436 protein-coding genes, 6 tRNA genes, 2 other RNA genes, 3 pseudogenes and 1 other annotated feature (2 of these 448 only partly in view) are annotated in these 451,983 nt (G+C 56.9%); of the genes and pseudogenes, 213 read left to right on the top strand and 234 right to left on the bottom strand.

Translation table 11 applies throughout. From position 1 onward, the window contains the following. The 3 genes from ES815_RS19580 to ES815_RS19570 all read left to right on the top strand — a co-directional run. Window positions 1–310 carry the end of a carboxypeptidase M32 gene (locus tag ES815_RS19580; protein ID WP_142489298.1) on the top strand. It extends 1,178 nt beyond the left edge of the window, so the window shows 310 of its 1,488 coding nt (coding positions 1,179–1,488); the start codon falls outside the window, past its left edge; its stop codon occupies window positions 308–310. A 149-nt stretch (window positions 311–459) separates the two neighbouring features. Then, complete coding sequence (gene asr, locus ES815_RS19575; protein ID WP_142489297.1) at window positions 460–780, top strand: acid resistance repetitive basic protein Asr; 321 nt, start codon at window positions 460–462, stop codon at window positions 778–780. Between the two features lie 279 nt (window positions 781–1,059). Continuing rightward, window positions 1,060–1,884 carry a trypsin-like serine peptidase gene (locus ES815_RS19570; protein WP_142489296.1) on the top strand — a complete coding sequence of 275 codons (825 nt, stop codon included), beginning with the start codon at window positions 1,060–1,062 and terminating at the stop codon, window positions 1,882–1,884. A gap of 1 nt (window position 1,885) precedes the next feature. Here ES815_RS19570 and ES815_RS19565 read toward each other — a convergent pair whose 3' ends face one another. From ES815_RS19565 to mdtJ, 3 genes are all read right to left on the bottom strand, one after another. Beyond that, the gene (locus ES815_RS19565) at window positions 1,886–4,048 is read right to left on the bottom strand and encodes an EAL domain-containing protein (RefSeq protein ID WP_142489295.1); all 2,163 of its coding nucleotides are present in this window, start codon (window positions 4,046–4,048) and stop codon (window positions 1,886–1,888) included. 86 nt (window positions 4,049–4,134) lie between these two features. Continuing rightward, complete coding sequence (gene mdtI / locus ES815_RS19560) at window positions 4,135–4,464, bottom strand: multidrug/spermidine efflux SMR transporter subunit MdtI (protein ID WP_142489294.1); 330 nt, start codon at window positions 4,462–4,464, stop codon at window positions 4,135–4,137. Next, complete coding sequence (mdtJ, locus tag ES815_RS19555; RefSeq protein WP_142489293.1) at window positions 4,451–4,813, bottom strand: multidrug/spermidine efflux SMR transporter subunit MdtJ; 363 nt, start codon at window positions 4,811–4,813, stop codon at window positions 4,451–4,453. Before mdtJ ends, mdtI begins: the two co-directional genes overlap by 14 nt. A gap of 416 nt (window positions 4,814–5,229) precedes the next feature. Between mdtJ and ES815_RS19550 the strand changes: the two genes are divergently transcribed. Then, window positions 5,230–6,267 (top strand): AI-2E family transporter, encoded by a 1,038-nt coding sequence (locus ES815_RS19550; protein WP_142489292.1) that lies wholly within the window; start codon window positions 5,230–5,232, stop codon window positions 6,265–6,267. On the opposite strand, the gene ES815_RS19545 is transcribed toward ES815_RS19550, so the two are convergent. The 4 genes from ES815_RS19545 to ES815_RS19530 form a co-directional block, all read right to left on the bottom strand. Next, window positions 6,264–7,220, bottom strand: a complete 957-nt coding sequence (locus ES815_RS19545) for a zinc-dependent alcohol dehydrogenase family protein (protein ID WP_142489291.1) — start codon at window positions 7,218–7,220, stop codon at window positions 6,264–6,266. The genes ES815_RS19550 and ES815_RS19545 overlap by 4 nt on opposite strands. A gap of 23 nt (window positions 7,221–7,243) precedes the next feature. Next, window positions 7,244–7,438 (bottom strand): hypothetical protein, encoded by a 195-nt coding sequence (locus tag ES815_RS19540; protein WP_142489290.1) that lies wholly within the window; start codon window positions 7,436–7,438, stop codon window positions 7,244–7,246. 23 nt (window positions 7,439–7,461) lie between these two features. Beyond that, window positions 7,462–8,025 (bottom strand): DNA endonuclease SmrA, encoded by a 564-nt coding sequence (gene smrA, locus ES815_RS19535; protein ID WP_142489289.1) that lies wholly within the window; start codon window positions 8,023–8,025, stop codon window positions 7,462–7,464. 345 nt (window positions 8,026–8,370) lie between these two features. After that, on the bottom strand, window positions 8,371–9,279 hold the full coding sequence (locus tag ES815_RS19530; RefSeq protein WP_142489288.1) for a LysR family transcriptional regulator: 909 nt from the start codon (window positions 9,277–9,279) through the stop codon (window positions 8,371–8,373). Window positions 9,280–9,454: 175 nt separating this feature from the next. On the opposite strand from ES815_RS19530, the gene ES815_RS19525 reads away from it, so the two are divergent. From ES815_RS19525 to uspE, 6 genes are all read left to right on the top strand, one after another. Beyond that, on the top strand, window positions 9,455–10,765 hold the full coding sequence (locus ES815_RS19525) for a M20 family metallo-hydrolase (RefSeq protein ID WP_142489287.1): 1,311 nt from the start codon (window positions 9,455–9,457) through the stop codon (window positions 10,763–10,765). Further along, window positions 10,765–12,210 carry a M20 family metallopeptidase gene (locus ES815_RS19520; protein ID WP_142489286.1) on the top strand — a complete coding sequence of 482 codons (1,446 nt, stop codon included), beginning with the start codon at window positions 10,765–10,767 and terminating at the stop codon, window positions 12,208–12,210. Before ES815_RS19525 ends, ES815_RS19520 begins: the two co-directional genes overlap by 1 nt. A 36-nt stretch (window positions 12,211–12,246) precedes the next feature. After that, complete coding sequence (abgT, locus tag ES815_RS19515) at window positions 12,247–13,773, top strand: p-aminobenzoyl-glutamate transporter (protein ID WP_142489285.1); 1,527 nt, start codon at window positions 12,247–12,249, stop codon at window positions 13,771–13,773. An 11-nt stretch (window positions 13,774–13,784) separates the two neighbouring features. Continuing rightward, entirely contained in the window at window positions 13,785–14,300 is a 516-nt protein-coding gene (gene ogt, locus ES815_RS19510; protein WP_142489284.1) for a methylated-DNA--[protein]-cysteine S-methyltransferase, read from the top strand. Window positions 14,301–14,482: 182 nt separating this feature from the next. Then, window positions 14,483–15,235, top strand: coding sequence for a fumarate/nitrate reduction transcriptional regulator Fnr (fnr, locus tag ES815_RS19505; protein WP_032617879.1), 753 nt, complete (start codon window positions 14,483–14,485; stop codon window positions 15,233–15,235). A 135-nt stretch (window positions 15,236–15,370) separates the two neighbouring features. Next, window positions 15,371–16,321 (top strand): universal stress protein UspE, encoded by a 951-nt coding sequence (gene uspE, locus ES815_RS19500; RefSeq protein ID WP_142489283.1) that lies wholly within the window; start codon window positions 15,371–15,373, stop codon window positions 16,319–16,321. A 35-nt stretch (window positions 16,322–16,356) separates the two neighbouring features. Here uspE and ES815_RS19495 read toward each other — a convergent pair whose 3' ends face one another. The 3 genes from ES815_RS19495 to pntA all read right to left on the bottom strand — a co-directional run bounded on the left by ES815_RS19495 (window position 16,357) and on the right by pntA (window position 20,513). After that, entirely contained in the window at window positions 16,357–17,472 is a 1,116-nt protein-coding gene (locus ES815_RS19495; protein WP_142489282.1) for a mechanosensitive ion channel family protein, read from the bottom strand. Between the two features lie 112 nt (window positions 17,473–17,584). Beyond that, window positions 17,585–18,973, bottom strand: a complete 1,389-nt coding sequence (pntB, locus tag ES815_RS19490; protein WP_142489281.1) for a Re/Si-specific NAD(P)(+) transhydrogenase subunit beta — start codon at window positions 18,971–18,973, stop codon at window positions 17,585–17,587. A gap of 10 nt (window positions 18,974–18,983) precedes the next feature. After that, window positions 18,984–20,513: a Re/Si-specific NAD(P)(+) transhydrogenase subunit alpha gene (gene pntA / locus ES815_RS19485; RefSeq protein ID WP_142489280.1), complete on the bottom strand. Its 1,530-nt coding sequence runs from the start codon at window positions 20,511–20,513 to the stop codon at window positions 18,984–18,986. Window positions 20,514–21,048: 535 nt separating this feature from the next. On the opposite strand from pntA, the gene ydgH reads away from it, so the two are divergent. The 3 genes from ydgH (at window position 21,049) to folM (ending at window position 24,332) form a co-directional block, all read left to right on the top strand. Then, window positions 21,049–22,002 carry a DUF1471 family protein YdgH gene (ydgH, locus tag ES815_RS19480; RefSeq protein WP_142489279.1) on the top strand — a complete coding sequence of 318 codons (954 nt, stop codon included), beginning with the start codon at window positions 21,049–21,051 and terminating at the stop codon, window positions 22,000–22,002. A 186-nt stretch (window positions 22,003–22,188) separates the two neighbouring features. Then, on the top strand, window positions 22,189–23,571 hold the full coding sequence (locus ES815_RS19475; RefSeq protein ID WP_142489278.1) for an amino acid permease: 1,383 nt from the start codon (window positions 22,189–22,191) through the stop codon (window positions 23,569–23,571). A 38-nt stretch (window positions 23,572–23,609) separates the two neighbouring features. Beyond that, window positions 23,610–24,332 carry a dihydromonapterin reductase gene (gene folM / locus ES815_RS19470; protein ID WP_142489277.1) on the top strand — a complete coding sequence of 241 codons (723 nt, stop codon included), beginning with the start codon at window positions 23,610–23,612 and terminating at the stop codon, window positions 24,330–24,332. Here the strand turns inward: folM and ES815_RS19465 are convergent. Further along, window positions 24,329–24,664, bottom strand: a complete 336-nt coding sequence (locus ES815_RS19465) for a GlpM family protein (RefSeq protein ID WP_142489276.1) — start codon at window positions 24,662–24,664, stop codon at window positions 24,329–24,331. The two genes, folM and ES815_RS19465, sit on opposite strands and share 4 nt — an antisense overlap. A 128-nt stretch (window positions 24,665–24,792) precedes the next feature. On the opposite strand from ES815_RS19465, the gene rstA reads away from it, so the two are divergent. The 6 genes from rstA (at window position 24,793) to tus (ending at window position 30,848) form a co-directional block, all read left to right on the top strand. After that, window positions 24,793–25,509 carry a two-component system response regulator RstA gene (rstA, locus tag ES815_RS19460; RefSeq protein WP_142489275.1) on the top strand — a complete coding sequence of 239 codons (717 nt, stop codon included), beginning with the start codon at window positions 24,793–24,795 and terminating at the stop codon, window positions 25,507–25,509. A gap of 125 nt (window positions 25,510–25,634) precedes the next feature. Further along, window positions 25,635–26,651 (top strand): ABC transporter substrate-binding protein, encoded by a 1,017-nt coding sequence (locus tag ES815_RS19455; protein ID WP_142489274.1) that lies wholly within the window; start codon window positions 25,635–25,637, stop codon window positions 26,649–26,651. A gap of 86 nt (window positions 26,652–26,737) precedes the next feature. Beyond that, window positions 26,738–27,700 (top strand): FecCD family ABC transporter permease, encoded by a 963-nt coding sequence (locus ES815_RS19450; protein WP_260609707.1) that lies wholly within the window; start codon window positions 26,738–26,740, stop codon window positions 27,698–27,700. After that, complete coding sequence (locus ES815_RS19445; RefSeq protein WP_142489272.1) at window positions 27,697–28,467, top strand: ABC transporter ATP-binding protein; 771 nt, start codon at window positions 27,697–27,699, stop codon at window positions 28,465–28,467. Before ES815_RS19450 ends, ES815_RS19445 begins: the two co-directional genes overlap by 4 nt. 79 nt (window positions 28,468–28,546) lie before the next feature. After that, entirely contained in the window at window positions 28,547–29,845 is a 1,299-nt protein-coding gene (rstB, locus tag ES815_RS19440; RefSeq protein WP_142489271.1) for a two-component system sensor histidine kinase RstB, read from the top strand. A 73-nt stretch (window positions 29,846–29,918) separates the two neighbouring features. Next, on the top strand, window positions 29,919–30,848 hold the full coding sequence (tus, locus tag ES815_RS19435; protein ID WP_142489270.1) for a DNA replication terminus site-binding protein: 930 nt from the start codon (window positions 29,919–29,921) through the stop codon (window positions 30,846–30,848). On the opposite strand, the gene fumC is transcribed toward tus, so the two are convergent. Continuing rightward, window positions 30,849–32,243, bottom strand: a complete 1,395-nt coding sequence (gene fumC, locus ES815_RS19430; RefSeq protein WP_142489269.1) for a class II fumarate hydratase — start codon at window positions 32,241–32,243, stop codon at window positions 30,849–30,851. 194 nt (window positions 32,244–32,437) lie between these two features. Continuing rightward, window positions 32,438–34,084 (bottom strand): class I fumarate hydratase FumA, encoded by a 1,647-nt coding sequence (fumA, locus tag ES815_RS19420; protein WP_142489268.1) that lies wholly within the window; start codon window positions 34,082–34,084, stop codon window positions 32,438–32,440. A gap of 199 nt (window positions 34,085–34,283) precedes the next feature. Here fumA and manA point away from each other — a divergent pair, with 199 nt between their 5' ends. Both manA and ES815_RS19410 read left to right on the top strand, forming a co-directional pair. Beyond that, window positions 34,284–35,459: a mannose-6-phosphate isomerase gene (manA, locus tag ES815_RS19415; protein WP_142489267.1), complete on the top strand. Its 1,176-nt coding sequence runs from the start codon at window positions 34,284–34,286 to the stop codon at window positions 35,457–35,459. A gap of 98 nt (window positions 35,460–35,557) precedes the next feature. Further along, window positions 35,558–37,108 (top strand): YdgA family protein, encoded by a 1,551-nt coding sequence (locus tag ES815_RS19410; protein ID WP_142489266.1) that lies wholly within the window; start codon window positions 35,558–35,560, stop codon window positions 37,106–37,108. Window positions 37,109–37,147: 39 nt separating this feature from the next. Here ES815_RS19410 and ES815_RS19405 read toward each other — a convergent pair whose 3' ends face one another. Next, window positions 37,148–38,002 (bottom strand): alpha/beta fold hydrolase, encoded by an 855-nt coding sequence (locus ES815_RS19405; protein ID WP_142489265.1) that lies wholly within the window; start codon window positions 38,000–38,002, stop codon window positions 37,148–37,150. Between the two features lie 15 nt (window positions 38,003–38,017). Further along, window positions 38,018–38,998: an MBL fold metallo-hydrolase gene (locus ES815_RS19400; protein ID WP_142489264.1), complete on the bottom strand. Its 981-nt coding sequence runs from the start codon at window positions 38,996–38,998 to the stop codon at window positions 38,018–38,020. Between the two features lie 108 nt (window positions 38,999–39,106). Here ES815_RS19400 and ES815_RS19395 point away from each other — a divergent pair, with 108 nt between their 5' ends. Further along, on the top strand, window positions 39,107–40,003 hold the full coding sequence (locus tag ES815_RS19395; RefSeq protein ID WP_142489263.1) for a LysR family transcriptional regulator: 897 nt from the start codon (window positions 39,107–39,109) through the stop codon (window positions 40,001–40,003). 2 nt (window positions 40,004–40,005) lie between these two features. Here the strand turns inward: ES815_RS19395 and ES815_RS19390 are convergent, their stop codons facing one another. Further along, entirely contained in the window at window positions 40,006–41,034 is a 1,029-nt protein-coding gene (locus ES815_RS19390) for a Mal regulon transcriptional regulator MalI (RefSeq protein WP_142489262.1), read from the bottom strand. Between the two features lie 178 nt (window positions 41,035–41,212). Between ES815_RS19390 and malX the strand changes: the two genes are divergently transcribed. The 3 genes from malX to add all read left to right on the top strand — a co-directional run bounded on the left by malX (window position 41,213) and on the right by add (window position 45,125). Next, on the top strand, window positions 41,213–42,805 hold the full coding sequence (gene malX, locus ES815_RS19385; RefSeq protein ID WP_142489261.1) for a maltose/glucose-specific PTS transporter subunit IIBC: 1,593 nt from the start codon (window positions 41,213–41,215) through the stop codon (window positions 42,803–42,805). A gap of 49 nt (window positions 42,806–42,854) precedes the next feature. Next, window positions 42,855–44,027, top strand: coding sequence for a MalY/PatB family protein (locus ES815_RS19380; protein ID WP_142489260.1), 1,173 nt, complete (start codon window positions 42,855–42,857; stop codon window positions 44,025–44,027). Between the two features lie 96 nt (window positions 44,028–44,123). Further along, window positions 44,124–45,125 carry an adenosine deaminase gene (gene add, locus ES815_RS19375; RefSeq protein ID WP_142489259.1) on the top strand — a complete coding sequence of 334 codons (1,002 nt, stop codon included), beginning with the start codon at window positions 44,124–44,126 and terminating at the stop codon, window positions 45,123–45,125. A 32-nt stretch (window positions 45,126–45,157) separates the two neighbouring features. On the opposite strand, the gene ES815_RS19370 is transcribed toward add, so the two are convergent. Next, window positions 45,158–46,198 carry an oxidoreductase gene (locus ES815_RS19370; RefSeq protein WP_142489258.1) on the bottom strand — a complete coding sequence of 347 codons (1,041 nt, stop codon included), beginning with the start codon at window positions 46,196–46,198 and terminating at the stop codon, window positions 45,158–45,160. Between the two features lie 245 nt (window positions 46,199–46,443). Between ES815_RS19370 and blr the strand changes: the two genes are divergently transcribed. From blr to gstA, 12 genes are all read left to right on the top strand, one after another. Continuing rightward, window positions 46,444–46,602: a division septum protein Blr gene (blr, locus tag ES815_RS19365; RefSeq protein WP_185902423.1), complete on the top strand. Its 159-nt coding sequence runs from the start codon at window positions 46,444–46,446 to the stop codon at window positions 46,600–46,602. A gap of 200 nt (window positions 46,603–46,802) precedes the next feature. After that, entirely contained in the window at window positions 46,803–47,018 is a 216-nt protein-coding gene (gene ydgT / locus ES815_RS19360) for a transcription modulator YdgT (protein WP_032617854.1), read from the top strand. A gap of 84 nt (window positions 47,019–47,102) precedes the next feature. Continuing rightward, window positions 47,103–47,543 carry a DUF2569 domain-containing protein gene (locus ES815_RS19355; protein ID WP_142489256.1) on the top strand — a complete coding sequence of 147 codons (441 nt, stop codon included), beginning with the start codon at window positions 47,103–47,105 and terminating at the stop codon, window positions 47,541–47,543. Window positions 47,544–47,618: 75 nt separating this feature from the next. Then, a complete protein-coding gene (rsxA, locus tag ES815_RS19350; protein WP_142489255.1) occupies window positions 47,619–48,200 on the top strand; it encodes an electron transport complex subunit RsxA in 582 nt (193 codons plus the stop codon). After that, window positions 48,200–48,778 (top strand): electron transport complex subunit RsxB, encoded by a 579-nt coding sequence (gene rsxB, locus ES815_RS19345; protein ID WP_142489254.1) that lies wholly within the window; start codon window positions 48,200–48,202, stop codon window positions 48,776–48,778. Before rsxA ends, rsxB begins: the two co-directional genes overlap by 1 nt. Then, window positions 48,771–50,888, top strand: a complete 2,118-nt coding sequence (gene rsxC, locus ES815_RS19340; RefSeq protein ID WP_142489253.1) for an electron transport complex subunit RsxC — start codon at window positions 48,771–48,773, stop codon at window positions 50,886–50,888. Before rsxB ends, rsxC begins: the two co-directional genes overlap by 8 nt. Continuing rightward, window positions 50,889–51,941 carry an electron transport complex subunit RsxD gene (gene rsxD, locus ES815_RS19335; protein ID WP_142489252.1) on the top strand — a complete coding sequence of 351 codons (1,053 nt, stop codon included), beginning with the start codon at window positions 50,889–50,891 and terminating at the stop codon, window positions 51,939–51,941. 10 nt (window positions 51,942–51,951) lie between these two features. Continuing rightward, complete coding sequence (gene rsxG, locus ES815_RS19330) at window positions 51,952–52,572, top strand: electron transport complex subunit RsxG (protein WP_142489251.1); 621 nt, start codon at window positions 51,952–51,954, stop codon at window positions 52,570–52,572. A gap of 2 nt (window positions 52,573–52,574) precedes the next feature. Further along, entirely contained in the window at window positions 52,575–53,261 is a 687-nt protein-coding gene (locus tag ES815_RS19325; RefSeq protein ID WP_142489250.1) for an electron transport complex subunit E, read from the top strand. Continuing rightward, window positions 53,258–53,893 (top strand): endonuclease III, encoded by a 636-nt coding sequence (gene nth / locus ES815_RS19320; protein WP_142489249.1) that lies wholly within the window; start codon window positions 53,258–53,260, stop codon window positions 53,891–53,893. The genes ES815_RS19325 and nth overlap by 4 nt, the downstream gene beginning before the upstream one ends. A 615-nt stretch (window positions 53,894–54,508) precedes the next feature. After that, complete coding sequence (dtpA, locus tag ES815_RS19315; RefSeq protein WP_142489248.1) at window positions 54,509–56,017, top strand: dipeptide/tripeptide permease DtpA; 1,509 nt, start codon at window positions 54,509–54,511, stop codon at window positions 56,015–56,017. Between the two features lie 108 nt (window positions 56,018–56,125). Next, a complete protein-coding gene (gene gstA, locus ES815_RS19310) occupies window positions 56,126–56,731 on the top strand; it encodes a glutathione transferase GstA (protein ID WP_142489247.1) in 606 nt (201 codons plus the stop codon). A gap of 85 nt (window positions 56,732–56,816) precedes the next feature. Here gstA and pdxY read toward each other — a convergent pair whose 3' ends face one another. From pdxY to anmK, 5 genes are all read right to left on the bottom strand, one after another. Next, window positions 56,817–57,677, bottom strand: coding sequence for a pyridoxal kinase PdxY (gene pdxY, locus ES815_RS19305; RefSeq protein WP_142489246.1), 861 nt, complete (start codon window positions 57,675–57,677; stop codon window positions 56,817–56,819). Between the two features lie 63 nt (window positions 57,678–57,740). After that, on the bottom strand, window positions 57,741–59,015 hold the full coding sequence (tyrS, locus tag ES815_RS19300; protein ID WP_142489245.1) for a tyrosine--tRNA ligase: 1,275 nt from the start codon (window positions 59,013–59,015) through the stop codon (window positions 57,741–57,743). Window positions 59,016–59,141: 126 nt separating this feature from the next. Continuing rightward, window positions 59,142–59,798 (bottom strand): pyridoxamine 5'-phosphate oxidase, encoded by a 657-nt coding sequence (gene pdxH, locus ES815_RS19295; protein ID WP_142489244.1) that lies wholly within the window; start codon window positions 59,796–59,798, stop codon window positions 59,142–59,144. Window positions 59,799–59,855: 57 nt separating this feature from the next. After that, on the bottom strand, window positions 59,856–60,179 hold the full coding sequence (gene mliC, locus ES815_RS19290) for a C-type lysozyme inhibitor (protein WP_142489243.1): 324 nt from the start codon (window positions 60,177–60,179) through the stop codon (window positions 59,856–59,858). A gap of 96 nt (window positions 60,180–60,275) precedes the next feature. Next, window positions 60,276–61,400 carry an anhydro-N-acetylmuramic acid kinase gene (gene anmK / locus ES815_RS19285; protein WP_142489242.1) on the bottom strand — a complete coding sequence of 375 codons (1,125 nt, stop codon included), beginning with the start codon at window positions 61,398–61,400 and terminating at the stop codon, window positions 60,276–60,278. Window positions 61,401–61,685: 285 nt separating this feature from the next. On the opposite strand from anmK, the gene slyB reads away from it, so the two are divergent. After that, entirely contained in the window at window positions 61,686–62,153 is a 468-nt protein-coding gene (slyB, locus tag ES815_RS19280) for an outer membrane lipoprotein SlyB (protein ID WP_142489241.1), read from the top strand. A gap of 194 nt (window positions 62,154–62,347) precedes the next feature. Beyond that, the gene (locus tag ES815_RS19275; protein ID WP_142489240.1) at window positions 62,348–63,709 is read left to right on the top strand and encodes a GGDEF domain-containing protein; all 1,362 of its coding nucleotides are present in this window, start codon (window positions 62,348–62,350) and stop codon (window positions 63,707–63,709) included. A gap of 36 nt (window positions 63,710–63,745) precedes the next feature. Here the strand turns inward: ES815_RS19275 and slyA are convergent, their stop codons facing one another. Beyond that, a complete protein-coding gene (gene slyA / locus ES815_RS19270) occupies window positions 63,746–64,186 on the bottom strand; it encodes a transcriptional regulator SlyA (RefSeq protein ID WP_142489239.1) in 441 nt (146 codons plus the stop codon). A gap of 187 nt (window positions 64,187–64,373) precedes the next feature. Here slyA and ES815_RS19265 point away from each other — a divergent pair, with 187 nt between their 5' ends. The 3 genes from ES815_RS19265 to ES815_RS19255 are packed head-to-tail and all read left to right on the top strand — an operon-like array spanning window position 64,374 to window position 67,491. Then, window positions 64,374–64,610, top strand: a complete 237-nt coding sequence (locus tag ES815_RS19265; RefSeq protein WP_231312506.1) for a DUF1656 domain-containing protein — start codon at window positions 64,374–64,376, stop codon at window positions 64,608–64,610. A 2-nt stretch (window positions 64,611–64,612) separates the two neighbouring features. Next, window positions 64,613–65,476, top strand: a complete 864-nt coding sequence (locus tag ES815_RS19260; protein ID WP_221888539.1) for an HlyD family secretion protein — start codon at window positions 64,613–64,615, stop codon at window positions 65,474–65,476. Next, a complete protein-coding gene (locus tag ES815_RS19255) occupies window positions 65,473–67,491 on the top strand; it encodes an FUSC family protein (RefSeq protein ID WP_142489236.1) in 2,019 nt (672 codons plus the stop codon). The genes ES815_RS19260 and ES815_RS19255 overlap by 4 nt, the downstream gene beginning before the upstream one ends. Here ES815_RS19255 and sodC read toward each other — a convergent pair. The 3 genes from sodC to ES815_RS19240 all read right to left on the bottom strand — a co-directional run bounded on the left by sodC (window position 67,470) and on the right by ES815_RS19240 (window position 69,254). Then, window positions 67,470–67,988, bottom strand: a complete 519-nt coding sequence (gene sodC / locus ES815_RS19250) for a superoxide dismutase [Cu-Zn] SodC (protein ID WP_142489235.1) — start codon at window positions 67,986–67,988, stop codon at window positions 67,470–67,472. The genes ES815_RS19255 and sodC overlap by 22 nt on opposite strands. Window positions 67,989–68,069: 81 nt before the next feature. Then, window positions 68,070–68,966 carry an aldo/keto reductase family oxidoreductase gene (locus tag ES815_RS19245; protein WP_142489234.1) on the bottom strand — a complete coding sequence of 299 codons (897 nt, stop codon included), beginning with the start codon at window positions 68,964–68,966 and terminating at the stop codon, window positions 68,070–68,072. A 48-nt stretch (window positions 68,967–69,014) separates the two neighbouring features. Continuing rightward, window positions 69,015–69,254 carry a DUF1289 domain-containing protein gene (locus ES815_RS19240; protein ID WP_142489233.1) on the bottom strand — a complete coding sequence of 80 codons (240 nt, stop codon included), beginning with the start codon at window positions 69,252–69,254 and terminating at the stop codon, window positions 69,015–69,017. A gap of 146 nt (window positions 69,255–69,400) precedes the next feature. Between ES815_RS19240 and eptA the strand changes: the two genes are divergently transcribed. From eptA to rnt, 5 genes are all read left to right on the top strand, one after another. Further along, complete coding sequence (gene eptA, locus ES815_RS19235; RefSeq protein WP_142490089.1) at window positions 69,401–71,029, top strand: phosphoethanolamine transferase EptA; 1,629 nt, start codon at window positions 69,401–69,403, stop codon at window positions 71,027–71,029. A gap of 38 nt (window positions 71,030–71,067) precedes the next feature. Then, window positions 71,068–71,667, top strand: coding sequence for a TetR/AcrR family transcriptional regulator (locus tag ES815_RS19230; RefSeq protein ID WP_142489232.1), 600 nt, complete (start codon window positions 71,068–71,070; stop codon window positions 71,665–71,667). Between the two features lie 53 nt (window positions 71,668–71,720). Further along, window positions 71,721–72,818: an alkene reductase gene (locus ES815_RS19225; protein ID WP_142489231.1), complete on the top strand. Its 1,098-nt coding sequence runs from the start codon at window positions 71,721–71,723 to the stop codon at window positions 72,816–72,818. Between the two features lie 83 nt (window positions 72,819–72,901). Continuing rightward, window positions 72,902–73,309, top strand: coding sequence for a lactoylglutathione lyase (gloA, locus tag ES815_RS19220; protein WP_142489230.1), 408 nt, complete (start codon window positions 72,902–72,904; stop codon window positions 73,307–73,309). Between the two features lie 96 nt (window positions 73,310–73,405). Continuing rightward, entirely contained in the window at window positions 73,406–74,056 is a 651-nt protein-coding gene (gene rnt / locus ES815_RS19215; protein WP_142489229.1) for a ribonuclease T, read from the top strand. A 46-nt stretch (window positions 74,057–74,102) separates the two neighbouring features. On the opposite strand, the gene grxD is transcribed toward rnt, so the two are convergent. Continuing rightward, on the bottom strand, window positions 74,103–74,450 hold the full coding sequence (grxD, locus tag ES815_RS19210) for a monothiol glutaredoxin 4 (protein ID WP_032617810.1): 348 nt from the start codon (window positions 74,448–74,450) through the stop codon (window positions 74,103–74,105). A 336-nt stretch (window positions 74,451–74,786) separates the two neighbouring features. Here grxD and ES815_RS19205 point away from each other — a divergent pair, with 336 nt between their 5' ends. Together ES815_RS19205 and sodB are read left to right on the top strand one after the other, a co-directional pair. Continuing rightward, window positions 74,787–75,590, top strand: a complete 804-nt coding sequence (locus ES815_RS19205) for a C40 family peptidase (protein ID WP_142489228.1) — start codon at window positions 74,787–74,789, stop codon at window positions 75,588–75,590. A 122-nt stretch (window positions 75,591–75,712) separates the two neighbouring features. Then, the gene (gene sodB / locus ES815_RS19200; protein WP_142489227.1) at window positions 75,713–76,294 is read left to right on the top strand and encodes a superoxide dismutase [Fe]; all 582 of its coding nucleotides are present in this window, start codon (window positions 75,713–75,715) and stop codon (window positions 76,292–76,294) included. A gap of 35 nt (window positions 76,295–76,329) precedes the next feature. Here sodB and ES815_RS19195 read toward each other — a convergent pair whose 3' ends face one another. Both ES815_RS19195 and ES815_RS19190 read right to left on the bottom strand, forming a co-directional pair. Continuing rightward, window positions 76,330–77,496 carry an MFS transporter gene (locus ES815_RS19195; RefSeq protein ID WP_142489226.1) on the bottom strand — a complete coding sequence of 389 codons (1,167 nt, stop codon included), beginning with the start codon at window positions 77,494–77,496 and terminating at the stop codon, window positions 76,330–76,332. A gap of 164 nt (window positions 77,497–77,660) precedes the next feature. Then, window positions 77,661–77,750: a YnhF family membrane protein gene (locus ES815_RS19190; protein ID WP_106993692.1), complete on the bottom strand. Its 90-nt coding sequence runs from the start codon at window positions 77,748–77,750 to the stop codon at window positions 77,661–77,663. Between the two features lie 295 nt (window positions 77,751–78,045). On the opposite strand from ES815_RS19190, the gene purR reads away from it, so the two are divergent. After that, the gene (purR, locus tag ES815_RS19185; RefSeq protein WP_142489225.1) at window positions 78,046–79,071 is read left to right on the top strand and encodes an HTH-type transcriptional repressor PurR; all 1,026 of its coding nucleotides are present in this window, start codon (window positions 78,046–78,048) and stop codon (window positions 79,069–79,071) included. On the opposite strand, the gene punR is transcribed toward purR, so the two are convergent. Beyond that, window positions 79,068–80,000: a DNA-binding transcriptional activator PunR gene (gene punR, locus ES815_RS19180; RefSeq protein ID WP_142489224.1), complete on the bottom strand. Its 933-nt coding sequence runs from the start codon at window positions 79,998–80,000 to the stop codon at window positions 79,068–79,070. The genes purR and punR overlap by 4 nt on opposite strands. Before the next feature lie 115 nt (window positions 80,001–80,115). On the opposite strand from punR, the gene punC reads away from it, so the two are divergent. Next, on the top strand, window positions 80,116–81,312 hold the full coding sequence (punC, locus tag ES815_RS19175) for a purine nucleoside transporter PunC (protein WP_142489223.1): 1,197 nt from the start codon (window positions 80,116–80,118) through the stop codon (window positions 81,310–81,312). Window positions 81,313–81,592: 280 nt separating this feature from the next. After that, window positions 81,593–82,741, top strand: a complete 1,149-nt coding sequence (cfa, locus tag ES815_RS19170) for a cyclopropane fatty acyl phospholipid synthase (RefSeq protein WP_142489222.1) — start codon at window positions 81,593–81,595, stop codon at window positions 82,739–82,741. Between the two features lie 34 nt (window positions 82,742–82,775). Here cfa and ES815_RS19165 read toward each other — a convergent pair whose 3' ends face one another. Beyond that, window positions 82,776–83,420 carry a riboflavin synthase subunit alpha gene (locus ES815_RS19165; protein WP_142489221.1) on the bottom strand — a complete coding sequence of 215 codons (645 nt, stop codon included), beginning with the start codon at window positions 83,418–83,420 and terminating at the stop codon, window positions 82,776–82,778. Between the two features lie 223 nt (window positions 83,421–83,643). On the opposite strand from ES815_RS19165, the gene mdtK reads away from it, so the two are divergent. From mdtK to ES815_RS19150, 3 genes are all read left to right on the top strand, one after another. After that, window positions 83,644–85,017, top strand: coding sequence for an MdtK family multidrug efflux MATE transporter (gene mdtK / locus ES815_RS19160; RefSeq protein ID WP_142489220.1), 1,374 nt, complete (start codon window positions 83,644–83,646; stop codon window positions 85,015–85,017). 151 nt (window positions 85,018–85,168) lie between these two features. Then, a tRNA-Val gene (locus tag ES815_RS19155) sits at window positions 85,169–85,245 on the top strand. Between the two features lie 11 nt (window positions 85,246–85,256). Further along, window positions 85,257–85,333: transfer RNA gene (locus ES815_RS19150), tRNA-Val, on the top strand. 65 nt (window positions 85,334–85,398) lie between these two features. Here the strand turns inward: ES815_RS19150 and ES815_RS19145 are convergent. The 4 genes from ES815_RS19145 to ES815_RS19130 are packed head-to-tail and all read right to left on the bottom strand — an operon-like array spanning window position 85,399 to window position 90,115. Beyond that, on the bottom strand, window positions 85,399–86,274 hold the full coding sequence (locus ES815_RS19145; RefSeq protein ID WP_142489219.1) for a 4Fe-4S binding protein: 876 nt from the start codon (window positions 86,272–86,274) through the stop codon (window positions 85,399–85,401). After that, entirely contained in the window at window positions 86,274–87,107 is an 834-nt protein-coding gene (locus tag ES815_RS19140; RefSeq protein ID WP_142489218.1) for a dimethyl sulfoxide reductase anchor subunit family protein, read from the bottom strand. Before ES815_RS19140 ends, ES815_RS19145 begins: the two co-directional genes overlap by 1 nt. After that, the gene (locus ES815_RS19135) at window positions 87,100–87,732 is read right to left on the bottom strand and encodes a DMSO/selenate family reductase complex B subunit (RefSeq protein WP_142489217.1); all 633 of its coding nucleotides are present in this window, start codon (window positions 87,730–87,732) and stop codon (window positions 87,100–87,102) included. The genes ES815_RS19140 and ES815_RS19135 overlap by 8 nt, the downstream gene beginning before the upstream one ends. Next, window positions 87,716–90,115, bottom strand: coding sequence for a DMSO/selenate family reductase complex A subunit (locus ES815_RS19130; RefSeq protein ID WP_142489216.1), 2,400 nt, complete (start codon window positions 90,113–90,115; stop codon window positions 87,716–87,718). Before ES815_RS19130 ends, ES815_RS19135 begins: the two co-directional genes overlap by 17 nt. 297 nt (window positions 90,116–90,412) lie before the next feature. Here ES815_RS19130 and ES815_RS19125 point away from each other — a divergent pair, with 297 nt between their 5' ends. Next, the gene (locus ES815_RS19125) at window positions 90,413–92,023 is read left to right on the top strand and encodes an FAD-NAD(P)-binding protein (RefSeq protein WP_142489215.1); all 1,611 of its coding nucleotides are present in this window, start codon (window positions 90,413–90,415) and stop codon (window positions 92,021–92,023) included. Between the two features lie 81 nt (window positions 92,024–92,104). Here ES815_RS19125 and ES815_RS19120 read toward each other — a convergent pair whose 3' ends face one another. Together ES815_RS19120 and ES815_RS19115 are read right to left on the bottom strand one after the other, a co-directional pair. Then, window positions 92,105–92,740: a carbonic anhydrase gene (locus ES815_RS19120; RefSeq protein ID WP_142489214.1), complete on the bottom strand. Its 636-nt coding sequence runs from the start codon at window positions 92,738–92,740 to the stop codon at window positions 92,105–92,107. A 43-nt stretch (window positions 92,741–92,783) separates the two neighbouring features. Continuing rightward, a complete protein-coding gene (locus ES815_RS19115) occupies window positions 92,784–93,602 on the bottom strand; it encodes an MBL fold metallo-hydrolase (RefSeq protein ID WP_142489213.1) in 819 nt (272 codons plus the stop codon). 127 nt (window positions 93,603–93,729) lie between these two features. On the opposite strand from ES815_RS19115, the gene ES815_RS19110 reads away from it, so the two are divergent. Further along, complete coding sequence (locus ES815_RS19110; RefSeq protein WP_032617828.1) at window positions 93,730–93,870, top strand: hypothetical protein; 141 nt, start codon at window positions 93,730–93,732, stop codon at window positions 93,868–93,870. Window positions 93,871–93,989: 119 nt separating this feature from the next. Here ES815_RS19110 and ES815_RS19105 read toward each other — a convergent pair whose 3' ends face one another. The 5 genes from ES815_RS19105 to ES815_RS23770 form a co-directional block, all read right to left on the bottom strand. Next, window positions 93,990–94,472 (bottom strand): GlcG/HbpS family heme-binding protein, encoded by a 483-nt coding sequence (locus tag ES815_RS19105; protein ID WP_142489212.1) that lies wholly within the window; start codon window positions 94,470–94,472, stop codon window positions 93,990–93,992. A gap of 77 nt (window positions 94,473–94,549) precedes the next feature. Then, on the bottom strand, window positions 94,550–95,173 hold the full coding sequence (locus tag ES815_RS19100; protein ID WP_142489211.1) for a response regulator transcription factor: 624 nt from the start codon (window positions 95,171–95,173) through the stop codon (window positions 94,550–94,552). Next, window positions 95,166–95,636 (bottom strand): ATP-binding protein, encoded by a 471-nt coding sequence (locus ES815_RS24000; protein ID WP_260609631.1) that lies wholly within the window; start codon window positions 95,634–95,636, stop codon window positions 95,166–95,168. The genes ES815_RS19100 and ES815_RS24000 overlap by 8 nt, the downstream gene beginning before the upstream one ends. A gap of 6 nt (window positions 95,637–95,642) precedes the next feature. Further along, complete coding sequence (locus tag ES815_RS23995; RefSeq protein ID WP_260609630.1) at window positions 95,643–96,494, bottom strand: histidine kinase dimerization/phospho-acceptor domain-containing protein; 852 nt, start codon at window positions 96,492–96,494, stop codon at window positions 95,643–95,645. A gap of 160 nt (window positions 96,495–96,654) precedes the next feature. Then, window positions 96,655–96,816, bottom strand: coding sequence for a hypothetical protein (locus tag ES815_RS23770; protein WP_181247256.1), 162 nt, complete (start codon window positions 96,814–96,816; stop codon window positions 96,655–96,657). Window positions 96,817–97,058: 242 nt separating this feature from the next. Here ES815_RS23770 and ES815_RS19090 point away from each other — a divergent pair, with 242 nt between their 5' ends. From ES815_RS19090 to ES815_RS19075, 4 genes are read left to right on the top strand one after another with little or no spacing between them, the layout of a single operon-like run. After that, window positions 97,059–97,877, top strand: a complete 819-nt coding sequence (locus tag ES815_RS19090; RefSeq protein ID WP_142489210.1) for an ABC transporter substrate-binding protein — start codon at window positions 97,059–97,061, stop codon at window positions 97,875–97,877. Window position 97,878: 1 nt separating this feature from the next. Continuing rightward, entirely contained in the window at window positions 97,879–98,694 is an 816-nt protein-coding gene (locus ES815_RS19085) for an amino acid ABC transporter ATP-binding protein (RefSeq protein ID WP_142489209.1), read from the top strand. Beyond that, entirely contained in the window at window positions 98,694–99,461 is a 768-nt protein-coding gene (locus ES815_RS19080) for an amino acid ABC transporter permease (protein ID WP_142489208.1), read from the top strand. Before ES815_RS19085 ends, ES815_RS19080 begins: the two co-directional genes overlap by 1 nt. Next, entirely contained in the window at window positions 99,455–100,141 is a 687-nt protein-coding gene (locus ES815_RS19075; RefSeq protein ID WP_142489207.1) for an ABC transporter permease subunit, read from the top strand. Before ES815_RS19080 ends, ES815_RS19075 begins: the two co-directional genes overlap by 7 nt. On the opposite strand, the gene fumD is transcribed toward ES815_RS19075, so the two are convergent. Next, window positions 100,122–100,331, bottom strand: a complete 210-nt coding sequence (fumD, locus tag ES815_RS19070; protein WP_130588972.1) for a fumarate hydratase FumD — start codon at window positions 100,329–100,331, stop codon at window positions 100,122–100,124. The two genes, ES815_RS19075 and fumD, sit on opposite strands and share 20 nt — an antisense overlap. A 154-nt stretch (window positions 100,332–100,485) precedes the next feature. Between fumD and ES815_RS19065 the strand changes: the two are divergent. Further along, window positions 100,486–101,448, top strand: a pseudogene (locus ES815_RS19065) (RNA-guided endonuclease TnpB family protein); the annotation flags it as partial. 36 nt (window positions 101,449–101,484) lie between these two features. Here ES815_RS19065 and ES815_RS19060 read toward each other — a convergent pair. The 3 genes from ES815_RS19060 to ES815_RS19050 are packed head-to-tail and all read right to left on the bottom strand — an operon-like array spanning window position 101,485 to window position 104,009. Then, entirely contained in the window at window positions 101,485–102,297 is an 813-nt protein-coding gene (locus tag ES815_RS19060; protein ID WP_142489206.1) for a MetQ/NlpA family ABC transporter substrate-binding protein, read from the bottom strand. Between the two features lie 28 nt (window positions 102,298–102,325). Beyond that, window positions 102,326–102,994, bottom strand: a complete 669-nt coding sequence (locus ES815_RS19055; RefSeq protein ID WP_142489205.1) for a methionine ABC transporter permease — start codon at window positions 102,992–102,994, stop codon at window positions 102,326–102,328. Continuing rightward, complete coding sequence (locus ES815_RS19050) at window positions 102,987–104,009, bottom strand: methionine ABC transporter ATP-binding protein (protein ID WP_142489204.1); 1,023 nt, start codon at window positions 104,007–104,009, stop codon at window positions 102,987–102,989. Before ES815_RS19050 ends, ES815_RS19055 begins: the two co-directional genes overlap by 8 nt. 585 nt (window positions 104,010–104,594) lie before the next feature. On the opposite strand from ES815_RS19050, the gene pykF reads away from it, so the two are divergent. Together pykF and lpp are read left to right on the top strand one after the other, a co-directional pair. Continuing rightward, complete coding sequence (pykF, locus tag ES815_RS19045; RefSeq protein ID WP_142489203.1) at window positions 104,595–106,016, top strand: pyruvate kinase PykF; 1,422 nt, start codon at window positions 104,595–104,597, stop codon at window positions 106,014–106,016. A 310-nt stretch (window positions 106,017–106,326) separates the two neighbouring features. Next, the gene (lpp, locus tag ES815_RS19040) at window positions 106,327–106,563 is read left to right on the top strand and encodes a murein lipoprotein Lpp (RefSeq protein WP_001082307.1); all 237 of its coding nucleotides are present in this window, start codon (window positions 106,327–106,329) and stop codon (window positions 106,561–106,563) included. A gap of 61 nt (window positions 106,564–106,624) precedes the next feature. Here lpp and ES815_RS19035 read toward each other — a convergent pair whose 3' ends face one another. From ES815_RS19035 to ES815_RS18995, 9 genes are all read right to left on the bottom strand, one after another. After that, entirely contained in the window at window positions 106,625–107,638 is a 1,014-nt protein-coding gene (locus tag ES815_RS19035) for a L,D-transpeptidase family protein (RefSeq protein ID WP_142489202.1), read from the bottom strand. Between the two features lie 97 nt (window positions 107,639–107,735). Next, entirely contained in the window at window positions 107,736–108,152 is a 417-nt protein-coding gene (gene sufE / locus ES815_RS19030; protein ID WP_142489201.1) for a cysteine desulfuration protein SufE, read from the bottom strand. Window positions 108,153–108,165: 13 nt separating this feature from the next. Continuing rightward, window positions 108,166–109,386, bottom strand: coding sequence for a cysteine desulfurase SufS (sufS, locus tag ES815_RS19025; protein ID WP_142489200.1), 1,221 nt, complete (start codon window positions 109,384–109,386; stop codon window positions 108,166–108,168). Continuing rightward, window positions 109,383–110,654: a Fe-S cluster assembly protein SufD gene (gene sufD / locus ES815_RS19020; RefSeq protein ID WP_142489199.1), complete on the bottom strand. Its 1,272-nt coding sequence runs from the start codon at window positions 110,652–110,654 to the stop codon at window positions 109,383–109,385. Before sufD ends, sufS begins: the two co-directional genes overlap by 4 nt. Beyond that, window positions 110,629–111,375 carry a Fe-S cluster assembly ATPase SufC gene (gene sufC / locus ES815_RS19015; RefSeq protein ID WP_142489198.1) on the bottom strand — a complete coding sequence of 249 codons (747 nt, stop codon included), beginning with the start codon at window positions 111,373–111,375 and terminating at the stop codon, window positions 110,629–110,631. Before sufC ends, sufD begins: the two co-directional genes overlap by 26 nt. A gap of 16 nt (window positions 111,376–111,391) precedes the next feature. Next, entirely contained in the window at window positions 111,392–112,879 is a 1,488-nt protein-coding gene (sufB, locus tag ES815_RS19010) for a Fe-S cluster assembly protein SufB (protein WP_142489197.1), read from the bottom strand. A gap of 8 nt (window positions 112,880–112,887) precedes the next feature. Next, window positions 112,888–113,256: a Fe-S cluster assembly scaffold SufA gene (gene sufA, locus ES815_RS19005; protein ID WP_106993654.1), complete on the bottom strand. Its 369-nt coding sequence runs from the start codon at window positions 113,254–113,256 to the stop codon at window positions 112,888–112,890. Between the two features lie 726 nt (window positions 113,257–113,982). Beyond that, window positions 113,983–114,393, bottom strand: a complete 411-nt coding sequence (gene menI / locus ES815_RS19000) for a 1,4-dihydroxy-2-naphthoyl-CoA hydrolase (RefSeq protein ID WP_106993653.1) — start codon at window positions 114,391–114,393, stop codon at window positions 113,983–113,985. Next, a complete protein-coding gene (locus ES815_RS18995) occupies window positions 114,390–117,446 on the bottom strand; it encodes an FAD-binding and (Fe-S)-binding domain-containing protein (RefSeq protein WP_142489196.1) in 3,057 nt (1,018 codons plus the stop codon). The genes menI and ES815_RS18995 overlap by 4 nt, the downstream gene beginning before the upstream one ends. A 207-nt stretch (window positions 117,447–117,653) precedes the next feature. Between ES815_RS18995 and ydiK the strand changes: the two genes are divergently transcribed. Continuing rightward, window positions 117,654–118,766 carry an AI-2E family transporter YdiK gene (gene ydiK / locus ES815_RS18990; RefSeq protein WP_142489195.1) on the top strand — a complete coding sequence of 371 codons (1,113 nt, stop codon included), beginning with the start codon at window positions 117,654–117,656 and terminating at the stop codon, window positions 118,764–118,766. Between the two features lie 186 nt (window positions 118,767–118,952). Next, an RNA gene (gene rprA / locus ES815_RS18985) (antisense sRNA RprA) lies at window positions 118,953–119,063 on the top strand. Window positions 119,064–119,173: 110 nt separating this feature from the next. Here the strand turns inward: rprA and ppsA are convergent. Further along, a complete protein-coding gene (gene ppsA / locus ES815_RS18980) occupies window positions 119,174–121,552 on the bottom strand; it encodes a phosphoenolpyruvate synthase (RefSeq protein WP_142489194.1) in 2,379 nt (792 codons plus the stop codon). A gap of 338 nt (window positions 121,553–121,890) precedes the next feature. On the opposite strand from ppsA, the gene ES815_RS18975 reads away from it, so the two are divergent. From ES815_RS18975 to ES815_RS18940, 8 genes are all read left to right on the top strand, one after another. Then, on the top strand, window positions 121,891–122,724 hold the full coding sequence (locus ES815_RS18975) for a pyruvate, water dikinase regulatory protein (RefSeq protein ID WP_142489193.1): 834 nt from the start codon (window positions 121,891–121,893) through the stop codon (window positions 122,722–122,724). A 154-nt stretch (window positions 122,725–122,878) separates the two neighbouring features. Further along, window positions 122,879–123,925 carry a 3-deoxy-7-phosphoheptulonate synthase AroH gene (gene aroH / locus ES815_RS18970; RefSeq protein WP_142489192.1) on the top strand — a complete coding sequence of 349 codons (1,047 nt, stop codon included), beginning with the start codon at window positions 122,879–122,881 and terminating at the stop codon, window positions 123,923–123,925. Window positions 123,926–124,084: 159 nt separating this feature from the next. Further along, a complete protein-coding gene (hemP, locus tag ES815_RS18965) occupies window positions 124,085–124,321 on the top strand; it encodes a hemin uptake protein HemP (RefSeq protein ID WP_185902350.1) in 237 nt (78 codons plus the stop codon). A 69-nt stretch (window positions 124,322–124,390) separates the two neighbouring features. After that, window positions 124,391–126,376 carry a TonB-dependent hemoglobin/transferrin/lactoferrin family receptor gene (locus ES815_RS18960; protein WP_142489191.1) on the top strand — a complete coding sequence of 662 codons (1,986 nt, stop codon included), beginning with the start codon at window positions 124,391–124,393 and terminating at the stop codon, window positions 126,374–126,376. Between the two features lie 48 nt (window positions 126,377–126,424). Continuing rightward, window positions 126,425–127,453: a hematinate-forming heme oxygenase ChuS gene (gene chuS, locus ES815_RS18955; RefSeq protein ID WP_142489190.1), complete on the top strand. Its 1,029-nt coding sequence runs from the start codon at window positions 126,425–126,427 to the stop codon at window positions 127,451–127,453. Further along, entirely contained in the window at window positions 127,450–128,271 is an 822-nt protein-coding gene (locus ES815_RS18950; RefSeq protein ID WP_142489189.1) for a hemin ABC transporter substrate-binding protein, read from the top strand. Before chuS ends, ES815_RS18950 begins: the two co-directional genes overlap by 4 nt. Then, window positions 128,271–129,263, top strand: coding sequence for a FecCD family ABC transporter permease (locus ES815_RS18945; RefSeq protein WP_142489188.1), 993 nt, complete (start codon window positions 128,271–128,273; stop codon window positions 129,261–129,263). Before ES815_RS18950 ends, ES815_RS18945 begins: the two co-directional genes overlap by 1 nt. Beyond that, window positions 129,256–130,035, top strand: coding sequence for a heme ABC transporter ATP-binding protein (locus tag ES815_RS18940; protein WP_142489187.1), 780 nt, complete (start codon window positions 129,256–129,258; stop codon window positions 130,033–130,035). Before ES815_RS18945 ends, ES815_RS18940 begins: the two co-directional genes overlap by 8 nt. Here the strand turns inward: ES815_RS18940 and selO are convergent. The 14 genes from selO to thrS form a co-directional block, all read right to left on the bottom strand. Then, entirely contained in the window at window positions 130,032–131,474 is a 1,443-nt protein-coding gene (gene selO / locus ES815_RS18935) for a protein adenylyltransferase SelO (protein ID WP_142489186.1), read from the bottom strand. The two genes, ES815_RS18940 and selO, sit on opposite strands and share 4 nt — an antisense overlap. 61 nt (window positions 131,475–131,535) lie before the next feature. Next, window positions 131,536–132,249, bottom strand: coding sequence for an EAL domain-containing protein (locus tag ES815_RS18930; protein ID WP_142489185.1), 714 nt, complete (start codon window positions 132,247–132,249; stop codon window positions 131,536–131,538). 288 nt (window positions 132,250–132,537) lie between these two features. Continuing rightward, window positions 132,538–133,002, bottom strand: coding sequence for an NlpC/P60 family protein (locus ES815_RS18925; protein ID WP_142489184.1), 465 nt, complete (start codon window positions 133,000–133,002; stop codon window positions 132,538–132,540). A 71-nt stretch (window positions 133,003–133,073) separates the two neighbouring features. Continuing rightward, on the bottom strand, window positions 133,074–133,829 hold the full coding sequence (gene btuD, locus ES815_RS18920) for a vitamin B12 ABC transporter ATP-binding protein BtuD (RefSeq protein WP_142489183.1): 756 nt from the start codon (window positions 133,827–133,829) through the stop codon (window positions 133,074–133,076). Continuing rightward, window positions 133,829–134,380, bottom strand: a complete 552-nt coding sequence (locus ES815_RS18915) for a glutathione peroxidase (RefSeq protein WP_142489182.1) — start codon at window positions 134,378–134,380, stop codon at window positions 133,829–133,831. The genes btuD and ES815_RS18915 overlap by 1 nt, the downstream gene beginning before the upstream one ends. Window positions 134,381–134,416: 36 nt before the next feature. Continuing rightward, entirely contained in the window at window positions 134,417–135,397 is a 981-nt protein-coding gene (gene btuC, locus ES815_RS18910) for a vitamin B12 ABC transporter permease BtuC (protein ID WP_142489181.1), read from the bottom strand. A gap of 101 nt (window positions 135,398–135,498) precedes the next feature. Beyond that, window positions 135,499–135,798 (bottom strand): integration host factor subunit alpha, encoded by a 300-nt coding sequence (ihfA, locus tag ES815_RS18905; protein ID WP_006820203.1) that lies wholly within the window; start codon window positions 135,796–135,798, stop codon window positions 135,499–135,501. Window positions 135,799–135,802: 4 nt separating this feature from the next. After that, on the bottom strand, window positions 135,803–138,190 hold the full coding sequence (gene pheT / locus ES815_RS18900; RefSeq protein ID WP_142489180.1) for a phenylalanine--tRNA ligase subunit beta: 2,388 nt from the start codon (window positions 138,188–138,190) through the stop codon (window positions 135,803–135,805). Between the two features lie 15 nt (window positions 138,191–138,205). Beyond that, a complete protein-coding gene (gene pheS, locus ES815_RS18895; protein ID WP_106993635.1) occupies window positions 138,206–139,189 on the bottom strand; it encodes a phenylalanine--tRNA ligase subunit alpha in 984 nt (327 codons plus the stop codon). Between the two features lie 40 nt (window positions 139,190–139,229). Then, window positions 139,230–139,353 (bottom strand) — a sequence feature (Phe leader region). After that, on the bottom strand, window positions 139,304–139,348 hold the full coding sequence (pheM, locus tag ES815_RS18890) for a pheST operon leader peptide PheM (RefSeq protein WP_001386830.1): 45 nt from the start codon (window positions 139,346–139,348) through the stop codon (window positions 139,304–139,306). (Overlaps the previous feature by 45 nt.) Window positions 139,354–139,470: 117 nt before the next feature. Next, window positions 139,471–139,827 carry a 50S ribosomal protein L20 gene (gene rplT / locus ES815_RS18885; RefSeq protein WP_032617738.1) on the bottom strand — a complete coding sequence of 119 codons (357 nt, stop codon included), beginning with the start codon at window positions 139,825–139,827 and terminating at the stop codon, window positions 139,471–139,473. A 50-nt stretch (window positions 139,828–139,877) separates the two neighbouring features. After that, window positions 139,878–140,075: a 50S ribosomal protein L35 gene (gene rpmI / locus ES815_RS18880; RefSeq protein WP_003030583.1), complete on the bottom strand. Its 198-nt coding sequence runs from the start codon at window positions 140,073–140,075 to the stop codon at window positions 139,878–139,880. A gap of 96 nt (window positions 140,076–140,171) precedes the next feature. Then, a complete protein-coding gene (infC, locus tag ES815_RS18875; protein WP_023616141.1) occupies window positions 140,172–140,714 on the bottom strand; it encodes a translation initiation factor IF-3 in 543 nt (180 codons plus the stop codon). A gap of 3 nt (window positions 140,715–140,717) precedes the next feature. After that, entirely contained in the window at window positions 140,718–142,646 is a 1,929-nt protein-coding gene (thrS, locus tag ES815_RS18870; protein ID WP_142489179.1) for a threonine--tRNA ligase, read from the bottom strand. 327 nt (window positions 142,647–142,973) lie between these two features. Here thrS and yncL (ES815_RS18865) point away from each other — a divergent pair, with 327 nt between their 5' ends. Both yncL (ES815_RS18865) and yniD read left to right on the top strand, forming a co-directional pair. Next, a complete protein-coding gene (yncL, locus tag ES815_RS18865) occupies window positions 142,974–143,066 on the top strand; it encodes a stress response membrane protein YncL (RefSeq protein ID WP_072036629.1) in 93 nt (30 codons plus the stop codon). 109 nt (window positions 143,067–143,175) lie between these two features. Beyond that, window positions 143,176–143,283, top strand: a complete 108-nt coding sequence (yniD, locus tag ES815_RS23990) for a small membrane protein YniD (protein WP_260609629.1) — start codon at window positions 143,176–143,178, stop codon at window positions 143,281–143,283. A 185-nt stretch (window positions 143,284–143,468) separates the two neighbouring features. On the opposite strand, the gene ES815_RS18860 is transcribed toward yniD, so the two are convergent. Then, entirely contained in the window at window positions 143,469–143,702 is a 234-nt protein-coding gene (locus ES815_RS18860) for a hypothetical protein (protein WP_142489178.1), read from the bottom strand. Window positions 143,703–143,957: 255 nt separating this feature from the next. Then, entirely contained in the window at window positions 143,958–144,716 is a 759-nt protein-coding gene (locus ES815_RS18855) for a YdiY family protein (RefSeq protein ID WP_106993631.1), read from the bottom strand. Between the two features lie 293 nt (window positions 144,717–145,009). Between ES815_RS18855 and pfkB the strand changes: the two genes are divergently transcribed. From pfkB to ES815_RS18840, 3 genes are all read left to right on the top strand, one after another. Then, window positions 145,010–145,942: a 6-phosphofructokinase II gene (gene pfkB, locus ES815_RS18850; protein WP_142489177.1), complete on the top strand. Its 933-nt coding sequence runs from the start codon at window positions 145,010–145,012 to the stop codon at window positions 145,940–145,942. 88 nt (window positions 145,943–146,030) lie between these two features. Continuing rightward, on the top strand, window positions 146,031–146,327 hold the full coding sequence (ghoS, locus tag ES815_RS18845) for a type V toxin-antitoxin system endoribonuclease antitoxin GhoS (protein WP_142489176.1): 297 nt from the start codon (window positions 146,031–146,033) through the stop codon (window positions 146,325–146,327). A 105-nt stretch (window positions 146,328–146,432) separates the two neighbouring features. Then, window positions 146,433–147,293 carry a fructosamine kinase family protein gene (locus ES815_RS18840; protein ID WP_142489175.1) on the top strand — a complete coding sequence of 287 codons (861 nt, stop codon included), beginning with the start codon at window positions 146,433–146,435 and terminating at the stop codon, window positions 147,291–147,293. A gap of 39 nt (window positions 147,294–147,332) precedes the next feature. Here the strand turns inward: ES815_RS18840 and ES815_RS18835 are convergent, their stop codons facing one another. Beyond that, window positions 147,333–147,869 (bottom strand): YniB family protein, encoded by a 537-nt coding sequence (locus ES815_RS18835; protein ID WP_142489174.1) that lies wholly within the window; start codon window positions 147,867–147,869, stop codon window positions 147,333–147,335. Window positions 147,870–148,014: 145 nt separating this feature from the next. Here ES815_RS18835 and hxpB point away from each other — a divergent pair, with 145 nt between their 5' ends. From hxpB to ES815_RS18815, 4 genes are all read left to right on the top strand, one after another. After that, a complete protein-coding gene (hxpB, locus tag ES815_RS18830; RefSeq protein ID WP_142489173.1) occupies window positions 148,015–148,683 on the top strand; it encodes a hexitol phosphatase HxpB in 669 nt (222 codons plus the stop codon). A 147-nt stretch (window positions 148,684–148,830) separates the two neighbouring features. After that, complete coding sequence (gene kduD, locus ES815_RS18825; RefSeq protein WP_142489172.1) at window positions 148,831–149,592, top strand: 2-dehydro-3-deoxy-D-gluconate 5-dehydrogenase KduD; 762 nt, start codon at window positions 148,831–148,833, stop codon at window positions 149,590–149,592. 92 nt (window positions 149,593–149,684) lie between these two features. Continuing rightward, entirely contained in the window at window positions 149,685–150,275 is a 591-nt protein-coding gene (locus tag ES815_RS18820; protein ID WP_032617729.1) for a metal-dependent hydrolase, read from the top strand. 129 nt (window positions 150,276–150,404) lie between these two features. Next, complete coding sequence (locus ES815_RS18815) at window positions 150,405–151,796, top strand: L-cystine transporter (protein WP_142489171.1); 1,392 nt, start codon at window positions 150,405–150,407, stop codon at window positions 151,794–151,796. A gap of 59 nt (window positions 151,797–151,855) precedes the next feature. Here the strand turns inward: ES815_RS18815 and cedA are convergent, their stop codons facing one another. Next, window positions 151,856–152,095, bottom strand: a complete 240-nt coding sequence (cedA, locus tag ES815_RS18810) for a cell division activator CedA (protein WP_231312557.1) — start codon at window positions 152,093–152,095, stop codon at window positions 151,856–151,858. A gap of 213 nt (window positions 152,096–152,308) precedes the next feature. On the opposite strand from cedA, the gene katE reads away from it, so the two are divergent. Then, window positions 152,309–154,567: a catalase HPII gene (gene katE / locus ES815_RS18805; protein WP_142489170.1), complete on the top strand. Its 2,259-nt coding sequence runs from the start codon at window positions 152,309–152,311 to the stop codon at window positions 154,565–154,567. Window positions 154,568–154,696: 129 nt separating this feature from the next. Here katE and chbG read toward each other — a convergent pair whose 3' ends face one another. The 7 genes from chbG to osmE all read right to left on the bottom strand — a co-directional run bounded on the left by chbG (window position 154,697) and on the right by osmE (window position 160,548). After that, window positions 154,697–155,455 (bottom strand): chitin disaccharide deacetylase, encoded by a 759-nt coding sequence (chbG, locus tag ES815_RS18800; protein ID WP_142489169.1) that lies wholly within the window; start codon window positions 155,453–155,455, stop codon window positions 154,697–154,699. An 11-nt stretch (window positions 155,456–155,466) separates the two neighbouring features. After that, window positions 155,467–156,822 carry a 6-phospho-beta-glucosidase gene (locus tag ES815_RS18795; protein WP_142489168.1) on the bottom strand — a complete coding sequence of 452 codons (1,356 nt, stop codon included), beginning with the start codon at window positions 156,820–156,822 and terminating at the stop codon, window positions 155,467–155,469. A 103-nt stretch (window positions 156,823–156,925) separates the two neighbouring features. Beyond that, window positions 156,926–157,744 carry a transcriptional regulator ChbR gene (gene chbR, locus ES815_RS18790; RefSeq protein ID WP_039029058.1) on the bottom strand — a complete coding sequence of 273 codons (819 nt, stop codon included), beginning with the start codon at window positions 157,742–157,744 and terminating at the stop codon, window positions 156,926–156,928. A gap of 28 nt (window positions 157,745–157,772) precedes the next feature. After that, a complete protein-coding gene (gene chbA / locus ES815_RS18785) occupies window positions 157,773–158,126 on the bottom strand; it encodes a PTS N,N'-diacetylchitobiose transporter subunit IIA (RefSeq protein WP_142489167.1) in 354 nt (117 codons plus the stop codon). A 46-nt stretch (window positions 158,127–158,172) separates the two neighbouring features. Beyond that, window positions 158,173–159,531: a PTS N,N'-diacetylchitobiose transporter subunit IIC gene (gene chbC, locus ES815_RS18780; protein ID WP_142489166.1), complete on the bottom strand. Its 1,359-nt coding sequence runs from the start codon at window positions 159,529–159,531 to the stop codon at window positions 158,173–158,175. An 84-nt stretch (window positions 159,532–159,615) separates the two neighbouring features. After that, window positions 159,616–159,933, bottom strand: a complete 318-nt coding sequence (chbB, locus tag ES815_RS18775; protein WP_142489165.1) for a PTS N,N'-diacetylchitobiose transporter subunit IIB — start codon at window positions 159,931–159,933, stop codon at window positions 159,616–159,618. A gap of 273 nt (window positions 159,934–160,206) precedes the next feature. After that, window positions 160,207–160,548 carry an osmotically-inducible lipoprotein OsmE gene (gene osmE / locus ES815_RS18770; protein ID WP_106993615.1) on the bottom strand — a complete coding sequence of 114 codons (342 nt, stop codon included), beginning with the start codon at window positions 160,546–160,548 and terminating at the stop codon, window positions 160,207–160,209. 231 nt (window positions 160,549–160,779) lie between these two features. Here osmE and nadE point away from each other — a divergent pair, with 231 nt between their 5' ends. Together nadE and cho are read left to right on the top strand one after the other, a co-directional pair. Continuing rightward, window positions 160,780–161,607: an ammonia-dependent NAD(+) synthetase gene (gene nadE / locus ES815_RS18765; RefSeq protein ID WP_142489164.1), complete on the top strand. Its 828-nt coding sequence runs from the start codon at window positions 160,780–160,782 to the stop codon at window positions 161,605–161,607. 85 nt (window positions 161,608–161,692) lie between these two features. Next, window positions 161,693–162,580: an excinuclease Cho gene (cho, locus tag ES815_RS18760; RefSeq protein ID WP_142489163.1), complete on the top strand. Its 888-nt coding sequence runs from the start codon at window positions 161,693–161,695 to the stop codon at window positions 162,578–162,580. Here the strand turns inward: cho and ves are convergent. Continuing rightward, window positions 162,549–163,106 carry an environmental stress-induced protein Ves gene (ves, locus tag ES815_RS18755; RefSeq protein ID WP_142489162.1) on the bottom strand — a complete coding sequence of 186 codons (558 nt, stop codon included), beginning with the start codon at window positions 163,104–163,106 and terminating at the stop codon, window positions 162,549–162,551. The genes cho and ves overlap by 32 nt on opposite strands. A gap of 117 nt (window positions 163,107–163,223) precedes the next feature. Between ves and ES815_RS23765 the strand changes: the two genes are divergently transcribed. Further along, a complete protein-coding gene (locus tag ES815_RS23765; RefSeq protein WP_185902349.1) occupies window positions 163,224–163,370 on the top strand; it encodes a hypothetical protein in 147 nt (48 codons plus the stop codon). 34 nt (window positions 163,371–163,404) lie between these two features. Here the strand turns inward: ES815_RS23765 and spy are convergent, their stop codons facing one another. The 6 genes from spy to ES815_RS18725 form a co-directional block, all read right to left on the bottom strand. Continuing rightward, entirely contained in the window at window positions 163,405–163,893 is a 489-nt protein-coding gene (gene spy, locus ES815_RS18750) for an ATP-independent periplasmic protein-refolding chaperone Spy (protein WP_142489161.1), read from the bottom strand. Window positions 163,894–164,230: 337 nt separating this feature from the next. Then, window positions 164,231–165,196 (bottom strand): succinylglutamate desuccinylase, encoded by a 966-nt coding sequence (astE, locus tag ES815_RS18745; protein ID WP_142489160.1) that lies wholly within the window; start codon window positions 165,194–165,196, stop codon window positions 164,231–164,233. Between the two features lie 10 nt (window positions 165,197–165,206). Beyond that, entirely contained in the window at window positions 165,207–166,532 is a 1,326-nt protein-coding gene (gene astB, locus ES815_RS18740; protein ID WP_142489159.1) for an N-succinylarginine dihydrolase, read from the bottom strand. After that, the gene (gene astD / locus ES815_RS18735; RefSeq protein ID WP_142489158.1) at window positions 166,519–168,006 is read right to left on the bottom strand and encodes a succinylglutamate-semialdehyde dehydrogenase; all 1,488 of its coding nucleotides are present in this window, start codon (window positions 168,004–168,006) and stop codon (window positions 166,519–166,521) included. The genes astB and astD overlap by 14 nt, the downstream gene beginning before the upstream one ends. Continuing rightward, window positions 168,003–169,037 carry an arginine N-succinyltransferase gene (astA, locus tag ES815_RS18730; RefSeq protein WP_142489157.1) on the bottom strand — a complete coding sequence of 345 codons (1,035 nt, stop codon included), beginning with the start codon at window positions 169,035–169,037 and terminating at the stop codon, window positions 168,003–168,005. The genes astD and astA overlap by 4 nt, the downstream gene beginning before the upstream one ends. Then, window positions 169,034–170,254, bottom strand: coding sequence for an aspartate aminotransferase family protein (locus tag ES815_RS18725; protein ID WP_142489156.1), 1,221 nt, complete (start codon window positions 170,252–170,254; stop codon window positions 169,034–169,036). Before ES815_RS18725 ends, astA begins: the two co-directional genes overlap by 4 nt. Window positions 170,255–170,399: 145 nt before the next feature. Here ES815_RS18725 and ES815_RS18720 point away from each other — a divergent pair, with 145 nt between their 5' ends. The 7 genes from ES815_RS18720 to ES815_RS18690 all read left to right on the top strand — a co-directional run bounded on the left by ES815_RS18720 (window position 170,400) and on the right by ES815_RS18690 (window position 176,914). Beyond that, the gene (locus ES815_RS18720; protein ID WP_142489155.1) at window positions 170,400–170,651 is read left to right on the top strand and encodes a hypothetical protein; all 252 of its coding nucleotides are present in this window, start codon (window positions 170,400–170,402) and stop codon (window positions 170,649–170,651) included. Window positions 170,652–170,698: 47 nt separating this feature from the next. Further along, on the top strand, window positions 170,699–171,508 hold the full coding sequence (gene xthA, locus ES815_RS18715; RefSeq protein WP_142489154.1) for an exodeoxyribonuclease III: 810 nt from the start codon (window positions 170,699–170,701) through the stop codon (window positions 171,506–171,508). Next, complete coding sequence (locus ES815_RS18710) at window positions 171,509–172,195, top strand: TVP38/TMEM64 family protein (protein ID WP_142489153.1); 687 nt, start codon at window positions 171,509–171,511, stop codon at window positions 172,193–172,195. A gap of 11 nt (window positions 172,196–172,206) precedes the next feature. Next, a complete protein-coding gene (locus tag ES815_RS18705; protein WP_142489152.1) occupies window positions 172,207–173,379 on the top strand; it encodes an ABC transporter substrate-binding protein in 1,173 nt (390 codons plus the stop codon). Next, window positions 173,352–174,887 carry an ABC transporter permease subunit gene (locus ES815_RS18700; protein ID WP_142489151.1) on the top strand — a complete coding sequence of 512 codons (1,536 nt, stop codon included), beginning with the start codon at window positions 173,352–173,354 and terminating at the stop codon, window positions 174,885–174,887. Before ES815_RS18705 ends, ES815_RS18700 begins: the two co-directional genes overlap by 28 nt. Beyond that, window positions 174,887–175,519, top strand: coding sequence for an ATP-binding cassette domain-containing protein (locus ES815_RS18695; RefSeq protein WP_142489150.1), 633 nt, complete (start codon window positions 174,887–174,889; stop codon window positions 175,517–175,519). The genes ES815_RS18700 and ES815_RS18695 overlap by 1 nt, the downstream gene beginning before the upstream one ends. Window positions 175,520–175,606: 87 nt before the next feature. After that, window positions 175,607–176,914, top strand: coding sequence for a rhodanese-like domain-containing protein (locus tag ES815_RS18690; RefSeq protein ID WP_142489149.1), 1,308 nt, complete (start codon window positions 175,607–175,609; stop codon window positions 176,912–176,914). Here ES815_RS18690 and ES815_RS18685 read toward each other — a convergent pair. Together ES815_RS18685 and ES815_RS18680 are read right to left on the bottom strand one after the other, a co-directional pair. Continuing rightward, complete coding sequence (locus tag ES815_RS18685; protein WP_142489148.1) at window positions 176,906–177,538, bottom strand: CDP-alcohol phosphatidyltransferase family protein; 633 nt, start codon at window positions 177,536–177,538, stop codon at window positions 176,906–176,908. The genes ES815_RS18690 and ES815_RS18685 overlap by 9 nt on opposite strands. Beyond that, the gene (locus ES815_RS18680) at window positions 177,531–178,103 is read right to left on the bottom strand and encodes a carboxymuconolactone decarboxylase family protein (RefSeq protein ID WP_185902348.1); all 573 of its coding nucleotides are present in this window, start codon (window positions 178,101–178,103) and stop codon (window positions 177,531–177,533) included. The genes ES815_RS18685 and ES815_RS18680 overlap by 8 nt, the downstream gene beginning before the upstream one ends. A 69-nt stretch (window positions 178,104–178,172) precedes the next feature. Between ES815_RS18680 and ES815_RS18675 the strand changes: the two genes are divergently transcribed. Beyond that, window positions 178,173–178,589 carry a pyrimidine (deoxy)nucleoside triphosphate diphosphatase gene (locus tag ES815_RS18675; RefSeq protein ID WP_142489147.1) on the top strand — a complete coding sequence of 139 codons (417 nt, stop codon included), beginning with the start codon at window positions 178,173–178,175 and terminating at the stop codon, window positions 178,587–178,589. Here the strand turns inward: ES815_RS18675 and ES815_RS18670 are convergent. After that, window positions 178,549–178,827, bottom strand: coding sequence for a YnjH family protein (locus tag ES815_RS18670; protein WP_142489146.1), 279 nt, complete (start codon window positions 178,825–178,827; stop codon window positions 178,549–178,551). The genes ES815_RS18675 and ES815_RS18670 overlap by 41 nt on opposite strands. A 236-nt stretch (window positions 178,828–179,063) precedes the next feature. On the opposite strand from ES815_RS18670, the gene gdhA reads away from it, so the two are divergent. After that, window positions 179,064–180,407 carry an NADP-specific glutamate dehydrogenase gene (gene gdhA, locus ES815_RS18665; RefSeq protein WP_142489145.1) on the top strand — a complete coding sequence of 448 codons (1,344 nt, stop codon included), beginning with the start codon at window positions 179,064–179,066 and terminating at the stop codon, window positions 180,405–180,407. Between the two features lie 91 nt (window positions 180,408–180,498). On the opposite strand, the gene ES815_RS18660 is transcribed toward gdhA, so the two are convergent. The 3 genes from ES815_RS18660 to ES815_RS18650 all read right to left on the bottom strand — a co-directional run bounded on the left by ES815_RS18660 (window position 180,499) and on the right by ES815_RS18650 (window position 184,120). Further along, a complete protein-coding gene (locus tag ES815_RS18660; RefSeq protein WP_142489144.1) occupies window positions 180,499–182,403 on the bottom strand; it encodes a DNA topoisomerase III in 1,905 nt (634 codons plus the stop codon). A gap of 4 nt (window positions 182,404–182,407) precedes the next feature. After that, the gene (selD, locus tag ES815_RS18655; protein ID WP_142489143.1) at window positions 182,408–183,451 is read right to left on the bottom strand and encodes a selenide, water dikinase SelD; all 1,044 of its coding nucleotides are present in this window, start codon (window positions 183,449–183,451) and stop codon (window positions 182,408–182,410) included. 117 nt (window positions 183,452–183,568) lie between these two features. Next, window positions 183,569–184,120, bottom strand: a complete 552-nt coding sequence (locus tag ES815_RS18650) for an NAD(P)H nitroreductase (RefSeq protein ID WP_142489142.1) — start codon at window positions 184,118–184,120, stop codon at window positions 183,569–183,571. A gap of 164 nt (window positions 184,121–184,284) precedes the next feature. On the opposite strand from ES815_RS18650, the gene sppA reads away from it, so the two are divergent. From sppA to ES815_RS18630, 4 genes are all read left to right on the top strand, one after another. Then, complete coding sequence (gene sppA, locus ES815_RS18645; RefSeq protein ID WP_142489141.1) at window positions 184,285–186,141, top strand: signal peptide peptidase SppA; 1,857 nt, start codon at window positions 184,285–184,287, stop codon at window positions 186,139–186,141. 59 nt (window positions 186,142–186,200) lie between these two features. After that, window positions 186,201–187,217, top strand: coding sequence for an asparaginase (ansA, locus tag ES815_RS18640; protein ID WP_142489140.1), 1,017 nt, complete (start codon window positions 186,201–186,203; stop codon window positions 187,215–187,217). Window positions 187,218–187,226: 9 nt separating this feature from the next. After that, complete coding sequence (gene pncA, locus ES815_RS18635; RefSeq protein WP_142489139.1) at window positions 187,227–187,868, top strand: bifunctional nicotinamidase/pyrazinamidase; 642 nt, start codon at window positions 187,227–187,229, stop codon at window positions 187,866–187,868. A 452-nt stretch (window positions 187,869–188,320) separates the two neighbouring features. After that, window positions 188,321–189,571 (top strand): glycoside hydrolase family 18 protein, encoded by a 1,251-nt coding sequence (locus tag ES815_RS18630; RefSeq protein ID WP_142489138.1) that lies wholly within the window; start codon window positions 188,321–188,323, stop codon window positions 189,569–189,571. 43 nt (window positions 189,572–189,614) lie between these two features. Here the strand turns inward: ES815_RS18630 and ES815_RS18625 are convergent, their stop codons facing one another. Together ES815_RS18625 and msrB are read right to left on the bottom strand one after the other, a co-directional pair. After that, a complete protein-coding gene (locus tag ES815_RS18625; protein ID WP_142489137.1) occupies window positions 189,615–189,893 on the bottom strand; it encodes a YeaC family protein in 279 nt (92 codons plus the stop codon). Window positions 189,894–189,935: 42 nt separating this feature from the next. Continuing rightward, entirely contained in the window at window positions 189,936–190,349 is a 414-nt protein-coding gene (gene msrB / locus ES815_RS18620; RefSeq protein WP_142489136.1) for a peptide-methionine (R)-S-oxide reductase MsrB, read from the bottom strand. Window positions 190,350–190,690: 341 nt separating this feature from the next. Between msrB and gapA the strand changes: the two genes are divergently transcribed. Then, on the top strand, window positions 190,691–191,686 hold the full coding sequence (gapA, locus tag ES815_RS18615) for a glyceraldehyde-3-phosphate dehydrogenase (RefSeq protein WP_032617687.1): 996 nt from the start codon (window positions 190,691–190,693) through the stop codon (window positions 191,684–191,686). Between the two features lie 76 nt (window positions 191,687–191,762). Then, a complete protein-coding gene (locus ES815_RS18610; RefSeq protein ID WP_142489135.1) occupies window positions 191,763–192,647 on the top strand; it encodes a D-hexose-6-phosphate mutarotase in 885 nt (294 codons plus the stop codon). 46 nt (window positions 192,648–192,693) lie between these two features. Here ES815_RS18610 and ES815_RS18605 read toward each other — a convergent pair whose 3' ends face one another. Both ES815_RS18605 and ES815_RS18600 read right to left on the bottom strand, forming a co-directional pair. Continuing rightward, window positions 192,694–193,548, bottom strand: coding sequence for an aldo/keto reductase (locus ES815_RS18605; RefSeq protein ID WP_142489134.1), 855 nt, complete (start codon window positions 193,546–193,548; stop codon window positions 192,694–192,696). A 90-nt stretch (window positions 193,549–193,638) separates the two neighbouring features. Continuing rightward, window positions 193,639–194,385: a MipA/OmpV family protein gene (locus ES815_RS18600; RefSeq protein WP_142489133.1), complete on the bottom strand. Its 747-nt coding sequence runs from the start codon at window positions 194,383–194,385 to the stop codon at window positions 193,639–193,641. A 433-nt stretch (window positions 194,386–194,818) separates the two neighbouring features. Between ES815_RS18600 and yeaG the strand changes: the two genes are divergently transcribed. Together yeaG and ES815_RS18590 are read left to right on the top strand one after the other, a co-directional pair. Continuing rightward, the gene (gene yeaG / locus ES815_RS18595) at window positions 194,819–196,753 is read left to right on the top strand and encodes a protein kinase YeaG (RefSeq protein ID WP_142489132.1); all 1,935 of its coding nucleotides are present in this window, start codon (window positions 194,819–194,821) and stop codon (window positions 196,751–196,753) included. 126 nt (window positions 196,754–196,879) lie between these two features. Next, window positions 196,880–198,166, top strand: coding sequence for a YeaH/YhbH family protein (locus ES815_RS18590; protein ID WP_142489131.1), 1,287 nt, complete (start codon window positions 196,880–196,882; stop codon window positions 198,164–198,166). A gap of 145 nt (window positions 198,167–198,311) precedes the next feature. Here ES815_RS18590 and ES815_RS18585 read toward each other — a convergent pair whose 3' ends face one another. After that, window positions 198,312–199,208: a diguanylate cyclase gene (locus ES815_RS18585; protein WP_142489130.1), complete on the bottom strand. Its 897-nt coding sequence runs from the start codon at window positions 199,206–199,208 to the stop codon at window positions 198,312–198,314. Between the two features lie 310 nt (window positions 199,209–199,518). On the opposite strand from ES815_RS18585, the gene ES815_RS18580 reads away from it, so the two are divergent. Continuing rightward, window positions 199,519–199,965, top strand: coding sequence for a DUF441 domain-containing protein (locus tag ES815_RS18580; RefSeq protein WP_142489129.1), 447 nt, complete (start codon window positions 199,519–199,521; stop codon window positions 199,963–199,965). On the opposite strand, the gene ES815_RS18575 is transcribed toward ES815_RS18580, so the two are convergent. After that, complete coding sequence (locus ES815_RS18575) at window positions 199,949–200,737, bottom strand: AraC family transcriptional regulator (RefSeq protein WP_142489128.1); 789 nt, start codon at window positions 200,735–200,737, stop codon at window positions 199,949–199,951. The genes ES815_RS18580 and ES815_RS18575 overlap by 17 nt on opposite strands. 99 nt (window positions 200,738–200,836) lie before the next feature. Here ES815_RS18575 and ES815_RS18570 point away from each other — a divergent pair, with 99 nt between their 5' ends. Next, on the top strand, window positions 200,837–202,024 hold the full coding sequence (locus ES815_RS18570; protein ID WP_142489127.1) for a CynX/NimT family MFS transporter: 1,188 nt from the start codon (window positions 200,837–200,839) through the stop codon (window positions 202,022–202,024). An 8-nt stretch (window positions 202,025–202,032) separates the two neighbouring features. Here the strand turns inward: ES815_RS18570 and ES815_RS18565 are convergent, their stop codons facing one another. Beyond that, complete coding sequence (locus ES815_RS18565; RefSeq protein WP_142489126.1) at window positions 202,033–202,743, bottom strand: CTP synthase; 711 nt, start codon at window positions 202,741–202,743, stop codon at window positions 202,033–202,035. A gap of 147 nt (window positions 202,744–202,890) precedes the next feature. On the opposite strand from ES815_RS18565, the gene ES815_RS18560 reads away from it, so the two are divergent. Continuing rightward, window positions 202,891–203,235 (top strand): DUF488 domain-containing protein, encoded by a 345-nt coding sequence (locus tag ES815_RS18560; RefSeq protein WP_142489125.1) that lies wholly within the window; start codon window positions 202,891–202,893, stop codon window positions 203,233–203,235. 1 nt (window position 203,236) lies between these two features. On the opposite strand, the gene ES815_RS18555 is transcribed toward ES815_RS18560, so the two are convergent. Next, a complete protein-coding gene (locus ES815_RS18555; RefSeq protein ID WP_142489124.1) occupies window positions 203,237–203,542 on the bottom strand; it encodes a hypothetical protein in 306 nt (101 codons plus the stop codon). A 353-nt stretch (window positions 203,543–203,895) separates the two neighbouring features. On the opposite strand from ES815_RS18555, the gene ES815_RS18550 reads away from it, so the two are divergent. Then, window positions 203,896–204,924: a sensor domain-containing diguanylate cyclase gene (locus tag ES815_RS18550; RefSeq protein WP_142489123.1), complete on the top strand. Its 1,029-nt coding sequence runs from the start codon at window positions 203,896–203,898 to the stop codon at window positions 204,922–204,924. Between the two features lie 44 nt (window positions 204,925–204,968). Next, complete coding sequence (locus tag ES815_RS18545) at window positions 204,969–205,067, top strand: YoaK family small membrane protein (protein ID WP_032617670.1); 99 nt, start codon at window positions 204,969–204,971, stop codon at window positions 205,065–205,067. Between the two features lie 127 nt (window positions 205,068–205,194). Here ES815_RS18545 and ES815_RS18535 read toward each other — a convergent pair whose 3' ends face one another. Further along, window positions 205,195–205,443, bottom strand: a complete 249-nt coding sequence (locus tag ES815_RS18535; protein WP_106993575.1) for a GlsB/YeaQ/YmgE family stress response membrane protein — start codon at window positions 205,441–205,443, stop codon at window positions 205,195–205,197. 364 nt (window positions 205,444–205,807) lie between these two features. On the opposite strand from ES815_RS18535, the gene yncL (ES815_RS18530) reads away from it, so the two are divergent. Continuing rightward, entirely contained in the window at window positions 205,808–205,900 is a 93-nt protein-coding gene (gene yncL / locus ES815_RS18530; RefSeq protein WP_142489122.1) for a stress response membrane protein YncL, read from the top strand. A gap of 35 nt (window positions 205,901–205,935) precedes the next feature. Here yncL (ES815_RS18530) and ES815_RS18525 read toward each other — a convergent pair whose 3' ends face one another. After that, window positions 205,936–206,199: a hypothetical protein gene (locus ES815_RS18525; RefSeq protein WP_142489121.1), complete on the bottom strand. Its 264-nt coding sequence runs from the start codon at window positions 206,197–206,199 to the stop codon at window positions 205,936–205,938. A 235-nt stretch (window positions 206,200–206,434) separates the two neighbouring features. Here ES815_RS18525 and ES815_RS18520 point away from each other — a divergent pair, with 235 nt between their 5' ends. Then, a complete protein-coding gene (locus ES815_RS18520; RefSeq protein ID WP_260609628.1) occupies window positions 206,435–208,330 on the top strand; it encodes an acyltransferase family protein in 1,896 nt (631 codons plus the stop codon). Window positions 208,331–208,376: 46 nt separating this feature from the next. On the opposite strand, the gene icd is transcribed toward ES815_RS18520, so the two are convergent. Next, entirely contained in the window at window positions 208,377–209,627 is a 1,251-nt protein-coding gene (icd, locus tag ES815_RS18515; RefSeq protein WP_142489119.1) for an NADP-dependent isocitrate dehydrogenase, read from the bottom strand. Between the two features lie 117 nt (window positions 209,628–209,744). On the opposite strand from icd, the gene rluE reads away from it, so the two are divergent. The 8 genes from rluE (at window position 209,745) to ES815_RS18475 (ending at window position 217,550) form a co-directional block, all read left to right on the top strand. Beyond that, entirely contained in the window at window positions 209,745–210,416 is a 672-nt protein-coding gene (rluE, locus tag ES815_RS18510; protein ID WP_142489118.1) for a 23S rRNA pseudouridine(2457) synthase RluE, read from the top strand. Continuing rightward, window positions 210,409–210,882, top strand: a complete 474-nt coding sequence (locus tag ES815_RS18505) for an NUDIX hydrolase (protein WP_142489117.1) — start codon at window positions 210,409–210,411, stop codon at window positions 210,880–210,882. The genes rluE and ES815_RS18505 overlap by 8 nt, the downstream gene beginning before the upstream one ends. 41 nt (window positions 210,883–210,923) lie before the next feature. Beyond that, complete coding sequence (gene mnmA, locus ES815_RS18500; RefSeq protein ID WP_142489116.1) at window positions 210,924–212,033, top strand: tRNA 2-thiouridine(34) synthase MnmA; 1,110 nt, start codon at window positions 210,924–210,926, stop codon at window positions 212,031–212,033. Window positions 212,034–212,060: 27 nt separating this feature from the next. Further along, entirely contained in the window at window positions 212,061–212,690 is a 630-nt protein-coding gene (gene hflD / locus ES815_RS18495; RefSeq protein ID WP_142489115.1) for a high frequency lysogenization protein HflD, read from the top strand. A 19-nt stretch (window positions 212,691–212,709) separates the two neighbouring features. Further along, a complete protein-coding gene (gene purB, locus ES815_RS18490; RefSeq protein ID WP_142489114.1) occupies window positions 212,710–214,080 on the top strand; it encodes an adenylosuccinate lyase in 1,371 nt (456 codons plus the stop codon). Window positions 214,081–214,203: 123 nt separating this feature from the next. Beyond that, entirely contained in the window at window positions 214,204–214,875 is a 672-nt protein-coding gene (gene phoP / locus ES815_RS18485) for a two-component system response regulator PhoP (protein ID WP_032617646.1), read from the top strand. Continuing rightward, window positions 214,876–216,339 carry a two-component system sensor histidine kinase PhoQ gene (gene phoQ, locus ES815_RS18480; RefSeq protein WP_142489113.1) on the top strand — a complete coding sequence of 488 codons (1,464 nt, stop codon included), beginning with the start codon at window positions 214,876–214,878 and terminating at the stop codon, window positions 216,337–216,339. An 89-nt stretch (window positions 216,340–216,428) separates the two neighbouring features. Beyond that, window positions 216,429–217,550 (top strand): cupin domain-containing protein, encoded by a 1,122-nt coding sequence (locus tag ES815_RS18475; RefSeq protein WP_142489112.1) that lies wholly within the window; start codon window positions 216,429–216,431, stop codon window positions 217,548–217,550. Between the two features lie 93 nt (window positions 217,551–217,643). On the opposite strand, the gene ES815_RS18470 is transcribed toward ES815_RS18475, so the two are convergent. Further along, complete coding sequence (locus ES815_RS18470) at window positions 217,644–218,135, bottom strand: REP-associated tyrosine transposase (RefSeq protein WP_142489111.1); 492 nt, start codon at window positions 218,133–218,135, stop codon at window positions 217,644–217,646. A gap of 92 nt (window positions 218,136–218,227) precedes the next feature. Continuing rightward, complete coding sequence (pepT, locus tag ES815_RS18465; protein WP_185902347.1) at window positions 218,228–219,454, bottom strand: peptidase T; 1,227 nt, start codon at window positions 219,452–219,454, stop codon at window positions 218,228–218,230. Between the two features lie 249 nt (window positions 219,455–219,703). On the opposite strand from pepT, the gene potA reads away from it, so the two are divergent. From potA to potD, 4 genes are read left to right on the top strand one after another with little or no spacing between them, the layout of a single operon-like run. Then, window positions 219,704–220,840 carry a spermidine/putrescine ABC transporter ATP-binding protein PotA gene (gene potA, locus ES815_RS18460; RefSeq protein WP_142489109.1) on the top strand — a complete coding sequence of 379 codons (1,137 nt, stop codon included), beginning with the start codon at window positions 219,704–219,706 and terminating at the stop codon, window positions 220,838–220,840. Further along, window positions 220,824–221,681 carry a spermidine/putrescine ABC transporter permease PotB gene (gene potB / locus ES815_RS18455; RefSeq protein WP_142489108.1) on the top strand — a complete coding sequence of 286 codons (858 nt, stop codon included), beginning with the start codon at window positions 220,824–220,826 and terminating at the stop codon, window positions 221,679–221,681. The genes potA and potB overlap by 17 nt, the downstream gene beginning before the upstream one ends. After that, on the top strand, window positions 221,678–222,469 hold the full coding sequence (gene potC, locus ES815_RS18450) for a spermidine/putrescine ABC transporter permease PotC (protein ID WP_142489107.1): 792 nt from the start codon (window positions 221,678–221,680) through the stop codon (window positions 222,467–222,469). Before potB ends, potC begins: the two co-directional genes overlap by 4 nt. Continuing rightward, window positions 222,466–223,500, top strand: coding sequence for a spermidine/putrescine ABC transporter substrate-binding protein PotD (potD, locus tag ES815_RS18445; RefSeq protein ID WP_142489106.1), 1,035 nt, complete (start codon window positions 222,466–222,468; stop codon window positions 223,498–223,500). The genes potC and potD overlap by 4 nt, the downstream gene beginning before the upstream one ends. Before the next feature lie 93 nt (window positions 223,501–223,593). Here potD and cobB read toward each other — a convergent pair whose 3' ends face one another. The 5 genes from cobB to lolC are packed head-to-tail and all read right to left on the bottom strand — an operon-like array spanning window position 223,594 to window position 228,531. After that, window positions 223,594–224,415 (bottom strand): Sir2 family NAD+-dependent deacetylase, encoded by an 822-nt coding sequence (gene cobB / locus ES815_RS18440; RefSeq protein WP_142489105.1) that lies wholly within the window; start codon window positions 224,413–224,415, stop codon window positions 223,594–223,596. A gap of 15 nt (window positions 224,416–224,430) precedes the next feature. Beyond that, complete coding sequence (nagK, locus tag ES815_RS18435; protein ID WP_142489104.1) at window positions 224,431–225,342, bottom strand: N-acetylglucosamine kinase; 912 nt, start codon at window positions 225,340–225,342, stop codon at window positions 224,431–224,433. 51 nt (window positions 225,343–225,393) lie between these two features. Next, a complete protein-coding gene (lolE, locus tag ES815_RS18430) occupies window positions 225,394–226,638 on the bottom strand; it encodes a lipoprotein-releasing ABC transporter permease subunit LolE (protein WP_142489103.1) in 1,245 nt (414 codons plus the stop codon). Next, complete coding sequence (gene lolD / locus ES815_RS18425) at window positions 226,638–227,339, bottom strand: lipoprotein-releasing ABC transporter ATP-binding protein LolD (protein ID WP_142489102.1); 702 nt, start codon at window positions 227,337–227,339, stop codon at window positions 226,638–226,640. Before lolD ends, lolE begins: the two co-directional genes overlap by 1 nt. Further along, window positions 227,332–228,531, bottom strand: coding sequence for a lipoprotein-releasing ABC transporter permease subunit LolC (gene lolC, locus ES815_RS18420; protein WP_142489101.1), 1,200 nt, complete (start codon window positions 228,529–228,531; stop codon window positions 227,332–227,334). The genes lolD and lolC overlap by 8 nt, the downstream gene beginning before the upstream one ends. A 271-nt stretch (window positions 228,532–228,802) precedes the next feature. Here lolC and ES815_RS18415 point away from each other — a divergent pair, with 271 nt between their 5' ends. The 3 genes from ES815_RS18415 to ES815_RS18405 all read left to right on the top strand — a co-directional run bounded on the left by ES815_RS18415 (window position 228,803) and on the right by ES815_RS18405 (window position 234,548). After that, window positions 228,803–229,876 (top strand): acyltransferase family protein, encoded by a 1,074-nt coding sequence (locus tag ES815_RS18415; protein ID WP_142489100.1) that lies wholly within the window; start codon window positions 228,803–228,805, stop codon window positions 229,874–229,876. A 119-nt stretch (window positions 229,877–229,995) separates the two neighbouring features. Beyond that, complete coding sequence (mfd, locus tag ES815_RS18410) at window positions 229,996–233,442, top strand: transcription-repair coupling factor (RefSeq protein ID WP_142489099.1); 3,447 nt, start codon at window positions 229,996–229,998, stop codon at window positions 233,440–233,442. 152 nt (window positions 233,443–233,594) lie between these two features. Beyond that, a complete protein-coding gene (locus tag ES815_RS18405) occupies window positions 233,595–234,548 on the top strand; it encodes a L,D-transpeptidase family protein (protein WP_142489098.1) in 954 nt (317 codons plus the stop codon). 78 nt (window positions 234,549–234,626) lie between these two features. On the opposite strand, the gene bhsA is transcribed toward ES815_RS18405, so the two are convergent. Next, window positions 234,627–234,884, bottom strand: a complete 258-nt coding sequence (bhsA, locus tag ES815_RS18400) for a multiple stress resistance protein BhsA (protein WP_142489097.1) — start codon at window positions 234,882–234,884, stop codon at window positions 234,627–234,629. Between the two features lie 240 nt (window positions 234,885–235,124). Between bhsA and ES815_RS18395 the strand changes: the two genes are divergently transcribed. Continuing rightward, window positions 235,125–235,760, top strand: coding sequence for a TetR/AcrR family transcriptional regulator (locus ES815_RS18395; protein ID WP_142489096.1), 636 nt, complete (start codon window positions 235,125–235,127; stop codon window positions 235,758–235,760). 481 nt (window positions 235,761–236,241) lie between these two features. Here the strand turns inward: ES815_RS18395 and ES815_RS18385 are convergent, their stop codons facing one another. The 8 genes from ES815_RS18385 to hinT form a co-directional block, all read right to left on the bottom strand. Next, window positions 236,242–236,781 carry a glycine zipper 2TM domain-containing protein gene (locus tag ES815_RS18385; protein ID WP_142489094.1) on the bottom strand — a complete coding sequence of 180 codons (540 nt, stop codon included), beginning with the start codon at window positions 236,779–236,781 and terminating at the stop codon, window positions 236,242–236,244. Between the two features lie 197 nt (window positions 236,782–236,978). Further along, on the bottom strand, window positions 236,979–238,283 hold the full coding sequence (locus ES815_RS18380) for an NAD(P)/FAD-dependent oxidoreductase (RefSeq protein ID WP_142489093.1): 1,305 nt from the start codon (window positions 238,281–238,283) through the stop codon (window positions 236,979–236,981). 233 nt (window positions 238,284–238,516) lie between these two features. Continuing rightward, window positions 238,517–239,059 carry an alpha/beta hydrolase YcfP gene (gene ycfP, locus ES815_RS18375; RefSeq protein WP_103179108.1) on the bottom strand — a complete coding sequence of 181 codons (543 nt, stop codon included), beginning with the start codon at window positions 239,057–239,059 and terminating at the stop codon, window positions 238,517–238,519. A 34-nt stretch (window positions 239,060–239,093) separates the two neighbouring features. After that, the gene (gene nagZ, locus ES815_RS18370) at window positions 239,094–240,119 is read right to left on the bottom strand and encodes a beta-N-acetylhexosaminidase (RefSeq protein WP_142489092.1); all 1,026 of its coding nucleotides are present in this window, start codon (window positions 240,117–240,119) and stop codon (window positions 239,094–239,096) included. Window positions 240,120–240,130: 11 nt separating this feature from the next. Then, window positions 240,131–240,955: a thiamine kinase gene (gene thiK, locus ES815_RS18365; protein ID WP_142490085.1), complete on the bottom strand. Its 825-nt coding sequence runs from the start codon at window positions 240,953–240,955 to the stop codon at window positions 240,131–240,133. After that, the gene (gene lpoB / locus ES815_RS18360; RefSeq protein WP_142489091.1) at window positions 240,936–241,586 is read right to left on the bottom strand and encodes a penicillin-binding protein activator LpoB; all 651 of its coding nucleotides are present in this window, start codon (window positions 241,584–241,586) and stop codon (window positions 240,936–240,938) included. The genes thiK and lpoB overlap by 20 nt, the downstream gene beginning before the upstream one ends. 10 nt (window positions 241,587–241,596) lie before the next feature. Next, complete coding sequence (locus ES815_RS18355; protein ID WP_142489090.1) at window positions 241,597–241,971, bottom strand: YcfL family protein; 375 nt, start codon at window positions 241,969–241,971, stop codon at window positions 241,597–241,599. A 1-nt stretch (window position 241,972) separates the two neighbouring features. Continuing rightward, window positions 241,973–242,332: a purine nucleoside phosphoramidase gene (gene hinT, locus ES815_RS18350; protein ID WP_142489089.1), complete on the bottom strand. Its 360-nt coding sequence runs from the start codon at window positions 242,330–242,332 to the stop codon at window positions 241,973–241,975. Window positions 242,333–242,686: 354 nt separating this feature from the next. Between hinT and fhuE the strand changes: the two genes are divergently transcribed. After that, window positions 242,687–244,873, top strand: a complete 2,187-nt coding sequence (fhuE, locus tag ES815_RS18345) for a ferric-rhodotorulic acid/ferric-coprogen receptor FhuE (RefSeq protein WP_142489088.1) — start codon at window positions 242,687–242,689, stop codon at window positions 244,871–244,873. A 185-nt stretch (window positions 244,874–245,058) separates the two neighbouring features. Here fhuE and ptsG read toward each other — a convergent pair whose 3' ends face one another. The 14 genes from ptsG to yceD form a co-directional block, all read right to left on the bottom strand. Next, window positions 245,059–246,492 (bottom strand): PTS glucose transporter subunit IIBC, encoded by a 1,434-nt coding sequence (gene ptsG / locus ES815_RS18340; RefSeq protein ID WP_142489087.1) that lies wholly within the window; start codon window positions 246,490–246,492, stop codon window positions 245,059–245,061. A 297-nt stretch (window positions 246,493–246,789) separates the two neighbouring features. Then, window positions 246,790–247,584, bottom strand: coding sequence for a metal-dependent hydrolase (locus tag ES815_RS18335; RefSeq protein WP_142489086.1), 795 nt, complete (start codon window positions 247,582–247,584; stop codon window positions 246,790–246,792). A gap of 10 nt (window positions 247,585–247,594) precedes the next feature. Further along, entirely contained in the window at window positions 247,595–248,599 is a 1,005-nt protein-coding gene (holB, locus tag ES815_RS18330) for a DNA polymerase III subunit delta' (protein ID WP_142489085.1), read from the bottom strand. Further along, complete coding sequence (tmk, locus tag ES815_RS18325) at window positions 248,596–249,237, bottom strand: dTMP kinase (protein WP_142489084.1); 642 nt, start codon at window positions 249,235–249,237, stop codon at window positions 248,596–248,598. The genes holB and tmk overlap by 4 nt, the downstream gene beginning before the upstream one ends. Continuing rightward, window positions 249,227–250,249 carry a cell division protein YceG gene (gene yceG / locus ES815_RS18320; protein WP_142489083.1) on the bottom strand — a complete coding sequence of 341 codons (1,023 nt, stop codon included), beginning with the start codon at window positions 250,247–250,249 and terminating at the stop codon, window positions 249,227–249,229. Before yceG ends, tmk begins: the two co-directional genes overlap by 11 nt. Before the next feature lie 2 nt (window positions 250,250–250,251). Continuing rightward, the gene (pabC, locus tag ES815_RS18315) at window positions 250,252–251,061 is read right to left on the bottom strand and encodes an aminodeoxychorismate lyase (RefSeq protein ID WP_142489082.1); all 810 of its coding nucleotides are present in this window, start codon (window positions 251,059–251,061) and stop codon (window positions 250,252–250,254) included. Between the two features lie 142 nt (window positions 251,062–251,203). Next, window positions 251,204–252,445 (bottom strand): beta-ketoacyl-ACP synthase II, encoded by a 1,242-nt coding sequence (gene fabF / locus ES815_RS18310; RefSeq protein WP_142489081.1) that lies wholly within the window; start codon window positions 252,443–252,445, stop codon window positions 251,204–251,206. A 91-nt stretch (window positions 252,446–252,536) separates the two neighbouring features. Then, a complete protein-coding gene (gene acpP / locus ES815_RS18305; protein ID WP_003857954.1) occupies window positions 252,537–252,773 on the bottom strand; it encodes an acyl carrier protein in 237 nt (78 codons plus the stop codon). A gap of 154 nt (window positions 252,774–252,927) precedes the next feature. Then, window positions 252,928–253,662 carry a 3-oxoacyl-ACP reductase FabG gene (gene fabG / locus ES815_RS18300; protein WP_032617552.1) on the bottom strand — a complete coding sequence of 245 codons (735 nt, stop codon included), beginning with the start codon at window positions 253,660–253,662 and terminating at the stop codon, window positions 252,928–252,930. 13 nt (window positions 253,663–253,675) lie between these two features. After that, window positions 253,676–254,605: an ACP S-malonyltransferase gene (gene fabD, locus ES815_RS18295; protein ID WP_142489080.1), complete on the bottom strand. Its 930-nt coding sequence runs from the start codon at window positions 254,603–254,605 to the stop codon at window positions 253,676–253,678. 15 nt (window positions 254,606–254,620) lie between these two features. Continuing rightward, window positions 254,621–255,574 (bottom strand): beta-ketoacyl-ACP synthase III, encoded by a 954-nt coding sequence (locus ES815_RS18290; RefSeq protein WP_142489079.1) that lies wholly within the window; start codon window positions 255,572–255,574, stop codon window positions 254,621–254,623. A gap of 6 nt (window positions 255,575–255,580) precedes the next feature. Continuing rightward, a complete protein-coding gene (gene plsX, locus ES815_RS18285) occupies window positions 255,581–256,615 on the bottom strand; it encodes a phosphate acyltransferase PlsX (protein WP_221888527.1) in 1,035 nt (344 codons plus the stop codon). Between the two features lie 79 nt (window positions 256,616–256,694). Then, window positions 256,695–256,868, bottom strand: a complete 174-nt coding sequence (gene rpmF, locus ES815_RS18280; protein WP_003857964.1) for a 50S ribosomal protein L32 — start codon at window positions 256,866–256,868, stop codon at window positions 256,695–256,697. Window positions 256,869–256,884: 16 nt separating this feature from the next. Continuing rightward, window positions 256,885–257,406, bottom strand: coding sequence for a 23S rRNA accumulation protein YceD (gene yceD / locus ES815_RS18275; protein ID WP_142489077.1), 522 nt, complete (start codon window positions 257,404–257,406; stop codon window positions 256,885–256,887). 141 nt (window positions 257,407–257,547) lie between these two features. Here yceD and ES815_RS18270 point away from each other — a divergent pair, with 141 nt between their 5' ends. Next, the gene (locus ES815_RS18270; protein ID WP_142489076.1) at window positions 257,548–258,132 is read left to right on the top strand and encodes a Maf family protein; all 585 of its coding nucleotides are present in this window, start codon (window positions 257,548–257,550) and stop codon (window positions 258,130–258,132) included. 74 nt (window positions 258,133–258,206) lie between these two features. Here ES815_RS18270 and rluC read toward each other — a convergent pair whose 3' ends face one another. Continuing rightward, on the bottom strand, window positions 258,207–259,154 hold the full coding sequence (gene rluC / locus ES815_RS18265; protein ID WP_142489075.1) for a 23S rRNA pseudouridine(955/2504/2580) synthase RluC: 948 nt from the start codon (window positions 259,152–259,154) through the stop codon (window positions 258,207–258,209). Window positions 259,155–259,725: 571 nt separating this feature from the next. On the opposite strand from rluC, the gene rne reads away from it, so the two are divergent. Next, entirely contained in the window at window positions 259,726–262,899 is a 3,174-nt protein-coding gene (gene rne / locus ES815_RS18260) for a ribonuclease E (RefSeq protein WP_142489074.1), read from the top strand. A 40-nt stretch (window positions 262,900–262,939) separates the two neighbouring features. Here rne and ES815_RS18255 read toward each other — a convergent pair whose 3' ends face one another. Next, window positions 262,940–263,878, bottom strand: a complete 939-nt coding sequence (locus ES815_RS18255; RefSeq protein ID WP_142489073.1) for a LysR family transcriptional regulator — start codon at window positions 263,876–263,878, stop codon at window positions 262,940–262,942. Window positions 263,879–263,987: 109 nt separating this feature from the next. Here ES815_RS18255 and ES815_RS18250 point away from each other — a divergent pair, with 109 nt between their 5' ends. Then, window positions 263,988–265,202, top strand: a complete 1,215-nt coding sequence (locus tag ES815_RS18250; RefSeq protein ID WP_142489072.1) for an MFS transporter — start codon at window positions 263,988–263,990, stop codon at window positions 265,200–265,202. An 80-nt stretch (window positions 265,203–265,282) separates the two neighbouring features. Here ES815_RS18250 and flgL read toward each other — a convergent pair whose 3' ends face one another. The 11 genes from flgL to flgB form a co-directional block, all read right to left on the bottom strand. Continuing rightward, window positions 265,283–266,236 carry a flagellar hook-associated protein FlgL gene (flgL, locus tag ES815_RS18245; protein ID WP_142489071.1) on the bottom strand — a complete coding sequence of 318 codons (954 nt, stop codon included), beginning with the start codon at window positions 266,234–266,236 and terminating at the stop codon, window positions 265,283–265,285. 14 nt (window positions 266,237–266,250) lie between these two features. Next, entirely contained in the window at window positions 266,251–267,897 is a 1,647-nt protein-coding gene (gene flgK, locus ES815_RS18240; RefSeq protein ID WP_142489070.1) for a flagellar hook-associated protein FlgK, read from the bottom strand. A gap of 76 nt (window positions 267,898–267,973) precedes the next feature. After that, complete coding sequence (flgJ, locus tag ES815_RS18235; protein WP_142489069.1) at window positions 267,974–268,927, bottom strand: flagellar assembly peptidoglycan hydrolase FlgJ; 954 nt, start codon at window positions 268,925–268,927, stop codon at window positions 267,974–267,976. After that, entirely contained in the window at window positions 268,927–270,024 is a 1,098-nt protein-coding gene (locus ES815_RS18230) for a flagellar basal body P-ring protein FlgI (RefSeq protein ID WP_142489068.1), read from the bottom strand. The genes flgJ and ES815_RS18230 overlap by 1 nt, the downstream gene beginning before the upstream one ends. 12 nt (window positions 270,025–270,036) lie before the next feature. Beyond that, window positions 270,037–270,735 carry a flagellar basal body L-ring protein FlgH gene (flgH, locus tag ES815_RS18225; protein ID WP_106992723.1) on the bottom strand — a complete coding sequence of 233 codons (699 nt, stop codon included), beginning with the start codon at window positions 270,733–270,735 and terminating at the stop codon, window positions 270,037–270,039. 57 nt (window positions 270,736–270,792) lie between these two features. Next, on the bottom strand, window positions 270,793–271,575 hold the full coding sequence (gene flgG, locus ES815_RS18220; RefSeq protein WP_032617536.1) for a flagellar basal-body rod protein FlgG: 783 nt from the start codon (window positions 271,573–271,575) through the stop codon (window positions 270,793–270,795). Between the two features lie 11 nt (window positions 271,576–271,586). After that, window positions 271,587–272,342: a flagellar basal body rod protein FlgF gene (locus ES815_RS18215; protein ID WP_142489067.1), complete on the bottom strand. Its 756-nt coding sequence runs from the start codon at window positions 272,340–272,342 to the stop codon at window positions 271,587–271,589. 20 nt (window positions 272,343–272,362) lie between these two features. Beyond that, entirely contained in the window at window positions 272,363–273,628 is a 1,266-nt protein-coding gene (gene flgE, locus ES815_RS18210) for a flagellar hook protein FlgE (protein ID WP_142489066.1), read from the bottom strand. Between the two features lie 21 nt (window positions 273,629–273,649). Then, window positions 273,650–274,354 (bottom strand): flagellar hook assembly protein FlgD, encoded by a 705-nt coding sequence (gene flgD, locus ES815_RS18205; protein ID WP_142489065.1) that lies wholly within the window; start codon window positions 274,352–274,354, stop codon window positions 273,650–273,652. A gap of 11 nt (window positions 274,355–274,365) precedes the next feature. Next, a complete protein-coding gene (gene flgC, locus ES815_RS18200; RefSeq protein ID WP_142489064.1) occupies window positions 274,366–274,770 on the bottom strand; it encodes a flagellar basal body rod protein FlgC in 405 nt (134 codons plus the stop codon). A gap of 2 nt (window positions 274,771–274,772) precedes the next feature. Continuing rightward, on the bottom strand, window positions 274,773–275,189 hold the full coding sequence (gene flgB / locus ES815_RS18195) for a flagellar basal body rod protein FlgB (RefSeq protein ID WP_142489063.1): 417 nt from the start codon (window positions 275,187–275,189) through the stop codon (window positions 274,773–274,775). Between the two features lie 161 nt (window positions 275,190–275,350). Here flgB and flgA point away from each other — a divergent pair, with 161 nt between their 5' ends. The 3 genes from flgA (at window position 275,351) to flgN (ending at window position 276,818) form a co-directional block, all read left to right on the top strand. Next, window positions 275,351–276,007: a flagellar basal body P-ring formation chaperone FlgA gene (flgA, locus tag ES815_RS18190; RefSeq protein ID WP_142489062.1), complete on the top strand. Its 657-nt coding sequence runs from the start codon at window positions 275,351–275,353 to the stop codon at window positions 276,005–276,007. Window positions 276,008–276,100: 93 nt separating this feature from the next. Continuing rightward, window positions 276,101–276,388, top strand: a complete 288-nt coding sequence (flgM, locus tag ES815_RS18185; protein ID WP_142489061.1) for a flagellar biosynthesis anti-sigma factor FlgM — start codon at window positions 276,101–276,103, stop codon at window positions 276,386–276,388. Window positions 276,389–276,395: 7 nt separating this feature from the next. Further along, the gene (gene flgN, locus ES815_RS18180; protein WP_142489060.1) at window positions 276,396–276,818 is read left to right on the top strand and encodes a flagella biosynthesis chaperone FlgN; all 423 of its coding nucleotides are present in this window, start codon (window positions 276,396–276,398) and stop codon (window positions 276,816–276,818) included. 57 nt (window positions 276,819–276,875) lie between these two features. Here the strand turns inward: flgN and murJ are convergent, their stop codons facing one another. The 4 genes from murJ to rimJ all read right to left on the bottom strand — a co-directional run bounded on the left by murJ (window position 276,876) and on the right by rimJ (window position 280,734). Then, window positions 276,876–278,411 (bottom strand): murein biosynthesis integral membrane protein MurJ, encoded by a 1,536-nt coding sequence (gene murJ, locus ES815_RS18175; protein WP_142489059.1) that lies wholly within the window; start codon window positions 278,409–278,411, stop codon window positions 276,876–276,878. Window positions 278,412–278,563: 152 nt separating this feature from the next. Continuing rightward, entirely contained in the window at window positions 278,564–279,487 is a 924-nt protein-coding gene (locus tag ES815_RS18170; RefSeq protein ID WP_142489058.1) for a Gfo/Idh/MocA family protein, read from the bottom strand. A gap of 2 nt (window positions 279,488–279,489) precedes the next feature. Further along, window positions 279,490–280,140 carry a YceH family protein gene (locus ES815_RS18165; RefSeq protein WP_142489057.1) on the bottom strand — a complete coding sequence of 217 codons (651 nt, stop codon included), beginning with the start codon at window positions 280,138–280,140 and terminating at the stop codon, window positions 279,490–279,492. Window positions 280,141–280,149: 9 nt separating this feature from the next. Beyond that, the gene (gene rimJ, locus ES815_RS18160) at window positions 280,150–280,734 is read right to left on the bottom strand and encodes a ribosomal protein S5-alanine N-acetyltransferase (RefSeq protein ID WP_142489056.1); all 585 of its coding nucleotides are present in this window, start codon (window positions 280,732–280,734) and stop codon (window positions 280,150–280,152) included. 234 nt (window positions 280,735–280,968) lie between these two features. On the opposite strand from rimJ, the gene mdtH reads away from it, so the two are divergent. The 9 genes from mdtH to ES815_RS18115 all read left to right on the top strand — a co-directional run bounded on the left by mdtH (window position 280,969) and on the right by ES815_RS18115 (window position 287,656). Beyond that, window positions 280,969–282,177: a multidrug efflux MFS transporter MdtH gene (mdtH, locus tag ES815_RS18155; protein ID WP_142489055.1), complete on the top strand. Its 1,209-nt coding sequence runs from the start codon at window positions 280,969–280,971 to the stop codon at window positions 282,175–282,177. Between the two features lie 105 nt (window positions 282,178–282,282). Continuing rightward, window positions 282,283–282,843, top strand: coding sequence for a lipoprotein (locus ES815_RS18150; RefSeq protein ID WP_142489054.1), 561 nt, complete (start codon window positions 282,283–282,285; stop codon window positions 282,841–282,843). A gap of 111 nt (window positions 282,844–282,954) precedes the next feature. Next, the gene (pyrC, locus tag ES815_RS18145) at window positions 282,955–284,001 is read left to right on the top strand and encodes a dihydroorotase (protein ID WP_142489053.1); all 1,047 of its coding nucleotides are present in this window, start codon (window positions 282,955–282,957) and stop codon (window positions 283,999–284,001) included. Window positions 284,002–284,075: 74 nt separating this feature from the next. Then, a complete protein-coding gene (gene dinI / locus ES815_RS18140) occupies window positions 284,076–284,321 on the top strand; it encodes a DNA damage-inducible protein I (protein WP_142489052.1) in 246 nt (81 codons plus the stop codon). 269 nt (window positions 284,322–284,590) lie between these two features. Beyond that, window positions 284,591–284,845, top strand: coding sequence for a biofilm formation regulator BssS (bssS, locus tag ES815_RS18135; protein WP_142489051.1), 255 nt, complete (start codon window positions 284,591–284,593; stop codon window positions 284,843–284,845). A gap of 117 nt (window positions 284,846–284,962) precedes the next feature. Beyond that, entirely contained in the window at window positions 284,963–286,081 is a 1,119-nt protein-coding gene (gene solA / locus ES815_RS18130) for an N-methyl-L-tryptophan oxidase (RefSeq protein ID WP_142489050.1), read from the top strand. Between the two features lie 56 nt (window positions 286,082–286,137). Then, the gene (locus ES815_RS18125) at window positions 286,138–286,251 is read left to right on the top strand and encodes a YceO family protein (protein WP_142489049.1); all 114 of its coding nucleotides are present in this window, start codon (window positions 286,138–286,140) and stop codon (window positions 286,249–286,251) included. A 261-nt stretch (window positions 286,252–286,512) separates the two neighbouring features. Further along, entirely contained in the window at window positions 286,513–287,079 is a 567-nt protein-coding gene (locus tag ES815_RS18120) for a cytochrome b (RefSeq protein ID WP_142489048.1), read from the top strand. 1 nt (window position 287,080) lies between these two features. After that, window positions 287,081–287,656 (top strand): YceI family protein, encoded by a 576-nt coding sequence (locus ES815_RS18115; protein WP_142489047.1) that lies wholly within the window; start codon window positions 287,081–287,083, stop codon window positions 287,654–287,656. 45 nt (window positions 287,657–287,701) lie between these two features. On the opposite strand, the gene ES815_RS18110 is transcribed toward ES815_RS18115, so the two are convergent. After that, on the bottom strand, window positions 287,702–288,751 hold the full coding sequence (locus tag ES815_RS18110) for a rhodanese-related sulfurtransferase (RefSeq protein WP_142489046.1): 1,050 nt from the start codon (window positions 288,749–288,751) through the stop codon (window positions 287,702–287,704). A gap of 221 nt (window positions 288,752–288,972) precedes the next feature. On the opposite strand from ES815_RS18110, the gene ES815_RS18105 reads away from it, so the two are divergent. The 3 genes from ES815_RS18105 (at window position 288,973) to ES815_RS18095 (ending at window position 291,771) form a co-directional block, all read left to right on the top strand. Further along, window positions 288,973–289,899, top strand: a complete 927-nt coding sequence (locus ES815_RS18105) for a Kdo(2)-lipid IV(A) acyltransferase (RefSeq protein ID WP_142489045.1) — start codon at window positions 288,973–288,975, stop codon at window positions 289,897–289,899. A 148-nt stretch (window positions 289,900–290,047) separates the two neighbouring features. Further along, entirely contained in the window at window positions 290,048–291,298 is a 1,251-nt protein-coding gene (gene mdtG, locus ES815_RS18100; RefSeq protein ID WP_142489044.1) for a multidrug efflux MFS transporter MdtG, read from the top strand. A gap of 98 nt (window positions 291,299–291,396) precedes the next feature. Then, window positions 291,397–291,771, top strand: a complete 375-nt coding sequence (locus tag ES815_RS18095; protein ID WP_039032335.1) for a MysB family protein — start codon at window positions 291,397–291,399, stop codon at window positions 291,769–291,771. On the opposite strand, the gene ES815_RS18090 is transcribed toward ES815_RS18095, so the two are convergent. The 3 genes from ES815_RS18090 to mdoG all read right to left on the bottom strand — a co-directional run bounded on the left by ES815_RS18090 (window position 291,772) and on the right by mdoG (window position 296,155). Continuing rightward, a complete protein-coding gene (locus tag ES815_RS18090; protein ID WP_114387444.1) occupies window positions 291,772–291,999 on the bottom strand; it encodes a YceK/YidQ family lipoprotein in 228 nt (75 codons plus the stop codon). A 99-nt stretch (window positions 292,000–292,098) separates the two neighbouring features. Then, window positions 292,099–294,627 carry a glucans biosynthesis glucosyltransferase MdoH gene (gene mdoH / locus ES815_RS18085; protein ID WP_142489043.1) on the bottom strand — a complete coding sequence of 843 codons (2,529 nt, stop codon included), beginning with the start codon at window positions 294,625–294,627 and terminating at the stop codon, window positions 292,099–292,101. After that, window positions 294,620–296,155, bottom strand: coding sequence for a glucans biosynthesis protein MdoG (mdoG, locus tag ES815_RS18080; protein WP_142489042.1), 1,536 nt, complete (start codon window positions 296,153–296,155; stop codon window positions 294,620–294,622). The genes mdoH and mdoG overlap by 8 nt, the downstream gene beginning before the upstream one ends. A gap of 273 nt (window positions 296,156–296,428) precedes the next feature. On the opposite strand from mdoG, the gene mdoC reads away from it, so the two are divergent. Further along, complete coding sequence (mdoC, locus tag ES815_RS18075) at window positions 296,429–297,589, top strand: glucans biosynthesis protein MdoC (RefSeq protein ID WP_142489041.1); 1,161 nt, start codon at window positions 296,429–296,431, stop codon at window positions 297,587–297,589. Between the two features lie 33 nt (window positions 297,590–297,622). Here the strand turns inward: mdoC and ES815_RS18070 are convergent, their stop codons facing one another. The 6 genes from ES815_RS18070 to csgB form a co-directional block, all read right to left on the bottom strand. Further along, window positions 297,623–299,107, bottom strand: a complete 1,485-nt coding sequence (locus ES815_RS18070; RefSeq protein ID WP_185902421.1) for a phospholipase D family protein — start codon at window positions 299,105–299,107, stop codon at window positions 297,623–297,625. After that, window positions 299,043–299,585: an O-acetyl-ADP-ribose deacetylase gene (gene ymdB, locus ES815_RS18065; RefSeq protein WP_142489039.1), complete on the bottom strand. Its 543-nt coding sequence runs from the start codon at window positions 299,583–299,585 to the stop codon at window positions 299,043–299,045. The genes ES815_RS18070 and ymdB overlap by 65 nt, the downstream gene beginning before the upstream one ends. An 84-nt stretch (window positions 299,586–299,669) precedes the next feature. Further along, window positions 299,670–300,056: a type 1 fimbrial protein gene (locus ES815_RS18060; RefSeq protein WP_231312671.1), complete on the bottom strand. Its 387-nt coding sequence runs from the start codon at window positions 300,054–300,056 to the stop codon at window positions 299,670–299,672. A gap of 68 nt (window positions 300,057–300,124) precedes the next feature. After that, window positions 300,125–300,451: a curli assembly chaperone CsgC gene (gene csgC / locus ES815_RS18055; RefSeq protein WP_142489038.1), complete on the bottom strand. Its 327-nt coding sequence runs from the start codon at window positions 300,449–300,451 to the stop codon at window positions 300,125–300,127. A 61-nt stretch (window positions 300,452–300,512) separates the two neighbouring features. Further along, window positions 300,513–300,968 carry a curli major subunit CsgA gene (gene csgA / locus ES815_RS18050; RefSeq protein ID WP_142489037.1) on the bottom strand — a complete coding sequence of 152 codons (456 nt, stop codon included), beginning with the start codon at window positions 300,966–300,968 and terminating at the stop codon, window positions 300,513–300,515. 41 nt (window positions 300,969–301,009) lie between these two features. Then, on the bottom strand, window positions 301,010–301,459 hold the full coding sequence (gene csgB / locus ES815_RS18045; RefSeq protein WP_142489036.1) for a curli minor subunit CsgB: 450 nt from the start codon (window positions 301,457–301,459) through the stop codon (window positions 301,010–301,012). Window positions 301,460–302,205: 746 nt separating this feature from the next. Here csgB and csgD point away from each other — a divergent pair. The 4 genes from csgD to csgG are packed head-to-tail and all read left to right on the top strand — an operon-like array spanning window position 302,206 to window position 304,540. Next, window positions 302,206–302,856: a biofilm master transcriptional regulator CsgD gene (gene csgD / locus ES815_RS18040; RefSeq protein ID WP_142489035.1), complete on the top strand. Its 651-nt coding sequence runs from the start codon at window positions 302,206–302,208 to the stop codon at window positions 302,854–302,856. Window positions 302,857–302,860: 4 nt separating this feature from the next. Further along, on the top strand, window positions 302,861–303,250 hold the full coding sequence (gene csgE / locus ES815_RS18035) for a curli production assembly/transport protein CsgE (RefSeq protein ID WP_142489034.1): 390 nt from the start codon (window positions 302,861–302,863) through the stop codon (window positions 303,248–303,250). Window positions 303,251–303,263: 13 nt separating this feature from the next. Further along, entirely contained in the window at window positions 303,264–303,680 is a 417-nt protein-coding gene (csgF, locus tag ES815_RS18030; RefSeq protein ID WP_142489033.1) for a curli production assembly/transport protein CsgF, read from the top strand. A gap of 26 nt (window positions 303,681–303,706) precedes the next feature. Next, window positions 303,707–304,540 (top strand): curli production assembly/transport protein CsgG, encoded by an 834-nt coding sequence (csgG, locus tag ES815_RS18025; protein ID WP_032617498.1) that lies wholly within the window; start codon window positions 303,707–303,709, stop codon window positions 304,538–304,540. A gap of 42 nt (window positions 304,541–304,582) precedes the next feature. Here csgG and ES815_RS18020 read toward each other — a convergent pair whose 3' ends face one another. The 4 genes from ES815_RS18020 to ghrA form a co-directional block, all read right to left on the bottom strand. Continuing rightward, on the bottom strand, window positions 304,583–305,065 hold the full coding sequence (locus tag ES815_RS18020; protein WP_142489032.1) for a DUF1097 domain-containing protein: 483 nt from the start codon (window positions 305,063–305,065) through the stop codon (window positions 304,583–304,585). A gap of 96 nt (window positions 305,066–305,161) precedes the next feature. Then, window positions 305,162–305,716, bottom strand: a complete 555-nt coding sequence (locus ES815_RS18015; protein ID WP_142489031.1) for a molecular chaperone — start codon at window positions 305,714–305,716, stop codon at window positions 305,162–305,164. A 20-nt stretch (window positions 305,717–305,736) separates the two neighbouring features. Beyond that, window positions 305,737–306,474 carry a phosphatase gene (locus tag ES815_RS18010; RefSeq protein WP_142489030.1) on the bottom strand — a complete coding sequence of 246 codons (738 nt, stop codon included), beginning with the start codon at window positions 306,472–306,474 and terminating at the stop codon, window positions 305,737–305,739. Between the two features lie 83 nt (window positions 306,475–306,557). Next, window positions 306,558–307,496 carry a glyoxylate/hydroxypyruvate reductase GhrA gene (ghrA, locus tag ES815_RS18005; protein WP_142489029.1) on the bottom strand — a complete coding sequence of 313 codons (939 nt, stop codon included), beginning with the start codon at window positions 307,494–307,496 and terminating at the stop codon, window positions 306,558–306,560. 228 nt (window positions 307,497–307,724) lie between these two features. Here ghrA and ES815_RS18000 point away from each other — a divergent pair. Next, window positions 307,725–307,812: transfer RNA gene (locus tag ES815_RS18000), tRNA-Ser, on the top strand. A 678-nt stretch (window positions 307,813–308,490) separates the two neighbouring features. Here the strand turns inward: ES815_RS18000 and ES815_RS17995 are convergent. Beyond that, window positions 308,491–309,396 carry a LysR family transcriptional regulator gene (locus ES815_RS17995; RefSeq protein ID WP_142489028.1) on the bottom strand — a complete coding sequence of 302 codons (906 nt, stop codon included), beginning with the start codon at window positions 309,394–309,396 and terminating at the stop codon, window positions 308,491–308,493. Window positions 309,397–309,506: 110 nt separating this feature from the next. Here ES815_RS17995 and ES815_RS17990 point away from each other — a divergent pair, with 110 nt between their 5' ends. From ES815_RS17990 to ES815_RS17975, 4 genes are all read left to right on the top strand, one after another. Further along, window positions 309,507–310,367, top strand: coding sequence for a pirin family protein (locus tag ES815_RS17990; RefSeq protein WP_142489027.1), 861 nt, complete (start codon window positions 309,507–309,509; stop codon window positions 310,365–310,367). 20 nt (window positions 310,368–310,387) lie between these two features. Continuing rightward, window positions 310,388–311,065 (top strand): isochorismatase family protein, encoded by a 678-nt coding sequence (locus ES815_RS17985; RefSeq protein ID WP_142489026.1) that lies wholly within the window; start codon window positions 310,388–310,390, stop codon window positions 311,063–311,065. Between the two features lie 146 nt (window positions 311,066–311,211). Continuing rightward, window positions 311,212–311,299: transfer RNA gene (locus ES815_RS17980), tRNA-Ser, on the top strand. A 45-nt stretch (window positions 311,300–311,344) separates the two neighbouring features. Continuing rightward, window positions 311,345–311,483: non-coding RNA, RtT sRNA (locus tag ES815_RS17975), on the top strand. Window positions 311,484–311,891: 408 nt separating this feature from the next. Here ES815_RS17975 and ES815_RS17970 read toward each other — a convergent pair. The 5 genes from ES815_RS17970 to efeU form a co-directional block, all read right to left on the bottom strand. Further along, the gene (locus tag ES815_RS17970; RefSeq protein ID WP_142489025.1) at window positions 311,892–313,385 is read right to left on the bottom strand and encodes an alanine/glycine:cation symporter family protein; all 1,494 of its coding nucleotides are present in this window, start codon (window positions 313,383–313,385) and stop codon (window positions 311,892–311,894) included. A 454-nt stretch (window positions 313,386–313,839) separates the two neighbouring features. Next, window positions 313,840–314,634, bottom strand: coding sequence for a phosphate starvation-inducible protein PhoH (gene phoH, locus ES815_RS17965; RefSeq protein WP_185902420.1), 795 nt, complete (start codon window positions 314,632–314,634; stop codon window positions 313,840–313,842). Between the two features lie 500 nt (window positions 314,635–315,134). After that, a complete protein-coding gene (gene efeB, locus ES815_RS17960; RefSeq protein WP_142489023.1) occupies window positions 315,135–316,418 on the bottom strand; it encodes an iron uptake transporter deferrochelatase/peroxidase subunit in 1,284 nt (427 codons plus the stop codon). 4 nt (window positions 316,419–316,422) lie between these two features. Next, window positions 316,423–317,550: an iron uptake system protein EfeO gene (gene efeO, locus ES815_RS17955; RefSeq protein WP_142489022.1), complete on the bottom strand. Its 1,128-nt coding sequence runs from the start codon at window positions 317,548–317,550 to the stop codon at window positions 316,423–316,425. A gap of 48 nt (window positions 317,551–317,598) precedes the next feature. Continuing rightward, window positions 317,599–318,432 (bottom strand): iron uptake transporter permease EfeU, encoded by an 834-nt coding sequence (gene efeU / locus ES815_RS17950; protein ID WP_142489021.1) that lies wholly within the window; start codon window positions 318,430–318,432, stop codon window positions 317,599–317,601. A 251-nt stretch (window positions 318,433–318,683) separates the two neighbouring features. Between efeU and ES815_RS17940 the strand changes: the two genes are divergently transcribed. Then, window positions 318,684–319,868, top strand: a complete 1,185-nt coding sequence (locus ES815_RS17940; RefSeq protein ID WP_142489019.1) for a NupC/NupG family nucleoside CNT transporter — start codon at window positions 318,684–318,686, stop codon at window positions 319,866–319,868. A gap of 84 nt (window positions 319,869–319,952) precedes the next feature. Here ES815_RS17940 and ES815_RS17935 read toward each other — a convergent pair whose 3' ends face one another. Beyond that, window positions 319,953–320,372, bottom strand: coding sequence for a DUF3574 domain-containing protein (locus ES815_RS17935; RefSeq protein WP_142489018.1), 420 nt, complete (start codon window positions 320,370–320,372; stop codon window positions 319,953–319,955). 104 nt (window positions 320,373–320,476) lie between these two features. Next, on the bottom strand, window positions 320,477–321,985 hold the full coding sequence (gene putP, locus ES815_RS17930; protein ID WP_142489017.1) for a sodium/proline symporter PutP: 1,509 nt from the start codon (window positions 321,983–321,985) through the stop codon (window positions 320,477–320,479). Window positions 321,986–322,405: 420 nt separating this feature from the next. Here putP and putA point away from each other — a divergent pair, with 420 nt between their 5' ends. Together putA and ES815_RS17920 are read left to right on the top strand one after the other, a co-directional pair. Further along, window positions 322,406–326,368 (top strand): trifunctional transcriptional regulator/proline dehydrogenase/L-glutamate gamma-semialdehyde dehydrogenase, encoded by a 3,963-nt coding sequence (gene putA / locus ES815_RS17925; RefSeq protein ID WP_142489016.1) that lies wholly within the window; start codon window positions 322,406–322,408, stop codon window positions 326,366–326,368. 164 nt (window positions 326,369–326,532) lie between these two features. Next, on the top strand, window positions 326,533–326,928 hold the full coding sequence (locus ES815_RS17920; protein WP_142489015.1) for a lysozyme inhibitor LprI family protein: 396 nt from the start codon (window positions 326,533–326,535) through the stop codon (window positions 326,926–326,928). Here ES815_RS17920 and rutR read toward each other — a convergent pair. Continuing rightward, window positions 326,925–327,563 (bottom strand): HTH-type transcriptional regulator RutR, encoded by a 639-nt coding sequence (gene rutR / locus ES815_RS17915; protein ID WP_142489014.1) that lies wholly within the window; start codon window positions 327,561–327,563, stop codon window positions 326,925–326,927. The genes ES815_RS17920 and rutR overlap by 4 nt on opposite strands. Before the next feature lie 291 nt (window positions 327,564–327,854). On the opposite strand from rutR, the gene rutA reads away from it, so the two are divergent. Genes rutA through rutG form a run of 7 tightly spaced genes read left to right on the top strand, consistent with a single transcriptional unit; the run spans window position 327,855 to window position 333,293 of the window. Next, window positions 327,855–328,946, top strand: a complete 1,092-nt coding sequence (rutA, locus tag ES815_RS17905; RefSeq protein ID WP_142489013.1) for a pyrimidine utilization protein A — start codon at window positions 327,855–327,857, stop codon at window positions 328,944–328,946. Next, entirely contained in the window at window positions 328,946–329,638 is a 693-nt protein-coding gene (rutB, locus tag ES815_RS17900) for a pyrimidine utilization protein B (RefSeq protein WP_142489012.1), read from the top strand. The genes rutA and rutB overlap by 1 nt, the downstream gene beginning before the upstream one ends. Before the next feature lie 11 nt (window positions 329,639–329,649). Continuing rightward, the gene (rutC, locus tag ES815_RS17895; RefSeq protein ID WP_106992667.1) at window positions 329,650–330,036 is read left to right on the top strand and encodes a pyrimidine utilization protein C; all 387 of its coding nucleotides are present in this window, start codon (window positions 329,650–329,652) and stop codon (window positions 330,034–330,036) included. A gap of 7 nt (window positions 330,037–330,043) precedes the next feature. Beyond that, complete coding sequence (gene rutD, locus ES815_RS17890) at window positions 330,044–330,856, top strand: pyrimidine utilization protein D (RefSeq protein WP_142489011.1); 813 nt, start codon at window positions 330,044–330,046, stop codon at window positions 330,854–330,856. Beyond that, a complete protein-coding gene (locus ES815_RS17885) occupies window positions 330,853–331,443 on the top strand; it encodes a malonic semialdehyde reductase (protein WP_142489010.1) in 591 nt (196 codons plus the stop codon). Before rutD ends, ES815_RS17885 begins: the two co-directional genes overlap by 4 nt. Before the next feature lie 9 nt (window positions 331,444–331,452). Further along, window positions 331,453–331,944, top strand: a complete 492-nt coding sequence (gene rutF, locus ES815_RS17880; RefSeq protein WP_142489009.1) for an NADH-dependent FMN reductase RutF — start codon at window positions 331,453–331,455, stop codon at window positions 331,942–331,944. 20 nt (window positions 331,945–331,964) lie between these two features. After that, a complete protein-coding gene (gene rutG, locus ES815_RS17875) occupies window positions 331,965–333,293 on the top strand; it encodes a pyrimidine utilization transport protein G (RefSeq protein ID WP_142489008.1) in 1,329 nt (442 codons plus the stop codon). Here rutG and ES815_RS17870 read toward each other — a convergent pair. Both ES815_RS17870 and ES815_RS17865 read right to left on the bottom strand, forming a co-directional pair. Next, window positions 333,290–334,204, bottom strand: coding sequence for a DMT family transporter (locus ES815_RS17870; protein ID WP_142489007.1), 915 nt, complete (start codon window positions 334,202–334,204; stop codon window positions 333,290–333,292). The genes rutG and ES815_RS17870 overlap by 4 nt on opposite strands. A 141-nt stretch (window positions 334,205–334,345) precedes the next feature. Next, window positions 334,346–334,522 carry a general stress protein gene (locus ES815_RS17865; protein ID WP_032617468.1) on the bottom strand — a complete coding sequence of 59 codons (177 nt, stop codon included), beginning with the start codon at window positions 334,520–334,522 and terminating at the stop codon, window positions 334,346–334,348. Between the two features lie 393 nt (window positions 334,523–334,915). Here ES815_RS17865 and wrbA point away from each other — a divergent pair, with 393 nt between their 5' ends. After that, window positions 334,916–335,512 (top strand): NAD(P)H:quinone oxidoreductase, encoded by a 597-nt coding sequence (gene wrbA, locus ES815_RS17860; protein ID WP_142489006.1) that lies wholly within the window; start codon window positions 334,916–334,918, stop codon window positions 335,510–335,512. Between the two features lie 20 nt (window positions 335,513–335,532). Beyond that, entirely contained in the window at window positions 335,533–335,760 is a 228-nt protein-coding gene (locus ES815_RS17855) for a YccJ family protein (protein WP_142489005.1), read from the top strand. A gap of 142 nt (window positions 335,761–335,902) precedes the next feature. Here ES815_RS17855 and agp read toward each other — a convergent pair whose 3' ends face one another. Further along, the gene (gene agp / locus ES815_RS17850; RefSeq protein ID WP_142489004.1) at window positions 335,903–337,144 is read right to left on the bottom strand and encodes a bifunctional glucose-1-phosphatase/inositol phosphatase; all 1,242 of its coding nucleotides are present in this window, start codon (window positions 337,142–337,144) and stop codon (window positions 335,903–335,905) included. A gap of 148 nt (window positions 337,145–337,292) precedes the next feature. Between agp and ES815_RS17845 the strand changes: the two genes are divergently transcribed. After that, a complete protein-coding gene (locus ES815_RS17845; RefSeq protein ID WP_142489003.1) occupies window positions 337,293–337,745 on the top strand; it encodes a winged helix-turn-helix transcriptional regulator in 453 nt (150 codons plus the stop codon). Between the two features lie 45 nt (window positions 337,746–337,790). On the opposite strand, the gene ES815_RS17840 is transcribed toward ES815_RS17845, so the two are convergent. Both ES815_RS17840 and ES815_RS17835 read right to left on the bottom strand, forming a co-directional pair. After that, window positions 337,791–339,719, bottom strand: a complete 1,929-nt coding sequence (locus ES815_RS17840; RefSeq protein ID WP_142489002.1) for a putative bifunctional diguanylate cyclase/phosphodiesterase — start codon at window positions 339,717–339,719, stop codon at window positions 337,791–337,793. A gap of 17 nt (window positions 339,720–339,736) precedes the next feature. After that, the gene (locus ES815_RS17835; protein ID WP_142489001.1) at window positions 339,737–340,231 is read right to left on the bottom strand and encodes a molybdopterin-dependent oxidoreductase; all 495 of its coding nucleotides are present in this window, start codon (window positions 340,229–340,231) and stop codon (window positions 339,737–339,739) included. A gap of 765 nt (window positions 340,232–340,996) precedes the next feature. Between ES815_RS17835 and ES815_RS23985 the strand changes: the two are divergent. Continuing rightward, window positions 340,997–341,158 (top strand): annotated as a pseudogene (locus ES815_RS23985) (GNAT family N-acetyltransferase); the annotation flags it as partial. Here the strand turns inward: ES815_RS23985 and ES815_RS17825 are convergent. From ES815_RS17825 to ES815_RS17815, 3 genes are read right to left on the bottom strand one after another with little or no spacing between them, the layout of a single operon-like run. Then, complete coding sequence (locus ES815_RS17825; RefSeq protein ID WP_142489000.1) at window positions 341,124–341,654, bottom strand: DUF4865 family protein; 531 nt, start codon at window positions 341,652–341,654, stop codon at window positions 341,124–341,126. The pseudogene ES815_RS23985 and the gene ES815_RS17825 overlap by 35 nt on opposite strands. After that, window positions 341,651–342,040 carry a tautomerase family protein gene (locus ES815_RS17820; RefSeq protein ID WP_142488999.1) on the bottom strand — a complete coding sequence of 130 codons (390 nt, stop codon included), beginning with the start codon at window positions 342,038–342,040 and terminating at the stop codon, window positions 341,651–341,653. Before ES815_RS17820 ends, ES815_RS17825 begins: the two co-directional genes overlap by 4 nt. Window positions 342,041–342,045: 5 nt before the next feature. Next, entirely contained in the window at window positions 342,046–342,348 is a 303-nt protein-coding gene (locus ES815_RS17815) for a carboxymuconolactone decarboxylase family protein (RefSeq protein ID WP_142488998.1), read from the bottom strand. Window positions 342,349–342,448: 100 nt separating this feature from the next. Here ES815_RS17815 and ES815_RS17810 point away from each other — a divergent pair, with 100 nt between their 5' ends. Further along, window positions 342,449–343,321, top strand: coding sequence for a LysR substrate-binding domain-containing protein (locus ES815_RS17810; RefSeq protein WP_142488997.1), 873 nt, complete (start codon window positions 342,449–342,451; stop codon window positions 343,319–343,321). A 95-nt stretch (window positions 343,322–343,416) separates the two neighbouring features. Continuing rightward, the gene (gene leuA / locus ES815_RS17805) at window positions 343,417–345,093 is read left to right on the top strand and encodes a 2-isopropylmalate synthase (RefSeq protein ID WP_142488996.1); all 1,677 of its coding nucleotides are present in this window, start codon (window positions 343,417–343,419) and stop codon (window positions 345,091–345,093) included. Here leuA and ES815_RS17800 read toward each other — a convergent pair. Both ES815_RS17800 and ES815_RS23980 read right to left on the bottom strand, forming a co-directional pair. Further along, a complete protein-coding gene (locus ES815_RS17800) occupies window positions 345,045–345,839 on the bottom strand; it encodes an AraC family transcriptional regulator (protein WP_142488995.1) in 795 nt (264 codons plus the stop codon). The two genes, leuA and ES815_RS17800, sit on opposite strands and share 49 nt — an antisense overlap. Window positions 345,840–345,842: 3 nt before the next feature. Beyond that, window positions 345,843–346,430: a YcxB family protein gene (locus ES815_RS23980; RefSeq protein ID WP_260609627.1), complete on the bottom strand. Its 588-nt coding sequence runs from the start codon at window positions 346,428–346,430 to the stop codon at window positions 345,843–345,845. A 262-nt stretch (window positions 346,431–346,692) separates the two neighbouring features. Here ES815_RS23980 and ES815_RS17785 point away from each other — a divergent pair, with 262 nt between their 5' ends. Further along, window positions 346,693–347,577, top strand: a complete 885-nt coding sequence (locus ES815_RS17785; protein ID WP_142488994.1) for an SDR family oxidoreductase — start codon at window positions 346,693–346,695, stop codon at window positions 347,575–347,577. Between the two features lie 428 nt (window positions 347,578–348,005). Beyond that, the gene (locus ES815_RS17780) at window positions 348,006–348,998 is read left to right on the top strand and encodes a hypothetical protein (protein WP_142488993.1); all 993 of its coding nucleotides are present in this window, start codon (window positions 348,006–348,008) and stop codon (window positions 348,996–348,998) included. 233 nt (window positions 348,999–349,231) lie between these two features. Here ES815_RS17780 and ES815_RS17775 read toward each other — a convergent pair whose 3' ends face one another. Then, window positions 349,232–350,614 (bottom strand): glycoside hydrolase family 28 protein, encoded by a 1,383-nt coding sequence (locus ES815_RS17775; RefSeq protein WP_142488992.1) that lies wholly within the window; start codon window positions 350,612–350,614, stop codon window positions 349,232–349,234. A gap of 263 nt (window positions 350,615–350,877) precedes the next feature. Between ES815_RS17775 and ES815_RS17770 the strand changes: the two genes are divergently transcribed. From ES815_RS17770 to ES815_RS17760, 3 genes are all read left to right on the top strand, one after another. Further along, window positions 350,878–351,672 (top strand): SDR family NAD(P)-dependent oxidoreductase, encoded by a 795-nt coding sequence (locus ES815_RS17770; RefSeq protein ID WP_142488991.1) that lies wholly within the window; start codon window positions 350,878–350,880, stop codon window positions 351,670–351,672. A 145-nt stretch (window positions 351,673–351,817) separates the two neighbouring features. Then, the gene (locus ES815_RS17765) at window positions 351,818–352,054 is read left to right on the top strand and encodes a DUF1272 domain-containing protein (protein WP_142488990.1); all 237 of its coding nucleotides are present in this window, start codon (window positions 351,818–351,820) and stop codon (window positions 352,052–352,054) included. Between the two features lie 27 nt (window positions 352,055–352,081). Then, window positions 352,082–353,455, top strand: a complete 1,374-nt coding sequence (locus ES815_RS17760; RefSeq protein WP_142488989.1) for a M24 family metallopeptidase — start codon at window positions 352,082–352,084, stop codon at window positions 353,453–353,455. A 131-nt stretch (window positions 353,456–353,586) separates the two neighbouring features. Here ES815_RS17760 and ttrA read toward each other — a convergent pair whose 3' ends face one another. Genes ttrA through ttrB form a run of 3 tightly spaced genes read right to left on the bottom strand, consistent with a single transcriptional unit; the run spans window position 353,587 to window position 358,379 of the window. Next, window positions 353,587–356,655, bottom strand: coding sequence for a tetrathionate reductase subunit TtrA (gene ttrA, locus ES815_RS17755; protein ID WP_142488988.1), 3,069 nt, complete (start codon window positions 356,653–356,655; stop codon window positions 353,587–353,589). Beyond that, window positions 356,648–357,643: a tetrathionate reductase subunit TtrC gene (gene ttrC, locus ES815_RS17750; protein WP_142488987.1), complete on the bottom strand. Its 996-nt coding sequence runs from the start codon at window positions 357,641–357,643 to the stop codon at window positions 356,648–356,650. The genes ttrA and ttrC overlap by 8 nt, the downstream gene beginning before the upstream one ends. Next, window positions 357,633–358,379 carry a tetrathionate reductase subunit TtrB gene (ttrB, locus tag ES815_RS17745; RefSeq protein WP_142488986.1) on the bottom strand — a complete coding sequence of 249 codons (747 nt, stop codon included), beginning with the start codon at window positions 358,377–358,379 and terminating at the stop codon, window positions 357,633–357,635. Before ttrB ends, ttrC begins: the two co-directional genes overlap by 11 nt. Before the next feature lie 164 nt (window positions 358,380–358,543). Here ttrB and ttrS point away from each other — a divergent pair, with 164 nt between their 5' ends. Together ttrS and ttrR are read left to right on the top strand one after the other, a co-directional pair. Continuing rightward, the gene (gene ttrS, locus ES815_RS17740) at window positions 358,544–360,280 is read left to right on the top strand and encodes a tetrathionate respiration histidine kinase TtrS (protein ID WP_142488985.1); all 1,737 of its coding nucleotides are present in this window, start codon (window positions 358,544–358,546) and stop codon (window positions 360,278–360,280) included. Then, window positions 360,280–360,861, top strand: a complete 582-nt coding sequence (ttrR, locus tag ES815_RS17735; protein WP_142488984.1) for a tetrathionate respiration response regulator TtrR — start codon at window positions 360,280–360,282, stop codon at window positions 360,859–360,861. The genes ttrS and ttrR overlap by 1 nt, the downstream gene beginning before the upstream one ends. Before the next feature lie 28 nt (window positions 360,862–360,889). On the opposite strand, the gene ampC is transcribed toward ttrR, so the two are convergent. The 3 genes from ampC to ES815_RS17720 form a co-directional block, all read right to left on the bottom strand. Then, window positions 360,890–362,032: a CMY2/MIR/ACT/EC family class C beta-lactamase gene (gene ampC / locus ES815_RS17730; protein ID WP_142488983.1), complete on the bottom strand. Its 1,143-nt coding sequence runs from the start codon at window positions 362,030–362,032 to the stop codon at window positions 360,890–360,892. 113 nt (window positions 362,033–362,145) lie between these two features. Beyond that, window positions 362,146–363,294: an FAD-dependent monooxygenase gene (locus tag ES815_RS17725; RefSeq protein WP_142488982.1), complete on the bottom strand. Its 1,149-nt coding sequence runs from the start codon at window positions 363,292–363,294 to the stop codon at window positions 362,146–362,148. Further along, window positions 363,284–363,949, bottom strand: coding sequence for a DsbA family oxidoreductase (locus ES815_RS17720; RefSeq protein WP_142488981.1), 666 nt, complete (start codon window positions 363,947–363,949; stop codon window positions 363,284–363,286). Before ES815_RS17720 ends, ES815_RS17725 begins: the two co-directional genes overlap by 11 nt. Before the next feature lie 107 nt (window positions 363,950–364,056). Between ES815_RS17720 and ES815_RS17715 the strand changes: the two genes are divergently transcribed. Beyond that, entirely contained in the window at window positions 364,057–364,971 is a 915-nt protein-coding gene (locus tag ES815_RS17715) for a LysR family transcriptional regulator (protein ID WP_142488980.1), read from the top strand. Window positions 364,972–365,119: 148 nt separating this feature from the next. After that, window positions 365,120–366,223, top strand: coding sequence for an NADH:flavin oxidoreductase/NADH oxidase (locus ES815_RS17710; protein WP_142488979.1), 1,104 nt, complete (start codon window positions 365,120–365,122; stop codon window positions 366,221–366,223). A 171-nt stretch (window positions 366,224–366,394) separates the two neighbouring features. Here ES815_RS17710 and ES815_RS17705 read toward each other — a convergent pair whose 3' ends face one another. Together ES815_RS17705 and ES815_RS17700 are read right to left on the bottom strand one after the other, a co-directional pair. Next, complete coding sequence (locus ES815_RS17705; protein WP_142488978.1) at window positions 366,395–366,841, bottom strand: transposase; 447 nt, start codon at window positions 366,839–366,841, stop codon at window positions 366,395–366,397. A gap of 175 nt (window positions 366,842–367,016) precedes the next feature. Then, a tRNA-Ser gene (locus ES815_RS17700) sits at window positions 367,017–367,104 on the bottom strand. A gap of 178 nt (window positions 367,105–367,282) precedes the next feature. Here ES815_RS17700 and ES815_RS17695 point away from each other — a divergent pair. The 5 genes from ES815_RS17695 to ES815_RS17675 are packed head-to-tail and all read left to right on the top strand — an operon-like array spanning window position 367,283 to window position 373,828. Beyond that, window positions 367,283–369,106, top strand: coding sequence for an iron ABC transporter permease (locus ES815_RS17695; protein ID WP_142488977.1), 1,824 nt, complete (start codon window positions 367,283–367,285; stop codon window positions 369,104–369,106). 1 nt (window position 369,107) lies between these two features. Beyond that, a complete protein-coding gene (locus ES815_RS17690) occupies window positions 369,108–370,187 on the top strand; it encodes an ABC transporter ATP-binding protein (protein WP_142488976.1) in 1,080 nt (359 codons plus the stop codon). Between the two features lie 25 nt (window positions 370,188–370,212). Next, window positions 370,213–371,316 carry an ABC transporter substrate-binding protein gene (locus tag ES815_RS17685; RefSeq protein ID WP_142488975.1) on the top strand — a complete coding sequence of 368 codons (1,104 nt, stop codon included), beginning with the start codon at window positions 370,213–370,215 and terminating at the stop codon, window positions 371,314–371,316. Window positions 371,317–371,355: 39 nt separating this feature from the next. Continuing rightward, window positions 371,356–372,783: an inositol monophosphatase family protein gene (locus ES815_RS17680; RefSeq protein ID WP_142488974.1), complete on the top strand. Its 1,428-nt coding sequence runs from the start codon at window positions 371,356–371,358 to the stop codon at window positions 372,781–372,783. Then, window positions 372,773–373,828 (top strand): substrate-binding domain-containing protein, encoded by a 1,056-nt coding sequence (locus ES815_RS17675; protein WP_142488973.1) that lies wholly within the window; start codon window positions 372,773–372,775, stop codon window positions 373,826–373,828. Before ES815_RS17680 ends, ES815_RS17675 begins: the two co-directional genes overlap by 11 nt. Window positions 373,829–373,863: 35 nt before the next feature. Here the strand turns inward: ES815_RS17675 and ES815_RS17670 are convergent, their stop codons facing one another. Next, window positions 373,864–375,243: a carbohydrate porin gene (locus ES815_RS17670; protein ID WP_142488972.1), complete on the bottom strand. Its 1,380-nt coding sequence runs from the start codon at window positions 375,241–375,243 to the stop codon at window positions 373,864–373,866. A 507-nt stretch (window positions 375,244–375,750) separates the two neighbouring features. Here ES815_RS17670 and ES815_RS17665 point away from each other — a divergent pair. The 3 genes from ES815_RS17665 to ES815_RS17655 all read left to right on the top strand — a co-directional run bounded on the left by ES815_RS17665 (window position 375,751) and on the right by ES815_RS17655 (window position 379,632). Then, window positions 375,751–377,190 carry an MFS transporter gene (locus tag ES815_RS17665; RefSeq protein ID WP_185902419.1) on the top strand — a complete coding sequence of 480 codons (1,440 nt, stop codon included), beginning with the start codon at window positions 375,751–375,753 and terminating at the stop codon, window positions 377,188–377,190. Between the two features lie 63 nt (window positions 377,191–377,253). Next, window positions 377,254–378,933, top strand: coding sequence for a glycoside hydrolase family 43 protein (locus ES815_RS17660; RefSeq protein ID WP_142488970.1), 1,680 nt, complete (start codon window positions 377,254–377,256; stop codon window positions 378,931–378,933). A 411-nt stretch (window positions 378,934–379,344) separates the two neighbouring features. Further along, window positions 379,345–379,632, top strand: a complete 288-nt coding sequence (locus ES815_RS17655) for a hypothetical protein (protein WP_142488969.1) — start codon at window positions 379,345–379,347, stop codon at window positions 379,630–379,632. 126 nt (window positions 379,633–379,758) lie between these two features. Here ES815_RS17655 and ES815_RS17650 read toward each other — a convergent pair whose 3' ends face one another. The 3 genes from ES815_RS17650 to ES815_RS17640 form a co-directional block, all read right to left on the bottom strand. Further along, window positions 379,759–380,334 (bottom strand): hypothetical protein, encoded by a 576-nt coding sequence (locus ES815_RS17650; RefSeq protein ID WP_142488968.1) that lies wholly within the window; start codon window positions 380,332–380,334, stop codon window positions 379,759–379,761. A gap of 358 nt (window positions 380,335–380,692) precedes the next feature. Further along, window positions 380,693–380,780: transfer RNA gene (locus tag ES815_RS17645), tRNA-Ser, on the bottom strand. A gap of 145 nt (window positions 380,781–380,925) precedes the next feature. Further along, the gene (locus ES815_RS17640) at window positions 380,926–382,554 is read right to left on the bottom strand and encodes an ABC transporter substrate-binding protein (RefSeq protein WP_142488967.1); all 1,629 of its coding nucleotides are present in this window, start codon (window positions 382,552–382,554) and stop codon (window positions 380,926–380,928) included. Between the two features lie 267 nt (window positions 382,555–382,821). Between ES815_RS17640 and yccA the strand changes: the two genes are divergently transcribed. Further along, a complete protein-coding gene (gene yccA, locus ES815_RS17630) occupies window positions 382,822–383,481 on the top strand; it encodes an FtsH protease modulator YccA (RefSeq protein WP_032617416.1) in 660 nt (219 codons plus the stop codon). A gap of 86 nt (window positions 383,482–383,567) precedes the next feature. Beyond that, the gene (tusE, locus tag ES815_RS17625; RefSeq protein ID WP_103823605.1) at window positions 383,568–383,897 is read left to right on the top strand and encodes a sulfurtransferase TusE; all 330 of its coding nucleotides are present in this window, start codon (window positions 383,568–383,570) and stop codon (window positions 383,895–383,897) included. Here the strand turns inward: tusE and yccX are convergent. From yccX to ES815_RS17610, 3 genes and pseudogenes are all read right to left on the bottom strand, one after another. Further along, a complete protein-coding gene (gene yccX, locus ES815_RS17620; RefSeq protein ID WP_142488965.1) occupies window positions 383,894–384,175 on the bottom strand; it encodes an acylphosphatase in 282 nt (93 codons plus the stop codon). The genes tusE and yccX overlap by 4 nt on opposite strands. 62 nt (window positions 384,176–384,237) lie before the next feature. Continuing rightward, window positions 384,238–385,026: pseudogene (locus ES815_RS17615) on the bottom strand (helix-turn-helix transcriptional regulator). Window positions 385,027–385,036: 10 nt separating this feature from the next. After that, entirely contained in the window at window positions 385,037–385,594 is a 558-nt protein-coding gene (locus ES815_RS17610) for a kinase inhibitor (protein WP_142488964.1), read from the bottom strand. A gap of 175 nt (window positions 385,595–385,769) precedes the next feature. Between ES815_RS17610 and rlmI the strand changes: the two genes are divergently transcribed. Both rlmI and hspQ read left to right on the top strand, forming a co-directional pair. Next, on the top strand, window positions 385,770–386,960 hold the full coding sequence (gene rlmI / locus ES815_RS17605) for a 23S rRNA (cytosine(1962)-C(5))-methyltransferase RlmI (RefSeq protein ID WP_142488963.1): 1,191 nt from the start codon (window positions 385,770–385,772) through the stop codon (window positions 386,958–386,960). A 60-nt stretch (window positions 386,961–387,020) separates the two neighbouring features. Further along, the gene (gene hspQ, locus ES815_RS17600) at window positions 387,021–387,338 is read left to right on the top strand and encodes a heat shock protein HspQ (protein ID WP_032617412.1); all 318 of its coding nucleotides are present in this window, start codon (window positions 387,021–387,023) and stop codon (window positions 387,336–387,338) included. Between the two features lie 38 nt (window positions 387,339–387,376). Here hspQ and ES815_RS17595 read toward each other — a convergent pair whose 3' ends face one another. Then, window positions 387,377–387,790, bottom strand: a complete 414-nt coding sequence (locus ES815_RS17595) for a CoA-binding protein (protein ID WP_106992629.1) — start codon at window positions 387,788–387,790, stop codon at window positions 387,377–387,379. A 171-nt stretch (window positions 387,791–387,961) separates the two neighbouring features. Here ES815_RS17595 and csgI point away from each other — a divergent pair, with 171 nt between their 5' ends. Then, window positions 387,962–388,624 (top strand): curli synthesis inhibitor, encoded by a 663-nt coding sequence (gene csgI / locus ES815_RS17590; protein WP_142488962.1) that lies wholly within the window; start codon window positions 387,962–387,964, stop codon window positions 388,622–388,624. Window positions 388,625–388,703: 79 nt separating this feature from the next. Beyond that, the gene (gene mgsA / locus ES815_RS17585; protein ID WP_142488961.1) at window positions 388,704–389,162 is read left to right on the top strand and encodes a methylglyoxal synthase; all 459 of its coding nucleotides are present in this window, start codon (window positions 388,704–388,706) and stop codon (window positions 389,160–389,162) included. 161 nt (window positions 389,163–389,323) lie between these two features. Here the strand turns inward: mgsA and helD are convergent, their stop codons facing one another. Beyond that, window positions 389,324–391,378: a DNA helicase IV gene (helD, locus tag ES815_RS17580; protein WP_142488960.1), complete on the bottom strand. Its 2,055-nt coding sequence runs from the start codon at window positions 391,376–391,378 to the stop codon at window positions 389,324–389,326. Between the two features lie 123 nt (window positions 391,379–391,501). Between helD and ES815_RS17575 the strand changes: the two genes are divergently transcribed. Together ES815_RS17575 and yccS are read left to right on the top strand one after the other, a co-directional pair. Further along, complete coding sequence (locus ES815_RS17575; RefSeq protein ID WP_142488959.1) at window positions 391,502–391,948, top strand: YccF domain-containing protein; 447 nt, start codon at window positions 391,502–391,504, stop codon at window positions 391,946–391,948. An 18-nt stretch (window positions 391,949–391,966) separates the two neighbouring features. Continuing rightward, complete coding sequence (gene yccS, locus ES815_RS17570) at window positions 391,967–394,102, top strand: YccS family putative transporter (protein ID WP_142488958.1); 2,136 nt, start codon at window positions 391,967–391,969, stop codon at window positions 394,100–394,102. On the opposite strand, the gene ES815_RS17565 is transcribed toward yccS, so the two are convergent. Beyond that, complete coding sequence (locus tag ES815_RS17565) at window positions 394,087–394,713, bottom strand: TfoX/Sxy family DNA transformation protein (protein WP_142488957.1); 627 nt, start codon at window positions 394,711–394,713, stop codon at window positions 394,087–394,089. The two genes, yccS and ES815_RS17565, sit on opposite strands and share 16 nt — an antisense overlap. 217 nt (window positions 394,714–394,930) lie before the next feature. Between ES815_RS17565 and sulA the strand changes: the two genes are divergently transcribed. Together sulA and ompA are read left to right on the top strand one after the other, a co-directional pair. Next, window positions 394,931–395,440 carry an SOS-induced cell division inhibitor SulA gene (gene sulA / locus ES815_RS17560; RefSeq protein WP_142488956.1) on the top strand — a complete coding sequence of 170 codons (510 nt, stop codon included), beginning with the start codon at window positions 394,931–394,933 and terminating at the stop codon, window positions 395,438–395,440. Window positions 395,441–395,794: 354 nt separating this feature from the next. Next, entirely contained in the window at window positions 395,795–396,850 is a 1,056-nt protein-coding gene (gene ompA, locus ES815_RS17555) for a porin OmpA (protein ID WP_142488955.1), read from the top strand. Between the two features lie 67 nt (window positions 396,851–396,917). On the opposite strand, the gene matP is transcribed toward ompA, so the two are convergent. Then, the gene (gene matP / locus ES815_RS17550) at window positions 396,918–397,373 is read right to left on the bottom strand and encodes a macrodomain Ter protein MatP (protein ID WP_142488954.1); all 456 of its coding nucleotides are present in this window, start codon (window positions 397,371–397,373) and stop codon (window positions 396,918–396,920) included. Between the two features lie 186 nt (window positions 397,374–397,559). On the opposite strand from matP, the gene ES815_RS17545 reads away from it, so the two are divergent. Next, complete coding sequence (locus tag ES815_RS17545) at window positions 397,560–399,320, top strand: Lon protease family protein (protein ID WP_142488953.1); 1,761 nt, start codon at window positions 397,560–397,562, stop codon at window positions 399,318–399,320. 68 nt (window positions 399,321–399,388) lie between these two features. Beyond that, a complete protein-coding gene (gene fabA / locus ES815_RS17540) occupies window positions 399,389–399,907 on the top strand; it encodes a bifunctional 3-hydroxydecanoyl-ACP dehydratase/trans-2-decenoyl-ACP isomerase (protein ID WP_032617398.1) in 519 nt (172 codons plus the stop codon). A 72-nt stretch (window positions 399,908–399,979) separates the two neighbouring features. Here the strand turns inward: fabA and rmf are convergent, their stop codons facing one another. The 6 genes from rmf to rlmKL all read right to left on the bottom strand — a co-directional run bounded on the left by rmf (window position 399,980) and on the right by rlmKL (window position 407,908). Then, on the bottom strand, window positions 399,980–400,147 hold the full coding sequence (rmf, locus tag ES815_RS17535) for a ribosome modulation factor (RefSeq protein ID WP_032617397.1): 168 nt from the start codon (window positions 400,145–400,147) through the stop codon (window positions 399,980–399,982). 255 nt (window positions 400,148–400,402) lie between these two features. After that, entirely contained in the window at window positions 400,403–400,966 is a 564-nt protein-coding gene (gene pqiC / locus ES815_RS17530) for a membrane integrity-associated transporter subunit PqiC (RefSeq protein ID WP_142488952.1), read from the bottom strand. Then, complete coding sequence (pqiB, locus tag ES815_RS17525) at window positions 400,966–402,603, bottom strand: intermembrane transport protein PqiB (protein ID WP_142488951.1); 1,638 nt, start codon at window positions 402,601–402,603, stop codon at window positions 400,966–400,968. Before pqiB ends, pqiC begins: the two co-directional genes overlap by 1 nt. Further along, complete coding sequence (gene pqiA / locus ES815_RS17520; RefSeq protein WP_142488950.1) at window positions 402,593–403,861, bottom strand: membrane integrity-associated transporter subunit PqiA; 1,269 nt, start codon at window positions 403,859–403,861, stop codon at window positions 402,593–402,595. Before pqiA ends, pqiB begins: the two co-directional genes overlap by 11 nt. 18 nt (window positions 403,862–403,879) lie before the next feature. Beyond that, entirely contained in the window at window positions 403,880–405,787 is a 1,908-nt protein-coding gene (locus ES815_RS17515; RefSeq protein ID WP_142488949.1) for an ABC transporter ATP-binding protein, read from the bottom strand. 12 nt (window positions 405,788–405,799) lie between these two features. Beyond that, a complete protein-coding gene (gene rlmKL, locus ES815_RS17510; RefSeq protein WP_142488948.1) occupies window positions 405,800–407,908 on the bottom strand; it encodes a bifunctional 23S rRNA (guanine(2069)-N(7))-methyltransferase RlmK/23S rRNA (guanine(2445)-N(2))-methyltransferase RlmL in 2,109 nt (702 codons plus the stop codon). 99 nt (window positions 407,909–408,007) lie between these two features. On the opposite strand from rlmKL, the gene ES815_RS17505 reads away from it, so the two are divergent. Continuing rightward, window positions 408,008–409,117 (top strand): YcbX family protein, encoded by a 1,110-nt coding sequence (locus tag ES815_RS17505; RefSeq protein ID WP_142488947.1) that lies wholly within the window; start codon window positions 408,008–408,010, stop codon window positions 409,115–409,117. On the opposite strand, the gene zapC is transcribed toward ES815_RS17505, so the two are convergent. Both zapC and pyrD read right to left on the bottom strand, forming a co-directional pair. Then, window positions 409,114–409,650, bottom strand: coding sequence for a cell division protein ZapC (gene zapC / locus ES815_RS17500; RefSeq protein ID WP_142488946.1), 537 nt, complete (start codon window positions 409,648–409,650; stop codon window positions 409,114–409,116). The two genes, ES815_RS17505 and zapC, sit on opposite strands and share 4 nt — an antisense overlap. Before the next feature lie 168 nt (window positions 409,651–409,818). Further along, a complete protein-coding gene (gene pyrD / locus ES815_RS17495; RefSeq protein WP_142488945.1) occupies window positions 409,819–410,829 on the bottom strand; it encodes a quinone-dependent dihydroorotate dehydrogenase in 1,011 nt (336 codons plus the stop codon). A gap of 248 nt (window positions 410,830–411,077) precedes the next feature. Here pyrD and ssuE point away from each other — a divergent pair, with 248 nt between their 5' ends. Genes ssuE through ssuB form a run of 5 tightly spaced genes read left to right on the top strand, consistent with a single transcriptional unit; the run spans window position 411,078 to window position 415,315 of the window. Beyond that, on the top strand, window positions 411,078–411,653 hold the full coding sequence (ssuE, locus tag ES815_RS17490; RefSeq protein WP_059308351.1) for an NADPH-dependent FMN reductase: 576 nt from the start codon (window positions 411,078–411,080) through the stop codon (window positions 411,651–411,653). Further along, complete coding sequence (locus tag ES815_RS17485; protein ID WP_142488944.1) at window positions 411,646–412,608, top strand: sulfonate ABC transporter substrate-binding protein; 963 nt, start codon at window positions 411,646–411,648, stop codon at window positions 412,606–412,608. Before ssuE ends, ES815_RS17485 begins: the two co-directional genes overlap by 8 nt. Continuing rightward, window positions 412,605–413,750, top strand: coding sequence for an FMNH2-dependent alkanesulfonate monooxygenase (gene ssuD, locus ES815_RS17480; protein WP_142488943.1), 1,146 nt, complete (start codon window positions 412,605–412,607; stop codon window positions 413,748–413,750). The genes ES815_RS17485 and ssuD overlap by 4 nt, the downstream gene beginning before the upstream one ends. 9 nt (window positions 413,751–413,759) lie before the next feature. After that, entirely contained in the window at window positions 413,760–414,551 is a 792-nt protein-coding gene (gene ssuC / locus ES815_RS17475; RefSeq protein ID WP_142488942.1) for an aliphatic sulfonate ABC transporter permease SsuC, read from the top strand. After that, the gene (gene ssuB, locus ES815_RS17470; protein ID WP_142488941.1) at window positions 414,548–415,315 is read left to right on the top strand and encodes an aliphatic sulfonates ABC transporter ATP-binding protein; all 768 of its coding nucleotides are present in this window, start codon (window positions 414,548–414,550) and stop codon (window positions 415,313–415,315) included. Before ssuC ends, ssuB begins: the two co-directional genes overlap by 4 nt. Window positions 415,316–415,462: 147 nt before the next feature. Here the strand turns inward: ssuB and pepN are convergent, their stop codons facing one another. After that, window positions 415,463–418,075: an aminopeptidase N gene (gene pepN, locus ES815_RS17465; RefSeq protein ID WP_142488940.1), complete on the bottom strand. Its 2,613-nt coding sequence runs from the start codon at window positions 418,073–418,075 to the stop codon at window positions 415,463–415,465. A 264-nt stretch (window positions 418,076–418,339) separates the two neighbouring features. Between pepN and pncB the strand changes: the two genes are divergently transcribed. Then, on the top strand, window positions 418,340–419,542 hold the full coding sequence (gene pncB / locus ES815_RS17460; protein WP_142488939.1) for a nicotinate phosphoribosyltransferase: 1,203 nt from the start codon (window positions 418,340–418,342) through the stop codon (window positions 419,540–419,542). A gap of 48 nt (window positions 419,543–419,590) precedes the next feature. Here pncB and ES815_RS17455 read toward each other — a convergent pair whose 3' ends face one another. The 4 genes from ES815_RS17455 to dpaL form a co-directional block, all read right to left on the bottom strand. After that, entirely contained in the window at window positions 419,591–420,754 is a 1,164-nt protein-coding gene (locus tag ES815_RS17455; RefSeq protein ID WP_142488938.1) for a M20 aminoacylase family protein, read from the bottom strand. 18 nt (window positions 420,755–420,772) lie between these two features. Further along, complete coding sequence (locus tag ES815_RS17450) at window positions 420,773–422,011, bottom strand: Zn-dependent hydrolase (protein ID WP_142488937.1); 1,239 nt, start codon at window positions 422,009–422,011, stop codon at window positions 420,773–420,775. Between the two features lie 23 nt (window positions 422,012–422,034). Then, complete coding sequence (locus ES815_RS17445; protein WP_142488936.1) at window positions 422,035–423,321, bottom strand: aromatic amino acid transport family protein; 1,287 nt, start codon at window positions 423,319–423,321, stop codon at window positions 422,035–422,037. A 117-nt stretch (window positions 423,322–423,438) separates the two neighbouring features. Further along, window positions 423,439–424,653, bottom strand: a complete 1,215-nt coding sequence (gene dpaL / locus ES815_RS17440; protein ID WP_142488935.1) for a diaminopropionate ammonia-lyase — start codon at window positions 424,651–424,653, stop codon at window positions 423,439–423,441. A gap of 207 nt (window positions 424,654–424,860) precedes the next feature. On the opposite strand from dpaL, the gene ES815_RS17435 reads away from it, so the two are divergent. From ES815_RS17435 to ES815_RS17420, 4 genes are all read left to right on the top strand, one after another. Beyond that, a complete protein-coding gene (locus tag ES815_RS17435) occupies window positions 424,861–425,322 on the top strand; it encodes an Lrp/AsnC family transcriptional regulator (protein ID WP_142488934.1) in 462 nt (153 codons plus the stop codon). A 175-nt stretch (window positions 425,323–425,497) separates the two neighbouring features. Then, window positions 425,498–426,898: an asparagine--tRNA ligase gene (gene asnS / locus ES815_RS17430; RefSeq protein ID WP_142488933.1), complete on the top strand. Its 1,401-nt coding sequence runs from the start codon at window positions 425,498–425,500 to the stop codon at window positions 426,896–426,898. A gap of 606 nt (window positions 426,899–427,504) precedes the next feature. Continuing rightward, window positions 427,505–428,587: a porin gene (locus tag ES815_RS17425; RefSeq protein WP_285131210.1), complete on the top strand. Its 1,083-nt coding sequence runs from the start codon at window positions 427,505–427,507 to the stop codon at window positions 428,585–428,587. Window positions 428,588–428,771: 184 nt separating this feature from the next. Further along, window positions 428,772–429,962 (top strand): amino acid aminotransferase, encoded by a 1,191-nt coding sequence (locus ES815_RS17420; protein WP_142488932.1) that lies wholly within the window; start codon window positions 428,772–428,774, stop codon window positions 429,960–429,962. A gap of 117 nt (window positions 429,963–430,079) precedes the next feature. Here ES815_RS17420 and ES815_RS17415 read toward each other — a convergent pair whose 3' ends face one another. From ES815_RS17415 to cmoM, 7 genes are all read right to left on the bottom strand, one after another. Further along, window positions 430,080–430,727 carry an MBL fold metallo-hydrolase gene (locus ES815_RS17415; protein WP_142488931.1) on the bottom strand — a complete coding sequence of 216 codons (648 nt, stop codon included), beginning with the start codon at window positions 430,725–430,727 and terminating at the stop codon, window positions 430,080–430,082. 19 nt (window positions 430,728–430,746) lie between these two features. Continuing rightward, window positions 430,747–431,295 (bottom strand): YcbK family protein, encoded by a 549-nt coding sequence (locus tag ES815_RS17410; RefSeq protein WP_142488930.1) that lies wholly within the window; start codon window positions 431,293–431,295, stop codon window positions 430,747–430,749. A 177-nt stretch (window positions 431,296–431,472) separates the two neighbouring features. Further along, entirely contained in the window at window positions 431,473–433,299 is a 1,827-nt protein-coding gene (gene ldtD, locus ES815_RS17405; protein ID WP_142488929.1) for a L,D-transpeptidase, read from the bottom strand. A gap of 183 nt (window positions 433,300–433,482) precedes the next feature. Further along, window positions 433,483–437,931, bottom strand: a complete 4,449-nt coding sequence (gene mukB, locus ES815_RS17400; protein ID WP_142488928.1) for a chromosome partition protein MukB — start codon at window positions 437,929–437,931, stop codon at window positions 433,483–433,485. Next, on the bottom strand, window positions 437,931–438,635 hold the full coding sequence (gene mukE, locus ES815_RS17395; RefSeq protein WP_142488927.1) for a chromosome partition protein MukE: 705 nt from the start codon (window positions 438,633–438,635) through the stop codon (window positions 437,931–437,933). The genes mukB and mukE overlap by 1 nt, the downstream gene beginning before the upstream one ends. After that, window positions 438,616–439,938, bottom strand: coding sequence for a chromosome partition protein MukF (mukF, locus tag ES815_RS17390; protein WP_142488926.1), 1,323 nt, complete (start codon window positions 439,936–439,938; stop codon window positions 438,616–438,618). The genes mukE and mukF overlap by 20 nt, the downstream gene beginning before the upstream one ends. Beyond that, window positions 439,935–440,720: a tRNA uridine 5-oxyacetic acid(34) methyltransferase CmoM gene (gene cmoM, locus ES815_RS17385; RefSeq protein ID WP_142488925.1), complete on the bottom strand. Its 786-nt coding sequence runs from the start codon at window positions 440,718–440,720 to the stop codon at window positions 439,935–439,937. Before cmoM ends, mukF begins: the two co-directional genes overlap by 4 nt. A gap of 124 nt (window positions 440,721–440,844) precedes the next feature. On the opposite strand from cmoM, the gene elyC reads away from it, so the two are divergent. Then, complete coding sequence (elyC, locus tag ES815_RS17380) at window positions 440,845–441,624, top strand: envelope biogenesis factor ElyC (protein WP_142488924.1); 780 nt, start codon at window positions 440,845–440,847, stop codon at window positions 441,622–441,624. On the opposite strand, the gene ES815_RS17375 is transcribed toward elyC, so the two are convergent. The 9 genes from ES815_RS17375 to rpsA all read right to left on the bottom strand — a co-directional run. After that, a complete protein-coding gene (locus ES815_RS17375) occupies window positions 441,601–442,494 on the bottom strand; it encodes a YcbJ family phosphotransferase (protein WP_142488923.1) in 894 nt (297 codons plus the stop codon). The two genes, elyC and ES815_RS17375, sit on opposite strands and share 24 nt — an antisense overlap. A 130-nt stretch (window positions 442,495–442,624) precedes the next feature. Next, the gene (kdsB, locus tag ES815_RS17370; RefSeq protein ID WP_142488922.1) at window positions 442,625–443,371 is read right to left on the bottom strand and encodes a 3-deoxy-manno-octulosonate cytidylyltransferase; all 747 of its coding nucleotides are present in this window, start codon (window positions 443,369–443,371) and stop codon (window positions 442,625–442,627) included. Beyond that, window positions 443,368–443,550, bottom strand: a complete 183-nt coding sequence (ycaR, locus tag ES815_RS17365) for a protein YcaR (RefSeq protein WP_039029479.1) — start codon at window positions 443,548–443,550, stop codon at window positions 443,368–443,370. The genes kdsB and ycaR overlap by 4 nt, the downstream gene beginning before the upstream one ends. 45 nt (window positions 443,551–443,595) lie before the next feature. Continuing rightward, a complete protein-coding gene (locus ES815_RS17360) occupies window positions 443,596–444,825 on the bottom strand; it encodes a winged helix-turn-helix domain-containing protein (protein WP_142488921.1) in 1,230 nt (409 codons plus the stop codon). Window positions 444,826–444,840: 15 nt separating this feature from the next. Further along, window positions 444,841–445,845, bottom strand: coding sequence for a tetraacyldisaccharide 4'-kinase (lpxK, locus tag ES815_RS17355; RefSeq protein ID WP_142488920.1), 1,005 nt, complete (start codon window positions 445,843–445,845; stop codon window positions 444,841–444,843). Then, window positions 445,842–447,590: a lipid A ABC transporter ATP-binding protein/permease MsbA gene (gene msbA / locus ES815_RS17350; RefSeq protein ID WP_032617360.1), complete on the bottom strand. Its 1,749-nt coding sequence runs from the start codon at window positions 447,588–447,590 to the stop codon at window positions 445,842–445,844. Before msbA ends, lpxK begins: the two co-directional genes overlap by 4 nt. 36 nt (window positions 447,591–447,626) lie before the next feature. Further along, window positions 447,627–449,891 (bottom strand): ComEC family protein, encoded by a 2,265-nt coding sequence (locus ES815_RS17345; RefSeq protein ID WP_142488919.1) that lies wholly within the window; start codon window positions 449,889–449,891, stop codon window positions 447,627–447,629. 213 nt (window positions 449,892–450,104) lie between these two features. Next, a complete protein-coding gene (gene ihfB / locus ES815_RS17340) occupies window positions 450,105–450,392 on the bottom strand; it encodes an integration host factor subunit beta (protein ID WP_032617358.1) in 288 nt (95 codons plus the stop codon). A gap of 120 nt (window positions 450,393–450,512) precedes the next feature. Next, window positions 450,513–451,983, bottom strand: the 3' portion of a protein-coding gene (gene rpsA / locus ES815_RS17335; protein WP_032617357.1) for a 30S ribosomal protein S1. 203 nt of this gene lie beyond the right edge of the window; 1,471 of the gene's 1,674 nt are visible here — the last part of the coding sequence; its start codon lies off the right edge, out of view — the gene reads right to left on this strand; the stop codon is at window positions 450,513–450,515.

The following is a 451,983-nucleotide window of genomic DNA, read 5'->3' as shown; positions in this document are numbered from 1 at the left end:
CACTAAAGATAACTACCGCAACGGCTGTATGCAGGATATTCACTGGACGGACGGCGGCTTTGGTTATTTCCCGTCGTACACCCTGGGTGCGATGTACGCCGCCCAGCTGTTCGCTGCTGCGAAAAAGGCCCTACCGAGATTGGACGCCGCCATCGCCGTGGGGGATTTCAGCGCCCTCTTCGACTGGCTGCGTCAGAACATCTGGCAGCACGGCAGCCGCTTCACCACCGCCCAGCTGATAGAGCAGGCGACCGGGGAGGATCTCAACAGCCGCTACTTCCGTGACCATCTTACCGCCCGCTACCTGTAACCCTCCGCGCCGGGTATCGTACCCGGCGCTGTACAATCCGTTACACGCCGTCACCAATCACTCACCGAAGCCCCGTAGTTTCAGGGATATAGTTCTTTCAACGGCCCCGCAGTGGGGTTAAATGAAAAAACCAATTCGAGGGTAGGATGATGAATAAAGTATTAGCTCTGGTTGTTGCCGCTGCAATGGGTCTCTCTTCTGCTGCATTTGCTGCTGACACCGTCGCCAACTCTGCTGCACCTGCTGCAACCGCGACCACCACCGCAGCACCGGCTGCGAAAACCGTGCACCACAAAAAACATAAAAAAGCTGCCGTCCAGAAAGCACAGGCAGCGAAAAAGCATCACAAAAAAGACGTGAAAAAAGCGGAAGCCGCTCCGGTTGCCCAGAAAGCCCAGGCAGCCAAAAAACACCACAAAAAACCAGTGAAACACGAAGCTGCAGCCCCGGCAGCTAAACCGGCTGCATAAGCCGACTTACCTTAACGTGCCCTGAGGGGCGCGTTGGTCTCCGGCGCTGAACCCCCAAGGTCGCAGCGCCGTTTTTCTATCCGGAGGGCGTTATGTTTCAGCGCTATCGGTTTGAGTTCATTCTTATAACGCTTATTTTGTGCGCACTTGTCGCCAGTGTGTTTTATATTTCCTGAGTGTAGCACGCTGATTTTACTCCCACTTTCGCGCTGTCCCGTCTATAGTTATTAACCAGGGTTCATATTTAATAATCATAATTATCCCCCTTCAGAGTGTGATATGCGTAAATCTGTTGTGGTTGTACTGGGAACGTTTTTTCTCTTTTCTGGGCTGAGTCATGCGGACGATGGCGGTGTCGACGCTGCGAACGTCAAAAAAGAGGTACAAACGCTGTTTTTTGGTCATGACGACCGCACGCGTGTCGCCGATCCTTCCCGCTCGCCGTGGGATGCCATTGGCCAGCTGGAAACCGCCAGTGGAAATCTGTGTACTGCGACCCTCATCACCCCTCAGCTGGCGCTGACCGCCGGCCACTGCCTGCTTGTGCCGCCACACGGTAAACCGGATACCGCCGTTGCCCTGCGCTTCGTGTCGCTAAAAGGCAGCTGGCGCTATGAGATCCACGGCATTGAAGGGCGCGTCCCGGCGTCACTGGGACGACGGCTGAAAGCCGACGGCGATGGCTGGATCGTGCCGCCTTCTGCCGCCTCCTGGGATTTTGGTCTGGTGGTGCTGCGTAATCCGCCATCGGGGATCACCCCGCTGCCGCTGTTTACCGGCGACAAAGACGCCCTGACCGCCGCCCTGAAAGCGGCCGACCGCAAGGTGAACCAGGCAGGCTATCCGGAAGATCATCTCGACGTGCTCTATACCCATCAGGACTGTATCGTCACCGGCTGGGCGCAAACCGGCGTGCTGTCGCATCAGTGCGATACCCTGCCCGGCGACAGCGGCTCGCCGCTGATGCTGAAAACCGCCGAAGGCTGGCAGGTCATCGGGGTACAAAGCTCCGCTCCGGCGGCGAAAGATCGCTGGCGGGCGGACAACCGCGCCCTGTCGATTACCGGCTTTCGTGACAAGCTGGAAGAGCTGGCCCGGCAGTGATTTAGCACTGCCGCCGCTGGCGTAGCGCCATGATCGCCTCTATCGGCATCGGCTGGCTGTACCAGAAGCCCTGCAGCTGATCGCAGCCCGCCAGCCGCAGCAGTTTCATCTGTATCTCGTTCTCCACCCCTTCGGCCACGACGGTCATCCCGAGGGCGCTGGCGATGCGCACCGTGCCGCTGACCAGAGCCGCGGCCTGCTCGTCATGATCCACCAGCCCGGCCAGCGATTTGTCGATCTTGATGGTGTCGAAGTTAAAGCGCCTGAGATAGCCGATGCTGGAGTAGCCGGTGCCAAAATCATCCAGCGCCACGGCGATCCCCTGGGCTCTGAGATTGTTGATAGCAGAACGCGCCCGCTCGGGATTTTCCAGAACGTAGGTTTCCGTCACCTCCAGCTGCAGGCGCGTGGCCGGGAAGTGGCTGACGTCGAGGGCGCCTTCCACTTTGGCCTCAAATTCCGGGTCGCGGAACTGCGCGGGCGAGATGTTGACCGACAGTTTCAAATCCGCATAAGGCTCCAGATCCTGACAGGCCCGGCGCAGAACAAACTGCCCCAGACCATAAATCAGCCCGCTGGTCTCCGCGATAGTGATAAACACGTCCGGCGGCAGCGGCCCCTCCGGGCGGCGCGGCCAGCGCACCAGCGCCTCCACGCTGACCATCTTCTGGCTGCGCGCATCGATGATTGGCTGATACCAGACATCGAACTCGTCGCGCTCAAGGCCGCTGCGGATCTGACTCTCAATCGCCACCTGGCGCTCACGCACGCTGTTCAGCTCCGTATCGTAGTGCGTCACCCGCCCCTTGCCGGTGATTTTGGAGTGGTACATGGCGATATCGGCGCGACGGAACAGCTCGGAGCTGGTGCACTCCACCAGGGTGCCGCTGGCAATACCGATGCTGGCGCCAATATGGATGGTGCGCTCCCCGACGCGGATCGCATTGTGCAGATAATCGAGAACAAAACCTGCAAAGGCGGAGGCCAGCGCTTCGGCGTTGTCCCCGCCGATGGTCATGGCAAACTCATCCCCGCCCATGCGGGCCAGCATGCCGTCTTTCGGCACGTTGTCGCGTAGCGCGCCGGCAATGATAACGATCAGCTCATCGCCCACCTCGTGGCCGTAGATATCATTGACGTCTTTAAAGCCGTCGAGATCGATAAAGACCACGCTTTTACGATCGGTATCGCCGCGCTGGCTCACCCGCTCCAGCTCTTCAATCAATGCCCGGCGGTTAGGTAAATGGCTGAGCCAGTCGGTGCGCGCCACCTTTCGCGCCAGGTTCTCACCGCGTGCCAGTTTATACAGCCCCACGCAGCTGAAGAGGATAAACAGCAGGATCAGCGCTGCGGTGAAGAGCACGATCTGGGTGATATCCAGCGAAGCAGCTTTGGCCGCGGCAGCCCCCGGCAGGCGCGGCTTCCACGACAGATACCCCAGCACCTCCCCCGAAGAGCTCTTCAGCGGCACGTTAACGTCGCTGACCTGCTCCGGGGTGAAGGTCAGGTCGTCGATCTGAAAGGTGTTTCCCAGATCGCGCAAAATTTGCGGATTGATGTGGCGGGTGATGACCAGAAAGCGGCGGGTATTGTCCCCCGCCTGCAAACTGCCTATCGTCGGGCGGATCAGTCCGACGCCCACGAAGGCGATCCCCGCCCGGGTGCGGGTGATCCCGGCATAGATGTTTTTATCCGATTTCAGGGCGTTGGTGTGCATCAGGATCAGCGACTTTAAGCCATCGCCAAAGAAGTCGAGGTTTTTTTCCGCGAAAGGCTGGCTTTTAAACGATCCCCACAGCACCCGGAAGCGTTCGTCGAGTACAAAGGTGCCGTCATACAGGTTATTGACCTTATAGCCCGCCCCCCAGGTGTTGTAGAGCCAGTCTATGTCCAGCGCCGGACGATAGGCTTCGCGCACCGCGTCATCCCAGACGGCGTTGTCGATCACCAGCGACCAGACCCGGTTAATCGAGGTCTGAACGGCGCCCTGCACGGAGAGGGCCGTACGCTGCTCGTCGATTTCATTGGCTTTACTGCTGATGAGGTTCAGCGAGAGGTACAGCAGGGTCACAACGGAGAAAATTAAGCCGAGCCCTGCCATAAAAATCATGACAAACAAAGTTTTCGCAGAGGGGATTTTACGCCAGCTTAAAGGGGTATGCATTCATTCCTCGTCCTTTTTAAGGCTTTCAGTCTAAGCGTAATACAGGAGATGAATTTCGCTGCCTGTAATGACAGGCAGCGACGTTATCAGGCCAGTTTTATCATGATCATCCCGGCCAGAAGCAGAAGCAGGCCAATCCAGCCCTTCTGGTTCAGCCGCTGACCAAACAGGATCCAGCCCGCCGCCAGCGTCGCCGCAATCCCGAACCCGCCCCACAGGGCATAGGCCACCGACAGCTCAATACCTTTAACCGCCTGCGACAGGGCGCTGAACGCGCCCAGTACCGCCGCAATCGACAGCAGACCATAGGCTTTGCGGCGAAAACCGTCGGAAAACTTCAGCAGCACGTTAGCGGCAATCTCCAGGACGATCGCCAGCGCCAGCCAGGCGCCATGTACCCACTCAAACTGTGGCATGGGTCGCCTCCTTGCGCTGTTTTACCGGTTTGCGGGTGCCGGATTTGATGAATATTATTCCCGCTACCAGCGTCGTCAGTCCGGCCATTTTCATCAGCGACAGCGACTCATCAAACAGTAAAACGCTAAACAGGGTGATTAAGAAAATACCTACCCCTTCCCATAATGCATAGGCTACGCCCAGCGCGATTTTTTTAACCGCAAAAGACAAGAAAATATAGGACAGCGCAATCATCGACAGCATTAAAATATAACCGGTGTGACCGCCGCTGACGCTGGCCCATTTCATTGAGAGGGTGCCGGTTATTTCAGCAATAATAGCCAGGGCTAAGAGGATCCAGTAAAACATGTTTTTCTCCTGCTTGAGAATATAATCCTTCGCGGCTCGCCAGTGGTGGCAGCCGGGTAAAAACGAATGAAGATTCAGCCGGGCGCAAGGCGCCAGCTCAGGCAGAGAGAGGGTCTACAGCGCGGTGCGCCAGTGTTGCTCGCCAGACAGCAGGCAAAAAGAGGAGAGTAAAACAGAGAGGTTTGAAAAATAGATCCTGAACAGATTGTCCATAAAATTACAATTATCTGCGGTGTTGCTTCTCGTCAGTGCAGATGAAAATTGTCTCCGGTAGTTAAACACAGCTGATTTTTACCATAAGCCAGGATTTTACTCAAAGCCTTTTCATTTCTTTACCCTCGCCGTTTGCGTTTGGTTAATTTATTAAAAGCGCCGCGCCGTTAGAATATATAAAAAGGACGGCATCAGGAGCCAGCATGGCCAAACCCATTATTACCCTCAACGGATTAAAAATAGTCATCATGCTCGGCATGCTGGTGATTGTGCTGACGGGGATCCGCATTGCGGCGGATATTATTGTGCCCTTTATCCTGGCGCTGTTTATCGCCGTGGTGCTGCACCCGCTGGTGCGGCGTCTGGTGCGCCTGCGTCTTCCTCGGGTGCTGGCGATCGTCCTGCCGATCCTGCTTATCGTGGTTTTTATGGCGTTACTGGTGGCCTATCTGGGCACCTCGCTGAATGAGCTGGCGCGCACCCTGCCGCACTACCGTACCTCGCTGGCCGTGCCTTTGCTGCATCTGGAGCCCTGGCTGCAGCGGGCCGGGATCGAAGTGTCGATGGAGGAGCTGCTGAAGTATATCGACCCTAATGCCGCCATGACGCTGGTAACCGCCCTGCTGGCGCAGCTCTCCAGTGCCATGACGTCTATCTTTCTGCTGCTGCTGACCGTGGTGTTTATGCTGCTGGAGGTGCCGCAGCTGCCGGCGAAGCTCCAGCCGCTGATGTCACGCCCGGTAGAGGGGATGGCCGCCATTCAGCGCGCCCTCGACAGCGTCTCGCACTATCTGGTGCTGAAGACCGCCATCAGCCTGGTGACCGGGCTGGTGGTCTGGGGGATGCTGGCGGCGCTGGAGGTACGGTTTGCCTTTGTCTGGGCTCTGCTGGCCTTTGCCCTGAACTATATCCCCAACATCGGATCCGTGCTGGCGGCCATCCCGCCCATTGCGCAGGTGCTGGTATTCAGCGGCTTTTACCCGGCGCTGGTGCTGCTGGCGGGGTATCTGATCGTCAACCTGATCTTCGGCAACATTCTCGAGCCCCGGTTAATGGGGCGCGGGCTGGGCCTCTCCACGCTGGTAGTTTTCCTGTCGCTGATCTTCTGGGGCTGGCTGCTGGGGCCGGTGGGGATGCTCCTGTCGGTGCCTCTGACCATTATCGTGAAGATTGCGCTGGAGCAGACCACCGGCGGCAAAAGTATTGCGCTGCTGCTCAGTGATATGAGCCGGGCGAACTAAGGATTATCGCGGGTAAAGTCCAGCAGCGGCTTGTGGGTACGCCCCGCCTGGCGGTAGCCGGCCAGCGCCGACGGCCAGGCACTAAAGGGGATCAGCATGGCGTCGCTGTACTGGCTCTCAGCCAGCAGCGGCCAGATTTCACTAAACGCCGCCTGCCACGCCTGCGGGCTAAGCGCCGCGAAGTGGTTGCGAATATGGAACCAGTGCGTCGGCGGAAAATGACGTTGTAACGAAAAGGGCTGGCCTGAGAGCAGCCCGTAGCAGACAAACGTTGCGCTGCTGCGCATCGAATTGAGGATGGTCTGGGCCAGCTCGCCGCCGGTGGCGTCATAGACAATGTCGCTGGACGCGGCGAGGGCGCGCACGGTATCGCTGTCCTGCTGCGCAACCGGGACGATCCCCATTGCCCGCAGCCTGTCGGCATGGATCGCCGAACGGTGAATGCCGTACACCGCCGTCGCCCCCCGCCGCTGTGCCCACTGCCCGAGCAGAATGGCGCAGTCCGACCCGGCGGCGGTCAGCAGTACCCGTTGACCCTGCACAGGCCAGAGGTTGAGCATCAGCCAGGCCGCCATCGGGTTGATAAACGCCCGCGCCGCCAGCGCGTCCTCAACGAAATCGGGAACCGGGATCGCCAGCGCCGCCGGGCAATCAACATATTGCTGCCAGGTGCCTTCCCCGCGCAGGGGCAAAACCCGCTGTCCCGGCAGAAGCGCAGCGCCGTCCGGAACGGCAATCACCTGACCCATGCCTTCATATCCGGCGATGGCGGGCAACGTGATGCGATGACGGTAGGCCCCGGTGATGGGGATCAGATCTGAGGCGTTGACCGGGGCGAGTCGCATCTGCACCCGGAGCATTCCCGGCTGTAGCGGCGCTTTTTCGCTGATTTCCCTCTGGAGTACAGATTCAGGTTCACCAAACTGGCGGTAGCGTAATGCGGTATTTTCCATGGATGCGCGGCGTTCTGTCAGAATCATTCAGCCCGCAAATGTACCATATCCGGGGTGTGTGCCAGCAGATACTCGCCCAGACGGGTAATGGCCTGCTGCTTACTGCTGTCGCCCGGCGACACCAGATAATAGCCATCGCCGGTGCGGACGATGCGTGAGAAGGGCCGCACCAGCAGGCCCTTCTCCAGCGCGTTCAGGCTCAGCGCGACATCGCCCACCGATACGCCGTGCCCGCGCTGGGCTAGCGGCTGCGTTTAGCCAGGCGCTCACGGGTTTCGAGCTTCGCCTCACTGGACTTGCGCAGTGCAACATAGCAGGCGCCGCTGCCGCCGTGATGCGGCTGGGCCACGGTAAACGCCTGTACCGCCTCGAACTCCGGCAGCCAGCGCGCCAGATAGCTGCGCACGATGTTGGCGTGGGACTTATCGTCGCGCCCTTTACCGTGAATGATAATCAGGTTACGCAAGCCGTCACGCTCCGCCTGGCGAATGAAGGTAAACAGCTGCTGGCGGCACTGCTCCACGGGCTGACGCAATAAGGTGAGGCTCGCCTCGCGGGGGTATTTGCCCGAGCGCAGCTTATCGAATACCCCCTGTTGCACCCCTTCCCGCTGAAACGCCAGCGGCTCTGCCAGAGGCAGAACATCCAGAAAGCCGGTAGTGAGAAAGTTATCCAACTGGCTGGTGTCCACAGGCTGGCGAGTGCGTGGGGTGGCGGCGGGCTGCCAGTGGACGTCGGTACAACGCCTGAGAGGCTGGACATCCTCCATCGCATCGAGAAAAAGCGATTTATCGTCTGGGTTCATGGCATCCTCCTGCTTAGCTGACAGGGTACTATACCTGCCCCTTTCACGTGGCTCAATGCGGCGTTACAGGTCGGTTAATCATTCCAAAAACAATAATTAATAAACTAAATTTAATGGATAATGCATGTGGACTGAAATTAATTTTTATTAATGATTAACTTTATGACTTACATTAAATTTTTATGATCCCGTTACGTTAATTCCTTTATTTATCACTAAAAGATGTTATATATGAAGTTATCTGCACAACGGAAATAATAAGCAGAGTTGCATCTGGAGCAATGCTGTGTGTACTGTGGAGTCTGTTGGATGTCGACGGGCTCCATTTTTTTATCCTTATACTGTCTAATAAATAACCTGCCGGGCATGACGTCTGAATTGTGTGATTAATGAGGTGGTCAGCGGTGTCTGTCGGGAGTCCCTTCGTTGAATAAGGTAATAGGTCGCTTTCGGTAACGGCTCTTTCACCGGCAACATCACCAGCCTGTTGGCCAACAGCGGGTCGCAGCCCAGCTCCTGCGGCAGTATGCTGAGAAAATCGCTCTGCGCCACCAGGCTAATACAGGACGAAAAGGTCTCACATACCACGCCAATATGGGGGATCTGATCCCGGTGGGAAAACATCTCCTCCAGTTGCTTATAATAACTGCCTCGCGGGGTTGGCATCGTCCAGCTATATTTCAGCAACGCATTAATGGATTCCGCACCTATTGCCGGATGATCTGCCCGACAAAATATCGCAAAAGGCTTCTCAAACAATTTTTCGAACGTGAATTCATGATCATACGGCCCCTGGTAATAGGTATTGATGGTAAAATCAAGCTCCCCCTGGCGTAATTCATTAATCATCGAAACTAATTGCCCCTCCATAATACGCACCTTGACCTGCGGGTGCTGCTGATGGAAACGGGTAATGACCGCAGGCATTAACAGGCGGGCAATACTGGCGCCCATGCCGATATTAATCTGCCCGGCCTGCTGGCCCTGCCGCTGGCGAATATCGTCCTGCGCGCTGCGTAACTCTTCAAGTATCAGCCTGGCGTGCTGGTAAAAACTCTCTCCGCACTCGGTTAAGGTCACCCCTTTGCTGCGGCGGATGAATAGCTGCGCCGCGATGCCCTCTTCCAGCTCTTTAATCGATTTGGTTAACGCCGGCTGCGACAGGTTCAACACCCGACCCGCCCCACGGATGCTCCCCTGCTGTGCCACTTCCACAAAGGCTCGCAGCTGATGAAATTTTACCTGGAATGTCATGTCGGCACCGATAACCGTTGTCTATCAGAGTAAAGAAACTGTCATCTACTGTAATGGAATTGATTGTGCCAGGGTAAGCCACGAACGGTTAAATCTGTGAAAAAACGGTTAGTGATAAGTAAAAACTATCACAGTGTGAAGGAGTTCACATATTCTAATGATGACAGGAAACGATATGCATACACTGGCGCAGGACCTGCAAACCCTCTTCCCGCAACTCATCGCCTGGCGACGCGATTTCCATCACTTTGCGGAGTCAGGCTGGGTGGAGTTCCGCACCGCGGCAAAAGTCGCAGAGATACTGGATCAACTGGGCTACACGCTGGCGATGGGCCGCGACGTGGTCGATGCCGACAGCCGGATGGGTCTGCCCGACGAGGCCACCCTGGCCCAGGCCTTTGCCCGCGCGCGTCAGCAAGGTGCGCCGGAAAAATGGCTCAGCGCCTTTGAAGGCGGTTTTACCGGCATTGTTGCCACGCTGAATACCGGCCGCCCGGGGCCGACGCTGGCGTTTCGGGTCGACATGGACGCGCTGGATCTGGATGAATCCATCCAGGGTGACCATCTCCCCGCCCGGGAAGGCTTTGCCTCCTGCAACAGCGGCATGATGCATGCCTGCGCCCATGACGGCCACACCACCATTGGCCTCGGGCTGGCGCACCTGCTGATGCAGTACCGCTCGCAGCTGAACGGCACCATCAAACTCATCTTCCAGCCTGCCGAAGAGGGCACCCGCGGCGCGCGGGCCATGGTCGCCGCCGGCGCGCTTGACGGCGTGGACTACTTCACCGCGATCCACATCGGCACCGGCGTGCCGGCGGGCACCGTGATCTGCGGCAGCGATAACTTTATGGCCACCACCAAATTTGATGTGCGCTTTACCGGCGTGGCCGCGCACGCGGGCGGCAAACCCGAAGAGGGTCGCAATGCCCTGCTGGTCGCCGCCCAGGCAGCTCTTGGCCTGCACAGCATCGCCCCGCACAGCGAAGGCGCGTCCCGCGTGAACGTCGGCGTAATGCAGGCGGGCAGCGGTCGTAACGTGGTCCCCGCCAGCGCGCTGCTGAAGGTAGAGACCCGCGGCGAGAGCGAAGCCATTAATCACTATATGTTCGAGCGCGCAAAAGCGGTCATTGACGGCGCGGCGGCGATGCACGGCGTCAGCACCGAACTGCGTCTGATGGGCGCAGCGACCTCCAGCGTCCCCTCTCCGGCATGGGTGAACTACCTGCGCGAGCAGGCATCGCAGGTTGCCGGTGTGGAACAGGCCATCGATAAGGTAAAAGCCCCTGCCGGATCGGAGGATGCCACCCTGATGATGGCCCGCGTTCAGCAGAACGGCGGTCTCGCCTCCTATATGGTCTTTGGCACCACCCTCAGCGCTGGACATCACAACGAAAAGTTCGATTTCGACGAGTCGGTGATGCCGATCGCCATCGAAACCCTGGCGCGTACCGCGCTTAACTTCCCGTGGACGCGAGGTGTGTAATGGAGAATATCTACCGTTTTATTGAGGATGCCATCGATACCCGATGTCAGCTTTTCACCGGTATTGCCGATGAGATCTGGGATCACCCGGAGACCCGTTTCGAAGAGTTCTGGTCCGCCGAACGGCTGGCCTGCGCCCTGGAAGAGGCCGGCTTTAGCCTGGTCCGCGAGGCGGGCGGCGTGCCGAACGCCTTTATTGCCAGCTACGGCGAGGGTAAACCGGTGATTGCCATTCTGGGGGAGTACGATGCCCTGGCAGGCTTAAGCCAGCAGGCGCACTGCGCCACACCGCAAACCGATACCCCGGGCGCCAACGGCCACGGCTGCGGGCATAATCTGCTCGGCACCGCCGGGCTGGCGGCTGCGGTGGCGGCAAAAAGCTGGCTGGAGCAGCACGGCGGCAGCGGCACCCTGCGCTTTTACGGCTGCCCTGGCGAAGAGGGCGGTTCGGGTAAAACCTTTATGGTGCGCGAAGGGCTGTTCGACGACGTCGACGCCGCCGTCACCTGGCACCCCGAGGCCTTCGCCGGAATGTTTAACGTCAGCACCTTAGCCAACATCCAGGCAGCATGGCGTTTTCACGGTACCGCAGCCCATGCCGCCAACTCTCCGCATCTGGGGCGCAGCGCGCTGGACGCCGTCACCCTGATGACCACCGGGACCAACTTCCTCAATGAACACATCATTGAAAAAGCGCGCGTCCACTACGCCATTACCGATACCGGCGGGATCTCCCCGAACGTGGTGCAGGCCCAGGCGGAGGTACTGTACCTGATCCGCGCCCCGGAAATGGCCGACGCGCAGCAGATCTATGAGCGGATCGAAAAGATTGCCCAGGGTGCCGCGCTGATGACCGAAACCACCGTCGAACGCCGTTTCGATAAAGCCTGCTCCAGCTACCTGCCGAACCGCACGCTGGAGGTCGCGATGTACAGCGCCCTGCAGCATTACGGCACCCCGGCGTGGAGCGATGATGAGCGCGCGTTTGCGGCGGAGATCCGCGCCACCCTGACCGATAACGATCTGCAAAACAGCCTGAAAAATATCGCCGCCACCGGCGGGGAAGACGGCAAGCAGTTTGCCCGTCGCCATCAGCACACCCTGCTGGTGGACGAGGTGGCCCCGTATGCCATTACTGATAACGTCCTGGCGGGCTCCACCGACGTGGGGGATGTCAGCTGGAAAATGCCGGTCGCCCAGTGCTTCAGCCCCTGCTTTACCGTCGGCACACCGCTGCACACCTGGCAGCTGGTGGCCCAGGGCCGCACCTCCATCGCCCATAAGGGGATGCTGCTGGCTGGTAAAGTGATGGGTGCCACCGCGCTGGCGCTGCTGCAGGATCCGGCGCTGCTGGCCGCCTGCCGCGAGGAGTTTACGCAACAAGTAACCGAAAAACCGTACGTCTGCCCGATCCCAGAAAACGTGACACCGTCACCTTTAAAATAATAAAACACAACAACATAACACTCCCGAGGAACGCCCATGAGTATGTCATCCATACCTTCGCATTCCCCATCCGGCAAGCTCTATGGTTGGGTTGAAAGGATCGGCAATAAAGTGCCGCACCCTTTCCTGCTTTTCGTTTATTTGATTGTGATCCTGGCGGCAGCCACCGCCGTGCTGTCGGCCTTTAACGTCAGCGCCCGCAATCCGGCCGATGGCAGCATGGTCGTTGTCAAAAATCTGCTGAGCGTTGAAGGGCTGCACTGGTTTTTACCTAATGTGATTAAAAACTTCAGCGGCTTTGCCCCGCTGGGGGCGATCCTGGCCCTGGTGCTGGGTGCCGGCCTGGCCGAACGTTCCGGCCTGCTGCCTGCCCTGATGGTGAAAATGGCCTCTCACGTCAGCGCGCGTTACGCCAGCTATATGGTGCTGTTTATCGCCTTCTTCAGCCATATCTCGTCCGATGCGGCGCTGGTGATCATGCCGCCGATGGGCGCGCTGATCTTCCTCGCCGTCGGACGCCATCCGGTGGCGGGCCTGCTGGCAGCCATTGCCGGTGTCGGGTGCGGTTTTACCGCCAACCTGCTGATCGTCACCACCGACGTGCTGCTCTCCGGCATCAGCACCGAAGCGGCCAAAACCATTGATGCCGCGATGCACGTCAGCGTGATCGACAACTGGTACTTTATGGCCAGTTCGGTGATTGTGCTGACTGTTGTCGGCGGGCTGATCACCGACAGGATCGTTGAGCCGCGTCTGGGCAAGTGGCAGGGCAGCAGCGACGAGAAGCTGGATGCGTTGTCGCCGGAGCAGCGCCGCGGGCTGCGCGTTGCCGGGGGTGTATCGTTGCTGTTTATCGCCGCCATCGCCCTGATGGTGGTGCCGGAGAACGGCATTCTGCGCGATCCGGTCCAGCACACCGTACTGCCCTCGCCGTTTATTAAAGGCATCGTGCCGCTGATCATCCTGTTCTTTTTTGTGGTGTCGCTGGCGTACGGCATCGCCACCGGGAAAGTGCGTCGTCAGGGCGATCTGCCCCAGCTGATGATCGAGCCGATGAAAGAGATGGCCGGGTTTATCGTGATGGTGTTCCCGCTGGCGCAGTTTGTCGCCATGTTCAACTGGAGCAACATGGGCAAGTTTATGGCGGTGGGCCTGACCGACCTGCTGGAAACCGCCGGACTGAGCGGCGTGCCCGCCTTCGTCGGCCTGGCGCTGCTCTCCTCCCTGCTGTGCATGTTTATCGCCAGCGGATCGGCCATCTGGTCGATTCTGGCCCCTATCTTCGTGCCGATGTTTATGCTGCTCGGCTTCCATCCGGCGTTTGCGCAGATCCTGTTCCGCGTGGCGGATTCATCGGTGATCCCGCTGGCCCCGGTGTCGCCGTTCGTACCGCTGTTTTTAGGCTTCCTGCAGCGCTATAAGCCCGAGGCCAAACTGGGTACCTACTATTCGCTGGTGCTGCCGTATCCGCTTATCTTTTTAGGAGTATGGTTGCTCATGTTGGTGGCGTGGTATCTTGTCGGCCTGCCCATTGGGCCGGGAGTGTACCCGCGACTGAATTAAGGAAGAGCACAATGCTGAGATTACTCGAAGATAAAATTGCTACCCCGCTGGGGCCGCTGTGGGTGATTGCGGACGAGCAATTTAACCTGCGCGCCGTGGAGTGGGAGGAGCACAGCAACCGGATGGTGGAACTGCTGAATATCCACTACCGGGCGCAGGGCTACGAGCGCATCAGCGCCAGCAATCCGGGCGGACTTAGCGATAAGCTGACCGCCTGGTTCGAGGGCGATCTCAGCATTATCGACACTCTGCCGACCGCCACGGCTGGCACCCCCTTTCAGCGTGAAGTGTGGCAGGCGTTGCGATCCATTCCCTGCGGCCAGGTGATGCATTACGGTCAGCTGGCGGAACAGCTTGGTCGCCCCGGCGCAGCGCGCGCCGTGGGTGCGGCGAACGGGTCAAATCCGGTCAGTATTGTGGTGCCCTGTCACCGCGTTATTGGTCGCAACGGCACCCTGACAGGCTACGCGGGCGGGGTGCAGCGCAAAGAGTGGCTGCTGCGTCACGAGGGCTATTTATTGCTGTAGTTCCAGGCTTTTAGTGCTTAATTTTCCTTAAGTTAGCGATAAAGTCCGCAGCTAATTTGTGGAATTTCAAGAAGATGCTGGCGCATTCACGCTTCTTGTCCTGATTGATGGTTTACCAGGCTTACGTAGGGTCCAAAAAGATGTTAAAATTGACCAATATCAATTAAGGCTTGAGCAAACCTATGATCCCGGAAAAGCGAATTATTCGACGCATTCAGTCTGGCGGTTGTGCTATCCATTGTCAGGACTGCAGCATCAGCCAGCTCTGTATCCCGTTCACCCTGAATGAGCACGAGCTGGATCAGCTTGATAATATTATCGAGCGTAAAAAGCCGATTCAGAAAGGGCAAACGCTGTTTAAAGCGGGAGACGAACTGAAATCGCTGTACGCTATCCGTTCTGGCACCATCAAGAGCTATACCATTACCGAACAGGGCGACGAGCAGATCACCGGCTTCCACCTGGCGGGCGATCTGGTGGGCTTTGATGCGATCGGCACCGGTAACCACCCGAGCTTCGCTCAGGCGCTGGAAACCTCAATGGTTTGCGAAATCCCGTTTGAAACTCTGGACGATCTGTCAGGCAAAATGCCTAACCTGCGCCAGCAGATGATGCGTCTGATGAGCGGTGAGATCAAAGGCGATCAGGACATGATCCTGCTGCTGTCCAAAAAGAATGCCGAAGAGCGTCTGGCCGCGTTTATCTATAACCTGTCCCGTCGTTTCGCCGAACGTGGTTTTTCTCCGCGTGAGTTCCGTCTGACCATGACCCGTGGCGATATCGGTAACTACCTGGGCCTGACCGTTGAAACCATCAGCCGTCTGCTGGGTCGTTTCCAGAAAAGCGGCATGCTGGCGGTAAAAGGGAAATATATCACCATCGAAAACGGTGAAGCGCTGGCGGTGCTGGCGGGCCATTCCCGTAACGTGGCATAAACCTCTCCGATTCCCCTGCCAGATCGATAATTTTACTGATTTATTGATCTGGCAAATCTTCCCCTCTGTTTCATTTCAGATATATAGGTTACTCTTTTAATTACAGACTGTGGTGACAGTAGTAAGGAGACCTGTATGGCAAAGTATCAAAACATGCTGGTGGCCATCGATCCTAATCAGGACGATCAACCGGCGTTACGACGAGCTGTCTATTTACATCAACGGATTGGTGGCAGGATAAAAGCGTTTCTGCCGATATATGACTTTTCTTACGAAATGACCACCCTTCTGTCGCCTGACGAACGCACCGCTATGCGTCAGGGAGTGATCAGCCAGCGTACCGCGTGGATCCGCGAGCAGGCAAAATTCTATCTTGATGCCGGTGTGCCCATTGAGATCAAAGTGGTGTGGCACAACCGTCCGTTTGAAGCCATCATCCAGGAAGTGGTGAGCGGCGAGCACGACCTGCTGCTGAAGATGGCCCACCAGCACGACAAGCTGGAAGCGGTGATCTTTACCCCGACCGACTGGCACCTGCTGCGTAAATGCCCGTGCCCGGTGTGGATGGTGAAAGACCAGCCGTGGCCGGAAGGCGGCAAAGCGGTGGTGGCGGTAAATCTCGCCAGCGAAGAGAACTACCACAATGCTCTGAACGAAAAGCTGGTGAAAGAGACGCTACACCTGGCCGAGCAGGTCAACCATACCGAAGTCCACCTGGTGGGCGCCTACCCGATTACACCGATTAACATTGCCATCGAACTCCCGGAATTTGATCCCAGCGTGTATAACGACGCCATTCGCGGCCAGCATCTGCTGGCGATGAAAGCGCTGCGGCAAAAATTCGGTATTGATGAGAAGTTGACCCACGTCGAGAAAGGCCTGCCAGAAGAGGTGATCCCGGACCTCTCAGAGCATCTGCAAGCCGGTATTGTGGTGCTGGGCACGATTGGCCGCACCGGTATCTCTGCCGCCTTCCTCGGCAATACCGCGGAGCAGGTTATCGATCACCTACGCTGCGACCTGCTGGTCATTAAGCCGGACCAGTATCAGACCCCGGTCGAGCTGGACGACGACGAAGACGATTAGCCATGAGAAAGCCCGCCGTAACGGCGGGCTTTTTTTTAGCTCTCGATGGCGGGCTGAGGCGACTGTTGCATGCCTTCGCCCTCTTTCATCCAGGGCGCATGCAGCACCATGCTTGGCAAGGCCAGTTTCACCCCCTCATCATTCAGGCTCTCCAGAATACGGATGTTGATCTCCTGCTGGATATCCATGTACTTGTTGTAGTCCGCCGTGTTGACGATATGTACCACTTCAAAGGTAAGCCTGTCCTTATCAAACCCGAGCAGATGGGCACGGTCAAAACGCGTTTCGCCGATATCCGTAATGATGTTCTTCACGTTATCGCCAATAACCCGCAGCTTTTCCGGGGGCGTATCGCTGGCCACGCCAAAGGTAAAGACGATACGACGGGTCTGCATACGCTTGTAGTTATGCAGGGTTTGCTGAAGCAGGATCGCATTCCCACAGACAATCTGTTCCCCACTCAGGCTGCGAATACGCGTCGTTTTGAGGCCAATGTGCTCTACCGTCCCGGCAACGTCGTTAAACACCACAAAATCCCCGATCTCGAAGGGCTTATCAAAACCTATCGAGAGCGAGGCGAAGACGTCGCTGAGAATGGTCTGTACCGCCAGCGCAATGGCAATCCCCCCCACCCCAAGGCTTGCCACCAGCGCAGTAATGTTGACGCCCGCGTTGGCAAGAATCGACAGCAGCATCACTGACCAGACAATTGCCCGCAGGATCATGCCGGTGATCACCAGGGTGACAGGGTTTTTATGGCTCCCCGGTGCCAGCATCACGTGCCGGAGCCAGGAGACCACCCCCTGATCCATCCACAGCGCCACCTGAATCGCCAGCACCAGGAACCAGGCATGGCTCAGGGCGCCATAGAGGCGATCCGGCAGTTCGACAAACCGCAGGCTAAACAGAAAGGCCACCACAAACAGCAGAACCCGGCTGGTTCTGTTAAGTATTTCCGTGAGGATAAAATGCATCTTGTGGGTAGCGGGATGTTTATCACCCCAGTTGGTGATGCCCTTATGGACAAAGGTGATGAGGCGCTTCAGTAGCCAGTAGATCAGCAGGGTTACCACCGTCACGGTGGCAAAGCCAATCCAGAATCTGGGGGTCATCATTAAGGTCAAAAAATCGAAACGTGACAAAAACTGCATGTCCCTTCTCCCTTTACGCAAAAAAGGAAAGTATAGACAGTGAGCGCGAGCAGCCTGCAGAAATGAGAAAACCGCCCGGTGGGGCGGTTTTATTAGCGTGCGTAACGCCGTATTACAGCGCTTTCAGGATCGCATCCACGCTGGCTTTGGCGTCGCCAAACAGCATGTGGGTGTTCTCTTTGAAGAACAGCGGGTTCTGCACGCCGGCATAACCGGTGTTCATGGAGCGTTTGAAGACGATAACGTTCTGCGCCTTCCACACTTCCAGAACCGGCATACCGGCGATCGGGCTCTTCGGATCGTCCTGCGCCGCCGGGTTCACGGTATCGTTAGCGCCAATGACCAGCACGGTGTCGGTATCGGAGAAGTCGTCGTTGATTTCATCCATCTCCAGCACGATGTCGTAAGGCACTTTCGCTTCCGCCAGCAGCACGTTCATGTGGCCCGGCAGACGCCCGGCAACCGGGTGAATACCAAAGCGCACCTTGATGCCGCGGGCACGCAGGCGCTCGGTGATTTCCGCAACCGGATACTGTGCCTGCGCTACCGCCATGCCGTAGCCCGGGGTGATGATCACCGAGTGCGAATTTTTCAGCAGGTCAGCGGTATCTTCGGCATTGATCTCACGATGCTCACCCACCTCTTCGTCACCGTCGGAGGTTTGTCCGTCGGTACCAAAGCCCCCGGCAATCACGCTGATGAACGAACGGTTCATCGCCTTACACATGATGTAGGAGAGGATCGCACCGCTCGAGCCGACCAGCGCACCGGTCACGATCAGCAGGTCGTTACTCAGCATAAAGCCTGCCGCCGCTGCCGCCCAACCGGAGTAGGAGTTCAGCATTGAGACCACCACCGGCATATCTGCCCCACCGATGGAGGCCACCAGGTGCCAGCCGAAGGCCAGCGCGATGATGGTCATCACCAGCAGCGCCAGCACCTGCATGCCCACGCTGTCCGTGCGTACGAACACCACCAGCAGCACGAAGGAGACAACCAGCGCAGCCAGGTTCAACTTGTGGCGGTTTGGCAGCATCAGCGGTTTAGAGGAGATCTTGCCGCGCAGTTTGCCGAACGCCACGATAGAACCGGTGAAGGTCACCGCACCGATGAAGATCCCGAGGAACACTTCGGTCAGGTGGATGTTCACCAGAATCGGCTCCATCCCCGGCTCGTGATACAGGTAGCTGTTAAAGCCTACCAGCACCGCCGCCAGACCCACGAAACTGTGCAGGATCGCTACCAGTTCCGGCATTTCGGTCATTTCAACGCGTTTGGCGAGACGGATACCAATGGCGCCGCCGATGATCATCGCCACCAGGATCCACGCAACGTTGCCGGTGTCCGGCCCGAAAATCGTGGCAATCAGCGCAATCGCCATCCCGGCGATACCAAAGTTGTTACCCTGCTGCGACGTTTCATGTTTTGAAAGCCCCGCGAGGCTGAAAATAAACAGGACCGCAGCAACAATGTATGCAGCGGTAACTAATCCTCCAGACATAAGTTACCCCTTATCCCTTACGAAACATTTTCAGCATGCGCTGAGTCACGGTGAAGCCACCGAAAATATTGATACTGGCGATCAGTACCGCGATAAAGCTGAGGAAACTGACCCAGCCGCCGTGACCAATCTGCAGTAATGCCCCGACCACGATGATCCCGGAGATGGCGTTGGTGACCGACATCAGCGGCGTATGCAGCGCATGGGAGACGTTCCAGACGACGTAGTAACCCACTACGCAGGAGAGCGCAAAGACGGTGAAGTGCCCCAGGAATTCTTTCGGTGCGACGTCCGCCAGCCAGCCAAACAGCACGATCGCCAGCGCCATAAAGGCAAACTTACGCCACGGCGAAGCCGGTTTTTCCGGCTCTTTCGGTGCCGGAGCGGCTTTGGCTGCCGCCTGCGGTTGCGCGGAAACCTGAATCGGCGGTGCCGGCCAGGTAATTTCACCCTCGCGCACCACGGTTACGCCGCGCACGACCACGTCGTCAAAATCAACGGTGATGGTGCCGTCTTTCTCTTTGCACAGCAGCTTCAGCAGGTTGACCAGGTTGGTACCGTACAGCTGGGAGGACTGGGTCGGCAGACGACCCGGCAGGTCGGTATAGCCGATCACCTTCACGCCGTTGGCGGTGGTGGTGACCACGCCCGGGACGGTGTATTCGCAGTTGCCGCCGTTTTGCGAGGCCAGATCGACGATCACGCTGCCGGCCTTCATGGAGTCGACCATCTCGCGGGTGATCAGCTTCGGTGCCGGTTTACCCGGGATCAGCGCGGTGGTGACAATAATGTCCACCTCTTTCGCCTGAGCGGCGAACAGCGCCATCTCGGCTTTAATAAAGGCTTCGGACATCACTTTTGCGTAGCCGTCGCCGCTGCCTGCCTCTTCTTTAAAGTCCAGCTCAAGGAACTCGGCGCCCATACTCTGCACCTGCTCTTTCACTTCCGGACGGGTGTCAAAGGCCCGGACGATAGCGCCCAGGCTGTTAGCTGCGCCAATGGCGGCCAGCCCGGCAACGCCTGCGCCGATAACCATCACCTTCGCCGGTGGGACTTTACCCGCCGCGGTGATCTGCCCGGTAAAGAAGCGACCAAACTCATGCGCGGCTTCGACGATGGCACGGTAGCCCGCGATGTTCGCCATCGAGCTCAGGGCATCCAGCGACTGCGCACGCGAGATGCGCGGCACGGAGTCCATCGCCATCGCGGTCACGCCGCGTGCCGCCAGTTTCTCCATCAGCTCCGGGTTTTGTGCCGGCCAGACGAAGCTCACCAGTGTGGTGCCCGGATTGAGCAGTGCGATTTCATTCTCTTCCGGCGCATTTACCTTCAGAATGATGTCTGAATGCCAGACGTTAGCGCCGTCTACAATTTCTGCGCCAGCCTGAATAAACGCCTCGTCATCGAAACTTGCCAGCTTGCCTGCGCCGCTTTCAACCGCGACGGTAAAACCCAGTTTAAGCAGCTGTTCCACCGTTTTTGGTGTCGCCGCTACGCGGGTTTCATTGGCAAACCGTTCTCTTGGTACCCCAATACGCATAGTAATCCCTTCCATCGGTTTTTGATGATGGTTTGTCGAACGTTCATCACGGGTATACGCCGGCAGTGACAGTCTTAACCTGCCACGCACGTTTACCCGCAGAAAATAAAACAGTAACAAACTTTCTATAACCTACTGAAAATACCGCCTGTGATCCACAGCAAGAAAACACTATTTATGACTTTAACTGTCAAAAATAAGCGATCGGCGTCTCAGACAGGCATATCTACCTTTATTTCCCCGCCAGGCCCGATGTTTAGCTCAGGCGAAGCGGCAAAAACACGATATAGCCCCAGCAAGAAACAACTTATTAACATTAAATCAACTTGTGAAAGTCATATGCTTTATTAGTTTTACTGGTCAAACGTGTGTTTTTTCAACATATCACTAAAGGTTATATATTTTGATGACTTACTCCGCACCGGTCGCGAAAAATCGCGCAGACAGCGACAGGTGTTAAATGCAATAATCAACAACGTTTTCAAATTAACAACTACACCAGTACCTGGTTTGCGTAAGGCGAAGGATTATTTTTATGAAGCTTAAGAACACTCTCCTGGCGTCCGCACTCCTTGCTGCGACCGCCCTGTCTGCCAATGCCGCAACAGAGTTAACGCCGGAGCAAGCGGCTGCAACGAAACCTTACGATCACGTTACGATCGTAGGTCGTTTTAACGCCATTGGCGATGCAGTTAATGCCGCCTCCAAACGCGCCGATAAAGAGGGCGCTGCCGCATTCTACGTCGTGGATAACTCCGAATACGGCAGCAGCGGCAACCAGCGCGTGACCGTTGCGCTGTATAAGGAGAATGCCCCGAAAGCGGAAGTGCCGAAAAACCGCGTCATTAACGGCGTGATGGAGCTGCCGAAAGAGCAGGCCGTTATGCTTGAGCCGTTTGATACCGTCACCATTCAGGGCTTCTACCGCAGCCAGCCGGAAGTGAACGACGCCATCACCAAAGCCGCGAAAGCGAAAGGGGCTGACGCCTTCTTCATCGTTCGTCAGATTGATGCCAACCAGGGCGGCAACCAGCGGATCACCGCCTACGTCTACAAGAAAGACGCCAAAAAACGTGTGATCCAGAGCCCTGATGCCATCCCGGCTAACTCTGATGCTGGCCGCGCGGCCATTGCCAAAGGCGGCGAAGAAGCGAAGAAAGTCGAGATCCCGGGCGTAGCGACCAGCGCAGCGCCAGGCGCCTCCGCTGCCGGTGTGGGCCGTTTCTTTGAGACCCAAACCACTCAGGGCGGCCGTTACAGCGTTACCCTCAACGACGGCACCAAAATTGAAGAGCTGAACAACGCCACTGCCGCGCAGATGATTCCGTTCGACAGCATCAAGTTCACCGGTAACTACGGCAACATGACCGAAATCTCCTACCAGGTGGCGAAGCGTGCGGCGAAGAAAGGGGCCAAGTATTACCACATCACCCGCCAGTGGCAGGAACGCGGTAATAACATGACCATCAGCGCCGACCTGTACAAATAAGTAAACAGATACACAGAGGCGGCGTAATGCCGCCTTTTTTTTGGCTTTTTACGCAGAATTCCGCCCTTCCTGATTGCATGCCTTCGTCACACTCCGTAAAATCCCGCGCCTTAGTGTGATCCACCATTATTATGCGTTTCGACGAAATAATTATTCTGGATCTGACCCTTTTTAAAAAGGAAGCCAATGGAAAAGAAACTTGGCCTGAGCGCTTTAACTGCGCTTGTTTTAAGCTCCATGCTCGGTGCAGGTGTATTCAGTCTGCCGCAGAATATGGCTGCCGTTGCCAGCCCGTCAGCATTGCTTATCGGCTGGGGCATCACCGGCGCCGGGATCCTGCTGCTGGCCTTTGCCATGCTGCTGCTGACGCGCATCCGTCCCGATCTCGACGGCGGCATCTTCACCTACGCCCGCGAAGGCTTTGGTGAGCTGGTGGGTTTCTGTTCCGCATGGGGTTACTGGCTGTGCGCGGTGATCGCCAACGTCTCCTATCTGGTGATCGTTTTTTCTGCGCTGAGTTTCTTTACCGATACGCCTGAACTGCGCCTGTTTGGCGATGGCAATACCTGGCAGTCCATCGTCGGATCTTCGGTGCTGCTGTGGTTCGTCCATTTCCTGGTACTGCGCGGCGTGCAGACCGCGGCGAGCATCAACCTGGTCGCCACCCTGGCGAAGCTGGTGCCGCTGGGGCTGTTTATCGTGCTGGCGTTTATCGCGTTTCGTCTCGATGTGTTTAGCCTGGACTTTACCGGCGTGGCGCTGGGCGTCCCGGTCTGGGAGCAGGTCAAAAACACCATGCTCATCACCCTGTGGGTCTTTATCGGGGTGGAAGGCGCGGTAGTGGTCTCGGCCCGGGCGCGCAATAAACAGGACGTCGGTCGCGCCACGCTGCTGGCGGTACTGGCGGCGCTGGGGGTCTATCTGCTGGTCACCCTGCTCTCCTTAGGCGTGGTGGCGCGTCCTGAGCTGGCGGAGATGCGTAACCCGTCGATGGCGGGCCTGATGGTCAAAATGATGGGTTCCTGGGGCGAAGTGGTGATTGCCGCCGGTCTGATCGTGTCGGTATGTGGGGCCTATCTGAGCTGGACCATTATGGCGGCAGAGGTGCCGTTCCTGGCCGCGACGCATAAGGCGTTTCCTCGTCTGTTTGCCCGTCAGAACAAGAACAATGCGCCTTCCGCCTCGCTGTGGTTGACCAATATCAGCGTGCAGGTTTGTTTGGTGCTGATCTGGCTCACAGGTTCGGACTATAACACGCTGTTAACCATCGCCTCTGAGATGATTCTGGTACCCTATTTCCTGGTGGGCGCATATTTGTTAAAAATAGCCACCCGCCCGATGCACAACGTCGTGGGAATGGGAGCCTGTATTTATGGCTTATGGCTGCTTTATGCCTCCGGCCCGATGCATCTGCTGCTCTCCGTGGTACTTTATGCGCCGGGGCTGCTGGTGTTTATTTATGCCCGTCGCACGCACCAGCTGCAACACGCGCTGAAACGCCGTGAAATGGTGTTGATTGGAATGTTACTGGTTGCCGCATTACCGGCAACGTGGATGCTGATGGGATAAGCGAGTTATCCCATCGTCGAACGGTTAAGGAGAATACGATGGGACACGCAAAGCCGCTCCCGATCCTGATTACTGGCGGAGGCCGTCGCATCGGTCTCGCGCTTGCCCACCATTTTCTGAATCTTCACCAGCCGGTGATTGTCAGCTACCGGACAAAATATCCTGCTATCGCCACCCTGTGCGAGGCGGGTGCGACCTGCATTGAAGCCGATTTTTCCACCGACGAGGGGATCCTGGCCTTTGCAGAGCGCGTAAAAGCCGAGACCCCTGCATTACGCGCCATCATTCATAATGCCAGCGCATGGATGCCAGAAACGCCTGACAACTCGCTCAGCGAAACGCTCTCCTGCATGCTGCAGATCCACGTTCACGCGCCCTACCTGCTGAACCATGCTCTGCAGGATCTGCTGCGCGGGCACGGCCATGCGGCCAGCGACATCATTCACTTCACCGACTATGTGGTAGAGCGCGGCAGCGATAAGCACATTGCCTATGCCGCCAGTAAAGCCGCGCTGGATAACATGACCCGCTCGTTTGCCCGCAAGCTGGCGCCGGAAGTGAAGGTCAACGCCATCGCCCCGTCGCTGATCCTGTTTAACGAGCACGACGATGCCGACTATCGTCAGAAGGCGCTGAATAAATCGCTGATGAAGATCGCCCCCGGAGAAAAAGAGGTGATCGACTTAATCGACTACATCCTGACCAGCTGCTACGTTACCGGCCGGTCGTTTGGCGTCGACGGCGGGCGGCCGTTACGTTAGTGAAAACGGCCCCAGCAGAAGATTAATACCCAGGCGCTGAGGCACCAGCAGACCACCGCCCCGCCCAGCGCCAGGGGCAGACGCATCACGCCGACGAAGTACCAGAGCGAGAGCAGATAAAGAAAGTACGGAATAATCGCCCACATCCCAAAGATGATGGTGGCGCGCAGCGCCTCGATGCCGCGCTCAGAGGCGACAATATAGTGGGCAATCAGGGCAAAGGTCGGAAACAGCGGGAGCAACCCGGCTATGTAATAGTTTTTGGTTTTGGCCAGTATTCCTATCAGTAGCACCACCAGCGCGCCTATCGCCGCTTTTATAAACAACCCCATCCTTTTTCCCTTAACAACTCACTAACAGTGCCGGGCAGCATAACGGAACGGCAATAATTTGCGAACGATTAATGGAAGGTTAAGGTTCTGCGGTGTATGTTGGCGTTTTCCGCAGACACAGACTTGCTATGAACAAGATCGTATACGTTGAGGATGAACCCGAAGTGGGCCAGCTGATTGCCGCTTATCTGGGTAAACATGATATGGAGGTCATCGTCGAAGCCCGTGGAGACCGTGCTGAAGAGGTAGTGGCGCGGGAAAATCCCGATCTGGTGCTGCTGGACATTATGTTACCCGGTAAAGATGGCATGACCCTGTGCCGGGATCTGCGTGCCCGCTGGCAGGGCCCGATTGTGCTGCTGACCTCCCTCGACAGCGACATGAACCATATTTTGTCCCTGGAGATGGGTGCTAACGACTATATTCTCAAAACCACCCCGCCGGCGGTGCTGCTCGCACGTTTGCGCCTGCATCTGCGCCAGCGCGTTGCGGCCACCAGTGATACCTCCGCCCCGCTGCTAACGCCGCACAAAGCGCTGCGGTTTGGCACCCTGTCCATTGATCCGGTGAATCGTCAGGTGCTGCTGTCCGGCGAACAGGTGGCGCTGTCGACGGCGGATTTCGATCTGCTGTGGGAGCTGGCGACCCATGCTGGGCAGATTATGGACCGGGACGCGCTGCTGAAAAACCTGCGCGGCGTCAGCTACGATGGCCTGGACCGCAGCGTGGACGTGGCCATCTCTCGCCTGCGCAAGAAACTGCTGGATAACGCCACAGAACCTTTCCGCATTAAAACCGTACGTAACAAAGGCTATCTCTTCGCGCCGCACGCCTGGGATATTTAGCCCCCTCAGCCTGCCGGGCATTGCAGGCTGCTTCCGCTGACAGCCCCCTTCTTCTGCGATTAATCTTTTGCTCCCATCCGCATATTATGTATTATGTTATAACATAACAATTATGGGGTGGGATTGTGTTAATCAAAAAGATGGTACTGGCGTCCGTTCTCGCGGCCCTCGCGAATTCGGTTTCTGCGGCGCAGGTTTATCCGCTGACGGTAGAAAACTGTGGGGTTAAAGAGACCTTTACGCGCGCCCCGCAGCGGGTGGTGACGGTCGGGCAACACGAGACAGAACTCCTGCTAGCGCTGGGGCTCGAAAAGAAAATCAGCGCGACGTCAGTCTGGTTTGGCCCCCTACCCGATACGCTGGCGGAGCGCGGTAAGGGAATAAAAAAACTGGCGGATAACGCCCCTTCCTTTGAGGCTGTCACCGCTCAACATCCCGATCTGGTGCTGGCGCAATATCACTGGCATATCGGGCCGCAGGGGGAAACGGGTACCCGCGAACAGTTTGCTTCGCTTGGCATCCCGACCTGGGTTTCTCCCGCCGACTGCATCGGCAAAAGCGTGACCGACAGTTCGAATGGCGACGGGGCGCGCAGCACGCCTTTCTCCATCGCGGAGATCGAGCGTGAAATCAGCGAGCTGGCGGCCATTTTCGACGTTCAGTCGCAGGGCAAAAAACTCAACGAGGCGCTGACCCTTCGTATTCAGAAGGCACAGGCGCGCGCCGCTGCGCAGCACACCAGGCCGCTGAAAGTCGTGTTCTGGTTCTCCAGCAGCCGGCTGAAAGGCGACCCCTGGGTGGCGGGCGACTATGGCGCGCCGGGCTGGATCGGCCACACGCTGGGGCTGAAAAACGTTATTGATTCCCATGATGAATGGCCTGCCGTCACCTGGGAACACATTGCTCAGGCGCAACCTGACGTTATCGTGATTGCTGAGATGTCCCGGCGCCTTTACCCCGCTGATGATGTCGCTGTTAAAAAAGCCTTTTTGTATCATGACCCGGTAACCAGAAACCTGCCCGCCGTAAAAAAAGGACACATCATTGTCGTCCCCGCGATGTCACTGAATCCCTCATTGCGTAATGTCGATGCCGTCGAGGCGATAAGTGAAAAACTAGCGACCTTTCAGGCTGAACCATGAGCATACTGACTTTCCGCGTCCCCTCTACGGTGCCGCGCTGGCGGCAACACAGCCTGACGGCAGTCGGGTTACTGACGCTGCCGGTAATGCTGGTATTTGCCGCCACCGTCGGGGATATGCCAGTTTCGTATGCGAATGCGGGTAAAGCCATTCTCAACGGCCTCGGGCTGGGTGCCTGGCCGCTGCCGCAGGTTGAGGAGGGCATTGTCTGGCAGTACCGCATGAGCCGGGCCCTGATGGCGGCCTGCAGCGGAGGGGGACTGGCGCTGTGCGGCCTGGTGATGCAGGCGATTCTGCGCAATCCGCTGGCCGAGCCCTATCTGCTGGGGATCTCTTCCGGCGCGTCGCTGGGCGCGGTCTGCGTCATGTTGCTGGGGATGGGTGGCAGCACGCTGGGCATCAGCGGCGGTGCCTTTATGGGCGCCTGCTGCGCATTTGGGCTTATCCTGCTGATCACCCATGGCATGACCGACAGCCCGCCACGCATCTTGTTGGCGGGTATCGCCGGTACCCAGCTGTTCAACGCCATGACCGCCTATATTGTCAGCACATCCGCCAATGCGGAGCAGTCGCGCAGCGTGATGTTCTGGCTGCTGGGGAGTCTGAGCGGCGTTCGCTGGCCGGATGCCCTCCTGGCTCTGGGGGTGGTGCTGGCCGGGTTTATGGTGATCTTCGCCTTTTCACGAACGCTTGATACCTTCACCTTTGGCGATGACGTCTCGACCACCCTGGGCGTGCCGGTCACCCTCGTGCGCATGATATTGCTGCTCACCTGTGCGCTGGTGACCGCGGTGATGGTCAGTATCATTGGTGCGGTGGGGTTTGTCGGGCTGGTGATCCCCCATATAACCCGGATGCTGTGCGGCCCCGGGCACCGCCGTTCAATTCCTCTGACCTTCCTGATCGGCAGTCACTTCATGATCCTCGCCGATGTGGTTTCCCGTACGCTGATTACGCATCAGGTGCTCCCCATCGGCGTGGTCACCGCGCTGGTAGGCGCACCTGCTTTTGTAGTCCTGCTGTATCGCAGCCGGGAGAAAAGAGTATGACCATTTCATTAAGCGGACTGCAGGTCTCCCTGCAGTCCCGAAAAGTGCTGCACGATATCGATCTGGAGCTGGCGACGGGTGACGTCGTCGGCCTGTTGGGGCCTAATGGTTCCGGTAAATCCACGCTGCTGCGCTGTCTGGCCGGGCTATTTCCGCGTCATGCGCATCATATCCGGCTGGATGGAACGCCGCTCAACGAGATCTCCCTGCGGGAGCGGGCCAAACAGCTGGCGTTTGTGCCCCAGCATGCCGAGGTCGACGGCGATCTGTGCGTTGAACAAATTGTCCGTCTGGGGCGCACCCCGCACCGCAGGGGGCCTTTTGGCTGGAGCGATACCGACGACAGCGCGGTTGAGAACGCGATCCGGTTAATGAAACTCTCCGGCCTGCGCCACCGGCTGTGGCGGCAGCTGTCCGGCGGGGAGCGGCAGCGCACGCAAATCGCCCGCGCCCTGGCCCAACAGCCGGGACTGCTGATCCTCGATGAGCCCACCAACCACCTGGATATTGAGTATCAGCTGGAACTGATGACCTTAATTACGCAGTTGCCCGTTACGGTGGTAGTGGCGCTGCACGATCTCAATCTCGCCGCCAACTACTGCCAGCGGCTGGTCCTGCTGAAAGCCGGATCGGTGATAGCCAGCGGGCCACCTGAAGCCGTGCTGACCTCAGATCTGATCGAAAATGCCTGGCATGTTAAAGCGAACGTCATAAAACAGGGCGACACGCTAAATATTCGCTATGCCATGAAGCAGCCCATTGCGTAAAGTGTGCGATGTCCCGCCAGAGAAGGTGAATCGTCTGGTCGGGCGGCATCATTAACGCGTGGTATTTGGGTGATATTCGATGAAAAAACTGTTCGTGCAGTTTTACCTCCTGCTGTTTGTCTGCTTCCTGGTGATGACCATGCTGGTCGGGCTGGTCTATAAGTTCACCGCCGAGCGCGCGGGCAGACAGTCGCTGGATGACTTGATGAAAAGCTCGCTCTATCTGATGCGCAGCGAACTGCGTGAGATCCCCCCTCACGACTGGGCGCGGACCATCAAAGAGCTGGATCTGAACCTGTCATTCAAACTGCGCATCGAACCCCTGAAAAAGTACAATCTGGATGCCCCGACCATGCAGCGACTTCGCGGCGGTGACATCGTCGCGCTGGACGATCAGTACACCTTTATCCAGCGTATTCCGCGCAGCCACTATGTGCTGGCGGTTGGCCCGGTGCCCTACCTCTACTTCCTGCACCAGATGCGCCTGCTGGATATCGCCCTGCTGGCCTTTATCGCCATTTCGCTGGCCTTCCCGGTGTTTATCTGGATGCGCCCCCACTGGCAGGACATGCTGCGCCTCGAGGCCGCCGCCCAGCGTTTTGGCGACGGGCACCTGACCGAGCGGATCCACTTCGACAGCGGGTCCAGCTTCGAGCGGCTTGGGGTGGCCTTTAACCAGATGGCGGACAACATCAACGCCCTGATCGCCAGCAAAAAACAGCTGATCGACGGTATCGCCCACGAGCTGCGCACCCCCCTGGTGCGGCTGCGCTACCGGCTGGAGATGAGTGAGAACCTGACCGCAGCGGAGTCGCAGGCCCTGAACCGCGATATCGGTCAACTTGAGGCGCTGATTGAGGAGCTACTGACCTATGCCCGCCTCGACCGTCCCCAGAACGAGCTCAAGCTCACTACCCCGGACCTGCCCGCCTGGCTGCGCAGCTACGTGGAGGACGTGCAAAGCGTCAACCCGCAGCGCACGCTGCGGATCGACAGCATGGACGGCGACTATGGCGCGCTGGATATGCGTTTGATGGAGCGGGTGCTGGATAACCTGGTCAACAACGCCCTGCGCTACAGCGATAACACCCTGCGTATCTCTTTGCAGCTGAACGGCAGCCGCGCCACGCTGTCGGTAGAGGATGATGGCCCCGGTATCGCGCCAGAGGCCCGTCAGCGGGTGTTTGAGCCCTTTGTCCGTCTCGACCCGAGCCGGGACCGCGCTACCGGCGGCTGCGGCCTCGGGCTGGCGATCGTCTATTCTATTGCCCAGGCGCTGGGGGGCGATGTCAGCTGCGAAGCCAGCGAGCTCGGCGGGGCCCGGTTCTGCTTTAACTGGCCCGTCTGGCATCATATTGCCCTACCCATCCCGGACTGACCTAAACCGCACGCTGGCCTGACCCGGCGTGCTGTGCTATATAATAAGTATGTTGTAACTAATGTGGTGTGCTATGGCAACTTACGATCTTATTGAACGCTTGAACTCAACCTTTCGCCAGATGGAACATGCGCTGGCCCGGCTCACGGACGATCTGAAAAGCTGCCGCTTACTGGCGGGCCGCGTCTTCTCTCTGCCGGACGTCGCCAAAGGCGCCGAGCACGATCCGCTCAACGCCATCGCGGTAAAACAGCACCTCGGCCAGGAGGCGCTGACGATGGCGCTGCAACACTATCGCCACCTGTTTATTCAGCAGCAGTCCGAAACCCGCAGCAGCAAGGCCGCCGTGCGCCTGCCGGGGGTGATCTGCCTCCAGAGCGATGCCGCCAACCGCATCCAGCTCACGGACCAGATCGCGGGCATTAACGCCTTAAAAGCGGAATTTGAAAAAATCGTCACCGAAGAGTCGGGCCTGGGCCCCGCCGCCCGCTTTGAGTGGGTGCATCACCAGCTGCCGGGTTTGATTACCCTCAACGCCTATCGCACGTTAACGGTCATCAACCACCCCGCCACCCTGCGCTTCGGCTGGGCCAATAAGCACATCATCAAAAACTTCACCCGCGATGAGGTGCTGGCGATGCTGGAGAAAAGCCTGAAGTCCCCGCGCGCCGTGGCCCCCTGGTCGCGGGATCAGTGGGTAGAGCGGCTGGAGGCAGAATATACCGCCATTCACGCCCTGCCGGCGGAGGCGCGACTGAAGATCAAGCGGCCGGTGAAGGTGCAGCCTATTGCCCGGGTCTGGTATGCCGGACAGCAAAAACAGGTCCAGTACGCCTGCCCGACGCCGCTGATCGCCTTGTATGATGACGATCGGGGGGCGGTGATCCCGGATATTGGCGAACTGCTGAATTACGATGCTGAAAATGTTCAGCACCGTTATAAGCCGCAGGCACAGCCGCTGCGATTGATCATCCCGCGGCTGCACCTGTACGTTGCAGAGTAGCTATTTCAGGCTGCCGACCATCTCTTCCGGGCGGACCCAGCTGTCGAACTCGGCCTCGGTGAGATACCCCAACGCCAGGGCGGCGGCTTTGAGGGTCAGCCCCTCCTTGTGCGCTTTCTTGGCGATTTCAGCCGCCTTGTCGTAGCCGATATGGGTATTGAGCGCCGTCACCAGCATTAACGACTCGTTGAGCAGCTGGCTGATGCGCTCGCGGTTCGGCTCGATACCCACCGCGCAGTGCTCGTTAAAGCTCTCCATCCCGTCCGCCAGCAGACGCACCGACTGCAGGAAGTTATGGATCACCATCGGGCGATAGACGTTCAGCTCAAAGTTGCCCGACGCGCCGCCCATATTCACCGCCACGTCGTTGCCCATCACCTGACAGCAGAGCATGGTCATGGCTTCACACTGGGTCGGGTTGACCTTGCCCGGCATGATAGAGCTGCCCGGCTCGTTCTCCGGAATGCCGATCTCTCCGATGCCGCAGCGCGGCCCGGAGGCCAGCCAGCGCACGTCGTTAGCGATTTTCATCAGCGAGGCCGCCAGCCCTTTCAGCGCCCCGTGGGCATGCACCAGCGCATCACAGGTCGCCAGCGCCTCGAACTTGTTTGGCGCGGTGACAAACGGCTGTCCGGTGATGGTCGCCAGCTCTTCAGCCACCCGTACCGCGTATTCCGGATGGGTATTGAGCCCGGTTCCCACGGCGGTGCCGCCCAGCGCCAGCTCCGCCAGGTGCGGCAGGCTGTGGTCGATATGGCGCAGGTTGTGCTCGAGCATCGCCACCCAGCCGGAGATCTCCTGGCCAAGGGTCAGGGGCGTGGCATCCTGCAGGTGGGTACGGCCAATTTTGACGATATCGCTAAAGGCGTGAGCTTTGGCATCAAGAGTGCGTTTCAGCACGTTCAGCTGGGGGATAAGTTGCTCGCGCAGGGCGATCAGTGCCGCCACGTGCATCGCCGTCGGGAAGACGTCGTTGGAGCTTTGACTTTTGTTGACGTCGTCGTTGGGGTGGATCTTGCGCTCCATGCCGCGCACGCCGCCGAGCAGCTCGCTGCCGCGGTTCGCCAGCACCTCGTTCATGTTCATGTTGCTCTGGGTGCCGGAGCCGGTCTGCCAGATGGCGAGGGGGAATTCATCGGGATGCTTGCCCGCCAGCACTTCATCTGCGGCGCTGATAATGGCGGTGGCTTTTTCCGCCGCCAGCAGGCCTAAATCCTGGTTCACTTTGGCGGCAGCACGTTTGGTCAGCGCCAGGGCCTGGATCAGCGAGACCGGCATTTTTTCAGTGGAAATACGGAAATGTTCCAGCGAACGCTGGGTTTGCGCGCCCCAGAGTTTGTCCTGCGGGACGTCGATGGCGCCCATCGAATCTTTCTCACTGCGTGAGGTGGTCATTACTTTCTCCTTGATAACACTGAAGTGGATTGCTCACAGCTCAAAGAAACAAGTATTGATGAGAACGGGGAAAGGGTATGGCGCTTTGTGCGCTCTTTTTGTTGCCCGGCTGTGCCGGGTGGCGCTGCGCTTACCCGGCCTACATGTTCGGTAGGCCGGGTAAGGCGTAGCCGCCACCCGGCAGGGTTTTCAAACTACTTCACACAGGCCGAACACTGCGAAGACTGGATCTGTTTGAAGAAGTCGTTGCCTTTGTCATCCACCAGGATAAACGCCGGGAAGTCTTCCACTTCAATTTTCCAGATCGCTTCCATGCCCAGCTCCGGGTACTCCACGCACTCGAGGCTCTTGATGCTGCCCTGCGCCAGTACCGCTGCCGGGCCGCCGATGCTGCCGAGATAGAAGCCGCCATGCTTGTGGCAGGCATCGGTCACCTGCTGGCTGCGGTTGCCCTTCGCCAGCATGATCATGCTCCCGCCGTTAGCCTGGAGCTGATCCACGTAGGAGTCCATACGCCCTGCGGTGGTTGGGCCTAATGAGCCGGAGGCATAGCCGTCCGGGGTTTTCGCCGGGCCGGCGTAGTAGATCGGGTGATCCTTGATGTACTGCGGCAGCCCTTCGCCATTATCCAGACGCTCTTTCAGCTTAGCGTGCGCGATATCGCGGCCCACGATGATGGTGCCGTTCAGGGAGAGACGGGTGGAGACTGGGTATTGCGACAGCTGGGCCAGGATCTCTTTCATTGGACGGTTCAGGTCGATGCGTACCGCCTCGCCCTCGCCCGCTTTACGCAGCGCTTCCGGGATGTACTTGCCTGGGTTGTTTTCCAGTTTTTCGATCCAGATACCGTCGCGGTTGATCTTGGCCTTGATGTTGCGGTCCGCCGAGCAGGAGACGCCCATGCCCACCGGACAGGATGCGCCGTGACGCGGCAAACGGATCACGCGGATGTCGTGGGCGAAGTATTTGCCGCCAAACTGCGCGCCGAGGCCGAGGTTCTGCGCTTCCACCAGCAGCTCCTGCTCCAGCTGGACGTCGCGGAACGCCTGACCATGTTCGTTACCTTCGGTCGGCAGGCCATCGTAGTACTTGGTCGACGCCAGCTTGACGGTTTTCAGGGTGCTTTCCGCCGAGGTGCCGCCAATCACAAACGCGATGTGGTACGGCGGGCAGGCCGCGGTGCCGAGGGTGCGCATCTTCTCCACCAGGTAGTTCTTCAGCTTGCCCGGAGAGAGCAGCGCTTTGGTCTCCTGATAGAGATAGGTTTTGTTCGCTGAACCGCCGCCCTTGGCGATGCAGAGGAATTTGTATTCGTCGCCATCGACGCTGTAGAGGTCGATCTGCGCCGGCAGGTTGGTACCGGTGTTCACCTCTTTGTACATATCCAGCGCGGCGTTTTGCGAGTAGCGCAGGTTATCTTCGATATAGGTGTTGTACACGCCGTGGGCCAGGGCCGCTTCGTCGCCGCCGCCGGTCCAGACGCGCTGGCCTTTTTTGCCGGTGATGATGGCGGTGCCGGTGTCCTGACAGGTCGGCAGAATGCCTTTCGCCGCGATATCGGAGTTACGCAGGAACTGTAGCGCCACGTACTTGTCGTTTTCACTGGCCTGCGGGTCGCTGAGGATATCGGCTACCTGCTGCTGGTGCGCCGGGCGCAGCATGAAGGAGGCATCGTGGAAGGCGTGTTGCGCCAGTAAGGTCAGCGCCTGCGGGTCGACTTTGAGGATCTCCTGACCTTCAAACTCAGAGACAGAAACGTGATCGCGGGTTAACAGATAATATTCGGTCTGATCCTTGGCCAGCGGGAAAGGATCCTGATAATGGAAGGGTTTATTCGACATTGATCTCTCACTTACTGCTTGGGTCTGATTATGTAGAGCAGATGTTCCGCTGCTCGGCTTAAAAGCGAGTTAGCCTATCCTACACAATTTTTTAACAAAAACTGAGACTAGTACGACTTTTTCCGAGCGCAGGTTACTTCCGCCCGGTTTATTGCTTTAATACGGGCAGTTAATTCCACATTTGAAACAGGGCTTGATAATGCAAAAACTCATTAACTCAGTGCAGAACTACGCCTGGGGAAGTAAAACTGCGTTAACGGATCTCTACGGTATCGCCAACCCCGACAACCTGCCGATGGCAGAGCTGTGGATGGGTGCGCATCCGAAGAGCAGCTCAAAAATTACCGACGCCAACGGGGTACGTTCCCTGCGTGAGGTCATCGACGCGGATAAAGCCACGCTGCTGGGTACAAAGGTTGCCGAACGTTTTGGCGAGCTGCCGTTCCTCTTTAAGGTGCTGTGCGCCGATCAGCCGCTCTCCATTCAGGTTCACCCGAACAAGCAGGCCTCTGAAGCGGGGTTTGCCAAAGAGAACGCGGCAGGTATTCCGCTGGATGCCGCCGAGCGTAACTATAAAGATCCCAACCACAAACCCGAGCTGGTGTTCGCCCTGACGCCGTTCCTGGCGATGAACGCCTTCCGCGAATTCTCTGAAATCGTCTCCCTGCTGCAGCCGGTGGCCGGGGCGCACAGCGCCATTGCCCACTTCCTCGAAAAACCGGATGCCGATCGCCTGAGCCACCTCTTCGCCAGCCTGCTCAATATGCAGGGCGACGAAAAATCCCGTGCCCTGGCGGTGCTAAAAGCGGCGCTCAACAGCCAGCAGGGTGAGCCGTGGCAGACCATTCGCGTGATTTCGGAATTTTACCCGGACGACAGCGGCCTGTTCTCCCCGCTGCTGCTGAACGTGGTGAAACTGGAGCCGGGTGAAGCGATGTTCCTGTTCGCTGAAACCCCGCACGCCTATCTCAAGGGCGTGGCGCTGGAGGTGATGGCCAACTCCGATAACGTGCTGCGTGCAGGCCTGACGCCGAAGTACATTGATATTCCTGAACTGGTGGCTAACGTTAAATTCGTCGCCAAACCGGCCGCTGAGCTGCTAACCCAGCCGGTGAAAAATGGCGCGGAGCTCGACTTCCCGATCCCGGTGGATGATTTTGCCTTCTCGCTGCACGACCTCAGCAGCGCCGAAACGCAGATTGCCCAACAGAGCGCGGCGATCCTGTTCTGCGTAGAGGGCGAAGCGGTGCTGAGCAAGGGCCAGGAGCGTCTGGTGCTGAAGCCGGGCGAGTCGGCGTTTGTTGCCGCCAGCGACTCGCCGGTCAGCGTCAGCGGCGTTGGCCGCCTGGCCCGGGTTTTCAACAAGCTCCAGTGACCGGCTGAATTTTTTAACAATTATTGCTAAGCTATTGGTAATCTTATGACCTCACCGGGCGGTTTTCACCGCTCGGTTTCATTTTAGGGATAATCACGATGAAGAAATCGGTTATAGCTGCAGGCGTTATTGTTGCATTAGGGGTGGTCTGGACGGGTGCGGCCTGGTTTACCGGGAAACAGCTGGAGGGCCATCTGGCAGAGATGGTGGCGCAGGCGAATAGCGAGCTTAAGCGTACCGCACCGGAAGCCGGGCTGGAGCTGAGCTATCAGGATTACCAGCGTGGCCTGTTCAAAAGCCATCTGCAGCTGGTGCTTAAACCGGTGGCGGGCACGCAAAATCCATGGCTACAGCCAGGACAAAGCCTGGTGCTGAACGAAGTGGTTGACCACGGCCCCTTCCCGCTGGCCCAGCTGAAAACCTTCAACCTGATCCCATCCATGGCCTCGGTAAAATCGACGCTGGTGAACAACGAAGCCTCTAAGCCGCTGTTCGATCTGGCGAAGAATGCGTCTCCGTTTGAGGCCAATACCCGCATTAGCTATGCCGGTGACACCCGCACCGATCTCGCGCTGAAAGCGCTGAATTACGAGAATGGCGACGAGAAAGTGGCCTTCAGCGGCGGCAATTTCCAGCTCGATGCCGATCGCGACGGCAACAGCTTCTCGCTGAAAGGTGAAGCGGCAAGCGGTCTGGTGAATGCGGTGAACGAGTACGGCCAGAAAGTGCAGCTCACCTTCAATAACCTGAAAACCGATGGCAACAGCCGTCTTACCGACTTTGACGAGCGTATCGGCGATCAAAAAGTGACCCTTGATAAGCTGGCTATCGCCATCGAAGGCAAAGAGATGGCGGTGCTGGAAGGCACGGACCTGAGCGGTAAGGCCGAGCTGTCGAAAGACGGCAAGAGCGTCAACAGCCAGGTGGATTACAGCCTGAAGAGCCTGAAAATACAGAATCAGGATATGGGTACCGGCAAGCTGACGCTGAAAATCGGCAATATCGACGGCCAGGCCTGGCATCAGTTCAGCCAGCAGTATCGCGCTCAGAGCCAGGCCCTGCTGGCAGATAAAGCGCTGATGGAAAATCCGGCACTCTATCAACAGAAAGCGACAGAGGCTTTCTTCAGCAACCTGCCGATCCTGCTGAAAGGCGAACCGGTGGTGACCCTCGCGCCGCTGAGCTGGAAAAACAGCAAAGGCGAGACCAACTTCAACCTGTCGCTGTTCCTGAAGGATCCGGCCACCGCCACGGGTGAAGCACAGACCCTGGCTCAGGAAGTGGATCGCAGCGTGAAATCGCTGGAGAGCAAGCTGACCATCCCGATGGACATGGCGACCGAGTTCATGACCCAGATTGCGAAGCTTGAAGGCTATAACGAGGATGATGCCGGCAAGCTGGCCAGCCAGCAGGTGAAAGGCCTGGCGGCGATGGGTCAGATGTTCCGCATCACCACCGTGGAAGATAACGTCATCAGCACCAGCCTGCAGTACAGCAACGGTCAGGTGACGCTGAACGGGCAGAAAATGCCGCTGGAAGAGTTCGTCGGCATGTTTGGCGTTCCGGCGCTGAATCTCGCCGTACCGGACGAGCCTGCCGCGCCAGCGGTTCCGGCTCCTGCGCCGGTGCCTGCGGTTCCACAGCAGTAAACCGCAAAACCCCTCTTCGGAGGGGTTTTTTATTGCCGGTCATCCTTTCCAGCCGGCCAGAAAGTCCATCAGCAGGGCATTCACTTTCTCAGGCTGTTCCTCCTGCGGCAGATGGCCGCACTCTTCAATGGCATAAGCCCTGAGATCGTCCGCCATCTCCGCCCAGACGCTCTGCATATCGAAGAGTTTACCGACGGCGTGAAAGTCATTGCCCCACAGCGACATCACCGGGCAGGCAATTTTAACCTCCGCGTCTGCCAGATCTTGCTCTACATCCTCGGCGTTGGCGCGATAGTCCGCCATCGCCCCGCGCACGGCACCAGGGGCCTGATAAGCCCGGACATAGGTATCAAACGCCTCACCGCTGATGGTCGAGGGATCGAAGGTCCAGTCCGAGAAGAAATGGCGTAGCCAGATATGCTCCCGACCGGCTATCAGGGCTTCAGGCAGATCGGGCACCAGATGAAACAGGAAGAACCAGTAGGCGCGGGCGATGGAGGCGTTGAGATCCCGCGCCACGATGCGCGTGGGGACGTTATCCATCACCACCAGGCGATCCACCAGCTCAGGATAGTCTTTCGCAAAGCGGGTCGCGACGCGCGCCCCGCGGTCGTGCCCCACCAGCACCACTTTGTTCAGGCCCAGCGCGCGCATCAGCTCCCGGATATCCCGGGCCATGTTGCGTTTATCGTAGCCGGAGGCCGGTTTATCGGTCTCCCCGTAGCCGCGCAAATCCGGGGCAATCACCCGGTAGTGCCTGGACAGGACGGGAATTTGATACCGCCAGGCGTAGTTGGTTTCCGGGAAACCGTGCAGGAGGATCACCGGCGCGCCTTCCCCCTCTTCAATGACGAACTGACGAATACCATTAGCCGTTACGGTGTAACTTTTCATTATCATCTCCTCGTCTTACTTCAGCAGTGGCACATCGGCCGCACGTTGATACGGACCGTAGATTGCCGGGTTCCAGCTGTAGCCCTGAGCGTCGGTCGTGATGTGCCCAATACCGGGGAAGGCCAGATGCGCTGCCGCCATCCACTCGCCGTCTTTCGCCAGGGCGTTAAATTCCTGCCCGCGGGATGCGGTGGCCTTTTTCGCATCCACGTCAAAGCGAATCGACACTTCCGGGTGCGGGAACTGCACGGCAGGCGCGTGGATCAAATCCCCGATAAAGTTGATAGCCTTCCCTTCCGAGGCAAAACGATAAACCGTGCTGCCAGGCGTATGGCCGACCGCATAGGCCGTCTGGACTTCAGGGATCGGCGAGGCTGGCGGAACGAAGGTTTTCAGGTGTCCGGTCGCTTTATAGGCTGCCAGGGCATGCTGAGCGATAGCAAAATACTCTTTCGCATTGGCCGGCGCGCTGGCCTCTTTCGCCGGATCCAGCCAGTAATCCGCTTCGCCCTGCGGCACCCAGACGGTGGCATTGGGGAACAGCGCTTTCCCGGAGGCATCGCTCAGGCCGCAGACGTGGTCAAGGTGGAGGTGGGTCAGGAAGATAGTATCCACCTGCTCAGGGTGATAGCCAGAGGCCTCCATATTAGGAATCAATTGCCCGGCGGTTTGCGGCACGCAGTGGCCCGCCCCGCTGTCAATCATCACCAGATGCTGACCGGTATTGACCAGAAAAGCGTTAAACGAGGTAGGCATGCGCTCGGCATCGATCTTTTGCTCCGCCAGCAGGCCGCGAATTTTGTCGGCTGAGAGCCCTTTCAACAGCGAAGGCGAGAGATCGTTATAGCCATCGAAAAGCGCCGTCACCTCATTTTGCCCCACCGCCAGGCGGTAATAACCCGGCACCTGCTGGCGGATCTGCGCGGGGGCGTCTGCCCAAACGGCATTCGCTAAAAACAGGCTGCTGAGCGCTAAAGCCGTTGTCATCTTTTTCATCGTCACTCCAAATTTACTGTTTATCAGGATGTGGAGTGACTATGGCGCTATAACGATAATTAGTGTAGATGTGTAATTTGATACGCCAGCATAACGAGAAACGAGATAATGAGACTGGACGACGTGGAAGTGTTCGTTGAAGCGATAAAAGCGGGAAGCCTGGCGGGTGCTGCACGTCGGCTTTCGATGAGCGCCATGGCGGCGTCGCGCTGCCTTAATAATCTGGAAGCCGAGCTTGGGGTTCGGCTGGTGCATCGCACCACGCGCTCCCTGTCGCCGACCAGCGACGGCGAGGTCTTTTTGCCGCATGCTCAGGCGCTGCTGGAAGATAAAACCAATGCCCTTGCCGATCTGTTTCCTGAGGGAGCACATCTGTCCGGGCGGCTGCGCATTACCGCCTCGGCGGCCTTTGGTCGCAGGATCATCGCCCCGATGCTGCCCGACTTTATGCGCCAGCATCCGGCCCTGCAGGTCGATCTCCTCGCCACCGACGAGCAGGTTGATATTGTCGGGAAAGGCATCGACGTGGCGTTACGTATCGCTCCGCTGCGGGACAACCGGCTGGTTGCGCATCGTCTGTGTGATAATCCCCGTGACCTGTGCGCCAGTGCCGATTATCTGGCGGCGAACGGCTATCCGACCGCGCTCAGCGATCTGACGGGCCACAGCTGCTTAACCACCTCTGACACTACCCACTGGTCGTTTGAGCAGGACGGACAGCGGAGCAGACAAAAGGTATCGGGGCGATTTTCGGCGAATTCGATTGAGGCGATCTTTGAGGCCTGCCTGGGAGGAATGGGCATCGCCAACCTGTCCCGCTGGTACGTTGGGCCCGCCCTGGCGCAAGGCAGGCTTAAGCGGATAGTCCTGGAAGACGCCGAGCCGGAAGCCCTGGCCGTCTGGGCCGTTTACCCGACCTCGCGGCTGATCCCGGCAAAAGTGCGTAAGTTTGTCGAGGTACTTGAGGCGCGGCTGGCGCAAAATCCACTCACGCCACAACCCTGATGCTACTTCACCGTCACTAACCGGGCCGAAACGATCTGGTGCCCGGCCTGCACGTCGGATTTCTCAATCCGCTGCATAATGCGGTCTGCCAGGGTGTAGCCCATCTCCCGCGCCGGGGTAGTCGCCCAGACGATGGGCAGATCGTCCAGCGCGTTTTCTGACACATCCGCAAAGGCGCCGAGCGCCACCTGATGTCCAAAGAAGGTTTCAACCCCGCCGTCCCCGCTCTGGCGTCCGGCCCGGATCAAGCCAAACCAGGCGCCCATGGCAATCACGTCGTTGTAGCAGATCACGGCGCTAATGGTGGGGCTGGCGCGCAGTAACGTACTTATTGCCTCCGCCGCCTGCTTCTGGCTGGATCCACACTCCACCACCCATTCACTGTGGAACGGCAGGCCGTATTTGATCAGCGTTGCGCAGTAGCCGCCCACCCGCTCGGCGCGGGTCAGCGATGAGCTCTGGCCGCCGAGCCAGGCAATCCGCTGATGGCCGCGACGAATAAGATGTTCGGTCAACATTTGTGCCGCCTGCATGTTGTCCGGGCGCAGGGTATCGGCTTCGTCCAGATAGCTGGCGCGGGAGGCAAACACCAGCGGCACGCCTTTCTCCGCCGCCCGTTCGCACAGTTCATTGCTTACCCCGGATGCGCCAGCAACGATCACCCCATCCACCCCCTGCGTCAGCAGCATGTCGAGCCGCTGGAGCAGCTGATCGGCCTCGCGGCCGCCGTGCAGTAAAAAGACCATCCGCCCCTGCGCCTCCAGCGCCTCCGTCAGACCCGCCGTCAGTTCTGCATAGAACGGCGAGGTGAGGTCCCGAACGATCAGGCCAATGACCCCGCTCTGCCCTCCGCGCAGCGCCGAAGCCTGGCGGTTGCGAACAAATCCCAGCTGTTCAACCGCATCGTTGACGCGCTGACCCGTCGCGGAGGAGATCCGCCCTTTCCCGCTCAGCACCAGTGAAACCGTGCTGACGGAAACGCCCGCCGCCAGGGCGACATCATTGATGGTGATCTTTTTCGCTACAGCCATGTGTTGGCGTGACTCCCTGATAATGAGATCGGTAAAACGTTTTATCAATACCTTGTCTTTATACTCTCTGCCAAAGCCTGAGAATGTGATTCAGCGCGCACTAAACTTTGATAAAACGTTTTATCTTCTCGCAGCACTGAGGCAGGTAAACTTATTTTAACAATAAAGGAGTCGTTTTATGACGGCGAAAGCAGCACAAAAAATCTCGCTATGGGAATTTTTCCAGCAACTGGGTAAGACCTTTATGCTGCCCGTGGCTCTGCTCTCCTTCTGCGGGATCATGCTGGGCATCGGCAGCTCGCTCAGCAGTCACGATGTCGTTACCCTGATCCCGGTTCTGGGAAATCCTGTGCTGCAGGCGATCTTTATCTGGATGAGCAAGGTTGGCTCCTTTGCCTTTAGCTTCCTGCCGGTGATGTTCTGTATCGCCATCCCGCTGGGGCTGGCCCGCGAAAACAAAGGCGTAGCGGCGTTTGCCGGTTTCGTTGGCTACGCGGTGATGAACCTGGCGGTTAACTTCTGGCTGACCGCCAAAGGCATCCTGCCGACCACCGACGCGGCAATCCTGAAGGCTAACAACATTCAGAGCGTGATTGGTATTCAGTCTATTGATACCGGGATCCTCGGGGCCGTGATCGCGGGCGTGATCATCTGGATGCTTCATGAACGTTTTCACAATATCCGCCTGCCGGACGCGCTGGCCTTCTTCGGGGGTACCCGCTTTGTGCCCATCATCACCCTCGTGGTGATGGGGCTGTTTGGTCTGATCATTCCGCTGATATGGCCGGTCTTTGCCATGGGCATTACCGGTATTGGCCGGATCATTAACAGCGCCGGTGATTTTGGCCCAATGATCTTCGGTACCGGCGAACGTCTGCTGTTACCCTTTGGGCTTCAGCATATTCTTGTGGCCCTGATCCGCTTCACTGAAGCGGGCGGCACGATGGACGTGTGCGGCCACGACGTCAGCGGCGCGCTGACCATCTTCCAGGCGCAGCTGAGCTGCCCGACCACCCACGGCTTCTCGGAGAGCGCCACCCGCTTCCTCTCCCAGGGTAAAATGCCGGCCTTCCTCGGCGGTCTGCCGGGTGCCGCGCTCGCGATGTACCACTGCGCCCGTCCGGAAAACCGTCATAAGATTAAAGGTCTGCTGATCTCCGGCGTCATTGCCTGCGTGGTGGGCGGAACCACCGAACCGATCGAGTTCCTGTTCCTGTTCGTGGCGCCGGTGCTGTACCTCATTCACGCCGTGCTGACCGGTCTGGGCTTTACCACCATGGCGGTGCTGGGTGTGACCATCGGTAATACCGACGGCAACGTGATTGACTTCGTGGTGTTCGGGATCCTGCACGGCCTGTCGACCAAGTGGTATCTGGTGCCGGTGGTGGCGGCTATCTGGTTCGCGGTGTACTACGGGATCTTCCGCTTCGCCATCACCCGCTTTAACCTGAAAACGCCGGGTCGCGATACCGACGCGGCCACCAGCGTTGAGCAGGCCGTTGCGGGTAAGATAGGGAAGTCCGGCTATAACACCCCTGCCATTCTGGCGGCGCTGGGCGGTGCGGATAACATTACCTCGCTGGATAACTGCATTACCCGCCTGCGCCTGTCGGTGGCGGATATGTCGAAAGTGGATACCAACGCCCTGAAAGCCAACCGTGCTATCGGCGTGGTACAGTTAAATCAGCATAATTTGCAGGTGGTCATCGGCCCGCAGGTGCAGTCCGTGAAAGACGAGCTGGCAACCCTGATGCGAACAGTAGAAGCCTGATGCCTCAACCCCCTCGCCATGAGGGGGTTTTATTTTAAGGACCAACGTCATGTTTGATTTCTCTACCGTCGTGGATCGTCACGGCACCTGGTGTACCCAGTGGGACTACATTGCCGACCGCTTCGGCGCCGCCGATCTGCTGCCCTTTACCATCTCGGATATGGATTTTGCCACCGCCCCCTGCATCATCGACGCCCTGCAAGCGCGCATCGGTCACGGGGTGTTTGGCTATAGCCGCTGGAAAAACGACGAGTTCCTGGCCGCCGTGGCCCACTGGTTCCGTCAGCGCTTTAACAGCGAAATTGATACCAGCGCCATCGTCTATGGCCCTTCGGTGATCTATATGGTGTCTGAGTTGATTCGCCAGTGGTCGAACCCGGGCGATGGCGTGGTGATCCACACTCCGGCCTACGACGCCTTTTACAATGCCATTGCGGGTAATAACCGTCAGGTGGTTGCCGTCGGTCTGCACAAAGCTGCACAGGGCTGGCAGTGCGATATGGCCGAGCTGGAGTCAGTACTGGCCCGGCCGCAGAACAAAATCCTGCTGCTCTGTAGCCCGCACAACCCCACCGGCAAGGTCTGGACCCGTGACGAGCTGACCACCATGGCTGAACTCTGTGCGCGGCACGACGTGGTGGTGATTAGCGACGAGATTCATATGGATATGGTGTGGGGCAACCATCAACATACTCCCTGGTGCGAGGTGGCGCAGAACAAATGGGCACTGCTGACCTCCGGCTCCAAAAGCTTCAACATTCCCGCCCTCACCGGGGCTTACGGCCTGCTTGGCGATGAGGCCAGCCGCACGTCGTATTTGCAGGCGCTGAAGGGGCGTGACGGGCTCTCTTCGCCATCGGTGCTGGCGCTGGTGGCGCATATCGCCGCCTACCAGCAGGGCGAGCCCTGGCTGGATGCCCTGCGCGGCTATCTGGAGGCGAATTTGCAATACGTGGCCGACAGCCTGAATGCAGCTTTCCCGGCCCTGAACTGGCAGCCGCCGGAGGCGACCTATCTGGCCTGGATCGATCTTCGCCCGCTCAATATCGATGACAAGGCGCTGCAGACGGTGCTGATTGAGCAGCAAAAGGTGGCGATCATGCCGGGATATACCTACGGCGTGGAGGGTGACGGCTTTATCCGCCTGAACGCCGGGTGCCCGCGCAGCAAGCTTGCACAGGGGGTTGAGCGCCTGATTGCCGGGATCCGCGCTTTACTTTAATTATGTTGCGCAACGGAATTATCCATTGCGCAAATAGCTTTTTGACGTCTTTTGTTTTTATAATAGCTCGCACTTCTACTAATAAAGAGTGCGACCATGATTGATACCACCCTCCCGTTAACTGACGTTCATCGCCACCTTGATGGCAACATCCGTGCCCAGACCATCCTTGACCTGGGTCGTCAGTATAATTTAACCCTGCCCGCACAGACCCTTGAGACACTGATCCCACACGTGCAGGTGACGGAAAACGAGCCGGATCTGGTCAGCTTCCTGAGCAAGCTCGACTGGGGGGTAAAAGTCCTGGCCTCGCTGGACGCCTGCCGTCGGGTCGCCTTCGAAAATATTGAGGATGCCGCACGCAACGGCCTGCACTACGTCGAACTCCGCTTCTCGCCGGGCTATATGGCGATGACCCATCAGCTACCGGTCGCGGGTGTGGTGGAAGCCGTCATTGCCGGCGTACGCGAAGGCTGCAAGACCTTTAACGTTGAAGCGCGCCTGATTGGCATCATGAGCCGTACCTTCGGGGAGGACGCCTGCCTGCAGGAGCTCGAAGCTATGCTGGCGCACCGGGACCATATCACCGCCGTGGATCTGGCGGGCGACGAGCTGGGCTTCCCGGGCAGTCTGTTCCTCTCCCACTTTAATCGCGCCCGGGATGCAGGCTGGCACATTACCGTCCATGCCGGTGAAGCGGCGGGTCCGGAGAGCATCTGGCAGGCCATCCGCGAGCTGGGTGCCGAACGTATCGGTCATGGAGTAAAAGCGGTCGAAGATCGTGCCCTGATGGACTTCCTGGCGGAACAGCGCATCGGGATCGAATCCTGTCTGACCTCCAACATTCAGACCAGCACAGTGGCGACCCTGGCGCAGCATCCCCTGAAAACTTTCCTTGAGCATGGGGTGATGGCCTCGCTGAACACCGACGATCCGGCGGTTCAGGGGGTGGATATTATTCACGAGTATACGGTTGCCGCTTCGCTGGCCGGGCTCAGCCGGGAGCAGATCCGTCAGGCGCAGATTAACGGCCTGGAGATGGCCTTCTTAACCCCTGCCGAGAAGCAGGCGTTACGCGACAAGGTCGCACGCGGATAAGAAAAAGCCCGGCGATGCCGGGCTTTATTTTTTTAAGCAAGACACAAAGTCGCGCGATGTTTCGCAGACTCAATCCCCAGCTCAATTAGCTCCATAATCTGGATCGCCTGACTTGCCGGGACCGGGTTTTCTCCGTCACCGTTCAGCGCATCGCGGATACCGGCATAATAGGCCGGATAGTTCCCCGGCAGCGTCAGCCAGGTCTCTTCCACCCGCTCTTCCCCTTCGACGCGAGTCAGCACGCCGTCACGCATATCGTAGCCCCAGTCCTCCTGCGGCAGGCGCTCGCCGTTTTTCAGACGATCTTCCTGCGGGTCGAGACCAAACTTCACGTAGCTGCCGCGGGTGCCGTGCACGATATAACGCGCGGATTCCGCTGCCGCCATCATGGTACCATGCAGTACCACGCGACGCTGCGGATAGCTCAGGACAGCGTGGAAGTAGTCCGTTGCCTGCGCGCCGGGGCGCAGCTGGGCCAGATCGACGTTCAGGCTCACCGGGAGACCGAACAGGTTAACGGCCTGATCGAGAAGATGCGGAGCCAGATCGTACCAGATGCCGCTGCCCGGGCCCGCCTGCTCACGCCAGCGGTTACGCACCTGCGGCCGGAAGCGGTCAAAATGGGATTCGAAAAAGGCTACTTCGCCGAGGGAACCGTCAGCGATCAGCGCCTTCACGGTCAGGAAATCGCTGTCCCAACGGCGGTTATGGAACACCGAGAGCAGTTTACCGAGGCTTTTCGCCAGCGCGTCCAGCTCCCGGGCCTGTGACAGTGTCACGGTAAAAGGTTTGTCCACCACCACATGCTTTCCGGCTTCCAGGGCCGCTTTCGCCAGTGGGAAATGCGTGTCGTTCGGGGTGGGGATAACGATCAAATCAATATTAGGGTCGTTAAACAGATGCTTCGGCTCGGAAACCACCGGGACCGTCGGCCAGTCTGCATGCACTTTCGTCGCATCGCTGCTGGAAATTGCCGCCAGCTCCATCCCCGGAGTGCCATCAATCAGCGGGGCATGAAACGTTTTACTCGCATAACCATAACCTATTAATCCAACACGGATTTTATCGCTCATGAAGTCGCCTCTCATCTTTTGACACGCCTATTTCACACCATCTCTTCATCGGTCACAATAGATTAATCCGGGGTATCGCGCCTCAAGGCGATACATGCAATCAGTAATTTCTGATTAACAATTATAACTCTCTGAATACAATCGCAAAACATCACTGCAAAGCGCTTGCCGAAGGGCATTCTGCGCTGTAAAATTCTTAATCTGTATTTATGGATAAAACAAAATAACGAATCATGACGACAATTATTAATCGAATTATCGAGTTAGCGGGGTGGATTGTGCTGGGCGTGTCGGTGATATTGCTGGGGATCGCCAGCCATATCGATAACTACCAGCCGCCGGAGCCGGTCAATAGCGTCAATCAAGCCAAGCCGCATGCACTGATCAAAAATAGTGACATATGATGTCAGTTGCATATTGCCAGCCGTCATGAACAGCGTTAACCTTCATCGCCAGGCGTCGGCCGACGCCTGATTTCACCAGTAAAGAAAATTCTTATTTTTGCCGATACGCTTCGGCAAATGTTTACGTCTTTCTTGTTCCGTTTATTATTCGACCGAATTACTCCTTTGGTAGCACGCCTTTTATATGGAAAATTATTAATATGACCGTTCAGGACTATTTATTAAAGTTTCGCAAGATTAATTCCCTCGAAAGTCTGGAAAAGTTGTTTGATCATCTGAACTACAGCCTGAGCGATAACCAGGAGATTATCAGCATGTACCGCGCCGCGGATCATCGCCGCGCAGAGCTGGTCTCTGGCGGGCGTTTGTTCAACATTGGCGAAGTCCCTAAGTCGGTGTGGCGTTACGTGCTCTAAGAGGGTAGCCATTCCCCGGAAATGTTATATACTCTCGCCCCTGCTAATTTGCAGTTCGCGCTGTTACTGACTTCGGGAGAGAACATGACCACAAAGGCTGGAGAAAGAATTGGCGGCTGGTTACTGGCTCCGCTTGCCTGGCTGCTGCTGGCATTATTAAGCACGTCGCTGGCGTTGGTACTTTACTCCACGGCATTAATTACGCCGCACGCGTTAAAAGCGCTGGGCGCGCAAAATACCGTTAATATCGTCATGTGGTTTTTATCTTTCGCCTTTGCGATTGCCATGTGGTACTACACGCTCTGGCTGACCATTGCTTTTTTTAAGCGTCGTCGGAATGTGCCTAAACACTATATTATCTGGCTGCTTGTCTCCGTATTACTGGCCGTAAAAGCCTTCGCGTTTTCGCCCGTCTCCGATGCGCTGGCGGTGCGTCAGTTACTCTTCCCTCTGTTGATGACCGCGCTGTTTGTGCCCTACTTTAAGCGTTCGGCACGCGTGAAGAACACCTTTGTGAACCCGTAAAACCTTACAGTTAACCTGTTGTCGCCTGCCGCGGTTTATCCGATAATAGGCGGCTTTTTTATTTCAGGCTGAATAATGACCGATTACTTACTGCTCTTTGTCGGCACGGTGCTGGTAAACAACTTCGTCCTCGTGAAGTTCCTTGGCCTGTGCCCGTTTATGGGCGTATCCAAAAAGCTGGAAACAGCGATGGGGATGGGGCTGGCCACCACCTTCGTGATGACCCTTGCCTCGATCTGCGCCTGGTGGATTGACACCTGGATCCTGATCCCCCTCGGCCTGACCTATCTGCGTACGCTGGCCTTTATTCTGGTTATCGCGGTGGTGGTGCAGTTCACCGAAATGGTGGTGCGTAAAACCAGCCCGGCGTTATACCGTCTGCTCGGCATCTTCCTGCCGCTGATCACCACTAACTGTGCGGTGCTCGGCGTGGCGCTGCTCAACATTAACCTTGGGCACAATTTTCTGCAGTCGGCGCTGTACGGCTTTTCGGCTGCGGTCGGCTTCTCGCTGGTGATGGTGCTGTTTGCGGCGATCCGCGAACGTCTGGTCGCCGCCGATATCCCGGCACCGTTTCGCGGTAACGCCATCGCTCTGGTTACCGCCGGTCTTATGTCTCTGGCCTTTATGGGCTTTAGTGGTCTGGTGAAGTTGTAATGAATGCAATCTGGATCGCCGTCGCAGCTATCAGCGTTCTGGGGCTGCTTTTTGGCATCATACTCGGTTACGCCTCGCGCCGCTTCGCGGTGGAGGACGATCCGATCGTTGAAAAAATTGATGAGCTGCTGCCGCAAAGCCAGTGCGGGCAGTGCGGCTTTCCTGGCTGTCGCCCCTACGCAGAGGCGGTGGGCAATGGCGGGGAGAAAATTAACCGCTGTGCGCCCGGTGGCGAAGCGGTGATGCTGAAGATCGCCGCACTGCTGAACGTTGACCCGCAGCCGGTCGACGGCGACGAAAGCGCACAGGAGCCGGTTCGCATGCTGGCGGTGATTGATGAACCCAACTGCATCGGCTGTACCAAATGTATTCAGGCCTGCCCGGTGGATGCCATCGTCGGCGCCACGCGCGCCATGCACACCGTGATTGAGGATCTGTGTACCGGCTGTAATCTCTGCGTCGCCCCCTGCCCGACCCAGTGCATTGAGTTACGCCCGGTAGCGACAACGACCGACAGCTGGAAATGGGACCTTCAAACCATTCCTGTGCGCAATATTCCTGTGGAACAACATGTTTAAGTTATTTTCTGCCTTCAGAAAAGAGAAGATCTGGGATTTCGACGGCGGTATTCATCCGCCGGAGATGAAAACCCAGTCCAGCGGTACGCCGCTGCGCCAGATCCCGCTGGCTAACCGTTTTGTTATCCCGCTCAAACAGCACATCGGTGCTGAGGGCGAGCTGTGCGTTAAGGTCGGTGACCGCGTGTTGCGCGGCCAGCCGCTGACCTTTGGACGCGGACGTATGCTCCCGGTTCATGCCCCAACCTCCGGCACCGTGGCGGCGATTGCCCCGCACACCGTGGCCCACCCTTCCGCCCTCTCCGAGCTGTGCGTGGTGATTGACGCCGATGGCGAAGATCGCTGGATCGAACGTGAGGGCTGGAGCGACTACCGCAGCCACAGCCGTGAAGATCTTATTTCCCGAATCCACCAGTCTGGCGTCGCCGGTCTGGGCGGCGCGGGCTTCCCGACCGGGAACAAATTGCAGGGCGGTGGCGATAAGATCCAGACGCTGATTATCAACGCCGCCGAATGTGAGCCGTACATCACCGCGGACGATCGCCTGATGCAGGACTGCGCCGCGCAGATCGTCGAGGGTATCCGCATCCTCGCCCATGTTCTGCAGCCGAAAGAGGTGCTGATCGGCATTGAAGACAACAAGCCGCAGGCCATCTCCATGCTGCGTGCGGTGCTGGCGGGCAGCCACGATATCAGCCTGCGGGTGATCCCGACCAAATACCCGTCCGGCGGCGCGAAGCAGCTGACCCAGATTTTAACCGGCAAGCAGGTTCCGCACGGCGGTCGCTCATCAGATATCGGCGTGCTGATGCAGAACGTCGGCACCGCCTATGCGGTAAAACGCGCCGTTGTTGACGGCGAGCCGCTGACCGAGCGCGTCGTCACCCTGACCGGTGAAGCCGTCAGCCGACCCGGCAACGTCTGGGCTCGACTGGGCACCCCGGTGCGTCATCTGCTGGACCAGGCCGGGTTCTGCCCGAGCGCGGAGCAGATGGTGATCATGGGCGGGCCGCTGATGGGCTTTACCCTGCCGTGGCTGGATGTTCCGGTGGTAAAAATCACCAACTGCCTGCTGGCGCCGTCCGTCAGCGAGATGGGCGAAGAGCAGGAAGAGAAAGGCTGCATTCGCTGCAGCGCCTGTGCCGACGCCTGTCCGGCCGATCTGCTGCCCCAGCAGCTCTACTGGTTCAGCAAAGGCCAGATCCACGACAAAGCCAAATCCCATAACCTGGCCGACTGCATTGAGTGCGGAGCCTGCGCCTGGGTCTGCCCGAGCAATATTCCGCTGGTGCAATACTTCCGCGTCGAGAAGGCCGAAATTTACGCCATCGCCCAGGAAGAGAAACGCGCCGCCGACGCGAAAGCGCGCTTTGAAGCCCGCCAGCAGCGTCTTGAGCGCGAAAAAGCCGCCCGCGAGGAGCGCCATAAAAAGGCTGCGGTACAACCAGCGGCGAAGGATCAGGACGCCATTAATGCGGCCCTGGCCCGCGTGCGCGAGAAGAAAGCTACCGCCGCGCAGGATGTGGTGATCCCGGCAGGAGAACGCCCGGATAACAGCGAAGCCATTGCCGCGCGCGAAGCACGTAAAGCAGAGGCCCGCGCCCGTCAGGCGGAAAAAACCCGGAACAGCGCCGCACAACCAGAAGCCGATCCGCGTAAAGCCGCGGTCGAGGCCGCTATCGCCCGCGCCAAAGCGCGTAAAGGCGCACCGCCGGAAGAGACGCAGGCCGAGCCTGCCCCGGTCGATCCGCGTAAAGCGGCGGTCGAAGCCGCCATCGCACGCGCGAAAGCCCGTAAAGCCGTACCGCCGGAAGAGGCGCAGGCCGAGGCTGCCCCGGTCGATCCGCGTAAAGCCGCGGTCGAAGCGGCCATTGCCCGGGCGAAAGCCCGCAAAGCGGCGCAGCCGGACGCTACACCGGCAGAACCCGCTCCGGTCGATCCGCGTAAAGCGGCGGTCGAAGCCGCCATTGCCCGTGCGAAAGCACGCAAAGCGGCGCAACAGGAAGAAGAACCGGCAGCCAATGACGATCCACGCAAAGCGGCCGTTGCCGCCGCCATTGCGCGCGTTCAGGCGAAGAAAGCCGCACAGCAGGCAGTTAACGAGGATTAAATGGTTTTCAGAATCGCAAGCTCACCTTATACCCACAACCAGCGCCAGACATCGCGCATTATGATGCTGGTCTGTCTGGCCGCCATGCCGGGCATCGCCGTTCAGGTCTGGTTTTTCGGCTGGGGTACGCTGCTGCAGATCGTTCTCGGCTGTGTGAGCGCCCTGGCGGCGGAAGCCCTGGTCCTCAAACTGCGTAAAATCGCGGTGAGCAAAATTCTGGCAGATAACTCAGCCCTGCTCACCGGCCTGCTGCTGGCCATCAGTATTCCCCCCTTCGCCCCCTGGTGGATGGTGGTGCTCGGCACCGTATTCGCGGTGATTATCGCCAAGCAGCTGTACGGCGGCCTCGGGCATAACCCGTTTAACCCGGCGATGATTGGCTACGTGGTGCTGCTGATCTCCTTCCCGGTCCAGATGACCAGCTGGCTGCCGCCGCATGAGATTGCCGCGACCGTGCCAGGCTTTATGGAAGCTCTGCAGGTGATCTTCTCCGGCCATACCGCCAGCGGCGCGGACATGAACACCCTGCGAATGGGCGTGGACGGCATCAGCCAGGCCACCCCGCTCGATACCTTTAAAACTTCCCTGCACGCCGGTCACAGCGTGGAGCAGATCCTGCAGTACCCGATCTACAGCGGCGTGCTCGCCGGCGCGGGCTGGCAGTGGGTTAACCTGGCATATCTGGCCGGGGGAGTGTTCCTGCTGTGGCAGAAAACGATCCGCTGGCATATCCCGGTGAGCTTCCTGGTCACTCTCGCGATCTGTTCCGGCCTGGGCTGGGCATTCTCCCCTGAGTCTCTCGCTTCCCCGCAGATCCATCTGCTGTCCGGCGCGACCATGCTGGGGGCGTTCTTTATTCTGACCGATCCGGTGACGGCCTCGACCACCAACCGGGGACGCCTGATTTTCGGCGCGCTGGCCGGTCTGCTGGTGTGGCTGATCCGCAGCTTTGGCGGCTATCCAGACGGCGTGGCCTTTGCGGTTCTGCTGGCCAACATTACCGTACCGTTAATTGACTACTACACGCGTCCGCGTGTGTACGGCCATCGCTAAGGGACTCGCCATGTTAAAAACGATGCAAAAACACGGCGTGACGCTGGCGGTCTTTGCCGCGGTCCTGACCGGCCTGACGGCCCTCGTCAACGGCCTGACCAAATCCACCATCGACGAACAGGCGGCCCGTCAGCAAAAGGCGCTGTTCGACCAGGTGTTCCCGGCGGAGCTTTACGATAACGATCTGCAGAAAAGCTGTTATCTTGCTGAGGCTGCGCCATTAGGCAAAGGTACCCACCGCATCTTTATCGCCCGTAAAGGGGATGCTCCGGTGGGCGTCGTGATGGAAGCTACCGCGCCAGACGGCTATTCCGGCGCTATCCAGCTGCTGGTCGGCACTGATTTCTCCGGCACCGTGCTGGGAACGCGCGTCACCGAGCATCACGAAACGCCAGGGCTCGGGGATAAAATCGAAACCCGCTTAAGCGACTGGATTTTGCACTTTGCCGGCAAAACCATCCACGGCAGTGACGATCCGGCGTTCGCGGTGAAGAAAGATGGCGGTGAATTCGATCAGTTTACCGGGGCGACCATCACCCCCCGCGCGGTGGTGAATGCCGTTAGACGTGCGGGTGTCTATGCCCAAACGCTGCCTGCGCAACTTAACAATCTGCCCGCCTGTGAGGAGTGATCATGAGCCAGGTTAAAGAGGTTATTGTCCAGGGTCTGTGGAAAAACAACTCCGCCCTGGTACAGCTGTTGGGGATGTGTCCGCTGCTGGCCGTCACCTCGACTGCCACCAACGCGCTCGGTCTGGGTCTTGCCACTACGCTGGTGCTGACCCTGACCAACCTGTCGATCTCTGCCCTGCGTCGCTGGACGCCGTCAGAAATTCGTATTCCGATCTACGTGATGATCATCGCCTCGGTGGTGAGCGTCGTGCAGATGCTGATTAACGCCTACGCCTTTGGCCTCTATCAGTCGCTGGGGATCTTTATCCCGCTGATCGTAACCAACTGTATCGTGGTAGGCCGCGCCGAAGCCTTTGCGGTGAAGAACGATCCGCTGATTTCGGCCCTCGATGGCTTTGCCATCGGCATGGGGGCAACCGGGGCGATGTTCGTGCTGGGCTCGATGCGTGAAATCCTCGGCAACGGTACCCTGTTCGACGGCGCAGACGCGCTGCTGGGCGGGTGGGCAAAGGCCCTGCGCATTGAGGTGTTCCACACCGATACGCCATTCCTGCTGGCGATGCTGCCACCGGGCGCGTTTATTGGCCTCGGCATGATGCTGGCGGTAAAATACCTGATCGATGAGAAACGTAAGCGCCGCGCTGCTGCCCGCAGCGTAGAGGAAGGGATCCCTGAGAAGGCCTCATGAACAAAGAGAAGCGTTTAACCATTTTGCAGCGCCTGCGGGATAACAACCCGCACCCGACCACCGAGCTGAATTTTACCTCGCCGTTTGAACTGCTGATTGCGGTCCTGCTCTCCGCGCAGGCCACCGACGTCAGCGTGAATAAAGCCACCGCGAAGCTCTATCCCGTTGCCAACACGCCGCAGGCGATGCTGGAGCTGGGCGTGGAGGGGGTCAAGTCGTACATCAAGACCATCGGCCTGTTTAACAGCAAAGCCGAGAACGTGATTAAGACCTGCCGCATGCTGCTTGAGCTGCACGGTGGCGAGGTCCCGGAAGATCGCGCCGCGCTGGAAGCCCTGCCCGGCGTCGGGCGTAAAACCGCTAACGTGGTGCTGAATACGGCGTTTGGCTGGCCGACTATCGCGGTCGATACACATATTTTCCGCGTGAGTAATCGGACAAACTTCGCCCCCGGCAAAAACGTGGAGCAGGTGGAAGAGAAGCTGCTGAAGGTGGTTCCGGCTGAGTTTAAGGTCGACTGCCATCACTGGCTGATCCTTCACGGGCGCTACACCTGCATCGCGCGTAAACCGCGCTGCGGCTCCTGTATTATTGAAGATCTCTGTGAATATAAAGAGAAAACCGACCTCTGAAACCGTCAACCGACGGTTTTTTTATAATGTAAACTGCTTACAGAAAGCATGACTCCCTGCTGATAGTACCTTTCATAGTTTTTCAACCTAAGCCAAACTTCGTCTTTCGCGCATTGTGCGGCTATATAACAATCAAACAGGTTAATTGTTTTTTCGTCAGCGAAATTTTCTATATAAATGTGATCAGGATCACTCTGTTCACATGGTGTTAATTTTATGTATAGCAAATCCCGATAAAGCCTTATTGCATCAAGAAACTGCCCCTGATAACCCGAAGATATGACCGGATATATTTCAGAACTTAGCCCATATCACTGCACAATACCTTTTACAGCAGAACATATCGCCACCTGCCCATTTTTTCCACTAACTGATAGTGGAAAAAACCAGTTTAGACGCAACGGTAAAATTTAACGCTAAATAACATTTAGGTTTCTGGCGCATTATAGCGCGAGAGTTATATGTAACAGGTTATTACAAACACCTTGCCAGATGGGTCAGGATAGTGAACATTACCCGCCGTTTCCCCTCCCACTATAACTATAAAGCGGACGGACTACGGTCATCACGCTATGAACACCCCCGTTAATATGGGATGTAAAAAAAGAGGTATATGTGTCTACTGCAAACAATAAACCAGCTGAAGAAAGCGTAAGTCTTAACGCTTTCAAACAACCGAAATCGTTCTATCTCATTTTCTCCATTGAGCTTTGGGAACGTTTTGGTTACTACGGCCTGCAAGGGATCATGGCGGTTTACCTGGTTAAACAACTGGGTATGTCCGAAGCTGATTCCATCACGCTGTTCTCTTCTTTCAGTGCTCTGGTGTACGGTCTGGTCGCGATTGGCGGCTGGCTGGGCGATAAAGTGCTGGGCACCAAACGTGTAATTCTGCTGGGCGCCATCGTTCTGGCGATCGGCTACGGTCTGGTTGCCTGGTCTGGTCATGATGCCGGTGTGGTGTACATGGGTATGGCGACTATCGCTGTCGGTAACGGCCTGTTCAAGGCGAACCCATCTTCCCTGCTCTCGACCTGCTATAACAAAGACGATCCGCGTCTTGATGGCGCATTCACCATGTACTACATGGCCATCAACATCGGTTCCTTCTTCTCTATGCTGGCAACCCCGTGGCTGGCAGCGAAATTCGGCTGGAGCGTGGCGTTTGCACTGAGCTTCGTCGGAATGCTGATCACCGTGGTGAACTTCCTGTTCTGCCGCAGCTGGGTTAAGGACTACGGTTCAAAACCTGACTTCGCGCCGGTACAAATGGGCAAACTGCTGGCGACCATCGTCGGCGTGGTGATTCTGGTTGCCGTTGCCACCTGGCTGCTGCACAACCAGGGTATCGCGCGTGCGGTTCTGGGCGTGGTTGCGCTGGGTATCGTCTGCATCTTCGCTAAAGAAGCCTTTGCCATGCAGGGCGCAGCACGTCGTAAGATGATTGTTGCCTTCATCCTGATGGTTGAAGCGATTGTCTTCTTCGTCCTGTACAGCCAGATGCCAACGTCCCTGAACTTCTTCGCTATCCGTAACGTTGAACACTCTATCCTCGGCATCGCGTTCGAACCTGAGCAGTTCCAGGCCCTGAACCCGTTCTGGATCATGGTGGGTAGCCCGATTCTGGCCGCTATCTACAACAAGATGGGTGACCGTCTGCCAATGCCGCACAAGTTCGCGGTAGGTATGGTGCTGTGCTCTGGCGCCTTCCTGGTGCTGCCGCTGGGTGCGAAATTCGCCAGCGACGCGGGTATCGTTTCCGTAAACTGGCTGATCCTGAGCTACGCCCTGCAGTCCATCGGTGAGCTGATGATCTCCGGTCTGGGTCTGGCGATGGTTGCGCAGCTGGTGCCGCAGCGCCTGATGGGCTTCATCATGGGTAGCTGGTTCCTGACGACTGCCGGTGCTGCAATCATCGCCGGTAAGATCGCAAACCTGATGGCCGTGCCATCTGACGTGACCGATCCGCTGCTGTCTCTGCACGTGTACGGTGACGTATTCCTGCAGATTGGTATCGCCACCGCGGTTATCGCCGTGCTGATGATGCTGACCGCACCAAAACTGAATCGCATGACTCAGGACGACGACATCAACGCCAAAGCGAGCAAAACCGCGACCGCGTAATGTCATCGGGAAACGACTGAATTGAAGCCGCTAACTGTGCGTTAGCGGCTTTTTTTTTATTCTGTACCGCACTACCATAGGGTAAACCTACGTAAACAGGAGTGACCGATGAAACTGTTCTATAAACCAGGCGCCTGCTCTCTTGCCTCCCATATTACGCTGCGCGAGAGCGGTAAAGACTTCACCCTCAACGGTGTTGATCTGATGAAAAAGCGTCTGGAAAACGGCGATGATTTTTTCGCGGTGAATCCTAAAGGCCAGGTCCCGGCGCTGCTGCTGGAAGACGGCACCCTGCTGACTGAAGGGGTGGCCATCATGCAATACCTGGCGGATGGCGTTGCCGATCGCCAGCTGCTGGCCCCGACCGGCAGCATCGCGCGTTACAAGACGCTTGAGTGGATGAACTACATCGCCACCGAGCTGCACAAAGGCTTCACCCCGCTGTTCCGCCCGGATACGCCGGAAGAGTACAAGCCGACCGTACGCGCGCTGCTGGAGAAAAAGCTCCAGTATGTGAACGAGTCGCTGAAAGATGAGCAGTGGATTTGCGGTCAGCGCTTTACCATTGCCGACGCGTATCTGTTTACCGTTCTGCGCTGGGCGCGGGCCGTGAAGCTGAATATGGAAGGGTTAAGCCATATTGACGCGTATATGCAGCGTATGGCGGAGCGTCCTGCCGTGGCGGCAGCGCTGGAAGCGGAAGGGTTGAAGTAAGTTTTTTGCCGGGTGGCGCTGGCGCTTACCCGGCCTACAAAAACTGTAGGCCCGTGCAAGCGCAGCGCCGCCGGGCATTATGATGCTAGAGCTGGGTCGCGCTAAAGAGGTGCTCCGGCTTCGCAATCTGATCCTGAGCGGCCACCACCTGCAGTTCATACTCCTGCATATTCTTCGTGGCGATCATAATTTCATACACCGCCGCCGTGACGTGCTCAAGCGCATCACGCACCGTTGCCCCCTGCAGCAGTTTCACCAGCAGCAGGCCGCTGGTCACATCACCTACGCCCACCGGCTGACGGCTGCCGAAATCCACCAGCGGACGGCTGATGTGCCAGGCTTCGTCTTTGGTCACCAGCAGCATCTCAAAGCGGTCCGGGCTAATGCCGGCGCGCGCCAGATGCTTCACCAGCACGATCTCCGGGCCCATGGCAATCAGCTCCCGGGATGCGGCAATAGCCTCTTCCACGCTGTTTACCGGATGTTCGCAGAGGATCTCCAGTTCGATAAGGTTCGGGGCGATAATATCGCTGGCCGGTAAGGCATGACGGACATGGAACTCCGCGACGCCAGGCGCCACGATGCAGCCCTTTTCCGGGTGACCCATCACCGGATCGCAGAAGTATTTTGCCGCCGGGTTGGCCGCCTTAACCTGACGGACAATCCCGAGAATATGCTCGCCCTGCTCGGCTGAACCCAGATAGCCGCTCAGTACGGCGTCACAGGTCTTGAGTTTGTCGATCTCCGCGATGCCCTGAACAATCTCTGTCAGATGGGCAGGCGGCATCACGCAACCGGTCCACTTGCCGTATTGCGTATGATTGGAAAACTGAACGGTATTTAATGGCCAGACGTTGGCCCCGAGACGACGCATCGGAAATTCAGCGGCGCTGTTGCCAGCATGCCCAAACACAACGTGGGACTGGATGGCGAGGATATTCTTCATTTTCTTACCACAACCCTGAAAAAATAAAGGGGCATGGTTTCCCATGCCCCTGTGCTTTTACGATTACTTCCAGCAGATCAGACAGTAATTCTTTTTGCCGCGACGCAGCAAGGTGTAGCGGCCAAACAGGCGATCGCTGTCCACGAAGGTATACTCCTCGTTGGACTGTTTTTCACCGTTAATGGTGATGGCGTTCGAGGCGATGGTTTTACGCGCCTGGCCACGGGACGGCTGCAGCTCAGAGTCCACCAGCGCCTGCATCAGGTCTGCCCCTTTCTCCATCTCAACCATCGGCACGCCATCCTGCGCCAGCTGTTCGAAGTCAGCTTCGCTCAGATCGCTCAGGGTACCGTTGAACAGGCTGGCGGTAATACGCTTCGCGGCCGCCAGGCCCTCTTCGCCGTGAACCAGTTTGGTGACCTGCTCCGCCAGCACGTACTGGGCGCGCGGGGCTTTGCCGCTGTTTTTGTCTTCTTCTTCCAGGGCGTTGATCTCTTCCAGATCCATAAAGGTGAAGAACTTCAGGAAGCGATAGACATCAGCATCCGCGGTGTTGATCCAGAACTGGTAGAACTTGTACGGGCTGGTTTTCTTCGGATCGAGCCATACCGCGCCACCTTCGGTTTTACCGAACTTGGTACCGTCGGCTTTGGTGATCAGCGGAACGGTCAGACCAAAGACCTGGTTCTGGTGCAGACGACGGGTCAGATCGATACCGGAGGTGATGTTACCCCACTGATCGGAGCCGCCAATCTGCAGCGCCACGCCGTGCAGGTTGTTCAGACAGGCGAAGTCATAACCCTGCAGCAGGTTATAAGAGAACTCGGTGAACGAGATGCCCTGGTCGTCACGGTTCAGACGCTGCTTCACCGCTTCTTTGTTGATCATCTGATTAACGGAGAAGTGCTTGCCGATATCACGCAGGAAGGTCAGCACGTTCATGCCGCCAAACCAGTCATAGTTGTTAGCGGCGATCGCTGAGTTTTCACCACAGTCGAAATCGAGGAACGGGGCGACCTGTTTGCGGATCTTATCCACCCACTCCTGCACGGTGTCTGCCGTATTCAGTTTACGCTCAGCGGCTTTAAAGCTCGGGTCGCCAATCAGACCCGTTGCGCCGCCGACCAGCGCCACAGGCTTATGGCCTGCCAGCTGGAAGCGTTTCAGGCATAACAATGGAACCAGATGCCCCAAATGCAAGCTGTCGGCGGTAGGATCGAAGCCGCAATAGAGCGCGATCGGGCCTTGCGCCAGTCGCTCTGCTAACGCTTCCTCGTCCGTCACCTGGGCTACCAGCCCCCGCTCTTGCAATTGTTTAATCAAGTTACTGCTTGCCATCAAATTCTCCATGTATAAAACGACTGCACCTCTGCCGGTACACGACTTTTCGCCAGACGCGAAAGGTACATAGAATAAAGCGCTGACACCCGTTGTACCAGCGCTTAAGAGAACAAATTTCGGGGATTAAGGTGCGAGACGATCGATTTTCCAGGCGTCATTATCGCGCTGGTATAAAAAGCGGTCGTGCAGACGATGTTCACCGCCCTGCCAGAACTCCATCTGCTGGACACAGACGCGGAAACCGCCCCAGAAGCTCGGCAGGGGCACTTCGCCCTGCTGGAACTTCTGTTTCAGCTCAAGGAATTTACTTTCCAGTACGCCGCGGGCGGAGATGCGGCTCGACTGTTTAGAGACCCAGGCGCCAATCTGGCTATCGCGCGGGCGGCTGTGAAAGTACTTCACCACTTCCAGGGTAGAGAGACGCTCGACGGTGCCGGTGACCATCACCTGACGCTCCAGCATATGCCAGGGGAAGAGCAGGCTGATGCGCGGGTTGTTTTCGAGGTGGTGTGCTTTGCGGCTGCCGAGGTTGGTGTAGAACACCAGCCCTTTCTCATCATAATGCTTGAGCAGCACAATGCGCTGGTAGGGTTGACCCAGTTCGTCGACCGTCGCCACCACCATCGCGGTGGGATCGGCCAGACGGGCATCACAGGCCTGTTTCAGCCAGTGCTCAAACAGCACCAGCGGCTCGGCGGGGAGATCCTGGCGACGCAGGCCGCCTTTGGTGTATTCGCGCCTGAGGTGCGCGATGTTCTGCAATTCGTCGTTATCTGACATGGCGTTAGCTGACATTGACAATGGGTGACGCTATTGTGCGCCGCCCCCTGCAAAATCTCAACGCTTCGGATTTTCGATCTGACAATTGTTCAGCACGACGCGATCGCGCTTGTAGACCGTCGCGCTGTCGCCCTTCGACCAGAAGACATAGACCCCGTCGCTGTAACGGGTACCGGAGGCCGACATCCCCTGCTTCAGCGTCAGCAGCTTGTTGTCATAGACAAAACTGACTTCCTGACGAGGATTATTAAGCTTCACGGTGAGCGGTTTCTCTTCGCACTGATAAGCCAGGGTGTCGGTTTGCATACGCTCAACAAACTGGTTGTAGACGCTACAGCTCGCCAGCAGGAAGGGGGTAAAAGCAAGAAGCAGTTTTTTCATGGGTGAGTTCCGAAGACTTTCCTGGTCCCGGAGGGCGCGAACGCCCTCCCGTTTTTTCGTGTCATTCTACCCATCGTGCCTTTAAGCGAAATTCGGTTAACTCTGATTTTGCCGCGGATTGGCTGGAAAAACAGCACCTAACACGCTGGCTTCACGCGCGCCGGTCACGGAAGGCAGATTTCCGGGCAAGCCCGCCACCGTTCGCCACGCCAGCCAGGCAAAGGCCAGCGCTTCCATATCATCGCCGCTGATCCCGGCGCGATCGGTGGTGGTCACTTCCGTACCCGGCAGCAGACCGGCCAGCCGCGCCATCAGCAGCGGGTTACGGCTACCGCCGCCGCACACCAGCAGACGATCGCAGCCGCCGCTCAACAGCACCTGTTCCGACACGGAGACGGCGGTGAGCTCAGCCAGCGTGGCCTGCACGTCCTGCGGCGCCAGGCCCGGGAAGTTTGCCAGCTGGCGTTCCAGCCAGCCGTAGTTGAAATACTCGCGGCCGGTGCTTTTCGGTGCCGGGGCGGCGAAATAGGGATCGCACAGCATGCTTTGTAGTAAAGGAATGATGACCTTGCCGCTACAGGCCCACTGGGCGTCTTTATCGTAAGCTTTGCCCGCCTGACGCCAGATCCAGGCGTCCATCAGCATGTTCCCCGGCCCGGTGTCGAAACCGCGTACCGGCTGCCCGGGGATCAATAAGGAAAGATTGGCGATGCCGCCAATGTTAAGCACCATGCGGCGCTCCGTCGGGTGGGCAAGCAGCGCGTGGTGGAAAGCCGGAACCAGCGGCGCGCCCTGCCCCCCGAGCGCCATATCCCGACGGCGGAAATCACCGACCACCGTTACCCCGGTTTTGGCCACAATCTGGTTGTTATCACCAATCTGCAGGGTATGAGGCGCATCGCCGCCCGGCTCATGCCAGACCGTCTGGCCGTGACAGCCAATCGCCACCACATCCTGAGGGCGGAGATCTTCCTGGTTCATCAGCGCCAGCACGGCATCGCCGAACAGACGTCCGAGCTGTGTATCCAGCTGCCCCAGCTGCGACAGCGTCAGCTGCTGGCCCTGACAGATATTCAGGATCGCTTGCTTGGTTTCCGGGGGGATGGGCCAGCTAAGGCTCGCCTGCTGTGCCACCATATTCTCATCGATTGCCGCGAGAACGACATCCACGCCATCCAGACTGGTTCCTGACATTACGCCAATATAGCGACCCGATTTCATCCGTTTTCCTTACTCCACAGGGTTGATGGCCCACTCCACCATAAACCCGTCATCAATGCCATGACGCGATAATACTTTTTAACAATAGCTGGACGTTACGGCCATTCCAGGAATTATCCTTACCGGATGCGGGGTGAAGTCAGACCCTGTTTATATCCGGTTAAGCCAGAATCAAGTACTATTCTCTGAATGTTTAGGCGAAAATAGGATCTGTGGCACCTGATGCCATATAATTTAGCCATAACGGATGCTCATAGAGCGTTTTTTGGTGAACAGGAGATTCAAATGATTTTACGTGTACTGGCCGTTTCGCTGGTTGGATTCACTCTGGCTGGCTGTGTTAATGATAGCTCCCTTTCCGGGGATGTTTACAGTGCGTCTGAGGCGAAACAGGTACAACAAGTCACCTACGGCACCATTGTGAACACACGCCCGGTGCAGATTCAGGGTGGTGATGAGAACAACGTGATCGGTGCTCTTGGCGGTGCGGTACTGGGTGGCTTCCTCGGTAACACCGTAGGTGGCGGCTCGGGTCGTTCCCTGGCGACTGCGGCAGGTGCCGTAGCCGGTGGCGTTGCCGGTCAGGGTGTTCAGGGTTCGATGAACAAATCCCAGGGCGTTGAGTTAGAGATCCGCAAAGATGACGGCAGCACCATTATGGTGGTCCAGAAACAGGGCAACACTAAGTTTGCCGCTGGCCAACGTGTCGTGCTGGCAAGCAACGGCAGCCAGGTGACCGTCTCCCCGCGTTAATGACATTATGGGCGTGGTCTTACGATCACGTCCATTTACCCTACACAACACTCACGTGAATATATTAACAATATACATTCACCCAACATATAGTTAATATCCGCTTATCTTGTTCCTGCGCAAAGTATTCCCCCGGCCTTCATGAGATTATTCGCAAACCCCTTTTATCTTTTTGTTTATTTAATACAATGCCTATGGTTGCGATGAGACGTTATATAAATAATAATTATGTTCGGTTCTTTCTGGGATGCTTTATTGTCATCGGGATTTTACACTCTCTGTTTATAGGTCTTGAAGAAAAGGTTTCGTCTTTTTCGCCGCTTTTATTTCCGATGCTGACCATATTTTTACTGGTGTTTCACCTCTTTATTTCCTGTTTTATGGTAATGAAGTACTGGTGCGACAGACAGCGCTTATATCTGCTCGCCTTTGCCTTCGCCTATGTCGGCTCCGCTATACTGATGGTGGGGACGCTTTCCAGTTACCCGGCATGGCTGGACCTGCACCAGTTCAACGTCGTCAACTATAACGATGCGATGATCTTCTTTACCTTCCGTCATCTGTTGATGTCAGTGCTGTTTATCGCTTCGGGCTTGCTTTACTTTATCCGTAGCAGGCCGCTGACAAGGACGTTTCATCTCTCTGTCATTGTCGGCGCCACTCTTTTTACTGGCATGGTCGTGACCCTGGCCTGGTTTTATTCCAGCTATTCACCTTTGTTATCAATAGATTTGGTTGATAATGAAACCCGGCAATATATGCTGCTATGGAAACAGGAGATAAACATTGTCTTAATCCTGTTTTGGGTTGTTTCATTAGCAACGCTGATGATTATTACCCGCGTGCGCAATATGTTTTGGGTCGGCGGGAATTTTTTATGTGTCTGCTATCTCGCAACCCTTGGAATGTTGTATTTGGGCGGTCACGCGGAGGATATCTCCTGGTATCGTGCCCGGCTATTTGAAACCGTCGCGACGCTGCTGATTATTTTCGTCCTCCTGTATGACGTATTTAATCTGTATCGTAACTCGCATCTGAAGTATCAACAGTCATACCAGAACTCAATACGCGATCCCCTGACCCGTCTCTACAATCGAAGCTATTTTTACGACGCGTTGAACCAGTCGCTGCGCACGGCAACAGAGGCCCACCCGGTCTCGGTTATTGTGAGCGATCTCGATCGTTTTAAACGTATTAATGACAACTACGGGCACCTACAGGGAGATAAGGTGCTGCAGTTTGTCTCCCGGCTGTTGATGGATTCGGTACGGCCACAGGACATCGCGGCGCGAATCGGTGGGGAAGAGTTTGTCCTGATGTTAACCCATACCTCTTCCGACGCAGCCCGTCAGGTTGCAGAGCGGATACGGTTAAAACTAAGCAGCTTCGACAAAGCCAGCTCGGAGGGCCAGCTTCCCGAGCCCATCACCATCAGTATGGGGGTGTTTACCACCACGTCGTCGAAAACCAGTGCGGAAGAGTGCGTCGAACGGGCAGATAAGGCGATGTACGAGGCGAAAGAGACCGGGCGTAACCGGGTTGTCGTGTTCCGTTAAAGAAAAAGCCTTGCGTTCGCAAGGCTTTTTTAAAGGTCAGTCACGGGATTGTAGCTCGTGGATATTGCTTTCCAGCCGGGCGACCAGCGAGATCAGCTGTTCCAGTTCAGCGGGGCTGATCCCGGAGAGGATCTCACCGCGCGTTTTGCTGATCACGGCTTCCATCTCTGTGATGATCGGTGTGGCTTTTTCGGTAAGCTTAATTCGCTTGGCACGACGATCGCTGGCGCAGGTCTGACGCGAGATCAGTCCCTTATCTTCCAGTTGATCGAGCGTTCGTACCAGGGATGGCTGCTCGATGCCAATCGCTTTTGCCAGTTGGATCTGTGACTGGTCGGGCGGCAGCTGATGGATATTATGCAGCGTGACCCAATGCGTCTGTGTCAACTCCAGAGGTTTCAGGCGATGGTCAATCAGAGCACGCCAGATGCGTACTAACCTTGCCAGATCAGAACCTAGTGGCGATTCCAATTTCATCTCCTTATAATTAGCTTGCTAAGTTATTATACTGATTTTAGAATAGTGTGCAGCATTTATATTGCCAAAACAAATGCAATACGGGTCTAAAACTTGATGGTCGTCTGTTTTACACTGAGTTCAGGCGCCCCCGGGCGTTATGCGACTGCTATTTTGGTCACTTCCCCCTTTGCAAAGGAACCGGCTCGTGAATTTCACGTTTAACGCCACGGGGTTACCGCTTCAGGATTTGATTGTCGGCGCCTCAGTTTACTTCCCTCCCCTGTTCAAGGCGGTGATGCTGGGTTTTATTATCTGGCTCGTCACCCACCGCTTACTGCGCGACTGGATGTATTCCGGTGAAATCTGGCATCCCATGCTGATGGATCTTTCGCTGTTTGTGCTGGCAGTATGCCTGGGTCTGGCTATGCTGATTGTGTGGTGACTATACATATGAAAACAATCAAATATTTTTCATCATTACTTGTTCTGGTCCTGGCGCTAATCGCGGGCTGGTGGTTATGGAATTATTATATGCAGTCGCCCTGGACCCGTGACGGCAAAGTGCGCGCCGAGCAGGTCAGCGTGACGCCGCAGGTGTCCGGCACTATCACCAGGCTGCTGGTTAAAGATAACCAGTTTGTTCATGCGGGTGAGGTACTGTTTTCTGTCGATGAGACCCCTTATCACATCGCGGTCCTCAACGCCGAGGCGCAGCTGGCGAAATCCCAGTCCGATCTTGCGAAAGCCAATAACGAAGCCAACCGCCGCCGCCATCTGTCACGGAACTATATCTCCGCCGAAGATCTGGATACCGCCAATATTAACGTCAAAGCGATGCAGGCCAGCGTCGCGGTGGCTGAAGCGACCCTCAAGCAGGCCCAGTGGCAGCTGACCCAGACGGTGGTTAAAGCCCCGGTTGACGGCTGGGTCACCAATCTTTCCACCCGTCCGGGCGATTACGCCACCACCGGCCAGCCGGTCTTTGCGCTGGTCGACAGCCATTCGTTTTACGTGGTGGGCTATTTTGAAGAGACCAAACTCCGACATATCCGCGAGGGTGCTCCGGCGCAGATCGTCCTCTACAGCGGCTCGAGAACCTTACAGGGGCATGTATCCAGTATCGGACGCGCCATCTACGATCAAAGCGTCGAGACCGATTCAGGCCTGGTGCCTGACGTTAAACCCAATATTCCCTGGGTGCGGCTGGCACAACGTATCCCGGTGCGTATCGCCTTTGACCAGCTGCCGAGGGATCTGACCCTGGTCTCCGGCACGACCTGCACCGTCTCCATCGGAACCGCCCGGTGAACTGGCGCAACCTTCCGTGGCTCAGGGCAACCCCGGCGCAGTGGCGCTATGCCCTGCGCAACGGGATTGCGATGTGTCTGGCCCTCACCGTCGCCTATTGTCTCAATCTGGATGAACCCTACTGGGCGATGACCTCGGCGGCGGTGGTTAGCTTCCCGACCGTCGGGGGGGTGATCAGCAAAAGCCTGGGCCGGGTGGCGGGCAGCCTACTAGGGGCCACCGCGGCGCTGATCATTGCCGGACATACCCTCAACGACCCATGGCTGTTTCTGTTCAGCATGGCGGCGTGGTTGGCTATTTGCACCTGGGCCTGCGCCCACTTCAGCAATAACGTCGCCTACGCCTTCCAGTTGGCGGGTTACACCGCGGCGATCATCGCCTTCCCGGTGATCAATATTCTCGACATCACCCAGCTGTGGGATATTGCCCAGGCCCGGGTGTGCGAAGTCATTATCGGCATCCTGAGCGGCGGCGTGATGATGATGATCCTGCCCAGCACCTCCGACGGCACCGCCCTTATCAGCGCCCTGAAAGCGATGCACGCCCGGCTGCTGGAGCACGCCAGCCTGCTGTGGCAGCCCGACAGTAACGACGCTATTCGTCTGGCCCATGAAAAGGTCATCGCTCAGATCCTGACCATGAACCTGCTGCGCATTCAGGCCTTCTGGAGCCACTACCGCTTTCGTCGGCAAAATGCCCTGCTCAACTATCTGCTCCATCAGCAGCTGCGGATGACCAGCGCTATCTCCAGCCTGCGCCGCATGCTGTTGAACTGGCCCAACCCGCCTGCCCATACCCGGGAAGTCATCGATCGGCTGCTCGCCGCCCTCGCCCGTCCCGATGCCGATTTTTATACCGTTGCCCGCATCATTGCCCCGCTCAGACCGGGCGACGAGGGCGACTACCGGCATCGCGCCGTCTGGCAGCGGCTGCGCTATTTTTGCCGCCTGTATCTGCGCAGCAGCCGCTGGATAGCTGCGGTGGAAGCGGCCACGCCGGTGACCGAGTTTGCCGTCCCGCGCAGCCCGGCGCTGGCAAGGCATACCGATAACCTCGAGGCCCTGTGGAGCGGCTTTCGCACCTTTTGCGCCCTCAGCCTGGTGGGCGCCTGGACCATTACCGCCCAGTGGGATGCCGGGGGGGCAGCCCTGACGCTGGCGGCGATCAGCAGCGTACTCTACTCGGTGGCGGCCTCGCCCTTTAATTCACTCACGCTGCTGCTGCGGACGCTGATCCTGCTCTCGCTGTTCAGCTTTGTGGTCAAATTTGGCCTGATGGTGCAAATCTCCGATCTGTGGCTGTTCCTGCTGTTTCTGTTTCCGCTGCTGACCACCATGCAGCTGCTTAAACAGCAGATGCCCGCCCTTGCCGGGCTGTGGGGGCAGCTGATCGTCTTTATGGGGTCGTTTATTTCAGTGACCAACCCGCCGGTGTATGACTTTGCCGATTTCCTCAACGACGACCTGGCGAAAATTCTTGGCGTGGGGCTGACGTGGCTGGCTTTTGCGGTACTCAGGCCGGGCTCGGATGCGCGGAAAAGCCGCCGTCATATCCGGGAGCTGCGACGGGGGTTTGTCGATCAGCTCAGCCGCAGGCCGCAGCTGAGTGAAAATGGTTACGAATCGCTGGTGTATCACCATGTGAACCAGCTCAACAGCAGTAAGGATGCGCTCTCGCGCCGCTGGCTGCTGCGCTGGGGCGTAGTGCTGCTCAACTGCAGCCATGTGGTCTGGCAGCTGCGCGGCTGGGAGACCCGCTCGGATCCGCTGGCGCAGGTGCGGGATGTCGCCGTGTCGCTCCTGCGCGATATCATGAGCGAGCGCGGGGTACAGCAGCAGCCCCTGGCCGCCACCCTTGATGAGCTTCAGCGTATCTGCGACACCCTGGGGCATCATCCGCAACCGGCCGGGCAGGAGCTGGCGGCCCTGATCTGGCGACTACACTGTTCGCTGTCCCAGCTGGAACAGGCGCCCGCTCCGGGCACCCTGACCGATCAGATTACACCGCAGGCGTAGCGTTCACCGCCACCGCCGAGCGGTTTGGGCTGATCCGACATATTATCCCCGCCGACGTGGATCATCAGCGCCTTACCTTTGACCTCATCCAGCTTTTTCAGACGCGGCGCGACCACCGGGTCGGTAGCTTTACCGTCATTGTTCACCACCAGCGCAGGGAGATCGCCGAGGTGGCCCATCCCTTCCGGCCCTTCATGCTTGCCGGTGTTCTGGGGATCGAGGTGTCCGCCCGCGGCCTCAGCGGCGGCCGGTTTGCCCTCTTTCATGGCCGGTTCGCAGGAGCCTTTGGCATGGACATGATAACCGTGTTCGCCCGGTGGGAGGGCTTTAAGATCGGGGGAGAACTCCAGTCCTTTCTCCGTTTCGGTAATTTTCACCGTCCCGATGGACTGACCTATCCCCTGTGAGGTGACGAGGTTCATTTTTACTTCTTCACTGGCAGCCTGCGCACCTGCACAGACCACCAGCGTCAACGCTGCCAGAGTAAAACGCTTCATATGACCTCCTTCGGTTATTTTTTGCCCCTTAAGTTTATACCAGGGGCAATGATTTCACCGGGAAATCAGACAAATACGGAATTACGGCACGTCGTAACCCAGCGCGGCTTTACGGATGCGGAACCACTGCTGGCGCGTCATCTGCAGCTGCTCTGCGTCGAGGGCTGAACGCACGCGCTCGATTTTACCGGAACCGATAATCGGCAGCGGCTGGGATGGCAGACGTAAAATCCAGGCGTACACCACCTGCTCGATGGTTTCGGCATTCAGCTCCTGCGCCACCTGAGCGAGTTCATCGCGCAGCGGCTGGAAAGCGTCGTCATTAAACAGACGACCGCCGCCGAGGCAGGACCAGGCCATCGGACGGATCCGCAGCTGCTGAAGCTGGTCGAGGGTGCCATCCAGCAGCAGCGGCTGGTAAACCGGCGAAATCTCGACCTGGTTGGTCGCAAGGGTGAACGGCAGGCGCGATTGCAGCAGGGTAAACTGCGCCGGGGTAAAGTTGGAGACGCCGAAATGACGCACCTTGCCGCTCTGATGCAGGGCGAGGAAGGCCTCAGCGACTTCATCAGCATCCATCAATGGATCGGGGCGGTGAATCAGCAGCAGGTCAAGATAATCGGTCGCCAGATTGGTGAGGGACTGCTCTGCACTGCGGATAATATGGTCGCGGTCGGTAATGTAGTGGCCGATCGCATGCTCCGCTTTGGCCGTGGTGGCGATGCCACATTTGGTGACGATCTCCATCCGCTGACGCAGCGCGGGAGAGAGCTTCATCGCCTCGCCGAAGGCGGCTTCACACTGATAACCACCGTAGATATCGGCATGGTCGACGGTAGTGATCCCCAGCTCAAGATGTTCTTCAATAAAGCTGACCAGCTGTTGGGCGGACATATTCCAGTCCATCAGACGCCAGTAACCCATCACAAAACGGGAAAACTCCGGGCCCTGCGGGGCAAGGGTAATACGCTGAACCATAGCAATTTCCTCAAAAAAAGTCTGGGGAGAGTATACGCATTTACGGCGCTAAAAAAGTGAGGGTTGCTGCGGTTCTTCGGTTTCGGGGGCTTTGTTTGCGCGCAATTTACGCAAAAGACGCTGACGGCACAGGCGCAGGACCTCCTGCTTCTGGGCATCGCTGAAGGCTTGCCAGTTAAAACGCTCCTCCCGAGTGCGCATGCAGCCGCGACAAAAACCTCGCTCGTCAGACTGGCAGATACCCCTGCACGGGCTCTGGACGGGAAAGAACTCCAGTTGTTCAGCCACACGACCCTCCCAAAACCCAAGATTGAGTAAAGTGAAGACCTTAAGTCCGGGTAACGCAAGAGGTCAACCACAGAATTGTGGCATTAAGGTTTCACTAATCTTCGCTCCCTATACTCGCCTCATCACTACGATCTGGTTTAACGATGATGCTGACCCTTAAAAAGTTACAGTGTAACGATACAAAATTTACGCTGGGCTGTGCGCTCTTATTTACCCTGTTGAATGCCCTGTTTATTCATCGCAGCTGGCAGGTGATCTCTCCCGCCCGGCTGCATGACGTGCTTTTCGCCCTCACGGTGCCGCTGGTGCTGTTCTGCGGCTGGGTTATTGTATTCAGCATCCTGAATATTCCCCTGATCCGTAAACCGCTGCTGGTGCTGCTGACCCTCGGCTGCGCGGCGGCAACCTGGTTTATGTTCACCTACGGGGCGGTGATTGACCAGAACATGATGGTCAACGTCTTTGAGACCAACTCTCAGGAGGCCACGGCGCTGCTCACCCCGCAGCTGGTGCTGTGGCTGGTTGTCGCCGGCCTGGTGCCTTCCGTCGTGCTGGCGTTGATCCGCATCCGCCCCGGTAAATGGTGGCAGACGCTGTTAATGCGTCTCGCGGCTATTCTCGCAAGTCTGGTGGTCATCGTTCTGGTGGCAGCGGTCTTTTATAAGGACTATGCCTCGCTGTTCCGCAATAACAAAGGCATCGTCAAGATGGTGACCCCGGCCAACTACGTCAGCGCCATCGCCAAATACAGCAAGGCGCGCTGGTTTGCCGGTGACCAGACCTTGATCCGTCTCGGTGAAGATGCGCGTAAAGGCCCGCTGCTGCTGGCGCAGCAGAAAAAAACCGTGCTGGTGCTGGTGGTCGGGGAAGCCTCCCGGGCGGAAAACTATTCCCTGAACGGTTATAACCGTGATACCAACCCTGAGCTGAAAAAAGAGAATGTGATTAACTTCCCGCAGGCCTCCTCCTGCGGCACCGAAACCGCCGTCTCCGTGCCCTGCATGTTCTCCGGGATGCCGCGCAAAAAATACGATGCCGACCTGGCGCATCATCAGGAAGGTTTGATGGATGTGCTGAATCACGCCGGGATCAACCTGCTGTGGCGGGATAACGACGGCGGGTGTAAAGGCGCCTGCGATCGCATCCCGCACACCGACATGACCCAGTGGAAGCTGGACCAGTTCTGTAAGGACAAATCCTGTATTGACGACGCGGATCTGTATCGCCTGGACGACACCCTGGATGGCCTGAAACAGGATACAGTGCTGGTGATCCACCTGATGGGCAGCCACGGCCCGGCCTACTATCAGCGTTACCCGGAGCAGTACCGTCGCTTTACCCCGACCTGCGATACCAATGAGATCCAGGACTGCGATCATCAGGCGCTGATGAATACCTACGACAATACTATTCTCTATACCGACAGCGTGGTGAGTCGAACCATCGATGCCCTGAAAGCGCGTCAGGCAACGATGAACACGGCGCTGGTCTATCTCTCCGATCACGGTGAATCGCTTGGGGAAAACGGCCTCTATCTGCACGGCACGCCGTATATGCTGGCCCCGGAGCAGCAGACGCACATTCCGTTTATGTTCTGGCTCTCAAAGGACTACAAACAGAACTTCGGCGTTGACGAGCAGTGCCTGCGCGACCAGGCGGCGAAAGAGGCGGTTTCGCAGGACAATCTGTTCTCCACGGTGTTGGGGATGATGAACATCCGGACGTCGGTCTATCAGCCGCAAATGGATCTGCTCGCCCACTGCCGTCAAACTTAACGCTTGCATTAGACCGATTGGTCTACTACATTGACGACATGAATAAGCATACTGAACACGATACACGCGAACACCTTCTGGCGACCGGCGAGCGGCTGTGCATGCACCGCGGGTTTACCGGAATGGGGTTGAGCGAACTGCTGAAAACCGCCGATGTGCCGAAGGGGTCGTTCTATCACTACTTCCGCTCCAAAGAGGCGTTTGGCGTTGCTTTGCTGGAGCGCCACTATGCGGGCTACCATCAGCGTCTGGCTACGCACTTCGCCACTGGCAAGGGCAACTGTCGCGATCGTGTTCTGGCTTATTACCAGGAGACGCTGGCCCAGTTCTGTGCTCAGGGCATTATCAGCGGCTGTCTGACGGTTAAACTCTCAGCCGAAGTGTGCGATCTTTCCGAAGATATGCGCACGGCGATGGATAAAGGCGCCACGGGCGTGATCGCCCTGCTGGCGCAGGCGCTGGCGAAAGGGCGTGATGAAAAGTCACTGACCTTCGTCGGCGAACCGCTCACCCAGGCCCAGGTGCTCTATTCCCTGTGGCTGGGCGCTAACCTGCAGGCCAAAATATCCCGCAGCGCGCTGCCGCTGGAGAGCGCGCTGGACCATGTGAAGAACATCCTTGCAACGCCTGGCGTATAACAGGCGTTTTTATTTCACTAATTACTAGACGACCGGTCTACTCAGGAGCCACTATGTCAGCCGAAAAATTATTCACCCCGCTTAAAGTGGGCGCGATCGTTGCACCCAACCGTGTCTTTATGGCACCCCTTACCCGTCTGCGCAGCATCGAGCCGGGCGATATTCCAACGCCGCTGATGGGTGAATACTATCGCCAGCGCGTCAGCTCGGGCCTGATCATCTCTGAAGCCACCCAGATCTCCGCACAGGCCAAAGGCTATGCGGGTGCCCCTGGCCTGCACAGCCCGGAACAGATCGCGGCGTGGAAGAAGATCACCGACGGCGTGCATGCCGAAGAGGGTCGCATCGCGGTCCAGCTGTGGCACACCGGTCGTATCTCTCACAGCAGCATCCAGCCTGGCGGCGAGGCTCCGGTTTCTGCTTCTGCCCTCAATGCGGGCACCCGCACCTCCCTGCGTGATGAAAACGGCCATGCGATCCGCGTCGACACTACCACGCCGCGCGCGCTGGAGCTGGACGAGATCCCGGGCATCGTTAACGATTTTCGTCAGGCGGTCGCCAATGCTCGTGAAGCCGGTTTCGACCTGGTCGAACTGCACGGTGCCCACGGCTATCTGCTGCACCAGTTCCTGTCACCGTCTTCTAACCAGCGTACCGACCAGTACGGCGGCAGCGTAGAGAACCGCGCCCGTCTGGTGCTGGAGGTGATTGATGCCGTATCACAAGAGTGGAGCGCCGATCGCATCGGGATCCGCGTTTCGCCAATCGGATCCTTCCAGAACGTCGACAACGGCCCGAACGAAGAAGCCGACGCGCTCTACCTGATTGAAGAGCTGGCAAAACGCGGCATCGCCTATCTGCACATGTCTGAGCCAGACTGGGCCGGCGGCGAGCCTTACACCGACGCCTTCCGCCAGAAAGTGCGCGACGTTTTCCCGGGCGTGATCATCGGTGCCGGTGCCTATACGCCAGAGAAAGCAGAAGATCTGATCAACAAAGGGCTGATTGACGCCGTAGCCTTTGGCCGCGCCTACATCGCCAACCCGGATCTGGTGGCGCGCCTCGAGCGCAAGGCCGAGCTGAACCCGCAGCGTCCGGAGAGCTTCTACGGCGGCGGCGCGGAAGGTTATACCGATTATCCTTCTTTATAATCCCTTCATTGATAGCGGCGACAATTCGCCGCTATACTAAAACATCGTTTCTGTTCAAGATGATAAAAAGCTAAGAGGATAATATGCGCCTACTTCACACCATGCTGCGCGTTGGCGATCTGCAACGTTCCATCGAGTTCTACACCAATGTGCTGGGCATGACCCTGCTGCGCACCAGCGAAAACCCGGAATACAAATACTCCCTCGCCTTTGTCGGTTACGGCGAAGAGAGCGAAGAAGCGGTAATTGAGCTGACTTACAACTGGGGTGTTGATAGCTACGAGCTGGGTACCGCCTACGGCCATATCGCGCTGGAAGTAGATAACGCCGCGGAAGCCTGCGAGCGTATCCGTAGCAACGGCGGAAACGTCACCCGTGAAGCGGGTCCGGTTAAAGGCGGCACCACGGTGATTGCGTTTGTCGAAGATCCAGACGGTTACAAAATCGAACTGATCGAAGCCAAAGACGCCGGTCGCGGTCTGGGCAACTGATCCTGACGGGCGCGCCATGCGCCCGTTGTTTTACTGCATCCCATTGCAAAATTTGCCATAATGCCCACTGCTTTTTTCCCCTTGTAAGAGATCCAGATGTCCGATAACGCTCAACTTACCGGTCTGTGCGACCGTTTTCGTGGTTTTTATCCTGTCGTCATTGATGTCGAAACCGCTGGATTTAATGCCAAAACCGATGCGCTGCTGGAAATTGCCGCCATCACGTTGAAAATGGATGAGCAAGGCGATCTGCTGCCGGACTCCACGCTGCATTTCCACGTCGAACCTTTCGAAGGGGCGAACCTGCAGCCGGAGGCGCTGGCGTTTAACGGCATTGATCCGCATAACCCACTGCGCGGGGCGGTCAGTGAATATGAGGCGCTGCATGCCATTTTCAAAATGGTCCGCAAGGGCATGAAAGACCAGAACTGTAATCGCGCGATTATGGTGGCGCATAACGCGACCTTCGATCACAGCTTTATGATGGCCGCCGCCGAGCGCGCCTCCCTGAAGCGTAATCCGTTCCACCCGTTTGTGACCTTCGATACCGCCGCATTAAGCGGGCTGGCGCTGGGGCAAACCGTGCTGTCGAAGGCCTGCATTACCGCCGGTATTGAGTTTGATGGCACCCAGGCGCACTCTGCCCTGTACGATACCGAGCGCACCACGGAGCTGTTTTGTGAAATTGTGAACCGCTGGAAACGCCTTGGCGGCTGGCCGCTGCCGGAAGCCGACAGCAACGCATAAAAAAAGCGACCTTGTGGTCGCTTTTTTATTTACCGGGCCCGGTAAATCACTCGGCGCCTGGCTCTTCAGATTTGTATTTCGCAGCCGTCTCTTTGATCAGCTGTTGCAGTTCACCGCGCTGATACATTTCAATCAGGATGTCGCAACCGCCAACCAGCTCACCGTCAACCCACAGCTGTGGGAAGGTCGGCCAGTTTGCGTATTTTGGCAGCTCAGCGCGGATATCCGGGTTCTGCAGAATATCAACGTAAGCAAAACGTTCGCCACAGGCAGACAGCGCCTGGACCGCCTGAGCGGAGAAACCACAGCTTGGCAGTTTCGGAGAACCTTTCATGTACAGCAGGATCGGGTTTTCAGCAATCTGCTGCTGAATTTTTTCAATAGTAGTGCTCATGTTTTGCTTCCTTTAACTTCTGTTACGGCAATCGTCTGACATTGTAGCGTTTCAGACCGACAACGGAAAATAACATTTTTGTCACTTATATGATTTTACCGCGCGTCCCTTAAAGATGCATTCAGAACCTAACTTATCGCGAGATTACCTGCGGTTTTGTTCACCTAATGCACAAAACGCCGCTGCGAAATTGTGATTTTTTGCGCTCGCTAACGAAACACAGTTTTAGATGCAAAAAGTTTATTAACGTTGGGCCTTTTTATAGATTAGAATCGACGAGTTTTGTAAATCATAAGCAGGTTTATTTATAACCTGCAATTACCAGGGGATTGCCCAGTGGCGCGAATAAATAAATTCTCGATCACGCTCTGTGCTTTGCTGTTTACTTCTCTCACATTCACGCCGGTGGCTAACGCCTCAGAGCAGGCGCGGCCTTCTGCCGCGCATAAAACGCATCTGGCGAAAGCGACCGAACCTAAGAAAAAAAGCAGTACCAGCAAAACCACAAAAAAAGAGAGCACCAGTAAAAAGAGCAGCACCAAAAAAAGCCTCGCTAAAACACAGTCAACGCATTCCAGCAAAAAAAGCCGCACCACCTCCCGCAACGCCAGCCGAACCACGCAAACCGCCTCCCGCGTTGTGACAGAAAAATGCACCACCCGTAAAGGGCGTAAAGCGCAGTGCGTAAAAACCAGCAAGACCACGACTCTTGCCGAAGCGCATAAAGTCCGGGTGCAGAAAGCGCAGAAAACGGCAATGAATAAGCTGATGGGCCAGATCGGCAAACCTTATCGCTGGGGCGGTTCCTCTCCGCGTACCGGCTTCGACTGCAGCGGTCTGGTTTATTACGCCTATAAAGATCTGGTTAAATTCCGCATTCCGCGCACCGCTAATGAAATGTACCACCTCCGTGACGCCTCTCCGGTCGATCGCGGTGAGCTGGAGAGCGGCGATCTGGTGTTCTTCCGCACCCAGGGCCGTGGTACCGCCGATCACGTTGGCGTGTACGTGGGTAACGGCAAATTCATTCAGTCCCCGCGTACCGGCCAGGACATTCAGATCACCTCCCTCAGCGAAGACTACTGGCAGCGTCATTACGTCGGCGCACGTCGCGTGATGAAGGCCAACACCCTCCGTTAATCCCCTGCCCCGCCGGTACGCCTGCGGGGTAAGTTCCTATTTTGCATAATCTTTCAATTTGCTACTCTATCCCTTCATTCAGTAGGGCTATTGAATGGATCACTATAATAAGGAGAGAAGCAATGTCGTTTGAATTACCTGCATTACCGTATGCAAAAGACGCCCTGGCCCCGCACATCTCTGCGGAGACCCTGGAGTACCACTACGGCAAACACCACCAGACCTATGTCACCAACCTGAACAACCTGATCGGCGGTACCGCCTTTGAAGGGAAAACCCTGGAAGAGATCGTACGCACGTCAGAAGGCGGCGTGTTTAACAACGCCGCTCAGGTGTGGAACCATACCTTCTACTGGCATTGCCTGGCGCCCAATGCCGGCGGCGAACCGACGGGTGAACTGGCGGCAGCCATTACTGCTGCGTTCGGCAGCTTTGCGGAATTTAAAGCGAAGTTTACCGATGCGGCGGTGAAGAACTTTGGCGCAGGCTGGACCTGGCTGGTAAAAGAGGCCGACGGCACACTGGCGATCGTCTCTACGTCTAATGCGGGAACGCCGTTAACCACCCGCGCTATTCCGCTGCTGACCGTCGACGTCTGGGAACATGCGTATTACATCGATTACCGTAATGCGCGCCCGAATTACCTCGAGCATTTCTGGGCGCTGGTAAACTGGGAATTTGTGGCGAAGAACTTCGCGGCATAATAAAAACGCCGAAGGGAACTCCTTCGGCGTTATTTTTATTCGGTAGCGCAAACCGGCTCGGGTTGTTTTCGTTCCGAGGCAAAGACCAGAATAAGCCCCAGGCCTGCAATAATGGCTCCCATCACCGGAACAAAGCTGTAGCCCATCCCGCTGGAAATGACCGCCCCACCGGCCGCCGCCCCCAGCGCATTCCCGAGGTTAAAGGCACCGATATTCACCGACGACGATAACCCCGGCGCATCGCTGGCCACGCGCATGACGCGCATCTGCAAAGGCGGTACCACCGCAAAGGTCGCCATGCCCCACACCACCATCGCCACGGCTGCGCCCACTTCATTACGCGCCAGCCACGGAATAGCCAGCATGATGACGATCAGCAGGAGTAAAAAGCCTTTCAGGGTGCCGCTCACGGATTTGTCCGCCAGCTTGCCGCCCAGGTAGTTGCCAATGGAAAAACCGACGCCAATCAGCACCAGCATGGCGGTGATAAAGGCCGGAGTCGCCTGGTTGATGTCATGCAGCACCGGGGCAATGTAGGTATAGAGGGTGAACATCGCCCCGGCTCCGAGGACGGTAGTCAGCAAGGCAGACAGCACCTGCGGACGCAGCAGCACCGCCAGCTCTTTGCGCACCTCCGGTTTTTCGCCCGCCCCGCCAGCCGGCAGGGAGAAGAACAACGCAATCATCGAAACCACGCCCAGCAGCGCGGTCGCCAGGAAGGACATCCGCCAGCCAATCGCTTCGCCCATCCAGGTTGCGGCCGGCACCCCACCGATATTGGCGATGGTGAGGCCCATAAACATGGTGGCGACAGCGCTGGCCTGCTTATGCTTCGGCACCACGCTGGCGGCGACTACCGACCCGAGGCCAAAGAAGGCGCCGTGGTTCAGGCTGGTCAGAATACGCGACAGCATCAGGGTGGTGTAATCCGGCGAGAGCGCCGACAGGACGTTACCGACGGTAAAGATCGCCATCAGGAAGATCAGCGCATTGCGACGCCCGCGATGGGACAGCAACAGGGTCATCAGCGGCGCACCCACCATCACGCCGATGGCGTAGGCGCTGATCAGCATGCCCGCAGCGGGAATAGAGACATCTACCCCCCGGGCAATAACCGGTAGCAGGCCCATCGGGGAAAATTCGGTTGTGCCGATACCAAAGGCACCAATGGCCAGGGCCAGCAGCGGAAAATTGATTCTCATACTTCAACTCCAGACACCGTGTCGTCAGGCGACACAGAACAATGAAGGCGAAAGCATGACACCAATCACAAAAAATGAGAAGTTAACAATTTGGCAAAAGATTTTTGCAGGGCGCGTAACAATCAGCGGAAGGAACGAGGGAGAGCTGACCTCTCCCGCATCAATCAGTGCAGTGCCGCCGTCAGACCGCTGGCAACAATCAGACTCAGAACAATAATGGTAGTAATCAGCGAAAACTTAAGATCGGTACTCATCAATTTTTCTCCTTTTAATCACCCTATTAAGAGTGAGCCTGCTCATTTTTACACAGTTCAGGGTAAAAATCTTGCTGGATTTAGATTGATATCGGTTTTTGCTCTTCCCCTTTTGGCCAAGATAAGACAAAATTCCACGCTAAATTTATTAGCGTACCGGCCATTGACCCCCTCCTGACGTCCTGTGTCGTTTTCCCGGCGTACCGCAATTCAAATTGCGCAATTAGGGCGAGTGAAGGCAAACGTTTACCTATTGGTTTTTCAGGAGCTTAGATATGGTCTGGAGTGACATCTGATGGCAACAATTAAAGACGTGGCGAAACGCGCAAACGTTTCCACTACAACCGTATCACATGTTATTAACAAAACCCGCTTTGTTGCGGAAGAGACCCGCAACAACGTCTGGGCGGCCATTAAAGAGCTGCACTACTCTCCCAGCGCCGTGGCCCGCAGTCTGAAGGTGAATCACACCAAATCGATCGGCCTACTGGCGACCAGCAGCGAAGCGCCCTATTTCGCAGAAATTATTGAAGCAGTGGAGAAGAACTGCTTCCAGAAAGGCTACACCCTGATCCTCGGCAACGCCTGGAACAGCCTCGAAAAACAGCGGGCCTATCTGTCGATGATGGCGCAGAAGCGCGTCGACGGTCTGCTGGTGATGTGTTCCGAATACCCGGAATCCCTGCTCACCATGCTGGAAGAGTACCGCAATATTCCAATGGTGGTGATGGACTGGGGCGAAGCGAAGGCCGACTTTACCGACTCGGTAATCGATAACGCCTTCGAAGGCGGCTACATGGCCGGTCGTTATCTGATTGAACGCGGCCACCGTGAAATCGGCGTGATCCCCGGAGCGCTGGAGCGCAACACCGGGGCCGGGCGTCTGGCGGGCTTTATGAAAGCGATGGAAGAGGCGTTAATCACGGTGCCGGAAAACTGGATCGTGCAGGGCGACTTTGAGCCGGAGTCCGGCTACCGCGCCATGCAGCAGATCCTCTCCCAGAGCCCGCGTCCGACCGCCATCTTCTGCGGCGGGGATATTATGGCAATGGGTGCACTCTGTGCCGCCGATGAGATGGGCCTGCGCGTCCCGCAGGACGTTTCGCTGATCGGGTATGATAACGTGCGCAACGCCCGCTTCTTTACCCCGGCGCTGACCACCATTCACCAGCCGAAAGATTCGCTGGGTGAGACCGCCTTCAACATGCTGCTGGACCGCATCGTCAACAAGCGTGAAGAGTCCCAGTCCATTGAGGTGCATCCGCGCCTGATTGAACGCCGTTCCGTCGCGGACGGACCGTTCCGCGACTACCGCCGTTAATCCTCTCCGGGAGTCAGTACCTCTGGCTCCCGCAGCCACTCCCGGTTCATCGTTTCACTGTCTCCCAGATAATCCAGCAGCCAGGCCAGGGCCGGTGACATATCGTTTTGTTGCCAGGTCAGGCAGCACGCCGCATCCGGGAAGGGATTTTCCAGCGACAGCGCCACCCATTTGCCGCTGTCGATCCACGGACGGGCAAAATGCACCGGCACCATCCCCACGCACAGCCCGGCCGAGAGGCAGGTGGCTGACGATTCCCAGTCCGGGGTGACGATCCGCCGCTGGTTATCCAGCAGCCAGGTGATGCGTTTCGGCAGCGAGCGGGAGGTGTCTTCGCGCACCAGCGAGGGCCAGCTGCGCAGGGTATCATCGCTGAGCGGCCCTTCCATGGCGGCCAGCGGATGATGGCTGGCGACCACGCAGATCCAGCTCAGCGTACCCATATCGCGAAACGCATAGCGCCCCCCGACCGGGATCGCCTGGGTGGCGCCGATCGCCATTTCCACCCTGCCGTCCGCCAGCGCGTCCCAGACGCCGTTAAAGACCTCCTGGGACACCCGCAGCTCGACGTCCGAAAAGTGGCGGTAAAAATCGACAATCATCTGACGGGTACGCTCGGGGCGGACGATATTGTCCACCGCAATGGAGATATGTCCGCGCCAGCCGTTGGCAATCTGCTGGCACTGTTCGCGGGTGATCTGCATTTTTTTGATAACAGACCGCCCCTCTTTCAGAAACCACATCCCGGCAGGGGTAAGCTCCACGTCTCGGTGACGCCGCTCAAACAGCGGCACCGCCAGCCATTCTTCCAGTTGACGCACGGTGTAGCTGATGGCGGACGGAACGCGATGCAACTCCTGCGCGGCTCCGCTGAAGCTGCCGTTACGCGCGACGGCATCCACCACTTCAAGAGAATATTCTGACCACATTTTCTGCCTGCAAAATTTTTGAATGCAACCGCCAAATATTAGCGTTTCACAAGCGGGTTTGCACTCCCTACACTCAGCGGCTACCCAAACCTGCGCCCAAACGGAGAATAGAACAATGACACCCGGGAAAGGATTTTTAGTCTGGCTCGGCGGCTTAAGCGTGCTGGGCTTCCTCGCCACCGATATGTATCTGCCTGCCTTCTCGATCATGCAGGAGGATCTGCAAACCCCGGCGGCGGCCATCAGCGCCAGCCTGAGCCTGTTCCTGGCGGGCTTTGCCTTTGCCCAGCTGCTGTGGGGACCGATGTCCGACCGCTTCGGCCGTAAGCCGGTACTGCTGGCAGGGTTAGCCATTTTCGCCCTCGGCTGCCTCGGTATGCTGTGGGTCCGGGATGCCACCTGGCTGCTGGTGCTGCGCTTTATCCAGGCGGTGGGGGTTTGTGCCGCAGCGGTCACCTGGCAGGCGCTGGTAACCGATTACTACCCGGCTTCGCGCACTAACCGTATTTTTGCCACCATCATGCCGCTGGTCGGACTCTCTCCGGCGCTGGCGCCGCTGCTCGGCAGCTGGATCCTCGCCCACTTCAGCTGGCAGGCGATTTTTGCAGTGCTGTTTGTTATCACCCTGGTGCTGATGATCCCGGCTTTCAGCCTGAAGCCAGCGGCAGTGAAAAATGAACAACCTAAACAACGCGTCACCTTTTTATCGCTGTTACGTTCGCGCACCTACCGCGGCAATGTGCTGATTTACGCCGCCTGCTCCGCGAGCTTCTTCGCCTGGCTGACCGGGTCGCCGTTTATTCTCAGCGATATGGGTTACAGCCCGGCGGCGATCGGCCTGAGCTACGTGCCGCAGACCATCGCCTTCCTGATTGGTGGCTATGGCTGCCGTGCCGCGCTGCAGAAATGGCAGGGTCACCAGATGCTGCCGTGGCTGCTGGGCCTGTTTGCCCTCAGCGTGATCGCCACCTGGGCGGTTGGGTTTATCCCGGGCGTGGGCCTGGTTGAGCTGCTGATCCCCTTCTGCCTGATGGCGGTGGCAAACGGCGCGATCTACCCGATTGTGGTGGCGCAGGCCCTGCGTCCCTTCCCGCAGGCGACCGGCAGCGCTGCCGCACTGCAGAACACCCTTCAGCTGGGCCTTTGCTTCCTGGCGAGCCTGATGGTGTCGTGGCTGATTGCCACCCCGCTGCTTACCACCACCAGCGTGATGGTGGCGACCGTTGTACTGGCGGCGCTTGGCTATCGGATGCAGTACATGCGCGCAGAACAGCAGGATGACAGGCTGCAGGCCGGGTCTTCACAGGCATAACGGGCGAGTTGATTAGCATGCTAACAATATCCTGTTGAATCACTACCCTATCAGTCCTATACTGACTGAAGCGTTCTGATAAATACTAAAAATATTAAGTGTTAACGGGAGCCGGAGTGCTCCCGTTTTACCATGGATGGCCTTTCGGCAAGGGTCCTCTCCCTTCCTCTGTTCTACGTCGGATATTAGCCTCACGGGTCACGCCGTGAAATTTCTCACTCTCCATAAAGAGCGTCTACGCTATTTATGGATTCTGATCACATCAGGTGATGGAGAAGCTATGAGTTCATCGTGTATAGAAGAAGTCAGCATCCGGAATGATGACTGGTTCCGGATAGTCAATGAATTGCTGAGCCGCGCGGGTATCACCATCAACGGCCCGGCATCCTCCGATCTACAAATTAAACACCCCGATTTTTTTAAACGCGTCCTGAAGCAGGGCTCGCTGGGTCTTGGCGAGAGCTATATGGACGGCTGGTGGGAGTGTGAGCGGCTGGATATCTTTTTCAATAACGTCCTGCGGGCGGGCCTGGAAACACAGCTGCCCAGCCACCTGAAGGATACGCTGCGGATAGCCACCGCCCGCCTGTTCAACCTGCAGAGTAAAAAGCGCGCCTGGATCGTTGGTAAAGAGCATTACGATCTCGGCAATGACCTGTTCAGCCGCATGCTCGACCCCACCATGCAATACTCCTGCGGTTACTGGAAAGAGGCGACCACCCTCGAACAGGCCCAGCAGGATAAATTACGTCTTATCTGCGAAAAACTGCAGCTGAAACCCGGCATGCGGGTGCTCGACATTGGCTGTGGCTGGGGCGGGCTGGCGCATTTTATGGCGCATCACTATGGCGTCAGCGTGGTGGGTGTGACCATCTCTGCTGAACAGCAAAAAATGGCTCAGGCGCGCTGCGAGGGGCTTGATGTCACCATCCTGTTGCAGGATTATCGCGATCTGCGCGACCAGTTCGATCGCATCGTCTCCGTGGGGATGTTCGAACATGTCGGGCCGAAGAACTACCGCACCTATTTTGAGGTGGTTGATCGTAACCTCAAGCCGGACGGTCTGTTTCTGCTGCACACCATAGGTTCACAAAAAACCGACCATCGCGTCGATCCGTGGATCGATAAATACATCTTTCCGAATGGCTGTTTACCTTCAGTTCGCCAGATTGCGAATGCCAGCGAACCCCATTTTGTAATGGAAGACTGGCATAATTTCGGCGCTGATTACGATACCACCCTGATGGCATGGCATGAACGTTTTCTCGCCGCCTGGCCGGAGATCGCAGACAACTATTCCGAACGATTTAAACGGATGTTCAGCTATTACCTGAATGCCTGTGCCGGAGCGTTTCGCGCCCGCGATATTCATCTGTGGCAGGTGGTGTTCAGCCGCGGCGTGGAGCACGGCCTGCGGGTGGCGCGCTAAATAAAACACCCCGGCATGCCGGGGTGTTTTATTATCACGCGTCGTTAAGCGTCTGTTGGATGGCTGCTGCCTCTTTGGCTGCCAGCACGCGCTCTACGGTATCGACCACCGCCTGGGTTTGCGGATCGATTTCAATATTGACCCGATGGCCCAGCTTTTTATTGCCGAGTGTCGTGCGCTGCAGCGTCTCCGGGATCAGGTGAACGCAGAAACGGGTTGGCGTCACTTCACCCACCGTCAGGCTGATGCCGTCCACGCCAATAAATCCTTTATAGAGGATGTATTTCATTAACGACGGATCCTGAACTTTAAACCAGATCTGGCGGTTATTTTCTGAGGTCAGGATTTTAGAAATTTCAGCCGTGGTCATAATATGGCCCGACATTAAATGCCCGCCGATTTCGTCGCTGAATTTTGCCGCGCGTTCCACGTTAACAATATCACCCTCGGCCAGGTCGCCCAGGTTGGTGATACGCAGCGTTTCCTTCATTAAATCGAAACTGATCAGGTTACCGTTAATTTCGGTGACCGTCAGACAACAACCGTTGTGCGCAACCGATGCCCCGGTCTCCAGCCCATCGAGCATCTCATCCGGCAGGGCGACAACATGGGTTCGGAAGTTGGGTTTTTCATCAATGGACACCAGTTTCGCGGTGCCCTGCACAATACCAGTAAACATGCTTACGACTCCTGTTTGTTCCTTCGGTGATGACACCGTTTTATCGCACCACAATAACAGTTGAAAATAGAGGTTGCCAGTACCCCACATTTTCTGGCGATTTTTTCACTAGATAATTAGCCTATCCCCGCTACAATAGCTGGAATTCCCCGCATCTTCTTCTTGCTGTTTTTTCGCAGCGGCTTTTTCTCTTTCAAATAACAACAATATCAAAGGTGTTCACGTGCAGAAGTACTTGATTGAAGCGCGTCAGTTATTAGCTCTGGCGATCCCGGTAATACTGGCGCAAATTGCCCAAACCTCGATGGGATTCGTTGATACCGTGATGGCGGGTGGCTACAGCGCCACCGACATGGCCGCGGTCGCCATCGGCACCTCTATCTGGCTGCCGGCGATTTTATTTGGACACGGCCTGCTGCTGGCGTTAACCCCTACTATTGCCCAGCTGAACGGCTCCGGGCGCCGGGAGCGTATTGCCCATCAGATCCGCCAGGGGTTCTGGCTGGCCGGTTTTGTCTCGGTGCTGATCATGATCGTCCTGTGGAACGCGGGCTATATTATTCACGCCATGCGCAATATTGATCCGGCCCTGGCGGATAAAGCCGTTGGGTATTTACGCGCCCTGCTCTGGGGGACGCCGGGTTATTTATTCTTCCAGGTAGCGCGTAACCAGTGCGAAGGTCTGGCGAAGACCAAACCGGGCATGGTGATGGGATTCATCGGGCTGCTGGTGAATATTCCGGTGAACTACGTCTTTATTTACGGTCATTTCGGCATGCCTGAGCTGGGCGGCGTCGGCTGCGGCGTGGCAACGGCAGCGGTGTACTGGGTGATGTTCTTCGGCATGCTGTCTTATGTTAAGCGCGCCCGTTCCATGCGCGATATTCGCTACGAAGCCGGTTTCAGCAAGCCGGACATGGCGGTAGTGAAACGTCTGGTACAGCTGGGTCTGCCTATCGCTCTGGCGCTGTTCTTCGAAGTGACGCTGTTTGCGGTAGTGGCGCTGCTGGTCTCCCCGCTGGGGATTGTCGACGTGGCCGGTCACCAGATCGCCCTTAACTTCAGCTCCCTGATGTTCGTACTGCCGCTGTCGCTGGCCGCCTCCGTGACCATTCGCGTCGGGTATCGCCTCGGCCAGGGCTCAACCCTGGATGCGCAAACCGCCGCCCGCACCGGGATTGGCGTCGGGGTGTGCATGGCGGTGTGCACCGCACTGTTCACCGTCACGCTGCGGGAGCAGATCGCCCTGCTCTATAACGATAATCCGGAAGTGGTGATCCTTGCCTCCCAGCTGATGCTGCTGGCGGCGATATATCAGATCTCCGACTCCATTCAGGTGATCGGCAGCGGCGTGTTGCGTGGCTATAAAGATACCCGCTCGATCTTCTTTATCACTTTTATCGCCTACTGGGTGCTGGGGCTGCCGAGCGGTTATATTCTGGCCCTCACCGACCTGGTGGTGGATCGGATGGGGCCTGCCGGCTTCTGGATGGGCTTTATTATCGGCTTAACCTCTGCCGCAATCATGATGATGCTGCGCATGCGCTTCCTGCAGCGCCAGCCATCCAGCGTGATTTTGCAACGCGCTGCACGCTAATTGCGCAGTAGCCGCCCGCGGGCGGCTACTTTCTCCGCATTTTGCGCGGGAATACAGCAATCGCGTGAATTCGTGAAGAAATTTGCAGTTTTCCTCTTGCCTGATGCCCGCGCTGCCGCTAATATTCGTCCCCGTTGTCACACACAACAATGCGTTCATAGCTCAGTTGGTTAGAGCACCACCTTGACATGGTGGGGGTCGTTGGTTCGAGTCCAATTGAACGCACCATTCTCTACAGTGCGTCCGTAGCTCAGTTGGTTAGAGCACCACCTTGACATGGTGGGGGTCGGTGGTTCGAGTCCACTCGGACGCACCATTTCAGTTAGTCCTCAGTTATTCTTTTTTATCTCTCTTATAAATCACCCTGTTGTCACACGTTTTTTATGCTTCCCGCATTCCGTACTTATGCCGCTGACACACCGCACAGCGTTCTGTTTCCGGATCAAAGGTATAAAAAGCCCGCTGACAGCATCGGCAGGTTTTTTGAATCCACGGAAAGTGCAACACCCTGTTTTCACCCACCTGTCTGTGGATGCGAATCGCGTCCACGGGGCAGACCACGGCGCAGCTGTTGCAGCCGGTACAGGATGACGACGAGAACGTCAGCGCCCCCTCGCCCCGGCTCAGCGCCTTCTCCATACAGACCCTGGCGCAGGCCCCACAGACCGTGCATTGCGCCCGATCTAACGACAGCTGATATTCGCTGAGTGCTGAGAAAGTCTGACGACGGGCCCGAACCCCGACGCTCACGGTGGATGACTGGACGTCCACTTCGCGAACCTTAATAAAGTGTCGCCTCCCGGTGTTGATCGCTTTTCGCTGCGGCGCAACGATCTGCCAGACAGGGGCATTCAGTTCCCGAAGCCGGATATTCAGGGCTGCGACGGCGCGCACCCAGCCGGGAAACGCATCCATCTCCATTTCCACCGCCCGGATCCCGTGCTGCTGATGCCACATCAGCAATTCCTCTACGGACGGCTCCAGCGTGGAAAAAGGCGCAACCAGCGTCGATGCCGTAAAGTGGCGGGTTTCAGGCCGAATGTTTTGCAGCGCATCCGCCGGACAGACGAACAGGCAGCGGCCGCATTGCAGGCATTCAGCCTCGTTAATCACCGGCGTGGTGGCAGGGGCGGTAATGGCCTGCACCGGGCACGCCACCATACACGCCTGACAGTCGTGGCGGGGAAGCTGTTTGCGCAAGCAGGACTCCCCCACGCCGGGCGGCGCGGGGATCTGCGTCAGGCGAAAGCGCGCCATCAGTTAATGCAGAAGAACATAAAGCGGAACAACACTTCAGACAGCACCAGCAGCAGGCTACCGACCATCAACCCGAACTTGCCCTGACGCCATGCGCTTACCGCAAACAGCAGCGCCCCGACCGCGGATAAAGTCCAGCTCAGCAGCCGCAGACCGCTTAGCCGGGTGAAGATCTCCATCGGCTGGTGCGGCAGGGTGATAACGCCGCTCAGGCTGGCACTTGCCAGATGAGCCATATAGTCCGGCTGTGCCAGCAGACGTATGGCGACAATCGCCACCACCATCGCCGCCGCGAAGCGCATCACTGACTGTCGCTCCCGGGCCACGGAGCGTGCTTTGAGCATCGGCAGCCATGCCAGCGCCACCGCGCCCAGCACGCCAACGGCACCGTAAAACATCAGCCAGGTGTTGAAATGGCTCCAGGTAATGACGGAGGTATGAGCATAGATCGCACTCATGCACCAGACGTCAATAAGCCCCAGCACGGCGGCCAAGGGCAGTAACAGCGGGTTCAGCTGCTTTCTGACCAGCATCACCAGCGTGCAAAGCCCAAGTGCAGCCAGATAGAGGCTGGCAAAGACGATCTCACGGCTCAGCCATGAGCTGGCGACGTGGCGCAGGGCATTAAACGCGTTGAGCGGATAGCCGAGGTGCAGGGTGGAAACCATCAGCCCCAGGCCGCTGGCAATACAGGCTATCAGCATGCCCGGCAGCAGCTGGGGTTTGACCTCCGGCACGCGCGATCCCGCCCGGGCAGATAGCGTCAGGAAGAGGGTCATGCCAACCGAGCCTTGTACCAGCAGGGTAAAAATCAGAAGCGGTAACTCATGCATGCGGCTGTTCCTCTTTTTCTGCACCCTGATGCGGTTTAATCACCAGATTGGGCTGAGTAATGGACGACGCCGGCAGGCCCTGCACGTCGCAGAGATTGCCATACTTCGCGCGCAACTCCTCGATCGGCCCGAACTGGATCGCCCCCAACGGGCAGGTGGCGACGCAGATCGGCTGTTCGCCTTTGGCCTGCAAATCCACGCAGAAATCGCATTTTGACATCTGCCCGGCCTCCTCATTCATCTGCGGCGCGCCGTAAGGGCACGACCAGGCGCAGTAGCCGCAGCCGACGCATTTGTTGGTATCGACGCGGACAATGCCATCCCCCGGGCGCTTATGCATCGCCGTGGTCGGGCAGTTTTTGGTGCAAATCGGATCCGCGCAGTGGTTGCAGGAGATCGACAGGGTGAAGGCATAGACGTTATTGGCATAGCCCCCCTGTCCGGTCGGGATAAAGCCGCCGCCCTTCACCTCATAGACGCGACGGAAACGTCGCCCCACCTCGAGGTTATGCTTGTCTTTACAGGCCACCTGGCAGGCTTTGCACCCGGAGCAACGTGATGAGTCAATGAAAAAGCCAAGCTGCTTATCGCTGACCGGTGGGTATTCCTTATACTGCTGGCTCATACTTTGCGACCTCCACAAGCATGGTTTGATGAGAATTGCCTTTCGCAAGCGGAGTAATACGTGCGGAGCTCAGAACGTTGGCACACCCGCCGTGATCGACGCCTTCGGCATCCGGCTGCCACCAGGCCCCGGCCTGCATGGCGACCACCCCAGGTATAATGCGCTGGGTCACCTCCGCCGGCACCTGGCAGACACCGCGCTGGTTGTGAATGCGCACGCTGTCCCCCTGGCGGATCCCCCGCTGCTGGGCATCCATCGGGTTGATCCACAGTTTCTGGACCTGCACTTCCTGCAGCCAGGGGTTGGCATACTGCGTGGAGTTGGCGCGGTTCTTTCCTTTCCAGGTGATCAGCTGGAGCGGGAACTGCTTCGCGAGCGCATCTTCCGGGCCTTCGTGTGCCGGAACGTAATGCGACAGCGCCGGGATTTCCGGGTTGTTCATGTCGTACAGACGCTTCGAGAAGATCTCAATTTTCCCGGACGGCGTCGGGAAGGGGTGATTCTGCGGATCGCGGATGTTGTCTTCAAAGGCCACATACGGCTTGCTTTTGAAGAGGTGCTGACGTTTTTCCCGCAGCTCGGCGAACGTCGGCAACTGCTCATCCGGCATGGAGAGGCGGGTCTGCTCCCAGATATGTTCAATCCACTCCTGCTCGGTGCGGCCTTCGCTGAACTGCGGCTCAATCGCCAGCTTAGCGGCCACTTCACGCTGCCAGTCATAGTCAGAGCGGCGTTCAAACTCCGGCTCGATCAGCTTTTCCGACAGGATCAGGTAGCTTGCCGTCCCCCAGGTTTCCCCGATGTTCCAGCGCTCCATAAAGCTGGTTTCCGGCAACAGCAGATCCGCATAGCGGGCGCTCGGGGTCATGTAGAGGTCGCTGGCGACGATAAACTCAATTTTCGACTCATCCTCCAGCACCTTCACCGCCTGATGCAGATCCGGGTTCTGGTTCGCCAGATAGTTACCCGCCAGCGAGAAGAGGATACGGATATTGCTGTTGAGTTTATCCGCCCCTTTGAGCCCCGCTTCCGCCGTCACTTTGCTGGCATCATCGGCGGCCTGCACCCAGTTCATGATCGAGATGCTCTCTTTGACCGGGTTGTCTGGCATCTCCGGGCCCGCCGCGAATTTACGGTTGCCGCAGCCGCCGTATCCCGCCGCCCAGCCGCCTTTGATGCCGACATTGCCGGTAAGAGTCGCCAGCAGCGTCGAACCGCGGGCGGTACGCTCGCCACAGTTGTGTCGTTGAGGCCCCCAGCCCTGAATCAACGCCGCCGGTTTGGTGTTAGCGTAATCCCGCGCCAGCTGGCGAATCGTTTGTGCCGGAACACGGGTGATCTTTTCCGCCCACTCCGGGGTTTTGACCTGACCGTCTTTATCCCCCATCAGGTAAGCCACCAGCGACTCGTTGGCGGGCACGCCTTCCGGCATGGAGGCCTCGTCGAAGCCCTGGGTATAGCGTTCGATAAAGGCTTTATCGTGCAGGTTTTCGCTGACGATGACGTACATCATGGCGTCCATCAGGGCGTTGTCGGTGGCGGGCAGCAGCGGGATCCACTCATCGGCCAGCGACGCCACGGTATCGGAATAACGCGGATCGACGACGATAAAGCGGGTACCGTTCTGTTTCATCTGCTGAAAATAGTGGTTGGTGTGGCCGAAGATGGTTTCGTTCGGGTTGTGTCCCCAGAGGATCACCAGCTTCGTGTCGGCCAGGGTATCCAGCGAGTTACCGCTGGCGGCCGTGCCGTAGGTATAGGGCGTCGCGGCGGCGGTGTTGCCCATGCTCACCGAGTGGTAATACTCCAGATAGCCCCCGGTGAGATTGAGCAGACGACGCATCATTTTATCGCCGGAGAAGGTGCCCCCGCTGGTGGCGGTATTGTTGTGCACAAAGCGGCACGCCGGGCCATATTTGGCGGTGATGCGTTGCAGGTTGTCGGCGATAAGCGTGGTGGCTTCTTCCCAGGAAATGCGTTCAAACTTCCCCTCCCCCCGTTTGCCGACGCGCTTCATCGGATATTTCAGACGATCCGGGTGATAGACAAACTTGCGATAGCTCCGGCCGCGCACGCAGGCGCGCATCACCGGCATCTGCGGATCGAGCGCGCTATCCGGGCGAGTGGTGATCTGTGTCACCACGCCGTCCGCGACGTGGGCGCGAATATCGCATTTACCGCCACAGTCGAAGGTGCTGCAGGTCTGGACGACGCGTTCTGCGCTCTCCGCGGACGCCTGCGCCGTACCGGCAGCGGTTTTCGCGGCCATTGCTTTACCGGACATGACAAAGGGCAGCGTCACCAGGGCTGAGCCCGCCTTGAGTAGGCCTCTGCGCGTGATTTCGGGAAAAAGCGCCTCCCTTTTTTCTTTGCGTTCTGACATGTTGTACCCTCTCAAAAAAGAGGTGCATTCTTCCCTATAACCCCTGGGAGGTAATTGATATGAATCAATTGAGAAAATGTGCCCTGTGCCAGGCGCGTTATTTTTGATTTATTCAGGTAAAACAATTTAGTATGTGAATGCTATATTTAACACGCATTCACAAAACTAATGATTTAGGGGTATCCCCGGACTGCTGATTTGCTCATTTTGCGTTTTCATCCACACTTATTTTTCATGGATTAATAACGCGCGTGCCTGAGACGACGTTACAGGCAGGCAAAAAAAGGGTCAGCATTGATGAAAAGGATCGCAATTATCGGCGCAGGGCCGACCGGCATTTATACGTTTTTTTCGCTACTTAACCATCGGACGCCGCTTTGCATCACGGTCTTCGAGCAGGCCGAAAAAGCCGGCGTCGGCATGCCCTACAGCGACGAAGAGAACTCTAAAATGATGCTGGCTAACATCGCCAGTATCGAAATCCCCCCTCTGGTTTCAACCTACATTGACTGGCTGCGTAGTCTGGACGATGCGCATCTGGCGCGCTACGGCGTGGAGCAATCAACCCTGCACGTCCGGCAGTTTCTGCCGCGCATTCTACTGGGGGAGTATTTCCGCGATCAATTTGTGCAGCTGGTCGATCGGGCCAAAAAAGCGGGTTTTGACATCGAGGTGCGCGAGTCCTGCCAGGTCACCGACGTGGAGGCAACCCCTGACGGGGTCAATATTTTGACTGAAGAGGAATCTGCGCCGAAGCTGTTCGATCTGGTCGTTATCGCCACCGGTCACGTCTGGCCTGATGAAGATAATGCCTCCCGCTCCTTTTTCCCCAGCCCCTGGTCCGGGCTGATGGAGGCAAAAATTCGCGCCTGCAACGTGGGCATTATGGGCACCTCGCTGAGCGGGCTGGACGCGGCGATGGCTGTCGCCGTTCAGCATGGCAAATTCATTGAAGCCGATAATGAACAGATCCAGTTCCGGCTGGACGAGGGCAGCGAAGCGCTGAAGATCGTGCTAATGTCCCGCTCGGGCATCCTGCCGGAAGCCGACTTTTACTGCCCCATCCCCTACGAGCCGCTCACCCTCGCCACGGAACCGGCAATAGACGCCGCAATTGAACAGGGCTCTGAGGGCTTACTCGACCGCATTTTTGATCTTATCGTTGCCGAGCTGCAGCACGCCGACCCGCAGTGGAGCGACGCGGTGGCGTTAGAGACCCTGACGGCCGACAGCATACGCGACGCCTGGTTTGCCGACAGGGAAAGACATGGCCCGTTCCGCTGGGCGGTATCTAACCTCGATGAAGTGGAACGCAACAAGCGCGACAAACGCACGGTGCCCTGGCGCTACACCATCCTGCGGCTACACGAGGCCGTTGAGAAGATTGTGCCCCACCTGACAAAACAGGACAAAGAGCGCTTTAAGGTCGGCCTGGCGCGTATTTTCATCGATAACTATGCGGCAATTCCGTCCCAGTCTATCCGCAGACTGCTGGCCCTGCGCGAGGCGGGCGTTATCAGCATTCTGACCCTGGGTGACGATTATGAAATGGCGTTAAAAGAGGACCGGACGGTGATCCATGCCCGGGATGAAGCCTGGTATTTCGATGTGTTTATCGATGCGCGCGGGCAGCAACCGCTCAAAACGAAAGATCTGCCGTTTCCGGTCCTGCGCCACCAGCTGGAATCCGCCGGGGAGGATATCCCCGACGTTGGGGACGATTACACCCTTCTGGCCCCCGACTACCTGCGCGGAAAAATCGCTTTCGGTGCCCTGCCGTACCTGATGCACGATCGCCCCTTCGTGCAGGGGCTGGTGGTGTGCGCCGAAATCGGCGAGGCGATGGCAAAAGCCGCGGTGCAGCCCGCCTCGCGCGTGCGTCGTCGGCTGCCGTTTACGACAGAGTAAACGCAGTTTCGCAGGCGGCGACGTGGAATGTGGACGGCACAGAGCATTCAGGGCGGGGGAGCCCGCCCTGAATATCGACATTTACTCGAAGTAAACGCCAGGGTTGTCTGACAGAGAGACGAAGGTTTTTGAATCTTTATCGAGAGCGAGAATTGCCCCGCTTTCGATATCGTAAACCCAGCCGTGCAGACGGATGGCGTTGTTACGCAGGCCTACCGCCACAGAAGGGTGAGTTTTGATGTTGCTCAGCTGGGCGAAGACGTTTTCCTGCACCATGGCGTTAACTTTGTCGGTCGGGTTGTCCCAGGTCTTATTCTCCACCACCGCTTTGGCGGCATCGGAGTAACGCAGCCAGTGTGATACCGCAGGCATGGGCTCGAGATTGGCGTTGTCGGCAATCGCCTTCATCGCGCCGCAGTTCGAGTGGCCGCAGATCACGATGTCGGTGATACCCAGCGCCACTACCGCGTATTCGATGGTGGCGGAGACGCCGCCCGGCTCCGGGCCGAAAGGCGGCACGATGTTGCCAGCATTACGAATGACAAAGAGCTGTCCCGGATCCTGCTGGGTGACTAATTCCGGCACCAGGCGGCTGTCAGAACAGGAGATAAACAGCGCTTTGGGATTCTGGCTGGAGGCCAGACTGCGGAAGAGGTCTTTACGTTGCGGAAAAACTTCTTTTTGAAAGCTGAGAAAACCTTCAATGATATGTTGCATAGCAATGTCTCATTTTATTGTGATTGTACAGGCATGATCGAGATCACGGTTTTTCGAGTTTACCCACCGGGCCCGAGTTCAGACAAGCAATATATTTCTGGACCGACCGCATGACAATCTCCCGCGCGCTAGCGGAAATGTTCTGCCCTTCAAAGGCGCCGTAGAGCCGTTCGAAACGCACATCGTCCAGACGGGCGGCGATTTCGCTCACCTCGCTGGCCAGCAGCGGCAGCATATTCGGATAGCTCCACATAAAGGAAACCGCGTCTTTTCCGGGGGTCACCTGCAGGATATCCCCGGCCAGCAGCACGCCCCCGTCGAGATTCCAGTGCAGCACCGTGCCGCCGGCAAAATGGCCGCCCAGCCGCAGCAGCGTGACGTCCGGGGCGAGCTCAAGGGAATCCCCCTCCCAGAAGCGCAGGGCGGGACTGCTGCGCATCACCCACTGCCGGTCGCTGGCATGCAGATACACAGGGGCATTAAAGGCCGCGGCCCAGTCCTGCATGGTGCTGTAGTAGTGCGGGTGGGAGATGGCAATAGCGTCGATCCCGCCCAGCGCCGTCACCAGCGCGTGGGTGGCGGGGTCAAGGTTGGCGATGCAGTCCCACAGCACGTTACCCTGCGGGGTGCGCAGCAGGATCGCCCGCTGGCTGATGGCAAATGCGGGAACGGTTTTGATGCTCAAAAGGCTGGCTTCGAGCTGTTGCCACTTGTTGGTGTGGGTGGCGGTCAGGGTGCTGAAATTGATCCATTCCTGCCCCGTCGCGGGCACGTACTGGCGTTCATCTTCGCATATGGCGCACTGTTGCGGTTCGCTGGTCACGTCGTACGACGTGCCGCAGGTTTTACAGAGGACGATCATGACATCTCCTTAGCCGGATAATTCATGAGTATGGCAAGGATTAACCTTATGTGCGCTGGGGTGCCTCAGCCCACTGTTTTGCTCTATAATACGATCTGGAACAAAAACCGAACAAAGCAGGTAAATGATGGAAATTGATCTCAATAATCTGGTGTTTGACGGGCTGGATGAAGCGGAAGAACGTAACGCAGAACGCCTTGAAGATGCGGATAAAAAAGCCCAGGCGATTGTAGCGGACGATGACTGCGGCGACGCCTGCAAGATCTGATGTAAAAAGCCCCGGCGATCGCCCGGGGCTTTTAGATTTATGCCGGGTGGCGCTACGCTTACCCGGCCTACAACACCCCCCCTGTAGGCCCGTGCAAGCGAAGCGCCGCCGGGCATTTTTTACAACGTCTTCATACCATCAATCGCTTGCTGGGCGCAGGCTTCATCCAGATGCCCACCCGGCGCGCCGCCAATCCCGATGGCCCCGATCACTTCATCCCCTTCCTTAACCGGCAATCCACCCGCCAGCAGCAGCAGGCCCGGAATATCACGCAGGTTCTGCGCTCCGGCGTTGCTTTGCGCGGACTCCATCACTTTGCCCGAGGCATTTTTGGTGCTGAGCGCGGTAAAGGCTTTCATCTCGCTGGCTTTCAGGGTGTGCGGACCGGCGTTGTCCGTGCGCTGTACCGCTTTAACGACCCCGGCACGATCCACCACAGTGACGCTGACCTGATAATTTTTCGCCGTGCAGGCCTGAATGGCCGCGCTGGCCAGGGCGTTCGCCTGGGTCAGGGAGAGATTTTTTTGCGCCACGGACTGGGCGTGCGCCGATACGCTGACCATTCCTGCTACACAAACTGCTGCCATCATTAACTTTTTCATCGCACATCCTCGGGTAAGTGGAAACAGATGCAGCGTACCCAGGCGGACGAGAGAATGTTATTCGGTGGATTACGCAGTTATCCTGGTAGTTCTACGGATTGCAATTTGTCGTATTCCCGGATGGCCTGCACCAGGCTGGAGACCCCCAGCTTGACAAACACCGCCGCACGGTGCGCTTCCACCGTTCGCGGCGAGAGGTTTAGCCGGGCGGCGACCTCTTTATTACTGCTCCCCTCCATCAGGGCCAGCAGCACTTCGTGTTCCCGGGCGGTGAGCTGCTCAAACAGCGCCCTGACCCGTCGGGCCTCCTGCCAGCGCACTATCCGTTGCTGGCTCTCCGCCAGCGCGGCGGTAATGGATTCGATCAGCTTGTCGGCATCCAGCGGCTTGGTGAAAAATTCAAATACACCGTTATGAAACGCTCGTCGACAGGCATCAATGGTGCCGTGGCCGGTCATCAGGATCACCGGCAGCAGCGGCCAGGGCCATGCTCCCTCCTCCAGCCAGGCCAGCCCGCCTTTGCCCGGCATGCGCATATCCAGCAGCAGGCAGCCGGTCAGGGCTTTTTCTTCGCCGTGGGCGGCGGTAAAGGCGGCAATACTCTCATAGGGTTCAACGCGCCAGTGCATCCCGGAGAGCAGAAAAACCAGCGACTCCCTGACAGACGCATCATCGTCAATTAACCAGATGACGTTATCCATTTTCCTGACTCCCCTGATAAGCAAACTGCAACCGGACCCTGGCGCCCCCTTCCGGGGCATTATCCAGGGCCAGGGTGCCATTCATTCTGGTGACTAACGACTCCGTTAAGGTCATGCCCAGGCCGATGCCGCCCTGCCGCCCGCTGTAAAAGGGCATAAAGGCGTTGTGTAAGGCATCCGGGGTAAAACCCGGCCCGCCGTCGGTGATCTCTATCCGGATAAACTCGCCGCTGCGCTGGCTGCGGATATGCACCCACCCCGCCGCACGTTCCTGCTGCGCCTGGATGGCGTTGCTGAGGATGTTGTGCAGCACCTGCTCCAGCCAGAGCCGGTCGGCGCTGAGGGTACGGGCGTCGGCGGCAAAATCATGGGTCAGGCGGATAGGTCTGGCGGTGCGCTCGTGCTCCAGCAGGTTGCCGACCTGATGCCAGCAGCTGGCCAGATCCACCTCACCCAGATCCACCCTCTCCTAGGTAACGTGTTCGCGAAAGCGGGTCAGGAGCTCGCCGATCCGCTGGGTCTGCACCAGCGCCGCCCCGAGGGCCTGAGACACCGCCTCGGGATTATCCTGCCGCAGCTGGCGCTGCGCCCCTTGGATCCAGGTCTGGGCCGCGGTCAGGGGCTGGTTGATCTCATGCACGATACCCGCAGTGATCTCCCCCAAAGTATTGAGCCTGGCGTGCTGATAATACCTGGCGCGCTGGTCGGCGTTTTGCCGCTGCTTACGCTGCCAGAGGATCACCCCGCCTGCCGCAATCACCCCGGCCCATCCCAGCCAGAGCAGCAAAAACGGCACCAGAGCAACGTTCAGCCACGCCGGTCGGGCATCGGCCTGCAGGATAAAGGGTTGGGTGTGCTGAGAGAACTGCCGCTGCCAGTGCCAGAAGGCGTCCGCCGGGAGTGGCGATACGTCGCCGCGGAGATCCAGGCTGAGATGGGAAAAAATTGGCCTGACGCCGATCACCGATTGGGTGTCGATCAGCACCCGGATTTGCCGCCAGGGGTTGTAGAGCCAGTATTGCGCGTCGCCCACGGGTTCTACCCGCGCGGCGTCGAGGGCGCGGCCCTGAGTCTTTTGCAGATCGAGGATTTGCGGGAATTTTTTACGCAGCGCCGCTAAATCTTCATTGCCATTTAACAGCGGCAGCACCGACTCATTCTGCGTGAGGACCGCCCCTGCCTCAGCAAAGGCCGCGGCAAACGCCCGGTCCAGATCCCAGAACTGACGGCGGATCTGTTCGGCATACAGCAGCACGCTGCTCAGCAGGCAGAGCAGGAGCCAGATCAGAAGCCCACGTTGTAAAAATTTTTGGCTGTTCATTCATTTAACTGGCGCTGGAAAAGGACGCCAGAGACCTTAGCAGGAAGCTAAGCCGGGGACAAAACTTGCGGTGATTTTTGGATGTTAACGTCCAGAATGGCGGGGCGTGCGCGGAAGAACGCACACCTCGTTCCAGTAGGTTTCCCGCACATGGCGGTGTTCAGCGTTGCGTTTGCTCATGGAACCACTCCGGGTCAATGTTGGCGATATCCACGCCATACAGGCTGGCAACCGGCAATATGGATTCAATAATACGCTGCGCGCTGTTCTCTTCCGATTTTGCGGCAAAAAACCGCCGTAACGTACTCATCAGTTTGCCCATTGCCCTGTTCCTCATTTTTTCAGCCTGAGTGCAGTAAACCAGCAATCTGGCGCGGCGAGAAATGCCGATTCCGGCAGAGGATTTGCGCCAATCGCAAAAGCCTCTTTCTTTTCACCTCTGTGTAACCGGCTGTTCACTAATCATTTTTTTCACATAGCAAAGACGATATTGGCATTTGGCGGCCGGGGGCGGTTATGGGAGCGTAACAGGACAAAACAAAAACAGACTCAGAGGATATTCTTATGGCAATACACACAAAACTCGCGCTGGCACTTGGTTTGCTGACCGCAGGCGGTCTTCTTGCAACTCAGGCGCAGGCAGACCAGCTGGCCGATATCAAGGCGGCAGGGGTAATAAAAGTCGCCACCTTCGATGCCAACCCGCCGTTTGGCTCGGTGGATGCCAAAAGCCACGAGATCGTCGGTTACGACGTGGATTTTGCCAAAGCATTAGCCAAAACCCTCGGGGTGAAGCTGGAGCTGGTCGCCACTAACCCGGCTAACCGCATCCCGCTGCTGCAGTCGGGCAAAGCGGATCTGATTGTGGCGGATATCACCATCACCCCGGAGCGCGCGCAGGTGATCGATTTTTCCACCCCCTACTTCGTGACCGGGCAGCAGTTCCTCGTTCCGGCGAAAGGGGCTGATAAACTGGATGCCTACAGCAAAGCACGTATCGGGGCGGTAAAGGGCACCACCGGGGAGCAGGCGCTGCATCAGCGTTTCCCGCAATCCCGCGTGCTCTCCTATGACGATATTCCGCTGGCGCTGACGGCGTTGCGCAACGGCAACGTGCAGGCCATCACCCAGGACAGCACCATTCTGGCCGGTCTGCTGGCCCAGGCACCGGACAAAGCCGAGTTTAAAATTCTCCCTGACCTGCTGAGTAAGGAGGAGATTGGCGTCGGGGTGAAGAAAGGCGAAACCGCGCTGCTGAAAGTGGTGAACGACGAGCTGGTGAAGCTGGAGAGCAGCGGCGACGCGGCGAAGATCTACGATGCCTGGTTCGGGCCACAGACCCCCTCCCCGCAGCCTCGCGCCTTTAAAATAGAAGCCCAGTAAGATGCGGCCAGGCCTATTCTCACGCTCCGCGGCATCTGCCGCGGATTTTTCACATCTGGAGCAGGCCAGCGTCACCTTCTCTGAGGTGGCGAAACGCTACGGCGATCGCCCGGTGCTGAAAGGCATCAACCTCAGCGTCACGCCGGGTGAAGTCGTCGCCATTCTCGGCCCGTCGGGCTCCGGTAAATCGACGCTGATCCGCCTCATTAATCAGCTGGAAACCCTGACCTCCGGCGACATTCTGATCGACGGAAAATCGACCCGTCAGCTCTCCCGCCAGGCATTGCGCCAGCTGCGCAGCCGGGTCGGGTTTGTATTTCAACAGTTCAACCTTTACAGCCATCTGACGGCGCGACAGAACATCGCCCTGGCGTTGAAGCATGTTCACGGCTGGCGGCCCGCCGAGGCCGAAACCCGCGCCGAGGCGCTGCTGGCGCAGGTGGGCATGGCGGAGAAAGCCGACCACTATCCGGAGGCGTTATCCGGCGGGCAGCAGCAGCGGGTGGCGATCGCCCGCGCTCTGGCCTCCTCGCCGCAGATCATCCTGTTTGATGAGCCCACCTCGGCCCTCGACCCGGAGATGATTGGCGAAGTGCTGATGGTAATGAAGGCCCTCGCCCACAGCGGGATCACCATGATTGTCGTCACCCATGAGATGCAGTTTGCCCGGGAGATTGCCGACCGGGTGGTGTTCATCGATGGCGGCCACATTCTGGAGGTGGCTCCCCCGGAGCAGTTCTTTCAGCATCCGTCTCATCCGCGCACCCGGCGTTTTCTGCAGAAGGTACTTAACCCGCTGCATCCGGGAGCGGTGTGATGCCGGCCCTCGACTGGCAGGGGGTGCTGACCGGCCAGCCCCTGCAGTGGATCCTCTCCGGTTTTCTCACCACGCTGTGGGTGACCCTTGCGGGGATAGTGGTCGCCAGCCTTATCACCCTCGCCTGCCTCGGGCTGCGTCTCGCCGGGGGGCGCATCGGGGCGAAGATCGTTGCCGTATGGGTCTCGCTGTTTCGCAATACGCCCCTGCTGGTGCAGCTTCTGTTCTGGTATTTCGCCGCCTGGAACGGGCTGCCGCAGGGTTTTCGCACCTTTGTGATGGACGATCATCCCTGGTCGGTGCTGCCGGGCCAGGTCTGGTGGTTCACGCCCGAGTTTCTCTGTTCCGCCTGGGGGCTGGGGGTCTTTACCTCGGCCTTTTTGACCGAGGAGATCGCCGCCGGGCTGCGCGCCGTCTCTGCCGGACAGCGGGAAGCCGCCCTGGCGCAGGGCTTCTCCGCCTGGCCGATGCTGCGCTATATCCTGCTGCCGCAGGGGCTGGCGAACGCCTGGCAGCCGGTGGTGGGTCAGTATCTCAACCTGATGAAACTCTCGTCGTTGGCAAGCGGGATTGGCTTTGCAGAACTCACCTACCAGGTGCGGCAGATAGAGAGCTATAACGCCCACGCGCTGGAGGCGTTCAGCGTCGGCACGGTGCTGTATCTGCTCACCGGCGTGGCGATGGGCGTGCTGCTGACGAAACTCGGCCCCTCAACCGAACGGCAGCGAAAAACTGCCCTCATCCCCCGGAGTGAAGAGAAATGCTAGCCGGACTCACTGTGATCACCGATAACCTGGATTATCTGCTCTGGGGGCGGGCTGCGGCCGGGCAGCCCGGCGGCGTGTTGTTGACGCTGCTGATGGCCTTTGGCGCCGCGGCGCTGGCGTTACCGGCCGGGATTGCGCTGGCGGGGCTGGCGTGGCGTTTTCCTGGGGCAATACGCAACACCCTGTACCTGTGGGCCGAGATTATCCGCGGGATCCCGCTGATATTTGTCATTTTCTGGCTGTGGTATTTGCTGCCGCTCATTACAGGCGGCGATCTGCCGGGTGCGCTCACCGTGACCCTGGCGCTGGCATGGTTTACCGCCGCCGCGGTGATGCACTCGGTGCTGGCCGGGCTGCGGGCGCTACCTGTCGGGCAGTATGAAGCGGCACAGGCGCAGGGATTTGGCGCGCTGCAAATTCTGGGATGGGTGCTGCTCCCGCAGACGTTGCGCAACACCTTACCTTCGCTGCTGGGGATTTTTATCAGCCTGCTGAAAGACACCTCGCTGGCCTTTATCGTCAACGTCCCGGAGCTGACCACCGTCGCAGGCCAGGTGAACAACCGGGTGCAGATCTACCCGGCGGCTATTTTTGTCTTTACTGGGGTGGTCTATTACCTGCTGTGCTGTGGGATTGAACAGCTGGCTAAACGCTGGCAGTTTAGCCAGCCAGCGCTTTAACCACGGTTTCCATCGCCTGGGTCGTTAATTCACTGCGTTGCACTCGCTGGTTCGCCAGCGAGGTGCGCAGCACCCCGGCGATGACAATATGCTTTGGCTCCTGCCCGAGATCGCGCATCTCAAGAACGACTTTGCCTACCACTCGACACATCTCCTGATACAGCGCTTCGTCTTTGGTTACATTGCCCATGTCCTTCACTCCATTGCCTGAAAACGCCAGCTTAAAGCATTCATTAGCCTTATACAAAAAAGAAGCCCGGCGAGAGACTCACCGGGCTTTTTAAAAGTAGAATCAGGGGATTAGCAAATGCTCCGTAAACCCTCGCCCAGTCGGGCGGGAATGCTGGCTCAAAAAATATGACTCGCTGGCGCTCCAGCAGGCGGTGATCAATCTGGACAAGGCTTTTGCCAACTTTTTTAACAAGGAACTCAAAGCCAGATTCCCCGTTTTCAAAAGCAAGCACGGCAGGCAATCCAGCTACCATCCCAACGGGAAGGTATTAACTGACGCTATCCAGTTGCCGAAAATCCCCGCTATCCGGGCGAACATTCACCGTGAGATTGTCGGCAAGGTTTCCAGCATCACGATCACCCGCAACGCAGCGGGCAAATACTTTGCCTCAATACTTGCAGACGATGGACAGGAAGCGGCAGCGAAGCCGACCTGTATCACCACCGTAGCAGGCTATGATTTGGGGCTATCGCACTACCTGATCGGCAATGATGGCGACAAAGTGGCGAATCCTCGCCACCTGGTCATCGCATACCGCCGCTTACGCCGTGACAGCAAGGCGCTATTCCGTAAGAAGCCGGGCAGCGCAAACCGCCGTAAGGCTCGCTTACGCCTTGCAGCACAACACGAACGGGTAGCCAATGCCCGGGCTGATTTCCAGCACAAACTTTCCAGACGAATTATCGACGAAAATCAAGCGGTGATTGTGGAAACGCTGAAATCGGCAAACATGATGAAAAACCGTCGCCTCGCCCGTCATATCGCGGATGCGGCATGGTCTGGATTTGTGGCAAAACTCGCCTACAAAGCGGAGTCGGCAGGGGTTCACCTGGTCAAACTGGATCAGTGGTTCGCCAGCTCGAAAACGTGCCATTGTTGCGGCCACAAAATGCCGGAAATGCCGCTCAGGGTGCGGGCATGGAAATGCCCCGGCTGTAGTGCCGATCATGACCGCGATATCAATGCGGCGATCAACATACAGCACAAGGGCATAACAGAATTAATGGCGGCGGGTCACGTCGTCAAAGCCCATCGAGGCTTGCGTAAGTCTGGCTCCATGCCAGTTGCAGCCTGAGAAGTGGGAAGCCTCGCCGTTTACGGCGAGGAGCAGTCACTTGTTAACCGGGATCACTGCGCCTTTGTATTTGGTGCGGATCCAGTCCTGAATCTCTTTAGAGTGCAGCACGTCCACCAGCGCCACGATATCCTTCTTCTTCTCATCGCCACGGTGCACGGTGATGATGTTGGCGTACGGGTTGTTTTCACCGCTCTCTACCGCGATTGGATCGTGAACCGGATCCAGACCGGCGTCGATGGCGTAGTTGGCGTTGATTACTACGGCAGCGCCTTCGTCGTTGTTGTACATCTGCGGCAGCAGAGAGGCTTCAACGTTCGGGGTGAACTGAAGCTTTTTCGGGTTCTCAACGATGTCGCTGATGCGCGCGGTCACTTTGTCGATGCCTGGCTTCAGCTTGATCACGCCCTCTTTCTCGAAGATAGAGAGGATACGACCCTCTTCAGACACCGCATCACGCATGATGATTTTTCCGCCTTCCGGCAGATCTTTCAGCGACTTGTATTTTTTGGAGTAGATACCGATCGGCTCGATGTGGATCGCCCCGGCGCTGACGAAATCATACTCTTTATCCCCGGCGTGATCCTTCAGCACGCTGTTCAGGTACGGAATGTGCTGGAAGTAGTTGGCGTCGATGTCACGGCCGGCCAGAGCGGTGTTCGGCAGGATGTAATCCTGGAACGGTTTGATCTCCAGATCGATACCCTGCTTCGCCAGAATCGGCTTCGCCTGCTCCAGAATTTCCGCATGCGGGGTGTTGGACGCGCCCACGGTCAGGGTGTCAGCCCAGGAGGCAAAGCTCAGGGCGCTCAGGGTTGCTGCGGCGATCAACGTCAGTGTCTTTTTCATGATGATGGTTCCTGTGTGTTATTAGTGTTTATCTTTTATCAAGAATGGAAGTAATGATGTCGCCGCAGAACTGGATAATGAAAACGATGATCAAAATGGTCACCGTGGCCACCAGCGTGACGTCACCATGGTTGCGCTGGAAACCTTCCAGATAGGCCAGATTTCCCAGACCACCGGCACCAATCACCCCCGCCATTGCGCTGTAGCTGACCAGCGCAATCAGCGTCACCGTGATCCCTGAGACCAGAGCGGGTGATGATTCCGGCAGTAAAACCCGAAAAATTAAGGTGCTCAGTCGGGCACCCATTGAGCGCGTCGCCTCGATCACCCCTTTGTCCACTTCACGCAGGGCAATCTCCACCAGACGGGCGTAGAACGGCGCGGCGCCAACAATCAGCGCAGGCAGCGCGGCATTCGCCCCGAGGATGGTTCCCACCACGGTTTTGGTGAAGGGGATCAGCAACACAATCAGGATAATGAACGGGATCGAACGGAACACGTTCACCACAATCGAAATCACGCTGTAGACCGTGCGGTTGTGGAACATGCCACCCCGGGCGGTTAAAAACAGCGCCAGGCCGAGGACAAGCCCGAGCACAAAGGTCGCGACGCCGGAGAGCGCCGTCATGTAAAGCGTTTCCAGGGTGGCAGCCCAGAGCTGGTCCCATTTCAGGTGCGGGAAGAGAGTCTCAGCCATGTTTAATTACCTCGCCTTCAATATCACTGTGCTGCAAATCGGCGAGGATATTGTTCAGTTGTTCTTCGGTTGCCACCACGTGCAGCCAGAGCTGGCCGAATACGCCGTGGGCAGTTTGCGTCATTTTGCCGTGCAGGATGTTAAACGGCAGACCGTAGCGCAGGGTCAGTTCCCCGACAATCGGCTTGTGGGTGCTGTGTCCGGTGAAGGTCAGCTTGATGACGGTGCCTTCCAGCTCGTTCGCCAGCTCGGTGTTAAAGGTCTCTTCTTCGGCGTACTGGCTGACCTGACGCACAAACTGTTGCGTAATCGGCTGCTGCGGGTGGGTAAAGACCTGCAGCACCTCGCCCTCTTCCACCACTTTGCCGTTTTCCATCACCGCCACGCGGTCACAGATCTTGCGCACCACGTGCATTTCATGGGTGATAAGCACGATGGTCAGCTTAAAGCGACGGTTAATGTCGAGGAGCAGATCGAGGATCTGATCGGTAGTCTGGGGGTCCAGCGCCGAGGTGGCCTCGTCGCAGAGCAGGACGTCAGGGTTGTTCGCCAGCGCGCGGGCAATACCGACGCGCTGCTTCTGCCCACCGCTGAGCTGAGACGGATAAGCCTGTTCGCGGCCTTTCAGCCCCACCAGCTCCACCAGTTCCGCCACGCGGGCTTTGATTCTGGCTTTTGGCACCCCGGCAATCTGCATGGAGAAAGCGATGTTCTCGCTCACCGTGCGGGACCACAGCAGGTTGAAGTGCTGAAACACCATACTGATCTTCAGCCGCGCCTGGCGCAGGGCTTCGCCTTTAGCGGCGGAAATATCCTGTCCGTTGATGGTCACGCTGCCGGTGGTCGGTTTTTCCAGGCCGTTGAGCAGGCGGATTAAGGTGCTTTTACCGGCGCCGCTGTAGCCAATAATTCCATAAATCTGTCCCTGCTCTATCGTCAGGTTCACGTTATCAACGGCCGTCAGCGCCACTTTTCCGTTGTCAAAAATCTTCGAAATATTCCTGAGTACTATCATTCTTAGAGTAATCCGTTCGCCCGTGGCGGTTTAGCAGTATGGATGTCCAAATGATAGTAAACAGCCGTTATTAGCTTTTAAATGAATGAAAAGGAATATCTTATAACTTTCAGCAATATGTCGCGTGCAGGCTGGCAAAACTCGTAAAGCTCATTTTTAGCAATCAATAGGTATGGGATGGATATGTGGACACGCCCAAACAATTTGCGGCGTTTGACGTAAGGATTTCCGCTCCTGCAACATCCTTACAGTGAACCTTAACGCCTTGATAACAATCCTTTGTGAAACGGCATATAAAATTTTTGAAACGCTGTTTTCATTTTCCTTTTGCGCATTTATCAGCGTATAATGCGCACCTAATCCCTGATGAATGGTTTCAGCGCTTGGACTACAAAAAACAACGCATACAACTTTCCCTCTCTCCCTGGGCTGAAACACAGGCACACATTCTTCTGCACGCTCATTTGATGTCACCTATCCTTACTGCGTGTCACAAAAAATTTCGCAACACAGGTTTGACTCTGAGGCCATGCGCCCCCGGAGCGAGATTTCCATATCCTTCTCAACTTAAAGACTAAGACTGTCATGAAAAAGACGAAAATTGTTTGCACCATCGGCCCGAAAACCGAATCTGAAGAGATGCTGACCAAAATGCTGGAAGCCGGCATGAACGTTATGCGTCTGAACTTCTCTCACGGTGACTATGCTGAACACGGTCAGCGCATTCAGAACCTGCGCAACGTGATGAGCAAGACCGGTAAAAAAGCAGCAATCCTGCTGGATACCAAAGGTCCAGAAATTCGTACCATTAAACTGGAAGGCGGTAATGACGTTTCGCTGAAAGCGGGACAGACCTTCACCTTCACCACTGACAAGTCCGTTGTCGGCAACAGCGAAATCGTTGCTGTGACTTATGAAGGCTTCACCAGCGACCTGTCCGTTGGCAACACCGTACTGGTGGACGACGGCCTGATCGGTATGGAAGTCACCGCTATCGAAGGCAAAAACGTTGTTTGTAAAGTGCTGAACAACGGCGACCTGGGTGAAAACAAAGGCGTTAACCTGCCAGGCGTTTCCATCGCCCTGCCTGCTCTGGCAGAGAAAGACAAACAGGATCTGATCTTCGGCTGCGAGCAAGGCGTTGACTTTGTTGCCGCCTCCTTTATCCGTAAGCGTTCCGACGTGGTTGAAATCCGTGAGCACCTGAAAGCGCACGGCGGCGAGCACATCCAGATCATCTCCAAAATCGAAAACCAGGAAGGCCTGAACAACTTCGACGAAATCCTCGAAGCGTCTGACGGTATCATGGTTGCGCGTGGTGACCTGGGCGTTGAGATCCCGGTTGAAGAAGTGATCTTCGCGCAGAAGATGATGATCGAGAAGTGTGTTCGCGCACGTAAAGTGGTGATCACCGCCACCCAGATGCTGGACTCCATGATCAAAAACCCACGTCCAACCCGCGCAGAAGCCGGTGACGTGGCGAACGCCATCCTCGACGGTACCGATGCAGTCATGCTGTCCGGTGAATCCGCGAAGGGTAAATACCCGCTGGAAGCCGTCTCCATCATGGCGACTATCTGCGAGCGTACTGACCGCGTGATGCCAAGCCGTCTGGATAACAACAACGACAGCCGTAAACTGCGCATCACCGAAGCCGTTTGCCGTGGCGCGGTAGAAACTGCTGAGAAACTGGAAGCACCGCTGATCGTGGTTGCAACCCAGGGCGGTAAATCTGCTAAAGCCGTTCGTAAATACTTCCCGAACGCGACTATCCTGGCCCTGACCACTAACGAGATCACTGCTCGTCAGCTGGTACTGAGCAAAGGCGTTGTGCCGCACCTGGTGAAAGAGATCGCTTCTACTGATGATTTCTACCGTCTGGGTAAAGAAGTGGCCCTGCAGCTGGTTGAGCGTGGCCTGGCGCAGAAAGGCGACGTTGTGGTGATGGTTTCCGGTGCGCTGGTACCAAGCGGCACGACTAATACCGCATCTGTTCACGTCCTGTAATAATTTCGAACGAATTAATTTGTATAAAAAGCGTCCTTCGGGGCGCTTTTTTTATTTCCGCTATCAACCAAACTTATTAAAAAAGCAAATCGGGTTTTTCTATTTAACGGGTACGTTTTCTAAGATGAATCCGATGAAAATTGTCTGTTTTTGCACAATATTTTTCACGAAATAGTCAAAACAGGTGCTTCTTTGAGCGAACGATCAAAAATAGGCATATTCCCATCAAAAAAATATTCTCAACCTAAAAAACTTTGTGTAATACTTGTAACGCTACATGGAGATTAACTCAATCTAGAGGGTATTAATAATGAATCGTACTAAACTGGTACTGGGCGCGGTAATCCTGGGTTCTACTCTGCTGGCAGGTTGCTCCAGCAATGCTAAAATCGATCAGCTGTCTTCTGACGTTCAGACTCTGAACGCTAAAGTTGACCAGCTGAGCAACGACGTGAACGCAATGCGTTCCGACGTTCAGGCTGCTAAAGATGACGCAGCTCGCGCTAACCAGCGTCTGGACAACCAGGCTACTAAATACCGTAAGTAATAGTACCTGTGTTAATAAAATGGCGCACATTGTGCGCCATTTTTTTGCCCCGCATTTCGCTTTACTGAATCGCCACTTCATGCCCACCCTGAGGCGCTGCCGCCGGAAGCTGCGTATTACGCGCTGACAACCCCGTACTCTCGACCTGTGGCCCGGCCCCTGTCGATACCAGCACCGGGATCCCTGCCCGACGTGACAACGCTTTATTCACCAACGTCTTATCGCTACCGCCCTGCGCCATAAAGGACGCAAAGGCCCCGGACTGCGCGATCGCCAGGGTTTGCGGGTTTTCCCCCTCCACCGACGCCAGCGGACGATGCACTTCAACGTAGCGCTTACCGTCCGGCTCAACCGAGAACTTCACCGGTTCATTGATGATCTGCACCCGCGTGCCGACCGATGTCTGGGCAAAGAGCGCTTTGATATCCGGCGCATTCATGCGCATACAGCCGGAGCTGACGCGCAACCCAACGCTATCCGGTGCGCTGGTACCGTGGATGAGATATTCGCCGTTACCCACGCCCAGACGCAGCGCAAAGCGCCCCAGTGGGTTATTGGGGCCTGCGGGGACGACCGGGGGCAGCTTGATGCCCTGCTCCAGCGAGCGCGCTCTGATGCCCGCTGTGGGGGTCCAGGTTGGATTGGGGATCTTCTGGCTGATGCGGGTCACGGTGACCGGCGTTTCCAGCCCCAGTTGACCAATGCCCAGCGGGTAAACCTGAACGATGTTTTCTCCCGGCGGATAGTAGTAGAGCCGCAGCTCCGCCAGGTTCACCACGATCCCCTCCCGGGGGGTATCCGGCAGCAGCATTTGCGACGGGATAGTGATCTCCGTTCCCGGCGCCGGATAGACCGGGGCGATGGTATTATTGGTTTCAAGTATTAAGTGCGCAGCGGTATTAAATCGCCGCGCGATGGCCTGCAACTTATTATCGCCTTCCTGAATGATATACGTCTGGTTTTGCCCAATAAGCCGACTGCCCGCCGGCGGCAAGGGATAATCCACCGCCAGGGCGCTATTAAGCGCGCTGAGCGAACCAAAGAGAATAAGAGTAACAAGGGACGCGCGCTTCATACTGAGATTCCTTATTCACTGACCGATCGTCAGAAAGCTGAAAAATCCACGAGGCGGGAACCACCTCGTGAAACAGAATGATAGCTGTCCTGTTAGTTTAGCTAATGTTGGCGGCTTTGGAGCGGATTGCGCGGATCATCGCCTCAAGACCCTGAGAGCGCGAAGGCGTTAAATGCTGGGTAAGCGCCATTTTTTCAAACCACGGGCGCACGTCAAAAGCGACAATATCCTGCGGGGACATCTGCTGATATAAAATAAACACCACGGCTATTAGGCCTTTTACTATTGCCGCATCACTGTCGCCCGCTAATTCAATCATTCCGGACTCGTTCTGGTGCATTATTATCCACACCTGGCTCTGACAGCCCTGAATACTATTTTCCGGAACGTGCGCGCTTTCGCTGAGGGCAGGCAGACGCTGCCCCAGCTCAATGATGTAGAGGTATTTCTCTTCCCAGTTTGCGCAACGCGTAAAGTTACGCAGCAATTTGTCTCTGTCTGGCAATGCAGCCATCTCTTGCCCTCTTTTAGCCCAGCAGGTGGTGGATACGCTTCAGCCCTGCCACCAGCCTGTCGACCTCTTCCAGTGTGTTGTACATTACCAGCGATGCGCGACACATTGCCGGTACCTGATAGAATGCCATCAGCGGCATGGCGCAGTGATGCCCGGTGCGCACCGCCACCCCGTAGTTATCGAGGAAACTGCCGACGTCATAGGCGTGGTGTTTCCCGAGATTAAAGGCGATCACCCCCTGACGATCTGCCGGGCCGTAAAGGGTCAGATCCGGCACGCTGGCCAGCTCTGCCAGGGCGTAGTGCATCAGCATCTGCTCGTACTCGGCGATGGCATCGAGGCCAACGGACGAGACATACTCCATCGCCGCCCCGAGACCGATAATGCCCCCGGTGTTAGGCGTCCCGGCTTCAAAACGCCACGGCGCGCGGGCATAGGTGGTGCCTTCGCTCAGGCTGACGGTGGCGATCATTGACCCGCCCCCTTCCCACGGCGGCATCTTCTGCAGGATATCGTCTTTGACGTACAGCACGCCGATCCCGGTCGGGCCGTAGAGCTTATGCCCGGAGAAGACGTAAAAATCGCAGTCCAGCGCCTGCACGTCCACGGTGTGATGCATCACCGCCTGCGCCCCGTCCACCAGCACTTTCGCGCCGACAAGATGGGCTTTAGCGATAATGTCCGCCACCGGGTTTTCGGTGCCCAGCACGTTGGAGATTTGGGTGATAGCCACCAGCCGGGTGCGTTCATCCAGCAGCGTATCCAGCTGTTCAAGCTGGAGCGTGCCGTCCTGATTCAGCGGGATCACCCGCAGCTCGGCCCCGACCCGCTCGCACAGCATCTGCCAGGGCACAATATTGGCGTGATGCTCCATCTGGCTGATGATGATGTTATCGCCCGTATGGACCTCAGCACTGCCCCAGCTGTTCGCCACCAGGTTGATCCCTTCGGTGGTGCCGCGCACAAACACCAGCTCTTCCGGCGAGCGGGCATTTAAAAATGCCGCCGCCCGGGTACGGACGTTCTCCATCCGCTGCGTCGCTTCGGCGCTGAGGGTGTGGATCCCCCGATGCACCGCCGCGTAACCGTGCCGGTAAAACTCCGCCTCGGCCTCGATCACCTGCGCGGGCTTTTGCGCGCTGGCGGCGCTGTCGAGATAGGCAAGCGGCAGACCGTTCACTTCACGGGTCAGGACGGGAAAATCCGCCCGCACTTTCTCTACAGGAAAATTCATGCCACACCTCCGGGCAGACGCTGGCCGATTCGCGCCAGCACCTGCTGTCTTAAGGTTTCATCTCCGAGCGCTTCGGTCAGCTCGGCGGCAAAGGCGTAAATGATCATCTTCTCTGCCGCCTGCTTATCGATCCCGCGGGAGCGCAGATAGAACATCTGCTCATCATCAATACGACCCACCGTTGCCCCGTGGCTGCATTTCACGTCATCGGCATAGATTTCCAGCTGCGGTTTGGTGTCCACCTCCGCCAGCCGGCCCATCAGCAGATTATTGTTGGTCATCTGCCCGTCGGTTTTGATGGCGTGCTGAGCCACGTTAATCAGCCCATTAAAGACCGCCCGGCCCTTATCGCTGACGATAGTTTTGTGCAGCTGCCGACTGTTGCAGTAGCCCTTGTTGTGCTCAAGCCAGGTCCGGGTGTCGCACACTTCGGTTTTCACCGGCATTGCCAGGCTGTTAATGCGCAGCGTGGTGTTTTCGCCGTTGAGCTGGGTGCTGGTGTTATGACGCAGTACCGCCCCGCCCAGCAGGAAGCTGTGGCTGTATGCTGCCGCATCGGCGGCAAGCTGGAGGTCGTTATGGGCGAAGTGATGACTCGCCGCATTCTCAAACGCCAGCTTGATATGGTGCAGCTGAGCGTTGGCCGCCACGCTCATGGTCAGGCGCGAACCGGTGAAATGGCGCGCCGGGGTCAGACTGGCATAGTGTTCAATAACCGTCGCCTCGGCCCCTTCGCCCAGCTCCAGATGGTGGCGATAGTGGGCGGTGTTGATCTCCTCCCCCTCAAGCCCCTGGGTAATGTGCATCAGCAACAGCGGCTTCGCAGGACGCGCGTTACGCTTCACGCGGATATGGGTCACGCTCTGCGCCAGACTCTCGGTAAGATGCAGGAACAGCTCCGGCTGCACCGGTGCCGCCAGGCTCTGGCGCTCGTCGTTAATAACGACCTCAAAGCCGCTGTCGTCGGCGCTGTCGCTCAGCGCCGGGCTAAAGCGCCCGTCAACAAACACCAGCCGGGTGGCGTCGAGGGTGAGCGCCAGCGCATCACGATCGGTCGGTTGCACGCTGGCGGGCCGGGTGACAAACTCGCCGTTGAGCAGCCCTTCCAGCGGGGTGTATTTCCAGTTCTCGTGCTTACGCGTCGGCAGGCCGAGGCGCAGCATCTGCTGCAGGTGCTGCTGGGCCTGCTCCGAGCGCGTTCCGCCCTGGGCCTCAAACAGACGGTGCCACTGCTGCAGCGCGTTACTGCTGTTCGCTAAGCCAGCCATAGCCCTGCTCCTCCAGCTGTTTCACCAGCGTGAAATCACCGGATTTCACAATCCGCCCCTGATAGAGCACATGCACGTAGTCCGGCTTGATGTAGTCGAGAATACGCTGGTAGTGAGTAACGATGATGAACGACCGCTTACCGTCGCGCAGGGCGTTAACGCCGTCGGCGACAATTTTCAGGGCGTCAATGTCCAGCCCGGAGTCGGTTTCATCGAGAATGCACAGCTCCGGCTCCAGCACCGCCATCTGCAGGATGTCGTTACGCTTCTTCTCCCCGCCGGAAAAACCGACGTTGACCGAACGGGTAAGCAGATCTTCCGGCATCTTCAACAGCTGGATCTTCTCTTCCATCAGATCCTGAAAATCGAAGCGATCCAGCTCCTCTTCGCTGCGGTATTTACGCACCGCATTCAGCGCGGTCTGCAGGAAGAACTGGTTGCTGACCCCGGGGATCTCCACCGGATACTGGAAGGCCATAAAAATGCCTTCGCCGGCGCGATCTTCCGGCGACAGCTCGAGCAGATCTTTGCCCTTAAAGTCGACCGAACCGCCGACCACTTCGTAATCTTCGCGCCCGGCCAGGGTGGCAGAGAGCGTGCTTTTCCCCGAGCCGTTTGGCCCCATAATGGCGTGCACTTCGCCCGGACGCACGTCCAGGCTCAGGCCGCGCAGGATCGCTTTATCTTCCACACTGACCTGTAAATCTTTAATGCTTAACATGTGCTTTCCTTAATCCTTAACCGACGCTGTGTTCAAGGCTAATCGCCAGTAATTTCTGCGCTTCAACGGCAAACTCGAGCGGCAGTTCAGAGAACACATCCTTACAGAAGCCGTTCACGATCATTGAAATGGCATCCTCTTCGCTGATGCCGCGCTGCAGACAGTAGAAGAGCTGATCTTCACCAATCCGCGAGGTGGTAGCTTCGTGCTCCAGCTGGGCGCTGTTGTTACGGCACTCGACGTACGGGAAAGTATGTGCCCCGCAGTCCGGGCCAATCAGCATCGAGTCACACTGGGTAAAGTTGCGCGCGTTGGTAGCCGTCGGCATGATTTTGACCAGCCCGCGGTAGCTGTTCTGGCTTTTACCCGCCGAGATCCCCTTCGAGATGATGGTCGATTTGGTGTTCTTACCGATGTGGATCATCTTGGTGCCGGTATCGGCCTGCTGATGCCCGCTGGTGAGCGCCACCGAGTAGAACTCGCCGATGGAGTTATCTCCGCGCAGGATGCAGCTCGGGTACTTCCAGGTGATGGCGGAGCCGGTTTCGGACTGGGTCCAGGACATCTTGCTGTTTTCGCCTTCGCACAATGCGCGCTTGGTGACGAAGTTCAGAATGCCGCCGGTGTTGTTATCCCCCGGGAACCAGTTCTGCACCGTGGAGTATTTCACTTCGGCGTCTTTATGGATGATCACCTCCACCACCGCGGCGTGCAGCTGATAGCTGTCGCGAACCGGGGCGGAACAGCCCTCGATATAGCTGACGTAGCTACCCTCGTCGGCCACCAGAATGGTGCGTTCAAACTGGCCGGTTTTCTCAGCGTTGATGCGGAAATAGGTCGATAGCTCCATCGGGCAGCGCACGCCCTTCGGCACGTAGATAAAGGTGCCGTCGGAGGCCACCGCCGCGTTCAGCGCCGCAAAGAAGTTGTCGTTGCACGGCACCACCGTGCCGAGGTACTTCTTCACCAGCTCGGGATGATCGTGGATGGCTTCGCCAAAGGAGCAGAAGATGATCCCTTGCTCACCCAGCTTTTCCCGATAGGTAGTGGCGACCGAGACGGAGTCGAAGATGGCGTCCACCGCCACCTCGCGTCCTTCCCGCACCGGCACGCCAAGCTGCTCGAAGGCCTCTTCCACCTCTTTGCTTAAAAAGGCGTTAGCCCCGGTCTGCTGTACCGCGCCGGGCTCAGAGGCGCAGGTGTCGTCGCAATTGCCGCACGACGGCGCAGAGTAGTAGCTGTAATCCTGATAGTTCAGCTTATCGTAGTGCGCCTTCAGCCAGTGGGGCTCTTCCATCTCCAGCCAGGCTTTGAACGCATTCAGGCGGAACTCCAGCATCCAGTCTGGCTCGTTGCGCTTGGCGGAAATGGCGCGGATCACCTCTTCATTGATCCCTTTTGCCAGCTCATCGGTCTGCAATTGGGTGAAGAAGCCCTCTTTGTAATTGATATGGCCGCCGGACCAGGTGTTGACGTCGTCAGTTGCTTCAGTATGTCGAGACATAATACCGCCTATACCCCAAAACTTTCGCCGCAGCCGCATTCGTTCTGGGCTTTCGGGTTATTGAATTTGAATAACTGGTTTAAGCCTTCGCGCACGTAATCCACTTCCGTGCCGTCAATAAACGGCATCGCTTGCAAGGGAACATACAGTCTGGCGCCATCCTGCTCGAAAAGTAGATCGTCTTTGGCCGGTTCGCTGACGGTATCTAGCACATAACCAAAGCCGGCGCAGCCGGTAGTCTTAACGCCTAACCGCACGCCCAGCATGCCCGCCTGCTTGCTTACCAGCTCGCGTATATGCGCCGCTGCGGCAGGTGTAAGCGACAATCCACGCCACGCAAATTCCGTCGGATCAAATGTTTCTGAATGCTGTTGCATAAATCCACCTCTTGTATTGCGCCCCCAGGGCATAACACCATGTTAGTGATAATGATTATCACTTCAACCCCTCAGTTGCAGGGGCATTCGGCTTAACCGCCCTTTTTGGCTACTTTCATTAAGCATAGACCCTGCTATGGAGGTTAACAGGGATGATCACATTAACTTAACATGTTGATCGGAGGAGGGATTTCCCATTAATTCGCGGCTGAACGGGATAAATACAAAATATGTATAGAAAATGCCTATTTTTGGGATAGGAAGTGTGCCGATGCGGCTGATCTTACCTGTAAGCGTATTCTGAAAGAGCCCCAGGGTGGGCTATAGCCAGGCTGTGGGTACGCTATCCTTGATGTAAAGGGGCCAGCATCAGGAGGGGATATGCTTACTGCACTGTTGATAACCGCCATCCTTGCCGTGGTCATTACCGGCCTGGTCATTCTGTCGGCCATGCAGGATCTTAGAGACGATTATTGAAGGTAAACAAAGGGCCGCAGATGGGCCGCGCAAAAAAGAAAACCCTTAAGACTACTGGAATAGTCTTAAGGGTTTCTTGCTCCATCCGGCGCTTATCTCCGGCACTCATCATGGCTTAGCTCTTGAAGGAGCATAAGAATAATCTCATGATTCATGCTGTCGGATTTAACATAAATTGCGACCTGTCAGAAATCAATGCTGTTTCAATGAGATGAAAATGTAAAAAGGCCGCTTTCGCGGCCTTCACTTTTATACGACTGCGGTCGTCAACCGCGACGAGCAGCACAACCGCTGCTGTTCATCGAAGATATCAATCTGCCACACCTGGTGTCGCCCGCCGGTATGCAGAGCGCGACAGACGCCGCGCACCCGCCCGCTGCGCACGGAACGTATGTGGTTGGCATTGACCTCCAGACCCACCACCTTCTGCTCCCCTTCGGTGCAGAGATAGCCCGCTACCGAGCCCAGGGTTTCGGCCAGCACCACCGACGCGCCGCCGTGCAGCAGGCCAAACGGCTGATGAGTGCGGCTGTCCACCGGCATGGTCGCTTCCAGTTCATCTTCGCCGATGCGGGTAAACTGAATGTCCAGCAACCCCACCATGTTCCCGTCGCTCATGGCGTTTAACGCCTGCAGGGTGACCGCACGTTTCCAGATCATCCCATAATCTCCAGTAAAGCCTGCAGTGGATGGCGTACGCCGCTGCCCTCGACGCGCTTCACCTGGCTGCGGCAGGAGTAGCCGGTCGCCAGACAGCGATTACGCGGTAAACGCTGCATCGCCTGATGCCAGGAGAGCTCATAGATCCCCAGCGAGTTCTTGTGGTTCACCACCTCATGGCCGTAGGTCCCGGCCATGCCGCAGCAGCCGACGCTGACGCTCTCAAGCTTCGCACCAAAGCGGGCAAAGATCGTAGCCCACTGGGCAGGCGCGCCCGGCAGCGCGGTGACTTCGGTACAGTGGCCGAACAGGTACCAGGATTCGCCGCTGGTCTCCCGGGCGGCTTGCCCGTCGACAATCGCCGGGAGCCACTCATGTACCAGCATCACGTGGAAGTCGCCTCGCTTGTCACCGAGGGTCTGCTTGTACTCATCGCGATAGCAAAGCACCAGCGCCGGATCGACGCCGACCATCGGCATCCCCAGCAACGCCACCCGGCTAAGGAAGTCAGAGGTCTTTTGCGCCGTTTTGGCGAAACGATTGAGGAAACCTTTAATGTGCTGGGCTTTCCCGTTCGGCGAGAACGGCAGCAGTACCGGCTGATAGCCCAGTCGCTCCACCAGACGAATAAAGTCGGCCACTACCTGCGCGTCGTAATAGCTTGTGAACGGGTCCTGCACCACCAGCACGGTTTTCGCTTTCTGCTCCGGGCTCAGGGCCTCCAGCTGCTCAAGGGTCAGGTTGGCGGAGCGATGGCCCACCAGCTGGCGCTGCAGCGACGGCGTGGAGAGCAGCGGCAGGTCAATCATGCCGATATGCTTCTCGGACAGTTTGCGCACCAGCGGCTGGTTGATAAAGAAGTTGAAGGTGCGCGGCGCGCGGGCCATCAGCGGGGCATAGCTCTCAACCGTCGCCACCAGATGATCGCGCATCGGGCGCAGGTAACGGCTGTGGTAGAGCTGCAGGAAGCGCGAACGGAACTCCGGCACGTCGATCTTAATCGGGCACTGGGTGGAGCAGGCTTTACAGGCCAGGCAGCCGGACATCGCCTCTTTCACCTCGTGGGAGAAATCGTACTCCCCTTTGCGCGCGTGCCAGCTGTTACGGGTGCGCTCAACGAGAGTGCGCAGGCTGGCGCGTTTTTCCGGCAGCTCTTTCTCCAGCGCCAGCGGATCCACGCCGCGGTCGGCCAGCAGACGCAGCCACTCGCGCACCAGAGTGGCGCGCCCTTTCGGGGAGTGGATGCGGTTGCTGGTGATCTTCATCGACGGGCACATCGGGCTTTTGGCATCGAAGTTAAAGCACAGGCCGTTGCCGTTACACTCCATCGCGCCGCGCCACGAAGCGCGCACCGCAATCGGGATCTGGCGATCGAAGGTGCCGCGTTTCACCGCGTCTACCTGCATCATTGGGGCATCGACGCCCGCTGGCGGGCAGATTTTACCTGGGTTGAGCCGGTTGTCCGGGTCAAAGGCCGCTTTGATTTTGCGCAGTTCGCCAAACAGCGCCTCGCCAAAGAAGGCCGGGCTGTACTCCGCGCGGAACCCTTTTCCGTGCTCGCCCCACAGCAGGCCACCGTATTTCGCGGTGAGGGCTACCACGTCATCGGAGATCTGCTTCATCAGCATCTCCTGCTGCGGATCGCACATGTCCAGCGCAGGGCGAACGTGCAGTACCCCGGCATCGACGTGACCGAACATGCCGTAGCTCAGGCCGTGGCTGTCGAGCAGGGCGCGGAATTCGACAATATAGTCGGCGAGGTGTTCCGGCGGGACACAGGTATCTTCGGCAAAGGGGATCGGCTTGGCCGCCCCTTTGGCGTTACCCAACAGGCCGACCGCTTTTTTGCGCATCGCATAGATACGCTCAATACCGGCAAGCTCGTTGCACAGCTGCCAGCCAATTACCCCGCCCTCGCCCCGGGCGATCAGCTCGTCGAGCCGCTGGCACAGAGCCGCGACCTGACTTTCGATGAGTTCGGCGTCATCACCGGCAAACTCAACGATGTTCAGGCCCAGCATCTCTTTGTCGGGCACGTCGGCGATCAGCTCGCTGACCGAGTGCCAGACAATATCTTCCCGCGCCAGGTTGAGCACTTTGGAGTCGACGGTTTCCACCGACAATGCGCGGGCATCCACCATAAAGGGGGCATTACGCAGCGCAGAGTCAAATGAGTTGTACTTGACGTTCACCAGCCGGCGCACTTTTGGCAGCGGGGTGATGTCGAGACGCGCCTCGGTGATAAAGGCCAGCGTGCCTTCTGAACCGGTCAGGATGCGGGTCAAATCGAACTGGCTCAGGTCGTCATTGAAGACATGACGCAGATCGTAGCCGGTCAGGAAGCGGTTCAGTTTCGGGAATTTATCGATAATCAGCTGGCGGTTGTCGCGACAGCTGTCCAGCACGGTGCGGTAGATGCGCCCGGCAGTGGTGTTGTCCGTCCCGAGCGTCTCGGCCAGTTCGACCGGCACGGGCTGGGTATCAAGAATATCGCCGCCAAGCAGCACCGCCCGCACCCCGAGGACGTGATCGGAGGTTTTGCCGTACACCAGCGAGCCCTGGCCCGAGGCGTCGGTGTTGATCATCCCGCCGAGGGTGGCACGGTTACTGGTCGACAGCTCCGGGGCAAAAAAGTAGCCGTAGGGCTTCAGGTACTGGTTAAGCTGATCCTTGATCACCCCGGCTTCAACCCGCACCCACCCCTCTTCCGGGTTGATCTCAATGATGCGGTTCATATAGCGGGACATGTCGACAACGATCCCGGTGTTCAGCGCCTGGCCGTTGGTGCCGGTGCCGCCGCCGCGGGGGGTAAAGATCAGCGAAGCGAAACGCTCCTGGGATGCCACACGGGCCAGCAGGGCCACATCAGCGGTAGAACGGGGAAAAACGACTGCATCGGGAAGTAGCTGGTAGATACTGTTGTCGGTCGCCATGGTCAGCCTGTCGGCATAACGTGTGGCGGTATCGCCGGTAAAACCCTGTTGCTCCAAAGCCTGCAAAAAATTGAGCACCAGCTGAACGACGCCGGGTGCCTGAGAAATTTGTGGGATCATTACTGTCGACCCTGCCCCATCTGAATTGTTGTAGATAATCGTTTGCGTTGTATCTCACATTTTGTATCACATTTTATTCATATGCGCCCGACAGAATTACAGGCAGAATCAGCCTGTTAAAAATCGCTGAAATCACTAATGATTAGAGTGATGCAGTTTCCTGTTCTCACCGGTCTTTCCGGTGTCCTTCAAAGGTAAATTTCAACTATGGTCAATCGACACCAGCCCAGGGACGTTGCACAAGTTTTGCTGTCGGTGCTGTTTCTGGCAATCATGATTATTGCGTGTCTGTGGATTGTTCAACCCTTCATTCTTGGCTTTGCCTGGGCGGGGACGGTAGTCATCGCCACCTGGCCGCTGTTTCTCCGTTTAGAGCGCTTGCTGTTTGGTCGCCGCGCGCTGGCGGTGCTGGTGATGACGCTGCTACTGGTGCTGCTGTTTGTCATCCCCGTTGCCCTACTGGTGAATAGCCTGGTGGACGGCAGCGGCCCGCTCATCACCAGCATCACCAGCGGGGATATGACCTTACCGACGCTGGATTGGCTGAACGATATCCCGCTGATTGGCGATAAGCTCTATGCCGGCTGGCATAACCTGCTGGATATGGGCGGCAGCGCCATCATGGCGAAGGTGCGGCCTTATGTTGGCGCGACCACCACCTGGTTTGTCGGTACCGCCGCGCACCTGGGCCGCTTTGTTGTCCACTGCGTGTTGATGCTGCTGTTCAGCGCCCTGCTCTACTGGCGCGGCGAGCAGGTAGCGCTCGGGGTTCGTCATTTTGCGACCCGTCTGGCCTCCGCCCGCGGCGATGCGGCGATGCTGCTGGCGGCGCAGGCCGTGCGTGCGGTTGCGTTGGGCGTGGTGGTGACGGCGCTGGTGCAGTCGGTGCTGGGCGGAATTGGTCTGGCGATTTCCGGCGTGCCTTATGCCACTCTCTTTACCGTGCTGATGCTGTTAACCTGTCTGATGCAGCTGGGGCCTCTGCTGGTGCTGGTCCCGGCAATTGTCTGGCTCTACTGGAGCGGTGATACCACCTGGGGCACAGTGCTGCTGGTGTGGAGCTGCGTGGTGGGCACGATGGATAACGTTATTCGTCCGATACTGATTCGCATGGGCGCTGACCTGCCGTTAATCCTGATCCTCTCTGGCGTTATCGGCGGGTTGATTGCCTTCGGGATGATCGGTCTGTTTATCGGGCCGGTGCTGCTGGCGGTCTCCTGGCGACTGTTCTCCGCGTGGGTACACGAAGTCCCGCTGCCGCCGACCGATCCCGACGCGCTGCTTGAAGCGCTGAACGAGACGGAAGAGCTGAAGAAGTAAATTCCGGTTCTGGTGGGTTCGCCCACCAGAATGTTAAGCGTCACTTATCATTTCAATTTCCCTTAAGCGCAGCTAAACCCGTTTTTATCCGCAATTGCCTCATTACTCTCATAAAATCTTCACTTTCTTTAAACTATTGAGACGAATCTGATCGACGCAAAAATTCCCCATGCCTACTATTAGGTCACGGTTATGAATCAACAACACCTTGATTTATAAGCATGGAAATCCCCTGAGTGAAACAACGAATTGCTGTGTGTAGTCTTTGCCCATCTCCCACGATGGGCTTTTTTTTATCCAGAATTTGGCAACCATAAAGAAAAACCTGCCATTACAGCAGGTTAGTTGCTCTAAATAAAAAGGCGATGACCAAAGTCCTCGCCTTTATTCGTGGCAGAAGCGTGGCGTTACTTATTCAGTTCCGCCAGGCTCAGCCAGGTTTGCACCACGGTGTCCGGGTTAAGGGACAGGCTGTCGATCCCCTCTTCCATCAGCCAGGCAGCAAAGTCTTCATGGTCGGAAGGCCCCTGACCGCAGATGCCGACGTATTTGCCCTGTTTCTTCGCGGCGCGGATGGCCATCGACAGCAGCGCTTTCACCGCCTCGTTACGCTCATCAAAGAGCGCAGAGACCACGCCGGAGTCGCGATCCAGACCCAGCGCCAGCTGCGTCATATCGTTGGAGCCGATAGAGAAGCCGTCGAAATGTTCCAGGAACTGCTCTGCCAGCAGGGCGTTGGAAGGGATCTCACACATCATGATGATTTTGAGTCCGTTCTCGCCGCGCTTCAGCCCCTGACGGGCCAGCTCGTCGACGACGGCTTTCGCCTGATCGACGGTACGCACGAACGGCACCATGATCTCGACGTTGGTCAGCCCCATCTCGTTACGCACGCGTTTTACCGCCTCGCACTCCAGCGCAAAGCAGTCACGGAAGCTGTCAGAGACGTAACGACCGGCGCCGCGGAAGCCCAGCATCGGGTTCTCTTCTTCCGGCTCGTAACGCTCGCCGCCCACCAGGTTGGCATATTCGTTAGATTTGAAGTCAGAGAGACGCACAATGACGCGTTTCGGGAAGAACGCCGCGCCCAGAGTGGCAATCCCTTCGGTCAGACGGCCGACGTAGAACTCTTTCGGCGAGTCGTAGCCTTTCATCATCTCGCGGATCTCTTTCTGCAGCTTCGGATCCTGGTCGTCAAACTCCAGCAGCGCGCGCGGGTGAACCCCGATCATGCGGTTGATGATGAATTCCAGACGCGCCAGGCCAACGCCTTCGTTTGGCAGACAGGCGAAGTCAAAGGCGCGGTCCGGGTTACCGACGTTCATCATGATCTTGAGCGGCAGATCCGGCATGGTGTCGACGCTGGAGCTCTTCACGCTGAAGTCGAGGATCTCGGCGTAGACGTAGCCGGTATCGCCTTCTGCGCAGGAGACCGTGACGTTCTGGTCGTCCTTCATGCGCTCGGTGGCGTCACCGCAGCCGACCACGGCCGGAATACCCAGCTCACGGGCGATGATTGCCGCGTGACAGGTGCGACCGCCACGGTTGGTGACAATGGCCGCCGCCTTTTTCATGATCGGTTCCCAGTCCGGGTCGGTCATGTCGGTCACCAGCACGTCGCCCGGCTGGATGCGGTTCATTTCGCTGATGTCGTGGATCACTTTCACCGGGCCCGCGCCGATGCGGTGGCCGATGGCACGGCCTTCAGCAATGATATTTCCCTGGGCATGCAGCGTGTAACGCTCCATCACCTGACCGCGGGAGCGCACGGTTTCCGGACGCGCCTGGACGATAAACAGTTTGCCGGTGTTGCCATCTTTGGCCCACTCGATATCCATCGGACGACCGTAGTGTTTCTCGATCTGCACCGCCTGCTTCGCCAGCTCCTGCACTTCGGCATCGGTCAGGGAGAAGCGGTCGCACTGCTCCTGCGGCACATCTTCAATCCGCACCTGTTTGCCATGCTCCTGGGTCGGAGCGTAGATCATGCGGATTTTTTTCGAGCCCATGGTGCGACGCACGATCGCCGGGCGTTCTGCGGCCAGGGTCGGTTTGTGAACGTAGAACTCGTCCGGGTTGACGGCACCCTGCACCACCATCTCGCCCAGACCCCAGGCGGAGGTGATAAAGACCACCTGATCGAAACCCGATTCGGTATCAATAGAGAACATCACGCCTGACGAGGCCAGATCCGAACGTACCATGCGCTGCACGCCCGCCGACAGCGCAACGCCGCGGTGGTCGTAACCCTGATGCACGCGATAGGAGATGGCGCGGTCGTTAAACAGGGAGGCAAACACATGTTTTACCGCCACCAGCACGGCATCGTAGCCCTGCACGTTGAGGAAGGTCTCCTGCTGCCCGGCGAACGAGGCGTCCGGCATATCTTCTGCGGTAGCAGAGGAGCGCACGGCAAAGGAGGCCTGAGCATCATCAGCAGAGAGCTGGTTGTAGGCGTCGTGAATGGCTTTTTCCAGTTCAGGCTGGAAAGGTGTATCGATGATCCACTGGCGGATCTGGGTCCCGGCTTTGGCAAGCTCAGAGACATCATCAATGTCCGTGTTATCCAGTAGTTCGTAAATGCGCTGGTTTACGCCGCTTTGGTCCAGAAAATAGTTAAACGCATCGGCGGTAGTCGCAAATCCATTCGGTACGGAGACACCCATACTGGACAGATTCGTAATCATTTCACCCAGGGAGGCATTTTTGCCTCCAACTCTGTCTACATCATTCATGCCGAGTTGGTTATACCAAAGCACCAGCGGTGACGAGCCATTGTTGGACATCGAAACAATCCTTTTGTGATATATGAACGGGTTTTAAGAAACTCCTTACTGCGTATTTATACTGTCATATTTATTCGCGCTAAAAAAACGGTGAATCGTGTAAGCACTTTTATTTTTTAGCTTTTCAGACTGTTCCCGCTTAAATGCTAACCTAATGATTCGTATGGATTCCCACAAAAAAACTCAGACTTTAGGGTGATTTTGAAAAATGAAACACCCCTTTCATTAAAAATAAAAATAGCGTTTCATTTTTAATTTCCCTCCCGCGTTGACTGTTGTATTTTACTTTTTTAATTTATGCTTTCAGTCAATTACATCTGATATACAGAGTGTGCAAAATGGATAATGCTGTCGATCGCCACGTTTTTTATATTTCCGATGGTACGGCGATCACCGCCGAAGTGTTGGGCCATGCGGTGATGTCGCAATTCCCGGTTTCCATCAATAGCATCACGCTGCCGTTCGTGGAAAACGAAAGCCGTGCCCGAGCGGTAAAAGATCAAATCGACGCCATTTTCCAGCAGACCGGTGAGCGGCCTCTGGTGTTCTACTCGATTGTGATCCCGGAAATTCGCAATATCATTCTGCAAAGTGAAGGCTTCTGTCAGGACATTGTGCAGGCGCTGGTGGCCCCGCTGCAGCAGGAGTTAAAGCTGGATCCGACCCCGGTGGCGCACCGTACCCACGGCCTGAACCCGGCGAATATCATCAAGTATGATGCCCGTATCGCCGCCATTGACTACACCCTCGCCCATGATGACGGCATCTCGATGCGTAACCTCGATCAGGCCCAGGTTATTCTGCTCGGCGTCTCGCGCTGCGGGAAAACCCCTACCAGCCTCTATCTGGCGTTGCAGTTCGGGATCCGCGCGGCAAACTACCCCTTTATTGCCGACGATATGGACAACCTCGTCCTTCCGGCAGCGCTCAAACCCCTGCAGCATAAGCTCTTTGGTCTGACCATTAACCCGGAACGGCTGGCGGCGATCCGCGAAGAGCGCCGGGAGAACAGCCGCTACGCCTCGATGCGCCAGTGCCGGCTGGAGGTAGCCGAAGTTGAAGCCCTGTATCGTAAAAACAACATTCCGTGGCTGAACAGTACCAACTATTCGGTAGAAGAGATCGCCACCAAAATCCTCGACATTATGGGCCTCAATCGCCGTATGTACTAATAGACTAGTACATCAGTCCATATTCCTTTATACTCCCACCCCACAACAGGGCACCGCTTGTGCCCTGCACTTGAATTCAGCGGGGATTGGTTTAAGGTGATGCCCATCACTTCCCGGTAAGTTACCGTTGAAGCACTACATTCTGAGAAATACCATGAATAAAACCGATGAACTCCGCACAGCGCGTATCGATAGTCTGGTGACGCCAGCTGAACTGGCCCAGCGGTACCCTGTTTCTGCGGCAGTGGCAGAAAACGTGACAACGTCACGTAAACGTATTGAAAAAATTCTAAACGGTGAAGATCGCCGGCTGCTGGTGATTGTTGGCCCCTGTTCTATTCACGACCTTGATGCCGCGATGGACTATGCCCAGCGCCTGAAGGGATTGCGGGATAAACACCATGCACGTCTGGAAATCGTGATGCGCACCTACTTCGAGAAACCACGCACCGTGGTGGGCTGGAAAGGGCTGATCTCCGATCCCGATTTGAACGGCAGCTACCGGGTGAACCACGGCATTCAGCTGGCGCGCAAGCTGCTGTTGCAGGTCAACGAGCTGGGCGTTCCCACCGCCACCGAATTCCTCGATATGGTGACCGGACAGTTTATCGCCGATCTGATTAGCTGGGGGGCTATCGGCGCCCGCACCACCGAAAGCCAGATCCACCGTGAAATGGCTTCGGCGCTCTCCTGCCCGGTGGGCTTTAAAAACGGTACTGACGGTAATACCCGCATCGCGGTAGACGCTATCCGCGCCGCCCGCGCCAGCCATATGTTCCTGTCGCCGGACAAGAACGGTCAGATGACCATCTATCAGACCAGCGGCAACCCATATGGCCACATCATCATGCGCGGCGGCAAACAGCCGAATTATCACCCCCAGGATATTGCGGAAGCCTGCGATACCCTGCGTGAATTCGACCTGCCCGAGCAGCTGGTGGTGGATTTCAGCCACGGCAACTGCCAGAAACAGCACCGCCGTCAGCTGGACGTTTGCGATGAGATTTGCCAGCAGATCCGCAACGGCTCCACCGCTATCGCCGGGATCATGGCTGAAAGCTTCCTGCGCGAAGGAACGCAGAAAGTAGTGGTCGGTCAGCCCATCACCTATGGCCAGTCGATCACCGACCCTTGCCTGAGCTGGGAAGATACCGAGCTCCTGCTGGATAAACTTGCCTCAGCAGTTAACAGTCGTTTTTAAAATCCCTGCCCGGTGGCGGCTTCGCCTTACCGGGCCTGGAAAAGCGATACGTAGGCCGGGTAAGGCGCAGCCGCCACCCGGCTTTTTTTGCATCCCCCTCTTTCACACACCTCACTGTTTTTTCATAAAACGCTTGCCGTCAAAATCGATTTGTTGATAATGATTATCATTGTTACATTGATTGCTATTTTGAAAAACATTATGTCACGTATGGATAACACTGCTGCAACGCTCACTCGTCCTGAAGACAAAACACAGCCAGCCCCAGGCGCAACCGATCGCCGAATCGACAGTAAACACCTGTTGGGCGAAGAGGGCCGCGTCATTATTGAGCATGACGGCCAGCACTACCTGCTGCGTCAGACACATGCCGGAAAATTAATCCTCACAAAATAAGTCCCCCGCCAGCCACCCAGGTTCCCCCCAGGCAGCCAGCGCTTTTCACTTTTAAATGGAGAGTGGCTCATGCCATACCTGAATACCGCGTCTTTACGCCCGTCGCTGCTGGCGCTGGCGATCGTCAGCGCCCTGCCGGGAGCGGCTGTTGCCGCCACCGACGACATGACCGTTACCGCCACTGGTAATGCCCGCAGCGCCTTTGACGCACCGATGATGGTGAGCGTCATTGACGCCACCGCCCCGGAAAATCAAACCGCCAGTTCCGCCGCCGATCTGCTGCGCCACGTGCCCGGCCTGACCCTCGACGGCACCGGGCGCACCAACGGCCAGGACGTTAATCTGCGCGGGTACGATCGCCGCGGCGTGCTGGTGCTGGTTGATGGCGTGCGCCAGGGCACCGATACCGGTCACCTGAACAGCACCTTCCTCGATCCCGCCCTGATTAAGCGTATCGAGATCGTGCGCGGGCCGTCCGCCCTGCTGTACGGCAGCGGCGCGATGGGCGGGGTGATCGCCTATGACACCGCCGATGCGAAAGATCTGCTCCAGGCCGGACAAACCAGCGGCTACCGCGTGTTTGGCACCGCCGCCACCGGCGATCACAGCCTCGGCATGGGTGCCAGCGCCTTTGGCCGTACCGACACCCTCGACGGCCTGGTGGCCTGGTCGAGCCGGGATCGCGGCGATATTCGCCAGGGCGGCGGCGGTACCGCGCCGAATGACGAATCGATCAACAACATGCTGGCGAAAGGCAGCTGGCAGCTGGATCGGGCCCAGTCCCTGAGCGGCTCGCTGCGCTATTACAATAATGCGGCGCAGGAGCCGAAAAACCCGCAGACCATCGAGGCGGACGACAGCAGCAACCCGATGACCGACCGCTCCACCATTCAGCGGGACGTCCAGCTGGGGTATCACATTGCCCCAGAAGGCAACGACTGGCTGAACGCCGATGCCCGCCTTTACTGGTCCGAGGCACGTATCAATGCCCAGAACATCGATGGCACCGGCGAATTCCGCCAGCAGACTACCAAAGGCGGCAAAGTAGAGAACCGCACCCGCCTGTTCGCCGACTCCTTCGCCTCGCATCTGTTGACCTGGGGCGGGGAGTACTACCGTCAGGAGCAGGAGCCGTCCGGGGCCACCACCGGCTTCCCTGATGCGAGCATCGACTTTAGCTCCGGCTGGATCCAGGATGAGATCACCCTGCGCGACCTGCCGATCACCCTGCTGGGCGGTACCCGCTACGATAACTACAGCGGCAGCAGCGACGGCTATGAGGATGTGGATGCCGATAAATGGTCCTCCCGCGCCGGGATTACCCTGTCCCCCGCGGACTGGCTGATGCTGTTCGGCTCTTATGCCCAGGCCTTCCGCGCCCCGACGATGGGGGAAATGTATAACGACGCGAAACACTTCTCCATTGGCCGGTTCTACACCAACTACTGGGTGCCGAACCCGAATCTGCGCCCGGAAACCAACGAAACCCAGGAGTACGGGTTCGGTCTGCGCTTTGACGATCTGCTGTTGGCTGACGATGCGCTGGAGTTCAAAGCCAGCTACTTTGATACCCATGCTAAAGATTACATCTCCACCACCGTCGATTTTGCCGCCGCGACAACCATGTCGTACAACGTGCCGAACGCCAAAATCTGGGGCTGGGACGTGATGGCGAAATACTCCGCCAGCCTGTTCAACCTCGATGTTGCCTACAACCGCACCCGGGGCAAAGACACCGACACCGGCGAGTATATCTCCAGCATCAGCCCGGACACCGTCTCCAGCAAGCTGGATGTCCCCCTGGCGCAGAGCGGCTTTAGCGTCGGCTGGATCGGCACCTTTGCCGATCGCTCCACCCATGTGAGCAGCAGCTACAGCCACCAGCCGGGCTACGCGGTGAATGATTTCTACGTCAGCTATCAGGGGCAACAGGCGCTGAAAGGCGTGACCACCACCCTGGTGCTTGGTAACGCCTTTGACAAAGAGTACTGGTCCCCGCAGGGCATCCCGCAGGATGGCCGCAACGGCAAGATTTTCGTGAGTTATCAGTGGTAATTACCCTGCCCCGGCGCTGCCGGGGTATTTATCCGGAAGGAAGAGACAATGAATCACTACACACGCTGGCTTGAACTCAAACAAGAAAACCCGGGAAAATACGCGCGGGACATCGCTGCCCTGATGAACATCAGCGAAGCCGAACTGACCTGGGCCCGGGTAGGACATGACGCGTGGCGTCTGCACGGTGAAATTCGCGAGATCCTCAGCGCGCTGGAAGCGGCAGGCGAAACCAAGTGCATCTGCCGCAACGAGTATGCGGTTCATGAGCAGGTGGGCACCTTCACTAACCAACACCTGAACGGCCATGCCGGACTGGTGCTCAACCCGCGCGCGCTGGATCTGCGCCTGTTCCTCCACCAGTGGGCCAGCGCGTTTCATATCACCGAAACCACTCCCCGCGGCGAACGCCAGAGCATTCAGTTTTTCGACCATCAGGGCGATGCGCTGCTGAAGGTCTATGCCACCGACAACACAGACATGGCTGCCTGGGGCGACCTGCTGTCCCGCTTTATCTTCGCCGATAACCCGCCGCTGGCGCTGAAAGCCGCCGACCCGGCAGTTAACGTGGCGAATGCCGACGCTGCGACGGTGGACAGCGAGTGGCGCGCCATGACCGACGTCCACCAGTTCTTTGGCCTGCTGAAGCGCCACAGTCTGACCCGGCAACAGGCGTTCCGTCTGGTGGGGGACGACCTCGCCTGTCAGGTGGATAACAGTGCCCTGGTGCAGCTGCTGAATAGCGCCAATCAGGACGGCAACGAGATCATGATTTTCGTTGGCAACCGCGGCTGCGTGCAGATCTTCACCGGCGCGGTGGAAAAAGTGGTTCCGATGAAGGGCTGGCTGAACATCTTCAACCCGGCCTTTACCCTGCATCTGCTGGAAGAGACCATCGCCGAAAGCTGGGTAACCCGCAAACCGACCGCCGACGGGCATGTCACCAGCCTCGAACTCTTTGCCGCCGACGGGACGCAGATCGCCCAGCTGTACGGTCAGCGCACGGAAGGCGAGCCCGAGCAGAGCCAGTGGCGTTCACAGATTGACGCCCTGACGGTAAAAGGGCTGGCCGCATGAGAAAACTGCTCGCCCTGCTTGTCGCCCTACCGCTGGCCGCCATCGGCGCGGTACAGGAGAGGATCGTCGCCCTCGGCGGCGACGTGACGGAGATTATCTACGCTCTGGGGGCCGAAGGCTCGCTGGTGGCGCGCGACAGCACCAGCCAGTGGCCGGAGCAGGCCACCTCGCTGCCGGACGTGGGCTACCTGCGCCAGCTCAATGCCGAGGGGATCCTGGCGATGCGCCCGACGCTGGTGTTAGCCAGCGCCCAGGCGCAGCCTTCGCTGGCGCTGAAACAGGTCGGGCAGAGTAACGTCAGCGTGGTGACGGTCCCGGGCAGTAATGCCCTCAGCGTCATCGACGAGAAAGTGCGGGTGGTGGCCCTGGCGACGCACCGCATTGTCGAAGGGGAAACCCTGCGTAAGCGCCTGCGGCAGGAGCTGGCTGCGCTGCCCGCCTCGCCGATCGATAAGCGGGTGCTGTTTATCCTCAACCACGGCGGGATGACTGCCATGGCCGCCGGGCAGGAGACCGGGGCCGATGCGGCGATCCGCGCGGCCGGTCTGCATAACGCTATGCAGGGGTTCTCCCGCTATCAGCCACTCTCTCAGGAAGGTGTGATCGCCAGCCAGCCCGATCTGGTGGTGATTTCGCAGGAGGGCGTAAAAGCGATGGGTGGAGAAGCCAATCTGTGGAAGTTGCCAGGTCTGGCGCAAACCCCGGCGGGACGTCATAAACAGGTATTGCAGATTGATGATATGGCACTGCTCGGGTTTAGCGTGCGTACCCCGCAGGCCATCGGACAGCTGCGCAGCAAAGCCGAGCAACTTCCCTGATGCCTCGCCGGATCGGTTATTCCCTGTGGGGACTGGCAATGGCGCTGGCGGTGATGACGCTGCTGGCCACCGGTTTTGGCGCGTTGCGCCTGCCGGTGTCCCTGCTGTGGAGCGGCAGTGACGAAGCCCTGCGTCAGATCTGGCTCACTATTCGCCTGCCGCGGGTGCTGCTGGCGCTGGTGATTGGCGGCTCGCTCGCGCTGGCGGGCTGCGTGATGCAGGGGCTGTTTCGCAACCCCCTCGCCGATCCGGGTTTGCTCGGGATCAGCAGCGGTGCCGCCTGCGCCGTCGCCCTGTGGGTGGTGTTGCCCATCTCCCTCCCCACTCTGCTGATGCTCTACGCCCCGATGCTGGCGGCCTTTCTCGGCGCGCTGGCGGCGACCGTAGTGATTTTTCTCCTCAGCCAGCAGCGGGAGAGTTCGCTTTCGCGTCTGCTGCTGGTGGGGATCGCCATCAACGCCCTGTGCGGGGCGGCGGTGGGCGTCCTCTCCTGGGTCAGTAACGATGCCCAGCTGCGCCAGCTCTCACTGTGGGGGATGGGCAGTCTCGGCCAGGCGCAGTGGTCCACCCTGCTGGCGGTGACCTCGCTGATGATCCCCACCGTGCTGGTGATCTGGCGGCTGGCTGCAGCCCTGAACCTGCTGCAGCTGGGTGAGGAGGAGGCGCACTATCTGGGCGTCGACGTGCGGCTCGTTCAGCGGGTTTTACTCCTGTGCAGCGCCCTGCTGGTGGCCGCCGCGGTGGCGGTGAGCGGAGTGATCGGTTTTATCGGTCTGGTGGTGCCGCACCTGATGCGCATGTGGCTGGGATCGGATCACCGGGCGGTGATCCCCGGCTCGGTGCTGGCGGGGGCCTTTCTGCTGCTGATTGCCGATACCGCCGCACGCACGCTGGTCGCCCCGGCGGAGATGCCGGTGGGGTTGCTGACCAGCATTCTCGGCGCGCCCTGGTTCCTGTGGCTTATTTTCCGGCGTGGAGGTCAGCATGGCTGAACCCTTACTGGCTGAAGGCCTGTCTTATAGCGTGGCAGGCCGGGCGGTGGTACGCGATGTTTCGCTGTCGCTCGCACAGGGCGAACTGGTGGCGCTGATCGGCCCCAACGGCGCGGGGAAATCAACCCTGCTGCGTCTGTTAACCGGTTTTCTCCGGCCGGATACCGGACGCTGTCTGCTGGACGGAAAAGCCCTGGCGGCGTGGGGTACCCAGGCGTTATCGCGTCAGCGGGCGGTGATGCGCCAGCAAACTCAGCTGGGCTTTGACTGGCCGGTGGAGGCGGTGATCGGGATGGGACGTTCGCCCTGGACGCCGCAGCCTGAAGCGCAGATCGTCAGCGAGGTGATGCAGCTCACCGGCTGTCAGCCGCTGGCGGGTCGTCAGTATGCGGCCCTGTCGGGCGGGGAGCAGCAGCGGGTACAGCTGGCCCGGGCACTGGCGCAGCTGTGGTGCGACGCCGCGCCGCGCGGCTGGCTGTTCCTCGATGAGCCCACCTCGGCGCTGGATCTTTACCACCAGCAGCATCTGCTGCGGCTGTTGAAAACGCTGACTGCGGACGGGAATTTGCACGTCTGCGTAGTGCTGCACGATCTCAATCTGGCCGCCTTATGGGCCGACCGGATCGTGCTCCTGCACGAGGGGAGGATTGTCTCCCAGGGAACGCCCCCGTCGGTGCTAAAGGCCGATGACCTTGCGCGCTGGTATGGCGCGCAGGTACATGTGGGCCTGCATCCGTTGAACGCTACTCCCCAGGTTTTTCTCGTCTCTTAGCTTGAGCAACTTACTTCCAGCCGCTTACCCCAGTCGGGCGGGCGGCTGATGTAGTCATCGTTGCGGTCGGCAAACGGCGTACGCAGCGCCTCGTGCAGCCGGTGCAGTTCGGCGTAATCGCCTTTCTCCGCCTGCTCGATCGCCCGCTGCGCCAGCCAGTTGCGCAGCACCATCGCCGGGTTAACGGCATTCATCTGTGTCTGACGCTCGTCATCCGCGATATTCTCCCGCTGGAGACGTTCGCGGTAGGTCGCGAACCAGTCATCGAAGGCCTGTCGGTCGATAAATTCGTCGCGAAGCGGCGAGGCGGCGCTGTGCTGCTCGGTTTGGCCCAGCATGCGGAAGGTGCGGGTGTAGTCGCTGCCTTCCCGCGCCATCAGCGCAAACAGGTTATTCAGGATGTCGTTGTCGCCCCGCTCCTGGGTCATCAGCCCCAGCTTACGGCGCATCAGCTTGCCATACTGCTGCAGGAGCACCTCCTGATAGCCATCCAGCGCGTCGTTGAGGGCGTCAACATCGATAAACGGCGACAGGGACTGTGCCAGCCGCTGCAGGTTCCACAGCCCCACCGCCGGCTGGTTATCAAAGCGGTAGCGCCCCTGATAGTCGGAGTGGTTACAGATATAGCCCGGCTGATAGTCGTCGAGGAAGCCGTACGGGCCGTAGTCGATGGTCAGACCGAGGATCGACATGTTATCGGTGTTCATCACCCCGTGGGCAAAGCCCACCGTCTGCCAGCTGGCGATCAGCGCGGCAGTCCGCGTCACCACATCGCGGAACCAGAGGATGTATTTATCGGCATCGTCCTGCAACTGCGGCCAGTGATGCTTGATGACAAAATCCGCCAGCTGGCGAACTTTCTCTGGCTCGCGGCGATAGTAGAAGTGTTCGAAATGACCGAAGCGGGCGTGACTTTGAGCCACGCGGATCAGCATTGCCCCCTGCTCCATGGTCTCACGTGCCACAGGCGTGTCGCTGGTGACGATCGACAGCGCGCGGGTGGTGGGGATCCCGAGGGCGTGCATCGCTTCCGAGGCCAGGCTTTCACGGATGGTCGAACGCAGCACGGCGCGCCCGTCGCCCATACGTGAATAAGGGGTGAGCCCGGCGCCTTTCAGGTGCCAGTCCATCGTTTGCCCGTTGGCGAGTTGCTGTTCGCCGAGCAGGATCCCCCGCCCGTCCCCCAGCTGCCCGGCCCAGACGCCGAACTGATGGCCGCTGTAAACCTGGGCCAGCGGCTGCATGCCCGGCAGCAGGATTTCGCCGCCAAACACGCTAGCGCCCTGTTCGGGGCTAAACAGCGACTCCGGGATCGCCAGCTCGGTGGCCAGCGCCGTGTTATGCCAGATCAGGCGGGCATTATTGAGTGGAGTGGGTTTCAGAGCCGTATAAAAGCCGGGTAATTCATCATGCCAGTGCGCGGTAAAAGACAGGGTCATAGGTCCTCCTGCTTTTAGTGTAGTGGGTTTATCAGAGGTTAAACACCGGGTAAGGTAAGGGTTATCCCTGCACCAGGGTGGTAATGCGCTCAAGGGGAACGGCAGGCCACAAGCCGCCCTGCATGGCGCTGAAGCCTAATGCCGACAGCCGCTGCAGGGTAAGGTCGTCGTCCACGCCCGCCACCATCAATGACTGACAGTAGGGCGAGACCTGAGTCATGATCGCCTTTAATAACAGTTCGAATGTATTATCTGTTAAATGCTGTTGAATGAAATTTTTATCCAGCGCCACGCGTTTAAACATGCCATCAAAAATGGCTTTGGTGGAGGCATCCCCGGCGCCGAAATTGCCAAGCACCAGCGGAAAACGCAGGGCAAAGTCCATCAGGGCCGTATTCATATTGCCTTTATTCAGATCGGGATAATTCTCATTAATGCAGAACTCCAGCCACGGATGTTGCTCACTTATTGCAGCACCGTTTTCTTCTGTTAACAGGTATTCAACGATGGCCGGAGAGATATTTATCCATGCTGTCAGCTGCTGCTGAATAAAAAAGAGTTTGCAGCTGTCGGGCATCGCCAGCTGTTCCTGAAACAGCATCAGCTCTTGCTCAGGGGAGAGATACGGGCGCACCAGTTCGGTCGGAATGCGGACCTGGTTATCCACACCAACAAAGTTCACGACTATTTCAAGGCCTGTCAGCGATCCTGAGTCATTCCGCGCAGGCAGTAATAACAATTCAGACTGATAAGCAATATCCAGCATCACAATCATGGCGTCCGACCCGGTTTAAAAACGATACAAGACATCCTGAAACATATGCTGAAGCAATTCAACTTTATGGATTTTAATAAGATTAATTTCATTCGTTCCATTAAATATTCGGATTTTCCTTAGTCCTGAAATAATCTTATCCTGGATAGTGCTTAATAGCCAGTTGTCGCTAACTAACAGAATTGCTTCAAATTAATTCAGCAGCTAAGCAATTCTCCACAATTAAAGCTCACTAACGAATAACATTTACGGATGAAAGAGAATGTCGCGCCGCGCGGCGCGACAGGGTTAAATACGTCGGGCTTGCCAGAAATTTTTACGCCAGTAGACGTTATTGAGGGAAGAGCGCATCACACCACGACTGGTAGAGGCATGAATAAATTGATTGTCGGTGTCATATATCCCGACGTGTAGCCCGCTTTCGCCGGAGCCGGTTTTGAAAAACACCAGATCGCCCGGAAGCAGCTCATCTTTGTCAATTTCGGTGCCAATGGTGGCCTGCTGGCGCGTTTCACGCGGCAGCTGTAGCGCAAACTGGTCGCGGAAGGTCAGGAGCACAAATCCTGAACAATCAATCCCGCCACGCGTCATGCCGCCATAGCGATAAGGGGTGCCGCTCCAGTGATGCAGCTGATCGTTCAGACCGGCAATCACGGCAATAGAATCGGACAGCCGCGCGTTCGGAGGCGGTGCGCGATGGCTGCTGCATCCTGCAAGAAATAGCGCGGCCACAAGAAGAAAACAGAATCGCATTCCAGACGAATCCTCTGATTTTTGTGCTTTCCGTAATTTAGCCTGTGAATATGTCGCTGTGCAACAAGCGGTTATTCCTGGGACGTCGAAATGATCATTCTGTGACCTTCGATGTCCAGACGGCGAAATGACATATCGTAGGCTTTAGCCAGATTCGGCGGCGTCAGCACGCTGTCCCGCGCGCCGCTGGCGATAAGCAACCCCCGCTTCAACAGCCAGACGCGATGGGCGTGGCGCAGCGTATGGTTCAAATCGTGGCTGCTCATAACCACCGCAATCCCCTGCCGTGACAGGGCGCTTAACAGCCGGTCGAGGGCCACCTGCTGGGCGACGTCGAGACTGTTCATCGGCTCGTCCAGCAACAATAGCTGGCCGTGCGGATTGCCGCCAGGGTGGATTTGCAGGATCACGGCAGCCAGCCGCACGCGCTGCCACTCCCCGCCGGAGAGCTGGCTGACGTGGCGAGAAAGTTTATCCTCGATACTCAGCGCCCCCGCCACGTCACTTAACAACGTTTTTTGCTGTTTGTCGTACTGATGCAGCGTCAGATAGTGCCAGACCGGCATGGCGAACGGCGCGCTTTGCTGCTGGGCCAGATAAGCCCTGCGGCAGGCCAGCGACGCAGGGGACCACCGGGGGAGCGGCTCGCCCTGCAACAGGATTTCGCCCGGCCCGGTGCTCAACCCGGCCATACGCGCAAGCAATGTGCTTTTACCTGCCCCGTTCGGGCCGACCAGGTGCAGGATCTCCCCCGCATTAACCTGGGCGGAAATCGCTTGCAGACGCCCTGTTTCCGCCACTCCATTGAGCTGCATCAGCATCGACATTACTTCGCGAGTGCCAGCTTGATCGCTTCCATCAGGATCGGATCCTCAGGGGTCATATCCGGCGCAAAACGCTGGACCACTTCCCCATCGCGGCCAATCAGGAATTTTTCGAAATTCCATAAAATGTCATCAGGATAGAGCGGCGCACGGCCTTTGCTTGCCAGACGCTCATAAAAACCGCTGCTTTCAGGAGCGACAGCCACCGGGGCGGCGGCAATCAATTTTTGGTACAGCGGGTGACGGGCTTCGCCATTGACATCGATTTTGCTGAACATCGGGAAGGTAATGCCATAGGTAGTGCTACAGAAGGTTTTGATCTCCTCTTCGCTACCGGGCTCCTGGCCGAGGAACTGGTTGCACGGGAAACCGAGCACGGTAAACCCGTCCTTTTCCCATGCTTTGTGGATATTTTCGAGCTGCTCATACTGCGGCGTCAGACCGCATTTCGATGCCACGTTCACCACCAGCAGCACCTTCCCTTTATAGTCCGCAAGGGTCGTGGTTTTGCCATCAATGGTCGTCACTTCGGTGTTCAGAATATCGTTCGGCATAGCATTCTCTCAGGTTGTGTTTCAGATGGGCTGTACTTAACGTCCGGCTTTTAAGAGTAGCCAGATAAACACGGGTGCGCCCAGTGTCGCAGTCACCACCCCAATGGGCAGCTCCGCGGCGTTGAGCGCCAGGCGCGCGATGATATCCGCGAAAAGCAGCGTTGCGCCGCCCGTCACTGCCGCAGCGGGCAATAACAGCCGGTGATCGGTAATACCGCACAAACGCAGCATATGGGGAATGACAAGACCGATAAAGCCGATAGCGCCGGCCAGGGCTACGCTCACGCCCACCATCCAGCCGATGGCGACCACCAGCGTGTTGCGCCAGAAGGTGAGCGGCAGGCCGAGCTGACGGGCCGAAATCTCCCCCAGCGCCAGAATGTTCAGCGGCGGCGCCTGAAAGCAGGACCAGACGATGGCGGGCGCCAGCAGGAGCATCAGCCAGCCCTGCCCCCAGTCCACGCCGCCGAAACCGCCCATCATCCAGTACATCAGCTGGCGCAGGTCGAAGGCGGTGGAAAAATAGACGGCCCAGGTCATCAGGGCGCTACAGATGATACCCAGCGCCACCCCGGCCAGCAGCAGGCGGCTCACGGAGAGGTGGCGACGGGCGAAACGCAGCAAGATGAGGGTGATGATCAGCGCCCCGGCGATGGCGCAGAGGCTTAAGCTCCAGCCCGATAACACCCCGCCGCCGAGCATCACGGCGGCAATCAGCCCTACCCCGGCCCCGTTCGATACGCCCAATAATCCAGGCTCCGCCAGCGGGTTGTCGAACAGCGCCTGCATGATCGTTCCGCTGAGCGCCAGCGCTGCCCCCACCAGCACCACGGCCAGCGTACGCGGCAGGCGGATTTGCCAGATAAACAGCTCCCCACGGGGAGTGAACCACGCTTCAGGACCAATCCACCGATCGCCGGCGCACAGGCTCAATCCCAGCGCGATAACCAGCGCCAGTAACAGAAAGAGCAATTTACGCAGATCGGCGCGGTACTGCTGACGGGCAAGTTCGGGCATCGGAGTCATTATGCGGGTGAATGATGTAACTGATTTTACGGTGGGTTTACAGCAGCGCAAAGAAAAAAGGCCGCATCAGCGGCCTTTTTGGTTAGATCATATCACTCTGCTTTGGGTGAAGCGTTTTCGACACGGCTTTTTAACTTCTGGCCGGGTCTGAAGGTCACCACGCGGCGAGCTGTAATGGGAATATCCTCACCCGTCTTCGGGTTACGGCCCGGACGTTGATTTTTGTCGCGCAAATCAAAGTTACCAAAGCCGGAGAGTTTTACCTGCTCACCATTTTCCAGAGCGCGACGGATCTCTTCGAAAAACAGCTCAACCAGCTCTTTGGCATCCCGTTTGCTAAGCCCAAGCTTATCAAACAGATATTCGGACATTTCAGCTTTTGTAAGCGCCATAGGTTCAATCCCTCAATGATGCCTGGAATCGCTCTTTTAATGCCTCTACACATTTGGCGACGGTAGCGGCAATCTCCTCTTCTTCGAGTGTACGGCTGGTATCCTGAAGGATCAGGCTGATAGCCAGGCTCTTAAAGCCCTCTGCTACGCCCTTACCGCGGTACACGTCAAATAAGTTTACGCCAACTACCTGATTTACGCCAACTTTCTTACATTCGGCCAAAATATCTGCGGCAGGCACATTTTCGGCCACCACAACTGCAATATCACGACGGTTTGCAGGGAAGCGGGAAACGTCCTGAGCCTGAGGAATGACGCGGTCTGCGACCTTGTTCCACTCCAGTTCAAACGCCAGCGTGCGGCCATTAAGATCCAGCTTGCGTTCCAGCTCCGGGTGCACAACACCAATGAAACCAACGCGTTCACCTTTCAGATAAATCGCGGCGCTCTGGCCCGGATGCAGGGCTGGAATGGCTTCAGCACGGAACTCAATTTCAGACAATTTACCGGTCAGATCCAGCACCGATTCCAGATCGCCCTTCAGGTCGTAAAAATCAACGCTGTTTTTACTCAGATCCCAGTGCTCTTCATAGCGGTTGCCGCAGATAGCGCCCGCCAGCATCAGATCCTGACGGATGCCGAGGTTAGCCTGGGTATCCGGCACAAAGCGCAGACCGGTTTCGAAGATGCGCACACGGCTCTGCTGACGGTTCTGGTTGTAAACGATGGTGCTCAGCAGGCCAGTCAGCAGCGACAGACGCATGGCGGACATTTCGCTGGAGATTGGGCTTGGCAGAATCAATGCTTCCTGGCCCGGGTGGATCAGCTGCTGCACTTTCGGGTCAACGAAACTGTAGGTGATCACTTCCTGGTAACCTTTGTCGTTCAGCATGGTTTTCACACGCTTCAGAGAGAGGTCGGCTTCGCGATGGGAGCCCATCACCAGGCCAGCCTGCACCGGCTCATCAGGAATGTTGTTGTAGCCGTAAACACGGGCCACTTCTTCCACCAGATCTTCTTCGATCTCCATATCGAAACGCCAGCTCGGCGCTACGGCAGTCCACTCGTCCTGACCTTCGGCCACTTCACAGCCCAGACGGCGCAGAATGTCGCTCACCTGCGCATCGGCAATGTGATGACCAATCAGGCGATCCAGCTTGCCGCGACGCAGGGTGATATTCGCAGGCTTCGGCAGATGCGCGTCGCTGGTGACATCAATCACCGGACCGGCTTCGCCGCCGCAGATGTCGATCAGCAGACGGGTTGCGCGCTCCATCGCTTTGTACTGCAGGGCCGGATCCACGCCGCGCTCATAGCGGTGAGACGCATCGGTATGCAGACCATGACGACGGGCACGACCGGTAATGGACAGCGGGCTGAAGAAAGCACACTCCAGCAGCACGTTTTGCGTTTCGTCATTCACGCCTGAGTGTTCGCCGCCAAAGATGCCGCCCATCGCCAGCGCTTTGCCGTGGTCGGCAATCACCAGCGTGTCGGCGTTCAGTTTGGCTTCGCTGCCGTCCAGCAGGACCAGGGTTTCGCCCTCTTTCGCCATGCGCACCACGATCCCGCCTTCGATACGATCTTTATCGAACGCGTGCATCGGCTGACCCAGCTCCAGCAGGACGTAGTTGGTCACGTCAACCACCGCATCGATAGAACGGATGCCGCAGCGACGCAGCTTCTCTTTCATCCACAGCGGGGTTGGCGCCTTGACGTTGATCCCCTTCACCACACGGCCCAGGTAGCGCGGACAGGCGTCTGCGGCTTCAACCTGAATCGGCAGCGTGTCGCTGATGGTCACGGCAACTGGCGCGATTTCTGGCGCGTTCAGTTCGGTCTGGTTCAGGACCGCCACGTCGCGGGCCACGCCGATGATACCTAAACAGTCGGCACGGTTCGGGGTGACGCTGATCTCGATAGTGTTGTCATCGAGCTTGAGGTAGTCGCGCAGGTCGGTGCCAATCGGCGCATCCGCTGGCAGCTCAATAATGCCAGAGTGATCGTCGGAAATACCCAGCTCGGAGAACGAGCACAGCATGCCTTCAGAAGGCTCGCCGCGCAGTTTTGCCGCTTTGATTTTGAAATCGCCCGGCAGCACCGCGCCAACGGTCGCCACGGCCACTTTCAGGCCCTGACGGCAGTTCGCCGCGCCGCAGACGATATCCAGCAGACGTTCGCCGCCCACGTTAACTTTGGTGACACGCAGTTTGTCTGCGTTCGGGTGCTGACCGCACTCCACCACTTCACCAATAACCACGCCGTTAAAGGCACCAGCAACCGGCTCAACGCCGTCCACTTCCAGGCCGGCCATGGTGATCTGGTTAGAGAGCGCCTCGCTGTCGAGCTCGGTGTTCACCCATTCGCGTAACCACAGTTCACTGAATTTCATTGTTCTGTCCTGCCCTTATTTAAACTGTTTGAGGAAACGCAGATCGTTTTCGAAGAAAGCGCGCAAGTCGGTCACGCCATAACGCAGCATGGTCAGACGCTCCATCCCCATACCGAACGCAAAGCCGGAGTAAACTTCCGGGTCAATGCCGACGTTACGCAGCACGTTCGGGTGCACCATGCCGCAGCCCAGCACTTCCAGCCATTTGCCGTTTTTACCCATCACATCAACTTCTGCGGACGGTTCGGTGAACGGGAAGTAGGACGGACGGAAACGAACCTGCAGATCTTCCTCAAAGAAGTTGTTCAGGAAATCGTGCAGCGTGCCCTTCAGGTTGGTGAAGCTGATATTTTTATCAACGATCAGACCTTCCATCTGGTGGAACATTGGGGTGTGGGTCTGATCGTAGTCGTTACGATAGACGCGACCCGGGGCGATGATGCGGATCGGCGGTTCCTGCTCCTTCATGGTACGGATCTGCACGCCAGAGGTCTGGGTGCGCAGCAGACGCGTGGCATCGAACCAGAAAGTGTCGTGGTCAGCACGTGCCGGGTGGTGGCCTGGGATATTCAGGGCATCGAAGTTATGGTAATCGTCTTCGATTTCCGGGCCGGTCGCCACGGTAAAGCCGAGCTCACCGAAGAAACTTTCAATGCGGTCGATGGTGCGGGTGACCGGATGCAGACCACCGTTCTCAATACGGCGACCCGGCAGGGAGACATCGATGGTTTCGGCAGCCAGGCGGGCATTCAGCGCGGCGCTTTCCAGCGCGTTTTTACGCTCGTTCAGCACCTGCTGAACCTGCTCTTTGGCTTCGTTAATCACCGCACCTGCAGCCGGACGCTCTTCTGGCGGCAACTCACGCAGGGTAGTCATTTGAAGGGTCAGGTGCCCTTTCTTGCCCAGATATTCGACGCGGACGTTGTCTAACGCGGCAACATCTGAGGCCTGGTTAATGGCGGCCGTTGCACTGGCAACCAGCTCTGCGAGATGTGACATGGTTTTCCTCGTTATGTAGCGATATTTACAAGCGGCAGATACAAAAAAAGCCTCCATCAGGAGGCTTTCTGGCGCTGTTTTCCGTTTCGTCTTTCACGCGCTAGCCTCCTGATGTCAGGTGCTAAAGTAAAAGAAGAAGCGGAAAATAGCAGCATTCATGCTTGCATTACCTTGTGTGGTAAGAGACCTAACGCCTTATTGAAAAGGGTCGGCGGAAAATTGTCAACGTTTTGATGCTGTTGAAACGAAAAGAGGGAGCAGAGCTCCCTCTTTCAACTGGCTTATGCCAGAGCTGCTTTCGCTTTTTCGACCAGAGCGGTGAACGCTACTTTGTCGAATACTGCGATGTCAGCCAGGATCTTACGGTCGATTTCAACAGAGGCTTTTTTCAGGCCGTTGATGAATTTGCTGTAAGAAATACCGTTCTGACGTGCTGCTGCGTTGATACGCGCAATCCACAGTTGACGGAACTGACGTTTACGTTGACGACGGTCACGGTAAGCGTACTGACCTGCTTTGATAACTGCCTGGAAGGCAACGCGGTATACGCGTGAACGCGCACCGTAGTAGCCTTTGGCTTGTTTCAAAATTTTCTTGTGACGTGCGCGGGCAACTACACCACGTTTTACGCGAGCCATATGTGCTCTCCTGTATCTATATTCTTAGTAAAAAATTAAACGTTAACGGCTTATGCGTACGGCAGGCACGCGATAACCAGACCCAGATCGCCTTTAGACACAAGGCCTTTTGGACGCAGGTGACGTTTACGCTTAGTAGATTTTTTGGTCAGAATATGACGCAGGTTTGCGTGCTTACGCTTAAATCCACCACCACCGGTTTTTTTGAAGCGCTTAGCAGCACCGCGTACGGTCTTAATTTTTGGCATCTTAATAACTTCCACTTCGCATTGTTAAATAAACGAAACCCAGGCGAACAAAACCTGCGAAGCCTGTTGGCTCCACAGGAATTGCTACTTGAAGGCCTACTGTTTCTTCTTAGGAGCGAGCACCATGATCATCTGGCGGCCTTCGATCTTCGTAGGGAAGGATTCGACTACTGCCAGTTCACTCAGATCGTCACGGACGCGGTTAAGCACTTCCATACCGATCTGTTGGTGGGCCATCTCACGACCGCGGAAACGCAGCGTGATCTTGGCCTTATCGCCATCTTCCAGAAAGCGTATCAGGCTGCGGAGTTTTACCTGATAATCGCCATCGTCGGTACCAGGACGGAATTTAATTTCCTTAACCTGGATAACTTTTTGCTTCTTCTTCTGTTCCTTAGAAGACTTGCTCTTTTCATAAAGGAACTTGCCGTAGTCCATGATACGACAAACTGGCGGTTCGGCGTTAGGGCTGATTTCAACTAAATCTACTCCAGCTTCTTCAGCCTTTTCGATCGCTTCTCTCAGACTCACAATCCCCAGCTGCTCGCCTTCCAGACCTGTTAAGCGAACTTCCTGGGCGCGAATCTCGCCATTGATACGATTCGGACGTGCCGTTTGAACTCGTTTTCCGCCTTTAATACCTTATTCCTCCAGTTGTTGAAGACTGCGGCTGCGAATCTCTTGTTGCAGCTTCTCAATCACTTCATTTACGTCCAGGCTGCCCAGGTCTTTACCACGGCGGGTGCGAACGGCAACTTTGCCTGCTTCCACCTCTTTATCACCACAGACCAACATATACGGGACACGACGTAAAGTGTGCTCGCGGATTTTAAAGCCAATCTTCTCATTTCTCAAGTCTGCTTTTACGCGAATGCCCGCATTTTGTAGTTTCTGCGTCAATTCTTTAACGTAATCAGCCTGAGAATCAGTAATGTTCATCACGACTACCTGCACTGGCGCAAGCCAGGTTGGGAAGAAGCCCGCGAACTCTTCGGTCAGGATGCCGATGAAGCGCTCCAGTGAACCGAGGATAGCACGGTGAATCATTACCGGCACCTGACGCTCGTTATCTTCGCCAACGTAAGAGGCGCTTAAACGCTGCGGCAGGGAGAAGTCCAGCTGTACAGTACCGCACTGCCATGCACGATCGAGACAGTCATACAGGGTAAATTCAATTTTCGGACCGTAGAATGCACCCTCGCCCAGCTGGTATTCGAACGGGATACCGTTTTCTTCCAGCGCCACGGCGAGATCCGCCTCAGCACGATCCCAGGTCTCATCGCTACCGATACGTTTTTCCGGACGCGTTGAGAGTTTGACGACGATCTTCTCGAAGCCAAAGGTACTGTACATATCGTAGACCATACGAATACAGGCGTTAACTTCATCACGTACCTGATCTTCAGTACAGAAGATATGCGCATCATCCTGCGTAAAGCCACGAACGCGCATCAGACCGTGCAGCGCACCTGATGGCTCGTTACGGTGGCAACTACCGAACTCCGCCATACGCAGCGGCAGATCGCGGTAGGATTTCAGACCCTGGTTAAAGATCTGAACGTGGCCCGGGCAGTTCATTGGCTTAATGCAGTATTCACGGTTCTCAGAAGAGGTGGTGAACATCGCATCTTTGTAGTTGTCCCAGTGGCCGGTTTTTTCCCACAGCACACGGTCCATCATGAACGGGCCTTTTACTTCCTGATACTGGTACGCTTTCAGTTTGGAACGCACGAAAGTTTCCAACTCGCGGAAGATAGTCCAGCCGTCGTTGTGCCAGAAGACCATACCCGGCGCCTCTTCCTGCATATGATACAGGTCGAGCTGTTTACCGATTTTACGGTGGTCACGCTTCGCCGCTTCTTCCAGACGCTGCAGATACGCGTTCAGGGCTTTTTTGTCAGCCCAGGCGGTACCGTAGATGCGCTGCAACATCTTATTGTTGCTGTCGCCACGCCAGTAAGCGCCCGCAGTTTTCATCAGTTTGAAGTGATGGCAGAAGCGCATGTTCGGCACGTGCGGTCCACGGCACATGTCGATGTATTCTTCGTGATGATACAAGCCAGGCTTGTCATCATGAGCAATGTTCTCGTCAAGAATAGTGACTTTGTAGTTTTCACCACGCTTCACGAAGGTTTCACGCGCTTCGTGCCAGCTCACGGTCTTCTTGATGACGTCGTAGTTGCTCTCAGCCAGCTCGTGCATACGCTTTTCGAGGGCTTCGATATCTTCCTGGGTCAGCGTGTGGTCAAGATCGACATCATAGTAGAAACCGTTGTCGATAACCGGGCCGATAGCCATTTTGGTATTAGGCCACAGCTGCTTGATCGCATGACCGAGCAGGTGAGCGCACGAGTGACGAATGATCTCCAGACCTTCTTCGTCTTTCGCGGTGATGATCGACAGCTTCGCATCGTTTTCAATTAAATCGGAAGCATCAACCAGCGTACCGTTTACGCGGCCAGCAATAGTGGCTTTCGCCAGACCCGGGCCGATATCCAGCGCAACATCCATTGGGCTGACGGCGCGGTCAAAATGGCGTTGGCTGCCATCAGGAAGAGTAATTACAGGCATTTTATGTCCTTATTTGCAGTGATGCCCCACACATAAGAGCATATGCAAAGAAAATAATCTTTAATTTACAGTGAATTGCAAAACCATCTGACCAACAATCGTCAAATTGGCCCGCAATCATGCACAGGATCGAAATCAGAAAAATGGCAATTTACGATCAGCCTGTTGATGGTAACACTAACGCCAGGGTGAAAACACCCTTACGGGCAGATTGAACGCGTTAGCACTTTCGCATGAGTTTAACGTGGAATTTCAAACAGCTTCTCGCAATACCGGGTGGCTGAGCTATTCTTGAACAGGTCCTTACAACACACTTTGGGGCATAGTATGAACGTATCCAGCAGAACAGTCGTTATCCTGAACATTCTTTCTGCCACCGCGTTACTCGTGATTCTGGCGGATAAGTTTCACTGGTTTTAAAGCTCGCTGTTGCCAGCGCCTGACGCTATAACTTCCCGGTGAAGCGCAATTATTTTTGCTCTTTGGTAGACTTAGCAGTCGACCACGACCAAAGAACAAGGATGATGTGATGCCGACGAAACGCTTTTCAAAAAAATACTGGAAGATGGTGATTGTGTTAATCACCCTTTATGCTGCCCTGCTGTTATTACGCTGGGCGGCGATGCTTTGGGGTTAATCGTATCTTCCCTGTACTGTCGCGTAGTTGTATTCGCTTTTGTTTGCAAAACCCAACGAATATAAACTTACGTTTTAAATATCTTTACACAAACGGCAGAAATAAAAAAACCGGTACATCAGAATCCGGTTTTTTTTAGCGGTAATAACAGCCAGCAAATGAATTTATCGTGTTTGACGAATCAATCAGGACCATTCACCGGCAACCAGTTTATGCACGTCGAACGCGTCATCCATGGATTGCCCGGTAGATTGCGAGCCCGGGGCGATGTTCGATCCGGCTTCTACATCAGAGGCTTTCGTGATGCCAATTTGTGTAGACGTGTCACTGGCAGAGTTATATGCAGAATCAGCGGCAAATGCGCCGAACGACAGTCCAGAAAGCACTATTGCTGCAGAAGCAGTTGTGATTTTATTCATGATGTTTTTCTCTTACTGAATTAATACAGACCAACTTAGAGCAATATCTAACTTGTCCTCATAGTTTAGATCTGGATCACACTTTTGCATAGTCAAAATATTTATCAATTCGTGTCAAATAAATTGAATGTTAACAAAGCGGGAAATTATGGAGAAAATATGGAGATATCGGCTGCGGCCATATTTTAAAACACTGTTTATTATTTATCAGCACAAAAATTAAAAACGGGCCAATATATTATTGGCCCGCTGCGATTACATCTTGTAGCCCAGAGAGACGGTAGTTCTGCGATCGGTATGTTCCGGTGCAGAGGCTGGTGGCTCAGAGTTCCAGGTCACATTGTAGGCAACCTTCAGCCCGAAATGGGCGTTAATCGCCACGTTCAGCGCAGTCTCAGAGTTGACGGTAGTGTCGTCAGCGCCAAAGACAGAGACGCCCTGGGTAAATTTGGCGTTATCGGTCATCTGCCAGGCATAGGTCCCGGACGCATAGCCCAGCGGCTGGGTTTCGGTGTCGCCGTCAGTATATTCGTCGTAACGCACACCCGGACCAAATTCAAAGCGGAAGCTGTGTACCGGACCGTTCAGGAACTGACGACCATAACCGGCCGTTGCTACATCACGCTGACGATAGCCGTTGTAGCGGTCGGTCAACCAGCTTGCCTGGCCGAAGAGGTAGTCAACGTCAGTCATGTTGTAACGGCTACGCCCACCCACCGCATATTTCTCGGAAGAGCGCTCATCGTTAGATGAGGTATTGCTGGCGTTACCCCACAGCGACCAGGCGGTGCTGGTGCCGTACCAGGTCATAGTGGTGTCAGCGGTCAGGGAGGAGCTTTTGGTATTGCCTGATTGCGCCAGATAACCTGCGTTCAGGTTGCCTTCAAAAGGTTTCTGTGCAGTGGAGGGATCGTCCATGACAGTAAAAACGGAATCATCGGCTGTTGCATGCATTGACGCAAACAGGCCTCCCGCTACCATCATTGCAGCGGGTACTGTCTTTAAAAGCTTCATTTATAAAGAGTCCGTACAACAAAAAAAGAGACCATTACGGTCCCGGAAACTTTCTTGCGGATCAATGCCATGAGATCCCACGAAAGGTAACAAATTATAAAAAGGCTCAAATAACATAGCAATGATTTCTTGTTTCATTTTTGGAATAAGAACGATCTTAAACCAGCCGGTTATTTATAAATAAACGTCAGGGTACGTAACGATATTCATATTTAAAATCATATTGTTATTTACTTTCCCTTCCGCGGGTTAGGTGCCAGGCTTAAGGCTATCCTCATTCAAAGGAGATCAGCATGGATCGTATCTTTACGTTGACGCTCTCCCCTTCTCTGGACAGCGCAACCCTGACGGCTCAACTCTATCCTGAAGGTAAACTTCGCTGCAGCGCGCCGGTTTTCGAACCCGGCGGCGGTGGGATTAACGTGGCGCGCGCCATTGTTCACCTCGGCGGAAAAGCTACCGCCATCTTTCCTGCGGGCGGCGCGACGGGTGAACACCTTGTCTCGCTTCTGGCTGATGAGCAGGTCGCCGTGGATACGGTCGATGCTCATGACTGGACCCGGCAAAACCTGCACGTGCATGTTGAATCCACCCACGAGCAGTATCGCTTTGTGATGCCTGGCGCGACGCTGAGCGAAGATGAATTTCGCCAGCTGGAAGAGAAAGTGCTGGCCATCGAGAGCGGCGCGCTGCTGGTCATCAGCGGCAGCCTGCCACCCGGGGTCAAAACCGAGCGCCTGACCCAGCTTATTCGCGCAGCGCAACAGAACGGCATCCGCTGCATCGTTGACAGCTCCGGAGAGGCCCTCAGCGCCGCACTGACCCTTGGCAACATCGAGCTGGTGAAACCCAATCAGAAAGAGCTAAGCGCGCTGGTCAATCGCGATCTCAGCCAGCCGGATGATGTGCGTAACGCCGCAGAAGAACTGGTGAAAAGCGGTAAAGCCCGGCGGGTAGTGGTGTCCCTGGGCCCACAGGGTGCGCTGGGCGTGGATGAAACCGGATCGGTGCATGTCGTGCCGCCGCCGATGAAAAGCCAGAGTACCGTCGGCGCGGGGGACAGCATGGTGGGTGCCATGACCCTGAAGCTGGCACAAGGGGCGTCTTTACGGGAGATGACTCAATACGGCGTGGCGGCAGGCAGCGCGGCAACCATTAATCACGGAACCCGGCTGTGCTCCCTTGATGACACGCAGAAAATCTTCACATACCTGACAAATGCGTAACCCTTGCCCTCCCGGTGACCCGGCGAGGGCGACAAATGGCATGAATCGTCTATGCTAAAAAAATTTCGTGATAACAACGAGGTGAATTATGAGCAGTGGAGAGATCGCTCGCTACGTGGTAACCGTAAAAGTTCATGAAGACTCGCTGACAGAACTCAATGAAATCAACAACCATCTTACCCGCGGCGGTTTTTTGCTAACCATGACCGACGGCGACGGCGACGGCAATCTGCATGAGCTGGGTACCCATACCTACGGTCTGGTCAGTACCCTGAGTGAAGACGAAGTGAAGGCGCTGGCCACAGGTCTGGTGGAGAGCGCCACCGGGAAAGAACCGCAGGTTGAAGTCACGAGCTGGGAAAACTGGCAAAAACAGCAACAATAAGTGCCACAGGGTCAACCAAACGGTGTAGATGTGCGTTAGTTCGTGTTTTTTGACCATAGTTTCACGCTAACTTTATGATCTGGCAGACAACATGGGAGAGCGATCATGTGGCAGGCTATCAGTCATCTTTTAAGTGAACAACTGGGCGAAGGTGAAATTGAACTGCGTAACGAGCTGCCAGGGGGCGAGATCCACGCCGCATGGCATCTGCGCTATGCAGGACGCGACCTCTTCGTAAAATGTGATGAACGCGAGCTGTTACCCATCTTTACCGCGGAAGCTGACCAGCTGGAACTGCTCTCCCGCAGCAAAACCGTCTCCGTACCCCAGGTGTGGGCCGTCGGAAGCGATCGTGACTACAGCTTTCTGGTGATGGAGTACCTCCCTGCCCGTCCGCTCGATGCGCATAACGCCTTTATCCTGGGGCAACAAATTGCCCGCCTCCATCTGTGGAGTGAGCAGCCGCAGTTCGGTCTCGATTTCGACAACGACCTCTCAACCACCCCGCAACCCAACGCCTGGCAACGCCGCTGGTCGACCTTCTTTGCCGAACAACGGATCGGCTGGCAGCTGGAACTGGCGGCGGAAAAAGGGCTGGAGTTCGGCAACATTGACGCCATTGTCGATCATATTCAGCAGCGCCTGGCCTCGCACCAGCCGCAGCCTTCGCTGCTGCACGGCGATCTGTGGTCGGGCAACTGTGCGCTGGGTCCGAACGGCCCCTATATCTTCGATCCGGCCTGCTACTGGGGAGACAGGGAGTGCGACCTCGCGATGCTGCCGCTGCATCCTGAACAGCTGCCGCAGATCTACGACGGCTATCAGTCAGTCTCGCCGTTGCCGGCCGGTTTTCTGCAAAGGCAGCCGGTCTATCAGCTCTATACCCTGATGAACCGCGCCATTCTGTTTGGCGGCGAGCATCTGGTGATTGCGCAGAAGGCGATGGAGCGGGTGCTGGCAGCGTAGCGGACAGACTGCCGGGCAGCACTGCCCGGCAGCGAACGCTTATAACAGGCCGAGCAGGGAGAACAGGAAGTACCCGGCAACGATCATCAGCACCGGAAGTACATAGAGGGTAAAAATTTGCAGGAAAATGGTGTGATTCGGTACCACAATGCGCGCTTCGATCTGTTCGCGCGTTAATCCCTCTTCTTCTTTTGCCTTCTCCAGAATCAGCTGGGCTTCCAGCCCTTCGCGAATGAGGCGGGTCTGCCGGCGCATCCGCGCTCCGGAAGCCTGTAGTGCCAGAGCAATAAAGATCAGAGCAAAGATAATCCAGAACGCGATGTTCATTCCCTGCCGGAAATCTGGCGTCGGGGAGTTGTACCAGAAGAAATTAAGAAACGGCGTGTTAAAGCGCATCATCTCGATCATGACATGGGCAAAATCCAGCATCACGGCATTGATCCCGGCCTGCTTTTCGCTGTGGTCATAAATAAATTTCAGGACGGAAATAATTGTCGAGATCACCGCCGGGATAAAAATTACCCATCCGGCGATTATCTTCAGTATCGCTACACGTCCAGCTTGTTGATATGTCATCGGTTCCTCGTTTTTAAAATACATCCTTTGAGGCTAAGTCTACCTGCTGGTTGTCATTTTCGCCCGTTCTTTGCAGGCGATATGGTAAATTGCCAGGGTTAGGTAGCCTTTACCCCTGATAAACACCCACAAAAGGAGAAGTTGCATGTCGACTCCGCGTCAAATTCTTGCAGCCATTTTTGATATGGATGGATTACTGATTGATTCCGAGCCGCTCTGGGATCGTGCTGAACTGGATGTGATGGCCAGCCTGGGCGTGGATATCAGCCGCCGTCACGAACTGCCGGATACCCTCGGTCTGCGCATCGATATGGTGGTTGAACTCTGGTATGCCCACCAGCCGTGGGTGGGGCCGGGCCGGGATGAGGTCACCGACCGCATTATCAACCGGGCCATTACGCTGGTGGAAGAGAACCGCCCGCTGCTGAAAGGGGCCCGTGAGGCTGTCGCCCTGTGCAGAGCGCAGGGGTTGAAGGTTGGCCTCGCCTCCGCCTCGCCGCTGCATATGCTGGAAAAAGTGCTAATCATGTTTGATCTGCGCGACAGCTTTGATGCGCTGGCCTCGGCAGAAAAACTGCCTTACAGCAAGCCGCACCCGCAGGTCTATATGGACTGCGCCGCGAAGCTGGGCGTCGACCCGACCACCTGCGTGGCGCTGGAAGACTCCGTTAACGGCATGATCGCCAGCAAAGCGGCACGAATGCGCTCGATTGTCGTCCCCGCAGAAGAGAATCAGCATGACGCCCGCTACGCCCTGGCGGACGTTAAACTGACCTCGCTGCAGGACCTCACCGTGGCACATCTGCGCGGCTGATTAACGACGGCGGGCAACGTCCTGTTGCCCGCAAACATGATCCACATAAAATTTTTAAAACATCATTTCATTTTAATTTGATATTCCCTATCCCTGCTTCTATGCTTATCTCAGAACAACTATACCCCCCTACTTTCTGAGGTCTGTATGATACTGGATGCCTTTAATCTTTCAGGAAAAGTTGCCATCGTTACCGGCTGTGATACCGGACTCGGCCAGGGCATGGCGCTGGGTCTGGCGCAGGCAGGCTGTGACATCGTGAGCGTCAATCGCCGGATCCCGGAAGAGACCGCTGCAGGCGTGAAGGCGCTGGGTCGCCGGTTTCTGGCTATTCAGGCCGATCTCAGCAAGCAGGATGCTATTAACGATATCGTCGAGCAGACGGTGGCGGGCATGGGACGCGTTGATATTCTGGTAAATAATGCCGGCACCATTCGCCGGGAAGATGCTCTGACCTTCAGCGAAAAGGACTGGGATGATGTGATGAATCTCAACCTGAAATCGGTCTTTTTCCTGTCGCAGGCCGTGGCCCGTCAGTTCATCGCTCAGGGGCAAGGCGGCAAAATCATTAACATTGCCTCCATGCTGTCGTTCCAGGGCGGGATCCGCGTTCCCTCTTATACCGCGTCGAAAAGCGGCGTGCTCGGGATCACCCGCCTGCTGGCCAACGAGTGGGCACACCATGGTATAAACGTTAACGCCATCGCGCCGGGCTATATGGCAACCAACAATACCCAGCAACTCCGCGACGACGAACAGCGCAGCAAAGAGATCCTCGACCGTATTCCGGCGGGTCGCTGGGGTAAGCCGGAAGATCTCCAGGGCCCGGCGGTATTCCTAGCCTCGTCGGCCTCGGACTACGTCAACGGCTACACCCTCGCCGTCGATGGGGGCTGGCTCGCACGTTAACAGCTTTGTGACAAAGAGTTACACCGTCACTACTTCCGTATACTGTATAAAATCCCTATACTGGATGCATTGACAGTTTAGTGGGTTTTATCATGACGGCGGAAGGTCATCTGCTCTTTTCTCTCGCCTGCGCAGTGTTTGCCAAAAACGCTGAGCTTACACCAGTGCTGGCGCAGGGTGACTGGTGGCACATCGTGCCATCGGCAGTTTTGACCTGCCTGTTACCTGACATCGATCATCCAAAGTCGCTGCTCGGGCAGCGGCTGAAGTGGATCTCAAAACCCATAGCCCGCGCCTGCGGCCATCGCGGCTTCACACACAGCCTGCTGGCGGTATTTGCCGCGCTTACCCTCTTCTATTTAAAAGTGCCGGACAGCTGGCTGATCCCGGCGGATGCCATCCAGGGGATGGTGCTGGGCTATCTGAGCCATATTCTGGCCGACATGCTTACCCCGGCGGGGGTTCCTCTGCTGTGGCCCTGCCGCTGGCGTTTTCGTCTGCCGATCCTCAGGCCGCAAAAAGGCAACCAGCTGGAGCGCGCCCTGTGCATGGCCCTGTTTGCCTGGGCGGTGTGGATGCCGCAGACGCTGCCGGAAAACGGAGCCGTGCGCTGGTCCTCGCACATGATTAATTCCCTGCAGTTTCAGTTCAACCGCTTTATTCACCATCAAAGTGAGCAGTAACTGGACGAATTCAGCCGTTTTGGCATAACCCATTCCATTTGGATATAAGCGACCAGATCACACTTCTGATAATCTTGCGCCAACAAGGTCGGACCTAATACCGATCTGCTATTCAATCAGGAGAACGGGATGAATTTTCCATTAATCGCGAACATCGTGGTGTTCGTCGGCTTACTGCTGTTGCTGGCGCAGTCGCGTCACAAACAGTGGAGCCTGGCCAAAAAAGTACTGGTCGGTCTGGTGATGGGCGTGGTCTTTGGACTGGCGCTGCAGGCCATTTACGGTGCCAGCAACCCGGTACTGAAAGACTCTATCCAGTGGTTCAACGTTGTCGGTAACGGCTACGTCCAGCTGCTGCAGATGATTGTTATGCCGCTGGTGTTTGCCTCTATTCTGAGCGCGGTTGCCCGTCTGCATAATGCCTCTCAGCTGGGTAAAATCAGCGTCCTGACAATAGGTACGCTGCTCTTTACCACCCTGATCTCGGCTCTGGTGGGCGTGCTGGTCACCAACCTGTTTGGCCTGACCGCAGAAGGCCTGGTGCAGGGTACCGCAGAAACCGCGCGCCTGACCGCCATCGAGACTAACTATGCGGGTAAAGTAGCGGATCTCACCGTACCGCAGATGCTGCTCTCCTTTATCCCGAAAAACCCGTTTGCCGATCTCACCGGGGCCAGCCCAACGTCGATCATCAGCGTGGTGATTTTCGCTGCCTTCCTCGGCGTAGCCGCGCTGAAACTGCTGAAAGATGACGCCCCGAAAGGCCAGCGCGTTCTGACCGCCATCGACACCCTGCAGAGCTGGGTGATGAAGCTGGTGCGTCTGGTGATGCAGCTGACCCCGTACGGTGTACTGGCGCTGATGACCAAAGTGGTGGCAGGCTCAAACCTGCAGGACATCATCAAGCTGGGTAGCTTCGTGGTCGCCTCTTATCTCGGTCTGGGCATCATGTTTGTGGTCCACGGCATTCTGCTCGGCGTGAACGGCGTCAGCCCGCTGAAATACTTCCGTAAGGTGTGGCCGGTGCTGACCTTCGCCTTTACCAGCCGCTCCAGCGCCGCCTCCATTCCACTGAACGTGGAAGCGCAGACCCGTCGTCTGGGCGTGCCGGAATCGATCGCCAGCTTCTCCGCCTCCTTTGGCGCGACCATTGGTCAGAACGGTTGTGCAGGTCTCTATCCGGCAATGCTGGCAGTAATGGTGGCACCGACGGTGGGTATTAACCCGCTGGATCCGGTCTGGATTGCGACCCTGGTCGGGATTGTGACCGTGAGCTCTGCCGGTGTGGCCGGTGTGGGCGGCGGCGCGACCTTTGCCGCGCTGATCGTACTGCCTGCGCTGGGTCTGCCGGTGACGCTGGTGGCACTGCTGATCTCGGTAGAACCGCTGATCGACATGGGCCGTACCGCGCTGAACGTCAGCGGCTCCATGACCGCCGGTACGCTCACCAGCCAGTGGCTGAAGCAGACCGATAAAGCGGTACTGGACAGCGATGAACATGCGGAACTGGCGCACCGTTAAGCGCCACCCTCGCTAAAAAAAACCGCCTTCAGCAATGAAGGCGGTTTTTTTATTATCTGTTAATCCTCAACCTCTTCTTCCTGGCGGACCTGTGCCGCCCAGCGCTGAGCAGATTCCGGAACGTTAAACGCCGGTGAACGGCGAAAACGCTCGCCAATCAGCACAAAGGCCACATATTTGCCGCGTAATAGCCAGACGTCACGAAAGCCATCCATTTTGTTGGCATGTTCTGGCGGCGCGGGTTCAACGCGGGGCTGATAACTGATAACAGGACGATTTTGTTGGCGAAGAGGTTTCATAAGCAGCGGGTTCACTAAAGCAAACTCAAAAATCAGTAAATTCCTATGATAGCTGATTGCCCTTCCTGCGTCGCGCCCCACGTGCCACATCAAGCGTAAGTGGTAGCCAGAAATCGGGTTTTCACCCGGCTCACCGTCGGCATTGTTCTATAGTTAATGAGTTTTGACGCAAAGACGACCGCGTTTCAGCAATGAAAACAGGAGACGAGTGCAATGTCGCAAAATGATAAGACCCACCACCCGCAGCAATCCCCGGTACATGATGAAAATGAAGCGAAACCCGGCCTGGACTCCCTGGCCCCGGACGATGGTTCCCACCGCGCCAGTCCGGTCCCTACTCCGCCGGGACAGGAACCCACCGCGCCCGGCAGCCTGAAGGCACCGGACACCGGCAATGAAAAACTGAACGCGCTGGATGCGGTGCGTAAAGGTGGCGAAAACTTCCCGCTCACCACCAACCAGGGTGTACGCATCGCTGACGATCAGAACTCGCTGCGTGCCGGGACGCGCGGCCCGACCCTGCTGGAAGATTTCATTCTGCGGGAGAAGATTACCCATTTTGACCACGAGCGTATCCCGGAGCGTATTGTCCACGCCCGCGGCTCGGCCGCGCACGGCTATTTCCAGCCTTATAAGAACCTGAGCGACATCACCAAAGCCGCCTTCCTCTCTGACCCGGATAAAATCACCCCGGTGTTTGTCCGCTTCTCCACGGTGCAGGGCGGCGCAGGCTCCGCCGACACGGTGCGGGACGTTCGCGGGTTCGCCACCAAGTTTTATACCGAAGAGGGCATTTTTGACCTGGTGGGCAACAACACGCCGATCTTCTTTATTCAGGACGCCCACAAGTTCCCCGATTTTGTCCACGCGGTGAAGCCGGAGCCTCACTGGGCGATCCCGCAGGGCCAGAGCGCGCACGACACCTTCTGGGACTACGTTTCATTGCAGCCTGAAACCCTGCATAACGTGATGTGGGCGATGTCCGACCGCGGCATCCCCCGCAGCTACCGCACCATGGAGGGGTTTGGCATCCACACCTTCCGGCTGATCAATGCCGAAGGCAAAGCCACCTTTGTGCGCTTCCACTGGAAGCCGGTGGCTGGCAAAGCCTCGCTGGTGTGGGATGAGGCGCAGAAGCTCACCGGGCGCGATCCGGACTTCCATCGCCGCGATCTCTGGGAAGCCATCGAAGCGGGCGACTTCCCGGAATATGAGCTCGGCTTCCAGCTGATCCCGGAAGAGGACGAGTTTAAATTTGATTTTGACCTTCTCGACCCAACCAAGCTGATCCCCGAGGAGCTGGTGCCGGTTCAGCTGGTGGGCAAAATGGTGCTCAACCGCAACCCGGACAACTTTTTTGCCGAGAACGAACAGGCCGCCTTCCACCCCGGGCACATCGTCCCCGGGCTGGACTTTACCAACGACCCGCTGTTGCAGGGCCGGCTGTTCTCCTACACCGATACGCAAATCAGCCGTCTGGGTGGGCCGAACTTCCACGAGATCCCCATCAACAAGCCAACCTGTCCGTACCATAACTTCCAGCGTGACGGCATGCACCGGATGGAGATCGACACCAACCCGGCCAACTACGAACCGAACTCGATCAACGATAACTGGCCGCGCGAGACCCCCCCTGGGCCAAAACGCGGTGGGTTTGAGTCTTATCAGGAGCGTGTGGAAGGCAGTAAAATCCGCGAGCGCAGCCCCTCTTTCGCGGAGTATTACGCCCATCCGCGCCTGTTCTGGCAGAGCCAGACACCTGTCGAGCAGGAGCATATCATCGGTGCCTTCAGCTTTGAGCTGAGCAAAGTGGTGCGGACCTATATCCGCGAGCGGGTGGTCGATCAGCTGGCGCGCATTGATATCACCCTGGCCCAGGGTGTGGCTGAGAATCTGGGGCTTACCCTTACCGAGGAGCAACGTAATCTGGCTCCACCGCAGGATGTCAGCGGCCTGAAAAAGGATCCATCCCTCAGCCTGTATGCCGTTCCCGGTGGCGATATCAAAGGCCGCGTGGTGGCGATACTGCTCAACGATACCCCGCGAGCCAACGACGTACTGGCGGTACTGCGGGCGCTGAAGGCCAAAGGCGTTCACGCGAAGCTGCTCTACTCGCGAATGGGTGAAGTAACCGCTGATGACGGCTCGGTGCTACCGGTGGCGGCGACCTTTGCCGGATCCCCGTCGCTGACCGTTGATGCGGTGGTGGTGCCCTGCGGCGATATCCAGAGCCTGCTCAATAACGGGGATGCCGCCTATTATCTGCTGGAAGCCTACAAGCACCTCAAGCCGATTGCGCTTGCGGGCGATGCGCGGCAGTTCAAACCGCTGCTGAAGGTGGCGGATCAGGGCGAAGAAGGGATTATCGAAGGCGATACCGCGGCAGGCGCGTTTATGGATGAGCTGGTGTTGCAGATGGCGGCGCACCGGGTCTGGTCGCGTCGCAGTAAAATCGCCAGCATACCGGCGTAAAAAAAGCCGGGTGGCGCTTGCGCTTACCCGGCCTACGGTTCCGTGTAATTTGCTAACCGGATAAAACCCGGCGCAAGGTTCCGTTGAATTTATAGGCCGGGTCAGGCGAAGCCGCCACCCGGCATTTCCTCACAGATCCCTGAACGTCCCCAGACGATACCCGCACTCGGCAATTGCGTATTTCAGCGACGTCGAGGTCAGCACATCCAGCTCCGTCAGGCGCGGCCAGCAGTAGGCGCTTTTACGAATGGTGTTATCAATAAAGGCCGGGTGCGCCATCACCTCCAGCGAGCGTTCGCCCTGCTGCACGGAATGATCCAGCACGCTTAAGAACAGCGCCTCACTGATTTCATCGCCATAAAATGCGCTACTGAAACCGTCGGTGGTCGGCGGCAGTTCGGCACTCAGCTCCCCAAGCCCTTCAACCTGACGATCCATACGCAGCGCCACTCCTTTGCGGCGGGCAAACTCGGCCACTAGCGGGAAGATGGCCGGGATCATATGCACATGGTGATGGCTGTCGATATGGGTCGGCTCGCGGCCGAAAAGATCGACAAAGCGATTGAACTGACAGTCTAGCTCGCGGGTAATCTCCTCCAGCGGCAACGTCCCCTGCTCCGCCATCTCCCAGATCCATTTCCCCAGTTGCCCCTCGCGGGTCAGCCCTGGCATCGGCGTCAGCGGCATGCCGAGAGTCAGAACAAAGTGCATCCCGACTCCCAGTTCCGGCAGCGCCCGGCTGAGTTCAGCGGCGTGCTCAATTGCATCGCCGTTGACCATCGCGGTGGTTGAGGTCACCACGCCGTGCCGACAGGCTTCCACGATGCCATAGTTTTGTCCTTTCGAGAGGCCAAAATCATCGGCATTGACGATCAGCAGATATTCCATAGCGATCCCTCTTAGTGCTGCTCGCTTTTCAGTTTATCAATAGCGCCGGCAAAGTTCGGCAGCCATTTTTCATGGGCCAGAATCAGGTCGCGCGCCAGCTTCTCGGCATCGCGATCGGACTGGACCAGCGGGCTCAGGTTCAGAGCCAGCAGCACATCATTCAGCTCGCCGCTGATCGCCGCCTGACTTGCTGCGACTTCAAAGCCCTTGATGGTGTGGATCAGCCCCATCACCTTGTCATCGAAATGGGTCAGACGCGGATGCGGTTTCGCGCCATCGCGGCCGAGGATGCAGGTCATCTCCACCGCCCAGTCTGCCGGGATATTATCAATGTGGCCGTGGTGCGGCACGTTGACGTAGTGTTCCGCCTGCTTGTCGTTGTAGATGGCGTTGATCACTTCGCAGGCCGCGTCGGAGTAGTAAGCCCCACCGCGCTGCTCCAGCTCTTTTGGCTTCACGTTCAGATCCGGATCCTTGTACAGGTCGAAGAGCTGTTTTTCTACCTTCTGCACCACCTGCGCCCGGGCGCCGCCTTTGTAGTATTCGCCCATCTCAATGGCCAGCATCTCTTTCAGCTTGAAGTAGTAGAGCAGATAGGAGCACGGCAGCAGATTGAGCGAGCGAATCAGCCCTTCGCTGAACGGCAGGTCGAAGATATTTTTCACCGAGCTGGCTTTCAGGGTGCCAGATGCCACGCCGTCCAGCAGTTCGGCAAAGCGTGACTCGCCGTTGACCAGCACATCTTTGATAAAGACCATGTGGTTCAGGCCGAACAGGTCGATGGAGAGTTCGTCGCTGTCGGTCAACGCCAGCACATCGCGGATAAACATCTTCATGCCGATAGGGATATTACAGACCCCAATGAAGCGTTTGAAATCGGTGTGGCGGTAGACCGCTTCGGTTACCATCCCGGCCGGGTTGGTAAAGTTGATCACCCACGCCTGCGGGCAGATCTCCTGCACGTCTTTAATGATGTCGAAAACCACCGGAATGGTACGCAGCCCTTTGAACAGACCGCCGGCACCGTTGGTTTCCTGACCCAGATAGCCGTAGCTCAGCGGGATACGCTCATCCAGCTCGCGCGCCTTCAGCTGGCCGACGCGCAGCTGGGTGGTGACGAAATCAGCGTCTTTCAGCGCCTGGCGACGGTCGAGGGTTTTATGCACGGTCATCGGTACGCCCGCTTTTTTCACCATGCGCTGGCACAGGTCAAAAATAATATCGAGCTTCTCCTGGCCTTCAGCCACGTCCACCAGCCACAGTTCGCTGACCGGCAGTTCATGATAACGCTTGAGGAACCCTTCCAGTAATTCCGGGGTGTAGCTGCTTCCGCCGCCGATGGTCACTACTTTCAGTTTCTTTTGCATAATATTTCTCCCAGGGAGATGCGCCATTTAAGTATAGCGATCCCGTCCCATATATTTGGGCAAGTTTTGAAGTCGATATTTCCGGCGGCGATCCCGCCGGACGTTAATTAATAACCGTAAGATTTTTCCGGTAGCTGTTAGGTGTAAATGAGGTCAATTTCTTAAAGGTCTTAATAAACAGACTCGGACTGCTGTAACCGGATTCGTAAGCAATATCCGTCACCGAATAATTGGTGATCTCCAGCTGTTTTCTGGCGAAATTGATCCGTATTTCATTAATAATCTGCACCGGGGTTTTCTGATAATAACGCTGGGTCGCCCGGGTCAGATATTCTTGTGATTTACCTGACAGCGCCACCATATTCTCCAGCGCATTTTCACCAAAGCGCAGTTTATCGTGCATCATTTCTACGGTGGTGCGCAGCCATTGTGGGATATCGTCCGTCGCCTGCTGCTCTTCGCGATAGTGGCGTAAGCGGTTGACGACGTAGAAGGTCACCGTTTCAATGAATTCATCGAACTCATTGTCACGAAAGTTAAGCGAGGCAATAACGGTGTCGATCCAGTTCAGGAATTCACTTTTTACATGATAAACCTGCGAAGCGACAAAGCAGAACGGCAGCAGCGGCGAGTAGTGGGTTTCGAAGAAGCGTTTACTGATGCCGACGTTAAGAATACGCGTGGCGCCAAAGTCGTAAAAGCTCTGATGGTGGGACCCCATCGGGATAAAGACGAAGTCCCCACGCTCCAGCAGCACCCGCTTGCCGTTGATCTCCTGGAAATAGCGGCCAGTCAGCACAATGGTGAATTCATAGTAGTCATGCTGATGCAGACCGCTGATGCTCTCCACCTTGTTGTAGATAAACACATGAAAATTTTTACCATTGAACAGCTGCTGTTCCCGGGCGGTAGTGATTTCCATTGCGCTGACCTCCTGCTATCAGTCTGACTTACTGCATTTTCTCGTGAAGTTCGATGAGTTCCGCCACCAGCTCACGTGCCAGCATGGAGGTCATCAGATGGTCCTGGGCATGTACCAGCACCAGGCTGACCTTCATCTTACCTTCACCCTGATCGCTTTCGATCAGTTTTGTTTGCACCAGGTGCGCTTCATTCAGCGCGGTGCGGGACTGGGCCATCATCTCTTTGGCGGTATCGAAATCGCCCTGCTTGGCTTTTTTCAGTGCGCCGTACGCCAGGCTACGCGCCTGACCAGAGTTGATGATAAGCCCCATCACCACTTCTTCAAGGTCGTTCTCTGCTACTTCTTCTGCTTCTGCAACAACATTTTCTAAATCAAACATCTCGGGTTCTCCTGTACTGACGCGGGTTGCCCCGCGTCATACGACATCAGAATTTCAGTGCGAGGGCGATCTCTTCTTCGCTCTCTTCTTCATCAATGGTGGTCTGAGCCTTATTGGCGATGGCGACGAACGGCATGTAGAGCAGGGTTGCCACACCAAGGTTAAATATCGCCAGCAGGAAGGCCGCTACGCTGCCGTTGGTGTTAAAGAAGGCACCCAGGCCCGCTGGCATAGTCCATGGCGCAATGTTGGTTACCGGCGGGATTATCCCCAGGTAGTAGGCAGTCAGAGTTATGGCGGCCAGCAGCGGTTGTACCAGGATGAACGGAATGAACATCACCGGGTTCATAATAATCGGCAGACCGAAGAGGATAGGCTCGTTAATCTGGAAGATGCCTGATGGCAGTGCCAGCTTCGCCACCTGACGGTGATCCGCACGACGGGAGGTGATAAAGACCGCGATGATCAGGCCCAGCGTCGCCCCGGTACCGCCCAGGAAGATATAGGAGTCGAGCATCGGTTTGGCCCACACGTGGAAGGTTTTACCCGCCGCCAGCGCCGCATCAACGGAGCCGTACTGCTGATAAAGCGCCACGTTTTCCAGCGCCCATGGGGTCATGATGCCGCTGTCCAGCGCAGCCAGCGCCAGAGAGCCGTGAACACCGAAGAACCACAGCAGGGAGGTGAAAATCACGTAAGCCCAGCCCACGACACCACCCATAGAGGCCAGCGGTGTGGAGATGGTATCCATAATGATCTGGTGGAAGTTGGTGCCCCAGTGAGAGAGCGCCCAGGCGATGGTCCCCATGATGGAGAGAATAATAAAGCCTGGGATCAGCGCCGAGAAGGAGCGGGACACCGACGCCGGCACGCTGTCAGGTAAACGAATCACCCAGTTGCGACGAATAATAAAGGTAAACATTTCCGCCACGACCAGGCCGATCACGATACCGGAAATGATGTTTGCCCCGCCCAGCCAGTTGGCCCCTACCGCGTACGCTTCACCGACGCTGTATGGGGTCACGGTCATAAAGGCAGCGACGGATAATAAACCGGCGGCCAGCGAGTCGACTTTACGCTCTTCTGCCAACGCCATCCCAATAAAGAAAGGCGCCATCAGCGACATAATACCCAGCGTACCGTTGTACACATTGCCGCCGATGGCCTTGAAACCATTTAACGTTTCAATAGTTGAGGGATCTAAACGAACACCTAATGAATAGAAAAATGAACCATCACCGAAGCTAAGAAAAACGTTGTTAATTAAAACGAACATGGCCCCGGCCAGGGTTAACGGCATTACTTTAATAAAGCCGTTTTTAATGGCGTTGACATGCGGTTGCTTTCCTATTTTAACTGCAAAAGGAAGGAGTACCTTTTCAAGCGCAGCAATAAATCTACTCATAGAAAATGCCCTTAAATGCCGCAATAATATTGCGGCGTAAGTGTGTGTGAAATTGCTCTTTGACGGGGAAAATAAAAAATTAAATTAATTAGCAGCTTTTTTAATCGCTGCTACAGCAGCTTTAAGAACACCCAAACCATCTACTTTGCCGTACAGCGCAGAGTCGATCACTTCAACCGGTTTATTCGGTAACAGACGTTGAATCTCCGGCAACATATAGGCAATTTGCGGCCCTAACAGCACCACATCCGCCTGGGTCCCTTTCTCGCCTGCCAGCGTTTCCGGGAAGGCTTCAATCACAACCGGTACTTCGTACTTCTCTGCCTGCGCGCGCATCTTTGACACCAGCAGTGACGTTGACATGCCCGCCGAGCAAAACAGATAGATATGTTTCTTTTCCATAGCAATTTCCCTCTTATATGCTCACCGCTTTCGCCGCGATATCCCCGCCTTGACCGACCGGATTCCCTCGCTGGCGTATCTGATGGATGGAGTATACGGCAACTGATTTCCCAGGGATAATTCGAAAGAGACTACAATTGTCTCTCCTTGACCTGTCGTTATGACCACCTTCACATTTTAGGTAAATAATTCGCGGTGAGAATTAAGATGTGTAGAGACGTAAAAAAACCGGCCATGCGGCCGGTTTGTCTCTTTGCTCAGGAAAAGGCGTTATCAGGCCTTAGGCGCCTGCGGATCGGTATCGTATTCCGCACAGGTCTGGTAGCCGGAGTTAATCACGTGGCCAGTATCGTCGAGGGCCACAAAGTAAGTTTCTGTTTTACCATCACGTTGACCCAGGATGTAGGTCTGGCAGGTACCACGCGCGTGGATCATCGTCACCTCTGATGACGGCTTACCGGCAAGCTGCTGTACCTGTGCACGGCTCATCCCTTTTTTAACGTCTTTTACGACGGGCTCTTTAAACTGGTCCGTCGTACGGTCATACGCGGTACACCCTGCCAGCAAAGTCATTACAGCCGCTGCGCCTAACATTCCTGCTAAATTCTTGTTCATATTCCGTCCTCTTGTTTATCAGCGTGTTATGTAAGCCTGGAATAGAAAATCACATTTTTCAACCTTAAGCGTGACGGCAAAGTTTTTTCGGAAAATTCCTGTAAAGCACGCATAAGCTGCTAAATCGGCCTGGTTCGCCCAATTCAAATGTGTGATCCTTGTCGTTTTCCGCATGACGAGTTAGCTTTAACAGAACATTCATCAGGCAAATTTGTGTAACGGAGGGGCTAAATGGCTCTGCAACAAGAAATTATCCAGGCGCTGGGTGCCAAACCCACCATCAATGCGGAAGAAGAGATCCGCCGTAGCGTCGATTTTTTGAAATCCTATTTAACCCGATTCCCGTTTCTGAAGACGCTGGTGCTGGGCATCAGCGGCGGTCAGGACTCCACCCTCGCCGGGAAGCTCGCCCAGATGGCGATCAGCGAACTGCGCGCCGAAACGGGTAATGAATCCCTGCAGTTTATCGCGGTGCGCCTGCCCTTCGGCGTGCAGTTTGACGAGCAGGATTGCCAGGATGCCCTCGAATTCATTCAGGCGGATCGCGTCCTGACCGTAAACATTAAAGAAGCGGTGCTGGCCAGCGAAAAGGCATTGCGCGACGCGGGTATTGAGCTGAGCGACTTCGTGCGCGGCAATGAAAAGGCCCGCGAGCGCATGAAAGCCCAATACAGCATCGCCGGGATGACCAGCGGCGTGGTGGTGGGCACTGACCATGCGGCCGAAGCGCTGACCGGTTTCTTCACCAAATATGGCGACGGCGGCACCGACATTAACCCGCTGTTCCGTCTCAACAAGCGCCAGGGCAAACAGCTGCTGGCCGCGCTGGGCTGCCCGGAGCATCTTTACAAAAAAGCCCCTACCGCGGATCTGGAAGACGATCGCCCTTCCCTGCCGGATGAAGCCGCGCTGGGCGTGACCTATGAAAACATTGACGATTATCTGGAAGGCAAGACGCTGGATGAAGGCACCGCCCGTATTATTGAAGGCTGGTATCTGAAGACCGAACACAAACGTCGCCCGCCGATCACGGTATTCGACGACTTCTGGAAACAATAATTATGACGGGGCGGCATCTGCCGCCTCTTTTTTAACCACACCACAGCTGCTACACTGTATGCCTGAACAGTATCAGGAGTAAGTTGTGAGCAGGCGTCAATCGGCACCGCGGCTTGAATTCGAAGCGGCAGCTATCTATGAATATCCCGAACATCTGCGCCCGTGGCTTGAGGCACTGCCCAAGCAGCCTGGCGTCTACTTCTTCCATGGCGACAGCGATGCCATGCCCCTTTATATCGGTAAAAGCGTCAATATTCGCAGCCGGGTGCTGTCACATCTGCGTACCCCGGACGAGGCCGCCATGCTGCGCCAGTCCCGACGTATCACCTGGATCCAGACCGCGGGTGAGCTGGGCGCTCTGCTGCTTGAGGCGCGCTTGATTAAGGAGCAGCAACCGCTGTTCAATAAACGGCTGCGCCGCAATCGCCAGCTCTGCTCCCTGCAAATCACCGAGGGTAAACCGCAGATCGTGTACGCCCGTGAGGTCGATTTTTCACACACGCCGAATCTGTTTGGCCTCTTCGCCAACCGCCGTGCGGCGCTGCAAACCCTGCAGACGCTGGCCGATGAGCGCCAGCTCTGTTACGGCCTGCTGGGGCTGGAGTCGCTAAGCCGCGGGCGGGCCTGCTTCCGTTCCGCTCTGAAGCGCTGCGCGGGAGCGTGCTGCGGGAAAGAGAGCGTTGAGGATCATCAGCAGCGTTTAGTCGAGGGATTGCAGGCGATTGGCGTCACCTGCTGGCCGTGGGACAGCGCCGTGGCGCTGAAAGAGTCGCGCCCGGACATGACCCACTACCATATCATCCATAACTGGCTCTGGCTGGGAGCGGTCGACAGTCTGGACGAGGCGGCGGACCTGCTGCGCACGCCCGCAGGTTTCGATCAGGATGGGTATAAAATTCTCTGCAAGCCCTTGCTGACCGGCAACTACGAGATCATTCCGCTCAGTGTCCCGGAAGCCAGAAAATCTCGCTGAACAGCAGGGTTCCCTCTTCCTTCAGCAGCCGCAGCGTATGGTCGCCCTCATGCCACCATGCGCCCTGATCGGCGGTGAGCAGCTTCTCCCCCAGCTGCCAGGCGCCGCTCAGCACAAACACCACCCCGCCGCGTGAGGCAAAGGTGGTGAAGGTGCGGTCCGCCACGCGCACCTTTGCCCGACAGCGATCCCGGCGGGTCATGATGTTGAAATCCATCGACATCTGTCCTTCCAGCAGCTGCGCCTTTACCGGCAGGTCGCCGGCAAAGCTGAAGGGCTGATGACGCTGCAGCGTGTGAGTAAACGCCTTTCCGCCATCCAGATGGACCTCTCCCCCCTCCAGCAGGGTGATCACCCGATCGACGCCGGGTGAGACGGAAAAGTCACCGTTACTGGCCAGGGAGGCAATACTGGCACGCCAGTTAAATTCCCGGGTTGCGGGGGGAAAACAACATATTTCGCGCGTCTCACCGGCCCCGTTGCGCCAGAGGCTGATCGGCATTTTGCGGATATCAAAGAATTCCATCACCACTCCGAATGGCGCAATACGCGCCAGAGCAACCCGCGCAGGGCGGTCGCATTTTGATTGTTATCGTTAGGTCATCACTGGGTAGTATCGGCAGATGTGCACAACGGCCTTAGCATGACGACGAAAAAATCCGTAACGCCAGAAATTTCAATCACATTCTGCAAAGCGATAACAGGAGAATACCGGGATGGCGGCGGCTGGCAAGAGGGGGGAGAAAAGAAAAAACCGCCGGACCTGTCCACAGCGTATTCGCTTGGGTGAACAGGACTCCGGCGGTCTTGAATGGCTGAACCGATTATTCGGCTGGTGGGGTCATTTTACCTTCCGGCGCGGAACGTTCTGTCAGACGCTTCTCAAAATTCGCATCGAACTGTTTTTTCTGTTCCGGGGTCAGGATGTTGTAAATCTTGTTCTGGGTTTCCATATGCGCCAGCATGCGGGCTTTGTTCTGCTCGGCCATCTTATCGACCTGCGCCTGGGCTTTCGCTTTATCGAAGCTGTCGCTGGCAATGATGTCATGCATTGCGCGGCGCTCTTCTACCGGCGGACGTTTCATCTGGTCACGCTGGCTTTTCATGATGTCGCGGATCTGCGTTTTCTGCGCATCCGTCAGGTTCAGGTCTTTAAACATCATGTCGTGATGCATACCCGGCTTACCTTTGTGATGCATCATTTTGCTTTCGGTCGGTGCTGCCGTCGTGGTGGCGGTATCTGCGGCGAACGCCGCGCTGGTAGCGCCCAGAGCCAGGGTAGAGGCAACAAACAGTGCAGTTAATTTACGCATAATTTTGTCCTTCCTTTCAGTTATTCTTCGGCGCTATGCCGTGTTGACGAGATTCACTTTACGGGGTTTATCGTCAATTAATCAGAGCAAGGGTAAAACAATGAAAGTGTAAAAAACAAATTATCGCCAAATATGGAGGAAATAAGGATAAAGCGTGGAGAGTTGAAACAAAAATATTCATCTGTCTGATTTTAAAGAGATTGTGAAGGAGTATACCGGGAGAAAGATTAATAATAAAGCAAACAGCCAGGAATAATCTGTAATAAAACGGCAGCTAAATGAAATGGCTGGGAAAATAAACAACCCCACCGCGTTATGCTGATGGGGCCAGAGGGTTTCAGTTAATTTTTTCCAGCATCAGCCCGGCTCGTAAACCGAAGGCCACGGCAGGATTAGGGAACAGAACATACTCCGTCGAGTGGTGTACTTCATAGCGTTCCTCGCCATCCTCTGCCAGCAAACTGCCCTGGCGGAACGGGGTAAAGTTCAGGGTATGCGCCGCCATGTGCAGCACAAAAGCTTCGCTGCGGCGGGTGATCTGCTGCACCACCCGATACTGCTGGACAGGATCAGCATGCTGCCCTGGCGCCTCGCCGCTCAGCAAGGCATACAGCGCCTGATGGGTAGTGGCAAAGCGAGTCAGATCGTTATGGCCGAAAGGCAGCGCCTTGCCCAGCTCCAGGGTACAGGCCAGGGCACCAAAACGTTCGCAGCTGAAATGGGTGAAGGTGCCGCCCGGCGCCTGATGAAAGACCAGCGCCTCCAGCCCGGCATCTCCAAGCCACTGAATAAAGGCTTCATCCCAGGGTTGACTGCGCTGGGGCAGCACGCCGAAACGCTCATGATAAGAGGCGCGGATGGCAGTATGCAGATCCAGATGCCAGCGATCGTCCCCCGCCTGCTGGTAAAATCCTGTCACCAGATCCTCCAGCAGGGTCGCCCGCGCGGTCTCGTCGCAGGTCGGAAACTGCGCCCCGCGCCCGCTGAACAGACGATTGATATCGCAGGTCAGATAGCGCTTGCCGGCCCTCAGCGCCGGGGGGTTACCGTAGATGACCAGCAGGCGGCAGCGCAGCGTCAGTTCGCCGCGAAACAGCGCCCGCACCAGCAGGTCGACAATTTCCACCGGCGCGGTTTCATTGCCGTGGATCCCGGCCGAGAGCACCAGGGAGCCCGTGCTTGCGACCTCCGGCGTCAGCTCCAACACCCCGCGTGCCAGCCAGCGCCAGTGAAACGATGCCCCTCTGCCTTCGTGGTGGGGAGGCATTTCATCGGCCATCGTCAGCGCCAGAAAGTTGTCCATCACGCCTCCTTTATTGCTGGAACGGGTAGACAGACCCGAGCTGCAAAATTTGGGTCAGAGCATCCAGCGCCTCGCGCCCTTCGCGCAGCAGCTGCGGATCCACCAGGTCAGCCTGGGTCAGGCGATCGCGGTAGTAGCGGTCCACCCAGTCATTGAGGGTATTGAACAGGGTCTCGTTCATCATTACCGCCGGGTTGACCGCCCGCTGCTCCTCGGGAGTCAGTACCACGCGCAGGCGCAGACAGGCCGGGCCACCGCCGTTAGCCATGCTCTCGCGCAGATCGAATACCCGCAGCTCGCTGATAGGGTTATCCTCCGCCACCAGACCACTCAGATAACGCCAGACGCCCGGGTGATCCTGCGACTCCTGCGGCAGGACCAGCATCATGCTGCCGTCGTCCCGGCTCAACAGCTGGCTGTTAAAAAGATAGGTCGCGACCGCGTCCTGCACCGAGACCGCCTCAGTCGGCACTTCGATGGGCATAAAGCCGGGCACCCGCTCGCGCAGGGCCTCCAGCAGCGCGGCCTGATGCACAAACGCCTGCTCATGGCAGAACAGCACCTGGCGGTTCGATACGGCAATCACGTCGTTATGGAACACCCCCTGGTCAATCACCTGCGGGTTTTGCTGGGCAAACATCAGCTGCCCGGGGTTGACCTGGTTTAGCCGGGCAACCGCCTGGCTTGCGGCCAGGGTCTGGCGTGCCGGGTAGCGGGCCGGTGCCTCATTGCCCCCCTCTTCCCGACCGTAAACAAACAGCTGCAGGCCCGGCTCGCCGTAGTCGCCGCCGAGGCGGTTATGGTTGGCCGCCCCTTCGTCACCGAACATCGCCACCTGCGGCAGCGCCGTATGAACGCTGAAACGGGATTCATCGCGAAAAAGAGCGCGCAGCACCTTTTCGGTGGTGCCGGCTTCGCTGGCGCGGTGGAATTTGTTGTTGAGGTTAGCCACCGTCAGATGCACTTTGCCGTCGAGAGTGTCCGCCGACGGCGCCACGGTCGCGGCATTGGCTACCCACATCGAGGAGGCCGAACTGGCAGCAGAGAGCAGCTGTGGCATCTGAGTGCCTGCCTTCTCCACCACCTGTTCATCGGTGCCGGTAAAACCGAGCTGGCGCAGTACGCCGACGTTAGGCCGCTCCTGAGGCGGGATCACCGCCTGGGGAAAGCCCGCATCCGCCAGCGCCTTCATCTTTAACAGCCCCTGCTTTGCCGCCAGTTGCGGGTTGGAGATCTGAAAACGGTGTTTCGTGGAGGCCTCATTGCCGAACGACAGCCCGGCATAATGGTGGGTCAGGCCTACCAGCCCGTCAAAGTTAACTTCACGCGCTTTCATGGCGCTTCTCCCGAGTAAAATCGAGGCCCGGACTCAGCTGCTCCGGCAGGACAATGGCCGGAGTTTCGAGGCTCGCCATCGGCCAGGCACAGTAATCCGCCGCATACCAGGCGCTGGCGCGGTGGTTGCCGGAGGCCCCTACGCCGCCAAAGGGCGCAGTACTGGCCGCGCCGGTGAGCGGTTTGTTCCAGTTAACGATCCCGGCGCGCGCCTCCAGCAGCAGCTGGTCGAACTTCTCGCGATCCGGGGAGATCAGCCCGCACGACAGGCCGTAGCGCGTGGTGTTAGCCATCGCGATGGCCTGATCGAAATCGTCATAGCGCCAGACGCAGAGCAGCGGACCGAAGACCTCTTCGTCCGGTACATCGCGCACCCCGGTCATCTCAACAATGCCCGGCGTCAATAAAGAGGTGCCCGCCTTCACCAGACGCGGATCCAGCAGCGACTCGCCGCCACGGGCGACATGCTCCCGCCAGACGTGATAGACGTTTTTCGCCGCCTGTTCGGAGATCAGCCCGCCGATAAAAGGCTGGTCGCTGGCATCCCACACGCCCGGCAGCAGATGTGCACTCACCTCCACCAGACGGGCAAGGAAGGCGTCACCCTCGGCACCGCTTTTTACCAACAGACGACGGGCGCAGGTGCAGCGCTGTCCGGCGGTGATAAAGGCCGACTGGATGGTCAGATGAACCGCGGCGTCGATGTCAGCCGGATCGTCGACGATCAGGGCATTGTTGCCGCCCATCTCGAGGGCCAGAATTTTTTCCGGCTGTCCAGCCAGCTGGCGGTGCAGCTGGTAGCCGGTGCCGGCGCTGCCGGTAAACAGCAGCCCGTCAATGTCGCCCAGCGCACTCAGCGCCTGGCCGGTTTCGCGCCCGCCCTGTACCAGATTGAGCACGCCCGGCGGCAGCCCGGCCTGCTCCCACAGTTTGACGACCGCCTCCCCGCTCCACGGCGTCAGCTCGCTCGGCTTGAAGATCACAGCGTTACCCGCCAGCAGCGCGGGCACGATATGGCCGTTCGGCAGATGGCCGGGGAAGTTATAGGGGCCGAACACCGCCAGCACGCCGTGCGGGCGATGGCGCAGGGTGGCGGCGCCGTCGGCCATCTCGGTACGCTGCTCGCCGGTGCGGGTGTGGTAGGCTTTCACCGAAATGGCGATTTTGTTGATCATCGCGGTGATTTCGGTCGCCGCTTCCCAGCGCGGTTTGCCGGTTTCGCTGGCAATGATGCGGGTCAGCTCCTGTTTGTTGGCCTCCAGCAGGGCGGCAAATTTCTCAACGATAGCCTGACGGGCGCTGAACGGCAGCCTCGCCCAGCCCGGGAAGGCGGCGCGCGCCGCACGGCACGCCTGCTCAACCTGCGCGGCGCTGGCGTCCGCCCCCTGCCATAACACCTCCTGACCTACCGGATTGTGTTTGGTGCGTGGTTCACCTTCGCCGGTCACCCAGTCGCCGTTAATCCATAAGTTCATGCTGTTTTCTCCTCGGGGCACAGGCGCACCATGCGAATACGATCGCCGGCGCGGCATTTCAGGGCATCCAGCTGGGCTGGGGTCAGCACCAGACGTTCACAGTCAGGATCCACGCGGATCAGCGTGGCGCGGAACTGGTCATATTGTTCATTGGCCACCAGGCAGGCGGGCCACTCGCCCGGCGCAGGCTGGCCTTCGGCCACCTCTACCAGACGGCTTTTACGGATCGCCCGCACCCGGTCGATGTCGCACTCCAGCGTCGGGCCGCCGTCAAAGATGTCGACATAGTTACGGTAGCGGAACCCTTCTTTCTCCAGTACCGCGCGCGCCGGGGCGGTTTGCGGATGCACCTGGCCAATCACGGCCTGCGCTTCGGGGCTGAGGAAATAGGTATAGATAGGATGTTTTGGCATCAGCTCGGCAATAAAGGCTTTCTGCCCGGTACCGCAGAGATAGTCGGCCTTGCTGAACTCCATCGAGAAGAAGCGTTCCCCTAGGCTTTGCCAGAACGGCGAGAAGCCGGTTTCGTCGATCACGCCGCGCATCTCGGCCACCACTTTTTCATTAAAGCGGTCGCGGAAGGCTGCCATAAAGAGAAAGCGCGATTTGGAGAGCAGATAACCGTTGCCCTCCTTGCGCCATTCCGGATCGAGAAACAGCGTGCACAGCTCGCTGCTGCCGGTGTGATCGTTGCTGAGGAACAGCGTCGGCAGCGCATTGTAGACGTTCAGCTCTTTCGAAGCGTGCACCAGGGTGCCGACACGGTAGTTGTACCAGGGATCGTTCAGACCCACCGCCACCTCAATGGCGCAGATCCCGGCCACGGTGCCGCTGTCGGTATCCTCCAGCACAAACACGTAGCCCTGTTCTCCTTTCGGCAGCGTCCCTTGCCAGGTCTCCAGCGAGCGCTCAATGCGCGCCGAGAGGGTATTTTCATCAACGGGAAGCGAGGTCAACCCGCCTCCTGTCTTACCGGCAAGCTGCATGAGGGCGGATAAATCACCGCGCTCAATGGGACGGATGACCATCATGATGACACCCCGGACTTCACACGTTCACAGGCCAGCGCGAAGCGATCTAACCCGGTCTGCACTTCTTCCTCGCTGACGATCAGCGCAGGCGCGAAGCGCACCACGTTAGCCCCGGCGATCAACACCATCACGCCCGCTTTTGCCGCTTCCTGTGAGATAAGTTTAGCTTTTCCGGCGAACTCCTCCGTGAGCACGCAGCCAATCAGCAGCCCCAGACCGCGAATTTCTTTGAACAGGCCGGTTTTGGCGTTAATGGCCTGCAGGCGCTCGACAAACCACTCATGACGCTGCCTGACGCCGGCCAGCACTTCCGGGGTGTTGATGATATCCAGCACCTGACCGGCCACCGCCGACGCCAGCGGGTTACCGCCGTAGGTGGTGCCGTGGGTGCCGACGGTCATCACCCGGGCGAATTTGTCGGTGGTGAGCATTGCCCCCACCGGGAAGCCGCCGCCGAGGGCCTTGGCGGTGGAGAGCACGTCCGGGGTGACGCCGTAATGCATATAGGCATACAGCTCGCCGGTGCGGCCGACGCCGGTCTGAACTTCATCAAAAATCAGCACCGCGTTGTGGCGATCGCACAGCTCGCGCAGCCCCTGGAGGAAGGCTTTATCCGCAGGCAGCACACCGCCCTCGCCCTGCATCGGCTCGACGATCACCGCGCAGGTGGTGTCGTCGATCAGCTCACTGGCGGATTGCAGATCGTTATAGATCGCGTGGCGGATATCCGGCGGCAGCGGAGCAAAGTCCTGGGAATAAGAGGGCTGACCGCCCGCACTGACGGTAAAAAGGGTGCGGCCGTGGAAGGCATTTTTGAAAGCAACGATGCCGCTTTTCTGGCTGCCAAAGTTGTCGTGGGCATATTTACGCGCCAGCTTCAGCGCCGCTTCGTTAGCTTCGGCCCCGGAGTTACAGAAGAACACTTTTTCGGCGAAGGTGGCGTCGATCAGTTTTTTCGCCAGGCGCAGCGCCGGTTCGTTGGTGTACCCGTTCCCGGTATGCCAGAACTTCGCCGCCTGGTCATTCAGCGCCTGTCGCAGCGCCGGATGGGCGTGGCCCAGGGCGTTAACCGCAATGCCGCCAGCGAAGTCGATATACTCTTTGCCCTGCTGATCCCACAGGCGTGAGCCCTCTCCCCGTACCGGAATAAAAGCCGCCGGGGCGTAAACCGGCATCATCCATTCATCAAAGTTTTCACGCGTAATTGACAGAGACATAGCGACCTCATCCGGTAAATAAAAGGTTGATTAAATGTTAAATATTTTAGTGTTTGCGCTGTAAATGTAGATTGCAGCGATCGTGCCAGCCAGCGATAAAAATGCATAAACTGGATGGGGGAACGTAATATCAACAGGTTACGATATGGAGTTATTCACTGTTATTGCATATAAAGTGAATATTTTTACAACAAGCGCGGCTTTGCCGGATGAAAAACAGCTGTTTTATGCAGAAGCCAAATATAATTCTGGAATTGTGATCGCTCGCGAAATTTGTGGTCCATTTACGCGCCATCGCAGGGCATCACGCGCCAGATCGGTGCAAAAATTGCACTGTCAGTACGATCTATCGCAGAAATGGCTGGAACATACGCAGCGGCGGCAGTCAGCCCAATGAAATTCTGCTACCATCCTTGCACTATTCACCTTGCACTGGCAGCGACTATGAAATTTGTCTCTTTTAATATCAACGGCCTGCGCGCCCGTCCTCATCAACTGCAAGCCATCGTTGAGCAGCATCAGCCTGACGTTATCGGCCTGCAGGAGACAAAAGTCCACGACGATATGTTCCCTCTGGAAGAGGTGGCAAAACTGGGTTACAACGTCTTTTATCACGGCCAGAAAGGCCATTACGGTGTGGCCCTGCTGACCAAAGAGACGCCCGTCTCGGTGCGTCGCGGCTTCCCGGGGGACGGTGAAGATTCCCAGCGCCGCATCATCATGGCGGAAATTCCCTCGCCGCTTGGCAACATCACCGTGATCAATGGCTACTTCCCGCAGGGCGAGAGCCGCGACCATCCGCTGAAATTCCCGGCCAAAGAGAAGTTCTACCAGGATCTGCAGTCCTTCCTCGAAACCGAGCTGAACAAAGAGAATCCGGTGCTGATCATGGGTGACATGAATATCAGCCATACCGATCTGGATATCGGCATCGGCGAAGACAGCCGCAAACGCTGGCTCCGCGCCGGGAAGTGCTCCTTCCTGCCGGAAGAGCGCGAGTGGATGGCGCGTCTGATGGACTGGGGTCTGGTGGATACCTTCCGCCACGCCAACCCGGAGACCCAGGATCGCTTCTCATGGTTTGATTACCGCTCCAGAGGCTTTGACGATAACCGCGGCCTGCGCATCGACCTGCTGCTGGCAAGCGCGCCGCTGGCAGAGCGCTGCATTGAAACCGGGATCGATTACGAGATCCGCAGCATGGAAAAACCGTCCGACCACGCCCCGGTATGGGCGACATTCGACGTAAAATGAATGGCGGCAAACGTTCGTAAAATCACTCTTCTGTGCGCCCTTCTGGGCGCATTTGTTGTTATTTATACGCAACTGCCTCCCGGCGTCCTGACGCTGGAAAATCTTCAGGCCCGGCATCAGGCGCTGCTGCATTACTGCCAGCAGGCGCCACTGCAGAGCGCCGCGCTCTTTTTCATTCTCTATGTGCTGGTCACCACCCTGTCGCTGCCGGGGGCTGCGCTGCTGACCCTGCTCGGCGGGGCGCTGTTCGGCCTCTGGCCGGGGATTTTGCTGGTCTCCTTCGCCGCCACGCTAGGCGCAACCCTGGCGATGCTGGTCAGCCGCTATCTGCTGCGCGACTGGGTGCAGCGCCGCTTTGCCGGGCCGATGCGCACCGTGAATGACGGGGTTGCCCGCGACGGGGCCTTTTATCTGTTTGCCCTGCGCCTGATGCCGCTGTTTCCTTTCTTTATGGTCAACCTGCTGGCCGGGGTGACGACCCTCGGGGTACGGCGCTACTGGTGGGTCAGCCAGCTCGGGATGCTGCCCGGTGCGGTGGTTTTTCTCAATGCCGGCCACCAGTTAGGGCAGATCGCCTCGCTGCGTGATATCCTCTCGCCGGGCGTGGTTTTCGCCTTTACGCTACTGGGACTGCTGCCGCTGATTACCCGCTGGCTGTTTGCCCGCTTTTCCCGCACTTCTCCATAACAGGGGGCATCATGCGCCGTGCGCGTTTTTGCATGTTGTTAACCGGCCTGCTGATGGCAGGGCCGGCGCTGGCCGATGACGGCTGGCAGAAAACTAAAGAGGATGCCCGGGGCCAGACCGTCTGGTTTAACGCCTGGGGCGGCGATGAGGCGGTAAACCGCTATCTGGACTGGGTGAGCGGCGAGATGAAAACCCACTACGCCATTACCCTGAAGATTGTCCGTCTGGCGGATGCCGCCGACGCGGTAAAACGCATCCAGACCGAGGCCAGCGCCGGGCGTAAAACCAACGGTTCGGTCGACCTGCTGTGGGTCAACGGCGAGAACTTCCGCACCCTGAAAACCGCCGGGCTGCTGCAGACCGGATGGGCACAAAGCCTGCCCAACTGGCGCTATGTGGATACGACTAAACCGGTGACGGAAGATTTCGCCATCCCGACCGAGGGGGCTGAGTCGCCATGGGGCAGCGCCCAGCTCACCTTTATCGCCAGCCGCAAGACCCTGCCGCAACCGCTGTCGGACCCGCAGGCGCTGCTGGCGTACGCCACCCAACATCCCGGTACCGTCACCTACCCGCGCCCGCCCGACTTTACCGGCACCGCGTTTCTGGAACAGCTCCTGCTGACGCAAACCACCCTGCCGGAGGCGCTGAAGCAGCCGCCGGACAACGCCAGTTTCGCTGCGGTCACTGCCCCGCTGTGGGCGTATCTGGATAAGCTGCATCCCCATCTGTGGCGCGAGGGTAAAGATTTCCCGCCGTCACCGGCGCGGATGGATGCCCTGCTGGCAAGTGGCAATTTAGGGCTATCGATCACCTTTAACCCGGCCCACGCGCGGCAAAAAGTGAACAGCAACGAGCTGCCCGCTGACAGCTACAGCTTTGGTTTTCAACAGGGGATGATCGGCAACGTGCACTTTGTGACGATCCCGGCCAATGCCTCTGCCAGCGCGGGCGCGAAGGTCGTGGCTAACTTTTTACTCTCCCCGCAGGCGCAGATCCGCAAGGCGGATCCCGCCAACTGGGGCGATCCGAGCGTGCTGGATCCACAGACCTTGCCTGCCGCTGAGGCCGCAGCGTTGCGTCAGTTTATCCCGGCAGGACTCCCGGCCACGCTCGCGGAACCGCACGCCGCCTGGGTTAACGCGCTGGAGCAGGAATGGCTGCGTCGCTACGGCACCCACTAAGCGGGCTCGCCTGGCTGCTGATGGCGGCGGTGTATCTGCCGCTGCTGCCCGCCGTTGCCCTGCTGTTACCGCCGATCTTCTCCCTGGAGAACTGGCGGGCGCTGGCAGCAGATCCGCAGCTGCCGCAGGCGCTGATCGCCACCCTGGTGTCCACCCTGATTGCCGCCGTCGGGGCGCTACTGCTGGCGCTGGCGGTGGTGGCCGCGCTGTGGCCCGGCAGCCGTTGGCGACGGCTGTGCAACCACCTGCCCTGGCTGCTGGCGATCCCCCACGTGGCGTTTGCGGTCAGCGTGCTGCTGATTTTTGCCGAAGGCGGCGAGCTCTACCGCCTCTGTTCGTTCTGCTCCCCGGTGCTGGATCGCTACGGAATTGGCCTTGGCCTGACCCTCGCCATCAAGGAGAGCGCGTTTGTTCTCTGGGCGATTTACGCCTCGCTGCCGGAAAAAGATCTGGCGCAAAAAGTGACCGTGCTGCGTTCGCTGGGCTATGGCCGCTGGCAGGCGCTGCGCTGGCTGATCCTGCCCGCCATTGCCCCCGCGCTGGGGGCGGTGATGCTGGCGACGATCGCCTGGACGCTGTCGGTGGTGGATGTGGCCCTGATCCTCGGACCGGGAAACCCTCCTACCCTCGCCGTGCTGGCCTGGCAGTGGCTTTCACAGGGGGATACACAACAGCAGGCCAAAGGGATGCTGGTCTGTGCGATCCTGCTGATCATCCTGGAGCCGATCGCCGTCGCGCTGTTTCTCTGCTGGCGACGCTGGAAACGCACTATCCCGGACGTCTCCGGGGATCGCCCGACGCCGCGCCCGCTGCGGGTGGGACGCGCCTGCGCCCTGCTGCTGCCCCTGGCGGGCCTCGTCAGCGTGGCGATCCTTGTGCTGGTGGCGGGCGATGCCCGCGTCTCCCGCGACGCGGCGGCGGTGAGCCTGTCGCTGGGTCTCTGTTCGGCGGCGCTTGCGCTGGGAATGATCCTGCTCTGGCTGGAGTGGGGCCCGCAGCGCGGGGGCTTCTGGGTCTGGCTACCGCTGGCGCTCCCCGCCCTGCCGCTGGTGGCCGGACAGTATCAGCTGGCGCTGCTGATGCAGCTCGACGGAGAGTGGATTGCCGTGCTGTGGGGTCATTTACTGTGGGTGCTGCCGTGGATGCTGCTGGTGATGCAGCCGGCCTGGCGCCGACTCGATCCGCGCCTGATCCTGATCGCCCGCACCCTCGGCTGGGGATTGCTTAAAATATTCTGGCTGGTCAAATGCCCGCAGATGATCCGTCCGGCGCTCACCGCTTTTGCGGTCGGATTTTCCGTCAGTATGGCGCAGTATCTGCCCACCCTGTGGCTGGGCAGCGGCCGGTACGCCACGCTGACCACCGACGCCGTGGCGCTCAGCAGCGGCGGCAGTAGCGCCGTGCTGGCGGCCCAGGCGCTGTGGCAGCTGCTGCTACCGATGCTGGTCTTTGCCGCCTGCATCCTGCTTTCCCGGCTGGTGGGCCGCTTTCGACAGGGGTTACGTTAATGCTGATGGTTAAGGATGTTTCGCTCTCGCTGCGCCAGACGACGCTGCTGCACAACGTCAGTTTCGAGGTGCCGCCTGGCGAAATACTTACCCTGATGGGCCCTTCCGGCAGCGGGAAATCGTCGCTGTTTGCCTGGATGGTGGGGGCTCTGCCCGGCGATTTTCGCGCTGCCGGAGAGCTGTGGATCAATTCCCGGCGCTGCGACGCCCTGCCCACCGAGCTGCGGGGGCTCGGGCTGCTGTTTCAGGATGCGTTGCTCTTCGATCACTTCAGCGTCGGGCAGAATCTGCTGCTGGCGCTCCCGGCGGCGGTCAAAGGCGAGGCGCGCATACAGCAGGTTAACGACGCGCTGGACGCCGCGGAATTGAGCGGCTTCTTTCGTCGCGATCCCGCCACGCTCTCCGGCGGCCAGCGCGCCCGGGTGAGCCTGCTCCGCGCCCTGCTGGCTCAACCCCAGGCGCTGCTGCTCGACGAGCCTTTTAGCCGTCTGGATAAAAATCTGCGCGACCAGTTTCGCCGCTGGGTGTTCGCCGAAGTGCATACCCGGCAGATCCCGGTGGTGCAGGTGACGCACGATGACGACGATATTCCCCCGAACGGGCAGGTGCTGCCGATGGCAGGCTGGCAATGAATCCTGTGACATCCTGCGCAAACGCAACGTTTTTTGTCGGGCAGCTTGCCACAATCACGGCTCATTTTTTTACGATCGGGCATTTCGATGAAACGTGTTTCTCAATTGACCGCGCTGACCGCCGCTTTAGGTCTCGCCTCTTTCTCCACCTTCGCCGCTGATATGGCACTTTCCCTCACGCTGACCGAGCTTCAGCACCAGCATGGCGCCCTGATTGATACCCGCGCCAGCGCTTTCTATAACGGCTGGCCGCAGAGCCTGAACGGTCCTTCCGGCCACGAGCCTGCCGCGCTTAACCTCTCCGCCAGCTGGCTCGGGGCGATGAACGAGACCCAGTTGAAAACCTGGGCGAGGCAGCACCAGCTGACACCCACGACTCCGGTTGCCTTGTACGGTAGCGACAGCGATAACCAGGCCGTCCAGGCCCGGCTGAATCAGGCGGGTTTCAGCCAGGTCACGTTGCTGAGCGATGCCCTGAAAAACCCGGCGCGTCTCCAGCGCCTCGCCCACTTCGAACAGCTGGTCTACCCGCAGTGGCTGAACCAGCTCCAGCAGGGCAAGACGGTGACCGCCGCCCCTGCCGGGGAGTGGAAAGTGATTGAAGCCGCCTGGGGCGCACCTAAATTTTATCTGCTGAGCCATATTCCCGGCGCAGGCTATATCGACACCAACGAGGTGGAAAGCGAGCCGCTGTGGAACAAAGTTTCCGATGCCGATCTGAAGGCGATGCTGGCAAAACATGGGATCCGCCATGACACCACGGTGATCCTCTACGGCCGCGACGTCTATGCCGCCGCGCGCGTGGCGCAGATCATGCTGTACGCCGGGGTGAAAGATGTGCGCCTGCTGGATGGCGGCTGGAAGGCCTGGAGCGAAGCAAACCTGCCGGTCGAACGCGGGACGCCGGGCAAAGTGACGCCAGCGGCCGATTTTGGCGCGCCGATCCCCGGTCAGCCGCAGCTGATGCTGAATACCGAACAGGCCCGCGGCCTGCTGCATCGTAAGGATGCCTCTCTGGTGAGCATCCGCTCATGGCCGGAGTTTACCGGCGTGACCAGCGGCTACAGCTATATCAAGCCAAAAGGTGAGATCGCGGGCGCACGCTGGGGTCATGCCGGGAGCGACTCGACCCATATGGAAGATTTCCATAATCCGGATGGCACCATGCGCAGCGCTGACGATATCGCCGCCATGTGGAAGCAGTGGAACATTCTGCCGGACCAGCAGGTGGCCTTTTACTGCGGCACCGGCTGGCGGGCATCAGAGACCTTCATGTATGCCCGGGCGATGGGCTGGAAAAATGTCGGCGTTTACGACGGCGGCTGGTACGAATGGAGCAGTAACCCGCAGAACCCGGTGGCGACCGGTGAACGCGGGCCAGAAAGCTCACTCTGATCCCGGCTGGCGCTGAACATCCTTCAGCGTCATATAGCCACTCCAGATGCGCGTTGCGGTGGTGAGCCAGCACAACGCGCCAAACACCCAGGCCAGCCACGCAAAGTGCGCCGGGAACAGGCAGCAAAGCACAAACAGCAGAATAGTTTCTGTTCCTTCCGTCAGCCCGCCCAGATAGTAAAACGACTTGTGGGCGTAGCCCGGATTGTCGATGTTGTGCTTCGCCGCCAGCGCCGCAAACGCCAGAAAGCTGCTGCCGGTGCCGATGAAGGCGAACAGCAGCCAGGCGGCTGGCAGCGCATTCACCACAGGATCCGCCAGGGCAAAGCCAAAGGGCACCAGAGCATAAAAGAGAAAATCGAGGGCGATATCGAGAAAGCCCCCGGCATCGGTTAACCCGCGCCGCCGCGCCAGCGCCCCGTCCAGCCCGTCCAGCAACCGGTTCAGCACAATCGCCACCAGCGCCGCCAGATACCAGCCCAGCGCCAGAAACGGCAGGGCCAGCACCCCGATAGCAAATCCGATCAGCGTAATGCCGTCCGGAGCAATCCCCGGTTTATCCAGCGTCATCACCAGCCGGTTAAGCAGCGGTTTCAGGCGCGGATGGAGGTGACGGTCAAGCATCGTGTTTTTCTCCGGGCATGGCGCACAACCCTTGCGAAGGGATATCCAGCGCGGCATTGAAGCGCGCAGAGAGGTTCTGAAACGCGAGCAGTGCGGTCATCTCCGTGATCGCCTCATCGCTGAAGTGGCGGCGCAACGCCGCTTTGAGGGCATCGTCCACCACCGGCGGGGTGGCAGTAACCGCCTCGGCATAGGCCAGCGCGGCACGCTCTTCATCGCTGAATATGGGACTGTCGCGCCATGTCGCGACGGCCTGCACCTTCTCCAGACCACCGCAGCGTTCCGCCAGACGCAGCGCATTGGCATCGATGCAGAACGCGCAGTGGCACACCTGCGAGACGCGGGTCATCAGCAGCGAACGCAGCACCGGGTTGAGAGGCGATTTTTTGCGCTCCAGAAAGCCGACAAACAGCGCCACCAGCCAGAACAGCCGGGGCATTCTCCCCCACCAGCGCAGCGGATTGAGCACCGCGCCATAATGTTTTTTCTGCATCCTGGCGATTGGCGTTAGACTGGCGGGAATGGATTCGATGGGTTTAACCCAGGCTGGTGGTAACTCTTTCACAGGATGCTCCCTGGTCGCTAATAAGTACGTAGATCCTAACGCTTTCTCTCTTAACCATTATTGACGACCATGCTAAAAATACTCGATGTTGTTTGCGCTATTCTCGAACGGGATGGCAAGATTTTACTGGCGCGGCGCCCGCTGCATGCGGATCAGCCCGGTCTGTGGGAGTTTGCCGGGGGCAAAGTGGAGGCCGGGGAAACGCAGCCCGAGGCCCTGGCGCGCGAGCTGCGCGAGGAGCTGGGCATCGAGGCCCGGCCCGCGCGATATATCGCCAGCCACCAGCGGGAAGTATCCCGGCGGCTGATTAACCTGCACGCCTGGCACGTCCCCGCGTTTACCGGCACGCCCGAAACGCACTACCACAGCCAGCTGGTGTGGTGCTCCCCGCGCGAGGCGCTGGGCTACGATCTCGCCCCAGCGGATATTCCTCTGCTGGAAGCCTTTATTCTCTTACACGACGCCAGACCAGCGGATTGGTGCTGATCGCCTGCGGATCCCGCTGGCACTGCAATAATACGCCCTCGGCTTTTACCACCGATCCTTCTGAATAGTTCTGATCCTGATAGATGCAGCACTGGTTGCACGGCGGCGGACGCTGACCGCTGGAGCTGAAGATCTCCGGCGGGATATTCACATCAACACCCCCGGTACTAAATCGCTGGTCGGCCTGACTGCCGGCCGCGAAAACCCCAAGCAAAACAGCCATTACAATACGCTTCATAGACGTCTCTTCCTGTTGTGTCCTGACAATGACTATAACGGTAAACCTGCCGACAAACTTTAATCCCGCCAATCATCGTTTTTTATTATGACCCGGCGCGTTTAATGAATTTAACTTGAGGGCGCAATTTAGCTTGCGTAACAAAGCCCATCGGGTGGTATAGTCGAAAAACACAACATCATGCATATATTTGTTACAAATAAAATAATCCCAATATATTAGAGGAACTTATAGTTATGGACCAGGCTTGCTCCCTTGAATCCTTTCTAAACCGTGTTCAACAGCGCGATCCGAATCAGAGCGAATTCGCTCAGGCCGTGCGTGAAGTGATGACCACCCTCTGGCCATTTCTGGAACAAAACCCCCGCTATCGTCAGATGTCCCTGCTTGAGCGCCTGGTTGAACCAGAACGCGTGATCCAGTTCCGCGTGGTATGGGTGGACGACCGCAATCAGGTGCAGGTCAACCGCGCCTGGCGTGTCCAGTTCAGCTCCGCGATCGGCCCGTTCAAAGGCGGGATGCGTTTCCACCCGTCGGTGAACCTGTCGATCCTGAAGTTCCTCGGCTTCGAACAAACCTTTAAAAATGCCCTGACCACGCTGCCTATGGGCGGCGGCAAAGGCGGCAGCGATTTTGATCCGAAAGGCAAGAGCGAAGGCGAAGTGATGCGCTTCTGCCAGGCGCTGATGACCGAACTGTATCGTCACCTGGGCGCGGATACCGACGTACCGGCCGGGGATATCGGCGTGGGCGGGCGCGAAGTGGGCTTTATGGCCGGGATGATGAAAAAACTCTCCAACAACAGCGCCTGCGTCTTCACCGGGAAAGGTCTCTCCTTCGGCGGCAGCCTGATCCGCCCGGAAGCCACCGGTTACGGTCTGGTCTACTTTACTGAAGCGATGCTGAAGCGTCACGGTATGAGCTTCGACGGGATGCGCGTCGCGGTATCCGGCTCCGGCAACGTGGCCCAGTACGCTATCGAGAAAGCAATGGAGTTGGGCGCCCGGGTGATCACCGCCTCCGACTCCAGCGGCACCGTGGTTGATGAAGCAGGCTTCACCACAGAAAAACTGGCGCGCCTGTGCGAAATCAAAGCCAGCCGTGACGGTCGCGTGGCCGATTATGCCCGCGAATTCGGTCTGACCTACCTTGAAGGCAAACAGCCGTGGGCCGTACCGGTTGATATCGCCCTGCCATGCGCCACCCAGAACGAACTGGATATTGATGCAGCGCACCAGCTGATCGCCAACGGCGTGAAAGCGGTTGCGGAAGGGGCTAACATGCCAACTACCATCGAAGCCACCGACCTGTTCCTGCAGGCTGGCGTGCTGTTCGCACCGGGTAAAGCGGCAAACGCCGGCGGTGTGGCAACCTCAGGTCTGGAGATGGCGCAGAACGCCGCGCGTATGGGCTGGAAAGCCGAGAAAGTGGATGCGCGTCTGCATCACATCATGCTGGATATTCACCACGCCTGCGTCGAGTACGGCGGAGAAGAGAAGCAGACCAACTATGTCCGCGGTGCGAACATTGCCGGGTTTGTGAAGGTCGCGGATGCGATGATGGGTCAGGGTGTGATCTGATTCTGTGGCTGTGCCGGGTGGCGCTGCGCTTACCCGGCCTACGGTTCGTGCTTTTGTAGGCCGGGTAAGCGCAGCGCCACCCGGCAACTCCTCAGGCCGCACTCTTCTTCTTAAACTTTTTCTTCTTGTCGCCACCCGGCGCAACCATGCCGCGAAAATCTCTGACCGAGGTATTCCGTGCCTGGTTGATCAGATCGAATAACGTGCCCACCAGCGGCTGCATAAAATCCTGATAACGACACTGCTTTTCGCTGATCTGAGTCAGCACCGACTCCCAGTGCGCGGTCATGTCCGGGCGGGCGGCCATCTCCGGCAGGGAGTGGATCAACGCCTTTCCGGCATCCGTCGCGTGGATATAACGCCCTTTCTTGTGCAGAAAACCGCGTTTAAACAGCAGCTCGATGATCCCGGCGCGGGTCGCTTCCGTCCCCAGCCCGTCGGTGGCACGCAGGATCTTCTTCAGATCTTTATCCTGCACAAACCGGGCAATACCGGTCATTGCTGAGAGGATCGTGGCGTCGGTGAAGTGTCGCGGCGGCTGGGTCTGTCGCTCCACCACTTCGCCCTTCTCGCACAATAGTTCGTCGTCTTTTTTCACCACCGGCAGCGGCGTGCCGTCGTTCTCCTCGTCACGCTCTTTATTGCCCAGCAGCGTGCGCCAGCCCGCTTCGGCAAGGAAACGCGCCTTGGCGATAAACTTGCCTTTGGCGATCTCCAGCTCAATAACGCACTTGCGGAACAGCGCATCCGGGCTGAACTGCATCAGGTACTGACGGGCGACGAGGTTATAGACCTTCGATTCGTTCTCGGTCAGATTGACCTTGCTGCTGCGCGCCGTCGGGATGATGGCGTGGTGGGCATCCACCTTCTTATCGTCCCAGCAGCGGTTGCGGGTATCCGGATTGACCACCGGCTGCGGCAGTAAATCGGGCGCGTGGGCGGCAATGGCGTTCAGCACCGCGTGGCGTCCGGCGAAATGCTCCTCCGGCAGATAGCGGCTGTCGGAACGCGGATAGGTGATCAGCTTGTGCGTTTCATACAGCTTCTGGCAGATATCGAGCACGTTTTGCGCGCTCAGGCCATAGCGTTTTGCCGCCTCGATCTGCAGGGCAGAAAGGGAAAACGGCAGCGGAGCAGGTTCTGATTCCCGTTTATCGTTATAGCTGGTGACGACGGCGGGCTGGCCCTCAATACGGGTCACCACGTGGTCTGCCAGCGGACGATGTAGCAGGCGCCCCTCTTCATCCTGATAAGGTTCGCAGGCCTCGCTCGGCTGCCAGATGGCGGTAAAACGTTCGTCCTTCGGGGTAACGATATGGGCTTTCACTTCGAAGAAATCTTTGGCGACAAAGTTCTCGATCTCTTCATCGCGGCGCACCACCAGCCCCAGCACCGGAGTCTGGACGCGACCCACCGAGAGCACCCCCTGATAACCGGCGTTACGCCCGAGAATGGTGTAGGCGCGGGTCATGTTGATGCCGTACAGCCAGTCGGCGCGGGCGCGAGCCAGGGCGGAGACGCACAGCGGCACAAACTCGCTGTTGGATCGCAGACGCGAGATGGCACGCTCCACCGCCTGCGGGTTGAGATCGTTGATCAGACAGCGCTGCACCTGGCGGCGTTTCTCTGGCGAGAGGTTCAGGTAATCCAGCACCTCGTCCACCAGCAGTTGCCCCTCCCTGTCCGGGTCACCGGCGTGGATCACTTCTGCGGCGTCATTCAGCAGGCGCTTAATGACGTTGAGCTGTTTGGTGACCGTCGGGCGCGGCTGCAGCTGCCACTTTTCCGGCACGATGGGCAGATCGTTGAGATTCCAGCGCGCGTAGCGGCTGTCGTAAGCGTCCGGCTGGGCCTGCTCCAGCAGGTGACCGATACACCAGGTGACCACCTGCCCGTTCCCGCACTCGATATAGCCATCGCCCTTGCGATGCGGCTTGGGTAATACATCCGCGATCGCCCGGGCGAGGCTGGGTTTTTCGGCAATAAATAACCGCATTGAATTAACGGATCTCAATCATCGGACGGCCGCCGCGGGCGGTCACCAGCTCGCCGATGGCGGTCAGGGTGATACCGAACTCAGCGGCGGTCGCCTGGACTTCGGCTTCTGCCTCCGGCGTGACCGCCAGCAACAGGCCGCCGGACGTCTGGGGATCGCACAGCAGATCGCGCCACTCGCCATGCATCTCGCCCATCAGGTGGCCGTAGCTGGCGAAGTTACGCTGCGTGCCGCCCGGCACGGCACCCTGGGCAATATAGTCTTCCACGCCCGGCAGCTTCGGCACGTCCTGATACCAGACCTGGGCCTGCACGCCTGCCCCCTGGCACACTTCGCTCAGATGGCCCAGCAGGCCAAAGCCGGTGACGTCGGTCATTGCCTTCACGCCCTCAATGTTCGCAAAGGCGGCGCCGGCGAGGTTCATCTGGCACATCACCTCCGTTGCCAGCCCTTTGTGCTCCGGCTGCAGCAGGGATTTTTTCTCGGCGGTGGTGAGCACGCCAATGCCCAGCGGCTTGGTGAGGAACAGCTTGCAGCCCGCTTCGGCGGTGCTGTTGCGTTTAACGCGTTCCGTCGGTACCACACCGGTGACCGCCAGGCCGAAAATGGGCTCCGGGGCATCAATAGAGTGGCCACCCGCCAGGGCGATCCCCGCCTGCTGGCAGGCGAAGCGTCCACCCTCGATCACCTCGCGGGCGATCTCCGGGGCCAGGGTATTAATTGGCCAGCCGAGGATCGCAATCGCCATGATCGGCTTTCCGCCCATGGCGAAGATGTCGCTGATAGCGTTGGTGGCGGCAATGCGTCCAAAGTCGTACGGGTTATCGACGATCGGCATAAAGAAATCGGTGGTGCTGATAACGCTGGTGCCGTTACCTAAATCGTAGACCGCGGCATCGTCGCGGGTTTCGTTACCCACAAGCAGGTTCGGGTCGACAAACTTCGCCTGCTCGCTATGCAGAATGGTTTCCAGCACTTTGGGGGAAATTTTACAACCGCAACCGGCTCCATGGCTGTATTGCGTTAAACGAATGGCTTGCTCGCTCATGACAATCTCCTTTCATTACAATTGCACTATGTTAGCGCTCATTCCATTAAGTGATAAGTATGACTGTCTGAATTCTGCGGCAGTTGTTCAGGATCCAGACAGTTTTTGCACCGGGGATCAGAAATGAGTGACAAACGGCCCGGTGTCGGGCACGGAGACGGTGGTCGAGGCTTTCAGCTGCGGAGTACCCAGATAGAGGAAACCGACGATTTTGTCGTGTGCGCCGCAGCCCAGGCCTTCGCGGACAACCTGGCTGTCGGTTAACGCGCCACTGCGCCAGATACCGTTGTAACCCTGGGCGACGGCAGCCATCTGCATAGCCATTACCGCACAGCCGGCAGACATCTCCTGCTCCCACACCGGCACTTTGTGCTGCGGCTGGCATTTGGCGACCACGGCGATAATCATCGGCGCGCGGAACGGCGCGTTGCGGGCTTTCTCAATCGCCTTTTCATCCTGTCCGGCGGCCACGGCCCCTTTCTCCAGCAGGGTACTGAAGCGCTCGCGTCCTTCACCCTCTATGATAAAGAAGTGCCACGGCTGTAAGGTGCCGTGATCCGGGGCGCGCATCCCGGCGCGAAGAATGTTGTCCAGCTGTTCGCCTGCCGGGGCGGGCTCGGTCAGACGCGCCGCGCTTCGGCGGTTAACAAGCAGTTCGAGTGCATCCATGGGGTTACTCCTGTCTTGAAATTTACTCAAAATTAACACGACGGCAGATTTTGTTACAGCGTGGCAGGCGATTCCTGCTGACAAGTGACGGTCGGGTCATTACGATAGCCCGACAACACCGTCCAGTGGCGACGGGAAGGTAATTATCTGGACAGGGAGAATACATGCGAACCCTCTGGCGACTGTTTGCCGGCTTTTTTAAATGGACGTGGCGTCTGCTGAATTTCGTCCGAAATCTGGTGATGAACATTTTCTTCATCCTTATTCTGATGGTTTGCGTGGGCGTGTGGATGCACCTCAGCGCCAACAACCAGGCTCAGAGCGCCGGGCGCGGCGCGCTGCTGCTGGATATCGCAGGGGTCGTGGTCGATAAGCCCTCCACCAGCAACCGTCTTGGGGTACTGGGCCGCCAGCTGTTTGGCGCCAGCAGCGACCGTCTGCAGGAAAACTCGCTGTTTGATATCGTCGATGCTATTCGTCAGGCAAAGGATGACCGCAACATCACCGGCATCGTGCTGGATCTGAAGAACTTTGCCGGAGCGGATCAGCCTTCCATGCAGTACATCGGTAAAGCGCTGCGTGAGTTCCGCGACAGCGGCAAACCGGTGATTGCGGTGGGCGATAACTACAGCCAGGGGCAGTACTATCTGGCAAGCTTTGCCAATAAAGTGTGGCTTTCGCCGCAGGGCACCGTCGATCTGCACGGTTTCGCCACCAATGGCCTCTATTACAAATCGCTGCTCGATAAGCTGAAAGTCACGACCCACGTCTTCCGCGTCGGGACCTATAAATCTGCCGTAGAGCCGTTTATCCGCGACGATATGTCTCCTGCCGCCCGTGAAGCGGATAGCCGCTGGATTGGCGAGCTGTGGCAGCACTATCTCGCCACCGTCGCCGCCAACCGCCAGATCGCTCCGGAGCAGGTCTTCCCGGGTGCGCAGGGCGTGCTGGATGGGCTGCGTAAAGTCGATGGCGATACCGCGAAGTATGCGCTGAACAGCAAGCTGGTGGATGCCCTGGGCTCCAGCGCCGAAATTGAAAAGTCCCTGACTAAGCAGTTCGGCTGGAGCAAAGAGGACAAGAACTACAGCGCCATCAGCTTCTATGATTATCAGGCGAAAAAACCGGCCGATACCGGTGACAGCATTGCCGTGGTCTTCGCTAACGGGGCGATCATGGATGGCGAAGAGACGCCGGGCAACGTCGGGGGTGATACCACCGCCGCGCAAATCCGCGATGCGCGTCTCGATCCGAAAGTGAAAGCCATTGTCCTGCGGGTGAACAGCCCGGGCGGCAGCGTCAGCGCATCGGAAGTGATCCGCGCGGAACTGTCAGCGGCCCGCGCCGCCGGTAAACCGGTGGTGGTCTCCATGGGCGGCATGGCGGCATCCGGTGGTTACTGGATCTCGACCCCGGCGAACTACATCGTGGCGAACCCAAGCACCCTGACCGGCTCCATCGGCATCTTCGGCGTCATTAACACCGTAGAGAACAGCCTCGACTATCTGGGCGTGCATACCGACGGCGTGGCGACCTCGCCGCTGGCGGATATTGCCATCACCAAAGCACTGCCGCCGGAAGTGTCACAGATGATGCAGCTCAGCATTGAGAACGGCTATAAGCGCTTTATCAGCCTGGTGGCCGACTCCCGTAAGCAGACCCCGGCGCAGATCGACCAGATTGCCCAGGGCCACGTCTGGACCGGCCAGGATGCGAAATCCAACGGGCTGGTGGATAACCTGGGCGATTTCGATGACGCCGTGGCCAAGGCTGCCGAACTGGCGAAGCTGAAGCAGTGGCATATCGACTTCTATCAGGATGAGCCGACCTTCATCGATTTGGTGATGGACAGCTTCTCCGGCTCGGTCAAAGCCATGCTGCCGGACGCGCTGCAGGCATATCTGCCGGCGCCGGTCGCCTCGGCGGCGAAGGCAGTTAAAGCGGAGGGCGACAAGCTGGCCGCCTTTAACGATCCGCAAAACCGCTACGCGTTCTGCCTCACCTGCGCTAACGTACGTTAATCCCCATCCCCTCTTCTGCGAAGAGGGGATTTTTCTTTGAAGCCCAAGAACATTACATCATGCAAAAGAAATCAATCTATGTAGCCTATACCGGCGGTACCATCGGTATGCAGCGCTCGGAAAATGGCTATATCCCGGTTTCGGGTCATCTGCAGCGCCAGCTGGCGTTAATGCCTGAGTTCCACCGCCCGGAGATGCCGGACTTCACCATCCACGAGTACGATCCGCTGATGGACTCTTCCGACATGACCCCGGAAGACTGGCAACATATCGCCGACGACATCAAGGCGCACTACGATCAATATGATGGCTTCGTGATCCTGCACGGCACCGACACCATGGCGTTTACCGCCTCGGCCCTCTCCTTCATGCTGGAAAACCTCAGCAAACCGGTGATCGTCACCGGCTCGCAGATCCCGCTGGCGGAGCTGCGTTCCGACGGGCAGATCAACCTGCTTAACTCGCTGTACGTGGCGGCCAACTTCCCGATTAATGAAGTGAGCCTGTTCTTCAACAACCGCCTGTATCGCGGCAATCGCACCACCAAAGCGCATGCGGACGGCTTTGATGCTTTTGCCTCACCCAATCTCTCTCCGCTGCTGGAAGCCGGGATCCATATCCGCCGCCTCGGTACCCCGCCCGCGCCGCATACTTCCGGCGAGCTGGTGGTGCACCCGATTACGCCGCAGCCGATTGGCGTGGTGACCATTTATCCGGGTATCTCCGCCGATGTGGTGCGTAATTTCCTGCGTCAGCCGGTAAAAGCGCTGATCCTGCGCTCCTACGGCGTGGGCAACGCCCCGCAAAACGGCGAGTTTCTGAAGGAGCTTCAGGAAGCGAGCAGCCGCGGCATCGTGGTGGTAAACCTGACCCAGTGCATGTCCGGCAAGGTGAACATGGGCGGCTATGCCACCGGTAACGCCCTGGCGCAGGCGGGGGTCGTGAGCGGATTCGACATGACGGTAGAAGCCACCCTGACTAAACTTCACTACTTACTGAGTCAGGATCTGGACGTGCAGTCGATTCGTACGGCGATGATGCAAAACTTGCGTGGCGAACTGACGCCAGACGAATAAGGAGTGAGCATGAAACAACGTGCCCTGTTACTGGTGGATTTACAGAATGATTTTTGCGCCGGCGGCGCGCTGGCGGTGGCCGAAGGCGACAGCACGGTAGACGTTGCCAACGCCCTGATCGAGTGGTGTAAAGCCCGCGGCGAAGCGGTGGTGGCCAGCCAGGACTGGCATCCGGCAGATCACGGCAGCTTTGCCAGCCAGCACAGCGTCGAGCCCTTCACTCAGGGCGAACTGGATGGCCTGCCGCAAACCTTCTGGCCCGATCACTGTGTGCAGCACACCGAAGGCGCAGAGCTGCATCCCCTGCTCAACAGCAAAGCCATTGACGCCATTTTCCAGAAAGGGGAAAACCCGAACATCGACAGCTACAGCGCCTTCTTTGATAACGGCCACCGGCAGAAAACCGGGCTGGATCAGTGGCTGCGCCATCACGAAATCGTGGAGCTAATCGTGATGGGGTTGGCGACCGATTACTGCGTCAAATTTACCGTGCTGGATGCGTTACAGCTGGGCTACCGGGTGAACGTGATCACCGACGGCTGTCGTGGGGTCAACATTCAGCGCCAGGACAGCGCCCAGGCGTTTATGGATATGGCGGCGGAAGGCGCCACGCTTTATACGCTGGCAGACTGGCAGGAGACGCAGGCCTGATAGCCTTATGCCGGGTGGCGGCTACGCCTTACCCGGCCTACAAAACCCGCAGGCCCGTGCAAGCGTCAGCGCCGCCGGGCAAAACCCCGCCCCCCGTAGGCCCGTGCAAGCGTCAGCGCCGTCGGGCAAAACCCCGCCCACCGTAGGCCCGTGCAAGCGCAGCGCCGCCGGGCAAAACCCCGCCCACCGTAGGCCCGTGCAAGCGCAGCGCCGCCGGGCAAAACCCCGCCCCCGTAGGCCCGTGCAAGCGCAGCGCCGCCGGGCAAAACCCCGCCCCCCCGTAGGCCCGTGCAAGCGCAGCGCCGCCGGGCACAATTCTTATTAAGTCCCATAAGGTGAACTGCCTCGCACTCTCAGCGAGGCGGCAATGCTATTCTTTTTTGGCACTTTTTTCGCCACGCCATTACGTGGCGTGCTTGTTTTTTTACCGTCAAAATTGAAGAGGAATTGCTATGAAACGTTTGCCTTTGCTGGCAGCTTTACCCCTGCTCTGCGCGTCCGTTGCTTCCGCCAGCTCCCTGATGTCGGTGGGCTATTTTAACGGGGGTGGCGACGTCACCGCCGGACCGGGCGGGGATATCAACAAACTCGATGTGCGTCAGATCACCCACCTTAACTACTCGTTTGGCCTTATCTATAACGACGAGAAAGACGAAACCAACCCGGCGCTAAAAGATCCGAACAAACTGCATCAAATCTGGCTCTCCCCAAAAGTCGCCGCCGATCTGGCTTTACTCCCAGTCCTGCGCAAACAAAACCCTGACCTCAAGGTGCTGCTCTCCGTGGGTGGCTGGGGGGCGCGTGGCTTCTCGGGGGCGGCATCGACCAAAGAGACTCGAGCCGTGTTCATCCGCTCAGCTCAGGAAATTGTCGATAAATACGGTCTCGACGGGATTGACCTCGACTGGGAGTTCCCGGTTAACGGCGCATGGGGACTGGTCGCCAGCAAGCCTGAGGACCGGGATAACTTTACTGCCCTGCTGAAAGAGTTGCGTGCTGCATTCGGGGATAAAAAACTGGTGACCATCGCCGTCGGTGCCAATGTGGAGAGCCCGAAAAGTTGGGTAGACGTCAAAGCGGTTGCGCCGTTACTTGATTACATCAACCTGATGACCTACGACATGGCGTACGGCACCCAGTACTTCAACGCCAACTTGTATGACTCCAGCGCCTGGCCCACCGTAGCCGCCGCGGATAAATACAGCGTGGATTTCGTGGTGAACAACTATCTGGCCGCCGGGCTGAAGCCGCAGCAGATGAACCTGGGTATCGGTTTCTATGGCCGGGTACCCAAGCGTGCCGTTGAGCCTGGCATCGACTGGAGCAAGCCGGATGCGCAAAAAAACCCCGCGACTCAGCCTTATTTCGGCGCACAGCAGATCGAGCTGTTCAAATCGCTGGGCTACGATCTGACCAAAGACACCTATGTGAAGTACAACGATATCGTGAAGACGTTATTAAACGATCCGCAAAAACGCTTTACCGAGCAGTGGGACGACCAGGCCAAAGTGCCGTGGCTGTCGGTTAAGGGTGATGATGGCAAGGCGCTGTTTGCCCTGTCGTACGAAAACCCGCGGTCGGTGACCATCAAAGCGGAGTACATCAAAGAGAAAGGTCTGGCCGGGGCGATGTTCTGGGAGTACGGCGCGGATGACAACAACCAGCTGGCGAAGCAGTTAGCCGAGTCGCTGGGGATTAAGTAAAAATTAGCCCTCTCCCTGCGGGAGAGGGCATTAGCCCGCATGGTTACTGCATTTTCAGCGTCGCGATCGATTTTGGCGCGATGCCAAAATCCTCTTTCAGCTGTTGCTTACTCTTCATCACCATCTGACCCTGGGTGTCGATGGTCATGTGCTGCGCATCGGTATTATTGCGCGCCTGCCACAGCATCACTAACTGCAGACAGTTCTCTTTCTGCTCGGCGGTCAACGCCACGCCATCGGCCCATTTCCCTAGCTCCACTGCCGTGACCAGACGCTGATACACTTCCGGCGTCATGCCCTTAATCATCTCTTCAATATTCATGTTAAATCCGGCTCCGAAGGAATAATTTGCTGAATCGATTTTTCAGCCTTTCGTCTGGTCGCCATTCTGGTCATCAGTGAAGCTTAATGAGGCGGAATTGACGCAAAAACGCTCGCCTGTCGGCTGTGGGCCATCCGGGAAGACGTGACCGAGATGGGCGTCACAGTTTCCACAGCGAATCTCAATGCGCTCCATACCATGGCTGAAGTCCTTCAGATAGTGAATGGCCTCTTCACTTACCGGTTCATAAAAGCTTGGCCAACCGCAGCCAGAATCGTATTTGCTTTGGGAGTTAAACAGCGCAGCGTCACACACCAGGCAGTGGTAGACACCATCCCGTTTGTTATGCAGCAGACGCCCGGTAAACGGCGGTTCCGTACCGTGGTTTTGCGTCACGTAGAACTGCATTTCTGTGAGGTTTTTTTTCAGTTCATCGGGGTTTTGTTGATTCGACATAGGCTTACATCTCGCAGTTGAAACAGACAACTTTTACCCTCGATTCTAACAAAACATTAACACTGAAGTATGAACTTTTGTTCTAAACTTACTCGTTGCGTAGAGGCACTCAGACAAATGTGATCTACTCCACGTTTTTATGTGGTCAGCCCTTTAAAATTCCGTGCGCAGGCCCCATATGGGTGCAAGCTCCAAGGGAATGTGAGGTGGGTCAATCGAGCAAAGGTAGTGCGAAGGATTGATTTGTCGCAATGATTGACACGATTCCGCTTGACGCTGCGTAAGGTTTTTGTAATTTTACACGCAACCTTTTATTCACTAACAAATAGCTGGTGGAATATATGACTATCAAAGTAGGTATCAACGGTTTTGGCCGTATCGGCCGTATTGTTTTCCGTGCTGCTCAGGAACGTTCTGACATCGAAATCGTTGGTATCAACGATCTGTTAGACGCTGAATACATGGCGTACATGCTGAAGTACGACTCAACTCACGGTCGTTTCAACGGCACCGTTGAAGTGAAAGACGGCCACCTGGTTGTCAACGGCAAAACCATCCGTGTTACTGCTGAAAAAGATCCAGCTAACCTGAAGTGGAACGAAATCGGTGTTGACGTTGTTGCTGAAGCAACCGGTATCTTCCTGACCGACGAAACTGCGCGTAAGCACATCACTGCTGGCGCCAAAAAAGTTGTTCTGACTGGTCCTTCTAAAGACAACACCCCAATGTTCGTTAAAGGCGCTAACTTCGAGAAGTATGCTGGCCAGGACATCGTTTCTAACGCATCCTGCACCACCAACTGCCTGGCGCCACTGGCTAAAGTTATCAACGACAACTTCGGTATCGTTGAAGGCCTGATGACCACCGTTCACGCTACCACCGCTACTCAGAAAACTGTTGATGGCCCGTCTCATAAAGACTGGCGCGGCGGCCGCGGCGCAGCTCAGAACATCATCCCTTCTTCTACCGGTGCTGCTAAAGCAGTTGGCGTAGTTCTGCCAGAGCTGAACGGCAAACTGACTGGTATGGCGTTCCGTGTTCCTACTCCTAACGTATCTGTTGTTGACCTGACCGTTCGTCTGGAAAAAGCAGCAAGCTACGAAGAAATCAAGAAAGCAATCAAAGCGGCTTCTGAAGGCGCAATGAAAGGCGTTCTGGGTTACACCGAAGACGACGTTGTTTCTACCGATTTCAACGGCGAAGTGTGCACTTCCGTGTTCGATGCTAAAGCAGGTATCGCACTGAACGACAACTTCGTGAAACTGGTTTCCTGGTACGACAACGAAACCGGTTACTCTAACAAAGTTCTGGACCTGATCGCTCACATCTCCAAATAAGTTGAGATGAGAAACTGATCCAAAAAGGCGACCTCGGTCGCCTTTTTTTATGGCATTAGAGACAGAGGATTGCGTAATGATTAAAACAATTTTTGCACTTCCGGTAGTCGAACAACTTACCCCTGTGCTTTCCCGCCGTCAGATTGATGATGTCGAAGTCATCGTGATTGAACATCCGCAGGTTAAGGCTTCTGTCGCCCTCCAGGGCGCGCATCTGCTCTCCTGGCAGCCAGAAGGTGAAGTGGAAGCGTTGTGGCTGAGCGACATCACCTCCTTTAAAAAAGGGGCGGCAATCCGCGGCGGCGTACCAATCTGCTGGCCGTGGTTTGGCCCGGCTACCGAACAGGGCCTGCCGTCGCACGGTTTTGCCCGCAACCTGCCGTGGACGCTGAAAGCCCATAACGAAGATGAATCCGGCGTGGTGCTGACCTTTGAACTGCAAAGCGACGACGAGACCCGCAAACTGTGGCCGCACGACTTCACCCTGTACGCCCGCTTCAAGTTAGGTAAAACCTGCGAGATCGAGCTGGAAGCGCACGGTGAATTTGAGACCACCTCTGCCCTGCACACCTACTTCAACGTCGGCGATATCGCTGCCGTAACGGTGAACGGCCTCGGCGATAGCTTTATCGACAAAGTGGATAATGCGAAAGAGGGCAAACTCAACGACGGCTCACAGACATTCCCGGATCGTACTGACCGCGTCTACCTGAACCCGGAAGCCTGCAGCGTCATTGAAGATACCGTGCTGAATCGCGCGATTGAAGTGATCCATCATCATCACAGCAACGTGGTGGGCTGGAACCCGGGCCCGGCGCTGTCAGTGAGCATGGGCGACGTTCCGGACGACGGATATAAGACCTTTGTTTGCGTGGAAACCGCCTGCGTCAGCGAACCGCAAACCGCGACGGAAGAGAAACCTTCCCGTCTGGGACAGACGATTCACATTGTGAAGCGTTAATCCCCTACCCTTGCCCTCTCCATGTTGAGAGGGCATTACGCTCACTTCACACCATGTCTAACGCCGTTTTCTGTTCAGGCGCCGGGAAGGCCGCATCCAGCTGCTTTAACGCCTCCGCAGAGAGCGAAATGCCCAGCGCGCCCGCATTCTCTTCCACATGCTTAATGGATGACGCTTTCGGGATAGCCACGACCCCGCGATGACTTATCACCCACGCCAGCAGAACCTGCGCCGCCGTGATCTGGTACTCCTGCGCTATCGCATTCACTACCGGATGATTGAACAGCCCTGAGCGTAGCCGCCCGGCCTGCGCCAGCGGGCAATAGGCCATCACCGGCATCGACTGCTGCTGACACCATGGCAGCAGGTCATATTCGATACCGCGCGAGGCCAGATGGTACAGCACCTGATTGGCCGCGCAGGCCTGTCCGCCTGGCACCTGCCAAAGCTCCTGCATATCCGCATAGTCGAGGTTCGAGACGCCCCAGCGGCCAATTTTCCCCTGCTGTTGCAGCGTCTCCATTAGTCGGACGGTCTCATCCAGGGCGTAATTCCCGCGCCAGTGCAGCAGATAAAGGTCAATATACTCGGTGCCGAGACGGCGCAGGCTGGCTTCGCAGGCGGCTATCCCTTTGTGCCCTCCGGCATTCCACGGGTAGACTTTGGAGACCAGAAACACCTCGTCGCGCAGGCCTTTGATCGCCTCGCCGACCACCTTTTCCGCGCCGCCGTCGGCATACATCTCGGCGGTATCAATCAGCGTCAGCCCGCGCTCAATGCCAGCCCGCAGGGCGTCCACTTCCTGGCGGCGCTGGCTCGCTTTTTCGCCCATGTACCAGGTACCCTGGCCAATGGCCGGAAGGACGATGTTGTTGCCAAAGTTAACGGTTTTTTCGCTCATCACATTCTCCTGTTTATCTGCACCACCCTAAAACAAACGGGGCTCAAGAGCCCCGTTGTGATGCACAAATTGCACAGTAAAAATGCACAATCAGAAACTCCAGGTCAGACCCACCGACATCAGCCCCGTCCAGGACTTATCGACCATCGGACTGTCCTTCACTTCGTCGCTCAGGCGGTTATAACGCCCCGTGGCGTAGACGTTCCAGTCAGGAGCAAATTTATAGCTGGCAGTCAGTTCCAGGTACGGGTTCCAGCCATCATCTGCGTCATAGCTGTTCAGGCCGCTGCGACGGGACTCTTTATGGGACACGCCATAATAGTAGTCGTTGTAGTTTTCGCTGTGGTATTCCAGACCGATGCCCGGAGTCAGCGTCAGCCCGCCATTGGTGTAACGGTACAACCACGCCAGATCCCAGATATAGCCATTACTGTTATCAAGCGTATCGCCAGCCAGGGCGGTGCGCAGGAAACCGTATTCGGTGTTATGGACCCAGGAAACCCCCGCCATCATGGTGCTCTTACGTTTATCGAGCTGACGAAGCTGGTAGTTGTCGCTATCGCCTGGCTTGAAGTGCGTTGGGTCGTAGTAGGCCATGACGGAGAGTTTGTCGGTCTGGTCGTTCCAAAGATAGTAGCCACCGCCCAGCCCGCGGAACCAGAAATTATCCCCTTCATAAGTGACAACCGGAACCGGATAGAAATCACGGTCATATTGTTTATAAGGGCTATTGATTACGCCGACACCAGCACCAACTGACCACTGATTTTCCGCGTATGCTGTACTCACTGAGGTGGCAACGATAATCCCCAGTGCCAGAAGTTTGAGTTTGGTCACAATCCATTCTTTCCTGTAGTCAAATAATCAGCGGGTGAAGTGTAACCGTCATTCCCCCCATTTCTCAAAATTTTTTGTCAGCTAATCAATTTGATTAACCCATTATTTTGTTTGCGGCAAATGACGGAACGCTGTCAGCCAGATTACCGTTCAGTGAAGGAAGTCTCTTTGTCTGACAGGATTTGGCTGAATTTCTGGATGAGTTATTGATATGTCATTGAAATTAGATTTTGCGTGCAGGCAAGTTTTGCAAATGCCATCTACGCTTAATTTTAAGAAGCTGAATACCGAATCACCCCGCGGTTTTAGCGCCCGACCTGGCACACGGGTTGCTGCTCTGGCAGTGAGGTGCAACGGATCCCGCTTCCGGGAGCCTCTACTATTCATATGAACGGCTCTTTTCCTGTGCTAAAAAACGAAAGGACGGCATGCCATGAATATATTCGATCACTATCGCCAGCGCTATGAAGCTGCCAAGGACGAAGAGTTCACACTGCAGGAGTTTCTTACCATTTGTCGGCAAGATCGCAGTGCCTATGCCAATGCGGCAGAACGACTATTGATGGCTATTGGTGAGCCGAATATGGTTGATACTGCCCAGGAGCCACGGCTTTCCCGTCTGTTTTCGAATCGGGTCGTCGCCCGATATCCTGCGTTTGAAGAATTTTACGGCATGGAAGATGCCATCGAGCAGATTGTTTCCTACCTGAAGCACGCTGCTCAGGGTCTGGAAGAGAAGAAACAGATCCTGTATCTGCTGGGTCCCGTCGGCGGTGGTAAATCCTCGCTGGCTGAACGGCTGAAAGCGTTGATGCAGCGTGTACCGATTTACGTGCTCAGCGCCAACGGCGAACGCAGCCCGGTCAACGACCATCCGCTGTGCCTGTTTAACCCGCAGGAAGATGCGCAGATTCTGGATAAAGAGTACGGCATTCCTCGTCGCTATCTCGGCACTATTATGTCGCCGTGGGCCGCGAAGCGCCTGCATGAATTTGGCGGCGACATTACCAAATTCCGCGTGGTGAAAGCCTGGCCTTCCATTCTGGAACAGATTGCGATTGCTAAAACCGAACCGGGTGACGAGAACAACCAGGATATCTCTGCGCTGGTAGGTAAAGTGGACATCCGTAAACTGGAAAACCACGCGCAAAACGATCCTGATGCTTACGGTTATTCCGGTGCGCTGTGCCGCGCCAACCAGGGGATTATGGAGTTCGTCGAGATGTTTAAAGCGCCGATTAAGGTGCTGCATCCGCTGCTGACCGCAACCCAGGAGGGTAACTACAACGGTACGGAAGGGATCTCCGCCCTGCCGTTTAACGGCATTATTCTGGCGCACTCCAACGAATCGGAATGGGTTACCTTCCGAAACAACAAAAACAACGAGGCCTTCCTTGACCGTGTTTATATCGTCAAAGTGCCTTACTGCCTGCGGATCTCCGAAGAGATCAAGATTTACGAAAAACTGCTGAACCACAGTGAGCTGGTTCACGCCCCATGCGCCCCGGGAACCCTGGAAACGCTGTCGCGCTTCTCAATTCTGTCGCGCCTGAAAGAACCAGAAAACTCCAGCATCTACTCGAAAATGCGCGTCTATGACGGTGAAAGCCTGAAAGATACCGACCCGAAAGCGAAGTCCTACCAAGAGTATCGCGATTACGCCGGTGTGGATGAAGGGATGAACGGTCTCTCCACGCGCTTTGCGTTCAAAATCCTCTCCCGCGTGTTCAACTTTGACCATGCTGAAGTGGCCGCTAACCCGGTACATCTGTTCTACGTCCTGGAGCAGCAAATTGAGCGTGAACAGTTCCCGCAGGAGCAGGCTGAACGTTATCTGGAGTTCCTGAAAGGCTATCTGATCCCGAAATACGCCGAGTTCATTGGCAAAGAGATCCAGACCGCCTACCTGGAATCCTACTCCGAGTACGGGCAGAACATTTTTGACCGCTACGTTACCTATGCTGACTTCTGGATCCAGGATCAGGAGTATCGTGACCCGGATACCGGCCAGCTGTTTGACCGCGAGTCACTGAATGCGGAACTGGAAAAAATCGAGAAGCCCGCCGGGATCAGTAATCCGAAAGACTTCCGAAATGAGATCGTCAACTTTGTGCTGCGCGCCAGAGCGAACTTCAGCGGACGTAATCCGAACTGGACCAGCTACGAAAAACTGCGCACGGTTATTGAGAAGAAAATGTTCTCCAATACCGAGGAGCTGTTGCCGGTCATTTCCTTTAATGCCAAAACCTCAACCGACGAGCAGAAAAAGCACGACGATTTTGTCGACCGCATGATGGAGAAAGGTTACACCCGCAAACAGGTTCGCCTGCTCTGCGAATGGTACCTGCGCGTGCGTAAATCGTCTTAATAGCCCGAAAAGCCCGGCGGCGCGTTGCTTGCCGGGCCTACTACAATGTTCCGTAGGCCGGATAAGCGTCAGCGCCATCCGGCACTTACGGGCACTGAAAGTTGGCAAATGCAGTACGGGGGGCATATGACCTGGTTTATTGACCGGCGTCTTAACGGTAAAAACAAGAGCACGGTGAATCGCCAGCGCTTCTTGCGCCGTTATAAAGCGCAAATCAAACAGTCGATCTCCGAGGCCATTAATAAGCGTTCGGTGACCGACGTAGACAGTGGGGAGTCCGTTTCTATTCCGACGGACGACATTAGCGAACCGATGTTCCATCAGGGACGCGGCGGTTTGCGCCATCGCGTTCATCCCGGTAACGACCATTTCATCCAGAACGACCGCATCGAACGCCCGCAAGGCGGGGGTGGCGGCGGAGGCGGCAGTGGTCAGGGCCAGGCCAGCCCGGACGGGGAAGGTCAGGACGAGTTTGTCTTCCAGATCTCCAAGGATGAGTATCTGGATCTGCTGTTTGAGGATTTGGCCCTGCCGAATCTGAAGAAAAATCAGCACCGTCAGTTGAATGAGTATAAAACGCACCGGGCCGGTTTTACCGCCAACGGCGTGCCGGCCAACATTAGCGTGGTGCGTTCGTTACAGAACTCGCTGGCGCGCCGCACCGCCATGACGGCGGGAAAAAAACGTGAGCTTCGCGAGCTTGAAGCCAGCCTGGATAGCGTGACCAACAGCGAGCCCGCGCAGCTGCTGGAAGAGGAGCGTTTGCGCAAAGAGATTGCCGAACTGCGCGCCAAAATTGAGCGCGTGCCCTTTATCGATACCTTTGACCTGCGTTACAAGAATTACGAGAAACGTGCGGAACCCTCCAGCCAGGCGGTGATGTTCTGCCTGATGGACGTCTCCGGCTCAATGGATCAGGCCACCAAAGATATGGCCAAGCGCTTTTATATTCTGCTCTATCTGTTCCTGAGCCGAACCTATAAGAACGTGGAAGTGGTCTATATTCGCCACCACACCCAGGCGAAAGAGGTGGATGAACATGAGTTCTTCTACTCGCAGGAGACGGGCGGCACCATTGTTTCCAGCGCCCTGAAGCTGATGGATGAGGTGGTGAAGGAGCGCTACGACCCGGCGCAGTGGAACATCTATGCGGCGCAGGCGTCGGATGGCGATAACTGGGCGGATGATTCGCCGCTATGCCATGAAATTCTGGCGAAAAAACTGCTTCCGGTAGTGCGTTACTACAGCTATATCGAGATCACCCGCCGCGCCCACCAGACGCTGTGGCGTGAGTATGAACATCTGCAATCCATGTTTGATAACTTCGCGATGCAGCACATTCGCGACCAGGACGATATCTATCCGGTATTCAGAGAGCTGTTCCACAAGCAATCTGCCACCAGCAATAGCTAACCCCACCGCCGGTCACTGACCGGCGGTCAAAGAGAATGAGAGGAGCAGAAATGGGTTGGAAATTGTCATAATGCCGAAATGGATGTGGATGAATGTCTGGCCCCAGAAATAAATACACCAGTTTAAAATAACTGGTGTATTTTAGTTAATCACAAAACTTCTGCGTTTCGAGCTCCCGGTTAATCAGCTGGGTACAATTACGGCCGCTTTTTTTGCCGGTATATAACGCGATATCCGCCCGCTCCAGTACTTCCCGAAGCACCTCCCCCTGATGAATACGCGTTAATCCACCGGTAAAAGTAATACGAATAATGTGCTCACCGGCAATGGTTTCCAGCCGGGCAATGTCGCGGCGCAGGCGCTCGGCAATAATGACCGCTTCATCGTCGTGGGTGGCATGGAGTAAAACAATAAACTCTTCTCCTCCATAACGATACATCGACTCAGAGCGCCGGATATTATTACTGATATTCAGGGCCAGTGAACGCAAAACAATATCCCCGTTCAGATGACCGTAATTATCATTCACTTTTTTAAAGTGATCGATATCCAGTAATAATAAATAGAGGCCACTGGCGCCCAGCTCTTTATTCATGCTGCCGAACGACTCATCGAGGATGCGGCGCAGCGGCAGGCCTGTCAGGGCGTCATAGCTGGTACGCAGCTGCAGCAGGTGTACTTTATAGAGGGTCAGGGCATCGGTGAACGCCAGCAACGATTGTTCGAAGAGATCAAAATCCTCATTACGCTGACGCTGCTGTTCAATAGCAGAAATTAAACGCCGGCAAGCCTGATGAACATGAATATGTTTTTTGTTAATATCCAGTAAAAAGTTTGTGTCTTCTCGCTCTTCCAGTAACCGGGTATTAAGCCAGTGACCAAACTCGCAATGCAGATGAGCTTCCTCACTGGAAACTTCCGGTAAATCTACATTACGACTGTCGATAAAACGCAAAAGTTTTACTAACCATTTGAAATGTGCATCCGTTGACTGGTTCAGACCGCGTACGGTTTCGTCAATCTCTTTAAACTTTCTGTTCACAGAAACTCCAGAGTAACAGATTAATAACAACAAAAATCATAATTGATTAAATCTCAAAAAATGTCAGCGAATTAAAATATTATATAGACGCCTACTAATAAATCTACGGAATGATTGTTTCCAATTATCTTTAAAAAATGTCGACGAAATAAAACCTGTTTATCGTGGAAAAAGCGGGGCCGCAGCGTCCCGTCATCCCCTTTCAGGCAATAGCCCAAATCAGAATATTTTTTGTTAAAAACGCTTTTTACCTACCTGCGAGCGGGTAAAGTAAGCAGGCTTACTTTTTTATTTTGGCAAGGAATACAACATGTTCGACCCTACTCTGCTCATTCTTCTGGGCCTGGCGGCGCTGGGCTTTGTCAGCCACAACACCACGGTAGCAATTTCAATTCTGGTGCTGATCATCGTCCGGGTGACGCCATTGAGCGGTTTTTTCCCGTGGATTGAAAAGCAAGGTCTGACCGTCGGGATTATTATCCTCACCATCGGCGTGATGGCGCCGATTGCCAGCGGCACTCTGCCAGCCTCAACGCTGATCCACGCCTTCATGAACTGGAAATCCTTGATTGCCATCGCCGTGGGCGTGTTTGTGTCGTGGCTGGGCGGGCGCGGCGTCACGCTGATGAGCTCCCAGCCCACGCTGGTGGCCGGACTGCTGGTGGGCACGGTGCTGGGGGTGGCGCTGTTCCGCGGCGTGCCGGTCGGCCCGCTGATTGCCGCCGGGCTGGTATCGCTGTTTATCGGTAAGTCGTAGCCAGGCTGGCGATATACCGCGCCGGAGTCTGCCCCAGCCCCTTTTTGAACATGGTGATAAACGCCGTGGTGGAGTCATAACCCAGAGCATGGGCCACCTGCTGCACCGACTGGCCGCGGATCAATCCCTGCAGGGCCACGATCAGCTGAAGCTGATGCCGCCAGCGGCGAAAGTTGAGCCCGGTTTCACTGACCACCAGCCGGGCAAGGTTGCGCTCGCTCATTGCAAAATGGTGCGCCCACTGGTGTAGCGTCTGCCATTCCGCCGGGGAGGCGGCCATGGTGTCACTCATCAGACGAATTTTAGGATGCGAGGAGACCGGGAGCTGCAGCTGCTCCTCGGGCTGGCGGGGCAGTTCATCAAACAGCACCTCAACCAGCCGTCGGGTGGCAGGATCCTGTTGTCCTGGGCTGCGCGCTGCCAGGGTCAGGATCAACTCCCGTACCAGCGGTGAAATTTTTAGCGTGCAGCAACGATCCGGCAGCGATACAGCCCCGGGCTCGATAAACAAAAAACAGAGCCGGGCGCTGGGTGTGGCCTTATTGCTGTGCGGCAGCTGTCCGGGGACCCAGACCGCATACTGAGGGGGCACCATCCACATGGCATTCTCCACTTCGCAGGTGATCGCGCCGTGCAGGGCGAGGATCAACTGCCCCTTGCGGTGTTGATGTTCCTCGATACGCTGCTCATCTGCCACCACCCGCACGTGAAATGCCACCGCTGGGTCATGCTGACTGTCGGGATCGTAACCTTCAAGACCGAGTCCAGGCATTATGTTGTCCGATGTTAGCGATAATCTGTCATTTTAGCTTGATTTCAACCTTCCTGAAAATGCGTATCCTTTAGCCTCAATTCGAGGTAAGAGATAACAATGACCATAGCCCTTTCGACTACCGGCAAACAGCGGGCGCTGCTGATCGCCGGCATCCTGATGATCGCCACCTCGCTGCGGGTGACCTTTACCGGCGCCGCGCCGCTGCTGGACGCCATCCGCACGGATTATGACCTGACCACCGCCCAGACCGGGTTGCTCACGACCCTCCCGCTGCTGGCCTTTGCGCTCATCTCGCCCCTGGCGGCCGGTCTTGCCCGCCGCATTGGCATGGAGCGCAGCCTTTTTATCGCCCTGTTATTAATTATCGCCGGAATTGCCCTGCGCTCCCTGCCCTCCGCCATACTGCTGTTTGGCGGCACGGCGGTGATTGGCTGCGGTATTGCGCTGGGTAACGTGCTGCTGCCGGGGCTGATCAAACGCGATTTCCCCGGCCAGGTGGCGAAACTGACCGGAGCGTACTCCCTGACGATGGGGGCGGCGGCAGCGCTGGGTTCTGCACTGGTGGTGCCCGTCGCCCTGAGCGGCGCAGGCTGGCACGGTGCGCTGTTGATGCTGATGATATTCCCTCTGCTGGCGTTGCTTCTGTGGTTACCGCAGTGGCGCCAGCGCCCTGCAGGCTCCCTGAGCGGCGCGCGGGCGCTACATAGCCGGGGTATCTGGCGCTCGGCGTTGGCCTGGCAGGTGACGCTGTTTCTGGGGATTAACTCGCTTATCTACTATGTGATTATTGGCTGGCTGCCGGCGATCCTGCAGAGCCACGGTTATAGCGAAACCGAAGCCGGATCCCTGCACGGGCTGTTACAGCTGGCAACCGCCGCGCCGGGCATTGCAGTGCCGCTGATCCTGCTGCGGCTGAAAGATCAGCGTGGGGTGGCCGGGCTGGCGGCAATGATGTGTGCGGTAAGCAGCGCAGGGCTATGGTTTATGCCCGATCTGGCTGTGATGTGGACGCTGATTTTTGGCTTTGGATCCGGGGCCACGATGATCCTCGGCCTGACGTTTATTGGCCTGCGCGCCAGCTCGGCACATCAGGCTGCGGCCCTTTCCGGGATGGCGCAGTCGGTGGGCTATCTTCTGGCCGCCTGTGGACCTCCGCTGATGGGCAAAATCCACGACGCCAACGGCGACTGGCGGATCCCGCTGTTGGCCTGCGCGCTGGTATCGGTAGTGATGGCCGTCTGTGGGATGCTGGCCGGGCGTGACCGGGAGATCACGCCCGGCTAAGCCGGCACTCAGTAATTCAGTGCTGCGCGAAGCAGAGCCTGCACCAGCGGAGCCGGACGTCCTGCGAGGGCGGCGCGCTCATGCTGGAACAGCGTGGCGATAAAGAACGGGTGCGTCACCAGCTCTACGGCACGGATCTCACCCTGCGCGTCCCAGCCGGTGACGCGCATATCGCCCTTCTCCAGTTCCTTCGCGAATTCAGGCGAGACGCCGTAATTGCAGTGATAACCCTCTTCGATCTCTTCCCGGCCATAGGCTCTGGCAATCAGGGTATTGGCGCGCAGTTCAATGGCGTCGCTTTGCTCGACCAGCGAGCAGGTCAGCGGGGCAATCACCATCCGGCCTTCGGTATCCGTCTCGGCGTGGGCCGCATCCTGCCAGCCCAGGACGTTACGGGCATATTCAATCAATGCATGCTGGAAGCCGCCGCAGGTGCCAAGAAACGGGACGCTGTTTTCGCGGGCGTAGCGTGCGGCAATAAACGCGGCGTCGGCATTTTTGTACGGGCTTGCCGGCACCAGCCAGATAGCGTCGTAGCCGACCAGGTCTTCCGGGCTGGTTAATTCAGTCGTCGCCAGCCAGTCGTAGTCGGCCGTAACCTCCAGCACCGCTGCGGCATCATCAATGGCCAGAGGGATCGCCTGGTGAGCCAGAACGTCAGGATTGTAGTCGCCGACCAGCGCAATTCGGAGGGTATTTTTTACCGCAGAGAGTTCCATAGAGTGATCCTTATGCCAGACAAATATCAGATAACATAAGGCGCCTCAGACTACCGATCTTTCGTTGATATCACAACACCTTAAAATACGTGGGCAGAATGTGCTAGCGTTGAAGCTACAGGGCGTGGCAGAGAAAAGGAGCAAAACATGATTCAGTGCAAACGACTGTATGACGAGGCCAGTAAAGAGGATGGCTATCGGATCCTGGTGGACCGACTCTGGCCGCGGGGGATGAAAAAGGAGGCGTTAGCCTGCGATGAGTGGTGTAAGACCCTGGCCCCATCCAGCGACTTGCGCAAGGCATTCCACAGCGAGACGATCGATTTCGCCAGCTTCAGCGAGGCCTATCGTCAGGAGCTGGCTCTGCATCAGGATGAGGGACTGCGGATTGCCCGCCTGGCAGACAAGCAGACCGTGACCCTGCTGTATGGCGCGAAAGACCGGCAGCAGAATCACGCTCGGGTGTTAGCCGACTGGCTGCGTCAGCTCTAAATCAATCCAGCATCAGGGCGTCGAGGGTTTCCGGCGACGCTTCAGGCGTGAGCGGCATCAGGTGTTCCGGGCGTACAAACGCAAAGCCGCTCTGGTTATCAAACGAAAACACATCGCCGGTCACCAGCCACAGGGCGCGCTCTGCGCCTGGCGGCAGCTCTGTCATCACCCCGTTAACCGGGTTCAGGAAACGCTGGCCCGGCTGACAGAGGCTGAATAACTCAACGGATTTGCCGATATTGCGACGCCCTGCTGGCGTACGGGCGCCGATGATCATCGCCAGGCTGCCCGGATTTAACTGAAACATACTTCCTCGTAATTGGCTGTGGAATACATAAGAATATTCTTAGTGCAAAGTGTATCTCAGCCATCAGAGCCTGTCACCAGGGGGAAGGGGTGATCCTTTCTCCATGATTTCTTCATTATGCCGACATGTTTCGTTGCTAGAGTGGCTCTGTTCTCACATTGGCCAGAGAACATCATTCCGTAATCAAGATGTACTTTTCCCCGGCCCGCGCCGGGGATTTTTTTACCCGCCACATTTGCTGTTCCACGCCAGAATATATGAAATGTCGTCAATTCATGTTCTACTACCCGTAGTCGAATCTTTCAGCAAAACAGACAGGTACAGAGGTCTTCTGTAGGGAGTTGAGCAGCGCCATGTCGGATATTATTCTTGCCCGTGTTTCAGAAACGCTCAGCACTGAGCAATCGCTTGAGAGCCTGGTGCGTCAGCTGCTCGAAATGCTTGAAGTGGTCACCGACATGGAGTCGACCTACCTTACCAAAGTCGATATCAATGCCCGCCTGCAGCATATTCTTTATGCCCGAAACAGCAAACAGATGCAGATCCCGGAAGGGCTGAGCGTTCCCTGGGGCGAGACCCTGTGTAAGCGGGCGATCGATTCCGACTGCTTCTTCAGCAACAACGTGGCCGAGCACTGGGGTGACTGTGATGCGGCTAAAGCGCTGGGTATTACCACCTACATGAGCATACCGATTCATCTTACAGATGGTTCCCTGTACGGCACCCTGTGCGCCGCCAGCTCCAGCAAGCACCAACTGAGCGAGCGCGGCGAGCACGTCTTAAAGCTTTTCGCCGGGCTTATCGCCCAGAACATCGAGAAGGAGTCGCTGGTCAGGCAGCTGCGCGAAGCCAACGCCGCGCTGATTGCTTACTCTTATACCGATGCCCTGACCGGCCTGCCGAACCGCCGCGCCATCTTTGAGAATCTCACCACCCTCTTCTCTCTGGCGCGCCATTTGAACCGCAACGCCATTATCGCCTATATCGATCTGGATGATTTCAAGCTAATCAACGATCGCTTTGGTCATGAGGCGGGCGACCAGTTTCTGATTGAGGTGGGCAAGCGCCTGAACGACGGACGGGACGATGATGATATCGTGGGCAGGCTTGGCGGGGACGAATTTCTGGTCGCCTGTCTTTGCCAGGATCGGGAGAGCGGCGAGCAGACCTCATTAAACGTAGTGAAAACGCAGCTGAGCGCACAGATTGCCGGGGAATACTGGCTGGGAGATGTGCATCTCGTCTATCCAGGTGCCAGTCTCGGCGTGATTGAGGTAGATCCTGCCGAACTCGATGCTGACGGCGCGCTGCGGGCAGCCGATGCCGCCATGTACAACGATAAGAAAAGCAAACTCAAAACGCCCTTTCTCAATATTGATTAACCCCGTACACTCGACGGGTTTTGCACTTCAGGACAGGTGGTAACATGCGGCTTGGTATTCTGTTCCCGATCGTGATTTTCATCACGGCGGTCATCTTTTTAACGTGGTTTTTTGTCGGCGGTTACGCTGCGCCCGGGGGATAAGTGAGAAAAACGACCATTATTATGCTGATTGTCGCCATCGCGGCCGTTGCGGGTAGCCAGCTGGGCTGGTGGTGACCGATGCAAAAAGACCGCCACTGTCGGCGGTCTTTTTGTCTGAAGCGTCGGTTTAGCTTCTTACTTTACGGTAGATAAACAGCACAACCAGTGCGCCAACCACCGCGACCATAAAGCTGCCGAAGTTGAAGCCATCAACTCTGCCGAAACCGAAGAGGGTACTGATCCAGCCGCCGACCACGGCGCCGATGATACCCAGTATGACCGTAACGATGAATCCACCGCCATCTTTGCCCGGCATGATCCACTTAGCCAGAATACCCGCGATAAGCCCAAAGATAATCCAGGATATGATTCCCATAGCTGCTTTCCTCTCTGTATGGTTTTTGTCGTCAAATCAAATACACACAAAGCTTAGCACAGGATTCAGAATTGCAAGTTTGTGATAGCCATCACGAGAGAAATTTAAGAAAAAAGCGATTAACCGACGTTCCGCACAAAAATTGGGGTTGTAATCGTTAATGAGAAATATTATCTTTCTCAACACTGAATAGTTGAGCAAATCACTCAGGTATTCAGTACGACATTGCTCACATTGCTTCCAGTATTACTTGCCCACGTTACGTGGGCTTTTTTTTTGCCCTGCCCGTCTGATTTGATCGTTCCGCTATTTGCTATTACGCTTATTAGCACAATTCATTCATAAGCAGAATGGTTTTGATAACATGAACGTTTCCAGTCGATTCGTGGTCTGTATTAACCTTGTTTGTGCCAGTTCCTTGTTACTGATCCTTTCTGACAAATTTAACTGGTTTTAATGTGAGCAGGCCCGGCACCCGCCGGGTTCTTCGCTTTAATCATCCCCTTCGATCAAAAACCCTGCGCGGCGTATCGCCTCTTTGCTGTCGGTAACCCCTGCGGCGTATCCGGCTTCGATATCGCACACCGGACTGGCGCTGGTCCATGGGAGCTTCACTTCCCGGGCGAGAAGCTGTTTCAGCCGGGCGTTCTCCTGACGGAGGGAGAGCAGTTCGGTGGCAAGCTCTGCAAGGATTGAGGGCGTTACTTCGGAAATCTCACCTGCTACAACGCGACGAATATCAGTCTCATCGATCATGGTTTTTCCTCCTCTGAAGTAATTGAAATCTAGCATATTATCAGTATTAATGGGCTGCACGCATTGGTTGAGAAGTGAACGGTTGTAACCCCAAGAGGTTGATACGTATACTTCTTCACCTTTCCGCTTCGTTTGTTGGAACTGACGAGTTATGCCTACCAGTTATCATTCAGGGAAGGTCGCCTCTCCTTCTAAACAGTATCGCCATGACATTAACGGGCTCCGGGCATGGGCTGTGCTGGCCGTTATGTTTTATCATTTTGACGTTCCTGGTTTTGCGGGTGGCTTTGTCGGCGTCGACATGTTTTTTGTCATCTCCGGTTTTTTAATGACCGCCATCATTATCAACGGGCTTGAGCAAAACAGGTTCTCATTATGGGAATTTTATCTCGCCCGGGCACGACGCATTCTTCCTGCGCTGATGATGTTGTTAGCCTGCCTGGTCATCCCCGGCTGGTTCTGGCTACCCACCGCCGATTATCATACGCTCGCCGCCCACGCCGCCGCCGCCCTGCTGTTTATCTCGAACCTCATCTTCTGGCGCCAAACCAGCTATTTTGAGGCTGACGCTCATGAGACCTGGCTGCTGCACACCTGGTCGCTGTCGGTAGAGTGGCAATTCTACATTTTGCTGCCGATTGGATGCATCGTACTGTGGCGCTGGTGGGGATATCGTGGGGCGCAGGTCTGCCTGCTGGCAATAGGTCTGGCATCATTACTGGTCTCGATATATGCCAGCAGCCGCTGGCCTGGAGCAGCGTTTTATCTGCTGCCCGCCCGTATCTGGGAAATGCTGGCGGGTGGAATGATCTGGTGGATAACCCGCACGCGCCCGATGATCCGTCCCTGGGCCAGGCTGGCGGAAGGGCTCGGTTTTATCCTGATTATCCTGGCAATTGTGATGTTTGACGCCACTCTTCGCTGGCCGGGTTACCTGGCGCTGGTACCCGTCGCGGGCACAATGCTGGTACTGGCTGCGCACCGTTCACATTCGTGGCTCACCGCTAATCCATTGACGCGCCATCTGGGCGCCAGCTCTTATTCCGTTTATCTCTGGCACTGGCCGCTGGTTGTCCTGCTGACTTACTCCGGCCAGCAGGATAATCCGCTGTGGATTGCCGCCGGGATAGTATTCAGCCTGCTATTGGGCGAGCTCTCCTTACGCTGGATCGAAATCCCGACTCGCAGAGAGCTGGGTAAGCTTACGTTCAACCGGCAGCAGTGCGTGCTTGGCTCAGCGCTGCTTCTTACCGGGTTGATGGCGGTCGGCGCCAGATTTCTGCACGTGGACGAGCGCATTGATCCCGCCATTGAAAGGATTGCCCGAGAGTCTGAGAATGTGAACCCCAGACAGGACGCCTGTTTTACCCTGTCCGGCATCGCCTCGACATCCTGCGTTTTCGGCGGCGAAACGATCAAAGCTATCGTCATTGGGGACAGCCATGCCGACGCGATGATCACCTCGGTACAACAAGCGCTGAAGCACCCCAATGAGGGCGTTCTGGACTGGAGCTACGTCAGCTGTCCGACCATTGACGATCTCCACCGAAACCCGGACAACAAAGATGCAGACTGCTATGGTTTTAACAAATGGGCTGCGCAGGAGATTGTTAAGTACGACAGGCACATTCCGCTCATCATCATTAACCGCACCTCAGCCTATGCATTCGGTGAGCACAATATAAAAGATAAAATGCATATCCCGCTGGCCTACTTCGATCAACCGCAACGGACAATCACCCCGGACTTTATCAAACACTACAGTGCACAGCTGGTCAAAACCGCCTGCACTTATGCTCAGGCGAGAACCGTGTATATTACCCGGCCTGTGCCAGAAATGATGTACAACGTGCCGAAAACCCTGTCACGCGCCATGATGTTTGGGCAACCGGTGCCACAAATATTCATCTCCCTGGAGGCGTATCATCAGCGTAATGCCGCAGTATGGGCAGCACAGGATCAGGCCGCTCGTCAGTGTGGGGTAAAAATCCTCGACCCGTTGCCCTATCTCTGCCATGACGGCCGCTGTTCGGGCAGCAAAGCGGGCCTACCGATTTACCGCGATGACGATCACCTGAGCGAATATGGCAATAAGTTACTGGTGCCGATGTTCCGCACGGTATTTCAATAAAAAAAGGGAGCCGTGAGGCTCCCTTTTCTCTAATCCGGAATCCGGATTACATGTTTTCGATGATCGCGTCACCAAACTCTGAACATTTCAGCAGCTTAGCGCCTTCCATCAGACGTTCGAAATCGTAAGTTACGGTTTTGGCGTTAATCGCACCTTCCATACCTTTAACGATCAGGTCTGCGGCTTCGAACCACTCCATATGACGCAACATCATCTCTGCGGACAGGATGATAGAGCCTGGGTTCACTTTGTCCTGGCCTGCATACTTCGGTGCTGTACCGTGAGTCGCTTCGAACAGCGCGCACTCGTCACCGATGTTCGCGCCTGGTGCGATACCGATACCGCCAACCTGCGCCGCCAGGGCGTCGGAGATGTAGTCACCGTTCAGGTTCATACAGGCGATCACGTCGTATTCAGCCGGACGCAGCAGGATCTGCTGCAGGAACGCATCGGCGATCACATCTTTAATGATGATCTCTTTGCCGGTGTTCGGGTTCTTGATTTTCTGCCATGGGCCGCCATCGATCAGCTCACCACCAAACTCTTCCGTCGCCAACTGGTAGCCCCAGTCTTTGAAAGAACCTTCGGTGAACTTCATGATGTTGCCTTTGTGAACGATGGTCACAGAGTCACGGTCGTTGGTGATCGCGTACTCAATCGCTGCACGGACCAGGCGCTTGGTGCCTTCTTCGGAGCACGGCTTGATACCGATACCGCAATGTTCCGGGAAGCGAATTTTCTTCACGCCCATCTCTTCGCGCAGGAACTTGATTACTTTCTGTGCGTCAGCAGAGTCGGCTTTCCACTCAATACCCGCGTAGATATCTTCGGAGTTCTCACGGAAGATAACCATGTCGGTCAGTTCAGGGTGTTTAACCGGGCTTGGGGTGCCCTGGTAGTAACGTACCGGGCGCAGGCAGACGTAGAGGTCAAGTTCCTGACGCAGAGCAACGTTCAGGGAGCGAATACCGCCACCGACTGGGGTGGTCAGCGGGCCTTTGATGGCAACGCGGTAGTCACGGATCAGATCCAGCGTCTCCGCTGGCAGCCAGACGTCCTGGCCATAAACGTGGGTAGATTTTTCACCGGTGTAAATTTCCATCCAGGAAATTTTACGCTCGCCTTTATAGGCTTTCTCAACAGCGGCATCCACCACTTTCAGCATAGCTGGGGTTACGTCAACACCGATACCGTCACCTTCGATGAACGGGATAATCGGATTGTGTGGGACGTTCAGCTTACCGTCTTGCAGGGTGATCTTTTTACCTTCCGCCGGAACAACTACTTTGCTTTCCATTAACCTCTCCTTCGAGCGCTTCTGGTTGTTACTGATCTTATGTTAATAATTTGTAATGAGCCCATCGATAGTACCTGAATGTCTGGCGCCATGAAAGGCATTCGTTATTAGGCTATAATGCGGCAATTGATAACGTCTGAAAATACCATGCAGAAAACTTCTTTTAGAAATCACCGGGTTGAACGATTCAGCACGCGACAAGCGACTAGGCCGCGCAAGCAACGTGCGCCAACACGCGTCATTTTGTTCAATAAACCTTACGATGTCCTGCCGCAGTTCACCGACGAAGCCGGGCGCAGCACCTTGAAAGATTTTATCCCCATTCAGGGGGTCTATGCTGCTGGCCGGCTCGATCGCGACAGCGAAGGGCTGATGGTGCTCACCAACGACGGCGAGTTGCAGGCAAAACTCACGCAGCCGGGAAAACGCACCGGTAAAATCTACTACGTGCAGGTTGAGGGCGTCCCGGATGACGAGGCGCTGGCGGCCTTGCGTCACGGCGTCACGCTGAACGACGGCCCGACCCTGCCCGCGGGCATTGAGCTGGTCAGCGAGCCTGAGTGGCTCTGGCCGCGCAATCCGCCGATCCGCGAGCGCAAATCGATACCCGTTTCGTGGATCAAAGTTACCCTTTATGAAGGCCGCAACCGCCAGGTGCGTCGCATGACGGCGCATGTCGGGCATCCGACATTACGTCTGATTCGCTACGCGATGGGCAGTTACACGCTGGATTCTCTCGCCAACGGTGAGTGGCGGGACGTTACCGATCAAGGAGAACCTCATGTTTAAGCCGCACGTTACGGTCGCCACGATTGTGCACGCCAAGGGCAAATTTTTAGTGGTGGAAGAGACCATCAACGGCAAAGCGTTATGGAATCAGCCGGCTGGCCATCTCGAAGCCGACGAGACGCTGGTGCAGGCCGCACGGCGCGAGCTGTGGGAAGAGACGGGCATTCATGCCGAACCGCAACACTTTATCCGCTTACATCAGTGGATAGCCCCGGACAAAACGCCGTTTTTGCGTTTCCTGTTTGCCATTGAGCTTAGCGAAACGTGCGCCACTGAGCCGCACGACAGCGATATCGATCGCTGTCTGTGGGTGGATGCCGACACCATTCTGACCGCCACCAATCTGCGCTCGCCGCTGGTTGCGGAGAGCATTCGCAGCTACCTGACCGGCAATCGTCTGCCGCTGGAGACGATCGGCGAATTTAACTGGCCGTTTACAGAGGGTGTCAATGCCGGGGGCGCGTGATAGAATACGCCGCCTTGAAGTTCAATGTCGTGAGTATTCCAATGTCTGAAAGCCAAAAAAAAGTGATCGTCGGCATGTCCGGCGGCGTCGATTCTTCCGTCTCTGCCTGGCTGTTGCTGCAACAGGGCTATAAGGTTGAAGGCCTGTTCATGAAGAACTGGGAAGAGGACGATGGCGAGGAATACTGCACCGCTGCTGCGGATCTGGCTGATGCGCAGGCGGTTTGCGACAAGCTCGGCATTGAACTGCATACCGTCAATTTTGCCGCAGAGTACTGGGATAACGTGTTCGAGCATTTCCTGGAAGAATACAAAGCCGGCCGCACGCCGAACCCGGATATTCTGTGCAACAAAGAGATCAAATTTAAAGCCTTCCTCGAATTCGCCGCTGAAGATCTGGGTGCTGACTATATCGCGACCGGTCACTACGTGCGCCGCGCCGACGTTGACGGCAAAAGCCAGCTGCTGCGCGGTCTCGACGGCAACAAAGATCAGAGCTACTTCCTTTATACCCTCGGCCACGAACAGATTGCCCAGAGCCTGTTCCCGGTGGGCGAGCTGGAAAAACCGGAAGTGCGTAAAATCGCTGAAGAGCTGGATCTGATCACCGCGAAGAAAAAAGACTCTACCGGCATCTGCTTTATCGGTGAGCGCAAATTCCGTGAATTCCTTGGTCGCTACCTGCCTGCCCAGCCGGGCAAAATCGTCACCGTTGACGGCGACGTGATTGGCGAGCACCAGGGGCTGATGTACCACACCTTAGGCCAGCGTAAAGGGCTGGGGATCGGCGGTACCAAAGAGGGTAGCGAAGATCCGTGGTATGTCGTCGATAAAGATGTTGAAAACAATATCCTGATTGTGGCCCAGGGCCATGACCATCCGCGTCTGATGTCCGTCGGCCTGATTGCCCAGCAGCTGCACTGGGTCGCCCGCGAGCCGCTGAAAGGCACGCTGCGCTGCACGGTGAAAACCCGTTATCGTCAGACCGATATCCCCTGCACTATTACCGCGCTGGACGACGAACGCATCGAAGTGCGTTTTGACGAGCCGGTTTCCGCCGTGACCCCGGGCCAGTCCGCTGTTTTTTACAGCGGTGAGATCTGCCTCGGCGGCGGTATTATCGAACAACGCCTGCCGCTGACTGCGGTTTAATGCGATTACACACAGAAAGGAGCCAGTGTGGCGAAGAACTTTTATGACATCACCCTGGCGCTGGCGGGAATTTGCCAGTCTGCCCGTCTGGTGCAACAGCTGGCACATCAGGGTCATTGTGACGCTGACGCGCTGCACGTTTCGCTCAACAGCGTCGTGGATCTGAACCCCAGTTCAACGCTCGGCGTCTTCGGTGGTAGCGAAGCGAATCTTCGCCTCGGTCTGGAAACCCTACTCGGTGTGTTAAATGCCAGCAGCCGTCAGGGGCTGAATGCGGAACTGACGCGCTATACCCTCAGCATGATGGTGCTGGAGCGCAAACTGAACGCCGCCAAAGGAGCCATGGGTACCCTGGGCGATCGCATTTCGGGCCTGCAGCGTCAACTTGATCATTTCGATTTACAGTCAGAGACCTTACTCAGCGCCATGGCCGGCATTTATGTGGATGTCATCAGTCCGCTGGGGCCGCGCATCCAGGTCACCGGCTCCCCTGCCGTCCTGCAAAGTCCGCAGGTACAGGCCAAAGTGCGCGCCTCGCTGCTGGCCGGTATTCGTGCCGCGGTGCTGTGGCATCAGGTCGGCGGTGGCCGCCTGCAGTTAATGTTTTATCGTAATCGCCTGACGACTCAGGCAAAACAAATTCTTGCTCATTGTTAACCTCCCGGAGTTGCGAATTATGGAATTATCCTCACTGACCGCCGTTTCCCCTGTCGATGGACGCTACGGCGATAAAGTCAGCGCGCTGCGCGGGATCTTCAGCGAATATGGTCTGCTGAAATTCCGTGTCCAGGTTGAAGTACGCTGGCTGCAAAAGCTGGCCGCACAGGCAGCGATCGCGGAAGTTCCTGCTTTTGACAGCCAGGCAAACGATTACCTTGATGCAATCGTCGCGCAGTTCAACGAAGAAGACGCCGCGCGCATTAAAACTATCGAACGCACCACTAACCACGACGTGAAAGCGGTTGAGTATTTCCTGAAAGAGAAAGTGGCAAGCGTTCCTGCGCTGCACGCGGTATCTGAATTCATTCACTTCGCCTGCACGTCAGAAGATATTAACAACCTCTCCCACGCTCTGATGCTCTCTACCGCGCGTGAGGAAGTGGTACTGCCGTACTGGCGCAAAATCATCGACGCGGTGAAAGCCCTGGCGGTAGAGTATCGCGATATCCCGCTGCTCTCCCGTACCCACGGTCAGCCAGCGACCCCGTCCACCATCGGTAAAGAGATGGCTAACGTCGCCTACCGTATGGAGCGTCAGTACCGTCAGCTGGAGCAGGTGGAGATCCTCGGCAAAATCAACGGTGCCGTCGGTAACTACAACGCCCACATCGCCGCTTACCCGGAAGTGGACTGGCACCAGTTCAGCGAAGAGTTTGTCACCTCTCTGGGCATTCAGTGGAACCCGTACACCACCCAGATCGAACCGCACGATTACATCGCCGAGCTGTTTGACTGCATCGCGCGCTTCAACACCATCCTGATCGACTTCGACCGTGATGTGTGGGGCTACATCGCCCTGAACCACTTCAAGCAGAAGACCATCGCCGGTGAAATCGGCTCGTCCACCATGCCGCACAAGGTGAACCCGATCGACTTCGAAAACTCCGAAGGCAACCTGGGTCTGGCGAACGCCATGCTGCAGCATATGGCCAGCAAACTGCCGGTATCCCGCTGGCAGCGCGACCTGACCGACTCCACCGTGCTGCGTAACCTCGGCGTAGGCATTGGCTACGCGCTGATTGCGTATCAGTCCACCCTGAAGGGCGTGAGCAAACTGGAAGTGAACCGCGAGCGTCTGCTTGACGAGCTGGATCACAACTGGGAAGTGCTGGCGGAGCCGATCCAGACCGTGATGCGCCGCTACGGCATCGAAAAGCCGTACGAAAAACTGAAAGAGCTGACCCGCGGCAAGCGCGTGGACGCCGAAGGCATGAAGCAGTTTATCGACGGTCTGGAACTGCCAGAAGACGAGAAAACCCGCCTGAAAGCGATGACCCCGGCCAACTACATCGGCCGCGCCATTGCGATGGTTGATGAGCTGAAATAACGCTTTAAGCCCTCTTTCCGCCCGGAAAGAGGGTTCCTTCCCTCCGGTTTACGAAATGTTTATCCCTGGCGCAACATAATCAGCTTAAACTATTCAGACCATTCATATTAGGGAGAAGCGATGATGCGCGTACTGGTTGTTGAGGATAATGCGTTGCTACGTCATCACCTGAAGGTCCAGCTTCAGGAAATGGGGCATCAGGTGGACGATGCCGAAGATGCAAAAGAAGCTGACTACTATCTCAATGAACACCTGCCCGATATCGCCATCGTTGACCTGGGTCTGCCTGATGAAGATGGCCTGTCGCTGATCCGTCGCTGGCGCAGCCACGATGTCTCCTTGCCGGTACTGGTCTTAACCGCCCGCGAAGGCTGGCAGGATAAGGTTGAAGTGCTGAGCGCCGGGGCGGATGACTACGTCACCAAACCCTTCCATATCGAAGAAGTTGCCGCCCGCATGCAGGCGTTGATGCGCCGCAACAGCGGCCTGGCCTCGCAGGTGATCTCCATTCCGCCGTTTCAGGTCGATCTCTCCCGCCGCGAACTCGCTATTCATGACGAGGTGATCAAGCTCACCGCCTTTGAATACACCATCATGGAGACGCTGATCCGCAACAGCGGCAAAGTGGTGAGCAAAGATTCCCTGATGCTCCAGCTCTATCCCGACGCGGAGCTGCGCGAAAGCCACACTATCGATGTCCTTATGGGGCGCCTGCGCAAGAAAATTCAGGCGCAGTACCCGGAGGATGTTATTACCACCGTGCGCGGTCAGGGCTATCTTTTCGAATTACGCTAAATGAAAAAACTCTTTCGCCACTTTCTGCCTCTGTCGCTGCGGTTTCGTTTTCTGCTGGCCACGGCGGTAGTGGTGCTAGTCCTGTCGCTGGCCTACGGGATGGTGGCGCTGGTGGGCTACAGCGTCAGCTTCGACAAAACCACCTTCCGTCTGCTGCGCGGGGAGAGCAACCTGTTCTATACCCTTGCGAACTGGCAAGACAATAAAATTACCATCGATATGCCGGAGCATCTGGATCGCCAGAGCCCAACCATGTCGCTGATTTATGATGAAAAAGGCAAGCTGCTGTGGGCCCAGCGTGATGTGCCCTGGCTGATTAAAAGCATTCGTCCTGAGTGGTTAAAATCCAACGGCTTTCACGAGCTGGAAGCGGACGTGGATGCCACCAGCGTGCTGGTGGGTAACGACCACAACATGCAGAAAGAGCTGGCCGAGATCCGCGAAGACGACGACGACAGCGAGCTGACCCACTCGGTGGCGGTCAATATCTACCCCGCCACCATGCAAATGCCGCAACTGACGATTGTGGTCATCGACACCATTCCGGTAGAGCTGAAACGCTCTTATACGGTGTGGAACTGGTTCGTGTACGTGCTGGCCGCCAACCTGCTGCTGGTGATCCCCCTCCTGTGGCTGGCCGCCTGGTGGAGCCTGCGGCCCATTCAGTCGCTGGCGAAGGAAGTGCGCGAGCTGGAAGAGCATCACCGGGAAAAGCTCAATCCTAACACCACGCGCGAACTTACCAGCCTGGTGCGGAACCTGAACCGGTTGCTGAAAAGCGAGCGTGAACGTTACGACAAATACCGCACCACCCTGACGGATCTGACCCACAGTCTGAAAACCCCGCTGGCGGTGATGCAAAGCACGATGCGCTCCTTACGCAGCGCAAAGCTGAGCGCCGATGAGGCGGAACCGGTGATGCTGGAGCAGATCAGCCGAATTTCCCAGCAGATCGGTTACTACCTGCACCGCGCCAGCATGCGAACCGGCAGCACCCTGCTGAGCCGGGAGCTGCACCCCGTTGCCCCGCTGTTGGACAGCCTGACTTCGGCCCTGAATAAGGTTTATCAGCGTAAAGGGGTGAACATCACTCTCGATATCTCGCCTGAAATCAGCTTCGTGGGTGAAAAGAACGACTTTATGGAAGTGATGGGCAATCTGCTCGATAACGCCTGTAAATACTGCCTGGAGTTCGTCGAAGTGTCGGCCCGCCAGGGTGAAAATGAGCTGCACATTATCGTTGAGGACGACGGCCCGGGGATCCCGCAGGGCAAACGCGATCGGGTCTTCGATCGCGGGCAGCGCGCCGACACCTTACGCCCCGGTCAGGGAGTGGGCCTCTCCGTTGCGCGCGACATTGTTGAGCAGTACGACGGCCGGATCGACACCGGCGATAGTCTGCTCGGTGGCGCGCGCATGGAGGCGATTTTTGCCCGTCAGCACCTTACAAGCGACGAGAGTTAAGCTTCCGGGTGAAAAAAGCGTGATTCTCGCACGCAGGCCGCTGAGCTTCCGTTATAATCCGAGTCAGTAAAAGCCTGCGGAATATAAATATGGATTATCAATTAGCCCTTAACTGGCCCGACTTTATCGAACGCTACTGGCAAAAACGCCCTGTCGTTCTGAAACGCGGCATCACCAATTTCGTCGATTCGATCTCTCCCGATGAGCTTGCCGGCCTGGCCATGGAGAGCGAAGTCGACAGCCGCCTCGTCAGCCACAACGAGGGGAAATGGCAGGTCAGCCACGGCCCGTTTGAAAGCTTCGATCACCTGGGCGAAAACAACTGGTCCCTGCTGGTGCAGGCGGTCAACCACTGGCACCAGCCCGCCGCAGCCCTGATGCAGCCATTCCGTGCCCTGCCCGACTGGCGAATGGACGATCTGATGATCTCCTTCTCCGTGCCGGGAGGCGGCGTTGGTCCGCATCTGGACCAGTACGACGTGTTTATCATTCAGGGTACCGGCCGCCGCCGCTGGCGCGTGGGCGAGAAGGTGCCGATGAAGCAGCACTGCCCGCATCCCGACCTGCTGCAGGTGGATCCTTTTGTCGGCATCATCGACGAGGAGCTGGAGCCGGGCGATATTCTCTATATTCCGCCGGGTTTCCCGCACGAGGGCTACTCCCTTGAGAACTCGATGAACTATTCGGTGGGCTTCCGCGCGCCAAGCGGCCGCGAGATGATCAGTGGGTTTGCCGATTACGTTCTGCAGCGCGAGCTGGGCAGCCATCGCTTCAGCGACCCGGACGTGCCGGCCCGTGAGCACCCGGCCGATATCCTGCCTGAAGAGCTGGATAAGCTGCGCGGGATGATGCTGGATATGATCAACCAGCCGCAGCATTTCAACCAGTGGTTCGGGGAGTTTATAAGCCAGTCCCGTCATGAGCTTGATGTCTCCCTGCCGGAGCCGCCGTATCAGCCCGATGAGATTTACGATGCATTGCAGCAGGGTGACAAGCTGGTGCGTCTGGGTGGCCTGCGCGTGTTACGCATTGGCGAAGAGGTGTACGTTAATGGCGAGCAGCTGGATTCCCCGCACCGTCCGGCGCTGGAATCCCTGGCCAGCCATACGGTGCTGACGGCCGACAAGTTTGGCGATGCGCTGGAAGATCCGTCGTTCCTCGCCATGCTGGCGGCGCTGGTTAACAGTGGGTACTGGTTCTTCGAGGACTGAGTCGTTTGTACTTTGCCGGGTGGCGGCTGCGCCTTACCCGGCCTACGGTATGGTTTTGTAGGCCCGGTAAGCGAAGCGCCACCGGGCGTTGTTTTACCGCCGCTCCCCGGCGTTAAAATCCTCCACCTCCCCCGCCCAATCCTCCGGGTATATCCCTTCCCGCACGTCACGATGAAACGTGGAATAGGGCCACTCTTTAACGCGCGTCACGTAGCCATGTTTCAACGGGTTGATATGGATGTAATCCGTATGCCGCCGGAGGTCGTTTTCATCCCGAATGGTATGTTCCCAGAAGCGCGGCAGCCAGATGCCTGACATACCCAGCGCTCGGGTGAAGGTTTTTTTGATGTCCCGCCAGCGGCCGGAGTAATCGGTGTCGTTTTCAGGCAACGTCCAGATGCAGTGCATATGTTCCGGCAGGATCACCCAGGCGTTAATCAGAAAGGGTTTTGTGCGTTTAACGCATTGGGTCGCCATGCGAAGGGTATCGATATGGCGGGTCAGCAGATCGCTGCGCCGGTTTTGCAGGTTAACGGTGAAAAACCAGGTTCCACCCGGTAGATAGTGACGACGGTAGTTTGACATATGAGGTTCCCTCCCCATTTGTGCAAGTGCCGGGCGGCACGTTGTTTGCCCGGCCTATGCGTAGGCCCGGTCAGCATCGCGCCACCGGGCAATTACTGCTGCTTCGCGGTAAGTTCGGCAATCCGCACAATCACCTGCACCGCTTTCTCCATCCCCTCGAGAGTCACGAACTCGTGCTTGCCATGGTAGTTGTAGCCGCCGGTAAACAGATTCGGGCACGGCAATCCCATAAAGGAGAGCTGCGCGCCGTCGGTGCCGCCGCGGATCGGTTTTAGCTGCGGTTCGACGCCGCAGTCGCGCATCGCCTGCTGGGCAACCTCGAGAATGTACGGATGCTCGATCACCTTTTCATGCATATTGTAATAGCTGTCCTCGATGATCAGCTCAATATAGCAATCCGGATGCAGACCCTTGCCCACCTTTTTGGCGATATCCATCATCTTACGTTTACGCGCTTCAAACCCGTCGCGGTTAAAATCGCGAATGATGTAATGCATGTCCGCGCGATCGACCGTCCCTTTGATGCTGGTGAGGTGGTAGAAGCCCTCATAGCCCTCGGTTTGCTCCGGGCTCTCATCTGCCGGGACTTCGGCATGAATGCGGGCCGCCAGCGACAGCGCGTTCACCATCACCCCTTTCGCCGTGCCCGGGTGGACGTTATTGCCGACGATGCGGATATTCACCGACGCCGCATTGAAATTCTCGAACTCAAGTTCACCCACGCCGCCGCCGTCAACGGTATAGGCCCAGCGGGCATCGAACGCCGCAACGTCGAAATGCTTCGCCCCTTTGCCCACCTCTTCATCCGGGGTGAAGGCGACGCGGATATCCCCGTGCGGCACCTTGTTGTGCTTCAGCACCGCCAGCGCGGTCATGATCTCGGCCACCCCGGCTTTATCATCGGCCCCCAGCAGCGTTTTGCCGTCGGTGGTGATCAGCGTCTGCCCGAGCAGCTGGTGCAACACCGGGAACATCACCGGGGAGAGCACTTCGTCGCCAACCCCCAGCGCAATATCACCGCCGCGATAGTTCTCAACAATCTGCGGATTCACGTTTTTACCGCTAAAATCCGGTGAGGTATCAACATGGGAAATAAAACCAATGGTCGGAATATCGCCGCTCACGCTGGCCGGGAGCGTCCCCATCACCGTCCCTTTCTCACTTAACGTGACGTTGACCAGACCCAACTCTTCCAGTTGCGTCTTTAACAGCTGTAACAGTTTCCATTGTCCTTCGGTGCTCGGCACCTGGCGGACACCCGGTTTAGATTGGGTATCCAGCGATACGTACTGTAAAAAACGCTCAAGTAATTTATCCATGCAGTCACCCTCACTTTTTGTGACAACATTATCAGTAAGCATCAAAACCCAAATATTGCGTCAGGTCACTTTTATCCCGTAAACGAGAATATTTCCGTTTTATCGCAGCTTTCGCTAATAAATGTAGCTTATCAATGGGTAACAAGGATTGGCGATTACAGCGTATTCCCGTAGAATGTCCGCCCTCATTACGTTTCACCAAGGTGGCTAACCACAAACCCCGCTGCGATAAGTCTCTGCAGCGTCGATATGGGACTGAATCAAAAATTGAATACACAACCAGCTTCACTGTCACCGTTGGTGCAACTGGCCGGAATTCGTAAAAGCTTTGACGGAAAAACCGTCATTTCCGACCTCGATTTGACCATCAACAACGGCGAATTTCTTACGCTGCTTGGCCCGTCGGGCTGCGGTAAAACGACAGTGCTTCGCCTTATCGCCGGGCTGGAAAACGTCGATCACGGCCATATTCATCTTGAAAACCAGGATATTACTCAGGTTCCTGCTGAACACCGCCACGTCAATACCGTCTTTCAAAGCTACGCCTTGTTCCCCCACATGACGGTTTTCGAAAACGTCGCCTTTGGCCTGCGGATGCAAAAAACCCCGGCCAGTGAAATTACGCCCCGTGTCACCGATGCCCTGCGCATGGTACAGCTGGAGACGTTCGCCCAGCGCAAGCCGCACCAGCTGTCGGGTGGGCAACAGCAGCGCGTCGCCATCGCCCGCGCGGTGGTCAATAAGCCGCGGCTACTGCTGCTGGATGAGTCGCTTTCCGCGCTGGATTACAAGCTGCGTAAGCAGATGCAGAACGAGTTAAAGGCGCTGCAGCGCAAGCTCGGGATCACCTTTGTCTTTGTCACCCACGATCAGGAAGAGGCGTTGACCATGTCCGATCGCATCGTGGTGATGCGCGACGGCAAAATCGAGCAGGACGGCACCCCCCGTGAGATTTACGAAGAGCCGAAAAACCTGTTTGTCGCCAGCTTTATTGGCGAAATCAATATCTTCAGTGCTACCGTTATTGAACGCCTCGACGACCAGCGGGTGCTGGCTAATGTCGAAGGCCGCGCCTGCAACATCTTCGTCAACTTTGCCGTGGAACCCGGGCAACAGCTTAACGTCCTGCTGCGCCCGGAAGATCTGCGCGTCGATGAGATCCATGACGAGACCGAAGCGGAAGGGTTGATCGGCTATATCCGCGAGCGCAACTACAAAGGGATGACCCTCGAGTCGGTGGTCGAACTGGAAAACGGCAAGATGGTGATGGTCAGCGAGTTCTTTAACGAGGACGACCCTGATTTCGACCACTCGCTCAATCAGAAAATGGTTATTAACTGGGTAGAAAGCTGGGAGGTTGTGCTGGCTGATGAAGAACACAAGTAAGTTCCAGAATGTGGTGATCGCCACTATCGTCGGTTGGCTTGTGTTATTTGTCTTTTTACCCAACCTGATGATTATTGCCACCAGCTTTTTGACCCGCGACGACGCCCATTTCGTCTCGCTGGTCTTTACGCTGGATAACTACGCGCGCCTGCTCGATCCGCTCTATTTCCAGGTGCTGCTCCATTCGCTCAATATGGCGCTGATCGCCACCCTGGCCTGCCTGGTCCTCGGCTATCCCTTCGCCTGGTTTCTGGCGAAGCTGCCGCAGAAGGTGCGTCCGCTGCTGCTGTTTCTGCTGATTGTGCCCTTCTGGACTAACTCCCTGATCCGCATTTATGGCCTGAAGATCTTCCTCAGCACCAAAGGCTACCTGAATGCGTTTCTGCTGTGGCTGGGGGTCATCGACACCCCGATCCGCATTATGTTTACCCCCGGCGCGGTGATCGTCGGGCTGGTCTATATTCTGCTGCCGTTTATGGTCATGCCGCTCTACTCCAGCATTGAGAAGCTGGATAAACCCTTGCTGGAAGCGGCAAGAGATCTGGGCGCCAGTAAGCTGCAAACCTTTATCCGTATCATCATCCCGCTGACGATGCCGGGGATCATTGCCGGCTGCCTGCTGGTGATGCTCCCGGCGATGGGGCTGTTCTACGTCTCCGACCTGATGGGCGGCGCAAAGAACCTGCTGATTGGCAACGTCATCAAGAGCCAGTTCCTGAACATTCGCGACTGGCCGTTCGGCTCGGCCACCAGTATCACCCTGACCCTGGTCATGGGCCTGATGCTGCTGGTCTACTGGCGCGCCTCGCGCTTGCTTAATAATAAGGGTGAACTCGGATGATCGGTCGACTGCTTCGCGGCGGTTTTATGACCGCCATTTACGCGTATCTCTACATTCCGATCATTATTTTGATCGTCAATTCGTTTAACAGCTCGCGCTTTGGCATCAACTGGCAGGGGTTTACCACCCAGTGGTACAGCCTGCTGATGAACAACGACAGCCTGCTACAGGCGGCGCAGCACTCGCTGACGATGGCCATCTTCTCGGCCACCTTCGCCACCCTGATTGGCTCCCTGACCGCCGTAGCGCTCTACCGCTACCGTTTTCGCGGCAAGCCCTTCGTTAGCGGAATGCTGTTTGTGGTGATGATGTCCCCGGACATCGTGATGGCCATTTCGCTGCTGGTGCTGTTTATGCTGCTGGGGGTACAACTGGGCTTCTGGTCGCTGCTGTTCTCGCACATCACCTTCTGTCTGCCGTTTGTGGTGGTGACGGTTTACTCCCGTCTGAAGGGCTTTGATGTACGAATGCTGGAAGCGGCGAAAGATCTGGGTGCCAGCGAAATGACTATCCTGCGCAAAATTATCCTGCCGCTGGCGATGCCCGCCGTGGCTGCGGGATGGCTGCTCAGCTTTACCCTGTCGATGGATGACGTGGTGGTGTCGTCGTTCGTCACCGGACCCAGCTATGAAATTCTGCCGTTGAAGATCTATTCAATGGTGAAAGTCGGCGTCTCACCAGAGGTGAACGCGCTGGCGACCATTCTGTTGATGTTATCGCTGGTTCTGGTGATCGCCAGCCAGCTGGTTGCTCGTGATAAAACAAAATCTCAGGGGACAGTGAAATGAAAAAAATGCTTACCGCCGCGGCACTGGTGCTCGGAATGGGCGCTGCCCACGCGGACGACAGTAAAACGCTCTACTTCTACAACTGGACCGAGTATGTGCCGCCAGGCCTGCTGGAGCAGTTCACCAAAGAGACCGGCATCAAGGTGATCTATTCCACCTACGAGTCGAATGAAACCATGTATGCCAAGCTCAAAACCTATAAAGATGGCGCCTACGATCTGGTGGTTCCGTCGACCTATTTCGTCGACAAGATGCGTAAAGAGGGCATGATCCAGAAGATCGACAAATCGAAGCTAACCAATTTTTCAAACCTCGATCCGGAGATGCTCAACAAGCCGTTTGATCCCAATAACGACTACTCCATCCCGTATATCTGGGGCGCTACAGCAATTGGGATCAACAGCGAGGCGATAGATCCTAAAACGGTCACCCGCTGGGCCGATCTGTGGAAACCGGAGTACAAAGGCGGTTTACTCCTGACCGATGACGCGCGCGAAGTGTTCCAGGTGGCGTTGCGTAAGCTGGGCTACTCCGGCAACACCACCGACCCGAAAGAGATCGAAGCGGCGTATCACGAGCTGCAAAAACTGATGCCAAACGTTGCGGCCTTTAACTCCGATAACCCGGCTAACCCGTATATGGAGGGGGAAGTCAACGTGGGGATGGTGTGGAACGGTTCGGCGTACGTGGCGCGTCAGGCCGGTACGCCGCTGGAAGTGGTGTGGCCTGAGGAGGGCGGGATCTTCTGGATGGATAGCCTCGCTATTCCGGCCAACGCCAAAAACGTGGACGGCGCGCTGAAGCTGATTAACTTCCTGCTGCGTCCCGATGTGGCAAAACAGGTGGCAGAAACCATCGGTTACCCGACACCAAACCTGGCTGCCCGCAAGCTGCTGAGTCCTGAGGTGGCGAACGACAAGTCGCTTTACCCGGATGCGGCAACCGTCAGCAAAGGCGAGTGGCAGAATGATGTCGGCGATGCGAGCCGTCTGTATGAAGAGTATTACCAGAAGCTGAAAGCGGGACGTTAAGTCCGGCAACAACGCCCGGTGGCACTTCGCTTACCGGGCCTACAACGGCGTAAACCGTAGGCCGGGCAAACGCAGTGCCGCCCGGCGTTTTTTCTACAAACCTTTCAAAAGTTTATCCACAAACTCCGGCACCACTTCGCTCGCCAGCCCGTAGGTTTTCTCTTCAAACTCGCTGCCTACCTGGCTCGGCTCAAGGTTCAGCTCCACCGTGTGTGCCCCGTGCAGCTTCGCCTCGTGGACGAATCCCGCCGCCGGATAGACATGCCCGGAAGTGCCAATAGCGATAAACACATCCGCCATCGCCAGCGCGCTGTAGATTTCGTCCATCCCCAATGGCATTTCGCCGAACCAGACTACGTGCGGACGCAGCGGGGACGGGAACTGGCAGCAGTGGCATTTGTCATCGAGAGTGACGTCACCGGCCCAGTTGAACACCTGGCCGCTGCCGGAACAGCGCACCTTCAGCAGTTCGCCGTGCATATGGATCACATTCTGGTTGCCCGCACGCTCGTGCAGGTTATCGATGTTCTGCGTGACCAGCAGAAAACGATCCCCTAGCGCCTCTTCCAGCTTTGCCAGCGCCAGATGCGCCGCGTTAGGGGCAATCTCCGGCGACTGCAGCTGTCGACGGCGGGCATTATAAAATTCCTGCACCAACTGCGGATTACGGGCGAAGCCTTCCGGCGTCGCCACATCCTCTACGCGATGCTCCTCCCACAACCCGTCGGTGGCGCGGAAGGTTCGAATGCCCGACTCGGCGGAGATCCCCGCCCCGGTCAGGACCAACACTCTTGGTTTTTCCATCAATTCTGGCAGCGCCCCATCCTGAAAGAAAATTCGCTGGCGTAAGCGTTCACGCAAGCGGCGTTTGTTTTTGCGAAAACGAGTGAGTCGATGTGACCGGCGCGACAGCATAATAACCTCGAATGACTAACGGGTGAGATGGAGGAACGCGGCACCGCGCATCCCCCCGGCATCGCCATGTCGTGCGCGCTCAATGCGCGGCACGCGGGCGACCGGCAGCAGATGACGCGGCAACCGACCGGATAACCGCTCGGCGATGGCCGTAAAGTTCGATAATCCCCCGCCGATCACCAGCAGGTCAGGATCGACAATGGTCAGGATGTTGCCCAGACACACGGCAAGCAGATCGAGATAGCGCTCCACATGCTCAATGGCCTGTTCATCACCCTGCTCCCACAGCGTAATGATTTCTGGCGCCTGTCGTTTTTGATGATAGAAGTGTTCATAAAGCCACGCAAATCCGCCGCCTGAGAGGTAGTTTTCGATGCAGCCGTGCTGGCCGCAGCCGCAGCGGACTAGCGGGAAATCGCGCCCGACCACCTCCAGCGCATCCACCGGCAGGCGAATATGGCCGAACTCGCCGGTGATATAGCTGCGTCCGGTGATCGGTTTGCCGTCAACAACGATCCCGCCCCCAACGCCGGTGCCGAGGATCAACCCCATCACCAGCGGATACTGCTGGAACTCGTCGTCCCAGGCTTCGGAGAGGGCAAAACAGTTGGCGTCGTTGTCGAGGCGCACGTCGCGCTCAAGGAGTCGCGACAGGTCGGCGCGCAGCGGCTTACCGCTGGCGGCAGGGACGTTGGCGGCATACAGCGTGCCGTCGTCGGTTTCCGGCATCCCCGGAATGCCAATGCCCACCGAACCCTTCACGCCGAAGCGCTCATCGGCCTGGGCCACCAGTGCGGCAATGGCGGTTAAGAATTCATCGTAGCTTTCGCGCGGGGTAGGAACCCGGGTTTCCCACTGCAATTTCAGGTTGGTATCAAATACGCCCAGCGCAATTTTGGTGCCGCCAATATCAAATCCATAATACATAGTGCATTCCTCTGTTGATTTGGCGGCAAACACCGCTAAATCATGACGTAATTACTGGCCACTTAGTACCCTCGCCGGGTCGATTCGGCTTGCGCGACGCGCCGGATACCAGCTTGCCAGCAGACTCAGTAAAAGTGCTGTAACCAGCACATAAAAAACGTCCAGCCAGTGCAGTTCAGACGGCAGGAAGTCAATAAAATAGATATCGCCCGACAGGAACTGATGGCCAATCAGGGCCTCAATACCGTTGATAATTGGCGTCAGCTGCAGCGATACCACCACGCCGATGACCACGCCGCACAGGCTGCCAAACAGCCCCGCCAGCAGACCATACCAGACGAAAATGGCACGAATAAGACCGTCTTTTGCCCCCAGGGTACGCAGGACCGCGATGTCGCCACTCTTGTCTTTTACCGCCATCACCAGGGTAGAGACGATGTTGAAGCAGGCCACGCCGATCACCAGCACCATCGCCAGGTACATGATGGCGCGGATCATCTGGATATCACGATACATATAACCGTAAGTGCCAATCCAGCTCTTGATGTAGACATAGCTGTCGGTCACTTCCCCGGCGTCGCGCACCAGTTTGTTGGCGTTAAAGACGTCGTTTACCTTGATGGCGATCCCGGTGACGCTGCTGCCCATGTCCAGATACTGCCGCGCATCTTCCAGCGGCACCATGGCAAAGCTGTGATCCAGCTGGCCGCTGAGCTGCAGAATGCCGGCCACGTGCAGACGTACGCGCTTCGGCTGCTGCAGCTTATGATCGGCGCTGGCGTTCGGGATCATGATTGACACCCAGTCGCCCTGCTTCACTTTCAGCGCATCGGCCACGCCCTTACCGATAATGATCTGCTGATCGCCGGCTTTAAAGTTGGCCCAGGCATCCTTCTGGATAAACTGCGGCAGCGCGCTGAGTTTCTCTTCCTGACGCGGGTTGACCCCTTTCACCTGGATGGCGCGCAGGTTCGCCCCGCTCTCAACCAGCCCGGTAAAATTGATGTACGGCGCGGCGGCCGCAATACCCGGCACCTTTTCCACCTTTTTCAGCGCGTCATTCCAGTTATTCCACGGCTGGTTGACCGGCTCAATTTCACCGTGCGGCACCACCGCCAGAATACGGTTATTCAGCTCGCGTTCGAAGCCGTTCATGGCGCTGAGACCAACGATCAGCACCGCCACCCCCAGCGCAATGCCGATGGTGGAGATAACAGAGATCAGCGATACCATGCCGCCGCGACGACGGCCCCGGCTGAAACGCAGGCCGATGAGTAACGATAACGGGGAAGCCATCAATCCGCTCCCATCAGGGTCAGCTCGGTATTCAGGTGCCCATCACGCATCTCCAGCTGGCGGGACATGCGTTTTGCCAGCTGCAGGTCGTGGGTCACCACCAGAAACGCAGTACCCTGGGAGGCGTTCAGCTCCCCCAGCAGCTGGAAGATGCTGTCCGCGTTGCGGGCATCGAGGTTACCGGTCGGTTCATCCGCCAGCACCAGGCGCGGGTTGTTGACCAGCGCGCGGGCAATCGCCACACGCTGACGCTCGCCGCCGGAAAGTTCAGACGGACGATGATTACCGCGATGGCCGAGGCCGACCGCTTTCAGCATATCGCTGGCGCGGGCGTTAATTTCAGCCGGTTTCTTTTTGCCGATCAGCAGCGGCATCGCCACGTTTTCCAGCGCCGTAAAGTCCGGCAGCAGGTGGTGGAACTGGTAGATAAAGCCCAGAGAGCGGTTACGCAGATCGGCTTTGGCGCTCGATGACATCGTACTCAGCGGGGTGCCGGAGAAGACCACGTCGCCGGAAGTTGGCGTATCCAGCCCGCCGAGCAGGTGTAGTAAGGTACTTTTCCCGGAGCCGGAGGTGCCGACGATAGCCATCATCTCCCCTTCCCCGACGCTGAAGCTGACATTGTGCAGGACATCCGTCTGCACCGTGCCTTCCTGATAGCGTTTGCACAGGTTGTCGCATTGCAACAGGATCTTATTCATAACGTAAAGCCTCAGCGGGTTGGGTGGCGGCAGCGCGCCATGAAGGATAAAGCGTGGAGAGTAAGGCAATAACCATCGCCACCAGGGCGATGCCCACAACCTGCAGCGGCTCAATGGCGACCGGCAGTGCCGCGCCGTCGAGCAGCGCGCCGATGATCGGCATCAGATTGTTGAGCTGGCTGGCGAGCAGGGTGCCGAGTACCGCGCCAAGCAGCGCGCCGACAATCCCGGCGCTGGCGCCCTGGACCATAAATACCGCCATGATCTGCCGCGGCGTGAGGCCCTGGGTTTGCAGGATGGCCACTTCGCCCTGCTTCTCCATCACCATCAGGCCGAGCGAAGTAATAATGTTAAACGCGGCGACCGCCACAATCAGGCTCAGCAGCAGGCCCATCATGTTCTTTTCCATGCGCACGGCCTGGAACAGCTCGCCCTTACGTTCGCGCCAGTCCTGCCATTTGGTACCGTCCGGCAGCGTTTGCTGGCTCAGGACATCCACCTTCAGCGGTTCGTTGAGCCACAGACGCCAGCCGGTGATATTCCCGAGCGGGTAGCGCATCAGGCGCGACGCGTCCTGGATGTTGACCAGCATCTGGTAGCCGTCCACTTCGCTGTTGGCGGCGAAGGTGCCGATGACATTAAACAGGCGCTGGCTTGGCAGACGCCCCATCGGGGTGAACTGGCTGGCGGAAGGGACCATCACCCGCAGCCGATCGCCGCGGTTAACGCCGAGCTGACCGGCAAGCTGTTCGCCAAGGATCACGTTGTACTGGCCGGGAGCCAGATCGCTCTGTTTGACGTTGACCAGCCAGGGCGTGAGGGGATCTTTTTGCGCCGGGTCGATACCGAGCATCACCCCCACCGCCACGCTGCGCGCGCTCTGCAGCACCACGTCACCGGAGGTGATCGGCGCCACGCGGCTTACGCCCTGCAGCTTAACGGCGCTTTCTGGCAACTGCTGCGGGTTCACCGACCCGCTGCTGGATGAGAGGATAGCCTGCGGCATCAGCCCCAGAATGTTATTTTGCAGCTCGCGCTCAAAGCCGTTCATGACGGAGAGAACCGTCACCAGCGCCATCACGCCAAGCGTAATGCCAATGGTTGAAAGCCAGGAGACAAAGCGACCGAAACGGTCCGCGGCGCGCCCACGCATGTAACGTAAGCCTATGAAAAGTGCGACAGGTTGGTACATGAAATCCGTCTGTTTGCTGGTAGCAGACCCACGAGTATATAAGCGAATCCGCTAAGGGTAAATGACTGATACCCGACGCTTTGATAATCAATTATCCGAAAAATCAGGTTAAATCAATGCGGTAACCGCTGCCCGGCCCTCCCCTTCATTCCCATGCCCTTTGCAGTTTTTCCGAAAATCGTCCGCTTACAGACTCTTACCCGTTACATCCCATCAGCCGCTCAACACACTTATCCCTTTCGATGACGATAAGAACAGGACCCGGTAAGCGATGAAACAAAAAGCACTATGGATTAACCAGATAAAGGGGCTGTGCATTTGCCTGGTGGTGATTTACCACTCGGTGATCACCTTTTATCCCCACCTCGAGGCGCTGCACGCCCCGCTTTCGGTGCTGCTCGCCAAATGCTGGGTGACGTTCAATCTTTATCTCGCCCCCTTCCGCATGCCGGTGTTCTTCTTTATCTCAGGGTATCTGGTCCGGCGCTATATTGACGAGGTTGAGTGGAAAACCTGCCTCGACAAACGGCTCTGGAGCATTATCTGGGTCCTGGCGCTGTGGGGTGTGTTGCAGTGGCAGGCCCTGACCCATCTCAACGCGTGGCTGGCGCCGGAGCGGGATCTTAATACCGCGTCGAACGCCGCCTATGCCGACTCGCTGAGCGGCTTTATCACCGGGATGCTCACCGCCAGCACCAGCCTGTGGTACCTCTACGCCCTGGTAGTCTATTTCACCCTCTGCAAGCTGCTGAGCCGCTGGAAGCTGCCGCTTATCGGGCTGCTGGCGCTGGCCAGCATCGCGATCAACTTCCTGCCGCTGCCGTGGTGGGGGATGAACAGCGTGGTGCGCAATATGATTTATTACAGCCTCGGCGCCTGGTATGGCGTGCAGCTGATGGCGTGGATGCAGGCCCGGGTGTGGCGGCGTGATGCGCTGGCGGTGGCGGCGTTCGGAGTGGTCTCCGTCGTGCTGTGGTTCGTCGGCGTTCCCCTGCCGCTGTCGCTGCTGTCGATCCTGCTGATCATGGCCCTTTTCTACCGCCTTGAGCAGCGGTTTGCCGTCGGGCCTGATAACCTGCTGAACGTGGTGGGCTCGAACACCATTGCCATCTATACCACTCACCGCATCCTGATCGAAGGGGTCAGCCTGGTCATGATCCACCAGCTGAACAGCGGGGCATGGCCGGTATGGGCGGAGCTGACGCTGGTGCTGTTCTATCCCTTTGCCAGCCTGCTGGTCTGCACCCTCGTGGGGCTGGGGGCGCGTAAACTCTCCAGTGCGCTGACCGGGGATTTCTTCTTTACCCCGCCTGCCCGCCTGACGCCGGTTCAGGCCACGCGCTAGCGCCCCTGCGGGGGCCTCTTCACGCTGTGTGCGGTTACGATTTGCTAATGTAAAACGATCAAGGATAATAAAGACATTGTGTATCAGTGATATGCCCAATAAGAGATCCTGACAAAGCCATGCCTGAACAATATCGTTTTTCCCTGCCCGGCAAAGCGGGCGACCAACGCCAGTTGGGTGAACTGACCGGGGCAGCCTGCGCCACGCTGGTTGCAGAAATTGCAGAGCGCCATCAGGGGCCGGTGGTGCTGGTCGCGCCGGACATGCAAAACGCCCTGCGCCTGCATGATGAGATCCGCCAGTTTACCGATCAGCTGGTCACCAGTCTCGCCGACTGGGAGACCCTGCCCTACGACAGCTTCTCCCCGCACCAGGAGATTATCTCCTCGCGCCTCTCCACGCTCTATCAGCTGCCCACCATGCAGCGCGGTGTGCTGATTGTGCCGGTCAATACCCTGATGCAGCGCGTCTGTCCGCACAGCTATCTGCACGGGCATGCGCTGGTGATGAAAAAGGGTCAGCGCCTGTCGCGGGATGCCCTGCGCGTCCAGCTCGACAGCGCCGGCTATCGCCATGTGGATCAGGTGATGGAGCACGGGGAGTATGCCACCCGCGGCGCCCTGCTCGATCTCTTCCCGATGGGCAGCGCGCTGCCCTATCGTCTGGATTTCTTCGATGACGAAATCGACAGCCTGCGCCTGTTTGACGCCGACACCCAGCGCACGCTGGAGGAAGTGGAGGCCATCAACCTGCTGCCAGCCCACGAGTTTCCGACTGACAAAACCGCTATCGAGCTGTTCCGCAGCCAGTGGCGCGATAAGTTTGAGGTCAAGCGCGACGCCGAGCATATCTATCAGCAGGTGAGCAAAGGCACCCTGCCGACGGGGATCGAGTACTGGCAGCCGCTGTTCTTCAGCGAGCCGCTCCCCGCCCTGTTCAGCTACTTCCCGGCTAATACCCTGGTGCTGAATACCGGCGATCTGGAGGCCAGCGCCCACCGTTTTGAGAGCGAAACCCGCGCCCGGTTTGAGAATCGCGGGGTGGATCCGATGCGCCCCCTGCTGGAGCCTGAGCTGCTGTGGCTGCGCACCGACGAGCTGTTCAGCGAGCTGAAACGCTGGCCGCGCATGCAGCTCAAAACCGAAAACCTGCCGGATAAAGCCGCTAATACCAATCTGGCGTATCAGCCGCTGCCGGACCTCGCGGTGCAGGCGCAGAATAAATCCCCGCTGGACAACCTGCGTAAATTCCTCGAAGCCTTTACCGGCCCGGTGATCTTCTCCGTCGAAAGCGAAGGCCGTCGCGAAGCGCTGGGCGAGCTGCTCAGCCGCATCAAAGTGGCGCCGAAGCGGATCCTGCGTCTGGACGAGGCCAGCGGCACCGGTCGCTATCTGATGATTGGTGCCGCCGAGCACGGCTTTATTGATACGCTCAATAACCTGGCGCTGATCTGCGAAAGCGACCTGCTGGGCGAGCGCGTGGCGCGCCGCCGCCAGGACAGCCGCCGCACCATCAACCCGGATACGCTGATCCGTAACCTGGCGGAGCTGCACCCCGGCCAGCCGATTGTCCATCTCGAGCATGGCGTGGGACGTTATGCGGGAATGACCACCCTGGAAGCCGGGGGCATCAAGGGCGAATACCTGATGCTGATGTACGCCAACGACGCCAAACTCTATGTGCCGGTGTCGTCCCTGCATCTAATCAGCCGCTACGCGGGCGGCGCGGAAGAGAATGCGCCTCTGCATAAACTTGGCGGTGACGCCTGGGCGCGGGCGCGGCAGAAAGCGGCGGAAAAAGTACGCGACGTGGCGGCAGAGCTGCTGGATATTTACGCCCAGCGCGCGGCCAAGTCCGGCTACGCCTTTAAACACGATAAAGAGCAGTACCAGCTGTTCTGCGACAGCTTCCCGTTTGAAACTACGCCGGACCAGGCCCAGGCGATCAATGCCGTGCTCAGCGACATGTGCCAGCCGCTGGCGATGGACCGGCTGGTGTGCGGCGACGTGGGCTTCGGGAAAACCGAAGTGGCGATGCGCGCCACCTTCCTCGCGGTTGAGAACAACAAGCAGGTGGCCGTGCTGGTGCCGACCACCCTGCTGGCGCAGCAGCACTACGATAACTTCCGCGACCGCTTTGCCAACTGGCCGGTGCGCATTGAGATGATGTCGCGTTTCCGCAGCGCCAAAGAGCAGGCTCAGATCCTGGAGCAGGCCAGCGAGGGCAAAATCGATATTCTCATCGGCACCCATAAGCTGCTGCAGAGCGACGTGAAGTGGAAAGATCTGGGGCTGTTAATTGTCGATGAAGAGCATCGCTTTGGCGTGCGCCACAAAGAGCGGATCAAAGCGATGCGTGCCGATGTCGACATCCTGACCCTCACCGCCACGCCGATCCCGCGCACCCTGAACATGGCAATGAGCGGCATGCGCGATCTGTCGATTATCGCCACCCCGCCGGCCCGTCGCCTGGCGGTGAAAACCTTTGTCCGTGAATACGATAACCTGGTGGTGCGCGAGGCGATCCTGCGTGAAGTCCTGCGCGGTGGCCAGGTCTATTATCTCTACAACGATGTGGAAAATATTCAGAAAGCGGCCGACCGGCTGGCAGAGCTGGTGCCGGAGGCGCGGATCGCCATCGGCCACGGGCAGATGCGCGAGCGCGAGCTGGAGCGGGTGATGAACGACTTCCACCACCAGCGGTTTAACGTGCTGGTGTGTACCACGATCATCGAAACCGGGATCGATATTCCTACCGCCAATACCATCATCATTGAGCGGGCGGATCACTTCGGCCTGGCGCAGCTCCACCAGCTGCGTGGTCGAGTCGGCCGTTCACACCATCAGGCCTATGCCTGGCTGATGACTCCACATCCGAAAGCGATGACTACCGATGCGCAAAAACGTCTCGAAGCCATCGCCTCGCTGGAAGATCTGGGGGCCGGCTTTGCGCTGGCGACGCACGATCTCGAGATCCGCGGCGCGGGTGAGCTGCTGGGTGAAGATCAGAGCGGATCGATGGAAACCATCGGCTTCCAGCTGTATATGGAGCTGCTGGAAAATGCCGTCGATGCCCTGAAGGCGGGGCGCGAGCCGTCGCTGGAAGATCTCACCAGCCAGCAGACGGAGGTGGAGCTGCGGATGCCGGCCCTGCTGCCGGATGACTTTATCCCGGATGTTAATACGCGTCTGTCATTCTATAAACGCATTGCCAGCGCCAGGGACGAAGCCAGCCTCGACGAGATTAAGGTGGAGCTGATTGACCGCTTTGGCCTGCTGCCGGATGCGGCGCGTAACCTGCTGGATATCGCCCGTTTACGCCAGCAGGCGCAGAAGCTGGGGATCCGCAAGCTGGAGGGGAATGACAAAGGCGGCATGATTGAGTTTGCCGAGAAGAATCATGTCGATCCGATGTGGCTGATTGGTCTGCTGCAGAAACAGCCTCAGCACTACCGTCTGGACGGTCCAACGCGTCTGAAATTCACCCAGGATCTGGCGGAACGGAAAACCCGCATGGACTGGGTTCGTAACTTTATGCGACAGCTCGAAGAGAACGCCGTCGCCTGACCCACCGCCGGGCGGTCCTGCAATCGCCCGGCCTCGTTCCCCGTTAATTTACAACTCTTTGCAATACACCTGGATTTCCCGACACGTCCATTCGCCATAATTATCAATTAACTTTCAGATAATAATAATCTTTATTGCTATGGATTCTGGTGATGATAACGACTTCGCGTTTTACCCGTTGGATATCGTTGGTTGCGCTGCTCGCTACCCTGGCGCTTGCCCTACCTGCCCGGGCCAATACCTGGCCCCTTCCCCCGCCGGGCAGCCGTCTCGTGGGCGAGAACCGCTTTCACGTCGTGGAAAATGACGGCGGCTCGCTGGAAGCAATTGCCAAAAAATATAACGTCGGCTTTCTGGCGCTACTGCAGGCCAATCCCGGCGTGGATCCCTACGTTCCCCGCGCGGGCAGCGTGCTGACCATCCCGCTACAGACCCTGCTCCCCGATGCGCCGCGGGAAGGGATTGTCATTAACCTGGCCGAGCTGCGTCTTTACTATTACCCGCCGGGTAAAAATGAGGTCACGGTCTATCCAATCGGCATTGGTCAGTTGGGCGGTGATACCCTGACGCCAACCATGGTGACCACGGTGTCAGACAAGCGCGCCAACCCCACATGGACGCCAACCGCCAATATTCGCGCCCGTTATAAAGCTCAGGGCATCGATCTGCCTGCGGTGGTGCCCGCCGGACCGGAAAACCCGATGGGGCATCATGCGATCCGCCTTGCGGCCTACGGTGGGGTCTACCTGCTACACGGCACCAACGCCGATTTTGGCATCGGTATGCGCGTCAGCTCCGGCTGTATTCGCCTGCGTGACAATGACATCGAGACGCTGTTCCGCGTCATCCAGCCCGGCACCAAAGTGAATATCCTGAATACGCCGATCAAGGTGTCAGAGGAGCCCGGTGGCGTGCGGCTGGTGGAAGTACATCAACCGCTGTCGAAGCAGCTGAATGACGATCCTCAGACCCTGCCGATTGTGTTGAATGCCGCCCAGCAGGGCTTTAAAGCCAGCTCAGACGAAGCAGTGATGGAGCGCGCGATGGAAGCCCGCTCCGGCATGCCGGTGGACGTTACCCGTCATCCTGAAGCCCAGACGTTGTAAGCCGAAACGATAAAAAAAACGCTCTGCAATTGCAGAGCGTTTTTTTTCGCAGTGGCATTAATGAGGGTTAAGCCATGCTTATTTGTAGATCACCGCAGTACCGTGCAGGGTGTTCGGACCGCTAACGGAGGTGATACGGAAAGATTTTGCGCCCATTTCGTCCGCTTTTTGCGCTAGCTGGCTTTCCAGAGAACCCAGGTTAGTCCCACCATTTGCGGCGATAGTGCCCACTTTTTGTTGATCGGCAGGGGTAGACTGAACCTGTACAGCGGCGAAGCTGGCAAACGAGAGTGAGCTGAGTACAGCAGCGGCGATGAGCGTTTTTACGTTTTTCATTTTATGAACCTTATGCAAGTGACAGGTGGTCGTAAGCATTAACTTAACGATCGATAACTAAATGATAAATGTGATCTGCATCACGGTCAAATTCTTTTTATAACGATCGTTAAAATAAATTTAAAATCTTTAAAATTCATATTGATATGATGAAAATAATTTTATGAATTCAGCGCTGGCTGCAAACCGGGATTATTTTTATAATGGTCGTTCAACAAACCAACAGAGGTACAACGGCTCATGACAACCGATGACACGCGTTGCGCTAAAAAAAGCCGTGGCCGACCAAAAGTGTTCGACAGGGACGCGGCGCTGGATAAGGCCATGACGCTGTTCTGGCAGCATGGGTATGAAGCCACATCGCTGGCCGATCTGGTCGCAGCAACCGGGGCCAAAGCCCCTACGCTGTATGCAGAATTTACCAATAAAGAGGGGCTGTTCCGTGCGGTGCTGGATCGCTATATCAGCCGCTTCGCCGCCCGCCATGAAGCACAGCTGTTCTGCGAAGAGAAGCGTGTTGAAGAGGCGCTGGAAGATTACTTCACTGCGGTGGCGACCTGCTTTACCAGCAAAGACACGCCTGCGGGCTGTTTTATGATTAACACTTCAGCGACGCTGGCGGCATCGTCACAAGAGATCGCCCATACGGTCAAATCTCGCCATGCGATGCAGGAAGAGACGCTATGCCGGTTCTTAGAGCAGCGTCAGCAGCGCGGTGAGATCCCCGCCCAATGCGATCCGCAAAAACTTGCCCAGTATCTGAGCTGCATTTTGCAGGGGATGTCTATCAGCGCCCGGGAAGGCGCCAGCCTGGAAAAACTGCAGACCATCACGCAAATCACCCTGCGCCTGTGGCCTGAGCTCCTTAAAGCCTGACCAGCAGGGCGGTAAACCGCCCTGCTCTCCCCGCCACTTTCAGACAAATCTGTTTAAAGATAGGTAAAAACTATCACCACCTCTCTGCCGCTTGCTATCCTTAACGAGTAATTATTGATGTGCTAATGATTAGGCGTATGAGTCATAACGGAGCTGTTCTGGCTATTCACATTCAGAAGGAGAATAAAATGATTTTGCTATTACCATTTTTTAAGGTGTTAATAGTCATTACATTGTTATTCGGTCTCTGGGTTTTATGTGGTGGGTCAGTTTTATTTGCTTTCCTTTCCGTACTGATAACAGGATTTATGTTACTCCGCCAGTATCACGAATTTGACCTGTAACCACTGTTACCCCGCTGTATCCCTGAGAAGACCTTAATCCCGACGCGAACGATGCGGGCGTTAAGGTCTTTTTTTATGGACAAAAAAAGCTCCCCAGCCTGAGCGAATGGGGAGCTAAATGCAGAGAACAGATTTTTTTATGCTTTGTTATTCAGTACCAGCTGACCATCGCTGTTGAGGGGGATTTGCGTGCCGGGATCTTTATCCATCCGGATCTTGCCCTGCTGATCGCCAATTTTGTATGTCACATCGTAGCCGAGCATTTTCTCTGATTTGTCATACACCGTTTTACAACGCTGCTGCGTGGAGGTGTAGGTGTCGCGCTCCTGCAGGGCTCCCTGCGCCTGATTGCCGGCATAACCACCGCCCAGCGCGCCCACGACCGTGGCAACATCTTTACCGCGCCCGCCACCAAACTGATGACCAATCACGCCGCCTGCCACCGCACCAAGCACGGAACCGGCAATGCGGTTTTCATCCTGCACCGGACGACGATGCGTCACGGTCACGTTATGGCACTCCTGACGCGGTGTTTTCACCGTCTCTTTAATCGGTGTCGCCGAAACCACCTGCGCGTATTGTGGGCCACGTTCAAAGACATTCAGACTGGCAACTGCCGCCACGCCTAACGCGGCAACCACGCCAATCCCTATACCTGCCACCATGGATTTATTCATGGGACAACCTCCTTTTTATTGCTATTGGTAACAATTCTGCAACTAAAGCGGCGTGTTCGCAAATCAGAGAAAGGATTAAAAATGTGGTGATAAACGCAAAACAGACGTGTTTAGGAGGACTCTTAGTCCGTCAGAGCGCGATTCACAGAAGGATATGCTGAATAAGCCCCTCCGGCGAGTGCGGAGGGGCGCGGGTCTTAGTGCAGTTTCAGTCGCGGTCGGATCACGCGGTTGATGCTGCCTACCACCATCATTAGCCCGGTTTTGAAGTAACCGTGCAGCGCAACCTGGTGCATACGGTACAGCGAGATGTAGACGAAGCGCGCAATACGCCCTTCCACCATCATCGAGCCACGCATCAGGTTGCCCATCAGGCTGCCGACGGTAGAGAAGTTAGAGAGTGACACCAGAGAACCATGATCTTTATAGACATAGTTCTTCAGGGTCTTTCCTTTCGCCTGCGCCAGAATATTATGCAGCGCCAGGCTGGCCATCTGGTGAGCGGCCTGAGCGCGCGGTGGTACGAATCCACCTTCCGGGCGGGCACAAGAGGCGCAGTCGCCAATCGCATAAATGTCCGGATCGCGGGTAGTTTGCAGCGTCGGCTCTACCACCAGCTGGTTGATGCGGTTGGTTTCCAGACCGCCAATCTCTTTCATGAAATCAGGCGCTTTAATACCCGCCGCCCAGACCATCAGATCGGCTTTAATATGTTCGCCATCTTTGGTGTGCAGGCCATGCTCATCGGCGCTGGTGACCATAGTCTGGGTCAGAACGCGTACGCCCAGTTTGGTCAGCTCACTGTGGGCTGCGCCAGAGATGCGCGGCGGCAGCGCAGGCAGAATACGCTCTCCCGCCTCCACCAGGGTCACGTTCAATGCATCGTTGGTTAACCCTTTGTAGCCGTAGCTGTGCAGCTGCTTCACCGCGTTATGCAGTTCGGCAGAGAGCTCAACGCCGGTCGCGCCGCCGCCGACGATGGCGATATTCACCTTGCCGCTTGCGCCGAGATTATTGGAGTACTTAAGGAACAGGTTAAGCATCTCCTGATGGAAACGACGCGCCTGATGCGGGTTGTCGAGGAAGATGCAGTTCTCTTTCACGCCCGGGGTATTGAAGTCGTTAGAGGTGCTGCCCAGCGCCATCACCAGCGTGTCATAAGCCAGCTTACGCTCCGGCACCAGAAGTTCGCCCTTCTCATCGCGCAGCTCGGCCAGGGTAATGGTTTTGCTTTCACGATTGATATCCATCACCGAGCCCAGCTGGAACTGGAACCCGTGGTTGCGCGCATGCGCCAGATAGCTCAGCGCGTCAACGCCTTCATCCAGAGAACCGGTAGCCACTTCGTGCAGCAGCGGTTTCCACAGGTGGCTGTGGTTGCGATCGACGAGCGTAACTTTAGCTTTTTTACCGCGTCCGAGCTTCTTACCCAGCTGCGTAGCCAGTTCCAGACCGCCAGCACCACCACCCACAATCACTATCTTTTTCAATGGTGTAGTCAACGTGACCCCCTAAATTATTAACCAATTGTTAACTAAAAGTTATGAAAATAACCTTTAGTTAACAACAAGTTACAGCACTGAAACCATTCAACGGACATGAGAATAACATGTTCGGTGCATTGGTCATACCAAAATTGATGTGCATCAAGTTTTGCCGCTTAAAATTCACACAAGCTTAGCAAAAAGAAAGCCCGGCTCACGTTACGTGGCCGGGCTCAGGATGAAATCAGGAATTAACCTAAAGTCTTGAACGCCTTAATGCGTTGCAGATGAGGGGCAATATTCTTGAACTTATGCGTCTGCTCTTCATCCCAGACAATTTCGTAGTAGTGGTGCAGCAGTTCCGCAGCGCGGGGGCTGTTCAGCGCCTCATCGTTGCGGGAAAGGATCACCAGACAGCGATCGCGGTTCTTTTCACGGAAGTTGCTTACGCACTTGGTGGCGATATCAACGTACTCTTCCGGTCTGTCGATCTTGCCTTCCATATTCTCGTTCGGGAACAGGTTGGGGTTGAACACCACCTGGCGAATATCACACAAGAACCCAATGCGCTCCGCCCAGTACCCACCCAGGCCGACGCCGCAGATCAACGGACGCTCGTCAACATTCAGCTGCAACATTTTGTCCACTTCCTTCAGCAAATGCTGCATATCATGCTTCGGATGACGTGTGCTGTAGCTAATCAGCCGCACATCCGGATCGATAAACTGCAGCTGCAGTACTTTCTCGTGATTACCGGGACTGTTCGAATCAAAACCGTGCAAATAGATGATCATCGTATCCTCGCCACACTACGCTTGCCAGGAGGGGTTATTGCCCCGCTTTATGCGCTTGCCAGCGCTCATGAAGCGCCTCAAGCTGCGCATTCACGGTTTTCCAGCGTGCTGTATCCCGCAGCTCCTGACGGCTAAAAGAACCTTTATGATACAATTGTGTAACACGTTCAGCCTTGATCGGCGACAGGTTATCTAACACGCTGACTGCGCCTTTACGATTATTGCAGACCAGGATCATATCGCAACCCGCATCTAGGGATGCCTGACCGCGTTCCGCGTAGCTGCCCATGATCGCCGCCCCTTCCATGGACAGATCGTCAGAGAAAATCACGCCGTTGAAGCCCAGCTCCTGACGCAGCACGGTTTTTAGCCAGTGCGGCGAGCCGCTGGCCGGACGCGGATCAACATCGGTGTAGATCACATGCGCAGGCATAATGGCGTCGAGCTTGTTGTCACTGATAAGCGATTTGAAAATCGACATGTCCCGGGCGCGGATCTCTGCCTGTGGGCGGGGGTCGCGCGGGGTCTCTTTGTGGGAATCCGCCGTGACGGCACCATGCCCCGGGAAATGTTTGCCGGTGGTTTTCATTCCCGCCTCGTGCATCCCGTCGATAAAGCGGGTGGCGACCTGCAACGCTTTCTGCGGCTCCTCGTGGTAAGCACGCTCCCCGATGGCGGCGCTGATATGGCCCACATCCAGAACCGGGGCAAAGCTGATATCAATATCCATGGCGATCATCTCGCTGGCCATCAGCCAGCCGGCCTCCTGCGCCAGTTTACCACCCTCTTCCAGCCCGAGTAACGCTGCAAAAGACTGGGCAGCGGGTAGACGGGTAAAGCCTTCGCGAAAACGCTGCACGCGGCCGCCTTCCTGATCAACGGCTACCACCAGGCGGTGACGGGAAGCCTCGCGGATCTGGCGTACCAGCTCCCGTAGCTGCGCAGGATCGTGATAATTGCGCGTAAACAGGATCAGGCCACCCACCAGCGGATGCGCCAGAATCTCGCGCTCCTCCGCATCCAGCTCATAACCTTCCACATCCAACATGACCGGACCCACACGAACCTCTCTTATTCTGTCGTTTCTAACTGGCGCCAGATCTCATCGGCCAGCGCAATAAAATGTTTGTCTTGTGATTGTTGCCAGCGCAGCTCAAACCAGCCAGCCATCAGCATCAGCACCCAAGGGCGCCAGCGTTTCACCTGACGTTGCAGCCGGGACAGATCGAGCTGCGCGATCTCGCCGTAGGCGGCAAGCAGTTGCTGACGCTGGACTTCACTCTCAGTCCAGACGCTGGCCAGCTCCAGGGCAACGTCGCCGTCTCCGGCATATTCCCAGTCCAGCAACCGACTGCCGGCAGGCGTGTGCACGATATTACCCGCATGAACGTCCATATGCAGCGGCACGAGGCGCAGCGGGCGCGGCTCGCCCCCTTTTTGCAGACGCTTATGCCATCGCAGCCACAACGGTGTACGCCGGGACGGCGAGGCCTGCAACCAGTACTGCTCCAGCAGCGGGGCCAGGGTGATGCGCCAGCCGAACCTGGGCTGATGATGCAGATGATACAGCATCGCGGCCAGCACGGGTGCGGCGGGTAACGTGGTTTTGACCTCACCCGCCAGATAATCGACCGCTATCCATCCAGGGCTGTAAAAATGCGGCTGGGGAGCAATGTCGGCGGGAAGATGGCGTAGCGCATGGTACTGGCGGCGAAAATGGGCCGGCGTGGCCAGCGCGGCATGATACTGGCGCAGCACCAGCCGCTGCCCGGCGTGCTCAATAATGCAACTCGCGCCGCTCAACCCGGTTTGGGTCTGCGGCGCGATAAGGCGATACTGCGGGAAAAAGCGCGACAGCAATGTGTCGCGCGTCAGATTACTGTTGCTGAACTGCACCTTTACCCGACCAGATAATTTCACCTGTCTGAACCAGCATCAGCTGCATTTGCAGCGCTGGTGAGTTGACGTTGCCGGTCGCGCTGGAGTAGAGCACATACTGCGCCCCTACGTTGCGGGCAATGCCGATGGCTTTACTGCGCGAGCCCAGGCTGTCCTGCGGAGAAAGGCCCAACTGCTGCTTGGCCACGGAGAGCTGCTGCGCCGATACCAGGGTGAATTTGCCATTGTTCGCCAGCGCATTGCGCAGCGTTTCGGTGGCTTCCCCGGCATTCAGGCTACCGTTGGTGCGGTTGTTGACGCTGTCCACCAGCAGCACGCTGCCTGCGGTAACGCCCTGAGCCTGCAACATTTTACCGACCATCGGCTGCATCGCGCCGTTCCAGTCGTAATGACGTTCACGCGGCACAGGCTGAGCGCTTTCTTCCTGATGCTCGATAGGACCTGGTTGCGCAGGCACGGACGGCACGGTAGGCACGGTTGGTACAGGCTGTGTTGGCTGGACCGGCTGCTCTGCGCCCGGCTTCACCTCTTCGACCGGTGCAGGCGGCTGCTCAGTACGACTGATACAACCCGAGAGGAACAGTGCAAAAGCCGTGACCAGCGCGTAACGACTGAAATTTTTAATCAAGGATCACCCCTTACAGATAGAGATAAAGTCTGACCTTATGCGCACCCAGATAATTGGCGCTGCCATAGAGCGTGACCGACGAATTCGCCGGGATGGTCACGCTGCGCGGCGCCTCAAGCGGGTGCATTTCCAGGCCTCTGGCGTCATACCAGAAAAAACGGTAATGGACGGTTATGGACTCTTGTCTTTCATTAAACAGCGTGGAGGAGGCAGACGGCTGGATCTCGCTGATGGTCAGCGACGGTTTATCGGCGGTAATGCCCGCCGCCAGTACAGATGACTCCATCACTAATGTTTGCTCATCATTGACGGGGATGGCGGGCTGAGATTTGCATCCCGCCAGCAGCACCATCATGAACAGCATCGCAATCCGTCCACCGGGCATTTTAAAGACCTTTATGCGCAAGCATCGGCCCCAGCGGGCGACCGCCGAGCAGATGCATATGAATATGATAAACTTCCTGACCACCGTGGCGGTTACAGTTCATGATCAAACGATAACCGTCTTCGGCCACGCCTTCCTGCTCAGCAATTTTCGCTGCTACTGTCAGCATACGGCCTAATGCCAGTTCATGCTCAGTTTTAACGTCATTTACCGTCGGAATCAGAATATTAGGAATAATGAGGATGTGGGTCGGCGCCTGCGGAGAGATGTCGCGAAAAGCGGTAACCAGCTCATCCTGATAGACGATATCCGCAGGTATCTCGCCGCGGATAATTTTACTGAAAATGGTTTCTTCAGCCATGAGGTTTTCCTTATTCATTAATCTGGCGACGTGCCCGGAGACAACCCACTCGGTGCAGGCGCATTCTTATGTGATACGACTCAAGAGTATGAGCGACTTTCTCTAATCCTTTCAACCTTATCCCTCGAATTCTTTCCTTATAGCGCAATTTATACGCAGCCGTTCCTCGCGCCCTGCCCTGAAATCTTAAAACATAATTTCATATACGGCTGAAACCCTTGTTTACAGGTTTAATCACAATGCGTATATTTCGCATTTGCATTTACATGCGCATTTTATACCTAGAAAACGACCTCAGACTGTGCTTACGGAACTGGGGCATAACATTCACACTTCACTCAGAAAGGTTTGTTGATGTCTTTCATGAATTATACCAGGGACGGGCAACGCCAGCCTGTCGCTAAACCCTCGCTGCTCGCAGCCTGTATTGCTTTCGCATTGACGCCCGTCGCCAGCTTCGCCGCCCCGGCCGAAGAGACGGTCATTGTTGAGGGTTCATCGCAGCCGGATGCCGCTGATGAAAGCCAGGACTACAGCGTAAAAACCACGACCGTGGGCACCAAAATGCAGATGGTCCAGCGTGACATTCCGCAATCGGTCACGATCGTCAGCGAACAACGCATGGAAGACCAACAGCTGCAAACCCTGGGCGACGTGATGGATAACACGATGGGGATCAGCAAAAGCACCACTGACTCCGATCGCAGCAACTTTTACTCCCGCGGGTTCGAAATCGACAACTACATGGTCGATGGCATTCCAACCTATTTCGAATCACGCTGGAACCTGGGTGATTCTCAGTCTGACACGGCCCTGTTTGAGCGGGTGGAAGTGGTGCGTGGCGCCAACGGTCTGATGACCGGCACAGGCAACCCGTCTGCGGCGATCAATATGGTGCGTAAGCATGCCACCAGCCGCGAATTCAAGGCCAATCTGTCGGCAGAATACGGCAGCTGGAACAAACAACGTTACGTCATGGACATGCAAAGCCCGCTGACGGAAGACGGCAATCTGCGCAGCCGCATCGTGGCGGGTTATCAGGACAGCGACTCCTGGCTCGACAACTACAATCAGAAGCGCACCTTCTTCTCCGGTATTCTGGACGCCGACCTGGGCACCAGCACCTCCCTGTCCGCCGGCTACGAATACCAGCGTATCGACATCAATAACCAGACCTGGGGTGGTTTGCCGCGCTGGAACACCGACGGTAGCACCAAACATTACGATCGCGCCCACAGCACGTCTCCAGACTGGGCTTACAACGACAAAGAGTTCAATAAGGTCTTCTTCACCCTGAAGCAGCGTTTTGCCGACGACTGGCAGGCCACCCTGAATGCGACCCATACCGAAGCGAAATTCGACAGCAAAGCAATGTACATCGATGCCTTTGTGAATAAGAGCACCGGCATGCTGGAAGGCCCTTATTCGAATTATGGTCCGGGCTTTGATTACATTGGCGGCACCGGCTGGAACAGCGGTAAACGTAAAGTGGATGCGGTGGATCTGTTTGCAGACGGGGGCTACGAGCTGCTGGGCCGTCAGCACACTATGATGGTGGGCGGCAGCTTCAGTCGTCAGACCAACCGTTACACCAACTCATGGGCTAACGTCTACCCGGATGAGTTCGGTAGCTTCTACGACTATAACGGTGACTTCCCGGAAACCAACTGGGGATCGCAGTCGCTGGCTCAGGATGACACCACCAATATGAAATCGCTGTACGCCGCGACGCGCATTTCACTGGCCGATCCTTTGCATTTAATTCTTGGCGCCCGTTATACCAACTGGAGTGTTAACACCCTGACCAGTGACATGGAGAAAAACCACACCACGCCTTACGCGGGTCTGGTTTACGACATCAATGACAACTGGTCTGCCTACGCCAGCTATACCTCCATCTTCCAGCCGCAAAACTACCGCGACAGCTCGGGCAAGTATCTTGACCCGATCACCGGGAATAACTACGAAGCGGGCCTGAAATCCGACTGGATGAACAGCCGTCTGACCACCACGCTCTCCGTGTTCCGCATTGAGCAGGATAATCTGGGGCAAAGCACCGGCCGGACCATTCAGGGTTCCACTGATGTGGCTTACGAGAGCGTTGACGGTACCGTGAGTAAAGGCGTTGAGTTTGAAATCAACGGCGCGCTGACGGATAACTGGCAGATGACCTTCGGTGCAACGCGCTACGTTGCGGAAGATAACGAAGGCAAGGCGGTAAACCCGCAACTGCCGCGTACTACCGTAAAACTGTTTACCAGCTACCGTCTGCCGGCTATGCCTGAGCTGACCGTTGGTGGCGGCGTTAACTGGCAAAACAGCGTCTACACTTATCAGGACACGCCTTACGGCACCTGGCGCGCATCACAGGGCAGCTACGCGCTGGTGGATCTCTTCACCCGTTACCAGGTCACGAAGAACTTCTCCCTGCAGGGTAATCTGAATAACCTCTTCGATAAGACTTACGACACCAACGTCGAAGGTGAAATTGTGTATGGCGAACCGCGTAACGTGAGCCTGACCGCAAGCTATCAGTTCTGATAAATCATCAGACGTCTAAGGGAGCCAAATGGCTCCCTTTTTTGTGCCGGGTGGCGCTACGCTTACCCGGCCTACGGTCTGAGCTTTTGTAGGCCGGGTAAGGCGCAGCCGCCACCCGGCATTTCACAAACCATAGATATAAAAAAGGCAGCCATTCGGCTGCCTTAGTCTCCCCAGGTCACAACTTAGTTGCTGCGGATGTACTCATCCATTTCGGTTTTCAGGTTATCGGATTTAGTACCGAAGATAGCCTGTACACCGGAACCTGCAACAACTACGCCAGCTGCGCCCAGTTTTTTCAGACCCGGCTGGTCAACTTTCGCGATATCAGCAACGCTCACACGCAGACGAGTGATACACGCGTCCAGGTTGGTGATGTTCTCTTTACCGCCGAACGCTGCAACCAGTGCAGGAGCCATTTCGCTGGTCGCGCCAGCTTTAACGTCGTCTGTTGCATCTTCACGACCCGGAGTTTTCAGGTCCAGTGCTTTGATCAGCACGCGGAAGATGGTGTAGTACGCAACCGCGTAGCACGCACCAACGATTGGGAACAGCCACAGCTTGCTGCTGTTACCGGACAGAACGATAAAGTCGATCAGACCGTGCGAGAAGGAGGTACCGTCACGCATACCCAGCAGGATACAGATTGGGAACGCCAGGCCAGCCAGAACCGCGTGGATAATGTACAGAATCGGCGCAACGAACATGAAGGAGAACTCGATCGGCTCGGTGATACCGGTCAGGAACGAGGTCAGCGCTGCGGAGATCATGATACCGCCCACTTTGGCACGGTTCTCTGGTTTAGCAGAGTGCCAGATTGCAATCGCAGCAGCCGGCAGGCCGTACATTTTGAACAGGAAGCCGCCAGACAGTTTGCCTGCAGTTGGGTCGCCTGCCATGTAACGTGGGATATCGCCGTGGAAAACCTGACCTGCTGCGTTGGTGTATTCGCCGATCTGCATCTGGAAAGGAACGTTCCAGATGTGGTGCAGACCAAACGGCACCAGGCAACGCTCAATGAAGCCGTAGATACCGAACGCCACAACCGGGTTCTGGTATGCAGCCCACTGGGAGAAGGTCTGGATCGCAGAACCAATCGGAGGCCAGATGAAGGAGAGGATCACACCGGTGAAGATCGCCGCCAGACCAGAGATAATTGGAACGAAACGCTTACCTGCAAAGAAGCCCAGGTACTCAGGCAGCTTGATGCGATAGAAGCGGTTAAACATATATGCCGCAATTGCACCCGAGATGATACCGCCCAGAACCCCGGTATCAGCCAAGTGTTTAGCAGCGATCTCTTCCGGTGGTAAGTGCAGCACCAGAGGTGCAACCACAGCCATGGTTTTAACCATGATGCCGTAGGCAACTACAGCGGCCAGTGCAGATACGCCGTCGTTATTGGTGAAGCCAAGCGCAACGCCGATAGCGAAGATCAGTGGCATATTAGCAAAAACAGAACCGCCTGCTTCGGCCATCACATGAGAAACTACGGCTGGCAGCCAGCTGAAGTTTGCAGAACCGACGCCCAGCAGGATACCTGCGATAGGCAGTACGGATACTGGCAGCATCAGCGATTTACCGACCTTCTGCAGGTTAGCAAATGCATTCTTAAACATAATTGAGAGTGCTCCTGAGTATTTGTGCTTTTTTTACGTTTTCACGCATTGGCCCGGGGGGAGAACCGTGCCGTGGACAGGACATCTAAGCGCCCTTTATTTATTACACAGAGTAAAATAAATCCGCGTATCTTTGTTTGACGGCTATCACGTTTCAGCGCAAGGCAGCTGAAAAACTTTCAGACTTTTACAAAACAGATTGCCAAATGTTTCCATAACGGTCATCACCGCCCCAACCTGGGCGGTGAACTTTACTCTTTTCGGCTATTAATTACGAGCCATAAAAAAATAGATTAATCAGGCAGATTGCAGGCGGGAGGGATCGATGTGAAACAGGCTGGCAAAGTTGGTGGTGGTAATGCGTGCCAGTTCTTCAACGTCGACGCCTTTTAATACGGCCATGTACTCGGCCACATCCCGTACCATCGCGGGTTGATTTTCTTTACCGCGATGCGGTACCGGAGCCAGATAAGGGGAATCTGTTTCCACCAGCAGACGATCGAGCGGCACGTAGCGCGCAGCATCACGAAGCTGCTCGGCGTTACGGAACGTCACGATCCCGGAAAACGAGATATAAAAACCCAAATCCAGCAGCTTGCCCGCTGTTTCTCTGTCTTCTGTGAAACAGTGTAGTACGCCCCCGCAATCCGTCACGTTTTCTTCTGTCAGGATTGCCAGCGTATCGGCGCGCGCGTCGCGGGTGTGGACGATCACCGGTTTCTTCAGTTCCCGGCCAATGCGGATATGGTCGCGGAAAGATTCCTGCTGGCGAGCTTTGGTTTCCGGAGTGTAGAAATAATCCAGCCCGGTTTCACCCATCGCCACCACGCCCTCTTCCGCCGCCAGACGGCGTAAATCTTCGACGTCGTAAGGTTCATCCTGGTTCAGCGGATGCACGCCGCAGGAGAACACCACATTGTCGCGGACGCCCACCAGCTCACGCATAGTGCGGTAACCCGGTAACGTCGTGGCGACCGCCAGACAAAATTTCACATCGCGGGCGGCGGCTTTCGCCAGCACGTCATCGACGTTTTTATGCAGGGATTGATAATCCAGGCCATCGAGATGGCAGTGTGAGTCGACTAAAAACATAATGTCTCTCTCAGAGATGGGATACAGGCAACGTCGTGCCCGGTTGCAGGTAATGCTCGATAGTGAGTAACAGGTCGGTCAGGACAAGCTCCCGATTCAGCCCCGTTACGCTGAGTAGTTGTTCGCGGCACTGGCAGACATCATGAAGGATAGCCCGCAATGCCACGCCCGGCAGGCGCTGCGCCAGGGTATTCACGAGCGGCCAGGCATCAGCATTGCTAAGCAGGGTCGCTCCCTGCTGTACTTTAAGGGCATCCAGCAGCAGGGCTGCCAGCCAGTGCAGACGGTCTGGCACTTGCTCGTGGTTAAGAACCGGAAGCAGGCTCAGCCAGTCGCCGCTGTCCGGCACCGCGCCGAGCGCCTGACAGAGTTGTTCCCGTTGCGTCTGAACGTTGGGCTGCAGCAAGGCCAACGCCGCGGCAGGTGCTCCGCCGCACAGACGCAGCGCGCTCAGTGCAGCTTCTTGTGACGTTGTCACTTCTCGCGCCAGCCAGCTGAGGGCCCAGGCCTCCTGCGGCACGCTGAGATGATGTAAACGACAGCGGCTACGCAGGGTTGCCAGCAGCCGTCCGGGTTCACGACAGGCCATCAGGAACCAGGTATTTTCCGGTGGCTCTTCAAGGGTTTTTAACAAAGCGTTCGCCGCCGCCTCAGTAAGCTGAGCGGCATCCTTCAGCCAGACGACCTTCGCCCCGCCGAGCCGCGCACGCTCGTAGAGCTTTTCACTGACCGTACGCACCGCATCGATGCCCAGCGTGGTCTTGCCTTTCTCCGGCTCCAGCGCGTAATAATCCGGGTGCGTCTCCGCCTGCATCAGCTGACAGCTGCGGCATTGACCGCAGCTTTTATGCCCCTGCGGCTGCTGGCACATCAAAAAACGGCTGATGGCGTAGATCAGGGCCTCATCGCCCATGCCCGGCAGCGACTGGATCAGTAACGCATGATGCCCCCGACCGGACTGATAGCTGTTCACCAGCTGTTCAAAGTGCGGGCGCAACCATGGGTACCATTTCATGCCTGTTGTTCCTTCAGCCAGTCAGTGACCGTCTGGCGAATGTCGTTCATCACATCCTCCAGCGGCTGGGTTGCATCGATGGTGCGGATCGAACTGTCCTGGGCGGCCAGCTCGCGGTAACGCGCGCGGGTGCGGTTAAAGAAGTCCAGCGACTCCTGCTCGATACGATCCAGTTCGCCGCGGGCGCGGGCGCGTTTCAGACCCACTTCAGGCGTCACGTCGAGATAGAGCGTCAGGTTCGGGCGGAAATCACCGAGGACCGCATCGCGCAGCGTGCCGAGCATCTGCTGGTCAATCCCGCGTCCACCGCCCTGATACGCCTGGGTCGAGAGATCGTGGCGGTCGCCAATCACCCAGCATCCCCGCGCCAGGGCAGGCTTGATGACGGTTTCGACCAGCTGGACGCGCGCGGCGTAAAACATCATCACTTCGGCTTTATCGGTGATGACTTCATCCCCGACCGATTTGATGTCCAGTACCAGGCTGCGCAGTTTTTCAGCCAGCTGGGTACCGCCCGGTTCACGGGTAAAGATCATCTCTTCGATACCACACTGTTTGAGCGTCTCGACCACTACATCACGTGCGGTCGTTTTCCCGGCGCCTTCCAGCCCCTCAATGACAATGTAATTACTGCGCATTTTTTTCCTTAAGTGCCTTCAGATAGTCCTGGACCGAACGATTATGACTGGCAAGATTGGTGTTAAAAGTATGTCCACCCTTTCCGTCCGCGACGAAATAGAGATACGGCGTCTTAGCCGGATGCGCGGCGGCATTCAACGATGCCTGACCCGGTGTGGCAATCGGCCCCGGGGGTAAACCGCTAATGACATAGGTATTATAATCGGTTGGGGTTTCCAGGTCTTTACGTGAAATTTTGCCCTTGTAATTCTCACCCATTCCGTAAATTACCGTCGGGTCGGTCTGCAAACGCATACCGATGCGCAGGCGATTGATAAATACCGAGGCAACCTGATCCCGCTCACTCGCAACCGCCGTCTCTTTCTCGACGATCGAGGCCATGGTCACGAACTGGTTCTGATCTTTATACGGCAGGTTCTCCATCCGCCCTTCCCAGGCTTTATCCACCGCTTCAACCATCTTTTTATGCGCGCGTTGCAGCAAAGCCACATCCGTGGTGCCTGCGGTATACATCCAGGTATCTGGCCAGAACCACCCTTCTACCCACTCCGGATGCTCAAACTTCAGGGCCTCGGCGACGGTGGCATAGCTGTCGTCTTTAAGAGTGTGTTTGATGTAAGGCGCGTCGCGGAGCTGCTTCAGGTAGTCGCTCAGGCGCATTCCTTCCACAAAACGCAGCGGGAACTGCGCCTCTTTACCGCTCTCAAGCAGCTCCAGCATCTCTTTGACGGTCATCTCCGGCGTAAAACGGTAGGTACCGGCTTTAAAATGCGACAGTTCCGGCTGCACGCGTAATAACCACTGGAACACCCGCGGGCGGTTAATGATCTTCTCGCCATACAGCTGCTCACCCAGCGCCAGACGCCCGGTGCCCGGTTTCAGGGTGAAGACCGTCTCTTCGGCGATCAGAATTTGACTGCCCGCCAGCTGGCGAACTTTCCACATCCCCACGCCAGCGGCAATGCCCAGCACAACAAGGATGAGGAGAATAAAGCGCAACATTTTCTTCATGACTATCTGGTTTGCTCACACAGAGGGGCTAATAATGCGTACAACTCACGCGATAAAAAACGTTGAGAACCATACTGACGAACCGGCACAACGGGCATTAGCGCATTGCAGACCACCATCTCGTCGGCCTCAGCCAGCACAGCCTCGTGGGCATACACTTCGACAACGCGATACCCGGAGTGTGCCAGCTGTTGCAGACAAAACTGGCGCATCAGGCCATTAACGCCTGCCTGATCCAGCCGGGGGGTAAAAATCTCCTTCCCCTGACGCCAGAATAAATTCGCCGCACAGCATTCCGTAATGAACCCTTCGCTGTCAAGAACCAGCGCCTCGTCGGCACTGGTCTGTTCGAGATGGGTGCGGATCAGCACCTGTTCAAGACGGTTAAGGTGTTTTATCCCGGCCAGCTGCGGGTTACGTCCCAGCCGCACCGGGCTTAAGGTCAGGACAATGCCTTCGCTACGCCAGCTATCATAGTGGGCGGGATACGCCGACACCGAGAGGAGTCGAACCGGGTGCAGGCAGTTCGCCGGGCTGTATCCCCTGCCGCCGCTTCCCCGGCTGATAATGACCTTCAGCACGCCACGATCGTTCCCCCGGGCGAGTTCAGTCATTTCAAGCTGTAATTCTGCCCACTCAACAAAAGGAATGAGCAGTTTTTCACAGGCTTTCTGCAACCGTTGCAGATGGGCATCCAGCAGACAGACCTGGCCCGCAGCAATGCGTGCCGTCGTGAAGCAGCCGTCACCAAACTGAATAGCCCTGTCGCTCGCTGGCAGCGTTTCCTGGGGTATGCCATTGATCAAGAACATGATGGCTCCTTTTAAATGGTCGAATAGTCTGGCAGGAAGGCGGGCCGCGGACAAGGGAATAAAACCGAATAAAAAAGGCCCGACAAGCGGACCTTTTTTATCAATGTGCCGGGAAGGCGTTAAACCGCCCCGGCTGTCGGCCTCAGACCTTTTTAAAGATCAGAGAACCGTTGGTGCCACCAAAGCCGAAGGAGTTACACAGGGTGTACTCCAGACCGCTGACCTGACGTGCTTCGTGCGGAACGAAGTCCAGATCGCAACCGTCATCCGGGTTATCCAGGTTGATGGTCGGCGGAACAGCCTGATCGCGCAGCGCAAGGATGGAGTAGATGGATTCTACTGCACCCGCCGCACCCAACAGGTGGCCGGTCATGGATTTGGTGGAGCTGACCATCACGCGGCGGGATGCATCGCCAAACACAGACTTCACGGCCTGCGCTTCAGCTTTGTCGCCTGCTGGTGTGGAGGTACCGTGCGCATTCACATAGCCAATCTGACCCGGTTCGATACCCGCATCGCGGATTGCGTTAACCATTGCCAGCGCAGCACCTGCCCCGTCTTCCGGCGGAGAGGTCATGTGATAAGCGTCGCTGCTCATGCCGAAGCCAATGATTTCAGCATAAATTTTCGCGCCGCGCTTCTTCGCATGCTCGTACTCTTCCAGCACGACCATACCCGCACCGTCACCCAGCACGAAACCATCACGGTCTTTATCCCACGGACGGCTTGCCGCCTGAGGATTATCGTTGCGGGTAGACAGGGCACGCGCTGCGCCGAAGCCACCCACACCCAGTGGGGTGCTGGCTTTTTCTGCACCGCCTGCAACCATCGCATCGGCATCGCCATAGGCGATAATACGCGCCGCCTGGCCGATGTTATGCACACCGGACGTACAGGCAGTGGCAATCGAGATGCTTGGGCCACGCAGGCCAAACATGATGGTCAGGTGACCTGCCACCATGTTAACAATCGTTGACGGAACGAAGAACGGGCTAATTTTACGTGGACCACCATTTACCAGAGAGGTATGGTTTTCCTCGATCAGGCCAAGACCGCCAATCCCGGAGCCAATAGCGGCGCCAATACGGGTTGCGTTCTCTTCCGTAATTTCAAGGCCAGAATCCTGCATGGCCTGAACGCCAGCGACAATTCCATATTGAATGAAGGCATCCATCTTGCGCTGTTCTTTGCGCGAGATGATCTCTTCACAGTTAAAATCCTTTACTAAGCCAGCAAATTTCGTTGCATAGGCGCTAGTATCGAAATGGTCGATTAGGCTGATGCCACTCTGACCGGCAAGGAGAGCGTTCCAGGTAGACTCTACGGTATTGCCGACAGGAGATAACATGCCAAGTCCGGTCACAACTACACGACGCTTAGACACGCTTGTCCTCCAGGGAGGGATAAAAAAAGAAAATCGAGGGACTACAAAAGAAAAAACACAGGCGGTCGAATGACCGCCTGGAGATGCTCACTTACGCCTGGTGACCGTTGATGTAATCAATGGCAGCCTGAACGGTGGTGATTTTCTCAGCTTCTTCGTCCGGAATCTCAGTATCAAACTCTTCTTCCAGAGCCATTACCAGCTCAACGGTGTCAAGAGAATCTGCGCCCAGGTCTTCAACGAAGGAAGCGGAGTTCACAACTTCTTCCTGCTTAACGCCCAGCTGTTCGCCAATAATTTTCTTAACGCGTTCTTCGATAGTGCTCATACTCTTAAATTTCCTATCAAAACTCGCTTTCGCGATGGTTTTCGTAGTGTATAAAATGTTGAAAAATTTGCAACTAAATCCCGGCAGGTCTTACCACGATTTTACGTTATTTTGAGGCCATTCACCCTAATAACGCAAATATTTTCTAACGTGATTAAACCATGTACATTCCGCCGTTGACGTGGAGAGTTTCACCAGTGATGTAACTCGCTTCGTCAGAGGCTAAAAATGCAACCGCGCTGGCGATTTCTTTAGGGTCGCCTAAACGACCCGCCGGAACTGCCGCCAGCGTACCCGCACGCTGCTCATCGGTCAGCGCACGCGTCATGTCCGTTTCAATAAAGCCCGGAGCAACAACGTTTACAGTAATTCCGCGGGACGCAACTTCGCGTGCCAGCGACTTACTGAAACCGATCAGACCTGCTTTCGCCGCAGCGTAGTTAGCCTGACCAGCATTTCCCATGGTACCAACCACAGAACCGATAGTGATAATACGCCCATGACGCTTCTTCATCATAGCTCGCATTACCGCTTTTGACAGACGGAACACAGATGACAGGTTGGTTTCGAGAATATCGCTCCACTCATCATCTTTCATTCGCATCAGTAAGTTGTCGCGAGTGATTCCGGCATTATTGACCAGAATATCCACTTCGCCAAATTCTGCGCGAATATTTCCCAGAACAGATTCGATAGATGCAGGATCGGTCACATTCAACATCAGACCTTTACCGTTCGCACCCAGGTACTCGCTGATCGCCTGCGCGCCGCTTTCGCTGGTCGCGGTGCCGATCACTTTCGCGCCGCGCGCGACGAGGGTCTCAGCGATAGCACGGCCAATACCGCGGCTTGCACCAGTGACCAGTGCGATTTTTCCTTCAAAACTCATGGTATTCCTCTTCTTACTGCGCGAGTGCCGCTGACAGTGCTTCTGGCTCATTAATGGCCGATGCGGTCAGGGTATCAACAATACGTTTGGTCAGACCGGTAAGAACTTTACCCGGGCCGACTTCATACAGGTGTTCAACGCCCTGGGATGCCATAAACTCAACCGTTTTGGTCCATTGAACCGGGCTGTACAGCTGGCGAACCAGCGCATGGCGGATGGCTTCTGGCGCGGTTTCGCACTGCACATCAACGTTATTCACCACCGCAATGGTCGGCGCGTTGAAGGTGATTTTTTCCAGCTCGACCGCCAGCTTCTCGGCAGCAGGCTTCATCAGCGCGCAGTGCGACGGTACGCTCACCGGCAGCGGCAGCGCACGTTTGGCACCCGCAGCTTTACAGGCTGCGCCTGCACGTTCAACCGCTTCTTTATGACCGGCGATAACCACCTGGCCCGGCGAGTTGAAGTTAACCGGAGAAACCACCTGGCCTTCTGCCGATTCTTCACAGGCTTTGGCAATGGAAGCATCATCCAGACCAATAATGGCCGACATGCCGCCCGTACCTTCCGGCACCGCTTCCTGCATAAATTTGCCGCGCATTTCAACCAGACGCACGGCATCAGCAAACGCAATCACCCCTGCGCATACCAGCGCAGAATATTCACCCAGGCTGTGACCGGCCAGCAGCGCTGGCGCTTTGCCGCCCTGCTGTTGCCATACGCGCCACAATGCGACCGATGCGGTCAGCAGTGCAGGCTGGGTCTGCCAGGTTTTATTCAGCTCTTCGGCTGGCCCTTGCTGGGTCAGCGCCCAAAGATCGTAGCCCAGGGCATCCGACGCTTCACGGAAGGTCTCTTCGATGACCGGATACTGCTCCGCTAAGCCGGACAACATTCCAACGGCCTGAGAACCCTGACCGGGGAACACAAAAGCAAATTGCGTCATTTTTTTATCCTTATACTAGAAACGAACCAGCGCAGAACCCCAGGTGAAACCGCCCCCGAAGGCTTCGAGCAAGACCAGTTGGCCTCGTTGAATTCGTCCATCGCGTACCGCTTCGTCAAACGCGCAGGGCACTGATGCTGCAGACGTATTGCCATGACGATCCAGGGTCACCACAACGTTATCCATCGACATGCCAAGTTTCTTCGCCGTGGCGCTGATAATACGCAGGTTCGCCTGATGCGGCACCAGCCAGTCGAGGGCGGAACGCTCCAGATTGTTTGCTTCCAGCGTCTCGTCAACGATATGCGCCAGCTCTGTTACCGCCACCTTGAAAACTTCGTTGCCGGCCATGGTCAGGTAGATGGCATTGTCCGGATTAACACGATCGGCGTTTGGCAGCGTCAACAGTTCGCCGTAGCTACCGTCCGCATGCAAATGCGTTGAGATGATGCCTGGCTCTTCAGATTGTCCTAACAGGACAGCTCCTGCACCATCACCAAAAATAATGATCGTTCCGCGATCGGCTGGATCGCAGGTACGCGCCAGCACGTCAGCACCGATCACCAGCGCATGCTTCACGGCACCGGATTTCACGTATTGATCGGCGATGCTCAACGCATAGGTAAAGCCTGCGCAGGCAGCGGCAACGTCGAACGCCGGGCAACCTTTAATGCCCAGCATGTTCTGAACCTGGCACGCTGCGCTTGGGAAAGCATGCGTGGCAGACGTAGTGGCAACGATAATCAGGCCGACGTCGTCTTTATCGACACCCGCCATCTCCAGCGCGCGCTGGGCGGCTTCATAGCCCATGGTAGAAACTGTTTCATCTGGCGCGGCAATACGACGTTCGCGGATACCTGTACGGGTGACGATCCACTCGTCAGACGTATCTACCATTTTTTCCAGATCGGCGTTGGTTCGCACTTGCTTTGGCAGATAGCTGCCGGTACCTAAAATCTTCGTATACATGTACGCTCAGTCACTTTTTGCTAATACAGATCCCAGGCGAGCGGCAATCCGCTGTGGGACTTGTCGCTGCACCGCCTGCACTGCCTGTTCAATCGCGACGGCAAACGCTCGCTGATTGGCCGCACCGTGACTCTTAATCACAATGCCGCGCAATCCTAACAGACAGGCGCCATTATACTGGTCGGGGTTGAGGTGACTGAATCGCCGCGCCAGGCTCTTTTGTAACCAACGCTTTAATAAAATCAGCCACCATGACCGTTTTTTCCCCTCTCCCTGCGATTTAAGCAGAGAAAGAAACATTCTCACCACCCCTTCCATGGTTTTTAATGTAACGTTTCCTGTAAACCCGTCACATACCAGTACATCCGTTTTTCCGGTCAATAATTCGTTGGCTTCGAGATATCCAATATAGTTGATGGATGGCTCATTTTTTAGCCGCTCGGCCGCCTCGCGGATGCTGTCGAGACCTTTGGTCTCTTCCTCACCTATATTCAGCAAAGCCACGCGGGGATGAGAGATCCCCACGACTTCCTCTGCCAGCACCGAGCCCATTACGGCAAACTGCGCCAGCATAACACTGTCGCAATCGACGTTGGCACCTAAATCCAGCACCACCGTTTTGCCCTTTTGCTGGTGGGGCAATACGGTCACCAGCGCCGGGCGCTCAATACCCTCAAGGGGTTTAAGCAGTAATTTTGCCAGCCCCATCAGCGCGCCGGTATTGCCGGCGCTGACGCACGCCTGCGCGCGCCCTTCTTTCACCAGCTCCAGCGCGATGCGCATTGAGCTTCCGCGACTGCTGCGGATCGCCTGTGAGGCCCGGACATCACTGGCAATAACTGACTGGGCAGGAATAATCTGCAGACGTGAACGTTGTTCGAAGTCAGCTTTTGCAAGTAATGGCGTGATAGCGTCGGGATTGCCGACTAAAAGGAGAGTGAGTTGCGAATTAGAGTTCAGTGCCTGCAATGCTGCAGGCACTGTCACGGAAGGGCCAAAATCTCCCCCCATGACATCTAACGCCAGGGTTAGACGTGTCAAGGTATCGTCGCAGCCTGGTTCGGTATATCCCCGTTTGCACGGGGAAACCCTCACTAAGCCTAATCACGCAAACGCGTGATTACTTAGTGATAACCTTGCGGCCGCGGTAGAAACCGTCAGCAGTGATGTGGTGACGCAGGTGTTTCTCACCAGAAGTCTTGTCTACAGACAGGCTGGTAACTGCAGTCAGCGCGTCATGGGAACGACGCATGCCACGTTTGGAACGGGTTGGTTTATTCTGTTGTACGGCCATGGACCTTACTCCTTAATTACTTACGCTTTAAACTGGCTAATACGGCAAATGGGTTTGGTTTTTGCGCTTCATCAGGCAGTTCCCCAAAGACCATGTCCGCCTCGGACACTTCACAGTGTTCAGAATCATGCACCGGAACTACAGGCAAGGTGAGGATGATTTCATCTTCAACCAGCGCCAGCAGATCGATTTCACCGAATTCGTTAACCTCAATCGGCTCATACGCTTCCGGGAGTGCTTCAGCCTGTTCGTCTGAACGAACCGGACTAAAACAATATGTTGTGTGAACATGAAGTGGGAACGGTTTCCCGCAACGCTGACATTCGAGCGTGACCGACACCTTTGCATCACCGGTAATAACGGCAAGGCGCTGGGGATCGATCTCAAACGACATGGAGCATTCCACATCACTGTCCACACTGACTACGGATTCGGCGACACGCTCAGCCTGATCACGAGTATAGATACCTTCGTAATCAAGGCGTTTTTGAGCCGTACGAACCGGATCAAGAGTCAGGGGTAATTTTACCTTTTGCATAGGGCGCGCATATTAACTTTGTAACGTCATAGAGTCAAAGAAAAAGGCAACCTCAGGCTGCCTTTTGCCATTTATTCGCACACATTGCGGCCCATAGTTTAAAATGGCTGGCATCGATACGCTATATCTGGTGAAAAAAATATGCCAAATCTCATTCTCGCCTCCACATCACCCTACCGCCGCGTGTTGCTGGAAAAGCTGGGCGTCCCCTTCGAATGCGCCGCGCCGAACGTGGATGAGACCCCACAGCCCGGTGAATCGCCACGCCATCTGGTGGTCCGTCTGGCTCAGGAAAAGGCGAAAAGTCTGGCAGCGCGATTTCCTGACCATTTAATTATAGGTTCCGATCAGGTTTGCGTCCTGGATGGAATGATTACCGGTAAACCGCACACCGAAGAGAACGCCCGCCAGCAGCTGCTGAAAGCGCGCGGCAGTATTGTCACCTTCTACACCGGCCTGGCCCTTTATAATTCGTCTACGGGCCATTTACAGACGGAATGCGAGCCCTTTGACGTGCACTTCCGCCATCTCAGCGAACAGGAAATTGACGACTACGTGCGAAAAGAGCGGCCGCTAAACTGCGCGGGCAGCTTTAAAAGCGAGGGGCTGGGAATTGCATTGTTTGACAGGCTGGACGGGCGCGACCCGAACACGCTGGTGGGATTACCGCTGATTGCGCTGTGCCAGATGCTGCGCCGGGAGCATTACAACCCGTTGATGGCGTAATTTATGCCGGGTGGCGCTACGCTTACCCGGCCTACAAGACCGTAGGCCCGTGCAAGCGCAGCGCCGCCGGGCAACTACCCGCGCAGAACTTTCAGACAGCGCTTCAGCTGCTCATCCAGCGGGGCTTCGATACGCATCACCTCGCCGGTACCCGGGTGGGTAAACTTCAGCGCGGCGGCATGGAGGAACAGACGGGACAAGCCTGTACCGGCCAGCTGCTTATCGAACTCACGGTCGCCATAGCGATCGTCGAAGGCTATTGGATGACCAGCATGCTGTGTATGAACGCGGATCTGGTGGGTACGTCCGGTCACCGGGCTGCAGCGCACGAGGGTGGCAAATTCATAACGCTCTTCCACCTTGAACCGGGTTTCAGACGGTTTGCCTTCCTGACTCACGCGAACGATACGCTCACCGCTTTGCAGAATGTTTTTCAGCAGCGGCGCCTGCACCACTTTGACATGGGATTGCCACTGTCCGCGCACCAGCGCCAGATAATCCTTTTGCATCCCTTTCTCACGCAGCTGCTCATGCAGCGAACGCAGCGCGGAACGCTTTTTGGCGACCAGCAGTACGCCGGAGGTGTCGCGGTCAAGGCGATGAACCAGCTCAAGGAAGCGGGCTTCCGGGCGCAGCGCGCGCAAACCTTCAATCACGCCGAAGCTCAACCCGCTGCCGCCGTGTACGGCTGTACCTGAGGGTTTGTTGAGCACCAGAATATGATCGTCTTCATATAAAATCACATTCGTCAGCGCGGCGACTTTATTCAGATGCGGCGACACCGCTTCCTCTTCCCGTTCGGCGACGCGCACGGGCGGGATGCGCACTTCATCACCCGCTTCAAGTTTGTATTCAGGTTTAATGCGCTTCTTATTTACCCGCACCTCACCCTTACGCAGGATGCGATAAATCATGCTCTTTGGCACGCCCTTCAGTTGGGTGCGCAAAAAGTTGTCGATGCGTTGCCCCGCTTCATCTTCGGTGATGGCAACCATTTTTACGGCTGGAGTCTCTGTTTTCATGGGGGGCGATTCTAATTATCGCCAGCCATTAGCGCCACTCATTTTTCTATGCTTATATTTACCTTTACCCGGTCAGGGTTTCGTTCACGCAATCGATTTGGTGGTTATTAAACCAATCATTCGAAAGAAGTGAAGAAACTGTGAGTAACCGGGTGATAATTGGTAAAAGTCATCTTGCTATAACCCGGTTAGCAATGGAATAATGCTGCTGTTTTCCGCGTTAAATCCGGGTTTTGTAAGGATATCGACGGAATGACCAATTTTGTCTGACCGATCATCCACGCAGCAATGGCGTAAGACGTATTGATCTTTCAGACAGTTAGCGGGCTGCGGGTTGCAGTACTTACCGGTAAATGGAATCTTCTCTGGAGAGTTTTACCCAGGCTATTCCCCTGATAATCGCGCTGTATTTCCGTATGAAATACAGGCAACCGACACTTTGCGCCTCTTAAGCGAGCGACAACCGTGAGGTTGGCGACGTGAATAGACACGAGGCCATCGGTTCATACCCCGGAAAGCGTCACCTTGCCCGCAGCTTAGTCGTCAATGTAAGAATAATGAGTAAGTTACGATGAAAAGAATGTTAATCAACGCAACTCAACAAGAAGAGTTGCGTGTCGCCCTTGTGGATGGGCAGCGTCTGTACGATCTGGATATCGAAAGTCCTGGACACGAACAGAAAAAAGCGAACATTTACAAAGGCAAAATCACCCGCATTGAACCCAGCCTTGAAGCCGCATTCGTTGACTACGGTGCCGAGCGTCATGGTTTCCTCCCCCTGAAAGAGATCGCTCGCGAGTACTTCCCTTCCAGCTATAACGCCCATGGCCGCCCAAACATCAAAGATGTGCTGCGTGAAGGCCAGGAAGTTATTGTTCAGATCGATAAAGAAGAGCGTGGCAATAAAGGCGCCGCGCTGACCACCTTTATCAGTCTGGCAGGCAGCTATCTGGTACTGATGCCAAACAACCCGCGCGCGGGTGGTATCTCACGCCGGATTGAAGGCGACGACCGTACCGAGCTGAAAGAAGCGCTGGCCAGTCTCGAACTGCCAGATGGCATGGGCCTGATTGTTCGTACCGCAGGCGTAGGCAAATCTGCCGAAGCGCTGCAGTGGGACCTCGGCTTCCGCCTGAAGCACTGGGAAGCCATTCAGAAAGCCGCTGAAAGCCGCCCTGCTCCATTCCTGATCCACCAGGAAAGCAACGTCATCGTGCGTGCCTTCCGCGACTATCTGCGTCAGGACATCGGTGAAATTCTGATTGATAACCCGAAAGTGCTTGAGCTGGCTCGCCAGCACATTGCCGCGCTGGGTCGTCCGGATTTCACCAGCAAAATCAAACTGTACACCGGTGAAATCCCGCTGTTCAGCCACTACCAGATCGAATCGCAGATTGAATCCGCCTTCCAGCGTGAAGTGCGTCTGCCTTCCGGTGGCTCAATCGTTATCGACAGCACCGAGGCGCTGACCGCTATCGACATCAACTCCGCGCGTGCAACCCGCGGCGGCGATATCGAAGAAACGGCGTTCAACACCAACCTCGAAGCGGCCGATGAGATTGCGCGTCAGCTGCGTCTGCGTGACCTGGGCGGCCTGATCGTTATCGACTTCATCGACATGACGCCGGTACGTCACCAGCGTGCGGTAGAAAACCGCCTGCGTGAAGCAGTGCGTCAGGATCGTGCGCGTATCCAGATCAGCCATATCTCCCGTTTTGGTCTGCTGGAGATGTCCCGTCAGCGTCTGAGCCCGTCCCTCGGTGAATCCAGCCACCACGTCTGCCCACGCTGTAGCGGCACCGGCACCGTGCGTGACAACGAATCTCTGGCGCTTTCTATCCTGCGTCTTATCGAAGAAGAAGCGCTGAAAGAGAACACCAAAGAAGTACACGCCATTGTGCCTGTGCCGGTGGCCTCCTACCTGCTGAACGAAAAACGTGCCGCGGTAAGCGCTATCGAAGCCCGTCTGAGCGGCGTACGCTGCGTGATCGTGCCTAACGACCAGATGCAAACCCCGCACTACTCCGTGCTGCGCGTGCGCAAAGGCGAAGAGACATCCACCATCAGCTACATGCTGCCTAAGCTGCATGAAGAGGCGATGGCTCTGCCGTCCGAAGAAGAATACACCGAGCGTAAACTTCCGGAGCAGCCAGCGCTGGCGGCATTTGTCATGCCAGAAGCCCCACCTGCGCCTGCGCAGGAGAGCGTGGTAGCCCAACCAACAGCAGCTAAACCGGCAGCAGAAGTGAGCCAACCGGCTGCGCAGCCAGGTCTGCTGAGCCGCTTCTTCAGCGCGCTGAAGAAGATGTTTGCCGGCGAAGAGCCGCAGCCAGCGCCTGCGCCGGTTGAGAAGAAAGAAGAGAAACAGGAGCGTTCACCGGATCGTCGTAAGCGTCAGAACAACCGTCGTGACCGCAACGAGCGCCGCGATAACCGTTCCGAGAATAACGAAGGTCGTGAAGGCAGCGAAAGCCGTGACAATCGCGAAAGCCGTGATAATCGTGACAACCGCGAAGGTCGTGAACGCCGCGAAGGTCGTGACGATAACCGCCGCAACCGTCGCGAGAAGCCGCAGCAGAACGCGGAAGATCGTGAAATTCGCCAGCCGGTCAGCGAAGAGGCTGATAAAGGCAGACAGCGTGATGAGCAGCAGCCACGCCGCGAGCGCAACCGTCGTCGTAATGATGACAAGCGCCAGGCGCAGCAGGAAGTTAAAGCGCTGAATCGCGAAGAAGAGACCGTGCAGGATGGCGAGCAGGAAGAACGCGTTCAGGTCATGCCGCGCCGTAAGCAGCGTCAGCTGAACCAGAAAGTGCGTTTCGAGTCTCAGACCGAAGAAGCGGCTGTTAAAGCAGTAGCGCCGCAGGTTGAACCGGCCCAGAGCACCGAGCTGGCGAAGGTTGATCTGCCAGCGGTTATCGAAAATGCACCTGAGCAGGAAGAGACCAGCGAAGGCCGTGACAACGCCGGTATGCCGCGTCGTTCACGTCGCTCCCCGCGTCACCTGCGCGTAAGCGGTCAGCGTCGTCGCCGTTATCGTGACGAGCGTTACCCGCTGCAGTCACCGATGCCGCTGGCTATCGCCTGTGCGTCACCAGAAATGGCCTCCGGTAAAGCCTGGATCCGTTATCCGGTTGCCCGCCCTCAGGAGCAGCAGTTTGACGAGCAGAACGCTGCTGTCGAAGCGGTTGTCCCGGTAGCGCCGGTCGTTGATGAGGTTATCACCGAGGCTGCGGCAGTCGTTATCCCTGAGCCGCAGGTTGTTGAAGTTGAAACTTCACATCCGGAAGTGATTGCCGCGCCTGTAACCGAACAGCCGCAAATCATCGCCCCTGAAGACGTGGTTGTCGCAGAACAGGTTGTGGAAGACGTTAAGGCTGCCGAGCCGGTTGAAATCACCGTGGAAGCCGTTGAGCCACAGCCGGTAGTGGAAGTTGAAGTGGAAACTGACGTTCAACCTGTAGTTGAAATTGAGGTTGAACCTGTTGCTGAAGTTGAACCTGAAGTCGCTGAAGTGAAAGCGCCAGAAGTGAAGCCAGCGCCAGCTGCTCAGGTTAACGCGGATCTTCACCACGCCACTGCGCCAATGACCCGCGCCCCGGCTCCGGAATATGTTCCGGAAGCACCGCGTCACAGCGACTGGGTACGCCCGGCGTTTGATTTCGACGGTAAGGGCTCTGCGGGTGGTCACAGCGCCACCCACCAGGCCACAGCCCCAGCCACGCGTCCACAGCCAGCTGAATAAGCCCGCTTAAGCGCAAAAGCCGACCTTCGGGTCGGCTTTTTTATTGCTTCTGCTCAGGCCTGCGCATCCCCGCGATTTCAGGCATCACTTCTCTCATCATCTCCAGAAAGCGGCGAAGACGTGCCGGATAGTACCGTGACCACGGATAGACCAGATGAACCGGCAATGCGGCCGGTTGCCAGTCGGGCAGCAGATGCACCAGCCTGCCCTCACGGATGTCGGCTTCAACCGTCCAGCTTGATACCACGGCAACGCCCAGTCCGGTTAATGCGCTTTTACGCGCCACGTACAGGCTGTCGGTACTGAGCCGGGGAGAAATAGCCACCCGCAACGGTTGCGACGCCCCCGCGCTGAACAACTCCACGTGCTGACGATAAAAGGTATTAAGTGCCACCCAGGGCAGCGCAGAGAGATCTTCCGGCTTCCCGACCGGCGCATAACGTTCGAGCAGTCCGGGCGAGGCAACGATACTGCGCGGAACCTCGGCCAGTAGCACCGATACCGTACCCGGATCGATCTCCGCCCCGACCCGGATGGCGCAGTCGATATTATCGCTCAGGAAATCGGCCGAGCGATCGTTAAGCATCCACTCCACATTCAGCCGGGGATAGCGCAGCAGAAACGCCGTTAACGGCTCCAGCAGCTGCTCCTGCCCGAAGGCATGGGGGGCGCGAACGCGAAGCACGCCTACCGGTTCATCTTCCGTCTGCCCGACTTCATCTTCCAGCGCATGCCAGCTATCGATCACCTTTCGGGCATGCTGATAGCAACGTTCCCCGTCATCGGTCAGCTTCATGGCATGGGTGGTGCGCAGGATCAGACGCACGCCGAGCAGCGTCTCAAGCGATTGCAGGCGGCGACTCACGGTGGCTTGGGTGGTTGCCATCTGCACGGCAGCGGCGGAGAGGGAGCCTGTCTCGATAATGCGCACGAAGGTTCGCATCAGCTCGACCCTGTCTATACGCTCTGAACGTTTCATGATTTATCCGGTTATACGTTACACGTATAAGTGTTTTAACACTGCGCCCGCTACCACCGCAAGCAGGGCTGGTAAAGAATAGCGACACACCCGAAATGAGGAACTGCATATGAACACCAGCACCCTAACCCCAGCCGTCAGCCGTTGGGTCATTTTTATCCTCGCCATTGGCGCAGGATTTAGCGTCGCCTCCATCTATTATGCCCAGCCGCTGCTGCCGCTGATGGGTACCGACCTGCATCTCAGCATTGAAGGGATGGGGATGGTGCCAACGCTCACCCAGGCAGGCTATGCGCTGGGGATCCTGTTCCTCCTGCCGCTAGGCGATCGCTATGACCGTCGCACCCTGATAGTGGTAAAAAGTATCGCCCTGGCGGGGCTGCTGCTGGCCTGTAGCCTGACGGGGCAGATTCACTCCCTGCTGTTGGTCAGTCTGCTGATTGGGATGGCGGCCACCATGGCGCAGGATATCGTTCCGGCGGCGGCTATTCTTGCCCCGGCAGGCAAACAGGGGAAAACCGTCGGGACGGTCATGACCGGCCTGTTGCTGGGGATCCTCCTCTCCCGTACGGTAAGCGGCGTGGTGGGTGAAGCCTTCGGCTGGCGTGTGATGTATCAGCTGGCGGCAGGTAGCATTGCGGTCCTTGCCGCAGTCATGTGGCTGATTCTGCCCCGCTTCGCGGTTCCTTCGAACCTGCGTTATCCGGAGCTGATGCGTTCCATGGCGCACCTGTGGCGTCGCTACCCGGCTCTGCGCCGTGCCGCCCTGGCTCAGGGCTTCCTCTCCATCGCCTTTAGCGCCTTCTGGTCTACGCTGGCGGTAATGCTGATGGAACACTATGGGCTTGGCAGCGCAGTTGCCGGAGGATACGGCATTGCTGGTGCTGCAGGTGCCCTGGCCGCCCCGCTTGCAGGTGGTCTGGCCGACAAACTCGGTGCCGGTAAAGTCACCCAGCTCGGTGCCGCGCTGGTGACCGTTTCTTTCGCCCTGATGTTCCTGATGCCCGCTCTCGGCGTACAGGGCCAGTTAGTCCTGATTGCGGTCTCCGCGGTGGGCTTTGATCTCGGCCTGCAGTCAAGCCTGGTCGCTCACCAGAATCTGGTTTATGGTCTGGAGCCGCAGGCACGTGGCCGCCTCAATGCCCTGCTCTTCACCGGCGTGTTTATCGGGATGGCGCTGGGTTCAGCGCTGGGTAGTCAGCTGTATACGATGGCAGGCTGGCCGGGCGTGATTGCTCTTGCGACGGTGACGGCAGGCGTGGCGCTCGTTATTCGTCTCACCGAAAGCGCACGTACCCAAACCTCAGTAATGCAGAATTCCTGAAAAAAAAAGCCCAATCCGCGAAAACGGGTTGGGCATACAGAACATAACCAGTTTCAAGTCATGTCCAAAGGTCAAGTCAGTTATTTATTAAGCTGGAACAGAGACATACCCTGCATATCGCTGAACGCTTTATAGGACGCCTGAAGCGCAGCCTGCTGCATGGTGTAGGATGAAATCGCTGAGTTCCAGTCTACTTCCACCAGATTACTCATCTGGGTTGATTGACCTAAAGCACGGTCACTCCCCAGCGTATCGAGCGACTCCAGCTCCTTCAGTTTGGTCCCCAGATCGGCACGCACGGTCAGCACGTTATCCAGCGAATTACGTAAGCCGCGGTTTGCCTTATCAATATCAGCAGCAAACTGGTCAGCCTTCGTCTGATCGCCTTCCACGGGCACTTTCAGCGCTGCAATCGCGTTATCAAAAATTTTAAACAGATTCTTTTCTGCCGTGCTACCAGCAGGTTCTGGCGCCGCATTGCTGGTAAAGGATTCAAACACTTCGCTGCCGGTATGGCTAATCTGCATGGTACGTGCAGAATCAACCTGCTGGCTGATTGGCGTTGAACCGCCTGAATAGGTCCCGGTAGCCTGATCGAACGCAACCGCGTCAGTTTTATAACCGGCAAAAATATAACGTCCGTTGCCATCGGTACTGTTTGCCAGGTTCATCAGCTGATCGCGGATACCCTGCAGATCGGTAGCGAGCGAGTTGCGATCGCTGTCACTTAGCGTGCCGTTACCGGCATAGACAATCTTTTCCTGCGCCGACTGCAACGCCGTGGTCACCTGACCCAAAATATTCTCTTCCAGCGACACTTTCTGCGTGGCGAAAGAGCGGGCCAGGGTGTACTGGCTGTTCTGCGCCTGCGCCTGGGACAATACCACGGCCTGCGACGCGGCGATCGGATCGTCTGAAGGACGGTTAACACGTTTGCCGGTGGACATCTGCTCACCATAACTCAGCCACTTGCTCTGGGATTCGGTAACCCCACGCATGTTCTGCTCATACATCATCTGGGTACTGATACGCATCGTTGACCTCGGCCTTAGCGGATATTAATTAACGCGTCGAAAAGCGTGCTGGCAGTTTGCAGCACCTGGGCATTAGCCAGGTAGTACTGCTGGAAACGCTGCAGGTTGCCATACTCTTCATCGAGGTTAACCCCGGAGATCGACTGCTGTTGGTTGCTTAGCTGCGTCGCCACGTTTGCCTGGGTGGTGCTGCTGGTTTTCAGCGTCGCGGTTTTGCTGCCAACGGTACTGACCAGAGAGGCATAGGAGTCGTTAAAGGTTTTGTTGCCGCCGACCACTTTGCTGCTTTGCAGATCCAGCAGCGCCTGCCCGTTGCGGTTATCACTTTCGCCACCTTCAGCGTCAGAAGCGAGAGCCAGTTTTGACTCATCGCTGATCGCCACGTCCATATTCACAATGGCGTTAACGACGGGCTTGATAACAAAGCTGTCTTTATTTTTTGCCGCACCCGATACGTTGACCGTCAGGCCATCGAAGGAGAGGTTCCCCTTACCGTCATTGGTGGCGGTGACCGTGGTTTTATCCGAGAGGCGGGTGATCTTCCAGCTGCTGCCGTCAAACTCCATCTTGTAGTCGGTGGCCTGTACTTTGGCGCTGTCTGCAACGTTGACCTTCGCGGTGACGGAGGCCGAACCGGTATTTTTGGTGTTGCCCAGCACCGCCGGGGCACCGATATCAAATAATTCGCCGCCCTCTTTGCCTTCAGGATCAAAGCCCTTCTGGTGCTGGGTGTTCATCGCGTTAGCAAAAGAGAGCGCCAGCTGGTTAAGGGTGTTGCGGGCAGCGTCGAGTTCTTCGGTACGGAAGGTCAACATTCCGCCCAGCGAGCCGCTGGTCATCAGTTTTTCCGGGATCTCGACCGGGCCTGAGGTGCCGTCAACAAACGCCACCGTGGTACGGGACGGATCGGCGCTGGACTTTACGGCCGCCAGCTGATTGGCGGTACTGCCCTGGACCAGGTTGTAGCCATTGCCGAAGGAGACGTTATAGGTGCCGCTGTCCTGGACTGCGACTTCAACCCCCACGATCTGGTTCAGCTCGCTGACCAGCTGGTCACGCTGATCGAGCAGGTTGTTCGGGGAGGCCCCGGCACCCACGCCGGTCAGGCGGGAAATCTGGTCATTCAGGTTGGCAATCTGCTTAGCGTAGTTGTTGATCTGATCAACGCTGGTGCCAATCGCGGTATTGATCTGCTTATCCTGATCGCGCAGGTACTGATCGTTCACCTTGAACTGGTTCACCAGGCCATCGGCCTTGCCCAGCACCGTCTGGCGCGCAGCCGGATCTTCGGCATTGCTGACCAGGGTCTGCAGGCTGCTGAAGAAGTCCTGCAGGGTGGTGGCGAGGCTGTTGGTGCTGCCGGACAGAATGTCGTCAATTTTGGACATCTGCTGGTAACGGGTAGTCAGGGCGCTGCTCTGGTTCTGTGCGGCGCGCAGCTGGTTGGTGATGAATGAATCATATTCGCGCTGTACCCCGGAGACATACACGCCGTTGCCAACCCAACCACCGCCGGTCAGGGTGCTGTTTGAGGCGCTCAGCACCGTGGTCTGACGGGTATAGCCCGCCACGTTGTAGCTTGAAATGTTATTACTGGCGGTATTCAGCGCAGCCTGTGCCGCGCTGAGGCCACTCATGGCGCTGTTGATCAAACTGGACATGGGGGTTCCTTTTATACTTTCAGACACGAGTCCTGCTGGAGATTATCGGCAGACCCCAGCCGGACTTGAGAACTTTTCAGAACAGATTTTCGATATCGTTGCTGTACGCTTTGCTGACTTTCTCACCCATCGCTTTAAGCTGCTGGATCATGCTGGTCAACTTGCGGGCGTACTGCGGATCGGTGGCGTAGCCCGCTTTCTGCAACGCTTGTGCGCCCTGCTCTGCCGTTGCGGCCTGGGTTACTGCCGCATAGCGTGGGTTACGACTCAGCACCCCGACATAGTCTGAAAGCGCTTCCAGATAGGAGCTGTAGACGCGGAACTTAGCCTTAACCTTCTTCGCTTCACCGTTTTCATATTCGGTGGTGGTGATCTCGGTGGTTGGCCCTTTCCAGCTTCCCGAAGCCTTCACGCCAAAGATGTTGAAGCTCGGATCGCCGTTTTCACGACGGATCTGCCGTTGCCCCCAGCCGGATTCCAGCGCCGCCTGGGCCAGAATCAGGTGATGCGGCACCCCGCTCTGCTGGCTGGCAAGACGCGCCGGCAGCGAGAGCTGAGCCAGGAAGTCTTTGCTGTCGCCGGTAAGCGGCTCATCGTTACTTTCTGGCGCTTTCGGCACGGCTTTACGCACCATCTGCGTCAGGGCCTGGTTTTGATAGCTGGTCACTTTTTCCAGATCGAACTTCATCGGCACCTGCTGCGGTGCCTCTTCCGGCGGCACGCCCTGGGCGGCCGCCATCTGCTTAACGATCACATCGGCCAGCCCCAGCCCTTTGCCGGAAGTCATCTGCTGCGCAATCTGCTGGTCATACATGCTGGTGTACAGACGCGTTGAGTCGCTGCTGAAGATACCGTCTTTCGGCAGCGCCTCACGCATGCTTTTCAGCATCATCTGGACAAACATCCCTTCCACCTGGCGGGCCACCGGGCGGATATTCCCCGCCGGATCTTTGCCCGCTTTGGACTTCAGTTCGTTGAGCGACTGGGTATCCCAGGCCGCGCTGCTCAGCAGTTTGCTATCGGTCAGCATCAGATAATTTCCACTTTGGCGCGCAGACAGCCCGCGCTCTGCATGGATTGCAGAATCGACATCAGATCGATCGGGGTTGCGCCCAGCGCATTCAGCGCCCGCACCACGTTGTTCAGGTTGGCGCTGGAGCGCACGCTCTGCAGCGAACCTCCGCTCTGACGCATATCAATCTGGGTCTGCGGCGTCACCACGGTTTCGCCCCCGCCAAACGGCGTGTCCGGCTGGCTGACGTTAGCCGTGCGGTTGACGGTCACCGAGAGGTTGCCCTGCGCGACGGCACAGTTATCCAGCGTCACTTCACGGTTCATCACCACCGAACCGGTACGGGAGTTGATGATGACTTTGGCATCCTGCGGCGTGACGTTCACCTCCATGTTCTGGATATCCGCCAGCAGGCGAACCTGATTGCTGCCTCCGCTGGAGACGCGGATCTGCACAGTGCGGGCATCCAGCGCCGTGGCGCTGCCATAGCCGCGGCCACGGTTAATGGTGTCAGCGATCTGCTGCGCCATGGTGAAGTCGTCCTGATTCAGCTGCAGGTTGATGGTGTTGCCGGACCCGAACTGAGTCGGCAGTTCACGCTCAATGATCGCCCCGTTGGTAATACGGCCGCCGTTAAGCTGGTTAACCTGCACGCTGCTGCCGCCTGCGGACGCACCTGCCCCGCCGACCAGAATGTTACCCTGGGCGAGAGCATACACCTGGCTGTCCACCCCTTTCAGCGGGGTCATCAGCAGCGTACCGCCGCGCAGGCTCTTGGCGTTACCCATGGAGGAGACCACCACGTCGATAGTCTGCCCCTGGCGGGAAAAGGCCGGGTAGGAGGCGGTGACCATCACCGCCGCCACGTTTTTCAGCTGCATGTTGGTCCCGGCCGGCACCGTGATGCCGAGCTGGGAGAGCATGTTGTTCAGGCTCTGAGTGGTGAACGGGGTCTGCGTCGTCTGGTCACCCGTGCCGTCCAGCCCCACCACCAGGCCGTAACCGATCAGTGAGTTTTCCCGCACGCCCTGTACGCTTGTGAGATCGCGGATACGGTCGGCCTGGGCAACGGTTGCCACCAGCACCAACAGGATCCCGAAGAGGGATTTAAACATAGGTCACCTCGCTTACATCGGTGATAAATTAAGGAAGAAACGCTGCAACCAGCCCATATTCTGCGCTTCATTGATATAGCCGTTGCCGACGTATTCGATGCGCGCATCGGCCACCTGGGTGGACGGTACGGTGTTGGAGCCGCTGATGGTGCGAGGGTTAACCACACCCGAGAAGCGAATGAACTCAGTGCCTTGATTGATGGCGATCTGTTTTTCACCCACGACATGTAAATTGCCGTTCGCCAGCACCTGGTCAACGGTCACCGTCAGGGTGCCGCTAAAGGTGTTGCTGGCATTGGCACCGCCTTTACCGTTAAAGGAGTTGCCGCCAGAGGTCTCGACGTCGGCACGGGCATTACCGAAGAGACCTTCGAGGTAACGCGGCACAGTATCGAAGCCAAAATTGGTCTTCCCGTCGCGGCTGGCATTCGCGGACGAGCTCTTGCTGGCGCTGACGTTTTCCTGAAGCTGGATGGTCAGCGTGTCGCCGATATTACGCGGGCGACGGTCTTCAAACATCGGCTGATAACCGTAATTAATCGGCTGCGCTGTCTGGAAAATAGAGCCATTCGCGACCGGCGTCGGGCCAGGAATGGGTTGGGCGGAAGTCGCACCCTGCACCAGAGGTTGAGACGGTACCCAGGCGCAACCGGTAAGGGTAACGGCCAGGAGGGTCACTATCGGATAACGAATCGCCGCGAGTTTTTGCATTGCCTTCATCTTCGAAAACAGGGAGCCGGTACGGCGTGAACCGCACCGGACTGCACCTTAGAGTTGCGTCAGTTTCTGCAGCATCTGGTCGGTCGTCGACACTGCTTTACTGTTAATTTCGTACGCACGCTGAACCTGGATCATATTCACCAGCTCTTCCGCGACGTTGACGTTTGAGGTTTCCACATACCCCTGATACAGCAGACCTGAACCGTTCAGACCCGGCGTGCTCTCGTTCGGCGCACCGGAGGACTGGGTTTCGATGTACAGGTTCTCACCGATGCTTTCCAGACCGGTGTCGTTCATAAAGGTGGTCAGGTTAAGCTGGCCAACCTGTACCGGTGCAGCCTGGCCCTGCTGGGTCACACTTACGATCCCGTCACGCCCGATGGTAATGCTCAGGGCGTTAGCCGGAATGGTGATCGCTGGCTGTACCTGGAAACCGCCCGCCGTCACCAGCTGGCCGTTCTGATCCACCTGGAACGAGCCGTCACGGGTGTAGGCCGAAGTACCGTCAGGCAGCTGCACCTGGAAGAAGCCCTGGCCTTTGATCGCCACGTCTTTGCTGTTGTTGGTCTGGGACAGGTTGCCCTGGCTGTGCAGACGCTCGGTCGCCACCGGACGAACACCGGTACCAATCTGCAGACCGGATGGCAGCGTGGTCTGTTCAGACGACTGCGCACCCGGCTGGCGGATGGTCTGGTAAAGCAAATCTTCGAAAACTGCGCGCTGACGTTTAAATCCATTGGTGCTGACGTTCGCCAGGTTGTTGGCGATGACATCCATATTGGTTTGCTGCGCGTCGAGGCCCGTTTTCGCGATCCATAAAGAACTGATCATAAGAAGTCCTGTTAACTCATTGACAGCAGTTGGTTAGCTTTGCCCGCGTTTTCATCAACGCTGGAGATCACCTTCATCTGCATTTCAAAACGGCGCGCGCTGGCAATCATGTCGGTCATCGCCGCCACCGGCTTAACGTTACTGCCTTCCAGCACGCCAGACATGACGCGAATGCTCGGGTCAGCCTGTAAGGTCGCGCCACGGGTGGCCTGCGCCGCCTGGGTCAGACGGAACATACCGTCGTCGCCACGCTGCACTTCGCTGCCTTCAGCTTTGACCAGCTTCAGGCGGCCAACCGGTGCCACGGTGTTCGGCGGATCGCCCGGGTTCAGGGCCGAGATGGTCCCGTCTGCCGCGATGGTGATCTCCGAGCCTTCCGGCACGGTGATGGGACCGCCTTCGCCGATAACCGGATGTCCCTGGATGGTCAGTTGCCCGACCGCATCCACCTGGATGTTCCCGTTACGGGTGTAGCCTTCACTGCCGTCGGCCGTTTGCACCGCCAGCCAGCCGTCCTGCTGCAGCGCCACGTCGAGCGGGCGCGAGGTGTAGTCCATCTGTCCTGGCGTCATGTCGGCGCCCGGCGTGGATGCCGTGACCAGCGTACGCGTCGGCAGGGAGAGCCCTTCCACCGGGACGGCGCGCATGGCATTGAGCTGCGCACGAAAACCCGGCGTCGAGGCGTTCGCCAGGTTGCTGGCGGTGACGGCCTGCTGATTGAGCGTCTGGCTGGCGGCGCCCATCGCGGTATATATTGCGTGATCCATTAAGCTATCCCGTCAGCCACTTAGCGGAGGTTAACCAGCGTGTTGAGGATCTGGTCCTGGGTTTTGATGGTCTGCGCATTCGACTGATAGTTACGTTGCGCGACGATCATATTGACCAGCTCTTTACTCAGGTCGACGTTGGAGGCTTCCAGCGCGCCGTTGGTCAGGGTACCGAAGTTACCGGAACCCGCGGTGCCCAGCAGCGCCACGCCCGAAGACTGGGTAGCAGACCAGACGTTGTTCCCTTCAGACTGCAGACCTTCGTTGTTGGCGAAGTTCGCCATCACGATCTGACCCAGCACCTGGCTCTGTTCGTTGGAATAGTTACCTACCACGGTACCGTCATCGTTGATCTGATAGCTCACCAGGTCGCCCGGCTTGTAGCCGTTCTGGTTGGTCGCCACGATGTTGTTCGCCCCGGTGTTCTGCTGCATGGAGTTCAGGAAGCTCAGGGTAAAATCTACCGACTCCGCGCCGCTCAGCGGATCGGTAGTCACGTTGATAGACGGGTTAGCATTTTTGGTGGCGCTCAGCGCACCGGTGGTGGGATTGTACTCGTAGATACCTTCCAGATTACCGTTGCCGTCGAAGTTCATCTGCGCGGTTTTGGTGATCTTACCGTTAGCAGCACTGCCGTCCTGGGTATAGAGATCCCATTTGTTGTCTGCCGTTTTCACGTAGTAGACATACATGTTGTGGGCGTTACCCTGGTTGTCGTAAACGGTAATGGTGCCTTTCTTGTTGAAGCTGTCTGAATCCGGGTTGGCGTTGGTGACATCAAACGGAATGGTCGGCACGCTGTCGGTGGAGTTCAGGTTAATCTGCTGCGCAGCGGTGCTGGTGGCTTTTGCCGACATCAGGGTGTTTGGAATGTTGATCGCCTGCGGGTTGGCACCGGTCTGCACCGTTGGCGGGCTACCTGCTGCCGGATAGCCGGTCAGCTGCAAACCCTGCATGTTCACCAGGTTGCGGTTTTCGTCCATGCTGAACTGGCCGTTACGGCTGTAATAGACCGAACCGTTGCTGTCGAGCATGCGGAAGAAGCCGCTCTGGCTGATAGCCACATCCAGGCCACGCCCGGTGTTGGTGGTGGTACCGTCTGAAAAGTCCTGGGTGATCCCGGCGACTTTAACGCCCAGACCCACTTTGGAACCGGCGAACATATCTGCGAACGACGCGCTACCGGACTTAAAGCCATAGGTCGCGGAGTTGGCAATGTTGTTACCAATGACGTCGAGGTTAGTGGCTGCAGCATTCAGGCCGCTGACCGCTTGTGAAAAGGCCATGAGTTACTCCTGGTAATGGTTTTAAATAATCTGCCGAACTTCGTCGAGCGTGGTAGTACCGTATGTGCCGAGATCCAGCGTGTTACCGCTGCTGCTGCGGATCACGCCCTGCACCATGGCAAACTGCAGTGGCTGTGCCACCAGCTGCGTGCTGCCGCTACTGGCGGAGATGGCCACGTTGTAAGAACCGTTTGGTGCCGTGGTGCCGTCGGTCAGGGTCCCGTCCCAGGTAAAGGTGTGAACACCCGCTTTCAGCTCGCCAATATCAATGGTACGCACCACCGCACCGTTCTTATCGGTGATGGTGGCGGTCACTTTGTCCGCGCTCTGCTGCAGCTCCACACCAAACGGGGTGGTTGAGGTGGTCGTCGAGCCTTCGGCACCGCTGGTACCTGCCAGAACGGTCGAACCCGGGATCATCACGCCATGGCCAATCAGCGTGCTGGCCTGCATCGACTGGCTGCTGTCGATCTGCCCGGAAATGGAGCCCAGCGTGGTGTTGAGTTTCTCGATGCCGCTCACCGTACTGATCTGCGCAAGCTGCGTGGTCAGTTCGTTATTCTGCATCGGGTTGGTCGGATCCTGGTTTTTCAGCTGCGCAACCAGTAGCGTCAGAAAGCTGCCCTGGAGATCGGAAGCGTTGCTTCCGGTAAGCGAGCTGCTGCCGGTGGCGCCGCTGACGCCAGTAGCAGTCGATCTGTCATTAACATTTACGGCAATGGACATTGATCTCTCCTTTACTGGCCCAGAGTGAGCGTTTTAAGCATCATGGCCTTCACGGTGTTCAGGACTTCTACGTTGGCCTGGTAGCTGCGGGACGCCGACATGGTGTTCACCATCTCACCGACCACATCCACGTTTGGCATTTTGACGTAGCCACTGGCGTCGGCCAGCGGGTTGCCCGGCTCGTACACCAGTTTGTCCGGTGCCTGGCTTTCAATCACGCTGGCCACTTTGACCCCGCCGGTTTGCGCACCCGGTGCTGCATCCACCTGGAACACCACCTGTTTGGCGCGGTAAGGTTGACCGTCCGGGCCCGCCACGCTGTCAGCGTTCGCCATGTTACTGGCGGCGACGTTCAGACGTTGGGACTGCGCGGTCAGCGCGGAACCCGCGATATCAAAGATATTGAGTAAGGCCATTACTAGTTGCCTCCCTGCAGAACGTTCATCATGCCTTTAATCTGCCCGCCGAGAACGGTCAGTCCCATCTGGTACTTGAGGCTGTTATCGGCGAACTGCGTACGCTCCCGGTCCATATCGACGGTGTTGCCGTCGAGGGATGGCTGATCGGGGATGCGATAAAGTAAATCGGTATTCGGTGTCGTCACGGTCTCTGCCGGAATATGGCGTGCAGAGGTCAGCGCAAGGGCGACACCGCTATTTTCGGCCCGACCACGCTCCATCACTTTCTTTAATTCACTGGAAAAATCGATATCGCGCGCCTGAAACCCGGGGGTATCGGCGTTAGCGATATTGGCGGCCAGAATCTCCTGACGCTGGGCGCGTAAGTTGAGCGCTTCCTGCTGAAAACGTAGCGCGGCGTCGAGTTTATCGAGCATGTCTCCTCCGCTGATGGCAAAATTTCAGTGGATAGCTTAAATCTCAACCCGTCTCCGTCATCGACGGAATAAGCGCAAAATGCGTCGCTATTTATTGCGTTGATGCCCACCCGCTACAGGTAGAATCCTGCTCATTCTGTAATCCGACGGTAACGGGCGATATGGCACTTAAACGTGGTTTGACCGCAATCCTGCTCCTCTGGAGCGCCTCCACTCTGGCGCAGGATCTTGATGCCCAGCTGACGGCGTTTTTTGCCCAGCGTCTGGCAGGGTATAGCGATGAGGTTTCGGTGCAGATCCGCACGCCTGCCACCATGCTGCCCTCCTGTGAAACACCCGAATTCAGCGTCCCTGGAAACACCAGGCAGTGGGGCAACGTCAGCGTCACGGCACGATGTGACAATGAAAAACGGTTTATACAGGTTGCAGTTCAGGCGACGGGCGATTATGTTGTCGCGTCCCGGAACATCCCACGTGGTGCGGCCTTGCAGCCGGGTAGCGTTGCGCTGAAGCGCGGCAGACTGGATCAGCTGCCTCCGCGCACGATGCTGGATATTAACCAGGCGCAGAATGCCATTAGCTTGCGCGATCTGGTGCCCGGGCAGCCTCTGCAACTGTCGATGCTGCGCCAGGCCTGGCTCATTAAAGCCGGACAGCGGGTAATGGTGATCGCCAGCGGCGAGGGCTTTAGCGTTAACAGCCAAGGACAGGCGCTGAACAATGCGGCCGTGGCGCAAAACGCCCGCGTCAGGATGACCTCAGGCCAGGTCGTGAGCGGCACCGTCGATTCTGATGGGAATATTCTGATTAACCTATAATCTTTTTAAAGATTATGCGGCGACTGCCGATAAATCATTAACAAGTGATAATGTCAGGCGCTAACGCCGCCAACCCTCGATGAGGACAACACAATGAGCATTGATCGTACATCGCCCCTGAAGCCGGTTAGCACTGTACAACCTCGCGAACTGAATGAGACTGCGACGGCAAAACCGCGCCCGCAAAAATCGGCCGCGGCTAACAGCACCAGCGTTACGCTGAGCGATGCCCAGGCGAAACTGATGCAGCCGGGCAGCAACGATATCAACATGGAACGTGTTGAAGCGCTGAAAACCGCGATCCGTAACGGTGAGCTGAAAATGGACACCAGTAAAATCGCTGACGCGCTGATTCAGGAAGCGCAAAGTTTCTTAGAGTAATCGCCGTATGAGTCGTCTGACGGAAATTATGGATCAAATGACGGTCGTCTTAAACGACCTGAAAACGGTGATGGACGCCGAGCAACAACAGCTCTCTGCCGGGAATGTGAACGGCAGCGCGCTGCAGCGCATTACAGAAGATAAAAGCTCCCTGCTGGCAACTCTGGATTATCTGGAGCAGCAGCGCCGTACCGAACAGTCCGCGCGCCAGAGTGCCAATGATGATGTCGCCGATCGCTGGCAAACTATTACTGAAAAAACACAGCGTCTGCGCGATCTCAATCAGCATAACGGCTGGTTACTCGAGGGGCAAATCACCCGCAACCAGCAGGCGCTGGACGTGCTGAAGCCGCATCAGGAGCCGGCACTGTACGGTGCCGATGGCCAGACTTCCAGCTCACGCAGCGGCGGGAAGAAGTTTTCGATTTAATTGTTGTGAGACAGACAGAAAAAGGGGAGCACCGACAGGCGCTCCCCTTTTTTGGCTTTACGCCGTGCGGCGGGCGAACTCTTTCACCTTAAAGCCCAGCACCGCGAGAGTCGCGAAGTAGGCCACGACGCCCACCACCACCACCGCCATCAGGCGCAACAGACGATAAGGCATGGTGCCCAGCGACCAGTCAGGCATCACGTACAGCATGCCCACCAGCGCTGCGGCCATCACCAGCACCGCAATCACCAGACGTAACAGGAAGCTCGCCCAGCCCGGCTGCGGGGTAAAAATCTGCTGCTTTCTCAGCTGCCAGTAGAGCAGCCCAGCATTCAGACAGGCTGCCAGACCGATGGAGAGCGACAGGCCGGCGTGCTTCAGTGGGCCAATAAACGCCAGGTTCATCACCTGGGTCATGATCAGGGTCACGATGGCAATCTTCACCGGCGTCTTGATGTCCTGGCGCGAGTAGAAGCCCGGGGCCAGCACTTTCACCACAATCAACCCCATCAGCCCGACGGAATAGGCCACCAGCGCCCGCTGGGTCATCAGGGCATCGAAGGCGCTAAATTTACCGTACTGGAACAAGGACACCACCAGCGGTTTCGCGAGGATCCCCAGCGCCACCGCGCTCGGCAGCGCCAGCAGGAAGCAGAGGCGTAACCCCCAGTCCATCAGACGACAGTACTCATCCTGGTTGCCGCTGGCGAAGCTGCGTGAGAGTGACGGCAGCAAAATAGTGCCCAGCGCCACCCCGAGTACCCCGGACGGGAACTCCATCAGGCGATCGGCGTAGTACATCCAGGAGACGGAACCGGAGACCAGGAAAGAGGCGAAGATGGTGTTGATGATCAGCGAAATCTGGCTCACCGAGACGCCAAGAATGGCCGGGCCCATCTGCTTCACCACCCGCATCGCCCCGGCATCGCGCAGGTTAATGCGCGGCAGCACCAGCATGCCGATCTTTTTCAGGTGCGGCAGTTGGTACGCCAGCTGCAGCACGCCGCCCACCGTCACCGCCCAGGCCAGCGCCAGCACCGGCGGATGGAAGTGCGGCGCGGCGAACAGCGCAAAGCCGATCATGCTGACGTTGAGGAACGTCGGCGCAAACGCCGGGACCGAGAAGCGGTTCCAGGTGTTAAGGATCGCCCCCGCCAGCGACGCCAGCGAGATCAGCAAAATATAGGGGAAGGTGATGCGCAGCAGCTGTGAGGTCAGGGCAAATTTGTCGGCGGTATCGGCAAAGCCGGGGGCGGTGACCATGATCACCCAGGGCGCCGCCAGCATCCCGATTACCGTGACGATCGCCAGGGCGAGGGTCAGCAATCCCGAGACGTAGGAGACAAACACTTTCGTCGCGTCTTCCCCCTGCTTGCTTTTGTATTCCGCCAGAATGGGGACAAAAGCCTGGGAGAACGCGCCTTCGGCAAAGATACGGCGCAGCAGGTTAGGCAGTTTAAAAGCAACAAAAAAGGCGTCAGTCGCCATCCCTGCGCCAAAGACCCTTGCCACAATGGCGTCGCGCGCAAAGCCCAGCACGCGCGAAAACATGGTCATTGAGCTGACGGCAGCCAGCGATTTTAATAGGTTCATTAACGTGAATTTCCACTACCAGACGGCAAAACGCCTGCAAAGCAGGCGTGATTCTCGCCGGGTGGCGCTGCGCTTACCCGGCCTACAAGACAATAAAAGCGCCTAGTCTACTCGTAAAAAAACGAATTGCTATGGGCAGATGTTACAGCGGGTTATTCGCTCATGGCATCGCGCCAGAGCTTCTCCACGATACGCTGGGCGCGGATCGCCTGTTCACCCGCGGTTTCAGGAACCGTCTGATTTTGCACGCATTCGATGAAGTGACGCGCGCAGCCCGCAAAGCCGCGCTGTTCAAGAGTACTCTGCCAGCCCGGGATGGCCGGCGTAACGACCCCTGCGCCGCGCTCCTCACGCCACTCGCGCATGTCGGTGATGTCCAGCAGCGCGCCGTCCGTTACCGCCTGGATCCACTCGCGCTGGCTGCCCGCCCGGCGGTGCATGGAGGTGGTGATCTGCAGATTGCCCGCACTGAAATGGTGCTCGGCATAGACCATCGCCCCCTGCTCGTTGGTTTGCAGCGTGCCGCCGGTCAGTTGGGCATTATTGCCCGCCAGCCACAGGGCAGTGTCCACCACGTGCAGATAATCATCCAGCAGGGTAAAGCGCAGATCGTTGGGCCCGATGCTGTCGGCGCGGTGTTTATCCATCCGCAGCGAGGCCGCATCGTTCAGCTGCGGTTTCAGCTGCTGGTAGAGCGGCGCGAAGCGGCGGTTAAAGCCGACCATCAGGGTGAGCTTCTTCCGCGCAGCGAGCTCAATCAGGCGCTCGGCGTCGGCCAGGTTGTCAGCCAGCGGTTTATCGACGCAAACATGAACACCGGCCTGCAGCAGCTCGCTGACCACCTGATAGTGGGTGACGGTGGAGGTGTGGACAAAGACCACATCACACTCGCGGGCCAGATCCTGTAACGATGAATAATAAGGCATGCGTACGGACTTGCAGATCCTTAGCGCCTTATCCCGCGACGGCGACCAGGCGCCCTGTAACGTCCAGTCTGTCGCGGCGCTCAGCACCGGCAACCATGCTTTCTGCGCGATACCGCCCAGCCCTACAACGCCTACACGTAATTTTGCCACCGTTAATCCCCCAGATGTGCCAGCAGCGAATCGAGTCGCTGTTTCAATTCTCCGACTTCATTCTCCAGCGCCTCAACGCGGGCCAGCAGGGTTTCATCCGCAACCGGCACTGCGGCCTCTGACGTCGCAACAGAGGTATCAACCTCGCCGCTGAAGAGGTGCATATAGCGGCTTTCGCGCTTGCCCGGCTCGCGCGCCAGACGCAGGACAAAAGGCCCATCTTCCCGGGCAGCAAGCCCCTCAAGCGCCTGCTCTACCTCCTGCATATCGGCGAACTTGTGCATGCGCGCGGCTCGGGTACGCAGCTCGCCGGGCGTCTGCGCCCCACGCAGCAGCAGAGTGGCGATCAGCGCCACTTCGGCAGAGTTCAGTTTCAGGGCGCCAAACTCGGAGTTGCAAAAACGCTGCTCATATTTGGTGACGCGATTGCCAAAGCCGCTGACGGTGCGCAGATAGTGGCGTTTAACCAGCGCATCAAGCAGATCCTGCACCTCATGCTCGGCGAGGTTCATCACCGGTTCACGGTTGGTTTTCTGATTACAGGCCAGGGTCACTGCATTCACCGAGAGCGGATACTGTTCCGGCGTGGTGACCTGTTTTTCCAGCAGACAGCCAATGACGCGCGCTTCTGTGGCGGTTAATTGGTATTTCATCTCTGTTCCTTAGCGCCCCGCGCTCCACTCTTTGGTTGTTAGCGCCGTCAGGACATGATCGCGCCATTCGCCGTCAATCAGCAGATAGTCTTTGGCGTAGCCCTCTTTTTCGAACCCGAGGCGCGCCAGCAGATCCCCGCTGCGCTGATTGTGCGGCATGTAGTTGGCCATAATGCGGTGCATATGCTGGGTACGCTGCATATAGCGGATTGCCGAGGTTAAGGCCTCAAACATCAGCCCCTGCCCCTGCCATTTTTGTCCGATGGAGTAGCCCAGATAGCAGGCGTGAAACGATCCCCGCACCACGTTAGAAAAGTTGGCGATCCCAACGATCTCTTTCTCATCGGGATCGAGCAGGGCAAAATAGAACGCCGAACCCTGCTTGTGGAACTCGGCAATCATGCTCAGCCGGGCCTGCCAGCCGGAAGGATAACAGTGGCTTTCATCCCGCACGGGTTCCCAGGGTTTTAAAAATTGACGATTCTCGGCGTAGTAGTCCGCCAGACGCCAGGCATCACGCTCATGAACCAGACGAACCACCAGCCGGTCAGTCGTGAGGCGCACTTTCGGCACATTACTGCGATAGCCAAACATGGATACAACTCCTTCCTGTTACAACCTTGACCCGTTAGCTTTACTATACCTGCGCCGTTGCCGTCTGGGAAAACAGTGACATACCATTTTGAAGACTTTTCACATTTTTCGATGAAAAGCCTCAATCAAAGTACCCTTTTGATAAAAAAATATTGTCGCCTGCGCTGTGGGAAAAACTCCGGCGAAACCGCAGAATATTAGCGCGATTATCATCTTTATTCCCCTGGAGGGGAAATGTCCCGTATCTCACAGGCCCGGAGTCTGGGTAAGTACTTCCTGCTCGTCGATAACATGCTGGTTGTGCTCGGCTTTTTTGTCGTTTTCCCGCTTATTTCGATTCGCTTTGTCGATCAGATGGGCTGGGCGGCGCTGATGGTCGGCATTGCCCTGGGGCTGCGCCAGTTCGTTCAGCAGGGGCTGGGGGTGTTTGGCGGCGCAATTGCCGACCGCTTCGGCGCTAAACCGATGATCGTCACCGGCATGCTGCTGCGGGCGGCGGGGTTTGCCACCATGGCGATCGCCCATGAACCCTGGCTGCTGTGGGTCTCCTGCTTTATCTCCGGTCTTGGCGGCACGCTGTTCGACCCACCGCGCACGGCCTTAGTGGTCAAACTGATCCGCCCTCAGCACCGCGGACGTTTTTTCTCCCTGCTGATGATGCAGGACAGCGCCGGGGCGGTGGTGGGCGCGCTGCTGGGCAGTTGGCTGCTGCAGTATGATTTTCGTCTGGTCTGCGCCACGGGCGCGGTGCTGTTTATCCTCTGCGCGGCCTTCAACGCCTGGCTGCTGCCCGCCTGGAAACTCTCCACCGTCAAAGCGCCGGTGCGTGAGGGATTGGATCGGGTCTGGCGCGATAAACGCTTTATCACCTATGTGCTGACCCTGGCGGGCTATTACATGCTGGGAGTGCAGGTGATGCTGATGCTGCCGATCATGGTTAACGATGTGGCGGGCTCCCCGGCGGCGGTCAAATGGATGTACGCCATTGAGGCCTGTCTCTCCCTGACCCTGCTCTACCCCATTGCCCGCTGGAGTGAGAAACGATTCCGCCTTGAGCACCGCCTGATGGCGGGCCTGCTGCTGATGTCCCTGAGCATGCTGCCCATCGGGATGGTGAGTTCTCTGCAGCAGCTGTTTATGCTGATCTGCACTTTCTATATCGGCTCGATTATTGCCGAACCGGCCCGCGAAACCCTGAGCGCCGAGCTGGCCGACCCGCGTGCGCGGGGCAGCTATATGGGTTTCAGCCGACTCGGGCTGGCGATTGGCGGTGCGCTGGGGTATGCCGGGGGCGGCTGGTTGTTCGATGCCGGAAAAGCCTTCCACCAGCCTGAGCTGCCGTGGGTGATGTTGGCGTTAATCGGCGTGATCACCTTCTTTGCGCTGGGCTGGCAGTTCAGCCATAAACGCCGCGTGCCCGGCATGCTGGAGCCTGGCGCCTGATCGATACCGCAGACGGATATCAGTTTTTTCTGCTGGTCTGACTCACTCTCCCCTGACATACTGGCGCGTCAGGATTGAAGCGCTGACATTATGTCGAGGAAAACCATGAAGAAGATCGTTATTGCCACTGCGTTGATCGTCAGCGGCCTGCTGGTTGGTTGTAATCAGCTCACCCAGTACACCGTCAGTGAACAGGAGATCAACCAGGCACTGCAAAAGCGCAATAACTTTGCGAAAGATATTGGCGTTCCGGGCGTGGCGGATGCGCATATTGTCCTGAGCAACCTTGCCAGCCAGATTGGCCGCGAGGAGCCGAAAAAAGTGATGCTCTCCGGGGATGCCAGCCTGGACATGAACTCGCTGTTCGGCAGCCAGAAAGCCAATATCAAACTGAAATTAAAAGCGCTGCCGGTCTTCAATAAAGATCAGGGCGCCATCTATCTGCAGCAGATGGAGATCACCGACGCCGTAGTGTCGCCGGACAAGATGAAGCCGGTTCTGCAAACCCTGATGCCCTACCTGAACCAGTCACTGCAGAATTACTTTAATCATCAGCCGGCCTACATCCTGAGCGAAGATAACAGCAAGGGTGAAGCGCTGGCGAAAAAATACGCTAAAGGCATCGAAGTGAAGCCGGGTGAGATTGTTATCCCCTTCGTCGATTAACCTCCAGGGCGCTCCGGCGCCCTTTTTTTTGCGGAAAAGAGTGCAAACGAAAACGTTTCCCCCTATCCTTTGTGTCCGGCAAAAATCATCTCACTCAGCCGGAGCCTATCCATGACTGCACCATCCCAGGTTTTGAAAATTCGCCGCCCAGACGACTGGCATATCCATCTTCGCGATGGCGATATGCTGAATACCGTCGTGCCTTATACCAGTGAAATCTATGGCCGCGCGATTGTTATGCCAAACCTGGTGCCGCCCGTCACCACGGTCGATGCGGCGATTGCCTATCGCCAGCGCATTCTTGACGCCGTGCCTGCCGGTCACGATTTTACCCCGCTGATGACCTGTTATCTGACCGACACGCTCGATCCTAATGAGATTGAACGCGGCTTTAACGAAGGGGTCTTTACTGCCGCCAAACTCTACCCGGCCAACGCCACCACTAACTCCAGCCACGGCGTGACCAGCATTGATGCCATTATGCCGGTGCTGGAGCGTATGGAGAAACTGGGGATGCCGCTGCTGGTGCATGGCGAAGTGACCCATGCCGAGATCGATATCTTCGACCGTGAAGCGCGCTTCATCGACACCGTGATGGAGCCGCTGCGTCAGCGCCTGCCGGGTCTGAAAGTGGTGTTTGAGCACATCACCACCAAAGATGCAGCCGAGTACGTGCGCGATGGCAACGAGCTTCTGGCTGCCACCATCACCCCTCAGCACCTGATGTTCAACCGCAACCACATGCTGGTGGGCGGCGTGCGCCCTCACCTCTACTGCCTGCCCATCCTCAAACGCAATATCCACCAGCAGGCGCTGCGTGAACTGGTCGCCAGCGGCTTTGAGCGCGCCTTCCTCGGCACCGACTCCGCCCCGCACGCCCGTCATCGCAAAGAGGCCAGCTGCGGCTGTGCAGGCTGCTTTAACGCCCCTACGGCGCTGGCCAGCTATGCCCAGGTGTTTGACGAGATGAACGCCCTGCAGCACTTTGAGGCCTTCTGCTCCCTGAACGGCCCTCGCTTCTACGGCCTGCCGGTCAATGAAACCTTCGTTGAACTGGTGCGCGAAGATAGCAGCGTGGTGGATTCTATTGCGCTGACGGATGACACCCTGATCCCGTTCCTCGCGGGTGAAACCGTACACTGGACGGTAAAACGCTAAAAATTGTTGGCCCCCTGTTGTAAGTTCAATAATATAACTGTATAAATAACCAGTATATTACACAGGGGGCAACTATGCGTATCGAAGTGACCATTGCCAGAACAACTGCTTTGCCTGCCGGCGCGCTGGATGCGCTGGCGGGTGAATTATCCCGCCGTATAAATGACACCTTCCCCGAACGCGAAGGTGCTGTCACCGTGCGTTATGCCGGGTCAAACAATCTGTCGGTCATCGGTGGTGCCAAAGAAGATAAAGCGCGCATCAGCGAAATTTTACAGGAAACCTGGGAGAGCGCTGACGACTGGTTTATTACCGATTAATTTTATCCCTCTTTGTTTTTTTTGCCGGGTCGCCCCGGCTTTTTTTCGTCTGTTCAACGTTAGTACGAATAATCTGACTGACTTCCTCAAAAATCATCAGCAAGATGATGTTTTAATGTTCAAACAATCCTAAAACGCACAAATTTGTTGTGCTGCCTGTTTCTTTTTCCCTTCAGAAGCCTTATTTATTGATATACTGAAATTGCTTCAGAAAAACACGCATTGAACCTCACAGTCGTTGTCTTTTAACACGTATTCAGGGGGTTATGATGGAAAAGAATAATGAAGTCATCCAGACACATCCGCTTGTTGGCTGGGATATCAGCACTGTAGATAGCTACGACGCACTGATGCTGCGTTTGCATTACCAGACCCCGAATCACCCTGACACCGAAGAAGCGGAAGTTGGGCAAACGCTATGGTTAACAACAGACGTTGCACGTCAGTTTATTTCTATTTTAGAAGCCGGTATTGCAAAAATAGAATCCAGTGACTACCAGGCAAATGAGTACCGGCGACATTAATGTCATGTCTAAACCTCACCCAAAAAGGCACCTTACGGTGCCTCATTTATTTGGGCCTTGTATAACCGTCACGTCTTAATTACCCTGCTAAGCAACGAAACGCGTAAAGAGAATCTGATGAAATACGATTTAATTATTATTGGCAGCGGATCTGTCGGTGCAGCGGCAGGTTATTACGCAACACGCGCCGGTCAAAACGTCCTGATGATCGATGCCCATATGCCGCCCCACACCGAAGGAAGCCATCACGGCGACACCCGCCTGATGCGTCACGCTTACGGGGAAGGTGAACGCTATGTGCCGCTGGTTTTACGCGCGCAGGCGCTGTGGGATGAGCTGGCCGACATCAGCGGCGAACCGGTCTTCGAACGCACGGGGGTGGTCAATCTGGGACCGTCGGATTCCTCGTTCCTGACAACCGTTGAGCAGAGCGCCCGCCAGTTCAATCTTAATCTTGAGCGGCTGGACGCGGCGGCGGTGATGAAGCGCTGGCCTGAAATCCAGGTTCCTGAGGGTTATATCGGTCTGTTTGAGGCCGAGTCCGGGGTCCTGCGCAGCGAGCTGGCGATCAAAACCTGGATTGCGCTGGCGAAAGAGGCAGGCTGCGCGCAGCTATTTAACTGCCCGGTCACCGCGATTTCCCATCAGGACGACGGCGTCACCGTCGAAACCTCGGAGGGTCCATATCGTGCGGATCGCCTGCTGGTAAGCGCCGGTACCTGGGTATCGCGTCTGGTGCCCGGCCTGCCGATCCAGCCGGTGCGCAAGGTCTTCTCCTGGTTCCAGTCCGACGGGCGTTACAGTCATCAGAATCGCTTCCCGGCCTTTACCGGCGAACTGCCAGATGGAGATCAGTTCTACGGCTTCCCGTCAGAGAAAGATGCGCTGAAGATCGGCAAACACAACGGCGGGCAGGTTATCAACTCCCCGGAAGAGCGCAAACCGTTCGGTGCCTGGCCTGGCGACGGCTCCGAAGCATTCAAATTCCTGCGCAACGTGTTGCCGGGTATCGGCGGCCTGTTATACGGGGCAGCCTGCACCTATGACAACACGCCGGACGAAGACTTCATCATCGATACCCTGCCGGGCCATGATAATACGCTGCTGATCGCCGGCCTGAGCGGCCACGGGTTCAAATTTGCCAGCGTGCTGGGTGAGATTGCCGCGCAATTCTCACAGCAGATCGCCCCGCCGTTTGATCTCACGCCTTTCTCCCTGTCGCGCTTTAGCCGATAATGCTGTCAGGCTTCGGGTTGCCGAAGCCTTTCATCATCTCCATTACCGGTATCCTCATGCGTCGTATTGTTAATTATGTGGTCAATAATATTCGCGAGCATCTGATGCTCTATATTGTGCTGTGGTCGTTACTGGCGATCCTCGATATTCTGTACATTGTATTTTTCTGATGAGACATATTGACAAAAACTGACGATTCTTAAGATAACTATAATTTCACAATAAATTATTTGAACATCATAAAATCGTCATAACCCGCCTTAAATCAGCCTGTATCACAAAGTATTAACAGCTATATTGACCATCATTACTTATTTTGCTTCAAAATAATTGAACAACTAAAATTAATAATGAATATCTGTAAATATCATTTGCATTAATGTTTCCTCCACGCCATTTTGAGCGCTTACTTATTAATGACGGTATTCACAATGCAGGTGCGTAATTCCCCCACACGCTATGGCGTTATTTCCATGAGTTTACACTGGCTGATGGCTATTGCGGTGTATGGCATGTTTGGCCTTGGATTATGGATGGTGACCCTCAGCTATTACGATGGTTGGTATCACCAGGCACCAGAGCTGCACAAAAGCATCGGTTTTATGCTGATGCTGGCGCTGGTGGTGCGTCTGCTGTGGCGCCGTTTTTCCCCGGTGCCGCCGGCGCTGAAAAGCCAGTCGCGCGTCACGCGTCTGAGCGCCGCCGCCGCGCATTTTGCCCTGTATGCGGTGCTGTTCGCCATTCTCATCAGCGGCTATTTAATTTCCACCGCCGACGGCAAGCCGATCAGCGTCTTTGGCCTGTTTGAGGTCCCTGCCCTGCTGGCGGATGCCGGGGCGCAGGCCGATCTGGCCGGGACCGTTCACCTGTGGCTGGCCTGGGGCGTGGTCTCGTTATCTGCACTGCATGGTCTTGCGGCCATCAAACACCACTTTATCGACAAAGACGCCACCCTGACACGAATGTTGGGCAAAGCGTCACCTGACTCTGGAGCATAAAATGAAAAAAAGCATGCTGGGATTAACCTTAGGTTCTCTGCTGTTCACCACCGGCGCCGCGGTGGCAGCCGACTACAAAATTGATAAACAAGGTCAGCACGCCTTTGTGAATTTCCGCATCCAGCATCTGGGCTACAGCTGGCTGTATGGCACCTTCAAGGATTTCGACGGCTCCTTCACCTTTGATGAGGGTAATCCGGCGGCCGATAAGGTCAACGTGACCCTGAATACCAACAGCCTGGATACCAACCACGCCGAGCGCGATAAGCACCTGCGCAGCGCAGATTTCCTCAACGTGGCGAAATACCCGCAGGCGACCTTTACCTCGACCGAGGTGAAGAAGGATGGCGAGGGTCTGGATATCATTGGCGATCTGACGCTGAACGGCGTAACCAAGCCGGTTAAGCTGGATGCAAAACTGATTGGTCAGGGTGATGACCCGTGGGGCGGCAAACGTGCCGGGTTTGAAGCGACAGGCAAAATCCACCTGAAAGACTTTAACATCACCACCGATCTGGGCCCGGCGTCGCAGGACGTGGAGCTGATTATTTCGGTGGAAGGGGTACAGCAGAAGTAATGCCCTCGCCCGGTCAGCATGGCGCGACCGGGCAAGGTTACAGGGTTATTCCGGGTCAGGAATACCCAGGCGGGTGTTCAGACGCCCACGCGATTTATTAAAGATCTTATTGCCGTTCTCGCGGCCCGCACGGCGGCGGCGCTGCTCCTCTTCCGGCAACATACTCTCCTCGCTACACAGCTCGCTGCAGCAGCCGTTGAATTTCCCGGCGCAGGCAGGACACTGAATAAACAGCAGGTGACAGCCGTCGTTTTTGCAGTTGGTATGGGTGTCGCAGGCAGTGCCGCACTGATGGCAATGGGCGATCACATCGTCAGAGATACGCTCCCCCATCCGCTCGTCAAAGACGAAGTTCTTGCCGATAAAACGCACCGGCAGCCCCTGTTCACGCGCGCGACGGGCATACTCAATGATCCCGCCCTCGATATGCCAGACTTTATTGAAGCCCTGATGCTTCATGTATGCGCTGGCTTTTTCGCAGCGGATCCCCCCGGTGCAGTACATGACAATTTTCTTGTCCTTATGCTCCTGCATCATCTCAACCGCTTTCGGCAACTGCTCGCGGAAGGTGTCTGCCGGGATTTCAAGCGCGTTTTCAAAATGGCCCACTTCATATTCGTAGTGGTTACGCATATCGATAAACACGGCGTCGGGATCGTCGAGCATGGCGTTAACGTCGGCCGCTTTCAGGTACTCACCCACATCGCTGGCGTCAAACGTCGGGTCGTCAATGCCGTCGGCCACAATGCGTTCGCGCACTTTCAGGCGCAGCACCCAGAAAGATTTGCCGTCATCGTCGAGGGCAACGTTCAGGCGCAGGCCGTCCAGCGCCGGGTCAAAGGCGTACAGGAAGTCACGCAGGGCCTCGACGTTGCTTTCAGGCACGCTGATCTGCGCATTGATACCTTCGTGCGCCAGATAGATGCGGCCAAAGACGTTCAGGGCAGTTAACGCCTTATACAGTGCGTCACGCGTGGCCTGTGGGTTAACGACGGTGAAATATTTATAGAACGAGATCGTCGTGCGCGGCTCGGTTTCAGCCAACATGCGCGCTTTCAGCTCTTCGTTCGAAATGAGGTTGTGTAACACTGGCATGGTGTACGGTTCCTGCAATCGTAGTGAGAATGAAAATCGGGCGGCATCATATAGCAAACAATGAGAATTTACATCCCTTCATTTTGCGCTACATTTCATACCTCTTAATGCCCGGGCAATAACATTTGACGTTTTTATGAACATTCCGTTGTCATCCGTTTTGGATATGAAACGAATAATGCGACAATCTGCCGACAGGACGTATTAAAAACAGGAACGACATGACTCAATTACCTAAATTTTCCACTGCGCTATTACATCCTCGTTACTGGCTGACCTGGGCTGGCATCGGTTTATTATGGTTACTGGTGCAGCTGCCCTACCCGCTGATCTACCGTCTCGGCTGCGGCCTGGGTCGCCTGGCGATGCGCTTTATGTCCCGCCGCGCCTGGATCGCCCGACGCAATCTGGAACTCTGTTTTCCTGAGATGAGCGAGCAAGAGCGTCACGACATGGTGGTCAAAAACTTTGAATCCGTCGGCATGGGGCTGATGGAGACCGGGATGGCATGGTTCTGGTCCGATAAACGCATGGCGCGCTGGACCGAAGTGACCGGCACCGGCATGGAGCCCGTGCATCAGCTCCAGGCGCAGAAAACCGGCGTACTGCTGATTGGCGTCCATTTTCTGACCCTGGAGATCGGCGCGAGGATGTTCGGCATGCAGGCCCCCGGCATCGGCGTCTATCGCCCGAACGACAATCCGGTGATCGACTGGCTGCAAACCTGGGGCCGGATGCGCTCCAACAAGAGCATGATCGACCGTAAAGATCTCAAGGGCATGATCCGGGCGCTGAAATCCGGCGAAGTGATCTGGTATGCGCCGGACCATGACTACGGCCCGGGCGCCAGCGTCTTCGTTCCGTTCTTTGCCGTCGATGAAGCGGCCACTACCACAGGTACCTGGACGCTGGCCCGTCTGTCGCAGGCGGCAATTGTGCCCTTCGTACCGCGCCGCAAATCCAACGGTAAGGGCTATGAGCTGATGATGCTGGAACCAGAGTGTTCCCCACCGCTGGACGATGCGAAAACCACCGCCGCGTGGATGAATGAGGTGGTTGAGAAGTGCATCCTGCTGGCACCGGAACAGTATATGTGGCTGCATCGCCGCTTCAAAACCCGCCCTGAAGGCGTACCTTCCCGCTATTAACGTTGTGCCCTGCGGCCTCTCCGGCCGCACCACCCTTTTGACTTATCATGCTTTCCCGCATTGCAGCAACCATCACCCAGGCGCATAATTAGCAGGCTTATTACTTCTTTAAATGATGATGCCGCTGCGCATCATAATGCGGATAGCTATGTCTCCCTCAGAAACGCCAATTAACTGGAAGCGGAACCTCATGGTGGCCTGGCTGGGCTGCTTTCTCACCGGGGCCGCCTTTAGCCTGGTCATGCCTTTCCTGCCGCTGTATGTCGAACAGCTGGGCGTCAGCGGCCACAGCGCCCTCAACATGTGGTCGGGGCTGGTCTTCAGCATCACCTTCCTCTTCTCCACCATCGCGTCTCCGTTCTGGGGTGGGCTGGCCGATCGCAAGGGGCGTAAGATTATGCTGCTGCGCTCGGCGCTGGGGATGGCGATTATCATGCTGCTGATGGGGATGGCGCAAAACATCTGGCAATTTCTGATCTTACGCGCCGTGCTGGGACTGCTGGGCGGGTTTGTGCCCAATGCCAACGCGCTTATCGCCACGCAAATTCCTCGCCATAAAAGCGGCTGGGCGTTAGGCACCCTCTCCACCGGTGCGGTGAGCGGCGCTCTGCTCGGCCCGTTGGCCGGCGGGCTTCTGGCGGACAGCTACGGTCTGCGCCCGGTCTTTTTCATCACCGCGGGCGTCCTGTTTGCCTGCTTCCTGCTGACCTTTTTCTGCATTCGCGAAAATTTTACTCCGGTGCCCAAAAAAGAGATGCTGCATGCCCGCCAGGTGTTCGCCTCGCTGAAAAACCCCCGACTGGTAATCAGCCTGTTTGTCACCACCATGATCATTCAGGTAGCGACCGGGTCCATCGCGCCGATCCTGACCCTGTATGTACGCGACCTCGCCGGCCACGTCAGCAATATCGCCTTTATCAGCGGCTTAATCGCCTCGGTGCCCGGCGTGGCCGCGCTGATCAGCGCCCCGCGGCTGGGTAAACTGGGGGATCGCATCGGCCCGGAAAGGATCCTGATTGTCGCCCTGGCGATCTCCGTCCTGCTGCTTATCCCGATGTCCTTCGTGCAATCGCCGTGGCAGCTGGGCGTACTGCGCTTTTTGCTCGGGGCGGCCGATGGTGCCCTGCTGCCTGCGGTCCAGACCCTACTGGTTTATAACTCCACCAATCAGATTGCCGGCCGTATCTTCAGCTATAACCAGTCGTTCCGTGATATCGGCAACGTCACCGGCCCGCTTCTCGGGGCCGGTATCGCGGCCAGCTACGGTTTTCGCGCGGTGTTTATTGTGACCGCTTGCGTGGTGATGTTTAACGTCTTTTACTCCTGGGTAAGTCTGTCGCGCGCCGTTCGCCAGCCGCGGTCTGTCCACGAGCCGGATAGGGTATCTGCGCCAGATTAAGACAACTTCGTGAATGCTTTTACGGCTTTCATACTTGCAATTATGGAGAATCAGCTATTCTTTCCCTGAACACCATGTCAAATCACAGGGAGACGCCGATGACTATGTTTGCCACTCTAGAGGAAGCGATTGATGCCGCGCGCGAGGAGTTCCTCGCTGATAATCCCGGCATTGAGGAAGATGACGCGAATATTGAGCAACTCAATATCCAGAAATATGTCATGCAGGATGGGGACATTATGTGGCAGGCCGAATTTTTTGCCGATGACGGCGAAGACGGCGAATGTCTGCCGGTGCTGAGCGGTGAAGCGGCTCAGGCAGTGTTTGATGGCGATTATGACGAAATTGAGCTCCGTCAGGAGTGGCTGGAAGAGAACACCCTGCATGAATGGGATGAGGGTGAATTCCAGCTTGAGCCGCCGCTGGATACCGAAGAGGGCCAAACCGCAGCGGATGAGTGGGATGAGCGTTAGTTACTCATAGGGCCCATGCTGAGCGTCGATGGGCAGTAGCAGGGTATCGAAAACCAGCGAGAATGGCAGATCCAGCACCGTCAGGTAACGCCACGCGGAGTCGCGAACGTCCCACTGCACGCCCGGATAGTATTGATTGCCGTGTCCCTGCCCCGGGATGGTCCGGCTGATAATACTCCCGCAGCCGCTCAGTAATAACGCCATCGTAATGACGATGAAAAATCGCATTTAATACCTCAAAGATAAAAATACCGGCCCTGGAGCCGGTATTTATTTGCCGGGTGGCGCTACGCTTACCCGGCCTACACGTCATGCAACACTGACGGCTTATTTGGTCTTCAACGCCTGCGGGTTCATCTTCAACGTCTGATAATGGTTCACCCATGAAGAGTATTTCTCCGGGGCGGACCAGACACGATAATGCAGGCGCGACAAGGTGACCGGGTCGCTCAGCAACACCAGACGACGATCGCGGTTCAGCTTCTCCGGGGTCTCGTTCAGCGCCTGCTCAACGTGACGATCGCGGGCGATCTCCAGCACATGGCTGGCACGGTGACGGGCAGTCGCCATGGCGGTGGCCAGCGCGTTGAACGATGGGTTAAACACGGCGTGCATAAAACCATCTTCCAGCGAACGGCTGCGGTTGAGCTCCAGATACCTGTCGGTATCCACCAGCACCTGCGGCGGGGAATACTCTTCCGGGATCAGGAACAGCTTCCAGCGTTTGGTGCGCAGACCCACGGTCGACCGGCTGGAGATCACCGACACGAACGGCGACAGGATCAGCGAGAAGACAATCGGTGCCAGCCAGAACAGGAAGCGCAGATCCAGCCACGCCATCCCTACGGCCCACACCAGGCCAAGCAGCATCTGCGAGCCGTGACGCATAAAGGCTTCACTCCACGGGGTGGAGTCATCGTCACGCTGCGGTGAGTTCCAGACCACTTCCCAGCCGAGGAACGCGCTGACCACGAAGACGGTGTGGAACAGCATACGCACCGGTGCCAGCAGTACCGAGAACAGCACTTCCAGCAGCAGGGAGAGCGTTACGCGGAAGAAACCGCCGTACTCTTTCGAGCCCTTACACCAGATCAGCACGATACTGAGCAGCTTCGGCAGGAACAGCAGCACCATCGTCGAGGCAAAGAGCGCGATCGCCAGCTCAGGACGCCACTGCGGCCACACCGGGAACAGCTGGCGCGGTTGCAGGAAGTACTGCGGCTCGGTCAGGGCGTGCACCACCTGCAGCGCGGTCGACAGGGCCAGGAACATAAACCACAGCGGCGCGGAGAGATAGGACATCACGCCGGTCAGGAACACGGCACGGTGTACCGGGTGCATCCCTTTGACGAGGAACAGGCGGAAGTTCATCAGGTTACCGTGACACCAGCGGCGGTCACGCTTCAGCTCATCCAGCAGGTTCGGCGGCAGCTCTTCATAGGAGCCCGGGAGGTCGTAGGCAATCCACACCCCCCAACCAGCACGACGCATCAGCGCGGCTTCCACGAAGTCATGCGACAGGATCGAGCCCGCAAAGGAACCTTCGCCCGGCAGCGGCGCCAGGGCACAGTGCTCGATGAACGGCTTCACGCGGATGATGGCGTTATGCCCCCAGTAGTGGGATTCACCCAGCTGCCAGAAGTGCAGACCGGCGGTAAAGAGCGGCCCGTACACGCGCGTTGCAAACTGCTGGCAGCGCGCATACAGCGTGTCCATGCCCGACGCTTTTGGCGAAGACTGGATGATCCCGGCGTTGGGGTTGGCTTCCATCAGGCGCACGAGACCCGTCAGGCAGTCACCGGTCATCACCGAGTCCGCATCCAGCACCACCATGTAGCTGTACTGGTTGCCCCAGCGACGGCAGAAGTCATCGATGTTGCCGCTTTTACGCTTCACGCGACGACGGCGACGACGGTAGAAGATCTGCCCTTCGCCCTGCACTTCGGCGATCAGCTCCATCCAGGCTTTCTGTTCCGCCACGCAAATGTCGGGGTTGTAGCTGTCACTCAGGATGTAAACGTCGAAGTGTTCGCCGTTACCGGTAGCTTTCACCGACTCCCAGGTAGCACGCAGGCCGGCGAAGACGCGATCGACGTCTTCGTTACAGATAGGCATGATCAGCGCCGTGCGGTGCTCAGGGTTGATAGGTTCATCCCCCACCGTCGACGCAGAGATGCTGTATTTGTCCCGGCCGATCAACAGCTGCAGGAAGCCCATCAGCGCGGTCCAGAAACCGGCCGATACCCAGCAGAAGAGAATGGCGAACAGCAGCAGGATGCCGCTCTGCAGAATATACGGCAGCAGCTGCATAAACGAGACCAGCAGATCCTGGCCGAACATATCGGCCGGATTGATCAGCGCCCAGCCCTGGTAAGGCAGAATGGTCTTCATATACCAGGTGGCGACGACGGTCTGCGCGATGGTCAGCAGCAGCAGGATGTAGCGGCGAATACTGCCGACGGTGCGCCATTTTTCCTCGCTGGCCTGCTGCTCTTTGGTCAGGCGAGAGAGGTAGCGCGGGGTCACGTCGCGGCCACGCAGGCGATCCCAGAAACGGCCCACCGGGTTGGTGCGCCAGGGATCCGGGAACATTGAGGAGCGCGTCGCTTTCGGCATCGCCTCAAGCTGGGTACGCCCTTCGTCATCGCGAATCAGCTGGCCTTCGGCCAGTGAGTCGGGCCAGGCCTGCTCAAGGCGGCTTTTAACCGAGCCCAGCGGGGTATCATCTTCACGGGTAAACGGATGATGATCGGCATCCAGCGCGGTATGCACCGCGCTGATGTCACCCTTCGGCAGTGCCGCCTTCTCGATATCGGTCAGCGGCATGGCATCGATATACTCAGTTGTCTTATTCATTGGCAGGTAGCTGATAGCTCCAGGTTTCACTCAGCGGCTGGTCAGCGTTCACCAGAGAGGCACGCATCTCAGTCGGTTGTTTCGCGTCTTTCAGTTTCACACGCAGGGTTAAACGCCAGCCTTTAGTGACCGGGTTATAACGCACGTTGTTTTCAACGATTTCACCGTTATCACCGATGCTTGCCTGCGCGGTGACCGGGGTTTCCGGCGCCAGTTTAGCCATCTCCTGACCGGTGAAGTCCACCACGAACGCGATAGTGCCATCCGGCTGACGGATAAGATTCGACTGCTTCACGTCACCGGTTGAACGGCGCGTCTGCAGCACATACGCGTTTTCTGGCGCATGCAGTTTGTCTTCATCGCGGCTCATGGTGATGGAGTAGTTGAAGTTCATCTCTTTCCCGGCTTCCGGAAGCTGATCCGGCGTCCAGTACGCGACGATGTTGTCGTTGGTTTCGTCGTTGGTCGGGATCTCTACCAGCTCAACTTTACCTTTGCCCCACTCGCCTTTCGGGGTGATCCAGGCGCTTGGGCGCAGATCGTAACGATCGTCCAGATCTTCAAAGCGAGAGAACTGACGACCGCGCTGCAGCAGGCCGAACCCCTGTGGGTTTTCCATGCTGAAGCTGCTTACCGCCAGATGTTTCGGGTTGTTCAGCGGACGCCAGATCCACTCGCCGTTCCCGGCAAGAATCGACAGACCGTTAGAGTCATGCAGTTCCGGGCGGAAGTTGGTGGCGGACGACGGCTGGTTAGGCCCGAACAGGAACATACTGGTTAATGGCGCAACGCCCAGCTTGCCGACTTTATCGCGCAGATAGACTTTTGACTGCACGTCAACCACGGTGTCTCGGCCCGGAATAATGACGAAACGATAGGCACCGGTCGCACGCGGAGAATCCAGCAGGGCATAGATAGTCAGGCGTTTGTCGGTCGGTTTTGGACGCTCAATCCAGAACTCGCGAAAACGAGGGAACTCTTCCCCGGAAGGCAGGGCGGTATCGATCGCCAGACCACGCGCAGAGAGGCCGTACACCTGGCCGCCGCCGATCACGCGGAAATAGCTCGCCCCCAGCATGCTGACAATTTCGTCGTTCTTATCTTTACTGTTGATAGGATAAAGCACTTTAAAGCCCGCAAAGCCCAGATCTTTCACGGTGTCTTTATCGTGTTGCACATTGCCGAAATTAAAATAATCCGGGCTGTACTTGATCTTACGTACCGCATTGGCTGTCACTTCATTAATAGTAACAGGCGTGTCGAAGTACATCCCCTGATGATAAAACTCAAGCTTGAATGGGGTCTTAATCTTATTCCAGTACGCTTTATCGTGATTAAACTGGATCTGCTGATAGTCCGCATATTTCATGTCGCGGAAAACGGAGGGCAAGTTACTTTTTGGCGCTTCGTACCCTTTACCCGCCATCGATTTTGCCTGTTTTGCGACGTCGTCGATGGTAAAGGCCAGGGCCGATGAGGTATACAGAGACAACAAGACGGCTGCCCCTAACCAACGCATTTTCATCATATGTGGTGTATGTTTCATAATAAGTAAGCACTTCCCCCTTTGTGTGCTTATATCGATCCGATCCATTTTAATGGAAAATCAGGCATTCCGACAACATAATCACCGCTTTGTTCAGCGTGCTGGCTCATGGATTAAGCAAATGAAAGTAACCCGTTTTCACTTTGCGTGCTTATCCTGGAGACAGTATGTCGGACTTCGTGTAGGGTTGGCCCCGAATGTAACCACTATTGGTCTTAGGGATAAGGCGATAAGTCTGAGAATGCGCAACGTCATATGAGTACCGTACCCGCACAACGCGAATATTTCCTTGATTCTATTCGGGCCTGGCTCATGCTGCTGGGGATCCCATTTCACATCTCATTGATCTATTCGAGCCACGTCTGGCACGTCAATAGCGCCGAGTCCTCGTGGTGGCTGACGCTATTCAACGATTTTATCCATTCCTTCCGGATGCAGGTCTTTTTCGTTATTTCGGGCTATTTTTCCTACATGCTTTTTCTGCGCTACCCGCTTAAACGGTGGTGGAAAGTGCGCGTCGAGCGCGTCGGCATCCCGATGCTCACCGCTATTCCCCTGCTCACGCTGCCGCAATTTATTATGCTGCAGTACGTAAAAGGCAAAGCGGATACCTGGCACAACCTGTCGCTGTACGAAAAATACAACACCCTCGCCTGGGAACTGATCTCGCACCTGTGGTTCCTGCTGGTGCTGGTGGTGATGACCACGGTCTGCCTGTGGCTGTTCAGCCGCATGCGCCGCCATCTCAGTACCCGGACGGAGACGTTTTTTGCCAACATCAGCTGGGGCAAACTGTCGATTCTGTTTTTACTGCTGGGCATTGCCTATGCTGCGCTGCGCCGCACGCTGTTAATGGTTTACTCGCCGATCCTCAGCGACGGTCTGTTTAATTTTGTGGTGATGCAGACGCTCTTCTATCTTCCTTTCTTTATGATTGGCGCGCTGGCATTTGTGCATCCCAAACTGAAAGCCCTGTTCACTACCCCATCGCGCGGCTGCACCCTCGGGGCGGCGCTGGCGTTTGTCGCCTATCTGCTGAATCAGCGTTATGGCAGCGGTGATGCGTGGATGTATGAAACCGAAAGCGTGATCACCATGCTGCTGGGGCTGTGGATGGTAAATGTGGTCTTTGCCCTGGGGCACCGCCTGCTGAACTTTAAATCCGCGCGCGTGACCTATTTTGTCAACGCCTCGCTGTTTATCTATCTGGTGCATCACCCGTTGACGCTGTTCTTTGGCGCTTATATCACGCCGCATATCAGCTCAAATCTGCTGGGCTTTATCTGCGGGCTGGTGTTCGTGGTCGGTATTGCGATTGCGCTGTATGAAATTCATCTGCGTATTCCGCTGCTGCGCTTCTTATTTTCCGGTAAACCGGCCAGCAAACCCAATAACACCCCGCAGGCCACCAGCTAAATGTTGTGCGCCGGTCACTGAACCGGCGCCGCTTTACAGCAGCCACTCTACGGGTAGCCAGTAGGCCAGCCGCACCAGCATCCGCTGCCAGAAACGGGTTTTGGGTTCCTTTGTGTGCACAATTTCCTCTCCATCCTTGCGCTCAATCCAGTTCAGTCGTCCCAGACTGTCCAGCTTTATCTGCCAGGCCTCATGGCGTTGACTGCGGACAAAACGGGTATGGATCAGTCTCGCCAGCACCTCGCTTTCAATGACAAAGCCCATCTCGGTATTAAGCATGGTTGACCGGGGATCAAAATTAAGCGAACCAATAAACACTTTCTCACCGTCGATACTGAACGTCTTGGCATGCAGGCTGGAACCGGAGTTCCCGGTAATACCGCGGTCGTGCACCACCGGTACGCCATCCTGGGTCGGCTTAAGTTCGTACAGTTCAATGCCGTGGCGCAACAGCTTCTTGCGCCAGCGGGCATAGCCTGCATGCACCACGGCGACATCGTTAGCCGCCAGGGAATTGGTCATAATGGCGACTTTTACCCCTTTACGTACCATCTGCAGCAGCAGGGCTACCCCCGCCCGGGTCGGAACAAAATAGGCGGAGATAATCGCAATTTGCTCCACCGGCGAGCCCATGACGTCCAGCAAACGCTGCGGCAGCAGCGAATGGCGTTTTGCCCTGCCCTGCCCTTTACGCGGATCGTCACTGAGCAACCGGGTTTTCGCCCAGATCAGCGGCAAATTACCGGCCTCGAGGCGGGTAATAAACTCGCTGGACTGGAGTTTATCCAGATAGCGGCGGGTGATATCGTCCCGATACCACTCTTCAGGCGGGTGAATTTTATCTTCGATCTCGGTCTCCGACAGCTCCAGCACCTGCTGGAGCGTGGAAACCGAGGCGCAGTTCCAGTAGCGTTCAAAATCATCGGCCACGTCCTGAACTACCGGACCTGTTGCCATCACATCCAGATCGGAGAATAAAGGCTCCTCGCCCGCGCCAAAATAGGCATCCCCGATATTTCTGCCACCAACAATAGTGACCTCCCCGTCCACGGTAAAACTCTTGTTATGCATTCGCCGGTTGAGTCGGGCGAAGTCCGTGAGGTAACCAAGGGCGCGCAGGGTGCGAAATGAGAAAGGGTTAAACAGACGAACGGAGAAATTAGGATGTGCGTCCAGCAGGCGCAGGATAGCGTCCAGCCCCTGCGTATTGTTGTCATCCAGCAGCAGACGCACCCGCACGCCGCGCATGGCGGCGGAGAGCAACACGGAAAACAACAGTCTTCCGGACATGTCATCTTCCCAGATGTAATACTGCACATCGAGGGTCTTTTCCGCCATCTCCGCCAGCCGGTAGCGGCAGGCGAAGGCGTCAAGACTGTTATCAAGAGGGAGAAGACCACAAAGGCCAGGATGAGCAGAGCTAACCGGCGCAATAGCGCGCCCAAGTCGCGTGTTATGCGTCGGTTTCCTGACCTCGTTGGGTAAGCAGTCGCTTGTATAGCCGGGCATTTTCTTCATCATAGCAGACAAAGTATACCCGCTCCGGCAGAGGCTTGCGGGTGAGATAATCCGAAACCGTATTAACGGCGATTTCTGCCGCTGCGGCACGCGGATAACCGTACACGCCGGTGCTGATTGCCGGGAATGCGAGGGTGCGATAGCCGTTGGCTGCCGCCAGGTTCAGGCTGTTGCGATAAGCCTCTTCCAGGATCCGGGCTTCATGACGATCGCCTCCATGCCAGACGGGGCCAACGGTGTGGATCACCGCTTTGGCTGGCAGGTCGCCTGCCAGAGTAATGACCGCCTGGCCCGGCGCGCATTCGCCCTGCTGCTGACGTACCACCTTGCAGGCCTCCAGCAGTGCGGGCCCGGCCGCCCGGTGAATGGCGCCATCCACGCCGCCACCGCCCATCAACGAGGGATTGGCGGCATTGACCACCACATCGACATGCAGGGTGGTGATATCACCGAGAAAAACTTCAATACGCGAGTTCATAATCAACCTCTGCTGACGCTTTTTTCTTAAGTGTATCGCAGAGGATGGGGTGTGTAAGCCCTGCAATCAGAAAACCGCCCCGCCTTAGCGGTAATCCACCTGAACAATAGCCAACGATTTTTCAGGGTTAATGTACTTCATACTGATGGTCGCGCGATCCGTTACAGCAGCCCCATATAAGGCATCTGAATAGCTCACCTGTTGGGTATGCATTTTTGTATTCTGCGGACAGGTCACCGAAATGGTGTGCGACGCCGGGGAGATCACGCAGGGATCTTCGACAACCTGTCCGGTGAAATGGATGACTGTCGCGGCATAAGCCGGGGTGAACGTCACCGCCATCACGAGCGCGGCGGAAAGTTTGATACGGGACGAGATCATCGGTGCGATCCTTAATGAAAATCGTCCTTGATGATAATAAGACAGGCCCCGGGCTGGGCTGTCGACTGGCATCGACGATGCCAGCAACATCAGAATAACCACACACAAACATTTACGCTACATTAATCAATCCATTGATTTCATGAATATTTTACCCATTATGCTTTTGACGGCGGCCACTGCTGCGACAGGTGCAGTGATTTGCCATCCGACACCGTAACAATGACATTCACTTTGTCGTTGGGTCCCGAGTTAACGGTCATTCGGGAAAGATTGACCGTTTTATTAGCCGGTAATGAGACGGTATTTTGCTGCCGCGAGGTACTCTGCCCACCGGGTCCGCTGCGCGAGGTGAGGATCTGCACCTGGCATAAACAGGGTTCGGTCACCGTTACCTGAGGAATAATGGTCAACATTTCGCCTTCAGTGGCCGTCTGAAAGGTAATCTGGCTGGTGAGCGCAGCAAGCAGTAAAAGTGTATTCATGATCTTCTCCCAAAAAAAAACAGGGCCTCAGCCCTGTTTTTTCGTCGTACGGACGTCAGCGTTAGTACTGGCCAGCTGTAACGGTGTTGCCGAAGCCAACCTGAGTGATGTTAGCGGTAGCACCGTTAGAGGTCTGATTCAGACTCACTTCGTTACGACCACCAGACTGACGAACGTTAGCGGTGAGGTCACGACCACTCCACTGGCTGATGGTCGCTTCGTTACCCTGGCCACGCTGGTTCAGGTCGATTTCGCTGTTATCAGCGCCCTGTGACAGGTCAGCATCGTTACCGAAACCGTTCTGAGTTACGGTGATTTCAGACCCACGAGCGTCGCTCTGCAAAGCGTCTACGTTGTTACGACCACCGTACTGATAAACAGTCAGGGTTTCTGGGCTAACGTTATTTCCACCATTGTTGCCGCCGCCATGATTATTGCCCCATTGTGGAATGGAGCCAGCCATAGCACTGCCAGAAACCACGATTGCTGCAATTACTGCCACTTTTAAAAGTTTCATTGTAAAGCCCCCATCGGATTGATTAATTCATCACTCAATAGCTAGCGTTGGATTACGCGAATCGCCATTTGTGACTGTCTCTGCACTACAACTGCCGTTTTTTGCGTACCGTACTGCGTAATATTCGCTCTGTTACCAGAACCTTTCTGAATAATCATTGCGGTATTACCATATGCACCTTGATTAATACTCGCACTGTTCGAGTTCCCTTTTTGATCAACGTAGGCAAGGTTATAACTGCCTGATTGTTCAATGTTCGCCCGATTATTTCCGCCTTCCTGGGAAACGACAGATAACAATTTCGTGCCCTGCTGGAGAACAGTTGCGTTATTATTAACGCCCTGCTGTCCAATAATAGCGGCCTGGTTATAGGATGATTTACTCAATTCATTAACCGCAAAATTGTATTCTGAAGCTGCCAAATCAGGGGTAGCGAAAACAAATCCAGGTGCACCCAGTAATGTAAACATCAATAACAACTTGTTCTTCATGTTATCACCCTGGACCTGGTGGTAAAATAACTTGCGTTAACAAGGTGAAATATTTTGTTAACCCGGCGTTACGATGAAGAGTATGTCTGCCGAAACAATTTTAATATCTCACCCGCCAGTTGTATTTTTATTTCCATCGTCACCCCAAAGTATTAAAAAAAATTAAACACCCCGGTGATACAGCGGTTTAACAGGCCTTTTAAAAAGCCCATATACAGATTTCGGAAATGGATAGCGGTGAAAATGCTGATTTGCCGTTTCGCCTGCCTTGCAGGGGAGTTTGACGATATATCCATGAATGCGTGACAAACTCCGTGATTTCTTAAGACGTTTACACATTGTAAAAATAGGCTTAGCGTTTTGACCAAGCTCATACCTTACCCTTAACGGCGCCTTAAATATATATTTCTTAATAATCAACAAGATAATATAATTTGTATGATTTTTAAAATGTGTGCATCAATATGTTTGTGTACAACTTTTTGATGAAGTCTCATCAATTCATGAACTCAAATTTTACAAGTTAATATTGATTTTTACATCTTGTTACACGTTTAACACTTGCTTTAAAAATCGTAATAGCTAGATTGAAAACAGAAGTTCGGCATTGTTATTTTATTTTCCCTTACTTCAAGGGATATGGTCTTTCTTCTACACACAGCAGTGCAACATCTGTCAGTGCTTCTGGTGCCCCCAATAATATTATTGGGGGCAGCTGCCAGATGTTTCAAAAAAGGGGTTTCATCATGTTTAATGAAGTCCAAAGCTTTCATGGTCAGACATTATTGTTAGTGACCAAGCCTTCTTTACAGGCGACAGCCTTACTACAGCATTTAAAGCAAAGTCTTACATTGAGCGGAAAATTGCATAGCATTCAACGCTCTTTCGATGACATTGCGCCTGGCAGTATTATTCTTTTCGATATGATGGAAGCGGATAAAAAACTTATCCAATACTGGCAAGATATTTTAAGCAGAAAAAACAACAATATCCGTGTGCTATTGTTGAATACGCCTGAAGAGTATCCTTTCAGGGATATTGAAAGCTGGCCGCATATCAATGGTGTCTTTTATGTCAACGAGGACGAGACGCGCGTGGTTGATGGCCTGCAGGGCGTTCTGCGTGGTGAATGCTACTTTTCGCAAAAACTTGCCAGCTACCTCATAACGCATTCCGGAAATTATCGCTATAACAGTTCAGAGTCTGCGTTGCTGACCCATCGCGAAAAAGAGATTCTGAATAAATTACGCATCGGAGCTTCAAATATTGAAATCGCCCGTTCGTTATTTATCAGCGAAAATACGGTTAAGACCCATCTTTATAATCTTTTCAAGAAGATAGCTGTTAAAAACCGGACGCAGGCGGTTTCATGGGCGAACGATAACCTCAGGCGTTAACAGTATGAAACGCACAATGAGTTGGATTGCCGCAGCAGGCTTTTGGCTTGCTGCCGGGAATCTGCATGCGGTTGAAGTTGAGGTTCCAGGATTGTTAACCGACCACACTGTCTCGGCAGTTGGACACGCTTTTTATCGCGAGTTCAGCGACAAATGGGAAAGTGACTATCCTGGGAACTTAACGATTAATGAACGGCCCAGTGCGCGATGGGGAAGTTGGATCACCATAACGGTCAATCAGGACGTTATATTCCAGACATTTTTATTCCCAACGAAAAAAGACCTCGATCAAAACGTGGTCTTCGCTCTGGCTCAAACCGAAGAAGCAATAAATCGTCTGCAGATCGATAAAGCTCTGCTCAGTACCGGCGATTTAGCGAAAGACGAATTTTAATTCGGAGGCATTCATGCGTGTTGTCCATGCAGCTATTGCTTTAATGCTCATTCCATCGTTGAGCTGGGCCGGAAATATGACCTTCCAGTTCCGGAACCCTAACTTCGGTGGTAACCCCAATAACGGCTCTTTTCTTTTAAACTCGGCCCAGGCGCAAAACTCCTATAAGGATCCGAGCGCCGACGATGACTTCGGTATTGAGACCCCAAGCGCCCTGGATAACTTTACCCAGGCGATCCAGGCCCAGGTTCTGGGCGGATTATTGACCAACATCAACACCGGTAAACCGGGCCGTATGGTGACCAGCGACTTTATTGTCGATATCGCCAATGCGGACGGACAAATGCAGTTAAATGTCACGGACCGGAAAACGGGGAGAACGTCCACCATTCAGGTTGCTGGCTTGCAAAATAACTCTACCGACTTCTAAGCAATGTCGAGATAAGGACAATAATCATGCAGCGCTTTCTCATACTTGTTGCAGTATGCTTATTGAGCGGTTGTTTAACTGCTCCCCCGAAACAGGCGGCAAAACCGACATTAATGCCTCGCGCCCAAAGCTATCGTGATTTAACCCAGTTACCACTGCCAACGGGTAAAATCTACGTGTCGGTTTACAATATTCAGGATGAAACGGGTCAATTTAAACCTTATCCGGCAAGTAACTTCTCCACTGCTGTCCCGCAAAGCGCCACCGCGATGCTGGTCACGGCGTTAAAAGATTCTCGCTGGTTTATTCCTCTGGAACGCCAGGGGCTGCAAAACCTGCTCAACGAACGCAAAATCATTCGTGCAGCGCAGGATAACGGCACCGTGGCGATGAACAACCGTATTCCGTTGCACTCACTCACGGCGGCAAACGTCATGGTTGAAGGCTCGATTATCGGTTACGAAAGTAATGTGAAATCGGGGGGCGTGGGGGCGCGCTACTTCGGTATCGGCGGTGACACCCAGTACCAGCTTGACCAGATCGCGGTGAACCTGCGTGTGGTCAACGTCAGTACCGGGGAGATCTTATCCTCCGTCACCACCAGCAAAACGATTCTCTCTTACGAGGTTCAGGCCGGGGTCTTCCGCTTTATCGACTACCAGCGACTGCTGGAAGGCGAAATCGGCTATACCTCGAACGAACCGGTGATGCTGTGCCTGATGTCGGCTATCGAAACCGGGGTAATCTTCCTGATTAACGACGGTATCGATCGCGGCCTGTGGGACCTGCAAAACAAGAACGAAGTGAAAAACGATGTTCTGGTGAAATACCGCGAGATGTCATCGCCGCCAGAATCCTGACAGAAAGCGCATTAAAAAGGCGAGACCGGGGTCTCGCCTTTTTTATTTGCTTAACGCCGTGACGTTTCGCGTCCTGTCCCTGCGCGCCGCCAGCCACAGGCCGCTGTTTTTCATCGCGTAGCCAAACACCAGCCCTAAGGCCAGCGAAGGAACCACCAGCCGCCAGTCCCCCTGCCCTGCAAAGGTGGCGCAGGCGCCCATAAAGGTGCCGGGTACAAACGACAGCAGCAGATGTTTCGCCTGGATACACATCAAAAACGCCACCACGCCGGTCATGACGTAGCCGACAATCTCCAGATGGGGTGCCAGCGCGCTGCCGTGGATAATAATCATTGCCCACACCACACCGCTGATCAGCGTACACGCCGAGATAAACAACCCCTTCACGCCACCCTGTGGACAGGCGAAATAGGCCGTGCAGCCCAGAAAACCCGCCCAGCTCAGGAGGCCAAGGGAGACGGCGACCCATCCCCATATGCCGGAGAGGATCCCTGTTGTGATTGCAATAGAAAGTAATATGTTCATGGCGCGCATCTTAGCAGATACGCGGCCATGAAATGAGATCAAGAACACATAATATGCAAATTGAGATTTGCTGTTACATTAATAAGGTGATCCAGATCACTCTTCATTCTCTTCCTGCAGTTCGTCCCACATAGCGGCAACGGCGTCGCGGGTGAGAGGTGCCATAGTGCGCCAGAACGGCGACGCAGCATGCGCCTCTACCTTGCCGAGAAACGCCCCACACCAGGGTAAAATGTACTCCCCAAAGAGCGTTTCCAGCGCCTCGTTTTCGTCTTCTGCCGCGTGATCTTCAATCCACGATGCCGCCAGCAGCAGCGTGCCGATATGATCGGCTGGCGTATCGGTCAGCGGCATACCGCGTGAAGAGAGAAACGCACGTACTTCAGCTTCGGTAGCCCCCTCTTCCCAGGCGGAGCGATAAGGCGACACGCGACACTCTTCCCCGACAAACAGCGCATTGTAATCGGCTGCAATCTGCTGCATGTCGCAGCTGTTTTGCAGACGCAGCAGCAGCTCATCCTGCTCAAGCGGCCAGCTCTGGGCCAGCTTGCCTTCGCGGATCAGGGTAAACAGCGGCACCAGCAGCGGATCCTGCGGCTGACGATAGTAGAGGGAACCCAGTACGCGGCAGAGGATGGAAAACTCGTTCATTTATTTAGTCCATTACACAGTTAAAATTCAGCAAATTCGGCGATCGGCGCCATACCACGCGACGCCAGGAAGTCGAGTAAACGACGTGGCGTCACGTTCAGAATGCGCTCTTCAGGGAAGCCTACCGCATCGAGGATCTTGCGGCACTCGCTAAAATCACCCAGCGTAAAGGCGGTATGGGAGTCGGATCCCAGCGCCACGTATCCGCCGGCGTCACGCACCGCCGCCGCGACGTCACGGCAGTTCGCTTCACTGCCCTTGCGGGAGTGAATAAACGAGGAGTTGTTGATCTCCAGCGCTACGCGATGCTCTGCCGCCGCACGGGCGACGGCCTGAATGTCGATAGGGTATTTCGGGTTGCCCGGATGGCTGATGATATGCACGTTGCCGCTGGCAATAGTGGCAATCATCGCCTCGGTATTGGTGGCTTTGTCCTGCGGGGCAAATACCGGCTCATGAAAACCGGCGAGGATCAGATCCAGCGAGGTCAGCATCGGACCGGTACAGTCAATCTCACCCTGGGTGTTTTTGATGTTGGCCTCAATTCCGCGCAGGATCCCCACTCCATCCACCACCCGCGGCCAGATACGCATATTCACAAAGTGCCAGTAGTGCGGGGCATCTGCCATATCCGGACCATGATCGGTGATCGCAAAGAGCTTGATGTTCTTTACCTTTGCCTGGGCGATGTAGTCATGAAGATTGCTGTAGGCGTGAGTGCTGGCGACGGTATGCATATGCAGGTCAACGGGGTACATCGTTCTCTCCTCTCGTGTTTCCCAAAGGATAGCAGTTATCCCAGGCGTTTATTAGCAAAAACCCGGCGATGGCCGGGTTTGACTCAGTAACCGCGCTGCCTGTCGACCTGCCCGGTGACCGGCTCGCCTTTTTCCAGCTGGGTGATGGTGCGCGCGATATAGGCCACGGCTTCGGCCGGACGCGTCACCGCCGCCACGTGTGGCGTCATGGCCACGCGCGGATGGGCCCATAAAGGATGGTCGGCAGGCAACGGCTCTTTACTGTAGACATCCAGCATCGCCCCTTTCAGCTTGCCACGCTCCAGCGCCGCCAGCAGATCGGCCTCCACCACGTGAACGCCGCGCGCCAGGTTCATCAGATAGCTGTTATCCGCCAGCTGATTCAGCAGACCGCTATTGATGATCCCGACCGTCTCCGCCGTATTTGGCAGGAGGTTAATCAGCACCCGCGTGCCCTGTAAAAACTGCGGCAATTCATCCATACCGGCAAAGCTGGTCACGCCAGGGTAGTCCTTACGGGTGCGGCTCCAGCAGCGCAGCGGGAAGCCCCAGGGCGCCAGCGCCTCGGCCACCTTAGAACCCAGCACCCCGGCCCCAAGAATACCGATGGTAAAATCTTCGCGCTGATAATCCGCCAGCGGCTCCCAGCGGGCCTGCTGTTTTAACGCCTGATAGTCATCAAAGCGGCGGAACCAGTGCAGCACCTGGCTTACGGCATACTCCTGCATCTGCTGGCCCATGCCGGTATCTTCAAGGCGAAACAGGGGGATCGTCTCCGCCAGCATTTCCGGGTGCGCTTTCAGTTTGCTGAGGATCGAATCCACCCCGGCGCCGAGGGCAAACACCGCCTTCAGATTACGCCCCTGCAGCATCTCTACCGGGGGATGCCACACCAGCGCATAATCCGCCGGTTCGTTATCACCGCGTTTCCACTCGCGAACCCGCGCGCCCGGCAGCGCCGCCGTAAGCGTTTTAATCCAGTAAGCGTTATCAAATGTTGGGTGGTAAAAAATGATGTCCATTGCGATTGCCTTCTGTTGCGCTGTTTTACGTTCATTTTCAACTGCATCGCAGCATAGCAAAATTTGTTGCCGCGGTCGTTGTTGATAAAAAAGGCACTTTCAGCACAATTAGAAATCAGGTTGGTTGAAGTTTGTCTCAACGCGCTAATTTACTGAAAAAGTTGATTGACGTAAGTAAGGCTTTTCCTTACATTAGCGCCCGTCCCAGCAACAACGGGATGACAATATGGTGAGGTGTCCGAGTGGCTGAAGGAGCACGCCTGGAAAGTGTGTATACGGCAACGTATCGAGGGTTCGAATCCCTCCCTCACCGCCATATTTAAAGAAGAGCTCGCATGAAAATGCGGGCTTTTTTTTCGCATGTAGCACGCCGCCGGGAGGGATGAGCCCCCTCGACTGAGGGTTCGACAACTGGCGACAGCCAGTTGGACAGCCTGAGAGCGCAGCGAACAGGCTGCCCGCAGGGCGAGCGCAGCGAGTCAATCCCTCCCTCACCGCCATATTCGAGATGAGAGCCCGTACGAAAGTACGGGCTTTTTTCTTTTATATTCTCCCGAGAGGGAGGGATGAGAACCCCCGGCCGAGGGTTCGACAACTGGCGACAGCCAGTTGGACAGCCTGAGAGCGCAGCGAACAGGCTGCCCGCAGGGCGAGCGAAGCGAGTCAATCCCTCCCGGTGCTATATGCAACACCGTGCAGTCTGGAAATGTCGGGTGGCGCTAACGCTTACCCGACCTACAAAATCCAGACCCGGCCTCGCCCCGTAGGCCTGATAAGCGCAGCACCATCAGGCGTTTTCACCAAATGCAACTCCGTGCGGTCTTCATGTCGGGTGGCGCTAACGCTTACCCGACCTACAAAATCCAGACCCGGCCTCGCCCCGTAGGCCTGATAAGCGCAGCGCCATCAGGCGTTTTCACCAAATGCAACTCCGTGCGGCCTGCTTGTCGGGTGGCGCTAACGCTTACCCGACCTACAAAACCCAAACCCGGCGTCACTCCTCCACCATCCGCGCATACTCCCCGGTCAAAAAATCCACCAGCGTTCTGACGGACGGTAACAGCCCACGCCGCGAAGGATAGACCGCGTGGATCACCTCCCGCCGTGGCTCCCACGCCTCGAGCACTTTTATCAGCTCCCCCGACGCGAGTTGATCCTTGACCATCAAAATCGGCAGCTGGACCAGGCCCACCCCTGCCATCGCCGCTTCCCGCAGCGCCAGCATGTCGGTCGTAATCAGGCGCGGTTGAAAATGAATCTCCGCCCTGGCCCCTTCCGGCCCGCTCAGCGCCCATTTGTGCACCTGTTTCCCCTCCCCCATACTCAGGCCGGGCCAGGCGCTGAGTTCAGACGGCACCACTGGCGTGCCCAGCCTGTCAATCAGCTGCGGCGAGGCCACCAGACAGTGCCCTCTGTCAGCCAGCACCCGCAGAACCAGATCGCTGTCATCAAAGGGACGGGGGCGCACGCGGATCGCCACGTCGATACCTTCCGCCACCAGATCCACCCGCCGGTTGGTCGCCTCGAGCTGTAAATTAATGCCGGGATAGCGCGCCATAAACCTTGCCAGCATCGGGCCGACGTGGACATGCAAAAGCGTCACCGGGCAGGTGATGCTCACCATGCCGCGGGGTTCAGCCTGCAGCGCCGCAACGGCCTCCTCTGCCGCCTCAGCTTCTACCAGCATCGCCTTACAGTGCTGGTAGAAGGTATGCCCCACCTCCGTAACCGCAAACTGGCGGGTGGTGCGCTGGATCAAGCGCACGCCGAGCCGCTCTTCCAGCTGGGCAATCCGGCGGCTAAGTTTAGATTTTGGCTGATCGAGCGCCCTGCCTGCCGCCGCGAAGCCGCCATGATCCACCACTTTCACAAACCATACGAAATCATTGAGATCCTGCATAACGTCCTCATCGTTCCATTTCTGGAACAGTGCATGTCATTTACGCTATCTACCGGGATATTAAACCTGAATATAAGCTAATTACATCAACAGAACATCAGGAGAAGACGATGAAAAATGTAACAGGCATTTATACCGCACCCCGCCAGCACTGGGTTGGCGACGGTTTCCCGGTGCGCTCGATGTTTTCTTACCAGACCCACGGCGAACCGCTTAGCCCGTTTTTACTGCTGGACTACGCCGGGCCGCACAGCTTCCCGGCTGATGGGGCAAAGCGCGGCGTGGGTGAACATCCCCACCGTGGCTTTGAGACAGTCACCATCGTCTATTCCGGCGAAGTGGAGCATCGTGACTCGACGGGTAAAGGTGGCGTGATTGGCCCGGGTGACGTCCAGTGGATGACGGCTGGTTCCGGCATTCTGCACGAGGAGTTCCACTCCAGCGCCTTTGCGCAGCAAGGGGGCGAATTAAAAATGATGCAACTGTGGGTCAACCTGCCGGCGAAAGACAAGATGGCGACACCGGGCTACCAGAGCATCATCAAGAACCAGATTCCGGTGGTGGCCCTGCCCGATAACAGCGGCGAACTGCGGGTGATTGCCGGGCGCTACGAGGACGTGACCGGCCCGGCCCACACTTACTCCCCGCTGAACGTCTGGGACATCGCCCTGCGTCAGGACAGTCATCTGACGCTCGCTCAGCCAGAAGGCTGGAGCACGGCGCTGGTGGTGCTGGAAGGCAACGTGACGGTGAACGGTTCCGCCCATGCGGGTGAAGCTCAGCTTGTTGTCCTGAGTCAGGAAGGCGAGAAGCTGCATCTGGAGGCCAGCAGCGACGCCAAAGTGCTGCTGATGGCCGGAGAGCCGCTGAACGAACCGATTGTCGGCTACGGCCCGTTTGTGATGAACAGTAAAACCGAAATCGCTGAAGCTATTCGCGATTTTAATTCCGGCCGCTTCGGCCAGATCTGAACGTAATAAAGGAGAGAACCATGTCTACCCCAGCTAACTTTAACGGTGCACGTCCGGGGATTGATGTGAATGATGCGGTGATGCTGCTGATCGACCACCAGAGCGGCCTGTTCCAGACCGTTGGTGACATGCCGATGCCGGAGCTGCGTGCCCGCGCTGCGGCGCTGGCGAAAATCGCCAGCCTGGCGAATATCCCGGTGATCACCACCGCCTCCGTGCCGCAGGGGCCAAATGGGCCGCTGATCCCGGAGATCCACGCTAACGCCCCGCATGCGCAGTACGTAGCGCGTAAAGGTGAGATCAACGCCTGGGATAACCCGGAGTTCGTGGCCGCCGTGAAGGCGACCGGACGCAGGACGCTGATTATCGCTGGCACCATCACCAGCGTCTGCATGGCTTTCCCGTCGATAAGCGCGGTGGCTGACGGCTATAAAGTCTTTGCGGTGATCGATGCCTCGGGCACCTACAGCAAGATGGCGCAGGAGATCACCCTGGCGCGGGTGGTGCAGGCGGGCGTTGTCCCTATGGACACCGCAGCTGTGGCCTCGGAGATCCAGCGCACCTGGAATCGTGAGGATGCGGCGCAGTGGGCAGAAGTCTACACGCACATTTTCCCGGCGTATCAGTTGCTGATTGAAAGCTACGGCAAGGCGCAAGAGGTGGTGAAGAACAGCGAAGCCCTCGATTCGCAGCGTTAAGGGTTAGCTCCACGGCCCGAAAACCGTGGAGCTGATTATTGCTTAACCGAACGCGCGGTAAAGCAGAAAATCTGCTTGACCGATTTAGCCCGACTCCCTATAGTAGCGCCCCGTTGCCCCCGAGAGGAAAGGCAGCAAAACAATATGGTGAGGTGTCCGAGTGGCTGAAGGAGCACGCCTGGAAAGTGTGTATACGGCAACGTATCGAGGGTTCGAATCCCTCCCTCACCGCCATATTTAAAGAAGAGCTCGCATGAAAATGCGGGCTTTTTTTTCGCATGTAGCACGCCGCCGGGAGGGATGAGAACCCTCGACCGAGGGTTCGACAACTGGCGACAGCCAGTTGGACAGCCTGAGAGCGCAGCGAACAGGCTGCCCGCAGGGCGAGCGAAGCGAGTCAATCCCTCCCTCACCGCCATATTTAAAGAAGAGCTCGCATGAAAATGCGGGCTTTTTTTTCGCATGTAGCACGCCGCCGGGAGGGATGAGCCCCCCCGACCGAGGGTTCGACAACTGGCGACAGCCAGTTGGACAGCCTGAGAGCGCAGCGAACAGGCTGCCCGCAGGGCGAGCGAAGCGAGTCAATCCCTCCCTCACCGCCATATTTAAAGAAGAGCTCGCATGAAAATGCGGGCTTTTTTTTCGCATGTAGCACGCCGCCGGGAGGGATGAGCCCCCCCGACCGAGGGTTCGACAACTGGCGACAGCCAGTTGGACAGCCTGAGAGCGCAGCGAACAGGCTGCCCGCAGGGTGAGCGAAGCAATCCCCTTCACTACTCCTATAAAAAAACAGCCCGTACTTTCGTACGGGCGCTTTTATGCGTCCTTAACTTACTGTACGACTTCCCGGTAGAGAAGATGTCTCACCCGAATTCACATCCTTTTCATCTTTAGGTTCTTTAACCCAATGATCTGCATTTTTAATCCCAAGCCGAATCGGATCAAATTGCGGATCGATACCTTGCGCCTTTTGCGCTTCATAATCTTTAAGACTGGCAAATGCTTTTTTATGTAAAAGAACAATTGCAATAATGTTAAGCCACGCCATCAGACCGACCCCAATATCGCCCAAGCCCCATGCCAGATCCGCAGTACGCACGGTGCCATATACCGTAGACGTTAACAGAAATATTTTCAGCAAGAACGTCAGCCATGGGCGGTGAATTTTACGGTTGATATACGCGATATTCGTTTCTGCAATGTAGTAGTAGGCAATAATAGTTGTGAAGGCAAAGAAGAACAGCGCAATGGCAACAAAGTAATTACCAAAGCCAGGCATCATGCTTTCCATCGCGGTCTGCACATAACCAGGGCCTGCCGCCACGCCCGCAATGCCCGTGTAGATTGCCGCGCCGTCGACGCCCTGCACGTTATACAACCCGGTAATCAATAACATGAACCCGGTCGCGGAACAGACGAACAGCGTGTCGATATAGACTGAGAAGGCCTGCACCAGCCCCTGTTTCGCCGGATGACTCACTTCGGCCGCTGATGAAGCATGTGGCCCTGTACCCTGTGCCGCCTCGTTGGAATAAACACCGCGCTTAACACCCCACATTATCGCCTGACCCAAAACAGCACCAAAGCCCGCTTCAAGGCCAAATGCGCTTTTCCAGATCAGCAGAATAACGGAAGGAAGTTGGTCAATATTAAGGGCGATAATAACGCAGGCGACAATAATATAGCCGAGTGCCATAAAGGGAACGACCATGCTGCTAAAGCTGGCGATCCTTTTCACACCACCAAAAATAATAAAACTTAACAATATAGCCAATAATGCGGCGGTGACATTTGGACTGAGCCCAAAGGCAATATCCAGGCTGGCGCCAATAGAGTTTGCCTGCACGCCGGGAAGTAATAATCCGCAGGAGAAAATAGTCACTATAGCAAATAACCATGCGTACCATTTTACGCCCAAACCTTTTTCAATATAAAAGGCAGGACCGCCACGATATTCGCCATTGATTTTTTCTTTATAAACCTGACCCAGAGTGGATTCAACAAAAGCAGAGCTGGCGCCCAAAAACGCCACCATCCACATCCAGAATAGCGCGCCAGGCCCACCAAACGTAATGGCGGTCGCCACGCCAGCGATGTTCCCGGTCCCCACGCGTCCCGCCAGCGTCATTGTCAGCGCCTGAAACGACGATACGCCTGCATCCGTGGCACGCCCCTGGAACATCAGAGCCACCATATGTTTGACATGGCGTAATTGAAGAAAGCGACTACGCAGTGAGAAATAGAGGCCGACACCCAGGCATAAAAATATTAACGCCGGGCTCCAGATAACACCATTAATTGCACTAACCAGTTCGTTCATGTATGGCCCTCAGCGTGATAGTCCAGAGAAAAGTCTTTCCTGGAGTTTCTTTTTAGAATTGTGTCTGAATGACTACGAAACATAGATAATAGCCCGAAAGTTACCAACTTAATATTCGCCTGGCAGTAATGAATTGTGACAACATTCACGTTTAATTGATTATTTATAATTAGCCTGATCATGGTTCTAATAGATATTTTGTGGGTATTATGAATTAATATCACATTTCTGCCATTTTTATTAAAAAGCCCTATGAGTTAACAACAAGACTTATAGATACAGCAAAACACCGGGTAATACCCGGCATTTTCTATACGAAATAAATATGTCATCATCATAATATGATCTTGTGTAAGACAACCAAACAGATGAGTTTCAACCAGGGGTCAGATGCAGCTTCCCGGCATTGCGCCGGGAAGGGGGTAAAACAAGCAAGTAAAACGAGAAGGTTGTGCTATGTCCGGGAATAGACATGCAGCGTCCGCTGGCACAGCGCAGAGCGCACGCAGTCGTCTTTATCAAAACGTACGATGCCCACCATCTCATCCTCAACGAAACGTGCCAGCGCATCGCTCAGACCCGATTTGACGCCGGCCGGCAGGTCGCACTGGGTGATATCCCCGTTCACGATCACCGTCACGTTTTCCCCGAGGCGCGTTAAAAACATCTTCATTTGCGCAGCAGTTACGTTCTGAGCCTCGTCGAGAATCACAACTGCATTTTCAAATGTACGTCCGCGCATATAGGCGAACGGCGCAATTTCTACCTTGCCGATTTCCGGCCGCAGGCAGTACTGCATAAAAGATGCGCCCAATCGCTTCACCAGCACGTCATAAACGGGCCGGAAGTACGGCGCAAATTTCTCCGAAATATCACCGGGCAAGAAGCCGAGATCTTCATCAGCCTGCAATACCGGCCGGGTGACGATGATCTTGTCGACGTCTTTATGAATCAGAGCCTCCGCCGCCTTGGCTGCACTTATCCAGGTTTTTCCGCACCCGGCTTCACCGGTGGCGAAAATCAGCGACTTACTCTCAATAGCATTCAGGTACTGCGCCTGAGCGTCATTGCGTGCAACAACTGGCGTCATATCCCGGCTGTCCCGCGCCATGCCAATTGCTTCAACACCACTCATCTGCACAAGCGAGGTGACCGACTCTTCTTCACGCTGTTTATGGCTACGTGAATCCCGTCTCAGCACACGTTTTGCTTCACGACGAGCTTTGATCACTGCTTTTTGTCTTCCCATGGATAGCACCTTGAGTTGTTGGTATTCATCACTCGTACCGGCATCGGTACGATTAGGCGAACAAACATCTGAGGGTTGGCTTCCTTCTAAGCCATAGCTTACTTGGTTAAATGACCCGGCCGAATCGCTATGCTCACCATTCGACGGATCGGAGAAATCAGGATTTGCTGTGGAGGGGGAGAATTTTTCGGTGAAGAGATCGCTGCCGGAGTTTGAGCCTCCGCGCCGGTTACTGCGGTTATTGCGTTTACCCTGTCCAGTTGAGGACCCAACCATTCGCGATCTCCAGAGCGATTCATAATCACTGTAAGGTTTACCGCTATCTTAATGTAAGTACATCAGGATTTATCATGAATGCAACATTATTTTTACCTGAGTGCAACTTTTAAGATTCGCCTGACAGCGTTGCTTAGTCTGCTACGGGAATATTACAGAATTATAACAAAGAGATAGCGGGACATAAAAAATGTGTCCCGCTTAAGGGGTAAGCGGGACGGGATTCAGGCGCGGAGCAGCCCTTCTGCAAGCCAGCCGTTTTTATCGCGCACGCCCGGCAGGGCGAAGAAATAACCCCCGCCTACCGGCTTGATATACTCTTCCAGCGCCTCGCCGTTCAGCCGCTTCTGCACGGTCAGGAAGCCCTGCTCCAGATCGTGCTGGAAGCAGACAAACAGCAGGCCCATATCCAGCTGCCCGGAGTTAGTCACCCCCAGCGAGTAGCTGTAGCCCCGGCGCATCATCAGGTTTGATTCGGTCTCCTTTGTGCGCGGGTTGGCGAGACGGATATGGCTGTCGAGGGCAATCACATTGCCGTCGGGATCGCTGGCGTAATCGGGCACGTCGTGCTCGTTTTTCATGCCCAGCGGGGCACCGCTGTGCTTGTCGCGGCCAAAAATGGTCTGCTGCTCTTTCAGCGGCGTGCGATCCCAGAACTCAACGTGGAACTGGATAATGCGCACCGCCTGATAGCTGCCGCCCACCGCCCAGGCCGGTTCACCCTGATCGGCCGTCACCCACACCACGCTGTCCATCAGGGGCGCATCCTGGCTGTTCGGGTTGGCGGTGCCATCCTTAAAGCCGAGCAGGTTCACCGGCGTCTCTTTGCCTTTGCTGCGCGCGGCGTGGTCAGAGATAAACCCTTCCCGCTTCCAGCGCACGCTCAGCAGATCCGGGGTGTGCTTGATAAGATCGCGCAGGGCGTGGATCACCGTGTCCTGGGTGTTGGCGCAGATCTGGATCAGCAGATCGCCGTGGCACAGGGCCGCGTCCAGGGAGTCATTCGGGAAACGCACCATTTTCTGCAAGGATTTCGGTTTCTGTGGGGCGAGGCCGAAGCGATCGTCAAACAGCGAGGCTCCTAGTGACACCGTCATGGTCAGGTTATCCGGGGCGATAAAGGCGCCCAGGATCCCGGAATCCATCGGCGGCAGACGCGGGTTTGGCGTGTCGGGCGCCGGGCCGCCGGTAGTCAGAAAGGTAATGCGCTGGGTCAGGAGGCGGAACAGACGCTCCAGCTCGCTTTTGTCGCTGGCCAGCACATCAAAGGCCACCAGCATCATCGACGCCTGCTGCGGGGTTAAAATCCCGGCCTGATGGGTAGCGTAAAAAGGCTGCGTCTCCATCCGCGCGTCCGGAGAGAGCGTGCCCGGCGCGCTCTGCGGTTTTGCCGCATGCGCCACCGGGCAACCACCTGCCAGGGCAAGGGCGCCGCCAAGCGCCCCTACCCCTTTTAACAACCGACGTCGTGACGGTTCAGCCACGTCGTACTCGTCATGCTTGTTCATCAACTTAGTCCAGACCCAGTACGCCACGCAGCTGCGCCAGATCTTCTGCCAGAGTGGTGATCGGCCCTTTCAGGGCGTTACGGTCGGCATCGGTCAGCTTGTCGTAGGTTTCAAACCCGTCTTTGGTGCGGTATTTCGCCAGAATGGTGTTCACTTTTTTGAAGTTGGCATCCACTTTCGCCAGCAGTTCGCTGTTATCTTTCTGCAGCTGCGGACGCAGCAGGTCAACAATCTTCTGCGCGCCTTCGACGTTGGCCTGGAAGTCCCACAGGTCGGTATGGCTGTAGCGGTCTTCTTCACCGCTGATCTTGCTGGCCGCCACTTCTTCAATCAGCCCTGCCGCGCCACCCACCACTTTTGACGGCGGGAAGGCCAGCTCGCTGATGCGTTTTTGCAGATCCAGCACGTCGCTGTTCAGCTGCTCCGCGTACTGCTCCATGCCTTTGGTGGCGTTGTCGCCAAACAGCGCTTTCTCCAGACGGTGGAAACCGGTGAATTTCGGATCGGCGGCTTTCTGCTCGTAATCATCTTCACGGGCATCGATGCTGCCGTCGAGATCGGAGAACAGCTCGGCAATCGGCTCGATGCGCTCGTAGTGCTGACGGGTTGGCGCATACAGGGATTTCGCTTTTTCGATATCGCCCGCTTTCACCGCGTCGGTAAAGGCTTTGGTGCCGGCAACCAGGTCCGCCGTCTCTTTGGTGACATACGCTTTGTAGGCAGTAATGGCGTCGCCGAGGCTCAGCAGCGCGTCGCCCTTCGCGGCGTCAGCGGTAGCGGCACCTTTCACGATCAGCTTGCCTTTCGGGTTGGTCAGCAGGCCGCAGGTCATGTCGTATTCGCCCGGCTGCAGGTTGGCGGTCATCTTCTGAGTGAAGCCCGGGGCGATGTTCTCGCGCTCTTCCACCACCATCACCCCTTTGAGGATCTCCCACTCCAGCGCTTTCTGGCTGTGGTTCTGGATGATGAACTGGGTTTTACCGCTGTTGACCGTGATGGTCATCGGCTCACACTGTTTATCATTGACGGTAACTTTAACCTGCGGAACATCTGCGGCCTGCGCGGCGAATGCTGACGCAATCAGCGCTGCTAAGCCCGCCTGTAATGCACTGCGACGAAAGTGGATTGCCATGACTTTTCCCTTAACCTTTTAGAGTATGTTGTAACTACAATGAACACTTCAGGGCGCAGTATGCGACGGCTGCGTGCCTGGCCGCGATGGCATAAAGAACAGCGCCAGCGCCGGAATGAGATAGATAAAGTACACCGCCACTTCACTGACGCTCGGCGCTTCCTGATAGCCGAAGATCCCTTCGAGGAGCGTGCCGGTCAGAGAGTGAGTCGAGAGGACGTTACTGAGATCGAACGCCACATCCTGGAAGTGGTTCCACAGGCCCGCCTCGTGGAAGGCGCGGATCGTCCCTGCGGCCAGCCCGGCGGCCACCAGCAGAATGAACAGGCTGGTCCACTTGAAGAAGACGGCGAGGTTAAGACGGATCCCACCCCAGTAGAGCAGGAAGCCGAGCACCACCGCGGTTGCGAGACCCAGCACGGCGCCCAGCGGCGGCCAGATCCCGACATCCTGCTGGAAAGCGGCCAGCAGGAAGAAGACCGACTCCAGGCCTTCACGCGCCACGGCGAAAAAGATCATCATGATCAGCGCCCAGCCGTGGTGATTGCCTTTCGCCAGCGCGCTGTCCACCGCCTGCTCCAGCTGAACCTTGACGTTACGCGACACTTTACGCATCCAGAACACCATCCAGGTGAGGATCACCACCGCAATCAGCGCCACGAGGCCTTCGAACAGCTCCTGCTCTTTTTGCGGGAATTCCCCGGTGGTTTCGTTGATGGCAATGCCCAGACCGAGGCAGAGGGCGGCAGCCAGGAAGACGCCAATCCACATCACGCCGATCCAACGGCCGCGCTGGGTGCGTTTCAGATAGCTGGCGATGAGGCTGACAATCAGGGCCGCTTCCAGGCCTTCACGTAACATAATGAGAAATGGTACAAACATGCCGACACCTTAAATGTTTTTCGCGGTCAACTGATGCAAAGAAAGGTAAATTCTTGTGATAGTGATTATCATTACGGCAATAAGAAATACAAGCGAAATATGCTGCATTTTAATGACAGGATGTAAACCCATAAGGGGAAAATAATCACCCAGGTAACTAAAAGGTTTATAAGTTAAGACGTAAAAGTTCATTTACGGTTAAAGCAGGCTGTGGCTAAATGAGCGCCTCATTAATCTGCTGAAAATCAACTATGTATCAATTTCTGCACTTCCTGCTGGCGCTGGTGGTTATCCTTGCGCTGGCCTGGCTGGTCAGCTTTGACCGCCGCAACGTTCGCATTCGCTACCTTATCCAACTTATCGTCATTGAAATTGCGCTGGCGTTCTTTTTCCTTCATGCCGAAAGCGGCTTGTTTGTTATTCAGTACGTCTCGGGCTTCTTCGAGTCGTTACTGAAATATGCCGCCGAAGGGACCAACTTTGTATTTGGCGGGATGGGTGAAAAAGGGCTGGCATTTATTTTCCTCGGCGTGTTGTGCCCGATTATCTTTATTTCGGCACTGATCGGTATTCTTCAGCACTGGCGTATTCTGCCGGTGATTATTCGCGTTATTGGCACCCTGCTGTCGAAGGTTAACGGCATGGGCAAGCTTGAATCCTTTAACGCCATCAGCTCCCTGACGCTCGGCCAGTCGGAAAACTTCATTGCTTACAAAGGGGTGTTGGGCGATCTCTCATCGCGTCGTCTGTTCACCATGGCGGCTACCGCGATGTCGACCGTCTCGCTGTCGATTGTCGGGGCCTATATGACCATGCTGGAGGCGAAATATGTGGTGGCGGCGCTGATCCTGAATATGTTCAGCACCTTTATTATCCTGACGGTGATTAACCCGGCCCGCCCGGAAGCGGAGCCGGAAATTAAGCTGGAGAAGATGCATGAATCCCAGAGCTTCTTTGAGATGCTGGGAGAATATATTCTGGCCGGCTTCAAGGTGGCGATGATTATTCTGGCGATGCTGATTGGCTTTATTGCCCTGATCAGCGCCGTCAACGCCCTCTTCTCCAGCGTCTTCGGCCTGAGCTTCCAGCAGATTCTGGGCTATGTCTTCTATCCGCTGGCGTGGCTGGTGGGGATCCCGCTGAGTGATGCTCTGCATGCGGGCGGGATTATGGCAACCAAGCTGGTGGCGAACGAGTTTGTGGCGATGATCGAGCTGCAAAAAATTGCCGCGCAGATGACGCCGCGCGGGCTGGGCATTCTGTCGGTGTTCCTCGTCTCCTTCGCCAACTTTGCTTCTATCGGTATCGTGGCCGGGGCGATTAAGGGGCTGAACGAGCAGCAGGGCAACGTGGTATCACGCTTTGGTCTGCGTCTGGTGTACGGCGCAACGCTGGTCAGCCTGTTGTCGGCGAGCTTTGCGGGATTAGTTCTTTAATACTGTGCAAATGCCGGGTGGCGCTGCCGCTTACCCGGCCTACAAAACCGTAGGCCCGTGCAAGCGCAGCGCCGCCGGGCGGGTTTAAAACTGTACGCACACCGGCTGGTCTACGCGCATCACCGATTCCTGGGCAAAGCGCTGCTTATAGATCCCGCGCAGTGCCTCAATATTGCTCTCGCTCTGGGCATCTTTGCCGTGGATCAGCATCAGCGCCTTGCTTGATTCGCGCGCTACCTTCCCGTCATTCCCCAGCCACTGCCCTCGCGCATCAAACACCGTTAAGCCATCGCGAAAACGCGGCGTCACGTCCTGGTCAACAAACTGCTGCCACTCCTGGCCGGTGATCGCCTCCCCTGCCGGACGGTTCAGGCCGAAATAGAGGGTGGTTTGCTGCATCTGATTATCAGCTTTGCAGGTGTTTTCCGCCATGCTGCGCGATGGGGCGTTGCAGCCTGCCAGCAGTAAAATTGCGCCAGCCACAAGCCCTGTTTTGATTGTCATTATTCGCTATCCTCATCATTTTTTAGCACAGCGATATGAGCGTAAATCACGGAAATTAGCAATAAAAAAAGCCGGGCGAGCCCGGCTTACAGCGTGTCTTAAACTTACTCAGCCTGTAACTTCGTTGGCGGCGCGGTGTGGTAATGCGCATCCGCTTCCGCAAAGCGTTTCTGCATCGCGGCAGACGGCGCTTTACCCAGCAGGCTGAAGACCACAATCCCGATGCTGCCGAAGATAAAGCCCGGAATGATTTCGTACAGCCCCAGCCACGCGAACTGCTTCCAGACGATGACGGTAACTGCACCAATAATCATCCCGGCCAGCGCGCCGTTGCGGGTCATGCGGGACCACATCACCGAGAACAGCACCACCGGACCAAAAGCGGCACCGAAGCCTGCCCAGGCGTAGCTCACCAGACCCAGCACGCGGTTTTCCGGGTTTGCCGCCAGCGCGATGGAGACCAGGGCCACCACCAGCACCATAAAGCGCCCTACCCACACCAGCTCTTTCTGGCTGGCGTTCTTACGCAGGAAGGCTTTGTACAGGTCTTCGGTGATGGCGCTGGAGCAGACCAGCAGCTGGCAGCTCAGGGTGGACATCACCGCCGCCAGGATCGCAGAGAGCAGAATACCGGCGATCCACGGGTTAAAGAGGATTTGCGCCAGCTCGATAAACACGCGCTCGGCGTTCTGGTTCACCGCACCCGCCAGGGCCGGGTTGTTGTTGAAGTAAGCAATACCGAAGAAGCCTACCGCACAGGCGCCGCCCAGACAGAGGATCATCCACGCCATGCTGATACGACGGGCATGGACGATGGTGTGGTGAGAGTCTGCCGCCATAAAGCGCGCCAGGATGTGCGGCTGGCCGAAGTAACCCAGCCCCCAGCCCATCAGGGAGACAATGGCGACGAAGTTCAGCCCTTTCAGCATATCGACATTTTCGATGCTCTTCTGCTGGATCACCGCCAGGGAATCACCCAGGCCGCCCACGGAGAGGATCACAATAACCGGGGTCAGGATCAGGGCAAAAATCATCAGGCTGGCCTGCACGGTATCGGTCCAGCTTACTGCCAGGAAGCCACCCACGAAGGTATAAAGGATGGTTGCTGCGGCGCCCGCCCAGAGTGCGGTTTCATAGCTCATGCCGAAGGTGCTTTCGAACAGACGCGCCCCGGCCACGATGCCGGAGGCACAGTAGATGGTGAAGAACAGCAGAATAACCAGCGCGGAGATAATACGCAGGATGCGGCTGTTATCTTCAAAACGGCCGGTGAAGTAGTCCGGCAGGGTCAGGGCATTGTTGTTGGCTTCGGTATGCACGCGCAGACGCCCGGCCACCAGCTTCCAGTTAATCCATGCGCCCAGGGTGAGACCGATGGCAATCCAGCTTTCCGAAATCCCGGAGAGAAAGATAGCACCAGGCAGGCCCATCAGCAGCCAGCCGCTCATATCCGATGCACCCGCAGAGAGCGCGGTCACGAACGGGCCTAAACTGCGTCCGCCGAGAATGTAGTCGTCAAAGTTTTTGGTTGAACGCCATGCAAGGAACCCTATCAGGATCATGCCAAAAATATAGATAAGAAATGTCACCAGCATCGGTGTGCTAATTGCCATTTAAATACTCCGCAAAGATGTTCGACAGCCTTCCCGACTGTCTTTATTCCACCCCCGGAACGAGGGGGTGATGATGTGTGTTTCTGTTGGCCGCGCGTATCCTGCCGTATGCGCTGCCACGACACAAACGATTTAACACTGCATTTACATCAATTTCATCCCCGGTTTCACACCAGATTCCTGGAGGTTGCACTCGCTCACGTTTTTCGCGGTTGCACCTGCAAAAAGTGTTAAGCGCCGCATGAAACCAGGGTTGATAACCCAAATCCACACCTTTTTTCCGGTTAACCATGACGTAACAATCCATTCATTTTTCAGCTTGCAATCCGGGTCACATTTAACGAGGTTGCACAAAGTTGCAACATAGTGGATATTTCACGTTAACTACACTAGCGCTACTGAATCACAGGAGTTTTTGGCATGGGCATGACCACCATGGGGGTTAAGCTGGATGACGCAACCCGCGAACGGATTAAATCGGCAGCCACGCGGATCGACCGCACGCCGCACTGGTTAATTAAGCAGGCCATCTTTAACTATCTGGAAAAGCTGGAGAGCAACGACGACCTGCCAGAGCTGCCTGCCCTGCTGGCCGGTGCCGCCAATGAGAGCGACGAACACACCGACGCTGCGGAAGAGATCCACCAGCCGTTCCTCGAATTTGCCGAGCAGATCCTGCCCCAGTCGGTGAGCCGTGCGGCCATTACTGCCGCCTGGCGCCGCGCAGAGACCGACGCCGTGCCGATGCTGCTGGAGCAGGCGCGCCTGCCGGAGCCGATTGCTTCCCAGGCCCACAGCCTGGCGTATCAGCTGGCCGAAAAGCTGCGCAACCAGAAAAACGCCACCGGCCGTGCCGGGATGGTGCAGAGCCTGCTGCAGGAATTCTCGCTTTCCTCGCAGGAGGGCGTGGCCCTGATGTGTCTGGCGGAAGCGCTGTTGCGTATCCCGGACAAAGCAACCCGCGACGCGCTGATCCGCGACAAGATCAGCAACGGCAACTGGCATTCGCACATCGGCCGCAGCCCGTCGCTGTTCGTTAACGCCGCCACCTGGGGCCTGCTGTTTACCGGCCGTCTGGTCTCCACCCACAACGAAGCCAGCCTCTCCCGCTCCCTGAACCGCATTATCGGCAAGAGCGGCGAGCCGCTGATCCGTAAAGGCGTGGACATGGCAATGCGCCTGATGGGCGAGCAGTTCGTTACCGGAGAAACCATCGCCGAAGCCCTGGCCAACGCCCGCAAGCTGGAAGATAAAGGCTTCCGCTACTCCTACGATATGCTGGGCGAAGCGGCACTGACCGCCGCCGACGCGCAGGCCTATCTGGTCTCTTACCAGCAGGCGATCCACGCCATCGGTAAAGCCTCTAACGGTCGCGGCATTTATGAAGGCCCGGGGATCTCGATTAAGCTCTCCGCCCTGCACCCGCGCTACAGCCGCGCCCAGTACGACCGCGTCATGGAAGAGCTCTATCCGCGCCTGAAATCCCTGACCCTGCTGGCGCGCCAGTATGACATCGGGATCAACATTGATGCCGAAGAGGCCGACCGCCTGGAGATCTCTCTCGATCTGCTGGAAAAACTGTGCTTCGAGCCGGAGCTGGCGGGCTGGAACGGGATTGGCTTCGTGATCCAGGCCTACCAGAAGCGCTGCCCGTTTGTGATTGATTACCTGATTGACCTCGCTACCCGTAGCCGTCGCCGCCTGATGATCCGTCTGGTGAAGGGCGCCTACTGGGACAGCGAGATCAAGCGCGCGCAGATGGACGGTCTCGAGGGCTATCCGGTCTACACCCGCAAGGTCTATACCGACGTCTCTTACCTCGCCTGCGCCAAAAAGCTGCTCGGCGTGCCGAACCTGATCTACCCGCAGTTCGCCACCCACAACGCCCACACCTTAGCGGCTATCTACCAGCTGGCCGGTCAGAACTACTATCCGGGCCAGTACGAATTCCAGTGCCTGCACGGCATGGGTGAACCGCTGTACGAGCAGGTCACCGGTAAAGTGGCGGATGGCAAACTGAACCGTCCATGCCGTATCTACGCCCCGGTCGGCACCCATGAAACCCTGCTGGCCTACCTGGTGCGTCGTCTGCTGGAGAACGGGGCTAACACCTCCTTCGTGAACCGCATCGCCGATACCACCCTGCCGCTGGACGAGCTGGTGGCGGATCCGGTGCAGGCCGTCGAGAAAATGGCTGCCCAGGAAGGTCAGGTGGGCCTGCCGCATCCGAAGATTGCCCTGCCGCGCGAGCTGTACGGCAACGGGCGCGTCAACTCTTCCGGTCTGGACCTGGCGAACGAACACCGCCTGGCGTCTCTCTCCTCGTCGCTGCTGAACAGCGCCCTGCAGAAATGGCAGGCCAGACCGATCCTCGAGCAGCCGGTTATCGCTGGCGAAATGCAGCCGGTGGTCAACCCGGCCGAGCCGAAAGATATCGTCGGCTTTGCCCGGGAAGCGACCGAACAGGAAGTGGATCTGGCCCTCGACAGCGCGGTGAACAACGCGCCGATCTGGTTCGCCACTCCGCCGCAGGAGCGCGCCGCGATCCTCGAACGTGCTGCGGTGCTGATGGAAGATCAGATGCAGCAGCTGATTGGCATTCTGGTGCGCGAGGCGGGTAAAACCTTCAGCAACGCCATCGCCGAGGTGCGCGAAGCCGTTGACTTCCTGCACTACTATGCCGGTCAGGTCCGCGACGACTTTGACAACGAAACCCACCGCCCGCTGGGGCCGGTGGTCTGTATCAGCCCGTGGAACTTCCCGCTGGCGATCTTCACCGGGCAGATTGCCGCCGCCCTTGCCGCCGGTAACAGCGTGCTGGCGAAACCGGCCGAGCAGACGCCGCTGATTGCCGCCCAGGGGATCAACATCCTGCTGGAAGCAGGTGTCCCGCCGGGCGTGGTGCAGCTGCTGCCAGGCCGCGGCGAGACCGTCGGCGCGAAGCTGACCGCCGATAACCGCGTGCGCGGGGTAATGTTCACCGGCTCCACCGAAGTGGCCTCCCTGCTGCAACGCAATATCGCCACCCGTCTCGACGCCCAGGGCCGTCCGACCCCGCTGATCGCCGAAACCGGCGGCATGAACGCGATGATCGTCGACTCCTCCGCCCTCACCGAACAGGTGGTGGTGGACGTGGTGGCCTCGGCCTTCGACAGCGCCGGACAGCGCTGCTCTGCCCTGCGCGTGCTCTGCCTGCAGGATGATATCGCTGACCACACCCTGAAAATGCTGCGTGGCGCGATGGGCGAGTGCCGGATGGGCAACCCGGGCCGTCTGACCACCGACATCGGGCCGGTGATCGATGCCGAAGCCAAAACCAACATTGAGAATCACATCCAGGCGATGCGTGCCAAGGGCCGTCCGGTGTTCCAGGCGGTGCGTGAGAACAGCGAAGACGCCCGCGAGTGGACCAGCGGCACCTTTGTGGCGCCAACCCTGATCGAGCTGGCCAGCTTCGACGAGCTGAAGAAAGAGGTCTTCGGCCCGGTGCTGCACGTGGTGCGTTACAACCGTAACAACCTCGATGCGCTTATTGAGCAGATCAACGCCTCCGGCTACGGTCTGACGCTGGGCGTGCATACCCGTATCGACGAAACCATCGCTCAGGTAACTGGCAGCGCGAAGGTCGGCAACCTGTACGTGAACCGTAATATGGTTGGCGCGGTCGTTGGCGTGCAGCCGTTCGGCGGCGAAGGGCTGTCTGGCACCGGTCCGAAAGCCGGGGGGCCGATGTACCTGTACCGCCTGCTGGCGAACCGTCCGGCCAACGCCCTCGGCGTGACCCTGGGTCGTCAGGATGCACAATACCCGGTGGATACGCAGGTGAAAGCGGTCCTGACTCAGCCGCTGGAAGCTCTCGCGACCTGGGCTGAAAAACGTCCTGAACTGCGTGCGCTGTGCCAGCAGTATGGCGAGCTGGCGCAGGCCGGTACCCAGCGCGTGCTGCCTGGCCCGACCGGCGAGCGCAACACCTGGACCCTGATGCCGCGCGAGCGCGTGCTCTGCGTGGCGGATAACGAGCAGGATGCGCTGGTTCAGCTGGCGGCGGCGTTAGCGACCGGATGTGAAGTGCTGTGGCCGGAAGATGCCCTGCACCGCGACCTGGCGAAGCAGCTGCCGAACGCGGTAACCGCGCGCATTCACTTTGCGAAGGCGGATGTACTGACCAGCCAGCCGTTTGACGCGGTGATCTATCACGGGGACTCCGACCAGCTGCGCGAGCTGTGCGAGCAGGTTGCAGACCGGAAAGGCGCCATTGTGTCGGTGCAGGGCTTCGCCCGCGGCGAAGACAATCTGCAGCTGGAGCGTCTGTACGTGGAGCGCTCCCTCAGCGTCAACACCGCTGCCGCAGGAGGTAACGCCAGCCTGATGACCATCGGCTAAGCGTGCAAACTCACCCCGGTGGCGCTACGCTTACCGGGGCTACCGGATTGTGCGGTCTGTATTCCCCGGTGGCGCTGCGCTTACCGGGGCTACAAATGATAATCTGATTTTTGTAGGCCGGGTAAGGCGAAGCCGCCACCCGGCTTTTTTATACGGAGGGAGAGATGAAACGAGCTTTGATCGCAGGTGCTGCGTTACTGCTGAGCACCAGCGCCCTGGCGGATGAGTGCGCCAACGCCAGCACCCAGGTTGAACTGAACACCTGCACCGCGCAGCAATATCAGGCGGCGGATAAAACCCTGAACCAGACTTACCAGGCTGTGATGAAGCGCGCCGCGGCCCCCCAGCGCGATCTGCTGAAAAAGGCCCAGCAGGCGTGGATCGCCCTGCGCGATGCCGACTGCGCCTTTGTCGGCTCGGGCACTTCAGGCGGCTCCGTTCAGCCAATGATTGTGAATCAGTGTCTGGCGGATAAAACCCGCGAGCGGGAAGCGTATCTGGCCTCGCTGATGCAGTGTGAAGAGGGCGATTTAAGCTGCCCTCTCCCACCGGCAAATTAACGCACCCGGATCCCTTCGATAATCATCCGCTGCACGTTATCCACGGTGCTGTGGAAGAAGTCGTCATCCTTAAGCGACTTGCCGGTCACCGCCTCCACCTGGGCAGAAAAGTCGGCGTAGTGCTGGGTGGCGGCCCAAATCATAAAGATCAGATGATGCGGATCTACCGGCGCCAGTTTGCCGGTGGCAACCCACCCGGCAATGATCGCCGACTTCTCATCCACCAGCGATTTCATATCGCCGCTCAGCACCGTTTTCAGCAGCGGTGCCCCCTGCAGCATCTCCAGACAGAACAGCCGCGAGGCCTGGGGATAGTCCCGGGAGACCTCCAGCTTGAGGCGGATATACTGCTGGATCGCCACCAGCGGGGTGAGCTCCTCGCGAAACGCCTTCAGCGGCGCCAGCCAGATATCCAGGATCTGTTGCAGGACGGCAACGTACAGCGCCTCTTTTGAGGGGAAGTAGTAGAGCAGATTGGTTTTCGATACCCCCGCCAGCTCGGCCACCTGTTCCAGCCGCGTGCCGTGAATGCCAAACTGCGAAAAGGTCTCCAGCGCCGCCGAGAAGATCGCCTGTTTTTTCGCGCTCACCGCCTGCGAACGTTTACCGCCTGTTTTCACTGCGCCTTGTGCCATGTGCTCACTCCTTGTTGATCTGTTCCCAGCATAGCAAAAACCCTTGAGTGACCACGACTATCTGCACCGCGACCGCGCACGACTGCCTGCTTTGTGTGCAACTATTTTGACCAGACAGTCCACTTTTGCCGCCAGCATTTTATCAACCACCAGTTAACACATTAATAACATTGCCAATTTCAAACCTGGCATCCGCTTTGCAAAACAGGCTTACGCGGCTGAACAGGAGATGCAGGATGCAGCGCCACGTCTGACTTTCACCCCCTATGTTGAGATGAAGAGAGGTTAGCGATGAAAATTGGCGTATTCGTTCCCATTGGCAATAACGGCTGGTTGATCTCCACCCACGCGCCGCAGTACATGCCGACCTTCGAGCTGAACAAAGCCATCGTGCAAAAAGCGGAGCACTACCACTTCGACTTTGCCCTGTCGATGATCAAGCTGCGCGGCTTCGGCGGTAAAACCGAATTCTGGGATCACAACCTGGAGTCCTTCACCCTGATGGCCGGGCTGGCGGCAGTCACCTCGCGGATCCAGATCTACGCCACCGCCGCCACCCTCACCCTGCCTCCGGCAATCGTGGCGCGGATGGCCTCCACCATCGACACCATCTCCGGCGGGCGCTTTGGCGTTAACCTCGTCACCGGCTGGCAGAAGCCGGAGTACGAGCAGATGGGCCTCTGGCCGGGGGATGAGTACTTCTCTAAACGCTACGACTACCTCACCGAGTATGTGCAGGTCCTGCGGGATCTGTGGGGCACCGGCAAGAGCGACTTCAAAGGCGAGTTCTTCACCATGACCGACTGCCGGGTCAGCCCCCAGCCGTCGGTGCCGATGAAGGTGATCTGCGCCGGACAGAGCGACGCCGGGATGGAATTCTCGGCGAAATATGCGGACTTCAACTTCTGCTTCGGCAAAGGGGTCAACACCCCGGCGGCCTTTGCGCCCACGGCGGCACGGATGAAAGAGGCCGCGGAGAAAACCGGGCGCGACGTCGGCTCCTACGTGCTGTTTATGGTGATTGCCGACGAAACCGACGAGGCGGCACGGGCGAAGTGGGAACACTACAAAGCCGGGGCCGACGACGAAGCCCTGAGCTGGCTCAGCGAGCAGAGCCAGAAGGACACCCGCTCCGGGGCGGACACCAACGTGCGGCAGATGGCCGATCCTACCTCGGCGTTGAACATCAATATGGGCACCCTGGTGGGCTCGTATGCCAGCGTGGCTCGGATGCTCGATGAGGTCGCCAGCGTACCGGGCGCTGAGGGGGTACTCCTGACCTTTGATGATTTCCTCTCCGGGATTGAAACCTTCGGCGAGCGTATCCAGCCGCTGATGCAGTGCCGCGCTCATCTTCCGGTTTTCACTAAGGAGGTCGCGTAATGACCACCCTGCCCGCACGTCCGGAAGCCATCACCTTTGATCCGCAGCAAAGCGCGCTCATCGTGGTGGATATGCAGAACGCCTACGCCAGCCCCGGGGGCTATCTCGACCTCGCCGGGTTTGACGTCTCCGCCACCCGGCCGGTGATCGACAATATCCGCACCGCGGTGGCCGCCGCGCGCGCCGCCGGGATCCAGATAATCTGGTTCCAGAACGGCTGGGATGAACAGTACGTGGAGGCGGGCGGCCCCGGCTCGCCCAACTTCCACAAATCCAACGCCCTGAAAACCATGCGCCAGCGCCCGGAATTGCAGGGCAAGCTGCTGGCGAAAGGCGGCTGGGATTACCAGCTGGTGAACGAGCTGGTGCCTGAGCCGGGCGACATCGTGCTGCCGAAACCGCGCTACAGCGGCTTCTTTAATACCCCGCTGGATAGCCTGCTGCGCAGCCGCGGGATCCGTCATCTGATCTTTACCGGCATCGCCACTAACGTCTGCGTGGAGTCCACCCTGCGCGACGGCTTCTTCCTCGAATATTTCGGCGTGGTGCTGGAAGACGCCACCCACCAGGCGGGCCCGGCGTTTGCCCAGCAGGCCGCGCTGTTCAACATCGAAACCTTTTTTGGCTGGGTCAGCGACGTCGCCACCTTCTGCGACGCCCTTTCCCCTGCCACCTATGCCCGTATCGCCTGAGGAGTGAACCCATGCCAAAATCTGTGATTATCCCGCCAGGCACCAGTACGCCAATCGCCCCCTTTGTGCCAGGTACGCTGGCAGATGGCGTGGTTTACGTCTCGGGCACCCTGCCGTTCGACGCCCACAACAACGTGGTGTTTCCCGATGACCCAAAGGCGCAAACCCGCCACGTGCTACAGACCATCCAGCGCGTTATCGAAACGGCGGGCGGAACGATGGCGGACGTGACCTTCAACAGCATCTTTATTACCGACTGGAAAAACTACGCCGCGATTAACGAAATCTACGCCGAGTTTTTCCCCGGTGATAAGCCTGCGCGGTTCTGCATTCAGTGCGGGCTGGTGAAACCCGAGGCGCTGGTGGAGATCGCCACTATCGCCCACATTGGCCGGTGAGGTTGCCATGAAACTGTCTATTTCACCCCCGCCCTTTGACGGCGCACCGGTGGTGGTGCTGATTGCCGGGCTGGGGGGCAGCGGCAGCTACTGGCTGCCCCAGCTGGCCGACCTGGAGCAGGAGTATCAGGTGGTTTGCTACGACCAGCGCGGCACCGGCAACAACCCCGGCGAGCTGCCGGAGGCGTACAGCCTGGCGCAGATGGCCGATGAGCTGTGGCAGGCGCTGAGCGAGGCCGGGATAACACGCTTTTGCGTGGTGGGCCATGCGCTGGGGGCGCTGATTGGCCTCCAGCTGGCACTGGATCGGCCCGGAGCGCTCAGCGCGCTGGTGTGCGTCAACGGCTGGCTGGCGCTGCATCCCCATACCAAACGCTGCTTCCAGGTGCGCGAGCGGCTGCTGCATGCCGGTGGCGCCCAGGCCTGGGTGGAGGCCCAGCCGCTGTTTCTCTATCCCGCCGACTGGATGGCCGCCCGCCAGCCGCGCATGGAGGCCGAAGAGGCGCTGGCGCTGGCCCATTTCCAGGGCAAAAACACGCTCCTGCGCAGGCTCAATGCCCTGAAGCGGGCCGATTTCAGCTGCCAGGCGCTGCGGATCCGCTGCCCGGTGCAGATTATCTGTTCCGCCGACGATCTGCTGGTGCCCGCCGTCTGTTCATCACAGCTGCACGCCGCCCTGCCCGGGAGCGTCATCACGGTGATGCCCCGGGGCGGCCACGCCTGCAACGTCACCGAGCCGGAGATCTTCAACGCCCTGCTGCAAAACGGGCTCGCCAGCCTGCTGCACCGCCACGAACGCTTATCGAAGGAGTTGCCATGAGTGAAGCCATCACCCCAACCGCGCAGCATGCGCTGTTTACCGAAGCACGCACCCACAACGGCTGGCTGGATCGCCCGGTCAGCGACGAGACGCTGCGCGACATCTACGACCTGATGAAGTGGGGCCCCACCTCCGCCAACTGCTCCCCGGCGCGGATGGTATTTATCCGCACCCCGGAAGGTAAAGAGAAGCTGCGCCCGGCGCTTTCCAGCGGCAACCTGCAAAAGACCCTCACCGCCCCGGTGACGGCCATCGTGGCCTGGGACAGCCAGTTTTATGACCGTCTGCCGGAGTTGTTCCCCCACGGTGATGCCCGGAGCTGGTTCACCGCCAGCCCGCAGCTCGCCGAGGAGACCGCCTTTCGCAACAGCACCCTGCAGGCGGCCTATCTGATTGTCGCCTGTCGGGCGCTGGGGCTCGATACCGGGCCGCTCTCCGGCTTCGACCGGGAGAAGGTGGATGCGGCCTTCTTCACCGGCAGTAACCTGAGAAGCAATCTGCTGATCAACATCGGCTATGGCGACACCAGCAAACTCTACGGGCGCCTGCCCCGCCTGAGCTTTGACGACGCCTGCGGGCTGGTATAAGGAGCGCTCATGAACATTGATAAACAAGCCTTTCGCGATGCCATGGCCTGCCTGGGGGCGGCGGTGAATATCATCACCACCGACGGCCCGGCCGGACAGGCGGGTTTTACCGCCAGCGCGGTGTGCAGCGTCACCGATTCGCCGCCAACCCTGCTGGTGTGCCTCAATCGCGGTGCCTCGGTGTGGCCGGTGTTTCACGACAACCGCACCCTGTGCGTCAACACCCTCAGCGCCGGGCAGGAGTCGCTGTCGAATCTGTTCGGCGGCAAAACCCCGATGGCGGAGCGCTTCGCCGCCGCCCGCTGGCAGATCGGGGAGACCGGCTGTCCGCGCCTGGCAGACGCGCTGGCCTCGTTCGACTGCCGGATTAGCCAGGTGGTCAGCGTGGGCACCCACGACATTCTGTTTTGCGAGATCCTTGCAATCACCCGCCACCCGGAGCCGCAGGGCCTGGTGTGGTTTGACCGCGGCTACCACGCCCTGATGCGACCCGCCTGTTAACCCTCCTTAAGGAGCAGCTGATGGCACTATTCGGTTTTCCTCACTGGCAGTTGAAATCGACCTCTGATGAACGCGGCGTGGTCGCGCCGGATGAACGTCTCCCGCTGGCGCAAACCGCGGTGATGGGCGTCCAGCACGCGGTGGCGATGTTTGGCGCCACCGTGCTGATGCCCATTCTGATGGGGCTGGATCCCAATCTGTCGATACTGATGTCGGGGATCGGCACCCTGCTGTTTTTTTTCATTACCGGCGGACGGGTGCCGAGCTATCTGGGCTCCAGCGCGGCCTTTGTCGGGGTGGTGATTGCCGCTACCGGCTTTAACGGCCAGGGGATCAACCCGCAGCTGAGCGTCGCCCTGGGCGGGATTATCGCCTGCGGCGCGATCTACACTGCGATTGGCCTGGTGGTGATGAAGCTCGGCACCCGCTGGATCGAAAGGCTGATGCCGCCGGTGGTCACCGGGGCGGTAGTGATGGCGATTGGTCTGAACCTGGCCCCGATTGCCGTCAAAGGCGTTTCCGGCTCGGCGTTTGACAGCTGGATGGCGGTGGTGACGGTGCTGTGCATTGGACTGGTGGCGGTCTTTACCCGGGGGATGATCCAGCGGCTGCTGATCCTGGTGGGGCTGATCTTCGCCTGCGTGATCTACGCTCTGCTGACCAGCCTCTTCGGGCTCGGCAAACCGGTCGATTTCGCCCTCGTGCAGCAGGCAGCGTGGTTTGGCCTGCCGCAGCTGACCTCACCCACCTTTAACGGCCAGGCGATGATGCTGATCGCCCCGGTGGCGGTGATCCTCGTTGCGGAGAATCTCGGCCACCTGAAGGCGGTGGCCGGCATGACCGGGCGCAATATGGACCCGTATATGGGCCGGGCCTTTGTCGGTGACGGGCTGGCGACCATGCTGTCGGGCTCGGTGGGCGGCAGCGGCGTAACCACCTACGCCGAGAATATTGGCGTGATGGCGGTGACCAAAGTCTACTCGACGCTGGTGTTCGTAGCGGCGGCGGCCATCGCCATGCTGCTCGGCTTTTCACCCAAATTTGGCGCGCTGATCCACACCATTCCAGCGGCGGTGATTGGCGGGGCGTCGATTGTGGTGTTTGGCCTGATTGCGGTGGCCGGGGCGCGGATCTGGGTGCAAAACCGGGTCGATCTCAGCCAGAACGGCAACCTGATTATGGTCGCCGTCACCCTGGTGCTGGGGGCCGGTGATTTCGCCCTCTCCCTCGGGGGCTTTACCCTGGGCGGGATCGGCACCGCCACCTTTGGCGCGATTGCGCTTAACGCCCTGCTCAGCCGCCGGATGGCCGGGGTGACGCAGGGCGAGGTGGCGGTTCAGGATCCTTAGTCGATAGTGGCGCTGTCGATGTCGGGCAGCGCCTTTTTCTTTCTCTTAAGCTTCAGCTCGCTCACCAGCACGCCGGCGATGATAAAGGCCGCCCCCACCAGGGCGAGTAGCGGCAGGCGCTCCCCGGCCAGACGGCCAAAGATCCCCGCCCACACCGGCTCCCCGGTATAGATCACCGTCGCCCTGGTCGGTGAGACGCTGCGCTGGGCCCAGTTCATCGTCACCTGAATAATGGCGCTAAAAATCCCCAGCCCAAGGGCGACAATCACCAGCCCGGATGAGATCGGCGGGACGGACTCCCCGGCCGGGATCATCAACAGAAACGCCACCAGCGAGGCGGTCGCCAGCTGCACAACGGTGACGCGCTTGACGTCCACCTTTCCGGCCCAGGCGCTGATCAAAATAATCTCAGCGGCAATCGCCACCGCCCCCACCAGAGTGATTATCTCCCCCTTTCCGAGCGCCAGCAGGTTATCGTCCGGCCCCGCCAGCAGGATCAGGCCGATAAAGGCCAGCACGATCCCGATGCAGGACATCACCCCCGGTATGCGGCGCAGGCAGAGCCACTGCAACAGCGGTACCAGCGGCACATACATGGCCGTGATAAACGCCGACTTACTGCTGGGAATACTTTGTAATCCCCAGGTTTGCAGGCTGTAGCCCAGCGCAATGGAGACGCCGATCGCCAGCCCGGCTTTCAGCTCGGTCATGGTCAGGCCGGGCAGCGTTTTGAGGGAGATAATCGCCACCGCAATGGCCGCCGTGGCGAAGCGCAGGCCGACAAAAAAGAAGGGATCGCTGAGCGTGACGGCGTACTGCACGGCAAGAAAGGTCCCGCCCCAGAACATGGTGATAAGGATCAGGATCGCTTCCTGCGGTTTGATCGAGAAGGCATAACGGGAGGAGGACATGGGGCACCAGCACAAAGAGTCAATCCGCTAGTGTGGAAGGAATTTGATAACACTTCAATAACAGGCATAAAAAAACCGCCGGGGATCCCGGCGGCGGGGGGTGCCAGTGGTCATGTGACCCATACTTCAGACGGCTGCAACTTAACTGCTCTTGTTGCCGCCATGGCTATTTTTGCCCCCTTTTTTGCCAGCTTCGGATGCGCGTTGAGGGTCGTTTTTAAAGTTCCCCCCGCTTTGCTGGCCACCTTTACGTCCTGCTTCTGATGCTCTTTCACGGTCTTCTGCAAAATTACCAGACCCACCACGATGGTTTGCCATGTCGGACCTCCAGAGTTATAAAACATAAGACTTAATACTGTATTCAGTGAAGGCTATTCTTTCACCTGGCGGCGCTAAAAAAGTGTCTTTATCTGCGCCACGTGAACCTAAGCTTAGTGGAGTATGAGCATTCATCCAGCTAACCGTAATATTCTGCAATACGAAATCAGCCTTTCGTATGACGCTCGTCGAAACGGAACCATAAGCCTTTCTTATCATTCTAAAAATTCACAATAGCGAAAATGTGTCATTTTGCTACGAAAGAAAGGCCATCCGCTTTTTTGTTTGAAATCAAATAAATGGCGGCCAGATTTGCAGTCTCGCTGTCACGTCATATCTTTAAAAGAGTGCAGCATGCCGCTGCCTTAAAAATCATGCGAGGAGTGAAGCGAAATGACGAAAATTCTGGTGCTCTACTATTCCATGTACGGACACATCGAAACCATGGCTCATGCAGTGGCGGACGGCGCCAGGAAAGTCGAGGGGGTTGAGGTGGTAATCAAACGCGTACCGGAAACCATGCCAGCGGAAGCCTTTGCCAAAGCCGGGGGGAAAGCGCAGGACGCGCCGGAAGCCTCACCGCAGGAGCTGGGCGATTACGACGCCATCATCTTTGGCACCCCGACCCGCTTCGGCAACATGTCCGGGCAGATGCGCACCTTCCTCGACCAGACGGGCGGGCTGTGGGTGAAGAATGCGTTACACGGCAAAATCGCCAGCGTGTTCAGCTCCACCGGTACCGGCGGCGGTCAGGAGCAGACCATTACGTCGACCTGGACCACCCTTGCCCATCACGGTATGGTGATTGTGCCGATCGGCTACGGGACACCGGAGCTGTTTGATATTTCTCAGACGCGCGGCGGTACGCCGTATGGGGCGACGACTATCGCCGGCGGTGATGGCTCACGCCAGCCGTCGGAAGCGGAACTGAACATTGCCCGCTATCAGGGTGAATATGTTGCCGGTCTGGCTGCTAAACTGAAAGGTTAACTCTCAACAGGAGGATTACTATGCCAACTCAAGAAGCTAAAGCACATCGCGTCGGAGAATTTGCGCGTTTACGTAATACGTCACCGGAGATCGCCGAGGCGATTTTTGAAGTCGCAAAATATGACGAAAAACTGGCAGAGAAAATCTGGGAAGAAGGCAGTGATGAAGTGCTGGTGATAGCCTTCGATAAAACCGACAAAGACTCGCTGTTCTGGGGCGAGCAGACCATCGAGCGCAAAAACGTCTGATACGCGTGCTGACAAAAAACGTCTGATGGCGCTACGCTTATCAGGCCTACGGGATGCGGACCCGATCCTGGACTTGTAGGTCGGGTAAGCGAAGCACCACCCGACGTTTTGTTCCCTCTCCCCTGTGGGAGAGGGAACACGCTTATTTCGCCGCCGTGTTCAACACCGTATTAAAGGTCTCCACCGGGCAGAATCCATCCGCATCTACCGGACAGCCGCTCAGCTCCAGCGTGACGCGCTGCGCCGGGGCTTTCAACGTCAGAACCTGGGCATTACGCAGCTGCTCCGTACTCTGATAGACATACTCAATTTTCATCAAATCACGGTTGCCGGTCTTATCATGCCAGCGCTGGAAGACGATCTTGCCGCCGATCGGCGTGCGCTCGTACTGACCGGGCAGCTGATAGGGTTTAAAGTCGAGGGCTTTCAGCAGCGAGGCGATGTTGGAGTCATGCCCCACCAGCAGGGTGACCTTCGGCGCTTTCGCCTGGTCGGTGACCAGCGCGTTGTCGATATATTTCACCAGCGGCTTCGCCACGTTCCGCGCCACTTCCGCTGAGGTAAACAGCGAGTCCTGATAGCCGTTTTTCAGCTGGGACAGCACGCGCCACTGCTGATCGGTTTTGATCTCGCCCCAGGCCACCTGATCCAGCGGGAAGCCTTCGTAATATTGCAGAGTAAACGCATCTACCAGCGAGTTACCCACCTTCAGCGGACCAGAGACGCCGGGCTCTTTCTGGTACTCGGCGCTGTAGGTGTCTTTCGCGTCGGTCAGGGAGCAGACCTGTTTCTCTTTGCAGGACGGCGAATCCTTGTAGTCGGTCATCTGCTCCAGCAGCCGGTAGCTCTCGTCGAGCTTCATCCCCTGGCGCTCGGTGTTCATCGCCTGCAGAGCTTTCTCGCGGAATTCCGGGGAGTTGTCGGTGATCACCGGGTTAAAGGTGGGGTCCATGGTGCCCATCTGTTCCTGATGGTGCACCGGCACATCGCAGCCCGGGAAGGCCCCGGTGATGAAGAACTGCGCCGTCGCCACCGTGCGCTGCAGGCTGTTGGCATAGGCATAGACGCTGTTCGCCGTCGGGCACTCCCCGGCAGTCACCACGCCCTCCTCCGCCAGCCACTCGCGCATGTAATGGCCCATATAAACCTCCAGCACACCGCCTTTAGTGGTGAGCTGTCCGCCCGGCACATCCCACTCCGGCCATTTTTCCGGGGTTGACTGCTCCAGCACGCTGCCGTTATTGGCCAGCGGCGCGCGCAGGTTGTGACGGCTCATGATCAGAACCTGTTCCAGCTGATACCCTTCCGGCGCGGTTTGCGCCTGGACACCGCAGGACAGGCCGATGCTGCCCGCCACGGCGACAGCGATTAGTGCTTTTCTCATCCCTAATTCCTCACTCTGTTTTATCGTCGTAAACAGTGTGACAGATTTGTGACGGATTACCTGGAGCCTGCCCGCAAAGTGACGGCTTACTTTGTGTATGAAGGCGAATTGGTTTTATAATAAAACTCACCGCTGATAAGGAGCCCCCGTGAAACGAACCCGCCTGGAAGAGAGTCCCTGCCCTGTTGCCCGCTCGCTGGATATTATCGGCGACTGGTGGTCACTGCTGATTGTGCGCGATGCCCTGCGCGGGGTGACGCGTTTTGGCGAGTTTCAGAAGAGCCTCGGCATCGCAAAAAACATGCTGGCGACCCGGCTGAAACTGCTGGTGGACGAGGGGATTCTGGTGCTGCAACCCGCCTCCGACGGCAGCGCGTGGCAGGAGTATGTCCTCACGGAAAAAGGCCGCGCCCTGCAAACCGTGCTGGTGGCGCTCTCCCAGTGGGGGAATGCGCATCTGTTTGCTGAAGGGGATGTCGGAACGGTAATGGTGGATGCCCGGGATCGGTTGCCGCTGCGCAAGCTGGCGATGGTGGCGAGCGACGGGCGGGAGCTGGGGCCGGAGGAGGTCGTGGCGAAATATCCGGCGGCAAAGGGGTGACAGGGCCTCAGCCTTCCACCACCGGGGCATCAGCAGGTTCGCGGTTTAACCGTTCCGGATCCTCCCGTCGATACCAGGCTGAGGTTTTCCAAACAGATAGCCTTGTGCAAGATCGCACCCCAGTGCCTGAAGATTTTCCAGCTGTTCCAGCGTTTCAACCCCTTCTGCGACCGTTTTCATATTGAGGGACTTCGCCATCCCCGTAATGAGTTTGATGATGTTAAGGGCGTCTTCCTGGGTAGATATCGAATGCACAAAGGACTTGTCTATTTTGATTTTATCGAAGGCGAGCTTACTCAGCCGTGAAAGAGAAGAGTATCCCGTACCAAAATCATCAATGGAGATTTTCACGCCCAGGGCTCTGAGCCGGTTAAGCGTATTCAGCGGCGTACTGTTTTCGGTAAAGAGAGAAGACTCCGTCACCTCCAGTTCAAGGCGGTCAGCCGCAAGCCCTGTCTCTTTCAGAATGGTCAACACTATTGCGGCAAAGGCTTTGCTGCTTAGCTGAACAGGGGAAACATTGACTGAAATTTTTACCGGAACCGCCCAGGAAGCCGCTTCCCGGCAGGCCAGTTCCAGCACCGTTTTGCCCATCTCGTTGATCATTCCTGTTTTTTCAGCAACAGGAATAAAGCTGTCCGGCGACAGAAGGCCCTTCAGAGGATGCATCCATCGAATAAGGGCCTCATAGCTGTAGATCTCCTGACTGAACGAATCGACAATAGGCTGGTAGTAAACCACAAATTCTTTGTTCACTATGGCCATGGCCATATCATGCTCAAGGGTTCTGCTTTCCTGCAGTTTTTCTAACATGCGTTGGCGGAAAACTTTTATATGTCCGGAGCCCTCTTTTTTGGCTTCATACAGGGCCAGATCGGCAAATTTGTAGAGATAGTCGGCGCGGCGTTCGGTTGCAGAGATAACAATCCCCACACAGGTGGCGATATTGATAATCGTGTTATCAATAGTGTAGGGCTGGTTGATAGCGTCACATATTTTTTGGGCGCGCGAAACCGCGCTGCTCTCAGTCAGACCGCTCGAGAGAAAGGCAAACTCATCCCCCCCTAAGCGATAAAGCGTTTCTGACGTCAGGCTTATCGACATCAGGCGGTCGGATATCTGGCGTAATAACCTGTCGCCGGCATCATGCCCCCAGGTATCATTGACCTCTTTGAAGCGGTCTAAATCAAATAGCATCACCGCCACAGAGGCATTATTCCTTTCTGCCGCTTCGATGATTTTTTTTAAATTATCCCAGAAAAACTGGCGGTTATTCATCCCGGTAAGCGAATCGTGGTAGACGTCATATTCCAGCTGGGCGTTCTGAATTTGCAGTTTTTCTTTCGATGTCTGGAGCTCTTCCGCAAGGCTGGTGACCTGCAGATGCGCCTTCTGAATATTTCTGTTCTGATAGAAGATCAGCGTCCCGAGGATGGCGCTCAGTATTATCAGCAGTACAGAGGTTGCCGAATAAATATAGTACAGCGTTTGAATTTTGAGGTTAGCGCCGCTAATCGAGTTAACGTCCTTGTCTAATGCACCGGATGAAAGACGGCTGAGCGGCGCATCAAGCGTATGCATTGTTTTAAGGTAGTTCTCGAGTTCCGGACGGTTCATTTTCTCAAGATGAACATCCAGATATTTAAGTATCGTTTCAAGTTGTATAGCCAGTTCATGGTGTGATTTATTGCTTTCGATATAACGCCCCAAATCACCTTCTTTGGTTAAATCACTCTGGCTGAGCATAATGTCAAGACGCAGGCGCACATCATCGATCGACAGCGTATCATCAATAGTATAAAGGCCAAGCACTGATTCGAATCGGTAATATTCTGACACCAGCTGTGCAGCAGACCATGAATCAGTGTAGTGAGTCAGTTTTTGTAACTCTTCCTGTCTTTCATGTACAAGAAAAGATATATATCCCGTAGAGATAAATAGGAAAAAAATGATGCCCGCCAGTATCCTGTTCATGATGCTCTCCTGAACGCCTATTCGATCATCATTTTGCTGACCTGCCATGCAGACCTTGAATAGAAAATCTGATTATTCAGTTCAGGCAGGCTGTCATAAGGATAGACGACGAATAGCGGCCCTTTATCACGGATACGCATATATTCTCCGTTGATTTTCAAGGCAAGGATGACGTTGTATTTTTTGAAATCATTGAGCGGAATAACGGTAGTGTAGTCATTGAGCGCCGTGACCTTAACGATAGAACCTTTCGCCCCGACATAATCCATGAGCTTTTGCAGTGGAACACCCGTAAAGGTAGGACGCCCATTATACCAGGGAGAGGTGGTCTGAAAACTTACCATGCCCAGTTTCTCAAGGCTGGCGATATCAAAAACGGCTTTCCCGTCTTCATTTGTATTTTGGATATTACCGGACAGGGTTAAAAGGACTTTACCGGCAGGTTTGGGAAGCTCACCCGCCCAGACCTGAGTGGCTGCCACGAGGCCTAACAACAAGACAATCAAGCGCATTCTAACCTCACCTTTCCATCAAATGTAAAGAAGTATAATTTAGTTATTATGCTATTAATATATGTCCTCAGACTATTATGGATTCAATAAATTACAATTGGCATTTATCACATAAAAATCAAGAAGTTAAACCCAATTGCGATTCATGATGTTGGTTAGGTATGGTCTGAATTGTTATTTGAGATAGGTTAACGCCTTTCTTGCCTGTACAAAAAACAAGCCACCGGGTTATTAAGTGTAAATATACCCGCACAGAGATGAAGGTTTAATTTCTCTTTGCAGCCACACAGGTTACTCACCCGCATGCCGAACGTGCTTCATGCGTTGCAGCCCACGGTAGCACGTTTACTGCGCGAGACCTTTGCCATGCAGACGTTTGTTCCTGGATGCAGCGCGTCTCTGCACCAGCCCCGCAACTATTCAGATCGGTGCAGGGATTTATTTAAATATTTCCCGCTCGACGCCAGCCTCGTTCGTTGCATAATATTTAATTTCGGCTTTTTGCAGCCGCGTTCCGCCCATACGTCCGGGGTGAGTGGCCATCTAACAGAAGTGAGGTAATACATCTCTGCAAGCCCCGGTGATTATATTGATGCAAAACCCTATATCACCTGGACTTGTCTATCTGAGATATTCAGTGCATTATGCTTAAACTCAGAAACAATTTACAAATGCGTTTTACGGTATCGATAATTTATATTCGTTTTAATTTATTATTTCTGACTATGCCACGGACTATTTTCTGTAAATAAAGTCCGTTCCCGGATGCGGGCCCCGAAAGCGGCTGTCAACAGCCGGTCGAGAAGCCTGTCAGAGCGCAGCGGCATGCGTTTAGTTCGCGTCGAAAAAGGGCAATACGTGTCCGGTGAGCTGGACACGGAATTATGGGAGATCACGCGTGAGGAGTGGCAGCGATTGGATCCGTAACCCCGCTTGCCACATACCCAATACGGTAATTCTCCATCCCCGCCTGGGGCGCGTCGCCAAATTCCACCTGCAACAGCTGCCAGCGGCTGACATCCCAGGCACAGAGCGGCGCGTGCATCGCCAACGCCGACAGGTCGCCGTGAGCGGCTATTGGCTGACGATCGATAGACAGCCAGGCGGCATCTTTGACCTCATCAACTGCAGGCAGGCGCAGCGCCAGCCAGGTATCAATCTGTGGCCAGCTAAAATCCTGCGTCAGCTTGCGAAAGCCTGGGCTCTGTAAAAACCGCGCCATGGCCCCGGGATCTTCCCAGACGTAGAGAGGCGCATAGCGGTTCTCTTCGGTATATTCGTCTTCACGCCGGGAAACGAGGTACGCCTTAAACAGCAGCCCGGCGTAACCATCCAGCTTCGCGCCATTCTCCGCAATGCGGTTCTCAACGAACGCCATATCGTAATCGGCTGGCAGGGTGAAGCGGTATTGCATTACGATCATAACCCCTCCTCCGACAGCATCCGCCCCTGGCTGAAGCTCCAGTCATCGGCGGTGTTGAAATGAATCATCACCATTACGTCATCCGGGTCAATATCCAGCGCCGTATGCAGCCGTTCGCACAGCAGGCGACAGAGGTTGTGCTTCTGCTCGAGCGTGCGGGGCTTGCCCGCCAGAATGTGGAACTGGATAAAGTTGTCGCTGCGCCCATTGCTTTTGTAATGGCGGTCAAACACGCGCAGCCTGGCCGGAAGCAGCTCGAAAATCTGAAAGCGATCCCCCGGCGGGACGGCAAACTCGGCCTCCAGGCTCTGCTGCAGAATGTCGGAGATCTGCGTTATCTGTGCGTCGCTGTACCCCGGACGCAGGGAGATGCGGGTGAAAGGCATCGGCGCTACTCCTCGTCCAGGCAGCCAAGAGCCGACACCGCCGCCGGCCAGCCGGCGTAAAACGCCAGATGGGTGAAGGCTTCGGTGATTTCCTCTCTGCTCAGGCCGTTTTGCTGCGCGAAATCGAGATGCCAGGGCAGCTGCTGCACGCGCCCCAGCGCCGTCAGGGCGGCCAGGGTGATCAGGCTGCGGTCGCGCGGGGAGAGCGCGTCACCTTTCCAGATATCATTGAACAGGATCTCCCTGCTCAGCTCGGCCAGCTTAGGCGCGATGCGGGACAAAGTTTCAGCAGTTAGTGATTTCGCCATGGTGTTCTCTCCGTATTGACAGTAAGGCGATTCTGGCGCCATATTTTCATCCTGAAAATCAAATAATCTGCGGCCTACCATCCCGCTTTTCAGGACGATTATGAACAAGCTTCCCCCAACGCTCGACCTCGACGCTCTGCGCACTTTTGTTACCGGTATGGAGTGCGGCAGCTTCGCTCAGGCCGCCATCCGCCTTTGCCGCTCCACCTCGGCGGTGAGCGCTCAGCTGAAAAAGCTGGAACAGCAGTGCAGGGCTGAACTGGTGATGAAGAAGGGCCGTGGCCTGGCGCTGACCCGCGACGGCGAGATTGTCATGGGCTATGCCCGCCGGATGCTGGCGCTGAATGATGAGATGCAGAGCGCCCTGAAGGGCGAACAGCTGCAGGAGGAGATCCGCATCGGCATGCAGGAAGATTTTGGCGAGTCGCTGATGCCGGGCATCCTGGGCCAATTCAGGCGCCACCATCCCGGCGTGCGGATCATTGCCCGGGTGGATCGCAACCGGGCCCTGCTCAACGCCTTTGACGCTAACGACCTCGATATGGTGCTGCTGTGGCAGAACGAGCGCGAACCGCGTCAGGGCCGGACAATCGGCCAGAGCCAGATGGTGTGGATCCAACACCCGGATCTGGACATCAGCGCCCTGCTGGCCAAGGGCGAACCCCTGCCGCTGGTGATGTTTGAACACCCCTGCCTGATGCGATCCCGCGCCATCGACTGCCTGAACCGGGCGGGCATCCCCTGGCGGGTGGTATTTGTCAGCCATAGCCTGAGCGGGATCTGGGCGGCAGTGCAGGCGGGGCTTGGCATCACGCTGCGCACGCGTATCGGGATGCCGGGCAACCTGCGGGTGGTGAGAAACGTTCTGCCCGCGCCGGGCAGCCTGGGGATCACCCTGGAACAAAAGGACGGAACCAACGCCCGGACGATGCTGGCGCAGCTGATGGAAGCGGCGCTGCCTGAAGCGACGTGATATGGCGGATCCTCACCACAGGTTGTCAGTTTTGCGCCAGTACCCTCCCCCGTTATTCGCCAGGATAAAAACACAACATCACCTGGAGAAACGCTATGCTGACCAACCCCTCGCAAAAGTACGCTGCCTTTGCCCCGATTGCCTTACCCGATCGCCAGTGGCCGGACAAGACCCTGACCCACGCCCCGCGCTGGCTCTCTACCGACCTGCGCGACGGCAACCAGGCCCTGGCGGAGCCGATGGATATCCCGCGCAAGCTGCGCTTTTGGGAACAGCTGCTGAAGTGCGGATTTAAGGAGATCGAGGTCGCGTTTCCCTCCGCCTCAGAGACGGACTTTCAGTTTGTCCGTCAGCTGATTGAGGAGCAGCGCATCCCGGAAGACGTCACCATTCAGGTGCTCACCCAGGCCCGCAGCGATCTCATTGAGCGCACCTTTGCCTCGCTCGACGGGGCAAAACGGGCCACGGTGCATCTCTATAACGCCACCGCGCCGCTGTTCCGCCAGCTGGTGTTCCGCCAGAGCAAAGAGGAAATTATCCAGCTTGCCGTCAGCGCCACGCGCCAGATCCGCACCCTGTGCGAGGCCAACCCGCAGACGCGCTGGAGCTACGAATACTCACCGGAAACCTTCTGCTTTACCGAGCCGGAGTTTGCCCTGCAAATCTGTGAGGCGGTGGCGGATGTCTGGGAGCCCTCTTCCGCACGGCCGATGATCGTCAACCTCCCCGCCACGGTCGAGGTCAATACGCCCAACGTTTATGCCGATCAGATCGAGTACTTCTGCCGTCACTTTTCCCGCCGGAGCGAGGTCTGCATCAGCGTGCATCCCCATAACGATCGCGGCAGCGGCGTCGCCAGCGCCGAGCTGGCCCTGCTTGCCGGGGCCGACCGGGTGGAAGGCTGCCTGTTTGGCAACGGAGAGCGTACCGGGAACGTCTGCCTGGTGACGCTGGCGATGAATCTCTACAGCCAGGGGGTCTCACCCCGCCTCGATTTCAGCGATATGAAACAGGTCGTGGAGCTGGTAGAGCAGTGCAACCAGCTGCCGGTGCATCCACGCCACCCTTACGCCGGCAAGCTGGCGTTTACCGCCTTCTCTGGCTCACACCAGGACGCGATCAAAAAAGGCTTTCACGCCCGGGAACAGTCGGCCTCACCGCGGTGGGAGATGCCCTATCTTCCGGTCGATCCGAACGATATCGGCTGTAGCTATGAGGCGGTGATCCGCGTCAACAGCCAGTCCGGCAAAAGCGGCGCGGCCTGGATGCTGGAGCAGAATCATGGCCTGGTGCTGCCCCGGGCGCTGCAGCAGGATTTCAGCCGCTACGTCCAGGCCCACACCGACCGGGAAGGCAACGAGATGACGCTGAGTGCGCTCTGGCAACTGTACCGTGAGCTGTACGGACCGCATCAGCACGCCCCCCGGCAGCTGCTGGATTACCGGACTGAAAGCCAGGCCGACGGCGGGCTGGCGCTGTGGGCCCGCGTACAGACCGCGGACGGTATTGTGACCTTAGAGGGGAAAGGTAACGGCCTGCTCTCGGCCGCCGCTAGGGCGATAAAGGCCAGCTTTAATCTGACGTTCGCCATCGAGGATTATCACGAGCACACGCTCGGCAGGTGCAGCGAAAGCCGGTCGGCGGCCTATATTCGCTGCAGTTCTAAGCAAGGAGCGAGCCGCTGGGGAACCGGCATCGACAACGATGTTTCCCGGGCGTCGCTTCAGGCCTTGCTGAACGCGCTGCCGGAGAGCGACTCCGGCTGGAAGTAGTCGCTCGGGGCCACGCCGAGGGTGCGGCGGAACATGGCGCTGAAGGCGCTGTGGCTCTCATAGCCGAGATCCAGCGCCACCCGGAGCACGGACTGCCCCTGCGCCAGGCGGTTCAGCGCCTCCATCAGCCGCGCCCGGCGCAGCCATTCGCTGAACGCCAGCCCGGTCTGCTGGCGAAAGTGCCGCAGCAGGGTGCGCTCGCTGATATTTAACTGGCTGGCAACCCGCGCCGTGGTCCAGCGGATGCCAGGGTCGGCCTGGATCTGGCGGCACAGCGCCAGCAGCGCGGGTGCCTGAGGCTCAGGAAGATTGAACGGCAGCACGCTTATCCCGCGGATTTCATCGAGGATCAGCTCATAAATGCGCTCCGCCCGGCTGCCCGCCGCATAGCTCTCCGGCAATTGCAGCGAGGCGATGATCAACTCACGCAGCAGGGTCGAAATCTGCACCACCTGGCAAACCGACGGCAAATCCGCCCGGGCAAAAGGATCGATAAACAGCGTCCGGGCCGCCACGTTGCCGGTGATCAGCAGGCGATGCTGCGTCCCGGCAGGCAGCCAGACGCCGCGCCCCGGCGGCACAATCCAGAAGCCCTGCGCGGTCTCCACGCGCACCACTCCACTCAGGGTATGCAGGAGCTGAGCGCAGGTATGGCTGTGCCAGGGCTCCGTTTCGCCGTGGGTGTAATCATGGGCAAAGGGCACCAGCGGGCGTGTGGCAAAGCTGAACTGCTGTTGGGTTGTCATGGTTTATTTATTTTGCGCTATCTGCACGTTGATAAAGTCAAACACTTCCGCTGCTTCACCGGCAGAAGCAAAAACCCGTTCCGGAATAACCACACAGTTATCATTCTTCATATGGATAAAAATAAACCCATTTTTCCTGTAGCAGTCCTTAACGTTTTTCCAGTAGATCTTACCGCTGGCGTTAGGAGTAATAGTTTCGACAAAAAATCGGTTTAATTTAACTTTTTGTAAGATCCCGGCGTCCTCCTGCTCAACCGGTTGCTGCTTCTGCATGACGTTATTCATCAGCACGTCATAGAGTTTAAACAGGGCCAACGCGACGCCAAACAGCACCAGCAGAGCAATACTGAACATTTTTGTTCTTGCCAGAAAATCACTGTCCAGCGTGGTTCTCAGGCTAAACTGCAGCAAAGTAATCACATTAAATAAAACCGCTACCGCTAAAATAGCGACCGCAGCCTTTTGAATGAGAGAAATATAACCGTAGGGTTTGAGATATTCTTTTTTATGATCGTGAATGAGCTTGCTGGCCTGAGTTCGCTCTAAAACGGATAACGAGTAACCCACAACGATCCTGTTTTTTCTTATCATGCAACCCTCTTGCTAATCTATTCACGTCCCGTTTAATTGTACCGGGTTAATACCAGTCGGAGAAGCCTTAATCGCCCCGGTATCAGCGACAGGCTTTACACGCGGTTTTACCGCCTGATGACGTCGCTTATTTTTGGGTATGTCATAAAGAGAGAAAAAGCAAAAATATATCCAAAAGAAGAATAGTCCGAATTATGCCGTCCGGAAATGTGTCTCTTGTCACAATGGCTATTATTTATATTCAATAACTAAGGAGGCCGGGATGACATCAGGAAACACCACTTCAAAACACTACCCACGTCCACCCTTTGTGGAGCAGCCACAACAAATGCCCGGACTGGCATCAGAAATGAAGCCAATTCCCGATCACGGCGAGACAAGTTATATCGGGTCCGGGAAACTTGCAGGTAAAAAAGCGCTTATTACCGGTGGTGACTCCGGTATTGGACGCGCCGTCGCAATCGCTTATGCCCGCGAAGGTGCCGATGTGGCCATTGGTTATTTACCGGAAGAAGAAACTGATGCTGCGGCCGTTATCGCGCTTATTCAGGCTGAAGGGCGTAAAGCCGTCGCTATTCCCGGTGATATTCGGGTAGAGTCGTTTTGCGATACCCTGGTTGAACGGGCAGTGAGTGAACTGGGCGGTCTCGATATTTTGGTTAACAATGCCGGCCGACAGCAGTATTGCGAATCCATTGAAGAGCTGACGACAGCCGCGTTCGACGCCACCTTCAAAACCAACGTGTATGCCCCCTTCTGGATCACGCGCGCCGCGCTGCGTCACCTGACGGAAGGCGCGGCGATCATTAACACCTCCTCGGTTCAGGCCTTCAAGCCCAGCGAAATTCTGCTGGATTATGCCCAGACCAAAGCCTGCAACGTGGCGTTCACGAAATCCCTGGCAAAACAGCTGGGTCCGAAAGGCATTCGGGTGAACGCCGTGGCCCCGGGTCCATACTGGACGCCACTGCAATCCAGCGGCGGACAGCCTCAGGAGAAGGTGCAGCAGTTTGGTGCTGATACCCCGCTGGGAAGACCAGGCCAGCCGGTTGAAATTGCCCCTCTGTATGTTCTGCTGGCGTCCGAAAGTTGCTCTTATGCCTCAGGACAGGTCTGGTGCTCCGACGGTGGTACCGGCGTCGCGTAGCGGTTTATTAAATCCGGCGCGCCTGATGAACAGTAAGGAATATTATAAAATCCGTTACCTTAAGCGGTAACGGATTTTTAATGAGTACGGCACCCCGTCCTGAATATTATTGCAGGCGCATAGATTGTGCGGGAAATTCTTGACTCGAGCATCACCGCTGCCGGTACGCTTATTTCTTTGGATCAAAACGTGCCCGGTGCAAAATTATCAACTATCCTAAGATCATTGATTAGATTTCTATATTCAATTTTCAGCCGTTTTATTTTCTTAAACTTTTAGCGATGGTCTCGTTATAAGTTGTATCGATCGGTCCTGAAAGCGTTTCAATGTTGAAGTTGATAATGATTCCTGTTTTTTCAATCAGTTCCTGGTACTGAACGCATAACAGACCTGCGTTCCGGCATAAGATTATTTAAAGGACAACAGCTATGACTCACATTCACGATCATTCCACTGCTAACACTCAGTATGTTGATCCGCGTCTGCCCCTGCCCGACGCGGGCAGCAGTAGTGCCGTATCATGGGGCGCCATCTTTGCTGGCGCGGCGGCGGCGGCTTCCTTGTCGTTGATCCTGCTGATGCTGGGCGCCGGGCTAGGCCTGACTTCCGTCTCGCCATGGGAAAACGAGGGGCTCGAAGCCGGTACGGTTGGTATTGCGGCAATAGGTTGGCTGACGTTCACGCAGATCGTGGCGTCCGGTATGGGAGGTTATTTAGCCGGGCGACTGCGCACCAAATGGGTTTCTACCCATACCAATGAAATTTACTTCCGCGATACTGCGCATGGATTTTTGGCCTGGGCGGTGGCTGCGCTGGTCTCGGCAATGCTGTTAACCTCCACCGTGAGCTCCATTGTGGGAGGAAGCGCGAAAGTCGTGGGTTCCGTAGCAGGCGGGGCTGCCGCAGCCACGGTAGGCGGCGCGGCGGGTATGGCGAACGCATCATCTGAAGGTTCCGGTTCCCCAATGGCGTATTTCGTTAATTCGATGTTCCGTCCGGGTGCCCCGGCTGCGACACCTGATACGTCAGTAACCCCGGATGCGCCAGCAGCGGCTCCCGCTACACCGGTGCCCTCCGCGCCTCAGCAGGAGCTCACCCCTGCTCAGCTGAATGAAGTGACCGGTATTTTTACCAACAGTATCACCACCGGCCAGTTACCTCAGGAAGATCGTCAGTATGTCGCGCAGCTGATTGCTCAACGTACCGGTATCAGTCAGCAAGAGGCTGAACAGCGGGTACAAACCACGTACGACAAAGCCCAGGCGAAATTAAAAGAGACGAAAGAGAAAGCTCAACAGGCGGCTGATACCGCACGTAAAACGACAAGCTATCTCATGCTCTGGACATTTATTTCTCTGTTGGCGGGTGCTTTCGTCGCCAGCCTGTGTGCGACCTTCGGTGGCCGTCAACGCGATCTTTAATACTTAATTAAGCAGGAGGTTTACATGCGCTCATTACTACTGTTCTTTTTAGGCGTCCCGATCCCAATCATTATTCTGATTGCGCTGTTCTGGCACTAATCGGTATCTGACAGGATACATCCAGTTAAAACATAAATGCCCGGAAGGGCATTTATGTTTTCTGCGTGGGTCGCTCCCCCTCCCTCAGGAGGGGGCGTTGCGCAGATCCCGCCGCAGTTGTCCTGGCTTTCAGGTTATTCGCGGACGATAGCGCCTGCATCCTGGCGGATCGTCGGCCCCTCTTTCACCTTCAGGCTGAGTCCTTTAGTCTCCAGTTCGGCATTGCGAATGCGCAGCCCCTGAGCGGCTTCAATATTGACGTTGGTGAAATGGAAACCGCTGAGTGGGGCTTCCGGGGTGCCAATAATATAGGCTGCCGCCTTGCTGTCACCGGTAGACGTTAAGTTCTCCACAGTGATGTTACTGAAGTGCGGGGTGGTGTGTTTGTCGAAGGGCTGTTTCGGATCGCTGTCCGGCGGATAGATCTGCTCCCCGAGGGTAAAACCGCCCGCCTGCAGCAGCTTGTCAACCTCTGCCTCAACAATAGGCGCGGCTTTATAGTAGGCGGAGAAGACCAGGGGCACTTCGACGTTGTGCATTTTGGTATTGCGGTAAACGATGTTTTTCACCTCGCCCCCCTTACCGCGCGGGCTTTTGATGCGGATGCCGTACATCGACCCCTCGAAGGTGTTGTTTTCCACCAGCACGTTATTCACCCCGCCCGCACTCTCGCTGCCGATGGAGATCCCGCGTCCCTGCTTCAGGGTGTTATTGGCAATATAGATATTATCCACCACGCCATCCGGGAAGCGTGGGTCCGCTTTTTCCGCTTTGATGGCGATGTGATCGTCGTTGCAGTCAATGTAGTTATTGGTGATACGAATGTTCTGGCTGTCGATAGGATCGATGGCGTCGGTATTTGGCGCATGCCAGGGGGAGAGAATGCGCGTCCCGTTAATATCGACATCGTGCGCATAGCGCGTCACCACGTGGAAGCTCGGCGAATGGGTCAGTGTGACCCCATCGATAAGCACGTTGTTCGAGCGCGTAATATAAATCAGCCGTGGCCGATCGGTCCCGCCCTTCTTACCTGTCACGCGGATGTTTTCCCGCCAGCGCTCCCACCACACGGCGCCCTGACCGTCGATAGTGCCTTCGCCGACGATAGCGACATTTTGCGCATCCGCGATGCTGATAAACGGCAGCCAGCCGTTTTCCGCTTCGGCATATTTTGATTTTTCATCGGCACGATAAGCCGCAACTTCGGTTGACGCCACCAGGGTGGCATCTTTCTCCAGCTTCAGCTGGATGTTATTGCGCAGAAAGAGCGGGTTGGTCAAAAAATTGCCTTTGGGTACCAGCACGGTTCCGCCGCCTGCGGCAGCGCAGTCGTCAATCGCTTTTTGAATAGCCCCGGTGTTGAGAGCAATCTGTAATCGATGGCCCTCCGCGCCGTAGTCGGTGACCTTACAGACTTTATCGGGAAACTTAACGGAACTCGCGGCCTGGACGGCGTGAAGCGGTATCAGGCTCGCCACAGCGGCGGCAGCCCACAGAGGTAAAGTGCGGGAGATCATAACGTCATCCTTTTATGGTTTATTGTTTTGCAAAATTAGCACCGCTGTTTCTTTTCTGTGAGTGTGACGATCACGCTTTGCTGCATGTCGTTATTTTGCCTGAAAATAACGCTGATTTTTTGGGCAAATGACACAACTTTCCCGCCCTTTCCCCTTCGCAAAGATAAAAAAACCTTCCGCAATTGGTTGCATTATAAAACCATATAGCACAGGCTTTATTTAGTTTTATGTTGAAACCAATTAACGCATTCCGAGGTATCACAATGAGTACGCAACTTTCTACGGCTTTGATTACAGGTGCATCTTCCGGGATTGGCGCGGTCTACGCCGACCGTCTCGCCGCCCGCGGTTACGATCTGGTACTGGTGGCCCGCCGGGAAGCGCGCCTGCTGGCGCTGGCGGAACAGCTGGAGCAGCGCTACGGGATGAAGGTTACCACCCTGACGGCGGATCTTACCGATGAAACCGGGATCCGTGCCGTGGAGGAGATCCTGCGCAGCAATACCGCTATCGATACCCTGATCAACAATGCCGGCACCGCGCAGATGGCCCCCTTCCTCGCGGGAGATGTGGTGCAGCATCAGGCGATCAACATGCTCAACACTACTGCCCTGATGCGCCTCACCTATGCCCTGCTGCCGCGGCTGGCGCAGAACAACCGCGGCACCCTGATTAACATCGCCTCGGTGCTGTCGATTCATGCCCGGGCGGGCAGCGCGCTCTACAGCGCCACCAAAGCCTGGGTGCTGAATTTTACGCGCGGGTTGCAGGAGGAGTTTGCCGACAGCCAGGTGCGGATCCAGGCGGTATTGCCGGCAGCCACCGCCACCGAAATCTGGGGGCTGTCCGGCATCACTGCTGACGATCTGCCCGCCGGATCGGTGATGACTACCGACAATATGGTGGACGCAGCGCTGGCGGGGCTGGATCAGGGGGAGTTGATCACCATTCCGCCGATGCACGACGAAACCCTGTGGGCGCGCTACGAAGAGGCGCGGCTGGCGCTGTTTGCCAGCGCCCGCACCGGGGAACCGGCACCGCGCTATCTGCCCCGCTGAGGGTTACTGCTTAAGCGGGTCACGTACTCGTTCATCCAGGCGGTCAGCGTGGACGCTGATCTCAACCCTGCGACACAGCTGTCGCGGGGTTAGGGTCTCTCTGGCATAGTGAGGCAGACGCAGCCTGCTGATAAGGAAGAACCCCATGCTCGAACTTCGCCCGAACTGTGAATGGTGTGACTGTGACCTGCCCCCTGACGCCCGGGACGCCAGAATCTGCTCCTTCGAATGCACCTTCTGCGCCGCCTGCGCCGAAACCCGTCTCAACCATCGCTGTCCCAACTGCCAGGGGGAACTGGTGCGCCGCCCGGTGCGGCCGACAAATAAGCTGGTGAACTCGCCAGCTTCCACCCTGCGGGTCCACGCGCAAAAAAGGGCCTGACTCCCCCGCTTTCTGACGATGAGGTAAATGATGATCCAGTTGCAGACCATCCCGGCACCGCGCCAGTTCACCGGGGTGGCCCCGGTATTGCTCACCGATGCCACCCTGCTTGAGCGTAAAAATAAGGTGCTGACCCGCATGAACGAGGCAGGCTATGACGCCCTCGTGATTTATGCCGACAAGGAGCACGGGGGGAACTTCGAGTACCTGACCGGGTTTGTACCCCGCTTCGAGGAGGGGCTGCTGATCCTTGATAAGTCGGGCGCTGCTACGGCAATTCTGGGCAATGAAAACCTGAAGATGGCGCAGCATTCGCGGCTCCCGGTAACCCTGAAGCACTGTCCGTATTTCTCGCTGCCCAATCAGCCAATGGACAATGAGACCTCGCTGGAGACGCTGTTCAGCGACATCGGCCTTCACCGGCTCGGCAAAATGGGTCTTGTGGGCTGGAAAATGTTTACCGCTACCGGGGCCGATAATAAACACCTCTTCGATCTGCCGTACTTTATTGTCGAGGCGCTCAAAAACAGCACCGACGCGCAGCTGGAGAACGCCGCGCACCTGTTTATCGGCGGCGATAACGGTGCCCGGGTGACCAACAACGAGAACGAAATCGCCCATTATGAATATGGCGCTAATCTGGCCTCAGGCTGCATGCTGAATGCCATGAACGCGGTGGAGCCGGGGATCCGCGAAACCGAGCTGGGGGCGTTGCTCGCGGCGGAAGGCCAGTATCAGACGGTGGTGACCATTGCCGCCGCCGGGCAGCGTTTTGAGAAAGCGAATTTTTACCCCACGTATAAAAAGCTGGAGCGCGGCCAGCCGCTGTCGATGACCACCGGATTTAAAGGCGGGCTATCGAGCCGGACCGGGTTTGTGATTGCCGACGAGAGCGAGCTGCCTGAAGCGCAGAAAGATTATCTCGATCGGGTGGCGAAGCCCTATTTTGCGGCGGTCGTCAGCTGGCTTGAGACTATCCGCATCGGGATGCCGGGCGGCGAGATGTACGCCCATATCGAAAAGGTGCTCAACAAAACGCAGTATGGCTGGCACCTCAATCCCGGGCATCTCAGCGCCGATGAAGAGTGGATGTCCTCCCCCATTTATCCTCACTCCACCGAGACGCTGAAAAGCGGGATGATCCTGCAGATCGACATTATCCCCTCCGTACCGGGCTACACCGGGGTGAGCGCCGAGGAGAGCATCGCGCTGGCTGACCCGGCGCTGCAACGCAAAATCCAGACGCTCTATCCGGATGTATGGGCGCGGATTGTGACCCGCCGGACCTATATTCGCGACGTGCTGAAGATCAATCTCGCGGATGAGGCGATCCCGCTGTCGAATACCGTGGCCTATTTGCGCCCGTTCCTGCTGGCGAAGGAGAAGGCGTTTACCTGCTGAGGCGAAGGCTGGTACTGCCGTTTGCAATGACCAGATAAAGTATCAATAAATAACCTGCCTCTCCCCCTCTCCTTTAAGGATGAGGGGGAAAAGACCGCCCCTGTAGTCGGCCCTTCACTTACCGTACCGGATCACACTTTCTCTATCCTGGCCGGTAACCCCTGGCGCACCGAGGAGCCCGTCACCCACTCCAGCCACGGACCGGGCACCTTACGGGTGGGATCGGCAAAACCGAGATCGTTGAGATTCACCCCAGAAGCAATCTGGCTTCGCTGCGCCATCGGCTCACCATCCAGCCAGTGTTGCCGCGCCCCCATCTCTTTGTGCCCGTAACCATGCTCCATGGCAATCACCCCTAGCATCACCCCGGAGAGTAAACTCACCTGCGCCTCCACGCTACCGCCCGGCGTCCGTATTCGGGCGAGATCGCCGTGCTGCAGGCCAAACCGCGCGCCATCCTGCGGGTGGATCGCCACCAGCCCCGTCGGCTTCACGTGGTGCAGCCGTTCCACGACGGTGCTTGAGCTGCTCATCACATTTGATTTAAACGACATCAGCTGCATCGGCCACTCCGCTGGCGGGTAGACCGCCTCCAGCGCCCGGCCATCAGACAGGCGGGCCGGATACCAGGTCGGGCAGCCGCTGAAGCGCTCGCCGGTGATGGCGTGTTTGTATGCCGCGACCTGCGGGTTCCAGATATGCAGCGGTTTAGCCCATTCGGTTCCCACCGTCTCCCCTGATCGGCCCGAGGCATCCGGCGCAAACCGCCCTCCCCGGCTGTAGAGAAACGCCACCGGTAGCGCCTCCCGGGCCGTTAGGGTCTGTTTGATGGCCGGGAAGATGCGATCCACGCCGGATAACAGGATGTCCTGCTCGTTGGCTCCGGGCAGCGGTTTCTGCCCGGCAAAGGCGATATTGGCGGCTGCGCGCAGGTAGTAATCCTGCGCGCGGTGTAGCGGGTGCATCTCCCCCTGCGCATCCGGGATGGCGTTATCGCCAAACCCCGGGAGCTGCATTCGTGTGGCCACCGCAATGCAGAAGGCCTCCATGGAAACCGGCTCGCCCCCGGCGGTTTTCGCCGTCGCGGCGGCCACCACCGGCCAGCGCGCGGTGGTGGTTTTACTCGCCACGCCGCCCCACGGGGCGCTGAATCCCCAGCTTTCGAAATTATGCGTATCCGGCACGATATAGTCCGCCAGGGCGGTGGTCTCATTCATGAAAGCATCGATGGCGATAAACAGCGGCAGGCGCTGCGGATCCGCCAGGCGCTCCTCAATCACCCCCCGCAGCCCCGGGACGCCGTACAGCGGGTTGGTCATGTTGGAGATCCACGCCTTCAGCGGATAGGGGTAGCCCTCCAGCGCGGAGGGCAGCAGCTCGGTCAGCTGCCCGGCGACAAAGGGATACCAGGGGGCACGGGCAGGCCAAGGCGACTGGCCTGCGGCGATCTTCGCCTGATACTCCTCCGATTGGGCGTAGTCGGCTTTGCTGCGGGCGATATTGAGCCCTTTGGGCGCCACCTTGCCGGGGAACTGTTCCAGGTTGTAGCAGGGCCCGTTCACCTCGCCGTTGAATTTCCCGCCGCCGACAAACACCCCGCCGCTGAGGCTCATGTTCCCCAGCAGCACGTTGAGCATCATTACCGCCCAGGCGTTGTAGAACCCGTTCCCGGACATCATGCCGCCGTGGGTCACTACCGCCGCCTTGCGCCCGTAGCCTGTAAAGGTCGTGGCCAGGGCGACGATCTGATCCACCGCCACCCCGCACTGCTGGCTGTACTGCGCCAGGCTGAAGCGGTGGGCCGACTCTTTCAGACACTGAAAACTGCTTTTCACCGTCACCAGGGTGCTGTCGTGCAGGGTGACCTGCTGCGTCACGTAAAGCGCGCCGCGATCGCACTGGCTGACGGGCACCAGCTCGCCCGCCTCGTTCACCACCAGCGCCTCATCCCCCTGCCCGTCGCCGCCGTTCAGATGGGAAAGGTGTAAATGCTGGCCCGCCAGAGGGTGCGCTTCATCGGTAATGACCAGCCAGGTGGCGTTACTCCAGCTCTTCTCCCCGGCACGCGCCATCGCCTCGCGGCTGGTGAGCGTCAGATACTCTGCGGTATAGCGCTCGTTATCGATGATCCAGCGGATCATCGCCATCGCCAGCGCCGAGTCCGAACCGGGCTTCACCGCCAGCCAGTGGCCGCGATCGTCGGCCAGCACCGTGGTCAGCGGCAGGGCCGGCGAGACCACCACGTAATTGAATTTCCGCAGCCGGGCGCTGGCAAGCTGGCGGGCCTGACGCTTGAAGGGGTTACCCGACTGGGCCGGCGAGGTGCCCATAAACAGGGCAAACTCGACGTTTTCCCAGTCCGGTTTGGCGTGCGGGTTTTTATCCAGATCGCCCATCAGCGCCCCGGACCCGGCGCGGTAGGCCAGGCCGCAGTAGGCCCCGTGGGCACCAAAGTTCTTCGAACCGAAGCTGTTGAGGGCAAAACGGCGCAGGAAACCGTCCCGCCCCTCATCGCTGGTGTTGGTCACCAGCAGCTGATTGGCCTTCGGCCCCCAGGCGGGATGGCGGGCATCCACCGGGGTGGTGAGATCGCGAATGGCGCGCAGCCCGTCCACGTGCCCCTCGCCGAACAGGTTACCGCCCTCCACCACCTCTTCGATCAGCTGCTCAAAACTGATGCGTTGCCATTTGCCCTCGCCGCGTTTGCCCGCGCGCTTCATCGGGGTGAGGAGCCGCAGGGGGCTGGTCAGGCTTTCCAGCAGGGTGGCACCGCGCGCGCAGGCGGTGGAGCGGGACCCGAGCCCGCTTTCTCCGGCAAGGCGGGACATCGCCCCGGCAAACGGCATGCTGCTGGGGAACGGTTTCTCATGGGAGAGCGGATGCCAGGGGTTACCGGCGATGCGCAGCACCTGGTTCGCCTGCTTGTCGACCCGCACCCGGATGCCGCACAGCGTCCAGCAGCCAAAGCACTGGGTCATGGAGACCGCCTGGCCGGGCGTGTTCTGCCAGCCGTTATGGACGCTGCCTTCCGGCGGGAGCGAGTTGCCGTGGATCCGGTCGCGGGTCACCTTGCCGGAGGTGCCGTTGACCAGCCCCTCGAGGGCCCGTTGTGCAACATCGCGATAGCTCAGACCGAACGCGGCAAAACCCCCGGCGGCCACGCCGATTTTCAGCCATTGACGGCGGGATAATTTAGGCATGCTGATATCTCCTTGAAAGCCAGGTCACGCACTCCCCGAGGATAATCATCAGGGCCAGCCACAGGCCGAAAGTGCCGATAATCGCCAGCAGGCCGTCGGTGCCCATCGGCAGGGAGTAGTCATTTTTCAGGGCGTTGTATTTCGGGATAATTTGCCCCCCCATCAGCACCGCCCAGCGCAGCGTCCAGCAGAGGATCGCCACCAGCAGCGCGCTTGCGAGGGTGATAAAGAACGGGGGCTGATACCGACTGGCATACAACGAGACTGTCAGCGCCGCCGCCCACAGCAGCATCAGGGTAAGCAGGTAAAGGCGGATGTCACCGCCGAGCTGCCACTGCTGGCGCAGCGCTTCCCCCGACAGGGTATCGCCGAGAGACCACGCCAGCATCACCGCCCCGAGCAGGACGAGGGCCACAACCTGCCCCTGCGCCAGCCGCCGGGCGAGGTCGCGCATCACAAGACCGAGCAGCGCCAGCAGCGCGCTCATGACGCTGAAGAACATCGCCACCGGGAGCCAGTAGCTGAACCACACCGGCCTGGCGCGCACCACGGAGACTTCCCGCCCGGTATAGAGCAGCAACCCGATGGCGGTCAGCGCCGCCGCCAGCGCCAGCCCGCGCAGCAGCCGGGTATTGCCCTTGCGCAGGTGAAACAGTAAGAACCACAGCCCCAGCAGCAGAGTGAACAGCGGTAAAAAGAGCGCGCCCCAGGGCATCCATGACCAGGGGGTCGGCCAGGCGTAAAAGTGCCAGAAGCGCGCGGTCTGGTGCAGGTCGGCGGTCAGCGCCAGCGGGGCGGTGATCCCGCAGGTCAGCGCGATGAACAGGCACACCCGCTCAAACCGCTCGCTGTGCCGGTGTCGCAGCCAGCGGGCCGCGCAGGCCAGCAGGACGGCGCAGGAGGCAATCCCGATAAAGAAAAAGTACTGCACGGCCCAGGGCAGCCAAGTGATGGCCTGGGGTTGAGCCAGCATCTCATCAATGATCATATTCCACCTCCTGCCAGAGTGCGGGTCGGGCGCGGCCCTGCAGCGGAGAGACAAAGGCCTCATCCAGGCCGAGATAGAAGACCTGCGGTCGGGTGTTGTTTTCCGGCTTCAGCACCTTGATTTCGTCCCGGTGCGTCGCCAGCATCCGGCTCAGGGTGCTGCGGGGATCTTTCAGGTCGCCGACAATCCGGGCACCTCCCACGCAGGATTCCACACAGGCCGGCAGCAGCCCGGCTTCGAGGCGGTGCGCGCAGAAGGTGCATTTATCCGCCGTCTGGGTGGTATGGTTGATAAAGCGGGCATCATACGGGCAGGCCTGCACGCAGTAGGCGCAGCCCACGCAGCGGGTGTTGTCGATCACCACAATGCCGTCCTTGCGCTGGAAGGTGGCCTGCACAGGGCACACCGGCACGCAGGGGGGGTTATCGCAATGGTTGCACAGCCGGGGCAGCAGCACGTTGGTCACCTCGTCGCTATCGGCAAGCCGGACCTGATACTGACTGACGGTGGTGCGGAACGCCCCTTGCGGCGTCTGGTTCTCAATGGCGCAGCTTACCGTACAGGACTGGCAGCCGATGCAGCGGCGCAGATCGATAAGCATGGCGTAGCGATGCTGGTCGGAACCGCCATGCCGCTCAGGGCCGAACGCGATCTCTGCCTCTGCCAGCGGAACCAGCGCCGCGCCGGCCGTGACAACGCCCATTTTCTGTAAAAACTGGCGCTTACTGATGTCCATGTTGCCCTCCACTCAGTGCGCGTAAGAAAACGATCAGGGATGGTATTACCTGACCAAATGTGGTTATTTACAGTCTAAAAATCTGGCCGGGTCGCTCACTATTGTGGTTAACCACATAAACCCGACGGGCTTGATCTAACGCAAAAGAAAGGGGCAGGTATTGCATGGAGCGCAGCGTAAAAATCCTTTTGTTCCTGATCGTTACCGGCCTCACCTCCCCGCTGCTGGCAGCCGACTGGACCATCGGCATCCTGGCCTTACGCGGTGAAACCGCCACCCGCACCCACTGGCAGCCGCTGGTCGACTCGCTTAATCACGCCGTGCCCGATGCCCACTTCCGCCTGCTGCCGCTGGATCTCAACGGCATGCGCGAGGCGGTAAACCAGGGCACCATCCAGTTTGTGCTGACCAACCCGGGGCAGTTTGTCCAGCTCAACAGCCACTACCATCTGCGCTGGCTGTCATCGCTGCGCTCCGGGCAGGGATCCGCCGTGGAGAGCATGACCACCGGCAGCGCCATACTGGTGCGCAACACCAGCAGCATCACCCGCCCACAGGATTTGGCCGGAAGAACGCTGGGAGCGGTGGATGCGCAGGCCTTTGGCGGCTATCTGCTGGGCTACCGGGCGCTGCGTGATGCCGGGTTACAGGTGGATGACAGCAAGGTGCGCTTTGTCGGTTTTCCGGCCGATGCCCTGCTCTATCTGCTGCGTGAAGACGCTATTCAGGCCGCCATCGTGCCGGTCTGTTTACTCGAGAGCATGGACAGCGAGGGGCTGATCGACAAAAGCCAGTTTCGCGTGCTGCTGCAAAAAAACGTCGCCTTTCACTGCCTGACCAGCACCCCGCTCTACCCTGACTGGTCGTTTGCCGCGCTGCCCGGCGTGGACGACCGGGTGGCGGACGCGGTGACCCGGGCCCTGCTGAGTTCGCCCCGCTGGGGGGCTCCGACCTCCACCAGCGATACCGAAGCCCTGCTGCGGGAACTCAACCGCCACCCGGAGCAGCAGCGGATCGGGCAGACGGTGATCGACTGGATGCGCCAGCACCGGCTGGCTATCGGGCTGTGTTTACTGCTGGTGGTGCTGTTTATCGCCAACTATGGCTGGGTGATGGTGCTGGTGAATCGCCGTGGCAGGGCGCTGGAGCAGGCAAACAGCCAGCTGCTCGCCCAGCAGCAGACCCTGGAGCAGGCCCGACAGATGAGCATTCTGGGGGAGATGGCCTCCGGTTTTGCCCACGAGCTCAACCAGCCGCTGGCGGCCATCCGCATGTATGCCCAGGGCGGGCTGAACCATCTGTCCGCGGCTGAAAACCGTGCCGCGGTCGAAAAGGCGCTGGTCAATATTGAATCGCAGGCCGAACGCTGCGGGTTGATCATCCGCCACCTGCGGGAGTGGGCTAACCCGGCGCGACAGAGTGAACAGGCGACGGAAAGTGTGACCCCCTGCGATGTTGCCGGGACCCTCAGGCAGGTACTGACCCTCCTGCAGCTGGAGAAGGCCGCGCCCGGCCTTGCCGTACATCTGACCTGCCACCAAACCGTTATGCTCTTTTTGCCGCCGGTGGTGCTGGAGCAGGTGCTGGCAAATATCATTTTGAACGCGGTGCAGGCGGGTGCCAGCAACCTGTGGATTGACCTGGATCGCGATGAGCAGCAGCACCGGATAACCCTGCAGGATGATGCCGGCGGCGTCCCTGCGGAACAGCTCGCTGAGCTGTTCCGCCCCTTCCATTCCGGTAAAAAAACGGGCATGGGCCTGGGGCTGGTTATCTGCCAGCGGCTGCTGCGTGGCGTTAATGGCGATATCAGCGTAAACAACCACCGCGCGCCGGACGGGAGCGACGGGACGCGCGTGACCCTTACCTTTGCGATCGGCGAACACAACGGAAAAGCGTAATGATTCATTTAGTTGACGACGACGAGGCGGTCACCAGCGCCTGTTGCTATTTACTGGAGAGCCTGGGCCACAGCGTCCGGTGCTGGAACCGGAGTGAGCAGTTTCTGCGCGAAGCCCCGCTCGGGACGACCGGCGTCGCGCTGCTGGATATGCGGATGCCGGAGATGGACGGGCATGCGCTTTTTCAGGCCATGCGCGAGGCCAACAGCACCCTGGCGGTGATCTTTCTCACCGGGCACGGCGACGTACCGATGGCCGTCCAGGAGATCCAGTCTGGCGCGGTCGATTTTTTACAGAAACCCGTCGCCGCCGGGGCCCTGACGGCGGCCATTGAGAAAGGTTACGCCCACTCGGCGCGCCTGACGCAGACCAACGAACTCAGGCTGCGCTACGCCACGCTGACGCCAAAAGAGAAAGAGGTGGCACACTGGGTCGCCGCCGGCCTGATGAATAAAGATATTGCGCTAAAGATGCATATCGCGCTCCGCACGGTGGAGGTTCACCGGGCGCGGGTGATGGAGAAGATGGACGCGAAAAGCATGGCGGAGCTGGTGTTGCAGATTAACCGTTCAGGCGCATAAAAAAGCCTGCCGAAGCAGGCCTTCGTCATTACTGCAACGCGTCGAGAATGTGATACGCCGCCTTCACTCGCTCCGGATTGGGGTAATTTTTATTCGCCAGCATCACAATGCCGAGATCCTTCTCCGGGATAAAGGCGATGTAGCTGCCAAACCCGCCGGTCGCCCCGGTTTTATGCACCCATGAGGCCTTTACCGGCGGCTGCGCCGGGGTGATGGCCACGGCATCCCGCGCCGCCAGGGCGTACTTGTTATCCGCCCCGGCCTCCAGCGTTTGGGATGTCACCGGCCAGTTCAGCATCTCCCAGCCCAGCCCCTGATACATCTCCCCCATTTGCCAGTAGCGTGACTGGGCGATCGCCACCCCTTTTTTCAGGGACGCATTCTGAATGCCATCCGGCCGGAGGTTGGCCTGTAGCCAGCCCGCCATATCCACAATGGAGGTTTTCACCCCGTAGGCTTCTGCATCGAGCATGCCCGGCGAGACATGCACCGCCTTGCCGTCCCGGTAGCCCCAGGCATAGTTCGCCCGCTCATTTTCCGGAACAGCGATCCACGTATGGGAGAGGTTTAGCGGTTTCAGCACCCGATGGGTGAGCGCCTGCTCAAAATTCATTTTCGAAGGTTTCACCGCCAGGGCGCCAAACAGGCCAATACTGGCATTGGCATACTGGCGCCTGGTCCCCGGAGCCCATTCCGGCTGCCAGGCCTGGTAATATTTTTCCAGCGATGCGGTATCGGTGACGCTGTCCGGTACCTGTAGCGGCAGGCCGCCCGCGGTATAGGTCGCCAGATGCAGAAGCGTGATCCCTTCCCACTGCTTGCCCGATAACGCAGACCAGTACTTGCTGGCAGGATCGCTGAGCGCAATCTCCCCGCGCGCTACTGCATCGCCGCCCAACACCCCGGTAAAAGTTTTGCTTACCGAGCCGAGTTCAAACAGCGTCTGGCGGGTGACGGGCTTGTTCCCGGCGACGTCCGCCTGCCCCCAGGTGAAGAAGTAGGGTTTGCCCTGATAAATCACCGCCACCGCCATACCCGGGATCGCCTGCGCCTTCATCAACGCCGTGATGGTGGGGTTAACCACCTGCGCGACCTGCGCCGCCTCCGGCGTAGTGGCCAATGCGGAACCGGACAGGCAGAAAAGGAGCGCACAGAGCAATGATTTCTTCATCGGGATGATCTTTATCGAAAAGTGAGGGGGCTATTTTGCAGATCTGACGGAGGAATGTAAAACGGGCCAGGGAGCCTGCACGGCCCCCTGGGGTGATGCTTGATGGTTCCCGATTATGCCCGGCCGAAAAGCAGTCGATCCCCTATCTTCATCCCCATTTCGCGTAAATACTTGCCGCGAAAAATTTGTTCCCTTTCCCACTCAGCCAGGGCCTTATCCGTGTCATCCGGCCAGGCTTGCAGGGCATCGCCTAACGCCAGAGCGTTGGCGGCCGCTTTGGAGGTGCTCGCCGCGGTATGGGGCCGGGGAACAGAGGCGGCGTCACCCAGTAAAATCACCCTGCCCTTCACCATCTTATCGACGGCGAGATCGCGTATCGCCTGGGCAAAGGGCTCCTTTGTCGCCTGTACAATTTCGCGGAAGCCGGGCGGGAGTAGCCGCTGTGCTTCGTCCATCAGATGCGCTTTCCAGCGTGCGGCCAGCAGCCCTTCCGGCACGGAATAGCTTCGCGCAACACCGTCGGTTCCCGTCATGATTGCTTCCCGCTGCGCATCACCAACGACCCGGTACCAGACCCAGTTGTAAAAACGGTGGCCTGGCCGTAAATCGTTATCCGCCCCCGGCACCAGATAGCCCAGAATGTGCGAGCCCGCGTTGCTGGCGAAGGCAAAATCGCCGTGAAGCTGCTGTCTGGCCAGCTCAGGCATTTCGTTTTCGGCAACCAGCCCGCGCCATGCGATATACCCGGCGTATTCGGGCGTGTCGTTCCACAGCAGTTTGCGCACAAAAGAACCGTTGCCGTCAGCACCGATCAGCAGATCCCCGGTCTCCTTTGCGCCGCCTTCAAAGATGGCGGTGACGTGCTGGTTGTCAGGAAACGCCACATCCGTAAGCACATGGTTTTTATGATAATGAATATCGCGGATCGTCGAGCGCATCAGCGAATAGATCAGTGACCACGAGGTTTGCACCTGGGGGGCATACTGCCGCTGCTCCACCGAGCCGTCCGGGCGATACACCACTCTCTGCGCTGAGCGCACGCCCAGAGTGTCCCAGTCGCGTTCGATACCGCTGCGGCGGATTAACGCCACCACTTCGGGCTGGAGCACAATGCCGCCGCCTCTGCTGTCGAGATCCCGGGCCGAGCGTTCGAAAATATCGACGTCCCAGCCCGCCTGCTGCAACATATTCCCTGCAAATAATCCCCCTAACGAGCCGCCGATAATCAGGGCCCGTTTTCTGGGGTGCATTTCACCGATCATATCGGGCTCCCTCTCGTTTAATCAGGTCGCGATAAGCATCCATAATGTAATAGCGGAGCTGATCCACCGGAACGGCGCCCGTCAGCCTGATACCGGCAATATCAAAGGTGGGAACGCTGCTAATATCGCCCTGCCGCGCCAGGTCTTCCAGCTGGATCACCTCCGCCTCTCCCGCGGTACTCAGCAGATAAATGCGCGCGGCCTCTTTGTCTATCCCGCATTCGCCGGCCACCTCCGCCAGGACATCAAGGTCGCCAATATCTCTTCCCTCCTCGAAGTATGCCTGAAACAGGCGCTTAACCAGCAGGGATCGGGCCTTTCCGGCAGGGGCAAAAAGCGTCAGCCGATGCGCCGCAAAGGTGTTAGGAACGCGCTGAATGGCCGGGTAGTTAAAGGCGACATCGTCCGTTTTCCCCTTCTCAACGGTGTGCTCATCCAGCTGATGCGAATATTCCCAGCTCCCGAATTTAGCGCGGCGATAGGCGACACGCTCCATGCCCTCCAGCGGCATACCGGGGTTAAGCTCAATGGGCAGCCAGTCGACCTCGACCCCGACGTCTTCGGGCAACGATTGCAGTACCTTTTCCAGCCGGGCATCCGCAATCCGGCACCAGGGACAAATAAAATCTGACGTAATCTTGATGGATACTTTCATGTTTCACCTCTCACTGCGGAGAAGGCTAACACTGTTACTTAAAGGTGATAATATGGTTAAAACAGCTTACAGAGTTGCGCAAGACGCAACGATGCGGGGAGAGAAAAATGGATATGCTGGCATCGCTTGAAGCCTTTATTACGGTAGTCGAAGAGGGTGGCTTTGCACCCGCCGGCAGAAAGTTAGCCCTGGCAACGTCTTCGGTCACCCGACAGATTGACGGCCTGGAAAAGGTGCTCGGCACCCAGCTGCTAACCCGATCGACCCGCAGCGTGGTGCTGACGGCGGCCGGGCATGTTTACTTCGAGCACGCGGTCAGGATCCTCAACGACCTGGAGTATGCCAATCAGGAGGTGCGGGACCAGACGGGGGAACCCCGGGGGGTGTTAAGGATCAGCCTGCCGGTCTCGTTTTCCAGACTGCATATCGCCCCGCTGCTGGCCCCCTTCTCTCGCCGCTATCCGTTGATCTCTCTTGATCTGACCTTTACCGATGAGGTCGTCGATTTGGTGGAAAAGCGGCTAGACTTGACTGTCCGACTGGGCAAGGTCGACTCCCCCAATCTGATCGCACGCAAGCTGCTTTCCCAGCGTCGGTGCGTCTGCGCCAGCCCGGACTACCTGCAAGCGCAGGGTTATCCTGACGTACCTGCGGATCTTAAAAACCATAACTGCCTGATCTTTTCCTATTCGTCCGGCAAAACGAAGTGGTATTTCAACGGGGAAAGCCAGGTCGCTATTGATGTGAAAGGCACGCTGAAGTGCAACAACTCAGAAATACTGCGCGAAGCGGTGTTAAGTGGCTATGGCATCGCGCTGCTGCCTGACTGGCTGATCGGCAAGGATATCCAGGAGGGGAAGCTGATCGGGTTACTGCCGCAATGGCGCGCAGAAGTGAACGACGGTGAGGATGATTCCGCGATTTATGCCATCTACCATCCGACCCGCAGGAACACCAAAAAAGTGAAGGTGTTTGTCGATTTTCTGATGGCGCATCTTTCCCCGGAGACGGAAAGTGAATAGTGCAAATTCAACAGCGTTGCGTCTGACGCAACGTACTTTTGCGTAAACGTCATGTTCTGTTATCGCTGGCTGTACGGTATGTTGATGAATATTCAAGGATAAAAATCGCTAAATCCCATTTCTAACGCTGCAATCCGGAGTGACATGTATGTCTAAACCCAAGCTGTTTACACCGTTACGTATCCGCAATCTTGAACTTGAAAACCGTATCGTGATCGCCCCCATGTGCCAGTATTCTGCCGAAGAGGGCTGTATGACTGACTGGCATACTCTCCATCTGGGGCAACTGGCCCAGTCCGGCGCGGGCCTGCTGACCATTGAGGCGGCAGCCGTCTCCCCCGAAGGGCGAATCACCTACGCTGACGTCGGGCTCTATGATGACAAAACCGAAGAAGCGATGGCCGGGGTGCTCAAGACTCTCCGTAAGTGGTCAAATATTCCTGTCGGCATCCAGCTGGCCCATGCGGGCCGCAAAGCCTCAACCTACAAGCCCTGGGATAAGCACGGGCAAATCCCACCCGATCAGCAGGGTGGCTGGCAGACCTTAGCCCCTTCCGCAGTGCCTTACAGCGAAGGCTATACCCTCCCGACCGCTCTCGACAGCAACGGGTTAGCCGAAATCCGCAGCCAGTTCGCACAGGCCGCGAAACGTGCCGCCCGACTGGGTATTGACCTGATCCAGATCCACGCCGCGCATGGCTATCTGTTACATCAATTTTTATCCCCGCTCTCTAACCAGCGCACGGATAATTACGGCGGTTCGCTGGAAAACCGGGCCCGCTTCCCGCTGGAGATCGTCGACGCGGTGCGGGAAGCCTTCCCTGCCGATAAAGCGATCAGCGTGCGTATCTCCGCGACGGACTGGGTTGAGGGCGGGTTTAACCTCGAGGAAGCCGTGGAGTTCTCGAAGATGCTGGAAGCCCGCGGAGTGGATGCGATTCACGTCTCCAGCGGCGGCCTGCACCCCGATCAGCAGATTGAGGTCTACCCAGGCTATCAGGTGCCGCTGGCAAGAGCGGTGAAAGCTGCCGTGAAGATTCCGGTGGTGGCGGTGGGGTTAATCACCGACCCGGAACATGCAGAATCCATCGTCGCCAGCGGAGATGCGGATATCATCGGGATCGCCCGTGGCGCGCTCTACAATCCGCGCTGGCCGTGGCATGCGGCGGCGGAGCTGGGTGCGCAGGTGCATGCGCCGGATCAGTATCTGCGCTGTCAGCCCCACACGCTGAAGAACCTGTTTAAGTCCTGATCCTGTCTCTGGCAAGTACCCGTGGCATCACGGGTACTCTTCAAGCGCTCAGAGATAAAAAAGCCCAAAACTCTGCGAGAACAGATTAGATAATGATGAAGTGAACCAAAGCACTCACCATTGCTAAGTTAAAAAAGAGACAAGTTCTGCTCGAAGGCGCGGGAATAAGAATTAACGCAAAATCATATATGCCGCGCAGAGCGTGAACAAAATAACAAATATCCAGCTGAACCAGTAAAATGCATTACTTGCCCCCAATCCTGTGCGAGAAACAAAGACATTATCCGTTGCAACAAATAATCCGGACGTCTTACGAAATTGAGCAATATAATAAACGCAATAACCCAGCATGAAAAATATGAATAACACACCACCGACCTTATGAGAAAAGATCGCCAGCAGCAAGCTAACAGCTATTATGCCCAAATAGACGACTGCTGCGGTAGATTCCATTTTTTTTAATTTTTGCCTGATGGCGCTATCATGCAGCGCTTTCCAGCGTCGAAGTGTACTGATACTAAAAGCATATTTTTCGCACAACGCTTTATCAGGTACGCCTTCTTTAGCCTGGCGAAGAAAATCTGCAATTTGTTCGTCTGTAAAACGCTTTTTACTCATCGAGTCTCTTCCTTCGCAGAACATAGATGGGATTTGCCCTCACCTGCAAGATGAGTAACGGAAAAGATTCTGAGTGAGAGAGGTACAGATTCTAGATACAAAAAAGCCCGTTTTCACGGGCTTTTTATGCAGGAGAAACCGAAAATTATCGTAAATTTTGATTTCGCCTTAAATTTGGCGGAAGCGTAGAGATTCGAACTCTAGAACCCTTTCGGGTCGCCGGTTTTCAAGACCGGTGCCTTCAACCGCTCGGCCACGCTTCCAGAGTGAGGCGCACTATAAACATCTCTGTGCGCTATGTAAAGAGGCTAATTGAAGAATTTGATAATGTTCCAGTTTTGCACCCGGCGCACTTTTTTGCACATATGTGCAAACTTTTAGCAAAAATGTAACATTGCGTCGATATATTCCTGACTGTCTTTCACAGCCAGGGGTCAACGAGTGTCTTACCCATCTGATATCTACCCACGCCACAGCGCGTGGCAAAAGCTCCGCCATACTCTGTCGATTGTCAGCCATGAGCCCGCCAACCTGCTGGCTGTGCTGCTGCTCGCGCTGTTCAGCTGGATAATCCTGGCTCCGGTCATTTCCGTGTTGCTGAACGCGGTGCTGGTGCAGAGCGGCGATGAAGGCCGTACCGGAGCAACCGAGGGGGCATTTACCGCCTGGTACCTGCTGCGCACGCTCAGTTCGCGTATGTCCGATATCCTGCTCTGGACGCCGTTGCTTAATACCCTGGCGGTGGCGCTGAGCACCGTCACCATCGCCCTGGTGGTTGGCATCGTGCTGGCATGGCTGGTGAATCGTACCGATATCGCGGGCCGCAAGTGGTTTGCCACCCTGCTTATCGTCCCCTTTATGCTGCCCTCCTGGACCTTCGCCCTGGCATGGAGCACCATCTTCAAGAATCACGCCATCGGCGGGCAGCCGGGATGGCTGGAGGCGATGGGGATCCAGACCCCGAACTGGATGGCCTACGGCTATTTCCCCATCGTGACCATTATGGCGCTGCACTACGCCCCGCTGGTGATCCTGATTGTCGGTAACGCCCTGAAGCGCATGGACAGCCAGATGGAGGAGTGCGCCCAGGTTCTCGGCGCATCCCGCCGGGTTATCGCCTTTAAAATTATCATCCCGCTGGTACGCCCGGCGCTGCTCTCTGCCGCCCTGCTGATTTTCGCTGACTGTATCGGCGAGTTCGCCCTGCCCTATATTCTTGGCCTGCCGGTGCATTTCGATACGCTCTCCACCGGGCTGTACCGGGCCATCGGCACGCGTCAGTCCGGCGTGGCGGCGGTGATTGCGGCGGTGATCATGCTGATGGGCATGCTGACCCTGATGCTGGATATGAAAATGCTGCGCGAGGCGAAACGCTTTGTGACCCTCGGCGGAAAAGGGGTGATGGAGCGCCGGCGTAGCCTGGGACGCTGGCGCAGCGCCGCTACCGCCCTGCCGCTGGTATTCGTGCTGATGGGAGTGGCGATCCCGCTGCTGACCCTGTTCCTGTCAACGGTGATGATCCTCCCGGGCCGCTTTAGCGCCGATAACTTTACCCTCGATTACTGGATTGGTCACAACCTCGACACCGTAGCCCTGCACAACGGTATTCTGCTGAGCCCCGAATTCTGGCGCACGGTGGGGAACACGCTGGTCATCGTCGGCTCGGCCTCTCTCGCCTGCGGCGTGCTGGGCCTGCTGGTGGGCTACGCGGTGCTGCGCTGCCACTTCCGCTGGGTCGCCGCCTTCCTGCGCCAGCTGATCTTCCTGCCCTATCTGGTGCCGGGCATTGCCTTCGCCGCCGCCTTTCTGTCGCTGTTTGCCGTGGCCCGGGGGCCGGTTCCGGCCCTGTACGGCACCCCGTTTATTCTGATCCTCGCGCTGATTGCCGAAAAAATGCCCTACGCCAGCCGCTCCGGCATCGCGGCGATGACCCAGCTCGGCAAAGAAGCCGAAGAAGCGGCGCGGATTGCCGGTGCCGGCTGGTTCGCCCGACTTCGCCGCATCGTCATCCCGATTCAGGCTGCGCCGCTGGCGACCGGGATCCTGCTGCCGTTTATCTCAGGGATTAAGGGGGTCAGCCTGTTCGTCATCCTCGCCACCCCGGCCACCGACGTGCTGACGACCTGGTCCCTGCGCCTGATTGACTACAACTACCAGCAGGCGGCCAATGCCGTGGTGCTGATGATTGCCCTGATTTCATGGGCTGGCACGGTGATGATCCAGCGGATCACCGGTACCGGTCTGGCTGATGGTCTGGAGAAATAAGATGCCTGATATTCAATTAACGAATCTCACCAAAACCTACCCTGGCAGCAATGCTCCGGCGGTGAACAACATCAACCTGACGGTGAAAGACGGCGAGTTTATGTGTCTGCTGGGGCCGTCCGGCTGCGGCAAGACCACCATCCTGCGGATGATTGCCGGCATTGAGCACGCCAGCGGCGGGGAAATTAGCATTGGCGACAAGGTTGTTGATTCCATCGCCCGGGGCACGTACGTGCCGCCGGAAAAGCGCGGCATCGGGCTGGTCTTCCAGAGCTATGCGCTCTGGCCGCATATGACCGTCGAGCAGAACGTGGATTTCGGCCTGCGGCTGCAGAAAGTGCCCGCCAAAGCGCGTATCGCCCGCTGCCAGGACGTGATGGAAAAACTGCGCATTGCCGATTACGCCAAACGCTATCCGGCGCAGCTCTCCGGCGGCCAGCAGCAGCGCGTGGCCCTGGCCCGTATGCTGGCGGTCAATCCTGGCGTGCTGCTGCTGGACGAGCCGCTCTCGAATCTCGACGCCACGCTGCGCCTGGAGATGCGCGCCGAGCTGCGTCGCCTGCATGAAACTTTCGGCACCACCATCGTGTTTGTCAGCCACGATCAGTGGGAGGCGATGACCCTTGCCACCACCATTGCGGTGATGAGCGCCGGACAGATGCAGCAGGTGGGCACCCCGGATGAGATTTACGCTACCCCGGCCAACCGCTTTGTCGCGGAATTTATTGGCACCCCGCGCCTGAACATGATCCCGCTGCACCAGCCCTGCAGCGAGCTGGCGCAGCATCTGCAACGGCGCTTTACCCTGCACGATCAGACCCAGCTCTGCGGTATCCGCCCGGAAGAGATTGTGCTGAGCGCAGAGTCTTGCAGCAACGCCGTTCCGATGACCATCGATAACATTATGCCCACCGGTGGAAGCTGGGTGATTGAGCTGGTGGCCGGGGAAGATCGGCTGTTCCACTCCACGCAGCTGCGACCGCGCTGGCAGACGCGTCAGCAGGTGCATTGCCAGCTCCCGACCTCGTCCCTGCACTTTTTCAACCGCAACGGACTGCGTCACGACGTGACCGCGAATTAACCCCATTGACCCTTAAGGAATTCACATGAAGCGCAAGTTGTCCGCCGTCCTTATCACCAGTGCCCTGCTGAGCAGCGCCGTCGCTCAGGCTGAAACCTTCGATCTGCAAAAGCTGATCGCCGCCGCGAAACAGGAGCAGCCGATTACCGTTTATGCCTCGACCGGTAAAATCGTGCAGCAGGCAAAAGCCTTTAGCGAGCAGTACGGCTTGCAGGCCGTGGGCGTGAAAGCCGATGCGCCGCAAATCATTGAGATCATGAGCCGGGAAGCGCAGGCCAAAAACGTTCGCGCCGATGTCGCTATCGTTGAGGACGCCCCTGCCGGGATGACGCAGCTACTCAAAAAAGGCTATGTCCAGAGCTGGGTGCCGGACGATCTGAAAGGCGACATTGCCGCCCGCTATCAGGAGCCCCTGACGGTGGTGCTGGCGCCAAACGTGTTTGCCTATAATACCGATCATCACGCTACCTGCCCGGTGACAAACCTCTGGCAGTTGACCGAGCCGAAATGGCGGGGCCGCGTCGCAATGCAGGATCCCACCAGCAAACCGGCCTATACCGACTGGTTCAGCCAGATGGAAACCCACTACGATCGGCAGGTTCGTGATGCTTATCAGCAGCAATTTGGCAAGCCGCTGCAAACCGACGAAAAATCCGCAACCGCAGCCTTTGTGAAGGCGCTGGCGGCCAACGGTGTACTGCTCACTCACTCCGATAACGACGCGGCATCCGCCATCGGCGCGCCGGACAGCAAAACCGACTTTGTCGGCCTGGTGTCAACCGCCAAGTTCCGCGACAACAAGCAGGGGATGAAGCTGGGTCTGTGCAGCGGCCTGAAGCCGTTCATCGGCTGGAACTACCCCAGCCTCGGCGTGGTCGCCACCGGCAGTAAAAGCCCGAACACCGCGAAGCTCTTTACCCACTATCTGCTGACCGCCGAAGGCATCGCGCCCCAGGGCGTGGACGGTAAAATGTCCACCAACCAGAAGGTAAACCTCCCCGCTGACGAAGCCTCCGGGATTGAAAAACATCGCGGCGAGCTGATGGAATACCTGACGGCCACAGCCCAGGGCGACTGGGCGAGCCGCCAGGACTGGCAGGACATCTGGAGCCTGAACTACAAAAAGTAGTTTTCAGCGTACATTTTCATTCTGAACAGGCAGCACACTTTGACTACTCATGATATTGAACAGCGGGAAGCCGCGCTGAGGCGCATTATCGTTGACGCCGGGGATACTGCCCTGCGCTTCTTCCGGTCGCGAAAAGCGGGCGAGTATGAACTGAAGGGCCATCAGGATCTCCTGACCGAGGCCGATACCTTCGTTGAGAAGCAGGTTCTGGAGGCCCTTGCCGGGGCGTTCCCGGACGACTTGATCCTCGGCGAAGAGTCCGCCAGCCAGCCTGCCAGCGCGGAGAGCCTGTGGGTGGTGGATCCCATCGACGGCACCGCCAACTTTGCCCGCGGCATCCCCCATTTTTGTGTCTGCATGGCGTGGGTTCGCCAGGGTGTTACCGAACTGGGGGCGATTTATAACCCGGTAAGCCAGGAGCTTTATCTGGCCCGTCGCGGCCATTACGCCCTGAAAAACGACCAGCCGCTGCGCTGCACCGCCATTACCGACCCGCAGCGGGCCGCCGTTGAGCTGGGCTGGTCTTCCCGTCATAGCCAGAATCACTATCTTAAGGTGCTGGGCTCACTGCTCACGCTGGGCGCCAGCGTGCGTCGGGGCGGCTCCGGGGCGCTGGCGCTGGCCTGGGTGGCGGAAGGCCGCACCGACGGGTATCTCGAAATTCATATGAACGCCTGGGATTGCCTGGCGGGGCTTTTACTGGTGCGCGAAGCCGGTGGCGTGACGGGGGTTATTCCTGAAACTGCCGGGGGAATTTTCAACGGCCTGCCGGTGCTGGCTGCCGCGCCAGGCATTGCGGCGAAACTTGCGGCTGCGGCAGGGATCCCGCTGACGATCGAAACAGAGGCGAAACACGCGGCAGGGCACTACCCTCGCCCGCCCATCAGCCTGATCGCCGAGGATTTTCCCGGCTGGGGCGTGGATATTTATATTGGCGGATCCAGTGGTGTCAGCGATGCGGCCCTGCTGGCCGAACATGATATCGGGGTCGTGATTAACTGCGCGGTCAACCTCGATATCGACTGGGTGATACGTCCGGAAGCCAGTGCGCCTCCGCACCTGTTATCTCATGGTTCAGGCCCGGTCCGCTATTACAAGCTGGGGCTGGTCGACGGCGAAGGCAATGCACCAGAAATGCTGCACGCTGGCTATCAGCTGATGCGTTCGGCGTTGCTCCAGCAGATCCCGGATAAAGCCTCCTACCCTGTCCGCAAGCGCGGCAATATCCTCGTCAACTGTCGCGGCGGGCGCAGCCGCTCTGTCGCTCTGGTGGCGCTGTTTATGCATCTGGAGTGCCCGGCACGCTTCCCGACGCTCGAGGCAGCTATCGATCTTATCCGCGACCGACGCCAGCTCCAGCCGGACGAGTGGTATGAAACGCCGAAGCCGTCGCTGATCCGCCTGGCCGAACATGCCATTATCCGCGAACGGGCCATCGCCGGAGTGGAACAGCGTCATGAGCAATAACAGCCTGCGGAAAAATCCCGGCTTCGCCAGCGCCACCGAGGTGGCGCGCCTGGCGGGGGTCTCCCGTTCTGCGGTGTCACGCACCTTTACGCCGGGTCGCAGCGTGTCTGAGGATACCCGGCGTAAAGTGCTGGCCGCCGCTGAAGCGCTGAATTACCACGTCAATCATCTGGCGCGGGGGCTCTCCCGGGAGGAGAGTCGTCCAGTCTGTATTCTGGGCGGCAATCTGTCGTTTCCCTGGCAGTCCAGCCTGCTCGACCACCTGACCCGCCGTCTGCACCAGGCCGGACGCGCGGTGATGGTGATCAATACCGACGACGACGAAACGAGTGCCCGGGAGGCGCTGCAGCAAACGCTGAACTATCGCTCAACCGCCACCATCGTGCTGTCGGGCAAACCACCCGGGTCATTGATTGAACTCTGCCTGCAGAGCGGGCAACAGGTGATTGCCATCAACCGTATGGGCCAGTTTCCCAGCGCGGACAATATTGATATCGATTACAGCTCGACGATGAAGGAGGCTTTTGACCACCTGTTGGCTGCGCATTGCCGTCGTCTGGCTGTGGTCTCCTCCTCTGCCCGCTCCCCGAGCATGATTACCCGTGAAACGCGCTTTCTGGACGCCGCCGCCGAAACGGGGAGCGAGGTCACGCTTATCCGTCCCGGCAGCGCCAGTTACCAGACCGGCGTCCTCGCCGCACGGGAATTGCTCAGCCAGGCTTCTGTGCCGGACGGCGTCTTCTGCGTCACGGATCTCATCGCCTGCGGTTTTATCGATGCCGCCCGCCACGAGTTTGGCCTGCGCATTCCGGAGGACATCAGCGTTATTGGTTTTGATGATATCGAACAGGCAAGCTGGCTGGGGTATCAGTTGACGACCTTCGCCCAACCGCTGGCAGAGATGGCGGAGGCTGCCTGTGACATGCTGCTTGCAGCAGATGCGGAAAAACCGGCCCGCCGGGTGTTCAGGGCGCAGCTGGTGAAACGGCGGACCACGGGTCTAGCCCGGCGGCGCTGCGCTTGCACGGGCCTACAAAAACCGTAGGCCGGGTAAGCGCAGCGCCGCCGGGCGCAGTTGATTTAGAACCAGGCTTCCCACATCGCGCCGACGTTGAAGTCGTCGAGCGTTTCATCTTTCGTGTTGTTCACGCGGGCGGTGCGTTCGTTATCCACCTTACCGCCGGTGACGTAGAAGCGCAGCATCGGACGGAATTCCGGGCCCATCGCAATGGACATGTTCTGCGACAGGGTCAGCTTCCAGCCCTTGTTATCCCCGCCGTTGTCGTAATCAACATGCTGCCAGCCCGCTTCCAGCCAGGTGGAGTGCACATCGTTCCACCAGTGCATCGGCCGCACGATGGCGTTGTAGTTCTTGCGGTTGTCGGTGCTGTCACGGCTGTTGTCGTAGTCGTGGAAGGCCAGAATGTACTCCACCTGGGTCGCCTGGGTGAACTTGTGCAGCCCTTCGAAGCTGGCGTACACCGTGGTCAGGTCCTCGGTTTTGTTGAACACGCTGTTATCGGAGTTATCAGAGTAGCGGGCGATCACCTTGTTCACGCCGCTGTCGTTGGTGTGGCTCAGGACCACGCCGCCCTGCCAGGCGTTGGTGCGCTCTTCCGTTTCGATGGCTTTCGAGTCAAAGCCGTAGTTGGCGTACAGCTCCAGGTCGATGGGGCCGAGCTTCATGCCGTGAATTTTGGAGGTGGCCGCATAGTTGCCCTTGTCGCCGGTACCGGAGCCGCCGGTACAGGTGATGCGCGACGGGTTGGCCTCGTCGTCCATCACTTCCGGGCTACAGGATTCGACTGCCGCCACGGTCGCCACGTCAAACTGCACGCCGCCGATGTCGAAGTTCTTCACCCCGGCACCCTGGCCGTCGTGGTTCATCCAGAAGTAGTCGTTGATGCCCTGCTGCGGACGCTGGTGGAAGTCACGCCCGGCCCAGAGATAGGCGTTCGGGTTGGACGCCAGAATGTTGGTCACCCCGGCGTAGGCCTTCTTCAGGTTAACCTCGTCGCCCCAGTGGTCGATCATCACGTTGACGTCCCAGATGGCGCCGTTTTCGCCCTTAAAGGCCTTGGAGAGCTGGAACTCGCCGCCGTTGCCTTCGTTACCCAGACGGCCGATCGCCGAGGCGCCGTTATACGAGCCGTCCACCGCGACGTATTTCTGATCGGCGGCCTGGAAGTGGGCCCCGTAGCGGGCATAGCCGGTAAATTTAATCCCGAACGGGATCGCCATATCCGGGGACTGGGCGGCGCTTTGCGGTTCGTTGATGACGTCGGCTTTTTTCGCCACCGCGGCATCCATTTTCGCCTGGCGATCCGCCAGGGCTTTATCCACCGCTCTGGCCACAATGGCGTCGATTTGCTCCTGCGTAAACTCCTGGGCGAGGACAGAAAGTGGGCAAAGCGCGGCGATAACCGCCATTGTTAATGGAAGTTTTTTAATCATATTCATGGTTATCTCAATATATTTAAATTTTATTCAGACAATAACCACCCCGTTCCGGATTGACAGAATATGTCGCTATCATCAGAAAAGGTTGATTTTTATTTTTTAGGGTCCAGAGGTTCACACTATTATCGTAAGGTTATCTCCTTCACAGAATTATTCATGTTGAATTCAAAAAATGCGGGCGCTCACAGGAAGCGGCCAATAATCGGCTGAGACATACCCTCTATTTTTCTGGCCGATTGCTCAATTACGTTATTTCACTATCAGAGTAAGATAATGCTCAAACGTGAACCGCGTCGCAAAAATAACCTTATATTTCCACCACATTGACAACCCGGCGGCTGAACTATTTAGCGAGTCTATATAAACCAGCACTCGACGATCACAGAAGTAAAAAAACATAATTACTTAATTTAAAAACGTAATGGATTCTCCCGGACCACCTGTGTCAGAAAGAGCTTAACATTCATAAAACAAATCGGAGATCGGATTAGAATGAGTAAAAACATAATGCAAAGCCGGCATGATGAATATCATAAATTATCTCGTGGGGAACGGATTGGTTACGGGATGGGTGACTTTGCGCAAAACCTTGTGTTTGGGACGATAGGAGGTTTTCTGGCACTTCACATGTTGACTGTAAATACAATCGGTACAGCAACGGCGGGATTCATATTTCTGTTCGTGCGCATCATCAATGTTTTTTGGGATCCGATGGTGGGAACCTATGTTGACAAAAGAAGTTCAGCGGCTGGCAAGTATCGCCCCTGGATTTTAAGGGCCGGCGTTCCGCTCGTTATTCTTTCCGCTTTACTTTTTGCGCCCATTCCGGGCGTCAAAGGTTCCGTTCCCTTTGCGTTTATCGTTTATCTGGCACTGGATCTCGTTTATTCCGTAGTGAACATACCTTATGGTTCCCTGAATGCTTCTTTAACAAGAGATCCTGAATCGATTGATAAACTGACCAGTACGCGAATGATGTTGGCTAACAGTGCCAATCTGCTGGTCTATACCCTCTTCCCTATGTTTGTCCAGATGGCCTCACCAAAGGATCGGAGCCTTAAGGATACGGGGTTCTTTGGCCTTGAGCTCAATATGGGCAACTATACCGATCCATCAGCGAATTACGCCTGGTTTGGCGTTTACTCGATTTATATGGTAATCGGAGCGGTTGCACTTTTCATTTGCTATAAATTCACTAAAGAACGTGTGGTTGCCTCTGCCGAGCAAACGGCCAACGTAAAAACGACAGATTTATTCCTTGAACTCAAAAATAACCGCCCTCTGGTTATTCTCGGACTCTTTTTCATGCTGGCGTTTACGTTCATGTTCTTCATGAACACGGTAAATGGCTTTTTCAATCAGTACGTTGTCGGCCATTCCGAATGGATGGGCGCCGTTGGCCTTGTCGCCTCAATACCGGGCATCCTGTTCCCGATTTTTTGGCCCAAACTGAAGAAAATCTTCGGTAAAAAAGGGTTCTTCCACATTTTCCTGGGCATGTTTATTGTAGGGGAATTATTAACTTACGTTTGGTCACGTGAGGGTATGCATGATGCGCTCTGGCTGGCTTACATCGCTACATTCATTAAACAGTGGGGCTTAACGTCGGCTACCGGATTCATGTGGGCACTTGTTCCTGAAGTCATTGCTTATGGTGAATTAAAATCAGGCAAGCGAAATGCTGCCATCATCAACGCCATTATGGGTCTCTTTTTCAAAATTGGTTTTACTATCGGCGGAGCGATTCCACTGTGGTTACTGGCTGTTTATGGCTTTAACGAAACAGGGGCACAACAGAGCGCCAATGCTATTGACGGAATAATCATCACTGCGGTCTGGATCCCAATCGTGTTAGCCTTTATCTCGATGATCGTTATTCACATTTATCCTATCTCAGATAAACATGTCACGGATATTAACCGTCAGCTTGATGAGATCCGCGTTTAGTTTTATTTTCATTAAAAAGTCTTAGAACGATATAAGCCAGTAAAATTTAAAAGGTAGAATGTTATGTCACTTATTCAGAACCCTGTACTCCCTGGTTTTAACCCAGACCCAAGCATTATCCGTGTAGAAGATACCTACTATATCGCAAACTCAACGTTTGAGTGGTTCCCTGGCGTTCGCTTGCATGAATCAAAAGACCTGCAAAACTGGACTCTTCTGCCCAGTCCTCTGTCCACAACAGCGCTTCTGGATATGAAAGGCAACCCCTCTTCTGGCGGGATTTGGGCTCCGGCGCTCTCATACGCCGATGGCAAATTCTGGTTGGTTTATACAGATGTGAAAATCACAGAAGGCGCTTTTAAGGACATGACAAATTATCTGACCACCGCAACAGATATACGTGGTCCGTGGACCGATCCCATCAAACTAAATGGCGTCGGCTTTGATGCGTCACTGTTCCATGATGAAGACGGGCGTAAATATTTGGTTCAACAAACCTGGGATCACCGAGAGTACCATCATCCCTTTGATGGTATTACCTTAACGGAGCTGGATACCAGGACATTAAAATTAAAACCAGAGACAGCGCGTACTATTTATCGCGGCACTGCCGTTGCACTTGTTGAGGGGCCACATCTCTACAAGCTGAACGGGTACTACTATCTTTTCGCCGCTCAGGGGGGAACCGTGTTTACCCATCAGGAGGTTGTTGCACGTTCCAAAACGTTAGATGCCAACAGTTTTGAAACAGAGCCCGGCGAAGTCTTCTTAACTAACGTCGATACGCCAGACAGCTATATCCAGAAGCAGGGGCATGGGGCGTTGGTGTCCACCCCCAGCGGTGAGTGGTATTATGCCTCGCTCTGCGCACGTCCGTGGAATCGTGCAGGTGAGTCAGCCTACGATCCTCGTGGTTGGTCAACCCTTGGCCGGGAAACGTCTATTCAGAAAGTGTACTGGGATGAAGATGGCTGGCCACGTATTGCGGGAGGCCATGGTGGAAAAACCTTTGTCGAAGGGCCGGCCGATGCCATTTATACCGAAAGCGCAAAAGATCACAGCCAGCACGATGATTTTAAAACGGCGACACTCGATATTAACTGGAATACGCTTCGTGTCCCCTTTACAGAAAAAATGGGTACCACGGGCGATGGAAGGCTGACGTTAACGGGACAGGGTTCTTTAGCGAATACCCATAACCTTTCGCTGATTGCCCGACGCTGGCAAGCCTTTTATTTTGATGCTCAGGTTAAAGTCAAATTTAATCCATTTAATTACCAACAAATGGCAGGATTGACGAATTATTATAATGACCGTCACTGGAGTTTCGTTTTCATTACCTGGAATGAAATCAACGGCTCTGTCATCGAAATAGGTGAGAATAACCGTGGAAAATATATCTCTTATTTGAAAGATAACGCCATCAAGATCCCGGAGGGCACAGAATTTGTCTGGTTCCGCACGAAAGTTCGGAAGGAAACTTATACGTATGAATACAGCTTCGATGGCGTCACTTTCACAGAGATCCCTGTTAAATTAGATGCCGCTATTCTTTCTGATGATTATGTCCTGCAAAGCTACGGCGGCTTCTTTACCGGAGCGTTCGTTGGCCTGGCGGCAGTCGACTACTCTGGTTACGATGCCAGCGCAGAGTTTTATAACTTTGTTTATCAGGAACTCGGCGATAAGAAAACTGGCGATAATGCCTGGAGCTGGGACGCGAGCGAATCACGTTTTGATTAAATAATAAAACGCCTGCGTTATTGCAACGATAACGCAGGTTCTAAGGGGCTACCTGATACCGTGACGCCGCGCGTGTAATAGCAAACGGCTTTATGCGGCACCCGGGTAGTTGAAGCAATGCTGGCCCTGGCAAACCTCTCCTGCACAAATAATTGCCAGAATATCTCTTCCGCTTGGCATAAGCATCATGATTATTAGTAGGTTTATCATAAATCATTCGGTGCTTAGTTGCTGAAGAGATTAGCATGTAGTATTTTGAAATTTTCACAGTAACGCTGATTTTTAAGGAAGTTATTAAGTTTCATAATAAATATACGATTAAATGAGCTTCGCGGCAGAATATATAAACAGATCACTTACGGCGATTTATTTCCCCAGGGAAATAAAGCATGACTAAGAAGGGGCAATAAAATGAAGAAGATACTATTCATGACAATTTTCCTGGGTATGAGCGCATCGGTTGCTGCCGGAGAAGCGCATTTTTGTGGTTCGCCTGAAGTTAGTGCTTTGGCAAGCGGTCGACAAGATATTAATGACAGCACGGTTTTCACCTGCGGGAGTGGCATTAAAGGTACTCTTCCAGAACTGGCAAAACAGGGCTGGAAAATTGTGCAAGTAAGCGATCAGATGGCATCGACTTCCCAGATGGATCCGAGTAAAGCCACTGTCTATTCGCGTTTAATTATACAGAAAGACTGAGTGCGTTCGGTTGCTGTATATTCTTTATAAACTCCGCACTACGACAGAACAGAGATTCCCGGCAGACATACCGGGAATCAGATAAAACTGCCAATTTCATAAATGAACAACTGGACAGGATATTAATCAAAGATAGGGGAACATTTTAAAAGCCGACCATAAGTTATCATTGAGCGCAACAAGCCCAACGGAAATATAGGCCAGTATCGCGAGAAACCCTGTCAGGTATAAAATGGTTTTTTTAATTTTTCGCCTGAATTTATAAATGACGACTGTAGTGATCGCCATCACAATGGCCTGCCATATCAGATTTGTACCCAGATCGTAGGGATTAACCACACTCCCTATCATCATGGGTACAGTAAGAATAGAGTATGCACCCTTGAGTACAAACCATACGATCCCGCCAGGAACTGCGAGAATACCGCCCTGATAAACTAACATACCCGCAGAATTGAGCCCGGGAATGAGAATTAAACCAAAAACAATCGCCCAGGCCAGGCAGGCGACTATAAGATACCCAATAACCTGACCTATAACCTGATCACCCTCATGATGCGACGAATTAAGAGCAGAGTTAGCAAGTTCTGATTGATATTTTTCCTTCGCGTCTGCAATTCGAGCCTGTGATTCAGTATCGTACTGTAAATGAGGTCTGGCATTTGTTACATAATTCCCATCACCATCTTGTCTTACACCCATAACAAATCCTCTTTATTATTAATTAGCTTTGATGCGTAGTTAACAACTTATTTTCTTATGAGAATTTACTCACCCATATTTTCAAGTGGATATTGTAACTAAGTAGAAAAGAAAATGAAGACAGCAGAGAAATTATATTTTCATTGCAATATGAAGTACTTCATTCCTGATTGCTATTTCTATTCATTTAGCATTCCTGTCCTTCCGGCTGGTGACCGCAACACTGGCCACTGCCTGTGATGACCGGTGGGCCCTGCTCAGTGAGCTGGTTAAACTCATTGTTTAAACGGTATCAGCTTTTAATAAAAAGCAGTAACAAAAAAGCCCTGCGATATTGCTATCGCAGGGCTTTCAAATTTGGCGGAAGCGTAGAGATTCGAACTCTAGAACCCTTTCGGGTCGCCGGTTTTCAAGACCGGTGCCTTCAACCGCTCGGCCACGCTTCCTAAGTGAGGCGAACTATAAACACCTCCGGGCACCCTGTAAAGCGCACCCGCGATCGTTCGCCTGAAAAATAGTCAAAATGCGTTTAATCGGTTGAATAGACAACGCATTGACCATTTTCTCAGCACAGTGTCTTACCTGCGACCCTTAGTGCTTTTTAATATACATATCTTTGGTGAAGTAATACCCCAGCTTATCCGGCGTAAAGCCCCCTACCCACGGCTTCACCAGGTGGGTGCGCACGTAGTGATAGACCGGGATCGCCGGTACGTCCCGCGCCAGCAGATCTTCAGCCTGCTGGTAGAAGGTGCCGCGCTCGGCGGTGGTCTTCGCTTTTGCGGCGTTGTCCAGCGCCTCGTCATAGGCCGGATTGCTGTACTGGCTGGTATTTTGACTGTCGCCGGTACGGAAGTTATTCAGGAAGGTGGCCGCATCGTCGTAATCGGCGATCCAGGCATAGCGCACCGCATCAAAGTTGTGGGTGTGCATGGTGTCCAGCATCGTTTTCCACTCCTGGTTTTGCAGCTTCGCCTCCACGCCGAGGTTTTTCTTCCACATCGAGCTGGCAGCGATGGCAATCCGCTGGTGCGACTCCGAGGTGTTATACAGCAGATTAAAGCTCAGCGGATGGCTGTCGTTATAGCCCGCCTCGTTCAGCAGTTTTTTCGCTTCGGCAATGCGTTTTTCCAGCGGCCAGCTGGCGTAGTCCGGATTGTGCAGTTTGACGCCGCCGATATCCGGCTGGCTGATGACCCACGCCGGACGCTGCCCCTGCCCTAACACCTTCCCGGCGATAATGTCTTTATCCAACGCCAGGTTCAGCGCCTGACGCACGCGCGGGTCGTTAAACGGCGGGCGGGTGGTGTTGAATTCGTAGTAATAAGTCGCCAGTTGCGGGGAGACATCCAGCTCGCTGCCCAGCGTTTTTTGCAGCTGGGAAAACTGGTTGATTGGCACGGTATAGACAATATCAATTTCGTCCGCCTTGTAGCGGTTGACGTCGGCGGCTTCGGAGGCGATCGGCAGGTACGTCACCTTGTTGATCACCGTATGGGCGTTGTCCCAGTAGCGCGGGTTACGCTCGGCAACGATCCGCTCGTTGACCACCCACTGGCTGAGGGTATAGGGCCCGCTGCTGACAAAGTGCTCCGGCTTGGTCCACTTATCGCCATAGCGGCCAATCAGCACCTTATCGACCGGCACCAGCGACGGGTGCGCCAGCATGGCAAGAAAGGCGGCGTTAGGCTGGGTTAGCGTCACTTCAAGGGTGGTGTCATTCAGGGCTTTTACTCCCAGGGTGTCGGGAGATTTCTTGCCCTCGGCGATATCGGTGGCGTTCAGCAGATGCATGCTGCCGGGGTAGCTGGCGTAGGGCGAAGCAGTTTTAGTATCCACCAGCCGTTGCCAGCTCCAGACCACGTCCTGAGCGGTGATGGCGGTGCCGTCACTCCAGGTAATGCCCGGGCGAAGATGGAACGTCCAGACGGTGTTTTCCTTATTCTCCCATTTCTCAGCCAGCCGCGGTTGGATCTCCCCGTCCGGCGAGACGCTGACCAGACCTTCGAACAAATCGCTGATAATATTGAATTCGACGTCGCTTTCGACTTTATGCGGATCGAGCGATGCCGGTTCATTGCCATTATTCCTGACCAGTTCCTGCTTCTCTGCCAGCTCAGTGCCTGCCGGTACGCTGGCGGCAAAGGCCGTTGCGCTTGCGCAAAGGATGCCTGCCGTCAGCAAAGAGAGTGTAAATGTCGCGCGTGATGATGGTTTCATGTCCTTCGCCTTATCGTTTCGTTTTGTCGACGCAAAATAACTCTTAGCGTTGCGGCTGGAATAAGGCAATATATTTCAGTGACCTATAAGAGCTTGATCTGATTAATCCTGACAAACCGCGGTTCGTTCTGCATATGGTGCGTTGTGGAACATTTCATGCTGGCTCTTCCCCTAAGACGCTGAGTAAAGATGGGTAAAACCACTTTGTAACCGGCGCGTCGTTTCCTATTCTTGCCGTTAATTACATCTGTCATAAGAGAGTGACTCATGGATCGTATAATTAGTTCTTCACGCGACCGCACATCGCTACTCAGCACACACAAGGTGCTGCGCAATACCTACTTTATGCTCAGCCTGACGCTGGCCTTTTCTGCACTGACGGCAACCGCCAGCACCGTGCTGATGCTGCCGTCTCCGGGTCTGATTCTGACGCTGGTCGGCATGTACGGTCTGATGTTCCTGACCTACAAAACCGCTGACAAGCCGGTAGGTATTTTGTCCGCCTTCGCCTTCACCGGTTTCCTGGGCTATATCCTGGGGCCAATGCTTAACACCTACCTGTCTGCCGGGATGGGCGATCTGATCGGCCTGGCATTGGGTGGTACGGCGCTGGTGTTCTTCTGCTGTTCCGCTTATGTGCTGACCACCCGCAAAGACATGTCTTTCCTCGGCGGTATGCTGATGGCGGGCATCGTGGTGGTGCTGATTGGTATGGTGGCAAACATCTTCCTGCAGCTGCCGGCCCTGCACCTGGCCATCAGCGCAGTGTTCATCCTGATCTCCTCCGGGGCGATCCTGATGGAAACCAGCAACATCATTCATGGCGGCGAGACCAACTATATCCGCGCCACCGTGAGCCTGTATGTGTCGCTGTATAACATCTTTGTTAGCCTGCTGAGCATCCTGGGCTTCGCCAGCCGCGATTAACCCTCAGTGCTGTATAAAAAGCCCCGCTTATGCGGGGCTTTCTTTTTTGGTAAACTGCCGCAGTTTTCGATAAACCTGTGATGATTATGCTGAACTTTGAAGGTAAAGAGATTGAGACCGATAGCGAAGGCTATCTGAAAGAGACCAGCCAGTGGAGCGAAGGGCTGGCGGCCATCATTGCCGAAAAAGAGTCTATCGCCCTGACGCCGGAGCACTGGGAAGTGGTGCGTTTCGTGCGTGACTTTTATCTTGAATTCAACACCTCCCCGGCCATCCGCATGCTGGTGAAAGCGATGGCCAATAAGTATGGCGAGGAGAAAGGCAACAGCCGCTATCTGTATCGACTGTTCCCGAAAGGCCCGGCAAAACAGGCGACCAAAATCGCCGGCCTGCCTAAGCCCGTGAAGTGCATTTAATAGCGAATACCGAAATTGACGTAGTCCCGGTCGGGTTGATGCGGTTCTGACAGGACCTTTTCAACCCGGGCGATGCGGGGCCCGCCCGCTTTAAGCCAGGCAAGCAGTTTGTCGACCTGTTCCGCTTCGCCGCAGGCCACCACCTCAACGCTGCCGTCATCCATATTGCGCGCGTACCCGGTCAACCCCAGATCTGTAGCTTCACGCTGGGTGCTATAACGAAAGCCAACCCCCTGAACCGTGCCGTGAACCCACGCGATTGTGCAGACTTTTGCCATGATATTTCCCCTTATCCGTGTCTGGCCCTGAACCACAAGAATAGCAAATTATGGCCGGACGATTAGCGTAACGTTTTGGGTAAGCACCCGTAATGCTGGCGGAAACGGGCCGTAAAACGCGAGCTGGAAAGGTACCCACACTGCATGGCGATCTCACCGACAGACAGCCGTGTCGACTGTAACTGAGACAGCGCAACCGCCATGCGCACCTCCTCCACGATCTGGCGAAAGCTGTGCGACTCTTCGCGTAAGCGTCGGCGTAGAGTCGGCACGCTGACGGCCAGGCGACTGGCAACATCCTGCGCGGTCCATGCCCGGGCGGGTGACATCATGATGAACTGCCGTACCTGCTCGGTGAGATTGACGTTGCGTTCGATAAGCAGCGGCCCCGCCACCCCATCATGCAGCAGCGCCAGCAGCAGCCCGAAAGCCTGATGCTTTTGCAGTTCGTCGGGAAAATCATGCCGGACTGCATGCAACAGGTTGCCCCACATAAAGGCCAGCCCTTCGCTGAGCGGCGCACAGAGCGAGTCGGTTTTGCTGCGCGGCTAGGATTGCAGGTAATGGGCTTTAAACGCCGCGATAATATCCGGCGACAACAGCAGCAAATCAGAATGGAAAATGCCCTGCGCTGGCTGATTAACGATCTCCATCGGCGTATTCGCCGGGATAATGATCAGCTCATCGGGGGTGGCAACAAGACGGCTATCCTCATGAATAATCACCTTACTGCCGTGCGTAATATGGCAGATGGCAGGATAAAACAGCTTAACCTGATGCAGGCGATGCATTTTGCTGGCACTGACCTCAGCCGCGGTCAGATGTTTATGTTGAAAATGAAAATCCTGCACCGGTCGACCCCTATCTTGCGTATGTTGCGGTTAATTGCGCCTTCGCCAGCGCGTGGCTGTTGAGCATGAAACCGACCAGTGCGCCGCTGGCGCTTTTATCGATGGGCAGTTTATCCACATCCAGCGCCCAGACGGTTATCTGGTACGGGTGAGGCTTGTCTCCTTCCGGCGGGCACGCGCCGCCAAAGCCAGAGTAACCGAAATCATTACGTCCCTGCACAGCTCCTGCGGGTAGTTTCTCGTTATTCTGGTTGCCGGCACCGGCAGGGAGCTCCTGCGTTTGTGCAGGAATGTTCACCACCGTCCAGTGCCACCAGCCGCTGCCGGTAGGCGCAGCGGGGTCATACACCGTGATGGCAAAACTTTTCGTACCCTGCGGCTGATTTTTCCATGTCAGCTGCGGCGATTCGTTGCCGCCATGACAACCAAAGCCGTCGAAGACCTGATTCTGGGTTAATCGCTGTTCGCCGGAAATATCCCGGCTGTTGATGCTGAAAGGTAATGCCGCTGAGACCGTAAAACTCATCCCCGCCAGAGTGGCTGCTGCGATTGCAATGTGCTTTTTCATTCGAGTTTCCTTTTGCTGAGCTGGAAACATCAATGTAAATCCCGCAGCAAAGGGGTAATGTGCCAGAGCGATTTTAAATTGTGCCGAAACGCTCAATAGTGTCCGCAGATGATTGCCCCTGACCATCTGTGCTACTCTACGCGCCATTTCCCTGGAATCGACAGAATAGTAAATTATGAGTGTACGTTTAGTGTTAGCCAAAGGGCGCGAGAAATCCTTGTTGCGCCGCCATCCCTGGGTCTTCTCCGGCGCGGTTGCGCGTATGGAAGGCAAAGCCAACCTCGGTGAAACCATCGATATTGTTGATCATCAGGGGAAATGGCTGGCGCGCGGCGCATACTCGCCAGCGTCTCAGATCCGCGCCCGCGTCTGGACCTTCGATAAAGATGAAACCATCGACATCGCTTTCTTCGTTCGCCGTCTGCAGCAGGCGCAGCAGTGGCGCGACTGGCTGGCAAAACGCGACGGGCTGGACAGCTATCGTCTGATCGCCGGTGAATCCGACGGTCTGCCGGGGGTGACCATCGACCGTTTCGGTAACTTCCTGGTGCTGCAGCTGTTAAGTGCGGGTGCTGAATATCAGCGCGCGGCGTTAATCAGCGCCCTGCAGGCGCAGTATCCTGAATGCGCTATTTACGATCGCAGCGACGTTGCGGTGCGTAAAAAAGAGGGTATGGAGCTGACCCAGGGCCCGGTCACCGGTGAACTGCCGCCGGCCCTGCTGCCTATCGAAGAGCACGGCATGAAACTGCTGGTGGATATTCAGGGTGGCCATAAAACCGGTTACTACCTCGATCAGCGCGACAGCCGTCTGGCGACCCGTCAGTACGTCGCCGACAAACGCGTGCTGAACTGCTTCTCCTATACCGGTGGTTTTGCGGTTTCAGCTCTGATGGGCGGCTGCAGCCAGGTTGTGAGCGTCGACACGTCTCAGGAAGCGCTGGACGTGGCGAAACAGAACGTTGAGCTGAACAAGCTGGATCTGAGCAAAGCCGAATTTGTGCGCGATGATGTCTTCAAGCTGCTGCGCAAATATCGCGACCAGGGTGAGAAGTTTGACGTTATCGTGATGGATCCGCCGAAATTCGTCGAGAACAAAAACCAGCTGATGGGCGCCTGCCGTGGGTATAAAGACATCAATATGCTCGCGATCCAGCTGCTTAATCCGGGTGGCGTGTTGCTGACGTTCTCCTGTTCCGGCCTGATGACCACCGAATTGTTCCAGAAAATTATCGCGGATGCCGCTGTAGATGCTGGCCGTGATGTACAATTTATAGAGCAGTTCCGTCAGGCGGCCGATCATCCGGTGATCGCTACCTATCCGGAAGGGCTGTATCTGAAAGGATTTGCCTGTCGCATCATGTAACTTGAAAAGTGGAATGTTGCCCTCACCTATAGAGTAAGTAACGTTTCCCGGGAGGTGACTATGATTGCCAGCAAATTCGGTATCGGCCAGCAGGTCCGCCACTCCCTGTTAGGATACCTGGGCGTGGTCGTGGATATCGACCCGGAATATTCCCTCGACGAACCGTCAGCGGATGAGCTGGCGGTGAACGCAGAACTCCGCGCCGCCCCCTGGTACCACGTGGTGATGGAAGACGACGAAGGCCAGGCCGTGCATACCTATCTTGCCGAAGCCCAGCTCAGTGGCGAGCAGCAGGATGAACACCCTGAACAGCCTTCCATGGATGAACTGGCGCAAACGATCCGCAGACAGTTACAGGCCCCGCGCCTGCGCAACTAACCAGAAACCCGGTAGCCAACGGCTAACCGGGTTTTTTATTACTTCGCCATCCCCAGTCGAGGGATCTCAATCGCCGGGCAGCGGTCCATCACCACGTTCATTCCCGCGTCACGCGCCAGCACTGCTGCCTGTTCGTTAATTACCCCAAGCTGTAACCACAGGGTTTTCGCCCCGACGGCAATGGCTTCCTGCGCGACGCCCCAGGCAGCTTCAGAATTACGGAATACATCCACCATATCGATTTTTTCCGGTACCTCTGCCAGGGTGCCGTACCCCTGCTGGCCTAACAATGTTTTACCTGCCACTTTTGGCGATACCGGGATCACGTGATAGCCCTGATCGAGCAGATATTTCATCACCCGATAGCTCGGGCGATCGGGTTTGTCACTTGCCCCCACCAGCGCAATGGTTCGGGTGGTGGAAAGGATCTCAGCAATATCGTTCTGTTTCATGAACTTCCTCCTGGCGTGTTCAACATCAATATCCATGCAGTGAGAGCAACCTGTCATCCCATACGTCTGCATGAGGGCAAATTGCCGGCTTATGTCTATATGTTAGTAAATATGATTGAAGAAAAATTTTGATACATTATTCATGACGCGCGTCTTTTAAGAGGGCTTTTTATGAAAACCGGCATTGCCTGGAGTCTGTTTGCGCTGCTCATGCCGGTTTGCGTTTTTGCCACAACGCTGCGGCTCTCTACGGACATCGACCTGCTGGTGCTGGACGGAAAAAAAGTCTCCAGTTCCTTGCTGCGCGGTGCGGACAGCATCGAGCTGGATAACGGCCCGCATCAGATTGTGTTTCGGGTAGAGAAGACCATTCGCCTCGGCAATCATGAAGAGCGGGTCTATATCTCCCCTCCTCTGGTCGCCAGCTTTAACACTCAGCGCATCAGTCAGGTTAATTTTAGCCTTCCCCGACTGGAAACAGAAAAAGAGTCACAACTTTTTGATCATTCACCGCATATTGAATTACTGGATGGCGATGCGACCCCGATCCCGGTGAAGCTGGATATTCTGGCGATCACCGACACGCCGACCGGCGTGAACTATGAGTACGATACCGAGCGTTATAACAAAGCCGGTCAGAGCGCCTCGCTACCGCAGTTCTCCACCACCATGGCCGATGACAGCACTCTGTTATCCGGCGTCTCCGAGCTGGATATGCCGCCCCCGCAGTCGCAGAATCTGACAGAGCAGCGGCTAAAATACTGGTTTGCCCAGGCCGATCCCGAGACCCGCCGCCGTTTTCTGCAATGGGCGAAGCAACAACCCTCGTCCTGAGCCGCATTTTTTATCCCTTTCCCTTGCAGCATCAGGTGCTTCCAGTAATCTGTAACCAGTTAACTAACGGATAGAGATTATGGAACTCACAACCCGCACACTGCCGGACCGCAAACATATCGCGCTGGTGGCGCACGATCACTGCAAACAGATGCTGCTCAACTGGGTACAGCGTCACAAATCCCTGCTGGAAAAACACCGCCTTTCTGCCACCGGGACCACCGGTAACCTGATTCATCGCGAAACCGGGCTGGAGGTTAATGCCATGCTGAGCGGCCCCATGGGCGGCGATCAGCAGGTGGGTGCACAGATTTCGGAAGGAAAAATTGATGTGCTGATCTTCTTCTGGGATCCCCTGAATGCCGTACCGCACGATCCGGACGTCAAAGCGCTGCTGCGTCTGGCAACGGTGTGGAATATTCCCGTCGCCACCAACCTGTCGACGGCGGACTTTATCATTGCCTCTCCGCAGTTCAACGACCAGGTGGAGATTTTGATCCCAGATTATCAGCGCTATCTGGCTGAACGCCTGAAGTAAGTGCCCGCCCTGCCGGGTGGCGGCTTCGCCTTACCCGGCCTACGAAAAGCCCAAAACCGTCGACCCGCACACCCGTAGGCCCGTGCAAGCGCAGCGCCGCCGGACATCAGGCCGCACCATCCGTAAGCCCGGTAAGCGCAGCGCCACCGGGCAACACACCGCTACGGTTTTCGCGCCACCGGTACATCTATCTCCTTCAAAATGTCCACAAAGCGTGAAGGCTGCTCTTTGTTAAACAGCAGCCAGACGCGGTGACGGGCGCGGGTGATCGCCACATACAGTAATCGCCGCTCTTCCGCATCGGGGAACTCTTCCACTGCCGGCAGCAGAGCCTGCTCCATTACCGATTCACGCGCAGGTGCCGGGAAGCCATCGCTCCCTTCCTGCAACCCCACCACAATGACGTAATCCGCCTGCTGCCCCTTACTGGCGTGAATGGTCATAAAATCGAGCTGCAATTTCGGCCAGCGGGTCGCAGCTTTCTCCAGGCTGGCAGGTTTAAGGTGGTGATAGCGCGCCAGCACCAGAATGCGCTCCTCCGGCCTGGCGTAACCGCTCAGTTTATCCAGCAGGGCATCGAGCTGATCTTCAGCCAGCAGCGTGACCGCTTTTTTGTCCCCGGCCGACAGGCTGTTCAGCGGTTTTGCCAGCTGATGCGGGTTCTGCTGGATAAACCGGTTGGCGATCTCACCGATCCGGTTATTAAAGCGGTAGGTGGTATCCAGATCGCAACGATCGCCCTCGCCAAAGTAGTGGTGGAACGCCGTGGTCAACGACAGCTGCGCGCCGCTAAAGCGGTAGATCGCCTGCCAGTCATCCCCTACGGCAAACAGGGTGGTGTGCTTATTCTGCGCCCGTAGCGCCGCCAGCAGCGCCGCGCGCTGGGGGGAGATATCCTGAAACTCATCCACCAGGATGTGCTTCCACGGGCTGATAAAGCGCCCCTTCTCGAGAATAATGATGGCCTGATGGATCAACCCGGAAAAATCGACGGCATTTTCTTCCTTAAGGGCGGTTTTCCACGCTTTTAACAGCGGAGCCATCAGCTTCACCCGCTTCGAAAACAGGGTCCGGATCGCCTCGGGCGCGCCGGCAATCATCTCGGCCTGCGCGCCGCCGTGCATTCGCATCAGGCTCACCCAGCGATCGAGCCGCGGAGCCAGCCGACGCGCCAGCTTTTCGTTTTGCCAGAAACTGCCTTCCGGCACGCTCCAGTCAAGCTCTTCTTCCAGCCACTGACGCCACCCTTTGGCCTGCGCTTTTTTCTCGCTGCACTGCTGTTGCCAGGCCTCGATAAAAATCTGTTGCCGCGCCACGGTGTCGTTCTCCAGCTTGCTGACGACCGGCACCTTTTTGCTCCCCTGCTGGATGATGTGCAGGGCCAGGGAGTGGAAAGTTCTGGCGGTAATGTCGCGGGTATGCAACCGGGCCTCGATCCGCTCATCCATCTCCTGGGCCGCCTTGCGGCCGAATGCCAGGAGTAAGATTTGCTCGGGAGCCGCTTCATTGCGGGTCAGCAGCCAGCCCGCCCGCGCCACCAGCACCGAGGTTTTGCCGCTGCCGGCCCCCGCCAGCACCAGTAGCGACTGCTCGCCGTTAACCACTGCCCGGGCCTGGGCCGGGTTGAGAGGAGATGACTCAATATCGGCAAAAAAGTCGGCATACTGGCTGAGCATGGCGGTGGTCCACGCCTGGTTGTGCGCCAGCCGGCTCCGGTCAATATCGTCCAGCCAGGCCCGGCACTGACGCCAGGCGTCCCGGCAGTTATCAAACTCTTCCAGCCGCGAGACCGACAGGGGGAGCGCCTGTAATGCCTGCGTAATTTTTTGCTGCAGGCCCAGCGTTTTTTCCCGCGTCAGCCAGCTGTTTTGCTCATTGCTGGTGGAAATGTCATTCAGCGCGTTTTGCAGTACCTGCGCCGCCACCTCGCTCATTTCAACACTCCATTGCTGCCAGAGCGTATTCAGATGGTGGTGAAAACGCTGGGTTTCCGCCCACTCCGTTCCGTGCAGCCGCACCACTTTCTCTTCGGGCAGGACAAACTCCAGCTCGCCCCAGACCAGGCCGCGCTTACAATGAATGGCCAGCAGCTGATTGAAGGGAATGAGGTATTCGTGGCGTTCGCCAGAGACTTTCACCCCGGCATTGAGCAGAACGACTTTGTCGTACGGATGTTGTGCCAGGCGTTTGCCTAACGAAGTTGCTTTCAGTTCCATGTCCAGCCCGATCCACGACGTGAGAAATTGCCTGATAGTTTAACTGCCAGTTTTCAGGTGCTCCAGCGCAAAAAAACGTTACAATCAGCAGGGCTTCAACATTATGGAAAGAATTGAGGTTTTATGCGTACCGTTCTGAATATTTTGAATTTTGTCCTGGGTGGTTTTGCCACCACGCTCGCCTGGCTGCTGGCAACGCTGGTCAGCGTGGTGCTGATCTTCACCCTGCCGCTGACGCGCTCCTGCTGGGAGATCACCAAACTGTCACTGGTTCCGTACGGTAACGAAGCCGTTCACGTGGACGAGCTGGAGCCTGACAGCAAAAGCGCGCTGATGAACACCGGCGGAACGCTGCTCAATATCTTGTGGCTGATCTTTTTCGGCTGGTGGCTGTGCGTGATGCACATTGCGGCGGGGATCGCCCAGTGCCTGACGCTTATCGGTATCCCGGTCGGGATCGCCAATTTTAAAATTGCCGCCATTGCCTTGTGGCCTGTCGGACGCCGGGTCGTCCCGGTGGAAGTTGCCCGTGCCGCGCGGGAAGCCAACGCCCGCCGTCGTTTTCCGTAACAAGGATCCCGTGCGCTCATGCTAAGCCCGCTGATTCGCCGCTACACTCTCAACAGCGCCTGGCTGTACAACGCCAGGATCTTTATTGCCCTGTGTGGCAGCACCGCCCTGCCCTGGTGGCTGGGCGACGTGAAGCTGACCATTCCGCTGACGCTGGGCGTCGTCGCCGGGGCGCTGGCCGATCTGGATGACCGTCTCGCCGGTCGGCTGCGCAATCTGGTTATCACGCTGATCTGCTTTTTTATCGCCTCGGCGTCGGTGGAGCTGCTCTTCCCCTGGCCGTGGCTTTTCGCCATCGGGCTGATGCTCTCCACCAGCGTCTTTATCCTACTGGGCGGGCTGGGCCAACGCTATGCCACTATCGCCTTTGGCGCGCTGCTGATTGCTATCTATACCATGCTGGGGGTATCGCTTTACGACCAGTGGTATCAACAGCCGGTGCTCCTGCTCCTGGGAGCGGTCTGGTATAACCTGCTTACTCTCTCCGGGCACCTGATCTTCCCCATTCGCCCGTTGCAGGACAATCTGGCCCGCAGCTATGAGCAGCTGGCGCACTATCTGGAACTCAAGTCCCGGCTCTTTGACCCGGATATTGAAGGTGACGGTCAGGCGCCGCTGTACGATCTGGCCCTGGCGAACGGCCAACTGGTGACCACGCTGAACCAGACCAAAGCCTCCCTGCTTACCCGTTTACGCGGCGATCGCGGTCAGCGCGGCACCCGCCGGACCCTGCATTACTATTTTGTCGCACAGGATATTCACGAGCGCGCCAGTTCCTCGCATATCCAGTACGCCGACCTGCGCGAGAAGTTTCGCTACAGCGACGTGATGTTTCGCTTCCAGCGCCTGCTCTCCATGCAGTCTCAGGCCTGTCATCAGCTGTCGCAATCCATCCTGCTGCGCACCCCTTATCAGCACGATCCGCGTTTTGAGCGGGCCTTCACGCACCTGGATGCGGCACTCGATCGCGTCCAGGCCAGCGGGACCTCAGCCGAACAGATGAAAGCCCTGGGTTTCCTGCTGAACAACCTGCGCGCCATTGATGCCCAGCTCGCCACCATCGAATCCGAGCAGGCGCTGGCAATGCCCGGTAATGATGTTGAAAACCAGCTAGCCGACGATAGTCTGCACAGTTTTAGCGATATGTGGCTGCGCTTAAGTCGCAACTTTTCGCCGGAATCGGCGCTGTTTCGCCATGCGGTGAGGATGTCGGTGGTGCTCTGTATTGGCTACGCCTTTATACAGATAACCGGCCTTAACCATGGCTACTGGATTTTGCTGACCAGCCTGTTTGTTTGCCAGCCCAACTATAATGCCACCCGCCACCGGCTGGCGCTGCGTATTCTCGGTACGCTGGTGGGGGTCGCTATCGGACTGCCTATCCTTTACTTCGTCCCCTCACTGGAAGGCCAGCTGATCTTAATTGTGATCACTGGGGTGCTCTTTTTTGCGTTTCGCAATGTGCAGTACGCGCACGCCACCATGTTTATTACTCTGCTGGTGCTGCTCTGTTTCAACCTGCTTGGGGAAGGCTTTGAAGTAGCACTGCCGCGCATCATTGATACCCTGATCGGCTGCGCCATTGCCTGGGCTGCGGTGAGCTTTATCTGGCCGGACTGGCGGTTCCGTAATCTGCCGCGGGTACTCGATCAGGCGATGAATGCCAACTGCCGGTATCTGGACGCCATTCTCGAGCAGTATCACCAGGGCCGCGATAACCGCCTGGCGTATCGCATAGCCCGACGTGACGCCTATAATCGCGATGCAGAACTGGCTTCGGTGGTCTCGAATATGTCCACCGAGCCGCGAGCGACAGCGGAAACGCGCGAAGTCGCCTTCCGTCTGTTGTGCCTGAATCATACCTTTACCAGCTACATTTCGGCGCTGGGCGCGCATCGCGAGCGGCTGACCAGTCCAGCCATCCTGGCCCTGCTTGATGACGCCGTTTGCTACGTGGATGATGCGCTTCATCAACGTCCGGCGGATGAACCTCGTGTTCAGCAGGCCCTGACCGAACTGGCGCAACGCATTTCGCATATTGAACCGGGTGCCGAGAGCAAAGCGCCGCTGGTGCTGCAGCAAATCGGTCTGCTTATCGCGTTGCTACCAGAAATATGTCGTTTACAGCAGCACGTTAATCAACTGCCGGAGTGAGTGCTGTTATCCACCGGCAGCCTTTTGTACCACTCCACCAGCTCCCGGCGCCTTGTCTCCGGGAGCGCAGCTTCATGCAATCCGACGATCGCCCCTTCCAGTGCGAACAGCACTTTGTAGCTCAGGTGCCTGTTAAGCTCTCTGATCTTCAGCCAGCACTGCTCGGCCCCGAGGGCGCGTAACGCCTCTTCGTTGGCGATGCCCGCCTCGTTCAGCAGGATCTCAAGCTGAAAGGTGAGATTGGGTAAATCTTTCAACCTGTCGCGCTTGTACCGTTCCCGGCGTTCCCGCCGCGCGGCCTCAAGCGCAAATGAGGAGAGCTGCAGGAGCTTATCCCGATCCTGCCAGAGCGCCTCATCGACGCGATAATAATTCAACAATACTGCGCGCCCCCGCTTCACCAGCGTTAAGTAAGAGGAGGCATTTTTGACGCAATACTGTGCGCTCTCTTCGCAAGCGCGCAGGTATAACTCCCCGTCTGACACCATCGCAAAGACCGCGTCATCCACCGCCAGAGTGTATCCACCAAACAGGGCACGATGCTCAACATCACCGAGAGGAGAAAGATATTTTGTTGATTGATAGATCCGTTCGTAAGATAACTTTTTCATGATATTTCCCTTGTAAATCATGGAGTAAAATTAAAGTTTTTTGTTAACGGATCCGTTAGCCAAAAAATAGGTAACTTACGATCGAACGGCAAGATGATTTTTCAATCCGCCTGAATAACAAACCAAATTTGCGAGGCGCTTTCAGAAAATGAGGTTGATCTTTAGACGCACAGGGGTTACTGTATATCCATACAGTAACTACAGGGCTGGATTGATTATGTACTCTTCAGGCTATGCAAACCGTTCAACAACTTTCTCTTCTTCCGCTGGTAAAAGTGCACGGAGTTCCGCTGCGTATATGTCCACCGGGTTGATTAGTGAAGTGCTTTACCGTGAAGACCAGCCCATGATGACGCAGCTGTTATTGCTGCCCCTGTTACAGCAGCTGGGTCAACAGTCTCGCTGGCAGCTGTGGCTGACGCCGCAACAGAAGTTGAGCCGGGAATGGGTGCAGTCCGCAGGTTTACCGCTGACTAAAGTGATGCAGGTTAGCCAGATGGATCCCTGCCATACTGTAGAATCGATGGTGAGAGCACTGCGTACCGGGAATTACAGCGTGGTGATTGGCTGGTTTACGGAAGAATTAACCGAAACGGAGCAACATCGTCTGGCTGAAGCGGCCGAAGAAGGTAATGCACTCGGCTTTATTATGCGTCCCGTTCGGATGAATGCTCTGGGCAACGGACACCTTTCTGGGCTAAAAATTCACTCGAATTTGTATCACTAAGTAAAAATAAGAGTTTTCCTGGAATTTATTTTGCAGGCTCTGTACGCCATTGGTTCCCTTTCTAAAAGCCGCGACAAGTCTTGTCTGCCGCGGCTTCCTCCAGTTTAGCATGCCCAAATCTTCGCCATAAATGTTAAATATTGTGTATACAAAACTTTTTTTTTCATATGCCTGACGGAGTTCACACTTGTAAGTTTTCAGGTACGTTGTAGACTTTACATCGCCAGGGGTGCTCGGCCTAAACCGAAGATATCGGTAGCTTTACTCTTTGTCCCCGCCCCCCGGTGAAGGATTTAACCGTGACTCTCATTGAGATTCTCATGGCGATTTTTGGATGATAACGAGGCGCAAAAAATGAAAAAGACAGCTATCGCGATTGCAGTGGCACTGGCAGGTTTCGCTACCGTAGCGCAGGCCGCTCCAAAAGATAATACCTGGTATGCAGGTGCTAAACTGGGCTGGTCTCAGTTCCATGACACTGGCTGGTATAACGACGCTCTGAACAACGACGGCCCAACTCACGAAAGCCAGCTGGGCGCAGGCGCGTTCGGTGGTTATCAGGTTAACCCGTACGTTGGTTTCGAAATGGGTTACGACTGGCTGGGCCGTATGCCTTACAAAGGCGACAACATCAACGGCGCATTCAAAGCACAGGGCGTTCAGCTGACTGCTAAACTGGGCTACCCAGTAAATGACGCTGTAGACATCTACACCCGTCTGGGCGGCATGGTATGGCGTGCAGACTCCAGCAACAGCATCGCTGGCGACGACCATGACACTGGCGTATCTCCAGTATTCGCAGGTGGCGTTGAGTGGGCAATGACCCGTGACGTTGCTACCCGTCTGGAATACCAGTGGGTTAACAACATCGGCGATGGCAACACCGTTGGTGTTCGTCCAGACAACGGCATGCTGAGCGTAGGTGTTTCCTACCGTTTCGGCCAGCAGGAAGAAGCAGCGCCAATCGTTGCTCCAGCTCCAGCACCAGCTCCAGAAGTACAGACCAAGCACTTCACTCTGAAGTCTGACGTTCTGTTCAACTTCAACAAAGCAACCCTGAAACCAGAAGGTCAGCAGGCACTGGATCAGCTGTACACCCAGCTGAGCAACCTGGATCCTAAAGACGGTTCCGTTGTGGTTCTGGGCTTCACCGACCGTATCGGTTCTGACGCTTACAACCAGGGTCTGTCCGAGAAACGTGCTCAGTCCGTTGTTGATTACCTGATCTCTAAAGGTATCCCGGCTAACAAGATCTCCCCACGTGGTATGGGCGAATCTAACCCAGTTACCGGTTCTACCTGTGACAACGTGAAACCTCGCGCTGCACTGATCGACTGCCTGGCACCAGATCGTCGCGTAGAGATCGAAGTTAAAGGCATCAAAGACGTTGTAACTCAGCCAGCGGCATAAGTTATCGTCTTATAAAAAAACCCCGCCATGTTGCGGGGTTTTTTATTACCTGAAGAAAAGTAAAACGCTACTTCTTATTGGCGAGCAGCGCCTGGAGATCGGTTTTCAGGGTCGACATCTGGTTGGCGTACTTCTCTTTATGTTCCGCATCTTCAATCAGCTGCACGATAGTCTCAGACAAGGTTTTTCCGCGGCGCTGGGCAAGCCCCGCCAGACGTTGCCAGACCATAAACTCCAGATCGATCGACTTCTTCCGGGTATGCTGGTGTTCAGCATTGAAATGCCGTTTTCGCCGCGCGCGGATGGTCTGCTTCATGCGGTTCAGGAGCGCCGGATTGATGTGTTTATCTATCCAGCCGTTGACCAGAATGGGTTCATTTTCGAGGGTCAGCAATAAATCTACAGCTTCTTTTGCAGCACTGGCTTCGAGGTAGCACGTGATCAATTCCCCTTCACGGTGTTTTTTGACCAGATACTTCCATTTCCAGCCGCTTTCGAGATTTTCCAGTTGTTGGTATTTCATTGCGATCTCAGTGTGACCGTGTAACTGTGTTCAGAATATCAGTTTTTTGGCAATCTGCTGAAAAGAAATCATATCCTGTGACACGCGGTGACGTATTCATCGCTGGAAACGCCCATTCCCTCATGGGCAGAGCCTGCGCCTTACGGTATACTCCATCGTTTTACTTCTGACTAAAAAACATCAACTTTGACCATTACGAAACTTGCATGGCGTGACCTGGTTCCGGATACCGATAGCTATCAGGAACTGTTTGCACAGCCAGATCTCGCGAAAGAACACGAATACATCCTCAGTGACACACAGCCCCGTTTGCATTACGCACTGGAGCAGGTGTTAAGCCCGTGGGCCACCTCACCGTTCATGTTGTTGAAAGCGCCAGACGAAGCGGAGTATCTGAGTCTTCTGGCGGATGCCATGCGGCAGCTGCAACCAGAAACCGGGACGGTCTTTGGGGGTGAGTACAACATTAACGGGCATACTGTTACCTTTGAACCGGCGACCGTACCCGATGGCCGTTTTGCTGTCACAGGCAACATTGTCCCGGCGGGCTGGACAGAAGCTGAACAGCTTTTCGGCTGCCTGCGTCAGTTTAACGGCGAGTTAACCCTGCATCCCGGCATGGTCCATCAGGCCAATGGCGGCGTGCTGCTCATCTCCCTGCGCACCCTTCTGGCACAGCCTCTGCTGTGGATGCGCTTGAAAAATAGCGTCAGCCAGCAGCGGTTTGACTGGGTGGCGTATGATGAGTCGCGCCCTCTTCCGGTTGCCGTGCCTTCTATGCCGCTCTCCCTGAAAGTGGTGCTGATTGGCGATCGCGAAGCGCTGGCCGATTTCCAGGAGATGGAACCCGAACTGGCAGACCAGGTGGTGTACAGCGAGTTTGAAGACAGCACGCAGATCGCGGATGCCGAAGATATGCTGCAATGGCTTCAGTGGGTGCATGCCGTCTGCGAACGTGCGCAACTTCCAACCCTGGCGGCCGATGCCTGGCCGGTGCTGATCCGCGAAGCAGTGCGTTATACCGGCGATCAGGAGACCCTGCCGCTTTGCCCTCTCTGGCTTGGTAAGCAGCTGCGTGAAGCCGCGGCCATGACCGATGACGGCACCATTACCGGCGAGCACCTCTCCCAGATGCTGCTGCAGCGAGAGTGGCGTGAAGGCTACCTTGCGGATCGCATGCAGGACGAGATCCTGCTGGAGCAGATCCTGGTCGAAACCGAAGGTGAACGCGTAGGGCAGATCAACGCCCTGTCGGTGATTGAGTTCCCTGGTCATCCGCGCGCCTTTGGCGAACCGTCTCGCATCAGCTGCGTCGTACACATCGGTGACGGTGAGTTTATCGATGTGGAACGTAAAGCCGAGCTCGGCGGGAATATTCATGCCAAGGGCATGATGATCATGCAGGCTTATCTGATGTCGGAACTGCAGCTTGAGCAGCAGATCCCCTTCACCGCCTCCCTGACCTTCGAGCAGTCCTACAGCGAAGTCGATGGCGATAGCGCCTCGATGGCAGAGCTGTGCGCGTTAATCAGCGCCCTGGCCGATGTGCCGGTGAATCAGAGCATTGCCATTACCGGTTCGGTGGATCAGTTTGGTCGCGCGCAGCCGGTCGGCGGGCTGAATGAGAAGATCGAAGGCTTCTTTACCGTTTGCCAGCAGCGCGGGCTGAACGGTAAACAGGGCGTCATTATCCCTCTGCCGAACGTCCGCCATCTTAGCCTCAGCCAGGAACTGCTGACAGCGGTAGAAGAGGAACAATTCACCCTCTGGGCGATCGAAGACATTGCTGATGCGCTACCCTTACTGACAAACCTGGAGTGGGATGCCGAAGGGCAGACGACGCTGATGCACACTATCCAGGAGCGTATTGCGCAGGCAACACAGCAGGAAGCACGTCATCGTTATCCCTGGCCGTTACGCTGGTTGAACTGGTTCACGCCTAACTGATCGGACTTGTTCAGCGTACACGTGTTAGCTATCCTGCGTCCTTCACTAAAATAAGGCATACTGAGAACATGGTAGATAAACGCGAATCCTATACAAAAGAAGATCTTCTTGCCTCTGGTCGCGGTGAACTGTTTGGCGAGAAAGGCCCGCAGTTACCGGCCCCGAACATGCTGATGATGGACCGTGTCGTGAAGATGACGGAAACCGGCGGCAACTTCGATAAGGGTTACGTAGAAGCAGAGCTCGATATCAACCCGGACCTGTGGTTCTTTGGTTGCCACTTTATTGGTGATCCGGTGATGCCAGGCTGCCTGGGTCTGGATGCGATGTGGCAGCTGGTTGGTTTCTACCTCGGCTGGCTGGGTGGCGAAGGTAAAGGCCGCGCCCTGGGCGTTGGTGAAGTGAAATTCACCGGTCAGGTTCTGCCAACCGCGAAAAAAGTTACCTACCGCATTCACTTCAAACGCATTGTTAACCGTCGCCTGATTATGGGCCTGGCGGATGGCGAAGTGCTGGTCGACGGTCGTCTGATCTATACCGCGAATGACCTGAAAGTGGGTCTGTTCCAGGATACTTCCGCATTCTGATTTTAGCTTTTCATAAGCATAAAACGGCGAAACCTCCGCACTGCGGAGGTTTCTTTTTTTAAAGAGACGCTATCAAGCAAGTACTGCCCTGTCTCCGATGGCTTCTCGCCAGCCCCCTAACCATTGCGACCTCTGATTGATGGTCTGATAGGGACACATTTCTTTAGAACGTCCGGCGATGCCAGCCTGATAACCACGTTGATGAGCCCTTTCAAGGCGATCTCGTTTCTGTCTCTTCATGCCTCGTTTCCCTCATTATTTGATCTGGTGGAAAAGAAAACAGTGATTACAAAATGTGCAACCACAGATAACGAATACCCTGATTACCGCTTAGCGTCAATGCGCAAAATTCACGCCAGTGTCATATTTGTGAGCTACTCAAAACTTCATTTGTACAAAAAGTGTGATGCGGCACAAGTAACGACCTGAGGTTAAAACGAAAAAAAAGCCGCAATTAGCGTGACGCTAACTGCGGCCTGGTGCGATGAATTTTACTTATGGCAGACGGGAAATCTCTCTGGCAATGCTGGCGGACTCCTGCGCCCACCCCTGTGCCAGTACTTTCACCATCTCATCGTAGCCATCTTTTTGCTGTTTCAACTCCAGGTGGAAAGGCCGCTTAATCAGCTGGCCCTGATGGTTCAGCAGCCATTCACCGCTGACAATCACCCTGCCATCATAGCGTCCATGGAAGTTGGTCACGTTGACGTTCAGCGTATCCTGATCGCTCCCCAACGGCTGCGACGCCACTACCCATCCCGGCAGCTGGCTACTGAGATTGGCGACCAGCGTGTTGCGCAGCTGCTGATCCAGCGGGCTGGCCCACAGGTTGTTGTTAGCGATGACATACTGCACATCGCTGGTTTGATAAACTACGCCATTACCCGCCAGGTAATCCGGCACCGCCACCTGCTCGACCCACAGCAGACGGTTCCCCTGGCTGGCGATGCTTTGCCCGCCCGCCTGCGCTGCCACAGGCAGCTGGTAATAGCTCTTGTTCTCTGCTGAGCTGCAGGCGGTCAGCAGCGCCACTGTGGCGATCGTTAGCCATTTTTTCATTATTTAGCCCCCTTCGGCTCAGGGTCCTTTTTGTCTTTCGCTTCGAATACCAGCGCGTTGCTCTTCGTGTTCAGCGTCTTCAGCACCGGCTGCAGTTCACGCAGAACCTGATCGAGGCGCTGCATATCTGCCACCATCTTGTTGTACGCCGCTGAGCCCGGCTGGAAGCCCTGCATACTGCGGTTCAGCTCGCGCAGCGTTTTCTGCATGTCCTGAGGCAGCTGCTGCATCGACTGGCTGGCGGTCAGCTTGTTGAGGTTATCCAGGGTAGTCTGCAGACGGCGCATCGTCGCCTGGCTCTCACTGAGCGTGTTGGTGGCCTGTTGGATCATCGGATTGAGCGGCAGATTGTTGATCTTATCCAGGGTCTCCATCAGACGCTGTTGGATCTGCGCCAGACCACTGCTTACGGTCGGGATGATTTTATAGCCCGAAAACTCGCGGATCTCTTTAACCGGCGGCTCTTTCGGGAAGAAGTCCATATCCACGTACAGCGCCCCGGTCACCAGGTTACCGGTTTTGAGCGAGCCGCGCAGGCCACGCTTCATCAACCCGTCGATATGCTGAGCGATATCAGGCGTGTCGCCCACCTGATTAATCAGACGCTCCGGCTCAATGCGGATCAGCACCGGAATACGGTAATCGTCATCCAGCACCTGACGCATGCCCGGCGCAAAGAACGGCACTTTGCCGACGGTACCAAGACGGATGCCGCGGAACTCCACCGGCGCTCCTGGCTGCAGGCCGCGCACAGAGTCCTTGAAGAACATCAGGTAATCGATATGGTCGGTATAGAGCGAATCCTGAATGCTCTTCTGGTCGTCATACAGTCTGAACGCGGTCTTTTGCGCCACCGGCTGGCCCTGATCCATCCCTTCCGGCACGTCAAAGCTAACGCCACCGCCGAACAGCGTGGAGAGTGATCCCATCTCGACGCGCATCCCCGCCGAGGTTAAATCCACGGCGATACCGCTGTCTTTCCAGAAACGGACGTTGCCGGTGACCAGACGATCGTTCGGCGCATTGATAAACAGCTGGTAACTGATGGTGCGTTTTTGCGTGTCAAAGGTGCTGGTTTCAACGGAGCCAACACGATAACCGCGGAACAGCACCGGATCGCCCGGGCTCAGCTGGCCGGCTTTTTTACTGTCGAGGGTCACGCGGATCCCCTTCGCATCCGGCGGCGCCAGCGGTGGAGAGTCCAGCAGCTGATACTGCCCCGGTTGAGATCCCTTTTTCCCCGGCTGCAGTTCGATATAGGCCCCGGACAACAGGGTTCCCAGGCCGCTGATGCCTTCGCGGCCCACCTGCGGTTTCACCACCCAGAACACCGAGTCGCCATGCAGCAGCTTCTCCATGCCGGCGTTGAGGCGGGCTGTGATTTCTACGTGCGTCAGGTCGTCGGTCAGGGTTGCACTCTCAACCACCCCCACATCCACGCTGCGGCTCTTGATGGTCGTTTTACCGCCCTCAATCCCCTCGGCGTTGGTGGTGATTAGCGTCACGACCGGGCCCTGATGGCTGTAATGATAAAACAGGATCCAGGCACCGATCAGCGCGGTCACGATGGGGAAAATCCACACCGGCGACCAGTTTTTGACCTTCTGCACTTTCGCCTCTCCACTCTTATTTTCCATGCTTTTCTTCATCCTCATGGCTCGACTCTGGCTCACGATCCCACGATAAACGCGGATCGAAGGTCATGGCCGCAAACATGGTCATAATCACGACCAATGCAAACATCAGCGCCCCTATTGCGGGGTAAATACTCATAAGCCCGCCTATCCGCACCAGTGCAGAAAGAACGGCAATCACAAACACGTCAATCATTGACCAGCGTCCGACAAACTCGACCACTTCATAAATCAAATGCATCCGCTCGCTATCACGCTTGCCGTGTCCTTTGGCATCCCAACAGAGCCAGGCAATGGCGATCATTTTGAGCGTAGGTACCATGATACTGGCGATAAAAATCACCAGCGCCACCGGATAGGATCCCTCCCCCCAGAGCAGAATTACCCCGGCCATAATGGTCGAGGGCATTTCATCGCCCAGCAGATTGGTGATCATAATCGGCAGGATGTTGGCGGGGAGATAGAGCATGATCGAGGTGACGAGCAGCGCCATCGTCCATTGAAGACTGTTTTTACGCCGCACGTGCCCTTTCGTTTCGCAACGCGGACAGATCTCCTGGTCGGCAGGGAGGATTGCCGTACAGCAGGAGCACAGGCGCAGATTCTGGTGAATCCCCGGCACGCCGACCTTCAATGCCTGCGGCAGCGCAGGCGCTGGGGCGATATCGTCCCATGCCCAGCGGCGGTCCACACACTGAAATGCCCGCAGCTGCAGGACGCAATAAAGACACCAGGGAATAAAGCTGCTGCCAACGCCCACGTCACCGTAGGCCATCAGTTTGACAAAGCTCACCAGGATCCCGGCAAGGAAGATCTCTGCCATCCCCCAGCTTTTTAACTGAAACAGGATCCGCGCCAGCCTGATTTTCAATGCCATGGGCATCTGCACGCGGTTCACGAGCAGCAAGATTACCACCAGGCAAAACGCCGGCACGATCTGGACGAAAAGCATAAAGAAGGTGCCCAGACTGGCGTAATCTTCCGAGAACATTACGCCAGGTATCTCCAGCAAATGCACTTCGCTGGTGATACCGCCCACTTTCATATAGATAAAGGGAAACAGGTTGGAGAGAAACAGCATGAACAGCGCAGCAATAGCATAAGCAGTGGGACGCTGCCGGGGCGCGTCCCACTTCGTTGTCAGCGTTGTCCCGCATCGCGGGCATGCCGCTTTATGTCCATGCTCGAGCGCGGGAAGCGCCACGAGCATATCGCACTGGGAGCATAAAATATGCCGATCGGCATGGTGATGTTCACACATACTGGCTCCATGTTTCACTTATGCGCCGTTTTTCAGAGCCTCAAGATATTCCCAGCGTTCGAATGCCTCTTCCAGCGCCTGCTCAGCCTGTGCCATATCGGCCAGGACTTTTTGCGTATGGTCATGCGGCTGGCTAAAGAATGACGCGTCGGCCACCTGAGCCTGCAAACCTTCCAGACTGGCTTCGAGCTCTTCCAGACGCTGCGGCAAGCCTTCCAGTTCGCGCTGCAGGTTATAGCTTAGTTTGTTACTGCTACGTTTGGCCGTTTCTGCTTTGGTGACAGCAACTTCTGCTTCACTCTTCACTTTTGACTGTTTCGTCGCCAGCGACTGCGCCTGCTGCCCACGGGCATCGTGGTAACCGCCCACATAGCGCCCGATACGCCCCTGGCCTTCGAAGATCCAGCACTCGGTAACGGTGTTGTCCACGAACTGACGATCGTGGCTGACCAACATGACCGTTCCCTGATAACTATCAATCAGTTCTTCAAGAAGTTCCAGCGTTTCGACATCAAGATCGTTCGTCGGTTCATCGAGGATCAGCAGGTTGCTGGGTTTCAGGAACAAACGCGCCAGCAGCAGGCGGTTACGCTCCCCGCCGGAGAGGGCACGAACCGGCGTCATCGCCCGTTTTGGATGGAACAGGAAGTCCTGCAGGTAGCCCAGCACATGGCGCGGTTTCCCGTTCACCATCACTTCCTGCTTACCTTCTGCGAGGTTATCCATCACCGTTTTGTCCGGATCCAGCTCGGCACGGTGCTGGTCGAAGTAGGCCACTTCCAGCTTGGTCCCGCAGTGGATGCGGCCGCTGTCGGCCTTCAGTTGATCCAGCATCAGCTTCAGCAGCGTGGTTTTGCCGCAGCCGTTCGGGCCGATCAGGGCGATTTTATCCCCACGCTGGACCTGGGCGGAGAAGTCTCTCACCAGCACTTTGCCGTCCACCTGGTAGTTGACGTTCTCCATCTCAAAGACGATTTTGCCGGAGCGGCTCGCCTCTTCCACCTGCATTCTGGCGCTGCCCATCACTTCCCGGCGCTCGCTGCGCTCACGGCGCATCGCTTTTAAAGCGCGGACGCGGCCTTCGTTACGGGTACGACGAGCTTTAATCCCCTGACGGATCCACACCTCTTCCTGGGCCAGCTTGCGGTCGAACTCGGCATTTTGCAGCTCTTCTACCCGCAGGTTTTCCTCTTTTTCCAGCAGATAGGTGTCGTAGTCGCCCGGATAGGTCACCAGCTTGCCGCGGTCGAGATCGACGATGCGGGTTGCCATATTGCGAATAAACGAACGGTCATGGGAGATAAAGATAATGGTGCCGCCGAAGGTTTTCAGGAACCCTTCCAGCCAGTCGATGGTTTCGATATCCAGGTGGTTAGTCGGTTCATCGAGCAGCAGCACTTTCGGCCCGCTGACCAGCGCCCGGCCCAGCGCGGCCTTACGCAGCCAGCCGCCGGAGAGGGAGGCCAGCGGCATGTCCGCTTCCAGACCCAGCTGGGCCAGCACTTCGTTGATGCGGTTTTCCAGCTGCCACAGGCCGTGATGATCCAGCAGCTCCTGCAGACGCGCCATCTCGTTGAGGTTTTTAGTGCTCGGGTCGGTCATCACCAGGTGCGAGATCTCGTGGTAGCCCTTCAGGTATTCCGCCTGCTCGGCGATCCCTTCGGCCACAAAATCATAGACGCTGCCCTGCACGTTACGCGGCGGATCCTGTTGCAGACGTGCCACCACCAGGTCCTGCTCGTAAACGATACGCCCGTCATCCAGCCCCTGCTCGCGGTTCAGGATCTTCATCAGGGTCGATTTACCGGCGCCGTTACGGCCTACCAGACAGACACGTTCGTTATCTTCGATATGCAGTTCTGCGTTATCGAGAAGCGGTGCGTCGCTGAATGAGAGCCACGCGCCATGCATGCTAATTAATGACATTTACTTTTCCTTTCAGGCGGCGGTGATCAGCCAGCAGTTGTGGATCTGACGGTTACGGGCAAAATCCTGGGACAGGGTTTTTTGACTGATTTCTTGTGCTTTCAGCCCCAGTTCTTCCAGCCCTTCGTGATCCATGCGGAAGCCGCGCTTGTTGTTCGAGAACATGATGGTGCCGCCTTTACGCAGCATCCGTTTAAGATCCTTCATCAGCGCCAGATGGTCGCGCTGAACGTCAAAAGACTCTTCCATGCGTTTGGAGTTGGAGAAGGTCGGCGGATCGATAAAGATCAGATCGAACTGCTCCTCCGATTCGCGCAGCCAGCCCAGCACGTCGGCCTGCAGCAGACGGTGTGCCCGGCCGGTCAGGCCGTTGAGACGCAGGTTGCGCTCTGCCCACTCCAGATAGGTGCGGGACATGTCCACGGTCGTGGTCGTGCGCGCGCCGCCCAGACCGGCATGCACGCTGGCGCTGCCGGTGTAGGAGAAGAGGTTCAGGAAATCCTTGCCTTTGCTCATCTGGCCCAGCATACGGCGGGCGATACGGTGGTCAAGGAACAGGCCGGTATCGAGGTAATCGGTCAGGTTGACCCACAGGCGCGCGTTATATTCGCCCACTTCGATAAACTCGCCCTTGCTGTTCATCTTCTCGTACTGGTTTTTCCCCTTCTGACGCTCACGCGTTTTCAGGATCAGCTTGTTCGGGGCGATGTTCAGCACGTTGATGGTCGCGGCAATGATATCCAGCATACGCTGACGCGCTTTCTGCGGATCGACGGTTTTTGGCGGGGCGTACTCCTGCACCACCACCCACTCGCCGTAGCGGTCGACCGCGACGTTGTACTCCGGCAGATCGGCGTCATACAGGCGATAGCACTCAATCCCTTCCTGCTTCGCCCATTTTTCAAATTTCTTCAGATTTTTACGCAGACGGTTGGCGTAATCTTCCGCAATGCTGGCCGGTTTGCTGTCGGCTTCTTTCTCGGCCAGATGGTAGTTCTTCTGCACGCAGTCCAGCGGGCCGTTTTTGGCCTTGAACTGACGCTCGGCGCGCAGCTGCAGGCAGCTCAGCAGCTCCGGCGAGGCGCTGAACAGGGAGAGGTTCCAGCCGCCAAACAGATCCTTCATGGTGCGGCCCAGCAGGCTGTGCAGGGCAATCAGCGCCGGCTCGCTGTCCAGACGTTCGCCGTAAGGCGGGTTGCTGATCACCGTCCCGTACGGACCTTTCGGCAGCGGGTTGGTGAGCTGGGAGACATCTTTCACCTCAAAGGAGACCAGCTCGCCAATCCCGGCGCGACGGGCGTTGCTGCGCGCGCGTTCAATCACGCGGGCATCGCTGTCAGAACCGTAGAAACGGGATTCATAGGCAGCCAGACCGGCACGGGCGCGGGTCTGAGCTTCGGCTTTCACTTCCTGCCAGGTGGCTTCGTCATGCTGTGCCCAGCCCTTGAAACCCCACTGGCCGCGGTGCAGACCCGGTGCGCGATCGGTCGCCAGCATGGCCGCTTCAATCAGCAGCGTACCGGAACCGCACATCGGATCGAGCAGCGGCGTGCCCGGCTGCCAGCCGGAACGCATGACAATGGCCGCCGCCAGGTTCTCTTTGATCGGCGCGATACCCGCCCGGTCGCGGTAGCCGCGCTGGTGCAGGCCTTCGCCACACAGATCCAGCGCGATACTGGCGATCTCTTTGTTCAGACGCACGTTAATGCGCAGATCCGGGTTTTCACGATCGACGTTCGGACGTTCCAGATTTTTGCGGGTGAAACTGTCGACGATGGCATCTTTGACCTTCAACGCGCCGTACTGGCTGTTGCGGATCTCGTCGTTGAGGCCGCTGAAGTGCACGGCAAAAGTGGCGCCCGGAGCAAAAATCTCTGTCCAGTCGATCGTCTGCACGCCCAGATAAAGATCGAGATCGCTGTAAACCTTACACTCTCTCATCGGCAACATGATGCGTGAGGCCAGGCGACTCCACATCAGGCTCTGGTAAATAAGCCGCGTGTCGCCCTGAAAATGGACACCACCCTGAACCACCTGGCACTCTTGCGCGCCCAGACTTTCCAGTTCAGTTTTTAACAGCTCTTCCAGCCCACGGGCCGTACTGGCAAACAGAGAATTCATATCGTCACTTTTACTCTAAGAAAATTGCTGCGCATTATAGCCAATCTGGGCTCTATGTCATAAAGTTGAGGGCTTATTTTCATTTGAGGGGACGGTGCCGTGGCGACGTTATCCAGGCTTTTCATTCATCCGGTCAAATCCATGCGCGGTATTGGGCTCACGCATGCCTTCGCAGACGTCAGCGGTTTTGCCTACGATCGCATTTTCATGGTCACCGAACCGGATGGCACGTTCATTACCGCCCGCCAGTTCCCGCAAATGGTTCGTTTCACTCCGGCCCCGGTTCAGGATGGTCTGCATCTCACCGCGCCGGACGGTTCCAGTAGTATCGTTCGCTTCAGCGATTTTGCGCCAGCGGATGCGCCTACCGAAGTGTGGGGCAACCACTTTACCGCGCGTATCGCCCCGGAGGCGATTAACCGCTGGCTGAGCGAGTTCTTTTCCCGCCCGGTACAGCTTCGCTGGGTCGGGCCTGAACTGACGCGACGCGTGAAAAATTTCGCCGGGGTGCCGCTGTCGTTTGCCGACGGCTTCCCGTTCCTGCTCACCAACGACGCCTCGCTGCGCGATCTGCAAAAGCGCTGCCCGGCAAGCGTGCAGATGGAGCAGTTCCGCCCGAATATGGTGGTCACAGGCGCAACGGCCTGGGAAGAAGACACCTGGAAAGTGATTCGCATCGGCGACGTTATCTTTGACGTGGTGAAACCCTGTAGCCGCTGCATCTTTACCACCGTCAGCCCGGAAAAGGGGCAGAAGCACCCCGCCGGCGAGCCGCTGAAAACGCTGCAATCCTTCCGCACCGCGCAGGATAACGGCGATGTTGATTTCGGCCAGAACCTGATCCCGCGCTCCAGCGGCGTGATCCGCGTGGGCGACGAGGTGGAGATCCTCTCGACCGGGCCAGGGCGGATCTACGGCGCAGGTGCGGAAGAAGAGACTCCAGAGGTGGAGATCCAGCCTGCCACGGCGGTGACCATTCAGTGGCAGGGTCAGACGATTCGCGGTAACAATCAGCAGGTGTTACTGGAGCAGCTTGAACAGGCCGGGATTCGCGTGCCCTATTCCTGTCGTGCGGGGATCTGCGGATGCTGTCGCATCACGCTGGTCGAAGGCGAAGTGAGCGCGTTGAAGAAATCGGCCATCGGCGGTGACGGCACTATTCTGTGCTGCAGCTGCGTACCGAAAATCTCGGTACAGCTGGAAGCCTAAACGGCCTGCTCGAGACTGAAGCTGACCGGCTGGGGTTTGAGTCGGTCATTCATCACTTTGATCGGGTCGCCCAGCTGCATGGTGCGCCCGGCAATAGTCACCGCCGGCTGCGCCAGTAAACAGAGCGCGGCGTTATCGCCCGGCTCCACCACCAGCAAATTCACCAGCTCGGCATTTTCGCTCAGGCTGACGCATGCGGCATCGCCGGTGACCGGCGACCAGCGCTCACCGTGAGCAAGAAAGTGCCAGCTTTTCGGCATCTGAGGTTTAAGGAAGCGGATCGCCACCAGCGCATTGAGCACCAGTTCGGCGCGTTGTTCTTTCGACAGATCCAGATCGCGGCACTTCTCTTCAAAGGAGAAATAGAGCGCGGCATCGTCGACGCAAAAACCGGTATCGGCAAAGGCGTCCGGGGTTAACATCCGGCGGGCAAAACGCGAACGAAACAACATACCATTGGCGAGATCGAGCATCATGCGATCGTGCTCGTCACAGAAATACCAGCGCCAGTTATCGTCAGGTTTAATTCGCATCTGTCTCTCCCGTTCCCGAAACGTCCTGTCGTAAGAAAGTCCTTATTTGCCGCTTCGCTTTTTTAACTTCAATAATCAAAGACTACAATGTCTAATAAAGCAACAGCCCGGGAATATAAAACAACCAGAGCTGGAAATAAAGCCCTGGTTGTAAGTCATGCTAAAAGATTAGATATGATTAACGATTTCTTTAATCAGCGGCGGGCCTTTGAAAATAAAGCCTGAATATATCTGCACCAGCGAAGCGCCAGCCGCCATTTTCTCGCGCGCGGCCATGACCGAATCAATACCGCCCACCCCAATAATCGGTAGGCGACCCTTTAATTCCTGCGACAGACGGCGAATAATTTCGGTGCTTTTTAACTGCACCGGACGCCCGCTCAGGCCACCCATTTCGTCGCAATATTTCATCCCCTGAACCAGCGAGCGATCGAGGGTGGTATTGGTGGCGATAACACCATCAATATTATGGCGAACTAAACTGTCGGCGACCTGTACCAGCTCTTCTTCAGTCAGATCCGGGGCAATTTTAACGGCCACCGGGACATATTTATGGTGCGTCGCCTGGAGTTCATTTTGCTTATTTTTAATGGCGAGTAATAAATCGTCGAGGGCTTCACCATATTGCAGCGTACGCAGGCCCGGGGTGTTCGGTGAAGAGATATTCACCGCAATATACCCGGCATAGGCGTAGACTTTTTCCATACAAATCAGGTAGTCATCTTTGCCCTGCTCGACCGGCGTGTCTTTATTTTTGCCGATATTAATGCCCAGAACGCCATCGAAATGGGCTTTCTTTACGTTCTCGACCAGATGATCGACGCCGAGGTTATTAAAGCCCATGCGGTTGATCAGCCCTTCGGCCTCAACCAGTCGGAACAGGCGCGGCTTGTCATTACCCGGCTGCGGGCGTGGCGTGACGGTGCCAATCTCGATGGAGCCAAAGCCCATCGCACCCATTGCATCAATGCACTCACCATTTTTATCCAGCCCTGCCGCCAGACCCAGCGGGTTTTTAAAGGTTAATCCCATGCAGGTGACCGGCTTCTCCATCACTCGCTGGCGCACCAGCGCTTCAAGCGGGGTTCCCGTAATACGGCGTAATTGCTGGAATGTAAATTCATGAGCGCGCTCAGGGTCGAGCTGGAAAAGGGCTTTACGAACGAAGGGGTAGTACATGAACTCTCCTGGATTCCCGGTGTGCAAACCGGGGCCGAATTATCAGCGATCGCAGCGGGAAAGGGAATTGACCTGCGGCAAAAAAAACCTCACCAGACGCAATCGTTTACTTTTCACCCCTCCTTTATTCATTTTTTGGCATTTATCTTGCGGATAAATCATTTAGTGGAATAAGTCAGCGATGCCACACTGCCAACAAATGTTATCAATGTTAGATAAAAGCAAATAATTGGTTATAAGGAGCATCTATGCGCGTCATTACGTTGGCCGGCAGTCCGCGATTCCCTTCCCGCTCCAGCGCGCTGCTGGAGTATGCCCGGGAGCAACTGACTTCTCTGGATGTGGAAGTGTTCCACTGGAATCTGCATAACTTCGCCCCGGAAGATCTTCTCTATGCCCGCTTCGATAGCCCGGCGCTGAAGACCCTGAACGAGCAGCTTAAGGATGCCGACGGGCTGATCGTCGCCACCCCGGTGTATAAAGCCTCATTTTCCGGCGCTCTGAAAACCCTGCTCGATCTCCTGCCGGAGCGCGCCCTGGAGGGCAAAATTGTGCTGCCGCTGGCGACCGGTGGCACCGTCGCTCATCTGCTGGCGGTGGATTATGCCCTGAAACCGGTGCTCAGCGCCCTGAAGGCCCAGGAGATCCTGCACGGCGTGTTTGCCGATGACTCGCAGGTGATCGACTACCAGCACAAGCCGCACTTTACCCCGAACCTGCAAACCCGCCTCGACAGCGCGCTGGAAACTTTCTGGCAGGCGCTGCATCGCCGTGACGTTCAGGTTCCCGCCTTCGGTCTTCAGAAAGGAGTCGCCCATGTTTAAATCTCTTGCACGCCTGAGCCTGGCGGGTCTGGTGGCCCTCTCCGGCCTGGCCCACGCCGCCGATCCCGCCCCCGAGAGCCTGCGTATAGGCTACCAGAAAGGCAGCGTCAGCATGGTGCTGGCGAAAAGCCATCAACTGCTGGAAAAACGCTACCCGGACACCAAATTCTCCTGGGTGGAGTTCCCGGCAGGCCCGCAGATGCTGGAGGCGTTGAACGTCGGCAGTATCGACCTCGGCAGCACCGGCGATATCCCGCCGATTTTTGCTCAGGCCGCCGGCGCGGACCTGGTCTACGTTGGCGTGGAGCCACCAAAACCGAAAGCCGAAGTGATCCTGGTGCCTGAAGACAGCCCGATTAAAACCGTGGCGGATCTTAAAGGCCATAAAGTGGCCTTCCAGAAAGGTTCCAGCTCGCACAATCTTTTATTGCGCGCCCTGCAGCAGGCGGGTCTGACCTTTAAAGATATTCAGCCGGTTTATCTGTCCCCGGCGGATGCCCGCGCCGCCTTCCAGCAAAACAACGTCGATGCCTGGGCAATCTGGGATCCCTACTACTCCGCGGCCCTGCTGCAGGGTGGCGTGAAGGTGCTGAAAGACGGCGAAACCCTGAAACAGACCGGCTCCTTCTACCTTGCCGCTCGCCCTTATGCGGAGAAAAACGGTGAATTTGTTCAGGGCGTACTGAATACCTTTAGCGAAGCGGATGCCCTCACCCAGAGCCAGCGTCAGGCCAGTATTGCCCTGCTGGCAAAAACGATGGGCCTCCCGGAGCCGGTCATTGCCACCTACCTTGACCACCGCCCGCCAACCGTTATCAAACCGGTAGATGCCAGTACCGCCGTGTTGCAGCAGCAAACCGCTGACCTCTTCTATGACAATCGCCTGGTGCCGAAAAAAATCGATATTCGCGACCGTATCTGGCAACCCACAGCGCAAAAAGGAGCTAAATCATGAGTCTGAATCTGTTCTGGTTTTTACCTACCCACGGTGATGGTCATTATCTGGGTACCGACGAGGGCGCACGCCCGGTGGATCATGCTTATCTCCAGCAGATCGCCCAGGCCGCAGATCGGATTGGCTTTACCGGGGTGCTGATCCCGACCGGACGCTCCTGTGAGGATGCATGGCTGGTGGCGGCGTCGATGATCCCGGTGACCCAGCGCCTGAAGTTCCTGGTGGCCCTGCGCCCGAGCGTGACCTCTCCGACGGTAGCCGCCCGCCAGGCCGCCACCCTCGACCGCCTGTCGAACGGACGCGCGCTGTTTAACCTGGTGACCGGCAGCGATCCGCAGGAGCTGGCGGGAGACGGCGTCTTTCTGGATCACACCGAGCGTTACGAAGCCTCCGCTGAGTTCACCCACGTCTGGCGTCGTCTGCTGGAGGGGGAAAATGTGACCTTCGAGGGCAAACATATTCATGTTCGTGATGCCAAACTCTTCTTCCCGCCGATCCAGCAGCCGCGTCCACCGCTCTATTTTGGCGGTTCATCGGACGTCGCTCAGGATCTGGCCGCCGAGCAGGTGGATCTCTATCTCACCTGGGGCGAGCCGCCGGAGCTGGTCAAAGAGAAGATCGAACAGGTGCGCGCCAAAGCCGCGGCTCACGGTCGTAAGGTGCGCTTCGGGATCCGCCTGCATGTGATTGTGCGCGAAACCACTGAAGAGGCGTGGCAGGCCGCCGACCGCCTGATCGCCCATCTCGACGATGCCACCATTGAGAAAGCCCAGGCCGCCTTTGCCCGCACCGATTCCGTCGGGCAGCACCGGATGGCCTCCCTGCACAACGGCAAGCGAGAAAATCTGGAGATCAGCCCGAACCTGTGGGCGGGCGTGGGGCTGGTGCGCGGCGGCGCGGGTACGGCGTTAGTGGGGGATGGCCCGACCGTGGCGGCGCGAATTAATGAATACGCCGACCTCGGTATCGACAGCTTTATTCTGTCCGGTTATCCGCATCTGGAAGAGGCGTACAAGGTAGGCGAGCTGCTGTTCCCGCATCTGGATGTCGCCATTCCGCAGATACCGCAGCCGCAGCCCCTGTCGCAGCAGGGTGAGGCGGTCGCCAACGAATTTATCCCGCGTAAAGTCGCCCAGAGCTAAGGAGAACGCATGGCTAACCCTTCCCGAAAATGGCTGCTGCGCATTGCACCCTGGCTGCTCCCTGTGGGTATTGTCCTGATCTGGCAGCTGGCATCCTCCGTGGGTTGGCTGTCGAGCCGCATTCTGCCCTCCCCGGAGGGCGTTGTGGAGGCGTTCTGGTCCCTGAGCGCCAGCGGTGAGCTGTGGCAGCATCTGGCGATCAGCTCCTGGCGCGCGGTGATTGGTTTCTCCATCGGCGGGTCGATTGGCCTGACGCTGGGCCTGATCAGCGGTCTGTCCCGCTGGGGCGAGCGTCTGCTGGACACCTCCATCCAGATGCTGCGCAACGTGCCGCACCTGGCGCTGATCCCACTGGTGATCCTGTGGTTTGGTATCGACGAGACGGCGAAGATTTTTCTCGTCGCCCTTGGCACCCTGTTCCCGATCTACATCAACACCTGGCACGGCATTCGTAATATCGACCGCGGGCTGGTGGAGATGGCGCGCAGCTACGGTTTGTCCGGCTTCGCCCTGTTCATCCATGTGATCCTGCCGGGCGCCCTGCCCTCGATCATGGTCGGCGTGCGCTTCGCCCTCGGCCTGATGTGGCTGACGCTGATCGTAGCGGAGACCATCTCCGCTAACTCCGGTATCGGCTACCTGGCGATGAACGCCCGAGAATTCCTGCAGACCGACGTAGTGGTAGTGGCCATTGTTCTCTACGCCCTGCTCGGCAAACTGGCGGATGTCAGCGCCCAGTGGCTTGAACGCCGCTGGCTGCGCTGGAACCCGGCCTACGTAATTAAGGAGGCACACGCATGAATACGGCTCGCTTAAATCAGGGGACGCCGCTGCTGCTTAACGGCGTGACCAAACGCTACGGCGAAAACACCATTCTCAACGGCCTGGATCTGCACATTCCCGCCGGACAATTTGTGGCGGTGGTGGGCCGCAGCGGTGGCGGTAAAAGTACCCTGCTGCGCCTGCTGGCCGGGCTTGAAGCGCCAAACGACGGTGAACTGCTGGCCGGCAATACCCCGCTGGCGCAGATCCAGGAAGACACCCGAATGATGTTTCAGGACGCGCGTCTGCTGCCGTGGAAAACGGTGATTGATAACGTCGGGCTGGGGCTGAAAGGCAACTGGAAAGCGCAGGCCTTACAAGCCCTGGCCGCCGTCGGGCTGGACAATCGCGCGGGTGAGTGGCCTGCCGCCCTCTCCGGCGGACAAAAACAGCGCGTGGCGCTGGCGAGGGCGCTGATCCATCGCCCTGGGCTGCTGCTGCTGGATGAACCGCTGGGGGCGCTGGATGCGCTGACGCGGATCGAGATGCAGGATCTGATCGTTTCGCTATGGCAGGAGCACGGCTTTACGGTGCTGCTGGTGACGCATGACGTGAGCGAAGCCGTCGCGATGGCCGATCGGGTATTGCTGATTGAGGATGGCAAGATAGGGCTGGATCTGACGGTGGACCTTCCACGCCCTCGCCGGGTGGGTTCAGTGCGGCTGGCGGAGCTGGAAGCGGAGGTGCTGGATCGGGTGATGAAGCGTGGCGCAAATGAGGTGTCTGTCAGAAAGCACGGATAAAAATGCCGGGTGGCGGCTTCGCCTTACCCGGCCTAAAACATAACCGTAGGCCCGGTAAGCGTAGCGTCACCGGGCATCAGGCCGCACAGCATTGCCGGGTGGCGGGCTTCGCCTTACCCGGCCTACAAAACCGGCCCCAACTTTCTATCAGGCCAGCGCCTTACTGATCTTCTCGTACAGATCGCCAGAGAGATTCTCCAGCCCTTTCAGCTGCTCCAGCGCCGCACGCATCTTCGCCTGACGCTCTGCATCATAGCGTTTCAGACGGATCAGCGGCTCAATCAGACGCGACGCCACCTGCGGGTTACGGCTGTTAAGCTCCGTCAGCATCTCCACCATAAACTGGTAGCCGCTGCCATCTTCCGCATGGAAGGCGGCCGGGTTGCTGCTGGCGAAGGCGCCAATCAGGGAACGGACGCGGTTCGGGTTGCTCAGGGTGAATGAGCGGTGCTCAAGCAGGCTGCGCACCTTGTTTACCACGTCGGCGGCCGGGCTGGTGGACTGCAGAATGAACCACTTGTCCATCACCAGACCATCCTGATGCCATTTGTCGTCATACTCCTGCATCAGGGCATCACGGCACGGCAGTTCCGCGGCAACGCTTGCGGCCAGCGCGGCAAGAGCGTCGGTCATGTTGTCGGCAGTATGATACTGCTGGCTGACCAGTTCGTTAGCGAGCGCTGTTTCGCCAAACGCCAGATAGCGCAGGCAGGTGTTACGCAGCGCGCGCTTGCCGATATCGGCATGCTCAACGCGGTACGCATCCAGCTTGTGATGGTTGTAGATGGCGAGGAACTCATCCGCCAGCTCGGTCGCCAGGGTACGGGTCAGGGCTTCGCGCACGGCCACAATCGCAATCGGGTCAATAATCTCGAACAGCTCGGCGATTTCAGTCGCGGACGGCAGGGTCAGAATTTCAGCCGCCAGCGCCGGATCAATCTTCTCGTCCAGCAGAATGGCGCGGAAGGCATCCGCAACATGGACCGGCAGAGACAGCGGCTGGCCCTGTTGATGACGATTGACGTTCAGCTTGATGTAGGTTGCCAGCAGGCTCTGCGCGGCATCCCAGCGGGAGAAGTCGTTGCGCGCGTGACGCATCAGGAAGGTCAGCTGCTGATCGCTCCACTTGTACTCCAGCTTAACCGGCGCGGAGAATTCGCACAGCAGCGCAGGCACAGGCTGGAAGTAGACGTTATCAAAGACGAAGGTCTGTTCGGCCTGGGTCACGTTCAGCACGTTATGCACCGGATGACCGCCCTTTTGCAGCGGGATCACTTTGCCTTCGTTATCGTACAGCTCGATGGCAAACGGAATATGCAGCGGGTGCTTCTCTTCCTGCTCGGCCGTCGGCGGCGTGCGCTGGCTGATGGTCAGGGTATACTGCTCGGTTTCCGGGTTGTAGTCGTCTTTGACGGTCACAATCGGCGTACCGGCCTGGCTGTACCAGCGGCGGAAGTGGGACAGATCGATATTAGAGGCATCTTCCATCGCCTGCACGAAGTCGTCGCAGGTGGCGGCGCTGCCGTCATGGCGCTCGAAATAGAGCTGCATCCCTTTCTGGAAATTCACTTCGCCCAGCAGAGTGTGGATCATGCGGATGATTTCGGAACCCTTCTCATACACCGTCAGGGTGTAGAAGTTGTTCATCTCAATCACTTTGTCCGGGCGGATCGGGTGCGCCATCGGGCTGGCGTCTTCGGCAAACTGCAGGCCGCGCATGGTGCGCACGTTGTTGATGCGGTTAACCGCGCGTGAGCCGAGGTCAGAGCTGAACTCCTGATCGCGGAAGACGGTTAAACCCTCTTTCAGGCTCAGCTGGAACCAGTCGCGGCAGGTGACGCGGTTACCGGTCCAGTTATGGAAATATTCGTGGCCGATGACGCGCTCGATATCGAGGTAGTCTTTATCGGTGGCGGTATCGGTCCGCGCCAGCACGTACTTAGAGTTAAAGACGTTGAGGCCTTTGTTCTCCATCGCGCCCATATTAAAGAAGTCGACGGCGACGATCATATAGATGTCGAGGTCATACTCGAGGCCGAATCGCTCTTCGTCCCACTTCATGGAGTTGATAAGCGAGGTCATCGCCCACGGAGCGCGATCGAGGTTGCCGCGGTCGACAAACAGCTCCAGCGCCACTTCACGGCCAGAACGGGTGGTGAAGGTGTCGCGCAGAACGTCAAAATCGCCCGCCACCAGCGCAAACAGGTAGCACGGTTTTGGGAACGGATCCTGCCACTGCACCCAGTGACGGCCATTTTCCAGCTCGCCTTCACCGACGCGGTTGCCGTTGGAGAGCAGGAACGGATAGGTAGCTTTATCAGCAATGATTTTGGTGGTGAAGCGGGCCAACACATCCGGGCGATCGAGATACCAGGTAATGTGGCGGAAACCTTCGGCTTCGCACTGGGTACAGAGGGCGACACCCGACTGGTATAACCCCTCCAGCGCGGTGTTGGACGCCGGGCTGATTTCGTTGACGATGCGTAAGGTAAAACGCTCCGGCAGGTTGTCGAGCACCAGCTGGTTGTTTTCTTCTTTATAGTCGGTCCATGCGGTGTCGTTGACGTGCACCGACACCAGGGTCAGATCTTCGCCATCAAGACGCAGCGGCACCGCCGTGGCGTTATGGCGGGTCACCTGGCTTACCGCCGTGACAACGGTTTTTGTGGCATCCAGGTCAAAAGTCAGATCGATATCGCTAATCAGGTAATCCGGCGCACGGTAGTCGTGGCGGTATTTGGCTTGAGGCTGTTGTGTCATAGAAAACCTTTTGCATCGTTTGTCGAATAACGAGTCAGTCTATTCCTGTTGTGTAAATCGCGCTATGCAGAATGTTCATCTTTTCAGTTACAAACACGCTATTTGCTACATTTGTATAACACTCGGCACGAAATGCACTCGACCCTGAACCAGGCTTATGGTGTGATCGGGGTTCAATAAATCGCTAAACAGGGTATACTCCAGCGGTTTCAATAGTTGTTTATTGTACTAAACGCTCCCGTGAGAGGATGCTATTGCGCGCCTATGACTCGATTCGCTTCACCTGTTCTGCATACGCTGCTGGATACCGACGCGTATAAACTGCATATGCAGCAAGCCGTTTTTCACCACTACCACGACGTACAGGTCGCGGCGGAGTTCCGCTGCCGTGGTGATGATTTGCTTGGGATCTATGCTGATGCCATTCGTGAGCAAGTCGACGCTATGCAGCATCTTCGTCTGCAAGATGATGAATTCCAGTGGCTTTCCGGCCTGCCTTTCTTTAAAGAAGACTATCTGCAATGGCTGCGGAATTTCCGCTATGACCCGACCCAGGTCCAGATCAGCAATGATAACGGCAAGCTGCATATTCGCCTTGAAGGCCCGTGGCGGGAAGTGATCATGTGGGAAGTGCCGCTGCTGGCGGTGATCAGCGAGCTGGTGCACCGCTTCCGCTCCCCGGATGCCGGCGTTGAGCAGGCGCTGGCCAACCTGGAACACAAGCTGGTTGATTTTGCCGGGCTTACCGAATCGTTGGATATGTCGCGTTTCCGGCTGATGGATTTTGGCACCCGCCGCCGTTTCTCTCGCGAGGTGCAGCAGGCCATCGTTGAGCGGTTGCAGCAGGAGCCATGGTTTGTCGGCACCAGCAATTACGATCTGGCCCGCCGTCTCAACCTGACGCCAATGGGCACCCAGGCGCATGAGTGGTTCCAGGCGCATCAGCAGATCAGCCCGGAACTGGCGACCAGCCAGCGTGCGGCGCTGGCGGCCTGGCTTGAGGAATACCCGAACCAGCTCGGCATCGCCTTAACCGACTGTATTACCATGGACGCCTTCCTGCGCGATTTCGGCCCGGAGTTCGCCACCGCCTATCAGGGGCTGCGCCACGACTCCGGCGATCCGCAGGAGTGGGGTGAGAAAGCCATTGCCCATTATCAGAAGCTGGGCATCGACCCGATGAGCAAAGTGCTGGTCTTCTCCGATAACCTCGACCTGCCAAAAGCGGTAGGCTTGTACCGCCACTTCTCCTCACGCATCAATCTGGGCTTTGGCATTGGCACCCGTTTGACCTGCGATATTCCTCAGGTAAAACCGCTGAATATCGTCATTAAACTGGTGGAATGTAACGGCAAGCCGGTAGCAAAACTCTCCGACAGCCCGGGTAAAACCATCTGCCATGACAAAGCCTTCGTGCGGGCGCTGCGCAAAGCGTTCGACCTGCCGCAAATTAAAATAGCCAGTTGATTTTCGCTAAAAAGGGCCCCTGCTGGGGCCCTTTTGTATTTCCTTGTTCTACAGCGGCAGACGGGTTCTGACGATCTCCGCAAAATACTCCGCGCCGGTCAGTAAAATCTCATCGTTGAAGTCATAGCAGGCATTGTGCAGCGGCGTATTGCCCTGCGGGTCCGACGCATCGCCATTGCCTAAAAAGACAAAGCAGCCGGGCACCTGCTGCAGGAAAGCGCCGAAATCTTCGGAAATCATCATCGGCGCGACGTTGCCCTCCACCCGCTCCGCGCCCACCACGTTTACCGCCGCGTTCACGGCCACATCCACACACTGCTGCCAGTTCACGGTCGGTGCGAACTCATGGGTGTAAATAAATTCGCACTGCGCCCCGTGCATGGCGCAAATCGCTTCGCTGATGGTGCGCATCCGTTCCTCGAGCAGGGCCTGCACCTCCGGGGAATCGCTGCGGGTATCGCCTTTGATTTCGACATGGGTCGGAATGGCATTGCGGATGCCGTCGGTGTGCAGCTCCGTACAGGAGATCACCGCCGGGACGTTGGGATCGACGTTGCGCGAGACGATGGTTTGCAGGGCCAGAATAATCTCCGCCGCAATCACCAGCGGATCTTTGGCCATGTGCGGTCGCGCGGCATGCGCCCCCTGGCCGGTAATACGAATAATAAAGTTATCTTCGCTGGCCATAATGCCGCCAACCCGGGTGGCTATCGTTCCGGCCTTCATGCCCGGCATATTGTGCAGGCCATAAATCTCTTCAATGCCAAAGCGCTCGATAACCCCGTCCGCCATCATCGCCTTCGCACCGTAACCCGGCTCCTCGGCTGGCTGGAAGACAAAGCAGACGGTGCCGTTGAAATTCTGCCGCTGTAACAGCAGCTGCGCCGCCCCCAGCGCAATACAGGTATGACCGTCGTGACCGCAGCCGTGCATGCGTTCCGGCGTGTCCGAGCGATAAGACATCTCGCCCTTTTCCGTCAGTTGAATGGCGTCGATGTCGGCGCGGATCGCGATGACGCCCTGACCTTCCCCGCATTTCAGGACCCCAACCAGCCCGGTTTTGCCAATGTCACGATGCACCTCAATCCCCATGCTCTGGAGTTTTTCGGCAATAAACTGCGCGGTTTTTACCTCTTCAAAGGCGCTTTCCGGGTTGGCATGCAGATGGTGACGCCATGCGGTAAGCTGCTGTTTGAGCTGTTCCTGATTCATCATAATCTCCAGTTAAGGTTAAGCCGGGCGCTGGGCGCGCTGTAAAACCACCTGCAGCAGCACGTTGGCACCGGCAATCAGGTCTTTGGGATCGCTATGTTCGTTGACGTTATGACTGATGCCGTCGACGCAGGGGACGAAGATCATCCCGGCCGGACACACCGAGGCCATAAACTGCGCATCGTGGCCTGCGCCGCTCGGCAGCCGTCGTGCGCTCAGGCCCTGACGCTTCGCCTCGTCTTCCACGGCGTTGACGATATCATCGGCAAAAATAACCGGATTAAAACGTACCAGCGAACGGCTGGTAATTTTTACCCCTTCGTCGTGGGCCGTTGTGGCGATAAAGTCCGCCAGCTGCTGTTCGGCCAGTTTTAAGACCGCGTTATCGGTATTGCGTAGATCCACCGACATCACGACCTGGTTGGGAATGACGTTAATCAGATTGGGTTTGACGCTAATATGCCCCACCGTGGCGACCTGATCGCCGCCGAGGTTCAGCGCCAGTTCACGGACAAAGACGGCGATTTTTGCTGCCGCCAGACCGGCATCGTGACGCATAGACATCGGCGTCGTACCGGCGTGATTGGAGACGCCCGTCAGGGTAAGTTCCTGCCATGAGATCCCCTGCACCCCGGTAACCACACCGATATCGGTTCCCTCTTTGTCGAGGATTGGCCCTTGCTCAATATGCAGTTCGACGTAGCTATCCACCGACATATCGCCAGGCCTGCGTTCGCCCCTGTAACCAATCGCCCGCAGCGCCTCGTCAAGGGTAATGCCCTCGCGATCTTTCGCCGCCAGCGCTGCCTCCAGCGGATATTCTCCGGCAAACACCACGCTGCCCATCATATCGGGCTGGAAGCGCACCCCCTCTTCATTAGTAAAGAAGGTGACCGCCAGCGGACGCCTGGCACGGAGCCCCGCCTCCTGCAGCGTGGCAATCACCTCAAGCCCGGCCATGACGCCATAGTTGCCGTCATACAGGCCACCGGTGCCGACGGTATCAATATGCGAACCCATCATGACTATAGGCAGCGCCTCTTCCCCGGCATACACGCCGGTAACGTTGCCGATCGCATCAACACTGATATCCAGCCCCAGGGCCTTCATTCTGGCGACAACAAAATCTCTGCCCGCTTTGTCCTCTGCGGTGGCCGCGAGGCGACAGACACCCCCACCCTCCAGCGCGCCGCATTCGCCAAGAGCGAACAGAGAATCGATAAGCCGTTGGCCGTTAATCTGTAGATAATGATGCATATAAATCTCGCTATTGATCGTGGTTACTGGAACATGCCGTAAAAAATGGCGGATACGGTAATCAGCCCAATCAGGGTGACAAAAACGTTGCTGGCTTTGCCGCGGTACGGCGCCAGCGCGGGTAATTTATGGATGGCGTACATGGGTAACAGCAGGAGGATCACCGCCCCGGTGGGGCCGCTGATGTATTCAATAATGCCGAGGATGCTGGGGTTTTTATAAGCGGCGAACCAGCAGGTCAGCACCATAAAAATCAGGATCGCGGCGTCAACAGAGCGGATGGCCGGTTTTTTACCCCGCGCGCCGGCGGTTTCAACGATCAGATCGCGCAGCGATTCATAGGCCCCGATATAGTGGCCGAGGAAGGATTTTGTAATGGCGACAAAGGCGATAATCGGTGACAGCCAGGCGATAACCGGCGTATCAAACTGGTTAGCGAGGTACGAGAGGATGGAGAGATTTTGCCTCTTTGCCTCCGCCAGCTGCTGCGGCGACAGGCTTAACACGCAGCTCAGCACGAAAAACAGTACCACCAGGGTCATCAACAGGATCCCGTAGCGCTGGATCTGCCCGCATTTATGCTCGGCCAGTGCCAGGCCGTAGCGCTGCTTCTGGCGCACCACCATCGGGGAGATAATCGGATAGTGGTTAAAGGACATCACCAGCACCGGAAATGTCATCCACAGGGTCAATAACATGCCGTGCCCGTCACCCACCGTACTGAGATTCAGGGTATGCAGGATCGCTCCGTTCCAGTGAGGGATCAGAAACAGCGCCATAAAAATAAGCGAGAGAATAAAGGGGTAAACCAGCGCGCTCATCACCCGCATGATCAACCGCTGCCCCAGCCGGACGATAAACATCAGCCCGAGGATCAGTCCTATAGCCACCAGCGCCCGCGGCGGCTCCGCCATTCCCAGTTGATGCGTGATAAAACTCTGCGCGGTATTGGTTATCGCCACCGCATACATAATCAGAATGGTATAGACGGCGAAGAAATAGATAACGGTAAATACCTTCCCGGCCAGCGCGCCGAAATGCTCCCCTATCGCATCGGTAATGGTGCTTTCCGGGGTAGTCGACGAGTAAATAAATCGCGCCAGCCCGCGGTGTGCCAGATAGGTAATGGGAAAGGCGAGGACGAAAACGATCAGCAGTGGCCAGAAGCCGCCAATTCCGGCGTTTATCGGCAGAAACAGCACTCCGGCGCCAATTGCCGTTCCGAAAAGGCCAAGTACCCAGACGGTATCTTCGCTATGCCATTTTGCGGGATTACATCCTCTTTCTGTAACAGCATTTTCACTATTCATCGGTCATGTTCTCTCTGTGCATTACGCGATACCGCGTATGTTTTATTGTCAGAACGCGTGCCATACCGAGGGCCTGTAGGGTAGGTAAAATGACCCTCTTGCTATTACCGGGGGCGATTAACCGTTACGGCCAAACCAGACGATCTCTTCATAGATGTCCGGGGAGGTGTCTCCTTCTGTGCTGATTAACAGGACGTGGACATCGGCATTGAGGCGCAGGGATTCGGCCAGTTCGCGATGTTCCGGTTGGGTCATCAGGGCATGCAGCACCCCGGCACCGATAGCACCAGACTCCCCGGAAATAAAGGGCTCATCGGTACCGGGGCGCGGCGCGGCAAGCAGGCGCATGCCGTTGGCGGCAAGGCGATCGTCGGCAGAGATAAAACAGGTGGCGTGGTCGCGCAGCATCGGCCAGCTGGTAATATTCGGTTCCCCACAGGCCAGCCCGGCCATCAGGGTGGCCATATCGCCCCCCACGCTATGCGGTTGTCCGTCATTGATGACCACCGAGCGATACAGGCAGTTCGCCTGATGCGGTTCCACAATGACGATCGTCGGCGCCTGATGCTGCATCTTCTCGACAAAATAGCCCATGATGCTGCCCGCGAATGACCCCACGCCGGCCTGTAAAAAGAGGTGCGTCGGTAACGGCGTGCCGCTTTGCCGCAGCTGTTCCCAGGCTTCAACGGCAAGGGTCATATAGCCCTGCATAATCCAGGTGGGGATCTGCTCATAGCCCTGCCAGGCCGTATCCTGCAGCAGCACCCAACCCTGCTCGCGGGCCGCTTTGTCGGCCAGCCGCACGGTATCGTCGTAGTTGAGATCGGTGATGGTGCATTCGGCGCCGTGCTGGCGAATATTCTGCGCCCGCACCGGCGAAGAACCTTTTGGCATATAAACCACCGCCCGCAGGCCGAGCTGCTCTGCCGCCCAGGCGACACCGCGTCCATGATTACCATCGGTGGCGGTGACAAAGACAATATCCTTAATGCGGGCTTTTATTTCCGCTGAGTTAAGGTCGGCGAAACTCAGGGTATTAATGTCGCGTCCAAGCAGGTCGGCGAGATATTTCCCCATGGCATAAGACCCCCCAAGCCCTTTAAAGGCATTGAGGCCGAATCGCTGGGCTTCATCCTTAACATGTAACGACCCCAGCCCCAGACGTTGGCTTAAGTGGTCCAGCCGGCGCAGCGGCGTCACCTGATAAGCGGGAAATTTTTGATGAAAAGCAAGTACTTCGCCTCCGACCTGCTCATTGAGCAAGCTGAGGCTCACCCCCTTGCCATAGGCTTTGCGTCGGGCGTTAAAATGAAAATTAATCCTGTCCGTCATAAGTGCACCTTTATTGTGTGAAATCGCGTGGGCTGGCTATTTGAAGCGACTTAACGCTTTCCCGGTGATAGTGATGGTACACTTCGCCCGATGCGCAAATGGCGCAAAATTGCCCACTATTGCGCAATTTCCGCCCTTATTTACCTCATCAATGCAACAAAATTGCATTAGTGAGGCCGATCACACTGTTTAAAGGCTGCCAACACGATGAAACTGGATACCTGGGATAAAAAAATCCTCACGCTTTTACAGCAGACGAATCGCCTCTCGCAGCGGGAAATTGCCGATCGCGTCAGCCTGTCTGCCTCGGCGGTCAACAGGCGGATCGCCGCGCTGGAGGAGGCAGGCATTATCAAGGGCAGCGTCAGCGTGGTGGACGCCAGCAAGGTGGGCCGCCCGATCACCATCATGGCTCAGGTCACCATTGAGAACGAACGCCTGGATTTGCTGGAGGAAGATAAGCAGCGGTTCGTGAATTGTCCGCAGGTGCAGCAGGTGTATTACGTCACCGGAGATTTTGATTTTCTGCTGGTGATTAACGTGCGCGATATGGCGGAATACGAAGGGCTGACCCGCGAGCTGTTCTTCGCCTCGGGGAACATTAAGTCCTTCCGCACCATCGTTTCGATGCAAAATGCCAAGCAGGAGATGACGGTGGTGATTGAATAGTTTGCGTGAAAGGCAATGGCAGAGGGTAATGAATCTGTCCGCACCATTATTATTTCCGAAATCCGCTCTTTCATATGCGAATTCTACTTGTCTGATGGAAGATGACAGGTAACATAGATATCCCCCCATTGAAGGGGATACAGATTTTATTTTTGGACTACATAGAGAGACTATTATGAGCGTTGTGCCTGTAGCCGACGTACTCCAGGGCCGCGTTACCGTTGACAGCGAAGTCACCGTGCGCGGATGGGTGCGTACCCGCCGAGATTCAAAAGCTGGCTTTTCATTCCTCGCCGTTTATGACGGTTCCTGCTTTGATCCTGTACAGGCCGTTATTAATAATTCTCTGCCCAATTACAATCAGGAAGTGCTGCGTCTGACCACCGGCTGTTCCGTGGTCGTCACCGGCAAAATCGTGGCCTCTCAGGGCCAGGGTCAGAGCTATGAACTGCAGGCCACCTCGATTGAAGTGACCGGCTGGGTTGAAGATCCGGATACTTACCCGATGGCGGCAAAACGTCACAGCATTGAGTATCTGCGTGAAGTGGCTCACCTGCGCCCGCGTACCAACATGATTGGCGCCGTTGCCCGTGTCCGTCACACCCTCGCTCAGGCGCTGCACCGTTTCTTTGACGAGCAGGGTTACTTCTGGGTCTCCACCCCGCTGATCACCGCCTCCGACACCGAAGGCGCTGGCGAGATGTTCCGCGTCTCCACGCTGGACATGGAAAACCTGCCGCGCACGCCGGAAGGCAAAGTGGACTATGACAAAGATTTCTTTGGTAAAGAGTCCTTCCTGACCGTATCTGGCCAGCTGAACGGCGAAACCTACGCCTGCGCACTGTCCAAAATTTACACCTTCGGCCCAACCTTCCGCGCTGAAAACTCCAACACCAGCCGCCACCTGGCGGAGTTCTGGATGCTGGAGCCGGAAGTGGCCTTTGCCAACCTCGACGACGTGGCTGGCCTGGCGGAAGCGATGCTGAAGTACGTCTTTAATGCCGTACTGACCGAGCGCGCAGATGACATGAAGTTCTTCGCCGAGCGCGTGGACAGCGATGCTATCTCCCGTCTGGAGCGTTTCGTCTCTGCTGATTTTGCGCAGGTGGATTACACCGATGCGGTGACCATTCTCGAAAACTGCGGCCAGAAATTCGAGAATCCGGTGTACTGGGGTGTTGACCTCTCCTCCGAGCACGAACGCTATCTCGCCGAGAAACACTTCAAAGCCCCGGTGGTCGTGAAAAACTATCCGAAAGACATTAAGGCGTTCTATATGCGCCTTAACGAAGACGGTAAAACCGTTGCCGCGATGGACGTACTTGCCCCGGGCATCGGTGAAATCATCGGTGGTTCTCAGCGTGAAGAGCGTCTGGATGTGCTGGATGCGCGTATGGCTGAGATGCGCCTCAACAAAGAGGACTACTGGTGGTACCGCGATTTACGTCGTTACGGCACCGTTCCGCACTCCGGTTTCGGTCTCGGCTTCGAACGTCTGATCGCTTACGTGACCGGCGTACAGAACGTGCGTGATGTGATCCCATTCCCGCGTACCCCGCGCAGCGCCACCTTCTGATTTATTAACATTTAATGGCCAGCATATGCTGGCCATTATTTTATCCTGCACTGTCAACTTATGTCAGTCGAAAGTCATTATCCTTAAAGAGCAACCCCGCAAGATCCTCTCCACTGTTACGCTTTATTTCTATGAAATATCTTTGCACAAAAAATAAACCATAGTCTTATTGCGCCTAATACACCTCTCAAGCTTTAGCACAATTTTCAACCAAAAAACTGGCTATCCAGAAGTCCATTTACAGAAATAAGAAAAACAGTGTGCAAATGGTTCGCAGCATAAAAAAAGTCATTAGATAAAATTATGATAAGTAATTCATATAGATAGAAAAGAGAAAGGTTTAATTTTCGCCACTCAACTCTGAAGTTTGAGATAGTTCACAAAGTTCCTTAAAATACATGTTTTGTTACACATATTTTCTTTTTGTAACTGTATCTTGATGTTTGTAGCACTTTCAGGGTGGCGAAACGGTAATTTGAATGGAAAGATGCCTGTCAGACACATAAAGACACCAAACTCTCATCAATAGTTCCGGAAATATTTATTGACGAAATTTATTGGCGGCAGTGGCGAGTGTCATAAAAAAACAAATGAGGGTAATAAATAATGATGAAGCGCAATATCCTGGCAGTGGTTATCCCTGCTCTGCTGGTAGCCGGTGCAGCTAACGCTGCTGAGATCTATAACAAAAACGCCAACAAACTGGATCTGTACGGCAAAGTTGTTGGTAAACACATCTGGGATAAATCTGGCGGCGACAACAACAGCGCTGACGACTCTTATGCTCGTATTGGCTTCAAGGGCGAAACTCAGGTAAATGACCAACTGGCTGGTTACGGTCAGTGGGAATACAACCTGAACGCAAGCAAAGCTGAAGGTTCTCAGGACACCAGAACCCGTCTGGCCTTCGCAGGTCTGAAAGCGGGCGACTACGGCTCATTCGACTACGGCCGTAACTATGGCGTGTTCTATGATGCGCTGGCATCTACCGATATGCTGGTTGAATACGGCGGCGACACCCTGTGCCAGACCGACAACTTCATGACCTGCCGTACCACTGGCGTTGCGACCTATCGTAACTCCAACTTCTTCGGCCTGGTTGATGGCCTGTCTCTGGGTCTGCAATACCAGGGCAAAAACGTTAACGGTCACGGCGTTGAGCGCCAGAACGGCGACGGCAACAGCTACTCTTTAGGCTATGACTTCCTGGATGGCTTCAACGTCACCGCGGCATACACCAACTCTGACCGTACTAACGGTCAAGAAGCTGATGGCCAGGGTTCTCGCGCTGAAGGTTGGGCAACATCTGCTAAGTATGATGCCAACAACCTGTACGCTGCGGTTATGTACGGCGAATCAAACAACATGACTCGTGAAAACGATGATACGTTCGCCAACAAAACCCAGAACTTCGAAGCTGTGGTTCAGTACCAGTTCGATTTCGGCCTGCGTCCATCCGTGGGTTACGTTCAGTCCAAAGGTAAAGACCTGGCTGCACGTGGCACCTTCAACGGTGGCGATGCTGACCTGGTGAAATACGTAGAAGTGGGCTCATGGTACTACTTCAACAAGAACATGAACGTGTACGGTGCATACCGCTTCAACCTGCTGGATGACAATAGCTACACCAGCAGCGTTAAGCTGGCAACAGACGACACCTACGTTCTGGGTCTGGTATACCAGTTCTAATCAGTACACCACTTTGTTATATGTCTAAAAAACAGGGCTTCGGCCCTGTTTTTTTATGCCCGAAAGCTAAAAATGGCGACTTTTGAAAAGCCGCACGCTTTTTGTAGCAAACGGTTGGCATTTTGTAGAACTATCGTTAACCTGATAGCGGATTTCACTTCCGTAACCACAATGGAACTTCGTCATGTTTGAGAACATTACCGCCGCCCCTGCCGACCCGATTCTGGGCCTGGCCGATCTGTTTCGTGCCGATGACCGCCCTGGAAAAATCAACCTGGGTATTGGTGTCTATAAAGATGAGACCGGCAAGACCCCGGTACTGACCAGCGTTAAAAAAGCTGAGCAGTATCTGCTGGAAAACGAAAATACCAAAAACTACCTCGGCATCGACGGCATCCCGGAATTTGGTCGTTGCACTCAGGAGCTGCTGTTCGGCAAAGGCAACGCGATTATCAGCGATAAACGTGCCCGCACCGCACAGACCCCTGGCGGTACCGGTGCCCTGCGCGTGGCGGGGGATTTCCTCGCCAAAAATACCAGCGTAAAAACCGTCTGGGTGAGCAACCCAAGCTGGCCGAACCATAAGAGCGTCTTCAACTCTGCCGGTCTGGAAGTGCGTGAATACGCTTACTACGACGCGGCTAATCATGCTCTCGACTTTGACGGTCTGCTGGCAAGCCTGAGCGAAGCGCAGGCGGGCGATGTGGTCCTGTTCCACGGCTGCTGCCATAACCCAACCGGCATCGATCCGACGCTGGAACAGTGGGAACAGCTGGCGAAACTGTCCGTCGAAAAAGGCTGGCTGCCGCTGTTTGACTTCGCCTACCAGGGCTTTGCCCGTGGTCTGGAAGAAGATGCTGAAGGCCTGCGTGCGTTCGCTGCACTGCATAAAGAGCTGATTGTTGCCAGCTCCTACTCCAAGAACTTCGGTCTGTACAATGAGCGCGTAGGCGCCTGTACGCTGGTGGCTGCCGACGAGCAGACCGTCGATCGTGCGTTCAGCCAGATGAAATCCGTTATTCGTGCTAACTACTCCAACCCACCGGCTCACGGTGCGTCTGTAGTGGCAACCATTCTCAGCAACGACGCGCTGCGCGCCATCTGGGAACAGGAACTGAACGACATGCGTCAGCGTATTCAGCGCATGCGCCTGCTGTTCGTTAACACCCTGGCGGAAAAAGGCGCAGATCGCGACTTTAGCTTCATCATCAAGCAGAACGGCATGTTCTCATTCAGCGGCCTGACCAAAGAGCAGGTTCTGCGTCTGCGTGAAGAGTTTGGCGTGTACGCGGTGGCTTCCGGTCGTGTTAACGTGGCGGGTATGACGCCGGATAACATGGCGCCGCTGTGCGAAGCGATTGTGGCTGTGCTGTAAAAAACTGTCGGGTGGCGCTTGCGCTTACCCGACCTACAAAAGCCACGTAGGCCCGCGCAAGCGTAGCGCCGCCGGGCAAAAAAAAGCCTGCTTAAAGCAGGCTTTTTTTATTGTTCGTTACCAGACAGGCATTTCATCCTGCAGGAACGGGTTGTGCAGCCGCTCGTAGCCCAGCGTCGACATTGGGCCATGGCCGGAGATAAAGGTCACATCATCCCCCAGCGGCAATAACTTCTCTTTAATCGAGCGAATCAGCTGACCGTGATCGCCACGCGGGAAATCACTGCGCCCTACTCCGCCTTTAAAGATCACGTCGCCGGAAATCAGCAAGCGGGACTGGTCATCAAAGAAGACAATGTGGCCTGGCGTATGGCCCGGGCAATGCAACACCTGTAAGGTCACATTGCCGACGCTGACGGTTTCACCTTCGTTCAGCCAGCGATCCGGCGTCAGCGGCAGACACTCATCCAGACCAAACATGCGGCTTTGTGCCGGCAATCCCTGCAGCCAGAACTCATCTTCTTTTTCCGGACCCACGATCGGTACACCGTAGTGTTGCGCCAGCTCGGCCGCAGCCCCCACGTGATCGAGATGACCGTGGGTGAGTAAAATCTGCATTAAGGTCACGCCAGCGGCGGCGACTTCCTGTTTGATCTTCTCTGCATCACCACCCGGGTCGACCAGGGCGGCCAGTTTGGTTTGTTCGCACCAGATAATCGAACAGTTCTGGGAGAACGCGGTGACCGGAATAATACGATAGTTCATACTGCTCCTGATTTCGTTATTACCAGTGCCGCAGTGGCCCGGTATCAATATGCACAAAGTTGCTACGTGGGTAATATCCTACACCACCTGCGCGCATAGATAACGCAGCTTTGCGAACATTGGCTAACGAAACGCCTTCAATATGAAAATCCATCGCTTGCCCTTTGGTGTGATAACTTTTTTTAGCAACTCCACGGCTGCGGGCGCGTAATTCGTTATTGGTATCAAGGGAGCGGTAACCAGAGATAAGCTGGACCGGTTTACGGGTTCCCAGCAGGCCCTGCAGGCGGTAAAGCTGATCGAATAATCCTGGATCGATGGCTTTAATCTTATTTGCGCGGAAATCACGGAAAAAATGATTAAGCTTTGCTAATTCATCCTGAATATAGCCCCGGCCATCAAAAAACTCGGCTTTTATTGACTCACCTGTATGCAGGTTATTAAGCGTCAAAATGCGTGGTCGTGGGGTAGAGAGCGTGGCAAATGATGGCGTCGGTAAGATGGCAGCGCCCAGCGCAATGCCCCCTAACGCCAGCAACTTACGGCGATTAGCGTCGAATTTATCCATGGTAATCAGGTCTACAGGTCAGTGTTATCGTATAAATGCAATACAGCGCACGAAGGGCACATTACCGGGCAAACCTGTCAGCGTCAAGGCAGCAAAACCAGGAAATACGGGGCTTGCAGCCGCAAGCCCCGTTTCTTTTTCTTCCTCAGGCTACCAGAATTTTCCGAACTTCTTCATTTACCTGATCAATTGCTCTGCCTTGGGCAGAATCTGAGTGTTCGATCGGGCAATCTCATCATAATTGTAAATATCTGTACGATACTGGGTCCGGCCGTCCTTACCCACGAATGCGGTCAGATAGTACAGATTAACCGGAATATTTTGGCGGATATTCACATAACGCGTGTCGCCCTGCTTCAGCGCGTCGGAGATTCGTGTGTCGTTCCAGCCTGCATCCTGTAACAGCATGTTAGCCAGTTCTGACGCCTTGTTTACACGCACGCAGCCGGAGCTGAGCGCACGAGCATCTTTCTGGAACAGGTTGTGGTTAGGCGTATCGTGCAGATAGATAGCGTCCGAACTCGGCATATTGAATTTATAACGCCCCAGAGAGTTATGCGCCCCGGGAGCCTGCTGGAAACGGAACGGCAGATTCGCTGGCGTAATGGTCGCCCAGTCTACCCGCCACGGATCGATAGCCTCTTTACTGTTCCAGCCCCGCAGGACGGTATAGTTGTGGCGCTCAAGATATCCCGGGTCATCCCACAGTTTCGGCAGAATGTCTTTGCGCGCCAGCGTCGGCGGCACGTTCCACGGCGGGTTGACCACCACGTTATTTAGCGCGCTGCTCATCATCGGCGTTTTGCGATCCGGACGACCGACAATCACTCTCGATGCCAGCACTTCATTGCCGTTCTGATAATAGACCAGCGAAAAGGCCGGGATATTCACCATAATGCCGGTGGAGAGCGTTCCCGGCAGCAGGCGCAGACGCTGGATATTCAGCGCCAGCACGCCGGCACGCTGGGCAGGGGTGAGATTCAGCGCGTCACGCGTTGCCGGGCCGATCACGCCATCCGCGCCCAGCCCCTGGGTGGTCTGGAAGGCTTTGACCGCCTCAACAAGGCTACGGTCATAGGAGGCCGGCTTGCTGGATACGGGCTTCGTTTTCTTCTCAACCGGCGGGGCTGACGGGCTGACAACCGCGCTTTGCGGATCGTCACCCGGCAGGGCAATTTTCGGCCCACCGTCAATCACGCCGGAGCGTTTCAGGATTTCGCGCAGGGCCGGAACGTCGCTGCTCCACTGCCCCGGACTCAGTTTGGCGGTTCCCTGCAGCTGTGGCCAGGGTTGCGTATCGGCCACCAGCTGCAGCAGCGACTGGTGCATCACCGCATACTGCGGATGCGTCGGTGCAAGTCCGGCAATAAAATTCGGTACCGTCCCGTTATCCAGCGCCAGCTGCCACTGGTTGATGACCGACAGCGGCGGCGTCGCCATCTTGTAGGGTTTGGTGCTGTAGAGCCAGCGGTTACCGTTGACCGGGATCCCCGCCACAAACTGCAGATAGCCCATCATCGCATCCGACAGGACCACGTCCCGCGCCATTCCGGTTATCGCAGGCTGGGTCAGCAGTTCCACCCAGGCGGTAAACTGCGGCTGGAAACCGGCGATAGCGACTTCAGCAAGCTGTTGCTGGAACGCCCGCACGGCATCGCGATCGTCCCACATGGGTTTCATGTCGCGTGCGGCATACAGCAGCGTAAGCTGATTGAGATAGACCGGGGAGTAACCCGCCGGCAGAGCTGATAGTAGCTGCTCGCGGCGTTGTTCCGCTGTGACATCGGCAGGCGGCAGCGGTCGGATACCGGCCATAATGGCGGTGGCTGGCGATTGTTCCAGCGGTTGTGACAGCGACGTAGGCTGCGCGCCCATGGTGGCGGAGCTGTCGACAGGAACCAGTTCGGGCTCATCGGCCCGGGCAGAAAACAGTGGAGCCACTACTACCGTCAGGCACAAACTTAGCGCCGACAGCTGACGACCATACATTTTATTCAGCAACATCCCTTGCCCCCTGTTTGCTTTACGTCGCGCCCTCATCACCGGGGCTTCATTTCATTATAGGAAGACAGACCGGCACCAGCCTTGCCTTATGTAAAGAAGTTTAAAGTTAACGCAGCCGCCAGTACAAGCTCAAGGAATAAAAAAAGGCGGCCCGGGGGCCGCCATGGTTCACTTTCAGATTCATCAGGAGGCGTCAGCCGTCCCCGGGAGAGATTCAGGCGGCTGCGGGGCAAAGCCGCGCAGGCCGACAACGTGAACGTGCTCGCTGTTCTGGTAGACCTTACGCACCAGTTTATAGGTGGTACCTTTCTCCGGACTGATGTTCTCCGGCGCCGCGATAATCAGCTGCATATCCAGACGGTCGCACAGCTCAAACAGCGTGGCGATCGAACGGGCATCCAGACGCGCCGCTTCATCGAGGAACAGCAGGCGGCATGGAGAGATATCCTTGCCGCGCAGACGCCGGGATTCATCCTCCCAGCTCTGCACCACCATCACCAGAATCGACATCCCGGTACCGATCGCTTCCCCGGTCGACAGGGCGCCGGATTCCGCACGCAGCCAGCCGTCGGAACCACGGTTAACTTCCACTTCCATCTCCAGATAGTTGCGGTAGTCCAGCAGCTCCTCACCGATGGTTTGCGGCGTGCGCTGGCCCATGTCGATCTGCGGGTTCAGACGCTGATACAGCTTCGCCAGCGCTTCGGAGAAGGTCAGGCGGTTGCTGTTGAACAGATCCTGATGCTGCTCGTGCTGCTCAGCCAGTACGTCCAGCAGCGTGGCGTGGGCTTCACGCACGTTGACGTTCAGTCGTACGCTGTTAACCTGGCCGAACGATACGCTTTGCAGGCCCTGGTTCAGCTGGCGGATACGGTTCTGCTCGCGCTGAATCGTCTTGCGGATAATATTCGCCACGCTGCGGGAGCTGATTGCCAGCTTCTGCTCGCGGGAAGTCAGCTCTTCCGTCAGACGGCCCAGCTCGATCTCCATTTGTTCGATGGCTTCGACCGGATCGTCGGTACGGATGATGTCCTGGCGGATACGCTCGCGCAGGTGCTGATAGACCGCCACAAAGAACTGAATTTTGCGCTCAGGGCGTTTCGGATCTTCCGACATGCGCAGGACATCGCGCAGGTGTTCGTTATCCGCCACCGCCAGACGCAGCGCACCGAGCGCCTTATCCGACATAGAGCGCAGCTCATCTCCGGAAAGATAGGCCAGCTCGCGGCGGTGCAGACGACGTTCAACCCCGTTGTCTTTCACCATTCGCATCACGGCACACCAGCCCGCTTTGGCGGTAACCACCTGCTCGCGCTTCTCGTGGTAGTCGCGTTCCAGCTTGCGCAGACGACGGGTGAGGTTATCCATCTCCGCTTCGCAGAAGGTCAGCGCTTTTTCCAGCTGGTTGCGGCGCGCGCGGTTGTTGCTGAGCTGGGCATGCAGTTCGTCGCGACGAATACGCGCCCGCTCCTCTGCGCCGCTATCGGCACGTACGCCGATATCCTGCAGCTCTTTGTGCAGGTCGGTCAGCAGCTCTTTCTTGGTATCAAACGAGCTTTTCAGCGACGCCAGCACCTGGCTGTACTGGCTCAGCTGCGCGGCATGGCTACGCATCGCTTCACGGGCGCGGGTACGTTCCGCTTCTGCCTGCTCCAGACGCTGACGCAGTTTCTCGTTCAGATCGCTGTTGCCGTTCAACATTTCCGCCGAGTCGGAGTAGCTGAAGTGCGCCCGACGCTGGGCCACTTCGGTCAGGGCAAAGGCCTGCTGACGGGCTTCGCGCTGAACCTGTTGCGACCAGGCATAATCTTCTTTCAGCTGTTCGAACTGCTCCGGGTCGCTCTGCAGGACGGAGAGCATCGGTTCGAGCTTCGCCAGCTGATTGCCGTACTGCTGCACGAAGCGCGCGGCTTCCTGTGCTTCGTCGAGACGCTCCTGGATCTCATCCACCCGATCGGCAAGGGTGTCATCCGCCAGCAGGTTGAGGCGCGGCAGAATACGGTTCAGGGCAGCGACGCCCTCTTTGGCCTGCTCGAACTGGACGCGGCTCTGCTGGTTGTCGTTCTCGTGGGCGGACAGCGCGCGTTCAAGCTCGGTACGACGGGTGGTGAACTTGCGGATCTCCGCTTCCGGATCGGCTTCAAATGCGACGGCCAGATGGCTACCGATAAAGCGGCTGAACGCCTGGTGCAGACGCTGGGTTTTCTGCACATCGAAAGAGAGCGTGGCAAAGCGTTCGGAGAGCGCCTCGCGCTCGGTGTGCAGACTTTCAATGCGGCTTTCACGCGCGGCACGGCCAAACAGCGGCAGCGACGGGAAGCGCGAATAACGCCACTGGCGGTCGGCGATTTTCACCACCACCGCTTTTTCCAGCTCGTCGACGCCAAAGACGCTGTCATCGAACGACTGCGGATCCCCTTCGATCAGATAGAGATCTTCCGGACAATCTTCCAGCCCTTCGAGCTGGTCAGCAATCAGGGAGAGATCCGGCACCACGATAGCGTGGCGGGACGGGCCATACAGCGCAGAGTAGTAAGGCGCATCTTCGAGGCTGACGTCGTCGTAGATTTCGGACAGCAGCACGCCGCCAAAACGCTCTGCCAGGGTGTTCAGGCGCGCGTCTTCTGCACCGCCCGGCTGGCTTAAACGCTCAATTTCTTCGTCGACCGCGCGTTTGCGCGCGCCCACTTCATCACGCTCAACAATCGCTTCGCGTTCACGCTCCAGCAGCTGCTGGAGGTACTCCGTAACGTCCTGGCTGGATTCGAACTCCTCCCCACACTGCTCGCTGAGCTGGCTAAGGCTGCTCTGGGCTGCCAGCCAGATCGGCGCGCGCAGCATCAGCGTCTGAATACGCGACTGCAGCTGCTCCAGCTCCTGGCGCAACGCCATGCGTTGTTCGCTGGCGCTGGAGACGCTGTCAGACAGCGACGCGATGCGGGCTTCCAGCTCCTGATGCAGGGACTCGAGATCGTCAATATCGACCCGTTTGCCCTGACGCTTGCAGAATTCAGCCAGCAGACGTTCCGCCTCCTGCTGTTCGCGCAGGCGTTGCTCCAGCTCGTTCAGACGCATACGCAGCGGCTGAACCTGTTCCGCCTGATGACGCTGATTGACGCCGTCACGCAGCAGCTCGCGGGCCACTTCCCACGCCTCGCCGCGCGCCAGTGGGCCGTTAATAGCCGCCACCAGCTGGTAAGCCTGCTCAAACTGGCTGTGGGCGGTTTGCGCCACGCTCATCTTCTGGTCGAGGTTGAGCAGCTTCTCGGTCGCTTCCTGCTCTTTAGCCTGGAAGGTTTCCAGCCATTGATCGGCGCTCTCCGGGGTCAGATCCGGCAGATGGCAGAGATCTTTTGCGCGCTGCAGGGCCTGCAACGCCTGGTTGTACTGAATGGCGCGGGTCTGCTGGACGTCCAGCGCCTGCTGATAGTCGGCAAGCTGGCTTTTCAGCTCATCCACTTCCAGTTCGGCGGCTTCGGCGCGGCCTTCGTTCTCTTCCTGCTTGTCGGCGGCTTCGGCCACCACTTCGTTCTGCTCTTCCAGACGAATTTGCAGTTCATCGAGATCTGCTTCGTAGCGCTCAATTTTTTCCTGCTGGCGCAGCGCGGTCTGCACCAGGTTCAGGTGATCGCTGGCGGCCTGGTAATCGGCCTCCAGATCCCCTTCCGCCCCGTTATGCTCGGACAACTCACGCGCCATCTCGACGTGCTTGTACTGCTCGGACGCCAGCTGCTGGCGCGAGGTAAACAGCTCGCGGCGATACTCAAGAGCCTGATCCAGATGGATGCGGCGCTCGTTGGCGTGGCGCATATAGTCGGCGGCCACATAGTTGGTGGCTTCGCTGATCAGATGCTTAAACAGATCGCGATCCGACTGGGTGACGCGAATCGCTTCCAGCGTCATGCGGTTTTCCCGCAGCGCCGCTTCCATGTCCTGGAAGGCTTTGCGCACGCCGCTGTTCTCCGGCAACAGGTAGTCGCGCAGGGAGCGAGTAATGGCGCTGGAGATCCCGCCGTACAACGAGGCTTCAATCAGGCGATAGTACTTACTACGATCCGACGCCGAGCGCAGACGACGCGCGACCACGCCCAGATCGAACATCAGCGAGTGGTATTCGGTAATGGAATTGAACTGCTTAAACTGCACGCCTTCGATGGCTTCCAGCTTGTCTTTCAGCTCCTGAAGCGTCAGCACGCGCGCCTGGCGCTCGTTGAGGGTTTCCGTTAACAGCGAGGTTGGCTGAACGGAGGTGGGCAGCCCCTGAATGGCGAACGGCTTGATGTCCACCTTACGGTCACGTCCAGCGACCTGTTGCAGACGCACGCCAACGACCACGCGCTGGTGACGGGAGTTGATCACGTCCAGCACGGAGTAACAGACACCCGCCTTCAGCTTACCGTGCAGACCCTTATCGCGGGAGCCACTGGTGGCACCGGCTTCGGTGGTGTTACGGAAGTGCAGCAGCGTCAGATCCGGGATCAGGGCGGTGACGAACGCCGCCATGGTGGTGGATTTCCCTGCCCCGTTACCGCCCGAGAGCGTGGTCACCAGCTCATCGAGATCAAAGGTGCGGGCAAAGAAACCGTTCCAGTTAATCAGCGTCAGTGAGCGAAATTTACCGCGTTCAATCATTACTCTTCCTCCCCGCTATCCGGCTGATTGTCTTCATGCTCATCATTGAGCTGCAGATGGTTTTCCACCGGCATCGCTTCGCCATCGCGGATCATGCGCAGCTGCGCTTCACGGGCGTCATCGCCCACGCGCACGTCGGCGCCGAAGCGGAATACCGATTCCGTGATGCGGAATTTACTGCTGTCATGCCCCATAAACCACACCATGCCCAGACGACGCAGGCGGTTCAGGGAGGAGCGCACTTTTTCCTGTAACTTCTGACGGTCCACGTCGGAACCGGTAGAGCGGTTGTTCACCAGCTTCAGCAGTTTGCCTTCGTCCGCCAGCGTCAGCAGCTCGTCATAGAGCTCCTGCTGGGTGAAGATGCCTTCATTAGCCAGACGCTCCGGGCTGAGATAGAGGTAGCAGAGAATTTTGCCGACCATCATGTCCAGCTCGGACAGCACCGAGCGCGGAATAAGCGTGGTGGAGCGCGGGCGCAGGTAGAAGAAGCCTTCCGGGGCGCGGATCAGCTCCACGTTATAGCGGGCGTAAAACTCTTCCAGGTACTCCTGAAAATCCATCAAAAAGGCGTGATTATCCAGCTCGTCGAGACCAATGTGACGACCGGCACGCAGCTGGCTGTCCAGCGCCGGAAAGATCGGATTTGCCAGCGCCTGGGCCAGCTTAACTGGCATCACGTGTTCAATATTTGTCAATGACATGCGCCTGTACCTTGGCTCCGTAATCGTTAATCGGCTGCCACTTCGGCGGCAGGCCGGTGAAATCTGCTTGCGCGACGCCCAGGCGTACCGCCTGATCGACCACGATGCGGGCAATATCGAAATGGCGCGCACGCGGGTATTGTGCGAGGTAGTCCCGCACCACCAGACCGAGATCGAGTGGTGTGTTTTTGGCTTTGAAGATCGCCAGCTGCTCCTCGATCATCGCCGCAAGCTGTTCCCGTATTTCGTTAAATTCTTCATATTCCAGGTCTGCCGGCAGTTCGCCGGTCACCTCTTCGTCACGCAGGCTCATCTCTTCGTCACGCATATCGAGCAGACGGTCGGCACTGGCGTAGGTCAGCGCCCATGGCGCATCGAAGTAGGTCTGGACCGACTGGCGCAGGCGCTGGGCAAAGACGCGGTTTTTATCCATATCAATGGCGGTACGGATAAATTTATGCACGTGGCGGTCATAGCCGATCCACAGGTCGATTGCCTGCTGGCCCCAGCTGATAATGCGGTCGAGTTTGCTTTGCAGATCGAAAACCAGACGATCGACAAAATGCAGGTTGTCATGGGCCAGCGTCGCATCCTGAATGCGCAGCAGGTTAGCCTGCAGCTTGTCCCCCGCGGCTTCGAGCGTATCCTGCAGTTCGCGCAGGGTGCCGGAGGTTTCTGACAGCAGCATTTCGCAGCTGGAAATCGCCGCCCGCCAGTCTTTGTTCAGCAGTTGGGCGATATCGTCTTTGACCAGCTGCTGCTGCTCATCCATGATGCGCTGGGTCAGATCGATGCTGTCGAAAATCTCGGCCACCGAATATTTCAGCGGCGCGTAGACGTTGCGGTGCCAGTGGAACTCGTCGCCGTTCTCGTCAGCGGCATCGGCCGCACGCTTCAGTTCGCCCGCCACAATAGAGAGCTGCATAGAGAGGCGCAGGGTCGAGAATTCGCGCTGGCGAATGTAGTAGTCGGTGATACCAATGCCCAGCGGCGTCAGGCGATAGATGGCATTCCCTTCCGCCAGCTCGCTGGTAAAGCGGTTCAGCAGACGTTGACGCACCATATCGTTAATCGCGTTATTGGCACGCACATTAATGGTTTCGCTGGTTTGCTCAAACGCATCACTGACATGGCGGAACGCATCCACCAGTTCGCCCTCGCTCATTTCTCCATCCATTCGTTCGCTGTTCAGCGTAGCCACCGCCAGCAGAAAAGAGAGTCTGTCTACCGGCAGCGAGAGGGAGAAATCGTTTTTTCGGGCCCAGGCAACCAGTTCGGGGACTGTCTGGGAAAATTCACTCATAAGTTATCCTTGCTCTGCGGCTTGTGCGCGGTGACGTGTATGTAACGGCCAAGGCTGATCCAGGGTTCCTGGCGACAGTACCGCGTCTCTAATTCTGTCAGGGCGTCAAAGCACTCATGCTGCTTTTGTTTATCACGCAGATAATCGTGAAACACCCTGATGCCGGTTTTCCCGGCGATCTGCCAGCCCATCGCTTCCAGCCAGCCATAGACCTGCTGCGGATCGCGCGGAAAGTCCGGTGAAAGCGTGCGCCGTTTCTTTTTGTACATGCCCTGCTGCACGTAGCCGAAATTGCCCACCAGCACGTTACGCATTAGCAGGCCGTTGGCGTTGTAGAACATCAGCGACAGCGCACCGCCGGGGCAGAGTATCGACCACAGCGTCTGCAACAGCGCCTGGGGATCGGCCACCCACTCCAGCACCGCATGAGACAATATCAGATCAACCGGGCTTTCCAAATGTTGAGCGATGTCCTGAGCGGCGCAATGTATAAATTGCATGTTATCGCTCACACCTTTCTGTGCCGCGGCGCTTTCGGCACGGGCGATCATCTCTGCCGACAGGTCGCACAGGATGACATGGTGTCCGCGCTCGGCCATTTTTATCGCCGTCTGACCTTCACCGCCGCCAGCGTCGAGAACGCGCAACTTTTTTGAGCCAAAGCGGGCGAGGAGGATGTCCAGATCCTGCCAGAGGATCGTTTGACGCAGCTGGCCCTTGGTCGTGCCATAAATATTGCGGGCAAACTTTTCCGCGATGTCATCAAAATTGCGATCCCGCATTGGGAGAGCTCCACCCGCTAACAACAAAACCGCTATTTTGTCACAGCCGGGCGGAGAATGAACCTCTCTGGTGTAATATCGCTGACAATCCTCAGCTGTATGGTCAAAAAAGGAGCCAGAAAGGATGCTTTTTACCCTAAAAAAATATATTGGCGGCATGATGCTTCCCCTCCCTCTTCTTCTGCTGTGTATCGCGCTGGGCCTGGGGTTGTTGTGGTTCAGCCGCTTCCAGAAAACCGGCAAAATTTTTGCGACGGCAGGCTGGCTGGTACTGCTGCTGCTGAGTCTGCAGCCGGTGGCGGACGGGCTATTACGTCCGGTAGAAAATAAGTACCCCACCTGGCAGGGAAAACAGAAGGTTGCGTACATCGTGGTACTCGGCGGGGGTTACACCTGGGATCCTGACTGGGCACCCAGTTCGAATCTCATCAACAACAGCCTGCCGCGACTCAATGAAGGGATGCGTCTGTGGCTGGCCAATCCCGGTTCGAAGATGATCTTCACCGGCGCGGCGGCGCAAAGCAATCCGGTGAGCACGGCAGAAGCAGGTGCACGCGTGGCCCAGTCGCTGGGGGTGCCGCGCGAGGCCATTATCACCCTCGATAGCCCAAAAGATACCGAAGAGGAAGCCGCAGCGGTGAAGCAGGCGATCGGCGATGCCCCGTTCCTGCTGGTGACCTCCGCCTCACATCTGCCGCGGGCGATGATCTTCTTTGAACGCGAGGGTCTGCACCCGCTGCCTGCCCCGGCCAACCAGCTGGCGATTAGCGCTCCGCTCAACCCCTGGGAACGGATTATTCCGTCCCCGGTCTGGCTGATGCACAGCGATCGTGTTGGCTACGAGACGCTGGGGCGCGTCTGGCAATGGCTGAAAGGCCTGTCAGGCGAGCCACGGGAGGAGTGATTTCGACGCCAGATCGACGTTAGCGCGGTTAAAGCGCCCGGTATTCACCAGCTGCGCCACTTCGTCCCACAACATATACAGCCAGCGCCGCCAGAGGAAGGACTCTGAGACCGGCGCCCGCTGCAGATAGTACCAGAGGAGATCCTCAGCGAGCCCGCTCTCGCTGAGCCGAAACAGTTCGTACTCCCGCGGGGCCCATAGCATCACCCCTGGCCCAACCATTGCCAGCAGCTGATCGCTGCGCGGATCCTTGAGCATACTGCGCAGGGTAAAGTTGCCGTGGATGAGCACGCTGTTGTCGTTGAAGCCTTCAAACAGGGCGGGCAGACATTCACGGGTCCGAAACAGGATCCGTTTGTCCTGCATGGTCAGGCCGGTGTTGTGATACTGATTCAGCGTTCCCCACAGGACCTCGACCCGCTGGCGATACCAGAGCGGCCAGAGGTTCTCCTGAGTGCTGTCCACCGCACCGACTAATCCTCCACTATCCATCCGGTGCCAGGCCAGCAGCGCTTCAACAATCTGGTCTTTCAGCTGTTCCCAGCGTTCCGGCGTGCGGGCCGGTGCTTCAACCGGGACACCGCGCAGGCGCTCAAGCAGCAGGACGTCAGGGCCCGGATGCTCTTCGTGGGTCATTACGCCATATACGGTCGGCATTCTGACCGTACCGCTGCGTGCCAGCATGGAGATTTTCCACGCCAGCTGTCGGGCAACATCCGGTGAAGAGAAGCTTCGCGCCAGTAACGGCATGGGGTTTCCATGGCTGTCATATAACGACCACAGGGTGGTATCCGCCTTTTCATGCACGCATTCCAGGCGGCTCAGTTTTTCACCCAGCAGATGGCTGAGCTCAACACGCAGCTGTTCCATTTGATATTACCCCCATTAAGACTACTGCTTTTATAATGAGCGCGTGGCGGGCGGATGTCACTCTTGTGAGGCGATTCTGATGAAGAAATTCGGAAGAAAAGCATCCCCCCGGATGAGGGGATGACGGGGATTAACGAAGCTCGGCGCGAACGCGGGCGAGATCCTCTGGCGTATCAACGCCTGTACCAGGGACTTCCTGCGCGACGGCAACATGGATCTTCTCGCCGTACCACAGCACGCGCAGCTGCTCGAGCATCTCGATGTTCTCCAGCGGGCTCGGCTGCCAGGTTACGTAACGGCGAATAAAGCCGGCGCGATAGCCATAAATACCCAGATGACGCAGGATACTGTCGCCAATCTCATCGCGGGAGGCTGCAAAGCGATCGCGATCCCACGGGATAGTCGCGCGGGAGAAATAGAGCGCGTAGCCTTCGCCGTCCAGCACCACTTTCACGGCGTTGGGGTTGAACGCCTCTTCGGCACTGTGCACCGGCACGGCCAGCGTCGCCATGCCCACCTGACGCTGGGCGAGGTTCTCTGCCACCTGGCGAATAATGACCGCCGGGATCATCGGCTCATCGCCCTGCACGTTGACAATCACCGTGTCGTCGCTGAAACCGCATTTCTCAACCACTTCCGCCAGACGCTCGGTACCGGACTGGTGATCGGCGCGGGTCATGCACACTTCGCCACCCGCCGCTTCAACCGCACGCGCCACGTCGTCGTGATCGGTGGCGACAATAATCCGTTCAGCGCCGGACTCGCGCGCACGCTCCAGCACATGGACAATCATCGGCTTACCGTTGATGTCGACCAGCGGTTTACCCGGCAGACGCGTGGAGGCGAAGCGCGCCGGAATAATGACAACAAAACTCATGGTTTGCTCTCTTCTGCCGCCAGCGAACGGGCTTCGGTTTCCAGCAGGACGGGAATGCCGTCGCGCAGGGGGAAGGCAAGGCTGTCCAGTTTGCAGATTAACTCCTGCTTATCCTGGCTGTAGTAGAGTTTGCCGTTGCACACCGGGCAGGCAATAATTTCCAGTAAACGGTGATCCATAGTTCCTCCGTATCAATGATCGGTAAAGCTTACCATATTCCTTTTTCAGACCGCGTCTATTTCCCAGCCACTTCGACAGGCGGCAAAAAGTCCGTCGGGAAGATGGCCCAGCGCGATCCGTGTTGCCCCTTGCCAGCCCGCAAAATCGCTGATGGCGGCGGTGATCCCCTTCTCCAGTGCGGCGCTGACCCGGACGCCCTCTTCCAGATAAAGGGCGATAATTTGCAGCTCACCGGTTTTGCGGTGCATTTTGGCATCCATCCGCCCGACCAGCTGTCCTTTGTGCAGCAGCGGCAGGACGAAATAGCCGTACTGGCGTTTCGGGGCTGGGGTATAACACTCCAGCCGGTAGCTGAAATTAAACAGCTGCTCGGCACGCTTGCGATCCCAGACCACCGGATCAAACGGCGACAGGACGGCACTGTGGGTGGCGGTGAGTTTTCCCTCTTCGGCGAGAGGAAGCAGCGGCAGCAGATCGACATGCAGCCACATCTCTCCCAGAGACTCCACCTCGACGCGCACCACCTGCTGCTGCGCCTGCCAGCGTTCAAGCAGCGGAGCCAGCGCCGGCTGGCGCAGGCGATAATAATCGGCTAACCACCGGGGGCGAAAAATGCCTAAGCTACGGGCGCTGTTTTCCAGCATCACGGCTTCGGCCGCCGCCTGGGTCAGCATATCCCGGCTGTCATCCCACTCCGGCATCACCCGATGGGTGAGATCGTAAACGCGCTGGAAATTACGCCTTTCGACCACCATCACTTTCCCGGCGGTAAACAGCCCCTCAAGATGGCGTTTGTGCGGCTTCCACTCCCACCATCCGCTGGCCCCTTTACGGGGGTGTTCAAAATCGGCGGAACGTACCGGACCCTTTTCATGGATATGGGCGATCAGCTGGTCAATCTCCTCCGCGTGCTCCTGCATCCAGGCCTGACGGTATTTCCAGCCCATGTTGTCGGGGGAGAGCATCCGGTGACGCACCAGGGCAAAATCGCTGCGCGGCAGGAAGCACGCCTCGTGCGCCCAGTACTCCATCAGCTCGCCCTGACGCAGGGCATTATCCAGCCATTCGGGCTGATAGTGACCGAGACGGCTGAACAGGACCAGATACGGGCTGCGGGCGACGATATTGATGGTGTCGATCTGCAGCAGCGACATGCGCTGGATGGTGGTAAGAATATCGGCGGGCTGCGCGCGGCGGCGGGGCTTTTTCAAAAGCCCCTGCGCGGCAAGATGAAGATGACGTGCGGCTGAAAGCGTGAGTTGCGGTAAAGCCATGCCATGTCCTGTCAGTTAGTGCGCGGGTGAAACCCCGTTACCCCCTCCTGCGAGGGCAATCAGTTCCTGTAGCAGTCGTTCAGGCTGTTCGCCCTGCAGCTCAGCATCAACCGGTAAATACCACCAGTTGTCGCGGGCAAACGACCGGCATTTCACCGCATCTTTTTCGGTCATGATCAGCGTCTGGCCGGGTGCGGTAAAACCTGCAACCTGCGACAGGCTCAGCGCCTGATGATCGGCCAGCGGCACCCTGTTGAGAAGCCGGGCACCGCAGGCTTCGAGAGTAGAGAAAAAGCGCGGGGGATGACCAATACCGGCCATTGCCACCAGACCAGGGAGTTCAGCGACATCACGCCGCTCGCCGGTCAGCAGATTCACGGCCAGGCCAGGGCGCAGCTGCATCGGGATCTCTCCCGCCTGCGCCGTACCGCCGTTGACGATGACCGCATCCACGGAACGTAAGCGAGACGCGCGCTCGCGCATCGGCCCGGCGGGTAACCACCAGCCGTTACCAAAGCGGCGCACGCCGTCAATCACCACAATCTCTTTGTCCCGGGCCAGGGCGTAGTGCTGCAGCCCGTCGTCGGTGATAACAATCTGCACATCCGTCTGGTTCAGCAGAGCCTGAACCGCCTCGCTACGCACCGGCGAGACCGCCACCGGCGCACCGGTGCGCTGAAAGATCAGCACCGGCTCATCCCCCGCTTCTGCGGTGGTGGTTTGCGGGGTCAACAGCAGTGGATAGCGCTCCGCCTTACCGCCGTATCCCCGGGAGACGACCCCCACGCGGATACCGCGTCTGGTCAGCTGTTCCACCAGCCAGATCACCACCGGCGTTTTGCCGTTGCCGCCGGCGGTGAGGTTACCCACCACCACCACCGGTACCGGGGCACGCCAGGCCCGTTTGAGCCCCACTTTATAGCTGAGACGAATCAAGCCGCTGACCAGGCCATACAGCCAGGAGAGCGGCAACAGCAGCAGCCAGAGCGGAGACTCACCGGACCAGATGCGGGCAATCATGCGCCAAACTGCATCTTATGAAGTTGCGCATACACGCCCTGATGCGCCAGCAGATCGGTATGGCTGCCGCGCTCGACGATGTAGCCATCTTCCACCACCACGATTTCGTCGGCTTTTTCGATGGTCGACAGGCGGTGTGCGATTACCAGCGAAGTACGGTTCTTCTGCAGCTCATCCAGCGCAGACTGGATGGCGCGTTCGGATTCCGTATCCAGCGCCGAGGTGGCTTCATCGAGGATCAGGATCGGGCTGTCACGCAGCAGCGCACGGGCAATGGCGATACGCTGGCGCTGACCGCCGGAGAGCAGCACGCCATTTTCACCGATAATAGTATCCAGGCCGTTATCCATCTTATTGATGAAGTCCATGGCGTAGGCCATTCGCGCCGCCGCTTCAATCTGCTCACGGCTGTACTCTTCGTTACGGGCATACGCAATGTTATTGGCGACGGTGTCGTTGAACAAATGCACATTCTGCGAAACCAGAGCGACCTGATTACGCAGCGACCTCAGGGTGTACTCCCGCAGATCGTGGCCATCAATCAGGATCTCACCCTCATCAATATCGTAGAAGCGGGTGATCAGGCTGGCGATGGTCGATTTACCCGAGCCAGAGCGACCCACCAGCGCCACGGTCTTCCCTGCCGGGATCTTCAGATTGATGTTACGCAAGGCAGGCGCATCACGACCCGGATAGGTAAAGGTCACGTTGCGGAATTCAACATCGCCGGTTGAACGCTCGATCACGCGTTTGCCTTCGTCTTTTTCCTGTTCGGAATCGAGGATCGCAAACAGCGTCTGACAGGCGGCCATCCCGCGCTGGAACTGGGCGTTAACGTTGGTTAACGACTTCAGCGGGCGCATCAGGGCGATCATCGACGAGAAGACGACGGTAATGGTACCGGCGGTTAAGGTTTCCATCACGCTCGGGAAGCTGGCGGCATACAGTACAAAGGCCAGTGCCAGAGAGGCGATAAGCTGAATAATCGGATCGGAGATGGAAGAGGCGGAAACCATCTTCATCCCCTGCAGGCGCATCTTATTGCTGACCTTATCGAAGCGTTTGGTTTCCACTTCCTGACCACCAAAAATGAGCACCTCTTTGTGCCCTTTCAGCATCTGCTCCGCGCTGGTAGTTACCTGCCCCATCGTGTTCTGCATGTTCTTACTGATGCTGCGGAAACGTTTGGAGACAACGCGGATCGCTATCGACACAATCGGCGCCAGTACGATAAGGATCAGCGACAGCTGCCAGCTGTACCAGAACATCAGGACGAACAGGCCAATGATTGAGGCCCCTTCACGCACGACGGTGATCAGCGCGCTGGAGGAGGAGGAGGCAACCTGCTCGGAGTCGTAGGTAATACGCGACAGCAAGGTACCGGTGGACTGCTTGTCGAAAAACGCTACCGGCATGCCCATCATGTGGCTGAACAGGCGACGGCGCATGGTCATGACGACTTTGCCCGATACCCAGGAGAGGCAGTAGCTGGAGATATAGCTGGTGATGCCGCGTAAAATCATCAGGCCGATAACCACCAGTGGCATCCAGAGCAACACTGAGCGGTCCGTTTTACCAAAACCGTCGTCCAGTAACGGTTTGAGGAGCGATAACATGAAGGTATCGCTGGCTGCGTTGAGGATTAACGCTACGCCCGCCACGATAAGGCCCGTTCTGAAGGGTGCAATCACCGGCCAGAGTCGGCGGAAGGTCTGCCACGTGGAGAGATCTTTGTCGTTATGCATTCAAAAAACCAGCATTTGTTGAAATAGCCGCATATTCTACCCGTTATCTCCGGGCGCGCCAAACCACTGATGATACCAACGGGGTAAAATTTGATCCCGTAAGCGTTGGATTTGCCAGCCATGTTGCGAAAAGGAAACCGTGATTTGCCCGGATCGGGGGGTTGTTAGCCAGAGATACCCCTCCTTTCTGTAACGGCGAGCCACCTTGTTCGAGGGCAGTCGCCACGCGTTGTAGCGGGATGCCGACACCAGAGCGATACGCCCACCTACGCGCTGCACCAGAGGAAGTGACGACGAGGTATTACTGCCGTGGTGCGGCACCTGGATAAGTGTAGACGCAAGATATTGCCAGTGACGACTGAGCATCGCTTTTTCTCCCTGCGCCTCAATATCCCCGGTTAACAACAGGCTATGGGTACCATCCTCAATTTTGACCACGCAGGAACCGTTGTTGCCGCGCTGCGGAGCGGTGGCAAGGGGCCAGTGCGCACTGAAGGTCAGCCCCTGCCATTGCCAGCGTTCGCCGCGAAAACAGGGATCATGTCCGTCCCGGCGCAGCGGGCTGCGTATCCACATGTTCGGCCACGCCTCGCGTAGCGATGCCAGCCCACCGATATGGTCCAGGTGTTCATGGCTGATAATCACCCCCTCCGGACGCAAGTGATGCCAGCGTAGCCAGGGGATAATCAGCCGTTGCCCGCTGTCCCCGCCCTGCCACGCCGGACCGGTGTCATATAAAATCGCTTTCCCCTGTCGCTCAATAACCACTGCCAGCCCCTGCCCGACATCCAGCATATGCACCGCCCAGCCTTCCGTTTTGTTCCCCCGCCATAACGGACTGGCCGCCAGCACCAGGGCCGAGACACAGACAACCGGACAGGCTTTTGTGCCGCGCATCCGCCAGGCGATAATGGCTCCCCAGGGTAGCAGGGTCAGCCACAGCCAGCGTTTATCGACCGGGATCCAGCCGTCGGGCAGCGTAGTTAAGAAATCAAACAACAGGGACAGTGAGCCATCTGCCAGCGTCCAGACCTTATGTTCCGCGAGGGGCCATATCCCGAGATGCAACCACATCCCCAGCAAAATGAGCGGTACAGAGATAAAGGTCACCAGCGGTACCGCGACCAGGTTCGCCACCAGCGATGACAGGCTAAACCCGTGAAAGACCAGCACCTGCACCGGCAGCAACAGTAAAAGCATGCCGAGCTGCAGGTGCAGTAGATTCACCACTGCCCTGACTACCCACGGCCCGGATAAACGGGGTCTGGGCATCCACTGATACCAGAAAATCAGTCCCGCCACCGCAAAGGCCGACAGCATAAGGCTATGGGATAATACCGCCAGCGGATCGACCAGCAGAATGGCGGCAATACAGATCCGCCATACCTGCCAGGGCGACCAGAGACGGCCGCTCAGCTGCAGCGCCAGATATCCCCCCAGCGAGACGACGGTGCGCAGCGCGGGGGGCTGCATCCCGGTGAGCCAGGCATAAAAAGCGGCAAAACAGAATCCTGCCACCAGGGGGGCTCGCCAGCCCACCCAGCGGACCGGAATAAAATACTGCCCACCCCGCACCAGCAGCCAGATGACCGACGCCGCCAGCGCAATGTGCAATCCCGAGATCGCCATCAGATGCGACGTGCCCGTTTCCCGCATCAGATTTTTAATGTCAGGCGTCACCGACAGACGCTCCCCCATGCCCAGCCCCAACAGGACCGGGCCCCAGGTATAAGACGAGAGCCTGGCTGTCAGGGTGGCAAGATATCGGGCGCGTAAGATGCAGCGGGCATCGACCACGTCTGCGTGGGTAAAACGCCCGGTCAGCGGCTGATGCTGCGTCAGGGCATAGCGCTGGGCATCGAATCCTCCTTCGTTGAGCTGCCCATGAACGGGCCTTAAGGACAGGGTCATCTTCCAGCGTTGTCCCGCACAGCCGGGTTGCGGCAGCGCGTTGCCATACAGCGTAACGCCCACCGCGGGCAGCATCGTTCTGCCATTAAGCCGGACAATGCGGGCCTGGTACATCGTGTCGCCCCCGGTCGCCAGGATCTCCAGCTCAGCCTTCTGCGGCCCGCTGGTCAGATGCTGCATCGGCCAGACTTCGCCCAGCGCGGCAAGCCCGCCCCAGGCAAAAAAGAGCAGCCAGAAGCCCAGATAGCGCGCAATCTGATGACGAATTAAAGCCAGCGGGACCCCGACGACGATTATGGCCTGAAGTACCGTCAACTCCGGCAGCGCGGGCAACCACAGCAGCGGTAAGATGGCCAGGATCAGACATGTCGCGAGCGTTGACAAACACATTCACACCTCCCTGTATCAGGGCAGTGTGCGGCGGGTCGCGTGGCTTGTCAGGCAGAAAAATGTGAGGTTGCGGCGCAGACTGGCGGGAAACGATCGGTTTGCAGCAACCGACCGCAAAACTTGCAGCGTCGATTCAGGATCGGCAAAACAGAAACAAAAAAAGCACCCGCAGGTGCTTTCTTGAGGTTACTCAGTTTCGCCCGCAGGCCAAACTCAGTCGCCGTAAATATTGGCGCGATCGCGCAGTTCTTTACCCGGCTTAAAGTGTGGAACGTATTTACCTTCCAGCTCTACTTTGTCGCCAGTCTTCGGGTTACGCCCGGTGCGTGGAGCACGATAGTGCAGAGAAAAACTACCGAAACCGCGGATTTCAATGCGCTCGCCCTGTGCAAGAGTGGTCGCCATATGCTCCAGCATCTCTTTTACGGCATCTTCCACTGCTTTAGCAGGTATGTGCGATTGCTGGCTGGCAAGTCTTTCAATCAATTCTGACTTGGTCATGATTCCTCCGGTTCCTTCAAACCCATTAGCTAAACAGCTTAAACAAGGGCGGCCGTAGCCGCCCTTTGTTATTGATTACAGGACGAATCCTGCAATCTGTCAAGTTACTCTACGAGTAACTTATTCGCCTTTAGCTGCTTTGAAAGCTTCAGCCATTGCGTTGTTAGAGAAGTTTGCATCTTCCTGTTTGTTAACAGTTGCGATTGCATCTTTCTCATCAGCTTCGTCTTTAGCACGAACAGACAGGCTGATTGCACGGTTTTTGCGGTCAACGCCGGTGAATTTAGCTTCAACGTCGTCGCCTACGCTCAGAACCAGAGTTGCATCTTCAACGCGGTCACGTGAAGCTTCAGAAGCGCGCAGGTAACCTTCAACGCCGTCAGCCAGTTCTACGGTTGCGCCTTTCGCGTCAACTGCAGTCACTTTACCGTTTACGATTGCGCCTTTCTTGTTCAGTGCAACCCAGTTGTTGAACGGATCTTCTGCGAGCTGTTTAACGCCCAGGGAGATACGCTCACGCTCTGCGTCAACCTGCAGAACAACTGCTGCGATTTCGTCGCCTTTTTTGTATTCACGTACTGCTTCTTCGCCTGCAACGTTCCAGGAGATGTCAGACAGGTGAACCAGGCCGTCGATGCCGCCGTCCAGGCCGATGAAGATACCGAAGTCAGTGATAGACTTGATTTTACCTTCAACACGGTCGCCCTTGTTGTGGGTTTCCGCGAACTGCTGCCATGGGTTGTTTTTGCACTGCTTCAGGCCCAGGGAGATACGACGACGTTCTTCGTCGATATCCAGAACCATAACTTCCACTACATCACCAACGTTAACAACTTTGGATGGGTGGATGTTTTTGTTGGTCCAGTCCATTTCGGAAACGTGAACCAGGCCCTCAACGCCTTCTTCGATTTCAACGAAGCAGCCGTAGTCGGTCAGGTTGGTAACGCGACCAGTCAGTTTAGTACCTTCTGGGTAACGTTTAGCGATAGCAACCCATGGATCTTCGCCCAGCTGTTTCAGGCCGAGGGATACACGAGTACGCTCGCGGTCGAACTTCAGCACTTTAACAGTGATTTCGTCGCCCACGTTCACGATTTCGCTTGGGTGCTTAACGCGTTTCCACGCCATGTCGGTGATGTGCAGCAGGCCATCAACGCCGCCCAGGTCAACGAATGCGCCGTAGTCAGTGAGGTTCTTAACGATACCTTTGACTTCCATGCCTTCCTGCAGGTTTTCCAGCAGCTGATCGCGTTCTGCGCTGTTTTCGGATTCGATAACGGCACGACGGGAAACAACAACGTTGTTACGCTTCTGGTCCAGCTTGATTACTTTGAACTCAAGCTCTTTGCCTTCCAGGTGCAGGGTGTCACGAACTGGACGAACGTCTACCAGTGAACCTGGCAGGAACGCACGAATACCATTCAGCTCAACAGTGAAGCCGCCTTTAACTTTGCCGTTGATAACACCGACCACAGTTTCAGCTTCTTCGTAAGCTTTTTCCAGCGTGATCCAAGCTTCGTGACGTTTAGCTTTTTCACGGGACAGCAGGGTTTCACCGAAGCCGTCTTCCACTGCATCCAGAGCAACGTCA

This window comes from Leclercia adecarboxylata, from assembly GCF_006874705.1.
Taxonomy (GTDB): Bacteria; Pseudomonadota; Gammaproteobacteria; order Enterobacterales; family Enterobacteriaceae; genus Enterobacter; species Enterobacter adecarboxylatus_C.
Note: the sequence above shows the minus strand (reverse complement) of the source record. Positions and strands in the feature narration are given on the sequence as shown.

Excerpts from the sequence above, each read along its gene's own strand:
- osmE (WP_106993615.1), bottom strand. The coding sequence starts at position 160,548 with ATGAACAAGAATTTAGCAGGAATGTTAGGCGCAGCGGCTGTAATGACT.
- ES815_RS18625 (WP_142489137.1), bottom strand. The coding sequence starts at position 189,893 with ATGAATATTGAAGAGATGATTAAGGGCATGACGCCGGAAGTGTATCAG.
- agp (WP_142489004.1), bottom strand. The coding sequence starts at position 337,144 with ATGAGAAAAGCACTAATCGCTGTCGCCGTGGCGGGCAGCATCGGCCTG.
- ES815_RS17515 (WP_142488949.1), bottom strand. The coding sequence starts at position 405,787 with ATGTCATTAATTAGCATGCATGGCGCGTGGCTCTCATTCAGCGACGCA.
- ES815_RS19090 (WP_142489210.1), top strand. The coding sequence starts at position 97,059 with ATGGCAATACACACAAAACTCGCGCTGGCACTTGGTTTGCTGACCGCA.
- asnS (WP_142488933.1), top strand. The coding sequence starts at position 425,498 with ATGAGCGTTGTGCCTGTAGCCGACGTACTCCAGGGCCGCGTTACCGTT.
- ES815_RS18610 (WP_142489135.1), top strand. The coding sequence starts at position 191,763 with ATGATTAAAACAATTTTTGCACTTCCGGTAGTCGAACAACTTACCCCT.
- ES815_RS18675 (WP_142489147.1), top strand. The coding sequence starts at position 178,173 with ATGCTAAAAATACTCGATGTTGTTTGCGCTATTCTCGAACGGGATGGC.
- ES815_RS18565 (WP_142489126.1), bottom strand. The coding sequence starts at position 202,743 with ATGGAACTCTCTGCGGTAAAAAATACCCTCCGAATTGCGCTGGTCGGC.
- icd (WP_142489119.1), bottom strand. The coding sequence starts at position 209,627 with ATGGAAAGCAAAGTAGTTGTTCCGGCGGAAGGTAAAAAGATCACCCTG.
- pqiB (WP_142488951.1), bottom strand. The coding sequence starts at position 402,603 with ATGGAAAATAAGAGTGGAGAGGCGAAAGTGCAGAAGGTCAAAAACTGG.
- ES815_RS18090 (WP_114387444.1), bottom strand. The coding sequence starts at position 291,999 with ATGCGATTTTTCATCGTCATTACGATGGCGTTATTACTGAGCGGCTGC.
- chuS (WP_142489190.1), top strand. The coding sequence starts at position 126,425 with ATGAATCACTACACACGCTGGCTTGAACTCAAACAAGAAAACCCGGGA.
- gstA (WP_142489247.1), top strand. The coding sequence starts at position 56,126 with ATGAAACTGTTCTATAAACCAGGCGCCTGCTCTCTTGCCTCCCATATT.
- mukE (WP_142488927.1), bottom strand. The coding sequence starts at position 438,635 with ATGTCATTGACAAATATTGAACACGTGATGCCAGTTAAGCTGGCCCAG.
- ES815_RS17445 (WP_142488936.1), bottom strand. The coding sequence starts at position 423,321 with ATGAATAGTGAAAATGCTGTTACAGAAAGAGGATGTAATCCCGCAAAA.
- ES815_RS17720 (WP_142488981.1), bottom strand. The coding sequence starts at position 363,949 with ATGAAAGTATCCATCAAGATTACGTCAGATTTTATTTGTCCCTGGTGC.
- ES815_RS17705 (WP_142488978.1), bottom strand. The coding sequence starts at position 366,841 with ATGAGTAAAAAGCGTTTTACAGACGAACAAATTGCAGATTTTCTTCGC.
- ttrS (WP_142488985.1), top strand. The coding sequence starts at position 358,544 with ATGGAGCGCAGCGTAAAAATCCTTTTGTTCCTGATCGTTACCGGCCTC.
- ampC (WP_142488983.1), bottom strand. The coding sequence starts at position 362,032 with ATGAAGAAATCATTGCTCTGTGCGCTCCTTTTCTGCCTGTCCGGTTCC.
- ES815_RS19445 (WP_142489272.1), top strand. The coding sequence starts at position 27,697 with ATGACCATTTCATTAAGCGGACTGCAGGTCTCCCTGCAGTCCCGAAAA.
- yniD (WP_260609629.1), top strand. The coding sequence starts at position 143,176 with ATGCCGACGAAACGCTTTTCAAAAAAATACTGGAAGATGGTGATTGTG.
- msbA (WP_032617360.1), bottom strand. The coding sequence starts at position 447,590 with ATGCATAACGACAAAGATCTCTCCACGTGGCAGACCTTCCGCCGACTC.
- ES815_RS18120 (WP_142489048.1), top strand. The coding sequence starts at position 286,513 with ATGCAGGTGCGTAATTCCCCCACACGCTATGGCGTTATTTCCATGAGT.
- ES815_RS19125 (WP_142489215.1), top strand. The coding sequence starts at position 90,413 with ATGAAAAGGATCGCAATTATCGGCGCAGGGCCGACCGGCATTTATACG.
- mfd (WP_142489099.1), top strand. The coding sequence starts at position 229,996 with ATGCCTGAACAATATCGTTTTTCCCTGCCCGGCAAAGCGGGCGACCAA.
- ES815_RS17690 (WP_142488976.1), top strand. The coding sequence starts at position 369,108 with ATGCCTGATATTCAATTAACGAATCTCACCAAAACCTACCCTGGCAGC.
- ES815_RS19050 (WP_142489204.1), bottom strand. The coding sequence starts at position 104,009 with ATGATAGTACTCAGGAATATTTCGAAGATTTTTGACAACGGAAAAGTG.
- flgH (WP_106992723.1), bottom strand. The coding sequence starts at position 270,735 with ATGCAAAAACTCGCGGCGATTCGTTATCCGATAGTGACCCTCCTGGCC.
- tyrS (WP_142489245.1), bottom strand. The coding sequence starts at position 59,015 with ATGGCAAGCAGTAACTTGATTAAACAATTGCAAGAGCGGGGGCTGGTA.
- kduD (WP_142489172.1), top strand. The coding sequence starts at position 148,831 with ATGATACTGGATGCCTTTAATCTTTCAGGAAAAGTTGCCATCGTTACC.
- ES815_RS19410 (WP_142489266.1), top strand. The coding sequence starts at position 35,558 with ATGAAGAAATCGGTTATAGCTGCAGGCGTTATTGTTGCATTAGGGGTG.
- ssuD (WP_142488943.1), top strand. The coding sequence starts at position 412,605 with ATGAGTCTGAATCTGTTCTGGTTTTTACCTACCCACGGTGATGGTCAT.
- phoP (WP_032617646.1), top strand. The coding sequence starts at position 214,204 with ATGCGCGTACTGGTTGTTGAGGATAATGCGTTGCTACGTCATCACCTG.
- ttrC (WP_142488987.1), bottom strand. The coding sequence starts at position 357,643 with ATGATCATTGATGAGATGCTGGCTCAACCCCAGGCCATCACTTGGCTG.
- dpaL (WP_142488935.1), bottom strand. The coding sequence starts at position 424,653 with ATGACGGACAGGATTAATTTTCATTTTAACGCCCGACGCAAAGCCTAT.
- ES815_RS18975 (WP_142489193.1), top strand. The coding sequence starts at position 121,891 with ATGGATAATGCTGTCGATCGCCACGTTTTTTATATTTCCGATGGTACG.
- csgB (WP_142489036.1), bottom strand. The coding sequence starts at position 301,459 with ATGAAGAACAAGTTGTTATTGATGTTTACATTACTGGGTGCACCTGGA.
- anmK (WP_142489242.1), bottom strand. The coding sequence starts at position 61,400 with ATGAAATCGGGTCGCTATATTGGCGTAATGTCAGGAACCAGTCTGGAT.
- ES815_RS17885 (WP_142489010.1), top strand. The coding sequence starts at position 330,853 with ATGAGTGAAGCCATCACCCCAACCGCGCAGCATGCGCTGTTTACCGAA.
- rlmI (WP_142488963.1), top strand. The coding sequence starts at position 385,770 with ATGAGTGTACGTTTAGTGTTAGCCAAAGGGCGCGAGAAATCCTTGTTG.
- sufS (WP_142489200.1), bottom strand. The coding sequence starts at position 109,386 with ATGAATTTTCCTGTAGAGAAAGTGCGGGCGGATTTTCCCGTCCTGACC.
- uspE (WP_142489283.1), top strand. The coding sequence starts at position 15,371 with ATGGCAAAGTATCAAAACATGCTGGTGGCCATCGATCCTAATCAGGAC.
- lolE (WP_142489103.1), bottom strand. The coding sequence starts at position 226,638 with ATGGCTTCCCCGTTATCGTTACTCATCGGCCTGCGTTTCAGCCGGGGC.
- ES815_RS17655 (WP_142488969.1), top strand. The coding sequence starts at position 379,345 with ATGAAGAAGATACTATTCATGACAATTTTCCTGGGTATGAGCGCATCG.
- ES815_RS17865 (WP_032617468.1), bottom strand. The coding sequence starts at position 334,522 with ATGGCAAACCATCGTGGTGGGTCTGGTAATTTTGCAGAAGACCGTGAA.
- ES815_RS18415 (WP_142489100.1), top strand. The coding sequence starts at position 228,803 with ATGAAACAAAAAGCACTATGGATTAACCAGATAAAGGGGCTGTGCATT.
- mdoC (WP_142489041.1), top strand. The coding sequence starts at position 296,429 with ATGAGTACCGTACCCGCACAACGCGAATATTTCCTTGATTCTATTCGG.
- chbB (WP_142489165.1), bottom strand. The coding sequence starts at position 159,933 with ATGGAAAAGAAACATATCTATCTGTTTTGCTCGGCGGGCATGTCAACG.
- csgF (WP_142489033.1), top strand. The coding sequence starts at position 303,264 with ATGCGTGTTGTCCATGCAGCTATTGCTTTAATGCTCATTCCATCGTTG.
- rsxB (WP_142489254.1), top strand. The coding sequence starts at position 48,200 with ATGAATGCAATCTGGATCGCCGTCGCAGCTATCAGCGTTCTGGGGCTG.
- ES815_RS19115 (WP_142489213.1), bottom strand. The coding sequence starts at position 93,602 with ATGATCGTCCTCTGTAAAACCTGCGGCACGTCGTACGACGTGACCAGC.
- efeU (WP_142489021.1), bottom strand. The coding sequence starts at position 318,432 with ATGTTTGTACCATTTCTCATTATGTTACGTGAAGGCCTGGAAGCGGCC.
- ES815_RS19570 (WP_142489296.1), top strand. The coding sequence starts at position 1,060 with ATGCGTAAATCTGTTGTGGTTGTACTGGGAACGTTTTTTCTCTTTTCT.
- astB (WP_142489159.1), bottom strand. The coding sequence starts at position 166,532 with ATGAAAGCGCGTGAAGTTAACTTTGACGGGCTGGTAGGCCTGACCCAC.
- aroH (WP_142489192.1), top strand. The coding sequence starts at position 122,879 with ATGAATAAAACCGATGAACTCCGCACAGCGCGTATCGATAGTCTGGTG.
- pntB (WP_142489281.1), bottom strand. The coding sequence starts at position 18,973 with ATGTCTGGAGGATTAGTTACCGCTGCATACATTGTTGCTGCGGTCCTG.
- abgT (WP_142489285.1), top strand. The coding sequence starts at position 12,247 with ATGAGTATGTCATCCATACCTTCGCATTCCCCATCCGGCAAGCTCTAT.
- ES815_RS18505 (WP_142489117.1), top strand. The coding sequence starts at position 210,409 with ATGTTTAAGCCGCACGTTACGGTCGCCACGATTGTGCACGCCAAGGGC.
- rutR (WP_142489014.1), bottom strand. The coding sequence starts at position 327,563 with ATGGCACAAGGCGCAGTGAAAACAGGCGGTAAACGTTCGCAGGCGGTG.
- bssS (WP_142489051.1), top strand. The coding sequence starts at position 284,591 with ATGGAAAAGAATAATGAAGTCATCCAGACACATCCGCTTGTTGGCTGG.
- rpmF (WP_003857964.1), bottom strand. The coding sequence starts at position 256,868 with ATGGCCGTACAACAGAATAAACCAACCCGTTCCAAACGTGGCATGCGT.
- fnr (WP_032617879.1), top strand. The coding sequence starts at position 14,483 with ATGATCCCGGAAAAGCGAATTATTCGACGCATTCAGTCTGGCGGTTGT.
- ES815_RS18165 (WP_142489057.1), bottom strand. The coding sequence starts at position 280,140 with ATGAAATACCAATTAACCGCCACAGAAGCGCGCGTCATTGGCTGTCTG.
- ES815_RS17870 (WP_142489007.1), bottom strand. The coding sequence starts at position 334,204 with ATGTCCTCCTCCCGTTATGCCTTCTCGATCAAACCGCAGGAAGCGATC.
- ES815_RS18580 (WP_142489129.1), top strand. The coding sequence starts at position 199,519 with ATGTTCGACCCTACTCTGCTCATTCTTCTGGGCCTGGCGGCGCTGGGC.
- ES815_RS18925 (WP_142489184.1), bottom strand. The coding sequence starts at position 133,002 with ATGCGATTCTGTTTTCTTCTTGTGGCCGCGCTATTTCTTGCAGGATGC.
- ES815_RS18650 (WP_142489142.1), bottom strand. The coding sequence starts at position 184,120 with ATGGATGCACTCGAACTGCTTGTTAACCGCCGAAGCGCGGCGCGTCTG.
- hemP (WP_185902350.1), top strand. The coding sequence starts at position 124,085 with ATGATTATCATTGTTACATTGATTGCTATTTTGAAAAACATTATGTCA.
- chbA (WP_142489167.1), bottom strand. The coding sequence starts at position 158,126 with ATGTTTGATTTAGAAAATGTTGTTGCAGAAGCAGAAGAAGTAGCAGAG.
- gapA (WP_032617687.1), top strand. The coding sequence starts at position 190,691 with ATGACTATCAAAGTAGGTATCAACGGTTTTGGCCGTATCGGCCGTATT.
- add (WP_142489259.1), top strand. The coding sequence starts at position 44,124 with ATGATTGATACCACCCTCCCGTTAACTGACGTTCATCGCCACCTTGAT.
- lpxK (WP_142488920.1), bottom strand. The coding sequence starts at position 445,845 with ATGATTGCCCGCATCTGGTCCGGTGAGTCTCCGCTCTGGCTGCTGCTG.
- ES815_RS17800 (WP_142488995.1), bottom strand. The coding sequence starts at position 345,839 with ATGACAACCCAACAGCAGTTCAGCTTTGCCACACGCCCGCTGGTGCCC.
- ES815_RS19145 (WP_142489219.1), bottom strand. The coding sequence starts at position 86,274 with ATGGCGCGCTTTCGCCTGACGCAGATCCCCGCGCCGCCCGGCGTGGGG.
- ES815_RS18660 (WP_142489144.1), bottom strand. The coding sequence starts at position 182,403 with ATGCGGTTATTTATTGCCGAAAAACCCAGCCTCGCCCGGGCGATCGCG.
- ES815_RS17650 (WP_142488968.1), bottom strand. The coding sequence starts at position 380,334 with ATGGGTGTAAGACAAGATGGTGATGGGAATTATGTAACAAATGCCAGA.
- rlmKL (WP_142488948.1), bottom strand. The coding sequence starts at position 407,908 with ATGAATTCTCTGTTTGCCAGTACGGCCCGTGGGCTGGAAGAGCTGTTA.
- ycaR (WP_039029479.1), bottom strand. The coding sequence starts at position 443,550 with ATGGATCACCGTTTACTGGAAATTATTGCCTGCCCGGTGTGCAACGGC.
- ES815_RS18690 (WP_142489149.1), top strand. The coding sequence starts at position 175,607 with ATGAAACGTGTTTCTCAATTGACCGCGCTGACCGCCGCTTTAGGTCTC.
- ES815_RS18535 (WP_106993575.1), bottom strand. The coding sequence starts at position 205,443 with ATGGGAATCATATCCTGGATTATCTTTGGGCTTATCGCGGGTATTCTG.
- ES815_RS18015 (WP_142489031.1), bottom strand. The coding sequence starts at position 305,716 with ATGAACGAGTTTTCCATCCTCTGCCGCGTACTGGGTTCCCTCTACTAT.
- ES815_RS18855 (WP_106993631.1), bottom strand. The coding sequence starts at position 144,716 with ATGAAGCTTTTAAAGACAGTACCCGCTGCAATGATGGTAGCGGGAGGC.
- pncA (WP_142489139.1), top strand. The coding sequence starts at position 187,227 with ATGAAACAACGTGCCCTGTTACTGGTGGATTTACAGAATGATTTTTGC.
- ttrA (WP_142488988.1), bottom strand. The coding sequence starts at position 356,655 with ATGCCTAAATTATCCCGCCGTCAATGGCTGAAAATCGGCGTGGCCGCC.
- sufD (WP_142489199.1), bottom strand. The coding sequence starts at position 110,654 with ATGGCTGGCTTAGCGAACAGCAGTAACGCGCTGCAGCAGTGGCACCGT.
- rsxD (WP_142489252.1), top strand. The coding sequence starts at position 50,889 with ATGGTTTTCAGAATCGCAAGCTCACCTTATACCCACAACCAGCGCCAG.
- ghrA (WP_142489029.1), bottom strand. The coding sequence starts at position 307,496 with ATGGACATCATTTTTTACCACCCAACATTTGATAACGCTTACTGGATT.
- ES815_RS19120 (WP_142489214.1), bottom strand. The coding sequence starts at position 92,740 with ATGCAACATATCATTGAAGGTTTTCTCAGCTTTCAAAAAGAAGTTTTT.
- ES815_RS17375 (WP_142488923.1), bottom strand. The coding sequence starts at position 442,494 with ATGGAACAGCTGCGTGTTGAGCTCAGCCATCTGCTGGGTGAAAAACTG.
- ES815_RS19085 (WP_142489209.1), top strand. The coding sequence starts at position 97,879 with ATGCGGCCAGGCCTATTCTCACGCTCCGCGGCATCTGCCGCGGATTTT.
- ES815_RS17660 (WP_142488970.1), top strand. The coding sequence starts at position 377,254 with ATGTCACTTATTCAGAACCCTGTACTCCCTGGTTTTAACCCAGACCCA.
- yncL (WP_142489122.1), top strand. The coding sequence starts at position 205,808 with ATGAACGTTTCCAGTCGATTCGTGGTCTGTATTAACCTTGTTTGTGCC.
- helD (WP_142488960.1), bottom strand. The coding sequence starts at position 391,378 with ATGGAACTGAAAGCAACTTCGTTAGGCAAACGCCTGGCACAACATCCG.
- lpp (WP_001082307.1), top strand. The coding sequence starts at position 106,327 with ATGAATCGTACTAAACTGGTACTGGGCGCGGTAATCCTGGGTTCTACT.
- ES815_RS18695 (WP_142489150.1), top strand. The coding sequence starts at position 174,887 with ATGCTGATGGTTAAGGATGTTTCGCTCTCGCTGCGCCAGACGACGCTG.
- rutA (WP_142489013.1), top strand. The coding sequence starts at position 327,855 with ATGAAAATTGGCGTATTCGTTCCCATTGGCAATAACGGCTGGTTGATC.
- solA (WP_142489050.1), top strand. The coding sequence starts at position 284,963 with ATGAAATACGATTTAATTATTATTGGCAGCGGATCTGTCGGTGCAGCG.
- pykF (WP_142489203.1), top strand. The coding sequence starts at position 104,595 with ATGAAAAAGACGAAAATTGTTTGCACCATCGGCCCGAAAACCGAATCT.
- rutD (WP_142489011.1), top strand. The coding sequence starts at position 330,044 with ATGAAACTGTCTATTTCACCCCCGCCCTTTGACGGCGCACCGGTGGTG.
- fumC (WP_142489269.1), bottom strand. The coding sequence starts at position 32,243 with ATGACCACCTCACGCAGTGAGAAAGATTCGATGGGCGCCATCGACGTC.
- csgE (WP_142489034.1), top strand. The coding sequence starts at position 302,861 with ATGAAACGCACAATGAGTTGGATTGCCGCAGCAGGCTTTTGGCTTGCT.
- rutF (WP_142489009.1), top strand. The coding sequence starts at position 331,453 with ATGAACATTGATAAACAAGCCTTTCGCGATGCCATGGCCTGCCTGGGG.
- ES815_RS19190 (WP_106993692.1), bottom strand. The coding sequence starts at position 77,750 with ATGAGTACCGATCTTAAGTTTTCGCTGATTACTACCATTATTGTTCTG.
- astE (WP_142489160.1), bottom strand. The coding sequence starts at position 165,196 with ATGGACAACTTTCTGGCGCTGACGATGGCCGATGAAATGCCTCCCCAC.
- efeB (WP_142489023.1), bottom strand. The coding sequence starts at position 316,418 with ATGAACAAGCATGACGAGTACGACGTGGCTGAACCGTCACGACGTCGG.
- ES815_RS18815 (WP_142489171.1), top strand. The coding sequence starts at position 150,405 with ATGAATTTTCCATTAATCGCGAACATCGTGGTGTTCGTCGGCTTACTG.
- ES815_RS18960 (WP_142489191.1), top strand. The coding sequence starts at position 124,391 with ATGCCATACCTGAATACCGCGTCTTTACGCCCGTCGCTGCTGGCGCTG.
- ES815_RS18405 (WP_142489098.1), top strand. The coding sequence starts at position 233,595 with ATGATAACGACTTCGCGTTTTACCCGTTGGATATCGTTGGTTGCGCTG.
- spy (WP_142489161.1), bottom strand. The coding sequence starts at position 163,893 with ATGCGTAAATTAACTGCACTGTTTGTTGCCTCTACCCTGGCTCTGGGC.
- ES815_RS17940 (WP_142489019.1), top strand. The coding sequence starts at position 318,684 with ATGTATCAATTTCTGCACTTCCTGCTGGCGCTGGTGGTTATCCTTGCG.
- ES815_RS18605 (WP_142489134.1), bottom strand. The coding sequence starts at position 193,548 with ATGAGCGAAAAAACCGTTAACTTTGGCAACAACATCGTCCTTCCGGCC.
- ES815_RS17420 (WP_142488932.1), top strand. The coding sequence starts at position 428,772 with ATGTTTGAGAACATTACCGCCGCCCCTGCCGACCCGATTCTGGGCCTG.
- ogt (WP_142489284.1), top strand. The coding sequence starts at position 13,785 with ATGCTGAGATTACTCGAAGATAAAATTGCTACCCCGCTGGGGCCGCTG.
- nth (WP_142489249.1), top strand. The coding sequence starts at position 53,258 with ATGAACAAAGAGAAGCGTTTAACCATTTTGCAGCGCCTGCGGGATAAC.
- rnt (WP_142489229.1), top strand. The coding sequence starts at position 73,406 with ATGTCCGATAACGCTCAACTTACCGGTCTGTGCGACCGTTTTCGTGGT.
- ES815_RS18685 (WP_142489148.1), bottom strand. The coding sequence starts at position 177,538 with ATGCTTGACCGTCACCTCCATCCGCGCCTGAAACCGCTGCTTAACCGG.
- ES815_RS23770 (WP_181247256.1), bottom strand. The coding sequence starts at position 96,816 with ATGGGCAAACTGATGAGTACGTTACGGCGGTTTTTTGCCGCAAAATCG.
- ES815_RS23980 (WP_260609627.1), bottom strand. The coding sequence starts at position 346,430 with ATGATAAGAAAAAACAGGATCGTTGTGGGTTACTCGTTATCCGTTTTA.
- nadE (WP_142489164.1), top strand. The coding sequence starts at position 160,780 with ATGGCTCTGCAACAAGAAATTATCCAGGCGCTGGGTGCCAAACCCACC.
- ES815_RS18355 (WP_142489090.1), bottom strand. The coding sequence starts at position 241,971 with ATGCCCGGTGGACGGATTGCGATGCTGTTCATGATGGTGCTGCTGGCG.
- ES815_RS17835 (WP_142489001.1), bottom strand. The coding sequence starts at position 340,231 with ATGCGCTTGATTGTCTTGTTGTTAGGCCTCGTGGCAGCCACTCAGGTC.
- leuA (WP_142488996.1), top strand. The coding sequence starts at position 343,417 with ATGCTGACCAACCCCTCGCAAAAGTACGCTGCCTTTGCCCCGATTGCC.
- pdxY (WP_142489246.1), bottom strand. The coding sequence starts at position 57,677 with ATGAAGAATATCCTCGCCATCCAGTCCCACGTTGTGTTTGGGCATGCT.
- rplT (WP_032617738.1), bottom strand. The coding sequence starts at position 139,827 with ATGGCTCGCGTAAAACGTGGTGTAGTTGCCCGCGCACGTCACAAGAAA.
- ES815_RS17425 (WP_285131210.1), top strand. The coding sequence starts at position 427,505 with ATGATGAAGCGCAATATCCTGGCAGTGGTTATCCCTGCTCTGCTGGTA.
- ES815_RS18720 (WP_142489155.1), top strand. The coding sequence starts at position 170,400 with ATGGAGTTATTCACTGTTATTGCATATAAAGTGAATATTTTTACAACA.
- ES815_RS19545 (WP_142489291.1), bottom strand. The coding sequence starts at position 7,220 with ATGGAAAATACCGCATTACGCTACCGCCAGTTTGGTGAACCTGAATCT.
- ES815_RS17770 (WP_142488991.1), top strand. The coding sequence starts at position 350,878 with ATGAGTACGCAACTTTCTACGGCTTTGATTACAGGTGCATCTTCCGGG.
- ES815_RS17415 (WP_142488931.1), bottom strand. The coding sequence starts at position 430,727 with ATGAACTATCGTATTATTCCGGTCACCGCGTTCTCCCAGAACTGTTCG.
- ydgT (WP_032617854.1), top strand. The coding sequence starts at position 46,803 with ATGACCGTTCAGGACTATTTATTAAAGTTTCGCAAGATTAATTCCCTC.
- ES815_RS17825 (WP_142489000.1), bottom strand. The coding sequence starts at position 341,654 with ATGATCGTAATGCAATACCGCTTCACCCTGCCAGCCGATTACGATATG.
- putP (WP_142489017.1), bottom strand. The coding sequence starts at position 321,985 with ATGGCAATTAGCACACCGATGCTGGTGACATTTCTTATCTATATTTTT.
- ES815_RS18395 (WP_142489096.1), top strand. The coding sequence starts at position 235,125 with ATGACAACCGATGACACGCGTTGCGCTAAAAAAAGCCGTGGCCGACCA.
- csgD (WP_142489035.1), top strand. The coding sequence starts at position 302,206 with ATGTTTAATGAAGTCCAAAGCTTTCATGGTCAGACATTATTGTTAGTG.
- ES815_RS18575 (WP_142489128.1), bottom strand. The coding sequence starts at position 200,737 with ATGCCTGGACTCGGTCTTGAAGGTTACGATCCCGACAGTCAGCATGAC.
- ES815_RS18705 (WP_142489152.1), top strand. The coding sequence starts at position 172,207 with ATGCGCCGTGCGCGTTTTTGCATGTTGTTAACCGGCCTGCTGATGGCA.
- ES815_RS19465 (WP_142489276.1), bottom strand. The coding sequence starts at position 24,664 with ATGGGGTTGTTTATAAAAGCGGCGATAGGCGCGCTGGTGGTGCTACTG.
- ES815_RS17455 (WP_142488938.1), bottom strand. The coding sequence starts at position 420,754 with ATGAATCAGGAACAGCTCAAACAGCAGCTTACCGCATGGCGTCACCAT.
- tus (WP_142489270.1), top strand. The coding sequence starts at position 29,919 with ATGGCAACTTACGATCTTATTGAACGCTTGAACTCAACCTTTCGCCAG.
- ES815_RS18150 (WP_142489054.1), top strand. The coding sequence starts at position 282,283 with ATGAAGAAGATCGTTATTGCCACTGCGTTGATCGTCAGCGGCCTGCTG.
- pheT (WP_142489180.1), bottom strand. The coding sequence starts at position 138,190 with ATGAAATTCAGTGAACTGTGGTTACGCGAATGGGTGAACACCGAGCTC.
- ycfP (WP_103179108.1), bottom strand. The coding sequence starts at position 239,059 with ATGATCATCTATTTGCACGGTTTTGATTCGAACAGTCCCGGTAATCAC.
- putA (WP_142489016.1), top strand. The coding sequence starts at position 322,406 with ATGGGCATGACCACCATGGGGGTTAAGCTGGATGACGCAACCCGCGAA.
- rstA (WP_142489275.1), top strand. The coding sequence starts at position 24,793 with ATGAACAAGATCGTATACGTTGAGGATGAACCCGAAGTGGGCCAGCTG.
- ES815_RS19110 (WP_032617828.1), top strand. The coding sequence starts at position 93,730 with ATGGAAATTGATCTCAATAATCTGGTGTTTGACGGGCTGGATGAAGCG.
- rutB (WP_142489012.1), top strand. The coding sequence starts at position 328,946 with ATGACCACCCTGCCCGCACGTCCGGAAGCCATCACCTTTGATCCGCAG.
- ES815_RS17675 (WP_142488973.1), top strand. The coding sequence starts at position 372,773 with ATGAGCAATAACAGCCTGCGGAAAAATCCCGGCTTCGCCAGCGCCACC.
- btuC (WP_142489181.1), bottom strand. The coding sequence starts at position 135,397 with ATGCCCGAACTTGCCCGTCAGCAGTACCGCGCCGATCTGCGTAAATTG.
- ES815_RS17990 (WP_142489027.1), top strand. The coding sequence starts at position 309,507 with ATGAAAAATGTAACAGGCATTTATACCGCACCCCGCCAGCACTGGGTT.
- acpP (WP_003857954.1), bottom strand. The coding sequence starts at position 252,773 with ATGAGCACTATCGAAGAACGCGTTAAGAAAATTATTGGCGAACAGCTG.
- gloA (WP_142489230.1), top strand. The coding sequence starts at position 72,902 with ATGCGCCTACTTCACACCATGCTGCGCGTTGGCGATCTGCAACGTTCC.
- ES815_RS18475 (WP_142489112.1), top strand. The coding sequence starts at position 216,429 with ATGGATTATCAATTAGCCCTTAACTGGCCCGACTTTATCGAACGCTAC.
- tusE (WP_103823605.1), top strand. The coding sequence starts at position 383,568 with ATGCTGAACTTTGAAGGTAAAGAGATTGAGACCGATAGCGAAGGCTAT.
- rutC (WP_106992667.1), top strand. The coding sequence starts at position 329,650 with ATGCCAAAATCTGTGATTATCCCGCCAGGCACCAGTACGCCAATCGCC.
- slyA (WP_142489239.1), bottom strand. The coding sequence starts at position 64,186 with ATGAAATTGGAATCGCCACTAGGTTCTGATCTGGCAAGGTTAGTACGC.
- msrB (WP_142489136.1), bottom strand. The coding sequence starts at position 190,349 with ATGTCGAATCAACAAAACCCCGATGAACTGAAAAAAAACCTCACAGAA.
- mliC (WP_142489243.1), bottom strand. The coding sequence starts at position 60,179 with ATGAAAAAACTGCTTCTTGCTTTTACCCCCTTCCTGCTGGCGAGCTGT.
- ES815_RS17820 (WP_142488999.1), bottom strand. The coding sequence starts at position 342,040 with ATGCCTTTCACCCGCATCTCCCTGCGTCCGGGGTACAGCGACGCACAG.
- ES815_RS23995 (WP_260609630.1), bottom strand. The coding sequence starts at position 96,494 with ATGAACAGCCAAAAATTTTTACAACGTGGGCTTCTGATCTGGCTCCTG.
- ES815_RS17920 (WP_142489015.1), top strand. The coding sequence starts at position 326,533 with ATGAAACGAGCTTTGATCGCAGGTGCTGCGTTACTGCTGAGCACCAGC.
- ES815_RS18950 (WP_142489189.1), top strand. The coding sequence starts at position 127,450 with ATGAGAAAACTGCTCGCCCTGCTTGTCGCCCTACCGCTGGCCGCCATC.
- gdhA (WP_142489145.1), top strand. The coding sequence starts at position 179,064 with ATGGACCAGGCTTGCTCCCTTGAATCCTTTCTAAACCGTGTTCAACAG.
- ES815_RS17780 (WP_142488993.1), top strand. The coding sequence starts at position 348,006 with ATGACTCACATTCACGATCATTCCACTGCTAACACTCAGTATGTTGAT.
- rutG (WP_142489008.1), top strand. The coding sequence starts at position 331,965 with ATGGCACTATTCGGTTTTCCTCACTGGCAGTTGAAATCGACCTCTGAT.
- flgM (WP_142489061.1), top strand. The coding sequence starts at position 276,101 with ATGAGCATTGATCGTACATCGCCCCTGAAGCCGGTTAGCACTGTACAA.
- rstB (WP_142489271.1), top strand. The coding sequence starts at position 28,547 with ATGAAAAAACTGTTCGTGCAGTTTTACCTCCTGCTGTTTGTCTGCTTC.
- ttrB (WP_142488986.1), bottom strand. The coding sequence starts at position 358,379 with ATGGACATCAGTAAGCGCCAGTTTTTACAGAAAATGGGCGTTGTCACG.
- chbR (WP_039029058.1), bottom strand. The coding sequence starts at position 157,744 with ATGGAAATCACTACCGCCCGGGAACAGCAGCTGTTCAATGGTAAAAAT.
- elyC (WP_142488924.1), top strand. The coding sequence starts at position 440,845 with ATGCTTTTTACCCTAAAAAAATATATTGGCGGCATGATGCTTCCCCTC.
- ES815_RS19450 (WP_260609707.1), top strand. The coding sequence starts at position 26,738 with ATGCTGGTATTTGCCGCCACCGTCGGGGATATGCCAGTTTCGTATGCG.
- ES815_RS17760 (WP_142488989.1), top strand. The coding sequence starts at position 352,082 with ATGATGATCCAGTTGCAGACCATCCCGGCACCGCGCCAGTTCACCGGG.
- ES815_RS19325 (WP_142489250.1), top strand. The coding sequence starts at position 52,575 with ATGAGCCAGGTTAAAGAGGTTATTGTCCAGGGTCTGTGGAAAAACAAC.
- manA (WP_142489267.1), top strand. The coding sequence starts at position 34,284 with ATGCAAAAACTCATTAACTCAGTGCAGAACTACGCCTGGGGAAGTAAA.
- mdtG (WP_142489044.1), top strand. The coding sequence starts at position 290,048 with ATGTCTCCCTCAGAAACGCCAATTAACTGGAAGCGGAACCTCATGGTG.
- rluE (WP_142489118.1), top strand. The coding sequence starts at position 209,745 with ATGCGGCAATTGATAACGTCTGAAAATACCATGCAGAAAACTTCTTTT.
- ES815_RS17935 (WP_142489018.1), bottom strand. The coding sequence starts at position 320,372 with ATGACAATCAAAACAGGGCTTGTGGCTGGCGCAATTTTACTGCTGGCA.
- ES815_RS19055 (WP_142489205.1), bottom strand. The coding sequence starts at position 102,994 with ATGGCTGAGACTCTCTTCCCGCACCTGAAATGGGACCAGCTCTGGGCT.
- ES815_RS19105 (WP_142489212.1), bottom strand. The coding sequence starts at position 94,472 with ATGAAAAAGTTAATGATGGCAGCAGTTTGTGTAGCAGGAATGGTCAGC.
- cobB (WP_142489105.1), bottom strand. The coding sequence starts at position 224,415 with ATGCTGTCGCGCCGGTCACATCGACTCACTCGTTTTCGCAAAAACAAA.
- flgD (WP_142489065.1), bottom strand. The coding sequence starts at position 274,354 with ATGTCCATTGCCGTAAATGTTAATGACAGATCGACTGCTACTGGCGTC.
- asr (WP_142489297.1), top strand. The coding sequence starts at position 460 with ATGAATAAAGTATTAGCTCTGGTTGTTGCCGCTGCAATGGGTCTCTCT.
- ES815_RS18270 (WP_142489076.1), top strand. The coding sequence starts at position 257,548 with ATGCCAAATCTCATTCTCGCCTCCACATCACCCTACCGCCGCGTGTTG.
- ES815_RS19370 (WP_142489258.1), bottom strand. The coding sequence starts at position 46,198 with ATGAGCGATAAAATCCGTGTTGGATTAATAGGTTATGGTTATGCGAGT.
- yeaG (WP_142489132.1), top strand. The coding sequence starts at position 194,819 with ATGAATATATTCGATCACTATCGCCAGCGCTATGAAGCTGCCAAGGAC.
- ES815_RS19525 (WP_142489287.1), top strand. The coding sequence starts at position 9,455 with ATGCATACACTGGCGCAGGACCTGCAAACCCTCTTCCCGCAACTCATC.
- ES815_RS17855 (WP_142489005.1), top strand. The coding sequence starts at position 335,533 with ATGCCAACTCAAGAAGCTAAAGCACATCGCGTCGGAGAATTTGCGCGT.
- pqiA (WP_142488950.1), bottom strand. The coding sequence starts at position 403,861 with ATGTGTGAACATCACCATGCCGATCGGCATATTTTATGCTCCCAGTGC.
- ES815_RS17725 (WP_142488982.1), bottom strand. The coding sequence starts at position 363,294 with ATGATCGGTGAAATGCACCCCAGAAAACGGGCCCTGATTATCGGCGGC.
- pyrD (WP_142488945.1), bottom strand. The coding sequence starts at position 410,829 with ATGTACTACCCCTTCGTTCGTAAAGCCCTTTTCCAGCTCGACCCTGAG.
- ES815_RS18570 (WP_142489127.1), top strand. The coding sequence starts at position 200,837 with ATGACCATAGCCCTTTCGACTACCGGCAAACAGCGGGCGCTGCTGATC.
- mdtI (WP_142489294.1), bottom strand. The coding sequence starts at position 4,464 with ATGCCACAGTTTGAGTGGGTACATGGCGCCTGGCTGGCGCTGGCGATC.
- ES815_RS19080 (WP_142489208.1), top strand. The coding sequence starts at position 98,694 with ATGCCGGCCCTCGACTGGCAGGGGGTGCTGACCGGCCAGCCCCTGCAG.
- ves (WP_142489162.1), bottom strand. The coding sequence starts at position 163,106 with ATGGAATTCTTTGATATCCGCAAAATGCCGATCAGCCTCTGGCGCAAC.
- ES815_RS18095 (WP_039032335.1), top strand. The coding sequence starts at position 291,397 with ATGACTATGTTTGCCACTCTAGAGGAAGCGATTGATGCCGCGCGCGAG.
- rsxA (WP_142489255.1), top strand. The coding sequence starts at position 47,619 with ATGACCGATTACTTACTGCTCTTTGTCGGCACGGTGCTGGTAAACAAC.
- ES815_RS19405 (WP_142489265.1), bottom strand. The coding sequence starts at position 38,002 with ATGAAAAGTTACACCGTAACGGCTAATGGTATTCGTCAGTTCGTCATT.
- ES815_RS18590 (WP_142489131.1), top strand. The coding sequence starts at position 196,880 with ATGACCTGGTTTATTGACCGGCGTCTTAACGGTAAAAACAAGAGCACG.
- sufA (WP_106993654.1), bottom strand. The coding sequence starts at position 113,256 with ATGCAACAGCATTCAGAAACATTTGATCCGACGGAATTTGCGTGGCGT.
- rne (WP_142489074.1), top strand. The coding sequence starts at position 259,726 with ATGAAAAGAATGTTAATCAACGCAACTCAACAAGAAGAGTTGCGTGTC.
- ssuB (WP_142488941.1), top strand. The coding sequence starts at position 414,548 with ATGAATACGGCTCGCTTAAATCAGGGGACGCCGCTGCTGCTTAACGGC.
- pncB (WP_142488939.1), top strand. The coding sequence starts at position 418,340 with ATGACTCGATTCGCTTCACCTGTTCTGCATACGCTGCTGGATACCGAC.
- fumA (WP_142489268.1), bottom strand. The coding sequence starts at position 34,084 with ATGTCGAATAAACCCTTCCATTATCAGGATCCTTTCCCGCTGGCCAAG.
- eptA (WP_142490089.1), top strand. The coding sequence starts at position 69,401 with ATGCTGACCCTTAAAAAGTTACAGTGTAACGATACAAAATTTACGCTG.
- ES815_RS18630 (WP_142489138.1), top strand. The coding sequence starts at position 188,321 with ATGAAACGTTTGCCTTTGCTGGCAGCTTTACCCCTGCTCTGCGCGTCC.
- flgL (WP_142489071.1), bottom strand. The coding sequence starts at position 266,236 with ATGCGTATCAGTACCCAGATGATGTATGAGCAGAACATGCGTGGGGTT.
- ES815_RS19245 (WP_142489234.1), bottom strand. The coding sequence starts at position 68,966 with ATGGTTCAGCGTATTACCCTTGCCCCGCAGGGCCCGGAGTTTTCCCGT.
- thrS (WP_142489179.1), bottom strand. The coding sequence starts at position 142,646 with ATGCCTGTAATTACTCTTCCTGATGGCAGCCAACGCCATTTTGACCGC.
- flgB (WP_142489063.1), bottom strand. The coding sequence starts at position 275,189 with ATGCTCGATAAACTCGACGCCGCGCTACGTTTTCAGCAGGAAGCGCTC.
- ES815_RS18940 (WP_142489187.1), top strand. The coding sequence starts at position 129,256 with ATGGCTGAACCCTTACTGGCTGAAGGCCTGTCTTATAGCGTGGCAGGC.
- fabD (WP_142489080.1), bottom strand. The coding sequence starts at position 254,605 with ATGACGCAATTTGCTTTTGTGTTCCCCGGTCAGGGTTCTCAGGCCGTT.
- menI (WP_106993653.1), bottom strand. The coding sequence starts at position 114,393 with ATGATCTGGAAACGTGCGGTCACCCTGCAGGCGTTAAACGCCATGAGC.
- ES815_RS17765 (WP_142488990.1), top strand. The coding sequence starts at position 351,818 with ATGCTCGAACTTCGCCCGAACTGTGAATGGTGTGACTGTGACCTGCCC.
- ES815_RS17450 (WP_142488937.1), bottom strand. The coding sequence starts at position 422,011 with ATGCATCATTATCTACAGATTAACGGCCAACGGCTTATCGATTCTCTG.
- ES815_RS18010 (WP_142489030.1), bottom strand. The coding sequence starts at position 306,474 with ATGTACCCCGTTGACCTGCATATGCATACCGTCGCCAGCACTCACGCC.
- ydgH (WP_142489279.1), top strand. The coding sequence starts at position 21,049 with ATGAAGCTTAAGAACACTCTCCTGGCGTCCGCACTCCTTGCTGCGACC.
- ES815_RS18125 (WP_142489049.1), top strand. The coding sequence starts at position 286,138 with ATGCGTCGTATTGTTAATTATGTGGTCAATAATATTCGCGAGCATCTG.
- ES815_RS17710 (WP_142488979.1), top strand. The coding sequence starts at position 365,120 with ATGTCTAAACCCAAGCTGTTTACACCGTTACGTATCCGCAATCTTGAA.
- flgK (WP_142489070.1), bottom strand. The coding sequence starts at position 267,897 with ATGTCCAGTTTGATCAACAGCGCCATGAGTGGCCTCAGCGCGGCACAG.
- btuD (WP_142489183.1), bottom strand. The coding sequence starts at position 133,829 with ATGTCGATGCTGATGCAGCTCAATGGAGTGGCGGAAACAGGGCGTCTG.
- ES815_RS18840 (WP_142489175.1), top strand. The coding sequence starts at position 146,433 with ATGTGGCAGGCTATCAGTCATCTTTTAAGTGAACAACTGGGCGAAGGT.
- csgC (WP_142489038.1), bottom strand. The coding sequence starts at position 300,451 with ATGAATACACTTTTACTGCTTGCTGCGCTCACCAGCCAGATTACCTTT.
- ES815_RS18795 (WP_142489168.1), bottom strand. The coding sequence starts at position 156,822 with ATGCAAAAGAAACTGAAAGTAGTGACCATCGGCGGCGGAAGCAGCTAC.
- ES815_RS18470 (WP_142489111.1), bottom strand. The coding sequence starts at position 218,135 with ATGTCAAACTACCGTCGTCACTATCTACCGGGTGGAACCTGGTTTTTC.
- potB (WP_142489108.1), top strand. The coding sequence starts at position 220,824 with ATGAAGAACACAAGTAAGTTCCAGAATGTGGTGATCGCCACTATCGTC.
- ES815_RS19135 (WP_142489217.1), bottom strand. The coding sequence starts at position 87,732 with ATGAGCCAGCAGTATAAGGAATACCCACCGGTCAGCGATAAGCAGCTT.
- ES815_RS18930 (WP_142489185.1), bottom strand. The coding sequence starts at position 132,249 with ATGATTGTGATGCTGGATATTGCTTATCAGTCTGAATTGTTATTACTG.
- ES815_RS18105 (WP_142489045.1), top strand. The coding sequence starts at position 288,973 with ATGACTCAATTACCTAAATTTTCCACTGCGCTATTACATCCTCGTTAC.
- ES815_RS17685 (WP_142488975.1), top strand. The coding sequence starts at position 370,213 with ATGAAGCGCAAGTTGTCCGCCGTCCTTATCACCAGTGCCCTGCTGAGC.
- ES815_RS17610 (WP_142488964.1), bottom strand. The coding sequence starts at position 385,594 with ATGAAAAAGCACATTGCAATCGCAGCAGCCACTCTGGCGGGGATGAGT.
- kdsB (WP_142488922.1), bottom strand. The coding sequence starts at position 443,371 with ATGAGTTTTGTTGTCATTATTCCGGCGCGCTTCGCCTCCACGCGTCTG.
- ES815_RS18725 (WP_142489156.1), bottom strand. The coding sequence starts at position 170,254 with ATGTCTCTGTCAATTACGCGTGAAAACTTTGATGAATGGATGATGCCG.
- ES815_RS19035 (WP_142489202.1), bottom strand. The coding sequence starts at position 107,638 with ATGAAGCGCGCGTCCCTTGTTACTCTTATTCTCTTTGGTTCGCTCAGC.
- slyB (WP_142489241.1), top strand. The coding sequence starts at position 61,686 with ATGATTTTACGTGTACTGGCCGTTTCGCTGGTTGGATTCACTCTGGCT.
- ES815_RS19395 (WP_142489263.1), top strand. The coding sequence starts at position 39,107 with ATGAGACTGGACGACGTGGAAGTGTTCGTTGAAGCGATAAAAGCGGGA.
- yceD (WP_142489077.1), bottom strand. The coding sequence starts at position 257,406 with ATGCAAAAGGTAAAATTACCCCTGACTCTTGATCCGGTTCGTACGGCT.
- pyrC (WP_142489053.1), top strand. The coding sequence starts at position 282,955 with ATGACTGCACCATCCCAGGTTTTGAAAATTCGCCGCCCAGACGACTGG.
- sppA (WP_142489141.1), top strand. The coding sequence starts at position 184,285 with ATGCGAACCCTCTGGCGACTGTTTGCCGGCTTTTTTAAATGGACGTGG.
- rimJ (WP_142489056.1), bottom strand. The coding sequence starts at position 280,734 with ATGTTTGGCTATCGCAGTAATGTGCCGAAAGTGCGCCTCACGACTGAC.
- pntA (WP_142489280.1), bottom strand. The coding sequence starts at position 20,513 with ATGCGTATTGGGGTACCAAGAGAACGGTTTGCCAATGAAACCCGCGTA.
- yccX (WP_142488965.1), bottom strand. The coding sequence starts at position 384,175 with ATGGCAAAAGTCTGCACAATCGCGTGGGTTCACGGCACGGTTCAGGGG.
- ES815_RS18110 (WP_142489046.1), bottom strand. The coding sequence starts at position 288,751 with ATGCCAGTGTTACACAACCTCATTTCGAACGAAGAGCTGAAAGCGCGC.
- ES815_RS18250 (WP_142489072.1), top strand. The coding sequence starts at position 263,988 with ATGAACACCAGCACCCTAACCCCAGCCGTCAGCCGTTGGGTCATTTTT.
- ES815_RS18995 (WP_142489196.1), bottom strand. The coding sequence starts at position 117,446 with ATGATCCCACAAATTTCTCAGGCACCCGGCGTCGTTCAGCTGGTGCTC.
- mgsA (WP_142488961.1), top strand. The coding sequence starts at position 388,704 with ATGGAACTCACAACCCGCACACTGCCGGACCGCAAACATATCGCGCTG.
- ES815_RS18835 (WP_142489174.1), bottom strand. The coding sequence starts at position 147,869 with ATGACATATCAACAAGCTGGACGTGTAGCGATACTGAAGATAATCGCC.
- cmoM (WP_142488925.1), bottom strand. The coding sequence starts at position 440,720 with ATGCGGGATCGCAATTTTGATGACATCGCGGAAAAGTTTGCCCGCAAT.
- ompA (WP_142488955.1), top strand. The coding sequence starts at position 395,795 with ATGAAAAAGACAGCTATCGCGATTGCAGTGGCACTGGCAGGTTTCGCT.
- ES815_RS17360 (WP_142488921.1), bottom strand. The coding sequence starts at position 444,825 with ATGGCTTTACCGCAACTCACGCTTTCAGCCGCACGTCATCTTCATCTT.
- ES815_RS19230 (WP_142489232.1), top strand. The coding sequence starts at position 71,068 with ATGAATAAGCATACTGAACACGATACACGCGAACACCTTCTGGCGACC.
- potD (WP_142489106.1), top strand. The coding sequence starts at position 222,466 with ATGAAAAAAATGCTTACCGCCGCGGCACTGGTGCTCGGAATGGGCGCT.
- zapC (WP_142488946.1), bottom strand. The coding sequence starts at position 409,650 with ATGCGAATTAAACCTGACGATAACTGGCGCTGGTATTTCTGTGACGAG.
- flgN (WP_142489060.1), top strand. The coding sequence starts at position 276,396 with ATGAGTCGTCTGACGGAAATTATGGATCAAATGACGGTCGTCTTAAAC.
- ES815_RS19075 (WP_142489207.1), top strand. The coding sequence starts at position 99,455 with ATGCTAGCCGGACTCACTGTGATCACCGATAACCTGGATTATCTGCTC.
- flgJ (WP_142489069.1), bottom strand. The coding sequence starts at position 268,927 with ATGCTGACCGATAGCAAACTGCTGAGCAGCGCGGCCTGGGATACCCAG.
- ES815_RS17670 (WP_142488972.1), bottom strand. The coding sequence starts at position 375,243 with ATGAATATGATTAAAAAACTTCCATTAACAATGGCGGTTATCGCCGCG.
- flgG (WP_032617536.1), bottom strand. The coding sequence starts at position 271,575 with ATGATCAGTTCTTTATGGATCGCGAAAACGGGCCTCGACGCGCAGCAA.
- lolD (WP_142489102.1), bottom strand. The coding sequence starts at position 227,339 with ATGAATAAGATCCTGTTGCAATGCGACAACCTGTGCAAACGCTATCAG.
- malX (WP_142489261.1), top strand. The coding sequence starts at position 41,213 with ATGACGGCGAAAGCAGCACAAAAAATCTCGCTATGGGAATTTTTCCAG.
- mukF (WP_142488926.1), bottom strand. The coding sequence starts at position 439,938 with ATGAGTGAATTTTCCCAGACAGTCCCCGAACTGGTTGCCTGGGCCCGA.
- ghoS (WP_142489176.1), top strand. The coding sequence starts at position 146,031 with ATGAGCAGTGGAGAGATCGCTCGCTACGTGGTAACCGTAAAAGTTCAT.
- ES815_RS18700 (WP_142489151.1), top strand. The coding sequence starts at position 173,352 with ATGGCTGCGTCGCTACGGCACCCACTAAGCGGGCTCGCCTGGCTGCTG.
- sodB (WP_142489227.1), top strand. The coding sequence starts at position 75,713 with ATGTCGTTTGAATTACCTGCATTACCGTATGCAAAAGACGCCCTGGCC.
- ES815_RS18230 (WP_142489068.1), bottom strand. The coding sequence starts at position 270,024 with ATGTTTAAATCCCTCTTCGGGATCCTGTTGGTGCTGGTGGCAACCGTT.
- ES815_RS18060 (WP_231312671.1), bottom strand. The coding sequence starts at position 300,056 with ATGTTGCTGGCATCGTCGATGCCAGTCGACAGCCCAGCCCGGGGCCTG.
- hxpB (WP_142489173.1), top strand. The coding sequence starts at position 148,015 with ATGTCGACTCCGCGTCAAATTCTTGCAGCCATTTTTGATATGGATGGA.
- dinI (WP_142489052.1), top strand. The coding sequence starts at position 284,076 with ATGCGTATCGAAGTGACCATTGCCAGAACAACTGCTTTGCCTGCCGGC.
- ssuE (WP_059308351.1), top strand. The coding sequence starts at position 411,078 with ATGCGCGTCATTACGTTGGCCGGCAGTCCGCGATTCCCTTCCCGCTCC.
- ES815_RS17595 (WP_106992629.1), bottom strand. The coding sequence starts at position 387,790 with ATGAAACAGAACGATATTGCTGAGATCCTTTCCACCACCCGAACCATT.
- ES815_RS17985 (WP_142489026.1), top strand. The coding sequence starts at position 310,388 with ATGTCTACCCCAGCTAACTTTAACGGTGCACGTCCGGGGATTGATGTG.
- ES815_RS19380 (WP_142489260.1), top strand. The coding sequence starts at position 42,855 with ATGTTTGATTTCTCTACCGTCGTGGATCGTCACGGCACCTGGTGTACC.
- ES815_RS17775 (WP_142488992.1), bottom strand. The coding sequence starts at position 350,614 with ATGATCTCCCGCACTTTACCTCTGTGGGCTGCCGCCGCTGTGGCGAGC.
- pdxH (WP_142489244.1), bottom strand. The coding sequence starts at position 59,798 with ATGTCAGATAACGACGAATTGCAGAACATCGCGCACCTCAGGCGCGAA.
- ES815_RS17840 (WP_142489002.1), bottom strand. The coding sequence starts at position 339,719 with ATGAACAGGATACTGGCGGGCATCATTTTTTTCCTATTTATCTCTACG.
- wrbA (WP_142489006.1), top strand. The coding sequence starts at position 334,916 with ATGACGAAAATTCTGGTGCTCTACTATTCCATGTACGGACACATCGAA.
- murJ (WP_142489059.1), bottom strand. The coding sequence starts at position 278,411 with ATGAACCTATTAAAATCGCTGGCTGCCGTCAGCTCAATGACCATGTTT.
- ES815_RS19520 (WP_142489286.1), top strand. The coding sequence starts at position 10,765 with ATGGAGAATATCTACCGTTTTATTGAGGATGCCATCGATACCCGATGT.
- hinT (WP_142489089.1), bottom strand. The coding sequence starts at position 242,332 with ATGGCTGAAGAAACCATTTTCAGTAAAATTATCCGCGGCGAGATACCT.
- ES815_RS17640 (WP_142488967.1), bottom strand. The coding sequence starts at position 382,554 with ATGAAACCATCATCACGCGCGACATTTACACTCTCTTTGCTGACGGCA.
- ES815_RS18385 (WP_142489094.1), bottom strand. The coding sequence starts at position 236,781 with ATGAATAAATCCATGGTGGCAGGTATAGGGATTGGCGTGGTTGCCGCG.
- ES815_RS18525 (WP_142489121.1), bottom strand. The coding sequence starts at position 206,199 with ATGATCGATGAGACTGATATTCGTCGCGTTGTAGCAGGTGAGATTTCC.
- csgI (WP_142488962.1), top strand. The coding sequence starts at position 387,962 with ATGAAAACCGGCATTGCCTGGAGTCTGTTTGCGCTGCTCATGCCGGTT.
- ES815_RS19275 (WP_142489240.1), top strand. The coding sequence starts at position 62,348 with ATGGTTGCGATGAGACGTTATATAAATAATAATTATGTTCGGTTCTTT.
- flgA (WP_142489062.1), top strand. The coding sequence starts at position 275,351 with ATGGCACTTAAACGTGGTTTGACCGCAATCCTGCTCCTCTGGAGCGCC.
- yceG (WP_142489083.1), bottom strand. The coding sequence starts at position 250,249 with ATGAAGAAAATGTTGCGCTTTATTCTCCTCATCCTTGTTGTGCTGGGC.
- ES815_RS19225 (WP_142489231.1), top strand. The coding sequence starts at position 71,721 with ATGTCAGCCGAAAAATTATTCACCCCGCTTAAAGTGGGCGCGATCGTT.
- ES815_RS19400 (WP_142489264.1), bottom strand. The coding sequence starts at position 38,998 with ATGAAAAAGATGACAACGGCTTTAGCGCTCAGCAGCCTGTTTTTAGCG.
- ES815_RS17665 (WP_185902419.1), top strand. The coding sequence starts at position 375,751 with ATGCAAAGCCGGCATGATGAATATCATAAATTATCTCGTGGGGAACGG.
- ES815_RS17970 (WP_142489025.1), bottom strand. The coding sequence starts at position 313,385 with ATGAACGAACTGGTTAGTGCAATTAATGGTGTTATCTGGAGCCCGGCG.
- ES815_RS19060 (WP_142489206.1), bottom strand. The coding sequence starts at position 102,297 with ATGAAAAAGACACTGACGTTGATCGCCGCAGCAACCCTGAGCGCCCTG.
- smrA (WP_142489289.1), bottom strand. The coding sequence starts at position 8,025 with ATGAACCCAGACGATAAATCGCTTTTTCTCGATGCGATGGAGGATGTC.
- ES815_RS18115 (WP_142489047.1), top strand. The coding sequence starts at position 287,081 with ATGAAAAAAAGCATGCTGGGATTAACCTTAGGTTCTCTGCTGTTCACC.
- ES815_RS18710 (WP_142489153.1), top strand. The coding sequence starts at position 171,509 with ATGGCGGCAAACGTTCGTAAAATCACTCTTCTGTGCGCCCTTCTGGGC.
- csgG (WP_032617498.1), top strand. The coding sequence starts at position 303,707 with ATGCAGCGCTTTCTCATACTTGTTGCAGTATGCTTATTGAGCGGTTGT.
- fhuE (WP_142489088.1), top strand. The coding sequence starts at position 242,687 with ATGTCTTTCATGAATTATACCAGGGACGGGCAACGCCAGCCTGTCGCT.
- ihfB (WP_032617358.1), bottom strand. The coding sequence starts at position 450,392 with ATGACCAAGTCAGAATTGATTGAAAGACTTGCCAGCCAGCAATCGCAC.
- mdoG (WP_142489042.1), bottom strand. The coding sequence starts at position 296,155 with ATGATGAAAATGCGTTGGTTAGGGGCAGCCGTCTTGTTGTCTCTGTAT.
- ES815_RS18335 (WP_142489086.1), bottom strand. The coding sequence starts at position 247,584 with ATGTTTTTAGTCGACTCACACTGCCATCTCGATGGCCTGGATTATCAA.
- mdoH (WP_142489043.1), bottom strand. The coding sequence starts at position 294,627 with ATGAATAAGACAACTGAGTATATCGATGCCATGCCGCTGACCGATATC.
- yccA (WP_032617416.1), top strand. The coding sequence starts at position 382,822 with ATGGATCGTATAATTAGTTCTTCACGCGACCGCACATCGCTACTCAGC.
- ES815_RS17715 (WP_142488980.1), top strand. The coding sequence starts at position 364,057 with ATGGATATGCTGGCATCGCTTGAAGCCTTTATTACGGTAGTCGAAGAG.
- ttrR (WP_142488984.1), top strand. The coding sequence starts at position 360,280 with ATGATTCATTTAGTTGACGACGACGAGGCGGTCACCAGCGCCTGTTGC.
- holB (WP_142489085.1), bottom strand. The coding sequence starts at position 248,599 with ATGAAATGGTACCCATGGTTGCGCCCGCACTTTGAACAGCTGGTGAAC.
- rluC (WP_142489075.1), bottom strand. The coding sequence starts at position 259,154 with ATGAAAACAGAGACTCCAGCCGTAAAAATGGTTGCCATCACCGAAGAT.
- purR (WP_142489225.1), top strand. The coding sequence starts at position 78,046 with ATGGCAACAATTAAAGACGTGGCGAAACGCGCAAACGTTTCCACTACA.
- fabG (WP_032617552.1), bottom strand. The coding sequence starts at position 253,662 with ATGAGTTTTGAAGGAAAAATCGCACTGGTCACTGGTGCAAGCCGCGGT.
- ES815_RS19550 (WP_142489292.1), top strand. The coding sequence starts at position 5,230 with ATGGCCAAACCCATTATTACCCTCAACGGATTAAAAATAGTCATCATG.
- ES815_RS19355 (WP_142489256.1), top strand. The coding sequence starts at position 47,103 with ATGACCACAAAGGCTGGAGAAAGAATTGGCGGCTGGTTACTGGCTCCG.
- ES815_RS18820 (WP_032617729.1), top strand. The coding sequence starts at position 149,685 with ATGACGGCGGAAGGTCATCTGCTCTTTTCTCTCGCCTGCGCAGTGTTT.
- mukB (WP_142488928.1), bottom strand. The coding sequence starts at position 437,931 with ATGATTGAACGCGGTAAATTTCGCTCACTGACGCTGATTAACTGGAAC.
- pabC (WP_142489082.1), bottom strand. The coding sequence starts at position 251,061 with ATGTTCTTGATCAATGGCATACCCCAGGAAACGCTGCCAGCGAGCGAC.
- sulA (WP_142488956.1), top strand. The coding sequence starts at position 394,931 with ATGTACTCTTCAGGCTATGCAAACCGTTCAACAACTTTCTCTTCTTCC.
- ES815_RS18915 (WP_142489182.1), bottom strand. The coding sequence starts at position 134,380 with ATGCCGAACGATATTCTGAACACCGAAGTGACGACCATTGATGGCAAA.
- ES815_RS19130 (WP_142489216.1), bottom strand. The coding sequence starts at position 90,115 with ATGTCAGAACGCAAAGAAAAAAGGGAGGCGCTTTTTCCCGAAATCACG.
- ES815_RS17810 (WP_142488997.1), top strand. The coding sequence starts at position 342,449 with ATGAACAAGCTTCCCCCAACGCTCGACCTCGACGCTCTGCGCACTTTT.
- ES815_RS17435 (WP_142488934.1), top strand. The coding sequence starts at position 424,861 with ATGAAACTGGATACCTGGGATAAAAAAATCCTCACGCTTTTACAGCAG.
- ES815_RS23765 (WP_185902349.1), top strand. The coding sequence starts at position 163,224 with ATGACGACGAAAAAATCCGTAACGCCAGAAATTTCAATCACATTCTGC.
- fabA (WP_032617398.1), top strand. The coding sequence starts at position 399,389 with ATGGTAGATAAACGCGAATCCTATACAAAAGAAGATCTTCTTGCCTCT.
- phoQ (WP_142489113.1), top strand. The coding sequence starts at position 214,876 with ATGAAAAAACTCTTTCGCCACTTTCTGCCTCTGTCGCTGCGGTTTCGT.
- pfkB (WP_142489177.1), top strand. The coding sequence starts at position 145,010 with ATGGATCGTATCTTTACGTTGACGCTCTCCCCTTCTCTGGACAGCGCA.
- sufB (WP_142489197.1), bottom strand. The coding sequence starts at position 112,879 with ATGTCTCGACATACTGAAGCAACTGACGACGTCAACACCTGGTCCGGC.
- sufE (WP_142489201.1), bottom strand. The coding sequence starts at position 108,152 with ATGGCTGCATTGCCAGACAGAGACAAATTGCTGCGTAACTTTACGCGT.
- flgE (WP_142489066.1), bottom strand. The coding sequence starts at position 273,628 with ATGGCCTTTTCACAAGCGGTCAGCGGCCTGAATGCTGCAGCCACTAAC.
- ES815_RS18255 (WP_142489073.1), bottom strand. The coding sequence starts at position 263,878 with ATGAAACGTTCAGAGCGTATAGACAGGGTCGAGCTGATGCGAACCTTC.
- ES815_RS17785 (WP_142488994.1), top strand. The coding sequence starts at position 346,693 with ATGACATCAGGAAACACCACTTCAAAACACTACCCACGTCCACCCTTT.
- sodC (WP_142489235.1), bottom strand. The coding sequence starts at position 67,988 with ATGAAGCGTTTTACTCTGGCAGCGTTGACGCTGGTGGTCTGTGCAGGT.
- hspQ (WP_032617412.1), top strand. The coding sequence starts at position 387,021 with ATGATTGCCAGCAAATTCGGTATCGGCCAGCAGGTCCGCCACTCCCTG.
- ptsG (WP_142489087.1), bottom strand. The coding sequence starts at position 246,492 with ATGTTTAAGAATGCATTTGCTAACCTGCAGAAGGTCGGTAAATCGCTG.
- yncL (WP_072036629.1), top strand. The coding sequence starts at position 142,974 with ATGAACGTATCCAGCAGAACAGTCGTTATCCTGAACATTCTTTCTGCC.
- selO (WP_142489186.1), bottom strand. The coding sequence starts at position 131,474 with ATGACCCTGTCTTTTACCGCGCACTGGCATGATGAATTACCCGGCTTT.
- ES815_RS19195 (WP_142489226.1), bottom strand. The coding sequence starts at position 77,496 with ATGAGAATCAATTTTCCGCTGCTGGCCCTGGCCATTGGTGCCTTTGGT.
- pepN (WP_142488940.1), bottom strand. The coding sequence starts at position 418,075 with ATGACACAACAGCCTCAAGCCAAATACCGCCACGACTACCGTGCGCCG.
- ES815_RS17485 (WP_142488944.1), top strand. The coding sequence starts at position 411,646 with ATGTTTAAATCTCTTGCACGCCTGAGCCTGGCGGGTCTGGTGGCCCTC.
- ES815_RS19390 (WP_142489262.1), bottom strand. The coding sequence starts at position 41,034 with ATGGCTGTAGCGAAAAAGATCACCATCAATGATGTCGCCCTGGCGGCG.
- ES815_RS17815 (WP_142488998.1), bottom strand. The coding sequence starts at position 342,348 with ATGGCGAAATCACTAACTGCTGAAACTTTGTCCCGCATCGCGCCTAAG.
- ES815_RS18545 (WP_032617670.1), top strand. The coding sequence starts at position 204,969 with ATGCGGCTTGGTATTCTGTTCCCGATCGTGATTTTCATCACGGCGGTC.
- ES815_RS19565 (WP_142489295.1), bottom strand. The coding sequence starts at position 4,048 with ATGCATACCCCTTTAAGCTGGCGTAAAATCCCCTCTGCGAAAACTTTG.
- cedA (WP_231312557.1), bottom strand. The coding sequence starts at position 152,095 with ATGAAACCTCTTCGCCAACAAAATCGTCCTGTTATCAGTTATCAGCCC.
- ydiK (WP_142489195.1), top strand. The coding sequence starts at position 117,654 with ATGGTCAATCGACACCAGCCCAGGGACGTTGCACAAGTTTTGCTGTCG.
- pepT (WP_185902347.1), bottom strand. The coding sequence starts at position 219,454 with ATGGATAAATTACTTGAGCGTTTTTTACAGTACGTATCGCTGGATACC.
- ES815_RS17345 (WP_142488919.1), bottom strand. The coding sequence starts at position 449,891 with ATGTGTTTGTCAACGCTCGCGACATGTCTGATCCTGGCCATCTTACCG.
- selD (WP_142489143.1), bottom strand. The coding sequence starts at position 183,451 with ATGAGCGAGCAAGCCATTCGTTTAACGCAATACAGCCATGGAGCCGGT.
- punR (WP_142489224.1), bottom strand. The coding sequence starts at position 80,000 with ATGTGGTCAGAATATTCTCTTGAAGTGGTGGATGCCGTCGCGCGTAAC.
- folM (WP_142489277.1), top strand. The coding sequence starts at position 23,610 with ATGGGACACGCAAAGCCGCTCCCGATCCTGATTACTGGCGGAGGCCGT.
- nagK (WP_142489104.1), bottom strand. The coding sequence starts at position 225,342 with ATGTATTATGGATTTGATATTGGCGGCACCAAAATTGCGCTGGGCGTA.
- cfa (WP_142489222.1), top strand. The coding sequence starts at position 81,593 with ATGAGTTCATCGTGTATAGAAGAAGTCAGCATCCGGAATGATGACTGG.
- rsxC (WP_142489253.1), top strand. The coding sequence starts at position 48,771 with ATGTTTAAGTTATTTTCTGCCTTCAGAAAAGAGAAGATCTGGGATTTC.
- yccS (WP_142488958.1), top strand. The coding sequence starts at position 391,967 with ATGCTAAGCCCGCTGATTCGCCGCTACACTCTCAACAGCGCCTGGCTG.
- ES815_RS18020 (WP_142489032.1), bottom strand. The coding sequence starts at position 305,065 with ATGAACATATTACTTTCTATTGCAATCACAACAGGGATCCTCTCCGGC.
- ES815_RS19165 (WP_142489221.1), bottom strand. The coding sequence starts at position 83,420 with ATGTTTACTGGTATTGTGCAGGGCACCGCGAAACTGGTGTCCATTGAT.
- ES815_RS17565 (WP_142488957.1), bottom strand. The coding sequence starts at position 394,713 with ATGAAAAAGTTATCTTACGAACGGATCTATCAATCAACAAAATATCTT.
- matP (WP_142488954.1), bottom strand. The coding sequence starts at position 397,373 with ATGAAATACCAACAACTGGAAAATCTCGAAAGCGGCTGGAAATGGAAG.
- rsxG (WP_142489251.1), top strand. The coding sequence starts at position 51,952 with ATGTTAAAAACGATGCAAAAACACGGCGTGACGCTGGCGGTCTTTGCC.
- pqiC (WP_142488952.1), bottom strand. The coding sequence starts at position 400,966 with ATGAAAAAATGGCTAACGATCGCCACAGTGGCGCTGCTGACCGCCTGC.
- xthA (WP_142489154.1), top strand. The coding sequence starts at position 170,699 with ATGAAATTTGTCTCTTTTAATATCAACGGCCTGCGCGCCCGTCCTCAT.
- potA (WP_142489109.1), top strand. The coding sequence starts at position 219,704 with ATGGGACTGAATCAAAAATTGAATACACAACCAGCTTCACTGTCACCG.
- phoH (WP_185902420.1), bottom strand. The coding sequence starts at position 314,634 with ATGGGAAGACAAAAAGCAGTGATCAAAGCTCGTCGTGAAGCAAAACGT.
- ES815_RS18290 (WP_142489079.1), bottom strand. The coding sequence starts at position 255,574 with ATGTATACGAAGATTTTAGGTACCGGCAGCTATCTGCCAAAGCAAGTG.
- ihfA (WP_006820203.1), bottom strand. The coding sequence starts at position 135,798 with ATGGCGCTTACAAAAGCTGAAATGTCCGAATATCTGTTTGATAAGCTT.
- ES815_RS17410 (WP_142488930.1), bottom strand. The coding sequence starts at position 431,295 with ATGGATAAATTCGACGCTAATCGCCGTAAGTTGCTGGCGTTAGGGGGC.
- grxD (WP_032617810.1), bottom strand. The coding sequence starts at position 74,450 with ATGAGCACTACTATTGAAAAAATTCAGCAGCAGATTGCTGAAAACCCG.
- ansA (WP_142489140.1), top strand. The coding sequence starts at position 186,201 with ATGCAAAAGAAATCAATCTATGTAGCCTATACCGGCGGTACCATCGGT.
- punC (WP_142489223.1), top strand. The coding sequence starts at position 80,116 with ATGACACCCGGGAAAGGATTTTTAGTCTGGCTCGGCGGCTTAAGCGTG.
- ES815_RS19530 (WP_142489288.1), bottom strand. The coding sequence starts at position 9,279 with ATGACATTCCAGGTAAAATTTCATCAGCTGCGAGCCTTTGTGGAAGTG.
- mdtH (WP_142489055.1), top strand. The coding sequence starts at position 280,969 with ATGTCCCGTATCTCACAGGCCCGGAGTCTGGGTAAGTACTTCCTGCTC.
- ldtD (WP_142488929.1), bottom strand. The coding sequence starts at position 433,299 with ATGTTGCTGAATAAAATGTATGGTCGTCAGCTGTCGGCGCTAAGTTTG.
- rmf (WP_032617397.1), bottom strand. The coding sequence starts at position 400,147 with ATGAAGAGACAGAAACGAGATCGCCTTGAAAGGGCTCATCAACGTGGT.
- csgA (WP_142489037.1), bottom strand. The coding sequence starts at position 300,968 with ATGAAACTTTTAAAAGTGGCAGTAATTGCAGCAATCGTGGTTTCTGGC.
- lolC (WP_142489101.1), bottom strand. The coding sequence starts at position 228,531 with ATGTACCAACCTGTCGCACTTTTCATAGGCTTACGTTACATGCGTGGG.
- katE (WP_142489170.1), top strand. The coding sequence starts at position 152,309 with ATGTCGCAAAATGATAAGACCCACCACCCGCAGCAATCCCCGGTACAT.
- astD (WP_142489158.1), bottom strand. The coding sequence starts at position 168,006 with ATGAACTTATGGATTAACGGCGACTGGGTGACCGGCGAAGGTGAACCA.
- mdtJ (WP_142489293.1), bottom strand. The coding sequence starts at position 4,813 with ATGTTTTACTGGATCCTCTTAGCCCTGGCTATTATTGCTGAAATAACC.
- ES815_RS18555 (WP_142489124.1), bottom strand. The coding sequence starts at position 203,542 with ATGTTTCAGTTAAATCCGGGCAGCCTGGCGATGATCATCGGCGCCCGT.
- ES815_RS19495 (WP_142489282.1), bottom strand. The coding sequence starts at position 17,472 with ATGCAGTTTTTGTCACGTTTCGATTTTTTGACCTTAATGATGACCCCC.
- purB (WP_142489114.1), top strand. The coding sequence starts at position 212,710 with ATGGAATTATCCTCACTGACCGCCGTTTCCCCTGTCGATGGACGCTAC.
- ES815_RS19100 (WP_142489211.1), bottom strand. The coding sequence starts at position 95,173 with ATGGATAACGTCATCTGGTTAATTGACGATGATGCGTCTGTCAGGGAG.
- ES815_RS18670 (WP_142489146.1), bottom strand. The coding sequence starts at position 178,827 with ATGAAGCGTATTGTAATGGCTGTTTTGCTTGGGGTTTTCGCGGCCGGC.
- ssuC (WP_142488942.1), top strand. The coding sequence starts at position 413,760 with ATGGCTAACCCTTCCCGAAAATGGCTGCTGCGCATTGCACCCTGGCTG.
- chbC (WP_142489166.1), bottom strand. The coding sequence starts at position 159,531 with ATGAGTAGATTTATTGCTGCGCTTGAAAAGGTACTCCTTCCTTTTGCA.
- astA (WP_142489157.1), bottom strand. The coding sequence starts at position 169,037 with ATGATGGTCATCCGTCCCATTGAGCGCGGTGATTTATCCGCCCTCATG.
- fumD (WP_130588972.1), bottom strand. The coding sequence starts at position 100,331 with ATGGGCAATGTAACCAAAGACGAAGCGCTGTATCAGGAGATGTGTCGA.
- ES815_RS18860 (WP_142489178.1), bottom strand. The coding sequence starts at position 143,702 with ATGAATAAAATCACAACTGCTTCTGCAGCAATAGTGCTTTCTGGACTG.
- ES815_RS18070 (WP_185902421.1), bottom strand. The coding sequence starts at position 299,107 with ATGAAGAAAATGCCCGGCTATACAAGCGACTGCTTACCCAACGAGGTC.
- mnmA (WP_142489116.1), top strand. The coding sequence starts at position 210,924 with ATGTCTGAAAGCCAAAAAAAAGTGATCGTCGGCATGTCCGGCGGCGTC.
- ES815_RS19475 (WP_142489278.1), top strand. The coding sequence starts at position 22,189 with ATGGAAAAGAAACTTGGCCTGAGCGCTTTAACTGCGCTTGTTTTAAGC.
- potC (WP_142489107.1), top strand. The coding sequence starts at position 221,678 with ATGATCGGTCGACTGCTTCGCGGCGGTTTTATGACCGCCATTTACGCG.
- ES815_RS18945 (WP_142489188.1), top strand. The coding sequence starts at position 128,271 with ATGCCTCGCCGGATCGGTTATTCCCTGTGGGGACTGGCAATGGCGCTG.
- ES815_RS19140 (WP_142489218.1), bottom strand. The coding sequence starts at position 87,107 with ATGCATGAGTTACCGCTTCTGATTTTTACCCTGCTGGTACAAGGCTCG.
- ES815_RS17575 (WP_142488959.1), top strand. The coding sequence starts at position 391,502 with ATGCGTACCGTTCTGAATATTTTGAATTTTGTCCTGGGTGGTTTTGCC.
- ES815_RS18560 (WP_142489125.1), top strand. The coding sequence starts at position 202,891 with ATGATTCAGTGCAAACGACTGTATGACGAGGCCAGTAAAGAGGATGGC.
- pheS (WP_106993635.1), bottom strand. The coding sequence starts at position 139,189 with ATGTCACATCTCGCAGAGCTGGTTGCCAGTGCAACGGCCGCCATTAAC.
- ES815_RS17995 (WP_142489028.1), bottom strand. The coding sequence starts at position 309,396 with ATGCAGGATCTCAATGATTTCGTATGGTTTGTGAAAGTGGTGGATCAT.
- bhsA (WP_142489097.1), bottom strand. The coding sequence starts at position 234,884 with ATGAAAAACGTAAAAACGCTCATCGCCGCTGCTGTACTCAGCTCACTC.
- tmk (WP_142489084.1), bottom strand. The coding sequence starts at position 249,237 with ATGCGCAGTAATTACATTGTCATTGAGGGGCTGGAAGGCGCCGGGAAA.
- flgC (WP_142489064.1), bottom strand. The coding sequence starts at position 274,770 with ATGGCCTTACTCAATATCTTTGATATCGCGGGTTCCGCGCTGACCGCG.
- ES815_RS18550 (WP_142489123.1), top strand. The coding sequence starts at position 203,896 with ATGTCGGATATTATTCTTGCCCGTGTTTCAGAAACGCTCAGCACTGAG.
- ymdB (WP_142489039.1), bottom strand. The coding sequence starts at position 299,585 with ATGAACTCGCGTATTGAAGTTTTTCTCGGTGATATCACCACCCTGCAT.
- chbG (WP_142489169.1), bottom strand. The coding sequence starts at position 155,455 with ATGGAATATCTGCTGATCGTCAATGCCGATGATTTTGGCCTCTCGAAA.
- sufC (WP_142489198.1), bottom strand. The coding sequence starts at position 111,375 with ATGTTAAGCATTAAAGATTTACAGGTCAGTGTGGAAGATAAAGCGATC.
- efeO (WP_142489022.1), bottom strand. The coding sequence starts at position 317,550 with ATGGCAATCCACTTTCGTCGCAGTGCATTACAGGCGGGCTTAGCAGCG.
- ES815_RS18215 (WP_142489067.1), bottom strand. The coding sequence starts at position 272,342 with ATGGATCACGCAATATATACCGCGATGGGCGCCGCCAGCCAGACGCTC.
- ppsA (WP_142489194.1), bottom strand. The coding sequence starts at position 121,552 with ATGTCCAACAATGGCTCGTCACCGCTGGTGCTTTGGTATAACCAACTC.
- rpmI (WP_003030583.1), bottom strand. The coding sequence starts at position 140,075 with ATGCCAAAAATTAAGACCGTACGCGGTGCTGCTAAGCGCTTCAAAAAA.